The organism is Streptomyces sp. NPDC096339, assembly GCF_044762985.1.
Taxonomy (GTDB): domain Bacteria; phylum Actinomycetota; class Actinomycetes; order Streptomycetales; family Streptomycetaceae; genus Streptomyces.
In genome coordinates, this window is record NZ_JBIWFI010000002.1 from 278148 (window position 1) to 683542 (window position 405395).

At 71.6% G+C, this 405395-nt stretch carries 366 protein-coding genes, 17 tRNA genes, 1 other RNA gene, 6 pseudogenes and 1 riboswitch (1 of these 391 only partly in view); of the genes and pseudogenes, 181 read left to right on the forward strand and 209 right to left on the reverse strand.

The window, feature by feature from the left end:
• Positions 1-91 carry the 5' portion of an NADP-dependent oxidoreductase gene (locus ACIQ5Y_RS04610; protein WP_403874917.1) on the reverse strand. Its footprint begins 875 nt before the window's first position, so the window shows 91 of its 966 coding nt (coding positions 1-91); it begins with the start codon at positions 89-91; the stop codon falls past the left edge of the window.
• Positions 92-179: 88 nt separating this feature from the next.
• Between ACIQ5Y_RS04610 and ACIQ5Y_RS04615 the strand changes: the two genes are divergently transcribed.
• Positions 180-1142 (forward strand): AraC family transcriptional regulator, encoded by a 963-nt coding sequence (locus ACIQ5Y_RS04615; RefSeq protein ID WP_403874919.1) that lies wholly within the window; start codon positions 180-182, stop codon positions 1140-1142.
• Here the strand turns inward: ACIQ5Y_RS04615 and ACIQ5Y_RS04620 are convergent.
• Positions 1139-2299: a tol-pal system YbgF family protein gene (locus tag ACIQ5Y_RS04620; RefSeq protein ID WP_403874920.1), complete on the reverse strand. Its 1161-nt coding sequence runs from the start codon at positions 2297-2299 to the stop codon at positions 1139-1141. The genes ACIQ5Y_RS04615 and ACIQ5Y_RS04620 overlap by 4 nt on opposite strands.
• 872 nt (positions 2300-3171) lie before the next feature.
• On the opposite strand from ACIQ5Y_RS04620, the gene ACIQ5Y_RS04625 reads away from it, so the two are divergent.
• The 5 genes from ACIQ5Y_RS04625 (at position 3172) to ACIQ5Y_RS04645 (ending at position 7113) form a co-directional block, all read left to right on the forward strand.
• Entirely contained in the window at positions 3172-4422 is a 1251-nt protein-coding gene (locus ACIQ5Y_RS04625) for a 3-oxoacyl-[acyl-carrier-protein] synthase III C-terminal domain-containing protein (protein WP_403874922.1), read from the forward strand.
• Positions 4423-4536: 114 nt separating this feature from the next.
• Positions 4537-5385 carry a hypothetical protein gene (locus ACIQ5Y_RS04630; RefSeq protein ID WP_403874924.1) on the forward strand — a complete coding sequence of 283 codons (849 nt, stop codon included), beginning with the start codon at positions 4537-4539 and terminating at the stop codon, positions 5383-5385.
• Between the two features lie 471 nt (positions 5386-5856).
• Complete coding sequence (locus ACIQ5Y_RS04635; RefSeq protein ID WP_403874926.1) at positions 5857-6462, forward strand: hypothetical protein; 606 nt, start codon at positions 5857-5859, stop codon at positions 6460-6462.
• Between the two features lie 96 nt (positions 6463-6558).
• Entirely contained in the window at positions 6559-6879 is a 321-nt protein-coding gene (locus tag ACIQ5Y_RS04640; RefSeq protein ID WP_403874928.1) for a hypothetical protein, read from the forward strand.
• A 66-nt stretch (positions 6880-6945) separates the two neighbouring features.
• Complete coding sequence (locus tag ACIQ5Y_RS04645; RefSeq protein ID WP_403874930.1) at positions 6946-7113, forward strand: hypothetical protein; 168 nt, start codon at positions 6946-6948, stop codon at positions 7111-7113.
• Between the two features lie 238 nt (positions 7114-7351).
• Here ACIQ5Y_RS04645 and ACIQ5Y_RS04650 read toward each other — a convergent pair whose 3' ends face one another.
• The 3 genes from ACIQ5Y_RS04650 to ACIQ5Y_RS04660 all read right to left on the reverse strand — a co-directional run bounded on the left by ACIQ5Y_RS04650 (position 7352) and on the right by ACIQ5Y_RS04660 (position 8805).
• Positions 7352-7756, reverse strand: coding sequence for a hypothetical protein (locus tag ACIQ5Y_RS04650; RefSeq protein ID WP_403874932.1), 405 nt, complete (start codon positions 7754-7756; stop codon positions 7352-7354).
• 85 nt (positions 7757-7841) lie between these two features.
• Positions 7842-8237 carry a RidA family protein gene (locus tag ACIQ5Y_RS04655; protein ID WP_403874934.1) on the reverse strand — a complete coding sequence of 132 codons (396 nt, stop codon included), beginning with the start codon at positions 8235-8237 and terminating at the stop codon, positions 7842-7844.
• 52 nt (positions 8238-8289) lie between these two features.
• Entirely contained in the window at positions 8290-8805 is a 516-nt protein-coding gene (locus tag ACIQ5Y_RS04660; protein ID WP_403875676.1) for an RrF2 family transcriptional regulator, read from the reverse strand.
• A 110-nt stretch (positions 8806-8915) separates the two neighbouring features.
• Here ACIQ5Y_RS04660 and ACIQ5Y_RS04665 point away from each other — a divergent pair, with 110 nt between their 5' ends.
• The 4 genes from ACIQ5Y_RS04665 (at position 8916) to ACIQ5Y_RS04680 (ending at position 14179) form a co-directional block, all read left to right on the forward strand.
• A complete protein-coding gene (locus ACIQ5Y_RS04665) occupies positions 8916-9743 on the forward strand; it encodes a hypothetical protein (protein WP_403874936.1) in 828 nt (275 codons plus the stop codon).
• An 81-nt stretch (positions 9744-9824) separates the two neighbouring features.
• Entirely contained in the window at positions 9825-11819 is a 1995-nt protein-coding gene (locus ACIQ5Y_RS04670; RefSeq protein ID WP_403874938.1) for an FUSC family protein, read from the forward strand.
• Between the two features lie 432 nt (positions 11820-12251).
• On the forward strand, positions 12252-12932 hold the full coding sequence (locus ACIQ5Y_RS04675; RefSeq protein WP_403874940.1) for a hypothetical protein: 681 nt from the start codon (positions 12252-12254) through the stop codon (positions 12930-12932).
• Positions 12929-14179, forward strand: a complete 1251-nt coding sequence (locus ACIQ5Y_RS04680) for a sensor histidine kinase (protein WP_403874942.1) — start codon at positions 12929-12931, stop codon at positions 14177-14179. The genes ACIQ5Y_RS04675 and ACIQ5Y_RS04680 overlap by 4 nt, the downstream gene beginning before the upstream one ends.
• A gap of 79 nt (positions 14180-14258) precedes the next feature.
• Here ACIQ5Y_RS04680 and ACIQ5Y_RS04685 read toward each other — a convergent pair whose 3' ends face one another.
• Positions 14259-16355, reverse strand: coding sequence for a PhoX family protein (locus ACIQ5Y_RS04685; protein ID WP_403874944.1), 2097 nt, complete (start codon positions 16353-16355; stop codon positions 14259-14261).
• A gap of 295 nt (positions 16356-16650) precedes the next feature.
• Between ACIQ5Y_RS04685 and ACIQ5Y_RS04690 the strand changes: the two genes are divergently transcribed.
• Positions 16651-18384, forward strand: a complete 1734-nt coding sequence (locus ACIQ5Y_RS04690; protein ID WP_403874945.1) for a VWA domain-containing protein — start codon at positions 16651-16653, stop codon at positions 18382-18384.
• 78 nt (positions 18385-18462) lie between these two features.
• Here the strand turns inward: ACIQ5Y_RS04690 and aspS are convergent, their stop codons facing one another.
• On the reverse strand, positions 18463-20280 hold the full coding sequence (aspS, locus tag ACIQ5Y_RS04695) for an aspartate--tRNA ligase (protein WP_403874947.1): 1818 nt from the start codon (positions 20278-20280) through the stop codon (positions 18463-18465).
• Between the two features lie 136 nt (positions 20281-20416).
• On the opposite strand from aspS, the gene ACIQ5Y_RS04700 reads away from it, so the two are divergent.
• Both ACIQ5Y_RS04700 and ACIQ5Y_RS04705 read left to right on the forward strand, forming a co-directional pair.
• The gene (locus ACIQ5Y_RS04700) at positions 20417-22615 is read left to right on the forward strand and encodes a SpoIIE family protein phosphatase (RefSeq protein WP_403875679.1); all 2199 of its coding nucleotides are present in this window, start codon (positions 20417-20419) and stop codon (positions 22613-22615) included.
• Between the two features lie 105 nt (positions 22616-22720).
• Entirely contained in the window at positions 22721-23797 is a 1077-nt protein-coding gene (locus ACIQ5Y_RS04705; RefSeq protein WP_403874949.1) for an AI-2E family transporter, read from the forward strand.
• Here the strand turns inward: ACIQ5Y_RS04705 and ACIQ5Y_RS04710 are convergent.
• Positions 23794-24153, reverse strand: coding sequence for a hypothetical protein (locus tag ACIQ5Y_RS04710; protein ID WP_403874951.1), 360 nt, complete (start codon positions 24151-24153; stop codon positions 23794-23796). The two genes, ACIQ5Y_RS04705 and ACIQ5Y_RS04710, sit on opposite strands and share 4 nt — an antisense overlap.
• A gap of 86 nt (positions 24154-24239) precedes the next feature.
• Entirely contained in the window at positions 24240-25235 is a 996-nt protein-coding gene (locus ACIQ5Y_RS04715; RefSeq protein WP_403874953.1) for a pirin family protein, read from the reverse strand.
• 168 nt (positions 25236-25403) lie between these two features.
• Between ACIQ5Y_RS04715 and ACIQ5Y_RS04720 the strand changes: the two genes are divergently transcribed.
• Positions 25404-25841 (forward strand): hypothetical protein, encoded by a 438-nt coding sequence (locus ACIQ5Y_RS04720; RefSeq protein ID WP_403874954.1) that lies wholly within the window; start codon positions 25404-25406, stop codon positions 25839-25841.
• A gap of 60 nt (positions 25842-25901) precedes the next feature.
• Here ACIQ5Y_RS04720 and ACIQ5Y_RS04725 read toward each other — a convergent pair whose 3' ends face one another.
• Positions 25902-26273, reverse strand: coding sequence for a hypothetical protein (locus tag ACIQ5Y_RS04725; protein ID WP_403874956.1), 372 nt, complete (start codon positions 26271-26273; stop codon positions 25902-25904).
• Positions 26274-26373: 100 nt separating this feature from the next.
• Complete coding sequence (locus ACIQ5Y_RS04730; RefSeq protein ID WP_403874958.1) at positions 26374-27333, reverse strand: helix-turn-helix domain-containing protein; 960 nt, start codon at positions 27331-27333, stop codon at positions 26374-26376.
• 94 nt (positions 27334-27427) lie between these two features.
• On the opposite strand from ACIQ5Y_RS04730, the gene ACIQ5Y_RS04735 reads away from it, so the two are divergent.
• On the forward strand, positions 27428-27703 hold the full coding sequence (locus ACIQ5Y_RS04735) for a hypothetical protein (protein ID WP_403874960.1): 276 nt from the start codon (positions 27428-27430) through the stop codon (positions 27701-27703).
• 12 nt (positions 27704-27715) lie between these two features.
• On the opposite strand, the gene ACIQ5Y_RS04740 is transcribed toward ACIQ5Y_RS04735, so the two are convergent.
• From ACIQ5Y_RS04740 to ACIQ5Y_RS04750, 3 genes are read right to left on the reverse strand one after another with little or no spacing between them, the layout of a single operon-like run.
• Complete coding sequence (locus ACIQ5Y_RS04740; RefSeq protein ID WP_403874962.1) at positions 27716-28174, reverse strand: SseB family protein; 459 nt, start codon at positions 28172-28174, stop codon at positions 27716-27718.
• A 47-nt stretch (positions 28175-28221) separates the two neighbouring features.
• On the reverse strand, positions 28222-28404 hold the full coding sequence (locus ACIQ5Y_RS04745; RefSeq protein WP_403874964.1) for a DUF397 domain-containing protein: 183 nt from the start codon (positions 28402-28404) through the stop codon (positions 28222-28224).
• 1 nt (position 28405) lies between these two features.
• Complete coding sequence (locus tag ACIQ5Y_RS04750) at positions 28406-29257, reverse strand: Scr1 family TA system antitoxin-like transcriptional regulator (RefSeq protein WP_403874966.1); 852 nt, start codon at positions 29255-29257, stop codon at positions 28406-28408.
• Positions 29258-29377: 120 nt separating this feature from the next.
• Between ACIQ5Y_RS04750 and ACIQ5Y_RS04755 the strand changes: the two genes are divergently transcribed.
• The 5 genes from ACIQ5Y_RS04755 to ACIQ5Y_RS04775 all read left to right on the forward strand — a co-directional run bounded on the left by ACIQ5Y_RS04755 (position 29378) and on the right by ACIQ5Y_RS04775 (position 34778).
• Positions 29378-29584, forward strand: a complete 207-nt coding sequence (locus ACIQ5Y_RS04755) for a hypothetical protein (protein ID WP_403874968.1) — start codon at positions 29378-29380, stop codon at positions 29582-29584.
• Positions 29581-29985 carry an ATP-binding protein gene (locus ACIQ5Y_RS04760; RefSeq protein WP_403874969.1) on the forward strand — a complete coding sequence of 135 codons (405 nt, stop codon included), beginning with the start codon at positions 29581-29583 and terminating at the stop codon, positions 29983-29985. Before ACIQ5Y_RS04755 ends, ACIQ5Y_RS04760 begins: the two co-directional genes overlap by 4 nt.
• 94 nt (positions 29986-30079) lie before the next feature.
• Entirely contained in the window at positions 30080-31906 is a 1827-nt protein-coding gene (locus tag ACIQ5Y_RS04765; protein WP_384755745.1) for an acyl-CoA dehydrogenase, read from the forward strand.
• Between the two features lie 731 nt (positions 31907-32637).
• Positions 32638-33387 carry a hypothetical protein gene (locus ACIQ5Y_RS04770; protein WP_403874971.1) on the forward strand — a complete coding sequence of 250 codons (750 nt, stop codon included), beginning with the start codon at positions 32638-32640 and terminating at the stop codon, positions 33385-33387.
• A 98-nt stretch (positions 33388-33485) separates the two neighbouring features.
• Positions 33486-34778 carry a M18 family aminopeptidase gene (locus ACIQ5Y_RS04775; protein ID WP_403874973.1) on the forward strand — a complete coding sequence of 431 codons (1293 nt, stop codon included), beginning with the start codon at positions 33486-33488 and terminating at the stop codon, positions 34776-34778.
• A 79-nt stretch (positions 34779-34857) separates the two neighbouring features.
• Here the strand turns inward: ACIQ5Y_RS04775 and ACIQ5Y_RS04780 are convergent, their stop codons facing one another.
• Positions 34858-36708, reverse strand: coding sequence for an NHL domain-containing thioredoxin family protein (locus ACIQ5Y_RS04780; RefSeq protein WP_403874975.1), 1851 nt, complete (start codon positions 36706-36708; stop codon positions 34858-34860).
• A gap of 78 nt (positions 36709-36786) precedes the next feature.
• On the opposite strand from ACIQ5Y_RS04780, the gene ACIQ5Y_RS04785 reads away from it, so the two are divergent.
• A complete protein-coding gene (locus ACIQ5Y_RS04785) occupies positions 36787-37452 on the forward strand; it encodes an MSMEG_1061 family FMN-dependent PPOX-type flavoprotein (RefSeq protein ID WP_403874977.1) in 666 nt (221 codons plus the stop codon).
• Here the strand turns inward: ACIQ5Y_RS04785 and ACIQ5Y_RS04790 are convergent.
• Positions 37443-37976: a DUF4240 domain-containing protein gene (locus ACIQ5Y_RS04790; RefSeq protein WP_403874979.1), complete on the reverse strand. Its 534-nt coding sequence runs from the start codon at positions 37974-37976 to the stop codon at positions 37443-37445. The two genes, ACIQ5Y_RS04785 and ACIQ5Y_RS04790, sit on opposite strands and share 10 nt — an antisense overlap.
• A 28-nt stretch (positions 37977-38004) precedes the next feature.
• Positions 38005-38823, reverse strand: coding sequence for a hypothetical protein (locus ACIQ5Y_RS04795; RefSeq protein WP_403874981.1), 819 nt, complete (start codon positions 38821-38823; stop codon positions 38005-38007).
• Positions 38824-38855: 32 nt separating this feature from the next.
• Between ACIQ5Y_RS04795 and ACIQ5Y_RS04800 the strand changes: the two genes are divergently transcribed.
• The gene (locus ACIQ5Y_RS04800) at positions 38856-39359 is read left to right on the forward strand and encodes an LURP-one-related/scramblase family protein (RefSeq protein WP_403874983.1); all 504 of its coding nucleotides are present in this window, start codon (positions 38856-38858) and stop codon (positions 39357-39359) included.
• Positions 39360-39378: 19 nt separating this feature from the next.
• Here the strand turns inward: ACIQ5Y_RS04800 and ACIQ5Y_RS04805 are convergent, their stop codons facing one another.
• Both ACIQ5Y_RS04805 and ACIQ5Y_RS04810 read right to left on the reverse strand, forming a co-directional pair.
• Positions 39379-40689 (reverse strand): protein kinase, encoded by a 1311-nt coding sequence (locus ACIQ5Y_RS04805; RefSeq protein ID WP_403874985.1) that lies wholly within the window; start codon positions 40687-40689, stop codon positions 39379-39381.
• A gap of 49 nt (positions 40690-40738) precedes the next feature.
• Complete coding sequence (locus ACIQ5Y_RS04810; RefSeq protein ID WP_403874987.1) at positions 40739-41530, reverse strand: carbon-nitrogen family hydrolase; 792 nt, start codon at positions 41528-41530, stop codon at positions 40739-40741.
• A 147-nt stretch (positions 41531-41677) separates the two neighbouring features.
• Here ACIQ5Y_RS04810 and ACIQ5Y_RS04815 point away from each other — a divergent pair, with 147 nt between their 5' ends.
• Entirely contained in the window at positions 41678-42508 is an 831-nt protein-coding gene (locus ACIQ5Y_RS04815) for a maleylpyruvate isomerase family mycothiol-dependent enzyme (RefSeq protein ID WP_403874989.1), read from the forward strand.
• 54 nt (positions 42509-42562) lie between these two features.
• Here ACIQ5Y_RS04815 and ACIQ5Y_RS04820 read toward each other — a convergent pair whose 3' ends face one another.
• Genes ACIQ5Y_RS04820 through ACIQ5Y_RS04830 form a run of 3 tightly spaced genes read right to left on the reverse strand, consistent with a single transcriptional unit; the run spans position 42563 to position 45621 of the window.
• Positions 42563-43546, reverse strand: a complete 984-nt coding sequence (locus ACIQ5Y_RS04820; protein WP_403874990.1) for a helix-turn-helix domain-containing protein — start codon at positions 43544-43546, stop codon at positions 42563-42565.
• Positions 43547-43564: 18 nt separating this feature from the next.
• Positions 43565-44941, reverse strand: a complete 1377-nt coding sequence (locus ACIQ5Y_RS04825; RefSeq protein WP_403875682.1) for a nitrate/nitrite transporter — start codon at positions 44939-44941, stop codon at positions 43565-43567.
• 5 nt (positions 44942-44946) lie between these two features.
• Positions 44947-45621, reverse strand: a complete 675-nt coding sequence (locus ACIQ5Y_RS04830) for a GntR family transcriptional regulator (protein WP_403874992.1) — start codon at positions 45619-45621, stop codon at positions 44947-44949.
• A 145-nt stretch (positions 45622-45766) separates the two neighbouring features.
• On the opposite strand from ACIQ5Y_RS04830, the gene ACIQ5Y_RS04835 reads away from it, so the two are divergent.
• A complete protein-coding gene (locus ACIQ5Y_RS04835; RefSeq protein WP_403874994.1) occupies positions 45767-46942 on the forward strand; it encodes a DUF418 domain-containing protein in 1176 nt (391 codons plus the stop codon).
• Here the strand turns inward: ACIQ5Y_RS04835 and ACIQ5Y_RS04840 are convergent.
• The 4 genes from ACIQ5Y_RS04840 to ACIQ5Y_RS04855 form a co-directional block, all read right to left on the reverse strand.
• A complete protein-coding gene (locus ACIQ5Y_RS04840) occupies positions 46929-47324 on the reverse strand; it encodes a nuclear transport factor 2 family protein (protein ID WP_403874996.1) in 396 nt (131 codons plus the stop codon). The genes ACIQ5Y_RS04835 and ACIQ5Y_RS04840 overlap by 14 nt on opposite strands.
• A 135-nt stretch (positions 47325-47459) precedes the next feature.
• Positions 47460-47765 carry a protease inhibitor I42 family protein gene (locus ACIQ5Y_RS04845; RefSeq protein ID WP_403874998.1) on the reverse strand — a complete coding sequence of 102 codons (306 nt, stop codon included), beginning with the start codon at positions 47763-47765 and terminating at the stop codon, positions 47460-47462.
• A gap of 41 nt (positions 47766-47806) precedes the next feature.
• Entirely contained in the window at positions 47807-49699 is a 1893-nt protein-coding gene (locus tag ACIQ5Y_RS04850) for a C1 family peptidase (protein ID WP_403875000.1), read from the reverse strand.
• 157 nt (positions 49700-49856) lie between these two features.
• A complete protein-coding gene (locus ACIQ5Y_RS04855; RefSeq protein WP_403875002.1) occupies positions 49857-50510 on the reverse strand; it encodes a hypothetical protein in 654 nt (217 codons plus the stop codon).
• A gap of 683 nt (positions 50511-51193) precedes the next feature.
• Between ACIQ5Y_RS04855 and ACIQ5Y_RS04860 the strand changes: the two are divergent.
• A pseudogene (locus ACIQ5Y_RS04860) lies at positions 51194-51583 on the forward strand (DUF3995 domain-containing protein); the annotation flags it as partial.
• 41 nt (positions 51584-51624) lie between these two features.
• Here ACIQ5Y_RS04860 and ACIQ5Y_RS04865 read toward each other — a convergent pair.
• Positions 51625-52740, reverse strand: a complete 1116-nt coding sequence (locus tag ACIQ5Y_RS04865) for an FAD-dependent monooxygenase (protein WP_403875004.1) — start codon at positions 52738-52740, stop codon at positions 51625-51627.
• A 175-nt stretch (positions 52741-52915) separates the two neighbouring features.
• Here ACIQ5Y_RS04865 and ACIQ5Y_RS04870 point away from each other — a divergent pair, with 175 nt between their 5' ends.
• Positions 52916-53911 carry a TetR/AcrR family transcriptional regulator C-terminal domain-containing protein gene (locus ACIQ5Y_RS04870; RefSeq protein WP_403875006.1) on the forward strand — a complete coding sequence of 332 codons (996 nt, stop codon included), beginning with the start codon at positions 52916-52918 and terminating at the stop codon, positions 53909-53911.
• 66 nt (positions 53912-53977) lie between these two features.
• On the opposite strand, the gene ACIQ5Y_RS04875 is transcribed toward ACIQ5Y_RS04870, so the two are convergent.
• Positions 53978-54358 carry a hypothetical protein gene (locus tag ACIQ5Y_RS04875; RefSeq protein WP_403875008.1) on the reverse strand — a complete coding sequence of 127 codons (381 nt, stop codon included), beginning with the start codon at positions 54356-54358 and terminating at the stop codon, positions 53978-53980.
• A 160-nt stretch (positions 54359-54518) separates the two neighbouring features.
• Here ACIQ5Y_RS04875 and ACIQ5Y_RS04880 point away from each other — a divergent pair, with 160 nt between their 5' ends.
• The gene (locus tag ACIQ5Y_RS04880) at positions 54519-54938 is read left to right on the forward strand and encodes a PPOX class F420-dependent oxidoreductase (protein ID WP_403875010.1); all 420 of its coding nucleotides are present in this window, start codon (positions 54519-54521) and stop codon (positions 54936-54938) included.
• Between the two features lie 104 nt (positions 54939-55042).
• Here the strand turns inward: ACIQ5Y_RS04880 and ACIQ5Y_RS04885 are convergent, their stop codons facing one another.
• From ACIQ5Y_RS04885 to pdhA (ACIQ5Y_RS04905), 5 genes are all read right to left on the reverse strand, one after another.
• Positions 55043-55813: a hypothetical protein gene (locus tag ACIQ5Y_RS04885; RefSeq protein WP_403875012.1), complete on the reverse strand. Its 771-nt coding sequence runs from the start codon at positions 55811-55813 to the stop codon at positions 55043-55045.
• Positions 55814-55850: 37 nt separating this feature from the next.
• Positions 55851-56789 (reverse strand): GNAT family N-acetyltransferase, encoded by a 939-nt coding sequence (locus ACIQ5Y_RS04890; protein WP_403875014.1) that lies wholly within the window; start codon positions 56787-56789, stop codon positions 55851-55853.
• 119 nt (positions 56790-56908) lie between these two features.
• A complete protein-coding gene (locus ACIQ5Y_RS04895) occupies positions 56909-58336 on the reverse strand; it encodes a dihydrolipoamide acetyltransferase family protein (protein ID WP_403875016.1) in 1428 nt (475 codons plus the stop codon).
• Positions 58337-58348: 12 nt separating this feature from the next.
• The gene (locus ACIQ5Y_RS04900; protein ID WP_403875018.1) at positions 58349-59329 is read right to left on the reverse strand and encodes an alpha-ketoacid dehydrogenase subunit beta; all 981 of its coding nucleotides are present in this window, start codon (positions 59327-59329) and stop codon (positions 58349-58351) included.
• Positions 59329-60528: a pyruvate dehydrogenase (acetyl-transferring) E1 component subunit alpha gene (pdhA, locus tag ACIQ5Y_RS04905; RefSeq protein ID WP_403875020.1), complete on the reverse strand. Its 1200-nt coding sequence runs from the start codon at positions 60526-60528 to the stop codon at positions 59329-59331. The genes ACIQ5Y_RS04900 and pdhA (ACIQ5Y_RS04905) overlap by 1 nt, the downstream gene beginning before the upstream one ends.
• 326 nt (positions 60529-60854) lie before the next feature.
• Here pdhA (ACIQ5Y_RS04905) and ACIQ5Y_RS04910 point away from each other — a divergent pair, with 326 nt between their 5' ends.
• Both ACIQ5Y_RS04910 and ACIQ5Y_RS04915 read left to right on the forward strand, forming a co-directional pair.
• The gene (locus ACIQ5Y_RS04910; RefSeq protein WP_403875022.1) at positions 60855-61517 is read left to right on the forward strand and encodes a response regulator; all 663 of its coding nucleotides are present in this window, start codon (positions 60855-60857) and stop codon (positions 61515-61517) included.
• A 169-nt stretch (positions 61518-61686) separates the two neighbouring features.
• A complete protein-coding gene (locus ACIQ5Y_RS04915; protein WP_403875024.1) occupies positions 61687-62103 on the forward strand; it encodes a pyridoxamine 5'-phosphate oxidase family protein in 417 nt (138 codons plus the stop codon).
• 38 nt (positions 62104-62141) lie between these two features.
• Here the strand turns inward: ACIQ5Y_RS04915 and ACIQ5Y_RS04920 are convergent, their stop codons facing one another.
• Positions 62142-63686: a protein kinase gene (locus ACIQ5Y_RS04920; protein ID WP_403875026.1), complete on the reverse strand. Its 1545-nt coding sequence runs from the start codon at positions 63684-63686 to the stop codon at positions 62142-62144.
• 240 nt (positions 63687-63926) lie between these two features.
• Here ACIQ5Y_RS04920 and ACIQ5Y_RS04925 point away from each other — a divergent pair, with 240 nt between their 5' ends.
• From ACIQ5Y_RS04925 to ACIQ5Y_RS04965, 9 genes are all read left to right on the forward strand, one after another.
• The gene (locus ACIQ5Y_RS04925; protein ID WP_403875028.1) at positions 63927-65570 is read left to right on the forward strand and encodes a protein kinase; all 1644 of its coding nucleotides are present in this window, start codon (positions 63927-63929) and stop codon (positions 65568-65570) included.
• Between the two features lie 152 nt (positions 65571-65722).
• A complete protein-coding gene (locus ACIQ5Y_RS04930) occupies positions 65723-66199 on the forward strand; it encodes a hypothetical protein (RefSeq protein WP_403875030.1) in 477 nt (158 codons plus the stop codon).
• A 63-nt stretch (positions 66200-66262) separates the two neighbouring features.
• Complete coding sequence (locus tag ACIQ5Y_RS04935; RefSeq protein WP_403875032.1) at positions 66263-66952, forward strand: PadR family transcriptional regulator; 690 nt, start codon at positions 66263-66265, stop codon at positions 66950-66952.
• 25 nt (positions 66953-66977) lie between these two features.
• Entirely contained in the window at positions 66978-67724 is a 747-nt protein-coding gene (locus ACIQ5Y_RS04940) for an ABC transporter ATP-binding protein (protein ID WP_403875034.1), read from the forward strand.
• A 101-nt stretch (positions 67725-67825) separates the two neighbouring features.
• Positions 67826-70585 carry an FtsX-like permease family protein gene (locus ACIQ5Y_RS04945; protein WP_403875685.1) on the forward strand — a complete coding sequence of 920 codons (2760 nt, stop codon included), beginning with the start codon at positions 67826-67828 and terminating at the stop codon, positions 70583-70585.
• 81 nt (positions 70586-70666) lie between these two features.
• Positions 70667-71200, forward strand: coding sequence for a bacterial proteasome activator family protein (locus ACIQ5Y_RS04950; RefSeq protein WP_384587403.1), 534 nt, complete (start codon positions 70667-70669; stop codon positions 71198-71200).
• An 820-nt stretch (positions 71201-72020) separates the two neighbouring features.
• A complete protein-coding gene (locus tag ACIQ5Y_RS04955; RefSeq protein ID WP_403875036.1) occupies positions 72021-72884 on the forward strand; it encodes an NTP transferase domain-containing protein in 864 nt (287 codons plus the stop codon).
• Positions 72881-74221, forward strand: coding sequence for a molybdopterin molybdotransferase MoeA (locus tag ACIQ5Y_RS04960; protein ID WP_403875038.1), 1341 nt, complete (start codon positions 72881-72883; stop codon positions 74219-74221). The genes ACIQ5Y_RS04955 and ACIQ5Y_RS04960 overlap by 4 nt, the downstream gene beginning before the upstream one ends.
• Positions 74209-75309: a potassium channel family protein gene (locus tag ACIQ5Y_RS04965; RefSeq protein ID WP_403875040.1), complete on the forward strand. Its 1101-nt coding sequence runs from the start codon at positions 74209-74211 to the stop codon at positions 75307-75309. Before ACIQ5Y_RS04960 ends, ACIQ5Y_RS04965 begins: the two co-directional genes overlap by 13 nt.
• A 28-nt stretch (positions 75310-75337) precedes the next feature.
• On the opposite strand, the gene ACIQ5Y_RS04970 is transcribed toward ACIQ5Y_RS04965, so the two are convergent.
• Entirely contained in the window at positions 75338-75763 is a 426-nt protein-coding gene (locus ACIQ5Y_RS04970) for a nitroreductase/quinone reductase family protein (RefSeq protein ID WP_403875042.1), read from the reverse strand.
• Between the two features lie 102 nt (positions 75764-75865).
• On the opposite strand from ACIQ5Y_RS04970, the gene ACIQ5Y_RS04975 reads away from it, so the two are divergent.
• Positions 75866-76843 carry an NAD(P)H-quinone oxidoreductase gene (locus ACIQ5Y_RS04975; RefSeq protein WP_403875044.1) on the forward strand — a complete coding sequence of 326 codons (978 nt, stop codon included), beginning with the start codon at positions 75866-75868 and terminating at the stop codon, positions 76841-76843.
• A gap of 216 nt (positions 76844-77059) precedes the next feature.
• Here ACIQ5Y_RS04975 and ACIQ5Y_RS04980 read toward each other — a convergent pair whose 3' ends face one another.
• From ACIQ5Y_RS04980 to pdhA (ACIQ5Y_RS04990), 3 genes are read right to left on the reverse strand one after another with little or no spacing between them, the layout of a single operon-like run.
• Positions 77060-78400: a dihydrolipoamide acetyltransferase family protein gene (locus tag ACIQ5Y_RS04980; RefSeq protein WP_403875046.1), complete on the reverse strand. Its 1341-nt coding sequence runs from the start codon at positions 78398-78400 to the stop codon at positions 77060-77062.
• Positions 78400-79368, reverse strand: a complete 969-nt coding sequence (locus ACIQ5Y_RS04985) for an alpha-ketoacid dehydrogenase subunit beta (RefSeq protein WP_403875689.1) — start codon at positions 79366-79368, stop codon at positions 78400-78402. The genes ACIQ5Y_RS04980 and ACIQ5Y_RS04985 overlap by 1 nt, the downstream gene beginning before the upstream one ends.
• Before the next feature lie 47 nt (positions 79369-79415).
• The gene (gene pdhA, locus ACIQ5Y_RS04990; protein ID WP_403875048.1) at positions 79416-80552 is read right to left on the reverse strand and encodes a pyruvate dehydrogenase (acetyl-transferring) E1 component subunit alpha; all 1137 of its coding nucleotides are present in this window, start codon (positions 80550-80552) and stop codon (positions 79416-79418) included.
• Between the two features lie 179 nt (positions 80553-80731).
• Between pdhA (ACIQ5Y_RS04990) and ACIQ5Y_RS04995 the strand changes: the two genes are divergently transcribed.
• Positions 80732-81280, forward strand: coding sequence for an Lrp/AsnC family transcriptional regulator (locus ACIQ5Y_RS04995; protein WP_403875050.1), 549 nt, complete (start codon positions 80732-80734; stop codon positions 81278-81280).
• Here the strand turns inward: ACIQ5Y_RS04995 and ACIQ5Y_RS05000 are convergent.
• Genes ACIQ5Y_RS05000 through ACIQ5Y_RS05010 form a run of 3 tightly spaced genes read right to left on the reverse strand, consistent with a single transcriptional unit; the run spans position 81277 to position 84055 of the window.
• Positions 81277-81894 carry a barstar family protein gene (locus ACIQ5Y_RS05000; RefSeq protein ID WP_403875052.1) on the reverse strand — a complete coding sequence of 206 codons (618 nt, stop codon included), beginning with the start codon at positions 81892-81894 and terminating at the stop codon, positions 81277-81279. The genes ACIQ5Y_RS04995 and ACIQ5Y_RS05000 overlap by 4 nt on opposite strands.
• Before the next feature lie 41 nt (positions 81895-81935).
• Entirely contained in the window at positions 81936-82523 is a 588-nt protein-coding gene (locus tag ACIQ5Y_RS05005) for a TetR/AcrR family transcriptional regulator (RefSeq protein ID WP_384586141.1), read from the reverse strand.
• Complete coding sequence (locus ACIQ5Y_RS05010; RefSeq protein ID WP_403875055.1) at positions 82520-84055, reverse strand: 3-hydroxyacyl-CoA dehydrogenase; 1536 nt, start codon at positions 84053-84055, stop codon at positions 82520-82522. The genes ACIQ5Y_RS05005 and ACIQ5Y_RS05010 overlap by 4 nt, the downstream gene beginning before the upstream one ends.
• Positions 84056-84179: 124 nt before the next feature.
• Between ACIQ5Y_RS05010 and paaN the strand changes: the two genes are divergently transcribed.
• Positions 84180-85871, forward strand: a complete 1692-nt coding sequence (gene paaN, locus ACIQ5Y_RS05015) for a phenylacetic acid degradation protein PaaN (protein ID WP_403875057.1) — start codon at positions 84180-84182, stop codon at positions 85869-85871.
• A 61-nt stretch (positions 85872-85932) separates the two neighbouring features.
• Here the strand turns inward: paaN and ACIQ5Y_RS05020 are convergent, their stop codons facing one another.
• The 4 genes from ACIQ5Y_RS05020 to ACIQ5Y_RS05035 all read right to left on the reverse strand — a co-directional run bounded on the left by ACIQ5Y_RS05020 (position 85933) and on the right by ACIQ5Y_RS05035 (position 89605).
• On the reverse strand, positions 85933-86562 hold the full coding sequence (locus tag ACIQ5Y_RS05020; RefSeq protein ID WP_403875059.1) for a hypothetical protein: 630 nt from the start codon (positions 86560-86562) through the stop codon (positions 85933-85935).
• 88 nt (positions 86563-86650) lie between these two features.
• The gene (locus ACIQ5Y_RS05025; protein WP_403875061.1) at positions 86651-87427 is read right to left on the reverse strand and encodes a TrmH family RNA methyltransferase; all 777 of its coding nucleotides are present in this window, start codon (positions 87425-87427) and stop codon (positions 86651-86653) included.
• 349 nt (positions 87428-87776) lie between these two features.
• Entirely contained in the window at positions 87777-88931 is a 1155-nt protein-coding gene (locus ACIQ5Y_RS05030; RefSeq protein ID WP_403875063.1) for an HTTM domain-containing protein, read from the reverse strand.
• On the reverse strand, positions 88919-89605 hold the full coding sequence (locus ACIQ5Y_RS05035) for a DUF5819 family protein (protein ID WP_403875065.1): 687 nt from the start codon (positions 89603-89605) through the stop codon (positions 88919-88921). Before ACIQ5Y_RS05035 ends, ACIQ5Y_RS05030 begins: the two co-directional genes overlap by 13 nt.
• Before the next feature lie 159 nt (positions 89606-89764).
• Between ACIQ5Y_RS05035 and paaA the strand changes: the two genes are divergently transcribed.
• From paaA to ACIQ5Y_RS05065, 6 genes are all read left to right on the forward strand, one after another.
• Positions 89765-90784, forward strand: coding sequence for a 1,2-phenylacetyl-CoA epoxidase subunit PaaA (gene paaA / locus ACIQ5Y_RS05040; RefSeq protein ID WP_403875067.1), 1020 nt, complete (start codon positions 89765-89767; stop codon positions 90782-90784).
• Positions 90781-91065, forward strand: a complete 285-nt coding sequence (gene paaB / locus ACIQ5Y_RS05045) for a 1,2-phenylacetyl-CoA epoxidase subunit PaaB (RefSeq protein ID WP_384757985.1) — start codon at positions 90781-90783, stop codon at positions 91063-91065. The genes paaA and paaB overlap by 4 nt, the downstream gene beginning before the upstream one ends.
• A gap of 17 nt (positions 91066-91082) precedes the next feature.
• A complete protein-coding gene (gene paaC, locus ACIQ5Y_RS05050; protein WP_403875692.1) occupies positions 91083-91787 on the forward strand; it encodes a 1,2-phenylacetyl-CoA epoxidase subunit PaaC in 705 nt (234 codons plus the stop codon).
• The gene (gene paaD / locus ACIQ5Y_RS05055; protein ID WP_403875069.1) at positions 91784-92314 is read left to right on the forward strand and encodes a 1,2-phenylacetyl-CoA epoxidase subunit PaaD; all 531 of its coding nucleotides are present in this window, start codon (positions 91784-91786) and stop codon (positions 92312-92314) included. The genes paaC and paaD overlap by 4 nt, the downstream gene beginning before the upstream one ends.
• Positions 92315-93415, forward strand: a complete 1101-nt coding sequence (locus ACIQ5Y_RS05060; protein ID WP_403875071.1) for a 2Fe-2S iron-sulfur cluster-binding protein — start codon at positions 92315-92317, stop codon at positions 93413-93415. It abuts the gene before it with no gap.
• A 119-nt stretch (positions 93416-93534) separates the two neighbouring features.
• Positions 93535-94677: an acyl-CoA dehydrogenase family protein gene (locus ACIQ5Y_RS05065; protein ID WP_403875073.1), complete on the forward strand. Its 1143-nt coding sequence runs from the start codon at positions 93535-93537 to the stop codon at positions 94675-94677.
• Positions 94678-94686: 9 nt separating this feature from the next.
• On the opposite strand, the gene ACIQ5Y_RS05070 is transcribed toward ACIQ5Y_RS05065, so the two are convergent.
• The 8 genes from ACIQ5Y_RS05070 to ACIQ5Y_RS05105 form a co-directional block, all read right to left on the reverse strand.
• The gene (locus ACIQ5Y_RS05070; RefSeq protein WP_403875075.1) at positions 94687-95031 is read right to left on the reverse strand and encodes a rhodanese-like domain-containing protein; all 345 of its coding nucleotides are present in this window, start codon (positions 95029-95031) and stop codon (positions 94687-94689) included.
• Between the two features lie 331 nt (positions 95032-95362).
• Positions 95363-96187: a J domain-containing protein gene (locus ACIQ5Y_RS05075; protein ID WP_403875077.1), complete on the reverse strand. Its 825-nt coding sequence runs from the start codon at positions 96185-96187 to the stop codon at positions 95363-95365.
• Positions 96188-96324: 137 nt separating this feature from the next.
• Positions 96325-97731 (reverse strand): DUF2252 domain-containing protein, encoded by a 1407-nt coding sequence (locus ACIQ5Y_RS05080; protein ID WP_403875079.1) that lies wholly within the window; start codon positions 97729-97731, stop codon positions 96325-96327.
• Between the two features lie 60 nt (positions 97732-97791).
• On the reverse strand, positions 97792-98451 hold the full coding sequence (locus ACIQ5Y_RS05085; protein ID WP_403875081.1) for a response regulator: 660 nt from the start codon (positions 98449-98451) through the stop codon (positions 97792-97794).
• Positions 98452-98459: 8 nt separating this feature from the next.
• Positions 98460-100187, reverse strand: coding sequence for a sensor histidine kinase (locus tag ACIQ5Y_RS05090; protein WP_403875083.1), 1728 nt, complete (start codon positions 100185-100187; stop codon positions 98460-98462).
• A gap of 83 nt (positions 100188-100270) precedes the next feature.
• A complete protein-coding gene (locus tag ACIQ5Y_RS05095) occupies positions 100271-100933 on the reverse strand; it encodes a transposase (protein WP_403875085.1) in 663 nt (220 codons plus the stop codon).
• A 76-nt stretch (positions 100934-101009) separates the two neighbouring features.
• Complete coding sequence (locus tag ACIQ5Y_RS05100; RefSeq protein WP_403875087.1) at positions 101010-101195, reverse strand: hypothetical protein; 186 nt, start codon at positions 101193-101195, stop codon at positions 101010-101012.
• Positions 101196-101312: 117 nt separating this feature from the next.
• Entirely contained in the window at positions 101313-101612 is a 300-nt protein-coding gene (locus ACIQ5Y_RS05105; protein ID WP_403875089.1) for a hypothetical protein, read from the reverse strand.
• A gap of 203 nt (positions 101613-101815) precedes the next feature.
• On the opposite strand from ACIQ5Y_RS05105, the gene ACIQ5Y_RS05110 reads away from it, so the two are divergent.
• Positions 101816-102760 (forward strand): LuxR C-terminal-related transcriptional regulator, encoded by a 945-nt coding sequence (locus tag ACIQ5Y_RS05110; protein ID WP_403875091.1) that lies wholly within the window; start codon positions 101816-101818, stop codon positions 102758-102760.
• Positions 102761-102768: 8 nt separating this feature from the next.
• On the opposite strand, the gene ACIQ5Y_RS05115 is transcribed toward ACIQ5Y_RS05110, so the two are convergent.
• On the reverse strand, positions 102769-103827 hold the full coding sequence (locus ACIQ5Y_RS05115) for an aminotransferase class I/II-fold pyridoxal phosphate-dependent enzyme (RefSeq protein ID WP_403875093.1): 1059 nt from the start codon (positions 103825-103827) through the stop codon (positions 102769-102771).
• Positions 103828-103910: 83 nt separating this feature from the next.
• A complete protein-coding gene (eno, locus tag ACIQ5Y_RS05120) occupies positions 103911-105194 on the reverse strand; it encodes a phosphopyruvate hydratase (protein ID WP_403875095.1) in 1284 nt (427 codons plus the stop codon).
• A gap of 194 nt (positions 105195-105388) precedes the next feature.
• Here eno and clpX point away from each other — a divergent pair, with 194 nt between their 5' ends.
• Positions 105389-106651 (forward strand): ATP-dependent Clp protease ATP-binding subunit ClpX, encoded by a 1263-nt coding sequence (gene clpX, locus ACIQ5Y_RS05125; RefSeq protein WP_403875097.1) that lies wholly within the window; start codon positions 105389-105391, stop codon positions 106649-106651.
• A 77-nt stretch (positions 106652-106728) separates the two neighbouring features.
• On the opposite strand, the gene ACIQ5Y_RS05130 is transcribed toward clpX, so the two are convergent.
• The 7 genes from ACIQ5Y_RS05130 to asnB are packed head-to-tail and all read right to left on the reverse strand — an operon-like array spanning position 106729 to position 113884.
• Complete coding sequence (locus tag ACIQ5Y_RS05130) at positions 106729-107835, reverse strand: diiron oxygenase (RefSeq protein ID WP_403875098.1); 1107 nt, start codon at positions 107833-107835, stop codon at positions 106729-106731.
• Positions 107836-107847: 12 nt separating this feature from the next.
• Positions 107848-108669, reverse strand: a complete 822-nt coding sequence (locus tag ACIQ5Y_RS05135; RefSeq protein ID WP_403875100.1) for an ABC transporter permease — start codon at positions 108667-108669, stop codon at positions 107848-107850.
• Positions 108666-109736 (reverse strand): ABC transporter ATP-binding protein, encoded by a 1071-nt coding sequence (locus tag ACIQ5Y_RS05140; protein ID WP_403875102.1) that lies wholly within the window; start codon positions 109734-109736, stop codon positions 108666-108668. Before ACIQ5Y_RS05140 ends, ACIQ5Y_RS05135 begins: the two co-directional genes overlap by 4 nt.
• A gap of 2 nt (positions 109737-109738) precedes the next feature.
• A complete protein-coding gene (locus tag ACIQ5Y_RS05145; protein WP_403875104.1) occupies positions 109739-110542 on the reverse strand; it encodes an ABC transporter permease in 804 nt (267 codons plus the stop codon).
• Positions 110539-110823 carry a PqqD family protein gene (locus ACIQ5Y_RS05150; RefSeq protein ID WP_403875106.1) on the reverse strand — a complete coding sequence of 95 codons (285 nt, stop codon included), beginning with the start codon at positions 110821-110823 and terminating at the stop codon, positions 110539-110541. The genes ACIQ5Y_RS05145 and ACIQ5Y_RS05150 overlap by 4 nt, the downstream gene beginning before the upstream one ends.
• On the reverse strand, positions 110823-111608 hold the full coding sequence (locus ACIQ5Y_RS05155; RefSeq protein ID WP_403875108.1) for a hypothetical protein: 786 nt from the start codon (positions 111606-111608) through the stop codon (positions 110823-110825). Before ACIQ5Y_RS05155 ends, ACIQ5Y_RS05150 begins: the two co-directional genes overlap by 1 nt.
• Before the next feature lie 59 nt (positions 111609-111667).
• Complete coding sequence (asnB, locus tag ACIQ5Y_RS05160) at positions 111668-113884, reverse strand: asparagine synthase (glutamine-hydrolyzing) (RefSeq protein WP_403875110.1); 2217 nt, start codon at positions 113882-113884, stop codon at positions 111668-111670.
• A 458-nt stretch (positions 113885-114342) separates the two neighbouring features.
• Between asnB and ACIQ5Y_RS05165 the strand changes: the two genes are divergently transcribed.
• A complete protein-coding gene (locus tag ACIQ5Y_RS05165) occupies positions 114343-116214 on the forward strand; it encodes a DUF4910 domain-containing protein (RefSeq protein WP_403875112.1) in 1872 nt (623 codons plus the stop codon).
• A gap of 62 nt (positions 116215-116276) precedes the next feature.
• Here ACIQ5Y_RS05165 and ACIQ5Y_RS05170 read toward each other — a convergent pair whose 3' ends face one another.
• From ACIQ5Y_RS05170 to ACIQ5Y_RS05200, 7 genes are all read right to left on the reverse strand, one after another.
• Complete coding sequence (locus ACIQ5Y_RS05170) at positions 116277-117716, reverse strand: amidase (protein ID WP_403875114.1); 1440 nt, start codon at positions 117714-117716, stop codon at positions 116277-116279.
• Entirely contained in the window at positions 117709-117903 is a 195-nt protein-coding gene (locus ACIQ5Y_RS05175; protein ID WP_403875116.1) for a hypothetical protein, read from the reverse strand. Before ACIQ5Y_RS05175 ends, ACIQ5Y_RS05170 begins: the two co-directional genes overlap by 8 nt.
• On the reverse strand, positions 117900-119225 hold the full coding sequence (locus ACIQ5Y_RS05180; RefSeq protein WP_403875118.1) for an LLM class flavin-dependent oxidoreductase: 1326 nt from the start codon (positions 119223-119225) through the stop codon (positions 117900-117902). Before ACIQ5Y_RS05180 ends, ACIQ5Y_RS05175 begins: the two co-directional genes overlap by 4 nt.
• Positions 119222-120307: an alkaline phosphatase family protein gene (locus tag ACIQ5Y_RS05185; RefSeq protein ID WP_403875120.1), complete on the reverse strand. Its 1086-nt coding sequence runs from the start codon at positions 120305-120307 to the stop codon at positions 119222-119224. Before ACIQ5Y_RS05185 ends, ACIQ5Y_RS05180 begins: the two co-directional genes overlap by 4 nt.
• Positions 120304-122289 (reverse strand): FAD/NAD(P)-binding protein, encoded by a 1986-nt coding sequence (locus tag ACIQ5Y_RS05190; RefSeq protein WP_403875122.1) that lies wholly within the window; start codon positions 122287-122289, stop codon positions 120304-120306. Before ACIQ5Y_RS05190 ends, ACIQ5Y_RS05185 begins: the two co-directional genes overlap by 4 nt.
• Positions 122290-122300: 11 nt before the next feature.
• Positions 122301-123512: a hypothetical protein gene (locus tag ACIQ5Y_RS05195; protein ID WP_403875124.1), complete on the reverse strand. Its 1212-nt coding sequence runs from the start codon at positions 123510-123512 to the stop codon at positions 122301-122303.
• Positions 123513-123655: 143 nt separating this feature from the next.
• Complete coding sequence (locus tag ACIQ5Y_RS05200; protein WP_403875126.1) at positions 123656-123868, reverse strand: hypothetical protein; 213 nt, start codon at positions 123866-123868, stop codon at positions 123656-123658.
• A gap of 189 nt (positions 123869-124057) precedes the next feature.
• Here ACIQ5Y_RS05200 and ACIQ5Y_RS05205 point away from each other — a divergent pair, with 189 nt between their 5' ends.
• Both ACIQ5Y_RS05205 and ACIQ5Y_RS05210 read left to right on the forward strand, forming a co-directional pair.
• Complete coding sequence (locus ACIQ5Y_RS05205; protein WP_403875128.1) at positions 124058-125041, forward strand: nucleoside-diphosphate kinase; 984 nt, start codon at positions 124058-124060, stop codon at positions 125039-125041.
• A complete protein-coding gene (locus ACIQ5Y_RS05210) occupies positions 125038-126006 on the forward strand; it encodes a hypothetical protein (RefSeq protein ID WP_403875130.1) in 969 nt (322 codons plus the stop codon). Before ACIQ5Y_RS05205 ends, ACIQ5Y_RS05210 begins: the two co-directional genes overlap by 4 nt.
• A gap of 172 nt (positions 126007-126178) precedes the next feature.
• On the opposite strand, the gene ACIQ5Y_RS05215 is transcribed toward ACIQ5Y_RS05210, so the two are convergent.
• A tRNA-Leu gene (locus tag ACIQ5Y_RS05215) sits at positions 126179-126261 on the reverse strand.
• A 293-nt stretch (positions 126262-126554) separates the two neighbouring features.
• Between ACIQ5Y_RS05215 and ACIQ5Y_RS05220 the strand changes: the two genes are divergently transcribed.
• The 7 genes from ACIQ5Y_RS05220 to ACIQ5Y_RS05250 all read left to right on the forward strand — a co-directional run bounded on the left by ACIQ5Y_RS05220 (position 126555) and on the right by ACIQ5Y_RS05250 (position 135820).
• Positions 126555-127364 (forward strand): FhaA domain-containing protein, encoded by an 810-nt coding sequence (locus ACIQ5Y_RS05220; protein ID WP_403875132.1) that lies wholly within the window; start codon positions 126555-126557, stop codon positions 127362-127364.
• Between the two features lie 10 nt (positions 127365-127374).
• On the forward strand, positions 127375-127875 hold the full coding sequence (locus ACIQ5Y_RS05225; RefSeq protein ID WP_403875134.1) for an FHA domain-containing protein: 501 nt from the start codon (positions 127375-127377) through the stop codon (positions 127873-127875).
• A 138-nt stretch (positions 127876-128013) separates the two neighbouring features.
• A complete protein-coding gene (locus ACIQ5Y_RS05230; RefSeq protein ID WP_403875136.1) occupies positions 128014-129498 on the forward strand; it encodes a PP2C family protein-serine/threonine phosphatase in 1485 nt (494 codons plus the stop codon).
• 31 nt (positions 129499-129529) lie between these two features.
• Positions 129530-130939 (forward strand): FtsW/RodA/SpoVE family cell cycle protein, encoded by a 1410-nt coding sequence (locus ACIQ5Y_RS05235; RefSeq protein ID WP_403875138.1) that lies wholly within the window; start codon positions 129530-129532, stop codon positions 130937-130939.
• Positions 130936-132402 (forward strand): peptidoglycan D,D-transpeptidase FtsI family protein, encoded by a 1467-nt coding sequence (locus tag ACIQ5Y_RS05240; RefSeq protein ID WP_403875140.1) that lies wholly within the window; start codon positions 130936-130938, stop codon positions 132400-132402. Before ACIQ5Y_RS05235 ends, ACIQ5Y_RS05240 begins: the two co-directional genes overlap by 4 nt.
• A gap of 215 nt (positions 132403-132617) precedes the next feature.
• Positions 132618-134636, forward strand: a complete 2019-nt coding sequence (gene pknB, locus ACIQ5Y_RS05245; protein ID WP_403875141.1) for a Stk1 family PASTA domain-containing Ser/Thr kinase — start codon at positions 132618-132620, stop codon at positions 134634-134636.
• Between the two features lie 146 nt (positions 134637-134782).
• Complete coding sequence (locus ACIQ5Y_RS05250) at positions 134783-135820, forward strand: restriction endonuclease (RefSeq protein WP_403875143.1); 1038 nt, start codon at positions 134783-134785, stop codon at positions 135818-135820.
• 99 nt (positions 135821-135919) lie between these two features.
• Here ACIQ5Y_RS05250 and ACIQ5Y_RS05255 read toward each other — a convergent pair whose 3' ends face one another.
• From ACIQ5Y_RS05255 to ACIQ5Y_RS05280, 6 genes and pseudogenes are all read right to left on the reverse strand, one after another.
• Complete coding sequence (locus ACIQ5Y_RS05255; protein ID WP_403875145.1) at positions 135920-136660, reverse strand: class E sortase; 741 nt, start codon at positions 136658-136660, stop codon at positions 135920-135922.
• Between the two features lie 77 nt (positions 136661-136737).
• A pseudogene (locus tag ACIQ5Y_RS05260) lies at positions 136738-137436 on the reverse strand (class E sortase); the annotation flags it as partial.
• A 143-nt stretch (positions 137437-137579) separates the two neighbouring features.
• Positions 137580-138218 carry an aminodeoxychorismate/anthranilate synthase component II gene (locus ACIQ5Y_RS05265; protein WP_384586091.1) on the reverse strand — a complete coding sequence of 213 codons (639 nt, stop codon included), beginning with the start codon at positions 138216-138218 and terminating at the stop codon, positions 137580-137582.
• Positions 138215-138391 carry a hypothetical protein gene (locus ACIQ5Y_RS05270; protein ID WP_266935629.1) on the reverse strand — a complete coding sequence of 59 codons (177 nt, stop codon included), beginning with the start codon at positions 138389-138391 and terminating at the stop codon, positions 138215-138217. Before ACIQ5Y_RS05270 ends, ACIQ5Y_RS05265 begins: the two co-directional genes overlap by 4 nt.
• Before the next feature lie 90 nt (positions 138392-138481).
• Positions 138482-139264: a class E sortase gene (locus ACIQ5Y_RS05275; RefSeq protein WP_403875147.1), complete on the reverse strand. Its 783-nt coding sequence runs from the start codon at positions 139262-139264 to the stop codon at positions 138482-138484.
• Positions 139221-140009, reverse strand: coding sequence for a DUF881 domain-containing protein (locus tag ACIQ5Y_RS05280; RefSeq protein WP_403875149.1), 789 nt, complete (start codon positions 140007-140009; stop codon positions 139221-139223). Before ACIQ5Y_RS05280 ends, ACIQ5Y_RS05275 begins: the two co-directional genes overlap by 44 nt.
• Before the next feature lie 91 nt (positions 140010-140100).
• Between ACIQ5Y_RS05280 and crgA the strand changes: the two genes are divergently transcribed.
• Positions 140101-140355 carry a cell division protein CrgA gene (crgA, locus tag ACIQ5Y_RS05285; protein WP_329382439.1) on the forward strand — a complete coding sequence of 85 codons (255 nt, stop codon included), beginning with the start codon at positions 140101-140103 and terminating at the stop codon, positions 140353-140355.
• Positions 140356-140470: 115 nt separating this feature from the next.
• Here crgA and ACIQ5Y_RS05290 read toward each other — a convergent pair whose 3' ends face one another.
• Both ACIQ5Y_RS05290 and ACIQ5Y_RS05295 read right to left on the reverse strand, forming a co-directional pair.
• Positions 140471-141346 carry a rhomboid family intramembrane serine protease gene (locus ACIQ5Y_RS05290; RefSeq protein ID WP_403875151.1) on the reverse strand — a complete coding sequence of 292 codons (876 nt, stop codon included), beginning with the start codon at positions 141344-141346 and terminating at the stop codon, positions 140471-140473.
• Between the two features lie 21 nt (positions 141347-141367).
• Entirely contained in the window at positions 141368-141895 is a 528-nt protein-coding gene (locus tag ACIQ5Y_RS05295) for a peptidylprolyl isomerase (protein ID WP_376657449.1), read from the reverse strand.
• Between the two features lie 174 nt (positions 141896-142069).
• On the opposite strand from ACIQ5Y_RS05295, the gene ACIQ5Y_RS05300 reads away from it, so the two are divergent.
• Complete coding sequence (locus tag ACIQ5Y_RS05300; RefSeq protein ID WP_403875695.1) at positions 142070-142759, forward strand: DUF5324 family protein; 690 nt, start codon at positions 142070-142072, stop codon at positions 142757-142759.
• Positions 142760-142835: 76 nt separating this feature from the next.
• Here the strand turns inward: ACIQ5Y_RS05300 and ACIQ5Y_RS05305 are convergent, their stop codons facing one another.
• Positions 142836-143381, reverse strand: coding sequence for a LysM peptidoglycan-binding domain-containing protein (locus tag ACIQ5Y_RS05305; protein WP_403875153.1), 546 nt, complete (start codon positions 143379-143381; stop codon positions 142836-142838).
• 110 nt (positions 143382-143491) lie between these two features.
• Positions 143492-143971 (reverse strand): MarR family winged helix-turn-helix transcriptional regulator, encoded by a 480-nt coding sequence (locus ACIQ5Y_RS05310; protein WP_403875155.1) that lies wholly within the window; start codon positions 143969-143971, stop codon positions 143492-143494.
• A gap of 119 nt (positions 143972-144090) precedes the next feature.
• Between ACIQ5Y_RS05310 and ACIQ5Y_RS05315 the strand changes: the two genes are divergently transcribed.
• The gene (locus ACIQ5Y_RS05315; RefSeq protein ID WP_403875157.1) at positions 144091-145554 is read left to right on the forward strand and encodes a DHA2 family efflux MFS transporter permease subunit; all 1464 of its coding nucleotides are present in this window, start codon (positions 144091-144093) and stop codon (positions 145552-145554) included.
• 68 nt (positions 145555-145622) lie between these two features.
• Positions 145623-146159 (forward strand): GNAT family N-acetyltransferase, encoded by a 537-nt coding sequence (locus ACIQ5Y_RS05320; RefSeq protein ID WP_403875159.1) that lies wholly within the window; start codon positions 145623-145625, stop codon positions 146157-146159.
• A 68-nt stretch (positions 146160-146227) separates the two neighbouring features.
• On the opposite strand, the gene ACIQ5Y_RS05325 is transcribed toward ACIQ5Y_RS05320, so the two are convergent.
• Positions 146228-146300 (reverse strand) — tRNA-Ala (locus ACIQ5Y_RS05325).
• A gap of 161 nt (positions 146301-146461) precedes the next feature.
• Here ACIQ5Y_RS05325 and ACIQ5Y_RS05330 point away from each other — a divergent pair.
• Positions 146462-147010, forward strand: a complete 549-nt coding sequence (locus ACIQ5Y_RS05330; protein ID WP_403875161.1) for a helix-turn-helix domain-containing protein — start codon at positions 146462-146464, stop codon at positions 147008-147010.
• A 52-nt stretch (positions 147011-147062) separates the two neighbouring features.
• On the forward strand, positions 147063-148412 hold the full coding sequence (locus ACIQ5Y_RS05335; protein ID WP_403875163.1) for a protein kinase: 1350 nt from the start codon (positions 147063-147065) through the stop codon (positions 148410-148412).
• Here ACIQ5Y_RS05335 and ACIQ5Y_RS05340 read toward each other — a convergent pair.
• The 12 genes and pseudogenes from ACIQ5Y_RS05340 to dnaA (ACIQ5Y_RS05395) all read right to left on the reverse strand — a co-directional run.
• The gene (locus tag ACIQ5Y_RS05340; RefSeq protein WP_403875164.1) at positions 148399-149700 is read right to left on the reverse strand and encodes a hypothetical protein; all 1302 of its coding nucleotides are present in this window, start codon (positions 149698-149700) and stop codon (positions 148399-148401) included. The two genes, ACIQ5Y_RS05335 and ACIQ5Y_RS05340, sit on opposite strands and share 14 nt — an antisense overlap.
• A 129-nt stretch (positions 149701-149829) precedes the next feature.
• Positions 149830-149964, reverse strand: coding sequence for a DLW-39 family protein (locus ACIQ5Y_RS05345; protein ID WP_208809277.1), 135 nt, complete (start codon positions 149962-149964; stop codon positions 149830-149832).
• Between the two features lie 146 nt (positions 149965-150110).
• A tRNA-Ile gene (locus ACIQ5Y_RS05350) sits at positions 150111-150184 on the reverse strand.
• Positions 150185-150284: 100 nt separating this feature from the next.
• Positions 150285-150905, reverse strand: coding sequence for a DUF3566 domain-containing protein (locus ACIQ5Y_RS05355; protein ID WP_403875166.1), 621 nt, complete (start codon positions 150903-150905; stop codon positions 150285-150287).
• Positions 150906-150908: 3 nt separating this feature from the next.
• Positions 150909-153521 (reverse strand): DNA gyrase subunit A, encoded by a 2613-nt coding sequence (gene gyrA / locus ACIQ5Y_RS05360; protein WP_403875168.1) that lies wholly within the window; start codon positions 153519-153521, stop codon positions 150909-150911.
• A 41-nt stretch (positions 153522-153562) separates the two neighbouring features.
• Entirely contained in the window at positions 153563-155584 is a 2022-nt protein-coding gene (gene gyrB, locus ACIQ5Y_RS05365; protein ID WP_403875698.1) for a DNA topoisomerase (ATP-hydrolyzing) subunit B, read from the reverse strand.
• Positions 155585-155989: 405 nt separating this feature from the next.
• Entirely contained in the window at positions 155990-156547 is a 558-nt protein-coding gene (locus tag ACIQ5Y_RS05370; RefSeq protein ID WP_403875170.1) for a DUF721 domain-containing protein, read from the reverse strand.
• On the reverse strand, positions 156544-157680 hold the full coding sequence (gene recF / locus ACIQ5Y_RS05375; protein WP_403875172.1) for a DNA replication/repair protein RecF: 1137 nt from the start codon (positions 157678-157680) through the stop codon (positions 156544-156546). The genes ACIQ5Y_RS05370 and recF overlap by 4 nt, the downstream gene beginning before the upstream one ends.
• 56 nt (positions 157681-157736) lie before the next feature.
• On the reverse strand, positions 157737-158612 hold the full coding sequence (gene gnd, locus ACIQ5Y_RS05380) for a phosphogluconate dehydrogenase (NAD(+)-dependent, decarboxylating) (protein WP_384747871.1): 876 nt from the start codon (positions 158610-158612) through the stop codon (positions 157737-157739).
• Positions 158613-158878: 266 nt separating this feature from the next.
• The gene (gene dnaN / locus ACIQ5Y_RS05385) at positions 158879-160009 is read right to left on the reverse strand and encodes a DNA polymerase III subunit beta (protein WP_030153167.1); all 1131 of its coding nucleotides are present in this window, start codon (positions 160007-160009) and stop codon (positions 158879-158881) included.
• A gap of 875 nt (positions 160010-160884) precedes the next feature.
• Positions 160885-162006 (reverse strand): annotated as a pseudogene (gene dnaA / locus ACIQ5Y_RS05390) (chromosomal replication initiator protein DnaA); the annotation flags it as partial.
• A gap of 138 nt (positions 162007-162144) precedes the next feature.
• A pseudogene (gene dnaA / locus ACIQ5Y_RS05395) lies at positions 162145-162669 on the reverse strand (chromosomal replication initiator protein DnaA); the annotation flags it as partial.
• Between the two features lie 357 nt (positions 162670-163026).
• On the opposite strand from dnaA (ACIQ5Y_RS05395), the gene rpmH reads away from it, so the two are divergent.
• From rpmH to ACIQ5Y_RS05440, 9 genes are all read left to right on the forward strand, one after another.
• Positions 163027-163164, forward strand: coding sequence for a 50S ribosomal protein L34 (rpmH, locus tag ACIQ5Y_RS05400; protein ID WP_018547628.1), 138 nt, complete (start codon positions 163027-163029; stop codon positions 163162-163164).
• 21 nt (positions 163165-163185) lie between these two features.
• The gene (gene rnpA / locus ACIQ5Y_RS05405; RefSeq protein ID WP_361750210.1) at positions 163186-163560 is read left to right on the forward strand and encodes a ribonuclease P protein component; all 375 of its coding nucleotides are present in this window, start codon (positions 163186-163188) and stop codon (positions 163558-163560) included.
• Positions 163557-163838, forward strand: a complete 282-nt coding sequence (gene yidD / locus ACIQ5Y_RS05410; RefSeq protein ID WP_075970728.1) for a membrane protein insertion efficiency factor YidD — start codon at positions 163557-163559, stop codon at positions 163836-163838. The genes rnpA and yidD overlap by 4 nt, the downstream gene beginning before the upstream one ends.
• Positions 163839-163841: 3 nt before the next feature.
• Positions 163842-164945: a membrane protein insertase YidC gene (yidC, locus tag ACIQ5Y_RS05415; protein ID WP_403875175.1), complete on the forward strand. Its 1104-nt coding sequence runs from the start codon at positions 163842-163844 to the stop codon at positions 164943-164945.
• A gap of 15 nt (positions 164946-164960) precedes the next feature.
• Positions 164961-165473 (forward strand): R3H domain-containing nucleic acid-binding protein, encoded by a 513-nt coding sequence (locus tag ACIQ5Y_RS05420; RefSeq protein WP_365164382.1) that lies wholly within the window; start codon positions 164961-164963, stop codon positions 165471-165473.
• Between the two features lie 99 nt (positions 165474-165572).
• A complete protein-coding gene (gene rsmG / locus ACIQ5Y_RS05425; RefSeq protein ID WP_403875177.1) occupies positions 165573-166289 on the forward strand; it encodes a 16S rRNA (guanine(527)-N(7))-methyltransferase RsmG in 717 nt (238 codons plus the stop codon).
• Between the two features lie 267 nt (positions 166290-166556).
• A complete protein-coding gene (locus tag ACIQ5Y_RS05430) occupies positions 166557-167642 on the forward strand; it encodes an AAA family ATPase (RefSeq protein WP_403875179.1) in 1086 nt (361 codons plus the stop codon).
• Positions 167639-168724 (forward strand): ParB/RepB/Spo0J family partition protein, encoded by a 1086-nt coding sequence (locus ACIQ5Y_RS05435; RefSeq protein ID WP_403875181.1) that lies wholly within the window; start codon positions 167639-167641, stop codon positions 168722-168724. Before ACIQ5Y_RS05430 ends, ACIQ5Y_RS05435 begins: the two co-directional genes overlap by 4 nt.
• 84 nt (positions 168725-168808) lie before the next feature.
• Complete coding sequence (locus tag ACIQ5Y_RS05440; RefSeq protein ID WP_403875183.1) at positions 168809-169432, forward strand: GNAT family N-acetyltransferase; 624 nt, start codon at positions 168809-168811, stop codon at positions 169430-169432.
• A gap of 69 nt (positions 169433-169501) precedes the next feature.
• Here ACIQ5Y_RS05440 and trxA read toward each other — a convergent pair whose 3' ends face one another.
• From trxA to ACIQ5Y_RS05475, 7 genes are all read right to left on the reverse strand, one after another.
• A complete protein-coding gene (trxA, locus tag ACIQ5Y_RS05445) occupies positions 169502-169843 on the reverse strand; it encodes a thioredoxin (protein WP_030025741.1) in 342 nt (113 codons plus the stop codon).
• 53 nt (positions 169844-169896) lie between these two features.
• Complete coding sequence (trxB, locus tag ACIQ5Y_RS05450) at positions 169897-170856, reverse strand: thioredoxin-disulfide reductase (protein WP_403875185.1); 960 nt, start codon at positions 170854-170856, stop codon at positions 169897-169899.
• A gap of 124 nt (positions 170857-170980) precedes the next feature.
• Positions 170981-171949 carry a hypothetical protein gene (locus ACIQ5Y_RS05455; RefSeq protein ID WP_403875187.1) on the reverse strand — a complete coding sequence of 323 codons (969 nt, stop codon included), beginning with the start codon at positions 171947-171949 and terminating at the stop codon, positions 170981-170983.
• Positions 171946-172647, reverse strand: a complete 702-nt coding sequence (gene sigM, locus ACIQ5Y_RS05460; RefSeq protein ID WP_403875189.1) for an RNA polymerase sigma factor SigM — start codon at positions 172645-172647, stop codon at positions 171946-171948. Before sigM ends, ACIQ5Y_RS05455 begins: the two co-directional genes overlap by 4 nt.
• Positions 172648-172763: 116 nt before the next feature.
• Complete coding sequence (locus tag ACIQ5Y_RS05465) at positions 172764-174482, reverse strand: protein kinase family protein (protein WP_403875191.1); 1719 nt, start codon at positions 174480-174482, stop codon at positions 172764-172766.
• A 117-nt stretch (positions 174483-174599) separates the two neighbouring features.
• Complete coding sequence (gene murJ, locus ACIQ5Y_RS05470) at positions 174600-176774, reverse strand: murein biosynthesis integral membrane protein MurJ (protein ID WP_403875193.1); 2175 nt, start codon at positions 176772-176774, stop codon at positions 174600-174602.
• 46 nt (positions 176775-176820) lie between these two features.
• Positions 176821-179085, reverse strand: a complete 2265-nt coding sequence (locus ACIQ5Y_RS05475) for a DUF6049 family protein (protein ID WP_403875194.1) — start codon at positions 179083-179085, stop codon at positions 176821-176823.
• A gap of 184 nt (positions 179086-179269) precedes the next feature.
• Here ACIQ5Y_RS05475 and ACIQ5Y_RS05480 point away from each other — a divergent pair, with 184 nt between their 5' ends.
• Positions 179270-180712 (forward strand): CCA tRNA nucleotidyltransferase, encoded by a 1443-nt coding sequence (locus tag ACIQ5Y_RS05480; RefSeq protein ID WP_403875195.1) that lies wholly within the window; start codon positions 179270-179272, stop codon positions 180710-180712.
• A gap of 55 nt (positions 180713-180767) precedes the next feature.
• Here ACIQ5Y_RS05480 and ACIQ5Y_RS05485 read toward each other — a convergent pair whose 3' ends face one another.
• The 3 genes from ACIQ5Y_RS05485 to ACIQ5Y_RS05495 all read right to left on the reverse strand — a co-directional run bounded on the left by ACIQ5Y_RS05485 (position 180768) and on the right by ACIQ5Y_RS05495 (position 183877).
• Complete coding sequence (locus ACIQ5Y_RS05485; protein WP_403875197.1) at positions 180768-182036, reverse strand: MFS transporter; 1269 nt, start codon at positions 182034-182036, stop codon at positions 180768-180770.
• A 106-nt stretch (positions 182037-182142) separates the two neighbouring features.
• On the reverse strand, positions 182143-183225 hold the full coding sequence (locus ACIQ5Y_RS05490) for an inositol-3-phosphate synthase (RefSeq protein WP_376662279.1): 1083 nt from the start codon (positions 183223-183225) through the stop codon (positions 182143-182145).
• Between the two features lie 49 nt (positions 183226-183274).
• Positions 183275-183877: a PadR family transcriptional regulator gene (locus ACIQ5Y_RS05495; protein ID WP_136210355.1), complete on the reverse strand. Its 603-nt coding sequence runs from the start codon at positions 183875-183877 to the stop codon at positions 183275-183277.
• Between the two features lie 274 nt (positions 183878-184151).
• Between ACIQ5Y_RS05495 and ACIQ5Y_RS05500 the strand changes: the two genes are divergently transcribed.
• Both ACIQ5Y_RS05500 and ACIQ5Y_RS05505 read left to right on the forward strand, forming a co-directional pair.
• Positions 184152-186710: a transglycosylase domain-containing protein gene (locus ACIQ5Y_RS05500; protein ID WP_403875200.1), complete on the forward strand. Its 2559-nt coding sequence runs from the start codon at positions 184152-184154 to the stop codon at positions 186708-186710.
• 116 nt (positions 186711-186826) lie between these two features.
• A complete protein-coding gene (locus ACIQ5Y_RS05505) occupies positions 186827-188287 on the forward strand; it encodes a glycosyltransferase family 87 protein (RefSeq protein ID WP_403875202.1) in 1461 nt (486 codons plus the stop codon).
• A gap of 54 nt (positions 188288-188341) precedes the next feature.
• Here the strand turns inward: ACIQ5Y_RS05505 and ACIQ5Y_RS05510 are convergent, their stop codons facing one another.
• The 3 genes from ACIQ5Y_RS05510 to ACIQ5Y_RS05520 all read right to left on the reverse strand — a co-directional run bounded on the left by ACIQ5Y_RS05510 (position 188342) and on the right by ACIQ5Y_RS05520 (position 190984).
• Positions 188342-189373: an alanine racemase gene (locus ACIQ5Y_RS05510; protein ID WP_403875204.1), complete on the reverse strand. Its 1032-nt coding sequence runs from the start codon at positions 189371-189373 to the stop codon at positions 188342-188344.
• A 37-nt stretch (positions 189374-189410) separates the two neighbouring features.
• Positions 189411-190529 carry a lipid II:glycine glycyltransferase FemX gene (locus ACIQ5Y_RS05515; protein WP_403875206.1) on the reverse strand — a complete coding sequence of 373 codons (1119 nt, stop codon included), beginning with the start codon at positions 190527-190529 and terminating at the stop codon, positions 189411-189413.
• A 140-nt stretch (positions 190530-190669) separates the two neighbouring features.
• A complete protein-coding gene (locus ACIQ5Y_RS05520; RefSeq protein WP_403875208.1) occupies positions 190670-190984 on the reverse strand; it encodes a hypothetical protein in 315 nt (104 codons plus the stop codon).
• 249 nt (positions 190985-191233) lie between these two features.
• Between ACIQ5Y_RS05520 and rpsF the strand changes: the two genes are divergently transcribed.
• From rpsF to rplI, 4 genes are all read left to right on the forward strand, one after another.
• Entirely contained in the window at positions 191234-191524 is a 291-nt protein-coding gene (gene rpsF, locus ACIQ5Y_RS05525; protein WP_015034882.1) for a 30S ribosomal protein S6, read from the forward strand.
• A 72-nt stretch (positions 191525-191596) separates the two neighbouring features.
• Entirely contained in the window at positions 191597-192190 is a 594-nt protein-coding gene (locus ACIQ5Y_RS05530) for a single-stranded DNA-binding protein (RefSeq protein WP_403875210.1), read from the forward strand.
• Between the two features lie 43 nt (positions 192191-192233).
• On the forward strand, positions 192234-192470 hold the full coding sequence (gene rpsR / locus ACIQ5Y_RS05535) for a 30S ribosomal protein S18 (protein ID WP_005315025.1): 237 nt from the start codon (positions 192234-192236) through the stop codon (positions 192468-192470).
• Between the two features lie 18 nt (positions 192471-192488).
• A complete protein-coding gene (gene rplI, locus ACIQ5Y_RS05540) occupies positions 192489-192935 on the forward strand; it encodes a 50S ribosomal protein L9 (protein ID WP_376656151.1) in 447 nt (148 codons plus the stop codon).
• 70 nt (positions 192936-193005) lie between these two features.
• Here the strand turns inward: rplI and ACIQ5Y_RS05545 are convergent, their stop codons facing one another.
• On the reverse strand, positions 193006-194343 hold the full coding sequence (locus ACIQ5Y_RS05545) for an MATE family efflux transporter (protein ID WP_403875212.1): 1338 nt from the start codon (positions 194341-194343) through the stop codon (positions 193006-193008).
• Positions 194344-194795: 452 nt separating this feature from the next.
• On the opposite strand from ACIQ5Y_RS05545, the gene dnaB reads away from it, so the two are divergent.
• Entirely contained in the window at positions 194796-196271 is a 1476-nt protein-coding gene (gene dnaB, locus ACIQ5Y_RS05550; protein ID WP_403875702.1) for a replicative DNA helicase, read from the forward strand.
• Positions 196272-196280: 9 nt separating this feature from the next.
• Positions 196281-197666: a serine hydrolase domain-containing protein gene (locus ACIQ5Y_RS05555; protein WP_403875214.1), complete on the forward strand. Its 1386-nt coding sequence runs from the start codon at positions 196281-196283 to the stop codon at positions 197664-197666.
• A 72-nt stretch (positions 197667-197738) separates the two neighbouring features.
• On the opposite strand, the gene ACIQ5Y_RS05560 is transcribed toward ACIQ5Y_RS05555, so the two are convergent.
• The 3 genes from ACIQ5Y_RS05560 to ACIQ5Y_RS05570 all read right to left on the reverse strand — a co-directional run bounded on the left by ACIQ5Y_RS05560 (position 197739) and on the right by ACIQ5Y_RS05570 (position 200396).
• On the reverse strand, positions 197739-198914 hold the full coding sequence (locus ACIQ5Y_RS05560; RefSeq protein WP_403875216.1) for a winged helix DNA-binding domain-containing protein: 1176 nt from the start codon (positions 198912-198914) through the stop codon (positions 197739-197741).
• 84 nt (positions 198915-198998) lie between these two features.
• Complete coding sequence (locus ACIQ5Y_RS05565) at positions 198999-199487, reverse strand: GNAT family N-acetyltransferase (RefSeq protein ID WP_403875218.1); 489 nt, start codon at positions 199485-199487, stop codon at positions 198999-199001.
• A gap of 15 nt (positions 199488-199502) precedes the next feature.
• Positions 199503-200396 (reverse strand): GNAT family N-acetyltransferase, encoded by an 894-nt coding sequence (locus ACIQ5Y_RS05570; protein WP_403875220.1) that lies wholly within the window; start codon positions 200394-200396, stop codon positions 199503-199505.
• A gap of 144 nt (positions 200397-200540) precedes the next feature.
• Here ACIQ5Y_RS05570 and ACIQ5Y_RS05575 point away from each other — a divergent pair, with 144 nt between their 5' ends.
• Both ACIQ5Y_RS05575 and ACIQ5Y_RS05580 read left to right on the forward strand, forming a co-directional pair.
• Positions 200541-201191, forward strand: a complete 651-nt coding sequence (locus ACIQ5Y_RS05575; protein ID WP_403875222.1) for an HAD family hydrolase — start codon at positions 200541-200543, stop codon at positions 201189-201191.
• The gene (locus ACIQ5Y_RS05580) at positions 201178-202521 is read left to right on the forward strand and encodes a globin domain-containing protein (RefSeq protein WP_403875224.1); all 1344 of its coding nucleotides are present in this window, start codon (positions 201178-201180) and stop codon (positions 202519-202521) included. The genes ACIQ5Y_RS05575 and ACIQ5Y_RS05580 overlap by 14 nt, the downstream gene beginning before the upstream one ends.
• Before the next feature lie 79 nt (positions 202522-202600).
• On the opposite strand, the gene ACIQ5Y_RS05585 is transcribed toward ACIQ5Y_RS05580, so the two are convergent.
• The 5 genes from ACIQ5Y_RS05585 to ACIQ5Y_RS05605 form a co-directional block, all read right to left on the reverse strand.
• Positions 202601-203080 carry an NUDIX domain-containing protein gene (locus tag ACIQ5Y_RS05585; protein WP_403875225.1) on the reverse strand — a complete coding sequence of 160 codons (480 nt, stop codon included), beginning with the start codon at positions 203078-203080 and terminating at the stop codon, positions 202601-202603.
• A 59-nt stretch (positions 203081-203139) separates the two neighbouring features.
• Positions 203140-204036 carry a LysR family transcriptional regulator gene (locus ACIQ5Y_RS05590; RefSeq protein WP_403875227.1) on the reverse strand — a complete coding sequence of 299 codons (897 nt, stop codon included), beginning with the start codon at positions 204034-204036 and terminating at the stop codon, positions 203140-203142.
• Positions 204037-204228: 192 nt separating this feature from the next.
• Complete coding sequence (locus ACIQ5Y_RS05595) at positions 204229-205434, reverse strand: cystathionine gamma-lyase (RefSeq protein ID WP_403875229.1); 1206 nt, start codon at positions 205432-205434, stop codon at positions 204229-204231.
• The gene (locus ACIQ5Y_RS05600; RefSeq protein WP_403875231.1) at positions 205431-205928 is read right to left on the reverse strand and encodes a low molecular weight protein-tyrosine-phosphatase; all 498 of its coding nucleotides are present in this window, start codon (positions 205926-205928) and stop codon (positions 205431-205433) included. The genes ACIQ5Y_RS05595 and ACIQ5Y_RS05600 overlap by 4 nt, the downstream gene beginning before the upstream one ends.
• Positions 205929-205939: 11 nt before the next feature.
• Positions 205940-206320 carry a phage holin family protein gene (locus tag ACIQ5Y_RS05605; protein ID WP_403875233.1) on the reverse strand — a complete coding sequence of 127 codons (381 nt, stop codon included), beginning with the start codon at positions 206318-206320 and terminating at the stop codon, positions 205940-205942.
• Positions 206321-206409: 89 nt separating this feature from the next.
• Here ACIQ5Y_RS05605 and ACIQ5Y_RS05610 point away from each other — a divergent pair, with 89 nt between their 5' ends.
• The 4 genes from ACIQ5Y_RS05610 (at position 206410) to ACIQ5Y_RS05625 (ending at position 208695) form a co-directional block, all read left to right on the forward strand.
• On the forward strand, positions 206410-206727 hold the full coding sequence (locus ACIQ5Y_RS05610) for a cupin domain-containing protein (RefSeq protein ID WP_069921097.1): 318 nt from the start codon (positions 206410-206412) through the stop codon (positions 206725-206727).
• Positions 206728-206893: 166 nt separating this feature from the next.
• Entirely contained in the window at positions 206894-207121 is a 228-nt protein-coding gene (locus ACIQ5Y_RS05615; RefSeq protein WP_403875235.1) for a DUF5326 family protein, read from the forward strand.
• Between the two features lie 280 nt (positions 207122-207401).
• Complete coding sequence (locus ACIQ5Y_RS05620; RefSeq protein WP_403875237.1) at positions 207402-208148, forward strand: IclR family transcriptional regulator; 747 nt, start codon at positions 207402-207404, stop codon at positions 208146-208148.
• Between the two features lie 97 nt (positions 208149-208245).
• Positions 208246-208695, forward strand: a complete 450-nt coding sequence (locus tag ACIQ5Y_RS05625; protein ID WP_403875239.1) for an SsgA family sporulation/cell division regulator — start codon at positions 208246-208248, stop codon at positions 208693-208695.
• Positions 208696-208973: 278 nt separating this feature from the next.
• On the opposite strand, the gene ACIQ5Y_RS05630 is transcribed toward ACIQ5Y_RS05625, so the two are convergent.
• Positions 208974-210215 carry a YibE/F family protein gene (locus tag ACIQ5Y_RS05630; protein WP_403875241.1) on the reverse strand — a complete coding sequence of 414 codons (1242 nt, stop codon included), beginning with the start codon at positions 210213-210215 and terminating at the stop codon, positions 208974-208976.
• A 256-nt stretch (positions 210216-210471) separates the two neighbouring features.
• Positions 210472-210617: riboswitch (TPP riboswitch) on the forward strand.
• Here ACIQ5Y_RS05630 and thiC point away from each other — a divergent pair.
• The gene (gene thiC, locus ACIQ5Y_RS05635) at positions 210612-212402 is read left to right on the forward strand and encodes a phosphomethylpyrimidine synthase ThiC (protein WP_403875243.1); all 1791 of its coding nucleotides are present in this window, start codon (positions 210612-210614) and stop codon (positions 212400-212402) included. It overlaps the preceding riboswitch by 6 nt.
• 123 nt (positions 212403-212525) lie before the next feature.
• Here thiC and ACIQ5Y_RS05640 read toward each other — a convergent pair whose 3' ends face one another.
• A complete protein-coding gene (locus tag ACIQ5Y_RS05640) occupies positions 212526-213029 on the reverse strand; it encodes a restriction endonuclease (RefSeq protein WP_403875244.1) in 504 nt (167 codons plus the stop codon).
• Between the two features lie 96 nt (positions 213030-213125).
• Positions 213126-214238 carry a glycosyltransferase gene (locus ACIQ5Y_RS05645; protein ID WP_403875245.1) on the reverse strand — a complete coding sequence of 371 codons (1113 nt, stop codon included), beginning with the start codon at positions 214236-214238 and terminating at the stop codon, positions 213126-213128.
• A 356-nt stretch (positions 214239-214594) separates the two neighbouring features.
• On the opposite strand from ACIQ5Y_RS05645, the gene ACIQ5Y_RS05650 reads away from it, so the two are divergent.
• Entirely contained in the window at positions 214595-215677 is a 1083-nt protein-coding gene (locus ACIQ5Y_RS05650) for a hypothetical protein (RefSeq protein WP_403875247.1), read from the forward strand.
• Between the two features lie 265 nt (positions 215678-215942).
• A complete protein-coding gene (locus ACIQ5Y_RS05655) occupies positions 215943-216914 on the forward strand; it encodes a hypothetical protein (RefSeq protein ID WP_403875249.1) in 972 nt (323 codons plus the stop codon).
• Between the two features lie 39 nt (positions 216915-216953).
• Here ACIQ5Y_RS05655 and ACIQ5Y_RS05660 read toward each other — a convergent pair whose 3' ends face one another.
• From ACIQ5Y_RS05660 to ACIQ5Y_RS05670, 3 genes are all read right to left on the reverse strand, one after another.
• The gene (locus ACIQ5Y_RS05660; protein ID WP_403875251.1) at positions 216954-217769 is read right to left on the reverse strand and encodes a hypothetical protein; all 816 of its coding nucleotides are present in this window, start codon (positions 217767-217769) and stop codon (positions 216954-216956) included.
• Between the two features lie 146 nt (positions 217770-217915).
• Positions 217916-219160, reverse strand: a complete 1245-nt coding sequence (locus tag ACIQ5Y_RS05665; RefSeq protein ID WP_403875253.1) for a metallophosphoesterase — start codon at positions 219158-219160, stop codon at positions 217916-217918.
• A 197-nt stretch (positions 219161-219357) separates the two neighbouring features.
• Positions 219358-220473 carry a LacI family DNA-binding transcriptional regulator gene (locus tag ACIQ5Y_RS05670; RefSeq protein WP_030028209.1) on the reverse strand — a complete coding sequence of 372 codons (1116 nt, stop codon included), beginning with the start codon at positions 220471-220473 and terminating at the stop codon, positions 219358-219360.
• A gap of 361 nt (positions 220474-220834) precedes the next feature.
• Between ACIQ5Y_RS05670 and hisC the strand changes: the two genes are divergently transcribed.
• A complete protein-coding gene (gene hisC, locus ACIQ5Y_RS05675) occupies positions 220835-221914 on the forward strand; it encodes a histidinol-phosphate transaminase (protein WP_403875255.1) in 1080 nt (359 codons plus the stop codon).
• A gap of 45 nt (positions 221915-221959) precedes the next feature.
• Here hisC and ACIQ5Y_RS05680 read toward each other — a convergent pair whose 3' ends face one another.
• On the reverse strand, positions 221960-222328 hold the full coding sequence (locus ACIQ5Y_RS05680) for a cyclophilin-like fold protein (RefSeq protein ID WP_329382250.1): 369 nt from the start codon (positions 222326-222328) through the stop codon (positions 221960-221962).
• 188 nt (positions 222329-222516) lie between these two features.
• Between ACIQ5Y_RS05680 and ACIQ5Y_RS05685 the strand changes: the two genes are divergently transcribed.
• Genes ACIQ5Y_RS05685 through ACIQ5Y_RS05700 form a run of 4 tightly spaced genes read left to right on the forward strand, consistent with a single transcriptional unit; the run spans position 222517 to position 230459 of the window.
• The gene (locus ACIQ5Y_RS05685; protein ID WP_403875258.1) at positions 222517-224022 is read left to right on the forward strand and encodes a cytochrome ubiquinol oxidase subunit I; all 1506 of its coding nucleotides are present in this window, start codon (positions 222517-222519) and stop codon (positions 224020-224022) included.
• Between the two features lie 18 nt (positions 224023-224040).
• A complete protein-coding gene (cydB, locus tag ACIQ5Y_RS05690) occupies positions 224041-225042 on the forward strand; it encodes a cytochrome d ubiquinol oxidase subunit II (protein ID WP_403875260.1) in 1002 nt (333 codons plus the stop codon).
• A gap of 44 nt (positions 225043-225086) precedes the next feature.
• Positions 225087-228635 (forward strand): thiol reductant ABC exporter subunit CydD, encoded by a 3549-nt coding sequence (cydD, locus tag ACIQ5Y_RS05695; RefSeq protein ID WP_403875261.1) that lies wholly within the window; start codon positions 225087-225089, stop codon positions 228633-228635.
• A gap of 24 nt (positions 228636-228659) precedes the next feature.
• Positions 228660-230459 carry a GAF domain-containing sensor histidine kinase gene (locus tag ACIQ5Y_RS05700; RefSeq protein WP_403875263.1) on the forward strand — a complete coding sequence of 600 codons (1800 nt, stop codon included), beginning with the start codon at positions 228660-228662 and terminating at the stop codon, positions 230457-230459.
• Between the two features lie 18 nt (positions 230460-230477).
• Here the strand turns inward: ACIQ5Y_RS05700 and ACIQ5Y_RS05705 are convergent, their stop codons facing one another.
• The 3 genes from ACIQ5Y_RS05705 to ACIQ5Y_RS05715 form a co-directional block, all read right to left on the reverse strand.
• Entirely contained in the window at positions 230478-231374 is an 897-nt protein-coding gene (locus ACIQ5Y_RS05705; RefSeq protein ID WP_403875265.1) for a Cof-type HAD-IIB family hydrolase, read from the reverse strand.
• Between the two features lie 74 nt (positions 231375-231448).
• Positions 231449-231913 (reverse strand): hypothetical protein, encoded by a 465-nt coding sequence (locus ACIQ5Y_RS05710; RefSeq protein WP_403875267.1) that lies wholly within the window; start codon positions 231911-231913, stop codon positions 231449-231451.
• Complete coding sequence (locus ACIQ5Y_RS05715) at positions 231903-232415, reverse strand: RNA polymerase sigma factor (protein ID WP_403875269.1); 513 nt, start codon at positions 232413-232415, stop codon at positions 231903-231905. Before ACIQ5Y_RS05715 ends, ACIQ5Y_RS05710 begins: the two co-directional genes overlap by 11 nt.
• 130 nt (positions 232416-232545) lie before the next feature.
• Between ACIQ5Y_RS05715 and ACIQ5Y_RS05720 the strand changes: the two genes are divergently transcribed.
• Positions 232546-233442, forward strand: a complete 897-nt coding sequence (locus ACIQ5Y_RS05720) for an LLM class flavin-dependent oxidoreductase (RefSeq protein ID WP_403875271.1) — start codon at positions 232546-232548, stop codon at positions 233440-233442.
• Positions 233443-233506: 64 nt separating this feature from the next.
• Here ACIQ5Y_RS05720 and ACIQ5Y_RS05725 read toward each other — a convergent pair whose 3' ends face one another.
• From ACIQ5Y_RS05725 to ACIQ5Y_RS05735, 3 genes are all read right to left on the reverse strand, one after another.
• Complete coding sequence (locus ACIQ5Y_RS05725) at positions 233507-236575, reverse strand: tetratricopeptide repeat protein (protein ID WP_403875273.1); 3069 nt, start codon at positions 236573-236575, stop codon at positions 233507-233509.
• Positions 236572-238446: an HSP90 family protein gene (locus ACIQ5Y_RS05730; RefSeq protein WP_403875275.1), complete on the reverse strand. Its 1875-nt coding sequence runs from the start codon at positions 238444-238446 to the stop codon at positions 236572-236574. The genes ACIQ5Y_RS05725 and ACIQ5Y_RS05730 overlap by 4 nt, the downstream gene beginning before the upstream one ends.
• A gap of 138 nt (positions 238447-238584) precedes the next feature.
• Positions 238585-239124, reverse strand: a complete 540-nt coding sequence (locus ACIQ5Y_RS05735; RefSeq protein ID WP_403875277.1) for an RNA 2'-phosphotransferase — start codon at positions 239122-239124, stop codon at positions 238585-238587.
• Between the two features lie 133 nt (positions 239125-239257).
• Between ACIQ5Y_RS05735 and ACIQ5Y_RS05740 the strand changes: the two genes are divergently transcribed.
• Positions 239258-240019 carry an aquaporin gene (locus ACIQ5Y_RS05740; protein WP_403875279.1) on the forward strand — a complete coding sequence of 254 codons (762 nt, stop codon included), beginning with the start codon at positions 239258-239260 and terminating at the stop codon, positions 240017-240019.
• 198 nt (positions 240020-240217) lie between these two features.
• Here the strand turns inward: ACIQ5Y_RS05740 and ACIQ5Y_RS05745 are convergent, their stop codons facing one another.
• The 4 genes and pseudogenes from ACIQ5Y_RS05745 to ACIQ5Y_RS05760 form a co-directional block, all read right to left on the reverse strand.
• A complete protein-coding gene (locus tag ACIQ5Y_RS05745; RefSeq protein WP_403875281.1) occupies positions 240218-241144 on the reverse strand; it encodes a MerR family transcriptional regulator in 927 nt (308 codons plus the stop codon).
• A gap of 10 nt (positions 241145-241154) precedes the next feature.
• A pseudogene (locus ACIQ5Y_RS05750) lies at positions 241155-241307 on the reverse strand (metal-dependent hydrolase); the annotation flags it as partial.
• Positions 241308-241334: 27 nt separating this feature from the next.
• Positions 241335-243143 carry an SDR family oxidoreductase gene (locus tag ACIQ5Y_RS05755; protein WP_403875283.1) on the reverse strand — a complete coding sequence of 603 codons (1809 nt, stop codon included), beginning with the start codon at positions 243141-243143 and terminating at the stop codon, positions 241335-241337.
• On the reverse strand, positions 243140-243997 hold the full coding sequence (locus tag ACIQ5Y_RS05760) for a M24 family metallopeptidase (protein WP_403875285.1): 858 nt from the start codon (positions 243995-243997) through the stop codon (positions 243140-243142). The genes ACIQ5Y_RS05755 and ACIQ5Y_RS05760 overlap by 4 nt, the downstream gene beginning before the upstream one ends.
• Before the next feature lie 218 nt (positions 243998-244215).
• On the opposite strand from ACIQ5Y_RS05760, the gene ACIQ5Y_RS05765 reads away from it, so the two are divergent.
• From ACIQ5Y_RS05765 to ACIQ5Y_RS05785, 5 genes are all read left to right on the forward strand, one after another.
• The gene (locus tag ACIQ5Y_RS05765) at positions 244216-245205 is read left to right on the forward strand and encodes an ABC transporter ATP-binding protein (protein ID WP_403875286.1); all 990 of its coding nucleotides are present in this window, start codon (positions 244216-244218) and stop codon (positions 245203-245205) included.
• Positions 245195-246082: an ABC transporter permease gene (locus ACIQ5Y_RS05770; protein WP_403875288.1), complete on the forward strand. Its 888-nt coding sequence runs from the start codon at positions 245195-245197 to the stop codon at positions 246080-246082. Before ACIQ5Y_RS05765 ends, ACIQ5Y_RS05770 begins: the two co-directional genes overlap by 11 nt.
• Positions 246079-246990, forward strand: coding sequence for an ABC transporter ATP-binding protein (locus ACIQ5Y_RS05775; RefSeq protein ID WP_403875290.1), 912 nt, complete (start codon positions 246079-246081; stop codon positions 246988-246990). Before ACIQ5Y_RS05770 ends, ACIQ5Y_RS05775 begins: the two co-directional genes overlap by 4 nt.
• 15 nt (positions 246991-247005) lie before the next feature.
• Positions 247006-247725: an ABC transporter permease gene (locus ACIQ5Y_RS05780; RefSeq protein ID WP_403875292.1), complete on the forward strand. Its 720-nt coding sequence runs from the start codon at positions 247006-247008 to the stop codon at positions 247723-247725.
• 83 nt (positions 247726-247808) lie between these two features.
• Positions 247809-248465, forward strand: coding sequence for a rhomboid-like protein (locus ACIQ5Y_RS05785; RefSeq protein ID WP_403875294.1), 657 nt, complete (start codon positions 247809-247811; stop codon positions 248463-248465).
• A gap of 47 nt (positions 248466-248512) precedes the next feature.
• Here the strand turns inward: ACIQ5Y_RS05785 and ACIQ5Y_RS05790 are convergent, their stop codons facing one another.
• Together ACIQ5Y_RS05790 and ACIQ5Y_RS05795 are read right to left on the reverse strand one after the other, a co-directional pair.
• Positions 248513-249163: a response regulator gene (locus ACIQ5Y_RS05790; protein WP_403875296.1), complete on the reverse strand. Its 651-nt coding sequence runs from the start codon at positions 249161-249163 to the stop codon at positions 248513-248515.
• Between the two features lie 10 nt (positions 249164-249173).
• Positions 249174-250163 (reverse strand): sensor histidine kinase, encoded by a 990-nt coding sequence (locus ACIQ5Y_RS05795; protein WP_403875299.1) that lies wholly within the window; start codon positions 250161-250163, stop codon positions 249174-249176.
• A 163-nt stretch (positions 250164-250326) separates the two neighbouring features.
• On the opposite strand from ACIQ5Y_RS05795, the gene ACIQ5Y_RS05800 reads away from it, so the two are divergent.
• On the forward strand, positions 250327-250884 hold the full coding sequence (locus tag ACIQ5Y_RS05800; protein ID WP_403875302.1) for a hypothetical protein: 558 nt from the start codon (positions 250327-250329) through the stop codon (positions 250882-250884).
• Between the two features lie 138 nt (positions 250885-251022).
• Here the strand turns inward: ACIQ5Y_RS05800 and ACIQ5Y_RS05805 are convergent, their stop codons facing one another.
• The 9 genes from ACIQ5Y_RS05805 to ACIQ5Y_RS05845 all read right to left on the reverse strand — a co-directional run bounded on the left by ACIQ5Y_RS05805 (position 251023) and on the right by ACIQ5Y_RS05845 (position 260721).
• The gene (locus ACIQ5Y_RS05805; protein WP_403875304.1) at positions 251023-251835 is read right to left on the reverse strand and encodes an HAD family hydrolase; all 813 of its coding nucleotides are present in this window, start codon (positions 251833-251835) and stop codon (positions 251023-251025) included.
• Positions 251832-253109, reverse strand: coding sequence for a serine--tRNA ligase (gene serS / locus ACIQ5Y_RS05810; RefSeq protein WP_403875307.1), 1278 nt, complete (start codon positions 253107-253109; stop codon positions 251832-251834). Before serS ends, ACIQ5Y_RS05805 begins: the two co-directional genes overlap by 4 nt.
• 526 nt (positions 253110-253635) lie before the next feature.
• Positions 253636-254571, reverse strand: a complete 936-nt coding sequence (gene pheA, locus ACIQ5Y_RS05815; RefSeq protein ID WP_376658423.1) for a prephenate dehydratase — start codon at positions 254569-254571, stop codon at positions 253636-253638.
• A 42-nt stretch (positions 254572-254613) separates the two neighbouring features.
• Positions 254614-255891: an iron uptake transporter deferrochelatase/peroxidase subunit gene (gene efeB, locus ACIQ5Y_RS05820; protein WP_403875311.1), complete on the reverse strand. Its 1278-nt coding sequence runs from the start codon at positions 255889-255891 to the stop codon at positions 254614-254616.
• 5 nt (positions 255892-255896) lie between these two features.
• Positions 255897-257855 carry a copper resistance CopC/CopD family protein gene (locus tag ACIQ5Y_RS05825; RefSeq protein ID WP_403875314.1) on the reverse strand — a complete coding sequence of 653 codons (1959 nt, stop codon included), beginning with the start codon at positions 257853-257855 and terminating at the stop codon, positions 255897-255899.
• A gap of 28 nt (positions 257856-257883) precedes the next feature.
• Entirely contained in the window at positions 257884-258375 is a 492-nt protein-coding gene (locus ACIQ5Y_RS05830) for a copper chaperone PCu(A)C (RefSeq protein ID WP_403875317.1), read from the reverse strand.
• Positions 258372-259025 carry an SCO family protein gene (locus ACIQ5Y_RS05835; protein ID WP_403875319.1) on the reverse strand — a complete coding sequence of 218 codons (654 nt, stop codon included), beginning with the start codon at positions 259023-259025 and terminating at the stop codon, positions 258372-258374. Before ACIQ5Y_RS05835 ends, ACIQ5Y_RS05830 begins: the two co-directional genes overlap by 4 nt.
• A gap of 39 nt (positions 259026-259064) precedes the next feature.
• Entirely contained in the window at positions 259065-259781 is a 717-nt protein-coding gene (locus tag ACIQ5Y_RS05840) for a YcnI family protein (protein ID WP_403875322.1), read from the reverse strand.
• Positions 259782-259890: 109 nt separating this feature from the next.
• Positions 259891-260721, reverse strand: coding sequence for a hypothetical protein (locus ACIQ5Y_RS05845; protein ID WP_403875325.1), 831 nt, complete (start codon positions 260719-260721; stop codon positions 259891-259893).
• A gap of 219 nt (positions 260722-260940) precedes the next feature.
• Here ACIQ5Y_RS05845 and ACIQ5Y_RS05850 point away from each other — a divergent pair, with 219 nt between their 5' ends.
• On the forward strand, positions 260941-261384 hold the full coding sequence (locus ACIQ5Y_RS05850; RefSeq protein WP_403875328.1) for an ATP-binding protein: 444 nt from the start codon (positions 260941-260943) through the stop codon (positions 261382-261384).
• 122 nt (positions 261385-261506) lie between these two features.
• Here the strand turns inward: ACIQ5Y_RS05850 and ACIQ5Y_RS05855 are convergent, their stop codons facing one another.
• Both ACIQ5Y_RS05855 and ACIQ5Y_RS05860 read right to left on the reverse strand, forming a co-directional pair.
• Positions 261507-262973 (reverse strand): aminopeptidase P family protein, encoded by a 1467-nt coding sequence (locus tag ACIQ5Y_RS05855; protein ID WP_403875331.1) that lies wholly within the window; start codon positions 262971-262973, stop codon positions 261507-261509.
• Positions 262974-263164: 191 nt separating this feature from the next.
• A complete protein-coding gene (locus tag ACIQ5Y_RS05860) occupies positions 263165-264724 on the reverse strand; it encodes a PP2C family protein-serine/threonine phosphatase (protein ID WP_403875333.1) in 1560 nt (519 codons plus the stop codon).
• 386 nt (positions 264725-265110) lie between these two features.
• On the opposite strand from ACIQ5Y_RS05860, the gene ACIQ5Y_RS05865 reads away from it, so the two are divergent.
• Both ACIQ5Y_RS05865 and ACIQ5Y_RS05870 read left to right on the forward strand, forming a co-directional pair.
• A complete protein-coding gene (locus tag ACIQ5Y_RS05865) occupies positions 265111-265812 on the forward strand; it encodes a bifunctional DNA primase/polymerase (RefSeq protein ID WP_403875335.1) in 702 nt (233 codons plus the stop codon).
• A gap of 90 nt (positions 265813-265902) precedes the next feature.
• On the forward strand, positions 265903-266496 hold the full coding sequence (locus ACIQ5Y_RS05870; protein ID WP_403875338.1) for a hypothetical protein: 594 nt from the start codon (positions 265903-265905) through the stop codon (positions 266494-266496).
• A 191-nt stretch (positions 266497-266687) separates the two neighbouring features.
• Here the strand turns inward: ACIQ5Y_RS05870 and ACIQ5Y_RS05875 are convergent, their stop codons facing one another.
• The 3 genes and pseudogenes from ACIQ5Y_RS05875 to ACIQ5Y_RS05885 all read right to left on the reverse strand — a co-directional run bounded on the left by ACIQ5Y_RS05875 (position 266688) and on the right by ACIQ5Y_RS05885 (position 269430).
• The gene (locus ACIQ5Y_RS05875) at positions 266688-267662 is read right to left on the reverse strand and encodes a DUF5926 family protein (RefSeq protein WP_403875341.1); all 975 of its coding nucleotides are present in this window, start codon (positions 267660-267662) and stop codon (positions 266688-266690) included.
• A 280-nt stretch (positions 267663-267942) separates the two neighbouring features.
• Positions 267943-268544 (reverse strand): annotated as a pseudogene (locus ACIQ5Y_RS05880) (ATP-binding protein).
• An 85-nt stretch (positions 268545-268629) separates the two neighbouring features.
• Entirely contained in the window at positions 268630-269430 is an 801-nt protein-coding gene (locus ACIQ5Y_RS05885; RefSeq protein WP_403875344.1) for a glycerophosphodiester phosphodiesterase, read from the reverse strand.
• Positions 269431-269666: 236 nt separating this feature from the next.
• On the opposite strand from ACIQ5Y_RS05885, the gene ACIQ5Y_RS05890 reads away from it, so the two are divergent.
• The 7 genes from ACIQ5Y_RS05890 to ACIQ5Y_RS05920 all read left to right on the forward strand — a co-directional run bounded on the left by ACIQ5Y_RS05890 (position 269667) and on the right by ACIQ5Y_RS05920 (position 275862).
• A complete protein-coding gene (locus ACIQ5Y_RS05890; RefSeq protein WP_403875347.1) occupies positions 269667-271301 on the forward strand; it encodes a S1C family serine protease in 1635 nt (544 codons plus the stop codon).
• 124 nt (positions 271302-271425) lie between these two features.
• Positions 271426-272331, forward strand: a complete 906-nt coding sequence (locus tag ACIQ5Y_RS05895; protein ID WP_403875349.1) for a LysR family transcriptional regulator — start codon at positions 271426-271428, stop codon at positions 272329-272331.
• A gap of 91 nt (positions 272332-272422) precedes the next feature.
• Positions 272423-272971 carry a cysteine dioxygenase gene (locus tag ACIQ5Y_RS05900; protein ID WP_403875352.1) on the forward strand — a complete coding sequence of 183 codons (549 nt, stop codon included), beginning with the start codon at positions 272423-272425 and terminating at the stop codon, positions 272969-272971.
• Positions 272971-274017: a YeiH family protein gene (locus ACIQ5Y_RS05905; RefSeq protein WP_403875355.1), complete on the forward strand. Its 1047-nt coding sequence runs from the start codon at positions 272971-272973 to the stop codon at positions 274015-274017. The genes ACIQ5Y_RS05900 and ACIQ5Y_RS05905 overlap by 1 nt, the downstream gene beginning before the upstream one ends.
• Positions 274018-274200: 183 nt before the next feature.
• On the forward strand, positions 274201-275151 hold the full coding sequence (locus tag ACIQ5Y_RS05910) for a trypsin-like serine peptidase (protein ID WP_403875357.1): 951 nt from the start codon (positions 274201-274203) through the stop codon (positions 275149-275151).
• 158 nt (positions 275152-275309) lie between these two features.
• A complete protein-coding gene (locus ACIQ5Y_RS05915) occupies positions 275310-275672 on the forward strand; it encodes a hypothetical protein (protein WP_403875360.1) in 363 nt (120 codons plus the stop codon).
• A gap of 102 nt (positions 275673-275774) precedes the next feature.
• Positions 275775-275862: transfer RNA gene (locus tag ACIQ5Y_RS05920), tRNA-Ser, on the forward strand.
• Positions 275863-276003: 141 nt separating this feature from the next.
• On the opposite strand, the gene ACIQ5Y_RS05925 is transcribed toward ACIQ5Y_RS05920, so the two are convergent.
• Positions 276004-276459: an SCO4225 family membrane protein gene (locus tag ACIQ5Y_RS05925; RefSeq protein ID WP_403875363.1), complete on the reverse strand. Its 456-nt coding sequence runs from the start codon at positions 276457-276459 to the stop codon at positions 276004-276006.
• Positions 276460-277023: 564 nt separating this feature from the next.
• Here ACIQ5Y_RS05925 and ACIQ5Y_RS05930 point away from each other — a divergent pair.
• From ACIQ5Y_RS05930 to ACIQ5Y_RS05970, 9 genes are all read left to right on the forward strand, one after another.
• Positions 277024-277440, forward strand: coding sequence for a DUF6344 domain-containing protein (locus ACIQ5Y_RS05930; RefSeq protein ID WP_403875366.1), 417 nt, complete (start codon positions 277024-277026; stop codon positions 277438-277440).
• A gap of 394 nt (positions 277441-277834) precedes the next feature.
• Positions 277835-278146: a hypothetical protein gene (locus ACIQ5Y_RS05935; RefSeq protein WP_403875369.1), complete on the forward strand. Its 312-nt coding sequence runs from the start codon at positions 277835-277837 to the stop codon at positions 278144-278146.
• Between the two features lie 191 nt (positions 278147-278337).
• Entirely contained in the window at positions 278338-279489 is a 1152-nt protein-coding gene (locus ACIQ5Y_RS05940; protein ID WP_403875372.1) for an acyl-CoA dehydrogenase family protein, read from the forward strand.
• Positions 279486-280421: a bifunctional MaoC family dehydratase N-terminal/OB-fold nucleic acid binding domain-containing protein gene (locus tag ACIQ5Y_RS05945; protein WP_403875375.1), complete on the forward strand. Its 936-nt coding sequence runs from the start codon at positions 279486-279488 to the stop codon at positions 280419-280421. The genes ACIQ5Y_RS05940 and ACIQ5Y_RS05945 overlap by 4 nt, the downstream gene beginning before the upstream one ends.
• Positions 280421-281446 carry an acyl-CoA dehydrogenase family protein gene (locus ACIQ5Y_RS05950; RefSeq protein WP_403875378.1) on the forward strand — a complete coding sequence of 342 codons (1026 nt, stop codon included), beginning with the start codon at positions 280421-280423 and terminating at the stop codon, positions 281444-281446. The genes ACIQ5Y_RS05945 and ACIQ5Y_RS05950 overlap by 1 nt, the downstream gene beginning before the upstream one ends.
• An 18-nt stretch (positions 281447-281464) precedes the next feature.
• Positions 281465-281848: a MaoC family dehydratase gene (locus ACIQ5Y_RS05955; protein WP_384587591.1), complete on the forward strand. Its 384-nt coding sequence runs from the start codon at positions 281465-281467 to the stop codon at positions 281846-281848.
• Positions 281845-283011, forward strand: coding sequence for a lipid-transfer protein (locus ACIQ5Y_RS05960; protein ID WP_403875381.1), 1167 nt, complete (start codon positions 281845-281847; stop codon positions 283009-283011). Before ACIQ5Y_RS05955 ends, ACIQ5Y_RS05960 begins: the two co-directional genes overlap by 4 nt.
• A gap of 199 nt (positions 283012-283210) precedes the next feature.
• Positions 283211-283744: a SigE family RNA polymerase sigma factor gene (locus ACIQ5Y_RS05965; RefSeq protein WP_403875384.1), complete on the forward strand. Its 534-nt coding sequence runs from the start codon at positions 283211-283213 to the stop codon at positions 283742-283744.
• Positions 283745-284025: 281 nt separating this feature from the next.
• Entirely contained in the window at positions 284026-285675 is a 1650-nt protein-coding gene (locus ACIQ5Y_RS05970) for a long-chain fatty acid--CoA ligase (protein WP_403875387.1), read from the forward strand.
• 72 nt (positions 285676-285747) lie between these two features.
• Here the strand turns inward: ACIQ5Y_RS05970 and ACIQ5Y_RS05975 are convergent, their stop codons facing one another.
• From ACIQ5Y_RS05975 to ACIQ5Y_RS05985, 3 genes are all read right to left on the reverse strand, one after another.
• The gene (locus ACIQ5Y_RS05975) at positions 285748-286323 is read right to left on the reverse strand and encodes an antibiotic biosynthesis monooxygenase (protein ID WP_403875390.1); all 576 of its coding nucleotides are present in this window, start codon (positions 286321-286323) and stop codon (positions 285748-285750) included.
• A 13-nt stretch (positions 286324-286336) separates the two neighbouring features.
• Positions 286337-289894, reverse strand: a complete 3558-nt coding sequence (locus ACIQ5Y_RS05980; RefSeq protein WP_403875393.1) for a PAS domain-containing protein — start codon at positions 289892-289894, stop codon at positions 286337-286339.
• A gap of 119 nt (positions 289895-290013) precedes the next feature.
• Positions 290014-290439: an SSI family serine proteinase inhibitor gene (locus ACIQ5Y_RS05985; protein ID WP_403875397.1), complete on the reverse strand. Its 426-nt coding sequence runs from the start codon at positions 290437-290439 to the stop codon at positions 290014-290016.
• A 197-nt stretch (positions 290440-290636) separates the two neighbouring features.
• Between ACIQ5Y_RS05985 and ACIQ5Y_RS05990 the strand changes: the two genes are divergently transcribed.
• The 3 genes from ACIQ5Y_RS05990 to ACIQ5Y_RS06000 all read left to right on the forward strand — a co-directional run bounded on the left by ACIQ5Y_RS05990 (position 290637) and on the right by ACIQ5Y_RS06000 (position 291728).
• Positions 290637-290727: transfer RNA gene (locus ACIQ5Y_RS05990), tRNA-Ser, on the forward strand.
• A 343-nt stretch (positions 290728-291070) separates the two neighbouring features.
• Positions 291071-291143: transfer RNA gene (locus ACIQ5Y_RS05995), tRNA-Arg, on the forward strand.
• 219 nt (positions 291144-291362) lie between these two features.
• Positions 291363-291728: a PH domain-containing protein gene (locus tag ACIQ5Y_RS06000; protein WP_403875399.1), complete on the forward strand. Its 366-nt coding sequence runs from the start codon at positions 291363-291365 to the stop codon at positions 291726-291728.
• A 3-nt stretch (positions 291729-291731) separates the two neighbouring features.
• Here ACIQ5Y_RS06000 and ACIQ5Y_RS06005 read toward each other — a convergent pair whose 3' ends face one another.
• Entirely contained in the window at positions 291732-292643 is a 912-nt protein-coding gene (locus ACIQ5Y_RS06005) for an SMP-30/gluconolactonase/LRE family protein (protein ID WP_403875402.1), read from the reverse strand.
• A 107-nt stretch (positions 292644-292750) separates the two neighbouring features.
• On the opposite strand from ACIQ5Y_RS06005, the gene ACIQ5Y_RS06010 reads away from it, so the two are divergent.
• From ACIQ5Y_RS06010 to ACIQ5Y_RS06050, 9 genes are all read left to right on the forward strand, one after another.
• Positions 292751-293185 carry an Lrp/AsnC family transcriptional regulator gene (locus tag ACIQ5Y_RS06010; protein ID WP_384586491.1) on the forward strand — a complete coding sequence of 145 codons (435 nt, stop codon included), beginning with the start codon at positions 292751-292753 and terminating at the stop codon, positions 293183-293185.
• Entirely contained in the window at positions 293182-294081 is a 900-nt protein-coding gene (locus ACIQ5Y_RS06015; RefSeq protein WP_403875405.1) for a DUF2797 domain-containing protein, read from the forward strand. Before ACIQ5Y_RS06010 ends, ACIQ5Y_RS06015 begins: the two co-directional genes overlap by 4 nt.
• Before the next feature lie 93 nt (positions 294082-294174).
• Positions 294175-294513: an antibiotic biosynthesis monooxygenase family protein gene (locus ACIQ5Y_RS06020; protein ID WP_403875408.1), complete on the forward strand. Its 339-nt coding sequence runs from the start codon at positions 294175-294177 to the stop codon at positions 294511-294513.
• Positions 294497-295378: an amidohydrolase family protein gene (locus tag ACIQ5Y_RS06025; protein ID WP_403875411.1), complete on the forward strand. Its 882-nt coding sequence runs from the start codon at positions 294497-294499 to the stop codon at positions 295376-295378. Before ACIQ5Y_RS06020 ends, ACIQ5Y_RS06025 begins: the two co-directional genes overlap by 17 nt.
• 67 nt (positions 295379-295445) lie before the next feature.
• Positions 295446-296213, forward strand: coding sequence for a response regulator transcription factor (locus ACIQ5Y_RS06030; protein ID WP_403875414.1), 768 nt, complete (start codon positions 295446-295448; stop codon positions 296211-296213).
• An 80-nt stretch (positions 296214-296293) separates the two neighbouring features.
• On the forward strand, positions 296294-297784 hold the full coding sequence (locus ACIQ5Y_RS06035) for a sensor histidine kinase (RefSeq protein ID WP_403875417.1): 1491 nt from the start codon (positions 296294-296296) through the stop codon (positions 297782-297784).
• Positions 297785-297809: 25 nt separating this feature from the next.
• Positions 297810-299078 carry a glycosyltransferase gene (locus tag ACIQ5Y_RS06040; protein WP_403875419.1) on the forward strand — a complete coding sequence of 423 codons (1269 nt, stop codon included), beginning with the start codon at positions 297810-297812 and terminating at the stop codon, positions 299076-299078.
• The gene (locus tag ACIQ5Y_RS06045; RefSeq protein ID WP_403875421.1) at positions 299075-301327 is read left to right on the forward strand and encodes an ArnT family glycosyltransferase; all 2253 of its coding nucleotides are present in this window, start codon (positions 299075-299077) and stop codon (positions 301325-301327) included. Before ACIQ5Y_RS06040 ends, ACIQ5Y_RS06045 begins: the two co-directional genes overlap by 4 nt.
• Before the next feature lie 180 nt (positions 301328-301507).
• Positions 301508-302152 carry a TetR/AcrR family transcriptional regulator gene (locus ACIQ5Y_RS06050; RefSeq protein WP_403875424.1) on the forward strand — a complete coding sequence of 215 codons (645 nt, stop codon included), beginning with the start codon at positions 301508-301510 and terminating at the stop codon, positions 302150-302152.
• On the opposite strand, the gene ACIQ5Y_RS06055 is transcribed toward ACIQ5Y_RS06050, so the two are convergent.
• Complete coding sequence (locus ACIQ5Y_RS06055) at positions 302149-303789, reverse strand: MDR family MFS transporter (RefSeq protein ID WP_403875427.1); 1641 nt, start codon at positions 303787-303789, stop codon at positions 302149-302151. The two genes, ACIQ5Y_RS06050 and ACIQ5Y_RS06055, sit on opposite strands and share 4 nt — an antisense overlap.
• A gap of 14 nt (positions 303790-303803) precedes the next feature.
• Positions 303804-304223, reverse strand: a complete 420-nt coding sequence (locus tag ACIQ5Y_RS06060; RefSeq protein ID WP_403875430.1) for a MarR family winged helix-turn-helix transcriptional regulator — start codon at positions 304221-304223, stop codon at positions 303804-303806.
• A 119-nt stretch (positions 304224-304342) separates the two neighbouring features.
• Between ACIQ5Y_RS06060 and ACIQ5Y_RS06065 the strand changes: the two genes are divergently transcribed.
• Positions 304343-304582 (forward strand): hypothetical protein, encoded by a 240-nt coding sequence (locus ACIQ5Y_RS06065; protein WP_403875433.1) that lies wholly within the window; start codon positions 304343-304345, stop codon positions 304580-304582.
• A gap of 13 nt (positions 304583-304595) precedes the next feature.
• Here the strand turns inward: ACIQ5Y_RS06065 and ACIQ5Y_RS06070 are convergent, their stop codons facing one another.
• From ACIQ5Y_RS06070 to ACIQ5Y_RS06115, 10 genes are all read right to left on the reverse strand, one after another.
• Entirely contained in the window at positions 304596-305405 is an 810-nt protein-coding gene (locus tag ACIQ5Y_RS06070) for a hypothetical protein (RefSeq protein WP_403875436.1), read from the reverse strand.
• Between the two features lie 71 nt (positions 305406-305476).
• Complete coding sequence (locus ACIQ5Y_RS06075) at positions 305477-306319, reverse strand: RNA polymerase sigma factor SigF (RefSeq protein WP_403875439.1); 843 nt, start codon at positions 306317-306319, stop codon at positions 305477-305479.
• A gap of 231 nt (positions 306320-306550) precedes the next feature.
• Positions 306551-307483: an RNA polymerase sigma factor SigF gene (locus ACIQ5Y_RS06080; RefSeq protein WP_403875442.1), complete on the reverse strand. Its 933-nt coding sequence runs from the start codon at positions 307481-307483 to the stop codon at positions 306551-306553.
• Positions 307484-307720: 237 nt separating this feature from the next.
• The gene (locus ACIQ5Y_RS06085; RefSeq protein ID WP_365172386.1) at positions 307721-307882 is read right to left on the reverse strand and encodes a hypothetical protein; all 162 of its coding nucleotides are present in this window, start codon (positions 307880-307882) and stop codon (positions 307721-307723) included.
• A 384-nt stretch (positions 307883-308266) separates the two neighbouring features.
• Complete coding sequence (locus ACIQ5Y_RS06090) at positions 308267-308596, reverse strand: hypothetical protein (RefSeq protein ID WP_403875446.1); 330 nt, start codon at positions 308594-308596, stop codon at positions 308267-308269.
• Between the two features lie 383 nt (positions 308597-308979).
• Positions 308980-309064, reverse strand: a tRNA-Ser gene (locus tag ACIQ5Y_RS06095).
• A 78-nt stretch (positions 309065-309142) separates the two neighbouring features.
• Positions 309143-309622, reverse strand: coding sequence for a tRNA adenosine(34) deaminase TadA (gene tadA, locus ACIQ5Y_RS06100; RefSeq protein ID WP_403875705.1), 480 nt, complete (start codon positions 309620-309622; stop codon positions 309143-309145).
• Between the two features lie 8 nt (positions 309623-309630).
• Positions 309631-310179: a hypothetical protein gene (locus ACIQ5Y_RS06105; protein WP_403875450.1), complete on the reverse strand. Its 549-nt coding sequence runs from the start codon at positions 310177-310179 to the stop codon at positions 309631-309633.
• A gap of 365 nt (positions 310180-310544) precedes the next feature.
• Complete coding sequence (locus tag ACIQ5Y_RS06110) at positions 310545-310733, reverse strand: hypothetical protein (protein ID WP_384748521.1); 189 nt, start codon at positions 310731-310733, stop codon at positions 310545-310547.
• A 112-nt stretch (positions 310734-310845) separates the two neighbouring features.
• On the reverse strand, positions 310846-311790 hold the full coding sequence (locus tag ACIQ5Y_RS06115; protein ID WP_403875454.1) for a universal stress protein: 945 nt from the start codon (positions 311788-311790) through the stop codon (positions 310846-310848).
• A gap of 153 nt (positions 311791-311943) precedes the next feature.
• On the opposite strand from ACIQ5Y_RS06115, the gene upp reads away from it, so the two are divergent.
• A complete protein-coding gene (gene upp / locus ACIQ5Y_RS06120; protein WP_376659269.1) occupies positions 311944-312579 on the forward strand; it encodes a uracil phosphoribosyltransferase in 636 nt (211 codons plus the stop codon).
• A gap of 110 nt (positions 312580-312689) precedes the next feature.
• On the opposite strand, the gene ACIQ5Y_RS06125 is transcribed toward upp, so the two are convergent.
• Together ACIQ5Y_RS06125 and ACIQ5Y_RS06130 are read right to left on the reverse strand one after the other, a co-directional pair.
• A complete protein-coding gene (locus ACIQ5Y_RS06125) occupies positions 312690-313343 on the reverse strand; it encodes a LytR C-terminal domain-containing protein (protein ID WP_403875457.1) in 654 nt (217 codons plus the stop codon).
• A 94-nt stretch (positions 313344-313437) separates the two neighbouring features.
• On the reverse strand, positions 313438-313734 hold the full coding sequence (locus ACIQ5Y_RS06130) for a type II toxin-antitoxin system VapB family antitoxin (RefSeq protein WP_030010424.1): 297 nt from the start codon (positions 313732-313734) through the stop codon (positions 313438-313440).
• An 88-nt stretch (positions 313735-313822) separates the two neighbouring features.
• Between ACIQ5Y_RS06130 and ACIQ5Y_RS06135 the strand changes: the two genes are divergently transcribed.
• Together ACIQ5Y_RS06135 and opcA are read left to right on the forward strand one after the other, a co-directional pair.
• Positions 313823-315442, forward strand: a complete 1620-nt coding sequence (locus tag ACIQ5Y_RS06135; protein WP_403875460.1) for a helicase HerA-like domain-containing protein — start codon at positions 313823-313825, stop codon at positions 315440-315442.
• 83 nt (positions 315443-315525) lie between these two features.
• Positions 315526-316458 (forward strand): glucose-6-phosphate dehydrogenase assembly protein OpcA, encoded by a 933-nt coding sequence (gene opcA, locus ACIQ5Y_RS06140; protein WP_403875463.1) that lies wholly within the window; start codon positions 315526-315528, stop codon positions 316456-316458.
• Here the strand turns inward: opcA and ACIQ5Y_RS06145 are convergent.
• Both ACIQ5Y_RS06145 and ACIQ5Y_RS06150 read right to left on the reverse strand, forming a co-directional pair.
• Positions 316407-316880: a cupin domain-containing protein gene (locus ACIQ5Y_RS06145; RefSeq protein WP_403875466.1), complete on the reverse strand. Its 474-nt coding sequence runs from the start codon at positions 316878-316880 to the stop codon at positions 316407-316409. The two genes, opcA and ACIQ5Y_RS06145, sit on opposite strands and share 52 nt — an antisense overlap.
• Before the next feature lie 221 nt (positions 316881-317101).
• Entirely contained in the window at positions 317102-317698 is a 597-nt protein-coding gene (locus ACIQ5Y_RS06150) for an HhH-GPD-type base excision DNA repair protein (protein ID WP_403875468.1), read from the reverse strand.
• A 118-nt stretch (positions 317699-317816) separates the two neighbouring features.
• On the opposite strand from ACIQ5Y_RS06150, the gene ACIQ5Y_RS06155 reads away from it, so the two are divergent.
• On the forward strand, positions 317817-318617 hold the full coding sequence (locus tag ACIQ5Y_RS06155) for a VOC family protein (protein WP_403875471.1): 801 nt from the start codon (positions 317817-317819) through the stop codon (positions 318615-318617).
• A gap of 85 nt (positions 318618-318702) precedes the next feature.
• Here ACIQ5Y_RS06155 and ACIQ5Y_RS06160 read toward each other — a convergent pair whose 3' ends face one another.
• The 3 genes from ACIQ5Y_RS06160 to ACIQ5Y_RS06170 form a co-directional block, all read right to left on the reverse strand.
• A complete protein-coding gene (locus ACIQ5Y_RS06160) occupies positions 318703-318930 on the reverse strand; it encodes a hypothetical protein (RefSeq protein WP_403875474.1) in 228 nt (75 codons plus the stop codon).
• Positions 318931-319032: 102 nt separating this feature from the next.
• Positions 319033-319836 carry an inositol monophosphatase family protein gene (locus ACIQ5Y_RS06165; protein WP_403875477.1) on the reverse strand — a complete coding sequence of 268 codons (804 nt, stop codon included), beginning with the start codon at positions 319834-319836 and terminating at the stop codon, positions 319033-319035.
• A gap of 27 nt (positions 319837-319863) precedes the next feature.
• A complete protein-coding gene (locus ACIQ5Y_RS06170) occupies positions 319864-320820 on the reverse strand; it encodes a helix-turn-helix domain-containing protein (RefSeq protein WP_403875480.1) in 957 nt (318 codons plus the stop codon).
• A 372-nt stretch (positions 320821-321192) separates the two neighbouring features.
• Here ACIQ5Y_RS06170 and ACIQ5Y_RS06175 point away from each other — a divergent pair, with 372 nt between their 5' ends.
• A complete protein-coding gene (locus tag ACIQ5Y_RS06175) occupies positions 321193-321666 on the forward strand; it encodes a carboxymuconolactone decarboxylase family protein (RefSeq protein ID WP_403875483.1) in 474 nt (157 codons plus the stop codon).
• Positions 321667-321868: 202 nt separating this feature from the next.
• A complete protein-coding gene (locus tag ACIQ5Y_RS06180) occupies positions 321869-322288 on the forward strand; it encodes a molybdopterin-binding protein (RefSeq protein ID WP_403875486.1) in 420 nt (139 codons plus the stop codon).
• A gap of 12 nt (positions 322289-322300) precedes the next feature.
• On the opposite strand, the gene ACIQ5Y_RS06185 is transcribed toward ACIQ5Y_RS06180, so the two are convergent.
• From ACIQ5Y_RS06185 to ACIQ5Y_RS06195, 3 genes are all read right to left on the reverse strand, one after another.
• On the reverse strand, positions 322301-322747 hold the full coding sequence (locus ACIQ5Y_RS06185; protein WP_403875489.1) for a molybdopterin-dependent oxidoreductase: 447 nt from the start codon (positions 322745-322747) through the stop codon (positions 322301-322303).
• An 80-nt stretch (positions 322748-322827) separates the two neighbouring features.
• Complete coding sequence (locus ACIQ5Y_RS06190) at positions 322828-325602, reverse strand: molybdopterin-dependent oxidoreductase (RefSeq protein WP_403875491.1); 2775 nt, start codon at positions 325600-325602, stop codon at positions 322828-322830.
• Positions 325599-326426 carry an FAD binding domain-containing protein gene (locus tag ACIQ5Y_RS06195; protein ID WP_403875493.1) on the reverse strand — a complete coding sequence of 276 codons (828 nt, stop codon included), beginning with the start codon at positions 326424-326426 and terminating at the stop codon, positions 325599-325601. The genes ACIQ5Y_RS06190 and ACIQ5Y_RS06195 overlap by 4 nt, the downstream gene beginning before the upstream one ends.
• A gap of 224 nt (positions 326427-326650) precedes the next feature.
• On the opposite strand from ACIQ5Y_RS06195, the gene ACIQ5Y_RS06200 reads away from it, so the two are divergent.
• Both ACIQ5Y_RS06200 and ACIQ5Y_RS06205 read left to right on the forward strand, forming a co-directional pair.
• Positions 326651-328114, forward strand: coding sequence for a helix-turn-helix domain-containing protein (locus ACIQ5Y_RS06200; protein ID WP_403875496.1), 1464 nt, complete (start codon positions 326651-326653; stop codon positions 328112-328114).
• Between the two features lie 154 nt (positions 328115-328268).
• Complete coding sequence (locus ACIQ5Y_RS06205; protein WP_403875499.1) at positions 328269-328616, forward strand: DoxX family protein; 348 nt, start codon at positions 328269-328271, stop codon at positions 328614-328616.
• On the opposite strand, the gene ACIQ5Y_RS06210 is transcribed toward ACIQ5Y_RS06205, so the two are convergent.
• From ACIQ5Y_RS06210 to ACIQ5Y_RS06230, 5 genes are all read right to left on the reverse strand, one after another.
• Entirely contained in the window at positions 328606-329337 is a 732-nt protein-coding gene (locus tag ACIQ5Y_RS06210) for a hypothetical protein (protein ID WP_403875501.1), read from the reverse strand. The genes ACIQ5Y_RS06205 and ACIQ5Y_RS06210 overlap by 11 nt on opposite strands.
• A 117-nt stretch (positions 329338-329454) precedes the next feature.
• Positions 329455-331158 (reverse strand): aspartate:alanine exchanger family transporter, encoded by a 1704-nt coding sequence (locus ACIQ5Y_RS06215; protein ID WP_403875504.1) that lies wholly within the window; start codon positions 331156-331158, stop codon positions 329455-329457.
• A 90-nt stretch (positions 331159-331248) separates the two neighbouring features.
• Entirely contained in the window at positions 331249-331668 is a 420-nt protein-coding gene (locus tag ACIQ5Y_RS06220; RefSeq protein WP_403875507.1) for a MarR family winged helix-turn-helix transcriptional regulator, read from the reverse strand.
• Positions 331665-333083: an MFS transporter gene (locus ACIQ5Y_RS06225; RefSeq protein WP_403875510.1), complete on the reverse strand. Its 1419-nt coding sequence runs from the start codon at positions 333081-333083 to the stop codon at positions 331665-331667. Before ACIQ5Y_RS06225 ends, ACIQ5Y_RS06220 begins: the two co-directional genes overlap by 4 nt.
• A gap of 15 nt (positions 333084-333098) precedes the next feature.
• Positions 333099-333956: an NAD(P)H-binding protein gene (locus ACIQ5Y_RS06230; RefSeq protein WP_403875513.1), complete on the reverse strand. Its 858-nt coding sequence runs from the start codon at positions 333954-333956 to the stop codon at positions 333099-333101.
• A gap of 114 nt (positions 333957-334070) precedes the next feature.
• Here ACIQ5Y_RS06230 and ACIQ5Y_RS06235 point away from each other — a divergent pair, with 114 nt between their 5' ends.
• The 3 genes from ACIQ5Y_RS06235 (at position 334071) to ACIQ5Y_RS06245 (ending at position 335543) form a co-directional block, all read left to right on the forward strand.
• Positions 334071-334559: a MarR family winged helix-turn-helix transcriptional regulator gene (locus ACIQ5Y_RS06235; protein WP_403875515.1), complete on the forward strand. Its 489-nt coding sequence runs from the start codon at positions 334071-334073 to the stop codon at positions 334557-334559.
• 161 nt (positions 334560-334720) lie between these two features.
• Entirely contained in the window at positions 334721-334879 is a 159-nt protein-coding gene (locus ACIQ5Y_RS06240; RefSeq protein ID WP_403875518.1) for a hypothetical protein, read from the forward strand.
• A 13-nt stretch (positions 334880-334892) separates the two neighbouring features.
• Positions 334893-335543, forward strand: coding sequence for a disulfide bond formation protein B (locus ACIQ5Y_RS06245; protein ID WP_403875521.1), 651 nt, complete (start codon positions 334893-334895; stop codon positions 335541-335543).
• 105 nt (positions 335544-335648) lie between these two features.
• Here the strand turns inward: ACIQ5Y_RS06245 and ACIQ5Y_RS06250 are convergent, their stop codons facing one another.
• A complete protein-coding gene (locus tag ACIQ5Y_RS06250) occupies positions 335649-336551 on the reverse strand; it encodes a phosphorothioated DNA-binding restriction endonuclease (protein WP_403875523.1) in 903 nt (300 codons plus the stop codon).
• 104 nt (positions 336552-336655) lie between these two features.
• Positions 336656-336740, reverse strand: a tRNA-Ser gene (locus ACIQ5Y_RS06255).
• A 130-nt stretch (positions 336741-336870) separates the two neighbouring features.
• On the opposite strand from ACIQ5Y_RS06255, the gene ffs reads away from it, so the two are divergent.
• The 6 genes from ffs to ACIQ5Y_RS06285 all read left to right on the forward strand — a co-directional run bounded on the left by ffs (position 336871) and on the right by ACIQ5Y_RS06285 (position 345271).
• An RNA gene (ffs, locus tag ACIQ5Y_RS06260) (signal recognition particle sRNA small type) lies at positions 336871-336969 on the forward strand.
• Between the two features lie 89 nt (positions 336970-337058).
• Positions 337059-339314 (forward strand): DNA polymerase III subunit gamma and tau, encoded by a 2256-nt coding sequence (locus tag ACIQ5Y_RS06265; protein ID WP_403875526.1) that lies wholly within the window; start codon positions 337059-337061, stop codon positions 339312-339314.
• Between the two features lie 60 nt (positions 339315-339374).
• Complete coding sequence (gene purD, locus ACIQ5Y_RS06270) at positions 339375-340628, forward strand: phosphoribosylamine--glycine ligase (protein ID WP_403875529.1); 1254 nt, start codon at positions 339375-339377, stop codon at positions 340626-340628.
• A gap of 298 nt (positions 340629-340926) precedes the next feature.
• On the forward strand, positions 340927-342603 hold the full coding sequence (locus ACIQ5Y_RS06275; RefSeq protein WP_403875531.1) for a hypothetical protein: 1677 nt from the start codon (positions 340927-340929) through the stop codon (positions 342601-342603).
• A 162-nt stretch (positions 342604-342765) separates the two neighbouring features.
• On the forward strand, positions 342766-344277 hold the full coding sequence (locus ACIQ5Y_RS06280; RefSeq protein WP_403875533.1) for a N,N-dimethylformamidase beta subunit family domain-containing protein: 1512 nt from the start codon (positions 342766-342768) through the stop codon (positions 344275-344277).
• Positions 344278-344365: 88 nt separating this feature from the next.
• Positions 344366-345271, forward strand: a complete 906-nt coding sequence (locus ACIQ5Y_RS06285) for a phosphoribosylaminoimidazolesuccinocarboxamide synthase (RefSeq protein WP_403875536.1) — start codon at positions 344366-344368, stop codon at positions 345269-345271.
• A 45-nt stretch (positions 345272-345316) separates the two neighbouring features.
• On the opposite strand, the gene ACIQ5Y_RS06290 is transcribed toward ACIQ5Y_RS06285, so the two are convergent.
• The 8 genes from ACIQ5Y_RS06290 to ACIQ5Y_RS06325 form a co-directional block, all read right to left on the reverse strand.
• Positions 345317-345389 (reverse strand) — tRNA-Gly (locus ACIQ5Y_RS06290).
• 23 nt (positions 345390-345412) lie between these two features.
• Positions 345413-346024: a response regulator gene (locus ACIQ5Y_RS06295; RefSeq protein ID WP_384585258.1), complete on the reverse strand. Its 612-nt coding sequence runs from the start codon at positions 346022-346024 to the stop codon at positions 345413-345415.
• A complete protein-coding gene (locus ACIQ5Y_RS06300) occupies positions 346021-347256 on the reverse strand; it encodes a sensor histidine kinase (RefSeq protein ID WP_403875539.1) in 1236 nt (411 codons plus the stop codon). Before ACIQ5Y_RS06300 ends, ACIQ5Y_RS06295 begins: the two co-directional genes overlap by 4 nt.
• A gap of 21 nt (positions 347257-347277) precedes the next feature.
• Complete coding sequence (locus tag ACIQ5Y_RS06305; protein ID WP_403875542.1) at positions 347278-348042, reverse strand: ABC transporter permease; 765 nt, start codon at positions 348040-348042, stop codon at positions 347278-347280.
• Positions 348039-348962, reverse strand: a complete 924-nt coding sequence (locus ACIQ5Y_RS06310; protein ID WP_403875545.1) for an ABC transporter ATP-binding protein — start codon at positions 348960-348962, stop codon at positions 348039-348041. Before ACIQ5Y_RS06310 ends, ACIQ5Y_RS06305 begins: the two co-directional genes overlap by 4 nt.
• Before the next feature lie 144 nt (positions 348963-349106).
• Positions 349107-349179 (reverse strand) — tRNA-Gly (locus ACIQ5Y_RS06315).
• A gap of 72 nt (positions 349180-349251) precedes the next feature.
• Positions 349252-349323, reverse strand: a tRNA-Gly gene (locus tag ACIQ5Y_RS06320).
• Positions 349324-349411: 88 nt separating this feature from the next.
• Positions 349412-349729 (reverse strand): Lsr2 family protein, encoded by a 318-nt coding sequence (locus ACIQ5Y_RS06325; protein ID WP_376657975.1) that lies wholly within the window; start codon positions 349727-349729, stop codon positions 349412-349414.
• Positions 349730-350055: 326 nt separating this feature from the next.
• Here ACIQ5Y_RS06325 and purS point away from each other — a divergent pair, with 326 nt between their 5' ends.
• The 6 genes from purS (at position 350056) to ACIQ5Y_RS06355 (ending at position 356315) form a co-directional block, all read left to right on the forward strand.
• The gene (gene purS, locus ACIQ5Y_RS06330) at positions 350056-350301 is read left to right on the forward strand and encodes a phosphoribosylformylglycinamidine synthase subunit PurS (protein ID WP_365172338.1); all 246 of its coding nucleotides are present in this window, start codon (positions 350056-350058) and stop codon (positions 350299-350301) included.
• Between the two features lie 2 nt (positions 350302-350303).
• Positions 350304-350984, forward strand: coding sequence for a phosphoribosylformylglycinamidine synthase subunit PurQ (purQ, locus tag ACIQ5Y_RS06335; protein WP_361753490.1), 681 nt, complete (start codon positions 350304-350306; stop codon positions 350982-350984).
• Positions 350981-353230: a phosphoribosylformylglycinamidine synthase subunit PurL gene (purL, locus tag ACIQ5Y_RS06340; protein WP_403875551.1), complete on the forward strand. Its 2250-nt coding sequence runs from the start codon at positions 350981-350983 to the stop codon at positions 353228-353230. The genes purQ and purL overlap by 4 nt, the downstream gene beginning before the upstream one ends.
• 231 nt (positions 353231-353461) lie before the next feature.
• A complete protein-coding gene (locus tag ACIQ5Y_RS06345; protein WP_403875554.1) occupies positions 353462-354634 on the forward strand; it encodes a hypothetical protein in 1173 nt (390 codons plus the stop codon).
• 9 nt (positions 354635-354643) lie between these two features.
• Positions 354644-355438 carry a sterol carrier family protein gene (locus ACIQ5Y_RS06350; RefSeq protein WP_403875557.1) on the forward strand — a complete coding sequence of 265 codons (795 nt, stop codon included), beginning with the start codon at positions 354644-354646 and terminating at the stop codon, positions 355436-355438.
• Between the two features lie 76 nt (positions 355439-355514).
• Positions 355515-356315, forward strand: a complete 801-nt coding sequence (locus tag ACIQ5Y_RS06355) for an META domain-containing protein (protein ID WP_403875560.1) — start codon at positions 355515-355517, stop codon at positions 356313-356315.
• A 5-nt stretch (positions 356316-356320) separates the two neighbouring features.
• Here the strand turns inward: ACIQ5Y_RS06355 and ACIQ5Y_RS06360 are convergent, their stop codons facing one another.
• From ACIQ5Y_RS06360 to ACIQ5Y_RS06370, 3 genes are all read right to left on the reverse strand, one after another.
• Positions 356321-356914 carry a hypothetical protein gene (locus ACIQ5Y_RS06360; protein WP_403875563.1) on the reverse strand — a complete coding sequence of 198 codons (594 nt, stop codon included), beginning with the start codon at positions 356912-356914 and terminating at the stop codon, positions 356321-356323.
• 23 nt (positions 356915-356937) lie between these two features.
• Positions 356938-358359 carry a sulfatase-like hydrolase/transferase gene (locus tag ACIQ5Y_RS06365; RefSeq protein WP_403875566.1) on the reverse strand — a complete coding sequence of 474 codons (1422 nt, stop codon included), beginning with the start codon at positions 358357-358359 and terminating at the stop codon, positions 356938-356940.
• Positions 358360-358580: 221 nt separating this feature from the next.
• A complete protein-coding gene (locus tag ACIQ5Y_RS06370; RefSeq protein WP_403875569.1) occupies positions 358581-358670 on the reverse strand; it encodes a putative leader peptide in 90 nt (29 codons plus the stop codon).
• Positions 358671-358818: 148 nt separating this feature from the next.
• On the opposite strand from ACIQ5Y_RS06370, the gene purF reads away from it, so the two are divergent.
• The gene (gene purF / locus ACIQ5Y_RS06375) at positions 358819-360336 is read left to right on the forward strand and encodes an amidophosphoribosyltransferase (protein ID WP_125602472.1); all 1518 of its coding nucleotides are present in this window, start codon (positions 358819-358821) and stop codon (positions 360334-360336) included.
• A 104-nt stretch (positions 360337-360440) separates the two neighbouring features.
• Complete coding sequence (purM, locus tag ACIQ5Y_RS06380) at positions 360441-361511, forward strand: phosphoribosylformylglycinamidine cyclo-ligase (RefSeq protein ID WP_403875572.1); 1071 nt, start codon at positions 360441-360443, stop codon at positions 361509-361511.
• Between the two features lie 78 nt (positions 361512-361589).
• Here purM and ACIQ5Y_RS06385 read toward each other — a convergent pair whose 3' ends face one another.
• Both ACIQ5Y_RS06385 and ACIQ5Y_RS06390 read right to left on the reverse strand, forming a co-directional pair.
• Entirely contained in the window at positions 361590-361853 is a 264-nt protein-coding gene (locus ACIQ5Y_RS06385) for a DUF3073 domain-containing protein (RefSeq protein ID WP_365172329.1), read from the reverse strand.
• 289 nt (positions 361854-362142) lie between these two features.
• Positions 362143-363237, reverse strand: a complete 1095-nt coding sequence (locus ACIQ5Y_RS06390) for a Leu/Phe/Val dehydrogenase (RefSeq protein ID WP_403875576.1) — start codon at positions 363235-363237, stop codon at positions 362143-362145.
• 185 nt (positions 363238-363422) lie between these two features.
• On the opposite strand from ACIQ5Y_RS06390, the gene ACIQ5Y_RS06395 reads away from it, so the two are divergent.
• Positions 363423-364283, forward strand: coding sequence for a hypothetical protein (locus ACIQ5Y_RS06395; RefSeq protein ID WP_403875579.1), 861 nt, complete (start codon positions 363423-363425; stop codon positions 364281-364283).
• Between the two features lie 578 nt (positions 364284-364861).
• A complete protein-coding gene (gene bldC, locus ACIQ5Y_RS06400; protein ID WP_003949541.1) occupies positions 364862-365068 on the forward strand; it encodes a developmental transcriptional regulator BldC in 207 nt (68 codons plus the stop codon).
• Between the two features lie 661 nt (positions 365069-365729).
• On the opposite strand, the gene ACIQ5Y_RS06405 is transcribed toward bldC, so the two are convergent.
• Positions 365730-365803, reverse strand: a tRNA-Asp gene (locus ACIQ5Y_RS06405).
• Positions 365804-365884: 81 nt separating this feature from the next.
• A complete protein-coding gene (gene hrpA / locus ACIQ5Y_RS06410) occupies positions 365885-369820 on the reverse strand; it encodes an ATP-dependent RNA helicase HrpA (RefSeq protein ID WP_403875581.1) in 3936 nt (1311 codons plus the stop codon).
• Between the two features lie 699 nt (positions 369821-370519).
• Between hrpA and ACIQ5Y_RS06415 the strand changes: the two genes are divergently transcribed.
• Positions 370520-371227: a DsbA family protein gene (locus ACIQ5Y_RS06415; protein WP_403875584.1), complete on the forward strand. Its 708-nt coding sequence runs from the start codon at positions 370520-370522 to the stop codon at positions 371225-371227.
• Positions 371224-372048: a cytochrome c biogenesis CcdA family protein gene (locus ACIQ5Y_RS06420; RefSeq protein ID WP_403875587.1), complete on the forward strand. Its 825-nt coding sequence runs from the start codon at positions 371224-371226 to the stop codon at positions 372046-372048. Before ACIQ5Y_RS06415 ends, ACIQ5Y_RS06420 begins: the two co-directional genes overlap by 4 nt.
• A 37-nt stretch (positions 372049-372085) precedes the next feature.
• Here ACIQ5Y_RS06420 and ACIQ5Y_RS06425 read toward each other — a convergent pair.
• The 3 genes from ACIQ5Y_RS06425 to ACIQ5Y_RS06435 form a co-directional block, all read right to left on the reverse strand.
• A tRNA-Phe gene (locus ACIQ5Y_RS06425) sits at positions 372086-372159 on the reverse strand.
• A gap of 22 nt (positions 372160-372181) precedes the next feature.
• Positions 372182-372255, reverse strand: a tRNA-Asp gene (locus ACIQ5Y_RS06430).
• Positions 372256-372293: 38 nt separating this feature from the next.
• A tRNA-Glu gene (locus ACIQ5Y_RS06435) sits at positions 372294-372366 on the reverse strand.
• A gap of 103 nt (positions 372367-372469) precedes the next feature.
• Between ACIQ5Y_RS06435 and ACIQ5Y_RS06440 the strand changes: the two genes are divergently transcribed.
• The 6 genes from ACIQ5Y_RS06440 to ACIQ5Y_RS06465 all read left to right on the forward strand — a co-directional run bounded on the left by ACIQ5Y_RS06440 (position 372470) and on the right by ACIQ5Y_RS06465 (position 378599).
• Positions 372470-372820, forward strand: a complete 351-nt coding sequence (locus tag ACIQ5Y_RS06440; protein WP_376657960.1) for a metallopeptidase family protein — start codon at positions 372470-372472, stop codon at positions 372818-372820.
• The gene (locus tag ACIQ5Y_RS06445) at positions 372817-373305 is read left to right on the forward strand and encodes a fluoride efflux transporter FluC (protein ID WP_403875591.1); all 489 of its coding nucleotides are present in this window, start codon (positions 372817-372819) and stop codon (positions 373303-373305) included. Before ACIQ5Y_RS06440 ends, ACIQ5Y_RS06445 begins: the two co-directional genes overlap by 4 nt.
• Entirely contained in the window at positions 373302-373676 is a 375-nt protein-coding gene (locus ACIQ5Y_RS06450) for a fluoride efflux transporter FluC (protein WP_403875594.1), read from the forward strand. Before ACIQ5Y_RS06445 ends, ACIQ5Y_RS06450 begins: the two co-directional genes overlap by 4 nt.
• Positions 373677-374622: 946 nt before the next feature.
• A complete protein-coding gene (locus ACIQ5Y_RS06455; protein WP_403875597.1) occupies positions 374623-376902 on the forward strand; it encodes a DEAD/DEAH box helicase in 2280 nt (759 codons plus the stop codon).
• Between the two features lie 141 nt (positions 376903-377043).
• Positions 377044-377116, forward strand: a tRNA-Lys gene (locus ACIQ5Y_RS06460).
• Between the two features lie 217 nt (positions 377117-377333).
• Positions 377334-378599 (forward strand): hypothetical protein, encoded by a 1266-nt coding sequence (locus ACIQ5Y_RS06465; protein WP_403875600.1) that lies wholly within the window; start codon positions 377334-377336, stop codon positions 378597-378599.
• 4 nt (positions 378600-378603) lie between these two features.
• On the opposite strand, the gene ACIQ5Y_RS06470 is transcribed toward ACIQ5Y_RS06465, so the two are convergent.
• Complete coding sequence (locus ACIQ5Y_RS06470; RefSeq protein WP_403875603.1) at positions 378604-379473, reverse strand: YhjD/YihY/BrkB family envelope integrity protein; 870 nt, start codon at positions 379471-379473, stop codon at positions 378604-378606.
• Between the two features lie 151 nt (positions 379474-379624).
• Between ACIQ5Y_RS06470 and ACIQ5Y_RS06475 the strand changes: the two genes are divergently transcribed.
• The 3 genes from ACIQ5Y_RS06475 (at position 379625) to ACIQ5Y_RS06485 (ending at position 382366) form a co-directional block, all read left to right on the forward strand.
• Positions 379625-379698 (forward strand) — tRNA-Met (locus tag ACIQ5Y_RS06475).
• 25 nt (positions 379699-379723) lie between these two features.
• Complete coding sequence (locus ACIQ5Y_RS06480; RefSeq protein ID WP_403875606.1) at positions 379724-381007, forward strand: PP2C family protein-serine/threonine phosphatase; 1284 nt, start codon at positions 379724-379726, stop codon at positions 381005-381007.
• A 306-nt stretch (positions 381008-381313) separates the two neighbouring features.
• Positions 381314-382366 carry a M23 family metallopeptidase gene (locus ACIQ5Y_RS06485; RefSeq protein WP_403875609.1) on the forward strand — a complete coding sequence of 351 codons (1053 nt, stop codon included), beginning with the start codon at positions 381314-381316 and terminating at the stop codon, positions 382364-382366.
• Here the strand turns inward: ACIQ5Y_RS06485 and ACIQ5Y_RS06490 are convergent.
• From ACIQ5Y_RS06490 to ACIQ5Y_RS06505, 4 genes are all read right to left on the reverse strand, one after another.
• Positions 382275-383723, reverse strand: coding sequence for a PrsW family glutamic-type intramembrane protease (locus tag ACIQ5Y_RS06490; protein WP_403875611.1), 1449 nt, complete (start codon positions 383721-383723; stop codon positions 382275-382277). The genes ACIQ5Y_RS06485 and ACIQ5Y_RS06490 overlap by 92 nt on opposite strands.
• A 43-nt stretch (positions 383724-383766) precedes the next feature.
• Positions 383767-384600 (reverse strand): tRNA (guanosine(46)-N7)-methyltransferase TrmB, encoded by an 834-nt coding sequence (gene trmB / locus ACIQ5Y_RS06495; RefSeq protein WP_403875614.1) that lies wholly within the window; start codon positions 384598-384600, stop codon positions 383767-383769.
• Between the two features lie 457 nt (positions 384601-385057).
• The gene (lhgO, locus tag ACIQ5Y_RS06500) at positions 385058-386290 is read right to left on the reverse strand and encodes an L-2-hydroxyglutarate oxidase (RefSeq protein ID WP_403875617.1); all 1233 of its coding nucleotides are present in this window, start codon (positions 386288-386290) and stop codon (positions 385058-385060) included.
• Between the two features lie 41 nt (positions 386291-386331).
• Positions 386332-387969, reverse strand: a complete 1638-nt coding sequence (locus tag ACIQ5Y_RS06505; RefSeq protein WP_403875620.1) for a sporulation protein — start codon at positions 387967-387969, stop codon at positions 386332-386334.
• 649 nt (positions 387970-388618) lie between these two features.
• Between ACIQ5Y_RS06505 and ACIQ5Y_RS06510 the strand changes: the two genes are divergently transcribed.
• Entirely contained in the window at positions 388619-390943 is a 2325-nt protein-coding gene (locus tag ACIQ5Y_RS06510) for an asparagine synthase-related protein (protein WP_403875622.1), read from the forward strand.
• Positions 390944-390956: 13 nt separating this feature from the next.
• Here the strand turns inward: ACIQ5Y_RS06510 and ACIQ5Y_RS06515 are convergent, their stop codons facing one another.
• Positions 390957-392246, reverse strand: coding sequence for an MFS transporter (locus tag ACIQ5Y_RS06515; RefSeq protein ID WP_403875625.1), 1290 nt, complete (start codon positions 392244-392246; stop codon positions 390957-390959).
• Between the two features lie 144 nt (positions 392247-392390).
• Between ACIQ5Y_RS06515 and ACIQ5Y_RS06520 the strand changes: the two genes are divergently transcribed.
• Both ACIQ5Y_RS06520 and ACIQ5Y_RS06525 read left to right on the forward strand, forming a co-directional pair.
• Positions 392391-392897, forward strand: coding sequence for a MarR family winged helix-turn-helix transcriptional regulator (locus ACIQ5Y_RS06520; protein WP_403875628.1), 507 nt, complete (start codon positions 392391-392393; stop codon positions 392895-392897).
• Between the two features lie 230 nt (positions 392898-393127).
• Positions 393128-396340 (forward strand): ATP-binding protein, encoded by a 3213-nt coding sequence (locus tag ACIQ5Y_RS06525; RefSeq protein ID WP_403875631.1) that lies wholly within the window; start codon positions 393128-393130, stop codon positions 396338-396340.
• On the opposite strand, the gene ACIQ5Y_RS06530 is transcribed toward ACIQ5Y_RS06525, so the two are convergent.
• Together ACIQ5Y_RS06530 and ACIQ5Y_RS06535 are read right to left on the reverse strand one after the other, a co-directional pair.
• Positions 396327-398309, reverse strand: coding sequence for a sigma-70 family RNA polymerase sigma factor (locus tag ACIQ5Y_RS06530; RefSeq protein WP_403875634.1), 1983 nt, complete (start codon positions 398307-398309; stop codon positions 396327-396329). The genes ACIQ5Y_RS06525 and ACIQ5Y_RS06530 overlap by 14 nt on opposite strands.
• Positions 398310-398497: 188 nt before the next feature.
• A complete protein-coding gene (locus tag ACIQ5Y_RS06535) occupies positions 398498-399289 on the reverse strand; it encodes a TetR/AcrR family transcriptional regulator (RefSeq protein WP_403875637.1) in 792 nt (263 codons plus the stop codon).
• 340 nt (positions 399290-399629) lie between these two features.
• Here ACIQ5Y_RS06535 and ACIQ5Y_RS06540 point away from each other — a divergent pair, with 340 nt between their 5' ends.
• Entirely contained in the window at positions 399630-401048 is a 1419-nt protein-coding gene (locus tag ACIQ5Y_RS06540) for an NAD(P)/FAD-dependent oxidoreductase (RefSeq protein ID WP_403875640.1), read from the forward strand.
• 140 nt (positions 401049-401188) lie between these two features.
• Positions 401189-402970, forward strand: a complete 1782-nt coding sequence (locus ACIQ5Y_RS06545; protein WP_403875708.1) for a SpoIIE family protein phosphatase — start codon at positions 401189-401191, stop codon at positions 402968-402970.
• A 61-nt stretch (positions 402971-403031) separates the two neighbouring features.
• Here ACIQ5Y_RS06545 and ACIQ5Y_RS06550 read toward each other — a convergent pair whose 3' ends face one another.
• Entirely contained in the window at positions 403032-404354 is a 1323-nt protein-coding gene (locus ACIQ5Y_RS06550) for an MFS transporter (RefSeq protein ID WP_403875711.1), read from the reverse strand.
• 124 nt (positions 404355-404478) lie between these two features.
• Between ACIQ5Y_RS06550 and ACIQ5Y_RS06555 the strand changes: the two genes are divergently transcribed.
• Entirely contained in the window at positions 404479-405015 is a 537-nt protein-coding gene (locus ACIQ5Y_RS06555; protein ID WP_403875643.1) for a MarR family winged helix-turn-helix transcriptional regulator, read from the forward strand.
• Positions 405016-405395 lie beyond the last annotated feature (380 nt).

Here is a 405395-nt window from a genome sequence, read left to right on the forward strand (position 1 = left end):
CATCGGGGCTGCCGTAGGAGTGGAAGCGGGCCGCTCGCATGGTGGACGTGGTGGGCGTGGTGGGCGTGGTGCCGAGGTCGTCTTCCTTCATGCCGTCGACGCTAGGGACCGGGCGGGAGACGATCCATGCGTGACGATCTCGCCTTCCTGCGTGATCGTCCACGCCTAGGCTGCCCGGCATGGACGTACTCAGCGATGTCATCGCCCTCATGCGTACGGGGCAGCCCACATCGGCGCTCGTACGGTGGCACGCGCCCTGGGGCCAGCGGTTCCCGGCGGCCCCCGGGTCCGCCGGGGTGCAGGTGGTGCTCGGCGGGAGCTGCCTGCTGGCCGGGGACCAGCCCGGGGGTCCGGTGCGGTTGAGTGCCGGGGACGTGCTGTTCATGCCGCACGGGCACGCGTACACGCTCGTCAGCGACGCTTCCGCGGTGGTGGCCGATCCTCCCCCGGTGCTGCCCGGCGGCGAGCACGCCCGGCTGGTCCGCGACACCGTCGGGGAGCCGGGTGACGGCCCGGTGACCGTCACGCTGTGCGCCGGCTACCGCCTCGACCCCGAGCACGCGCATCCGCTGGTGCGGGAACTCCCGGCGGTGCTGCACCTTCCCGGCGGGCACCCCGGGGTGGCCGAGGCGGTGGCCCTGCTGGCCCGGGAGGCGGAGGCACCGGGGCCCGGGACGGACACGCTGTTCCCGGCGCTGCTGGACGTGCTGCTGCTGTACGTCCTGCGGGCACACATGAGCGGCGGGAACGCGGCCGGCGGTCTCGCGGCCGGCGGGACCGCGGCCGGCGGGACCGGCTGGGCGGCGGCGCTCACCGATCCCGCCGTCGGCGCCGCACTGGCGGTGATGCACGGCGAACCGCACCGCCCTTGGACGGTCGCCACCCTCGCGGAGCGGGCCGGGCTGTCCCGGGCCGCCTTCGCCCGCCGGTTCCGCGAACGCGTCGGGCAGCCACCGCTCGTGTACCTCACGTGGTGGCGCATGACGACCGCCGCGCGCCTGCTGCGCACCACCGACACTCCCCTGTCGGTCATCGCGCGCCGCTCCGGCTACACCGCGGAGTACGCCTTCGCCCACGCCTTCAAACGTGCCTACGGGATCCCTCCCGGGCGCTTCCGCAGCGACCGGCGGTCGCCCGGCTAGAGCACCGGGTCGTCTCGGAGGCGTTCCGCGAAGGCCCGGGCCATGGCCAGGGTCGGGACCGCCTCGCGATGGTGCCGGTACGGGGTGAGGTCGCGCAGCAGCCGCCCGAGGGCCTCGCGGACCGCGCGGGACCGCACGACGGGCAGCGCGCTGAGGAAGGCCCGCCAGTGTTCGCAGGCGCGCGTGAGGTGGCCGAGCCGCAGGACGGTCTCGGCGAGCAGGGCGTGGGTGAGCGCGGTGGCCCGGTGGTGCCCGGGTGGCCTGTGGCGCAGGGACCGTTCGAGCGCGTCGGCGGCGGACCGGTGCTCGCCGAGCGCGATGTGGGTCCTGGCCCGGGCGAAGTCGAGGTCGGCCCTGCCGTACGAGTCGAACGGGCCGGGGTCCTGCGGGGCGCGGGCCAGCAGTTCGTCGGCGGTCGCCAGGTCGGCGAGCGCGGCGGCGCGTTCCCCGGCGTGGGCGTGGGCCGCGGCACGCTGGGCGAGGAGGTAGGCGCGTACCGCCGGATCCCCGTCGCCGGGGGCGGAGTTCATGGCGAGCCGTGCCAGGTGCGCCGCGTGCGCGGGCTGCCCGAGCCGGCCTGCGTGCGCGCTCATGGCGCGCAGGGTGATGGCGTACATCCGCCGATCACCGGCCTGCCGGGCCAGCCCGAGGGATATGGCGTGGTACTCCTGCGCCAGCCCGTGGTGCCCGGCGTCGGCGGTCATGTCGGCGAGCAGGTGCACGAGTTGCGCGTACCCGCCGAGTACCTCCCGCCCGTCGGCACACGGTTCGGCCGTGCCGCTGGCGGAGCCCGCCGGGCCGGACGCGCGGGCTGCCGGGCCTCCCGGGAGCGGCAGGCAGCGGGCGGCGAAGGCGCCCGCGTCCCGGGCCAGCCAGGCGGCCAGGGCAGCGCGGGTGTGGACGCCGCCGTGCGCGAGGTAGAGCCCGGCGAAACTGTGCACGAGGGCGCGCAGTTGCTCCGCGTGCCCCGCGAGGTGGCGCCGGGCCGCGAGCCGGGCGACCGAGGTGCCGGGCGGGGCGGAAGCGGCCGCCCCGGGCCCCCGGGCCGCGGACCAGGCCGCGACCGGCCCCGGCTGGTACGGGCTGCGCAGCAGCCGGGGGCGGGTGCGCGGGTCGGTGTCCGCGAGGGTCTGGACGGCCAGCCGGTACAGCGGCATCCCCTCGACACCCGACCCACCCCCCGAACCCACCACGAACCCACCGCCGGGGTCGGCCCGGTACCCGGCTCCACGGTCGACGGCGGGCCCGGCGCCGGGGTCGGCCGCGGGCCCGGGATCAGGCCCGGGATCGGGCCCGGGATCAGGCCCGGGATCGGGGCCAACCCCGGAGCGACGCGCAGGGCCCACCCCGGGGGCCGCCCCGGGGCCCACCCCAAAAACCGCACCGGGGGCCGCGCCGGGGCCCACCCCGGGGGCCGTGCCGGGCGCCGTGCCGGGATCCACCCCCAGACCCGCACCCGGTGCCACCGCAGGGCCCGCGCCAGGGCCCACCCCGGAACCCACCCCGGGGGCCGCGCCAGGCGCCGTGCCGGGATCCACCCCCAGACCCGCACCCGGTGCCACCGCAGGGCCCGCGCCAGGGCCCACCCCGGAACCCGCCCCGGGAACCGGGCCCGGCACCGCCCCGGGAGTCGCTTCGCGAGGCGTCCAGGTTGGTGGGGCGGCGAGGCCCGCCTCCTCCGGGGTGATCAGGCGGCCGCAGCGGTTGGTCAGGGCCGCCGCGATCAGTGCCGGCACCGGCTGCCTTGGCCGCGTTCCCGACAGCCAGTGCGCCACCGCCGTGCGGTCGTAGCGCAGGGCGAGCCCCTGGAGGGTTCCGAGGGCGTTGACGCTACGGGCCAGCTCGGCCCCCGTGCACCCCGCCTCCGCCAGCAGCGCCGCCAGCCGGTCGTTCGGCAGCCGCCGTCGCCTCCGCCCCGCCGCGCCACCGTTCAACGCGTTCACCATTCCGGCCACGCATTTCCTTCTTCCGCTCCAGGCCCTGGTGTTCCCTGAATTCGTCCCCATCGGAATCGACGGACCGGAGAACCATGACTTCCGCGACGACCACGTCGACCACGACGACCTACGCGTACGACTTCCCGTACCGGATTTCCGGAATCGGAGCCCAGATCGGCGAGATCATCTCCGTGGACGACTGGGCCCGCCTCGCCCACATCCCGCACCGCCGCCGCCTCGGCGAGGAGGTCCGGGGCGCCGACGTCGAGCGGATACTCGGGGTCGTGTCCAAGAGCTGGGACCGGGAGCGGTTCGGCGCGCTCGACACCGTCGTCACCGTCGCGCGCCAGGCGCTGCGCTCCGCCCACGCCGAGCCCGGCGACATCGACGCCGTCTTCGTCGCGACCTGCACCCCGTACGAGATCATGCTCGACCAGGACGCCTTCAACCTGCTGCGTCGCCTCCGCATCCCCGACAGCGTGCCCCCGTTCCAGCTCGGCGCCGGCTGCGGCGGCCTGTCCCGTGTGGCGGCCCACCTGGCCCGGACGGGCGCCGAGCGGGCCCTGGTCGTCACCTACAACGCGGCCAGCCCGATCGGCATCGACGAGGACGGGATCATCGCCTCCTACGGCAGCGAGAACGACGAGCACCCCTTCGCGCACACCCTGTGGTGCTCCGGGGCCCTGTTCTCCGACGCCGCCACCGCGTTCGTGCTGGAACGGGACGAGGATTTCGACGGGCTCGGCTTCTATTCGCGCGATTCCCTCGAATTCGGCGGCGAGCCGGGATTCAGCGATCCGCTCATCCACTACCCCGGCGGCGGCGCGGCGCACCCGCCCGGTTTCCCGGGCTCCGCGGAACTCTCCGCATTCGGCCTCAACGGCCCGGAACTGGCCCGCTATTACTCGCGCGGCATGATGCTCAACCAGCAGACGATGGAGGCGCACCGGCCTGGCTTCGTCGACGAGGTCCGGCGCATCTACACCCACCAGGCGGGTCCGGCGCTGGTCGAGGACTACCACCGGCTCGCCGGCCTGGACGGGACGAAGGCCCCCGCGCACGCCCGTGAGCTGGGCAACCTCGTCACGTCGGCGACCCCGGTGCTCTTCTACACGGACGTGGTGAACGGGCTGATCGGGGAGGGTGACATCGCCGCCTTCTCGGTGATCGGCGCGGGACCGGAGCGCGGGGCCTTCCTCGCCCGGGTGGCCATCGCCGGCGAGGTCACGGTGACCGAGCCGCTGCCGCCCGTCCCGGAGGCCGTGCCGCTCGGCGCGCGCGTGACGGGGACCGGCCCCGCGGGCGCATCCGCGACCCGCCTGGCCGGCGCGCCGACGGCCTGACCCGCGACCGGCCCGCCGGCCCGCCCGGCCCGCTCCCGCGCCACCGCCACCGCCACCGCCACCGCCACCGCCACCGCGTAAACGCACCGATTCCACCTCCGAAACGAGTCAGCTGTGCACATCGCCCTCGCCGGCGCGGCCGGCCCCACCGGAATCCGCCTGGCCGCGGAACTCCTCGGCCGCGGCCACCACCTGACCCTGCTCACCGCCACCGACGTACGGCAGGCCCGCCTCCTGCTGGCCCGTCAGCTGATGCTGACCGGGCTGTATCCCGAGTACGTCGACTTCCTCGCGGCCCGCCTCGACGCGCGGCGGGCCGTCGACGCCCTGGACTCCCGCTCCACCACCCGCTTCGACGCCGTCTGGTGCGTGGAGATGCCGGCCGGATCCGTGGCCGCCCTGCTGCCGCTGGCCGCCGGAGGGGAGCGGCGTACGGCGTTCCACCTGGTCACCGCCGGGGACGCGGGCCCCGCCGGGCGGGCGGTGGCGGCCGCGTCCGTACGGGAGGGGTTCCCGGCCGGGGTGCACTGCCTGGCCCCGACCGTGAGCGACCTCGCCGACCATCCGGAGCTGCCCCGCCCGACCTTCACCCGGATCGCCGTCGCCGAGGCGGCCCGAGCCGCCGTCGCGGGCGGGACCCCCGACGAGGACTTCGGGGGCGCCCCCGCGGCGGTCAACCTGCTGCCGCTCGCCGCCACCGCCCGCGCCCTGGCCGATGCCGGCGAGGAGGCGGGCTGGTCGGGGCTGCGCCGCATCGGGTGGGTGCACTCGCGGCCCACTCCGGCCGCGGTGGTGGCCGAGGCGGTCGGTCCGGAGCAGGCTGCGCGACTGCTGCGGCGGCTCTCCGCCCTGCAACCGACGGCGCCGACCACCGCGATCACCCTCCCGCCGGTCGGCGCCCCGTACCTCATCCGGGCCGCGGCTCCGGCTCTGACGTCGCCGCCTCCGGCGGTGCCGGCATGAGCGCGCCGGGGCACCCGTGGAGGGAGCGGCACGTGGTGGAGGGCCTGGCGGAGGTCCTCCGGGAGGCCGCCTCGGAACGGGTCCTGGGCGGCGAAGCGGCGGCGCCCATGGCAAGGGCATATGCAAAAGGGTCGGTCATGGATCAAGGCAAAGGGCATGGGCGGACCCCCGCAACTCATGCCAACAACAGGCCGGGCGCCCCGGTTTGACCGGTTTCCGCATGTGGTGGAGTGCGTCATCACCTCGACACGCCCGGGGGGCCGCTCCCGCGCCTCACCCGTTCGGGTGCACGTCCCCCATCTCCGGCGGCCGGCCCGCGGACCGGCCGCCATCTGCGAAGACACCCGAGTTCGACGGGAGGACACCCGTGACGCACCGTCAGTCTCGGGTGTTTCACAGGGTGCGGATGGGCAGTGGAGGTGTCCACTGCTCACATGACCCGGCCGTCCGAGCCGGACAGGAAGGATCGCCATGCCCCGCGCCAAGTGGGTCGTCGCCGCGCTGACGGTGACTCTGCTGTCCACCGGCATCGGGGTGTTGCAGAGTACCGAGGGCGCCCGGCCCTCCACCTCGACCGCGACCACCGACGACTCGCTGCCCTCACGGGCACTGGGCCTGTCCGGCCACCGCCGGCTCGTCCGGCAGCTGGAGCACGCCGGGGAACACACCCCCGGCAAGGGGGCCCGGTCGCCGAGGACCGCTCCGGGACCGCTGCGGGCGGTCCACGGGCCGCTCCGGGCCGCCCGGCCGCTGCGGCTGCGGATCCCGAGCCTGCGTGTCGACCTGCCCCTGACCGGCACCGAGGGGGCGGCCTCCTGGGACTCCGGCAGCCCGGCGCCCGGCGCGGCCGGCACCGCCGCGATCAGCGGGGCGGTGCTCCGCCTCGGCGAACTGCGGCCGGGCCGGACCGTCGAGATCCCGCGCGCGGACGGTCGTACCGCCGTGTTCACCGTCGTACGGGTTTCCCCCGGTGAGGCCTCCGGGACCGAGGACGCGCAGGGGCGGCCCCAACTGCGCCTGGTCGGTGGGGAGACCGCCGTACTGGCCCGGCTCACCGGTCAGCGCCGCACCCGGTAGGGGGGTCTTCGTACCCCGGTCGGGGGACGCTCGCGGCGCGGCCGGGTGCCGCCGCCGATGCCTGGGCACACCCCTCGCATGAGCGGGAGGCAATGCGTGCTTGCGGCACTGACCCGGGCCCTGACAGCGGCCTGCGTCGTGCTGCTGTGCGTGTTCGGCGCCGGTCCGGCCGCCGCGACGGCCGCCGAGTCGCGGCCCGCCTCCACCGCGCCCGCGGAACCCACCGAGGGGCCCTCCGATCCGGGAGCCGATCCCGAACTGCGCGCTGCCGTACGACTGGCCGTGCGCGGGGTCCCCGGCGCACGGCTGGGGCAGCTCCCGGTGTTTCACGTGAAACACCCCGAGGCCGCCGAGTGCGGGCCGATCGAAGCGGTGCCGTCCACGGGGACGGCGCGGAGCGTGGTCCTGCGCTGCTGACCGGGCCGAGCCCGAGAGCAGCACCACACCCCCCACTTCGCACACCGCACACCGTGAGGTTCCGTCATGCCCATCGACCCGTACGCCGCGCTGAACGCCATGCTCCGTGCCGAGGCCGCCCGCTTCGCCCCGCCGGTCCGGCAGAAGAACGAGCCGGTGCGTCCGGCCCAGCCTGTCGCCGCAGACCACGAGCAGGAGCAGAACGCCGCCGCTCCGGCGGACCCGGCCGCGTAAGGCCCTACGCAAGGCCCCGCAAGCCCCGCAGGGCCCCGCAAGGCCCCGCAGGAATGAGGGAGCGCCGGTTCCCGTGCCCTCGGCAACGGAGGGTGGTCACGTGAGGTTCGACCACGGCACGGGAACCGGCGCCACTGTTCAGTCTGGGGTGTGCGGCCCGACGGCCGCGCCGGGCGGAAGTACCGACACATCCGGGCCGAAAGTACCGGCCGGAGGTACCTCCGCCCACGGGACCCTCTCAGTCCTCGTGGGTGTGGAAACGGTAGAAGGCCGCCACCCCGACGCCGATGCCGGCGAAGAGGCCCACCACGACGGCTTTGAGGATCGACTGGTTGGTGAGGCTGTGCAGGTAGCCCACGGCGATACCGCCGAAGGCCCCGTACGCCGCGGCGCGGATCTCCTGCATGACGCTCGTGCCCATCCGGCCGAGGCCGAAGGCGATCGCGGCGAAGAGCACGCCGCACAGGATCCCGTAGAACACGTTGGCGGTGGTGACCGGACCCGCCTGCCGCTCGATGTAGGCGGCCCAGAATCCGTAGACGACTCCGAGAAGCAGGGGCCCGGCGTAGGCGAGCATGCCCAGGTGGGTCATGTCCGTCATCTGCCGGTGCTGCCGATGGGCAGCGGGTGCCGCATGTGCCATGACGGGCTCCTCTCTCCCATCATCCAGGGCACACCCGGCACCCCCGAGCGGCAAGTGGATCACCCGTGTGGGCCGGCCGTGCGGGTCAGCCGCGCACGGCCACGGCGTCGATCTCGAAGAGCATGTCGGGCAGGGCGAGGGCGGCGACCCCGATCAGGGTCTGGGCGGGCAGTTCGGTGCCCCAGGTGGCGTGCAACCGCTTGAGGAGGACCTCCAGCCTGCTCTGGTCGTGGCCGACGACGTACGTGCCGATGCGGACCACGTCGGCGGGGCCGAGGCCGACGGCCGCGAGGGCGGTGAGGAGGTTGGCGAAGGCCCGCTCGACCTGCTCGGCGAAGTCGTCGGAGACGACGTGGCCGTTCTCGTCGGAGCCGTACTGGCCGGCTATGAAGACCTGCTCGCCGGGAGCGGAGACGATGTGGCTGTATCCGTAGTCGGTCGGCGTGTGGAGTCCTGCCGGATTGATGATGCTGCGCGTCATGCCGATCTCCTGAATCCGTGTCCGTGTCCGTTGCCCGTTGTCCGTGGGCTGACTACTGCTCGGCGAGCCAGGCGCGGAGCCGTTCGGCGGCCTCGGGGGCCTGCCGTTCGGCCTGCTGCCGGATCCCGTCGAGGTCCTGGGCGGCGAGGGCCTGGCGCCAGGCCAGTTCGGCCCGGGCCATGGCGTGCGCGATGGCGCACTCGGCGCCTTGGCCCCCGCCCTGGCCCACGCCCTGATTCGCGCCCTGGTCCGGCTCGGGGGCCTGGGCCGCGCCGGGGCCCTGCTGCCGGATCTCCGCGCACCGGAAGGCCTCCTCGGGCCCCTCGACGGCGGCGACCACGTCCATGAGCGAGATGGCGGCGAGCGGGCGGGCCAGCCGGAAGCCGCCTCGGGGGCCGGGGCTGGAGGTGAGGATGCCCGCCCGGGCCAGCGCCTGGAGCTGCTTGTTGAGGTAGGCCGCGGGCAGTTCGTGCCAGGCGGCCAGCCGCGCCGCGGACACGGCCCGGTCGGGGCCGATCCAGGCCAGGTTGACGCAACTGTGCAGCGCCCACTCGACGCCCTCGCTCATCTTCATATTCTGGATATTAGATGTCCAGAATCTTGGACGCAAGGGTGCCGCGCCACCCGCCCGCAGCAGCACCGCTCGCGCCCGGGCCCGCGCCCGCTTTCCCTGGTGACGTGCGCACCATCCTGTCGGCGGTACTCATCGTGCTCATGACGCTGCTCGTGCCGGCGAGCGCCGTCGCGTACTGGGCCGACCGCGAGTTGGGCGACGCCGACCGCTACACCGCCGCCATGGCCCCGCTCGCCGAGGACCCCGCCGTGCGGACCGTCGTCGTCACCCAGGCCGGCCGGGCCCTGTCCGGGCAGATCGACGCGGGTCCCTTCCAGAGCGGGGTGGACGCCCTGCTCGGCGAGGCCCTGCGCTCCTTCGCCGGCACCCCCGCCTACCGGACCGCCTGGGACGCCGCCAACCGCGCCGCGCACGCCGCCTTCCTCGACGCGCTCACCACCGGCCACGGGGACGCCGTCACCATCGACCTCGCCCCGGTCATCGCACAGGTCAAAGGGGAACTCGTCGACGACGGCGTGCCCTTCGCCGACCGGATCCCGGTGACGCACATCTCGGTGAAGGTCATGGAGTACGACAACCTCGGCGCCCTCCGGAAGGGGTTCCACATGCTCCAGATCGCGGGCATCTGGCTCCCCGTGCTGACCCTCGCCCTGGCAGCCGCCGCCATCGCGGTCTCGGTCCGGCGGCGCCACGCGGTGATCGCCACGGGGCTGGGGCTCGCGATCGGAGCCGGCCTGCTGTGGATCGCGGTGGACCTGTGCCGCCGGCTCACCCTGGACGATCTGCCCGCCGACATCGACCGGGCGGCCGCCGGGGCCGTGTACGACGCCCTCACCGCGTTCCTGCGGACCACCGCCTGGGTGGTGCTGGCGGTCGGCCTCGCCACCGCACTGGCGGCCTGGCTGACGGGACGACGCCGCCGCACCCCATAAGCTCGGAACGTACCCACGTACGTAGAACGACGCGTAAAACACCAGAAGAACCGATTCGCGAGCGGCGGCACGGAAACGGGAATGAGCACCGAACGCACCGAACACATAGCTTCGCGGCGGGCCCGGCACCATCCGCTGGCCCCGCCCGACTGGCTCCTCTCGGGACTGAAGCCGAGTTCCGCCCCGATCCCGTGGGCCGCCGTGGTGCGGGCCTCGATCGCGCTGGCCGCCCCGCTGGCGGTCGGTTTCGCCCTGGACGAGCCCGAGTACGGCGCGCTCGTGTCCATGGGCGCCCTCTCCGGAGTCATCAGCGACACCGCCGACGCCTACCGCATGCGGATCCTGAACATCGCCGTACCGCAGTTCTTCGGCGCCGTCGGCATCGCGCTGGGCACGCTGGTCTACGGGCACGGCTGGGTGGCCGTCGGAGCCCTCACCTTCGTCGCCCTGGTCTCCGGGATGATCTCGTCCATCGGCACGGTCGCCTCCGCGTCCGGGCTGCTGCTCCTGCTGAACGCCGTCGTCGGCGCCGGGCTGCCGATGCCCCGGCCCTGGTGGATCGCCCCGCTGCTGCTGAGCGCGGGCGGGCTGTTCGTCCTCGTCCTGACCCTGCTGGGCTGGCCGCTTCGCGGGCGGCAGCCGGAGCGGGCCGCCGTCGCCGCCACCTACCGGGCCCTGGCCGACGCCCTGGAGGCCGCCGGGGGACCGGCCGCCGCCTTCGACGAGCGCCGCCGGCAGGTCACCCAGTCCCTGAACCAGGCCTACGACCTCGTGCTCGGCCGACGGACCCGGGTGCACGGCCGCAGTCCCTCGCTGGTGCGGATGCTGGCCCAGCTCAACGTGGTGATCCCGCTGGTGGAGGCCGTGCCCGCCGCGCACCAGCGCCGCCGGCCCGTGCCGCCCGAGATCCCGGCGGCCGTACGGGAACTGGCCACGGCCGTCGAGGAGGGCCGCACCGGCACCCCGGTACTGGACCTGCCCGCACCGCACACCCCGGCCGAGCGGGCCGTCGACGCCGCGCTGCGGCACGCGGCGACCATCGTGTACCTGGCCGAGCCCGACATCCACAACGTCGACGACCGCCTCGGCCGGCCCGCCGCCCTGCGGCTGCGGGCCCGGCGGGCGGTGCGCGGCATGATGCTCTCCGGCGCTTCCTGGCGGTACGGCCTGCGCCTCGCACTGTGCATCGGCCTCGCGCAGTCGTTCGTCTCCCTCATCGAGGTGGAACGGTCCTACTGGGTCGCGCTGACCGTCACCTTCGTCCTCAAGCCCGACTTCGGCTCGGTGTTCTCACGGGCCGTGCTGCGCGCGCTGGGCACCGCCGGGGGGCTGGTGATCGCGGCCGCCGTGCTGGGGGAAGTGCCGCGCGGCTGGTGGGACGTACCGGTGATGATGGTCCTGGCCGCCCTCATCCCCGCCTTCTCCGCCAAGGGGTACGCCTTCCAGACCGCGGCGATCACCCCGGTCATCCTGCTCCTCTCGGACCTGCTCAACCACCAGGGCTTCGACCTGATCCGGCCGCGGCTGCTGGACAGCCTGATCGGCTGTGCCATCACCCTGGTCTTCGGCTACCTCCTGTGGCCCGAGAGCTGGCACACCCGGATCGGGGACCGACTCGCGCAGGCCGTGGACGACGCCGCCGGATACGTGGAGCGGGCCTTCGCGCCGGTCGCGGACGACGCCGCGCTCCGGGCGGCCCGGCAGGCCCGACTCCAGGCGCGGCGGCGGATCTACCGGGACCTGTCCGGGGTGCGCAGCGAGTTCCAGCGGGCCCTGACGGAACCCCCGCCGACGGGAACCCGCGCCACGGCGTGGTGGCCGCTGGTGGTGGCCGTCGAACGCATCGTGGACTCGACCACCGCCGCCCGCGTCCGCGTCAACCACGGAGCGGTGCCGCCTGCGGCGGGCGAGGTCGAGTGGATCACCCGCCAATTGCGCGAGCTGGCGGAGAACGTCCGCGCCAGCACGACCCCGTTCCATGTGGAGGTCCCCCTGGACCCCGACGAATCCAGCGTCCTGGCCCCGGTCCGCCAGGAGGTGGCGGCAGCCCGAGCCATCACCCGCCAAGACCCCTGACCCCCTGCCCTCCTACCGCCCGCCGCGCGGGGCCCGTCCCCTACCCGCCCTTCCTCCGTTCCCCGGGCTCCGCCCGGACCCGCCCTGGGGCTCCGCCCCAGACCCCGCGCCTCAAACGCCGGCGAGGCTGGATTTGCCCCTGTCGGTGCGCCGGCAAATCCAGCCCGTCCGGCGTTTGAGGACCAGGTCCGGGCAGCGCCCGGGGAACGGAGGAAGGGCGGGGCGGGGAGCGGCTCCGCGCAGCGGGAGGCAACGGTCCGGACCACATGGACACCCCACCGACCGGGCCGGAGGCCACCGGCTCCGCGCAGCGGGACCCGATGGGCCGGGGCGCCCGCGCACCCCCACCGACCGGGCCGGGGGCCAAGGGGCGGGTCGCCCGAACAGACGCGGGGCCGGGCTGGAGAGCGGCCGGCGGGGGAGCATCGAGGCATGCGCACCCGCCGCCTCCTGGCCACCGCCGCCCTCTTGGCGGTGGCGACGGGCTGCGCCGACGCGGAGGGCCTCCAGAGCTCCGGCGACCTCGGCACCGTCCACGCGCCGCATACCCTCTGGAAGGAGTACCGCCCCGCCCCGCTTGACCCCGGCCAGCAGCCGGGAACCGCCGCCACCGTCCCCGGGATACCCAAGGTGACGGGAAAGGCCGGCCTGCGCGGAGTGGACGCCCTGGCCGTCGTACGGGCCGACGTGAAGGCCGCCGTCACCCAGGACGGCGGCACCGGCCGCCTCGTCGACCCCCGCGCCCTCCAGCGGCTCGCGCTCTGCACACAGGCTGTGGACGACTGCCCGCTCCGCCCGGCCGTGCTGCACGACCTGACCGGCGACGGCCGCGAGGAGCTGATCACCGCCCTGGACCTCGACGGCCGCCTCGGCGAGCTTCGCGTCTACTCCCTCCGGGACGACGGCGGCATCGCCCGGATCCTGTCCCGCCGTGCGGTACTGGAGGGCGTGGAGGTGGCCGCCGAGCACCTCGCGGTCCGTGAGCCGACCTCGAACCCCGCCTACGTCGCCGTCTCCGACTACGTGTGGGATCCCGCGTCCGGGACCATGAACCTGTCCCAGCTCACCCTCGACGACTGCCCCGGCGGAAACGGGGCCCGATGCACGCCATGAGCAGTCTGCGCTGGCGGATCGCCCTGACCACGACCATGGTGTGCTGCATGGTCGCCGCCGCCCTGGGCATCCTCGTGCACAACGTGGTCGCCCGGCAGGTCGTCGGCGAGGTCCGCAAGGAGGCGGACCGGGACCTCGACCACGCCCTCGGCCACTACGAGTACGGGACCGCGCACGGCGACGTGAACTCCGTCCTGGACCCGGCCGACCTGCCCGGCCCGCTGCGCGCGCTCGTCGCACGCGGGGACACCGGGAGCATGGTCGGCTCGTACAAGGACAAGCCCGTGATGTGGGCCGCCGGCCCCGCCGACGACAAGGCCCTCGCGGTGTGGATCCCGTTCGAGAACACCCGCAAGCGGCTGCGGGACATCGACACCGCGATCCTGGCCTCCGCCGTGGTCGCGGCCGGGGTGGTGGCGCTGGCCGGGCTGTTCCTCGCCAACCGCATCAGCCGGCGGCTCACGGCCACGGCCGCGGTGGCCCGCCGGATCAGCGCCGGCGACCTCGACGCCCGGATGGACTTCCCCGCCGACGGCGGCGATGCCTCGCAGACCGGCTCCCGCGACGAGGTACGGGACGTGGCCCATGCGCTGGACTCGATGGCCGGCTCGCTCCAGGAACGGCTGGAGGCGGAGAAGCGGTTCACGGCGGATGTCGCGCACGAACTGCGCACCCCGCTCACGGGCTCACTGGCGGCGGCCGCGCTGCTGCCGGAGGGACGCCCCAAGGAGATGATCAACGACCGGCTCAAGGCCATGCACCTGCTGACCGAGGACCTGCTGGAGATCTCCCGGCTCGACTCCGGGGTCGAACGGGCCGACCTCAGCCGGATGGAACTCGGCCGGGCGGTGGAACGGGCCGTCGCCGGGACCGGGCTGCCCGCCTCGGTGCGGGTGGTCCGTGACACGGAGGTGCTGACCGATCGGCGGCGCCTGGACCGGATCCTGGCGAACCTGCTGGCCAACGCCCACAAACACGGCCGGCCGCCGGTGGAGGTGACGGTGGACGGGCCCGTCGTGGTGCTCCGCGACCACGGGCCGGGCTATCCGGCGGAGCTGATCGAGCACGGCCCGCAGCGCTTCCGCACCGGCGACCCGGGTCGCGGGCGGGGCCACGGGCTGGGGCTGACGATCGCGGCGGGGCAGGCGGCGGTACTGGAGATCGAGCTGAGCTTCGCCAACGCGCCGGACGGAGGCGCGGTCACGACGCTCGGACTTCCCGTGGGCCGCCTGCCCCAGGGCGGTTGAGGAGTGTTTCGCAGGGGGCACCTCCCAGCGGTAGCCGGGGGGAGAAACACTCCTCGACCGTCAGTCGTCAACGCACCGGTCAGAGACCGATGTTCTTGCCGTCCTTGCGCCAGACCGACACGACCGCCGGGCGGACGATCTTGCCCGGACCGTCGGGCCACACCGACTGCGGCTTCTCGACGGACGCGCCGTCGATCTCGCCCGGGTGCTGGACGGCGACCAGGACGCGCTTGTCCTGGACGAGCGGACCGCAGGTCTCGGCGCCGCGCGGAACGGTCAGGAACTGCTTCAGCTCACCACGGCGCTCACCGGCGGTGGCGACGCCGAACAGGCCGTCGTGCGAGCCGAGCTGGTTGCCGTCCGTGGAGATCCACAGGTTGCCGTGCGGGTCGAAGGTCACGTTGTCCGGGCAGGAGATCGGGCTGACCTTGTCCTTCGGGAAGCCCGCGAAGTAGGTGGCCGGGTCGTTCGGGTCACCGGCGACCAGGAAGAGGCGCCAGGCGAAGCCCTCGCCGGCCGGGTCGTCGAAGAACTCGGCGAGCTCCAGGATCTGGCCGTGCTTGTTCAGGTTGCGCGGGTTGGCCTCGTCCGCACCGGGCTGACCGGCCTTGCCGCGGTTGGTGTTGTTCGTCAGCACGACGTAGACGCGGCCGGTGCGCGGGGACGGCTCGATGTCCTCGGGACGGTCCATCTTGGTGGCGCCCACCTTGTCGCCGGCCTGGCGAGTGAAGGTGTACACCTCCTCGGCGGTCATGCCCTCGACGTGCGAGACGGCGCCGGTCGCGGTCGCGGTGGCGAGCTTGATCCAGACGCCCGTGCCGTCGAACTCGCCGTCGTTCGGGAGCTTGCCGGAGCCGTCGATCTGCTCGGCCGGGGAGTCGCCGGTGAGCTTGGCGACGTAGAGGGTGCCCTCGTCGAGGAGCGTCAGGTTGTGCTCCTTCGCCGCGCGGCTGTTCCCCTTCTTCATCTGCTTGCTCGACACGAACTTGTAGAAGTAGTCGAAGCGCTCGTCGTCGCCCATGTAGACGACCGGGCGGCCGTCCTCGGTCAGGCGGGGCTGCGCGCCCTCGTGCTTGAAGCGGCCCAGCGCGGTGCGCTTGCGCGGCACCGAGTGCGGGTCGTACGGGTCGAGCTCGACGACCCAGCCGAAGCGGTTGACCTCGTTGGGCTCCTGGGCGACGTCGAAGCGCTTGTCGAACCGCTCCCACTTGCGCTCGGTCTCGCCGGTCGTCACGCCGTAGCGCTTCAGGCGGGCGGCCTGGACGGGCTCGGTGACCTTGCCGGCGTTGGCGAAGTACTGGTTGATGTTCTCCTCGCCGTGGAGCGTGGTGCCCCACGGGGTGGTGCCACCGGAGCAGTTGTTCAGCGTGCCGAGGACCTTGGTGCCGGTCGGGTCGACGGAGGTCTTGAGCAGGGCGCTGCCCGCGGCCGGACCGGTCAGCTTGAACTCGCTGGTCGCGGTGAGGCGGCGGTTGAGCTCGTGGCGGCTGACGGAGGTCAGCTTGCCGCTGCGGTGGTCCTCCTGGACCACGACGACACCGAGGCCGTGGGCGGCCCAGGCGATCTCGACCTGCTCGCGGGTCGGGTTGGCCGGGTCGTAGCCCTTGAACATGAGGTTCTCGTCGGTGTACTCGTGGTTGGCCACGAGCAGCTGCTGGCGGGCGTACTTGTCGCCGAGCGGGAGAAGGCTCAGGAAGTCGTTGTTGTAGCCGAACTGACCGGCCTGGGCGGCGGCGGTCTGCTTGTCGGCGTTGAAGCCCGGGGCACCCTTGACGATCGGGTCGCCCCAGCGGATGACCACGTTCTGGTCGTGGCCCTCGGGGATGGTGACCTGGTCGGCGGTGTTCGGCGCGACGGGCTTGAAGCGCAGGCCTCGGGCGGCCTCGCCGGCACCGGTGCCGGCGGCGGCAGCCTCACCGGCCGGGGTGGCGTTGGCGCTCTGGCCGGGGCCGGTGAGGGCGATGGCCGTGCCGCCGGCGGTGGCGACGGTGACGACGGCGGCCGTGCGCAGCATCGAGCGACGGGAGTAGGCCTTGGCTATGACGTCGCCGACGTACTCGTTGTCGCTGGTGTTGGGCACCTCGTGGAAGCATGCGTCGCCGCAGCGGTAGCGACAGGTGAGGGCGGAACGGCCGCCCCCATGCGGGGTGCCGATGAGCGGCAGAAGCTTGCGCACGAGTGTCCTCCGAGTAGCTGCGTGGGCGCCGACAACGTGTCGGGACGATCCAGCGGCGACGCTAGGCGCGGGTTGCGCCGAAGCGGCGGCGGAGGGATGAACGATTGGTGAACCCGGCACGTCGGAGCGGCAGTTCGGCGGAGGCCCGGGTGGGGTGGTAAGGGCGCACGCCACGAAAGGTGCCCCTCCCGAAGATCGAGCTTGGCGGCCGATAACCTTACGTGTCCACTCTGGGCAGGGATCATCCGCGCAGCACGGACAAATGACGCACGCACTCCCGCGAAAGGCCTGGCCCATGGGTATTCGGAGCTTGTTGCGCAAGGTGTTCGGACGGTCTGCGGAACCGGTTCCGGAGACTTCGGACGCCCCTTCGGCGGCTGTCCCGAACCAGGCGGAACGTAACCCGCTCGACGCGGCCGCCGAACTGGTCGCGGCGTCCTTCGACAACCCGTCCGTCCCGCCGCAGTCGAGTCCGCGGGACCGCGAAGCGGGTGCCCTCCTCACGGCCCCCGCCCCGACGACGGACCCGACGGTCCCGGAGGCCCGCCGGTCGCCTGCGGCGAAGCCCCGCAAGGACACCCCCGCCGAGCTGGCTCCCGCCGAGCCGGCTCCCGCCGAGGCGGAGGTTGCGGTAGAGCCGGTTGCCCCTGCTGCGGAGCAGGACGAGACCGACGCCCCGCAGGCGGAGGACCAGGCCGAGGTTGCGGCAGAGCCGGCCCCCGCGCCGGAGGCGCAGGCCGAGGCCGAGGTTGCGGCGGAGCCGGTGGCAGTCGCCGAGGCGCCGGAGGCAGAGCCGGTCACGGCCGAGGCCGAACCGGCCACCGCCGAAGCCACCACGCCGGAGGCGCAGGACCTGGCCGAAGCCGAGCCCGTGGCCGCCGAAGCCGACGCCCCGGCGGAGCCGGTAGCCGCCGAGGCACCGGAGGCCGAGCCGGTTGCCGCCGCCGCCGAACAGGCCGACACCGACGCCCCGCAGGCCGAGGCCACCGCGCCGGAGGCGGCCGACCCGGCCGAGGTCGTGGCGGAGCCCGTCGCCGCCGCTGCCGAGCCGGCCGCGCCGGAGGCGCAGGACGAGACCGGGACCGAGGCCCAGGACGACACCCCGGCGGAGCCGGTCGCCGCCGAGGCACCGGAGGCCGAGCCCGTGGCCGCCGCCGCCGAACAGGCCGACACCGACGCGCCGGAGGCCGGCGACCCGGCCGAGGTCCCTGCGGAGCCCGTCGCCGCCGCTGCCGAGCCGGCCGCGCCGGAGGCGCAGGACGAGACTGCGGCCGAGGCACCGGAGGTCGAGCCCGTGGCCGCCGCCGACGAGCAGGCCGACGCGCCGCAGGCGGAACGGCAGGACCAGGACACCGAGCCGGAGGCAGCGGCAGCGGCGCGCGCGCTGGCCGACGTCAAGCGCGTCGCGCCCGGGGTCGTGGCGGCGTACAAGACCGTCGGGCAGGTGCTCCGCGGCAAGGGCAAGGCCGGGGCGCGGGCCAAGGTGTACCTCGTGCTGGACCGCTCCGGGTCGATGCGCGGGTTCTACAAGGACGGCAGTGCGCAGCACCTCGCCGACCACGCCCTCGCACTCGCCGCGCACCTCGACGAGGCGGCGACCGTGCACACGGTCTTCTTCTCCACGGAGGTGGACGGCACCGCCGACCTCGCCCTCGACGCCCACGACGCGTCCTGGGTCGAGGCCCGCCACGCCGAGCTCGGCCGGATGGGCCGCACCAGCTACCACGTGGCCGTGGAGGCCGTCATCGAGCGGTACCAGAAGGACGGCGGCGAGGGCCCGGCCCTGGTCGTGTTCCAGACGGACGGCGCGCCCGACAACGTCCGCCCCGCCCGCCAGGCGATCACGGACGCGGCCACCACCGCCCCCGGCATCCACTGGCAGTTCGTCGCCTTCGGCGAGCACGACTCCAAGGCCTTCGACTTCCTGCGCAAGCTGGACGCCGAGAACGCCGGCTTCTTCCACGCCGGCCCGGCCCCCGCGGAGCTGACCTCCGCCGCCCTGGTCAAGGGCGTGCTCGACCGCTTCTGAGCGACGAGCGACGGGCGACGAGCAAACGGAAGGGGCCCGGGATCACATCCCGGGCCCCTTCCTCATGTCGTGTCGGAACTACCGCGCGGCGTCCGGGTGCACGGCCTCGGCGATCGGCTTGGCGTCGGCCGCCTTCGTCTCGACCGGCTTGCGGAGCGCGATGTTCAGCTCACGCAGACGGGCCTCCTCCAGCACCGTCGGCGCGCCCATCATCAGGTCCTGCGCGTTGCCGTTGAGCGGGAAGGCGATCGTCTCGCGGATGTTCGGCTCGTCGGCCAGCAGCATCACGATGCGGTCCACGCCCGGGGCGATGCCACCGTGCGGCGGGGCGCCCAGGCGGAACGCGCGCAGCATGCCCGCGAACTCGCGCTCGACGGTCTCGGCCTCGTAACCGGCGATCTCGAAGGCCTTCAGCATGACCTCGGGCTCGTGGTTGCGGATGGCGCCGGACGACAGCTCGATGCCGTTGCAGACGATGTCGTACTGCCACGCCAGGATGTCGAGCGGGTCCTTCTCCTCCAGGTCCTTCATGCCGCCCTGCGGCATGGAGAAGGGGTTGTGGGAGAAGTCGATCTTGCCGGTCTCCTCGTCCTTCTCGTACATCGGGAAGTCGACGATCCAGCAGAAGCGGAAGACGTTCTCCTCGAACTGGCCCGCACGCTTGGCCGCCTCGACGCGGACGCCGGACATGATCTTGGAGACCTCGTCGAACTCGCCCGCGCCGAAGAACACGGCGTGGCCGGCGGCCAGGCCCAGGCGCTCGGTGAGGACCTTGACGTTCTCCTCGGTGAGGAACTTCGCGATCGGGCCGGTGAGGGCGCCGTCCTCGCCGACGCGGACCCAGGCCAGGCCCTTCGCGCCGAGCGAGACCGCGTAGTCGCCGAGGCCGTCGAAGAACTTGCGCGGCTGCGCGGCGGTGTCCGGGACGGGCAGGGCGCGCACGTGCTTGCCGGCGAACGCCTTGAACTCCGAGCCCTCGAAGACGTCGGTGATGTCGACGAGCTCCAGCTTGGCGCGCAGGTCGGGCTTGTCGTTGCCGTACTTCAGCATCGACTCGCGGAACGGGATCCGCGGGAACGGCGAGGTGACCTCGCGGCCGTTGCCGAACTCGGTGAAGAGCTCGGTCATCAGACGCTCGATCGGCTGGAAGACGTCCTCCTGCTCGACGAAGGACATCTCGACGTCGAGCTGGTAGAACTCGCCCGGCGAGCGGTCGGCGCGGGCGTCCTCGTCGCGGAAGCAGGGCGCGATCTGGAAGTACCGGTCGAAGCCGGAGATCATCAGCAGCTGCTTGAACTGCTGCGGGGCCTGCGGCAGGGCGTAGAACTTGCCCGGGTTCAGGCGGGACGGGACGACGAAGTCACGGGCGCCCTCGGGGGAGGTCGCGGTGAGGATCGGGGTCGCCATCTCGTTGAAGCCGAGCGCCACCATCTTCGAGCGGATCGAGGCGATGACCGCCGAGCGCAGCATGATGTTGCGGTGCATGCGCTCGCGGCGCAGGTCGAGGAAGCGGTACTCCAGGCGCCGCTCCTCGTTCACACCGTCGTCGGTGTTGATGGTGAAGGGCAGCGGGGCGGCGGCGCCGAGCACCTCGACCTCGGCGGCCTCGATCTCGATCTCACCGGTCGGCAGGTCGGGGTTGATGTTCTCGGTGCCGCGCGAGACGACCTTGCCGTCGACCCGGACCACGGTCTCCTTGGAGAGCTTGTCCAGGACCGCGGCGGCGGCGGTACCCGGACGGGCGACGAGCTGCGTGATGCCGTAGTGGTCGCGCAGATCGATGAAGAGGATGCCGCCCAGGTCTCGACGATTGTGCAGCCAGCCGCTCAGCCGGACGTCGGTGCCGACGTCAGAGGCTCGGAGCTCGCCGCACGTGTGGGACCTGTACCGATGCATCAGTCATCCAGTTCTTCGCGATACCAGGGTGGATTCAACCGTCCCAAGGTTACCGTCCGGGAAGCGGCCGGGTCGGGCACGCCCGGTGGACCCGGTGAACAGGCACGTCAGGTGTATGACCTGTAAAGATGACCGGGTGCGCACCGAGGACGTGCTGGCCGCCATCGCAACGGGCCTCTGGCGATGGGACAACGCCTCCGGGACGGTCTCCCTGGACAGCGAGGCCGCCCGGCTCCTCGGTCTGCCCGCGGAGCCGACGGAGCTCGCGGAGGTCGCCGTACGCTCCCGCTTCCATCCGGTGGACTGGAACGAGATCAACGGCATCGTGAACCTGGCCGTCGCCGAGGGCACCCTCGCCGAGGCCCGGCTGCGGATCATGGACGAGGACGGCCGGGTACTGCGCACCGTGCGCAGCCGCTCGAAACCCCTGGAGAACCGGACGGCCGACGGCCGCGTCGACTACGAGCTGATCGGCACCATCCAGGAGATCGCCGAGCCGCAGCCCGGCACCACCGCCGCGCACACCCCGATCACCGGCGACTGGCGGCGCTCCCGCGAGGCCTTCCTGCTGGACGCGGGACGGGCGCTGGCCGAGGCCCGGTCCACGGCGGAGGTGCTGCGGGTCGCCGCCTCGCTGTCCATGCCCGGCTTCAGCCCGGACGGGCTGGCCGTCTTCGGCGTGGCCGGGGACCGGCTGTCGGTCATCGGCCACCACGGGCACGGCCCGGGCGACGAGGGCCCCTTCTCGGACATGCGGCTCGACACCGCCTACCCCGCCGCGGACGTCGTCCGTACCGGCCGGGCGATCTACCTGCCCTCCCCCGAGGACTACAAGCGGCGCTTTCCGGCCACCTGGCCGCTCGCCCAGCGCTTCGGCCGGACCTCCTGGGCCTTCCTGCCGCTGATCGTGGCCGGGCGCACCATGGGCGCCTGGATGGCCGCCTTCAAGCACCCGGTGTCCTTCTCCCCCGACGAGCGCTCCGTCCTGACGACCGTGGCCCGGATGCTGGCCCAGGCCCTCCAACGCGCCGGGGTGGCCGAATCCGAGCGGGAGCTCACCACCGGCCTGCAGCGGTCGATGATGCCCCAGCTCGGCCCGGAGATCCCCGGGATGCGGATCGCCGCACGCTACGTCCCGACGGGCGGCGGGCTCCAGGTCGGCGGCGACTGGTACGACATGATCCCGCTGCCGTCGGGACGGTTCGCCCTGGTCATCGGCGACGTCCAGGGCCACGACGTACGGGCGGCCGGGCTGATGGGCCAGCTGCGGATCGCGGTGCGCGCGTACGCCTCGGAGGGCCACCGCCCCGACGCGGTGCTCTCGCGCGCCTCCCGCTTCCTCGCCGGGCTGTGCTCCTCGCAGGAGGCCGACGCCGATGCGGACGAGCTCTCCGACCTGGACTCCGACCTGCTGAGCCCGCGCTTCGCGACCTGCCTGTACGCGGAGTGCGACCCCCGGACCGGGATCCTGGAGGTGGCCCGCGCCGGCCATCCCGACCCGGCGATCCTGATGACGGACGGCACCGTCCTGATGCGGCCCACCGCGGGCGGACTCCCCCTCGGGATCGTCCCCGACACGGACTACCCCACGACCCGCTTCACCCTGGAGCCCGGCGAGACGCTGATGCTCTGCACCGACGGGCTCATCGAGACCGGCGGGCACGACCTCGACACCGGCTGGGCCCGGCTGCGCGCGATCCTGGAGTCCGAGACCCCGCTCCCCGGGGACCCGGAGGCCGCGCACCCGGACGGCGGCCACCTGGAAAGGCTCGCCGACCTGCTGGTCCAGGCGGTGCACGGGCCCTCCTCGCACCACACCACGGGCCCGCTGGCCGACCGCCGCGAGGACGACATAGCCGTGGTGCTGCTGTGCCGCGAGGGCGAGAGCCGCGGCGGCGGGACCCCGCTGCTGCACCCGTCCCGCCCGGCCCGCCGCACCATGCTGACCGTGGCCCAGGCCGAGCCGGAGCGGATCGCGGGCGCCCGGCAGCAGATCCGGGAACTGCTGCACGACTGGGCCGACGAGGAGCAGCTGGACTCGGCGGTGCTGATGGTCTCCGAGATGGTGACGAACGTACTCATGCACACCGACGGCGACGCGCTGCTGGTCGCGGAAGCGGTCGGCGAGCTGGGCGAGCGCCGGTTGCGCGTGGAGGTCGCGGACGGCAGCGACGAACTCCCCCACAAGCGCCACCCGGGCGAGATGGCCTCCAGCGGACGCGGGGTGCTGCTGATGGAGATGCTCGCCGACAACTGGGGCGTGGACCCGCGGGGCGAGGGCAAGACGATCTGGTTCGAGCTGTACGAACAGTCGAAGCACCCCGACCCCGACTGATCACGGGCTCCGGCTCCGGGCTGTCACGGCTCCGGGCTCACGGCTCCGGGCTCACGGCTCCGGGCGGCCACTGAGCCGTTCACCCGAAATGATCATCCGAAGTGCTTGGATGACGAGGTGCCGAACTCCCTGCTCCCCGAGCCCGTGCGGCGCCTCGCCGCCTGGTGCGCCGTCGTCCTGCTCGTCGCGGCCGTACTGGCCCTCGTCGTATGGCTGTGCACCGTCTTCCGGACGGTCGTGACGCCCGTGCTGCTCGCCGTGCTCGGCACGGCCCTGCTCGGGCCGATGCACCGGCGGCTGGTCCGCACGGGGGTGAACCGCTCCCTCGCCGCGGCCCTCACCTGCCTCGCCGTGGTCGCGGTCGTCGGCGGGGCCGCGTACGTCGTCGTCCTCGCGATCGTCGGGACCGGCGACCAGATCGTCGACGCGCTGCGGCGGGCCGGCGAGAGCCTCGCCGAGCACTTCGGGGCGCTGGGCACCTCCCTGGAGGACGTCGCGAAGAACTCGCAGGACCTCCTGGCGAAGTTCGGCGGCACGGCTGCCTCCGGCGTGGTCGCCGGGCTCAGCGTGGTCGCCGCGATGGTCGCGACGGCCCTGCTGGCGCTCGTACTGATCTTCTTCTTCCTCCGCGACTCCGACCGTGCCGTGGGAACCCTGCGCTCGCTCGTCCCGCGCCGCTCGGGCGACCTCATGGAGGCCATGGGCCGGCGCGCGTTCGGGGCCGTCGAGGGCTTCATGCGGGGGACCACCCTGGTGGCCCTGGTGGACGGCGTGCTGATCGGCGCCGGTCTGCTCGTGCTCGACGTGCCGGGTGCGGTGGGGCTGGCCGCGCTGGTCTTCGTGACCGCCTACATCCCCTACCTCGGCGCCTTCCTCTCCGGCGCCGTCGCGGTCCTCGTGGCCCTCGCCGACCGGGGCTGGGTCATCGGCCTGTGGGTGCTCGCCCTGGTGCTCCTGGTCCAGATGGTCGAGGGGTACGTCCTCCAGCCGCTGGTGCAGAGCCGTACGGTCCAGATGCATCCGGCGGTGGTCATGCTGGCCATCACGGCCGGCGCGAGCGCCGCCGGGATCCTCGGCATGCTGCTGGCGGTACCGCTGACGGCGGCCGTCTTCGGGGTGGTCTCGGAGCTGAAGGCCCGGTACGGCGAGGACGCGGCCCCCAGCCCGCTGGACCCGGTCTAGGCCAGGCCCGGGAAGTAGCTGAGGACCACCAGGACCGCCGTGCACTCCGCGATGACCTGGGCGCCCAGCGCCCACCGGCGGACCCGTGGGCGGGGCGCCGCCAGTGCGACGAGGAAGGCCACCGCGGCGGCTGCGGCGCTCCACAGGAACAGCCACCCGGGCAGCCCCCGGGTGCAGTCCACTCCGTAGGTCACGCAGCCCGACCCCAGCGCGGACGCCAGGAGCAGGACGACCGTCACCACCAAGACCGCGGGGAAGAGCGCCGCGAACAGACCGGCCCAGAGGCGGGTCCGGTCCTTGGCTCCCGCGGAAGCCGGGCTCGCGGGGATCGCGGAGGGGGAGGGGGCGTTGTCCATGCCCCGATCCAACGCGGTCCCCCGGCCCGGCACAGGCGCCCGGGTACTCACCCCCGGGCGCGCGGGTACTCAGACCGGGTGCGGCCTCAGTCCTCCTCGGCCTCGCCCGTGCCGCGGTGGCCGAGGCCCGTGCGCGCGGTGGTGGGGATGCGGCCGAGGCGGCCGGCCTGGAAGTCGTCGAAGGCCTGCTGGAGCTCGTGCTTGCTGTTCATCACGAACGGCCCGTAGTGCGCCATCGGCTCGCGGATCGGACGCCCGCCGAGGAGGACGACCTCCAGGGCCGGCGCGTTGGAGTCCTGCGACTCGTCCGCCCGCACCGTGATCGAGCCGCCCTCGCCGAAGACCGCCGTCTGCCCGGTGTGGATCGGCCGCCGGTCCTCGCCGACCGAGCCCCGCCCGGCCAGGACGTACGCGAGGCCGTTGAAGTCCTCGCGCCAGGGGAGGGTGATCTGCGCGCCCGGGCTGACGGTCGCGTGGATCATCGTGATCGGGGTGTGCGTGATGCCCGGGCCCTGGTGGCCGTCGAGCTCGCCGGCGATCACCCGGAGCAGGGAACCGCCGTCGGGGGTCGTCAGCAGCTGGACCTGGCCGCCGCCGATGTCCTGGTAGCGCGGGGGCATCATCTTGTCGGAGGCCGGGAGGTTGACCCACAGCTGGAGGCCGTGGAACAGCCCGCCGGACACGACGAGGGCCTCCGGCGGGGCCTCGATGTGCAGCAGGCCCGAACCGGCGGTCATCCACTGGGTGTCACCGCCGTTGATGACTCCACCGCCGCCGTTGCTGTCCTGGTGGACGAAGGTCCCGTCGATCAGGTACGTGACGGTCTCGAAGCCGCGGTGCGGGTGCCACGGGGTGCCCTTGGGCTCACCCGGCGCGTACTCCACCTCGCCCATCTGGTCCATCATGATGAACGGGTCGAGGTACCGGTAGTTGATCCCCGCGAACGCGCGGCGCACCGGGAATCCCTCGCCCTCGAACCCACTGGGGGCATCGACGACGGCCAGCACCTTGCGCGCGACGGCGGCCTGCGGCTCGGCCACTCGCGGAAGGGTCAACGGGTTCTCAACAGTCACTGCGGGCATGGTCAGGACCTCCTTCTGCGTCGAGTTTAGTTGAAACTCGAACTTTCTGCCACACCCCCTCGGAACAGAGGACACCGCGCGTCCATTCCCGGGGCAACCCGAACCCCCGGGGCGGGCGTCTTCCCGATCGATTCGTACGGATCCACGCACACGGCAGGAGCCCGGCCAGTGACCACCCCGACCACCGACGACGCCGCAACGGAGCCGGTTCCGAAGCCTGACCCGGACCCGGAGCCGGGGACCGTGCTCGCGGCGCTGGGCTGGGCCGCCGCCGTCACGGCCGCGGCCCTGGCCGCCGGGTACGCGGCCTCCCGCTGGGCCTCCACCGGCTACCCCCTCGAACCGCTGCCCGGCTCGCCGTGGCCCTACCTCGCGGTCTGGGGCACCCTCTGCCTCGCCGGCTGTCTGCTGCTGCGCTGGGCGACCCGGCTCCGCGCCATGGAGGGCAACGGCTACGCCCTCCTCGCCGTCACCGTCGCGGGCATCCGCCTCTCCCTGGCCCACCGCCCCGACACCGCGCTGCTGTGGCTGTACGGGGGCTCCGCGCTGGCGCTCGCCGCGTCGGCCACGGCCCTGGGGCGGCTGCGGGGGCGTCGGGCCGCCTGAACGCGACGGAGCGGGGCCGGGGAGGATTCCCCGGCCCCGCTCCGCGGTGCACTGCGGCCGCTACGGCGTGACGACCACCGAGTTGAAGGGCGTCATGTCGATGACCAGCTCATTGCCCGGCCACAGGGCGTAGTCACAGTTGGTGCCGTCGCTGTTCCGGCAGAGCCAGAGCTTCCAGCCGGCCGTCTGGTGGTTGACGACCAGGTGGCGGCCGTACAGGTCGTAGAGCTTGTACGTTCCGCGGGCCCAGTAGTCGTTCCTGATCCCGCTCCCGAAGGTCGTCCCCCAGTAGATGCAGGCGTGCCCGGACTGGCAGTCGGTCGCCGTTGCCGCCGCCTCGGCCGGCGACGCCGCCAGGACCCCCGTACCCAGCGCCATCACCCCCGTGGCCGCCAGCGCCGCGAGCTTCGTGCGTAACGACGTACGTGACATCGCGCTCTCCCCTGATCGGTAGGAGCGGGCTTCCCCCGCGCCACCGATGTTCCGCCGCACCCGGTCGGGGCCGCGATGCTTTCGGTCGTCGCCGAAACGTTCAGCCGCCGCTGTGCAGCAGGTCCACGCCCAGGCCGGTCGCCGAGTGGAGCACCGCCTTGCCGTCCCGCCGGGTGGTGATCAGGCCGGCCGCGCGCAGCGTGCGGGTGTGCTCCGAGACCGAGGGGAGGCTGATGTCGAGGTCCCGGGCCAGCTCGCTCGTCGTGCGTTGCTGGACGAGCAACTGGAGCACGGCCGCCCTGGTCCGGCCGAGCAGCGCGTCCAGCGCCCCCTCCGCCGGGCCCGGCCCGACCAGCGGGAGCGGGGTCAGCGCGGGGTAGAGCAGGACGTGCGCCCCCGACGGGTGGCCGGCGAGCAGCGGGCGGCCCGTCCAGAACGGCGAGGGCATCAGGATCAGCCCGTGCCCGCCCAGTTCGGCGTCGTAGTCCGGGGGTCCGCCGGCCTCGAAGACCGTGCCGTTCCAGCGGGCCGCGGGGTGCGTGCTCGCCAGTGCCGCCTTGATGCCGTGGGCGGCCAGCAGCCGGGTCCGCCAGGCCACGTCGGCCTGGAAGGACTGCCGGATCCGCGGCCAGTGCGGCGCGATGAGCACCTCGTACGCGGACCGGATCGCGTCGTCGAGCCGGTCCCAGGCCTCGCGGTCCTGCCGCCACAGCGCGCGCAGCCAGGTCGTGGAGCCGTGGGCGCGCGCGGCGGTGCGGTGCAGTTCCTCCCCGGTCAGCAGCGGGGCGGCGTCGCGTACGTCCGCCAGCCCCTCTTCCAGGGTCGGCGAGTACGGCTCCACGAACTGCGGGTTGTCGCCGTCCGGCCGCAGCAGGTCGAGCAGCGGCCGCGTGCGGCCCGGTAACTCCCGGGCGGCCTTGGCCCGCCAGCGGCCGAAGACAGCCTGCTCGTCCACGCGCTGCGAGGCCACGAGGGCCATCCCCAGCTCGACGAGCGGCAGCGGCTCGTTGGCGAAGGTGACGTTGAACAGGTCCTCGGCCGTGAAGTGCACCCGCAGCATCGTCCGCCCCCCGTCAGGCGCCAGGCGTCAGGCAATCCCTGCCCGGAGATCGTACGTACTCCTTGGGTAGGCACTCCGTGAAAGGGAAGCGATCATGAACCAGCTGAAGCGTGCCGCGCTCCTCTTGGCCTCCGCCGCTCTCACCGTGGGCGCCTTCGTCGCCCCCGCCTTCGCGGGCCAGCCGGGCGCGTCCTGCGAGGACCCGGCCACCAGCGTCCGCCCCGGCCACTCCGCGAGCGCCCCCGGCTCGGCCTTCAACCCCGACGGCGTCGCCGGCACCCGCTACGCGGGTGAGCAGGACCAGAACGACAACAACCCCCACTCGGTCTCCCAGTACGACGTGGCCTGTCTCCAGGTCTCGACGCACTGACCCTGCCGTTGCCTAGCCGTACATGCGGCGCATCGCGAAGTCGACCATCTGCTCGACCGCCTTCGCGTCGAAGACCATCCGGTGGTCGCCCTCCATGTCGAGGACGAAGCCGTAGCCGGTGGGCAGGAGGTCGATCACCTCGGCGCCCGTGATCACGAAGTACTTGGACTCCTTGCCGGCGTACCGGCGCAGCTCCTTGAGCGTGGAGAACATCGGGATGACCGGCTGCTGCGTGTTGTGCAGCGCGAGGAATCCCGGGGTGTCGCCGCGCGGGCAGTAGACCTTCGAGGAGGCGAAGATCTGCTGGAAGTCCTCGGCGGACAGCGACCCGGTCGTGAACGCCCGCACCGCGTCCGCGAGGGAGGGCGGCGAGGGCTCGGGGTACAGCGGCGCCTGCTGCCCGTAGCCCTGCGGCGGCGGCTGCTGGGCGTACTGCTGCTGGGCACCCGGGTTCTGGTCGTAGCCGTACATGGGCCGAAGCCTACCGAGGCCTCGGCCGGCCGGGCGCGCGGTTCGGGTCAGCCTGCCTTGAGGGCGGCGACGAAGGGGCCCCAGGCCGCCGCCGAGACCACGAGGACGGGCCCGCCCTCGACCTTGGAGTCCCGCACGGGGACCAGTCCGGCCACCCCGTCGGCGACCTCTACGCAGTCACCCTCGTCGCCGTTGGAATAGGTGCTTGTCCTCCAGGCGGCGTTGCTCAAGTCAGTTCCGCTGCGTGCCATTTCGGAGTTCCTCGGCTGTCGATTCGATCATGTCGAGAGACGCCTCAGCGGGGAGCGCGGCGGCCCTGAGCAGATCGTATGCCTTCCGATATCGCCTCACGATGGCCGGATCGTCAATGACTTGCCCGGAGTACGGGCCTTCGGTGTACATGATCGGCGGCTCGTCGTCGAACTCCATGAGCTTGATCGAATGCGCCATGAACGGGCTCACCGGCGCGTTCCACGGAAGGATCTGTGGAACGACCCGGCGACGCCGGGCAAGTGCTGCCACGTGGTCCAACTGTTCCGCCATCTCTTGGGGCGGAAGCAGTGGACTGCGCAGCAGCGACTCGTGCAGGATCACCCAGTACTCCGGTCGCTGAGGGTCCTCGAAGAGCCGCCCCCGCCGCAGCCGGTTCCGGACCTTCGTGTCCACCACCTCCGGCAGGTCCAGCGGGTGCGTGGCGTTCGTAATCGCGCGAGTGTAAGGCCCTGTGTGCAGCAACCCGGGGATGAGCGCATTGGCCCAATCCTCGATGGACCGAGCCCGTTTCTCGGCCTCGGCGACCGGCGCGAAGTACTCGGCATGGCCACCCAGGCGGGCCTTGCGGACGTCCTCGCAACTCCGAGAGAAGAAGCCATCCGTCTTCAGGACCAGGTCCACATGGCGAGCCAATTCCTCCGGCATGCGCCGCTGGCCCCGCTCGATCTCGCTCAGGTAGCTGACCCCGTAGAAGGACCCCTCAATCACCTGCTGGAGCGTGAGCCCCGCCGCCTCCCGCTTCCAGCGCAACTCCTTGCCGTAAAAGGCCGGCACGCTCGCCGAACCGTCAATGTCCTTACGCGCAGCCACAATCGTCCGCTTTCCACACCTCGCACTGTGGACTCGAAACCCTTCCCACGGTACGCAGCCTCACGCCAGCCTGTGAGCAGTTCGTCACACTCCGCACCCACAGGAACGGCAGGCCCAGCCATGAGCGAGCACGACCGCGACCGCGAGGCCCAAGAGGCCCTGGAAGCACTCCGCACCGCACTGCACACGCACGGGATCACACTCCCGTCCCTCGACCTCCACCTCCTCTCCTACGCCGGCCGCTACGCCACCCCACCCCTCATCACCCTCGGCAACTGCAACGCCGCCACCGCGCAGCGACTGGCCGACGCCCTGGCCAAGCCGTGAACGCGCTCACGATCCGGCTGCTCGCCACCCCAGGGGCCGTACCCCTGGCCCGGCACGCCGTGCGCGAGCACCTCGGCGCCGCCGACTCCCCCGACGCGGAGCTGTGCGTCAGCGAGCTGCTCGGCAACGTGATCACCCACCTCGGCGAGGGGACGCCGGTCACCCTGCGCGTCACAGGCACCGGCAGCGGGAGCGGAAGGGCAACCCGTACGCGGGTCGAGCTCACCGACCCCGACGCGCACGCGCAGCCCGTGCCACGGCAGGCGGGAGACAGGGACGAAACGGGGCGGGGGCTGGCCCTCGTGGCGGCGCTGGCCCTGCGCTGGGGCGTCGCTCAAGGCCCCCGGGGGAAAACGGTGTGGTGCGAGTTGCCGAGAGCGTCGTCACAGTCCCGCCGGTAAGGGTTGCGCCTTATTACCGACGGGTAGCATCATGACGTTACCGATTGGTATGTACGAGGAACCTGTCTCCCCGAGCCTTAACGGAGCCGTCGCCATGGGGCACTACAAGTCGAATCTCCGCGACATCGAGTTCAACCTCTTCGAGGTGCTCGGCCGCGACAAGCTGTACGGCACCGGTCCGTTCGAGGAGATGGACTCCGAGACCGCCAAGGACGTCCTGTCCGAGATAGCCCGCCTCGCCGAGAACGAGCTCGCCGAGTCCTTCGCGGACGCCGACCGCAACCCGCCCGTCTTCGACCCGGAGACGAACACGGCGCCGGTCCCGGCCTCCTTCAAGAAGAGCTACAAGGCCTTCATGGACTCCGAGTACTGGCGCATGGGCATCCCGGAGGAGATCGGCGGCACCGTCTCCCCGCGCTCCCTCGTCTGGGCCTACGCGGAGCTCCTCCTCGGCTCGAACCCGGCCATCTGGATGTACTCCTCCGGCCCGGCCTTCGCCGGCGTGCTGCACGAGGAGGGCAACGAGGCGCAGAAGAAGATCGCGCAGATTGCGGTCGAGAAGCGCTGGGGCTCCACGATGGTCCTCACCGAGCCGGACGCCGGTTCGGACGTCGGCGCCGGCCGCACCAAGGCCGTGCAGCAGGAGGACGGCTCCTGGCACATCGAGGGCGTGAAGCGCTTCATCACGTCCGGTGAGCACGACATGGAGGAGAACATCCTCCACTACGTCCTCGCGCGCCCCGAGGGCCACGGCCCGGGCACCAAGGGCCTGTCTCTCTTCCTCGTCCCGAAGTTCCACTTCGACTGGGAGACCGGCGAGCTGGGCGAGCGCAACGGCGTCTACGCGACGAACGTCGAGCACAAGATGGGCCTCAAGGCCTCCAACACGTGCGAGATGACCTTCGGCGACAAGCACCCCGCCAAGGGCTGGCTGATCGGCGACAAGCACGACGGCATCCGCCAGATGTTCATGATCATCGAGTTCGCCCGCATGATGGTCGGCACGAAGGCCATCGCGACGCTCTCGACGGGCTACCTGAACGCCCTGGAGTACGCCAAGGAGCGCGTGCAGGGTCCGGACCTGGCCAACTTCATGGACAAGACGGCCCCCAAGGTCACCATCACGCACCACCCCGACGTGCGCCGCTCGCTCATGACGCAGAAGGCGTACGCGGAGGGCATGCGCGCCCTCGTCCTGTACACCGCCTCCGTCCAGGACGACATCCAGATCAAGCAGGCCGCGGGCGAGGACACCACCGCGCTGGTCGGCCTCAACGACCTGCTCCTGCCGATCGTGAAGGGCTACGGCTCGGAGAAGTCCTACGAGCAGCTCGCCCAGTCCCTGCAGACCTTCGGTGGCTCCGGCTACCTGCAGGAGTACCCGATCGAGCAGTACATCCGCGACGCCAAGATCGACACCCTCTACGAGGGCACCACCGCGATCCAGGGCCAGGACTTCTTCTTCCGCAAGATCGTCCGCGACCAGGGCGCCTCCCTGAACGTCCTCTCCGAGACGATCAAGAAGTTCCTGGCCGAGGCCGTCGGCGGCGAGGAGCTCGCCCCGGCGCGCGACGCGCTCGCCAAGGCCGCCGTGGACCTGGAGGCCATCGTCGGCCAGATGATCGTCGACCTCACCGCCACCGGCGAGGACGTCAAGAACATCTACAAGGTCGGCCAGAACACCACCCGCCTGCTGATGGCCTCGGGTGACGTGGTCGTCGGATACCTGCTGCTCAAGGGCGCGGCCGTGGCCGCCGAGAAGCTGCCGACGGCCTCCGCCAAGGACGCGCCGTTCTACACCGGAAAGATCGCCGCCGCGAAGTTCTTCGCGTCGCAGGTCCTGCCCGGCGTCTCCGTCCAGCGCGCGCTGGCCGAGGCCGTCGACAACACGCTGATGGACCTGGACGAGGCCGCCTTCTAGGCTGCGCCGCTCGGCAGTCACTCGTACGCGGTACGGGTGCGGCGGCCGGACCCTCCCGCACGGGGGCCCGGCAGCCGCGCCGTCGGGGTCGGGTGCGCCGCGTGCCACGCAGGGCATCGAACGCGGGTGCTCTTCCGGGTGTCCCCGCAGCCCCGCACTCCCGCGCCGGCGGGGTCGGGTGTGCGGTGGGGCGCCCCCGCAGGGCGTCGAACGCAACCACGCCGTACATGTCCGCTGCCCCTGCAGGTTCGACGCCCGAGGAGGTGCCCCGGCGCGCGCCCGGCCCCGACGGCCCCTCGCGTGCGGGCCGCCCCGGGGTGCCGCTGCGCGGAGCAGTCCCCTACCCGCCCTTCCACCGTTCCCCGGGGCTCCGCCCCGGACCCCGCGCCTCAAACGCCGGCGAGGCTGGGATTGCCCGGTCCTCAAACGCCGGATGGGCTGGACCGGCCCGCCCCACGTGCCGGGGGGCACGGCGGGGCACGGCGGTGGCGGGCACCGGCCGTGCGACCCGGTGCCCGCGCCCGCCCCCCTCAAGCGCAGCACAGCGCAGCGCAACCGCACCGGCCGTGCGACCCGGTGCCCGCACCCCCCGCCCCGCCAAAGCGCAGCACAGCGCAGCGTCACCGCACCGCCTCCCGTGCCCGACCCACCCCGGTCAAGCGCGGCACAGCGCAGCGCCTCCGTACTGCGGTTTTTCTCCGTTGTCGGCCGTTCATGGGACGCTCGTACGCATGAGTCCACAGGATCACCACGGCAGCAGGGGGTACTCCGTCCCCACCGGGCGCCCGTACGCCCTCAAGGAGCTGCAGGCGAGCCTGGGCAGTCTCGGGGACCACCTGCGCGAGTTGTACGACGGTGCCCACCCCGCCGAGTACGAGGCCATCGCCGACGCCCTCTACGTGGCCTTCCAGACGGCCGCCGGCCTGGCCCCCGCCAAGAGCTACACCGGCTGCGCCGAGCACCCCAACGGCGCCCTCGATCCCGAGGCGCCCGAGGGCTGGGGCCGCTGCCTGATCTGCAACGACCGCCGCCGCCTCGGTCAGCGGCAGCGCCTGAACGGCGCCCGCCAGGCCGCCCCCGCCCCCGCCGCCGGCGCCGGCGAGCAGCGGCGCCTCGGCTACCCCGTGCCCGAGGGCCCGTACACCCTCCAGTTGCTGCACCAGTACCTGCGCACCGTCGAGGACCAGCGCTTCCACCTGGGCCTGTCCTCGCCCTCCGACGATTTCGTGCGCATCGCGGACGACCTCCACCGCGCCTTCATCGTCGCCCGCGAACTCTCCCGCCCCCGCAACGCCTCGGGCTGCTCCGAGCACCCCGGAGCGCCCATCGACCCCGACGCGCCCCCGGGCGAGGCCTGTATCTTCTGCGCCGGACGCAAGAGACGCGCGCAGCGCTCCCCGCAGACCCCGGAGATGCTCCCGCGCATCCGCCGGGGCGAGCGCAGACAACTGCAGCGCCGCTTCGAGCGTCCACCGGGCTGAGACGCCCCGGGCCCCGGACCACACCTCCCGGACCCGTGCTCTCGGCTATCCGCCGCAGTCCGGCCAAGGCGTACACAACCGTCGTTAAGGTGAACCACATGAGCTCTCCCGCCCGCTTCGACCGCGGCCACACCGACGACCTGATGACCTTCCTGACGGCCAGTCCGTCGCCGTACCACGCCGTGGCCAATGCGGCCGAGCGGCTGGAGAAGGCAGGCTTCAGGCAGTTGTCGGAAACGGACGCCTGGGACGCAGGGGCCGGAGGCAAGTTCGTGCTCCGCGGCGGCGCGCTCATCGCCTGGTACGTCCCGGAGGGCGCTGACGCGCACACCCCGTTCCGCATCGTCGGCGCGCACACCGACTCCCCCAACCTGCGGGTCAAGCCGCTGCCGGACACGGGCTCCCAGGGCTGGCGGCAGGTCGCCGTCGAGATCTACGGCGGCACCCTGCTCAACACCTGGCTCGACCGGGACCTCGGCCTCGCCGGGCGGCTCACCCTGCACGACGGCACCGAGCGCCTGGTCAACGTGGACCGCGCGCTGCTGCGCGTCCCCCAACTCGCCGTGCACCTGGACCGGTCGGTGAACAGCGACGGGCTCAAGCTCGACAAGCAGCGCCACATGCAGCCGATCTGGGGCCTCGGCGATGTCCGGGAGGGCGACCTGATCTCCTTCCTGGAGGAGGAAGAGGGCCTGGAGCAGGGCTCGGTGGCCGGCTGGGACCTGATGGTCCACTCCATCGAGCCGCCGTCCTACCTGGGCCGCGACCGTGAACTGCTGGCCGGTCCGCGCATGGACAACCTCCTGTCCGTCCACGCCGGCGTCGCGGCACTGGCCGCCGTCGCCACGGCCGGCAAGCTCGACCACATCCCGGTCCTCGCCGCCTTCGACCACGAGGAGAACGGCTCGCAGTCGGACACCGGCGCGGACGGCCCGCTCCTCGGCAACGTGCTGGAACGTTCAGTCTTCGCGCGCGGGGGCTCGTACGAGGACAAGGCCCGCGCCTTCGCCGGCACCATCTGCCTCTCCTCGGACACGGGCCACGCGGTCCACCCCAACTACGGTGAGCGGCACGACCCTTCGCACCACCCGCGCGCCAACGGCGGCCCCATCCTCAAGGTCAACGTGAACCAGCGCTACGCCACGGACGGCAGCGGCCGCGCGGTGTTCGCGGGCGCCTGCGAGCGGGCCGGGGTGCCGTGGCAGACCTTCGTCTCCAACAACTCGATGCCGTGCGGCACGACGATCGGCCCGATCACGGCCGCCCGCCACGGCATCCAGACCGTGGACATCGGCGTCGCGATCCTCTCGATGCACAGCGCCCGCGAACTGTGCGGCGCGGACGACCCGTACCTCCTGGCGAACGCCCTGGTGGCGTTCCTGGAGGCCTGACGGTCTGACGGCCTGAAGCGCACGGAAAGCCCCGCCCTGAACTCCGCGTCCAGGGCGGGGCTTTCCGCGTCGTCCGCTCCTACTCCCGGTCGTCCATGCCCGCCAGGACCAGCGGCAGCCGGGCGGCGCCCTCGGCGGTGACGCGGACCGGGACGCCCCAGTCCTGCTGGTGGACGTGGCAGGCCGGGTACTCGTTGTCAGGGTCGTCGTCGCAGGACGCCGCCATCGCCGAGACGTGCAGGACTCCCTCGGTGACGTCCGGGTTCAGCGCGAGCTCCCGGAACAGGTCCGTGCCCGCGCCCTCGCCGGAGGTGAGGAGCTCCGGCGGGGTCGAGGAGACCAGCAGGCGGGTGGAGGGGCCGTAGCGGGTGTCCAGCTTCTGGCCGCTCGGCGCCTGGAAGACCACGTCGAGGCGGAGCGTGCCGGGAGCGACCTCGGTGGCGGCCCGCTGGGTGCGGTGGGCGACCGCGTCGACCCGTACGGCCTCCTCGGGGAGCCGCAGCCGGGTCAGGCGGTGGCGGGCGGACTCCACGACCACGATGTCCTCGCCGACCAGCACGGCGTCACTGGGCTCGCGCAGGTCGGTGGCGAGGGTCGAGACCTGGCCGGTGGCGGGGTCGTAGCGGCGCAGCGCGTGGTTGTACGTGTCGCACACCGCGACCGAGCCGTCGGGCAGGGCCGTCACGCCCAGCGGGTGTTGGAGCAGGGCCTGGCCGGCGTCGCCGTCACGGTGCCCGAAGTCGAACAGGCCGGTGCCGACGGCGGACTTGACGACGTACCCGTCGCCCTCGCCGGCCGGCTCGACGTAACGCAGGGCGCTCGTCTCGGAGTCGGCGATCCACAGCCGGTCCCCGGCGGCCGCGAGCCCGGACGGCTGCGCGAACCAGGCCTCGGCGGCGGGCCCGTCGTGCAGGCCCTCGTTGGTGGTTCCGGCGGCGACCTCGACGGTGCCCTCGGCCGGGTCCCAGGTCCACAGCTGGTGCACGCCCGCCATGGCGATCCACACCTTGCCCTGCCACCAGGCCACGTCCCACGGCGAGGACAGGTCCACTTCGAGAGCCGGCCCGGAGGTCGGTGACCCCTGCCACCACTGCCGCCCGGTGCCGGCGACCGTCTCGACGGACCCGCTCTCCAGGTCGAGGACGCGCAGCGCGTGGTTGACGGTGTCGGCGACGACGACCCGCCCGTCGGGCAGCAGCGCCAGCCCCTGCGGCTCGCTGAACGCGTCCCCGCCGAAGCCGCGCTCACCGCTGCCGATGCGCCGTACGACGCTCTCGCCGTCGGCGGCCAGCTCGACGAGCTGGTGCCGCGTCGAGTCCGAGACCAGGAAGTTGCCGCTCGGCAGCAGCAGCGCCTTCCCGGGGAACCGCAGGTCGGTCGCGACGGGTTCGGGCGCCACGTACGGCCCGTCGCCGCGCCGCAGCGTCCCCTTGGCCTCGTGCTCGGCCTCCAGTTCCTCCACCAGCCGCGCGATGGCGTGCGCGTGCCCCTCGCCGGCGTGCTGGGCGACGATGTACCCCTCGGGGTCGATCACGACGAGCGTGGGCCAGGCGCGTACGGCGTACTGCTTCCAGGTGGCGAGCTCGGGATCGTCCAGCACCGGGTGGTGCACCTCGTACCGCTCGACGGCGTCGACGACGGCGGCGTGCTCGGCCTCGTGCACGAACTTCGGCGAGTGCACGCCGATGATGACGAGGGTGTCGCGGTGCTTCTCCTCCAGCTCGCGCAGCTCATCGAGGACGTGCAGGCAGTTGATGCAGCAGAACGTCCAGAAATCGATGATCACGCACTTTCCTCGCAGGTCCGCGAGGGTGAGGTCTTTGCCTCCGGTGTTCAGCCAGCCACCCTTGCCGATCAGCTCGGGGGCACGGAGACGGGCACGGCGGCGGGGCACGGGCGCAGGGGTGGGCGCCGGGGCGGAATCGTTCATGCTTCAAGCTTGCCATCCCGGTGTGAACGCCGGATAACACGAGCGCGGCGTCGATCACCTCCGATAACGTGCGTTCACGTGACAGCCACGACGCCGCCGAGCAGGCGCATATTCGACGCCCTGAACGCCAACGCCGTCCGGAGCGCGGCGCAGCTGGGCGAACTGTACGAGGAGCCCAGCGAGCTGGTCCGAAACAAGGCCGTGGACCGGATCCACGACGTGGCCCGCGCGGTCATCGGTCGGTCCTCGCTGGTGTTCCTCGCCAGCGCCGGGTCCGACGGGACCTGCGACGTGACGCCTCGGGGCGGACCGGCCGGATTCGTGGCCGTGCTGGACGAGTTCACCCTGGCCGTCCCCGACGCCACCGGCAACAAGCGGATCGACACCATCCGCAACATCGTGGAGACGGGCCGCGCCGGGCTGATCTTCGTCATCCCCGGCCGGACCACCACCCTGCGCGTGAACGGGCGGGCCTGCGTCTCCGCCGACCCGGAGCTGCTGGAGCGGCTGACGCCCGTGGGCAAGCCGCCGCGCAGCGCGATCGTCGTGGGGGTCGAGGAGGTCTACCAGCACTGCCCGAAGGCGTTCCTGCGCAGCAACGCCTGGAAGCCCGAGAAGTGGGTGGCCGAGGACACCGTCCCCAGCTCCGCCGAGGTCACGCAGTCCCATCTCGACATGCCGGACGTGACCATCGAGGACATCCTGCGGAGCGAGCGCGAATCACTCCTCTACCGCTACGAGTGATCGAACAGGGAGCTGAGGCGGGGCAGGCGGGCGGCGGTTTCCCGCGTGTCGTCGAAGTCGAAGTCCCAGGACGGGTCCAGGGCCGGGTAGCCGATCGTGAAGGAGTCGGGGGGCAGTTCGCGGCCGGTGGCGGACTCGTAGGCGCTCCAGGCGATCGAGAGGGCGTCCTCGTCCCACAGCTCCAGGCCTTCCGCCGCGGCCTCGCGGACCGCGGGGTGGGCGGCCAGGGAGTCCGGGTCGGCCAGGGCCGCCTCGAAGGCCGCCTGCCCCTGCGTGAGGAGCCAGCCGCGGAAGTAGTCGAATCCGTCGTCCGAGCAGCCGCCGTTGATGACGTACGCCGCGGCCCACAGCGGGGCGCTGTAGGACTCGGAGAGGAGGTCCCACAGCACCTGCTGCGCCTTGGCTATCTCCGCCTCCGGGAGCGCGGCGAGGAGCTCCGCGGCGCGCGACGCGACCTCCTCCGGCTCCGCCTCCGCCTGCGCGCGGGCCGATTCGATCAGCTTCCAGAACGTCTGCTTGTCCATGGGGAAAGCGTGGCAGCCGGGTCTGACATCAGGGCGTGGTGGAGCCGAGGAAGGACTGCAGGGATCCGGTGAGCGCCGCGACGAAGGCGTCCTGGACCTCGGGGGCGACGAGGTCCAGGGAGAGGTACGGGTTGAGGTCCTCCAGCTCGACCAGGAGCAGCTCGCCCGAGGGGGCCCGGCAGGCGTCCACGCGCTGGATGCCGTGGGCGAGGGTGTTCCACTCGACGAACGCCCGGGCGAAGTCCAGGTCCTCGGGGGTCGGCTCGTAGGGGACGAGCTCCCAGCGGCGGGCCGGGTCGGGGGCGTACAGGGCGTACTGGAAGGCGTCGTCGACGAAGTAGAAGGACACCTCGTAGGCGAAGTCGATGCGGGGCTGGATGAGGACCGACCCCGCCGGGCCCTGCGGGTCCTCGGTGAAGGTGAGGCCGATGGAGTCCGCGCCCTGCTTGGGCTTGACCGCGTAGACCGGGACCCGCGGCAGCTCGGACAGCCTGGCCGGGTCGTCGACGGTCGGGATGACCGGGTAGCCGGCGGCGGTGAGGTCGAGGAGGTACTGCTTGCCCGCCATGTCGGCTCGGCCGGTGAGCGGGTTGTAGACCCGGGTCCCGGCGGCGAGGGCGGCGGCGCGGAAGGAGTCGTAGGCCTGCTGGTAGTGCAGGACCGGGCCGCTGTTGCGGACGATCACCGCGTCGAAGCCGAGGGGCGCGAGCGCCTGTGCGTCGGCCGGGTGGCACAGGGCGAGTTCGAAACCGGCGGCCCGGAGGCGGGAGGTGAGGAATATGTCCTCGTCGCAGTAGCGGCGGCCGCGCGCCGGGTAGGCCAGGTCGGTCACGTAGAGGAGAGGCATGCCCGCAACCTATCGCGGGCACTGATCAGCGCATGAAATACCTCGTACGGGACAAAATGCTGGCCATCGGGGACGACTACTGGATCGAGGACGAGGACGGGCGCCACGCCTTCCTCGTCGACGGCAAGGCGCTGCGCTTCCGGGACACGCTGGAGCTGAAGGACCCGGACGGGCGGATCCTGATCACCCTGCGGGAGAAGCTCCTCGGCTTCCGCGACACGATGACCCTGGAACGGGACGACCGGCGGCTCGCGCGGATCCGTCGCAAGCGGTGGTCGCTGCTGCGGGGCCACTTCCTCGTGACCCTGATCGAGGGCACGGAGCTCGACGTCAGCGGGCGGATCCTGGACCGCGAGTTCAAGATCGAGTACGACGGGGAGCTGCTCGCGCTGATCTCGCGGCAGTGGTACCGGATCCGCGAGACCTACGCGGTGGACGTGGTCCGGGAGGACGCGGACGCGGCGCTGCTCGTGGCGGTGGCGGTGTGTGTGATCCGGATGGCGGAGAAGGAGGGTGAAGGGGCGGGGGCCGACTGATCGGAACTTGCCTGGGCGCTCACGTCCTGACGATGACCAGTGTCACCACCACCAGGAACACGCTGCCGACCAGCAGGATCCAGGAGACCGCCTGGTACGGGAGACTCAGCCTCGGCCCGGACCGCTTGATCCAGGTGGGCAGTGTGCCCAGGGCGGCGAGCACGAACACGCCCGCGCCGACGTACGCCGGCCAGAGCGTGTGGGTGTAGGCCTTGCCGAGGAGCCAGATCGCGGCTGCCACCAGCAACGCGCACACCCCGAGCCGGCGGCAGTGACGAACGTGCTCTCGCAGCGACATGGGCAGTCCGGGCGGCACCGGGGCTCGGTGCACCGGCGGCACCCACACGGAAGCCGGCCCCTGCACGGGGCGGGCCGGCACGGGCCCGGGCGGCGGCCCGAAAGACCCCTGCGCCCGCGGTTGGACCTGGGCGGAGACCGTGGCCGCGGCAACGAAGGCCGTGGCGGGAGTCGCCCCCGCCGCCCGCAGGGCCGTGCGCATCTGCGCCGCGTCCCGGTACCGGTCCTCCGGCCGCTTCGCCAGGGCGCGGGCCAGGACGGCCTCCAGCCCCGGCAGGCCCGGGAGCCCGTACGAGGCCAGCGTCGGTGGCGGGTCGCTCACGTGCCGGACCGCGATGGCGAGGCCGTCGGGCCCCTCGAAGAGGGGCCGGCCCGTCAGCATCTCGAAGAGCAGCACGCCGACCGCGTAGAGGTCCGAGCGCCCGTCGAGGTCAAGGCCCCGGGCCTGCTCCGGCGACATGTACTCCGGGGTGCCGATCGACGCCCGGGTATCCGTCAGCGCCGTCCCGGTCCCGGCGATCACGCGGACGATCCCGAAGTCCGCGACCTTCGTGATGCCGCCCTCGGCCAGCAGCACGTTCGACGGTTTGATGTCGCGGTGCACGAGTTCCTGCTTGTGACTGGCCTCCAGTGCGTTCAGGACTTGGTCCGCGACGTGCACCGCGACCGACGCCCGGAGCGCGCCGCCCGTGCGGATCCGGTCCGCGAGCGAAGGCCCCGTCACCAGCTCCATCACGAAGTACGGCACCGGCGGCCCGTCCGGGCGGGGCTCCTCGCCGGTGTCATGCACGGTCACCACGTTCGGGTGCGCGAGCGCCGCCATCGCCTGCGCCTCGCGCCGGAAGCGCTCCGGGAGGCCCGGCTCGACGGCGAGTCCCGGCAGCATCGTCTTGATCGCCACCGGCCGGGCGAGACTCAGGTCGTAGGCCTTGTAGACCTGAGCCATCCCGCCTCGGCCGAGCGACCCGTCGATGCGGTACCGGCCCCCGGCCAAGGTCTCGCCCTGCGCGAACACGTCCACCACGTCCCCCATACGGCCGATCGTAAGAGGAACTCGCCTTCCACAGAAGGCCGTTGGGGATCTAGCGCGGCGGTCGCAGCCCCAGCATCCGGTCCTTCAGGGCCGGGAACTGCTCGCGGGTCTCCTCGACCTTCGCCGGGTCGAGGTCCACGGTGAGGACGTCCTCGCCGGGGCCCGCCTCGGCGAGGACCTCGCCCCACGGGTCGACGACCAGGCTGTGCCCGGCCTGCTCGACGCCCGCGTGGGTGCCGGCCAGCCCGCAGGCCAGGACGTACGACTGGTCCTCGACGGCCCGCGCCCGGTTGAGCAGCGTCCAGTGGGCGCGCCGGCGCGCCGGCCAGCCGGCCGCGACGACCATCGTGGTGGCGCCGGCGTCGACGAGGCCGCGGAAGAGCTCCGGGAAGCGCAGGTCGTAGCAGGTGGCGATGCCGAGGGTCTGTTCCGGCAGCCGCACCGTCGTGAGGGAGTCGCCGGGGGTCATCATGACCGCCTCGCCCTGGTCGAAGCCGAACCGGTGGATCTTGCGGTAGGTGGCGGCCAGCTCGCCCTCCGGGGAGACCACGAGGACGGTGTTGTAGAGCGAGCCGTCGCCGGCGCGCTCCACGACCGATCCGGCGTGCAGCCAGACCCCCGCGTCGCGGGCGGCCTTGGACATGACCTCGAAGGTCGGGCCGTCGAGGGGTTCGGCCTCGGTCTCGAAAAGTTCGTAGGCGAACGCGCCGACCGTCCACAGTTCGGGCAGTACGACAAGATCGGACCCGGCCTGTTCCCGTACGAGATCGGCCACCCGGGCACGTCGGGAAGACACCGACTCGCCCTCGTTCACTGCGATTTGGATCAGCGAGGCGCGCACATTACCACCGTCCTGGCGTTCAAGCCGTCAACTCGGGCCTACGATCGTCACACGAAAGCACTGCCGGGGTGCTCACAGGCAGCGTAGTTTTGGATGGCGAGCCACTGCTTCCGAACGCGCCACTGAACAGCACCGCGAGGGGTCCCGTTGACCGTCCATCCGCATCCCAGCCTCCAGCCCTATGCCGAAGCGTGGACGCACTCCATCGAGGCGATATCCGAGCTGGTCCTCCCGCTGACGGAGGGCGAGTGGAACCGTGCGACGCCGTGCCCGGGCTGGTCCGTCCGTGACGTCGTGTCACACATCATCGGCATCGAATGCGAGCAGCTCGGGGACCCGAGGCCGATCCACACGGTCGCACGGGACCTGCGGCACGTGGTGGACGAATTCAGCCGGTACATGGAGGTGCAGGTGGACGTACGCCGTCACCACACCGCGCCGGAGATGACCTCGGAGCTGGAGTACACCGTCATCCGCCGCGCGCGCCAGCTGCGCAACGAGAAGCGGGATCCGGACACGATGGTGCGGGGTCCGCTGGGCGACCAGGTGACGCTGGAGCACGCGCTGCGGCTGCGCGCCTTCGACGTGTGGATCCACGAGCAGGACCTGCGGGCCGCGCTGGGCGCGCCGGGGAACTGGGACTCGCCCGGCGCGTACGTGGCCCGGGACATCCTCCTCGCCGGCCTGCCGAAGGTGGTCGCGAAGCTGGCGGGGGCGCCGGCGAACTCCGCGGTGGTCATCGACGTCCACGGCCCGCTTGAGTTCATGCGGACGGTACGCGTGGACGCGGAGGGCCGCGGGACGCTGGACAAGTCGCCGTCGCTGGGCCCGGCGGTCACCCTGACCCTGGACTGGGAGACGTACGTCCGCCTCGCGGCGGGCCGCGTACGGCCGCGGGCGGTCGCGGACCGGGTGAAGGTCGAGGGGGACCCGGAGCTGGCGGAGGCGATCCTGGCGAACTTCTCCGTGACGCCGTGACGCCGTGACGCCGTGACGCCGTGATTCCGCGCCGTCCGTGACGCCGTAGCGCGCCTACCGGGTGGCGTCCCGGGACGCCGCCCCGCGGCGGAACTCGCTCGGGCTGACCCCGTACGCCTCCCGGAAGGCGCGACTGAAGGACGGGGCGTTGGGGAAGCACCAGCGGGCGGCGACCTCGTGGACCGGGCGGGCCGCCCGGTCGGGGCGGGTCAGGTCGGCGCGGCAGCGTTCCAGGCGGCGGCGCCGGATGGAGGCCGCCACGGTCTCCTCGCCCTCCGCGCGGAACAGCGCGTGCAGGCCGCGTACGGAGATGCTGTGCGCGGCGGCGATCGTGCCGGGGGTGAGCCACGGGTCCCCGAGGTGCTGCTCGACGAAGGCGTGGATCCGCTCGCGCAGGGCGCGGGCGCGGGTCTCGGCGGGGAGTTCCCGGTAGGCGTCGAGGCGGTGCGCGAAACAGGCGGCGGCCAGGTCGGCCGCGGCCGTGCCCAGCGCGCTCAGCTCCTGCGGCGTACAGGCGGAGGCGTGCTCGGCGAGCGAGGACATGAACCGGGCCAGGACCGCCGCCGTGCCGCTGTCCGTGGCGATCCGCCGGCCGAGGAGCCGGTCGACGCGGCCGGGGCGCATCGGCAGGGCGTCCTTCGGCAGGTGGACGATGATCGAGCCGCTCGGGCCGTGCCCGGGGTGGGCGACGGTCTCCTGGGGGCGCGAGGTGTCCCAGAGGATCATGTCGCCGACGCCGAACTCCTCGTCGCCGCCGTTGTGGGACATCCACCACCGGCCCCCGGTGATCAGGGCCAACTGGTACTGCTCCGGATCACCGCGCCGGATCAGGGCGGGCGTGCGGCGCGAGTGCAGGGGCGAGTGCGCGAACCTCGACAGCTGCGCCTGGCCGAGACCGATCATGGAGGCTTCCGCGTGGAAGTCGGCGCGGCGCTCGCTGGCGATGGCGGTCGGGATCAGCGCGGAGGCGACGACGTCGTTGAACCACTCGAACCTGTCCGCCACCGGCACTGCGGTGGCGGAGGCGCTGGTCCACATCCCGGCATCCTCCTCGGCCTACGGGGACCCCTTCCCCGAGGTCTCCGGGACCGGACACGCGCGCGGGGTCGGTTCCGGTTCCGGTTCCGGTCGCGGGTGCGGGTGCGGGTGGTCCTGCGGAGCGGACTGCGCGGGGATCGTGACGCGGGCGCGGGCCGCCTCGCGGGCCAGGGCCCGGCCGCGCAGCCGCAGGATCTGGGTGATGCCCAGCGCCTCCAGCACGAACACCGTCGAGAAGGCGATGCGGTAGTCGTCCCCGGTGGCGTCCAGCAGGATGCCCACCGCCAGCAGCGTCGTCATGGAGCCGATGAAACCGCCCATGTTGGTGATCCCGGAGGCCGTGCCCTGACGCTCCGGCGGGTTGGCCGGCCGGGCGAAGTCGAAGCCGATCATCGACGCCGGACCGCAGCCCCCCAGCACCAGGCACAGCGTTACCAGCAGCCACATCGGCGCCCGGTCCCCCGGGTAGGCCAGGACCGAGCCCCACAGCAACGCGGTCACCCCGACGGTGCCCAGCGCGAGCGGGATCCGCGAGGACTGGCGGCGGCCGATGATCTGGCCGTAGACCAGTCCGAGCACCATGTTCGAGGCGACGACGAGCGTCAGCAGCCCACCCGCGGTGGTCCGCGACAGCCCCTGCGCCTCCACCAGGAACGGCATGCCCCACAGCAGCAGGAACACCTGCGCCGGGAACTGCGTCGTGAAGTGCACCCACAGCCCGAGCCGGGTGCCGGGCTCGCTCCAGGACTCCTTGATCTGGCGGCGCACGAAGCCGCTCCCGCCCCGCGACCGGGCCACGGGCGGCGGCTCGTGCCCCTCGGGGTTGTCCCGCAGGAACAGCACCAGCGGCACCATGACGACCAGCCCCGCCACCGCGCTCCCCGCGAAGGCCGTCGTCCAGCCGACCCCGTGCAGGACGGGCGCGAGGACGAGGGTGGAGACGAGGTTGCCCGCCATGCCGGCCAGGCCGGCGAGCTGGGCCATCAGCGGGCCGCGCCGGGCCGGGAACCAGCGGGTGCCGAGCCGCAGCACGGATATGAAGGTCATCGCGTCGCCGCAGCCCAGCAGCGCGCGGGCGGCGAGCGCCATCCCGTACGAGGGCGAGAGCGCGAAGCCGAGCTGCCCGACGGTGAAGAGCACCGCGCCCAGCGTCAGCACCTTCTTGGTACCGAGCCGGTCCACCATCAGGCCGACGGGGACCTGCATGCCCGCGTAGACCAGCAGTTGGAGGAGCGAGAACACGGCGAGGGCGGAGGCGCCCACGTGGAAGCGGTCCGCGGCTTCCAGCCCGGCCACGCCCAGGCTGGTACGGAAGATCACCGCGACGAAGTAGACGGCGACACCGATGCACCAGACGGCGACGGCCCTGCGCCCGCCCGGCGGATCCTTGGGCAGCTCGGTCACCGGCCCTGCCCCCGCACCAGCGCGTCGACCCGCCCGATGTGCCCGCGCACGGCCGCCGCGGCGGTGTCCGCGTCCCCGGCGCGCAGCGCGTCGAGGATCTCGGTGTGCTCGGCCAGCGTCCGCTCCAGGCGCTCGGGGTGGGCGTGCAGCACGGCGACGCCCATCCGCAGCTGCCGGTCGCGGAGCTGGTCGTAGAGCCGGCCCAGGATCTGGTTGCCGGTGGCGGCCACGATCTCGGCGTGGAAGGCCCGGTCCGCGGCCGTCATCCCGGGGAGGTCGCCCGCGACGGCGTACCGGCGCTGCTCCTCGATCAGCCCGGCGAGCCGGTCGAGCAGGCCGGGCGGCGCCGGAACGGCCCTGCGTACGGTGAACTCCTCGATCAGCAGCCGGGTTTCGAGGACGTCGTTGATCTCCTGCGCGGAGACGGGCAGCACCAGCGCGCCCTTCTTCGGGTACAGCTTCAGCAGCCCCTCGGTCTCCAGCCGCAGCAGCGCCTCGCGGACGGGGGTCCGGGACACCCCGACGGCCTCGGCGAGTTCGCCCTCGGTGAGGAGGGTGCCGCCTTCGTAGCGGCGGTCGAGCACACCCTGCTTGACGTGCTGGTAGACGCGTTCGGCGGCGGTTGCGGGGGCGGTCGTGGCGCTGGCTGTGGTGGTGACTGGGTCCGGCATGCGCACAGCATAGATACAACAGGGGTGCAAGCCGGGTGCGGTCCAGGATGCGGACGGCGCGCGCCCGCCGCTGCACCGAAGTGTGTACCCGGGCTTCGTCCACCGGCAGGACGTACCGGGCCTCCCCCGCCGGGACCCTGAAGTCATGGCCGACACACTGCTCACCGGCGCGGGTCCGACGACGGCCGCCCGGCTGCCGCTCCTCGACGTCCTGCGCGGCGCCGCCGTCCTCGGCACGCTCATGACCAACGTCTGGATCTTCGCCTCTCCCGGCTCGGAGTGGAGCGTGCTCCAGGGCGGGCTCGGCTCGCCCGACCCGGTCGCCGACCCCTCCGCCGCCACCGTCGCGGAGAGCGTCTTCCGCTTCCTGGCCGACGGCAAGTTCCTGTCCCTGCTCACGATCCTGTTCGGGGTGGGCCTGGCCATCCAGTACGACTCCGCCGCGCGGCGGGGCGAGCGCTGGCCGGGGCGGTACCCGCGCAGGGCCGCCTTCCTCTTCCTGGAGGGGACCGTCCACTTCCTGCTCGTCTTCGCCTGGGACGTGCTGATGGGGTACGCCGTCACCGCGCTCCTCGTCGCCTGGCTCCTGGCCCGCTCCGAACGCGCGCGGCGGGTCGCCCTGTGGACGGCCGCGGGCGTGCACCTGACGTTGGTCGGGCTGGTGACGCTGGGGTCCCTGGTCGAGCCGGACTCCGGCCCGAAGGCCCCCGACCCCGAGGCCGTGCGGCTCTACGCCCATGGCGGCTGGGCCGACCAGATCGCCTTCCGGCTCGACCACTTCGGCGCCCTGCGCATCGAGCCCGTCTTCACCTTCGGGCTGCTCGTCTCCCTCTTCCTCCTCGGGGTCCGGCTGCACCGTGCGGGGGCGTTCGCCCCGACCGCCGCCGGGCGGCGCATCCGTGTCCGGATGGCCGCCTGGGGACTGGGCCCGGGACTGCCGCTGGGCGCGGCCGCGGCCCTCGGCGGGCAGGACTTCTTCGTGCTGGGCCGCTACGGCATCGCGCCGCTGATCGCGGTCGGGTACATCGGCCTGATCGGCACCGCCCTCGACCGTTTCGCGGTGCCGGGCGCGAAGGCGCTCGGCTCCGTCGGGCGCACCGCGCTGTCCTGCTACGTCGCCCAGAACCTGCTGTGCGTGCTGCTCTGCTACGGCATCGGCCTGGGCCTGGCCGAGCGCTTGGGCGGCAGCGGCCCCTGGTGGGTGATGGGCCTGTGGGCGGCGGTGTCCGTCGCGCTGGCCGCCGGATCGGCGCTGTGGCTGCGCCGCTTCGAACGGGGTCCGCTGGAATCCGTACAGGGGTGGGTGCTCACGAGGCGGTGACCGGCTCCTCCCCGGCCTCGTCGGTCTCGAAGTGGAACACCTTCGCGATGATCCGCCACTGGCCGTCCACCCGCAGCAGGGTCAGGAAATCGGTGTACAGGCGCGGGCCGATCGCGCATTCCACCCGCGCCAGCGCGGTCACGGGCCCGGCGAACTCGACCGAGACGATCCGGTCGCGCCGGGCCTCCCCCCGGGCGGAGGGGGGCTCCCTGCGCGCGACGATCGGCAGGTACTCGTCCATTCCGAGCCGCAGCAGGGGCCCTTCCGTGGCCGTGGCGTAGACGGCCTCCGGGTGGAAGACCCGGCCCAGGAGCTCCGTATCGCAGTGGTGGAGCCCGTCGAAGTAGTCGGCGAGGACGGAACGGACGGCTTGGTCGGACACGGGAGACCTCCGGGGCTCGGCTCTGTTCGGCTCGCGGCTGCTGCTCGTCCACCAACCTAGGAGAACCCGCCCTCCCACCACCAAGACGAAGACCGAAGCGGTCCGATAGGCACAGGCGATGAAGGCGGGTGGGGGTCAGCCGGCGGTGACCACCACCTCCAGCACGAACTCGTCGTACGGGGCCTCCTGCGGGTACGGCGGCCGGACCTGCGCGAAGCGGATCCGGGCCCGCCCGCCCGGGCAGCGGCCGCGGACCACGTACGTCCGCTCCAGGGCGGCCCCCGGCAGGGTCTGCGCCGGGGCGGGCGCGGCCTCGGTCACCGAGACGGCGTCCGCGTCGCCGGTGACCTGCCAGGTCCACACGTACCCGCGCGCCCCGCGCCCGGCGAGCCTCAGCTCGTACGACTCGCCGGCGTCGAGGGCGATCTCGCGTACCTCCACCCGCCACGACCTCCCGGATCGAATCACGGGACCTCAGGGACTCACACGGGGCCGATCACCGACCCCTCGTGCCAGCCCGCGCCGTCGCGCCAGTAGTGCTGGAGGGTGCGGTCGGTGCGCAGCACGATCACCTCCAGGTTGAACCCGAAGCTGCCCTGGAGCATCCCGGTGACCGAGGCGACGTCGTGCCCGAAGACGGCGCTGCGGGTCCAGGCGCCGCCGGAGGCGTTCCCCCGCCACCAGTGCTCGACGCGGCCGCCGGCCACGGCCACGCACAGCTCGTAGTTCCCGGCGGTGTCCTCGTCGGCGGCTCCGTACTGGGCCTCGATCAGGCAGGGCGCGGAGACGGCCGCCGTACCGCTGCCGAAGACCTCCCCGGCCCGCCAGGCGAAGCCGTTCGGGTCGTCGCGCCACCACAACTGCATCCGGCCGTCGGTGCGGGCGGCGACCAGGTCGAGGTGGCGGCCGCGGGTCTGGACGAGCGCGGGACCGAAGTGGGCGATGCCGGAGGCGAAGCGGCCGCCGTCGTTCCAGGTCCAGGGGGCGCCGTTGATCCGCCACCAGTGGCCCAGCCGGCCGTCGGCGGTCCGGACGACCACCTCGAAGTTGCCGGGCTTGCCGTAGTCGCTCTGGATGAAGGCGGGGGTCGATCCGATCGCCGCGTCGCCCGGCCCGAAGGCTCCGCCGTCGCGCCAGACGCGGGCCGACTGCTCGTAGTACCAGTGGCGCAGCCGGCCGCCCGTGGTGACGTGCAGGGACTCCATGTTGCGGTTGTAGGTGGTGCCGGTGAAGGCGGGCTGGCCGGAGGCGTCGTTCGCGAAGATGCCCCCGCGGGCCCAGAGGAAGGGGGAGTCGCCGTCGCGCCACCAGTGCTGGAGGCGGTTGCCCGTCGTCGTCCCGAGCAGCTCGAAATTGCGGTGGGCGCGGCCGTTGCCGCTCTCGTAGACGTTGCCGGCGTGCAGGCGGCGCTTGCTCCAGGGGTCGATGTTGGTGCCGCGCAGGCCGCACTTGGCCCAGTGGTCGATGTTGACCTCGCCGTAGGCGATCCGGCCGTAGCCGCCGACGTGGTAGCCCGTCCCCCAGGAGTTCTTGAACAGCCAGCATCCGGCCGCGTCGTCGTAGCCGACGATCAGCACGCAGTGCCCGCCCGCCAGGTGGTCGTCGGTGCGGTGGTAGACGCCCGATCCGAGCCCGAAGAAGTCGTCGTAGACGTCGAAGCAGGCGGTGAGCGGGCCGACGGTGTCCAGCCAGACCTTCTGCTGCTCCACGTCGCCGAGCCGGACGTAGTCGGTGATGCGGACCGTGCGGCCCGAGCGGTCCCAGCTGGGCGTGTACTCGGCGCGCCAGGCGTCGCGGCGGGAGGCGGGCAGCCCGTCGGGCGGGGTGCTGTAGGGCCAGCAGTCCGGGTCGGCGAGGCCGCCGTTGTCCCTGACCCAGTCGAGCGCGGTCTCGGGATTGGAGCCCTGTCCGCAGCTGAACCGCAGCCCGTCGTGCACGTCCCCCTCGGAGCGCTCCGCCCACACGCCGTGCTCGATCCGGGCCATCGACTCGACCAGCCCGGCCGCGCCGAAGGCCCAGCAGGAGCCGCAGGGGTTCTGGTCCTTGACGTTGGTGATCCAGGGCCATCCCCAGCGGCGGCGCCAGTCGACGGCGGCGGGCCGGGCGGCGGCCGTCGGCGGCGTGCCCGGTATCAGGCCGTGGGCGGCGCGGCGCCGGGTGAGGTGTTCGTTGCCGCTCGCGTGCCCGATCAGCCCCCGCAGATCGACCGTTCCCGCCTCCTCGGCGGTCGTGAGGTTCGCCCCGGGCTCCAGGCCCAGCGAGGGCCTCGGTACGGGCTCCTCGTCGGCCAGGTGCTCCGAGACCGACCACCGCGCCCCACGCGACGCGAGCCGCGCCCGCAGCTCCCCCGCCGACTGGACGTGCTCCTCCGGCATGGCGCCCCCCAGCTGCAACCGTTCGAATGCCAGACCCGGGAGCGTCCCCCCGGGCGCGGGGGGCGTCAAGGGGGTCCGCGCGGTCGCGCGGGGGCACGCGGGGGCACGTCCGGGACGGCCCGGCCGGAGGCGGCACTCGCGGCCGGGGCGTACGGACCTACCTGCTCCGCGGGAAGAACGTGACGGGTGTGTCGCCGGTGTACGCGAATTCACCCGCGGGCAGGCAGTTCTCCAGGGGGCGACGGCCCAAGCCGTCGCAGTGCTCCGCGCTCAGCCGCATGAAGACCGTCGTGGTGTGCGCGCCGGCGCTCAGCGAGGACAACGGGGCCGAACCGAAGAAGGCGAAGAGGTCCCGGTCGAAGGGGGCGATCCGGCGGATCGTCTCCGGGCCGAAGGTGTGGCTCCGCTCCTGGGCGGTGCCGATGTCGTTGACGACCCGGATCCCGAGGAACTTCGAGACGAAGTCGTCCATCGGGTTGAACCGTGCAGGCGTGTAACCCCGCGGGTACCGGGCGCGGGCACCGTTGACCGCGGTGCCCCAGCTCGGGAAGGTCCGCACCCACTGCTCGCCCACGAACGCCTCGCGGCAGTCCGGAGGGCCGATGATCCGCTCGCTGACGCCGAGGAAGGCGTTGAGGTTGGTCCCGTCGGGAGACAGGCAGTTGTGATCGGCGGGAGGAACGGCTGCCCGGGCCGCGGCCCGCGCAGGCTCCTTCTCGCGCGCCTGCGCCGCCGTGCCGGCGCCGGCCGCGGCCGACAACGTCGCCAGCACGACGGAGACCACGACCGCCCGCATCCGATTGGGTTTCATGGGGCTGCTGCCCTTCGACTCGACGTCGCCATCGAGCCGACCATGCCGCGAACCGGCGAAGAGCCCGTGCCGGACACGCCGTTGCCCTGCCTCTGCCGGGTGACGCCCCTCCCCCGCGTGGGGGAGCCGGATGGTCCCCGGGCAGGACGTGGGGTCGGCCGGGCCTTGGCCAGCATGGGCGTATGGGTGTCGACGGGTACGTGCCCGCGGGGCGCGGGGTGCGGGTGGCCGCATGGGTGGCGGGCGCCGGGATGCTCGTGTACGCGGGGCTGAAGGTGTACATGGCGCTGCGCGGGGAGATCGGCATGCCGGGCAGCCCGGCACCGCCCGAGGTGCAGGCCCGGTACGGGAACCCCGCACTGTCTCAGGCCGGCAACGCGGTGCTGGGGGCCGGCGCGGCCGTGGTGGTGTGGGCGGCCGTCGCCCGGTGGGGGGCGCGGATCCGGCGCCCGCTGCTGCTGGGGGCGCTCGCGGCGGCGGTGGCGTTGCAGTTGGCGGGGTTGGTGGCCACCGCGGTCCGCGAGGGCGGCGGGGACTCCCCGTCGGGCTGGGCCGCGAGCGGCGTGCAGCTCGTGGCGTGGTGCGTGGTGACCGTGTCGTATGCGAGGCGGACTCGCCGTCCGGCACGATCCCGGGCCTGGGCGGCGTACGGAGCCTTCGGCTGCGCGCTGTCGTACGGGCTGATGAAGCTGAACTGGGCCCTGGGCGGGGATTTCCTGGCCCGCGAGACCCCGCTCCCCCCGTCCCTGCGGGAGGAGTTGCTCGCCCGCGCCGACAGCGCGCAGGCCGGGCACTGGCTCTCGGTGGCCCTCGCCCTGCTCGGCATGGCGGCCGCCCTGCACCTCGCCGGCCGCTTCGGCCCGCACGGCCGCCTGCGCCGCCGGGCGGTGCTCGGGGGCGCGTGGGCCGGCTGCGCGTTCATGACGGCGCGGGCGGTGGGGCTGCTCGGCTACGGCTTCGTCGGGGACCTGCGCGTACTGTCGGGCCGGGCCTCCGTACCCGCCCGGTACGCGGACCTCGCGCGCGAGCAGGCCTGGTGGGACCTGCTGCTGTGGGCGCCGTACTGGCTGCTGTTCGGCCTGTGCTGGGGCGTGGCCGCCCGGCGTTACCGGCGTCAGCCGTCCAGGGAGATGGCGTTCTTGGCACGCTCGACGGACTCCTCCGAGGCCGGGCCGCCGGGGTTCTCGGTGGCCAGGGCCTGGTTGGCGGTGACGAAGGGCCGCATGCGCCGCTCGTAGTGCGCGAACGCCGCCCGGTGGTCGCCGTCGGGCGCCTGGGCGAGGCAGTCGGCCAGTACGTACGCGCCCACCAGGGCGAGGCTGGTGCCCTGCCCCGAGAGCGGGGAGGGGCAGTAGCCGGCGTCCCCGAGCAGGGCGACCCGACCCCGCGACCACGTGTCCATGCGGATCTGGGCCATGGCGTCGCAGTAGAAGTCGGGCGCCTTCCGCGCGGCCTCGGCCAGCCGGGCCCCCTCCCACCGCAGCTTCTCCAGCTTGCCGATGATCAGCTCCCGCAGCGCGCCGAGGTCGCGCCCCAGTCCGTCCGGGAGCGGGGCGGACTCGAAGCCGAAGGCGATCCTGAGCTCGGTGTTGTCGCGCACCGGCATGATCCCGAAGCCCGTGTCCCCGTCGCGCAGCCACATCTGCCAGTCGTCCAGGCCGAGGAAGTTGTCCGCGCCGAACACCGACAGGTAGCTGCCCAGGTGGTGCGAGAACCGCTCCTCGGGCCCGAAGGCGAGGCGCCGCACGGTGGAGTGCAACCCGTCCGCCCCGATCACGAGGTCGAAGGTGCGGGACTCGTGCCGCGCGAAGTCGACGCGCACGCCCGTCTCGTCCTCGTGGAGCGCGGTGACGGTGTCGTCGAAGAGGTACTCGGCGTCCTCCCGCGTGTGCTCGTGGACCATCCCCACCAGGTCGTCCCGCAGCACCTCGATGTCCTCGCCGTCGAGCCGCCCGCTGCTGAAGGTGGCCTCGGTCGAGCGGTGGACCTCGTTGCCCTCCGGGTCGAGGACCGACATGCCCCGCATCCGGGTCCGCACGCTGCTCGCCTGCTCCAGCAGGCCCATCCGGCGGACGACTTCGAGGGCGACGCCCCGGATGTCCACGGCCTGCCCGCCGGGGCGCCGGCCGGGGGCGCGCTCGATGACGGTGGGGCGGAAGCCGTGGCGGCGCAGCCAGTGGGCGAGGACGGGACCGGCGATGCCGCCACCTGAGATGAGTACGGTCTGCATGGGTTTCTCCTCCGTCGCTGTGCGGGTTCGTACGCTGTACGCAAGCTGACCGTACGACGCCTCCACAGGCCTCCTCAACTGCCCAAATAGCCTTGCTGCACTAGGGCAGATGGACTGCGAGAGCGATCACCGCTGGTACCCTCTGCACTAGTACAGGAGAGGGAGGCGGCCGAACGTGACGAAGGCCACACGACCCACACTGCCGGCGGGGGATCCCCCCTACCTGCGCATCGTCGCCGCGATCCGGCAGCGCATCGCCGACGGTGAGCTCGGCCCCGGGGATCCGGTGCCGTCGACCCGCCGGATGGCCAAGGAGTGGGGCGTCGCACTCGCCACCGCCACCAAGGCGCTGACCACCCTCCGGCTGGAGGGGATCGTCGAGACCCGGCCCCGCACGGGCACGGTCGTCGCCGGATCCCCGACGGCCGCCCCGCCCCGCCGACGCCCGTCACCGGCCCCGGACCCGGACCCCGAGCGGGAGCTGAGCCTCGACCGGATCGTGCGCACCGCCGTCGAGATCGCCGACGCCGAAGGGCTCGCCGCGCTCTCCATGCGCGGGATCGCGGCACGGATCGGGGTCGCGCCGATGTCGACGTACCGGTACGTGCCGAGCAAGGAGGACCTCGTCCTGCTCATGGCCGACGCGGCGTTCGGCGAGGAGACCTACCCGGCCGACGCCCCCGAGGACTGGCGTTCCCGCGTGGAACTGAGCGGGCGCACCCTGTGGCGCCTGTACCGCAGGCACCCGTGGCTGGCCCAGGTCGGCTCCCTCACCCGCCCGTTGCTCGTGCCGAACCTGATGGTCCACGGGGAGTGGGTGCTGGACGCCCTCGACCGCCAGGGCCTGGACCCGGAGACGGTGTTCGACATCCACGTCCTGCTCTACAGCCACGTACAGGGCCTGGCGGCGCACCTGGAGACGGAGGCGCAGGCCGAGGCCACGACGGGCCAGTCGGAGGAGCAGTGGATGGACAGCCGCGCGGACGCGCTCGGGAACCTGGTGACGTCCGGCCGTTTCCCGGCGTTCGCCAGGGTCGTCGGCTCCTTCGAGGACGGCTACGACCTGCGACTGGACAAGCTCTTCGAATTCGGCCTGGCCGCCCTCCTGGACGGCCTGACCCCCGTCATCGAAGGCCGGCGGCGTCCCGGACCTGCCGCAGGCTCGGATTGACCATGGCGGGATGCTCCCACGCGCCGCCGAGCGGGTCGGCGGCGCGCGGGGCGGGTCGGCGGCGGATCAGTAGGAGACGCGGCCCGTCGAGTACCGGTCGAAGAGCAGGTAGAACTTCGTCCCGTCCTTCACGTCGGTGGCGGCCAGACCCCAGACCCCTGCCTTCAGCGAGCGCTCGGCGTTGCAGTACCAGGGGGCGTTGGAGGGGACGAAGCAGGTGCGCACCTTCGTGTCCGCGCTCGGTTTGACGTTGATGTCGTAGCAGTACGACGTGGTCACGGCGAGGGTGTCGTGCGGCCAGCTGTTGACCTCGTCGGTCACGAAGTTCCGGGCCGTGTCGTTGCAAGCCAGGGCGCCGGCCTGGGCCGTGCCCGCCGAGACGGCGAGCAGGCCGGTCGAGGTGAGCGCGAGGGCGGCCAGGGCGGCGGCGGCCTTGCGTCGGTACATCGGGGTCCTCCGAGCGTGGATGAGGTGGCATGTCCACGCCAGGGTGAGGGGATCCGGGAGAGCGCGGCAATGGTCCGGACTTGGTGACCGTGACGTAGCCCCGCCCCGACTTCGTCTAGTCGGCAGGACGAAACGGTGACCGCCAACTAGCGTGACGCACATGACTGTTGAGCTGACCGAGAAGGTGCGCCAACTGCTGGACGCACCGCATCCCGCCGTCCTCTCCACCCTCAATCCCGATGGCAGCCCGCAGAGTTCCGTGGTCTGGGTGAGCCGGGACGGGCACGACATCCTGATCTCCACCGAGCAGGGCCGCCGCAAGGAACGCAACATCGTCCGCGACGGGCGGGTCGGCGTGACCGTCTTCGACCTGGCCAATCCCTACCTGTACGCCGAGATCCGCGGCACCGCCACCGTCACCGAGGACACCGGCCGGGCCGTGGCCGTCCGCATCGCCGAGGAGTACCTGGGGCCGGGCGGCGGCAAGGAATACGCCGACGACGGCGACGGCGCCCTGCGCGTGGTCGTGCGCATCACCCCGACCAAGGTCCTCGGCAACGCCGCACGCGCCGACGGCTAGGCACGGAGTCCCGGTCTCCGCATACCGCGCGGGGACCGGGACCGCGGGGTGCGGACTGTAGGAATCAGCCCTCCGTGACGTGGTTCGGGACCGCCGGAGGGGCCCTACGGCATCCGCGCCCGCACCGCCTCCCACGCGTCCACCACCCCCGCCAGCGGATCCCCGTCCGCCAGGTGCGGACGTACGAGGACCAGCCACGGGATCAGGAACTTGATGCGCCGCAGGTGCAGGATCTCCGCGGCCGGGAGGTCCCGCCAGATCCGGCCCCGCGCGGCGGCCTCGGCCGGGGTCAGGTCGATCAGCGCCAGCAGCTCCCGGCACAGCGCCGCCGGGTCGCCCCCGCGTTCCGGGCCCGGGCCGAAGGTGCGGATCAGGTAGCCGCGTACGTAGGCCACCTCGGGCGCCCTGACCAGGTCGCCCGTCCCCTCGGCCCGTGCGCAGCGGTACACCGCGGCCAGCGCCACCCGGCCCCAGCGCAGCCGGACAGCGTCCGCCAGCCCCTCGTCCTGCATGCGCGAGCCGGCCATGACGCGCAGGGCCCGCGGCGCGGGCTCGTCGAGCAGCGGCGGGTCGGTGGCCAGCCAGGCCTCCAGGTCGGCGAGCGCGTGCCCGTCCGGGGGTACGGAGGTCAGCACCTGGCCGCGGCTGAGCAGCGCGACCACGGCCCCCGTGAGGTGGACCTTCGCGGTGTGCCCGGCGTCGAAGGAACCGACGGCCCGCCCGTACCGCTCGATCCGTCGCAGCCAGAGCCTGAGCTCCCCCACCGCGTAGACCTGCCCGGCCCGCGCGACCCCGCCGACGCAGCGGACGACGCACACACCGCCCGTGACGTCGGCCTCCTCGACGGAGTACACCTGCAGTTCGGCGAATGGCACCCCGACCCCCTTCCGGTCGGAGGCTACCCGGCGCGCCTCAGACCCCGGAGGGCTCCTCCAGGACCAGGCGGATCTCCGTCACCTCGTACCCGGCACGGTCGAAGGCGGCGGCCATCGGCGCGTTGACGGTGTCCGTGGTCGCGGTGATCCGCTCGGCACCCTCGGAGGCGTGGAAGCGGGTGATCTCGGCGAGGATCTCGTCGATCAGGCCCTGGCCGCGCTGTTCCGGTACGACGCCCAGGTAGCCGACGTTGCGGTGGTACGGGGTCGCCGAGGGGATCGCCATGCCCGCCAGCGTGCCGTCCGGGAGGTCGGCCAGGCGCCACCAGGAGCGCTCGCCGGGGCAGTCGAGGTAGAACTCGACGTCTTCGCGGGCCAGTTGCTCCGCGTCCATCGACCGCAGTTCGGTCTGCGTGTGGAGGTCGAGGCTGCCGGAGGACAGCCGGGCGAAGGCGTCGAGGAACTCCTCGTCGGTGCCCTCGCGGAAGACGAGCCGGCCGGTGGGCTCGGTGGTGCCCGCCTCCGGGGTCCACTCGTAGCGCAGCCGCTCGATCCCGCTCGTCAGACCGACCTCGTGCGCGGCCGCCGTGCGCCAGGCGACCGCCGCGGTCAGCTCCGGGTCGGTGCGCCAGTCGCGGGGCAGCGACATGTTGTAGAGCGGCAGGTTCCCGAAGGCGGCGTGCCCGGCGGCGAGCAGCCCGGCGGCGACGGCGGCCGGGTCGGCCACCGAGGAGCGGACCTGGAGGCAGTCGAGCGCGATGGGCCGCTCGCTGTCGGCGCGCCCCCACCACAGGGCGCGGGCGAGGACCTCTCCGTCCTCGTCCTCGGCGAACCAGATCCACTCGGCGCGGAACCGGTTCCCGGCGAGCTCCTCACGGATCTTGTCGGCGGTCAGGGCGGCGACGGGGCCGTCGGCCGGGTAGGCCAGGGCGCGGTCGATGTCTGCGGGGTCTGCGGTGGCAGCGCGAAAGAGCATCCGGCGATGATCACACGGTCGTACCGCGACGGCCGGCGATTTCCCTCCTCGGGACAGGACGCCGACGGCCGGCCTCCCGGGAAGGAGACCGGCCGTCGGCTGATGCGTCGTGCGTGCCGCTACGCCCAGGTGATCAGGCGGCGCGGGTGTTCCAGGACCGCCGCGATGTCGGCGAGGAACTTGGAGCCGAGTTCGCCGTCGATGAGACGGTGGTCGAACGACAGGGCCAGCGTGGTGACCTGACGCGGCTTCACCTTGCCCTTGTGGACCCACGGCTGGAGCTTGATCGCGCCGACCGCGAGGATCGCGGACTCGCCGGGGTTCAGGATGGGCGTACCGGTGTCGACGCCGAAGACGCCGACGTTGGTGATGGTGATGGTGCCGTTCTGCATGTCGGCCGGGGAGGTCTTGCCGTCGCGGGCCGTGGCGACCAGCGAGGACAGGGACTCCGACAGCTCGCCGAGCGTCTTGGCGTGCGCGTCCTTGATGTTCGGGACGATCAGCCCGCGCGGAGTGGCCGCCGCGATGCCCAGGTTGACGTAGTGCTTGAGCACGATCTCCTGGGCCGCCTCGTCCCAGGACGCGTTGACGTCCGGGTTGCGGCGGATGGCCACCAGCACGGCCTTGGCGATCAGGAGCAGCGGGTTGATCCGCAAGCCCGCGAGGTCCGGGTCGTCCTTGAGCTCCTGGACCAGCTTCATCGTGCGGGTCACGTCGAGGGTGATGAACTCGGTGACGTGCGGCGCGGTGAAGGCGGAGCCGACCATGGCCTGGGCGGTGACCTTGCGGACGCCCTTGACCGGGATACGGGTCTCCCGCACGCCCTGCTCGACCGCGAGGGCCGGGGCCTCGGTGGCCTGAACGGCCTGGGCCGGGGCCTGCACCTGCACCGGGGCCGCGGCCGGTGCGGCCTGCGGGGCGATGGCCGCGGCCGCCGCCGCGTGGACGTCCTCGCGGGTCACGACCCCGCCGTCGCCGGTGGGGACGACGGCGGCCAGGTCGATGCCGAGGTCCTTGGCGAGCTTGCGCACGGGCGGCTTGGCCAGCGGGCGCTCGCCGGCCGGCTGCGCCGGGACCGCGGGGAGCACCGGGGCGGCCGGAGCGGCCGCCGGGGCCGTGCCGTTCTGCGCGGGCGCACCCGCCACCGCCTTGCGCGGGCGGCGCTTGGTGGAGGCGGTGGAGACGCCGTAGCCGACCAGGACGGGCTGGCGCGCCTCGGCGGCCGGCTCCTCGACGACCGGCGCGGCGGGCGCGGCGGCTGCCGGGGCGGCCACCGCGGCCGGGGCCTCGGCGGCGGCGTCGCCACCGGCGGTCTGCACCGAGATGATCACCTGGCCGACGTCGACGGTGACGCCCTCCTCGAAGAGGAGCGCGTGCACGACGCCGTCGAAGGGGATCGGCAGCTCGACTGCCGCCTTCGCCGTCTCGACCTCGCAGACGACCTGCCCGTCGGTGACGGTGTCACCCGGCTGGACGTACCACTTGAGGATCTCGGCCTCGGTGAGGCCCTCGCCCACGTCGGGCATCTTGAATTCGCGGATGGTCATGAACGTGGCTCCTCAGTACGCCAGCGAGCGGTCGACGGCGTCGAGCACCCTGTCCAGGCCCGGCAGGTACTCGTCCTCCAGGCGGGCCGGCGGGTACGGGGCGTGGAAACCGCCCACGCGCAGCACCGGCGCCTCCAGGTGGTAGAAGCACCGCTCCGTGATGCGGGCGGCGATCTCCGAGCCCACACCCAGGAAGACCGGGGCCTCGTGGACGACGACCAGCCGGCGGGTCTTCTCGACCGACGCCTGGATCCCGTCGAAGTCCACCGGGGACATCGAGCGCAGGTCCACGACCTCGACGGACTTGCCCTCCTCGGCCGCGGCGGCCGCCGCCTCCAGGCAGACCTTCACCATCGGACCGTAGGCCGCCAGGGTGACGTCCGAGCCCTCGCGCGCCACGCGCGCCTTGTGCAGCTCGTACGGGATGGCCTCGGTGTCGACCTCGCCCTTGTCCCAGTAGCGGCGCTTCGGCTCGAAGAAGATCACCGGGTCGTCGCTGAGGATCGCCTGCTGGAGCATCCAGTACGCGTCCGAGGCGTTCGACGGGGAGACCACCTTGAGGCCCGGCACGTGCGCGAAGAGCGCCTCCGGGGACTCGCTGTGGTGCTCGACCGCGCCGATGCCGCCCGCGTACGGGATGCGCACGACGACCGGCATCTTGATCTTGCCGAGGGCACGCGCGTGCATCTTCGCGAGCTGCGTGACGATCTGGTCGTACGCGGGGAAGACGAACCCGTCGAACTGGATCTCCACGACCGGCCGGTACCCGCGCAGGGCCAGGCCGATGGCGGTGCCGACGATGCCCGACTCGGCGAGCGGGGTGTCGATGACCCGCTCCTCGCCGAAGTCCTTCTGCAGGCCGTCGGTGATCCGGAAGACACCGCCCAGCTTGCCGACGTCCTCGCCCATGATCAGGACCTTCGGGTCCTGGTCCATGGCCTTGCGCAGCGACTCGTTGAGCGCCTTCGCGATCGACATCTTCTCGACAGCCATCAGTGACCCTCCTCGAAGGACGCGAGGTAGGCGGCGAACTGGGCGCGCTCCTCGTCGACGAGCGCGTGCCCGTCCGCGTAGACGTTCTCGAAGATCGCCATGGTGTCGGGGTCGGGCATGGCGCGCACGACCTCGCGCACGCGCTTGCCGAGGGTCTCGCTCTCGGCCTCCAGCTCCTCGAAGAACGCCTCGTCGGCGCCCCCGGTGGCCAGCAGGTGGGCCTTCAGGCGCAGGATCGGGTCCTTGGCCTCCCAGGCCACCGTCTCCTCGTCCCGACGGTACTTCGTCGGGTCGTCGGAGGTGGTGTGCGCGCCCATGCGGTACGTGAACGCCTCGACCAGGGTCGGGCCCTCTCCCCGGCGGGCCCGCTCCAGCGCCCAGCGGGTGACGGCGAGGCAGGCGAGGACGTCGTTGCCGTCGACGCGGACGCCCGGGAAGCCGAAGCCCTGGGCGCGCTGGTAGAGCGGTACGCGCATCTGGCGCTCGGTGGGCTCGGAGATCGCCCACTGGTTGTTCTGGCAGAAGAACACCACGGGCGAGTTGTAGACGGCGGAGAAGTTGAAGGCCTCCATCACGTCGCCCTGGCTGGACGCGCCGTCGCCGAAGTAGGCGATGACCGCGGAGTCCGCGCCGTCCTTGGCCACACCCATCGCGTAACCGGTCGCGTGCAGCGTCTGCGAGCCGATGACGATCGTGTACAGGTGGAAGTTGTTGGTGTTCGGGTCCCAGCCGCCGTGGTTCACGCCGCGGAACATGCCGAGGAGGTTGGTCGGGTCGACCCCGCGGCACCAGGCCACACCGTGCTCGCGGTAGGTCGGGAAGACGTAGTCGTCGCCGCGGAGCGCCCGGCCGGAGCCGATCTGCGCGGCCTCCTGGCCGAGGAGCGAGGCCCACAGGCCCAGTTCGCCCTGACGCTGGAGTGCGGTCGCCTCACCGTCGAAACGGCGGGTGAGCACCATGTCGCGGTACAGCCCGCGCAGGTCCTCGGTGGTGATGTCGGCGACGAAGGGGGCGAACTCGGCGTTCTCCGCGCTCTCGACGCGGTTCCCTTCGGGCGTCAGCAGCTGTACGAGCTGAGGTTCAGCGTCCTGCGTCTGCGCGGTGGCAGCGGCGGGCTTCGCGGCGCTTGCCGCGCCTGCCGCCCGCTTGGTGCCGCTGCTGCGTCGCGGCTTGCGCGCGGCAGTGCTCTCCACGGTCACTTGGTGCTCCTCCGTCGGTCCGGCACCCGGGTTCTCCGGGGTCCAGTGCGGCTCACCTGGATCCGTACCAGCGCACGGGGTGGGTGCGCGTCATGTACGGGATCAAGGCGTGACAGGTGCCCCGGCGAGTGCCCTGCGCAATGCACGTTACCCAGTGCGCCGCATAACTGCGAAACCCCGTTTGACCTGCGTTTTTGCTTGGATTTCCAAGTAAATCCGCAGTGGCGGGAACAACCACTGGTCACAGCCTTGCAGGGGCCGGGAACAACGGCACGTTATCCCGGGTAACTCCGGCAGGGAAGGGGTGAGTGTGTGAAACTGACTTCGTGCGCGAAGACGGAAAAATCAAGGTATTCCTCCTGGACGACCACGAAGTGGTACGTCGGGGCGTCCATGAGCTGTTGTCGGTCGAAGAGGACATCGAGATCGTCGGCGAAGCCGGTACGGCGGCCGACGCGCTGGTCCGCATCCCGGCCACCCGCCCGGACGTGGCCGTGCTCGACGTCCGGCTGCCCGACGGCAGCGGTGTGGAGGTGTGCCGTGAGGTGCGCTCCCAGAACGAGGACATCAAGTGCCTGATGCTGACCTCGTTCGCCGACGACGAGGCGCTGTTCGACGCGATCATGGCCGGTGCCTCGGGTTACGTCCTCAAGGCGATCCGCGGCAACGAACTGCTCAGCGCCGTCCGGGACGTGGCGGCCGGCAAGTCCCTGCTGGACCCGGTGGCCACCGCGCGGGTGCTGGAGCGGCTGCGCGACGGCGCCAAGGGCAAGGGCGACGACCGCCTGGCCAACCTGACCGACCAGGAGCGGAAGATCCTCGACCTGATCGGCGAGGGCCTGACCAACCGCGTCATCGGCGAGCGGCTCCACCTGGCCGAGAAGACGATCAAGAACTACGTCTCCAGCCTGCTCTCCAAGCTGGGTATGGAGCGCCGCTCCCAGGCCGCGGCCTACGTGGCCCGCCTCCAGGCCGAGAAGCGGAACTGACCCCTCGCGGTCGACCGCGCCCGATCACACGCCGTGACGCCCCGTGGGCGCACCACTCGTCGAACCGGGGTGGTGCCACGGGGCGGGCCGTTCCATTCGGGACCAACGTCCTCGATCATGGGGGCGGCGTCCTCTTTCCGGCACGATGTCGGTACCCGAGAGTGGGTGCATGTCACCGGAGGAACTCCACGCCATCGAACTGCTGCGCCAGGTGCCTTACGGCCGGGTCGCCACCAGCATGCGCGCGCTGCCCTTCCTCGCGCTGGCCCGCCACATCGTGGTGGACGGCAAGGTCGTACTGAGAATGCACGCCGGTTTCGGCTACCACCAGGCGTGCAACGGCAGCGTGGTCGCCTACGGGGCCGACAACTTCAATTCCCCGGACCACCGGCTGTGGTCGGTGCAGTTCACCGGAACGGCCGAGATCGTCGAACCGACCACGGCCGAACTGGAACTTTTCGGCCCGGGTCCGCATTTCGTGGACGGAGAGGTCTTCGACCCCGTCTACATGCGCATCGAACCCCAGTTCGTCACCGTGCACTCGCTCGCCGGAAATCCGGACCGCGAATACCAGCACGCCCTCTGACGCGCCGGTATCCCGCTCTCCCGGCCCCCGCACTCCCGCTATTGCGGCTCGTTCACGTTGCCCGGGCCGGCGCCCTCGCTCTTGGACGGAGTGGGCGTCGGCGAGGAGCTGCTCTTCGACGGCGTGGGCGACGGCGAGGTGCTCTTGGACTCCGTGGGAGTCGGCGAGGTGGACGCGGACGGGGTGGTCGACGGGGTGGCGCTCGGAGTCCGGGTGCGGGGCGTGGCGGGCAAGGAGTCGTTGGACGAGGGCGTGTGCTCCGGAGTCTGCTGCGACGGCGTGTCCACCGACGCTCCCGGGGTGCTCGCCTGCCCGCCGGGGGTGGTCTGCTGGGTGGCCGGGGTGTTCCCCCCGTCCTTCTTGGTCCCGTTGTTGACGGCGTAGGCCACGCCGCCCGCGATCGCGATGATCGCGAGCACCGCGAAGAGCCACATCTTCCAGCGGCCGCCCCTGCGGTCGTCGTAGCCGTCGTAGCCCCCGCGGCCCGAAACTCCCGGACCGCCGCCGGGGAAGGCGGAGCCGTCGTCCGGGTTCAGCCCCGGCACCATCGGCTGCTGGAACTGCGAGGTCATGGCGTTCGCGCCGTAGGCCGGCTGACCGCCCGTACCGCCCATGGGCATGGCCGTGGTCTGCGCCGCGCCGCCGCGGCCGTGCGGCAGGGCCATGGTGACCGGGCCGGTGTTCCAGGTGCCGGTGCCCGGCCCCTGGTCGTGCAGCATCTGGAGCGCGTACTGGACCAGGCCGCGCATCTCCTCGGCGCTCTGGAACCGGTCGTCCGGGTCCTTGGCGAGGGAGCGCATGACCAGACCGTCGAGCTCCGGCGGGATGGTCTGGCCCTCCGGCAGCTGCGAGGGCGGCACCGGGGCGTCCTGCACGTGCTGGTAGACCACCGACAGCGGGGTCTCGCCGGTGAAGGGGGGACGCAGCGCGAGGAGTTCGTACAGCAGGCAGCCGGTCGCGTACAGGTCGGAGCGGTGGTCCACGGCCTTGCCGAGGGCCTGTTCCGGTGACAGGTACTGCGGGGTGCCCATGACCATGCCGGTCTGGGTCATCGTCGACTGCGCGCCGTGCAGGGCGCGGGCGATGCCGAAGTCCATCACCTTGACCGCGCCCGCGTCCGTGATGATCACGTTCGCCGGCTTGATGTCACGGTGCACGATGCCGTGCTGGTGCGAGTACGCGAGCGCCTCCAGCACGCCCGAGACGATGATGAGGGCCTGCTCGGGGCCCGGGGCCTCGGCGCTGAGCAGCAGGTCGCGGATGGTGCGGCCCTCGACCAGCTCCATCACGATGTACGGGACGGTGTTCGGTCCGACCCGGTCCTCGCCCGAGTCGTACACGGCGACGACGGCGTGGTGGTTGAGTCCGGCGACGGACTGCGCCTCACGCGTGAAGCGGGCCTTGGAGACGGGGTCCTCGGCCAGGTCGGCGCGGAGCAGCTTGACGGCGACCGTACGGCCCAGGCGGACGTCCTCGGCGGCGAACACCTCGGCCATGCCGCCGCGGCCCAGCCGGTGCGTCAGCCGGTAACGGCCGTCTCCCACCAGGCCGCCGGCGCCCCAGTGCTCAGGACCATCGGTCATCCCGGCGCCGTTTCCCTCGGGTTCGGGTGCCATCAGTCCTCGCCGTCGTCTCTCTTGTCCGCTGCTGGGCGGTAGTCCTCGTCCTTGGTGCTCCGATGAACGCTACAGCCTCGGACCCGGTCGCCGTTCGGACAAGTCGTCCTGTGGCAGGCCGGTCACAGAACGGGCCACCGGCTTGACTGGTGCTTGCCCTCCGGCAGACTGGGCCCGACATACGCAGCTCGAGGGGAAGCAACAGTCATGAGCCAGGACGGCACTCAGGGCCGGTACGCAGGCGGTTCCCTGGCCCGTGGCCGTTACCAGCTACGGGATTTGCTCGGCGAGGGCGGCATGGCCGCGGTGTACCTCGCGTACGACACGGCGCTCGACCGCCAGGTGGCCATCAAGACCCTGCACACGGAGCTGGGACGCGAGCAGTCCTTCCGTGAGCGGTTCCGCCGCGAGGCGCAGGCTGTAGCGAAACTGTCGCACACCAACATCGTCTCGGTCTTCGACACGGGTGAGGACGAGTTCGAGGGCTCGCTCATGCCGTACATCGTCATGGAGTACGTGGAGGGGCAGCCCCTCGGCTCCGTGCTCCAGGCGGACATCGCGCAGTACGGGGCGATGCCGGCGGACAAGGCGCTGAAGGTGACGGCCGACGTACTGGCCGCCCTGGAGACCAGCCACGACATGGGGCTCGTCCACCGCGACATCAAGCCCGGCAACGTCATGATGACCAAGCGCGGCGTGGTCAAGGTCATGGACTTCGGCATCGCCCGTGCCATGCAGTCGGGGGTCACCTCGATGACGCAGACCGGCATGGTCGTCGGCACCCCGCAGTACCTGTCGCCCGAGCAGGCGCTGGGGCGCGCGGTCGACGCCCGCTCCGACCTGTACTCGGTCGGCATCATGCTGTTCCAGCTGCTGACCGGGCGGATCCCGTTCGACGCGGACTCGCCGCTGGCCATCGCGTACGCACACGTGCAGGAGGAGCCGGTCGCTCCGTCCTCCATCAACCGCTCGGTGACCCCGGCGATGGACGCGCTGGTGGCGCGCTCGCTGAAGAAGAACCCGAACGAGCGCTTCCCGTCCGCGGCGGCCATGGCGGACGAGATCGCCCGGATCCTGTCGGCCGGGCAGACCGGGGCTCCGGTCATCGTCCAGGGTGTCGGGCCCACGAACAGCGGCGCGGGCGTCGGCTCGGCCGTGTTCCCGCCGCTGGACTCCGGCTACCAGGCCCCGCCGCAGTCGGTGCAGCAGCCGTACCAGTCGCCGCAGACGGCCTCGCCGTACGGGCCGCCGACCCCGGCTCCGCAGCCGCAGACGCAGGGGGGCTACGCCTACCCGCACACGCCCCCGCCGCAGCAGTACGCGGCGCCGACCCCGCCGCCGTACACGATCTCGCCCTCGCAGAGCCAGTCCGGCTCGGGTGGCGGCGCGGGCGGCGGCAAGAAGAACATGCCGGTGGTCGTGGGCGCGATCGCGGTGGCCCTGCTGGCGATCGGCGGCCTCATCGCGGTGATCGTCAACGGGGACGACGACAAGGACGCCAAGAACGTCGCCTCGCAGGGCGGCTCCAGCGCCCCCGCGGCCGCTCCCTCCGCCAAGCCCAGCTCCAAGGGGCCGGACCGCTCGCGCACGGTCGACCCGAAGGTCTGCAAGGACCCGGTGAAGCACTTCAGCGACAAGGAGAAGTACTCGGCGCCCGAGCTGCGGTACAAGGACGCGCTGTCCGTGAAGGCCTGCATCCAGGCCTCGGGCGGCACGTACGTGGTCATCGAGAAGGACGAGGCCGTGTACGGCAAGGACCAGGTGCTCGACCAGTCCCCGCGCCCCGGCGACCCGATCGCCAAGGAAGGCACCAAGTACACGCTGACCGTGTCGACCGGCAACCCGGAGTAGCCCGCGCGCAGCCGACACTGCTCCACACCGGCATCCCGGGCACCCCGATGGGGCGCCCGGGATGCCGCTTTTGCACCGCCATGTAAATCTGAGCGCAACGCATTTCGCCGCACTCCGCGCGGTCGGCACGCTCGGGACGGGAGGGGCACCCCGTGATCCAAGGCTTCCGCCCGGCCCGCTGGGCGGCCTGCGCCGCACTGGCCGCCGCCGCGCTCGTGCCCGCCGCCCCCGCGTGCGCCTGGCCCCTCTCCCCCGCCCCGCGCACCGCCCCCGCCACCGAGCCCGCGCCGGTGGACGAACCGCTCGAAGAGCTGGCGGGCTCCGCCGCCGGAGCCGGCCGGGAGCGGCCCGGCAGACCGGTCGGCGAGCCCGCCGACCCGGAGCTGACGGTGGCCTCCCGGCCGCTGCCGGCCCGCCCGCGCACCGAGCCGACGCCCCCGGCACCGCCGCCACCACCACCCCCGCCACTGGCCGTGCCGACCCCGCCCCCGGCCGCCAGGGCGCTGGGCACCGAACCGAACGAGCGGGCCGCCGATCTCGCCGCCCACATACTCCCGCTCGGAACCGGGTTCGCCCTGATGGGACTGGGTCTGGGCTACCTCGGAATGCGGCTGCGCCGCAGCGCCTGAAGCACCGGAACCACGACCCGGGGTGGTTGCCGTGCGTGAACATACTCGGTATACATACCGAGTATGTCGATCCGCCACGGCCTGCTCGCCCTCCTCGAACGGGGCCCCAGGTACGGCTCCCAGCTGCGCACCGAGTTCGAATCCCGCACCGGCTCCACCTGGCCGCTCAACGTCGGGCAGGTGTACACCACCCTCGCCCGCCTCGAACGCGACGGGCTCGTCGCCCCCGGCGGCGAGGACTCCGCCGGGCACACCCTCTACGCCATCACCGACACGGGCCGTTCCGAACTGCGCGAGTGGTACGAGCGCCCCGTCGACCGCGCCAACCCGCCCCGGGACGAGCTGTCCATCAAGCTCGCCATGGCCGTCGGCGCTCCCGGCGTGGACATCCGCGCCGTCATCCAGTCCCAGCGGCACGCCACCATCAGGGCGATGCAGGACTACACCCGGCTCAAGGCCACGGCGCTCGCCGCGATCGAGAGCGGACAGTCCCGCGAACGCGACGACGTGGCCTGGCTGCTCGTCCTGGAACAGCTGATCTTCCAGACCGAGGCCGAGGCCCGCTGGCTGGACCACTGCGAATCCCGGCTGGTCCGGCTCTCCCTGCCGGCCGACGGGAGAGCCGCCGCACCCGAACCGCACCAGGCCGAACCGCCCCACGCCGACGAGGACTCCGGGGCCACCGCCCCGGCTCCGTCCCCGGCGACGACCGCCACCGCACGGCCCCGCACCGCCCGCACGCGGCGAGGCTGAACCACCGCTCCAGGGGGGACCCTTCATGTCCGAACAGCACCAGTCCCGGCAACCCGTACTCCAGTTGGACCGGCTCGTCCGCACCCACGGCAGCGGCACCACCGAGGTGCACGCCCTGCGCGGCATCGACCTGTCCGTGTACCCGGGCGAACTCGTCGCCGTCATGGGCCCGTCCGGCTCCGGGAAGTCCACACTGCTGACCCTCGCGGGCGGCCTCGACACCCCGACCAGCGGCCGGGTGATCGTCGAGGGCACCGACATCACCACCGCGAGCCGCAAGCAGATGGCCGCCCTGCGCCGCCGCAGCATCGGCTACGTCTTCCAGGACTACAACCTGATCCCGGCGCTCACCGCCGCGGAGAACGTGGCCCTGCCCCGCGAACTCGACGGCGTCTCCGCCCGCAAGGCCCGCGTCTCCGCGCTCGCCGCGCTGGACGAGATGGGCCTGGGCTCGCTCGCCGACCGCTTCCCCGACGAGATGTCCGGCGGCCAGCAGCAGCGCGTGGCCATCGCCCGCGCCCTGGTCGGCGACCGCCGCCTCGTCCTCGCCGACGAGCCCACCGGCGCCCTCGACTCCGAGACCGGCGAGTCCGTCCTGGGCCTGCTGCGCTCCCGCTGCGACGCGGGCGCGGCCGGGATCCTCGTCACGCACGAGCCGCGGTTCGCCGCCTGGGCCGACCGCGTGGTCTTCCTGCGCGACGGCAACGTGATCGACGAGACCCTGCGCAGCGGGGCCGACTCCCTGCTCTCCGGGCGGGCGGCCGCCCAGTGACCTCCTCGCTCCAAGGCTGGTACCACTCCTGGGTCGCGGCGCTGCGCATCGCCCGCCGCGACGCCTGGCGCGCCAAGGGCCGCAGCTCCCTCGTCCTCGCGATGCTCGCCCTGCCGATCGTCGGGGTGAGCGCGGCCGACTTCACCCTGCGCAGCGCGCAGCTCTCCCCCGGGCAGCACGCCACCCGCGTGGTCGGCGCCGCCGACGCCCGGGTGAGCACGTCGAACCTGGGCGTGCCCATCTACCAGAGGCCCGACGGCTCCACCTACGCGCCCGTCGGCGGCTTCAAGGACTACACCGGCGGGCCCAGGCCCAAGGAGGACCAGCCCGATCCGGTGGCCTCCGCGCTCCCGGCCGGCGTCCAGGCCGTCAAGGACTCCACCGCCTACGCCAAGGTCCGCACCACCCACGGGCTGCTCGACACCAAGGTGCGCGAACTCGACACGAGCAGCCCGCTGACGGCCGGCCTGATCACGGTCGACCGCGGCCGGCTGCCCGAGACCGCGGGCGAGCTGGTGGCCACCACCGCCTTCCTGAAGAACTCCGGCCTCCACGTCGGCTCCTCGGTCACCCCCCGCGGCGCGAGTTCCCCGTACAAGATCGTCGGGGCGTACGAGCTGCCCGACGAGCTGAACTCGGACGAGCTCATCGCCCCGCCCGGGACCCTGCTCGCCCCGCTCGACAAGGCCCTTCAGGCCGCCGGCTCACCCGGGGTGCGGCCCGAGGACGCCTACCTGGTGAAGGTCGGCGGCGATGGTTTCACGTGGAACATGGTCAAGGCGGCGAACGCCAAGGGCCTGCTCGTCAAGTCCCGCGCCGTCTTCCTCGACCCGCCGGCCGACTCCGACGTACCCCTGTACCAACAGGAGGCGAAGACGGAGATCGCCCTCGGCATCGCCACCTCGAACACCGAGAAGGCGATCCTGGCCACCATCGTCGGCCTGGCCATGCTGGAGATCTGCCTGCTCGCCGGGCCGGCCTTCGCGGTCGGCGCCCGGCGCTCGCGCCGCCAGCTGGGCCTGGTCGGCGCCAACGGCGGCGACCGCAGGCACATCCGCTCCATCGTGCTCTCCGGCGGCCTGGTCATCGGCGCCGTGGCCGCCGTCACCGGCACCGCCCTCGGCCTGGCGCTGACCGTCGTGCTCCGGCCGGTGCTGGAGCAGTACATCGGCGCCCGCTTCGGCGCTTACGACCTGCGCCCGCTGGAGCTGGCCGGCATCGCCCTGCTGGCCGTGGTGACCGGGCTGCTGGCCGCGGTCGTCCCGGCCGTCACCGCCTCCCGGCAGACCGTGCTGGCCTCGCTGACCGGCCGCCGCGGGGTCCGCCGTGCCAACCGGGTGCTGCCCGTCCTCGGCCTGGTCGCCGTCGGCGGCGGCGCCGCCATCGCCCTGTACGGCTCCGCCTCGGAGATGGGCCCCACCGTGGTGGCGGGCGGCAGCGCGCTGGCCGAGCTCGGCGTCGTCGCCCTCACCCCGGTCCTGGTCGGCCTCTTCGGCCGGCTCGGGCGGTGGCTGCCGCTGTCGCCGCGGCTCGCGCTGCGCGACGCCGTGCGCAACCGGGGGCGTACGGCACCCGCCGTGGCCGCCGTACTGGCCGCCGTCGCCGGAACCGTCGCGGTGGCCACGTACCAGCACAGCCAGGAACTCCAGAACCGGCACCAGTACGAGGCGCAACTGCCGGACCACGCAGGGTTGTTGCAGACCACGGAGAACAGCGCCCACAAGGAGGTGCCCGCCCTGCGCGAGGTGCTCTCCAAGCAACTCCCGCTGACACAGCGCGCGGACGTCGACCGCCTGGTCGTCGGCAAGCCGGGCTGCGACACGTACTCCTCGGAACCGGGCTGCGGCCGGGTCCAGATCATCGCGCCCAAGGAACAGCGCTGCCCGCTCTTCGACGCCCCGAACGGGCCCGCCTCCTTCACCCGGGAGCAGGCCAAGGAGCTGAGCCGGGACTGGCGGTGCGAGCAGAACCGGCACAGCGCGCAGCACGAGGTCGTCGTCGCCGACGAGAAGCTGCTCTCCGTACTCGCCGTGACCGATCCGGGCTCGGTGGCCGCCCTCAAGTCCGGCCAGGCCGTCTCCTTCGACAAGCGCAACGTCAAGGACGGCAGGCTCGTCCTGCGGATCATCACCGACCCGAAGGCCGCCGACGGCCTCGGCAACCCCGGCGAGGACCCGCCGGGCGAGGACAAGGTCCTCCCCGTCCACCAGGCACCCGACAGCACCGAGGGCTGGGGCATCGAGGCGGTCCTGCCCGCGGCGGCCGTGAAGGCCACCGGGCTGACCACCGCCCCGTTCGGCTCCTACTTCAGCCTCGACGGCCCGGCCGGCAGCGAACAGAAGCAGGAGATCGCCGGGGAGATCGACCGGATGGGCGTGGAGGCGTCCGTGCGCATCGAGGCGGGCTACCAGGGCGACGACAGCCTCGCCCTGCTCGCGCTCACGGTCTTCGCCGGCCTGGTCACCATCGGCGCGGCCGGCATCGCCACCGGGCTCGCCCAGGCCGACGCCGAAGCCGACCTGAAGACCCTGGCCGCGGTGGGTGCGGCGCCGCGCGTCCGGCGCACGCTCAGCGGCTTCCAGTGCGGGGTGGTCGCCCTGATGGGCGTGGTCCTGGGCTCGGCGGCCGGGATCCTGCCGGCGGTCGGGCTGCGGCTCACCGAGGAACGGCAGTTGCAGCGCCTCTACCAGTCCGGGATCGACATGGGCTACGCGTCGCCCGACGAAGTGCCGTACGTGCCGATCGCGGTGCCGTGGGAGACCCTGGGCGGGCTGCTGATCCTGGTCCCGCTGGGCGCGGCGCTGCTGGCCGCACTGGTCACCCGCTCGAACGGCGCACTGGCCCGGCGGACGACCGGCTGATCTCGTGCCCTCGTACAGGGTGGATCACGCTCGTACGGGGGCACACGTCTGCTGACGAAGGTGTGCGAGAGAATGAACGGCATGGAGATGCCGAGGAGTGAACGGTCGCAGGACAGCCCCCCGCACGTCATGATCGTGGGACAGGACGGGATGGCGGTCGGCGGCGCCGATGACGAGTCGCGCGAGGTCCCGGTGACGGAGATGGTCGAACAGCCCGCCAAGGTCATGCGGATCGGCAGCATGATCAAGCAACTCCTGGAAGAGGTACGCGCAGCGCCTCTGGACGAGGCGAGCCGGGTCCGGCTCAAGGACATCCATGCCGCCTCGGTGAAGGAGCTGGAGGACGGCCTGGCCCCCGAGCTCGTGGAGGAACTGGAGCGCCTGTCCCTCCCGTTCACGAACGAGGCCATTCCCTCGGAAGCGGAACTGCGCATCGCGCAGGCACAGTTGGTCGGCTGGCTGGAGGGCCTCTTCCACGGCATCCAGACGGCCCTGTTCGCGCAGCAGATGGCGGCGCGGGCCCAACTGGAACAGATGCGCCGGGCGCTGCCTCCGGGGGCGCCGACGGACGACGAGGACGGCCACGGCGCGATCCGCTCGGGGCCGTACCTCTAGCCTCCGGCGGCCGGCCGGACGAAGGCGGGTCCCACGCTCCCCGGAGCGCGGGACCCGCCTTCGCCGTACGCGCGGCCCGCTGCCGGGTGCGGCGCCGTGCCGGGGGCGCTGCCTCGCGCCTCCGGCGGGGTGGCGTGGTCCTGCCGGGCGCGGCACCGTTCCGGGGGCGCTGGCGTGGTTTTGCCGGGTGCGGCGCCGTTCCGGGGGCGCTGCCCCCGCGCCCCCGCGCCTCAAACGCCGGCGGGGCTGGGTGGTGTCCTGGAGCGGGACCGGCCGGGTTGGGGCGGGGGCCCTCCGGAGGGTCTCCTCGTCCTCGCGCCTGCGGGCACCGCGAGATGTGTCGGGGTGGTTGCGCGCTCGTCCTGCGGGGACCCTCCTGCGGACCCCCACCCCAACAGCACGATCCCGCCCCGCCCGGGCGGGGCCTTGTCGGACTGTCGGAGCGGGGGCACGGTGGGGCGTCCCCGCAGGACGAGCGCGCAACCACCCTCAGCACTTTCACGACGGCCGCAGGCGCGAGGACGAGGAGACGCCCCGCCGGGACACCGCGCAGGACCCGCAAGGGGCGGGGCCCCGGCCCGGGAAACTCCAGCCCCTCCGGCGATTGAGGAGCGGGGTCCGGGGCGGAGCCCCGAATCGTTGACCCGCACCGGACAGCGGGCACCAGCCAACCTCCGGCCCCGCCGGAGGCGAGAGGCGCGGGGACGCGGGGGCAGAGCCCCGGCAACGGACCCGCACCCGGTACCGCCGACCGCGCCGGAGGCGACCGGCGGCTAAGTGGGTTTCCCCGCCCGAAACATGGGCGCCGCATACTCGGGGGATGACCTACGACGCGATCGTCCTGGCAGGCGGCGCCGCGAGGCGACTCGGCGGGGCCGACAAGCCCGCGCTGAGCGTCGGCGGCCGCACCCTCCTCGACCGCGTCCTCGACGCCTGCGAGGACGCCCGCACCACCGTGGTCGTCGGCGGGCGCCGGGCGACCACGCGCCCGGTGCGATGGGCCCGCGAGGAACCGCCGGGCGGCGGCCCGGTGGCCGCCCTGGACGCGGGGCTCCGCCAGACCACCGCCGAGACGGTCCTCGTGCTCTCCGCGGACCTGCCGTTCCTGGACGGCGACACCGTACGGGCGCTCCTCGACGGTGTCGGGGCCACCGAGGGGGCCCTGCTACGGGACCCCGACGGCCGCGACCAGCCCCTGGTCGCCGCCTACCGGGCCGAGCCGCTGCGCCGCGAGATCGCCCTGCTCGCCGCCGAACACGGCCGCCTGACGGGGCTCCCGCTGCGCGGCCTCACCTCCGAACTGGACCTCACCCGCCTCACGGCACCCCGGCCGCTCGCCTCCTTCGACTGCGACACCTGGGAGGATCTCGCGGCCGCCCGGGCCCGGATCAGGGAGCATGGAACCGTGCTGGACCAATGGATCACCGCCGTCAAGAACGAGCTGGGCATCGACCTCGCCGTCGACACCAAGACCCTGCTCGACCTCGCCCGTGATGCCGCGCACGGCGTCGCCCGGCCCGCCGCACCACTGACCACCTTCCTCGTCGGTTACGCGGCCGCCCAGGCCGAGGCCACCGGCGCCGACCCCGCCCAGGCCGTGGCCGAGGCCTCCCGCAAAGCCGCCGATCTGGCGCTGCGCTGGGCCGCCGAGGCGCAGGCCGACGAACAGAACGGCTCCGGATGACCCCCACCGACGCCGACCACGCCCTCGACCAGGCACTGGCTCTGGTCAGCCGCAGCGTCCCCGGCCACGGCCCCGGCAACGGCCCTCACGGCGGCTCCGGGGGCCCCGCGGGCCCCGGCGGCTCCGGCCACCGCGCCACCCCCTGGCCGGGGGCCCGGGAGGCCGCCGTCCGCGCCGGGAACGGCGTACGGGCCCGGACCCACCGGGTGCCCCTCGCGGACGCCCTCGGCGAGGTGCTGGCCGCGCCGCTGGACGCCCTGACCGACCTGCCGTCCTTCGACACCTCCGCCATGGACGGCTGGGCCGTCGCCGGCCCGGGCCCCTGGACCGTCCGCGGCGGTGCGGACGTCCTCGCCGGCACCGACCGGCCCGAGCCGCTCGCGGACGGCGAGGCCGTACGGATCGCCACCGGCGCCCGGATCCCCGCCGACGCCACCGCCGTCATCCGCAGCGAGCACAGCCGCGAGTCCGGCAGCCAGCTCTTCGCCGAGCGGACCGTCGTCACCGGCCAGGACATCCGCCCGCGCGGCCAGGAGTGCCGCTCGGGCGACCTGCTGCTGCCCGCCGGCTCCCTGGTCACCCCGGCCGTGCTCGGGCTCGCCGCGGCCGCCGGGTACGACGAGCTGACCACCCGGCCCCGGCCCCGCGTGGAGATCCTGGTCCTGGGTGACGAGCTGCTGACCGAGGGCCTCCCGCACGACGGCCTGATCCGCGACGCCCTCAGCCCCATGCTCGGCCCCTGGCTCAGCCGGCTCGGCGCCGAGGTCGTGGCCACTCGGCGGCTCGGCGACGACCCCGCCGGGGTCGAGGCCCTGCTGAAGGCCGTCACCACCTCCACCGCCGATCTCATCGTCACCACCGGCGGCACCGCCTCCGGGCCCGTGGACCACGTCCACCCCGTGCTGGAGCGGGCCGGCGCCGAACTGCTCGTCGACGGGGTCGCCGTACGTCCGGGCCATCCGATGCTGCTGGCCCGCATCGGCGACCGGGCCGACGGGCGGCACCTGGTCGGGCTGCCCGGGAACCCCCTCGCCGCGGTCTCCGGACTGCTGACCCTCGCCGAACCGCTGCTGCGCGCCCTCGCGGGCCGCCGCCGGCGCCCGCGCTACACGGCGACGATCGAGGGCGACGTACCGGGCCACCCGTTCGACACCCGGCTCGTCCCGGTCATGCTGGGCGACGAGCACGCGGTGCCACTGCGCTACCACGGCCCCGCGATGCTGCGCGGTGTGGCGGCCGCCGACGCGCTGGCCGTCGTACCGCCCAAGGGCGCGCGGTCCGGGCAGGAACTGGAAATCCTGGACCTGCCGTGGGCCGCCGGAGGATGTTTCACGTGAAACTCCACCGCCATGACGCCATGGCGCGTGACGCCGACGAGAAGCTCGCCGCCCAACGCATCAGAATGCCCAAGCGCATCGTCGAGAAGCCCATACGGCAGGTCGCCAAACGCCTGCTGATGGCCCTGTTCGTGATGGCCCTGACGGTCCTGATCGTGTGGCTGGACCGCGGCGGCTACCACGACAACGCCAACGAGACGGTCGACTTCCTCGACTGCGTCTACTACGCCACCGTCACCCTGTCGACGACCGGATACGGCGACATCGTCCCGTACAGCGACAGTGCGCGGCTGATCAACATCCTGCTGATCACCCCGTTGCGCGTACTGTTCCTGATCATCCTGGTCGGCACCACCCTGGAAGTCCTCACGGAGCGGACGAGGGAAGAGTGGCGGCTGAACCGCTGGAGGAAGAACTTGCGTGACCACACGGTCGTCGTCGGCTTCGGCACCAAGGGCCGCTCCGCCCTGCAGACGCTGCTGGCCACCGGACTTCCCCGGGATCACGTCGTCATCGTCGATCCCAGCGCCAAGGTCATCGACACGGCCAACGCGGAGGGCTTCACGGGCGTGGTCGGCGACGCCACCCGCTCCGACGTACTGCTGCGCGCCGAACTGCAGAAGGCCCGCCAGATCATCATCGCCACCCAGCGGGACGACACCGCCGTACTGGTCACCCTGACGGCACGCCAGCTCAACCGGGGCGCGAAGATCGTCGCCGCGGTCCGCGAGGAGGAGAACGCGCCGCTGCTGCGCCAGTCCGGCGCCGACGCCGTCATCACGAGCGCGAGCGCGGCCGGCCGGCTGCTGGGCCTGTCGGTGCTCAGCCCGAGCGCGGGCACGGTGATGGAGGACCTCATCCAGCAGGGCAGCGGCCTCGACCTCATCGAACGGCCCGTGAACAAGGACGAGGTGGGCAAGTCCGTACGGGAGACCCCCGACCTGGTGGTGAGCGTGCTGCGCGGACACCGGCTGCTGCCCTACGACGATCCGCACGCGAGCCCGCTCCAGCTGACGGACCGTCTCATCACCATCGTCCGCGCGACCGCGCACGGCCGGCCGCCCGTCACCCTGGGCCCGGCGGAGTAGCACCGCACCCAGGGCCGGCGGTCGTCCGCTAGGCGGCGTCCGTGCGGGTCAGCGCGAGGACCGGGACGCGACGGCCGGCCCGCTCCTGGAGCCCCGCGAGGAACGGGGTGTTCTCCAACTGGAGCTCCCAGAGCCGCTCCCGCTCGGCGCCCTCGGTCTCCACCGCCGTCACCCCGTACGCCTCGGTGCCGACCTCGACGCGGGCGGAGGGGTCGGCGAGCAGGTTGTAGTACCAGCCCGGACGGTTCTCACGGCCGCCGTTGGCGGCGAACACCACCAGCCTCTCCCCGTCGCGCAGGTAGGCCATCGGCATGGTGCGCTGCTCGCCGCTGCGGGCGCCGGTGGTGGTGAGGAGCAGCAGCGGGAGCCCCGCGAAGTCCCCGCCCACCTTCCCCCCGGCGGCGCGGAACTCATCGATCACCAGCTGGTTGCGCTGCAAGCGTTCTTCGGACATGTCGGCGTCCCTCCAAAGAAGTTGACGGTTCCTCTGTGCCCAGCGCCACCAAGGATCCCAGGTGCTTGGGCGGCGCGGGCACAGTCGCGTAGCCTCCGGGCCATGCATGCGATCACCATCGAGCAGCCCGGCGGCCCCGAGGCCCTCGTCTGGACCGACGTACCCGATCCGGTGGCGGGCGAGGGCGAGGTCCTCGTCGAGGTCGCGGCGAGCGCCGTGAACCGCGCCGACCTCCTGCAACGGCAGGGCTTCTACGATCCCCCGCCCGGCTCCTCCCCCTACCCCGGGCTGGAGTGCTCCGGGCGGATCGCCGCGATCGGGCCGGGCGTCTCCGGCTGGGCGGTCGGCGACGAGGTCTGCGCCCTGCTGGCGGGCGGCGGGTACGCGCAGAAGGTCGCCGTCCCGGCGGGCCAGCTGCTGCCGGTCCCGGCCGGCCTGGACCTGGTGACGGCGGCCGCGCTGCCCGAGACGGTCTGCACCGTGTGGTCCAACGTGTTCATGGTGGCGGGACTGCGCCCCGGCGAGACCCTCCTCGTCCACGGCGGATCCAGTGGCATCGGGACGACGGCGATCCAGCTCGCCAAGGCGGTCGGCGCGCGCGTGGCGGTGACGGCGGGCAGCAAGGAGAAGCTGGAGCGCTGCGCGGAACTGGGCGCGGACATCCTGATCGACTACCGCGAACAGGACTTCGTGGAGGAGATCAAGGCGGCGACCGGCGGGGCCGGGGCGGACGTGATCCTGGACATCATGGGCGCGAAGTACCTGGAGCGGAACGTGGCGGCCCTGGCCGTGAACGGCCGGCTCGCGGTGATCGGCCTCCAGGGCGGGCTGAAGGCCGAACTGAACCTCGGCGCCCTCCTCGCCAAGCGCGCCGCGATCACCGCCACCTCCCTGCGCAGCCGCCCGCTGGAGGAGAAGGCGGCGATCGTCGCGGCCGTACGGGAGCACGTGTGGCCCCTGGTGACGGCGGGCCGGGTCCTCCCGGTCGTGCACGAGGTGTTCCCGATGGCCCGGGCGGCCGAGGCCCACCGTGTACTGGAATCCAGCACCCACGTGGGCAAGGTCCTGCTCACACTCTGACCCCGGTTCGTGTGCGGCGCCGCTGCGGGGCTCCGCCCGCGAATCCCCGCGCCTCAAACGCCGGCGAGGCTGGATTCTTCAGCCCGGCCGGCGTTTGAGGCCCGGGGTCCGGGGCGGAGCCCCGGGGAACGGAGGAAGGGCGGGGCGGGGAGCAGCTCCGCGCAGCGGCACCCGCACTCGCACCCGTACCCGTACCCGTACCCGTACCCGTACCCGTTACAGCGAACGCAAGAGCACCGCCGGCGACTCCACGCAGTCCGCGACGTACCGCAGGAACCCACCCGCCGTACCCCCGTCGCACACCCGGTGGTCGAAGGTCAGGGACAGCTGCACGACCTGACGGACCGCCAGCTCCCCCCGGTGCACCCACGGCTTCGCCATGATCCGGCCCACGCCGAGCATGGCCGCCTCCGGGTGGTTGATGATCGGTGTCGAGCCGTCGACCCCGAACACCCCGTAGTTGTTCAGCGTGAACGTCCCGCCGGTGAGGTCCGCCGGGGACAGCTTCCCGCCCCGCGCCAGCTCCGTCAGCCGGGCGAACTCCGCCGACAGCGACTCCGGGTTGCGGGTATGGGCGTCGCGTACGACCGGGACCATCAGGCCCCGCTCGGTCTGGGCTGCGAAGCCCAGGTGCACCGACGGGAGCCGGACGATCTCGTTCGCCGCCAGATCCACCGTGGAGTTCAGCTCCGGGTACTTCGCGAGCGCGGCCGTGCAGATCCGGGCCAGCAGCGCGAGCACCGAGATCTTGGGCCCGCCCACCGCGTTCATCGCGGCCCGCGCCGCCATCAGCTCGGTGGCGTCCGCGTCGACCCAGCACGTGGCGTCCGGGATCTCCCGCCGGCTGCGCGAGAGCTTCTCCGCGACCGCCCCGCGCACACCCTTGAGCGGCACGCGGTCGCCCTCCACCCGCGCGGGGGCGGCGGCGACGGCGACCGGCTCGGGAGCCCGCAGAGCCGCCAGCGCGGCCTCCACGTCCGCCCGCATGATCAGTCCGTCCGGCCCCGACCCGGCGAGCCCGCGCAGGTCGATCCCGCCGTCCCGCGCGAGCTTGCGCACCAGCGGCGAGATCACCGGAACGGGCCCGGCCGGAGCAACCGGCACCACCGGAGCAACCGGAGCAACCGGAGCAACCGGAGCCACCGGCACGGCCGGGGCAACCGGCGCCGACACCGCGGCGGTGACGGGTCGCACCCGTCGCCGACGCGCCGGCCGCGAGTCGTCCGAGCCGTAGCCGATCAGCGGCCGGGGCACCGAGCCCGAGGACTCGGCCTCCGGCTCCGCGGGCTCGGCCATCTCGGCCAGGTCCCGCGCACCCACCGCCACGGTGATCAGCGGCGCCCCGACGGGGAGTTCCGTGCCCTCCTCCCCGAAACGGGCGGTGACGACACCGCCGTAGGGGCACGGAACCTCCACCATCGCCTTGGCCGTCTCGACCTCGACCACGGGCTGGTCGATCGCGACGACATCGCCCACCGCGACCAGCCAGCGCACGATCTCGGCCTCGGTCAGGCCCTCCCCGAGATCGGGAAGCTTGAATTCCATTACCTGCGCCATCAGTTCTCCCACTGCAGGCGGGCCACGGTGTCCAGGATCCGGTCCACGCCGGGCAGGTGGTGCTTCTCCAGCATCGGCGGCGGGTAGGGGATGTCGAAGCCCGTCACGCGCAGCACCGGCGCCTCCAGGTGGTGGAAGCAGCGCTCCGTGACGCGGGCGGCGATCTCCGCGCCCGGTCCGCCGAAGCCCGCGGCCTCGTGGACCACCACGGCGCGCCCGGTCCGGCGTACGGACTGCACGACCGTCTCCTCGTCGAAGGGCACGAGCGAGCGCAGGTCCACGACCTCCAGGTCCCAGCCCTCCTCGCGCGCCGCCTCGGCCGCTTCCAGGCACACCGGCAGCGAGGGCCCGTAGGTGATCAGCGTGGCGCTCGTGCCCGTACGGCGCACCAGCGCCTTCCCGATGCCCGGGACGGCCGTCGGCTTCTCCGGGGACCAGTCTGCCTTGGACCAGTACAGCCGCTTCGGCTCCAGGAAGACCACCGGGTCGTCGCTGGCGATCGAGGCGCGCAGCAGCCCGTACGCGTCCTCGACGGTCGCCGGGGTCACCACGTGCAGGCCGGGGGTGGCCACGTAGTACGCCTCGGAGGAGTCGCAGTGGTGCTCCACGCCGCCGATCCCGCCGCCGTACGGCACGCGGATGGTGATGGGCAGCGGCATGGCGCCGCGCGTGCGGTTGCGCATCTTCGCGACGTGCGAGATCAGCTGCTCGAAGGCCGGGTACGCGAACGCGTCGAACTGCATCTCCACGACCGGCCGCAGCCCGTACATGGCCATGCCGACGGCCGCGCCCAGGATTCCCGCCTCCGCGAGCGGGGTGTCCGTGCAGCGGTCCTCGCCGAACTCCTTCGCGAGCCCGTCGGTGATCCGGAAGACCCCGCCGAGCGTGCCGACGTCCTCGCCCATGACGTGGACGGTCGGGTCCTCGGCCATCGCGTCGCGCATGGCCCGGGTCAGGGCCTGGGCCATGGTCGCGGGCTTGACGCCCGACTTCACGGACTTCGCCGCCACCGTCGTCACTCCTGGTCCCCGGCTTCGAGCTCGGCACGCAGCATGGCCGCCTGCTCGCGCAGCAGGCCGGTCTGCTCCGCGTAGACGTTTTCGAACAGGTCCATCGGGTTGAGCACGGGGTCCGCGTTCATGCCCTCGCGCAGGGCCGCCGCCATCGCCTCGGCGTCGTCGCGCGCCTGCCGCACGCCCGCCTCGTCGAGGATCCCGCGGGCGGTCAGCTCGCGCTCCAACAGCTCGATCGGGTCGTGCGCCTTCCAGGCCTCGACCTCGGCGTCTCCGCGGTAGCGGGTCGCGTCGTCGGCGTTCGTGTGGGCCTCCATCCGGTAGGTGACGGCCTCGATCAGGGTCGGACCGCCGCCGGACCGGGCGCGCCGGACGGCTTCGGTGAGCACCTCGTGCATGGCCGCGATGTCGTTGCCGTCGACCAGCCGGCCGGGCATGCCGTATCCGACGGCCTTGTGCGCCAGCGTCGGGGCGGCACTCTGCTTGGCGAGCGGGACGGATATCGCGAAGCCGTTGTTCTGCACGAGGAAGACGACGGGGGCCTGCCAGACGGCGGCGAAGTTCAGCGCCTCGTGGAAGTCGCCCTCGCTGGTGCCGCCGTCGCCGACCATGGCCAGGGCGACGACGTCGTCGCCGCGCAGCCGGGCCGCGTGGGCCAGGCCCACCGCGTGCGGCAGCTGGGTGGCGAGCGGGGTGGACAGCGGGGCTATGCGGTGCTCACGGGGGTCGTAGCCGGTGTGCCAGTCGCCGCGCAGCAGGGTCAGCGCCTGGACCGGGTCCAGTCCGCGCGCCACGGCCGCCAGGGTGTCGCGGTAGCTCGGGAAGAGCCAGTCCTGCTCCTCCAGCACCATCGCGGCCGCGATCTCGCAGGCCTCCTGCCCGACGGTCGACGGGTACACGGCGAGCCGCCCCTGCTTGGTCAGTGCCGTGGCCTGCGCGTTGTAGCGGCGGCCGCGCACGAGCTCGGCGTAGCAGCGGCGCATCAGCGCGGGGTCCAGACGCTCGGCCGCCGACGTGCCGAGGACCCGGTAGGGCTCGGCGTCGGGCAGCAGCGGAGCGGCGTCCGTACGGGGCCTCCAGGCGGGCGGCGGGGTGGAACGGTGGGACGCACCGGCACCGGGCAGCTCTTGGACCGTCATGGCGGCGTACACCTCCTCGTGGGAAGCGGGCAGGGCGACGGCTCGGGTGTGAGGCGCCTCACCTACCGATTGTTCGGTTGTCCGCGCAATTTGGCTACAGGCGGCTCCAGGCTGTGGACAAACGGGCGCCGGGGCTCTGGGATGGATGCAGGACGTCCAGGAGAGGGAGGCATCGGGCAATGCCGGATGAACAAATGGCCGGAGCGGGTCCCACACCGGCCCCACCGGGAGGCACCCCGGCAGCACCCCGACCCCTGGATCCGATCGACAGATCGATCATCAGACTGCTCCAGGCGGACGGCCGCACGTCGATACGGTCCGTGGCGGAACAGGTGCACGTCTCGCGCGCGAACGCGTACGCCCGCATCAACCGGCTCATCGACGACGGCGTGATCCGCGGGTTCACCGCCCGCGTCAACCACGAAAGGGCAGGCCAGGGCGCCTCGGCCTACATCACGCTGAAGATCGTCCAGAACTCCTGGCGCACGGTCCGCGAACAGCTCCGCGAGCTCCCGGGCGCCGCGCACATCGCCCTGGTCAGCGGCGACTTCGACGTCCTCCTGCTGGTGCACACCCCGGACAACCGCACCCTGCGCGAGCTGGTCCTGACCCGCCTCCAGGCCATCCCGGAGGTCCTCTCGACCCGCACCCTGCTGGTCTTCGAGGAAACGGACCTCCTGGACTCGACCCCGGGCCAGGGGGCCACTCCGGCGATCTCGGAGGACTAGGCCGTCCGGGCCTTCGGCGGCGGGGCGGGCCGCCCGTCGGCCGGGGGCCAGACCGGGTCCCCGCCGGGCCAGTCGAGGTCCGTCAGGGTCGCCAGCAGCCGCCCGTCGACCACGGCCAGATCGGGATCCGCCGCCGCCACCGCGTCGGCGAACGCGGGGGGCGGGGTGTGGTCCGTCAGGAGGACGAAGTGCAGGGCGAAGGGATCTCGCCATTCATCCGGATCCCCGTCGGCGTCGACCATGAAGTTCGCCCGCCAGGCACCTCGCGCCAGGACGGAGACGAACAGGCCCAGGAACTCCGCGCCGAGCAGTCCGTCCGCACGGTCGATCAGCACCGCGACGTCCTGCTCGCCGTGCCCCGGCCCGTGCCAGTCGCCGAGGCAGTCGACGATCGCGTCCCAGTTGTGCCCGAAGTAGCCGGGAAAGCCCAGTTCACGGGCGAACGCCCGGTACAGGCAGCGCTCCTCGTGCAGCTCCTCGCCGTCCAGCCGCAGGACGATCCCGCCCCGGGCCCGCAACTCTGCCTCGGCCCCGGCCACCCAGGGGTCGGCGGAGGAGGTGAGCGTGACCCAGGGCGAACGACGTTCGGTGAGGGTGGGGAGGAAGGTGCTCATGCGGCATGCTCACACGCCGCCCACCCCCGCCGCCCCTGGATTCAGCGGGCCGTGCGCAGCCCGTCGAAGGCCATGTGGACCACCGCGTCGGCGAGCTGGGCGTGGCTCGTGCCCGGGTGGGGGCGGTACCACTCGACCAGGGAGTTGACCATGCCGAAGAGCAGCCGGGTGGCGAGCCGGATGTCCACGTCCGCCCGCAGGTCGCCTTCCGCCGCGGCGGCCTTGAGCAGGTCCGCCACCTGGTGGTCGAACTCGCGGCGGCGCTCCAGCGCCCAGCGCTCGGTGCGGGTGTTGCCGCGCACGCGCAGCAGCAGCGTCACGTACGGCAGCTCCGAGACCAGCACCTCGACCGTGCGGCGCGTGACGTACTCGACGCGCTCGACCGCGCGGCCCCGCGTGGCGCCCGGTTCCTCCAGGATCCCGAAGAGGCCGTCGAGGGCGCGGCTGACGGCACGGCGCAGCAGTTCCTCCTTGCCCGTGACGTGGTGGTAGATCGAGGACTTGGAGATTCCGGCGGCCTTGGAGAGGTGCTCCATCGAGGTTCCGTCGTAGCCCCGTTCGTTGAAGACCTGGACGGCGACGGACAGCAGGGTCTCGGGCGTGTAGGTGTCCCGCTTGGCCGTGGTCATTCCGTCTCCCCCGTGTCGTCCACCGTGTCGTCCTCGTCCCCGTCCGCCTCGTAGCCCAGCTTGAACAGCGCGAGCGAGGGCGCGTACCGGCCGCCGGGACAGCGCTCGTCCAGGTGGTGCAGCAGGTCGTACGCCCAGTCCCGGCCGAGCCGGTCGTGCCATTCGGAGGGGCCCAGCGGGTAGTTGACCCCGAGCCGCATCGCCGTGTCGATGTCTTCGGCGGAGGCGACCCCGCGGGCGACGGCGTCGGCCGTCAGGTCGATCAGCATCGCGACGGTCCGGGCGACGATCATGCCGGGGACGTCGCCGATGACGGAGACCCGCTTGCCGAGCTTCTGGAAGAGGCCGATCGCCTCGGCGAGGGTCCGCTCGCTCGTGTCGGTGCCGGCGGAGAGCGCGATCCGGGTGGCGCCCCGGTAGTCGAGCGCGAGGTCGAAGTAGACGACGTCCGTGAACTCCACGGAGGTCTTGCCGTCGGCCAGGACCAGCTGGCCGTCGCCGGGCAGCTGGATGTACGGGCCTCCGTGCTCGGTGGACTTGACCGCGATCCCGGCCTCCTCCATGAGCTCGGCGAGCTCCGCCGCGGGGCCGAGGTCGCCGACGACGGTGACCTTCTCCGGGGCGTCCTCGGGACCGGCGGTGTGCGGTCCGGGCACCTGCGCGTCCGGGCCGTACGGGTACCAGCCGTGTCCCGACTTGCGGCCGAGGCGGCCCGACTGGACCAGCCGGCGCTGCGCGAGGGAGGGGGTGAACTTGGGGCTGCGGAAGAAGGACTCCCACACCGAGCGGGTCACGGCCTCGTTGACGTCCTGGCCGATCAGGTCGGTGAGCTGGAACGGGCCCATCTTGAAGCCGCCGCTCTCGCGGAGCACGGCGTCGATGGTGGCCGGGTCGGCGCCCTGCTCCTCGTAGACCGCGAAGGCCTCGGCGTAGAAGGGGCGGGCGATCCGGTTGACGATGAATCCGGGGGTGTCGGCGCAGCGGACCGGGGTCTTCCCCCAGCCGAGGACCGTGCGGTACGCGCGCTCGGCGGCGGCCGGGTCGGTCGCGAACCCGCTGACCACCTCGACGAGCGGGAGCAGCGGCGCCGGGTTGAAGAAGTGCAGGCCGAGGAAGCGGCCGGGGTGCGCGAGGCCGGCGGCGAGCTCGGTCACGGAGAGGGAGGAGGTGTTGGTGGCCAGCAGCGCGTCCGGCGAGACCACCTCTTCGAGGGCCTTGAACAGCGCGTTCTTGACGGCGACGTTCTCGACGATCGCCTCGATGACGAGGGCGGCGCCGGCGAGGTCCGCGAGGGTACCGGCCGAATCGATTCGGCCGATCGCGTCCTCGGCCTCGGCGCGGTCGAGGCGGCCCTTCGCGGCCATCCGCTCGACGCGGTCCTGCACCATGGAGACCCCGTCGGCGGAGAGCGCGGCGTCGATGTCGTGGATCAGCACGCGGTGACCTGCGAGAAGGGCGACCTGGGCGATGCCCTGCCCCATGGTTCCCGCGCCGATGACCGCCACTGTGCGGGACCGCTCGATTGCTGTCATGTCCTGATCCTCCCGCACCGACTTATCCACAGGTCTGCCGGGCCCTCTTGTCCCGACCGATCGTTCGGTTACTCTAACTCCAGTCTGCTCACCTTCGCCCGGCTCAACGAGGAGTTGGTCCCTGATGGCCGCCGAGCTCACCGTCCCCCAGCTGTCCGCGCTCTCCGACCGGCACCGGCCCACCCTGGACCAGGCCCTGTCCGCGATCCGCAGCCGCGCCTACTGGTCCCCGCACCCCGAGCACCCCAAGGCGTACGGAGAGACCGCCCCCGCCGACGGGCTCGCCGCGTTCCAGGCGCTGAGCGGCACCCGGTTCGAGCTGGACCAGCCCGGCACCGACGGCTGGACGGGCGGCGAGGTCTCCCCGTACGGCCCGGAGCTCGGCGTGGAGTACCCGCACGCGGACATCGACGTACTGCTGCCCGCGATGAAGGCCGGCATGGGCGCCTGGCGCGACGCGGGCCCCGAGGCGCGCGCCCTGGTCTGCATCGAGATCCTTTCGCGCATCTCCGCCCGCACCCACGAGTTCGCGCACGCGGTCATGCACACCAGCGGCCAGGCCTTCATGATGGCCTTCCAGGCGGGCGGCCCCCACGCGCAGGACCGCGGCCTGGAGGCGGTGGCCTACGCGTACGAGGAGCAGACGCGGGTCCCCGCGCAGGCCGACTGGTCGAAGCCGCAGGGCAAGAAGGAGCCGCTGGAGCTCGGCAAGACCTTCACCGCGGTCCCCCGGGGCATCTCCCTGATGATCGGCTGCAACACCTTCCCGACCTGGAACGGCTACCCGGGCCTGTTCGCCTCCCTGGCAACGGGCAACGCGGTGCTGGTCAAGCCGCACCCGCGCGCCGTCCTCCCGCTGGCCCTCACGGTCAAGGTGGCCCGCGAGGTCCTCGCCGAGAACGGCTTCGACCCGAACCTGGTCGCGCTCGCCGTCGAGCGCCCGGGCGAGGGCATCGCCAAGACCCTGGCCGTCCGCCCCGAGATCAAGCTGATCGACTACACGGGCTCGACGGAGTTCGGCGACTGGCTGGAGGCCAACGCCCGTCAGGCGCAGGTCTACACGGAGAAGGCGGGCGTCAACACCGTCGTCATCGACTCGACCGACAACTACAAGGGCATGCTGTCCAACCTGGCCTTCGCGCTGTCCCTGTACAGCGGCCAGATGTGCACCACCCCGCAGAACCTGCTGATCCCGCGCGACGGCATCGACACCGACGCCGGCCACAAGACGTACGACGAGGTGGTCGCGGACCTCGCCGCCTCCGTCGGTGGCCTGCTGGGCGACGACGCCCGGGCCAACGCCCTGCTCGGCGCGCTGGTCAACCCGGACGTCAAGGCCCGCCTGGAGGCCGCGGCCGCCCTCGGTGAGGTCGCGCTGCCCTCCCGCGAGGTCGTGAACCCCGAGTTCCCGGGCGCCGTGGTCCGCACCCCGGTGATGGTCAAGCTCGACGCCGCCAAGCCGGACCCGGAGGCCCCCTACCTGTCGGAGTGCTTCGGCCCGGTCTCCTTCGCGGTCGCGGTGGACTCCACGGCGGACGCCCTCGACCTGCTGCGCCGCACGGTGCGGGAGAAGGGCGCCATGACGGTCGGCGCCTACACCACCTCCGAGGACACCGAGCGGGCGATCGAGGAGGTCTGCCTGGAGGAGTCCGCGCAGCTCTCCCTGAACCTGACCGGCGGGGTCTACGTCAACCAGACCGCGGCCTTCTCGGACTTCCACGGCTCGGGCGGCAACCCGGCGGCCAACGCGGCGCTCTGCGACGGCGCGTTCGTCTCGAACCGCTTCCGCGTGGTGGAGGTCCGCCGACAGGCCTGAGCGCCCGCGTCCCGGGCCGTGCGACGCGCACGGCCCGGGACCCGGCAGTACGTTCCTCCGCTCAGCCGCGGACGAGGGTGACCAGGTCCGCCCGGCCCGACGCCGCGATGAGCGGCGCCTGGTCGCGGGAGCCGGCGGCGAGGCTGACGCGCGCCGCGTTCACGGCCCGCACCACCGGGTTGTCGGCGCCACCGGGCTCCTGCGACTTCGCGTGGAGCGCCTTCGGGTCCACGTAGTCGTAGGTGTCGCCCCGCAGGCGGCGGGCGGAGATCTCGTCCTCGACGCGGCGCAGGTCCCGGGCGGCCAGGTAGTCGGCCTGGGAGATCCTCGCCCAGACCCCGGTGCCGCCCGTGATGAAGAAGTGGTTGGGCGAGCCGTTGGGGTTGAGGGCGCTGTTGTCGACCAGGTAGGTGCGGCCGGACCGGACCGTCAGGTCCTTGCCGAACAGTTCGGCCCACCTGCCGCTCGACTTGCGCAGCAGCCCTTCGACGAAGTCGCCCACCTCCACGGCCTCGGCGAGGATCGTCGCGTCGGCGACCGACGCGTGGAAGAGGCTGTTGAGCGCCACGGCGGCCGGACTGCTGCCGCAGTGGCGGTAGGAGTGACGCTGCAGGGACATGTCCAGCCGGAGCGGCCAGGTTCCCTCCACTGCGACGTTGACGACGTTCCCGGTGATCGTTGCGGTGGCCATGGCGGGATCCCCCTCGCGGACGGCGGCTTCACGACACGACCACGATGCGGGGGAGCCGTGGACGTCCCTTGAATGTCCGCTGAACGAACTACTGAACGACTTCCTGCCCGGTCTCCCGGGGGCCGCCCCAGTGGAACAGGGTCATCGCGACGCTCGTCGCCAGGTTGTAGCTGGAGACCTGCGGCCGCATCGGCAGGGACACCAGGTGATCGGCGCGGGCGCGCAGCTCGGGCGAGATGCCGTGGCGTTCCGAGCCGAAGGCGAGCAGGGCGTCGTCCGGGAGGGTGAGGGAACGGATGTACTCTCCCTCGGGGTCGAGGGCGTAGAGCGGCCCGGGCGGCAGCGTGTCCAGCGTGATCCGCTCCACCGTGGTGGCGTAGTGCAGCCCGGCTCCGGCCCGGACCACGTTCGGGTGCCAGGGGTCGAGGTCGCCCCGGGTCACGACGCCGGTGGCGCCGAAGCCGGCCGCGAGGCGGACGACCGCGCCGACGTTGCCGAGGTTGCGCGGGTTGTCGAGCACGACGACCGGCGCGGGCCGCGGCATCCGCCCCAGCCCGGCGAGCCCCCGGGCCCGGTCGGGCCGCACGGCGAGCGCTGCGACCCCGGTGGGGTGCACGCGGGGCAGCAGCGTCTTGAGGGCGGCCCCGCGCACCAGCCGCGCCACATCGGCCTCGACATCGGGAGCCAGCTCGCGGGCCAGTGCCCGTACGGCGTCCGGCTCGTCGGCCACGACCATCCGCACGTCGGCGCCGAACCGCAGGGCGTGCTTCAGCGCGTGGAACCCGTCGAGCAGCACGAGCCCGTCGTCCCCGGCGGCCTCCCGCCACTCCCGCACGGCCGCCTCGTCCCCCTGCACATCGCTCATACCCCCGACCCTACGGCCCGGCCCGGTACCGACCCTACGGCCCGGCCCGGTACCGCCCGTACGCCCCGGCCCGGTACCGCCCGCTGCGCGGGGCCGCCGCCTTGGCCCGGCCTGGTGCCGGCCGCTGCGCGGGGCCTGTCCCGCACCCGCCCTTCCACCGTTCCCCGGGCTCCGCCCGGACCCGTTCCGGGCGCTGCGCGCCCGTGCGCTCAAACGCCGCGCGGGCTGGAATTGCCGCGCAGCGGCAAAATCCAGCCTCGCCGGCGATTGAGGCGCGGGGGCCGGGGCGGAGCCCCGGGGAACGGTGGAAGGGCGGGTGGGGGACCCAGCCCCGCAGGGCCCGGACCGGTCAGCCGCCGCTCGTGCTCGGGGCCGGCTCCGCAGGAGCGAGCGCCGGCTCGGCCGACACCGCCCGCCGCACGGCCACCCGCGCGCCCACCCACACCAGGAACCCCGTCGGCAGGAACACCGCGTCGGCGGCGATCATCGCCAGGGAAAAGAAGGGCAGCCCCAGCAGCACCGCGATCCCCGCGTGCTCCAGCATCATCACGCCGAGCAGCACGTTCTTGATCCGCCGGTTGAACAGTGTGAACGGGAACGCCACCTGCGCCGCCACCGTCCCGTACGTCAGCAGCATCACCGCCGTCCCGCTGCCCGCCAGCAGCGCCGACAGCCCCGGCCACGGCGTGAAGTAGTCCAGCCCCAGCGGGTAGTACAGGGCCGTGCCGTCCTGCCACCGCGAGCCCTGGATCTTGTACCAGCCCGCCGTCGCGTAGATCAGGCAGACCTCCGCCATGATCACCAGCATCCCCGCGTTGTGCAGCAGGTTGGCCAGCACGTCCAGGACGGCCCGGCCCTCCCCCTCCGGCTCGTAGCGGTCCACCAGCCACCACAGCCCGCACATCACCCACACCGCCGCGAACGCCGCCAGCCAGCCCGCGCCGAACCGACCGGTGACCGCCCCGTACGCGTACACCGCCCCCAGCACGCCCCACAGCACCGGCCCGGCAGCGCCCGCGGAGGCCGCCCCGCGCCGGGCCCGCCGCGCGTCCAGCGACCACACCTGCGCGCACCGGGTCAGCACCAGGTAGATCGCCATCAGGTGGATGACGTTGTCCCCGCCGTCGCCCATGAAGACGCTGCGGTTCTGCAGCGACAGCACTCCGACCATGAAAAGCACCGACATGGCCCGTGTCCGCCAGCCCAGCAGCAGCCCGGCGCTCGCCAGCACCGCGACCGCGTAGACGATCTCGAACCACACCGTCGAGCCGGACCACATCAGCACGCTGAACGCCCCGTTGGAGGTCGTCAGCCGCTCCGCGAGCGCCCAGCTCCACGGCCCGTCCGGCCCGTAGAGCTCGCCCCGGTTCGGGAACTCCCGCAGCAGGAAGAACAGCCAGGTCCCGGCGAAGCCGATGCGTACGACGGCGCTCTGGTACGGGCCGAGCGCCCTCCCGGTGACCTGTTCCAGCCCCCTCGCCAGACCGGCTCTCACACGGTCCACCACGGCAGCTCCCGGTAGTACGTCTGGGTGTCGGTGGTCTCGTCGCTCCACTTCGGCGCGGCCACCGCCGTCGTCGCCGAGCGCAGCTGGACCCGCAGCAGGCGTCCGCCCGCGCGGTCCACGAGCTCCGGCGTCAGCCGGTCCACCGCGATCCGCCGCAGGTACTGCTCGGACAGCTCGCCGCGCTCGCCGTTCGGCCGGTCGTCGTCGTCGTCGTGGGAGCCGGTGAAGAAGTCCCAGGCCCTGCGCAGCTCGTTCTGCTCGGTGTGGCTCGGCAGCAGGCTGTGCCGGATGGCCGCGCCGTCCTCGGCGCTCAGGTCGCGCCAGTCGGTGGTGACGAGGTCCCCGCCGTCGGTGCGCACCTGGGCGCGCACCTGCACGGCGATGTTCTGCTGGAGCGGGTTGGGCGCGAAGAGCTTCCAGTTCTGCTCGAACTCGGGATAGATCCAGTCGTCGACCGTCCCCGCGTGCCGCTTGCTCAGCGTGTTGGACGGGGCGACGTGCAGGAAGACCAGCGCGAGGTGCGCGCAGGCGGCCACCGCCACGACCCCCAGGGCGAGGGCGGCGACGACACGGAAGCGGGGGGAGAGACCGGCGATCCCGGGCGCCCGCCGAGGCGCCGGATCGGGTGGCTCGGCGGCCCCTTCGGCGCTCTCGTGCTCGTACGAATCCATCCCGCCCCGATCGTCCGGCGTCCACAGCGTCGGCCACAGAGGTTGACCACAGAGGTTGACACCCTACGGGCCGCCGTCTCACCATTGAAGAGCATGAACCGAACGATCGGTCGGTCGGGCGGCAGGCACTGGCAGATCAGACACTGACGAGGGGCCGGGATGGTGGCAGTGACCCCGGAAACAGATCCGGGCATGACCGCGCAGCTCGCGGCGGCGTTCGACGCGGCCGTGGCGGCGGAAGAGCGCGTGGAACCGCGCGACTGGATGCCGGAGGCGTACCGCAAGACCCTGGTCCGCCAGATGGCGCAGCACGCCCACTCCGAGATCATCGGCATGCAGCCCGAGGCGAACTGGATCACCCGCGCCCCCTCGCTGCGCCGCAAGGCCATCCTGATGGCCAAGGTCCAGGACGAGGCCGGCCACGGGCTGTACCTCTACAGCGCCGCCGAAACCCTCGGCACCAGCCGCGACGAGCTGCTCGACATGCTCCACGCGGGCAAGCAGAAGTACTCCTCGATCTTCAACTACCCCACCCTGACCTGGGCGGACGTCGGCGCCATCGGCTGGCTCGTGGACGGCGCCGCGATCACCAACCAGGTGCCGATCTGCCGCTGCTCGTACGGGCCCTACGCCCGCGCCATGGTCCGGATCTGCAAGGAGGAGTCCTTCCACCAGCGCCAGGGCTTCGAGCTCCTCATGGCCCTGTCCAAGGGCACCGAGGCCCAGCACGCGATGGCGCAGGACGCGGTGGACCGCTGGTGGTGGCCGTCGCTGATGATGTTCGGCCCGCCGGACGACGAGTCCTCGCACTCGGCGCAGTCGATGGCCTGGCGGATCAAGAGGCACTCCAACGACGAGCTGCGCCAGCGGTTCGTGGACATCGCCGTCCCGCAGGCGGAGGCCCTGGGCCTGACGCTGCCCGACCCGGACCTGAAGTGGAACGAGGAGCGCGGTCACCACGACTTCGGCGCCATCGACTGGGCCGAGTTCTGGGACGTCCTCAAGGGCAACGGCCCCTGCAACGAGCAGCGGCTCGGCCAGCGGCGCGCGGCCCACGAGGAAGGCGCCTGGGTGCGCGACGCCGCCGCGGCGTACGCGCGCAAGCAGACGGCGAAGACCGCCGCAGAGCACGCACAGAACGCAGAGCACGCACAGAACGACGTGGAGGCACGGGTATGACGCAGAACTGGCCCCTGTGGGAGGTGTTCGTGCGCTCGCGCCGCGGCCTCTCGCACACGCACGCCGGAAGCCTGCACGCCCCCGACGCGGAAATGGCCCTGCGCAACGCCCGCGACCTGTACACCCGGCGCAGCGAAGGCGTCTCCATCTGGGTGGTGCCCTCCACGGAGATAACCGCCTCCTCGCCCGACGAGCGCGACCCCTTCTTCGCGCCGTCCGCCGACAAGCCGTACCGGCACCCCACCTTCTACGACATCCCGGAGGGGGTGAGCCACCTGTGACCAGCACCGATGTCACGATGTCGGCTGCCCTCGCCCTGGGTGACGACGCGCTGATCCTCTCCCACCGCCTCGGCGAATGGGCCGGGCACGCCCCCGTCCTGGAGGAGGAGGTCGCGCTCGCCAACATCGCCCTCGACCTGCTGGGCCAGGCCCGCATCCTGCTCTCCATGGCGGGCGACGAGGACGAGCTGGCGTTCCTGCGCGAGGAGCGCTCCTTCCGCAACCTCCAGCTGGTCGAGCAGCCGAACGGCGACTTCGCCCACACCATCGTCCGCCAGCTCTTCTTCTCCTTCCACCAGCACGAGCTGTACGGGGAACTGGCGCGCGGGGACGGCCCGTTCGCGCCGCTGGCGGCCAAGGCCGTCAAGGAGACCGCGTACCACCGGGACCACGCCGAGCAGTGGACCCTGCGCCTGGGCGACGGCACCGAGGAGAGCCACGCCCGCATGCGGACCGCGCTGGGCGCGCTGTGGAAGTTCACCGGGGAGATGTTCCAGCCGGTGGAGGGGCTCGACGGCGTGGACTGGGCCGCCCTGGAGCAGCGCTGGCTGGTGGCGGTCGGCGGCGTGCTGGAGCGGGCCGGGCTCGCGCTGCCCGAGGGGCCGCGCACCGGGGCCTGGGCGGCCGGCGCCGGACGCCAGGGCCTGCACACCGAGCCCTTCGGCCGGATGCTCGCCGAGATGCAGCACCTGCACCGCAGCCATCCGGGGGCGTCGTGGTGACCCGGGCGGTCACGGGAACCGACACCGGGGCCGACACCGGGACGAGCCGCCTGGAGGCCGAGCTGGCAGCCCTGGCCGGGTCCGTGCCGGATCCCGAACTGCCCGTGCTCACCCTCGGGGAGCTCGGCGTGGTGCGCGGCGTGCGGATGCACGAGGACGGCCACGCCGAGGTCACCCTCACCCCCACCTACACCGGCTGCCCGGCCATCGAGGCCATGTCCGCCGACATCGAGCGGGCCCTGACCGGTCACGGCATACCCGAGGTGCGGGTGACCACGGTGCTCTCCCCCGCCTGGTCCACCGACGACATCAGCGCCGAGGGCCGCCGCAAGCTCGCCGAGTTCGGCATCGCCCCGCCCCGGCCGCACGCGGCCGGGGGGCCGGTCCCGCTCACCCTGTCCGTCCGCTGCCCGAACTGCGGATCGACCGACACCGAGCTGCTCAGCCGGTTCTCCTCCACCGCGTGCAAGGCGCTGCGCCGCTGCGTGGCCTGCCGCGAACCGTTCGACCACTTCAAGGAGCTGTAGATGGCCGCACCCCGCCACGGCGCGTTCCACCCGCTGACGGTGGCGGCAGTCGACCGGCTCACCGACGACTCGGTGGCCCTGACCCTGCGGGTTCCCGGGGAACTGCGCGAGGACTACCGGCACGCCCCCGGCCAGCACCTGACCCTGCGCCGCACCGCCCCCGAGGGAGGCACCGAGGTCCGGCGCACCTACTCGATCTGCTCCCCCGCCCCGGCGCCGGACGGCCCCGGGCCGGAGCTGCTGCGGGTCGGGGTGCGGCTGGTGGAGGGCGGCGAGTTCTCCACGTTCGCGCACAAGGAGATCGGCGCCGGGGACGTGCTGGACGTGATGGTCCCGGCCGGCCGGTTCGTGCTGGACCCGGCCGCGGCCCCGGCCGCGGCGCACTACGCGGCGGTCGTGGGCGGCAGCGGCATCACGCCGGTGCTGTCGATCGCCGCCTCCCTGCTGGCCGCGCGGCCCGACGCCCGTTTCTGCCTGGTCCGCAGCGACCGCACCGCGGCGTCGACGATGTTCCTGGAGGAGGTCGCCGACCTGAAGGACCGCTACCCCTCCCGCTTCCAGCTGGTCACGGTCCTCTCCCGCGAGGAGCAGGAGGCCGGGCTGCCGTCCGGCCGGCTCGACGAGGAGCGCCTGGCCGGCCTGCTGCCCGCGCTGCTGCCGGTGGCCGAGGTGACGGGCTGGTTCCTGTGCGGCCCGTACGGGCTGGTTCAGGGCGCGGAGCGGGCCCTGGCCGCGCTCGGCGTCGCCCGGACCCGGGTGCACGAGGAGATCTTCCACGTCGAGGACACCGCGCCCCAGGTCCGCACTACGGCTCCCGCCGCCTCCCACGTGCGGGTCACCGCCCGCCTCGACGGCCGCTCCGGCACCTGGCCGGTCCAGGAGGGCGAATCCCTCCTCGACGCGGTGCTCCGCAACCGCGCGGACGCCCCGTACGCCTGCAAGGGCGGAGTCTGCGGCACCTGCCGGGCCTTCGTGGTGTCGGGCGAGGTCACGATGGAGCGGAACTTCGCGCTGGAGTCGGAGGAGACGGAGGCCGGTTTCGTCCTGGCCTGCCAGTCGCACGCGGTGACCGAGGAAGTGGAGATCGACTTCGACCGCTGAGGCTCCACGCTCCCGGCCTCCCGTGCCGCTGCCAGGGCCCTGTCCATTTACAGGAACGTGTTCTATCTTGACGCACCGTCAGACAGAACGGATCCGGTGCGCGCACGGGAGGACAGGCAGTGGACTTCACCTTCACCGAGGAGCAGCAGGCGGCCGTCGAAGCGGCCAGGGCCGTGTTCGCGGACGTTGCGGCCGACGGCGTGCCCAGCCCCGCGCTCACCCCCGGGGCCGTCGCCGACGACTTCGACCGGCCGCTGTGGGCCAGGCTCGCCGGATCCGACCTGCTGAGCCTGGTCCTCGCCGAGGAACACGGCGGCGCCGGTCTGGACGCCATCGCCCTGTGCCTCGTGCTGCGCGAGGCGGCGAAGGTACTGGCCCGGGTGCCGCTGCTGGAGCACTGCGCCACCGCCATGGCCGTCCAGGCCCACGGCAGCCCCGAACTCGCGGCCGCCCTGCTGCCCGGCGCCGGGAACGGCACGCTCGTCCTGACCGTCGCCGCGCACGGCCGCTCCGGCCACGACCCGGCCGAACTCGCCGTCACCACCCGCCGGGAAGGCTCCGAGTGGGTCCTGGACGGCACCCAGACCGCCGTCCCCTGGGCGCAGGGTGCCGATTGGATCGCCGTACCGGCCCACACCGGCGAAGGCGACGCCGTCCTCGCGCTCGTCGCCCGGACCGCCTGCGGCCTCGCGCTCGCCGAGCAGGTCTCCACCAACGGGGAACGGTTCGCCGAACTCGCCCTGGACGGCGTACGGGTGGCCGCCACGCACCTCATCGACACCCCCGGCGCCTGGGAGGCACTGCGCCGGCTCCTGGCCACCGGGACCTGCGCCCTCGCCCTCGGACTCGGCGAGGCCGTCCTGACGATGACCAGCCAGTACACCGGCAAGCGCGAGCAGTTCGGCTTCCCGGTGGCCACCTTCCAGGCCGTCGCCGTCCAGGCCGCGGACCGCTACATCGACCTGCGCGCCATGGAGGTCACCCTCTGGCAGGCCGCCTGGCGGCTCGACGCGGCCACGGCGGGCGCGGGCGGACCGCTGCCGAGCGCCGGTGACGTCGCGGTGGCCAAGATCTGGGCCTCGGAGGGCGTGCGCAGGGTCGTGCAGACCGCCCAGCACCTGCACGGCGGCTTCGGCGCCGACACCGACTACCCGCTGCACCGCTACCACGCGTGGGCCAAGCAGCTGGAACTCCAGCTCGGCCCGGCCGCAGCGCACGAGGAGGCCCTGGGCGACCTACTGGCCGCCCATCCCCTCGCGTGACGGAAACCCCTACAGCACGAAGGCCGGGTTCCCGCTGTCCGTCACCATCGGGCGCCCGGCACGCTCCCAGGCCTGCATTCCGCCGTCGATGTTCACGGCGTCGATCTCCTGACGCACCAGGTACTGGGTGACCTGGGCGGAACGCCCGCCCACCCGGCACATCACGTGCACCCGGCGGCCGTCCTCGACGGCCTCCGTCAGCTCGCCGAAACGGGCCACGAAGTCGCTCATCGGGATGTGCAGCGCACCATCGACGTGCCCGGCCGCCCATTCGTCGTCCTCGCGGACGTCCAGGACAAAGCCTTCGGCGGGCACCGAGGCAGCGTCCACCGAGGGAAGCGGTCCGAAGTTCATACGTCGCCTTCTCTCATCACAGATACGACTCCCAACCTATCCGACACCCCACCCCTCCAGCCCCGCCCGCGTTCGAGGGCAAATCCAGCCCCGCCCGCATTCGAGGCCCCACGCAGGGGCAAATCCAGCCCCGCCGGCATTCGAGGCCCCGCGCAGGGGCAATCCAGCCCCGCCGGCGTTTGAGGCGCGGGGTCTGGGGCAAATCCAGCCCCGCCGGCGTTTGAGGCGCGGGGTCTGGGGCGGAGCCCCAGGAGCCGGGCGCAGCCCGGGCCGCTTGGCGCAGCGGCCCGGCACGATGGCGGCGGCCAGCGCAGCGACCCCGCACACGGCCTCAGGAGGCCAGCGCGGCGAGCTCGGCCTCCCGCTCGGAGACCTGCGCGAGCAGCTGCTCCGCGATCTCCTCCAGCAGACGGTCCGGGTCGTCCGGGGCCATCCTCAGCATGGACCCGATCGCACTGTCCTCCAGCTCCTTGGCCACCAGCGCCAGCAGCTCCTTGCGCTGCGAGAGCCACTCCAGCCGCGCGTACAGCTCCTCGCTCTCGCTCGGAGCCGGCGGGGCGACCGCGGGCCCGGCCGCCCATTCCTCGGCCAGCTCGCGCAGCACCGCCTCCTCGCCCCGCCCGTACGCGGCATTGACCCGGGCGATGAACGCGTCGCGCCGCTCCCGCTCGGCCTCGTCCTGGGCGAGGTCCGGGTGGGCCTGACGGACCAGCTCGCGGTACAGGCGCCGGACCTCCTCCGTCGGCCGCACCCGCTGCGGCGGCCGCACGGGCTGATCGGTGAGCATCGCGCCCGCGTCGTCGGAGATGCCTTCCGAGCCCATCCAGTCGTGGAACAGCTCGTCCACCCCGGGCATCGGCATGACCAGCGAACGCGCGTCCCGCGCCCGCCTCAGATCCTCGGGATCCCCGGTGCGGGCCGCCTTCGCCTCGGCGATCAGCGCGTCCAGTTCGTCGAGCCGCGTGTACATCGGGCCGAGCTTCTGGTGGTGGAGGCGGGAGAAGTTCTCCACCTCCACCCGGAAGGTCTCCACCGCGATCTCGAACTCGATCAGCGCCTGCTCGGCGGCCCGTACGGCCCGCTCCAGCCGCGCCTCGGGCCGCTCGTCGGGCCGCTCGTCGGCGGTCTGCTCAGGCTGCTCGGTGTGCTCACTCACCCGGCCAGCCTACGGCGATGTTTCACGTGAAACACCACCCCACCCACACCCGCCCCGCAGGGCCCCGCCCAGACCCGCCCGGCCCGTCGCGGGGCACCCCACCGGGCCCCCCGCGAGGCGCCCGGTGGGGCGCCCCGTCAGACGCCCATCTCCGCCGCGATCCGACCGCTCCGTATCGCCGCCACCAGATCCGCGTGGTCGGCCTCCGAACGGTCCGCGTAGGCCACCGCGAAGGTGGCGATCGCCTCGTCCAGCTCGTCGTTCTTGCCGCAGTACCCGGCCAGCAGCCGCGGATCGGCACTGTGCGCGTGCGCCCGGGCCAGCAGCGCCCCCGTCATCCGCCCGTAGTCGTCGATCTGGTCGGCGGACAGCGCCGCCGGGTCCACGCTGCCCTTGCGGTTGCGGAACTGCCGCACCTGGAACGGCCGGCCCTCCACCGTGGTCCACCCGAGCATGATGTCGGAGACCACCTGCATGCGCTTCTGTCCGGCCACCACTCGGCGCCCCTCGTGCTCCACCGGCGCCGCCTCGAAACCGGCCGGCAGGTGTGGAAGCAGCACCGACGGCCGCGCCTCCTTCACCTGGAGCACCAGCGGCTCGCCCCGGTGGTCCAGCAGCAGCACCACGTACGAACGCGTGCCCACGCTCCCGGTCCCCACCACCCGGAACGCCACGTCGTGGATCGCGTAGCGGGCCAGCAGCGGCAGCCGGTCCCCCTGGAGCGTGCTCAGGTACGGGCCCAGCGAGGCCGCCACGGCCGCCGCCTCCCCGTCCCCGACCCGGCGCAGCACCGGCAGCGCGTCCACGAAGCGGCGACCGCCGTCGGGGCCGATCTCCGTCGACTTGGCCGCGAACCGGGCCGAGGTGTTGTTGCGGGCCTTCTCGGAGACCCGCTCCAGCGTGCCCAGCAGATCACGGGCATCGGTGTGCGAGACGAGTTCCTCGTCCGCGATGGCGTTCCACGAGTCCAGCGCCGGCAGCTTGGCCAGCAGCCGCATGGTCCGCCGGTACGCGCCCACCGCGTCCAGCGCGGCCGCCCGGCAGGTGTCCTCGTCCGCGCCGGCCACCCGCCCGGCCAGCACCAGCGAGCTCGCCAGGCGCTTCACGTCCCACTCCCACGGACCGAAGACGGTCTCGTCGAAGTCGTTCAGGTCGATGACGAGCCGCCCGCGCGCATCCCCGTACAGGCCGAAGTTCGCCGCGTGCGCGTCCCCGCACAGCTGCGTGCCGATGCCGGTCACGACCCCGCCGGACAGGTCGTGCGCCATCAGCCCGGCCGCCCCGCGCAGGAAGGCGAAGGGGTTCGCGGCCATCCGGCCGACCCGTATCGGGGTCAGCTCGGCGACCCGCCCGGCGTTGGACTCCTCCACCGCCCGCACGGCGTCCGGCCGCCCGGAGGGAGCCTCGAAGCGGGCGTGCGCCGACCTCGGCACACGGCCGCGCAGCGCCTTGCCCTCCTCCTTGGGAGAGCCCGCGGCCACCTTCGGCCCGAAGCCCGCCACCACCGGTATCCGCTGACCGGCAACCGTCGAAACCGCAGCCATTCGCGCCGCCCCCACCCATCACCCGTGCATTGATCGCTTTCCGAACGGGCTGAACCGTATCTACAGCCCGGCGTCCCTGGCCAGCAGCGCCGCCTGCACCCGGTTCTCGCACCCCAGCTTCGCCAGGATCCGGCTCACGTACGTCTTCACGGTCGCCTCGCTCATGTGCAGCCGACGGCCCGCGTCCGCGTTCGACAGACCCTCCCCCAGCAGCGCCAGCACCCCGCGCTCCCGTTCGCTCAGTTCCGCGACCTGCCGCCGGGCCTCCTCGCCGCGCACGGCGGCCTTCCCCGACGCCAACTGGTCCACCACGTGCCGGGTCGCCGCCGGCGAGAGGTACGCGTCCCCGGCCGCGGCCGCCCGCACCGCGCCGATCAGCTCGCCCGGCGCCGAGTCCTTCAGCAGGAAACCCGCACCGCCCTGGCCCAGCGCCCGCAGCACGTTCTCCTTCTCCCCGAAGGTCGTCAGGATCAGCGCCCTCACCTGCGGCACGGCCCGCCGCAGCTCGCCCAGCGCGGTCAGCCCGTCCAGCACCGGCATCTGGATGTCCAGGAGCACCACGTCCGGCATGTGCGAACGGGCCAGCTCCACCGCCTCCCGACCGTTCGCCGCCTCCGCAACGACCTCGATGTCCGGTGCCGAGGTGAGGATCATCCTGATCCCGGCCCGGATCAGCGGCTCGTCGTCGGCGATCACCACTCTGATCACTTCGGCTGTCACCCGCGCTCCTACTGCTTGACCTCGTAGACCTGCTTGTCCACGAGCTTGCCGTCCTTGAAGCAGAACCGGAAAACAGTGTCGGTGGTCAAGTTCTCCTGTGGCTCGGTCGACAGCAGCGTCAGACAGCTCGAACCCTCCGGCCGCGGCGGCCCCTTGCGGTCCAACCCCTGCGTCAGCAGGTTGCCGCCGTCGGGCATCCGGCCCCGTACCGCCTCCTCGGACTCACCCATCTTGACCGCGTCGAACTCCGCCCGGTCGATCATCGCCTGGTTCGCCGAGCCCACCAGGAACGCCAGCCCGACGCCGAACACGATCACCAGCAGCACCAACGCCGCCACCGCGATCCCGCACCCCATGGCGACGCCCCCGGACCGGCTGCGCACCTTCACGGCCAACTCCCGGTCCACCGCGTCCCAGTCCATCGGCGGCACGCTCTTGGGAGCCCGCGCCCCCCACAGCCCACGCGCCTGCGCCTGCTGCCCGAAGTCGTCGGCGACCTCCCCGCCCCCGGCCGCCGACTCCTCCTCGACCCCGGCAGGCCCCGCCCCGTAGGGCAGCACCCCGGCCACCCGGAACCCGCCGCCCTCGGCCGGGCCCGCGTGCACCATCCCGCCGACCAGCCGCGCCCGTTCCCGCAGCCCGGTCAGCCCCTGCCCGCCCGACACCACGTCGCCGGCCCCCGGTCCGGTGGCGGGCCCGTTGGCGATCTCCACCACCAACGAGTCGTCCTCGTAGCGCAGTTCCACCGTGATCGGGGCCCCGGGAGCGTGCTTGTACGCGTTCGTCAGCGCCTCCTGCACGATCCGGTACGCCGCGTGGTCGCAGGCCGCGACCAGCGGCCTGGGCTGCCCCGACCTGGTCAGCCGTACGTCCGTACCCGCGATCCGCGCGGCCTCCACGACGCCCTCGATCCCGGCCACCCCGCGCGCCGCGGGCTGGGCTGCCTCCTCCACGGGCAGCGGAGCCTCCACCCCGTCCCGCAGGATCCCGACGACCTCGCGCAGTTCGTGCATCGCCGCCACCGAGGCCTGCCGCAGCACCCCCACCGCCTCGCGCTGGCGGTCGGTCAGCTTCGGATCCACCTCCAGCGCGCCCGTGTGCACGGAGATCAGCGCCAGCTGGTGCCCCAGGCTGTCGTGCATGTCCTGCGCGATGCGCTGCCGCTCACGCAGCCGCGCCTGACCGGCGACCATGGCACGCTCGCGCAGCAGTTGGCCGTTGCGCTCCTGCAGCGCGCGCAGCAGCGTCCGGCGCTGCGACCAGTACCGGCTGGCCAGACCCGGCATCAACGTGACGACCAGGAACATCAGCGTGGAGAAGACGAGCACCAGCAGCGGTCGCATCTGCGACCACTGGTCCAACACGCTCAGACCCACCGCCGCGAGGAAGGCCAGTGTGAACGCGGTCAGCGCCCGGCCCACCCCCACGATCCGGCGCCCCGCCGACCAGCCCAGCAGCACCGTCACCAGGAACGCCCCGGGCAGTACCGCGCCGGCCGCCGAACCGGCCACGAGCGTCGTCCCCGGCAGCCGCCGGCGCAGCAGCGTCAGCGCCGCCACGACGAGCACGGACAGCACCATCCGCTGCCCGGAGCCCTTGTCGAGTTCCTCGACGCCCAGACCGAGCACGCCCATCACGACGACGAGGGCCAGATCCCCGGCCAGCATCCGCCGCGTCCAGGGGTCGGGCCCCTTGAGCCAGTCCCAGCCCGCCCGCGCCTTCGCCTTCACATCCACGCGCCGACCCTAGACACCCGGACCGCCGCGTGGCCGCCCTCTTTCGTCGCGCCCCGCTCGACGAAAGTCGGACGGCCTTCCGGTCAGGCCCCCCGGACGACCCGCCCGGCGTGCTGTCCCCCGGCGTGGCCGGACCCGAAGATGCGCGCCGCGTTGAAGTCGGCCTGGGTGCGCACGCGCAGGCCCGGTTCGAGGACCCGCGACCGGGTCCTGGCCACGCGCAGCGGTGCCGCGGCGGCGGGCACCGGTTCGGGGGCGGCGGCGGAGTGGCTCAGGCGGCTCTGCGCCATCCTGGCGATCTCGCCGGCCCACTCCTTGACCTGCTGGGGGACCTGCGGGCCACGGGCGGCCTCGCGCATCAGGTCCCACAGGCCGGCCTCGGTCCACTGGGCGGCCCGGCGGTGGGTGTTCTGCCAGGACACCGGGAAGGACTTGGGCAGTGCCCGCCAGGGGACGTCACTGACGAGCACGTAGACGATGGCCGCGAAGAGGGCTTCCTCGTCGGAGCGCTGGGTCCCGCCGCCCTGCGGACGGACCGTGCCCTGCGGCACGAGGCGCCGGGCGAGCGGCCAGAGCATCATCGGGGACAGCCAGGCGAACCGCCCCGCGCTCGGGGCCGTCGGCAGCACCGCCGTTCTGGCGACCTGCACCGGCGCCGTCGGACGCCGGACCGTGCGATCGGGCCGAAGCCCGAGGTTGCCGGCCGCGACGGTGCGGGCCGGGCGCGGGGTCAGCTCGCCGTTCATGTCTCTCCTTCGACTGCCGAGCGCTCCCGTACGGGGCGCGGGTGCGGATGCCGTTGCGGACGCGGGGAGGGACCGGTCACTGCCAGCCGATCTCTTCGCCGACGGTCGCCTGGGGCGCGGGCTCGGCCTGCTGGGCCTGGACGCCGGCCTGGTCGCGGGGGGCGGAGGTGTCCGTGGCCTGGGCCGCGAGGAAGAGGACTCCGGCGGCGGCGGTGGAGGCGAAAGCGACGGCGAATCGGATGAAGTTCGACTGCAGGTTCATGTGATTGCTCTCCCGTTTCAACAAGCTGTTGATTCAAAGTCTGGCCAGTAATCGACCCGTGTTGAAGGGGGTGGCGGGGGGGCATGGTGGCCATGTCCGCAACGGGACATGACGGTCTCACCATGCGGAATCCGGGAGCAGGAGGGGTACCTCCGCCTTGATGAGCGACCACCGGCGCAGTACCGGATGGGCCTGAAACGACCTCTGCCAGATCTCACACGCCCGGCCCTCGGCGGCCTCCAGGCTCGGAGCGCGCACATAGAGCCCCAGGACCGGATGCGGCTCGACGTCGGCGTGCAGCACGGCGAGTTCGAGGCCCGCCTCCTCGGGGGCCGCGACCGTCACCAGCTCCGGCGTCCCCGGAGGCAGGGAAATGCCGTCCGACGGGGGCTGGAGGTGGATATGTACGAGGTACATGGAAATCCTTTGGAGGAATCTAGGTGCGTGTCAATGGATGTATCCGGACACTTCCTCCACTTCTTTCGCTCTGCGAAGCACCTCGGTTAGCCTGCATCGACTTTTTCGTGCGCATTGCGGAACAGTGAGCAATAGGGGGGAAGTGACAGATGTTTACTGGACTCGGACTCGATGCGGTGACCGAGGCCGTGTATCGGGGGAAGTTGGCTCATCCGCATGACGGAATCGCCGAACTGTCGGCACGTCTGGGACTGGCCGACGACGTGGTGCGGGACGCGTTGGCCCGGCTCAGCGCCCTGGCCCTGGTCCGGAGTTCCGGGGGCGACCGGTCGGGGATGCGGGCGGTGGATCCCAGACTGGGCATGGAGATCCTGCTCGCGCGCCAGCAGGCCGAGCTCATGGCGCAGCAGCAGAAGATGGAAGCCACACGCGCGGCGGCCGCGGAGCTGATCGCCGAATACGCGGATGTCGTCCAGCCCGCTTCGGCGGCCGGCGTGCGGTTCTTGAGCGGTATCGACGCCATTCGCGACCAGCTGGAACTGGTGACCAGCGAGGTGGAGCGGGAACTCTGGGGATTTGCCCCCGGCGGCCCCCAGACTCCGGAAAACATGAAGGCGTCGAGACCGCTGAACCAGCAAGCCCTGGACCGCGGAGTCGAAATAAAGACGATCTACCTCGACAGCATCCGGCGGGACCAGCCCAGCTTCGAGCACGCGCTGTGGCTGGAGAGCGCGGGGGCACAGGTGCGGACCGTCCCGACCCTGCCCAACCGCGTCGTCATCGTCGACCGCAGGACGGCCCTGGTCGCCACCAACACCGGCGACACCGGCGCGGGCGCGGCGCTCATCACCAACTCCGGGCTGCTGGCCCTGCTGTGCTCGCTCTTCGACCACGTCTGGCAGTCCGCCGAGCCGCTCGGGCCCGCGGTCCGCGGCGAGAAGACCACGCTCAGCCGCCAGCAGCTCGCGGTGCTGATGATGATGGCCGAAGGCCGTACCGACGAATCCATCGCCACCAGCATGGCGATCTCCACCCGCACCGTGCGGCGGATCGTGACCGGGCTGCTGGCCGATCTGAACGTGCGCAACCGCTTCCAGGCGGCCGTACGCGCCGTGCAGCTCGGGTACCTGCCCGCCACGCCCGACTAGCGCTCGGGTCATTCCGGGATGCTCAGCCGGCGTTCCAGCTCGGCCGTCCGCGACGGGTCGAGCGGCACGCTGACCCGGGCCGTGCGCGTCGGTTCCCCGGAGCGGGAGGACCACACCGGGTGGGCCTTCGCCTGGACTCCGCGTTCGCGGAGGTGGGCGACGGCCCCCTCGGGGTCCTCGGGCACCAGGACGTACGGCAGGTGGGACGCCGCCTCGGTCGCCGAGGCGAGGCCGGATGCGGACAGCAGCGCGCGGACCCGGGGGCGGACATCCGCGATCCGGGCGCGCAGCGGGCCCGTGACGTCACCGAGCTCCAGGACGCGGCGCCCCAGGCGCAGGGAGAGCGAGGAGGGCTGCAGGGGCGGTACCACCGCGCGGACCCGGGCCGTCAGGGCGGCGGAGGCGACCGCGTAGCCCAGCCGGACGCCACCGAGCCCGTACGCCTTGGACAAGCCGCGTACGACGACCAGACCGGCGACGGCGGGGGCCAGGTTGGCCGCGCTGTACTCCGGCGGGCAGTAGTTGGCGTTGGACTCGTCCACCAGCACCACCGCCCCGGCCCGTTCGGCGCGCGCGCACAGCTCCCGTACCGCTTCGAGGTCGTCGAAGCCGCCGCCGGACAGGGCGGGCCGTTCCAGCAGCAGGACCGAGGGCGGCCCGCCCTCGCCCTGCGGCAGGCAGCGGCCGCCCACCGAGCGCACCCAGTGCGGGAAGTCGGGGTAGACGTCGGTGACGACGTGGACGGTGCCGTTGCGGGCCAGTCCGGCGAGGCCGTGCAGCAGGGGTCCGACACCGGCCCCGCAGGTGACCGAGGCGTTCCAGCCCGGGCGACCGAAGTAGCGGGCGACGGTCTCGCCCAACAGCCCCTCGCCGTAGGGGTCCTTGACCAGGTAGTCCCCGACGTGGGGCAGTCCCCCGGCCGCCTCCTCGGCGAGTTCGGCGGCGACGAGGCCGCGGAGGTCCGCCTTGAGCAGGGGCTGCTCGTCCTGGGTCCAGGCCAGGTTGAGCAGACCGGCCTCGTCCGCCAGCGCGGACAGGTTCTCGTAGGAACCGATGGCCAGGGGCATGAGAGGTGAAGCCTTCCTCGGTTGGGACGGGACGGGGGCGGACGCGATGCGCGCCCGCCCCCGTTGGATGCCCGCCGCTGCGGTCAGTGCCTGACGCGCAGGACGGCGGCTCCCGGGTAGACGGCCTGGGAACCGAGCTCTTCCTCGATCCGGATCAGCTGGTTGTACTTGGCCGTCCGGTCCGAACGGGACAGCGAACCGGTCTTGATCTGGCCGCAGTTGGTGGCGACGGCCAGGTCCGCGATCGTGGTGTCCTCGGTCTCGCCGGAGCGGTGGGACATCACCACGGTGTAGCCGGCCTTGTGGGCGGTCTCGACCGTGGACAGGGTCTCGGTGAGCGTGCCGATCTGGTTGACCTTCACCAGGATCGAGTTGGCGTAGCCGCCGCTGATGCCCTCGCGCAGGCGCTTGACGTCGGTGCAGAAGACGTCGTCGCCGGTGAGCTGGATCTTGTCGCCCAGCAGGGCGGTCAGCTGCTTCCAGCCCTCGAAGTCGTCCTCGGCCATCGGGTCCTCGATGGAGGCGATGGGGTAGCGGGAGACCAGTTCGTCGAGGTACGCGATGTGCTCCTCGACCGAGCGCTTGACGCCCTCGCCCGCGTAGTCGTAGACGCCGTCCCGGAAGAACTCCGAGGTGGCCGGGTCCAGGACGAGGGATATGTCCTGGCCCGGCGTGTAGCCGGTCTCCTCGATCGCGCGGACGATGAACGCGAGCGCCTCGTCGGCGGAGCGGAGGTTGGGGGCGAAGCCGCCCTCGTCGCCGACCGCGGTGTTGTGGCCGGCGGCGGCCAGCGACTTGCGCAGGGTGTGGAAGACCTCGGAGCCCATCCGGACCGCTTCGGTGAAGTTCTGCGCGCCGACGGGCGCGATCATGAACTCCTGGAAGTCGATCGGATTGTCCGCGTGGGCACCGCCGTTGATGATGTTCATCATCGGGACCGGCAGCTGCCGGGCGGCCACACCGCCGACGTAGCGGTACAGGGGCAGCCGGTGGGCGGCGGCGGCCGCCTTCACGGTGGCCAGGGAGACGCCGAGGATGGCGTTGGCGCCGAACCGGCCCTTGTCCGGGGTCCCGTCGAGCTCGATCATGATCTGGTCGACGAGCGACTGGTTCTCCGCATCGACACCGCGCAGGGCTTCCGCGATCGGCCCGTTCACCGCGTCGACCGCCTTGCGCACCCCCTTGCCGTGGAATCGGCCCTGGTCGCCGTCGCGCAGTTCGACCGCCTCGCCGGCACCGGTGGAGGCGCCCGAAGGGACGGCCGCCCGGCCGAACGAACCGTCGGCGAGGTGCACGTCGACCTCGACGGTCGGATTGCCTCGGCTGTCGACGACCTCACGGCCGATGATGCTGGATACCGCAGTCATGTGACTCCTCGAATGCTTTGATCCCGTCATCCGCATACTGCCAGAGTGACAACCCGGACCGCGATGGTGTCGGATAGTCGGGAGCAGCAATCAGACGCCCGCGCCGGCTCATTCCGAAGCGCTTCGCGCCATTGCCGACGGCCCGATGACGGCGTCTTCCCCGTATCTTCCACATCCTGCGACGGAGCCTCGAAATGCCCGCCACCAGCACTCACAAAGCACCTCTGACCTGCGGTTTCTGCCAGCAGACTCAAGAAGCGACCGGACGCATGATCTCGGGTCCGGAAATACACATCTGCCACAGCTGCGTGGACCTGTGCGCCGAAGTCGTGGCCGAAGAGCGGAATGCGAAATCCCTTTCCGCGCTGGGCGGACTCCCCAAGCCACATGAGATACGGGCATTCCTGGACACATATGTCGTGGGACAGGACCGCGCGAAGCGTTCGCTTTCCGTGGCGGTCTACAACCACTACAAGCGGGTACGGTCCGCGGACGCGGCGGCGGACGACGGCGTGGAACTGTCGAAGTCGAACATCCTGCTGCTCGGACCCACCGGCTCCGGCAAGACGCTCCTGACCCAGTCCCTGGCCCGCATGCTCGACGTGCCCTTCGCCGTCGCCGACGCCACCGGACTGACCGAGGCCGGCTACGTCGGCGAGGACGTCGACGGCCTGCTGATGAAGCTGGTGCAGGCGGCCGACGGCGATCCCCGCAAAGCGGAGCGCGGCATCATCTACATCGACGAGATCGACAAGATCGCCCGCCGCGGCGACGGCGGAGCTGTCTCACGTGATGTGTCCGGTGAGGGAGTCCAGCAATCCCTCCTGAAGGTGCTCGAAGGCTCCGTCGTCACCCTCACCCCGGGCGGCGGCGGCACGGGGGCCCTCCAGGGCAGCCGCAGCCGCACCGCGCAGGAGGGCATCCAACTCGACACCACCGGCATCCTGTTCATCGTGGGCGGCGCGTTCGCCGGCCTGGAGCGGATCGTGGAGGCCCGTACGGGCGCCAAGGGCATCGGCTTCGCGGGCCGGGTGCGGTCCCGCCAGGAGAGCGTGTCCGAGGACCTCTTCGCGGACGTCACCCCGGAGGACCTGGTCAAGTTCGGCATGATCCCGGAGCTGATCGGCCGCCTCCCCATGATCACCTCGGTGGCCCCGCTGGACCGCGAGGCACTGCTGCGGATCCTGACCGAGCCGAAGAACTCCCTGGTGCGCCAGTACCGCAAGCTCTTCGAACTGGACGGTGTGGAGCTCGCCTTCGACGACGACGCGCTCGGCGCGGTGGCCGACCTGGCGATCGAACGGGGCACCGGCGCGCGCGGCCTGCGGGCCATCCTGGACGAGGCCCTCATCGCCGTCATGTACGACGTCCCCTCGATGGCGGGCGTCGTACGGGTGACCGTGACCCGGGAGACGGTGCTGACGGGCGCCGAACCCCGCTTCCGCCTCGCCTCCTGAGAACGCCCGAGGGGCGCAGCGGCCGTGAAGCCGCTGCGCCCCTCACCCGTGTCCGGGTCACGTCCGCCCCGCCGGTGTCAGTCGCGCAGCCCGTACCGGTGGAGCTCGTCCTGCGCCTCGGCGCCGTCGAAGGCACCGAGCTCGGTGAAGTAGCGCATGGTCTGCTGGGAGGTGGCGCGCGCGTGCGCGGCCACGACCCCGGGTGCGTAGACCTCCGAGACGACCTGGCGCACCTCGTCGCGCGTCAGCCCGTACCCGGCGAGCTCCCCGCGCAGGGCGGGCAGGTCCGGGCGCAGGAAGGCGTCCATCAGCCGGGGCACGAGGACCCCGGCCGCCCGCCTGCCGGCCGGGTCGAGGACGTCCCACAGGCGCCGCAGGAAGTGCGCGAAGTAGGCGTGGTGGCGGCCCTCGTCGATGGCGTGGTCGCGGATGGCGCCGCTGACCGCCGAGAACACCTCGGCGCTGTGCGGTACTTCGGCGAGGCTCGCGGAGATCAGTGTCTCGGAGACGATCACGAACAGCAGCTCCGCCAGCGGCCGCTGTCCGGCGGGCAGGGCCTCGGAGACCTCGTCCAGCCGCTGGAGGAAGAAGGGCCGGGCGGGCAGCCTGGGGGTGATGTCGGTGGTCCGGCGCACCTGGTCGGCGAGGTCCGCGGAGAACAGCGCGTGATAGGCCTCGTCGCAGTACATCTTGAAGGCGTCCAGGCGCATCGCCTCGGGCACGGGAACGCCCACCGAGCCGTGGGCGATGCCGAGGACGGTGCGGTTGACGACCAGGTACTCCAGCTTCGCCGTGAAGTCGAGGTAGCGGTAGAGGTGCTGGACGAGCACCTCGTCGTAGACCTGCCCGGGCAGCTCGGCGATCAGCGGGTGCCGCGCCACCGGTACCAGCTCCGGGGAGAAGTACCGGCGCTTGTCCTCGATCTCGGAGCTGTCGAGCATCCTCCTGGGGTTGCTGCGCACGCTCGCCCGCTCGTACCAGGTGCGGAAGGGACTGCGGTAGCCGCCGTCGTCCTCGGCCGGCGCCGCCGCTGCCTCGGGCTCCGGCTGCGGCTGCGGCTGCGGCTGCGGCTGCGGCTGCGGGGTCTCGGGCCCGGCCGCCGGGGCGGCCCCGTCCAGCAGCAGCTGTTTGGGGCAGAACGTCAGGGCCGTGCAGCCCACGAACATTCCAACGGTTCCGCACATGCCGGCCTCCTCTCAGAACAGGCGCAGCTGTCCGGTGCGCATGGCACGCCGTTCGCCTGCCTTGAGCAGTACGGCGGCCAGTGCGACCAGGGCCGCGGTCATGGCCAGGAGCCGGCCGAGGCGGGGCAGGAGGGCGGTCAGTTCCGCGCCCTCGATCAGCGCCGCCCGTACCAGGTCCAGGCTGATGGTCAGGGGGAACAGGCCGCCGATGGCCGCGGCGCCGACCGGGAGGGCGAAGGTGGGGACCTGCGCCCCCGACAGGAACCTCATCGGCTCGTCGAAGAGCGTGTGGAGGAACGCGGAGTCACGGGAGAAGATCAGCAGGCTGTTCAGGAACGCGCCCCAGGCGATGGCCGGGAGCATCAGGGCGAGGAAGACGACCGCCAGCATGGCCGGGTGGGCCAGGTGCACGGCGTCGGTGGCTCCCAGCATGGCGACCGCGAAGCACACGAACAGCCACGCGTTCTGCAGGAGGGCTCCGATGCCGTTGGCCACGACCAGCGCGAGCCGGTTGGCGGGCGTCAGGAAGAGCAGTTCCAGCGTCCCGGTCTGCCGCTCGAAGGAGAAGTGCCACGCGGACTGGACCAGGGCGTAGAAGCAGGAGAAGGCGAGTGCCCCGGTGGCCAGGAAGGCCAGCAGCTCGGCCGGGTCCGCCACGCCCCGCCATCCGGAACCCGTTCCGGCGAAGGCCACCGGCAGGACGGTGTAGTAGGTGGTGGACAGCTGGAGCAGCGGCCAGAGCAGCATGGAGAAGAACACCAGCTTGCTGCCGCTCATCCGGCGGTGCTGCTTGAGGGCCTCGGCGCGCAGGATCCTCAGGACGTGGCCGTTCATACCGCCGCCGCCTCCTTCTCGGGCTCGGTGGCGGACCTGGCCGCGGGCCCCGCCGCCGGCTCCGACTCCGGCCGCGTGCCGGCGCCCGCCGGACGGCTCAGGCGCATCACGGCGTCCTCCAGGGAGGGGTCCTTGACGCTCAGGCCGAGGACCGAACCCCCCGCTCCCACCACGGCCGTGACCAGGGACCCGGCGATGTCCTCGGGGTGGCTCACGGCGAAGCGCACGCAGTCGGGCTCCACCGCCTCCTCGCGGAGCTCGGCGCCACGGGCGGCGGCGAACTCCCGTACCGCGGTGACGACGTCCGGTCCGGGCCCGGGGACGGTCACCTCGACCGCGTGGTGGCAGCCGGTCTGGGCGGTCAGCTCCGCCGGGCTGCCCTCGGCCAGGTGGGTGCCCTCGGCGATCACGTAGACGTGACCGCACAGCTCCTCGACCTCGGCGAGGTAGTGGGAGGTCAGCAGCACGCCCTTGCCGTCGTCCGCCAGGGAGCGGACCACGGCCCGCAGATCGCGGGCGATGGGCGCGTCCAGTCCGAGCGTGGGCTCGTCGAGCAGCAGGTAGTCGGGGTCGTTGATCAGGCCCCGGGCGATGGCCAGGCGCTGGGTCATGCCCCGCGAGTACCGCTCGACGGGGGTGTGCGCGGCGTCGGTGAGACCGACCAGATCGAGGAGGTGGGTGATCCGCTCGCGCAGGACCTGGCGCGGCACGTCGTAGAGCTGCCCGAAGTAGTGCAGGTTCTCGTGGCCGGTCATCCGTGCGTAGACCATGCGCTCGCCGCCCGCGATCAGGTTGATCCGGGAGCGGACCTCGCGGGGGCGGGCGACCAGGTCGACTCCGTCGACGGTGGCGCGACCGCCGTCGGGGCGCAGCAGCGTCGACAGCATCTTGATGGTGGTGGTCTTCCCGGCCCCGTTGAGGCCGAGCAGACCGGTGACCCTGCCCCGGGGGATGTTCAGGGTCAGGCCGTCGACGGCGGTCTTGACCCGGCGCGGGCCGAACATCCTCTCCCGGGTGGAGAAGGTCTTGGTCAGCTCGTACGTGCGGATGCCTTCGTTCTCGCTCACGTTCAGAAGGTCCTTTCCATGACCGAGCGTTCGGCGCGGGGCAGCAGCAGGAACCCGGCCACGATGTAGAGCGCGCTGACGGCGAGACAGACCGCGCTGCGGCCCGCCACGTCGGCGAGGCTGAAGCCCTCGCCGAGCGCCGCGCGCAGGACGTCCATGGCCGAGGTGACCGGGAAGGCCTCCGCGAACCACTGGACGGCGGTGGGCAGGTACTGCGTGGGGAAGGTGAATCCGCACACCAGGAAGAGCACGAGGAACAGGGTGTTCTGCGAGACGTGTGCCTCCCCCGCGCGCAGCATCACCACGTTCAGGGCGAGGGAGAGACCGAAGGCCGCGGCCGTGAACAGCACGGTGGCCAGCAGCAGGCCGAGCGGGTCGACGGCGGGGAATCCGACGCCGAGCAGGGCGGCGATCAGCGTGAGGCTCGCGACCTCCAGCAGGGTGCTGGTGAAGGCGAACAGCACGAACCCGGTCAGGTACGGGACGCGCCCCGCGGGGGCCACGAGGAGCGAGATGATCGTGCCCTCGCGCTCCTCCGTGATCATCGCCTTGGCCGTCCACAGCAGCATGCGCAGCGTGAAGGCGGAGGCGATCGCTCCGATGGCCACGTACCCGAGGTAGTCGCCGGTGCCGGTGCGGCTGCCGAAGAGGGGGTCGACCCGGCCGCCCGCCACCTCGTGGAACATCAGGTAGGCCACGGCGATGACGATGGCGCCCTGCATCACGGTCGCCGTGAAGTACGTCCACGGGTAGGCGCGGCGCGTGGTGGTCCACTGCCGTGCGAAGGTCGCGGTGACGGTCCTCATGAGCCGGCCTCCACGACGCCGTGGTCGATCAGGCTCGCGATGAACTCGGCGGCGTCGGCGACGGCGTCGTCCACCGGGATCGCGTACTCCGCGGCCAGTCCCTCGCCGATGGCACGGACGGTGGAACGGCCGTCGATCTTGCGGAAGATCGACTCGGCGGTCTCGTCGAGCTCCAGCGCCCGGTCCTCGACGGCGATGTAGAGCTTGCCGCGGTACTTGCGCGTCCGCGCGGCCATGTCCACGCGCGGGACGCTCTCGTCGGTCAGTACGTGATCGGCCATCAGCTGATCTCCACGTCCAGGGCCAGCTCACGGCACCGGTGGATCACCGAGGTGACCCAGGCGCCGGGATCGGCGGGCTTGAAGTCGCGCATCGTCTCCGTGGCCCAGTACTCCTCGTAGGACAACTCGACGGGCTGCGCCTCGCGGAAGCGCCGCGCCCGCCACTTGGGCGTGCGCGAGCCGTAGGCCCCGCGGCTCTCCAGGAGCGCGTCGACGGTGTGGCCGTACGCCTTCCGGGCGGAGAGCACGGCGCTGTCGTCGTCCGCGGCGCCGAGCTGGCCCAGCGCGTCCTCGACGGCCTCGTCGGCGGCGGCCAGCGAGCGGCTGATGACGAAGGCGCGGAAGGCGGAGTCCTCCAGGGCCTGGCGGCGGCCCCGCACCCAGCCGGCGCCGCTGAGGGTGACGCAGGTGGTCAGGCGCTCCAGGAAGAGCTCCTCCGCGTCGATCAGGACCTTGGCGGTGGTCGTCCCGGCTTCGAACTGCTCCCAGGTGACCTTCGCCATCATCTGGTCGACCTGGGAGTCCATCCAGTACTTCACCTCCCACCGCTTGCCGTTCACGTGGAACGCGGCGGCGGGGATGGTGCCCGGGACCAGCGGCACCGGGACGGTGCGGGCGCTCGCGCCCTGCCAGGGGCCGCGGGTGACCACGTTGAAGTCGTAGTCGCTGGTCTCGTTGGCCCAGCCGCGCGCCATCGAGCCCACGCACAGGACGGCGAGGTGGTCGGCGGGGAGCAGGCCCTTGTCTTGGAGGGTTTCGAGGCAGTCGTGCAGTGGGGCCTTCACGTGAAGTCCTTCCCAGGGTCCGAGGACGAGGGTCGATTCCCGGCGGGCGAGCCGGCCGGTCATGCGCTCATCGGGGCTGCGTGCGTCCGGTCCCGGGCCGTCAGCAGCCCCAGTTCCAGGGACTCGGCCACCAGCGGGGCGACGGCGGCGGCTTCGATGTCGAGATCGGCCAGCACCTCGGCCAGGGGCCGCTTGCCGTCGAGGCCGCGCAGCAGGCGCACCCAGTCGGGGTCCTCGTCCGCGTCCAGGACGTACTCGGTGGTGCCGTCGACGAGGAGGTACCACTGGGCGGGCTCGGCCGGGTCGCACAGCAGCAGGACGCTCTCGTCGAGGGCGAGCACCCCGGACGGGTCGAGCTCGGCGCGGGGCACCACCTGCTCCTCGACGAGCTCGCGTTCGGCGTCCCAGTCGGCGACGGGTACCCGAAGGGCCACGGGGGCGGCCGCGGAGTCGATGTGCGGGGCGGGGCGCTCCAGGGTCATCTGCTCCAGCAGCCCCAGGTTGACCACCCGCAGCAGGAGTTCGACGTGGCCGCGGGACGGGTCCCGCTGCAGGGTGCGCAGGTAGCCGCGGACCCGGTCGGCGTCGAGGTGGTGGCGGGCGCCGGGGCCGCTCAGGGCCTCCTCGACGAGACGGTCGCCGTCCTGCGAGAGCATCCGCACGAAGGCGCGGAAGGTGTGGGCCTCGCCCGGTCCGTAGAAGAAGGGCCCCTTGGGGCGCTGCGCGAACTCGGGCGGCAGGACGCCCGCCATGGAGCGGCGCAGGATCTGCTTGTCCCAGACCAGGGAGGGACGCAGCCGCTCGGGCACGGCCGCCACGAGCTCGACGAGCCGGTGGTCGAGGAAGGGCACGCGGGCCTCGATGCCGCTGCCGGCCGCGGTGCGGTCCTCGTGCCAGCAGTTGTACTGCTGCACGTCGCGGTACTTCCAGCGGAAGTGCGCGGCGTAGGGGTCGGTGGAGGGGCCGCCCGCTGCCTCGCGCAGGTAGCGGTCGCTGACCAGGGAGCCGCCGGGGCGGTTCCACCACGCCGCGAGGTCCGGGCGCAGCGCGGCGTCGCGGGCCGCGCCCATGGCGCCGACGTTGGCGAGGAAGTCGTTCCAGTCGCCGCCGCGGGCCACGGAGCGGGTGTAGCCGCCGTTGAACTCGTCGGCGCCGCCGCCCAGCAGCATGGCCTTGATGGAGGGCACCGTGTCCGCGACGTAGCGGTACATCTCGTACTTGTAGAAGCTCTCCGGGCCGGCGAGGGGGGTCTCCAGCAGCCACAGGTGTCGCTTCCACTCCTCGACCGTCGGCGTGTGGGAGGCGTGGAAGAGGACCTGGTCGTTGGCCAGGCCCAGGTGGGCCGCGATGCGGTGCGCGGACTCGGCGTCCCCGTTGCCCAGGGTGCTGCCGTTGAGCGCGGTGAAGGTGTGGGGCTTGATGCCGGCGAGCGCGGCGACGGCGGCGGAGTCGATGCCGCCGCTGAGGAACAGCCCGATCTCGGTGTCGGCCATCTGGCATTCGGCGACGCTCTCGGCGAGGTAGCGGCCGTAGTCGGCGACCAGCTCGGCCTCCGAGGCGGTCGAGGTGCCGTCGTAGGTGGGGAAGTCCCAGTAGCGGTGGGTGGCCACGGAGCCGCCGCGCAGGTCGACGGTGACGACGGAGGCGGCCGGGACGAGCTCGATGCCCTGGAACCAGGCGTGGGCCGGGCTGTCGTCCGTGACCGGCGCCAGCGAGACCATCTGGTCGGTGAGGGCGGCGTCCCAGTCGAGCTCCCGGGGGGTGGCCCGGTCCTCGAACAGCGCCTTGATCTCCGAGCCGAAGACGATGCGCTCGCGGTTGAGGTGGTAGAAGAGCGGCTTGATGCCGAACCGGTCCCGGGCCATGATCAGGCGGCCGCGGTCGCGGTCCCACAGGACCAGCGAGAACATGCCCCGGACGTTGTCGAGGAAGTTCAGGCCGTCGCGCCGGTAGAGGTGCAGCAGGACCTCGCAGTCCGACCCGGTGCGCATCCTGGTGCCCGCCGGCAGGCCGGCCGCCAGCTCCCGGTGGTTGTACACCTCGCCGTTGGCGATCAGTACGAGCGACCCGTCGTCGGTGGACAGGGGCTGGGCGCCGTTCTCCGGAGCGACCAGGGACAGGCGTACGAAGCCGAGACCGACGGGCCCCGACCTCAGGAAGGTCTCGTCGTCGGGGCCGCGGTGGGCGACCGCCCTCGTCATCCGCCGCAGCAGGGCATCCGCTTCTTCGCCGACGTGCTGTCCGTCGACGCGCGCAATTCCGGACAGGCCGCACATAACAACTACCTCGATCTCGGGTACCGGACTGGTGCTTCACGTACGCGTGCCGCGCCCGGCGGACCGGGCGCGGCACGATGCATTACGAGATCCGCCATCAGACGAGGATCTTGAGGAGCGTGTCAGAGGCGATGCCCTTGGCAGCCGGCTTGTTGTACTTGCGCATTTCGATTCACATCCTTTCGGTGAGGGGAATTCGGTTTCCGAACTCCCGCCGTTCTCGACACCCAGAACATAACCGCAGCCCGCCATGGACGGTCAACCTCCACCCGAGACAAACAAGCCCGCCAGAGGGATAGCGGGACAACATCTCCGCAGGTCAGAGTGGCACCACAGGGAAATACGGCAGGTTTTTGACAGGCAATTCAGAGCCGACGACATGAGACAGAGAAGCGGTTTTCGGCAATGACTAGAGTGGGCGCACACATGACGATCGACCCACCCGAGGGAGTGTTTCGTTGACCTCCGCACTAATTTCCCGCCTGATCAGCACCACAGACGTCGAACAGGTCATGGCGGACGTGAAGGAAATCAGTTCTTTCGACCGCTACCAGGCCTCGCTCGGACTGGAGGCCGCCGCCGCGTCCGTGGCCGCCTCGGCCGAGGCCGCGGGCCTGCGGGACGTGGGCGTACAGCGGTTCCCCGCGGACGGCGAACCACAGTGGTGGACCTTCCGCTCACCCGTCGCGTGGACCCCGCTGACCGCACGGCTCACCGTGTCCGCCGGCCCCCACGGCTCCGCCGAGGTGCTCCACGTCGACCACGCGCGCCGGCCGTTCGCCGTGGCCACGTACTCCGCGCCCACCCCCGCCGCCGGCCTGACCGCTCCGCTCGTACGGGTCCGGGGCGACGGGCCACCACCCGCCGCGGGCCTGCGCGGCGCGGTCGCCGTCGTCGACGCCGCCGCCATGGCCCGGGGGGCACTGACCGGTGAACTGGCCGCCGCCGGGGCCCTCGGCTTCGTCACGGACGCGCCCTGGAAGGGGGACGCCGCCGCCCCGCACCGCGGCAGGATCGAACTCGCTCCGCACAGCCCGCTGTTCGCCTTCAGCCTGACCCCGCCCGAGTTCGCGGCGGCCGCCGCCGCGGCCGAGCGCGGCGGGACGGCACGCGCCGAGGTCCACGTGGACCGCGGCTCCGCGATGCCGGTGGTCAGCGGCGTACTGCCCGGCGACGAGGACGTCGAGGAGATCTGGCTGACCGCCCATCTGTGCCATCCCAGGCCCGGTTCCAACGACAACGCCTCCGGGGTGGCGGCGCTGCTGGGGGCGGCCCGCACGCTCGCACGACTGCGGAAGGCGGACGCCGCGTACGGCACGCGCCGGCCCGTCCGGTTCTTCTGGGGACCGGAGTTCACCGGCACCGCGGCGGTGCTCCACGGCCACACGGACGGCCGGGGCCGACTGCCCGCCGCCCTGATCAACCTCGACATGGTGGGCGAGGACCAGGCCCTGTGCCGCTCCCCGTTCGTCGTGGAACGCCCCGCCGAGACGACCCCGTCCCTGCTCGCGCCGGTGGCCGAGCACGTGGTCGCGGAGGTGTTCCGCGCGACCGCGGCGCACCCCGGGACCTGGCATCCTTCGCCGTTCCTCGGCTTCTCCGACCACGCGCTGTACGCCGACCCGTCGGTGGACCGGCCCGCCGTCCAGTTCTGCCACCCCGAGGACCGCTTCAACCACGCCGCCGGGGACACCCCCGACAAGGTCTCGCCCGTGGAGATGCTGCGCTCCACCACGGCCGGCGCCGCCCTCGCCCAGTTGCTCGCCTCCGATGCCCCGGGCCGCCGGGAGCTGGAGCGGCTCGTGGACCACTGGTGCGTGCGCGAGGAAGCCGCGGCGGCCGCCCACCCGGATGCCGGGAGCCCCTGGGGGCAGGGTCTGCGCGCCCACGTCCGGACCCGGGGCGAGGCGCTGAGGGATCTGGCCGCGCGCGGCGAGGGGGGCACCGCGCGCGGCGGCCCCACCGGGCCCGCGGCGGCGCCGGCCCGACGACCGGAGCCGGCCGGACCGGCGCTGACCCGGCGCTGGGACGGCCCGCTGAACCTGCGGGCGATGGCGGAGCGGCTCCCGCACGGGTCCCGGGCACGCCTCGCCTCGGCCGTCGCGCGGGACAAGCAGCAGCTGTCGGTGCTGTTCAACCTGGCCATCAGGGCGGACGGGCGGCGCGACCGGGACGGCCTCGTGGCGGAGACCTCGTACGGGCTGCGACGGCAGCTGGACGGCGAGGCGACCGGCGAACTGCTGGACGCACTGGTCGAGTCGGGCTGGCTCAGCGAGGGCGACGGGGACGGGGACGGCGACAGCAGCGACAGCAGCGACAGCAAGCACTGAAAACGCGACGGCGCCCGGCACCCGTCACGAGGACGGGCACCGGGCGCCGTACGGAAACCCCTTCAGCAGCCGGGCGGGCGGACCAGCGGGTGCCCCGTGGACCGCTCCACGACGGCCCCGGCCCGCAGCACGGTCTCCTCGTCGAAGAACCGGCCCACGATCTGCAACCCGAGGGGCAGACCGCCCCCGGACAGCCCCGTGGGCAGGGCCAGTGCCGGGTGACCGGTCACGTTGAACGGCACCGTCTGCATGGCGGTGAGCTCCCGGGCAGGCGGCCAGTCCTCGGGGAAGGCGTCCAGCCGCGGTGCGGGCGCCAGCCCCGTCGCCGTCACCAGCAGGTCGTACCGTCCGAAGACCTCGCGCTGGAGCGTGTCCGCGAGCTCCTGGCGCAGCCGGTACGCCTGGACCAGGTCGGCGGCACCGAGCCCGGCCGCCGCCGCGATCCGCTGGAAGGTGAAGCGCGCGAACGCGGCGGGCCTGCGCCGCAGTTCCTTCTCGTGCACCGCGAACGCCTCCGCGGCCATGATCACGCGCCCGCACGCGTTGAACCGCGCGTACGGCGGCAGGCCGACCTCGGTGACGCTCGCCCCGTCCTCCCGCAGCGCGTCCAGGGCCCGTGCGATCCCGGCCGACACCTCCGGCGAGGTCACCGGGTCGTCGGCGAACCAGCCCGGGGCGTAGGCGATGCGCAGCCCGCGCACCCCCGCCCCCAGCCCCCGCGCGTAATCGGGCACGGCCACCTCGGCGCTGCCCGGGTCACACGGATCGTGCCCCGCGAGCACGTTCAGGGCCAGCGCCGCGTCCTCCACCGTCCAGGCCAGCGGGCCGATGTGGTCGAGCGCGTACGACAGGGGGAAGGCCCCGCGCCGCGACACCAGCCCGTACGTGGGCTTGAGGCCGACCGTCCCGCACAGGCACGCGGGACCCCGTACCGAGCCGCTGGTGTCGGAGCCGACCGCCACCCGCACCAGGCCCGCCGCGACGGCCGCGCCGGCCCCCGAGGAGGAGGCCCCGGTGAAGTGGTCGGTGTGCCACGGGTTGCGGGCCGGGGGGAAGGGCAGTTCGGTGCTCGGGCCGCCGAGCGCGAACTCGTGCGTCGCGAGCTTGCCCAGCAGGACGCCGCCGCCCTCGCGCAGCCGTGCCTCGGCCTCGGAGTCCTCCCGGGGCACATGGTCCACCATGAGCCGGGAGTGGCTGGTGGTACGGATGTCCTTGGTGTCGAAGATGTCCTTCAGGGCGTACGGGATGCCGTGCATCGGCCCCCGGTCGAAACCCGCCGCCAGCTCCCGGTCGGCGCGCTCCGCGTCCCTGCGGGCCCGGTCCGCGGTGACCGTCACGAAGGAATCGATCCGCGGGTCGATCTCCGCGATCCGCTCCAGCAGGTGGTCGGTCAGCTCGACGGAGCTCAGCTCCCCGCCGCGCAGCAGCCGGCCGGCCTCGGCCACGGACAGTTCGTGCGGCGCGGTGGCAGTCACGCCCGTCGTGGGCGCCCTCTCAGCCATGGTGCCCCCCGTGCCACTCGGACACCCGGTACACGGCGGACGGCTCACTGCCGACCGGGCGCTCCTCGTCGCGCAACAGCTCGGTCATCGCCATCAGTTCACGGAACGCCGCCTCCGTACCCGTGTACCACGCGGGCGGCACCGACACCCCCGCCCGCGCCATCACACGGTCGAACTCCCCGCTCACCGGCCCGGCCTGGCGAGCTGCAGGTGATCGCGCAGGGTCGTGCCCTCGTACTCCTCGCGGAACAGTCCGCGGCGCTGCAGCTCGGGCACCACGAGGTCCACGAAGTCGTCCAGGCCGTCGGGCAGTTGCGGCGGCATGATCATGAAGCCGTCGACCGCCCCGCTCTCGAACCAGGCGGCGAGCTCGTCCGCCACCGACTCGGCGGTGCCCACGGGCTGCCAGTGACCGCGCGACCCCGCCACCCGGCGGTAGAGCTCGCGGATCGACAGGCCCTCGTCCTCGGCCATCTTCACCAGCAGGTCGCGACGGCCCTTGCCGGCGTTGGAGGGCGGCAGCGGCGGCAGCGGTCCGTCCAGGTCGAAACCGCTGAGGTCCACCCCGCCCAGCTCGCTGCCGAGCAGGGAGAGACCGACCCGGGGATCGATCAGGTCCTGGAGCGCCGCGAACTTGTCCTCGGCCTCGGACCGCGTCCGCCCGATGAACGGGAAGACCCCGGTGAGGACCTGTACGTCGTGGGCCTCCCGGCCCGCCCGAACGGCACGGGCCCGGACGTCAGCGGTGAACGCGTGCGCGGCGGCCATGGAGTGCTGGGCGGTGAAGACCACGTCGGCGGTGGCCGCCGCGAGGTTGCGCCCCGGCTCCGAGGAGCCGGCCTGGAGCGTCACGGGGTGCCCCTGGGGCGAGCGGGGCATGTTGAGGGGGCCCCGTACGGTGAAGTGCTCCCCGCTGTGGTGCAGCGGACGCACCCCCTCGGGGTCGAAGAACCGCCCCGACTCCTTGGACGGGCTGAAGGCCGCGTCGTCCCAGGTGTCCCAGAGCCCCTTGACGACCTCGGCGAACTCGGTGGCCCGCGCGTAGCGCGCCCCGTGCTCGGGCTGCTCCGAGAAGCCGAAGTTCAACGCCTCGTGCGGGTTCTGACCGGTGACCAGGTTCCAGCCCGCACGGCCGTTGCTCAAGTGGTCGAGCGAGGCGATCATCCGGGCCGAGTGGTACGGCTGGTTGTAGGTGGAGGAGACGGTGGCGGTCAGCCCGATGCGCTCGGTGACCACCGCCAGCGCGCCCAGCAGGGTGAGCGGCTCGAACTGGGCGACGTAACGGATCGCCGTACGGCTCAGGGCCTCCATGTCGTCGCCGCGGATCGCCGCGCTGTCCGGCAGGAAGAGCAGGTCGAACTTTCCGCGTTCGGCCGTGCGGGCCAGCTCCGCGTAGTGCGCGAAGTTCACCCCGGCGTCGACCGGGACGTCCGGGTGCCGCCAGGCCGAGACGTGGTAGCCGGTCGGGTACAGGAAGGCCCCGATCCGCATGTGCGGGCGTACGTTCATCGCATCCGTCCTTCGAAACCCCAGGTCGACAAGGGCGTGTGGAGCTCGGCGGGCGAGGCCGAGCCGTGGTCGTGGGTGTAGTGCGGGTCGGTGAGGAACCGTTCGCCGCCCGCGACGAGGCTGAGCTCCCCCGCCCGGGCACGGGCCAGGGAGCCGGCGGGCAGCAACTCGTCGGTGGGGGTCACCGCGATGTCCGCCGGCAGTTCCCGGCGCAGTACGGCCGCCAGGCGCGCGAGGGGCACCGGACCTCGGGACGCCGGGTAGAGCCAGCGCACCCGGCCCGCGCCGCCCATCGCGAAGCCGTGCTCGCGGCCCAGGCCGTCGAGGAGCGCCGCCAGCGCCGGGTCGTGCCGGGTGGCGGTCAGACCGTGGTCGGAGTGGGCGACCACGGTCGTCCCCGCCGCCGCGAAGTCCGCCGCCATCTCGCCGATGCAGGTCAGCACCTCGGAGACGTGGTCGTCGTAGCCGTGGTGGTGGACGTGCCGGTCCAGTTCGACGTAGCACCACAGCAGACAGGGCCCCGCGCCCCCGTACGCGGCGAGGGTCCGGGACACCGCGCCGCGCAGCCGCTCGGCGGTGAGCCGGGCGGAGGGCGGCCGGTAGGGGCCGTCGCCGCGCGTGTAGAACCGGTGGCCGGTGACGGGCCGCGCACCGCGCACCAGCGCGTCGCGCCAGGCTCCCGGATATGCCTCCAGGTCCCCCAGCACGGCGAGCGGACGCAGGCCCGCCCCGCGCGCGTCGTCGAAGATGTTGCCCGTCACGGGGGTCAGCCCGGGCCCCGCGTACCGCATGACGTCGATCAGCGGCGGCCGGCCGGCGCACCGCCCCGGCGCGGCGGCCCCGGGGTCGGTGAAGACCACACCCGGGACGCCGTGCTCGGCCACGGTCCGGCCGGTCAGGCTGGAGAGCCAGCCCGCCGACGAGGTGGTCGGCAGCACCGTAGTCAGCCGCAAGGTCCGCGCCTGCGGCCAGTGCGCCAGCGCGTGCCGGTGCCCGAGGCCGTCGATGCCGAGGACCACCACGTGCCGGGCCGCCGGGGCGGCCAGCAGCGAGGCCAGCAGCGGGCGGAACTCGGTGCTCATCGCTCCCCCCGGCCACCCGCGCCGACCGGTCGGGCCAGTCGTCCCACGGCCCCCTCCGCCCAGGCCACCGCGACCGCGAGGACCGAGCTGTCGGAGCAGGGCCGGGCCGCGCTCTGCTGGAACACCCGCACCCCCTCGGCGGGCGCTCCGAGGAAGGTCAGGGCCGGTTCGGCCACGCCGTCGCCGGTCAGCGGGTGGAACCGGTCGTCCAGGTCGAGACCGCCGGGCACGAAGTCCTCCTGCCCGTCGGGCGCCGGGTTGCGCCACTGCCGTACGAGCCCCTCCGCGAGCAGCGACCGGTACAGCGGCAGCACGTCGCGGTGCGGGTCGAAGGGGTGCACACGGCCCTCCACCACGGCGGCGGCCGTGCGCACCGCCCCCGTACGGCCACCGGTGACCCGGAAACCGCCGTCGGGCAGCGGCCCGACCTCGGGGCCGGGGCCGACGGTGAGGTCGAGCAGCCCCGCGTCGAGGAGGGCCATGAGCTTGCGCATGGGCTCCAGGCCGGCCCCGTTGGAGAGCCGGTTGTAGTGGCGCAGGTGCACGCGCAGGAAGCGGCGGTGGGAGGCGGCGGTCAGCCCGCCGTGGTCGACGGCCTCGGCGAACACCGCGCGCAGATCCCGCCAGACCCCGTCACAGGCGGCCTTGAGCGGATTGCGCAGATTGCCCTCCCGGCAGCCGGCCAGGTCCTCGCGCAGGTACGCGGCGACCCGGCGCCCCCAGTCGGCTCCGTCGTCCCCGCCACGGGCGCAGGCGCCGGGCAGCGGATCGTGCACGGCCCGCCAGTCGAATCCGGGCTCGTCCCCCTCGAAGGCCGCGATCAGGGCGTCGGCGGCCTGCTCGCCCCAACCGATGACCCCCTTCAGGAAGTCCCGGTACACGGGAGCGGCGTCGGCCCGCCGGGCATCGGCTGCGGCCGGCCCGTGCAGCGTGCGGTGGTGGACGTACGCCATCTCCAGCAGGACCAGCGGGAACAGGTGCAGGTCGAAGTCGAGCTGGCGGCGGTACCCCGGACGGGGCCGGACCCCGAAGCGCTCGCGCAGCGTCCGCACCGCCCTGGCCGTGAAGTACACGCCCGTGTGCTCCAGCCGGTCCGGATCCGCCGTCTTCTCGTTCAGCGGCCGACCCGACACCGGGACCCCACTGGGGCTGACGGCGATCACACGGGACGGCTCACGGCCCGACGGCACGTACCGCAGCCCGTGCACGGCGGCCGAGGCGTCGGGCTCGAAACGCCCGCCGCGGCCCTCGGTGAGGTGGAGCAGGACGTCGATGGCGGTCAGACCCAACCCGAGCACCACCGCCGGCTCCCCCGGCGGAACCTCCCGCTCGGTCAGCCTCACGGAGAGCGGATAGGGGTACGCCACATGACCGGGAGCCCCCCACAACGCTTCCCCGGGGTCGCCCGGGGACGGGGTGTTGTGGGAGTGCCCGGTGACGAACAGCACCTCGTCGGCCGTCAGTTCCGCACCACCGGGACGGTCGGTGATGAGGAAACGGCGGCCGTCGGGGGCCCTGCGCACGCCCGTGACCTCGCTCTCCCGCACCTCCACGGTCACCTGCGGCAGCGCGGCCAGGCGCCGCGTGTAGCGGGTGAACATCTCGCGCAGGGCGGTCCCGTGCACGTACCGGCGGGGCACGTCGGTCGGCAGCAGGTCGAGGTCGTCGTCCCCGGTCCGGGCCAGCCGCTGCGCACACCATTCGAGGAGGGTGGGCCGCAGCTCACGGGGCAGCAGGGTCACGGGGGGCCGGTGGGACTCGTCGGGGGCGAAGGCGATCTGCCCGGCCACCCGGTTGAGGTAGCCGGTGCGCGCCTGGGCGTCGCTGTGCACCTCACCGGCGCCCGCCCGCCCGCCGCGCTCGTACACGACGATGTGGAGGGGGACGGGCAGCGCGGTGTGCGGCAGCAGCGCCGCCAGATGCGCCACGGCGTAGGTGCACATCGGGCCACCGCCGACGATGGCCAGGCATCGCTGGGTCAAGACGGCCCCGGTCAGCTCTGGCCGGCGGCCGGCGGCTGGGCGCCGCTGAGCATCTTCTGGAAGCGGCGCAGCAGCGGGAACGGCACGGTGCGCTCCACGTGGAAGCCGAGCTGCTCGTTGTAGGTGTACTCGACCGGGTCCTTGAGGCTCAGCTGCGACAGACCGCGGGCCACCTGCTCCAGGTAACCGGGGAACTGCGACTGCATCGCGTAGACCACGCTGTAGTAGAGGTTGCGGCCCAGCGAGAAGCAGGGGTAGCGGGCGTCGTAGTTCTCCAGGGAGAACTTCGGGAAGCAGCCGTCGATGATCCGCTTGGGGCACAGCCACAGCGGCAGGACCAGCGTGGTCTCGCCGATCTGGCGGGCGGGGAACGCGGCGGGCTTGAGGCCGGTGGTCACGCGGTACAGGTTCTCGGTGACGATGTCCTCGAGGTTCACACCCGTGGCGATGTAGGTGGTGCCGATGTCGCGGGCCGCCTTGGAGAGCGCCAGGCGGATCAGCAGGGTGCCCAGGAACTCGAAGTCGTCACCCTGGAACTCGCGCTCGAAACGGTCGATGAGGTCGACGGAGTCGGCCGGGATCCCGAGGAGCTCCTTGACGTCCTCCGCGTCGATGACGGTCAGCTCCAGACCGTACTTCTCGCAGAGCGCCTGGGCGCGCGGGACGCCGGCGTCCCAGTCGGGGATGCCCTTGAGGATGACCGGGTGGACCTTGATGTCGTGGTCCGCGAGTTGGCTCAGGCCGTAGAGCAGGGCGTTGCTGTCGCCACCGCCGCTGACGCCCACCACCAGGTCGGCGCCGGCCGGGACGTGCTCGCGGATCGTGTCGCCGACGCGGTCGGCGATGATCTCCCGGCACTCCTGCGGGCTGAGCTTCTTGAGGAAGGACTCGGCGGTCCCGCTCTCGTTGTCGAGGCGCTGGTAGATGTACTCGGTCGCCTCCTCGCCCGGGTGGTCGCTCTCGATCGTCTTGAAATTGTCGATGAAGAAATTGAACGGATTAACGTTCCGGTTGAAATACAGCAGGATCTCGTCGGCGTCCTCGAATTCACCGAGGGTGCGGTCGAGGGACGGCGAGAGCCGCGGCTGTCCGCCACCGGCCGGCACGACATAAGCCGCGACGGCGGACCACGGAACATTGTGGCGGCCGAGAATGTCGATGAGGCGCTCGTCGTCGCCCCCGGTCAGCGGCTGCCGGCCGTGCGAGGTGACGACAGAAACCACGGGAAGCTTACGGGGTGAAGTTGCGGTCTCCATGACCATTCCTATCCGGCATCAAATGAACGGGGGTGGGTACGACGGTGCGAGCAGCGGGGCGGGCCGCCCCTCAGGGTGTGAATCAACGGCCCGCCCAACCGGCTGGGGTCTTACTGAGCGCCGGTCTCGCAGCTGGCACCGGTGATGACCTCGAGGCCGTGCTTCGAGGCGGGAACGAAGGAACCGTTGGCGCGGAACGCCTCCAGCTCACGGACGCCCATGGCGGCGGTCTCGGTCTGGACGCCCGCCGGGATGAGCTCGACGAGCTCGTTCTTCAGGTTGAAGTTGTCGCTCTGCACCGCGGTGGAAACAGCCTGACGCATGTCGGCCACTCCTTTTCTCGGAAACACTGCGGGAATTTCCCACAGCCCGGACAGTAGGCGGCGCCCGTCCGGGACCTCAAGAAAATGTCTCGGGTGGGGAGTTGACCGCACCCGGCGAATCTGTCTCATGTGATCGAGGCCCCGCCGGACCCGCTGCTAAAATCCCGCGACATTCTTTGGAACCTATTGATGTGGGGGGATCCCATCAGTACGCAAGACTGGTCCGCGCTCACCCGGATCCCGGCGAAACGGGACTTCTACGCGCGCGAGACGTACTTCCGCGAAGGCCTCGACGACATCGGCCGGGCCTTCGGCGACCACCGGCACACCGCGGCGGGACTGCGCACTTCCGCCCTGCTCATGCTCAAGCCGGACGGACTCGCCGCCGGCAAGCTCCGGCCCGTCCTCGACTACCTGGACGCGCAGGGCTTCCGCGTCGTGGCCGCCCGGACCCTGCACTTCACGCGCTACCACTGGCGGGAACTGTGGCGCTACCAGCTCACCTCGGCCACCCTGGACCGGCTCGCCGTCAACGACTGCCTGCTGCTGGCCGGCCCGGCCCTGACCCTGATGCTCGCGGACACCGGCACGCACGAACTGCCCGCGACGGTACGGCTCTCCCAGCTCAAGGGATCCGCGACGCTGGAGGCACAGAAACCGGGCACCCTGCGCAGCCTCCTCGGCCAGCCCAACCGCGTCCTCAGCTACATCCACGTCGCGGACGAGCCCGCCGACCTCGTACGCGAACTCGGCCTGCTCTTCGAGCCCGCCGAGCGGCGGGAACTGATCGACGGGCTCGTCCGCGGCGAACTGTCCCCGGCCCACCGGGACGTGCTCGACGAGGCCCTCGCCCTCTACCCGCCGCCGGGCCGGCGGCTGTCGGCGCAGGACGCCGTGGAGCGCGTCACGCGCGGCGTGCGGGAAACCCCGGGCACCGGCCCGGACGAGGTCCGGGCCCGGGCGGGCCTGCTGGACCGGCTGGCCGCCATGGAACGCGGCGAGCGCGTCGAGTGGCTGCCTTTCCTCCACGACCTGGAAACCCTGGGCATCCGCCCCGACCGCTGGGACCTGGCCGTCCTGGGCACCAGTTTCATCGTGTACGACGAACCCGGACAGCCCAAGGTGCTGGTCAATCCGGATCCCGAGACCTGGAAGGCGGCATCCGCCCGATGACCTCCACCGGCAGCAACCCCTTCGACCGCATGCCGTCCGACACCGGCTGGCACGCCCTGACGGACTCGGCCACCAAGCGCGAACTGCTCTCACAGGACCTGTACTTCCGCGAGTGCTGGGCCGACGTCACCGACGCCTTCGGCCCCGACGCGCACGACGCCCTGGCCCCCCTGGCCCTGCTGAGCTTCAAGTGCGACGGCATCGCGGGCCGGCGGGCGGGCGCGACCCTGGACTTCCTGGCCGGCAACGGCTTCACCGTCCTCGCCACCGCCGGCATCCGCCACAACCGGCACTCCATGCGCGAGCTGTGGCGCTACAACTGGCACGTCTACACGACCGACCGCCTCGAACTGATGACGCTGATGCACGGCGCCGGCGACTCCCTGATGCTGATCGTCCGCGACGACCGCTACGACGGGATCATCCCGGCGGCCGTCCGGCTGGCCGACCTCAAGGGATCCGCGGACCCGGCCAAGCGCGGCCCGGAGCACCTGCGCACGGTCCTCGCCCCGCCGAACCAGATCATCAACTTCGTGCACGTCGCCGACGAGCCGGCCGACATCGTCCGCGAGACGGGCATCTTCCTCGACCGCCCGGGCCGCCTGCGGCTGCTGGAGGACGTCGTCACCGCCCTGAAGAACGACGGGCACGGCGGCCGGGCCGCGGCCGAGGAGCGACTCGCCTCCCTGGAAGCCGCCTGCCCCGCCTCCGACTTCGACCTGGACGCCGCCTTCGACCGGCTCGGGAACGCCAAACTGGCATCCCCCGCCGCCCTGTCCACGCTCCGTACGGCGGCCGCCGGGGGCACCCCGCTCACCTGGGACGAACTCACCGCCCTGGTGGCCCCGCAGACCGGCGGCTGGGACTTCGTACGGGTCGCCACCGCCGTCCTGTCCGCCGACCGGCCGGGCGGCCCCGACCTGCTGCCCCCGAGCTCGGCCGACGCCTGGCGCGCCCGAGCCTGACCTCCCGCCCCGCCGGCCCCCGCCCGCCCCCGCGGGCCGGGGCCGGCGGAATGGGACGCGCGTCACACCCGTACACCCGCCGCAGCCGCGCACCGGAAACGGCACGACGAACAACGGCACACAAAGCGAAACGGCCGCCACCGCTTTCGCGATGACGACCGTTTCGTCGAAGTGGGCGAGGGGGGATTTGAACCCCCACGTCCCGAAGGACACTGGCACCTGAAGCCAGCGCGTCTGCCGTTCCGCCACTCGCCCGAGCAGCGTCCCAGTGGTTCTTCCCTTTCGGGCCGTTCCCCTGGCGACGTCGAAACATTAGCACGTCGGACGGGGTGGATTCACATCGCTTTCCCCGGACCCCCGCACCCCGCCGTGGACAGCCCCTCCCGCACTCCGCTCCCAGTGCGGGACACTGTCCTCGGGCCGCCCCTACGATCCCTTGTGAGGACCAACACTCGTCCGCACAGGACCGATGGGGAACCAGCCGAATCCGCCACGCGTGGATACGATCAGTAAGCAGTACAGGGCGACAACGACGGAGGAGGTGCCCCATGGGAGTCCTGAAGCGGTTCGAGCAGCGACTCGAAGGTCTGGTGAACGGCACCTTCGCCAAGGTCTTCAAGTCCGAGGTCCAGCCCGTGGAGATCGCCGGCGCCCTCCAGCGCGAGTGCGACAACAACGCCACGATCTGGAACCGCGAGCGGACCGTCGTCCCCAACGACTTCATCGTCGAACTGAGCGCCGGCGACTACGACCGCCTGAGCCCCTACTCCGGGCAGCTCGGCGACGAGCTCGCGGGCCTCGTCCGCGACTACGCCAAGCAGCAGCGCTACAGCTTCATGGGCCCCATCAAGGTCCACCTGGAGAAGGCCGACGACCTCGACACCGGCCTGTACCGGGTGCGCAGCCGCACCCTCGCCTCCAGCACCTCCCAGCCGCAGCCCGAGGCCCCCCAGGGCCGACAGGGCGGCTACGGCTACCCCCCGGTCAGCGCCCCGCCGATGCCCGCAGGACCGCCCCCGGGCGCCCCGCGCCGGCCGGCCGGCGGCGGACCGGCCCCCGCACCCGCCACGGGAACCCCGCGGCGCCACTGGATCGAGATCAACGGCACCCGCCACCAGATCTCGCGCCCCACGCTCGTACTCGGCCGAAGCACCGAAGCCGACGTGCGGATCGACGACCCCGGCGTATCCCGCCGGCACTGTGAGATCCGGACCGGAACGCCCTCGACGATCCAGGATCTCGGGTCCACCAACGGCATCGTGGTGGACGGGCAGCACACCACCCGCGCTACGCTCCGCGACGGCTCGCGGATCGTCGTGGGCAGCACCACCATCATTTACCGGCAAGCCGAAGGGTGAAGCGGGGGCAATGTCAGAGCTGACCCTGACGGTCATGCGGTTGGGTTTCCTGGCCGTTCTGTGGCTGTTCGTCATCGTGGCCGTGCAGGTCATCCGCAGCGACCTGTTCGGGACGCGAGTGACCCAGCGCGGCTCCCGCCGCGGCGGGAACACGAGCGCGCCGACACAGTCCGGCGGACGCCAGTCGGCCCCGCCGCAGCAGCGCCAGCGCCGCGGAGCGCCCACCAAGCTCGTCGTCTCCGAGGGCACCCTCACGGGCACCACCGTGGCCCTCGCCGGCCAGACGATCACGCTGGGCCGCGCCCACGACTCCACGATCGTGCTGGACGACGACTACGCGTCCAGCCGCCATGCCAGGATCTATCCCGACCGGGACGGACAGTGGATCGTCGAGGATCTCGGGTCCACCAACGGCACCTATCTCGACCGGACCCGCCTGACCACCCCGACGCCCATTCCGCCGGGCGCACCGATCCGCATCGGCAAGACCGTCATCGAGCTGCGGAAGTAGTACGAGAATGAGCGAGCGGAGCGAGCACGCCGCGGCGATCCGTCCCACCGAGGACACGGACACGCGCGCGCTCCCGACCGGAGGGTGGGCAGTGTGGCTCGAGACCGGTTGTACCCGGAGCCGACCGGCGAGGTGCGCATGAGTCTGTCCCTGCGGTTCGCCGCCGGATCGCACAAAGGCATGATCCGCGAGGGCAACGAGGACTCCGGCTACGCCGGACCCCGTCTCCTCGCGATCGCCGACGGCATGGGCGGCCAGGCCGCCGGCGAGGTCGCCAGCTCCGAGGTGATCTCCACCCTCGTGCAGCTCGACGACGACGTCCCGGGCTCCGACATCCTCACCTCCCTCGGCACCGCCGTGCAGCGTGCCAACGACCAGCTGCGCCTCATGGTCGAGGAGGACCCCCAGCTGGAGGGCATGGGCACCACCCTGACCGCCCTGCTGTGGACCGGCCAGCGCCTCGGCCTCGTCCACGTCGGCGACTCCCGCGCCTACCTGCTGCGCGACGGCGTCCTCACCCAGATCACCCAGGACCACACCTGGGTGCAGCGCCTCGTCGACGAGGGCCGGATCACCGAAGAGGAAGCCACCACCCACCCGCAGCGCTCCCTGCTGATGCGCGCGCTGGGCAGCGGCGACATCGTCGAACCCGACCTCTCCATCCGCGAGGTCCGCGCCGGCGACCGCTACCTGATCTGCTCCGACGGGCTCTCCGGCGTCGTCTCCCACCAGACCCTGGAAGAGACCCTCGCCGACTACCACGGCCCCGGCGCCACCGTGCAGTCCCTCATCCAGCTCGCCCTGCGCGGCGGCGGACCCGACAACATCACCTGCATCGTCGCCGATGTCCTCGACACCGACAGCGGCGACACCCTCGCCGCCCAGGTCAGCGACACCCCCGTCGTCGTCGGCGCGGTCGCCGAGAACCAGCACCAGCTCTTCGACGGCGGCAACGCCATGCAGAGCGCGGCCGGCCGCGCCTCGGGCCTGGGCCGCCAGGTCCCGCCGCCCGCGGGCGCCTTCGGCCCCCCGGGCAGCGGCGAGGCCCCCGGCTACGGCGGCTACCCCGACCAGGGCCGGCCGGCCCCCGGCGGCGCGTACGGCACCTTCGGCGAAGCCGACGGCTACAACGGCAACTCCGGCTACGAGGACACGTACGACAAGCCCCGCAGCAGGCGCCGCGGCGGCAACGGCCGCAAGTGGGCCACCCGCACCCTGATCCTGCTGATCGTCGCCGGCGTCGTCGGCGGCGGCATCTACGCGGGCTGGCGCTGGACCCAGAACCAGTACTACGTCGGCGTCAAGGGCGAGCACGTCGCGCTCTTCCGCGGCATCAGCCAGAAGCTCGGCCCGCTGGAGCTCTCCAAGGTGGAGAGCGACCGCCCCGACATCGAACTGAAGTACCTCCCGCCCTTCAAGCGCAAGCAGGTCGAGGCCAACAGCCTCAGCGAGAAGACCCTCCAGGGCGCCCGCGAGAAGATCGACGAACTCGGCGTCCAGGTCTCCGCCTGCCAGAAGGACGAAAAGCGCCGCAACGCCGAGGCCCAGAACCAGACACCCGGCACCGACACCACGCTGACTCCCCAGGAGCAGCAAGTGGTCGGCCTGTGCGGCAAGCAGTAGACACCCGCGGGCACAGGGGGCCTGCCACACCATGAGCGTTGTCACCAACACGACCACCATCGGAGCCATCGAGCTGCCGAGCCGGCGGAACACCGAGCTCCTGCTGCTCGGCTTCGCCGTGGTCATCTCGATGTTCGCCTACGCCAACGCGGGCCTCGCGATCAGCGGCGAGTTCCCCCCCGGGATGCTGCTCTACGGCCTCGGTCTCGGCGCCCTGGCCGGGATCGCGCACCTCGTCGTACGCCGCTACGCCAAGTACGCCGACCCGCTGCTGCTGCCCGTGGCCACCCTCCTCAACGGGATGGGCCTCGTACTGATCTGGCGCCTGGACCAGTCCAAGCGGCTGCAGAACTCCAAGAACTTCGTCGAGGCCGCACCCCGCCAGCTGTTGTACACGGCGCTCGCCATCGCCCTGTTCGCCGGCGTCCTGCTGGTCCTCAAGGACCACCGCGTGCTCCAGCGCTTCACCTACATCTCCATGGTGGTCGCCCTGGTCCTGCTGATCCTGCCCGTCATCCCGGGCCTGGGCGCCGACGTCTTCGGTGCCAAGATCTGGATCAGCGTCGGCGGCTTCTCCATCCAGCCCGGAGAGTTCGCGAAGATCGTCATCGCCGTCTTCTTCGCCGGCTACCTCATGGTCAAGCGCGACGCCCTGGCCCTGGCCAGCCGCCGCTTCATGGGCCTCTACCTGCCGCGCGGCCGCGACCTCGGCCCCATCCTGATGATCTGGGCGATGAGCCTGCTCGTCCTCGTCTTCGAGAACGACCTCGGCACCTCGCTCCTCTTCTTCGGCATGTTCGTGATCATGCTGTACGTGGCCACCGAGCGCACCAGCTGGATCGTCATCGGCCTGCTCATGAGCGTCGGCGGCGCCGCCGTCGTCGGATCCACCGCCAGCCACGTCAAGGTCCGCGTCACCGCCTGGCTCGACCCCTTCGACTGCTACTACACGTCCGGCGCCTGCCAGCAGGTCGGCCAGTCGATCATGAGCTTCGGCTCCGGCGGAGTCCTCGGCACCGGATGGGGCCAGGGCAACTCCGACCTCATCGGCTTCGCGGCCAACTCCGACTTCATCTTCTCCACCGTCGGCGAAGAACTCGGCCTGACCGGCGTGATGGCCTTCCTCCTGCTCTACGGGCTCATCATCGAGCGCGGCGTCCGCACCGCCCTCGCCGCCCGCGACCCCTTCGGCAAGCTCTTCGCCATCGGCCTCTCCGGCGCCTTCACGCTCCAGATCTTCGTCGTCGCCGGCGGAGTCATGGGCCTCATCCCCCTCACCGGCATGACCATGCCCTTCCTCGCTTACGGCGGTTCCTCCGTCCTCGCGAACTGGATGCTCGTCGGCATCCTCATCCGGATCAGCGACACCGCACGCCGCCCCGCCCCGGCCCCCGCCCCGTCCCCCGACTCCGAGATGACCCAGGTGGTCCGCCCGTCATGAACAAGCCCCTGCGCCGCATCTCGCTCTTCTGCGGGCTGCTCGTCCTCGCCCTGCTGATCCGGACCAACTGGCTCCAGTACGTCCAGGCCGAGGAACTCAGCACGCGCAAGGAGAACCGCCGGGTCCAGATCGCCCAGTACGCCACCGAACGCGGCAACATCATCGTCGGCGGCCAGCCCATCACCGGCTCCGCGGTCACCGACGGCAGCGACTACAAGTTCAAGCGGACCTACGTCGACGGCCCCCTGTGGGCACCCGTCACCGGCTACGCCTCCCAGGCGTTCGGCTCCAACCAGCTGGAGTCCCTCGAAGACGGCATCCTGACCGGCAACGACGACCGGCTCTTCTTCGACCGCACCATCGGCATGTTCACCGGCGAGAAGAAGGCCGGCGGCAACGTCGTCACCACGCTCAACCCCGCCGCCCAGAAGGCCGCCTACGACAAGCTCGGCAACAAGAAGGGCGCCGTAGCCGCCATCGACCCGCGCACCGGCGCCGTCCTCGCCCTCGTCTCCACCCCCTCGTACGACCCCTCCCGCTTCGCCGGCAACTCCAAGGCCGACGGACAGGCCTGGAACGAGCTGAAGGACAGCGAGGACAAGAACCTCGTCAACCGCGCCCTGCGCGAGACCTACCCGCCCGGCTCCACCTTCAAGGTCGTCACCGCCGCCGCGGCGCTGGAGAACGGCGTCGTCTCGGACATCAACGCGCCGACGGACACCGCCGACCCGTACATCCTGCCGGGCACCAAGACCGAGATGGTCAACCACGCCCCCAACTGCGGGAAGGCCAGCCTCAACGACGCGCTGCGCGTCTCCTGCAACTCCGTCTTCGCCAACATGGGCGACAAGGTGGGGCGGGACAACATGGTGAAGGCGGCCGAGAAGTTCGGCTTCAACAACAGCAAGATCGACATCCCGGTCCGCGCCTTCGCGAGCGTCTACGACAAGACCATGGGCAAGGACGGGAACGCCCTGAGCTCCATCGGCCAGTTCAACACCGCCGCCACCCCGCTCCAGATGGCCATGGTCGCCTCCGCCATCGCCAACGACGGCAAGCTGATGAAGCCCTACATGGTCGACCAGCTCACCGCGCCCAACCTCGACATCATCGAGAAGCACGAGCCGCAGGAGATGAGCCGGCCCGTCTCCCCGGAGAACGCCAAGAAGCTCCAGCAGATGATGGTCAACGTCGTCGAGAACGGCACCGGCACCACCGCCAAGATCAAGAACACGGTCGTCGGCGGCAAGACCGGCACCGCGCAGCACGGCGAGGGCAACAAGAAGCGCCCGTACGCCTGGTTCATCTCGTACGCCGAGAACCCCGACGGCAGCTCGCCGGTCGCCGTCGCCGTCGTCATCGAGGACAGCGCCGCGGACCGCGAGGACATCAGCGGTGCCGGCCTCGCCGCCCCGGTGGCGAAGGTCGTCATGGAAGCCGTGCTCAACAGCGGCAAGGGGTGACGGGCGGGACCGGGCACCACAGGAGAGTCGCGAGGGGCACCGCGGATGTGATTCGGATCACCATCCCTGCCCGGATCCGAGCGTACGGTACCGGTCCAGTATCAGCCTGTGGCCGCGAACCGATCACAGACGATCGGCCGGTAGCCTTTGCGCGAACAGCACACCGCCGGACCACACACAGGTGCGGTCGGGACTGACGGAGAGGGCTGCACGTTATGGAAGAGCCGCGTCGCCTCGGCGGCCGGTACGAGCTGAGCCACGTGCTCGGCCGCGGTGGCATGGCCGAGGTCTACCTCGCCCACGACACCCGGCTCGGTCGTACCGTCGCCGTCAAGACCCTGCGCGCCGACCTCGCACGCGACCCGTCCTTCCAGGCCCGGTTCCGCCGCGAGGCCCAGTCGGCCGCGTCGCTGAACCACCCGGCGATCGTCGCCGTCTACGACACCGGCGAAGACTACGTCGACAACATCTCCATCCCGTACATCGTGATGGAGTACGTCGACGGCTCCACGCTGCGCGAACTCCTGCACTCCGGCCGCAAACTGCTGCCCGAGCGCACCCTGGAGATGTGCATCGGCATCCTCCAGGCCCTCGAGTACTCGCACCGCGCCGGCATCGTCCACCGCGACATCAAGCCCGCCAACGTCATGCTGACCCGCACCGGCCAGGTCAAGGTCATGGACTTCGGCATCGCCCGCGCCATGGGCGACTCCGGGATGACCATGACACAGACCGCGGCCGTCATCGGCACCGCCCAGTACCTCTCCCCCGAGCAGGCCAAGGGCGAACAGGTCGACGCGCGCTCCGACCTCTACTCCGCCGGCTGCCTGCTCTACGAGCTCCTGTGCGTGCGGCCCCCGTTCGTCGGCGACTCCCCCGTGGCCGTCGCCTACCAGCACGTACGGGAAGAACCGCAGCCCCCGTCGAACTTCGACCCCGAGATCACGCCCGAGATGGACGCCATCGTCCTCAAGGCACTGGTCAAGGACCCCGACTACCGCTACCAGTCCGCCGACGAGATGCGCGCCGACATCGAGGCCTGCCTCGACGGCCAGCCCGTGGCCGCCGCAGCCGCCATGGGCGCCGCCGGCTACGGCTACCCGCACGACCAGGGCCACGGCTACGGCCAGCAGGGCTACGACCAGCCCACCACCGCCCTGCGCACCGCCGACGCCGGCCAGACCTCCATGCTCCCGCCGATGAACGCGAACGACGGCGGCTACGGCTACCCCGACCAGGGCGGCCACGGCGGCTACGACCAGGGCCCGCACCGCCGCCAGAGCCAGAAGAAGAGCAAGGCCTCCACGATCCTCCTGGTCGCGGCCGGCCTCCTCGTCCTCATCGGCGCGGTCCTCATCGGCCGCGCCCTCCTGGGCGACGGCGCCGACAACCGGCCGGCCGTGCCCAAGCTCATCGGGCAGACCCTGGAACAGGCTCAGAAGAGCGGCGAGAACGTCGGCATCAAGGTGGTCAAGGGAGCCGACGCAACCTGCGACGACCAGCCCAAGGGCAACGTCTGCAAGCAGGACAAGGCCCCCGACACCAAGGTCGAAAAGGGCTCCACGGTCACGGTGACGGTCTCCTCGGGCGCGCCCAAGGTGTCGGTCCCCAGCGTGACCAACCTGACGTACGAGGCCGCGGAGAAGGCGCTCAAGGACCAGGGCCTCCAGGTCGACCGCAAGGCCCAGGAATCCGACCGCCCCGCCGGCACGGTCCTCGACCAGAACCCGAAGGCGGGCAGCGAGGCGGAGAAGAACTCCGTCGTCATGCTGACCGTCGCCAAGGAGGTCTCCAAGGCCACCGTCCCGGACCTCATGGGCAAGACCAAGGAGGAGGCGGTCGCGCTCCTCACGGCCGCCAATCTGAAGCTCGGCAGCACGACGGAGACCGAATCCCCCGGGGCCGCACCGAAGACGATCATCCAGCAGCAGTACGCGGCGGGTGAGCAGCTGCAGGTCGGCAAGACGGTCAACGTGACCATCGCCAAGGCCACCCAGGCCACGGTGGTCCCGGCGCCGAACAACCGGACGCTGGACCAGTACAAGGACGAGCTCCGCCGGGCCAACCTGAAGCTGGGCAACATCACCGGCCCGACGGACGACAAAGCGATCGTGATGACCACCAACCCGCCGGCGGGCAGCCCCGTCACCACGGGCTCGAACGTCGACGTGGTCACCATGGCCGGCCAGCAGGACGGCGGCGGCTTCTTCGGAGGCCTGGGCAACCGCCGCTAGCCACCCGGCACCCGCCCCCGCTCACCAAGGTCCGGCCCCTCTCCGAGGAGAGGGGCCGGACCTTTTTCCGTACGTGTCTTCATATGTGCGAATTCGTTAGCCCGGATGGGGTGGGGTATGGGGCTCCGCCAGGGAGGACCGGGAACATGATCGACGAAACCGTGCTGCTGGAATCCAGGACCATGCGCACGAGCGTTCTGGGGCGTACGGAAGTGCTGGACAAGGCGAAGACCCTGTCGCTGCTGCCGGACGGACTGCACGTGACGACGGCGATGGTGGCGGCGTATTACGAGGTCAGCATCCACGTCATGGACGCCCTGGTATTCGATCACCGGGACGAACTCACCGTGAACGGCTACCGAGTTTTGACAGGTGCAGAACTGACTTACTTTAAGCAAGTCAGTGGGCTCAACACCCGCGCCGCAGCCCTCGCCCTGTACTCCCGACGGACCGTCCTGAACGTCGGCATGCTGCTCCGCGACAGCAAAGTCGCACGTCAGGTGCGTACGTACCTCCTCGACGCAGAATACGAGGTCCGCACTCGCCCTGTGGATAACCTTATCCACAGCCCCAGTTGGGAAGAGCTCGACGAGCGCATCGACAACAGGATCACCGACGTACTCGGCAAGACCGTCGTGCCGATGCTGAACGTCCTCATCGAGACCTCCGGCGAACAGCGCCGCGAGCTGATCTCCCTCCGGGAGGACGTCCAGCAGATCCAGCTGAAGCTCGTCGAGCACGACCTCGCGATCAGCAGGCTCCAGCGCGGCCAGGACGTACGCGCCCTCACCGGGGTCATCGGGACCATCGACGCCATGAACTGGCGGGAGTTCGAGGAGCACGTCGCGGGCCTGCTGCGGCGCGACGGCTGCACCGACATCGAGCGGCACGGCGGGCACGGCGGCGACCGTGGGGTCGACATCTCCGCCCGCACCGCCGATGGCCGGACGGTCGCCGTGCAGTGCAAGAACTTCGCGCCCTTCCGGCACGTGCTCAGCGGCGAGATGCAGAAGTTCCTCGGCGCCTCCAAGGTCATCCACCAGGCCGACGTGGCCCTCTACGTGGCCACGTGCGCCTTCACCCGGGAATCCCTGGCCCTCGCCGCCCAGGGAGGGGTCACGGCCGTCCACAGGGGCCTTCTGGAGGCCTGGAGCGCGGGGGTCCAGCTTCAGGTGCTGCGCTAGTGAGTGAGTTGCTCGAAGCAACTCACTCACCCGGACTTATCCACAGCCTCCGTGTAACTGAGCTCCTTCAAGGCGCTCAGTTACACAACGTAGCCACGGTCACCTCAACTCCGCCGGCGGCGTCCTCTTCCCGTCCACCTTCTCCGTCCGCACCAGTTCCCCCCACACCACGTACCGGTACTTCGACGTGTACACCGGCGTGCACGTCGTCAGCGTGATGTAGCGCCCCGGGGCCGTCCTGCCGGACTCCTTCGGGACCGGGTTGATCACGTCCGTGTTGTACTTCGACGTCTGCCGCAGCTCCGCGAAGACCTTGTACACGTACCAGGTGTCCCGCGTCTCGAAGACGATCGCGTCGCCGTTCTTCACCTTGTCGATGTTGTGGAACTTCGCACCGTGTCCGTCCCGGTGCGCGGCGAGCGTGAAGTTGCCCTTCGTCTCCCACGGCAGCGCCGATTTCACCGGCTGCGTGTAGTAGCCCGCGACGCCGTCGTCGAGGACGTCCGGGTCGGTGCCCTTCTTGACCAGCACCTCGCCGTTCTTCATCGCCGGGACGTGCAGGAAGCCCACCCCGCCCTCGACGTCCAGCGCGCCCGGCTCCACGGGAGCGCCCGCGGCCGGGGCCGGGGCCTGCCACTGCTCGCGGATCGCGTCACCCCGCTCCGACGCCTGCCGGTCCGCGAGGACGTTCGTCCACCACAGCGAGTACGCCACGAACAGGCCCAGCACCAGGCCCACCGTGATCATGACCTCGCCGAGCAGGCTCAGGAACCCGGCGATCAGGCCGCGGTTCCCGGCGGGCGGGGGCGGGGCCGCAGCGCGGCGGTGGGCACGTGACACTGCTGGTTCGTCCTTAGGGCGGCTGAGCGATCTGCGGGGGCTTGCGGGGCTGCGGCTGTGGCTGTGGCTGCTGCGGGCTAGTCGGCCAGCGCGGGCGGCGGACCCTGGCTGCGGGGGCGTTCGTCCGTCATCCTGCCCCATACGACCATGCGGTAGGTGCTGGTGAACTCGGGCGTGCAGGTCGTCAGGGTGATGTAGCGCCCCGGCCCGGTGAACCCCGAGCCCTCCGGCACCGGTTTGATCACCGCCACGTTCGTCGGCGGGGTCTGCGCCAGCGACGAGGTCATCTCGTACGTGTAGTAGGCGTCCCGGGTCTCGACCACCACGGGATCCCCCGGCACCAGCCTGTTGATGTAGCGGAACGGCTCGCCGTGGGTGTTGCGGTGGCCCGCCAGCGCGAAGTTGCCCGTCTTGTCGGCCGGCATCGCCGTCTTCAGCGCGCCCTCGGCGTAGTGCCCGACCATCCCCTTGTCGAGGACCTTCGGCTTGCCGACGCCCTCCGCGACCGGCACCCTCAGGTCCAGCTTCGGGATGTACAGGATCGCGAACCCCTGGCCCGGCTCGAAGGCCGTAACGGGCGGCGGCGCGGCCCCCGCGGTCGTGCCGCCCCCGCTGCCCGCGCCCGGGTCCTTGCGCCAGGTCTGCTGGAGCGAGCCCGCGGCACCGTCCGCCGTCCGCTGCGCCAGGAGGTTCGTGTACCAGAGCTGGTAGGCGACGAACAGCAGCATCACCAGACCGAGCGTGATGAACAGCTCCCCGCCCAGCCGGCTCAGGACGATCACCGGGCCGCCCGACGCCGGCCGCCTGCGCCGCCGCCCGCCCCGCCTCCTGCTCTGCCTGGCGGAGCGCTTGGCGGCCTCCTGCGCCGCCCTGCGTCGCGCGGCCCGCCCCTCCGTGGGCGCGGACGGCGCGACCGCGGTCACGCGACGGCCTTGCCCACCACCGGGGCGAGCCCCACCGAGCGCTCCACCGCGCCCGCGTCACCGCAGCGCACCAGCCAGTTCGCCAGCATCCGGTGGCCCCACTCCGTCAGCACCGACTCGGGGTGGAACTGCACGCCCTCGACGTCGTGCTCGCGGTGGCGCAGGCCCATGATGATCCCGTCCTCCGTCCGCGCCGTGACCTCCAGGGAGTCCGGCAGGGTCGGCGGCTCGGCGGCCAGCGAGTGGTAGCGGGTCGCGGTGAAGGGCGAGGGCAGCCCGGCGAAGACGCCCAGGCCCTCGTGGACCACCGGGGAGGTCTTGCCGTGCAGCAGCTCCGGCGCCCGGCCCACGACACCGCCGTAGGCGACCGCCATCGACTGCATGCCGAGGCACACGCCGAAGACGGGGACGCCCGTGTCCGCGCAGTGGCGGACCATGTCGACGCAGACGCCCGCCTCCTCCGGCGTACCGGGACCCGGCGAGAGCAGCACCCCGTCGAAACCGTCCTGCGCGTGCGAGAGCTCGACCTCGTCGTTGCGCAGCACCTCGCATTCGGCCCCGAGCTGGTAGAGGTACTGGACCAGGTTGAAGACAAAGCTGTCGTAGTTGTCCACGACCAGAATGCGCGCGCTCAAGGAGTGACTCCCGATCCCTCGTCCACCGTCACGTCATTGAACGGAAGGAGCGGCTCGGCCCAGGGGAAGACGTACTGGAAGAGCACGAAGACCACCGCGAGGACCAGCACGAGCGAGATCAGCGCGCGTACCCACGCGTTTCCCGGCAGATGGCGCCAGATCCAGCCGTACATGCCGCCTGTTTCCTTTTCGTCCACGTATGTTCGACGCACCGCGAAGGGCGGTACGCGAACAGACTAAAGGCAGCGGCCCGGCCGGGTGGGTCAGCCGGTCAAACCCTCCGGCTTCCCCTCTCCGGCGGGGCGCGTTCCGGTCAGTTCCGCCCAGACGACGAGGCGGTGGCTGTGGCCCCATTCCGGGTCGCAGGTGGTGAGGGTCAGATAGCGGCCCGGTGTGGTGAACGGTGATTTCCCCGGGACCGGGTCGACCACGGCGACATCGGTCGGCAGGGTGCGCAGGGGGCCGCCGCGCACGGTGTACGTGTACCAGGCGGAGGCGTCCTTGAGGATCACCTCGTCGCCCGGGCGCAGCTCGGGGAAGTCCTTGAAGGGGTCGCCGTAGGTGCGGCGGTGGCCGGCCACGGAGAAGTTCCCGGTGGCGCCGAGGCGGGCGGTGCCGGAGTAGTGGCCGAGGCCCTTCTTCAGCACGTCCGGGTCGGTGCCCTCCAGGACGGGCTTGTTCCAGTCGCGGCCGAAGCGGGGGATGTACATCTCGGCGAAGGCCTTGCCCGCCGGGTAGCCGGGCGGCTCGGCGGCGACGGGCGGTGCCGACTGCCGCGGGGTCGCGGACGGGGCGGGCACGGGAGCGGCCGACGGGGCGGGCTGCGGGGCGGCCGCCGGGGCCGCCGCCCAGCGGTCGCGCAGGGCGGACATCTCCCCGTCCATGGCCCGGTCGGCCTTGACCCCGGTCCAGAGCAGCACGTAGGCCACGAACAGCACGATCAGGGTGCCCGCGGTCAGGCACACCTCGCTGAACGTCCGTACCGCCAGGCGCAGTACGACGTCAGGGCTGACTCGTCTCGGAGGAGGGGCCGACCGGCTTCGCATAGTGGAGGTCCACTGTGCCGGAGTAACCCGGAAGTGTCAGCGCCTTGTGCTCGTCCACTTTCCAGCCGAGCCCGTACGCGTTCACGTACAGCTGGTAGTTCTGCAGGGCCGGCGAGGCCGCCAGGGCCTTGCGCAACGCGCCCGGGTCGCCGACCGCCGACACCTTGTAGGGAGGGGAGTAGACCCGGCCCTGGAGGATCAGGGTGTTGCCCACGCAGCGCACCGCGCTGGTGGAGATCAGCCGCTGGTCCATGACCTGGATGCCCTGGGCGCCGCCCTGCCACAGGGCGTTCACCACGGCCTGGAGGTCCTGCTGGTGGATCACCAGGTCGTTGGGCTGCGGCTCGGGCACGTTGGGGATGCGGGCGGTGGCGTTCGGCGGGGCGTCGTTGAGGGTGACCGTCAGGCCCTTGCCGGACAGCTCCTCGGTGCCGGAGGCCGCGCGCAGGGCGGTGAGCTTGGCGTCCTCCGCCTTGGTGCTGCCGTCGTCACGGTCGGCGAGGGCGTCCACCCGGTTGCGGACGGGTTCGAGGCTCTGCTCCAGTTCGGCGTTGTCCTGGCTGCGCTCGTGGATCAGGTCGGACAGCTTCAGCATCGAGGCGTCGGTCCGGATGTTCGTACCCTTGGAGGTGTTGAAACTGGTCACGAAGAGCAGGCCGGCCAGGGCGAAGACGGCGGCCGTCAGCAGCCGGACCGCTCCGGCCCGGCGCCGGGGACCCGCGGAGGAGTCGTCGGAATTGCTCAACGTACCCTTCTCCTTCAACGCCACAGGTCCACTACGCTAACGGACGCCCGGGGCAGGCAAGGTCCCCAGCCCATCGACAGGAGAGCCCCTCGTGCCGAAGTCACGTATCCGCAAGAAGGACGACTACACCCCGCCGCCGACCCGGCAGCCGCAGAGCATCCGGCTGACGAACCGCAGCTGGGTCGCTCCGGTCATGCTGGCGCTCTTCCTCATCGGACTCGCGTGGATCGTCGTCTTCTACGTGACCGAGACCCGGCTGCCCATCGAATCGCTGGGCAATTGGAACATTGTAGTCGGATTCGGATTTATCGCGGCGGGATTCGGCGTCTCCACGCAGTGGAAGTAGCACCGATCCGTCTCCGACGGAAGCTCTCCCCATGAGTTATCCACAGCGTCATCCACACCTGAGGAAAAGACAGAAGATCTGTGGATAACTCTGTGGAGGGTTGACGCCGGTGTGATCAGGTGAGTTCTGCCGTACGGAGCAGGATCACCGCCGCCGCCAGCACGAATACCAACGCGCAGGTGCCCCATTGGACCAGTGCGCGATTCCTGCCGGCGGCGGGCCACAGCATGGCCAGACCCAGCACCGCTCCTGTGATCAGGCCACCCACATGGGCCTGCCAGGAGATGGAGAGGGCCCCGCCGAACGGCACGAAGGTCAGTACCAGCATCAGCACGACCATCACGATCACCGGCCGCATCTCGTAGCGCAGCCGGCGCGCCAGGACGACGGTCGCGCCGAGCAGGCCGAAGACGGCGCCGGACGCGCCGAGGGTCGGGGTGTTCGACGGGGTCAGCAGGTAGACGAGCGCGCTGCCGCCCAGGCCCGAGAGCAGGTAGACGGCGAGATAGCGGGCCCGGCCCAGCGCCGCCTCCAGCGGGCCGCCGATGAACCACAGCCCGATCATGTTCCCGACCAGGTGCCACCACTCGACGTGCAGGAACACCGAGGTCAGCAGCCGGTGGTACTGGCCGGTGGAGATCCCCTCGACGGGGGCGCCGGGGAACTCGCGGTACCGGCCGAGCAGCTCCAGCTGGATGACGACGGCCGGGGCGATCAGCGCCACGAAGAACACCGCGACGTTGATCCCGATCAGGATCTTGGTGACCAGCTGGGGGTCGGCGGCGACCACCCCGCCCGCGAGGTTGCGCGGCGCGTTCGCGGCGGGGCGGTGCCCGGTGCCGGAGCCCTCACGGACGCATTCGGGGCACTGGAAGCCGACCGAGGCGCTGATCATGCACTCGGGGCAGATGGGACGCTCGCAGCGGGTGCAGCTGATCCCCGTGTCGCGGTCCGGGTGGCGGTAGCAGCGCGGCAGACGGTCGGTGTCCATCGGTTCCCCCGGGTCGGTGGGTCAGCGCTTCTCGATGACGACGGACTTGATGACCACGTCCTCCACCGGCCGCTCGGTGCGCGGGTTGGTGGCGCTGGACGCGATGGCGTGCACGACCTGCCGGCTCGCCGGGTCGGTGACCTCGCCGAAGATGGTGTGCTTGCGGGTGAGCCAGGCGGTGGGCGCGACGGTGATGAAGAACTGCGAGCCGTTGGTGCCCGGCCCGGCGTTGGCCATGGCGAGCAGGTAGGGCTTGGTGAAGGCCAGGTCGGGGTGGAACTCGTCGGCGAACTGGTAGCCGGGGCCGCCGGTGCCGTTCCCCAGCGGGTCGCCGCCCTGGATCATGAAGCCGCTGATGACGCGGTGGAAGACGGTGCCGTCGTAGAGCGGGTCCGTGGTCTTCTGGCCGTCCGTGGGACGGGTCCACTCCCGCTCGCCGGTGGCGAGTTCCACGAAGTTGCGGACGGTCTTCGGGGCGAAATTCGGCAGCAGCTCGATCTCGATGTCGCCTTGGCTGGTCTTCAGGGTGGCGTAGAGCTTCTCGGCCACGGATCTGCCTTCCATAGTCATCACTGTCGGTCCAGATGGTCGCACGGAGGGCTGTACGGCACAGAAATCCTCCACCCGTATGCCCTGTCGCGCATGCCGGGAGGCCTTATGCCAGGCATGATCCGGTAAAGGGTGGAAAGGTGAGCTGTGTCCACCGCCGAGGAGGAGGTTCCAGTGACCCGCAAGGACATGCACCTGGCCGCCGAGCACGCCAGGGAAGCCGTGAAGTACGCGGCGGAAGCAGTGGCGCCGTATGCCGGATCCGCCAGGGACGCGGCGGTGCAGTACGCGCACGACGCGAACGATCTCCTGGCACCGAAGGTGTCGCACGCCGCCCACGGCGCCGCGCGGCAGGCGCGGTCGACGTACGAGTGCCACGTGCAGCCCCGGCTGCGGGCCGCCCGCACGCACGTGCCGCCGAACGTGGACCGGGCGGCGACGAAGGCGGTGGAGCAGACGCGGCTGGCGGCGCGGCAGGCCGCCGAATACACGCAGCCGCGCATCGAGAGCGCGATCGCGGCGGCCACCCCGATGGCCGAGGAGGCGGCTTCGCGTTCCGTGGCGACCTGGGCGGCGATGCGCGGCCAGGTGTCGGCCAAGGAGGTGCAGAAGCTGGTGCGGCGCCATGAGCGGCGGGCGTGTGCGGGCAAGTGGGTCAAGGGCTTCGTGATCGCCGGTGTGGTCGCGGTCGGCGCGTACGCGGCGTGGAGGTGGTGGGACCAGCAGGCGAACCCGGACTGGCTCGTCGAACCGCCGGCGGCGACGGAGCTGTCGGCGAGCGACGCGGAGCCGGCGAGCTTCGACGACGAGCTGGCGGAGAAGCAGCGCGAGGCGGGGTCGTCCTTCGACGACAGGGAGATCTGACGAGCAGGTCTCACGGGCGAGGGGCCCGGATCCCCATGGATCCGGGCCCCTCGCCCGTGCACGCGGCGACCGGCCGTCAGCCGGGGAGGTTGAGGACCTGGCCCGGGCGGATGAGATCGGGGTTGGCGCCGATGACGCCCCGGTTCATGGCGTAGAGCTCGCGCCAGCGGGCCTCGTTGCCCAGCTCGCGGCGGGCGATCTCGGGGAGCGAGTCGCCGGTCTTGACGGTGTACATGCGCTTCTTGGCCGCGGGCATCGGCTTGGCCGCCGGCGCCGCGGGGACGGCCTTGTGCGCGGCGGACATCGGGGTCGGGGTGTGCGGGGCCCCCGGTACGGCGCCGGCGGTGGTGGGGTGCTGCGGCATGGGAGCGGGCTTGGGGGCGACGGGCACGGCCTTGTGCGCGGCCGACCCCGGGGTCGGGGCCGCGGGCTTGGGGGGCGCGGGCTTGGGAGGAGCGGGCTTGGGGGGCGCGGCGGCGGCCATGCGCTCGGCAGCGGCCCGGGTGGCCGAGGCCGCGTCGGCCGCCTGGCTCACCGTCCGCTGCTCGCCCTGCTCCTTCGCCTTGTCGGCGGCCTCGTCGTGCTTCTTCTTGTCGGACTTCAGGAAGTCGAAGAGTCCCATTTCTGTACGCCTCCGGCGTGGGTGTTGCCCCCCTCGGCTCGGTGCCTTCCCCCACTGTCCGTCACGGGGCGGCGGGCGGCCGTGTGACTGGGCCGTTCGGGGGACCTGTGTCACTGGCGGGCGCGGCGGGCCGGGCGGGGGCTCTCGGAGGGGGTGGCGAGGTCTCCCTCGACGAGCAGGCCGAGGACGCGCAGGAGGGTGGTGCGGTCGGATTCGGCGAGGCCGGCGAGGGCGTCGGCATGGACCCGGTCCACGATGCGCCGGCTCTGGACCGCGACGGCCGCGCCCTTCTCGGTGACGGCGATGATGCGGGCCCGCCGGTCCTTGGCGGAGGGGCGGCGTTCGGCAAGTCCGGCCTTCTCCAGCGCGTCCACGGTGACGACCATCGTCGTCTTGTCCATGTCGCCGATCTCGGCGAGCTGGATCTGGGTGCGCTCCTCCTCCAGGGCGTGGACGAGGACGCAGTGCATGCGCGCGGTCAGACCGATCTCGTCGAGGGCGGCCGCCATCCGGGTGCGCAGAACGTGGCCGGCGTGGTCCAGGAGGAAGGAGAGGTCCGGCTCGGTCCGGGTGGGTGCCATGGCAGTCATGCATCCACTGTAGCGATTCGATCCGAAGAAAATAGTCTGCAACAAAACTATCTGGTACGGTCACACCAGCTGCCGCGCCCGCAACCGCGGCCACTGCCACCCGATGACTGGAGAGTCCGATGCCTGCCGCGCTCACCTCCGACCCCCATGCCGCACCCACCACGTCCCCGGCCGGCCCGCACGGGCTGCGCTCCCGCTGGACCGCCCTGGCCGTGCTCTCGACGGCCATGCTCATGACCGTCCTCGACGGCAGCATCGTCACCGTGGCCATGCCCGCCATCCAGAACGACCTGGGCTTCTCCCCCGCGGGCCTCAGCTGGGTCGTGAACGCCTACCTGATCGCCTTCGGAAGCCTGCTGCTGCTCGCCGGACGGCTCGGGGACCTGATCGGCCGCAAGCAGCTGTTCCTGGCCGGGACCGCCGTCTTCACCGGTGCCTCGGTGCTCGCCGGTTTCGCCGGCTCCTCCGCCGTGCTGATAGCCGCCCGCTTCCTCCAGGGGGTCGGCAGTGCGATGGCTTCCGCCGTCAGCCTCGGCATCCTGATCACCCTGTTCACCGAAGCCCGGGAGCGGGCCAGGGCGATCGCCGTGTTCTCCTTCACCGGCGCGGCCGGCGCCTCGCTGGGCCAGGTGCTCGGCGGGGTGCTGACCGAGGCCCTCGACTGGCACTGGATCTTCTTCATCAACCTGCCCATAGGGCTGGCCGCCCTGCTGCTGGCGCTGCCGGCCCTGCCCGCCGGCCGGGGCTCCGGTCTGGGTGCGGGTGCCGACGTACTGGGCGCGCTCCTGATCACCGGTGGACTGATGCTCGGCATCTACACCGTGGTGAAGGTGGAGCAGTACGGCTGGACCTCTGCGCACACCCTCGGTCTCGGGGCGCTCTCCCTGGCCCTGCTGGCCGGCTTCACGCTGCGCCAGGCCAAGGCCCGCACCCCGCTGGTGCCACTGCGGATCTTCCGTTCCCGCACGGTGACGGGCGCGAACCTGGTGCAGATGTTGCTGGTGGCCGCCCTGTTCTCCTTCCAGATCCTGGTCGCCCTCTACCTCCAGAAGGTGCGGGGCTACGGGGCCGCCGCCACCGGTTTGGCGATGCTTCCCGCCGCCCTGGTGATCGGCGCGGTCTCCCTCGGTGTCTCCGCCCGGCTGAACGCCCGGTTCGGCGAGCGCAACGTGCTGCTGGCCGGCCTGGGCCTGCTCGTCGCGGCCCTGGGACTGCTGACCCGGCTGCCGGTGCACGCCGACTACGCCACCGACCTGCTGCCGGTGATGCTGCTGGCCTCCGGCATCGGCCTGGCGCTGCCGGCCCTCACCACACTGGGCATGTCCGGCGCGGACGAGCGCGACGCCGGTCTCGCCTCGGGGCTGTTCAACACCACCCAGCAGATCGGGATGGCGCTGGGCGTGGCCGTCCTGTCCACGCTGGCGGCCTCCCGTACCGAGTCCCTGGCCGGGAGCGGAAGTTCAGCGGCCGAGGCCCTCACCGGCGGCTACCACCTGGCGTTCGGCATCGGCGCCGCACTGCTCCTGGCCGGGATAGTCCTGGCCGCGACCCTCCTCAGGTCGGGCGGCACCTCCCGGAGCTAGCCCGGAGACGGCGGGGGTGACCGGAGGACGTTTCACGTGAAACATCGGCCGGGGTTATCGTCCGGAGCATGCCCGAGCTCCTCACCCCCACCGCCCGTCTGCACTCCTCCTGGCTCGACGCTCAGGAGGAATGGGGCCCGGACGCCCACATGGACGGGGCCGGACTCGGCTCCGACGACGACGTGGAGAGCGCCGAGGGGTTCGCGGCCTGGGTGGAGAAACTGCGCGGCCAGTCCGACCGCACGGCCCCCCTGGAGCCGGGCCGCGTCCCCGCGACGTACTGGTGGATCGCCGAGGGCGACACCTACCTGGGCGCCATCGATCTGCGGCACTACCTCAACGCGTTCCTCCTCGACGCGGGCGGCCACATCGGCTACGGCATCCGGCCCTCCGCACGCCGCCGGGGACTGGCCGGCTGGGCGCTGGGCGAGGTCCTGTACGAGGCACGGCTGCTGGGCCTGGACCGGGTCCTGCTGACCTGCGACCCGGACAACACCGCGTCCGTACGCACGATCGAGGCGAACGGCGGGGTCCTGGAGGACCTCCGCGAGACCCTGATCGGCCCCAAGCTCCGCTACTGGATCGAGCTGTTCCCGACCCGGTGACGCAAGCACGGCAAACCGAAAAAGACCTCCCCGACCGCGTTTCCGCAGGTCGGGGAGGTCTCTTGCTGTGGAGCCTAGGAGATTCGAACTCCTGACATCTGCCTTGCAAAGGCAGCGCTCTACCAACTGAGCTAAGGCCCCTCGGAACTGGACGCACCTGTCCCCAGAAAAAAGGGGGTCGTTCCGCAGAACAGAGTACCGGGTGTACCCCCTCATCTCGCAAAATGATAGGGACTCCCGCCCCGCGACCACTCTCCGTAAGATGCTCGCGAGGTTCGCACCAGCGAAGGGGAGTAGTAAGAGTGGACGCTGTTCAGCAAGAGGCCACGGCCAGAGCCAGAGAGCTTCAGCGCAGTTGGTACGGGGAGCCGCTCGGAGCGCTCTTCCGCCGGCTCATAGATGACCTCGGCTTGAACCAGGCGCGTCTCGCTGCGGTGCTCGGACTGTCGGCACCCATGCTGTCCCAGCTGATGAGCGGCCAGCGCGCCAAGATCGGCAACCCCGCGGTCGTGCAGCGAGTCCAGGCACTCCAGGATCTCGCCGGCCAGGTGGCCGACGGAAGCGTCAGCGCCGTGGAGGCCACCGACCGGATGGACGAGATCAAGAAGACCCAGGGGGGTTCCGTCCTGAGCAACAGCGGCCAGACCCAGACCAGTTCGGGCGCCCCCACCGTCAAGCGGGTCGTGCGCGAGATCCAGTCGCTGCTGCGTTCGGTCTCCGCGGCCGGCGACATCATCGACGCGGCGGACTCCCTCGCCCCCAGCCATCCGGAACTGGCAGAGTTCCTCCGGGTGTACGGAGCGGGCCGTACCGCCGACGCGGTCGCCCACTACGAGGCGCACCAGAACTGACGGCTGGACAGCCGCGCAAGAGGACAACGGGTGACGGGGGACGGGCACAGCGATGGGTGAGATCTTCGCCGGCCGGTACGAGCTGATCGATCCGATCGGACGCGGTGGCGCGGGTGCCGTGTGGCGGGCCTGGGACCACCGCCGTCGCCGGTACGTCGCCGCGAAGGTCCTGCTGCAGAGCGACGCCCACACCCTGCTGCGGTTCGTGCGGGAACAGGCTCTGCGCATCGATCACCCGCACGTCCTCGCCCCGGCCAGCTGGGCGGCCGACGACGACAAGGTCCTGTTCACGATGGACCTGGTCGGCGGCGGCTCCCTCGCCCACGTGATCGGGGACTACGGGCCCCTGCCGCCCCGCTTCGTGTGCGCACTGCTCGACCAGCTCCTGTCGGGTCTGGCGGCGGTGCACGCGGAGGGTGTCGTGCACCGCGACATCAAACCGGCCAACATCCTGATGGAGGCCACCGGAACCGGGCGGCCGCACCTGCGGCTGTCCGACTTCGGCATCTCCATGCGCAAGGGCGAGCCGAGGCTCACCGAGACCAACTACGTGGTCGGCACGCCCGGTTATTTCGCCCCCGAACAACTCGTCGGTGCGGAGCCCGACTTCCCCGCCGACCTCTTCGCCGCCGGACTGGTCGGCCTGTACCTGCTGCAGGGCCGCAAACCCGACTCCCAGGCCCTGGTGGAGCACTTCCTCGCCCACGGCACCCCCGGCGCACCCGAAGGCGTCCCGGCGCCGCTGTGGGAGGTCCTCGCCGCGCTGCTGCAACCGGACCCCCAGAGCCGGTTCAAGACGGCCACGGGGGCGCGCAAGGCCCTTGCCGAGGCCGTGGAGCTGCTCCCGCCGTCCGCCCCGGACGAGGATCCGGTGGAGGTCTTCGACCAACTCGGCCCGCTCCCGGCCGGTTTCGGCCCCGACGGCCCGCAGTCCACCACCGCGGTCACCCCGGACACCCCCACGGTCGGCGTGGCGCCGACCGGCCCCTCCGGCCCCGTGACGGCGGCCGTGGAACCCGCCCGCACCGATCCGCGCGGCAGCGCCGCCACGCTCCCGGCCGCCGCCCCGGCGAGCGGCTCCGCCTCCGCCACGGTGGCCCCGGCGCCCGCCGACCCGCACGGCCCGGCGGCGCCCACCACCCCGTACCCGGCCGCCGGCACGCCGTACGCGCCCGGCCCCGGGCAGGCCGCCTCGTTCGGTCCCGCACCCGCGTACGACAGCCCCGCCCAGACGGGGAGCTTCCACCTCCAGCCGCCCGCGCCACCGGCTCCGCACTCCCCCTCGGCCCGGCCGGCCCGGCGCGGCGCCATCGCCCCACCGCCCCCGAAGGCCGTGGCGGCCCTGCTCGCCGCCGCGCTGCTCTGCTTCGCGGCCGGCGTCTGGGCCCTCACGCAGATGTAGTCGCGCGGCCCCGCCGCCCGAGCAGCATCCACCCGCCCAGCACCAGCAGCAGCACCGTGCCCGTACCGAAGCCGGCCCCCGCCACCACCCGCATCACCGAGGCGTTGTCGGCGGCGTCCGCGGCCTCCGGGGCGGTCAGCCCCGCCTTGGCGGCCTCCCGGTCCTGCGCACCGACCCCGAAGCCGCCCGCGGCCGGTCCCTCCTTGTACGAGGGCGCCTTTCCGGGGGTGCCGCTGAGGTCCACGCGCAGGGTCAGCGGCACCGTCGTCCCGTCCGCGGTGAACTCGGCGGCCTTCGCGCCCATGGTGACCGCGACGTAGTACCAGCCGGCGATCGACGCGTTCCGCACGTCCTTGTCATTGGAGAAGCGGTTCTCGTACGCCACGGGCGGGGTCTTCCCCAGGGTGACCCCGGCCTGCTTGCCGTCGTAGGAGGTGTCCTTCTCCGAGACCAACCCCCGGAAGGGGCTGTACAGCGAGACGACCAGCCCGCCCGAGGCCGAGCCGAACGACTTGGTCATCGTGGCCGCGGACAGCTCCGCGCCCAGGCCGAGCTGCTGCCCCCAGTCCAGCGGCACCCGGTACCAGCGGGTCTGCCCCACCCGCAGCTCGTCGCGCCACACCCCGGTGCCCAGCGCCCGGGCGTCGTTGAAGCCGGTGCCGCCGCTGCGCCCCACCGCCTCGGTGCCCGGCAGGGGCGCCGCCCCCGAGGGCCAGGTGCTGGGCGCGGCCGTGGGGCCGCCGGGGCCGCGGCCGGGCTCGCGCTGCACGCGCAGTTCCAGCGGCCACTCACCCGGGTCGGAGCCCTTGGCCGAGGTGCGGGTGACCTTGACGTAGTAGACGCCGCCCGGCGCGCAGTCGAGGTCCTCCGCGCCCCACCGCACGCCGACCGCGCTGATCGGCACCGGGTCGTAGCCGAAGCCGGCGCGGCCCCCGGAGCCCGGGCAGGACCGCCCGGCGGTGGTCATGATCTCCACCTCGATGCCGTCGCCGTAGGAGACCTTGGCCCCGGCGGCGGGACGCACCACGGCGGAGACGTACACGTTCGACTGGTCCTGCTCGAGCACGAGCCGGTAGACGCGCTCCCCCGGGGCGAGCTTGTCCGCGTAGACGTTCCCGGCCGCCAGCTGCGGGGCGTCCGCCGTGGAGGGCTTGCCCTGCACGGGCTTCGCGCCCTCGGCGGGGCGGTACTCCGGCAGCGGCTTGGGCACCGCGGCCGCGAGCGCCGCCCCCGGCAGAGCCGCCGCCATCACCAGGCCAAGGGCCGCTGCCACCGTCGTCGTCCGCACCCGACCCACCACGCCCACCCCGAGTTTGCTAGCGCAAGCCAAATCTTTGCATAACGTAAGTTTTCGTCACAGAACAGCACAAAGCCCCGGCCGCAGCGGCAGCCGGGGCTTCATGTTCAGCCTTCGGTCTCACACACCGGAACCAGAGGGCACGGAGTCGGTTGCCTCCGTCCACAGGTCCTGCTCGGCGCGGTCCGCCTGGATCTGGCGGTACACGAGGAGCCCGCCGATGGCGGCCAGTGCGACCAGGAGCAGCTTCTTCACCGCGCGACCTCGTCTTTCGTTGACGTAGGGGACTTCCTGACGCCCAACAATACACACGGACCGATACCGTTCGGTGACCTGTCGGCCCACCAACCGGCCCAACGACGAAGACCCCCAGGCCTTGGGCCTGGGGGTCTTCGACACTGTGGGGCTAACAGGATTTGAACCTGTGGCCTCATCCTTATCAGGGATGCGCTCTAACCAACTGAGCTATAGCCCCATCCGCCTTCGCTGCGCTCCCGCGCTGCGCGCTGACTCCTGAAGATTAGCGCACAGACGCGGTAGCTCCAAAATCGGTTCTCACGCAGCGTCTGCGCAGGTCACTCGTCCTCGGCGAGCGTCAGCTCCACACCACCGACGAAGCCCGCCGACAGGTTGTAGATGAACGCGCCGAGCGTCGCCAGCGCCGTCGCCAGCACCACGTCGATGACCGCGATCACCGACGTGAAGACCAGAACGCGCGGCAGCGACAGGAACGACTGGAGGTCGAAGCCGTTGCTCTCGTTCGAACCGGTCGCCTCGCTGATCGTGCCGCCGACGGTCGAGAAGACACCCATCGCGTCCATGACCATCCACAGCACCACCGCGGCCACGATCGTGCAGATGCCCAGCGCGATCGACAGCAGGAAGCTGACCTTCATCACCGACCACGGGTCGGCCTTGGCCACCCGCAGCCGCGCCTTGCGCGTCCTGGGGGCCGTACGGACCCCAGGACGCGGCTTGCGCTGCGCCGAGGGGCTCTCGCCGGCACGCGGCGCGCCGGGGCCCTGGGGGGCCGTGTACGCCTGCGGCGGCTGGTACGGCGTCTGCGCCGGACCCGCGCCGGCGGCCGGCTTCGGTTCTCGGGTGTCCGTCACGGTTCCCCCCTGGGAGTCCGCGGCGGGGCCACGGGCACCGTTCGCTCCAGTCTTGGCCGGTCCGGCGCCCGTGGCTCCACTCACGACTTACTCCTCGTGCTCCCCGACCGAAGGCTGCGTGCCCTCGGCGGCCTCGGCGGCCTGTCCTTCGGCCACCTCGGTCCCAGTGTCGGTCTCGGTCTCGTCCGCCTCGTCGGCCTCTTGGCCCGCTTCGGCGTTACGAGCGATGCCCACCACGGCATCTTTCTTGCCCAGGTTGATCAGCTGGACGCCCATGGTGTCACGGCCGGTCTCCCTGACTTCGTTGACGCGCGTACGAATCACACCACCGCTGAGGGTGATTGCGAGGATTTCGTCGCTTTCGTCCACCACGAGCGCGCCCACGAGGGACCCGCGGTCCTCCACGATCTTCGCGGCCTTGATACCCAGACCGCCGCGACCCTGGACGCGGTACTCGTCGACCGGCGTCCGCTTGGCATAGCCGCCGTCGGTCGCGGTGAAGACGAACGTACCGGGCCGGACCACGCTCATGGAGAGCAGTTCGTCACCCTCGCGGAAACTCATGCCCTTCACGCCCGAAGTCGCACGACCCATCGGCCGCAGCGCGTCGTCGGTCGCCGTGAAGCGGATCGACTGCGCCTTCTTGCTGATCAGCAGCAGATCGTCCTCGGCCGACACCAGCTCGGCGCCGATCAGCTCGTCATCGCTGCCGTCCTCCGTCTCCCGGAGGTTGATCGCGATCACACCACCCGAACGGGGCGAGTCGTAGTCCTTGAGCGCCGTCTTCTTCACCAGGCCGCCCTTGGTGGCCAGGATCAGGTACGGCGCCGCCTCGTAGTCGCGGATCGCGAGGATCTGCGCGATCTTCTCGTCCGGCTGGAAGGCCAGCAGGTTCGCCACGTGCTGCCCGCGCGCGTCACGGCCCGCGTCCGGAAGCTCGTACGCCTTGGACCGGTAGACGCGGCCCTTGTTCGTGAAGAACAGCAGCCAGTGGTGCGTCGTCGACACGAAGAAGTGGTCGACCAGGTCGTCCTGCTTCAGCTTCGTGCCGCGCACGCCCTTGCCGCCGCGCTTCTGCGAGCGGTAGTCCTCGGTCTTGGTGCGCTTGACGTAACCGCCGTGCGTGATCGTGACGACGATGTCCTCTTCGGCGATCAGGTCCTCGATGGACATGTCACCGTCGAAGGGCACCAGCTTGGACCGCCGGTCGTCGCCGAACTTCTCGACGATCGCCGCCAGTTCCTCGCTCACGATCGAACGCTGGCGCTCCTCCGAGGCCAGGATCGCGTTGTACTCGTTGATCTTGGCCTGGAGCTCGTCGTGCTCCGCCACGATCTTCTGCCGCTCCAGCGCCGCCAGACGCCGCAGCTGCATCTCCAGGATCGCGTTCGCCTGGATCTCGTCGATCTCCAGCAGGCCCATCAGGCCCTCGCGCGCGATCTCGACCGTGTTGCTGCGCCGGATCAACGCGATGACCTCGTCGATCGCGTCCAGCGCCTTCAGCAGACCGCGCAGGATGTGCGCGCGCTCCTCCGCCTTGCGCAGCCGGAACCGCGTACGCCGGACGATGACCTCGATCTGGTGCTGCACCCAGTGCCGGATGAACGCGTCGATCGACAGCGTGCGCGGCACGCCGTCCACCAGCGCCAGCATGTTCGCGCCGAAGTTCGTCTGCAGATCGGTGTGCTTGTACAGGTTGTTCAGCACGACCTTCGCCACGGCATCGCGCTTGAGCACGATCACCAGGCGCTGACCCGTGCGCGACGAGGTCTCGTCACGGACGTCGGCGATGCCGCCGATCTTCCCGTCCTTCACCAGGTCGGCGATCTTCTGCGCCAGGTTGTCGGGGTTGGTCTGGTACGGAAGCTCCGTCACCACCAGGCACTGGCGGTTCTGGATCTCCTCGACCGCGACCACCGCGCGCATCGTGATGGAGCCGCGGCCCGTCCGGTACGCCTCCTCGATGCCCTTGCGGCCCACGACCAGCGCGCCGGTCGGGAAGTCCGGGCCCTTGATCCGCTCGATGAGCGCGTCCTGCAGCTCCTCGTGCGAGGCGTCCGGGTGCTCCAGCGCCCACTGGGCACCGGCCGCGACCTCGCGCAGGTTGTGCGGCGGGATGTTCGTCGCCATACCCACGGCGATACCGGCGGAACCGTTCACCAGCAGGTTCGGGATGCGCGCCGGCAGGACCGTCGGCTCCTGGTTGCGGCCGTCGTAGTTGTCCTGGAAGTCGACGGTCTCCTCGTCGATGTCCCGGAGCATCTCCATGGCCAGCGGCATCAGCTTGCACTCGGTGTAGCGCATCGCGGCCGCCGGGTCGTTGCCCGGAGAGCCGAAGTTGCCGTTGGAGTCCACCAGCGGCATCCGCATCGACCACGGCTGCGCCAGGCGGACCAGCGCGTCGTAGATCGAGGAGTCACCGTGCGGGTGGTACGTGCCCATGACGTCACCGACGACACGGGCGCACTTGTAGAAGCCCTTCTCGGGCCGGTAACCGCCGTCGTACATCGCGTACAGCACACGGCGGTGGACGGGCTTGAGACCGTCCCGCACGTCGGGCAGCGCACGCGAGACGATGACGGACATCGCGTAGTCGAGGTAGGAGCGCTGCATCTCCGTCTCGAGCCCGACGGGCTCGATCCGCAGCTGCGGCTGCTCCTCTTCGGTGTTCTCGGCGGTGGGAGTGTTTTCGTCGGCCATCGCTGGTCAAAGATCCTTTCAGGCGGTCAGCAGAGACCGACTCAGATGTCGAGGAAGCGGACGTCCTTGGCGTTGCGCTGGATGAAGGACCGTCGCGCCTCGACGTCCTCACCCATCAGCACCGAGAACAGGTCGTCGGCCTGCGCCGCGTCGTCCAGCGTGACCTGGCCGAGCACGCGGTGGTCCACGTCCATGGTGGTGACGCGCAGCTCCTCGGCGTTCATCTCGCCCAGACCCTTGAAGCGCTGGATCGAGTCTTCCTTGATCCGCTTGCCGTTCTGCTTGCCGAGCTCCACCAGGGCGTCGCGCTCGCGGTCCGAGTACGCGTACTCGAAGTCGTCACGGCCCCACTTGATCTTGTAGAGCGGCGGGCGGGACAGGTACACGTGACCGGCCTCGACCAGCGGCCGCATGAAGCGGAACAGGAAGGTCAGCAGCAGGGTGTTGATGTGCTGGCCGTCGACGTCGGCGTCCGCCATCAGGATGATCTTGTGATAGCGGAGCTTCTCGATGTCGAAGTCCTCGTGCACACCGGTGCCGAAGGCACTGATCAGCGCCTGGACCTCGGTGTTCTGGAGGATCTTGTCGATACGCGCCTTCTCGACGTTCAGGATCTTGCCGCGGATCGGCAGGATGGCCTGGTACATCGGGTTGCGGCCGGACTTCGCGGAGCCGCCGGCGGAGTCACCCTCGACGATGAAGATCTCGCACTTGGTCGGGTCGTTCGACTGGCAGTCCGACAGCTTGCCCGGCAGCGACGCCGACTCCAGCAGACCCTTGCGGCGCGTCAGGTCACGGGCCTTGCGGGCCGCGACGCGCGCCGTGGCCGCCTGGATCGACTTGCGGATGATGTCCGCCGCCTCGACCGGGTTGCGGTCGAACCAGTCGTTCAGGTGCTCGTGGACGACCTTCTGCACGAAGGTCTTCGCCTCCGTGTTGCCCAGCTTGGTCTTCGTCTGGCCCTCGAACTGGGGCTCGCCCAGCTTCACCGAGATGATCGCCGTCAGACCCTCGCGGATGTCCTCGCCGGCGAGGTTGTCGTCCTTCTCCCGCAGCAGCTTCTTGTCACGCGCGTAGCGGTTGACCAGACCCGTCAGCGCCGCACGGAAGCCCTCCTCGTGCGTACCGCCCTCATGCGTGTGGATCGTGTTCGCGAAGGAGTAGACACCCTCCGTGTACTGCGAGTTCCACTGCATCGCGATCTCGACCGAGAGCATCCGCTCCTTGTCCTCGGCCTCGACGTCGATGACCGTCGGGTGGATCAGATCGCCCTTGCGCGAGTTCAGGTACTTCACGAAGTCGACGATGCCGCCCTCGTAGTAGTACTTGACCGTCCGCGCCTGGGGCTCGGCCGTGTCCGCGTCCGGGTCGTCGGCACCCGCCGTCGCCTTCGCCGACTCGCGCTCGTCGGTCAGCGTCAGGGTCAGGCCCTTGTTGAGGAAGGCCATCTCCTGGAAGCGCCGCGACAGCGTCTCGAAGGAGTACTCGGTGGTCTCGAAGATCTCGCCGTCGGCCCAGAACGTCACCGACGTGCCGTGCTCGTCGGTCTCCTCGTTCTTGGCCAGCGGGGCCGTCGGCACGCCCAGCTTGTAGTCCTGGGTCCAGCGGTGGCCGTCCGTCTTGACCTCGACCGCGACCTTGGTCGACAGCGCGTTCACGACGGACACACCGACACCGTGCAGACCGCCGGAGACGGCGTAGCCGCCGCCGCCGAACTTGCCGCCCGCGTGCAGGACCGTCAGGACGACCTCGACGGCCGGCTTGCCCTCGGACGGGACGATGCCGACCGGGATACCACGACCGTTGTCGACCACGCGCACCCCGCCGTCGGCGAGGATCGTGACGTCGATGGTGTCCGCGTGCCCGGCCAGCGCCTCGTCGACCGAGTTGTCGACGACCTCGTAGACGAGGTGGTGCAGACCACGCTCACCCGTCGAGCCGATGTACATACCCGGCCGCTTGCGGACCGCGTCCAGGCCCTCGAGGACCTGGATCGCACTGGCGTCGTAATTCTTCTCGTTGGAGTCGCCGGAATCGGCCACGAAGCGCCCTCTCTGGCACAGCGCAGCCCGTACTCCGGACCAGCGTGTGCGCCGGAGGAGCGGCCGCGTCGATCTGCGTTGTCTGCGTGATTCCCGCGAACGGGCGGGATTCTCCTCCAGTCTACCGGTACCACGGACATGAATGGGGGTTTGCCGGTACCTGAGTCCTCATGTGCCGCCCTGAACCGCCACTCTCCGACTCCCCATATCCGGGAAGGGGCTCAAAGAGGCTCACACGGGCATCCAGCGCTTCGGCCTGTCAACCTCCCACTACCGTGAGGGACACCACCCGCCCCATGCCTCCCCGCCGGGACGAAACCGGACCCGACCGGGGACGAAAACAGCCCCGACCGGGGACAAAACCAGCCTCGCCGGCGTTTGAGGAGCGGGGTCCGGGGCGGAGCCCCGGGTCCCGGCGCAGCCGGGCTATCCGTACGTGTCCCCCGGACCGGAGGAACCTGGCGCCCGCCACGGCCCGTGCCGCTTCGGCCGCCCCCCAGGCCCCCGCACGAGAAGCACCCGCACCGTCCCCTGCCCCAGATCCGCGTTCAGCCGCGCGACCAGCTGCGGCGCCAGCAGCTTCAGCTGCGCCGCCCACGCCGAGGAATCACACCGCACGACCAGTTCACGGTCCTCGTACCGCTCCGGTTCGCAGTGCGCCGCGATCTCCGGACCGACGATCTCCGGCCAGCGCTCCATCACGCCCGCCACCGCCATCGGCATCTCCCACCCGCGCTCCGTGCGCAGCCGGTCCAGCGCCGCCATCAACGGCATCGGATCCCGGCCGTCCGCACGCGCCCCCGAACGCAGCCCCGGACCCTGCTGCCGCTTCTTGCCGCCCGCCGCGTTCCCCCGGGCCCGCGCCTGCTCCCGCGCCGCCGCCAGCGCCTGCCGCGCCAGGTCCACCCCGGAGGGCTCCGCCGCCCGGCGGGGCTCCGGACCCCGCTCGCCGCCCGCGTCGCCGGAACCGCTCGTACCGCTCACAGCCGGGTCACCTCACCGCTGGACACCCCGAACCGCGCCCCCACCAGCACACCCGGAACGTCATCGTCCACAGCCGCGGTCACCAGCACCTGCTCGCCCCCGGCCACCAGCTCCGCCAGCCGCTCCCGGCGCCGCGCGTCCAGCTCCGCGAACACGTCGTCCAGGATCAGCACCGGCTCCGCACCCTCCGAGCGCAGCAGCTCGTAGGACGCCAGCCGCAGCGCCAGCGCGTACGACCACGACTCCCCGTGGCTCGCGTACCCCTTCGCCGGCAGCTCCTTCAGCCGCAGCACGAGGTCGTCCCGGTGCGGCCCCACCAGGGTCACCCCGCGCTCGATCTCCTGCTTGCGCACCTCGCCGAGCGCCGCCAGCAGCACCTCGTACATCGCCTCACGGGTCCGCGCCGCGCCGCTGTCCACCGCCTCGCCCGCGGAGGACTTGTACGCCAGCCCCAGCGGACCGCCGCCGGGCGCCAGCTGCTCGTACGCCTTGTCCGCCAGCGGCAGCAGCGTCCCGATCAGATCCAGCCGCTGCGCGAGCAGCTCCGCGCCCGCCCGCGCCAGGTGCTGGTCCCACACGTCGAGCGTCGACAGGTCCATCGAGCGGCCCCCGTGCCGACGGGCCATCGCCGCCGACTTCAGCAGCGTGTTGCGCTGCTTGAGCACCCGCTCGTAGTCCGAACGGACACCCGCCATCCGCGGCGAGCGCGCCGTGACGAGGTCGTCCAGGAACCGGCGGCGCTCCCCCGGATCGCCCTTCACCAGCGCCAGGTCCTCCGGCGCGAACAGCACCGTCCGTACGATCCCCAGCACGTCCCGCGGCCTGACCTGCGAGGACCGGTTGATCCGGGCCCGGTTCGCCCGCCCCGGATTCAGCTCCAGCTCCACCAGCTGCTGCCGCTCGCCCTGGGTGACGGCGGCACGGACGATCGCCCGGTCCGCCCCCATCCGCACGAGCGGGGCGTCCGAGGAGACCCGGTGGCTGCCCAGCGTCGCCAGATAGCCGATCGCCTCGACCAGGTTCGTCTTGCCCTGGCCGTTGGGACCCACGAAAGCCGTGACGCCCGGGTCGAGGGGAACCTCGGCCCGGGCGTACGAGCGGAAGTCGGCCAACGAGAGATGCGAAACATGCATACGGCGCCGACCTCCCCCGGCTTCCTGCTGCTCTGCTCTGTGGTGCTGTGGTGGAGCTACTTCTTCTCGACCGCGTGGCCGCCGAACTGATTGCGCAGCGCGGCGATCATCTTCATCTGCGGGGAATCGTCCTGACGCGACGCGAACCGCGCGAACAGCGAGGCCGTGATCGCGGGCAGCGGCACGGCGTTGTCGATGGCCGCCTCCACCGTCCAGCGTCCCTCACCCGAGTCCTGCGCGAAGCCCTTGAGCCGCTCCAGGTGCTCGTCCTCGTCGAGGGCGTTCACCGCCAGGTCCAGCAGCCAGGAGCGGATGACCGTGCCCTCCTGCCACGAACGGAAGACCTCGCGGACGTCGGTGACCGAGTCGACCTTCTCCAGCAGCTCCCAGCCCTCGGCGTAGGCCTGCATCATGGCGTACTCGATGCCGTTGTGGACCATCTTCGCGAAGTGGCCCGCACCCACCTTGCCGGCGTGCACGGCGCCGAAGTCGCCCTCCGGCTTGAGGGCGTCGAAGACCGGCTGGACCCGGGCGACGTGGTCCTTCTCGCCGCCGTACATCAGCGCGTAGCCGTTCTCCAGGCCCCAGACACCGCCGGAGACACCGCAGTCGACGAAGCCGATGCCCTTGGCCGCCAGCTCCTTGGCGTGCTTCTCGTCGTCGGTCCAGCGGGAGTTGCCGCCGTCGACCACGATGTCGCCGATCGAGAGCAGCTCCGCGAGCTCGTCGATCGTGGACTGCGTCGCCGCACCTGCCGGGACCATCACCCACACGACGCGGGGGGCCTGCAGGCTGTCCACAAGTTCCCGCAGGCTGTGGACATCGGCGAGGTCCGGGTTGCGGTCGTATCCGATGACGGTGTGGCCTGCGCGGCGGATGCGCTCGCGCATGTTGCCGCCCATCTTGCCGAGACCGACGAGACCAAGCTCCATCAGGTGGTTCCTTAAGCGTTGTGGCCGTCTGTGCCGGGGCTCCCCGGCCGTGTTCTCGAAAACGCGCGGGCCGCCCACCGGATCCGAGCCTACGCCGGGGCGTGCCGCCCGGCGCCATGGGCGCTCCCGGGTGGACGAACCGGCTCCGGCGGGCTGTGTGCGAGGTCAGGCCGCGGCCCGCCCGTGGGGTCCGTGAGGCCCGTACGGGGGTGGACGCCGTCGGGCCCGGCCCCGCGGCATGCGAGACCGGGCCCGACGTGAGCGCGTCAGCCGGACAGACGCACCGGCATGATCAGGTACTTGTACGCCTCGTCCGCCTCCGCGTCGACCGCCGGGCGGCCGCTGAGCAGCGCCGGCTTGGTGGACGTGGTGAAGCTCAGCTGCGCGGCCGGCGAGTCGATCGCGCTCAGGCCGTCCAGCAGGAAGGTCGGGTTGAAGGCGATCGAGATGTCGTCGCCCTCCAGCTTGGCGTCGACGCGCTCCACAGCCTGTGCGTCGTCGCTGGAACCGGCTTCCAGGATCAGCACGCCCTGCTCGAAGCTCAGGCGGACCGGGGTGTTGCGCTCGGCGACCAGGGCCACGCGCTTGACGGCCTCGACGAACGGGGCGGTCTCGATCACGGCGATGGAGTTGAACTCCGTCGGGAACAGCGTGCGGTACTTCGGCAGGTCGCCCTCGAGGAGACGGGTGGTGGTCCGGCGGCCCGCGCCCTCGAAACCGATGAGGCCCTCGCCCGCGCCCGAGCCGGAGAGAGCCAGGGTGACCGTGTCACCGCTGGTCAGCGACTTGGCGGTGTCGAGGAGCGTCTTCGCGGGCACCAGGGCCACGGCGGAGGCGTCCGGGTTCTCCGGCTTCCACAGGAACTCGCGGACCGCGAAGCGGTAGCGGTCGGTCGAGGCCAGGGTGACGCGGTCGCCCTCGATCTCGATGCGGACACCGGTCAGCACGGGCAGCGTGTCGTCGCGGCCGGCGGCGATGGCGACCTGGGCGGCGGCGGAGGCGAAGACCTCACCGGGCACGGTGCCGGTCGCGGTCGGCATCTGCGGCAGCGCCGGGTACTCCTCCACAGGCAGGGTGTGGAGTGTGAATCGCGAGGAGCCGCAGACCACGGTCGCCCGTACACCGTCTGTGGAAATCTCCACGGGCCGGTTGGGGAGGGCGCGGCAGATGTCGGCGAGCAGCCGGCCGGAGACCAGGACGGTGCCGTCCTCCTCCACGTCCGCCTCGACGGAGACCCGGGCCGAGACCTCGTAGTCGAAGCCGGAGAGGGACAGCGTGCCCTCCTCGGCCTTCAGCAGCAGGCCCGCGAGAACGGGCACCGGCGGCCGGGCCGGGAGGCTGCGTGCGGCCCACGCCACTGCCTCCGCGAGTACGTCGCGCTCCACCCGGATCTTCACCGGAACCGCCTCCTGCTGTTGCTCGCTCGTCTGCCGGCCTTCGTCGTCGGCCCGTCGATGCCTCGACCGATGCCGGGGACCAGTCTGACGTACGGCGCCGACAGTCGTTGCTGCCGGCGGTCAAGTCGGGAGCGAGGTGTCGGGGAGGCCTGCCCACCGAGTTGTGCACAGGACCTGCTTGAAAACCGAAACCGGCCTAACTCTCTATGGGGGTAGTAGTAGGGCCTGTGGAAACGGTGGAAAACCTCGTTCGCGCAGGTCACCACCTGTTTTTTATCCCCACAGCCTGTGGGTGGCACCGGTGGACAACACGGTGTCTCTGTGGAGAACGAAAACTTCTGCACAGGCTGTCCCCAGGGACCCCCGACTACTCCACAGGTGTGTCCCCAGCTTTCCCCCGGTACTCCACAAGCCAAACGTCCACATCCGTGTGACGGCTTTCACTCCGGGCAGTGAGAGGGGGTGGCGCGTTGCCGAACAGTGGACAACGGTGTGGAGAAGACATCGGATCCTGTGCACAGGATCCGCGAACCTGTGGGCCGACGGTGGACAACGTGGTGGACAGTCCTGTGGATGAAAATCTTGTCCACAGCCTGTGGATGACGCTTGCGCACAATTCCACAGGGTTCTGACCTGCCCTGATGGGGCCTCAACCAGCACCCCTGTGGACAGATTGTGGGTGATGGAGTGCGTCCCCAGGCTGTGGACGGAAGAAAGTCACCGAATCTGTGGATGAGTTGGCTTCCAGGGGGCGTATTCGAACAGGCTGGGGGCGCAGGGACGAAGAAGGGCGCCCCCGTTGTGGTCCGGGAGCGCCCTCTCGATGGGTTTGGCGAGCCTGAGGAAGCCCCTCTCGGGCTCGGCCGGGGGGCCGCTCAGGCGTTCTTGATGCGGTTGGTGAGCTCGGTGACCTGGTTGTAGATGGAGCGCCGCTCGGCCATCAGAGCCCGGATCTTGCGGTCCGCGTGCATGACGGTGGTGTGGTCGCGGCCGCCGAACTGGGCCCCGATCTTCGGCAGCGACAGGTCGGTGAGCTCCCGGCACAGGTACATGGCGATCTGGCGGGCGGTCACCAGCACCCGGCTGCGCGAGGAGCCGCACAGGTCGTCCACGGTCAGCCCGAAGTAGTCCGCGGTGGCCGCCATGATGTCGGTGGCGGTGATCTCCGGTGCGCTGTCCTCGCCGCCCGGGATCAGGTTCTTCAGTACGTCCTCGGTCAGACCCAGGTCGACGGGCTGCCGGTTCAGGCTGGCGAAGGCCGTGACCCGGATCAGCGCCCCCTCCAGTTCACGGATGTTGCGCGAGATCCGGGAGGCGATGAACTCCAGTACCTCCGGCGGGGCGTTGAGCTGCTCCTGGACGGCCTTCTTGCGCAGGATCGCGATACGGGTCTCCAGCTCGGGCGGCTGGACGTCGGTGATCAAGCCCCACTCGAAGCGGTTGCGGAGCCGGTCCTCGAGGGTGACGAGCTGCTTGGGCGGCCGGTCGGAGGAGAGCACGATCTGCTTGTTGGCGTTGTGGAGCGTATTGAAGGTGTGGAAGAACTCCTCCTGCGTCGACTCCTTGCTCGCGAGGAACTGGATGTCGTCGACGAGCAGGATGTCCATCTCGCGGTACCGCTTGCGGAAGGCGTCGCCCTTGCCGTCGCGGATGGAGTTGATGAACTCGTTGGTGAACTCCTCCGAGCTCACGTAGCGCACGCGGGTGCCCGGGTAGAGGCTCCGGGCGTAGTGCCCGATGGCGTGCAGCAGGTGCGTCTTGCCGAGCCCCGACTCCCCGTAGATGAAGAGGGGGTTGTACGCCTTCGCGGGAGCTTCGGCGACGGCGACCGCGGCGGCGTGCGCGAAGCGGTTGGAGGCGCCGATGACGAAGGTGTCGAAGAGGTACTTGGGGTTCAGCCGGGCGGTCGGCTCCAACGGGCCCGAGGTGGAGCCGCCGGACGGGGCGGGCGGCGGCGCGGGCCGGCCGGGGGCCTGGCGCGGGGCGGGCTGCTCGTACTGCTGCTGCTCGTACTGCTGGGGCTCGTACTTCGACGGCTCGTACTTCGACTGGTCGTACGGGGACTGCTCGTACTGACCCTGGGGTTCGTAGGAGCCCTGGTCGTAGGCGGGCGGCTCGGGCTGCTGGAGGTAGCCCGGCTGCGGGGAGGCGTACGGGTCGCGCTCGGGGAAGCCGCCGAGGCGGGGCTGCTGCCAGCCGTAGTCGTCCTGCTGGCCGCCGCGGGGCCAGGCGCCGGGCTCGGGCCGCGGCTGCTGGTACTCCGGGTAGGCGGGGCGGGCGGTGGGGAGCTGGTCGTCGCCGTTGCCGGGGCCGCCGGGGCGCTGGCCGCCGTAGGGGTCGTAGCCGCCGGGCTGTGCCGCGGGCGGGGCGGCGGGCGCGGGCTCGCCGGCCGAGTCGTCCACGGTGATGGCGATCCGGATGGGGCGGCCGCACTCGCGGCTGAGCGCGTCGCTGATCAGGGGGGCGAGCCGGCCCTCGAGTACGCGCTTTCCCCATTCATTGGGGACGGCGAGCAGTGCGGTGTCGGCGACGAGTGCCAGGGGCTGGCATCGTTCGACCCACTGCTTGTCCTTGGGCTCGATGCCCGGCTGTCCTTCCCCGAGGAGCTTTTCGAGCACCCTGGGCCACACTGCGGCAAGATCGGCAGGTACGTCAGCCACAGGGCACGCTCTCTCACAGGGGTCCCACGAATGTGTGGTTCTTTGGGACGGTCGGGGCAAAAAATCCGGGATCAGACAACGGTAGTCAGGCCTACGGGTACGGTTCAAGTCGTTGTCCACAGCCTGTGCACAGTGTGGGGCCTGGTCGGCTCGGTTTGACCGGATGGCGTAGCCGCGCGTACCGTAACGAGGTCGAGTTGTCGATGGCTGCTGCCGCCTGCCTACCGATGGGCGAAGATCACTGATTGTGATCATTTAGCGGTGCCACTCGGGCGAACACGCGAGTTTCTCCTCGTGGGCGCACGGTGACAGCCAGGCGATGTCCCGCCACAACGATTCATTCTCTGGAGCCCCCGAGTGAGCAAGCGCACCTTCCAGCCGAACAACCGCCGTCGTGCCAAGACCCACGGCTTCCGTCTTCGGATGCGTACCCGTGCCGGTCGCGCGATCCTGGCGAACCGTCGCAGCAAGGGCCGCGCCGCCCTTTCCGCGTAATTACGCGGAAGTCGTGACGTCGTGCTGTCTCCCGAGAATCGGCTGAGGCGGCGCGAGGACTTCGCGAGCGCGGTACGCCGAGGACGCCGGGCTGGTCGCCCGCTCCTTGTCGTCCACCTACGTACAAGCGGTGCAACGGACCCGCACGAGCCGGGGGAGATTGATCCCTCGACGCGTGCGGGTTTCGTCGTCAGCAAGGCTGTCGGCAATGCCGTCATACGTAACCGGGTGAAGCGGCGTCTGCGCCATCTGGTCCGGGAGCGGCTGTCTCAGCTGCCCGCCGGTAGCCTGGTGGTGGTACGAGCGTTGCCCGGAGCGGGCGATGCCGGCCCTGACGAACTCGCCCGGGACCTGGATGCCGCTCTGGCGCGGCTTCTGGGAGGCGTGGCTCGATGAAGTACCCGCTGCTCGCTTTGATCAAGCTGTACCAGTGGACGATCAGTCCGCTGCTCGGGCCGGTGTGCCGCTATTACCCCTCGTGCTCGCACTACGGGTACACGGCCATCGACCGGCATGGTGCGGTGAAGGGGACGGTTCTGACCGCCTGGCGGATCCTGCGGTGCAATCCGTGGTCCCCGGGCGGTGTGGACCATGTCCCACCCCGTAAACGCCCGCGTTGGCACGAGCAGCTGCGCAGTGCGTTGCGTAGATCTCGCAATGCTCAAGGAGCCTGATTAGTGGACACGATTGCCAATCTGTTCAGCTTCATCACCACACCCGTTTCGTGGATCATCGTCCAGTTCCACAGCCTGTACGGGGCGGTCTTCGGACCGGACAGCGGGGCGGCCTGGGGCCTCTCCATCGTCTCCCTGGTGATCTTGATCCGCATCTGTCTGATCCCGCTCTTCGTGAAGCAGATCAAGGCGACGCGCGGCATGCAGGCGCTCCAGCCGAAGATGAAGGCGATCCAGGAGCGCTACAAGAACGACAAGCAGCGTCAGTCCGAAGAGATGATGAAGCTGTACAAGGAGACGGGTACCAACCCGCTCTCCTCGTGCCTTCCCATCCTGGCGCAGTCCCCGTTCTTCTTCGCCCTGTACAGCGTTCTGTCGAGCATCGCCAACGGCAAGACCATCGGCGTCATCAACGAGGAGCTGCTGGCGAGCGCCCGGCAGGCGCACATCTTCGGTGCTCCGCTGGCGGCCAAGTTCACGGACAGTGCCGCGAAGGTCGCGAGCCTGGACGCCTCGATCACCGACGTGCGCATCGTGACCGCCGTCATGATCGTCCTGATGTCGCTGTCGCAGTTCTACACCCAGCGTCAGCTGATGGCGAAGAACGTCGACCTGTCGGTCAAGACGCCGTTCATGCAGCAGCAGAAGATGCTGATGTACATCTTCCCGCTGATCTTCGCCGTCATGGGCATCAACTTCCCGGTCGGCGTCCTCGTCTACTGGCTGACCACGAACGTCTGGACCATGGGTCAGCAGATGTACGTGATCAACCAGAACCCGACGCCGGGCAGCAAGGCGCAGGACCAGTACCTGACCCGTCTGCTGAAGAGCATCAGCTCGCACGGTGCGGTCAAGGGCAAGGCCAAGAAGAAGGTTGTCGCGGCGATCGTGGCCAAGGGTCCGGACCGCAACGACAACGAGCGCAAGTTCATCACCGCTCTGACCAAGCAGGGGATGGCCGCTCAGGCCGACGGCTCTGTGATCAAGAGTTCCGAGGCCACTGCGGATGCGGATGCGGCGAGCAGTGCCGCCGCGAAGCGGCAGCAGCCGAAGCGGCAGTCGAAGTCGCAGCGTCAGTCGCCCAACAAGCCCTCTCCCAAGAAGTAAGAAGGAGTCCCTCCCGTGACGGAAGGCACCACCACCGCCGCCGCTGAGGGTGGCGACACCCTGACCCGCCTCGAGCAGGAGGGTGAGATCGCGGCCGACTACCTCGAGGGTCTGCTGGACATCGCCGACCTGGACGGGGACATCGACATGGACGTCGAGGCCGACCGGGCCGCGGTGTCGATCGTCAGTGACTCCGCCAGCCGCGACCTGCAGAAGCTCGTGGGCCGTGACGGTGAGGTTCTGGAGGCTCTGCAGGAGCTGACCCGCCTCGCGGTGCACCGGGAGACCGGGGACCGCAGCCGGCTGATGCTGGACATCGCCGGGTTCCGTGCGAAGAAGCGCGAGGAGCTGGCGGCCCTGGGCGCCAAGGCGGCGGCGGACGTGAAGGCGTCCGGTGAGCCGTTGAAGCTGGCGCCGATGACGCCGTTCGAGCGGAAGGTCGTCCACGATGCGGTGGCGGCCGCGGGTCTGCGCAGCGAGTCCGAGGGCGAGGAGCCGCAGCGCTTCGTCGTTGTGCTCCCGGCCTGATCGGTAGCGAAGTGTTTCGGCCCCGTCTGTGTCGCAGGCGGGGCCGATGTTTGTCAGCCTGGCATGTGAGAAACCATGCGGTACGGAAGGACGGTCCCCGTGACGGAGGCAGCTGAGCTTCCCCCGGCGCCCGAAGAGGCGCGTGCGGTGTTCGGTGAGTTTTTCCCGGAAGCTGTGCGGTATGCGGAGCTGCTGGCGGACGCGGGAGTCAAGCGGGGCCTCATCGGGCCGCGTGAGGTGCCGCGGCTGTGGGAGCGGCACCTGCTGAACTGCGCTGTGCTGTCGGAGGTGGTGCCGCAGGGCGTCACCGTTTGCGATGTGGGTTCGGGGGCCGGTCTGCCCGGTATCCCGCTGGCTCTGGTGCGCCGGGATCTGAAGATCACGCTGCTTGAGCCGCTGCTGCGGCGGACGAACTTCCTCCAGGAGGTGGTCGAGCTGCTGGGCCTGGACCACGTCACGGTGGTGCGCGGGCGGGCCGAGGAGGTTCTCGGCAAGGTGCAGCCGGTGCATGTGGTGACGGCTCGTGCGGTGGCTCCGCTGGACCGGCTGGCCGGCTGGGGCGTGCCCCTGCTGCGTCCGTACGGGGAGATGCTGGCGCTCAAGGGCGATACCGCCGAGGAGGAGCTGGTGAGCGCGAAGACAGCGCTGGCGAAGCTCGGTGTGGTGAAGACCTCGGTGCTGCATGTGGGTGAGGGCGTGGTGGATCCCCTGTCCACGGTCGTGCGGGTCGAGGTCGGAGAGAGCCCCGGCGGAGTGAGGTTTGCGGCCAAGCGGGCCAAGGCGGCCCGGGTGAGCCGTACGCGGCGGCGCCGCTGATGTGACGCGGCCCTATGGGGTTCCGGCAGCGATTTCTACGGTGTTGGGCCCTATAGGTATGGATTTCGGAGTGTCGTAGAGGCCTGAAGACTCCGTCCGGGCATCGTGTTTCACGTGAAACGTCGCTCTCTGCTGCACGGAATCATCAGCCGCGGTCGTGCGGCTGCGTCCCCCCGCGAGAAGAAGGAAGCGAGGGGGACGGAGTTGTCCACATCGGTGGATTCATCCACAGGAGTAAGGGCCCCGCTGGTTCGCGACCCGGGTGACATGGCAGGCTCTGTTCATCGCGAGCCTGATGTCGAGGAGAGTGACACCGTGCGGTCCGACGCCAACCTCGCGGGGCCGATGGCCGACCCGGTCCCCGGTCCCCGCTCTGAATCACCGGGTGAGGATGTTTCACGTGAAACATCGACACCCCTTGTAGACAACGAGACCCCGATCGGCCGAGCTGCCCAGCTGGCGGTCGAGGCACTGGGGCGTGCCGGTGAGAGGCTTCCCCGGCCGGAGCAGACCCGGGTCATCGTGGTCGCCAACCAGAAGGGCGGCGTGGGCAAGACCACGACGACCGTGAACCTGGCGGCCTCGCTGGCCCTGCACGGGGCGCGGGTCCTGGTGGTCGACCTCGACCCGCAGGGCAATGCCTCCACGGCGCTGGGCATCGACCACCACGCGGACGTGCCGTCGATCTATGACGTGCTCGTGGACAGTCGGCCCCTGCTGGAGGTCGTGCAGCCCGTGGTGGATGTGGAGGGGCTCTTCTGTGCTCCGGCCACGATCGACCTGGCGGGTGCGGAGATCGAGCTGGTGTCGCTGGTGGCGAGGGAGAGCCGGCTGCAGCGGGCGATCCAGGCGTACGAGCAGCCGCTGGACTACATCCTGATCGACTGCCCGCCCTCGCTGGGGCTGCTGACGGTGAACGCGCTGGTGGCCGGTGCGGAGGTGCTGATCCCGATCCAGTGCGAGTACTACGCGCTGGAGGGTCTGGGCCAGCTGCTGCGCAATGTGGATCTGGTGCGGGCCCATCTGAATCCGGCGCTGCACGTGTCGACGATCCTGCTGACGATGTACGACGGCAGGACCCGGCTGGCCTCGCAGGTGGCGGAGGAGGTGCGCACGCACTTCGGCAACGAGGTGCTGCGGACGAGCATCCCGCGGTCGGTGCGTATCTCGGAGGCGCCGAGCTATGGGCAGACGGTGCTCACCTATGACCCGGGTTCCAGTGGTTCCCTCTCCTATCTGGAGGCGGCGCGGGAGATCGCGTATCGCGGGGTCGGAATGCAGTACGACGCCCAGCAAGCCCATATGGGCGCGGGCCTGAACAGCACGCAGAGTATGGCGGAGGGGATCCAGTGAGTGAGCGACGTAGAGGCCTGGGGCGGGGGCTGGGTGCGCTGATCCCCGCGGCTCCGCAGGAGAAGACGCCGCCGGTGATCGGTTCGGGGTCTACTTCTCCGTCGGCGGTGCCGGTGCTGACTTCGGAGCGGGGGGTCGCGGCGGCGAAGCTGGCTTCGCTGGCGCAGGCCGATGTTTCACGTGAAACATCGGTCGCCGTCGATCCGGTGGGTGAGCCGGCGGCGCCCGAGGCCGATGTGGTGGCGGGAGCGACGTTCGCGGAGCTTCCGATGGACGCGATCACGCCGAACCCGCGCCAGCCGCGTGAGGTGTTCGACGAGGATGCGTTGGCCGAGCTGGTGACCTCCATTCAGGAGGTGGGTCTGCTCCAGCCGGTGGTGGTGCGGCAGTCGACGCCGGGCCGCTACGAGCTGATCATGGGTGAGCGGCGCTGGCGGGCGTGCCGGGAGGCCGGGCTGGAGAGCATTCCGGCGATCATCCGGGCGACGGACGACGAGAAGCTGCTGCTGGACGCCCTGTTGGAGAACCTGCACCGGGCGCAGCTGAACCCGCTGGAGGAGGCTGCCGCGTACGAGCAGCTGCTCCAGGACTTCAGCTGCACGCAGGACCAGTTGGCGGACCGGATCGGGCGTTCGCGGCCGCAGGTGACGAACACGATTCGGCTGCTGAAGCTGACGCCGCCGGTGCAGCGCAGGGTGGCTGCGGGTGTGCTGTCGGCGGGCCATGCGCGGGCGCTGCTGAAGTTGGACGACTCCGAGGCGCAGGACGAGCTGGCGGAGCGGATCGTGCGCGAGGGGTTGTCGGTGCGTACGGTCGAGGAGATCACGACGCTGATGGCGGCGGAGCCTCCGAGCAAGGTGAAGCCGAAGGGGCCCCGTGCGGGTGCCCGGGTGGCGCCGGCGTTGAGTGAGCTGGCGACGCGGCTGTCGGACCGGTTCGAGACTCGGGTGAAGGTGGACCTGGGCCAGAAGAAGGGCAAGATCACCGTCGAGTTCGCCTCGATGGAGGATCTGGAGCGGATTCTGGGGACGCTGGCGCCGGGCGAGGGCCGGGTGCTGGAGCAGGGTCTTTCCGGGGAGTAGTACCGGCGGATTCCTTTTGCAGCCCCCTGCTTCTTCGAGATGTCCGCACTCGAAGAAGCAGGGGGCTGTGTTTACGATGTGGTCATGGGTCGTCGGCTGGTACCGCTCACGCTGGACAACCTCCGGGACCTGCCCAGGCGTTGCAGGAGCTGTGTGTTCTGGGAGCTGGATCCCGTCACCGGTGGGGCCGCCGTGAAGGCGGGGACCTCGGAGCTGGAGAAGGAGGCCTGGATCTCCGCCGTCCTACTGGACTGGGGTTCCTGCGGTCGGGTGGTCTATGTGGACGAGGTCCCGGTGGGGTTCGTTCTGTACGCGCCGCCGGCGTATGTACCGAGGGCCGCTTCTTTTCCGACGAGCCCGCTGTCCCCGGATGCGGTGCAGCTGATCACGGCGTGGATCATGCCGGGGTACCAGGGGCAGGGTCTGGGGCGGGTGATGGTCCAGACGGTTGCGAAGGACCTGCTGCGGCGGGGTTTCAAGGCGATCGAGGCGTTCGGCGACGCGAGGTGGGAGGGGCCTGCTTGTCTGCTGCCGGCCGATCATCTGCTGTCGGTGGGGTTCAAGACCGTCCGTCCGCATCCCTCTCATCCCCGGCTGAGGCTTGAACTGCGTACGACGTTGTCCTGGAAGGAGGACGTCGAGCTGGCTCTGGACCGTCTGCTGGGCGGGGCGAGGGCGCGGAAGGAGCCCGCGCTGCGTCCGCTGTGAGCCTCTGGACATGTGAAACGGGGCCGCCCCTCTCAGGGGCGGCCCCGTTTCACGTGAAACATGAGCGCGTCAGGCGGTCTTGACCTCGACGAAGTCGGAGAGGTCGCGCAGGATGGCGGCCTTCGGCTTCGCGCCGACGATGGTCTTGGCGACCTCGCCGCCCTGGTAGACGTTGAGCGTCGGGATGGACATGACGCCGTACTTGGCGGCGGTGGCCGGGTTCTCGTCGATGTTGAGCTTGACGATCTCGATCTGGTCGCCGTACTCGGCGGCGATCGCCTCGAGCGACGGCGCGATCTGGCGGCACGGACCGCACCAGGCGGCCCAGAAGTCCACCAGGACGGGCTTGTCGCTCCTGAGGACCTCGGCGTCGAAGTCTGCGTCGGTCACGTTCTTGAGGGTGCCGGCCACTGCGGCCTCCTTCTTCATTCCTGCGGGGTGTTGGGGTGGGGCTGGTGTGAGGGTCAGACCGCGGCGTGGGCCTTCTCGGCGTCCGCGAGGGCGGCGAGGAAGCGCTCGGCGTCGAGGGCGGCGGAGCAGCCGGTGCCCGCGGCGGTGATGGCCTGACGGTAGGTGTGGTCCACGACGTCGCCGGCGCCGAAGACGCCCGTGACGTTGGTCCGGGTGGAGGGGGCGTCGACCTTGAGGTAGCCCTCTTCGTCGAGCTCCAGCTGGTCCTTGAACAGCTCGGTGCGCGGGTCGTGGCCGACGGCGATGAAGAGGCCGGTCACGGGCAGCTCGGTGGTCTCACCGGTCTTGGTGTTGCGCAGGGTGAGGCCGGAGAGCTTCTGCTCGCCGTGGATCTCGGCGACCTCGCTGTCCCAGGCGAACTTGATCTTCGGGTCGGCGAAGGCGCGGTCCTGCATGGCCTTCGAGGCGCGCAGGCTGTCGCGGCGGTGCACGATCGTGACGGACTTGGCGAACCGGGAGAGGAAGGTCGCTTCCTCGATCGCGGTGTCGCCGCCGCCGACGACGGCGATGTCGTGGTCCTTGAAGAAGAACCCGTCGCAGGTGGCGCACCAGGAGACACCGCGGCCGGAGAGGGCGTCCTCGTTGGGCAGGCCGAGCTTGCGGTGCTGGGAGCCGGTGGTGACGATGACGGCCTTGGCGCGGTGGACGGTGCCGGCGGTGTCGGTGACGGTCTTGATCTCACCGGTGAGGTCCACGGCGACGACGTCGTCCGGGACGAGCTCGGCGCCGAACCGCTCGGCCTGGCCGCGCATGTTGTCCATGAGGTCCGGGCCCATGATCCCGTCCTGGAAGCCGGGGAAGTTCTCCACCTCGGTGGTGTTCATCAGTGCGCCACCGGCGGTGACGGCACCTTCGAAGACCAGCGGCTTGAGCGAAGCGCGTGCGGTGTACAGGGCGGCGGTGTAACCGGCCGGCCCGGAGCCGATGATGATCACGTTTCGTACGTCGCTCACGGGTTTCTTCCTCGTCTCTGCGGACTGCGTGCTGCCTACCGGGGGCCGGTGCGGACTCTCACCCCACCCAACGGATCCTACGGCGCATGCATTCCCCACCTGTCCCCCCGTGGACCTGAACGGGTCAGGTTCGGGGGTAGGTGTTCGTCAGGAGGAGTTTTCCGGTGGGTGATCCGGTGGTCTCGCAGGCGGTGTCGACGAGGTAGGCGTCGACGCTCGCGGGGTCGCCGGGGTGGGGCAGGACGAGGAGGTAGGCGGGGGCGCCCTGGTAGCTGCCTCGCTCGGAGGCGAGCGGGGTGTCGGGGCGGCCCGTGGCGTGCTGGACGCAGGCGGGGACGGGCCCGGGGGCCCGCCGGTCGCCGGGGGCGACGGGTGCGGCGGGAGAGTTCTCGAGCCCCAGGGTGTTGTTCTGCTCCTCGGGGGCGGTCTTGGCGCCCGGCTCCGGAGGGAGGATGCGCCGGACGTCGTCCTGGAGGTTCTGTGCCGTGTACGCGCCGGCGGAGGCTGCGGCGTCGGAGCGGGAGGCCGGGGTGTGGGCGGCGGTGCCTTGTGGCGGCGGGCTGGAGAGCTCGCTGAAGAGGAAGATTCCGAGGGCGCAGGCCGCGGCCGAGACGAGACCTGTGAGTACGGCGATCCTGCGGCGGGCGCGGCGCCGTCCCGGGCCGGTTGGGCCGGTCGGGTGACCTGCGGGCCGGTGGGGGGCGGACGTTTCACGGGGAGCACCCACAGCGGTGGCCGGGGGAGGAACATCGGCGGCGGGGGTGAGGGGCGATGGTGCGGGGCGGCCGTCCTCGGCGCGGCCGTGCCTGCCTCCGGCAGGGGGTGTGGTGGCGTCGAGCAGTGCTTCGGCGGCGAGGGCGGCGTCGATGCGGCCCGCGATGTCGGCGGGCATCCGGGCCGGTCCGGGGAGGGTGCCGAGGAGGGCGCGGATCTCGTCGAGGGAGGCGCGGACGTCGGCGCACAGGGAGCAGTCGCCGAGGTGGCTGCGGATCTCGGCGGTGCGGGACGGGGAGAGGAGTCCTTCGGTGAGGTCGGAGATCTCCGAGACGTCCGGGTGCCGGATCGTGCCGGTCGTGTCGGCTGTGGGGCTCACGGTCGTCCACCTCCGCCCTTCACTGGGTCTGCGTCTTGGTCTGGTTGCCGGGGTTCTGTCGCAGGTGGGACGGGAGTCCCCGGCGTCCGGTTCCTTCCCCGCTCGGTGGTGGTGTTATCCCCGGCATCGGTGCGCAGATGAGTGAGCATCGGGACGAGTTTCGCTCGGCCGCGTGCGCACCTGCTTTTGACGGTCCCGGTGGGTACGTCGAGGACGTGGGCGGCTTCGGCGACGGAGTATCCCTGCATGTCGACGAGGACGAGCGCGGCCCGTTGTTCGGCCGGGAGGGTGCCGAGGGCGGCCAGGAGCTGGCGGTGGAGGTCCTGGCGCTCCGCGGGTGCCTCGGCGGACTCGTGGGGCTCCAGGAGGCGCTCCAGGCGGTCCGTGTCGTCGAGGGGCGCGGTCCTGCGGGAGGCGGCCTTGCGGGCGCGGTCGAGGCAGGCGTTGACGGTGATGCGGTGGAGCCAGGTGGTGACGGCGGACTCGCCGCGGAAGGTGTGGGCGGCCCGGTAGGCGGAGACGAGGGCGTCCTGCACGGCGTCGGCGGCCTCTTCCCGGTCCCCGAGCGTCCGCAGCGCCACGGCCCACAGCCGGTCCCGGTGCCGGCGCACAAGCTCCCCGAAGGCATCGGGATCTCCGGCCACGTGCCGCGCCAGGAGCTCCTGGTCGCTGTGGCCGCTCGCGGATCCTTCTGGCATCGCCCCCTACTTCCTTCCGCGGTGGAGACTAGGGCCTCTACGGGTCCGGGCGCGAGGGTGCGCGATGATCCGGGATCTCCCTGGCCGTTGCCGGGGGCCTGTGGTTGACCTACGACTCAGGAAGCGGAGCCCAGCACCTTGATCTCGCTGATGCCGCCCCGGTAGCCGCCGGTGCCGTCGGAGGGCAGTTCGCTGATGTGGATCAGCAGGTAGCGGGTACGGATCGGGGCTTCGAGCGTGGTCTGGAGCCTCTGGTCGGTGCGGGCCGGCTTGGTGATGTGCTGGGTGAAGCCGCTGATGGTGGTGGGGCCGGTGGCGTCCGGGGCCGCGGCGCGGACCTCGGCCGTCTGGCCTGCGACGTACATGTTCACATCGATGCCGGAGACGTTCTTCACCGAGCCCAGGTCGACGATGATGCCGCTGCCGTCGTTGTCCTGCTCCAGGTTGCCGAAGGCGGCGTAGTTCACGTACCGGGGCGTGACCCAGGCGGAGCCGGGGTCGCCGTCGACCGTCTTGTCGGCAGCTTCCGGCTTCACCGAGTTGCCCAGAACCGAGACGTGCTTGATCGGCAGAGCCTCGCCCGGCTCCGGAGCCTTCGGGGCGTCGTTGTTCTTGGGCTGGTTGTTGCTGCTGCCGCTCTCGCCCTGGGTGCCGCGGCCCAGGAGGCGGTCCGCGAGCTGCCAGCTGCCCAGGCCGAGGGCGGCGATGAGCAGGGCGGCGACGCCCCACTTCAGGGCGCGGCCGGTGCGGCTCTGGAGCGGGGGCGGCGGAGGGGCGACGGGGCGGCTCTGGACGGTGGTGACGCCCGCGGGGACGGGGCGGCCGTAGCTGCCCTGCTGGTAGGTGGTCTGCTGGTACTCCGGAGGGGCGGTGAAGGCGGGCTCCGGCGGCCGGATGCGGGGCATCGCGGCGACGGCCTTGGCCAGCTCCTCGGGGGTGGTGCAGGCGGGTTCTTGGCTGGAGGCGGTGGCCCCGTCGTTGGCGAGGGCGCGCATGGCGAGCTCGCCCAGGCCGCGGTGGACGCCGGCGCGGACCTGGTCGGGGGCGATCAGGCCGACGCCCTTGGGCAGGCCGGTGAGGCCGTAGGCGTCGTTCTCGTAAGGCCAGCGCTGGGTCAGGGCGGCGTACAGGAGTGCGCCGATGGCCTCGGTGTCGGCGCGCTGCGGGGTCTCGCTGGTGATGCCGCGCAGGGCCGCGTTCACGGCGAGGCCGCGGATGCGGTACTGGCCGGTGGAGGTGCGCAGTATCGCGCTGGGCGTCAGGCGCAGGTGGGCGAGACCTTCGCGGTGCGCGGCGGTCATGGCCTGGGAGATCTGGTGGACGAGCTGGTAGGCCTCGTGGGGTTCCAGGGGGCCCGCGGCGAGCACCGCGGTGAGTTCGGTGGCGTCGGGGAGCCACTCGTGGACGACGTAGACGAGGTCGTTCTCCTCCACGGCGTCGAGGACCTGGACGAACCGGGGGTCGCCGAGCAGGGCGGAGGAGCGGGCGGCGGCCAGGACGGAGCGGGCCCGGGGGTGGTCGGCGGGGAGCAGGTGGACGCCCACGGCGCGGCGCAGTTTCTCGTCCATCGCACGCCAGCTGCTGAATCCGTCCAGACGGGTGACGCACTCCTCGAGCCGGTAGCGTCTGGCGAGCTTGTGGCCGCTGTGGAGTTCGGGTGCGGCCGCGGGGGCCGCGCTGCTGCGTTCGCCGTCCGTTTCGGGCATGGGTCCGTCTGCGGCTTGTCCGTTCTGGGTGTCCACCCCGTCGGCCGTGGCCTGTGCCGCCTGAGCGGCCAGCGGCTCGTCGCCGCTGTTGTCGGCCACGTCGACGGCAGCCGTGCTACGTTCCGCCACCGTCGTTCCCGCCTCCCCATCCGTTACGCGCTGTCGGCCAGTCTGCGAAGCCATGCCAATTGTGCCCACAGTCCGACGCTATGCACGACACACGAAAGGGGGTGACGGTTGTGCGCATCAGCGCCCCAAACGCCCGCGGACCATTCCGACCATCGCGTTGAGCTCTTCGATCCGCATCCGCTTGGCGGCGAGGAGGAAGACGGCGGCCAGTGCGATGCCGCCGGCCGTGAGGGCGGCGGCGGAGCCGCCGACTCCGCTGCCGAGGGCCTGGGTGACCCCGTAGGCGACTGCTCCCGCGACCGCGGCGGCGGGGACGCAGGCGCCGGTCAGGCGGGCGTAGGTGCGGGCCACGTGGGCGCCGTCGAGGTCGCCGCCGAGGCGGGTCTTGAGGCGGCGCCAGGCGACGCCCACGCCCACGGCGTAGCCGAGGCCGTAGGCCGCGGCCATGCCGACGACGGCCCAGCGTGCGGGGAGCACGAAGAACGCGGCGGTGGAGACGGCGGCGTTGACGGCGGCGACGATGACGGTGTTGTAGAAGGGCGTCCGGGTGTCCTCGTAGGCGTAGAAGCCGCGCAGGACGACGTACTGGACGGAGTAGGGGATCAGTCCGAGGCCGAAGGCCATCAGGACGTAGCCGATGTTCTGGGCGCCGGCGCCGGAGCCCGCGTAGAGCAGGGTGGCCATGGGGACGCCGAGGGCGAGGAACGCGAAGGCGCACGGGACGATCGCGACGGCCGAGGTGCGCAGGCCGTAGGAGATGTCGTCGCGGACGGCGGCGGCGTCGCCGTCGTGGGCGGAGCGGGAGATGCGGGGCAGGACGGCCGTCATGACGGAGACGGTGATGATCGCCTGCGGCATCTGCCACAGCAGCAGCGCGTAGTTGTAGGCGGTGATGCCGGTGCCGGGGTGGCCTTCCGTCTCGGCGACGGATCCGGCCCAGGTGGCGAGCTGGGTGACGACGACGAGGCCGACCTGGTTGGCGAGGACGAAGAAGAACGTCCACTTGGCCAGGCGGGCGGCCTTGCCGAGGCCGTGGCCCTTCCAGTCGAAGCGCAGGCGGGGGGAGAAGCCGGCGTCGCGCAGGTAGGGGAGCATCGCGAGGGCCTGGACGGTGAGGCCCAGCAGGGTGCCCAGGCCCAGCAGGCGGACGCCTTCGGGGGTGACGGTGGTGGCGCCGACGCCGGAGGTGGTGAAGCTGCCGAAGGCCCAGATGAAGGCGCCGAACGTGGCGATGACGACGATGTTGTTGAGGACCGGGGTCCACATCATGGCGCCGAAGCGGCCCCGGGCGTTGAGGATCTGACCGAGGACCACGTGGACGCCCATGAAGAACATCGTCGGCAGGCAGTAGCGGGCGAAGGCGACCGCGACGTCCATCTGTGCGGGGTCGGAGGCGATCTTCGGCGACATCATCGTGATGAACACCGGGGCGGCCAGGACGCAGATGGTGGTGACGGCGGCCAGCAGGACCACGACGAGGGTCAGCAGCCGGTTGGCGTACGCCTCTCCGCCGTCGCTGTCGTTCTTCATGGCCCGGACCAGCTGCGGGATGAAGACGGCGTTGAGGGCGCCACCGCCGACCAGCACGTAGATCATCGTGGGCAGGGTGTTGGCGACCTGGTAGGTGTCGTTGAAGGTGCCGACGCCGATGGCACCGGCGATGACCAGGGTCCGCAGGAAGCCGGTGATGCGGGAGACGATCGTGCCGGCGGCCATGAGCGCACTGGACTTGAGGAGGCTCGCGGCGCGGCCGGCGGGCTTGCTGGGTGCCGGGGCCGCGACGGGGGCGTCCTCGGCGGGGGTGCGGGGGGCCGCTTCCTGGTCGCGGTAGAGGTGCGCGAAGGCGTCGGGCTCGGGCTGCTCCTCCGCGGCCTTGGTGACCAGGGAGTCCACGCCGACGAACTGCGTGGTGGTGGCGTGGTCGCCGTACGGCAGGTGGCGGGAGGGGCCGTCCGGCTCGGGCGGCGGGGTCTGTGCCCAGACGCGGGAGTCGGGCGCGTAGGAGGGCGCGGTCGGTGCCGCGTACAGCGGGCCGGGCTCCTGGAAGGTGCCGGGGGGCGGCGGCGGGTGCGAGGCGCGGTCGTAGAGCACCTCGGCGACCGGGTCCTGGGCGGAGAGGTCCTGCGCCCGGTAGGGGTCGTTGTCGTACGCGTCCTGGACATAAGGGTCGTGGTCCGGCGCGGGCGCAGGCGCGGGCACCTGCCCGGGCACCGGGGTGCCCTCGGCAGTGCCCTGGGAGGGCGAGGGCCCACCAGTGCCCTGCGCGCGGTCACCGTCGTACGGCGCGTTCATCGTAACCCCACCTCATCGTCCCCAGGCCGGCCGGCCACGGTATCGCTCAACGGTTCACTGTCTCACCCGTGCCGGACCCGTCCGTGCTTTGCGGTCCGGTGTCCGGGGACTCGTCACTCGGCTGCGTGCTCTCCTCGGCGGCCGCGCGGGCGGCGACGCGCTTGCGGCTGGCGTACATCTTCATGCCTGCCAGGACGAGGAGGAGCACACCGCCGGCGATGACGAGCATGACGGTGGGGGTGACCTCGGTGGCCTCGACGGTGAACTTGCGCGGTTCGCCGTAGGGGATGCCGTCCTTGGTGAAGAGCTGTGCGGTGACCTCGACGGGGCCGCTCGCGGTGGCGTTGGCGGGGAACTTCACGGTCTGGGTGTGGTCGCCCTGGACGGAGACCTGCTGTTCCGCCTGACCGCTGTCGCCGAACATCAGGCGGGTCGGGTTGGCGGACTTGACCCGCAGGACGAGGTCGTGGACGTCCTGGACGAGGCTGTTCTGGACGCTGACCGGGATGGTGGCGCTGTGTCCGGACAGGGTGGCGTCCGACTTGGGGACGACCTTGACCTTCTGCGTGAGGCCGAGCAGGTACTCCTGCACCTGGTCCCGGTAGAGGTTCGCCTCCTCGGGTCGGCCGCGCCAGGAGGTGGACATCTCCCGGTTGGTGGTGTTGCCGACGGGGATCTCCACGCGGTCGGGCGCGGCGAGGATCACCTTGAAGTGGTCGAGGGTGTTCTGGGTGGTGCGGATCTTCTCGAAGGCCGATACCGGCATTTCCTGCTTGGCGAGGGCTTCGGGGTACTGTCCGGCGCCCGGTACCTGGGTGGTGGCTCCGGGGTCGGGCTTGGCCGCGGCGGCGGCTTCGAGGTCCGCGGGCTGGGTCCAGCGGCCGGCCTGGAGACCGTGCAGGGCGGCCGCCATCGTCTGCACCTGGCTGACGGTGGGCATCCGCTGCGGGGCGACGACGAAGCTGCGCTGTTCCCCGGTCTTCTGCAGGTTGAGGGCGAGGCTGTCGGCGAGGAAGCGCTGCACGGCGAGCGTCGAGTTCCCGGCGCTGAGCATGTCGCCCTCGAACGCGGTGGAGAGTTCGGCGTCCGCGACGACGGCGGTGGCGCCGGCGCCGATGGGCCGGGCGGCGGAGGGCGTGTAGCCGAGGGCTCCGCTCTCCTGGAGGCTGTCGCTGCGGGTCAGGACGTTGTGGGCACCGGCCGAGGTGGCGACGTTGACGATCGAGGGGTCTATGGCGCCGTCCACGGGCCAGGAGAAGTCCGTGGTGGTGGGGACGTGCAGGACCGTCTCGACGGCCTGCTTCGCCTTGTCGGTGGCGGGCCGCAGCTGGCCCAGGGTGCCCGAGACGTCCTTGCCGCGGTGGGCGAGGGAGGCGAGGTCGGGATCGGCGAAGGGCAGGGCGACGACCTTCTTGCCCTGGACCGCGGTTTCCAGCGCGCTCAGCCACTGCTCGGCGACGGCCTTCTTCTTGCCCTGGACGGGCTTGCCGCCCGGGACGCGGACCCGGTAGCCCTTGGTCATCGCGTCGACCGTGGCCAGCAGGTCGGGGTCGATGACCCAGGCGACCGGAAGTTCCTTGCCGAGCGAGACCATCATGCCCAGGCGGCCCGTCGGCTTGAGTTCCTCCGCGAGGGAGTCGTCGAGGAAGACGGGGGTCTGGACCTCGTCCGCGCCGGTCTCGGCGGTCAGGTGGGTGGTGGAGATCAGCGGCCACACGTAAGTGAGCTGGGCGCGCTTGGCGGCGGCTTCGGGCTGCCAGGGCAGGAAGGTCCGCTTGATGCCGAGGACCTGCTCGGAGGGTCGGCTGTCGCTCACCCCGGACAGGGAGACGCCGAGCTGGTAGACGCCGTCCTTGTCGAGTTCCAGTTTGTTGACCGGGACGGTGAGGGTGAACGGCCGGCTGACCTTGGAGGGAAGTCGGTCGATCTTCACGGCGTAGGCCGGGTCGATCTCGCCCGGGTCGTTGCCCGGCCGGAAACCGCTGCGTTCCGCGGCCTCGCCGATGGACGCGCGGTCCGCGAGCGCGGGCCCGACGCGCAGGCCCACGTGGGCGTCGTTGATCGTCTCGGAGCCGGTGTTGGCGACGACGCCCTCGATGGTGAGGGTGTCGCCCTTGACCGGTGCGGTGGGGGTCATGGACGTGAGCTGGACGTCGACCGAGGGGCCCGTGGCCGCTTCGGCCTTCGGGGCGGGGGCGTATACCAGGGCGGCGAGTACCGGGGTCCCTGCGAGCAGGATCATCGTGCGCCGCAGCCAGCGGCGCCGGGCAGGGGCGGGGGAAGCCCCCTGGATGTCTGCCGCTTCCGCCACGCGCTGGCCCGTCCCTCGAAGTCAGTGGTCGTCGTTTGTGCGTCCGAGCATGGTAACGAGGCCCGCTGTGCGCGAGTGCCGCGCGGTTGCTCCACATGATCGGCTCCGCCCCGGGCTCCCGGCGCACCGGGTCGCCGTGAAACGGGGAAGCCCCTGGCGGGCCGGGCACGTACCCTTTTCTGTTGTGCCGAACGCCAATGAAGACAACCCCAGTGCCCTGAGTCAGGTGCAGCGCCGCGCGGTCAGTGAACTGCTGCGGGTCGCTCCTGTCGCCGACGATCTCGGCCGCCGGTTCCAGGAGGCGGGCTTCCGCCTCGCCCTGGTCGGCGGGTCCGTCCGCGACGCGCTGCTGGGGCGTCTCGGCAATGACCTCGACTTCACCACCGATGCCCGTCCGGAGGACGTGCTGAAGATCGTCCGCCCGTGGGCCGACGCGGTGTGGGACGTGGGCATCGCCTTCGGCACCGTCGGGGCGCAGCGGGACGGCTTCCAGATCGAGGTGACCACGTACCGCTCCGAGGCGTACGACCGCACCTCGCGCAAGCCCGAGGTCTCCTACGGCGACTCGATCGAGGAGGACCTGGTCCGGCGTGACTTCACGGTCAACGCCATGGCGCTGGCCCTGCCGGAGCAGGAGTTCATCGACCCGCACGGTGGTCTGGAGGATCTGGCCGCGGGTGTCCTGCGCACTCCCGGTACGCCGCAGGATTCGTTCTCCGACGACCCGTTGCGGATGCTGCGGGCGGCCCGGTTCGCGGCGCAGCTGGACTTCGAGGTGGCCCCCGAGGTCGTGGCGGCGATGAAGGCGATGGCCGAGCGGATCGAGATCGTCTCGGCGGAGCGGGTGCAGGGAGAGCTGAACAAGCTGCTCCTGTCCGCCAACCCGCGCAAGGGTCTGGGTCTGCTCGTGGAGACCGGACTGGCCGACCGGGTGCTGCCCGAGCTGCCCGCGCTGCGGCTGGAGCGTGATGAGCATCACCGGCACAAGGACGTCTACGACCACTCGCTGATCGTGCTGGAGCAGGCGATCGCGCTGGAGGAGGACGGCCCGGACCTGGTGCTGCGGCTCGCGGCCCTGCTGCACGACATCGGCAAGCCGCGGACGCGCCGCTTCGAGAGCGACGGCCGGGTCTCCTTCCACCACCACGAGGTGGTGGGGGCGAAGATGACCAAGAAGCGGCTGACCGCTCTGAAGTACTCCAACGACATGATCAAGGACGTGTCCCGGCTGGTGGAGCTGCACCTGCGCTTCCACGGCTACGGCGACGGGGAGTGGACCGACTCCGCGGTGCGCCGCTACGTCCGCGACGCCGGCCCGCTGCTGGAGCGTCTGCACAAGCTGACCCGTTCCGACTGCACGACGCGCAACAAGCGCAAGGCCAATGCGCTCTCCCGCACCTACGACGGGCTGGAGGAGCGCATCGCCCAGCTGAAGGAGCAGGAGGAGCTGGATGCGATCAGGCCCGATCTGGACGGCAACGAGATCATGCGGGTACTGGACGTCGGCCCGGGTCCGCTGATCGGGAAGGCGTACGCGTTCCTGCTGGACCTGCGGCTGGAGAACGGCCCGATGGAGCGCGAGGCCGCGGTCTCCGCCCTCAAGGAGTGGTGGGCCGCGCAGGCCTGAGCAGAAACGGCGGGGGCGATGTTTCACGTGGAACATCGCCCCCGCCGTCAATGTTTCACGTGAAACGTCGGGTCCGGCGGCCCAGGAGCAGCGCGGTCGCCGCGTAGAGGGCGCCCACGCCGAGGATCAGGACCGCGGAGCGCCCGTCGGCGGGGAGCATGAGCGCGGAGACCGCTGCGGCGCCCACGAACGAGACGTTGACCAGCACGTCGTAGACGGAGAAGACGCGGCCGCGGTAGTCGTCGTCCACCTGGGACTGGACGACCGTGTCGGTGGCGATCTTGGCGCCCTGGGTGGTGAGGCCGAGGACGAACGCGGCGACCAGCATCGGACCGAAGGCGAAGAAGAGGCCGAGGGCCGGGACGAGGACGGCGGAGGCCGCGGAGCAGGCGGTGATCCAGCCGAGTGTGCCGAGCCGGCCCACCAGCGAGGGGGTCACGACGGCGGCAGCGAAGAATCCGACCGCGGAGGCGCCGACCGCCATGCCCAGCAGGGCCAGCCCCTCGGCCTCGGTCTGCGACCAGGAGTAGCGGCAGAGCATCAGCAGGGTGACGGTCAGCGCTCCGTAGCAGAACCGCATCACGGTCATCGCGCCGAGCGCCTGGGCGGCGTCCCTGCGCGAGGCGAGGTGCCTCAGGCCCTCGGCCATGCCCCGGACGGTGAGGGCGATGCCCTCCGTGACGGAGGGGTGGGTCGCGCCCGGCGGGTGGTCGGGTCCCAGGAGGCCGATGGCCAGGCTCAGGGAGACCAGCGCCGAGCAGAGGTAGAACGCGGCGGCGAGCAGGACGACGATCGCGTTGGAATCGGAGGCCAGCAGCCGGACGAGGAAGGCCAGTCCGCCGCCCGCGGTCGCGGCGAGGGTGCCCGCGGTCGGGGAGAGCGCGTTCGCGGTGACGAGCTGGTCGGGGCCGACGACGTGGGGCAGGGAGGCGGCGAGCCCGGCGAGGACGAAGCGGTTGACCGCTGTCACGGACAGGGCCGAGGCGTAGAACAGCCAGTCGGGGACGTGGACCACGATCAGCATCCCGGTGAGGCAGGCGAGGAAGGCCCGCAGCAGGTTGCCGTAGAGGAAGACCTGCCGGCGCCTCCACCGGTCGAGCAGCACCCCGGCGAAGGGTCCGATCAGCGAGTAAGGCAGCAGCAGTACCGCCATGGCCGAGGCGACGGCCGCGGGTGAGGTCTGTTTCTCGGGGGAGAAGACCACGTACGTGGCCAGTGCGACCTGGTAGACGCCGTCGGCGGCCTGGGAGAGCAGCCGTACGGCGAGCAGGTTGCGGAAGTCCCTCAGGCGCAGGAGTACGCGCAGATCACGTACGACAGGCATGAGGGCAAGGGTCACACACGCGGAGGGTCCCCGGGCACATTGCCCGGGGACCCTCCGCGAAGAACTGCCGAAGTCCAGGTGTCCGCGAGGACCCTTGGGGGTTCGGCTAGCGCTCGACCTCGCCCTTGATGAACTTCTCGACGTTGGCCAGGGCCTCGTCGTCGAAGTACTGCACCGGCGGGGACTTCATGAAGTAGCTGGACGCCGACAGGATCGGGCCGCCGATACCGCGGTCCTTGGCGATCTTCGCGGCGCGCAGGGCGTCGATGATGACACCGGCGGAGTTCGGGGAGTCCCACACCTCGAGCTTGTACTCGAGGTTCAGCGGGACGTCGCCGAAGGCGCGGCCCTCGAGGCGGACGTAGGCCCACTTGCGGTCGTCGAGCCACGCGACGTAGTCGGACGGGCCGATGTGGACGTTCTTCTCGCCGAGCTCGCGGTCGGGGATCTGCGAGGTGACGGCCTGCGTCTTGGAGATCTTCTTCGACTCCAGGCGGTCGCGCTCCAGCATGTTCTTGAAGTCCATGTTGCCGCCGACGTTGAGCTGCATGGTGCGCTCGAGACGGACACCGCGGTCTTCGAAGAGCTTCGCCATCACGCGGTGCGTGATGGTGGCGCCGACCTGCGACTTGATGTCGTCGCCGACGATCGGGACACCGGCCTCGGTGAACTTGTCCGCCCACTCCTTGGTGCCGGCGATGAAGACCGGGAGGGCGTTGACGAAGGCGACCTTGGCGTCGATGGCGCACTGGGCGTAGAACTTCGCCGCGTCCTCGGAACCGACGGGCAGGTAGCAGATCAGGACGTCGACTTCGCGGTCCTTGAGGACCTGGACGACGTCGACCGGCGCCTCGGCGGACTCCTCGATGGTCTGGCGGTAGTACTTGCCCAGGCCGTCCAGGGTGTGGCCGCGCTGGACGGTCACGCCGGCGTTCGGGACGTCGCAGATCTTGATGGTGTTGTTCTCGCTGGCGCCGATGGCGTCCGAAAGGTCGAGGCCGACCTTCTTCGCGTCGACGTCGAACGCGGCGACGAACTCGATGTCACGCACGTGGTAGTCGCCGAACTGGACGTGCATCAGACCGGGGACCTTGGCCGCCGGGTCGGCGTCCTTGTAGTACTCGACGCCCTGCACCAGCGAGGCGGCGCAGTTGCCTACGCCGACGATGGCTACGCGAACCGAACCCATTCCGGTTGCTCCCTGTTTGTTCTCGGACGAGGGCTGCGAGATGCAGGCCTCATTTTGCAGTTTCGTCGGACGGACCGGGTCGTCTCTGATCCCGTCCCGCCCGCTCGCTCTCGATGAGCTCGTTCAGCCAGCGCACTTCGCGCTCCACGGACTCCATGCCGTGCCGCTGCAGCTCGAGCGTGTAGTCGTCGAGGCGCTCCCGCGTGCGGGCCAGTGAGGCGCGCATCTTTTCGAGGCGCTCCTCCAGCCGGCTGCGGCGGCCCTCCAGGACCCGCATGCGCACCTCTCGTTCGGTCTGGCCGAAGAAGGCGAAGCGGGCGGCGAAGGACTCGTCCTCCCAGGTGTCGGGGCCGGTGTGGGAGAGGAGCTCTTCGAAGTGCTCCTTCCCGGCGGCCGTCAACCGGTAGACGATCTTGGCGCGGCGCCCTGCGAGTGAAGCGGCGAGGGCGTCCTCCGGAGCGTTGCCCGGCTCTTCGATCAACCAGCCGTTGGCGACCAGCGTCTTGAGGCAGGGGTAGAGCGTTCCGTAGCTGAAGGCTCTGAAGACCCCAAGCGAGGTGTTGAGCCGCTTGCGCAGCTCGTAGCCGTGCATGGGGGATTCGCGGAGCAGGCCGAGGACGGCGAATTCGAGGATGCCTGAGCGCCTGCTCATCCGCCCGCCTCTCCTTCGCCCCTGTGTCTTTATACCGAGCTGATGTATCGGCTCGATACATCCAGACGATAGAACGGGCCGACCCGGTCGACAAGTGGCGACGTGGTGACCGGCATCACATCACCAATTCGTACGAGGCGAGTTGCCTGATTTGGGGTGAACTTCGGCACTGGGCGGGTTTTGAGCGTGCGTAGTCTGTGCGCCATGACACCGGGGGAACCGGAATTCATCTGCCGCTTCCAGGCCACTCGCCTGCCCGAGGAGTAGTCGTTCGATGAGCGAGCACCGCCGCAAACCGTCGCAGCCCCAGAATGGCGGGCGGGCCGACGCCCGCCGGGCCGCCCAGCAGCGCCCCGGCAGGGGCGCCGGGACCGGACGTGACGCCCCTGCGGCGTCACACAGCGGTCCTTATGCGGAACCCTCCGCACACGGCAGCAGATCGGGAGCGCGCCGGGCGGGCCAGAGAGGATCCGGGGGGCGCGGCCGGGGAGCGGGGAGTGCCGCTCGCGGTGGTGCCCGTCCCGACAAGCGGCTGATCAACTACCCGCGGTCGGACCGGGAGGGCTGGAAGCGCTTCCTGCCGTCCTGGAAGCTCGTCAGCGGTACGGCACTGGGCTTCTTCTCGATCATCATCGCGGGTGCGGGCATCGGCATCGCCATGGTGAACACGCCCGACCCGAACAAGGCCGCCAAGGCGCAGAACAACGTGTTCAAGTGGGCCAACGGCGAGCAGATGGTGGCGACCGGCGGTTCGATGAACCGGCAGATCGTGCCGATCTCCAGCATTCCCCGGTCGATGAGGGACGCGGTGATCGCCGCGGAGAACGAGTCCTTCGAGACGGACAAGGGCGTCGACCCGATGGGCGTCGGCCGCGCCGTGTGGAACATGGCCACGGGCGGCTCCACCCAGGGCGGTTCGACCATCACCCAGCAGTACGTGAAGAACATGTACCTGGACTCGAACCAGACGCTCAAGCGCAAGGTCACCGAGCTCTTCATCGCGATAAAGCTGGGCACCACCGAGGAGAAGGACACCGTCCTCGCCGGCTACCTCAACACCGCCTACTACGGCCGGGACGCCTACGGCATCCAGGCCGCGGCCCGCGCCTACTTCGGCAAGGACAGCCAGGACCTGAACCCGGCGGAGTGCGCCTTCCTGGCCTCCGTGCTCAAGGGCCCCAACCTGTACAACCCGGACGGCGGCATCGGCACCGCGGCCACTCCCCAGCTCAACGAGGACCGCGCCCGCAAGCGCTGGGCCTGGGTCCTGGACCGCGAGGTCGAGGTGGGCCGGATGGACAAGGCCGAGCGGGCGAAGTACGCGGACAAGGACTTCCCTCCCCGCGTCGAGTCGGCGCAGGCCCGCGGGATGACCGGCCAGATCGGCTACCTGGTCGACACGGCCAAGGCGTACGTGATGAAGAGCAAGGGCATCACCGCCGAGCAGATGGCCCTGGGCGGGTACGAGATCACCACCACCTTCGAGAAGCCGAAGGTGGACGCACTGGCCAAGGCCGTCGAGGACACCCGCAACGGGCTCATCGACGAGAAGAAGCGCCCGGACACCGACACCTTCGTCCAGTTCGGCGCGGCCTCCGTGAACACGAAGACCGGCGCGCTCGTGGCCCTGTACGGCGGCCCGGGCTGGGACCACAAGTACTTCAGCAACAACGCCAACACCACCGGTGTCCCGGTCGGCTCGACCTGGAAGCCGTACGTGCTCGCGGCGGCCATGCAGTACGGCACGCAGAACTCCAAGGGCCAGGGCATCTCCGCCGACAGCAAGTACATGGCCAACGACCTCACCGTGATCAACAACAGGTCGGGCCAGCCGCTGCGCGGCAAGGACGGCACCCCGTTCAAGCAGAAGAACGAGAGCCCCACCGCCTACGGGTACGTGACCCTCAACGAGGCGATGGAGAAGTCCATCAACGTGCCCTTCGCCCAGCTCGTCTTCGACGTCGGCCACGACAAGGTCCGCAGGGTGGCCGAGTCCACGGGCCTGCTCAAGGACTCGATGGGCGTGCCCAACGACGCCTCCTTCGCGCTCGGTACCTCCACCCCCAGCGCCATTCGCATGGCCGACTCGTACGCCACCTTCGCGACCTCCGGCACGCACCACGAGCCGTTCTCCGTGACCAGGGTGGAGAAGGACGGCGTGCCGCTGCCCGGCTTCGAGGCGCCCAAGGCCGAGCGGGCCATGGACAACTCCGTCGCCGACAACATCACCAAGGTCCTCGAGAACGTGGTCCAGAACGGCACCGCGACCAAGGTCAAGAAGCTGGGCCGGCCCGCCGCGGGCAAGACCGGTACCACCGACGAGAACAAGTCGGCCTGGTTCGTCGGCTACACCCCGGAGCTGTCCACCTCCGTCGTCCTCTTCCGCAGCGACCCCAACTCGAAGGACAAGGCGCTGCAGTCCATGAAGGGCGTCGGTGACATCCCCTCCATCCACGGTGGTGACATCCCGGCCGAGATCTGGACCGAGTACATGATGGAAGCGGTCAAGGGCACCCCGGAGACGAAGTTCCCCGAGCCCCAGGACGTCGGCATCGTCGCGGACGCCTCCGGAGCCCCCTCCCCCACCCCCTCGGCCCCGCCGTCGCCGTCGCCGTCCCCGTCGACGGAGCCGTCGAACACGCCGTCCGGCCGGCCCTCCCCGTCCAAGAGCGGCAAGCCCTGCAAGCCGTGGCAGCTGTACTGCGACCCGACCCCCTCGCCCACGGACACCTCGGGCGGGCTGATCGGCGGCAGCGACGGCGGCCCCAGCGGATCGCCGACGGCGACGGCCACCGGCAGACCCGGTCGGCCGGGAGGCATCACCGGGGGATGACCGTGAACGCCCCCGTGACGGGACCGGCCGGTCCCGGAACGTGAACGGAGGAAGGCCGTCGCACCCGGTGCGACGGCCTTCCCCCATGTCCGGCCCGGTACGGCAGGATGACCCCCATGACGAAGGTGCACGAGGACCGTCCAGTACTGCCCACGCAGCAGGACGAGGTCGCCGCAGCCGGAAGCGAGTTCATCGGCGGCCCCCTCGGCCGCTACGCACGGCTCGGCGGGCACTGGCTGGGGCCGGTCCGGGTCGTGGTCCTGCTCGCCCTCGGCATGTTCGCCCTCGGCATGGTGCAGAAGCTGCCCTGCTACGACTGGGCGTGGTTCCGTGGGGCGGGCTCGCAGTACACCCACGCCTGCTACTCCGACATCCCGCACCTGTTCGCGGCACGCGGCTTCGCCGACAACCTCACGCCCTACTTCGACCGGCTCCCCGGCGACATGGAGTACCTGGAGTACCCGGTGCTCACCGGGCTCTTCATGGAGGTCGCCTCCTGGCTGACCCCGGGCACCGGCTCCATGCAGCACCGCGAGCAGATGTACTGGATGGTCAACGCGGGCATGCTGATGGCCTGCGCCGCCGTCATCGCCGTGTGCGTCGCCCGCACCCACCGCCGCCGGCCCTGGGACGCCCTGCTGTTCGCCCTCGCGCCGGCCTTCGCCCTCACCGCGACGATCAACTGGGACCTGCTGGCCATCGCCCTGACCGCCGCCGCGATGCTCATGTGGTCCCGGGGCCGGACGGTGCTCTTCGGTGTCTTCATCGGCCTGGCCACCGCCGCCAAGCTCTACCCCGTCCTGCTCCTCGGGGTGCTCTTCGTGCTGTGCTGGCGTGCCGGGAAGTGGCGTGACTTCGGCGCCGCGGCCCTCGGCGCGGCCGCCGCCTGGCTCGTGGTGGACCTGCCGGTGATGCTCCTCGCCTGGGACGGCTGGTCGAAGTTCTACACCTTCAGCCAGGAACGGCCGATCGACTTCGGTTCCGTCTGGCTGCTGATCTCCCAGCGTTCGGGCAACCCCCTCCACGACGCCAACACGTACGCGACCGGGCTGACGCTCCTGATGTGCGGAGCCATCGGACTGCTGACCCTGACCGCCCCCAGGCGCCCCCGCTTCGCCCAGCTGGCCTTCCTCGTCGTCGCCGCCTTCATCCTGGCCAACAAGGTCTACTCGCCGCAGTACGTGCTGTGGCTCATCCCGCTCGCGGCGCTGGCCCGGCCGCGCTGGCGGGACTTCCTGATCTGGCAGGCCGGCGAGGTCGTCTACTTCCTGGGGATCTGGTTCTACCTCGCCTACACGACCAGCGCCGACAAGCACCAGGGCCTTCCCGTGGAGGGCTACCAGCTGGCGATCACCGCCCACCTGCTGGCCACCCTGTACCTGTGCGCGGTCGTCGTCCGCGACATCCTGATGCCCGAGTGCGACGTCGTACGCCGCGACGGCTCGGACGACCCCTCCGGAGGCGTCCTGGACGGGGCCGAGGACGTGTTCGTGCTGTCGGACGCGGCGAGGGCGCCGCGGAACGCGACGCCCTCGGAGGGACAGCGGGTCGACTGGGGCGCCGGCCCCGAGGACTGAGCGGTAGGGGCCGCGGCCGACGGGCCGCGGCCCCTACCGGGCGTCCAGGGCGTCTCAGGCGTCGAGCACCCGGTCGAACTGGGTGGTGGTGTGCCGCAGGTGCGCCACGAGCTCGTCGCCGACCTTCGGCTCGGTGGTGTCGGAGGGCACGAACAGGATCGACACCTGCATGTGCGGCGGCTCGGCGAACCAGCGCTGCTTGCCCGCCCACACGAAGGGCGACAGGTTCCGGTTGACCGTGGCCAGGCCGGCCCGGGCGACGCCCTTGGCCCGCGGCATCACACCGTGCAGGGCCTTGGGGGCCTCCAGGCCCACCCCGTGCGAGGTACCGCCGGCGACCACGACCAGCCAGCCGTCGGAGGCGGCCTTCTGCTGGCGGTAGCCGAAGCGGTCGCCCTTGGCGACGCGCGTGACGTCCAGGACCGAACCCCGGTACTCGGTCGCCTCGTGGTCGCCCAGCCACAGCCGGGTGCCGATACGGGCCCGGAAGCGGGTCTGCGGGAACTGCTGCTGCAGCCGCGCCAGTTCCTCGGCCCGCAGGTGGCTGACGAACATGGTGTGCAGCGGGAGCCGGGCCGCGCGCAGCCGGTCCATCCAGCCGATGACCTCCTCGACGGCGTCCGAGCCGTCCGGGCGGTCCAGCGGCAGGTGCAGGGCGAAGCCCTCCAGCCGGACGTCCTCGATCGCGGCGTGCAGCTGCCCCAGGTCCTGCTCGGAGATGCCGTGGCGGCGCATCGAGCTCATGCACTCGATGACCACCCGGGCGCCGACCAGGCTGCGGACCCCGTCCAGCGAGGCCACCGAGCGGATGACCCGGTCCGGCAGCGGCACCGGGTCCTCACCCCGCCGGAACGGGGTCAGGACCAGCAGATCGCCGCCGAACAAGTCCTTGATGCTCGCGGCCTCGTACGTGGTGCCGACGGCGAGGACGTCGGTACCCATCCGGGTCGCCTCCTCGCACAGCCGCTCGTGGCCGAAGCCGTAGCCGTTGCCCTTGCAGACCGGGATCAGTCCGGGGAACTGGTCCATGACCTGCTTCTGGTGCGCACGCCAGCGCGCGGTGTCGACGTAGAGCGTGAGCGCCATGCCCGTCCGGAGCCTCTCGTGTGGGGTGGGGGTGGAGTCAGCGGCGCGACATGTAGATGTCGAGCGCCTTGTGGAGCACCTTGTTGAGCGGGAAGTCCCACTCGCCGACGTACTCGACGGCCTCGCCGCCGGTGCCGACCTTGAACTGGATCAGCCCGAACAGGTGGTCGTTCTCGTCCAGCGTGTCAGAGATGCCGCGCAGGTCGTAGACGCCGGCACCGAGTGCGTAGGAATCGCGCAGCATTCGCCACTGCATCGCGTTCGACGGCCGGACCTCGCGCTTGTGGTTGGCGGACGCGCCGTACGAGTACCAGACGTGCTGGCCGACGGTGAGCATCGTGGCGGCGGCCAGCGGCTCCCCCTCGTGCTTGGCGATGTACAGCCGCATCCGGTTGGGGTCCTCGGCGTTGAGGGCCGTCCACTGGCGCTGGAAGTAGCTGAGCGGGCGCGGGCGGAACTTGTCGCGCTCGGCCGTGATCTCGTACAGGTGCTGCCAGGTCGGCAGGTCGTCGTAGCCGCCCTGGACGACCTCGACGCCGGCCTTCTCGGCCTTCTTGATGTTGCGGCGCCACAGCTGGTTGAAGCCCTTGAGGACATCGTCCAGCGAGCGGTTGGCCAGCGGCACCTGGAAGACGTAGCGCGGCTGGACGTCGCCGAAGCCGGCGCCGCCGTCCTCGGCCTGCTGCCAGCCCATGCGGCGCAGCTTGTCGGACACCTCGAAGGCGCGGGGCTCGATGTGCGTGGCCTCGACGTCGCGCAGCCGCTTGACCTCGGGGTCCTGGATGCCGGCCTTGATGGCGGCGGCGTTCCAGCGGCGGATGACGACGGGCGGGCCCATCTTCACGGTGAAGGCGCCCTGGTTCTTCAGGTGCGCCAGCATCGGCTGGAGCCATTCCTCCAGGTTGGGGGCGTACCAGTTGATGACCGGACCCTCGGGCAGGTACGCGAGGTATCGCTTCACCTTGGGCAGCTGCCGGTACAGAACCAGCGCGGCGCCGACGAGTTCGCCGGACTTGTCGAACCAGCCGAGGTTCTCCGAACGCCATTCGTTCTTGACGTCGGCCCATGCCGGGACCTGGCAGTGGCTAGCCGACGGCAGGCTCTGGAGGTACGCCAGATGCTGCTCTCGGCTGATGGTCCTCAGGGACAGGCTCATGCGGGGTGCTCCTCCGGCGACTTCGCTGGCTATGGCGCGAAGCCTACTGCGACAGGGGCGCCACCCATCTGGGGGACGTGCCGGGGCCCGGGCCGGTGCTCGGCCGGCGCCCCGTCGCAGGGGTGTCCCGCAGGTCCCTGTCAGCCGCCGAAGAGGCCGCCGTGGAACATGCCGATGAAGAAGCCGATGGCAGACGCGCCAAGGCCGATGATCAGTGCGAAGCGCTCGCGTGTCGTGACGGAGACGAACTGTCCGTAGAGACCGGTCAGGATCCCGATCAGCCCCGCCCACGTGGTGAGCAGGTGCAGGTTGTGGAAGAACGCCGTGATGAACGCCACGGCTCCGAGGATCAGGGTGGCCGCCATCAGGGTGTCCTGCAGCGGGTGGGGCTTGCCGTCGGTGGACAGCAGCGAGATCGGAGGGGGCTGGGACTGCGGTTGCATGGCCTGTGCCATCGGAAGGCACCTCCTGGCTGAAGCAGAGCGGCGCTGGGGCCCGCCTCCGGCCGGGGCCGGGGGCATAGCACCGAGCACACCCGATGGATACAGATTGTGTCCCCCCGGCGCCGGATTTCAACCGGAAGGAGTCGAGCAGGTAGTCTGTACAGCTGCGCGGTGTCTGTTCTCGGACACCGTGCGCACGCATCACGACCCTCCTGCCACGGAACGACCGTGGCCGCTGAGTCCAAAGGAGGTGGGTTCCACATGCGTCACTACGAAGTGATGGTCATCCTCGACCCCGATCTCGAGGAGCGCGCTGTCTCCCCGCTGATCGAGAACTTCCTCTCCGTCGTCCGTGAGGGCAACGGAAAGGTCGAGAAGGTCGACACCTGGGGCCGTCGTCGTCTCGCTTACGAGATCAAGAAGAAGCCCGAGGGCATCTACTCGGTCATCGACCTTCAGGCCGAGCCTGCGGTCGTCAAGGAGCTTGACCGACAGCTGAACCTGAACGAGTCGGTTCTCCGGACCAAGGTCCTTCGCCCCGAGACCCACTGAACTTCGGTTCAGCGGTAATCGGGATCGAGTAGCACAGCAGCCCAGCAGCAATCCCCGCCGAGAGGTTCATCCATGGCAGGCGAGACCGTCATCACGGTCGTCGGCAATCTCGTCGACGACCCCGAGCTGCGCTTCACCCCCTCGGGTGCGGCGGTCGCGAAGTTCCGTGTCGCGTCCACCCCCCGCACCTTCGACCGCCAGACGAACGAGTGGAAGGACGGCGAGAGCCTGTTCCTGACCTGCTCGGTGTGGCGGCAGGCGGCGGAGAACGTCGCCGAGTCCCTTCAGCGGGGCATGCGCGTCATCGTGCAGGGCCGGCTGAGGCAGCGGTCGTACGAGGACCGTGAGGGTGTCAAGCGCACGGTCTACGAGCTGGACGTCGAGGAAGTCGGCCCCAGCCTGAGGAACGCCACGGCCAAGGTCGCCAAGACCACGGGTCGCGGTGGCCAGGGTGGGTACGGCGGCGGCGGTCAGCAGCAGGGTGGCGGCGGCGGTGGCTGGGGCGGAGCCCCCAGCGGCGGCCAGCAGGGCGGCGGAGCTCCCTCCGACGACCCGTGGGCGTCCAGCGCGCCGGCCGGTGGCCAGCAGCAGGGCGGCGGCGGGGGCGGCTGGGGTGGAAACTCCGGCGGCTCCGGCGGTGGCTACTCGGACGAGCCGCCCTTCTAGGGCAGCTCGCATCCAAACTTCTTGATCACACAGGAGAGACACAATGGCGAAGCCGCCTGTGCGCAAGCCTAAGAAGAAGGTCTGCGCGTTCTGCAAGGACAAGACCGCGTACGTGGACTACAAGGACACGAACATGCTGCGGAAGTTCATTTCCGACCGCGGCAAGATCCGTGCCCGCCGCGTTACCGGCAACTGCACGCAGCACCAGCGTGACGTCGCCACGGCCGTGAAGAACAGCCGTGAGATGGCGCTGCTGCCCTACACGTCCACCGCGCGATAAGGAAAGGGTGACCGACTAATGAAGATCATCCTGACCCACGAGGTCTCTGGCCTCGGTACCGCCGGCGATGTCGTCGACGTCAAGGACGGTTACGCTCGCAACTACCTGGTCCCGCGTGGTTTCGCGATCCGCTGGACCAAGGGTGGCGAGAAGGACGTGGCGCAGATCCGCCGCGCCCGCAAGATCCACGAGATCGCGACCATCGAGCAGGCCAACGAGGTCAAGGCCAAGCTCGAGGGCGTGAAGGTCCGTCTGGCCACCCGCGCGGGTGACGCCGGTCGTCTCTTCGGTTCCGTGACCCCGGCCGACATCGCCACGGCGATCGAGGCTTCGGGTGGCCCGAAGGTCGACAAGCGCCGCGTCGAGCTGGGCTCCCCGATCAAGACCCTCGGTTCGTACCAGGTCTCCGTGCGTCTGCACGCCGACGTGGCCGCGAACGTGGGCATCGAGGTCGTCGCCGCCTAAGGGCTGCGAAACGAAGGGCCGCACCCCGTTGGGGTGCGGCCCTTCGTCGTTGTTTCACGTGAAACGTCGGCTACCGGGTGGCTCCCGCGACCAGCCAGCGGCCCGAGCGGGCGCGCAGTTGGAGGGTGGCCATGCGGACCAGCATCATCAGCGTCATGGCGCACCACAGGGCCGTCACCCCGCCTCCCAGGACGGGGACGAGCAGGGCGGCCGGGGTGAACACGGCGAGGGTCAGCAGCATCGCCCGGGCCAGGTAGGGTCCGTCGCCCGCGCCCATGAGGACGCCGTCGAGGACGAAGACCACGCCGCCGATGGGCTGGGAGAGCGCCACGACCAGCAGGGCGGGCAGGATGGCGTGCTCGACGGCGGGATCGCTGGTGAACAGCGGGATCAACACCGGGCGGGCCACGACGACCAGCAGGCCGAGCACGATGCCCGAGCCGATGCCCCACTGGACCATGCGCCGGCAGACGGCCTTGGCGCCCTCGGTGTCGCCGGCGCCCAGGTAGCGGCCGATGATCGCCTGTCCGGCGATGGCGATGGCGTCCAGTGCGAAGGCGAGCAGGCTCCACAGGGAGAGCAGGACCTGGTGGGCGGCGATGTCGGCGTCGCCGAGCCGGGCGGCCACGGCGGTCGCGATGAGCAGGATGGCGCGAAGGGACAGCGTGCGGACGAGCAGGGGTGCTCCGGCCTGCGCGCAGGCCCGGATCCCCGCCGCGTCGGGGCGCAGGGATGCGCCGTGTCGGCGGGCGCCGCGTACGACCACGACGAGGTAGGCGGCGGCCATGGCGCACTGGGCCGTGACCGTGCCCCAGGCGGAGCCCGCGATGCCGAGCCCGGCGCCGTAGACGAGGGCCGCGTTCAGGGCGGCGTTGAGGGCGAAGCCGCCGATGGCGACGTAGAGCGGGGTGCGGGTGTCCTGGAGGCCGCGCAGGACGCCGGTGGCGGCGAGGACCATGAGCATGGCCGGGATGCCGAGGGCCGAGATCCGCAGATAGGTGACCGCGTACGGGGCGACGGTGTCGGAGGCCCCGAAGAGGGAGATGAGCGAGGGTGCCGTGGGCAGGACCACGGCGATGACGGCGGCGCCGAGCAGGAGGGCGAGCCAGACGCCGTCCATGCCCTGCCGGATGGCCCCCTGGAGGTCGCCCGCGCCGACGCGGCGGGCGACGGCCGAGGTGGTGGCGTAGGCGAGGAAGACGAAGACGCTCACGGCGGTGGTGAGCAGTGCGGCGGCGATGCCGAGGCCGGCCAGTTGGGACGTGCCGAGGTGCCCCACGATGGCGCTGTCGGCCAGCACGAAGAGGGGTTCGGCGACGAGTGCGCCGAAGGCGGGGACGGCGAGGGCGAAGATCTCCCGGTCGTGGCGTCTCGGCGCAGCCTTCGGTGCTGTGGGGGCCTGTGTCATGCGCTCAATCTAATCTTCCACAGGTAATAGATGCAAGACCCTTTAGATCCTTACCGTGGCGTCGATCAAGGGCTTCTCGCGGCCTCATTGGTGGCGATCTTGAGACAGTGGCCAAGATTTTTCCCGCGAGGTCCTCCCGACGAGAGAATCTGCAGGTCAGGTGTGGTGTGTGGGTGTGTCAGGTGATTTTGTCCACAGCGTCGTCCCCCGGTCCGTGCACAGCTTCCGGGGACTTACCCACAGCATTGGCGCCGTCGTCCACATCTCATCCACACAGCCTGTGGATAACAAGATTGGCTGACGCCGCTCGCGGCCCTACCGTGGTGCGTTGCCCGACTCGCCGACAGCCGATTCGGGTGCCCCAAATGTCAGAGCCGTGTCGTAGAAAGAGTGGCACGGCAAGGTCCGCGCTGCGGACGGGAGGAGGCGGCCCGGTGAGCATGCCCGAGCCCATGGACGACCCCTGGGCCGACAGCGGTCCGAGTGACCGTCTGCCCGCCCGTCCGCGCCGTAACAGCGAAGGCCGCGGCCGCGGGGACGAACAGCACGACCGGGGCCGCGAGGGCGGCTCCTGGGACGGCGGCGGCAGCGGTGGTGGCGGCGGCTTCGAGCGCGTCCCTCCGCAGGACCTCGACGCCGAGCAGTCCGTCCTCGGCGGCATGCTGCTGTCGAAGGACGCCATCGCCGACGTCGTCGAGGTCATCAAGGGCCACGACTTCTACCGGCCCTCGCACGAGACGATCTACCAGGCCATCCTCGACCTGTACGCCAAGGGCGAGCCGGCCGACCCGATCACGGTCGGCGCCGAGCTGACCCGGCGCGGTGAGATCGGCAAGGTCGGCGGGGCGTCGTACCTGCACACGCTGGTGCAGTCCGTGCCGACGGCGGCCAACGCCGAGTACTACGCGGAGATCGTCCACGAGCGGGCGGTACTGCGCCGGCTGGTCGCGGCCGGTACGAAGATCACGCAGATGGGATACGCGGCCGACGGTGACGTCGACGAGATCGTCAACAGCGCCCAGGCCGAGATCTACGCCGTCACCGAGCAGCGGACCTCCGAGGACTACCTGCCGCTGGGCGACATCATGGAGGGCGCGCTCGACGAGATCGAGGCGATCGGTTCCCGCAGTGGCCAGATGTCGGGTGTCCCGACCGGCTTCACGGACCTCGACTCGCTCACCAACGGTCTGCACCCCGGCCAGATGATCGTCATCGCGGCCCGTCCCGCCATGGGCAAGTCCACCCTCGCGCTGGACTTCGCCCGAGCCTGTTCCATCAAGGCCAACCTGCCCAGCGTGATCTTCTCCCTCGAAATGGGGCGCAACGAGATCGCGATGCGCCTGCTCTCGGCAGAAGCCCGGGTGGCCCTGCACCACATGCGCTCGGGAACGATGACGGACGACGACTGGACCAGGCTGGCCCGTCGGATGCCGGACGTCTCCGCCGCCCCGCTGTACATCGACGACTCCCCCAACCTGTCGATGATGGAGATCCGCGCCAAGTGTCGTCGGCTCAAGCAGCGCAACGACCTCTCGCTCGTGGTGATCGACTACCTCCAGCTGATGCAATCGGGTGGTTCGCGCCGTCCCGAGAGCCGTCAGCAGGAGGTCTCGGACATGTCCCGAAACCTCAAGCTGCTGGCGAAGGAGCTGGAGGTCCCCGTGATCGCGCTCTCCCAGCTGAACCGTGGTCCCGAGCAGCGCACGGACAAGAAGCCGATGGTCTCCGACCTGCGTGAATCCGGCTCCATCGAGCAGGACGCCGACATGGTGATCCTGCTGCACCGCGAGGACGCGTACGAGAAGGAGTCCCCGCGCGCGGGCGAGGCGGACCTGATCGTGGCGAAGCACCGCAACGGCCCCACGGCCACCATCACCGTGGCCTTCCAGGGCCACTACTCGCGGTTCGTGGACATGGCCAACACGTAGCATTCGATCATGGATGAGCTCTCCGAGGACCTGGAACTCCTTCCCGCCACCCGGCGTGCGCTGAGGCACCGGATCGCCGTGGCGCAGAGCGAGGGGCGGGCGCCGTCGGTGGTGGCTGCCGTCGTGCGGGGCGGGGAGGTGGTCTGGGAGGGCTCGCGGACCTCCGTCGAGGGCCACGGTCCGGACGGGAACGTCCAGTACCGGATCGGGTCGATCAGCAAGACCTTCACCGCCGTTCTGGTGCTGCGGCTGCGGGACGAGGGGTTGTTGTCGCTCGCGGACCCGCTGGAGCGGCACCTGCCCGGGACCGGGGCCGGCGAGGTGACCGTCGCCCAACTGCTGGCGCACACAGGCGGACTCGCCGCGGAGACGCCGGGCCCGTGGTGGGAGCGCACGCCGGGCGACACGCGGCCCGAGCTGGCCGACGTACTGGGCGCGGAACCCTTCAAGCACACGCCCGGGCAGCGGCACCACTACTCCAACCCCGGTTACACGCTGCTGGGTTCGCTCGTCGAGGCGTTGCGCGGGAGGCCGTGGGATGAGGTGCTGCGGTCCGAGGTGCTGGAGCCGCTGGGGCTGAGCCGTACGAGCAGGGCGCCGCAGGCCCCGCACGCGGGGGGCTGGGCGGTGCACCCGTGGGCGGACGTCATGATGGCGGAGCCGCCGGAGGACCTGGGCCTGATGGCCTCGGCCGGTCAACTGTGGTCCACGACCGGGGACTTGGCCCGTTTCGCGGCCTTCCTGCTGCGTGGGGACGAGCGGGTGCTGAGTGCGGAGTCCGTACGGGAGATGCGCACCGCGGCGGCGCCGCCGGAACCGGGCATCGCCGATCTCGGGTACGGGCTGGGGATGCAGCTGGCGGCCCAGGGCGGGCGCCGGCTGGCGGGACACAGCGGATCACTGCCCGGGTTCGTCGCCGGGCTCTGGCTGAGCGAGGCGGACGACGTGGCGGCGGTGGTGCTCGCGAACTGTACGTCGGGTCTGCCCGCGTCGACGGTGGCAGCGGACCTGGTGGCGATCGTGGCTGACGCCGAGCCGCGGTTCCCGGAGCCCTGGCGGCCGTTCCGGGAGTCCGACCGGGTGCCGCTGGAGTTGTGCGGCCCCTGGTACTGGGGGACTTCGGCGCAGGTGGTGCGGCTGAAGGCGGACGGGTCGCTGGAGCTGGCGCCGCTGGGCGGGGCCGGGCGGTCGGCGCGGTTCCGGGCCGAGGCGGACGGCAGCTGGACGGGGCTGTCCGGCTACTACGCGGGGGAGACGTTGCGGGCGGTGCGCGGGGAGGACGGCTCGGTGAGCCACCTCGACCTGGCGTCCTTCGTGTTCACGCGGGAGCCGTACGACGCCGGGGCTCCGGTGCCCGGCGGGGTGGACCCGCAGGGCTGGCGGGGCATCGGCTGACGCGTCGGCATCGGTGGCGTCGGTTCGGGTGGCGGCGGTCTCTGCGGCGGCGTCGGTTCGGGTGGCGGCGGTTCAGGCCACGAGTTCGCGCTCCAGCGGAGTGCGGAAACGCGGGGTGATGCGGGCCTCTCCCAGCCATCCGGCGAGCCGGTCCGCCTCGGCGGCGACCGCCTTCTCGGCGGCGCGGCCGGGGCTGCCCAGCAGTCGCCGGACGATTTCGCCGTCGGCCCGCTGGGCCCAGCCGCCGATGATCTCGCCGTTCCACCACACGGTCGGGCCGATGTTGCCGGCGTAGTCGAAGAGCGCGCTCTTGTAGGCGGGGTCGAGGTGGAAGCCGCGGTCGGCCCAGCCCATGGCGGTGGGGTCGAGGGCGGGCAGGAGGGCGGCCCAGGGCTCGGTGGCCGGTTCGGGAGCGGTGTCGCCGGGGCACACGAGGGCGGTGGTGCCGTCGTCGAGGCGGACCTGCTCGGGGCCGACGGCGGCGAGGGCCTTGCGGACGTCGGTGAGGGTCCAGCCGGTCCACCACTTGAGGTCGGCCTCGGTCGCGGGGCCGTAGGCGTGGAGCCAGCGCCGGGCGATCTCGGCGCGCGCCTCGGGGGCGGGCACGGGGGGCCACGGCTCGGTGTGGACCCAGCGGTACTGGCTGGAGGTCCAGGACCCGCGTGGGCGGTCGCGGCGGATCCGGCCGTCTGCGGCGAGCAGGCGGATGACCCGGGTGGCGACGCCCGTCTCGGTCTCGTACTTCTTCCCACGGCCGATGGTGATCTTCTGGCGCAGGGCGGGCACGGCCGCGGACAGCTGGCTGCCGGTGGAGGGGCCGCGGGCGTCGAGCGCGTCCAGGGCGGAGGCCTCGGCCCGGGCCAGCCAGTCGGCATCGAGGCCCTGTCCGTCCTCGTCGAGGTGTTTGAGGAGGGTGCGGCGCTCCTTGACGGCGATCGCGCGAGCGGTGGAGGAGTCGACGTACGGGGCCAGTTCGGCGGAGACCGCGAAGAGCGTGTTCCGCATGCTGAGCAGCCGCACGAGGCTGACGTCCTCGTAGAGGGCCTGCTCGATCGTGTCCGGCCCGCCCCGTGCCATCCGGGCGCGGGCCGACAGGAAGACGGTCGCGGCGTCGGTGGCGTGGAGGGCGACTACGGCGTCGGCCGCCTGGGGCACCGTGGCGGCGCGGGCCGAGGGAGCCAGGCGGTGGCGCCGGCCGAGCCGGTCGCGGCGCTCGGCGGTGGTGATGAGGGGGAGGCTCGGGCTCATCCTCCCGATCGTAGGCCGGGCCGCGGACAGTGCGGCCCGGCCCGTCGGTCCGGCCTGTCGGTCCGGCCTGTCGGTTCCGCTCTGTCAGAGCTGGAGTTTGAAGCCGACGTGGGAGGCGGTGAAGCCGAGCCGCTCGTAGAAGCGGTGGGCGTCGGTCCGGGTCGCGTCGGAGGTCAGCTGGACGAGGTCGCAGTTCTCGGCGCGGGATTTCTCGATGGCCCATTCGATGAACCGGGTGCCCAGGCCGCTGCCGCGCTCGTCGGAGTGGACGCGGACTCCTTCGATGATGGAGCGGGTGGATCCCTTGCGGGAGAGGCCCGGCACGATCGTCAGCTGGAGGGTGCCGACGACCCGGTCCGCTCGGACGGCGACGACCAGGTGCTGGTTGGGGTCGTCGGCCAGGCGCTTGAGGGCCGCCCGGTACGGAGTGAGGTCGTCCGGGGATTCGCGGGTGGCGCCGAGCGGGTCGTCGGCGAGCATGGCGACGATGGCGGGCAGATCGGCCTCGCCGGCCGGGCGGATGGACAGGCCGGAGAGGTCGGAGAGGTCCGCCGGGTTCGGGGTGTCGTTCATCGTGGTCGTCCTTTCTCAGCCCGCGGCCACGGTGAGCGGTGCCCAGCGGCGGGTCCAGTCACCGGGCAGCCCGGGGATGCCGCGCGTCATCACGGCGTTGAAGGTGATCGAGTCGAGGCCGCGCTCCTTGAGCCAGCCGAGCAGCTCCTCGTGGCGGACGTCGACATCGGTGCGCAGCGGCCGGTCGGTGCCCTGGGCGAGCGCGGTGATCAGTGACTGGGCGGTGCCGATGTCGCGGGCGACCAGAGGGCCGATGACATGGGTGTCCATGTTCGGCCAGGCCGCCGCGTATCCCGTGAGGGTGCCGTCGCCGGTGGGGTCCTCGGCGACGAGCAGCTGATCGGCGAAGGCGGGCAGCCGGATGATCAGGTGGGTGCGGTCGGTGCCGAAGACCTCGGCGTCCAGGCGCAGGATCCGCTGGAGGTCTTCGGCGTTGGCGGGCCGGACCCGGGGGGTGTCGTAGGCGCCGGGCGTGCCTTCGGGGCGGAAAGTGCCCTTCAGCATCTCGGCGCGGCCGGTGGCGTCGAAGCCGAGCTCCTCGTAGAGGGGGCGTCCGTAGGGGGTGGCGTGCAGGGTGAGGGGGACGCCCTTGAGTACGTCGTCGCAGACGTGTTCCATGAGGCGGCGCCCCAGGCCTTGGCGGGCGTAGCGGTCGGCGACCAGGACCATCCCGATGGCGGCGAGCTCCGGTCCGGCGTGGGTGTTGCCGTACTGGGTGACGACGCAGGCGGCCGCCAGGCCGAGACCGTCCGGGGCGTCCATGCCGTAGCCGTTTCCGGCGGCGAGGAGCAGTCCCCATTTGTGGTCCTCGCGGGGCCAGCCGCGGTCCTCTGACAGGTCGGCGCAGTGGCGGAGATCGTCCACGCTCAGCGCCCGGATCGGCAGATCGGTGATGTGTGGTGGTGTCACCCGGCCCAGACTGGATCATCGACCGGGGTCAGTCCAGGGGATTTGGGCTGATGTTTCACGTGAAACATTGGCGATGTTTCACGTGAAACATCGACCCTGAAACAGGGTGTCCCGCCAGGAAGGCACCGACTAGCCTCGACGGCTATGACTCTCCTGCACCTCTTCGACCTCGATGGGACGCTGATGTACGGCTCGGCGGCGCCGGTCGAGATCTCCCGTCAGCTCGGCGTGGGCGCCGAGATCGCTGCTCTGGAGCGGTCCTTCGGTGCCGGGGATATCGGTCCGCACCAGTTCTCGGTGGCGGCACACGCGCTCTGGGCGGACCTGACCCCCGCCCATGTCCGGGCGGCCTTCGAGGGTGCGCCGTGGCTCGCGGGCATCCAGGACGTGTGGCGGGAGATCCGGGAGCGCGGGGACTACTGCGCGGTGATCTCGCTGTCGCCGTCCTTCTTCGTGGAACTGCTGCTGGAGTGGGGCGCGCACGCCGCGCACGGTTCGGTCTTCCCCGAGGTGCCGTTCACCCGGCCCGTGGAGGCGGCCGGGATCCTGACGCCCGAGGGCAAGGTCACGGTGGCGGACCGGCTGTGCGAGCGGTTCGGGGTGAGCCGGGGCGACTGCGTCGCGTACGGGGATTCGGGGACCGACGCCGTGCTCTTCGAGGCCGTCGCGGTCTCCGTGGCGGTCAACGCGCGGCCTTATCTGGCGGAGCGTGCGACCCATGTATATGAGGGCAGGGACCTTCGAGAGGCATATCAGCTCGTAGGGGCGGCACGCCCGGGAGTTGAAGCATCTTAAGGGGAAAGTGGGTTCGAAACGCGGATTTTCCGCAATTCCCCCCAGGCATCTGAGTCGGCCGGCACGCTGTGAAGCCCGGATCCACGGATTCACAGGCCGTGGCGTGTGCAAACCGACCGAGATGCTCGAAGCGAGGCACCGCATGGACGCTCCGCCCACCAGATCGGCCAGACGGGGAACGACCCGGATACCCGGTGAGGGCGAGGTGCCCGAGCCCTCGCCCGACGCCGTGCTGATCCGCCGGACCCTCGTGGAGATCGCACCGGTCGCCGACAGGGTGACCTCGTACTTCTACGCATTGGTGTTCACGGGACACCCGGAGGTCCGGGGCATGTTCCCCGCGGCCATGGACGTACAGCGGGACCGGCTGCTGAAGGCGCTGCTCACCGCCGCCGAACACATCGACAATCCGGATGTGCTCGCCCCCTACCTGCGCCGGCTGGGCACGGGGCACCGCAAGTACGGCACCATGGCCGGGCACTACCCCGCGGTGGGTGAGGCCCTGATCGGGGCGTTGGCCCGGTACGCGCACGAGACCTGGGGGCCGGAGACGGAGGCCGCGTGGGTGCGCGCGTACACCGCGATCTCCCAGATCATGATCGACGCGGCGGCCGCGGACGAGGCGAAGGCACCGGCGTGGTGGCACGCGGAGGTGGTCTCCCACGATCTGCGCACGCCGGACATCGCGGTGCTGACGGTCCGCCCGGACCAGCCGTACGCCTTCCTGGCCGGCCAGTACACGAGCCTGGAGACCCCGTGGTGGCCGCGGGTGTGGCGGCACTACTCCTTCGCGTCGGCGCCGCGAGCCGACGGTCTGCTGTCCTTCCACGTCAAGGCCGTTCCGGCGGGGTGGGTCTCCAACGCGCTGGTGCGCCACGCCCGCCCGGGAGACGTGCTGCGGCTGGGCCCGCCGGCCGGGTCGATGATCGTGGACCACACCACGGACAACGGGATGCTGTGCCTGGGCGGCGGTACCGGCATCGCGCCGATCAAGGCACTGATCGAGGACGTGGCCGAACACGGGGAGCGGCGGCCCGTGGAGGTGTTCTACGGGGCGCGCAGCGACCACGACCTCTATGACAAGGACACCCTGCTGGGATTGCAGCGCACGCACCCGTGGCTGTCGGTGCGCCCCGTGGTCGGCAATGCGTTGGCCGGGCAGTTGCCGATGGCGGTGGGTGAGCACGGGCCGTGGAGTTCGTACGACGCGTTCATCTCGGGGCCGCCCGCGATGATCCGCAACGGGGTGGACGAGCTCAAGCGGATCGGGATTCCCGACGAGCGGATCCGGCACGATGCGGTGGAGGAGCTGGCGGGCGTCGCGGTGTGAGACCGGCGGGGGATGTCCCGCCGGTCTCGGGGAGCCTGTCCCGGGGAGCCGGAGCCGCTCTCGGTCTCAGGCCACCGTTTCAGCCGAGGTCGGGCGCGTGCATGGCGCGGACCCCCTCGATGTTGCCGTCGAGGTAGTGCCGCAGGGACAGCGGGACGAGATGGACGGCGGCGATGCCGACCCGGCTGAAGGGCACGCGGACGATCTCGTATTCACCCTCGGGCTGGTCGATCTCGGGGCCGTGTCGTTGGCTCGGGTCCATGGATTCGAGGTGGCAGACGAAGAAGTGCTGCACCTTCACGCCGGTCACTCCGCCGTCGGCGATGTGCTCGACGGTGTCGACGAAGCAGGGCAACACATCGGTGATCTTCGCGCCGAGTTCCTCGTGGACCTCTCGGTGGAGGGCGTCGACGACGGTGGCGTCCGAGGACTCCACTCCTCCTCCGGGTGTGACCCAGTAGGGATCGACGCCGGGCTTGGTGCGCTTGATGAGGATCAGGTCGTCACCGTCGAGCAGGATCGCGCGGGCGGTGCGTTTGACCACGGGACGTTCGGTCATGGGAGAAGAGTGGCCCACTGCTCCGCTTCTGAAACGCGCCAAGGGTCTCGAACGGGAGCTCACCAGTGCGTGGCGGCGTGCAGCAGCAGTTCGTGGGCCCGCGCGAGGTGGGCGAGTGCGAGGCTGCCGGCCCGTGTGACCAGGAACCAGGTGCGCAGTGGCGGTACCGGCGGCTCCGCCAGGGCCACGATCCGGCCGCTGTCGAGGGCGTCCTGGCACAGGTAGCGGGGGACCACGGCGAGCCCGGCGCCGGACAGCACACATTCCAGTACGGCGCGCAGATCGGGTGCGACCACGGTGGCGGCGGAGTCGGGCGGCGCCTCGAAGACGGCGGCCCAGTAGCGGGTGACGAGGGGCAGGCTCTCGTGGACCTCGACGAGCGGGATGCCGTCGAGCGCGGTGGGTCCCTCCTCGCGCAGCCGGTCCCGGTCCACGAGGGCGGCCCAGTAGGGCGCGGCGACCAGGACGTGCTCCTCGTCGCACAGGGCGGTGGCGGTGAAGAGCCCGCCGCGCGGGCGTGCGGTGGTGACGACGAGGTCGTGGTGTCCTGCGGCGAGGCCGTCGAGGGCCTCCTCGGGGCCGGGCTGGAGGGTGGCGCGCAGGGTGTGGCCCTGGCCGACCAGGGGCGCGAGGGCGGGCAGTACCCGCAGGCCCAGGAATTCCGGGGGTCCTGCGACGTGGAGGGTGCGTAATGCGCCGGTGACCTCCCGCTCGGTCTCGGTGATCCGCAGCAGGGCGTCGAGGTGCGGGGCGGCCTTGTGGGCGAGTTCGTCGCCGACGGCGGTGGGGGTGACACCGCGGGCCCGGCGGTGGAAGAGGGGGCGCCCCAGCTGGCGTTCGAGGGTGCGGATCTGCGAGGTGACGGCCGGCTGGGACAGACCGAGGAGGGCGGCGGCGCGGGTGAAGGAGCCGGCGCGGTGGACGGCGACGAAGGTGCGCAGCAGAGCCAGATCCATCGCGGCACCTCGACCTCTCGGTGGGGGCCTTCAACTATAAATATGCGGATAGGACCCTGTCGCTACCGTGATTGGACTCTGACGCAGAGTCAATTAGCCTTGTCGCGTGGTTCTCGACGGTGTTTCTCCCGCGACGAACCCGGGCGGTCCGAGCCATGAGGGGGGAGGCTCGGACCGCTTTCCAGGGCCCGTTCAGCTGCCGGCAGCGGCGGAATCGAGTGCTCGAAGGACGTCCGCGACCAGGTCCTCGGTGTCCTCGGCCCCGGCGGAGAAGCGGATGAAGCCCTCGGGCACGGCGTCCCCGCCCCATCGTCCGCGCCGTTCGGCGGTGGACCGTACGGAGCCGAAACTCGTGGCGTCCTCGACCAGGTGTAGAGCGTTCATGAAGCGTTCCGCGTGCGCCCGGTCAGGCAGTGTGAAGGAGACGACCGAGCCGAAGGCGCGCATCTGGCGGGCGGCCGTCTTGTGCGAGGGGTCGCCGGGAAGTCCCGGATAGCGCACCCCGGTCACCTCGGCGCGCCCGGTCAGGGCCTCGGCGACGGCCAGAGCGTTGGCCCACTGACGCTGTGCCCGCAGTTGGATGGTGGCCAGGGAGCGGTGGGCGAGCCAGGCCTCCATCGGGCCCGGGATCGCGCCGACGATCTTGCGCCAGCGGCGGACGAGGGCGGCGAGGGCGGCGTCCCGGCAGACCACGTAGCCGAGGAGCAGGTCGCCGTGGCCGGTGAGGCCCTTGGTGCCGCTGGCGACGGAGAAGTCCGCCCCGAGGTCCAGCGGCCGCTGTCCGAGCGGTGTGGCCAGGGTGTTGTCGACGGCGACCAGGGTCCCGCCGGCGTGCGCGGCGTCCACGAGGCGGCGTACGTCGGCGACGTCGAGCCCGGGGTTGGAGGGGGTCTCGATCCACAGCAGTCGGGCCCCGTCGAGGACGGTGAGCTGGGCTTCGTCCGCGGTGGGAGCGGTGCGCACGTGGATCCCGTACGCCTCCATCTGCTCGCGCAGCAGCGGAAGTGCCTGGTAGCCGTCGTCGGGCAGGACGACGGTGTCGCCGCTGCGCGCCTGGGAGAGGAGTACGGCGGAGACCGCGGCCATCCCGGAGGCGAAGACGATGGTGTGGACGTCCTGGCCGGGGGCTTCGAGTTCCCCGATGGCCTGTTCCAGCAGGGTCCAGGTGGGGTTGGTGTCGCGGCCGTAGGTGTACGGGCCCTCGACGTCGCCGGGCAGGTGGAAGTGGGCGGCGAAGGCCGGTCCGGGCAGGGTCGGTTCGTTCTTGACGGGAGCGGGCAGCCCGGCGCGGACGGCGAGGGTGCCGTCGCCGAGCCGGGCCGCCGGGCCGCTGCCGGAATCGGTGCCGGAGCCGTGGGTGGGGCCGGGGCCGGGGCCGGAGTCGGGGTGCTCGTTCATGCGGTCTGCTCCTTCAGGGACAGGGCCTCGCGTACGGCCTCCAGCAGGCCGGGGCTCGCCGCCTCGATCAGCTCAAGGCATTCCTCGAACCCGTCGAGCGGCCCGTAGTAGGGGTCGGGTACGTCGCCGTCCCCGGCCGTGGCCGCCGGGTCGAAGGACCGCAGCAGCCTGACCTTGGCGGCGTCCTGCGGGGTGGGAGCGAGCGCCCGGAGGTCCCGCAGGTGCCCGGCGTCGAGAGCGACGACGAGGTCGAGGCCGGCGAACCAGGAGGAGCGGAACCGCCGGGCCCGATGGTGCTGCTCGTACCCGGCGGCCTCCAGGACGGAGACGGTGCGCGGGTCGGCCGGGTCGCCCTCGTGCCAGCCGCCGGTCCCCGCGCTGTCCACCTCGACCAGGGCGCCGAGCCCGGCTTCGGCGACGTGGGCGCGGAAGACGGACTCGGCCATGGGGGAGCGGCAGATGTTGCCCGTGCAGACGAAGCACACGCGGTACATGGGAGGCCTGTTCAGTTCTTGTCGGGCAGGACCATGTTCACGGCCCAGCTGACGATGGAGATGATCAGGCCGCCGACGAGGGCGGTCCAGAAGCCGTCGACGTGGAAGCTGAGGTCGAGCTGCTTGGCGAGCCACGAAGTCAGCATCAGCATCAGGGCGTTCACGACGAGGGTGAACAGGCCCAGGGTGAGGACGAACAGCGGCAGCGAGAGCAGCTTCACGATGGGCTTGACGATGACGTTGACCAGGCCGAAGACCAACGCGACCAGGAGCAGCGTCAGCGTCCGGCGGCCCAGGCTGCTGCCGTCGTCGAGGGTGATGCCGGCGAGCAGCCAGATGGCGACGGCCAGGGCGGCCGCGTTGGCGATCGTCTTGACTACGAAATTTGTCATGTGTCTGATCGTGGCAGAGAAGATCCTGGGGGAACATCCGCAGATCAGCGGAGACCCGGGAACGACTGAGCACAAGGGGCACAAGGACGATGAAAGCGTTCCGGCTGGATGAGCTCGAGGCGGAGCGGGCCGCCAACGACGGCGCCTATCTGCAGTTCCTGCGCGAGCGGAACATGTCGGTCGGGCTGTACGCACTCGACGCGGGGCAGAGCGATCCCCAGCAGCCGCACCGTCAGGACGAGGTGTACTTCGTGGTGAGCGGGCGGGCCTCCATCACGGTCGGGGAGGAGACGACGACGGTGGCGCGCGGCAGCGTGGTCTACGTCCCGGCGGGGGTCCCGCACAAGTTCCACCACATCAGCGAGGACTTGAGGGTGATGGTGGTGTTCTCCCCGCCGGAGGGCTGATCGGCTCGTCGTGTCAGGGTCGCGGGCTCGATCCGGCGTCCGGCCCCTAGGGGGCGGATCAGGGGACTCCGGGGGCTCGCGGGCCCCCACGCGGATCCGCCGACTCCTAGCATCGAGAGCAGGAAGTCACGGATGAGGACGAGAACGAGGAAGAGGTCGAGGAGACATGAACGGGATCCGGGAGACGTTCGCGGGTATGCCCTGGTGGGTCAAGTGGGTCGCTGTTCCGCTGCTGGTGCTGTTCGTCTTCGGCGGTGTGATCACCAGCTTCCTGGGCTTCCTGATCGGGCTCGTCTTCAAGGTGCTGCTCTTCGCGGCCCTCGTCGGGGGTCTGGTCTTCGTCGTGAAGAAGGTCGGGCGGAGCGGTTCGAAGTCCTCGTCCACCGAGTGGTAGAAGTTGCGGACGAGTTGGTTCCGCGATTGCGCCAGGTGAGGGAACGTGAGGCCGTAAACCGCTCACAGGCCCGGAATCGGCGGATAGAGTGGCAATCTGTGCCGTTCCCTGGGCACCGAAAGCCGGCGATTCCGCTCTGACCTGCGGTTCTGTCAAGTAGCCGCTGAGTACGACTCCAGGAACGATGGCACGTGCGGGGGCGGCCCCCGCCGGGCGGGCCTCCCCGAAGGCCCGCCGCCACGCCTGGGGGTGAGCTTTGTCTTCGGTTCACAATGCCGGTGTGCCGACTCTCATCGGTTCGGTGCAGAGGGCGCTGAGGCTGCTCGAAGCAGTGGGGTCCCATAGCGAGGGAGCCCCGGCGAAACAGCTGGCGCGCGAAGCCGGGCTCCCGCTTCCCACTGCGTACCACCTGCTGCGCACCCTGACGCACGAGGGCTATCTGCGCAGAGAGAACGGAGTGTTCGTGCTGGGCGACGCCGCCGGGCGGCTAGCCGGTGGCGGACTTCAGCAGAAACGTCGCAGCATGATCCTCGACTCCCTCGCGCACTTCCGCGACGCGGTCGGGGCCCCCGTCTACTTCGCGGTCTACCGCGAGGGCGAGATCGAGGTCGTGGGCGTCTCGGACACCCCGGCCAACCCGGCCTGCGAGGAGTGGGCCGACTTCCGGGAGACCGGCCACGCGCACGCCATCGGGCAGTGCCTGCTCGGTCAGCTCGACGAAGAGGCCCGCCAGGACCACTACGACCGCCACCCGGTCGAGGCCATCACCGCTTATACCGTGAGGGATCTGCGCTCCCTGGAGAACAGGATCGGCGCCCTCGGACGAATGCAGCCAGTAACCGAGCGCCAGGAATATGCCCTCGGCACGGTCTGCGCCGCGATCCCCATCACCGCGGGCGATACCGCTGCGACCATGGCGATTTCTCTGCCTCTGCACCAGCAAGACCGATTGCTTTATGCAGTCGATCGGCTACGGAGTGAAGTAGGCGCGCTGTTGAGCACCCTCTCGTTCTCTATCAGTATCTGAAAACTCACTCCTTGTGATCTGCTAGCGCTTCCACCACTCTTGTCAAGAGGGCCTTGGGGGATCATTCCTGGCCACTTCCACTACAGCGGGGTAGGCAATGCGCGAGTCGGTACAGGCAGAGGTCATGATGAGCTTCCTCGTTTCCGAGGAACTCTCGTTCCGGATTCCGGTGGAACTCCGGTACGACGCTCGTGACCCCTACGCAGTCCGCCTGACCTTCCACCTTCCCGGAGACGCGCCCGTGACCTGGGCGTTCGGCCGGGAGCTTCTCCTCGACGGCATCAACAAGCCGTGCGGTGACGGTGATGTGCGCATCGCCCCCACCGATCCCGAGGAACTGTCCGATGTCCACATCCGGCTCCAGGTGGGCGGCGACCGGGCCCTCTTCCGTGCCAGCGCGGCTCCGCTCGTCGCGTTCCTCGACCGGACCGACCGGCTCGTTCCCCTCGGCCAGGAGCGGAACCTGGGTGATTTCGAGGAGAACCTCGACGAGGCGCTCGGCAAGATCCTCGCCGAGTCGAAGCAGAACGAGCAGAACGCGGGCTGACGCCCTTGCGCGCCAGCGCGCGCAATACGAGCAGCACAGAGGCAGCACCGGCAATACGGGCTATGCCTGCACCACCTGAAACACCGGCCACACCTGAAACACAGGAAAATGCCGGCGTCCGCTGACCGACGGACGACACCGGCCGACCACGAGGAACGGATCGGTGTGCCGACGCTCCGAGCGCCACGGCCCATCGGCTTTCACGGGCGCCGCCGCACGCGATCCGACCACCCGCGTCCGCCCGATGCCCTCCGTTCCCGTTCCTCGGGAACCACCTTTCACCGCTTGCGCCGCCGGCCCCGGCCGCCACGGACCGGCCCCGAGGCCGGCGAGGCGGCCGGGGACCCCGGCCGGTCGGCCGAAACGACCAGCGCGGCCAGTGCGGTGGTCACCGGGACCGAGGCCACGAGCCCGATCGATCCCACGAGGGTCCGTACGATCTCCTCCGCGACCAGCTCGCTGTTGGCCACGGATCCCATGCTGCTGTTCGCGATCGAGAACAACAGCAGAAGCGGCAGGGCGGCGCCCGCGTAGGCCAGTACGAGCGTGTTGACCACCGACGCGATGTGGTCGCGGCCGATCCGGATCGCCGCCCGGTAGAGCCCGCGCGGGCCCATCGACGGGTCGGCCTGATGGAGTTCCCAGACCGCCGAGGTCTGGGTGACCGTCACGTCGTCGAGCACGCCCAGGGATCCGATGATCACACCCGCGAGCAGCAAACCGCTCATGTCGATCTGCGGGTAGAGCCCGTGGATCAGCCCGGTGTTGTCATCGGTGTTGCCGGTGAGGAAGGCCCAGTCGATGAACACCGAGCCCAGCAGCCCGATCAGCAGCAGCGAGACCAGCGTGCCGAGTACGGCGACCGAGGTGCGGGCCGTCAGTCCGTGGCACATGTACAGGGCGATCAGCATGATGGCGCTCGCCCCGATGACCGCGACGAGCAGCGGATTCGATCCCTGGAGGATGGCCGGCAGGATGAAGAGGGTCAGCACGCCGAAGCTGACGGCCAACGCGATCAGGGCGAACACCCCGCGCATCCGCCCGACGGCCACGACCGCGAGGGCGAAGATGCCGGCCAGCAGCGCCATCGGGAACTTGCGGTTGACGTCGATCACGGAGTACTGGAGGTCGCGCGGGGCGTCCGGAGCGTAGGCCACGACCACCTCCTGGCCCTTCTCCAACTGCCGCGGCGCACCGGGCTGGACGACCTCCACGAAGGTGCGCCCCTTCTCCGGACCCGTGCCGACCTCGACCGTGGCGCGTCTGCACTCCCCCGTCTGCGCGGCCTGGGCCTCGCGCCCCTCGGGGGTGGACGCATCGCCCGTCGGAGGCACCTGCGAGGCGTTCACGGATTTGCAGTCGACACGCTCCAGCGAGACGACCGTGGCCTGCTGGGTCTGCCGGTCGAAACCGACCCCCGTGCGCTCGTGGGCGGGGGCTCCGCCCGGCCAGAGCACCGCCATGCCGATGAAAACGGCGGCGGCGAAGGGGATCAGTACGGCGGCGATGACCCTGCGCAAGTGCTTCGAGCCCGGGGCCGCCGGGCCGTGGCCATGACCATGACCATGGCCGTGTCCGTCGTGGCCATGACCGTGTCCGTGGCCGGGCGCATGACCGGAGGCATGCCCCGGACCAGTGCGCCCGTGGCCGGTGTGGTCATGGGGCTCGGTGGGCTTCGTGGGGGGGTGCGGCGAAGACGTCACCGGCAGATCATCGCAAGAGATGAGGGGGGCCCACTGTTCAGCACGCCATGGATGGCGCTAGCGTGGGGGCTACTTTGCACAACGCGGGAGCTCGGAGCACCGGGCTGAGAGGGCGCTGATCACCGTACGCACATCACAGATGTGTACGGGAAGAGGCTGCGTCGACCGCCGAACCTGTTACCGGGTAATGCCGGCGTAGGGAGATCAGGTCTCATGACCATTCAGGACGACGCACGCACGCCTGCCGTCAGCCAGGACAACGACGGCCAGACCGAGCGCCAGCCCGGCTGGCACAAGGGATACCTGGCGGGCTCCCGCCCCGACATCCGGGTGCCGGTCCGCCAGGTCCACCTCACCAACGGCAAGGACGTGACGCTCTACGACACGTCCGGTCCGTACACCGACCCCCAGATCGAGACCGACGTCCGCCGCGGCCTGCCCCCGCTGCGCGAGAACTGGATCATCGGTCGCGGCGACACCGAGGAGTACGCGGGCCGCCCCGTGCGCCCCGAGGACGACGGCATCAAGCACACCTCGCCGCGCGGTGGCCTCAAGAACCTCGACGCGGTCTTCCCGGGCCGCCCGCGCCAGCCCCGCCGGGGCCGCGGAGGCGCCGCCGTCACGCAGCTCGCGTACGCCCGCCGGGGCGAGATCACCCCGGAGATGGAGTACGTCGCGATCCGCGAGAACGTCTCCCCCGAGGTCGTGCGCGAGGAGATCGCCGCAGGTCGCGCGGTGCTTCCGGCCAACGTGAACCACCCCGAGATCGAGCCGATGATCATCGGCAAGCGGTTCCTGGTCAAGGTCAACGCCAACATCGGCAACTCCGCCGTCACCTCCTCCATCGAGGAGGAGGTCGACAAGATGACCTGGGCGACCAAGTGGGGCGCCGACACGGTCATGGACCTCTCCACGGGCCGCAACATCCACACCACCCGCGAGTGGGTCCTGCGCAACTCTCCCGTGCCGATCGGCACCGTGCCGCTCTACCAGGCGCTGGAGAAGGTCGACGGCCGTGCCGAGGACCTGACCTGGGAGATCTACAAGGACACGGTCATCGAGCAGGCCGAGCAGGGCGTCGACTACATGACGGTCCACGCCGGCGTGCTGCTCCCGTACGTCCCGCTGACCGCCCGCCGCAAGACCGGCATCGTCTCCCGCGGCGGCTCGATCATGGCCGCGTGGTGCCTGGCGCACCACAAGGAGAACTTCCTCTACACGAACTTCGAGGAGCTCTGCGAGATCCTCGCGACGTACGACGTCACGTACTCGCTGGGCGACGGCCTGCGCCCCGGTTCCATCGCGGACGCCAACGACGCGGCGCAGTTCGCGGAGCTGAAGACGCTGGGCGAGCTGAACACGATCGCCAAGCGGCACAACGTCCAGACCATGATCGAGGGCCCGGGCCACGTCCCGATGCACAAGATCAAGGAGAACATCGACCTCCAGCAGGAGATCTGCGAGGAGGCGCCGTTCTACACGCTCGGCCCGCTGACCACGGACGTCGCGCCCGCGTACGACCACATCACCTCGGGCATCGGCGCCGCGATGATCGCCTGGTGGGGCACCGCGATGCTCTGCTACGTGACGCCCAAGGAGCACCTGGGCCTGCCCAACCGCGACGACGTGAAGACCGGCGTCATCACGTACAAGATCGCCGCGCACGCCGCCGACCTGGCCAAGGGCCACCCGGGCGCCCAGGAGTGGGACGACGCCCTGTCGGACGCGCGGTTCGAGTTCCGCTGGGAGGACCAGTTCAACCTGGCCCTCGACCCGGACACGGCCCGCGAGTTCCACGACGAGACCCTCCCGGCCGAGCCGGCCAAGACCGCGCACTTCTGCTCCATGTGCGGTCCGAAGTTCTGCTCGATGAAGATCTCGCAGGACATCCGCCGTGAGCACGGCGGTGACCTGAAGGCCGATGAGATCGAGGCGGGCATGGCGGAGAAGTCCGCCGAGTTCGCGGCCTCGGGCAACCGCGTGTACCTGCCGCTGGCGGACTGACGCATCTGAACGGACCCGGCCCGCGACCTCATGGGGGGAGTCGCGGGCCGGTGTCGTTACCGCTGTGTGCCAGGTGCTCTCAGGCCGGCGGTTCCAGCGTGTGTCCGCGCCTCTGGTCCCGTATCAGAACCCGGCCAGCCTGCGGAGCTCCGGTCCGAACCCGCTGATCTCGAAGACGGTCGGCCTCCTTTTCAGAGCCTCCCGCAGATCCTGGCTCACCGCGCTCACCGCTTCACGGCTCACCCGGCATCGAAGCCACTCGACCTTGCGCGTGTGCGTCGCCTCCGGGTCGATGTCGAGCCGATGCTCGTATCGCCCGCGGACTTGCCCGATGGAGTAGCTCGTACCGCGTGCGTGGGACATGACGACCATGTCTCCGACCTGCATGCCATCGATGAACGTCCACAACTGACGCGCCCAACCACGGGCCCTTCCGACGTGGCTTTCGCCGACCTCGGCCCGTATCTCCTCGGGCCGGGCGCGCAGCTCCGCTTCCATCGCAGAGGGGGACCGGCAGCTCCCGAGGTCCCCCACCCATGATGCGTTGAACGCGACGATGCCCTGCTCCAGCATGAGTTCCGCCCGCTTGCCACCCTCACCGGCCCGCACCATCCACGCAGTCTGCATGACGATCCTTTCGTAACCTCGGGTAACACCGTTCTCGCGCCTGCCGAGGGTACTAAGAGGTCGTTGTTCGTCCGGGAGCTGTGCGCCGCGGCGCGGTCAGGCGGGGACCTGGGTGGCCAGGCCGAGCTTGCGGCGGGCGAATTCGAGGTTCGCGAGGACCCGGTCGTGCTCGGTCAGGGGCAGCTTCCCCTCCTCAAGGAGACGTTGGCAGCACTCCAGTGACTCCTGGTACTCGCCCACCCAGTAGGAGGCCACCGCGAGTTCGTCGAGCGCGCGCCATTCGTGCCAGGCGAACTCGACGAACAGGATGTCGTCCGGGGCCGGGATCCGTACCGCCTGCCGCGCGAACGTGTAGGCGAGGGGCCAGCGGCTTTCGAGGCGGCAGAGGCGGGCGAGCTCGCCGAGGGCTTCGGCGCGGGAGGGGCGGCTCTCGTACGCGCGCAGGAACCGGTCCATCACCTCGGCGCCCGGCCGCTTGAGGCCGGCCGCGAGCCGCGCGGCGTAGAGCCGGCCGCAGTAGGTCTCCTCGGCCCAGCCGCCCATGGCCACCCGGTGGTCGTAGGCGGCCAGGGACTTCTCCGGCTCTCCCGCGTCGCGCCAGCTCTGGGCCAGGTAGAAGGCGTACCGGGTGTTGTCGGGTTCCTTCGCGAGGCCTTCGGTGAGGACTTCGGCGTCGCGCAGGTACTTCGCCCGCTGGCCGCCTTCCCGTAGCCGGGCCCCGCCGCCGACGGAGAGGATGTTGAAGCCCTCGATCACCTCGCGGCCGTAGTCGGTGCCGCATTCGATGTACTCGTGGAGCACGCCCACGTATCGCCAGGGCAGCCGGGTGGCCACCAGGGCCGGCCGCCAGTGGACGATCGGGCCGTCGTGCAGCGCGACCTGGTACGCGTCGAGCGTCAGGTCCGGCATGCGGAACCCGGGCTCGATCTGCATCTCGTCGTCGCCGTCGATGAAGAGGAGGTAGTCGGCGGCGGTGCGGGCGAGCTCGATCGCCTCGGTGCGGCTTCCGTCGAAACCCTTCCACGGGCGCTCGTACAGAGTGCCGGGCAGGTCGCCGAAGCAGTCCCGGATGACGTCCTGGGTACCGTCCGTGGAGCCCGTGTCGACGATCACCCAGGTGTCGATCAGTGGGCGCACCGACTCCAGGCACTTCCGGATCGTCGGTGCCTCGTTCTTGACGATCATGTTCAGACAGATGGTCGGCTTCACCGCAAACACCCTCTCGTCGGCCGGGTCGCGGGCGACGTTAGGGATTCCGCCCGCCGAGGGGGTGGCGGCACGCCGGTGGCGATATCACGGGATGGTCGCTTTCGCATCCGTTCGTGGGGGTCTGGTAGGCCGATCTGTTGATGTGCGGCACGAAATGCTCAAGATGTCCCGGTTCATACCCGTAACTTCCCAGGGAAGATCGAACTCGCGGCCGGGGCATCACCCGTTCCGGCGCGCATTTCCGTTCCGAAGGAGCGCTGCACATGAGTCGTGAGCACCGGACCAAGTCGCCGCTTGGTCCCGTCCCCCGCAGTCGGGCTTGGATGGCTGGGGGTGCGCTGGCCTCACTCTCCCTCGTGCTCGTCAGCATGGCGACCCCCGTCGTAGCCATGGTCCAGCCGGCCGTCCCGGCCGTGACCGCCGCTGCCCCGGCAGGCGGTGGAGGCGACGACTGCAAGCCGGAAGACGGCCGGCCTCCGCACGACAAGCCGCTGCACGCCCAGCTGCTGGACAAGTACCTGGGTGGCGGTGACCACGAGGTCTGGGGCGGCGACGACGGCCACGGCAAGGACGACAAGTGCAAGCCCGCCGGTGCCACGGGCCCGACCGGTCCGACCGGTCCGAAGGGTGACACGGGCCCCACCGGGCCTGCCGGCTCGGGTGGGACCGGCTCCACCGGCCCGACCGGCCCGAAGGGTGACACGGGTGACACGGGTCCGACGGGTCCGGCCGGTGCGACGGGCGCCACGGGCCTCCAGGGTCCGACGGGTCCGGCCGGTTCGGGCGGTACGGGTTCGGTGGGTCCGACCGGTCCGGCCGGTGCGACCGGTCCCAAGGGCGACACGGGTGACACGGGTCCGACGGGTCCGGCCGGTGCGACGGGTCCGGGTGGTGAGGGCTCTGTCGGTCCGACGGGTCCGGAGGGTCCGACCGGCCCCCAGGGCGAGCCGGGCGAGACGGGCGCGACCGGCGCCCAGGGCCCCACGGGCCCGGCCGGTGCGACGGGCCCGGCCGGTGCGACCGGCCCGGCGCAGTGCCGCTCCATCGACGCCATCACGGACCAGAGCAGCCGCGAGTTCAAGGGAGTCATCCCGGGAGACGGGAACACCTACGTCGGCGTCCGTGACACGACCGGCCAGTCCCCCCTCACCTGGACCTGGTACGACCTCTCCGTGAACACCGGCTACCCGGAGGACGCCTGCGGCGTCGCCGTCACCCAGCAGGCCAACGACATCTTGGTCGAGGTGGTGACCGAGGGAGGTTTCGTCTACCAGACGGTCTGCGGCGTGGACACGGGCAACGGGCAGGACCCGACCCAGCTTGTCTGCGACCAAGCCTGGACCCCGGCGGACCCGCAGCCCACGGGCAACGAGCCCCCCACCGCGCGCAGGTCGCTGGCCCCTGACACGTTCAACCACCGTCCGAAGGCCATGAAGTAGCGGCACCCGCCGCCGAAGTCCCCGGACTCGTGAAGTCCGGTGACGTGTGAACCCCGGCCGGGGGTCCCTTCTGGGGCCCCCGGTCAGGTGTTTTCAGGGGCTGAGCAGGGCGATCGACCAGGCGGCCATTGGAGGTGCGTCGCTGGGCCGATCCGCTGATATGACCGCGAGGCGTCCCGGTCCTTGAGACCGCGATCCGCACGATGGCCGAGGTGACCGACACGGTTCATCACAGATCGTCAGGATTCGAGAAGGAGCGGCGTACATGAGCCCCGAGAACAAGACCAGGTCAACCCTCGGCCCCCTGCCCAGGCGCAGCCGCCTGGTGACCGGTGGAACCCTCGCATCGCTTGCCCTGGTTTTGATGGGAGTCGCGGGCCCCGCGTCCGCCATGGGACCGACCGCCCAGGCGGCCGGTCCTGTCAGAGCGGCGACCCCGGCGGGTGGGGACTACTGCCCCGACCACCACAAGCCGAACCACAAGCCGAGGGCGCTGGAGGACGCCGACGGGGCGCGGGGAGCGGACTTCCTCGCCGACGGCCCCCGCGGTGACGACAAGTGCGACAAGGGCAAGCGGGGCCCGACCGGCCCGACGGGTCCGACCGGGCCCAAGGGCGACACGGGTGACACCGGTCCGACCGGCCCGAAGGGCGACACGGGTGACACCGGTCCGACCGGCCCGAAGGGCGACACGGGTGACACCGGTCCGACCGGCCCCGCGGGCGGGACCGGCACCCAGGGTCCGACCGGCCCCGCGGGTGCGACCGGCCCCCAGGGTCCGACCGGCCCCGAGGGTCCGGCCGTGTGCAGTGACGTCGACGCCTGGAGGCCCAGCAACGCCAACGAGGTCAAGGCCGTCCTCACCGGGGGCATCGCGTTCGCCGGTATCCGGGACCTCCAGCCGAACCCGACCGACTTCCTCTGGTACGACCTGACGGACACCGAGACCCGGTTCCCGGAAGGGGCCTGCGCCATCTCCGTCGCCGCCCAGACCAACGCGGAAGGGGGCGTCTCGATCCAGGTGCTGACCACCGGAGGCCTGGTCTCGGAGATCACCTGCGCGATCAACCAGGACCCGGACCCCAACATCGGGTTCGTCCTCGCCTGCGGTACCGACTGGGCGCCGGTGAACCCCCCTGCCGCCGGCGACAACGGTCCCACGGCGAAGGCAGCGCTCAACCGGTTCAAGGGCAAGCTCGACGTCCTCACCGACCGCAGCGTGCTGAACAGGAAGTAGCTGTGCAGTAGCGTCACGCGGCCCGGAGCGCAGGTCGGACTAGTCCGGCTCGTGCTCCGGGCCGCCGAAGTCCGGGCTCGTGAAGTCCGGTGACGTGTAACCGGGCCGGGGACCCTCATTGGGGGTCCCCGGACTGGTGAAATCAGGCGGCGTGTAGCCCAGTTCGGGCATCCGGCCGCCCCGCCTGCGGGGTCCGGGAAGGCCCGGGCCCGAGCTCGGGTCGGCCAGCGCGTCCCGCAGGAACGGCATGATCCCCCGCTCCAGCAGCGCGTTGCGCCAGGCCTCCCGGGCGCGCATGACCTCGTCGGGTATCGCCTCCGCCTCGTCCGCCGCCACTTCCGTCGAACCGTTGCGGACGGCCGTCACCAGCAGTCCGATCACGGCGAAGAGCAGCGCGGCCGCGGTGAGGGCGCCGAAGAGCCAACCGGCCGTCAGCATCGTCTCGGCGAAGGCGGGTTCGGGGTCGATCATCTTCAGGCTGTAGCCCACGAGCAGGAAGATCAGCATGGCGGTGCCCGCCAGTACCGGTGCGAGGACCGCGACGACGGCGCTGATGCCCGCGCCACCGCCGGTGTCCTGCTCGGCGTCCTCCTCGCCCGTCGTCCCGGGGACGGACAGCATCTCGTCGCGCGATTCCTCGCGGATCTTCACGTAGTGGTCGTACTCGGCCGCGGCCGCGGCGGTGAGCAATGCGCGGGCCGCGAGGGCCATGGTGCGCAGCTGTTCGGCGTTCAGCCGTTCGCCGAGCGTGGCGAGCTCGGGCCGTTCGTGCGCGGTGCGCAGCGCCTCGTCGAGGAGCCGATCGAACTCCGGTCGGTCTTCGGTCAGCAGGTGCGGAGCGCTGGTCATGTGCATCCCCCGATGCTCCGTGGAGGCCGATACCCGCGTAGACCCGGGCGCCGGCACAAACGGAGGAGAGCCTGCTACGGATAGAGCGATGGTAGAGCGCCCACGCCGCAGGTTGACAGGGGCTTTCCGGAAATACCCCGTGCGAGGAACCCTCAGTCGCTCAGCGGGAGTTGTCGGACGAGCAGTTTGCCCGCCATCGTGACCCCGCCGTCCATGGCGATGGCGAGGCCGTCCGCGTACACGTGAGGGCCGTCCACGGCCTCCGGGCCGCGGTGGTCGTCGCCGTCCTCGGTGCCCACTTCGCCGAGCAGGTAGGGGATGGGGCTGTGGCCGTGGACGACGCGGCTGCCGCCGTACATGTCGAGCAGTTGGCGGACGGCGTGCGGGCCGGTCTCCTCGTCGCGGAAGGCGAACCGCTTGGTGAACTTGCGGAAGAGGTCCCAGGTGATGTCGGCGTCGCCGCGGTTGAGGAGCTCGTGGATGGTGTCGTTGACGTCCTCGATGTTGTCGCCGTAGTCGAGGTAGGCGGTGGTGTCGGAGTGCAGCAGTAGGTGGTCTTCCACCAGCACCGCCGCGTCGAGGCGGGACATCCACTGCAGGTGCACGTCCTGGAGGCGTTCCATGTCGGTGCGCTGGCCGCCGTTGAGGAGCCAGGCGGCCTGGAAGGTCGCGGTGCCGGCGCCGGACTGGATGGGGGTGTCGCCGAACCGCTTGGCGCCGATGAGCAGCAGTTCGTGGTTGCCCATGAGGGCCTTGCAGTAGCCGCCGGAGGCGGCGGCCTCGGCGGAGAGCCGCATGACGAGGTCGATGACGCCGATGCCGTCGGGGCCGCGGTCGGTGAAGTCGCCGAGGAACCAGAGCCGGGCGTTTCCGGCGGACCAGCGGTGGTCCGCGTCGATCAGGCCCTGGACCTGGAGTTCGGTGACGAGTTCGTGGAGGTAGCCGTGGACGTCGCCGACGACGTAGAGCGGCCCGGGACCGGTGGGGTCGTCCTGGGGGACGTACTGGACCTGGACGGTGTCGCCGGGGCCGCCGAGGGCGCCGCGGCCGATGACCGGCAGGTCGCGGTAGGTGGGGGTGTAGCCCTCGGGGTCCGCGTCCGCGGGCCGCTCGGGAGCCTTGTGCATGATGACGGGTCCCGAGAGGGGTGCCGGGGCGGAGCCCGGGAGGGGGGCCGCGGCGGGCTCGGCGAAGTGCTCCGTGAAGTGTTCGGCGTGGGGTTCGGCACCGCCGTCGGCGTAGTACGCGGGGTACTCGCCGTAGACGGGGGCCTCGCCGGGAATTGCCGTGGGCACGGCGTACGGGGCGGGTGCGGTGACCGGTTCGTCGACCGGCACCCGGAAGTCCCGCAGCGTCTCCGTCCGCATCGCGGGTCCCTGACCGGCCCCCTGAGTCATCGACCCCTCCACCACCGTCGCGCTGCCGTACACCTGCGGACCCTCCTGACCTCTGGGGAGGAGGGTCCGTGATGTCGTGCGCCCATCATAGGAATGCGGCTCGCGCTGTGTGACGCACCAGGGGTGTTGAATCCTGCGCGGAACCAGTCGTTCCTGATGCTTTCTCCCGAAATGGGCGTTATCGATCTCCTCGGCGGTCAGTCCTGTGCCGGTGATCGGGGCGGGCTGACGGTCGTACGGGGCTGCCTGCGCTGTGACGAGGTACGGATGATCAGCTCGGTCGGGACGACCTGTTCCACGGGCCGTCCGGTGTCCACGCCCTCGATGGCGTCGATGAGGAGCTGCACCACCGCGGTGCCGATGCGCCGGGGTTTGAGGGAGAGGGTCGTGATCGGCGGTTCGGTGTTGGCGTAGACGGTGGACTCGCTGCAGCACACGAGCAGCAGGTCCTCGGGTACGCGCAGGCCGTAGCGTCGGGCGGCGGCGAGCAGGTCGGTGCCGTTGGGGTCGAAGAGCCCGTAGACGGCGTCGGGCCGGTCGGGGCGGGCGAGGAGCCGGTCGGCGGCGACGGCGCCCGCGCAGGGGTCGTGGGCGGGGTAGGACTCGTAGACGGGGTCCTGGCCGACGCGCTCGCACCAGTTGAGGTAGGCGGTGGTGGAGAGCCGGGTGTAGGTGTCGGTGGTGGTGCCGGTCAGCAGCCCGATCCGGCGGGCGCCGGCGGCGGCGAGGTGGTCGAGCAGGCCCAGGACGGCGGCCTCGTGGTCGTTGTCGACCCAGGCGGTGACGGGGAGGGAGCCCGCGGGGCGGCCGTCGGAGACCACGGGCAGGCCCTGGCGGACCAGTTCGGTGACGACGGGATCGTGGTCGGAGGGGTCGATGACGACGGTGCCGTCGAGGGCGACGTTGGACCACACGTCGTGCCGGGAGGTGGCGGGGAGGATGACGAGGGCGTAGCCGCGGGCGAGGGCGGCCGAGGTGGCGGCCCGCGCCATCTCGGCGAAGTAGGCGAATTCGGTGAAGGTGAAAGGTTCATCCCCGTACGTCGTCACGGTCAGGCCGATGAGGCCCGACTTGCCGGTACGGAGGGTGCGGGCGGCGGCCGACGGGCGGTAGCCGAGGCGATCGGCGACTTCGCGAACGTGGCGGCGGGTGGCGTCGGGCAGACGTCCCTTGCCATTGAGCGCGTCGGAGACTGTCGTGATGGAGACGCCCGCCGCGGCGGCCACGTCCCTGATGCCTGCCCGGCCCTGTCGGCCGGCGGCCCGCCGGGTGGTCTCGGTCCGGCTCACCTGATGCTTCCCTGCTGCTGTCATGGCGAGCCGATAGTAGGGCTCCGGAGCGGGGGCGGCCTGGGTGCATATGCACCCGTTGACAGGCACGATTCTGCATGTTTCGCCACCCCCAATGACCTTGGAAACGAAGGTATTTGAGCGTTTGGGGCGAAGGTGCCGCTTGTCGGCGGGTCCGGGCATGCCAAGCCGGTGCGGCCCGGGGCCGGTCTCAACTCACCTGCACGAGGGATGCGCGCCACGGCGCAGGCCACCGGCGCGCGCATATATGCGCGCGCTCCCCCGCATTCCAGGCGCCCCCATTCTCGGAAGAGCGGAATCCTCATAAGGTGAGGAGTATTGAGTCGACGGCGACGTCGTACGGGATGGTCGAGGAGGACCTGCGGTGAGCGAGAAGAGCCCGAAGCTGCGCGCCGAGCTGGACGGCATTCCGACATACAAGCCCGGCAAGCCGGCCGCCGCGGGCGGTGCCGTCGCGTACAAGCTGTCCTCGAACGAGAACCCGTACCCGCCGCTGCACGGGGTGCTGGAGAGCGCGGTCGCCGCGGCCGGCAGCTTCAACCGCTACCCCGACATGGCGTGCACCGGTCTGGTGAACGAGATCGCGGAGCGGTTCGGCGTGCCGGTCGAGCACGTGGCCACGGGTACCGGCTCGGTGGGCGTGGCCCAGTCCCTGATCCAGTCGACGGCGGGTCCGGGCGACGAGGTCATGTACGCCTGGCGTTCCTTCGAGGCGTACCCGATCATCACGCAGATCTCCGGTGCGACCTCCGTCCAGGTCCCGCTGACCGACGGTGACGTGCACGACCTCGACGCGATGGCCGAGGCGATCACCGAGCGGACCCGGCTGATCTTCGTCTGCAACCCGAACAACCCCACCGGCACCGCGGTGCGCCGTGCCGAGCTGGAGCGGTTCCTGGACCGGGTCCCCTCGGACGTGCTGGTGGTGCTGGACGAGGCCTACAAGGAGTTCGTGCGCGACACGGACGTGCCGGACGGCGTCGAGCTGTACCGCGACCGCCCGAACGTGGCCGTGCTGCGCACGTTCTCCAAGGCGTACGGGCTCGCCGGCCTGCGCGTCGGCTTCGCGATCGCCCACGAGCCGGTGGCCGCGGCGCTGCGCAAGACCGCGGTGCCCTTCGGTGTCAGCCAGCTCGCGCAGGACGCGGCCGTGGCTTCGCTGCGCGCCGAGGACGAGCTGATGGGCCGCGTCGGGGCGCTGGTGGGCGAGCGGACGCGGGTCCACGAGACGCTGCTGGCGCAGGGCTGGACGGTGCCGGACACCCAGGCGAACTTCGTGTGGATGCGGCTGGGGGAGCGGACCGTCGACTTCGCGGCGGCCTGCGAGAAGGCCGGTGTGGTGGTCCGGCCCTTCGCGGGCGAGGGCCTGCGGGTCACGATCGGCGAGCCTGAGGCGAACGACCTCTTCCTGCACACGGCTGAGGCGTTCTTCAAGGAGCTGTAGGGGCGGCTGTGGGCGCGGATGCGCCTGTAGCCGCGGTGTGGGTCGTCAGACCAGTTCCACGCGGATGGGGTCGCCGTCGCGGACGGTGGCCAGCAGGCGGGGGTCGCCGTCGAACGAGCCGAGCACGTTGCACGGGCTCGCCAGGCGGCTCTCGCCTCCGCGCGAGATGGGCGTGGGGCCGTAGGGCAGCGCGAGCGCGTCGCCCTCGGTCCAGAACGCGACGGTGCCGGGCTCGACGACCTGCTGGGCGTCGTCTTCCAGGGCCACGGAAACGCCCGTGTCGAAGTAGACCTCCTCGCCCCAGGTGTTCGCGGAGGCGGAGATCGGCAGGGCCGCGGCCAGCGCCTTGCTGGTCGGGGTCTCGTCGAGGGTTGCGGTGAGAAGGCCCGCAGGCCATGAGATTCGAATCTTCATGAGCCATATTCAACATTTTGTTGAATCGATTGGCTAGGGGACCCCCCGATGTGCGGTGTCGAAAGCCGGTGCGACATAATGCTTGTGAATGTGAACGCGTTCACAAGCGTGTCCTGCTTCTCCCGGTATGGGGGAACCCGCCAGGCAGACTGCGGCTGTGACCACGGCGACGACAAGGAGAAGACGACGTGGACCTAGCTTTGGCGCCAGAGACATTGGCGCGCTGGCAGTTCGGCATTACCACCGTCTATCACTTCCTCTTCGTGCCACTGACGATCTCGCTCGCCGCCCTCACGGCCGGCCTGCAGACCGCCTGGGTGCGCACGGAGAAGGAGAAGTACCTCAGGGCCACGAAGTTCTGGGGAAAGCTTTTCTTGATCAATATCGCGATGGGTGTCGTCACCGGCATCGTCCAGGAGTTCCAGTTCGGCATGAACTGGTCCGACTACTCGCGATTCGTGGGTGACATCTTCGGAGCGCCGCTGGCCTTCGAGGCGCTGATCGCCTTCTTCTTCGAATCGACCTTCATCGGCCTGTGGATCTTCGGCTGGGACAAGCTGCCCAAGAAGATCCACCTGGCCTGCATCTGGATGGTGTCCATGGGCACCGTCCTGTCCGCCTACTTCATCCTGGCGGCGAACTCCTGGATGCAGCACCCCGTGGGGTACCGCATCAACGAGGAGCGGGGCCGGGCCGAGCTCACCGACTTCTGGCTCGTGCTCACCCAGAACACCGCCCTCACCCAGTTCTTCCACACCATCACGGCCGCCTTCCTGGTCGGCGGCGCGTTCATGGTCGGCATCTCCGCCTTCCACCTCGCGCGCAAGAAGCACATCCCCGTGATGCGGACCTCGCTGCGGGTCGGCCTGGTCACCCTGATCATCGCCGGAATGGGCACCGCCATCAGCGGCGACCTGCTCGGCAAGGTCATGTTCAAGCAGCAGCCCATGAAGATGGCCGCTGCCGAGGCCCTCTGGGACGGCGAGGCGCCGGCTCCCTTCTCCGTCTTCGCCTACGGCGACGTGGAGAAGGGCCACAACAAGGTCGCGATAGAGATCCCCGGTCTGCTGTCCTTCCTCGCCAACGACGACTTCAGTTCCTTCGTCCCCGGCATCAACGACGTCAACAAGTCCGAGCAGGAGAAGTTCGGGCCCGGTGACTACCGGCCCAACATCCCGGTCGCCTACTGGGGCTTCCGCTGGATGATCGGCTTCGGCATGGCCTCGCTCGGCGTCGGCGTGCTGGGCCTGTGGCTGACCCGCAAGAAGTTCATGCTGCCGCCGGGGCTGCGCACCTCGGAGGACGAGGTCCCGAACCTGGTCCTCTTCAAGAAGGCGCTGAGCCCGAAGTGGGGACAGCTGTACTGGATCGTCGCGCTCTGGACGATGGGCTTCCCGCTCATCGCCAACTCCTGGGGCTGGATCTTCACCGAGATGGGCCGCCAGCCGTGGGTGGTCTACGGGGTCCTGCGCACCCGTGACGCGGTCTCGCCGAACGTCTCGCAGGGCGAGATCCTCACCTCCATGATCGGCTTCACGCTGCTCTACGCCGTGCTCGCCGTCATCGAGGTCAAGCTCCTCGTCAAGTACGTCAAGGCCGGCCCGCCCGAGCTCACCGAGGCCGACCTCAACCCGCCCACCAAGATCGGCGGGGACGACAAGAACGCCGACCGGCCGATGGCCTTCTCGTACTGAGGCTGGGGAGACCACACCATGCAACTCCACGACGTCTGGTTCGTACTCATCGCCGTTCTGTGGATCGGCTACTTCTTCCTGGAGGGCTTCGACTTCGGGATCGGCGTGCTGACCAAGCTGCTCGCCCGCGACCGCACCGAGAAGCGGGTCCTGATCAACACGATCGGCCCCGTCTGGGACGGCAACGAGGTCTGGCTGCTCACCGCGGGCGGCGCGACCTTCGCGGCCTTCCCCGACTGGTACGCCACCCTCTTCTCCGGGTTCTACCTGCCGCTGCTGATCATCCTCGTCTGCCTCATCGTCCGCGGTGTCGCCTTCGAGTACCGGCACAAGCGCGCCGAGGAGCGCTGGCAGACCAACTGGGAACACGCGATCTTCTGGACCTCGCTGATCCCCGCGTTCCTGTGGGGCGTGGCCTTCGCCAACATCGTGCGCGGCGTGAAGATCGACCAGAACAAGGAGTACGTCGGGACCTTCCTCGACCTGCTCAACGGCTACTCGCTCCTCGGTGGCCTGGTCACCCTCACCCTGTTCACCTTCCACGGCGCGGTCTTCGCCTCGCTCAAGACGGTCGGTGACATCCGGGAGCGCTCGCGCAGGCTCGCGACCCGGCTCGGCGCGGCGGCCGCGGTGCTGGCCCTGGTCTTCCTGACCTGGACCCAGTTCACGCGCGGCGACGCCAAGAGCCTGGTGGCCATGGCCATCGCGGTGATCGCGCTGCTCGGAGCCCTGGGCTTCAACCAGGCGGGCCGCGAGGGCTGGTCGTTCGCACTGTCCGGGATCACCATCGCGGCGGCCGTCGCGATGCTCTTCCTGACGCTGTTCCCGAACGTCATGCCGTCCTCGCTGGACGACGCGTGGAACCTCACGGTCACCAACGCCTCGTCGAGCGCGTACACGCTGAAGATCATGACCTGGTTGGCGGCCGTGGCCACCCCGCTCGTCCTGCTCTACCAGGGCTGGACGTACTGGGTGTTCCGCAAGCGCATCGGTACGCAGCACATCGTCGACGCGCACTGACGCCCGACCCACCCGTTCGACCCCCTGCCCGAGGGATGTTTCACGTGAAACCGATCGACCCGCGCCTGCTCCGGTACGCCCGCTCCACCCGCCTTTTCCTGGGGGCGGTGGTGGCCCTGGGCGTTGCCGGCGCGGGGCTGGTCGTCGGTCAGGCGATGCTCATCGCCGAGATCGTGGTCGGTGCCTTCGAGGAGGGGCTGGACGGGGCCGCGCTCCGGACGCCGCTGCTGCTGCTCGCGGCGGTGGCGCTGGGGCGCGGCCTGATCGCCTGGCTGACGGAACTGGCCGCCCACCGGGCCGGCGCGGCCGTCAAGTCGGAGCTGCGGGGCAGGCTCCTGGAGCGGGCCGCGGACCTGGGGCCCGGCTGGCTGACGGGGCAGCGCACCGGCTCGCTGGTGCAGCTGGCCACCCGGGGGGTGGACGCCCTCGACGACTACTTCTCCCGCTACCTGCCCCAGCTGGGCCTCGCCGTGGTCGTACCGGCGGCGGTGCTCGCCCGCGTCGTCACCGAGGACTGGGTGTCGGCGGCCATCATCGTGGTCACGCTGCCGCTGATCCCCCTGTTCATGATCCTCATCGGCATGGCCACCCAGTCGCGGATGGACCGCCAGTGGCGGCTGCTGTCGCGCCTGTCGGGGCACTTCCTCGACGTGGTGGCGGGCCTGCCGACCCTGAAGGTCTTCGGGCGGGCCAAGGCGCAGGCCGAGTCGATCCGCAAGATCACCGATGACTACCGGCGCGCCACGATGCGCACCCTGCGCATCGCCTTCCTCTCCTCCTTCGCGCTGGAACTGCTGGCCACCCTGTCGGTGGCGCTGGTGGCCGTGACCATCGGCATGCGGCTGGTCCACGGCGGCCTCGACCTCTACACCGGGCTGGTCATCCTGATCCTGGCGCCCGAGGCGTACCTGCCGCTGCGGCAGGTGGGGGCGCAGTACCACGCGGCCGCCGAGGGGCTCGCAGCCGCGGAGGAGATCTTCGACGTACTGGAGACCCCGCTCTCCGGCCCTGGCGGACGGGCGGAGCTGCCGGCCGGAGCTCCGCTGCGGATCGAGATCGACGGGGTCGCCGTCCGCCACGAGGGCCGGGGCGAGGACTCCCCCGCTCCCGTCTCGCTCACCGTCGGGCCCGGGGAGTGCGTGGCCCTCACCGGCCCCAGCGGGGCCGGGAAGTCCACGCTGCTCCAGGTGCTGCTGGGATTCACCGCCCCGACCGCCGGGCGGGTCCGGGTGGCGGGCGTGGACCTGGCCGAGCTGGCGCCGGAGCAGTGGCGCTCGCGGATCGCGTGGGTGCCGCAGCGGCCGCACCTGTTCGCCGGGACCATCGCCGAGAACGTGAGGCTGGCCCGGCCCGGGGCCTCGGACGCCGAAGTGACCGCCGCTCTGGAGGAAGCCGGGGCGTGGGCATTCGTCTCCGCACTGCCGCAGGGGACGGGGACCCTGCTCGGCGAGGGCGGCGCGGGCCTGTCCGCGGGCCAGCGCCAGCGGCTCGCCCTGGCGCGGGCGTTCCTCGCGGACCGTCCCGTACTGCTGCTGGACGAGCCCACCGCGGCCCTGGACGGGGAGACCGAGGCCGGGATCGTGGAGGCCGTACGCCGGCTCGCCGTGGGGCGGACCGTGCTGCTGGTCGTCCACCGCCCGGCGCTGCTGGCGCTCGCCGACCGGGTCGTGGAGGTGCGCCCGCAGGGACTGTCCCCCGCCCTGCCCGCCGGCCCGTCCGCCGGCCCGTCCGCCGGCCCCTCCGCCGGCCCCGCGCTCCGGCTCCGGGATCCGCAGCGGGCCGTTGTGCCGTACGACGACGCCCTGCCTGCCGGACCCGCGCCGGCGCGGACGCCCGGCACGAACCCGCTCGGCCGGGTGCGGGCCGCCGCCAAGGCCTGGCGGGGGCGGTTCCGGCTCGGGCTGCTGCTGGGGGCGCTGGCCGTCGGGTGCAGCGTCGGCCTGATGGCCGTGTCCGGGTGGCTGATCTCGCGGGCCTCCGAACAACCGCCCGTGCTCTATCTGATGGTGGCCGTCACCGCCACGCGGGCCTTCGGCATGGGCCGGGCCGTCTTCCGGTACGCCGAGCGGCTCGTCTCCCACGACGCCGTCCTGCGGATGCTCGCCGACCTGCGCGTCTCCGTGTACCGGAGGCTGGAGCGCATCGCACCCGCCGGACTGCGCGAGCACCGGCGCGGGGACCTGCTGGCCCGCCTCGTCGCCGACGCCGACGCACTGCAGGACTACTGGCTGCGCTGGCTGCTGCCGGTCGGCACCGCGCTGATCGTCGGCACCGGCTCGGTCGCCTTCACCGCCTGGCTGCTGCCCGAGGCGGGAGCGGTTCTCGCCGCCGGGCTGCTCGCCGCGGGGGTCGGGGTACCGCTGGTCGGCGGGGCCTGCGCCCGCCGTGCCGAACGCAGGCTCGCGCCCGCCCGGGGTGAACTCGCCACCCGGGTGACCGATCTGCTCACCGGCACCGCGGAGCTGACCGTGGCCGGCGCACTGGAGGACCGCAAGGGACGCACGCGCGAGAGCGACGGCCTGCTGACGGCGATCGCCGCGCGGGGCGCCGCCGCGACCGGGCTCGGCGGCGGACTGTCCGCCCTGGTGTGCGGGCTCACCGTGGTGATCTCCGCGGCGCTCGCGGCGAACGCGGTGCACGCGGGACGACTCACCGGCGTGGCCATGGCCGTCGCCGTCCTGACGCCGCTCGCCGCCTTCGAGGCGGTGAGCGGACTGCCGCTCGCCGTCCAGTACCGCCAGCGGGTGCGCCGCAGCGCCGAGCGGCTGTACGAGGTCATCGACGCTCCGGCCCCGGTCGTCGAGCCGGAGCGGCCCGCCGCGACCCCCGCCTCGCCGTTCCCGCTGCGGCTCACCGGGCTCGGCGCCCGCTACCCGGGCCAGGAACGGGACGCGCTGCACGGGCTCGACCTGACCTTGGAGGCCGGCCGGCGCATCGCCGTCGTCGGGCCCTCGGGTTCCGGCAAGACGACCCTGGCCCAGGTCCTGCTCCGGTTCCTGGATCCGAGCGAAGGCACGTACACCCTGGGCGGGAGCGATGCCCGCACCCTCGACGGAGACGACGTCCGCGCGCTCGTCGGCCTGTGCGCCCAGGACGCGCACATCTTCGACAGTTCCGTACGGGAGAACCTGCGCCTCGCCCGGACCGGGGCGAGCGAGGAGGAACTGCGCGGGGCGCTGGCCGCGGCCCGGCTCCTGGAGTGGGCGGACGGCCTGCCGGACGGGCTGGACACCCTGGTCGGCGAGCACGGCGAACGGATCTCGGGCGGCCAGCGCCAGCGCCTCGCCCTGGCCCGGGCGCTGCTCGCCGACTTTCCCGTACTGGTCCTCGACGAACCGGCCGAGCACCTCGACCTGGCCACCGCGGACGCCCTGACGGCCGACCTGCTGGCCGCGACCGAGGGCCGTACCACCGTGCTGATCACGCACCGGCTGGCCGGTCTGGAAGCGGTCGACGAGGTGCTCGTACTGGATCGCGGGGCGGTCGTACAGCGCGGCGCGTACGCCGAGCTGGCCGCCGCCGAGGGCCCGCTGCGCAGGCTGCTGGAGCGGGAACGGGCCGCTGACGGGACTTTGGCCGACTTTCCCCGCTAATGGGTACTAACTAGGCTCAAGGGCATGTCAGCGCAGGAGTCGCAGGAATCCCCCGAGCCGAAACCGGGAACCCGGGCCGGGCAGGGAACGCCCGGAACACCCGGAACACCCGGAACACCCGGAACACTCGGAACGCCGGACCCGCTGGAGGCCGCCGCCCAGGCCACCAGGAGTCTGCACGGCCTGTCCACCGAGCTCACGGCCCGGGTGCCGCAGCTGCTGGAGGCCATGAGGTCGGTCGGCACGGGACTCGAGCTGCACTCCACGCTCGACCGCATCTGCGAGACCGCCGCCGAGCTCGCCGGTGCCCGCTACGCGGCGATCGGCGTCGTCGACACGGAGGGCCGGGGGCTCTCGGACTTCGTCACCCACGGGATCGGCCCCGAACAGGCCCGGAAGATCGGGCACCGCCCCGACGGGAAGCGGGGCCTGCTCGGGGCACTGATCTCACACCCCGAAACGGTGCGGCTCACCGACCTGACCGAAGACCCGAGAGCGGCAGGCTTCCCGGAGCACCACCCCCCGATGAAGACCTTCCTGGGGGTCCCGATCCGGGTGCAGGGGGAGATCTTCGGCAACCTCTACCTCGCCGAGAAGAACGGCGGCGTCGAGTTCAACGACTACGACGTCCACATGGTCCGCGTGTTGGCCACCGAGGCGGGCATCGCCATCGGCAACGCCCGGCTCTACGAGGCCGCCACCCAGCGGGAGCGCTGGATCGACGGCTCGGTGGCCGTCACCACCGCCCTGCTGTCCGGCGGCGACGCAGACGACGCCCTCGCCGTGGTCGCCGAACAGGCCCGCCACCTGGCCGACTCCGCAGCAGGGATCGTGATGCTCCCGGCCGAGGAGGGCGGGATGGAGATCGTCGCCGTCTCCTCCGAGAACCCGGCCACCTCGCTGGGCGTGCTGATCCCGGCGGAGAGCCCCGTGGTGGACAAGCTGCTCCAGGGCGAGCCGGTCTTCGTGGAGGACGCCGCCTCCGATCCCCGCATGATCAGCAAGCTGACCAGCGCCTACGGCCCCTGCATGATGTTGCCGCTGCACAGCGGCGGACGGGTGCTGGGCGCGCTCGTCACCCCCCGGGCCCGCGGCGGGCGGCCCTTCACCGAATCCGAGCGGACGCTGGCCACCCAGTTCGCCTCCCAGGCCGCCCTCGCCCTGATGATGGCCGAGGCCCAGCGGGACCGGGAGCGGCTCGCCGTCTTCGAGGACCGCGACCGGATCGCCCGCGACCTGCACGACCTGGTCATCCAGCGGCTGTTCGCCACCGGGATGATGCTGGAGGGCGCCCAGCGCCGCTCCATCGTCCCCGAGGTCCGCGACGGCGTGGGCAAGGCCGTGGACGAACTGGACGTGACGATCCAGGAGATCCGAACCGCGATCTTCGCCCTCCAACAGGGCCCGGCGGAGGCCCCCTCCGGACTCCGCACCCGGGTGCTGCGGGAGATCAACATGGCCGCCGTGCCACTGGGCTTCAAGCCGGCGCACCGTTTCCTCGGCCCGATCGACGCGGTCGTCGGTGAACTCGTGGGAAAGAACCTGATCGCCGCACTGCGCGAGGCCCTGTCCAACGCCTTCCGGCACGCGGACGCGTCCCGGATCGAGGTGGTGCTGGACTGCACCGTCACCCTCGACGACGGGAGGCCCGGGGTCCGGCTGGAGGTCGCCGACGACGGGGTGGGCATCCCCGAGGGCGGCCGTCGCAGCGGGCTGCGGAACCTCCGACGGCGGGCCGAGTCGCTGGGCGGGGCGAGCTGGTACGGCCCGGGCCTCGGCGAGAACGGCGGCGGAACCACCCTGGTCTGGGAGGCCCCGCTCTAGGCCTGCTCCAGGCCCGCCCTAGACGTGTCCCCGCTGCCGCCGCGCGATCCGTTCGGCCACGATGCGCTCGATGACGACGGCGACCCCGTCCTCGTTGTTGGCGGTCGTACGGCCGGACGCGGCCGCGATCACGTCGGGGTGGGCATTGCCCATGGCGTACGAGGTGCCCGCCCAGCCGAGCATCTCGACGTCGTTCGGCATGTCCCCGAAGGCGACCACCTCGTCGGGGGAGATACCCCGTTCGGCGCAACACAGCGCCAGGGTGCTCGCCTTGGAGACCCCGTGCCCGCTGATCTCCAGGAGGGCGGTCGGGCTGGACCGGGTGATCGACGCGTACGCGCCGGCGGCGGAGCGCGCCAGCTCCAGGAACTCGTCGGGGGCGAGCTCGTCGTGGTGGGCGAGCAGCTTGAGCACGGGTGCGGCGCTGTCGTCCGAGTCCTCCTGGAGCAGCTTCTCGGCGCTGGCCAGGGTCGCGCCCGGATCCTTGAAGAAGGGCGGGTAGGCGGGTTCGTAATTGATGCCGGTCGTCATCTCGACGGCGAAGGAGGTGCCGGGAGCCACCGCGCGCAAGGCCTCGACGACAGAGAGCGCGGCGGCCCGGGGAAGGGCTCTGACCAGTACGAACTCGCGCCCCGCGTGGAGGTCGACGACCGCCGCCCCGTTCGCGCAGATCGCCAGGCCGTGCCCGTGGACGTGGTCGCTGACCACGTCCATCCAGCGGGCGGGGCGGCCGGTCACGAAGAAGACCTCGATGCCCGCCTCCTCGGCGGCGGCGAGCGCGGCGACGGTGCGCTCCGATACGGACTTGTCGTCGCGCAGCAGAGTTCCGTCGAGGTCGGTGGCGATGAGCCGGGGCGCGGGGGTCGTCCCGTCCGGGCGCTGGGAAGCCGAGGTCACCGTCCCATCTTCGCCCATGACCCGGAGGGGCCCGACCCCACCCGGCGCCGGCGGTTGAGGCGAGGCGATGTTTCACGTGAAACATCGCCCTGTCAGCCGATGTGGGCGGTAGTCACACGGTCCTTGACGACGGTGACCGTCACCCTGGAGAGCCGATATTCGTAGGTGATCGAGTGGGGGACCCCGTCCTGGTTGGTGATTTGCAGGTCCCGATTTTCAGCCGCTGCCAGCGCGCGAGCGGCTGCCAATGTCAGCCCGATGTACTGACAGGATCGGTTGTCCCCCACGGGGTGGACCGTGGCAGTACAGGTCTCTGGCTTGGATGTATCAGGTGACGCTGTGCTGTCCTTCGAGTGGGACGACGGTCCGACGGCGGCCTGGATCGCGATGACCGCGCCGGCCGCGATGCAGCCGGCCGCCAGCCCCAGTGCGGACGTTCGCACGCGTCGACGCTTTCTGATGCGCGCGGTGACTCCGTCCAGGCTCGCGTCGAGCGGCCCGGCTTGTTCCGCTGCGTCGAGCAGCAATTGCTTGATCACGTCCTGCTCACTTGTCATCTGCATTCCCCTCGTGATGGGTGAGCACCAAGACCTTGCCGAGCCTTGCGACGCCCTCGCTCAGGTGCCGCTTGACCGTCCCCGCGCTGCAGTCCAGCCGGTCGGCCACCTCGGCCACCGACAGGTCCTCGTAGAACCGAAGGACCACGCAGGCCCGTTGTCGCGGGGAGAGCGCGTCGAGCGCGCTGACGATGTCCATTCGAGTACCGCTGGCGGCGGCGAAATCGACCGTCGAGGTCGGCGTCGCCAGGCGTGGGAGCAGGCCGGTCCAGCGCACTCGGCGACGGTGCTGGTCGAGGTAGCGGTTCAGCATGGCGCGACGTACGTAGGGCTCCGCGGACTCGACCTCCCAGCTCCGCCGGGGCTGGGTGAACACTCGGACCAGGGCGTCCTGCACCAGATCATCGGCCTCCGCGGGGTCGCCGCACAGCAGGTACCCGTACCTCTTCAGCGCGGATCCCCTGACCTGCAAGAGCTCGCCCGCGACGTCATGCCAGTTCACCCCTCACCCCTTCCTCTTCTCTTCATGGACTCCCACGAACGGCAACCGCGATTCGTTGGCCCCCCTACGCGAGCGAGTCCTGTGGATCGGAAGCGGCGCCCGATGTCAGAAGCTCCCGTAGGGTCGCCGTATGCGACTGAGCACGGTGATCCTCCCCATCCACCGGTGGAGCGAGGGGCAGAAGATCTGGCGCTGGGCCGAAGACCTCGGATTCCACGCCGCATACACGTACGACCACCTTTCCTGGCGGTCCTTCCGGGACGGGCCGTGGTTCGGCGCCATCCCCACGCTCACGGCCGCCGCGACGGTGACACGACGGATGCGCCTGGGCACGCTGGTGACCTCGCCGAACTTCCGGCACCCGGTGACCCTGGCCAAGGACCTCATCTCCCTCGACGACATCTCCGGCGGCCGGATCACCCTCGGCATCGGCGCGGGCGGCAACGGCTTCGACGCGACCGCGCTGGGTCAGGAGGCCTGGAGTCCGCGTGAGCGGGCCGACCGGTTCGCCGAGTTCGTGCCGCTGCTGGACCGGTTGCTGACCGAGGGCGCGGTGAGCCACGAGGGGACCTTCTACTCCGCCGAGGAGGTCCGCAACATTCCCGGTTGTGTGCAGCGGCCGCGGCTGCCGTTCGCCGTCGCCGCGACGGGACCGCGCGGACTGCGGCTCGCCGCCCGCCACGGCCAGGCATGGGTGACCACGGGCGACCCGAAGCTCTTCGAGGAGGGCACGCCCGAGCAGTCCAGGGAGGCGCTGCGCGGGCAGCTCGAACGCCTCCACAAGGCGCTGGCGGAGATCGGGCGGGAGTCCGAGCCGATGGAGAAGGTCCTGCTGACCGGCTTCACGCCCGAGGCCAACCGGGTCCTGGAGTCAGTGGACGCGTTCGTCGACTTCGCCGGCCGGCACCGCGATCTCGGCTTCACGGAGCTGGTGATCCACGCGCCGATCCCGGACTCCGACTTCGCCGCGGACGAGGCTGTCTTCGAGAAGATCGCCACCGAGGGCCTGGCCCAGCTGGAGCGCTGACCGGCCCCCCGGTCCTCCGCCGCCGCTTCCCGGACGCATCGCGCGGGAAGCGGCGGTGAGTGGTTCAGCTCCGCAGCTGACCGAGCACGCGCTCCGCGGAAGGGAGTAGCCAGTCCGGCAGCTCGTCCTCGGGCAGCGGCCGCAGCTCGTCGATCAGAGCGGAGACACGGGCGGCGCCCGCTTCGGCGTCGTCCCGCTCGTGCTCGGTCCACGCGGCGTTGGTCACGCACTGGAACCGGTCACGGAGATGGTCGGGGCCGAGCTCCGCGTAGGCCCGGGCGGCCAGGTCCCACAGCTCGATCTCCTCCACGCGCAGTCCGTCGACCTCTGCGGCGCTGAGCGACGGCTCGGAGAGAGCCCCGCCCCCGTCCTCGGCGTCATCGTCGTACTCGTCGTCCTCATCGTCCTCTTCGGACTGGCCGTTCGCGTTGACGTGCCGGTCGAGTACCTGCGCCAGCTGGTGCCAGGTCTGGGCGAGTTCGGAGCGCAACTCGGGGGCACCGGGATCCGCCACCAGGGCGGCCTCCAGCACTGCGGCGGCCTCGGCCATGCGGGCCCGGGCCCGCTCCACGGCCTCCCCCGTGATCTCCTCGCGCAGTCCCAGCCAGGCCAGGGAGCGCAGGATCCGCACCTCGGCGACCGGGGCTCCGCCCGCCAGCCGGTGGAGGGAGAGGGAGCGCTCGTAGGCGGCGACCGCCTCTTCGGGAAGCCCCGCGTCGGAGAGCGTGTCGGCGGCCGACTGCGCGAGGTTCGCCTGCGGGCGGGGGTCCTCCCAGCCCTCGGTCGCTTCCGCGGCGAGGAGGTACTGCTCGGCCGCCGGCCGGAGCTCGTTCAGTCGGCGCAACAGATCGCCCAGGAATTCCCGTACGAACACCGCCTGCTGATCGCCGTGCCCCAGCAGATCGGGCAGCGTCGACTGCAAGACCTCCGCCGCCTCGGCCGGCCGCCCGTCCTGTGCGTACGCCCGGGCCAGCAGCAGCCGGGCCTGTGCCCCGCCGTCGGCGGTGAGATCGGCCTGGTCGAACCAGTGGGACGCCGCCAGCGCGTGCTCGGCCGTCTCCGCCGCGGCGGTACCGCGCCGCAGCAGGACGTCCGCGAGGGTCAGCCGTACGACGCCCTGCGCCTCGGCGTCGGTCACCTCGGCGGAGTGCTCCAGTGCGGAACGTGCCGCACGCTCCGCTTCTTCGGGGCGGTCCAGCGACATCAGCACCCCCGCCCGCAGCACCAGGGGGTCCACCGCCTGCCAGGGTCGGCCCGCTCCGACCGCCCGCGCGGCGGCCTCGTCCAGCAGGGTCACGGCCCGCTCCGGATCACCCTGCGAGAGGGCCACCCGGCCGAGCATCTCCTCGGCGTCCGCGACCAGGTCCGCCAGGGGCGTGCCACCGTAGTCCCCGACGAACGCGGTCAGTTCGGCGGTGAGCTCGCCGTGCCCGTGCTCCTGGCCGTGGTCTTCGGCTCCGGCCGCTTCGAGCGAGCGCAGGTAGGACTCCACGCGGATCACGGACAGTTCCGCGAGCGCGATCCGGCGGGTGCGGAGCGGTTCGGCCGGATCCAGGGCCTCGGCGGACCGTACGGCCGTCGCCAGCAGTTCCCGGATCCGTGCGGGAGCGGCCCCGGACTGGGCGGCCTCGCTGGCCAGCCGCAGCTCGGCCAGCGCCGCCCGCTCAGTCATTCCCAGTGCCAGGTACTCGTCCCGGACAGCGGTGAGCAGCCCGGCAGCCCCCTCGGCGCCGCTCCGCGCGGCGGCCAGGGCGCGGTGGTCCGCGAGGTCGGCGCGGACCAGCGGGTCGGTCTCCGGCTGCGCGTCCACTCGTACGGCGACCTCGGCCCACAGGGCGTCCGCACCCGGATGCCCCAGGTCACGGGCGTTCCGGGCCCGCTCCACCAGCGCGTCGAAGCCGGGGCCGGAGCCGGAGCCGGAGCCGGTGCCGGGGCCGGAGTGGGATTCGGAGCCGGCTGTCGTGGCCGGTGTGCCGGGCGTTCCGGGCGCGGCGGGCGCCCCCGGAACGGCCTGAGGCAGCGCGGTGCCCCGCACGCCCAGCGGGAGCACGCCGACCAGGGGCCGGCGCGCGACGCGCTCCAGGAACCGGTCCGACACGCGGGTGGTGCCGTTGCGGGCGTCGAACTGCCGGGCGATGTCGAGGGCGCCCGCGTACAGGACCTCGTACAGCTCGGAGACGGTCCGGGGGACCCCCTCGTAGGGGAGGGCGGGGAGCGGTCCGTGGCCCAGTTCCTCCAGGCGGCGCAGCAGCACGAGGATCCCCCCGTGGAAGGCCAGCTGGTCGTCGACGTTGGCGAGGGGGGTCACGTGGGCGGCGTGCTCGGCCAGGATCTCCAGGCCGCGCGGCTCGTTGCCGGTGAGCGCGCAGAACTCGATGTGCCGGCCGACCGACGGGAGCAGGCTGTCGTTGCCGCGGGCCAGGCGGTAGCCGCGCAGGTGGTTCGAGCGGGCCTCGTCGGTCCGGCCGAGCCGCAGCAGCGGCAGCAGCGAGGTCGCGAGCACCCGGTGGGGTTCCTCGGCGCAGGTCAGATCGGCTTCGAGGACCGGCTTCCAGATGTCGAGGGCCTCGGCGTCGTCCCCGTGCAGGACGGCGTACTGCCCCTGGCCGTTGAGTTCGCAGGCCCGGCAGTCGCTCATGTCGTCGCGGTCCGCGGCCTGCCAGCGGGCGAAGGCCTGCTCGGCCCGCTCGTCCTGGCCGGTGGCGTGGGCGAGCCACAGCTCGGCCTCACGGACGGGCCGCTCGCTGTAGCCCGCGGTCCGGTACCGGCGTTCCATCTCCTCCAGCCACCCCGTGGCCGACTCCAGGGGGATGCCGGGGGAGTCCGAGATGGCCGTGGCCACCCACTTGAACTGCCAGAACAGCGAGTGCGCGTCCCATTCGGAGAAGGCGCCGGGGTCCTTGTCGTACTCCTGGAGCAGCCGGGCGAAGGGCACCAGCATCTTGGAGGACTCGGAGCTGTAGAGGTAGGCGTTGATCAGGTTGTCCAGGGCCTCGCGGAACAGGGCCCGGTCGCCGCTCGCCTCGGCGGCTCCGGCCAGTGCCTCGGCGTGCGCGTTGCGCGCGGAGCCGTTCGGCGCTTCCCGGTTCTCGGCCAGGCCCCGCACGATCTCCTCGCGCGTCAGGGTCGTCACTTCTGGTCCTCCTGGGCGTCGCGGGTGTCGGTGTCGTCGGTGGAGGGACCCGTCGGGTGCGTCGCCCACTCCAGGAGGCCGAGGAATGCCCGGTTGAGCAGGGTCGAGTCGGCGGGGCGCAGCGGCCGCTGGGACATCAGCAGGGCCTGTCCGTAGAGCGATTCGACGGCGGTGCCGGTCAGCGCCTCGTCGGGGAGGGCGGAGATCCTGCGGATCAGCGGGTTGTTGTGGTTGAGGACCAGGCGGGCGCGGGGCGCGGAGCCGCGCAGTGCGCCGAGGATGCCGCTCCACAGGGAGTCGGCGCTCTCCAGTGCGGCGGTCCGGTCGCGTTCCTGGCGGGCTTGGCGGTCGTCGAGGTAGAGCGCGGGGACGGCGACGGGCTGGAAGGCGCGCAGCACCACGTCGCAGCCCTGGGGTTCCAGGCGGGTGCGGGCGGTGGCGAGGAAGGGGGCGAGTGCCAGTTCGGCGGCGGTGGGCACCGGGTCGAGCCGCTCGGTGACGGCTCCGGCGTCGAGCTCGGTGACCTTCAGCTCCGGTCGTACGGAGGGCAGCAGGGCCAGCAGGTCGGCGTCGTAGGTGTAGCCGGCGTTGATGACGCCGAGGCCGTGGGCCGCGGCGATCGGGGCGATCTGGCGGAACTCCTCGACGGTGCGCGTGAAGTGGATGTCCGTATGGGCGGCCGCGAACTCCTGGAGGCTCATCGAGCCGTCGCTGGTCTCGAACGGAAGCCACGGCAGCATCAGTCCGAGCAGTTCGGAGTCGTGCCGGGCCATGGACTTCACACCGAGGTGGTGGACGCGGAGGAAGCCGGCCAGGCGTTCCGGGTCGCTCGCCGCGAGCTCGGCGAGCCAGCCGCGCACGCGGGAGCCGAGGGCCTCGCGGACGGCGGAGAGGGTCTCGTCGTCGTACAGGTTCTCGCGGGAGGCGGTGGGGCGCAGGGTGTCCGTGTCGAGGACGACGCGCACGAAGAACGCCCAGTCCGGCAACAGGTTGTCGGCCCGGTCGGTCAGCAGCATGCCCTTGAGGTGGACGCGGTGTCCGGCCCGGTGGGCCGGGCTGGTCGGCTCGGGCAGCACGTACGCCACTCCGCGCACCCCGGCGACGGGCAGGTCGAGGTCGATGCTGTCGAGCGGGGTGAAACCGAAGAGCGCGGAGCAGTGTCCGGCGAGTGCGACGCGGCGGGCGGCGGGGGTGGGGAAGGGCCGGTCCCATACGGCGGGCAGGTCGGTGACCGGGCGCGGTTCGCCGCCCTCGCCGTCGTCGAAGGTGATGTCGTACGGAAGCAGGGAGCCGTAGTCGCGGGCCAGTTGCTCGACCTTGGCCGGGACGGTCCATTCCGCGGCGCCGGGGCGGGCTTCCAGAACCACGGTGGTGCCGGGCTCCGGGCGCGCCTCGTGGGGCAGTTCGCGGACCGTGTACGAGCCGTCGTCCGTGGCCAGCCATTCGACGGGTGCGGCGCGGGGGTCGCGGGCGGAGCGGGTGACGACGCGGATCTGGCGGGCCACGACGAAGCAGGCGAGCAGTCCGATGCCGAACTGGCCCAGGAATTCGCGTCGGGCGGCCTCCAGTCCGTGGTCGCCTCCGCGCTTGGAGCTGCGGCCGATGGTGGCGAGGAGCGAGTGGGCCTCGGCGGCCGTCAGGCCGATGCCGCTGTCCTCGATGGTCACCCGGCCGTCGGTGGCCGACAGCCGGATGCGGACCTGCGCGTCGGGGTCGAGGGTGTGGCGGGCGGTGACCGCGTCCACGGCGTTCTGCAGGAGTTCGCGGACGTAGACGCGCGGGCTGGAGTAGAGGTGGTGGGAGAGGAGGTCGACCAGGCCGCGCAGATCTACCTGAAAGCTGTGGGATTCGGATTCTGATTCGGACGTCATGGTGCGTCACCTCGCGTGCGTGCGTGCATGGTTGGTTCGGCGATCGCGAGGTACCCCCCCTCACGGATCCCGGAGTGGGACACACATTAGGGGGATCGTCCGACAATCCCAGTGTGAATTCCCTCGGCCTCCCGCGTGTTACTGGAAGCGCAGGAAACGCGGTGGTACGGAGTCGACCAGCCACACCCCGTTGGCGCTGATCATGAAGACGTGGCCGGCCTCGCGCATCGCCGCGGCGTCCACGCTGAGCACCACCGGCCGGCCGCGGCGGGCGCCGACCCGGGTGGCGGTCTCCCGGTCGGGGGACAGGTGCACGTGGTGGCGGGCCATCGGGCGCAGGCCCTCGGCGCGGATCGAGTCCAGGGCGGCGGCGACGGTGCCGTGGTAGAGGTACGCCGGTGGCTCGGCCTCCGGAAGATCGAGGTCCACGGTCACGGTGTGGCCCTGGCTGGCGCGGATCCGGGTGCCGTCGACGGCGAACCGCTGTTTGTCGTTGGCCGCGACGACGTGGTCGAGCTCGGCGCGGGTGAAAGGGAACCCGTGCGCGGAGGCCGCCTGTAGAAGATCGTCGATCTCCACCCAACCGTGGGGGTCGAGCACCAGTCCGATCCGTTCCGGCTGATGCCGCAGGTGTTTCGAGACGTATTTGGAGACCTTGACAGTGCGTCTTTCATCCATAAGCCCAGCGTGCCGGGTGGAGGACCTTCCGAAAAGGGATTTTCGTGGTACCAGGTGGCGCTGGACACCGCTATCGTTTTTCCAAGATACGGAATATCTTTTCCGCTGCCACTTCTGCCCAGGGGGAGAAATCATGACAGCCCGTACCTCTCTGCCACGCCGCGCAGCCGCCGAGATCATCGGAACCGCCGGTCTCCTCGTGGTCGTGATCGGTTCCGGAATCAAGGCCGCCCAGCTCAGCGCCGACACGGGCGTGGCCCTCATGGCCAACTCGCTCGCCTCGGCCATCGGCCTCGGGCTGATCATCACCCTCCTCGGGCCGCTGTCCGGCGCCCACCTCAACCCGGTCGTCACCCTGACCAGCTGGTGGGCCCGGCGCACCGGTGGCGAGGGGCTCAGCGGCCGGGACGCCCTCGTCTACACGGCGGCCCAGACCGCGGGCGCCATCAGCGGCGCCGTCCTCGCCGAGGTCATGTTCGGCCGGACCCCGGGTGCCTTCGCCACCCAGGTCCGCGACGGGGGGAACCTGCTCCTCGGAGAGGTGATCGCCACCGCCGGGCTCGTCCTGGTCATCCAGGGCCTGGGTCGCATCGGACGCCCGAGGCTCATCCCGGCCGCGGTCGCCGCGTACATCGCCGCCGCGATCTGGTTCACCTCCTCCGGGTCCTTCGCCAACCCGGCCGGCACCATCGGTCGGTCCTTCACCGACTCCTTCACCGGCATCGCGCCGGAGTCGCTCCCCGGGTTCGTCGCCGCCCAGCTGATCGGCGGGATCCTGGGCCTCGCCCTCGCGGGCATCCTCTACGGAGGTACGCGCACCCCCAGGACGGTGCCGGCCGAGATCGTGCCCGCCGGAACCTCGCCGGCCAAGGGCGAGTTCGAGACCATCGGTTGAGACGGCGGCTCCGTTGCCCACAGGCGAAGTGGACTTGTCCACAGCCGATTGGGCGGGTTTTGACGGCAAACGCGTGATCCGCCCTGTGGACTACTGAGCGGGTGGACGCACATCCGTCCGCACGCGCACCCTCCCGGACGCGCACCCTCCCGGACGCACGCCCTTCCGCATGTCCTTCCGTATGTCCGTCCGCACGCTCTACCGCACGCCCTGGCGCTCACCCCTGCGTGCCAGATCGTTCATCGTCCGGGCCTGGAGCTCCCGCTCCGTCGCCGCCCGGACGAACTCGGCGACGTGCTCCGCCCCGACCAGCTCCTGCACCGCCCGGACCGTCCCGGCCGGCAGCACCACCGGTGAGGGACCCGACGGCTGGGGCGCCCCGGACGCCCCTAGGTGCCTCTGAAGGTGCCGCGTGGCGAACAACCGCATCGCCCGCGCCAGCTCCGCGTCCACCGTCTGCTGGGCCAGTGGCCGCAGCCGCCGCACCATCGTCGCCGCCTCCGCCGCGTCCGCGTCGGTCGGCGGGACCTGCCCGAGGTAACGCGCGAAGACGTGCTCGGTGGTGAACTCCAGGAACCGCGAGGCGATGTGCTCGACCTGGCCGCGCAGTTCCCGCAGATGCCCGGTGATCGCCGACAGCGGTACCCCGGCCGCGTACAGCTCGGCGGCCACGGCCAGCTCCTGCGGGGAAGGCACCAGGAACTGGTCCGGGCGGCCCGGGATCCGCTCCAGCACCCCCAGCTCGCAGGCCTCGCCCACAGCGTCGTCGTCGGGCTTGCCGCCGAACCGCTCGTTCAGCTCCTCCCGGGTGATCCGGGCAGCCTCCTCGTCGGTCCACGGCCCGTGCACCTCGGCGACCAGCCCCAACACGCCGCCCAGCCCGCGCCCGGCGTCCCAGGCCTCCAGCAGTTCCTTGATGGAGGCCAGGGTGTAGCCGCGGTCCAGCAGGTCCGCGATCTGGCGCAGCCGCGCCAGATGCGTGTCCCGGTAGACGTTGGAGCGGCCCCGCCGCTCCGGCTTCGGCAGCAGGCCGCGGTCCTGGTACGCACGGATCGTGCGTACCGTCGCCCCGCTGTGGTGCGCCAGATCCTCGATCCGGTACTCGGCTACCGCCTGATCGGACAATCCCGGCTCCCTACGACATCGCGGCTCGGCCGACCGCGCCCGCCGCGGCCCGGGCGGCAGGTGAAGCCGCAAGGCACTCGACCGCCCTGCGCGGCGAGCCCTCCTGCGAGGGATGGTACGACCGCCGGATGTAGTGGGGTATGGCCATGCCGAGCTCTCTCCACTAGGGAAGCGGCCCCTTGGCCACCGTTCACAGCCTGGGCTCCAGCCTCGCGATCCTCCGCAGGGTGCGCGGCGCGAAGCGGGACATCCACAGGGCGCCCTTGGACTCCGGAGTCACCGGCACCACCGCTTCGTTGCGCACCACGGCCCGCAGGATCGCGTCGGCGACCTTCTCCGGCGGGAAGTTGCGCAGCCCGTACAGCCGCGAGGAGCGCTCCTGGCGGCGCTTCTCCTCGGCCGCGTCCACCCCGGCGAAGCGCGAGGTCGCGGTGATGTTGGTGTTGACGATGCCGGGGCAGATCGCCGAGACCCCGATCGACTTGGAGGCCAGTTCCGCGCGCAGGCACTCCGACAGCATCAGGACCGCTGCCTTCGAGGTGCTGTAGGCGGGCAGGGTCCTCGAGGGGAGGTAGGCGGCGGCGGAGGCCGTGTTGACGATGTGCCCGCCCTGGCCGCGCTCGGCCATCTGCTTCCCGAATATCCGGCAGCCGTGGATGACGCCCCACAGATTGACGTCGAGGACCTTCTTCCAGTCCTCGGAGCTGGTGTCGAGGAAGGACCCGGACAGGCCGATCCCGGCGTTGTTGACCAGGACGTCCACGACCCCGTACTCGGCGGCGACCTTCGCCGCGAGCTTCTCCATCGCCTGCTCGTCGCTCACGTCCACGCACTCGCCCCAGGCCTCCGGGGCGCCGACGAGGCGGGCCATGTCGGCCGTGCGCGCCGCGCCCTCGCCGTCCCGGTCCACGGCCACCACCCGGGCTCCGGCCTCGGCGAAGGCGAAGGCGGTGGCCCGGCCGATGCCGCTGGCCGCGCCGGTCACCAGCACCAGCCGGCCGCCGAAGTGGTCGGCGTACTTGCCCGGGGCCTTCAGCTCCGGTGCGCGGGTCGCCGGCTCCTCCCGGGCCGTGACGAACTCGGCGACCCAGGCGGCGAGCTGGTCGGGGCGGGTTCGCGGCACCCAGTGCTTGGCGGTCAGTGTCCGGCGCAGCAGGTCCGGAGCCCACCGCTCCAGGTCGTCGTAGAGCCGCTCCGAGAGGAAGGCGTCCCCGGTCGGAGTGATCAGCTGCACCGGGGCGTGCGCGAAGGCGTCCGAGCGGGGCCGGCGCAGCCGGGGTCGTACGTTGTCCCGGTACAGCCAGGCCCCGTGCGCCGCGTCCGAGGGCAGCGAGTCCGTCGGGTAGGAGTCGGACGGGACCTTCTCGACGCGCTCCAGCATTTTCGGCCACCGCTTGCCGAGGGGCCCGCGCCAGGCGAGCTCCGGCAGCACGGGCGTGTGCAGCATGTACACGTACCAGGACTTGGCGCCTTGGCCGAGCAGTTGTGCCGCCCGGCGCGGGGTGGGCCGCGACATCCGCTTCTTGATCCAGTGCCCGAAGTGGTCGAGGGAGGGCCCCGACACCGAGGTGAAGGAGGCGATGCGGCCCTCGGTGCGGGCGACCGTCGCGAACTCCCAGCCCTGTACCGAGCCCCAGTCGTGGCCGACCAGGTGCACCGGCCGGTCGGGGCTGACGGCGTCCGCCACGGCCAGGAAGTCGTCGGTCAGCTTCTCCAGGGTGAAGCCGCCGCGCAGCGGCTGCGGCGCGCTGGAGCGCCCGTGGCCGCGTACGTCGTACAGCACGACGTGGAAGCGTTCCGCGAGCCGCTCGGCCACCTCGGACCAGACTTCCTTGCTGTCCGGATAGCCGTGCACCAGCACCACGGTCGGCCGGTCCGTCTCGCCGAGCTCGACGACGCAGAGCTCGATGCCGCCGGTGCCCACCCGGCGCTCGCGCGCGCCGGCCAGTCCCGCCACGCCCGCTCCACCGGTGCCGTTCATACGGTTCATGCCGCTCATGCTGCCTTCTCCTCGGCCCAGCGCCGCACGTGCGGCAGATCGTCGTCCAGCCAGAACGCGCTCTCCTCGGGATCCCGGGAGTCGGTGACGACCAGGATCTCCTCGAACTTCGCGCCCGTGCCCCGGAATCCCAGATGGGGCTCCACCGCCCACAGGCCGGGCTGCGGCGCGTGGTCGGAGAACTTGTACGGGCTCCACAGCGGGGACCAGCCGTCGCGGTGTCCGTGCAGGGCGTCACCGGCCAGCCCCTTGAGGGACTGCGTGCCGAAACCGAACAACGTCGGCGACCAGCGCCGTTCCTTGACCCGGTCGATCTTGTGGGCGATGACGCCGAAGGGGTAGGCGCGGTGCCGGTTGGCGTACCCCTGCCGGGTCATCAGCCGCTCGACGTTCTCGTAGATCTCGCGCAGCGATCGGCGCTCGCGCACCTGCTCCAGGATCAGTACCCGGTGTTCCCGCAGGTCGGACATGAGCCGGTCCTGCACCGGATTCAGCCCGAGGCTGCCCGAGTACCCGATGTCGGCCGCGTACCCCTTGTAGACCGGGGCCATGTCGAGGATGAACGGCATCCCCGGCTCCAGCTTCCGGTTGGTGGGGAAGAACTGGAGCGGGATCTTGAAGTTCACGAACGCGGTGCGGTCCCCGAACCAGGCGAACGGCAGGTGGAACCAGTCCCGTACGCCCCGCTCGCGCAGCCACTCGCGCTGCATGCGCGCGGCTTCGCGCTCGGTCACCCCGGGCCGCAGCTGGGCCGCGACGGCCTCCGCGCACTCGTAGGAGAGGCGTTGCACTTCCCTGAACCCGCGCAGGTCGGTGTCGAGTCGCGCGGTGCGTTGCTTGGTGTCCCCAGCCATGCCAGCAGTCCCGTCCCCTGTAGCCGTACGCGCCCGTAAGTTGACACTGATGAATGTGACAATGGCTGGAGATCACGTCAAGGCCCGTGCACGGACCTGTGGACAAACTTGTCCGGGTCACATCAGCCTCCAGTACGGGTGCATACGCCGGAAGGCTGAGACGGGATACAGCTCAAGGTCTGACGATTCGCGAGGCCCACGCCACTAACGTCGAACCCGTGACTGTCATCGCGACCGAAAGCCTGAGCAAGCGGTACCCCCGAGTGACCGCCCTCGACCGGCTCTCCCTGGACATCGGGCCCGGTGTGACCGGCCTTGTGGGTGCCAACGGAGCCGGCAAGTCCACGCTGATCAAGATCCTGCTGGGACTGTCCCCCGCCACCGAGGGCAGCGCCGCCGTGCTCGGCCTCGACGTCAATACGCATGGCAGCGCCATCCGTGAACGCGTCGGCTACATGCCCGAGCACGACTGCCTGCCACCCGACGTCTCGGCCACCGAGTTCGTCGTCCACATGGCCCGCATGTCCGGGCTGCCGCCGACCGCCGCCCGCGAGCGCACGGCCGACACCCTGCGCCACGTCGGACTGTACGAGGAGCGCTACCGTCCCATCGGCGGCTACTCCACCGGCATGAAGCAGCGCGTCAAGCTCGCCCAGGCGCTGGTCCACGACCCCCAGCTCGTCCTCCTCGACGAGCCGACCAACGGCCTGGACCCGGTCGGCCGCGACGAGATGCTCGGCCTGATCCGCCGTGTCTACACCGACTTCGGCATCTCCGTCCTGGTCACCTCCCACCTCCTCGGCGAGCTGGAGCGGACCTGCGACCACGTCGTGGTCGTCGACGGCGGCAAGCTGCTGCGCTCCAGCTCCACCAGCGACTTCACCCAGACCACCACGACCCTCGCGGTCGAGGTCACCGACTCCGACGCCCACCCGGACGGCACCGCCGCCCTGCGGAAGGCGCTCGCCGCCGCCGGCCTCACCCTCCACGCGGGCGAGGAGCAGGGCCTGCCCGGCGCCGGCCACATCCTCCTCGTCGAGGCCGACGGGGACCGCGCGTACGACACCGTCCGCGACACCGTCGCCGACCTCGGTCTCGGCCTGGTCCGCATGGAACAGCGCCGCCACCACATCGCGGAGGTCTTCCGCGACAACGACCAGCCCGCGCACCTCGTCCAGCAGAAGGGAGCCGGTTCCGATGGCGCCTGACACCTCGACCCAGATCCACAACATCGGCTACCGGTCCTACGACGGGCCCCGGCTCGGCCGCGCCTACGCCCGCAAGTCGCTGTTCTCGCAGTCCCTGCGCGGCGCCTACGGACTGGGCCGCTCCGCCAAGTCCAAGGTCCTCCCGATGATCCTCTTCGCGGTGATGTGCGTCCCCGCGCTGATCCTCGTCGCGGTCGCCATCGCCGTACCCGGCTCCACCGACCTGCCGATCAAGTACACGACGTACGCCCTGACCACCCAGGTGGTCATCGGCCTCTACCTCGCCTCCCAGGCCCCCCAGTCGGTCTCGCGGGACCTGCGCTTCAAGACGGTGCCGCTCTACTTCTCGCGGCCCATCGAACGCGTCGACTACGTCGTGGCCAAGTTCGCCGCCATGGCCTCGGCCCTCTTCATCCTCACGGCCACCCCACTGCTGATCATGTGGATCGGCTCGCTCCTGGCGAAGTTCGACTTCGCCGACCAGACCAAGGGATTCGGACAGGGACTGGTGTCGGTTCTCCTGCTGTCGCTGCTCTTCGCCGGCCTCGGCCTCGTCATGGCCGCGCTCACCCCGCGCCGCGGATTCGGCGTCGCCGCCGTCATCGCCCTGCTGCTCATCCCCTTCGGTGCGGTCACCGCGGTGCAGGGCGTCGCCTACTCCACCGGGAACACCGGGGCCATCGAGTGGATGGGGCTGTTCTCCCCGATCACCCTCATCGACGGGATGCAGGCCGCCTTCCTTGGCGCCACTTCCGCCTTCCCCGGCGGCGAAGGCCCGTCGGCCGGTGTCGGTGTCGTCTACCTGCTCGTCATCCTCGGCCTCATCGCCGGCTCCTACGCCGCCCTGATGGCCCGCTACCGGAAGGCCGGGCTGTGACAGTCATCGACATCGACCACACCTCACGCTGGTTCGGGAACGTCGTCGCCGTCAACGACGTGACCATGAGCATCGGCCCCGGCGTCACCGGACTGCTCGGCCCCAACGGCGCCGGCAAGTCCACGCTCATCAACATGATGGGCGGCTTCCTCGCCCCCTCCACGGGCACCGTCACCCTCGACGGCGCCCCGATCTGGCAGAACGAGCAGGTCTACAAGCACGTGGGCGTCGTGCCCGAGCGCGAGGCCATGTACGACTTCCTCACCGGTCGGGAGTTCGTCGTCGCCAACGCCGAACTGCACGGCCTCGACGACGCGGCCGCCCAGCGGGCACTCGCCACCGTCGAGATGGAGTACGCCCAGGACCGCAAGATCTCCACGTACTCCAAGGGCATGCGCCAGCGCGTGAAGATGGCCTCCGCCCTCGTCCACGACCCCTCCGTGCTGCTCCTGGACGAGCCGTTCAACGGCATGGACCCGCGCCAGCGCATGCAGCTGATGGACCTCCTGCGGCGCATGGGCGACGAGGGACGCACCGTCCTGTTCTCCTCCCACATCCTGGAGGAGGTCGAGCAGCTCGCCTCCCACATCGAGGTCGTCGTCGCCGGCCGGCACGCGGCCTCCGGCGACTTCCGCAAGATCCGCCGACTCATGACGGACCGCCCGCACCGCTACCTGGTCCGCTCCTCCGACGACCGGGCCCTCGCCGCGGCCCTGATCGCCGACCCCTCCACCGCCGGCATCGAGGTCGACCTGAAGGAAGGCGCGCTGCGCATCCAGGCCGTCGACTTCGGCAGGTTCACCGAACTGCTGCCCCGGGTGGCCCGGGCGCACGGCATCCGCCTCATGACGGTCTCGCCCTCCGACGAGTCCCTCGAGTCGGTCTTCTCCTACCTCGTCTCGGCCTGAAAGGAGCTGGCACCCATGTACAACCCCACCGTCGCCCGGCTCACCTACCGGGCCCTGCTCGGCCGACGCCGCGCGATGATCCTCTTCGCGCTGCCCGCCCTGCTGATCGTCATCGCGATCGCGGTGCGCACCTTCGCCGGAGTGGACGACAGGGTCGCGGCCGACCTCCTCGGAGGCTTCGCCCTCGCCACCATGGTTCCGCTGATCGGCGTCATCGCCGGTACCGGCGCCATCGGGCCCGAGATCGACGACGGCTCGATCGTCTACCTGCTCGCCAAGCCGGTGAAGCGCCCGACGATCATCATGACCAAGCTGACCGTGGCCATCGCCGTCACCATGGCCTTCTCCGCGATCCCCACCCTGATCGCCGGATTCATCCTCAACGGCAACGGCCAGCAGATCGCCGTCGCCTACACCGTCGCCGCCCTCGTCGCCTCGATCGCCTACAGCGCGCTGTTCCTGCTGCTGGGCACCGTCAGCCGGCACGCGGTCGTCTTCGGCCTGGTCTACGCCCTGATCTGGGAGTCGCTCTTCGGCAGCCTGGTCTCCGGAGCCAAGACCCTCAGCGTCCAGCAGTGGGCCCTCGCCCTCGCGGAGAAGGTCGCCGGACCCGGCTACGTGGACGCCACCGTGGCCCTGCCCACCGCCGTGATCCTGCTCGCCGTGGTCACCGTGGGCGCCACCGTCTACGCCGGCCAGAAGCTGCGCCGCCTCACCCTGGCGGGCGAGGAATAGGCCCGCGCGACCGCTCCGCGCGCTGTGCCCCGCCCGGCCCATTCGGCCAGGCGGGGCACAGGTTTTGGGGCCATGATCGGTTCATGATCGAGCAGAGCGACCCGGAGCCGTCCAGGCCACTGCGGTCCTGGATACGTTCCTCACCGGGAACGCACATATGGCTGCTGATCATCGCCGTCACCAGCATCGTCGTCGCGATCGCGCCCGACCAGATCGAGCGCGTCCTGCTCCACCGCAACAGCAGCAACATCCACCAGCTCGTCAAGTACCCGGTCCGGGCGCTCCTCAGCAGCGCGTTCTGGATCGAGGACCCGGCCTCGCTCGCCCTGTACGTCGTGCTCTTCGAGGTCTTCCACGCCCCAGTCGAACGCTGGCTCGGCACCCTGCGCTGGCTCGTGATCGTCGCGACCGCCCATATCGTCGCCACCCTGATCAGCCAGAAGGTCCTGCTGACGGCCATCCAGGCCCACGAGGCCCCGCGCAGCATGACCCACGTCGTCGACATCGGCGTCAGCTACGGCCTCGCGGCCTCCGTCGGCGTCCTCACCTACCGGATCCCCAACCCCTGGCGATGGCTCTACCTCGCCGGGGCGGTCGCCTTCTTCGGCATCCCCCTCGCCACCGGCGGCACCTTCACCGACCTCGGCCACGCCGTCTCGCTCGCCGTCGGTCTGCTCGCCTGGCCCCTCACCCGCCACGTCGTTCCTCCCCCGGCCACCACTGGGAGGTACTCACTGTGAAACCGGGTCATGTTTCACGTGAAACATGACCAAGCGGCTCTTCCGGACTAGTCGGCTTCCGGCTCCGCGGTGACCAGGCCGTGCTCCCACGCCCACGCGGCGATCCCCACCCGGTTGCGCGCTCCGAGCTTCGACTGGACGTTCGCGATGTGGGTCTTCGCCGTCCCCGCGCTGATGAACAGCTCCGCGCCGATCTCCGCGTTGGTCAGTCCCCGCGCCACCAGCCGTACGATCTCCAGCTCCCGCCCCGTCAGCGGATGGGCCGCGGGCCGGGCGACCGGACCCGCCTGGGTCAGCCGGCTCAGCAGCCGCACCGTGATCTGCGGACTGATCAGCGTGTCCCCGGCCATCGCCGCCCGCACTCCCTCGATCAGCAGCGCCGGACCCGATCGCTTCAGCAGGAACCCACAGGCACCGTTGCGCAGCGCGGTCTGCACGTACTCGTCCAGGTCGAAGGTGGTCACGACCACCACCCGCGTCTGCGGGGCGAGCAGCCGGGTCACCTCCAGTCCGTCGAGGCGCGGCATCCGGATGTCCGCAAGGACCACGTCCGGCCGCAGCTCCCGGGCCAGCGCCACCGCGCTCTCCCCGTCCCCCGCCTCGCCCACCACGGTCATGTCCGGCTGTGAATCCAGGATCAGCCGGAAACCGCTGCGGATGTCCTCTTGATCGTCGGCTATCAGGATGCGTGTGGTCACGCCGCCATGATCACCCGAGCGGGTGCCCCTGTGTCGGGAAGACCGCACAAACCCGCCAACCGCCGTCCGGGTCCGCACCGGCGGACAGGGTCCCGCCGGCGGCCTCCACCCGCCCGCGCAGCCCGGCCAGCCCGGTCCCGCCCCGCTTCCGGCCGGTCAGCAGCCCGCCCGCGCCGCGAGGGGCCGCGGAGTTGGCCACGCTCAGCTCCACGCCGCCCTCCGCCCGGCTCACGGCCACCCGCACCGTGGTGGCCCCGGCCGCGTGCCGGCGTACGTTCGTCAGGGCCTCCACGGCCACCCGGTACGCGGTGGTGTCCGCCTCCCGCGAGAGCTCCCGTACCGCGTCCGGATCGGCCTCCAGCGTCCCGCCCTCGAACCGCTCCACGACCGCCGGGAGTTCGGCGAGACCCGGCACCGGGGCGGTCGGACCGCCCGAGGCCTCCCGGAGCGCGTGCACGGTCCGGTCCAGCGACTCCAGCGCGCTCAGCCCCGCCGTCTCGATGCGTTCGAGGGCTCGGACCGCCTGACCGGGATCCTGTGCCGCGACGAACCGGGCGGCCTGTGCCTGCACGACGATCGCGCTCACGTCGTGGGCCACGAAGTCGTGGAGATCACGGGCCAGTTCGAGCTGCTGGTCACGTCGCGCGTCCCGCACGGCCCGTCGCATCAGTCCCTCCTGCCGGCGCAGATGGCCGCCGAGGCCGACCGCGCCGAAGGCGGGCACCGCCCAGAAGGCCGCGGCTCCGCACACCTCCAGCCACGAACCGTCCCCCCACACCATGGGGACCGGCCACAACGCCACCACCGCCACGCCCAGGGCGCCCGCGAGGCTCCCGGACCGTACCGGGGACCACCGGGCCACCAGGGCCAGCAGCGGCAACAGAACCGCCATACCCGCCAGCGTCCAGGCGCTCGGCAGACCCAGGGCCGAACCGGCCAGGGACAGCAGGCTCGCCACGGCCAGGGCGGGGGCGTAGATCGCGCTCGGTCGCAAGGTCACCCTCCGGACCCTATGGGCCGGCCCGACCCTCCGGCATCTGCCGATCGGCAGACGCCGGAGGGTCGGGCCGCTCCCGCGTCATGCCGATCGGCGGATGGTTCCGGAAGGTCGGCCGGACCAGGCTTGAGCCATCACCAACAGCCATCCGAAAGGGACTTGGACGATGAACACGCTCACTGCCGCACCCGCCACATCCGCCGCACCCGCCACCTCCACCGTTGCCGGCGTCGGCCGCGCGGTCAACCTGGCCGCCCACGCGGCCGCCCTCACCCTCCTGCCCAGCGGACTGTGGAGGATCGCCATGGCGGTCGGCATCGACGTCGGCTGGGGACCGGGGAGCGGCCTGGAGGCCGAACTCTTCCCCGGGGTGTGGTCCTTCTACCTGGTCGGTCTCAGCGTCTTCGCCGAGTGCCTCGGCCTGCTCACCCTCGGCCTCGTCCAGCGCTGGGGCGAGGTGCTGCCCGGCTGGGTCCCGTGGCTGGGCGGCCGCCGGATCCCGCCCCTCGCCGCGGTCGTCCCCGCGGCCCTCGGAGCGGCCGCCGTGACCGCGCTCGGCGTGCTCGGCCTCTTCACCTGGGGCTCCAACATGGCGGACGCCAACGTCCCCAGCGGCGGCCACTGGTGGCTCATGACCCTCTGCTACGCCCCGCTGGTGTTCTGGGGCCCCCTGCTCGCGGTCGTCACCGCCGCCTACTGGCGCCGCCGCCGGCTCCACGGCTGATGCGCCGAAATTCGCTGGTAAGGGGCCTCCGACAGGGGCACAGTTGGTCGTGCGGGGAGCAACAAAAGGTCCGGGACAGCCACTTCGAGCGCGCCTCGCGGCGCGGGCTGTCCCGGACCTCTCGTACGTCCGTACCGGTTACGCGGCGCCCAGCAGGCGCTCCAGCACCACCGCGATGCCGTCCTCCTCGTTGGAGGTCGTCACCTCGTCGGCCACCGCCTTGAGTTCCGCGTGGGCATTGGCCATGGCCACCCCGTGCGCGGCCCAGCCGAACATCGGGATGTCGTTGGGCATGTCGCCGAAGGCGATGGTCTCCGCCGCCTTCACCTTCAGCCGGCGGGCGGCCAGCGACAGCCCGGTGGCCTTGGTCAGCCCCAGCGGCAGGATCTCCACGATGCCCGGACCCGCCATCACGACGTCGACCAGGCTGCCCACGATCTGCCGGGCCACCTGGACGAGCGCGTCGTCGTCCAGCCCGGGGTGCTGGATGTACAGCTTGTTCAGCGGGGCCGTCCACATGGCGGCGGTGTCCTCCAGGTAGAGGGCCGGGAGGCCCTCCTGCACCTGGTAGCCGGGCCCGAAGAGGACCTCGCCGTCGACGCCGTCCCGGCTGGCGGCCAGGGCCAGCGGACCGATCTCCGCCTCGATCTTCGACAGCGCCAGCCCGGCCAGCTGCCGGTCCAGCGTCACCGAGGTCAGCAGCCGATGCGCACCGGCGTCGTAGACCTGCGCGCCCTGCCCGCACACGGCGATCCCCTTGTAACCGAGGTCGTCCAGTACCTTCCGGGTCCAGGGCACGGCCCGGCCGGTGACGATGATGTGCGCCGCGCCCGCCGCGGTGGCCGCGGCGAGCGCTTCACGGGTGCGTTCCGAGACGGTGTCGTCGCCACGCAGCAGCGTGCCGTCGAGATCGGTCGCGACGAGTTTGTACGGGAACGGGACCGGGGTCACTTGGTGATCGGCTCCAGGACCTCGCGGCCGCCGAGGTACGGACGCAGCACCTCGGGCACCCGCACGGAACCGTCGGCCTGCTGGTGGTTCTCCAGGATCGCGACGATCGTGCGCGGTACGGCGCACAGCGTGCCGTTCAGCGTGGCCAGCGGCTGGGTCTTCTTGCCGTCGCGGTAGCGGATCGACAAGCGGCGGGCCTGGAAGCCGTCGCAGTTCGAGGCGGAGGTCAGCTCGCGGTACTTGCCCTGCGTCGGGATCCACGCCTCGCAGTCGAACTTGCGGGAGGCGGAGGCACCCAGGTCACCGGTGGCCACGTCGATCACCTGGAAGGGCAGCTCCAGGCTGGTCAGCCACTGCTTCTCCCACTCCAGGAGGCGCTGGTGCTCGGCCTCGGCGTCCTCCGGCGCGACGTACGAGAACATCTCGACCTTGTCGAACTGGTGGACGCGGAAGATGCCGCGCGTGTCCTTGCCGTAGGTACCGGCCTCACGGCGGAAGCACGGCGAGAAGCCGGCGTACCGCAGCGGAAGCTTGTCGGCGTCGATGATCTCGTCCATGTGGTACGCGGCGAGCGGTACCTCGGAGGTGCCGACCAGGTAGTAGTCGTCCTTCTCCAGGTGGTACACGTTCTCCGCGGCCTGGCCGAGGAAGCCGGTGCCCTCCATGGCGCGCGGGCGGACCAGCGCCGGGGTCAGCATCGGGATGAAGCCTGCGGCGGTGGCCTGCGCGATGGCCGCGTTGACCAGGGCGAGCTCCAGCAGGGCGCCCACACCGGTCAGGTAGTAGAAGCGCGAGCCCGACACCTTCGCGCCGCGCTCGACGTCGATGGCGCCCAGCGACTCGCCGAGCTCCAGGTGGTCCTTGGGCTCGAAGCCCTCGGCGGCGAAGTCGCGGATGGTGCCGTGCGTCTCCAGGACGAGGAAGTCCTCCTCGCCGCCGACGGGGACGTCCTCGTGGACGATGTTGCCGAGCTTGAGGAGCAGCTGCTTCGCGACCTCGTCGGCCTCGTTCTGCTCGGCCTCGGCGGCCTTGACGTCCTGCTTGAGCTGCTCGGCCTTCTTGAGCAGCTCACTGCGCTCCTCGGGGGAGGCCTTGGGGATGAGCTTGCCGAGCGACTTCTGCTCATTGCGCAGTTCGTCGAAGCGCATGCCCGAGGACCTGCGGCGCTCGTCGGCGGAGAGCAGTGCGTCGACGAGTTCGACGTCCTCTCCACGAGCGCGCTGCGAGGCGCGGACACGGTCAGGGTCTTCACGGAGCAGCCGGAGGTCAATCACCCCTCCAGGCTACCGGGCTGGGCTTCCTGGGATCACACCGATATCACGCTGCGTGTCGCTATGTCCTAATTGCGGCGAATGGATAAGTCTTGGCGGGGCGGCCGGAAGTGATCGTTCCTCGACGGTCGATAAAAGCGGCCCATTCCCCGAAAAGGGACAGGGGGTCGGCCGGGGGTCGAGCCCTGAGCAGGGCCGGAGCCCTCTCTTGTCCACAGGAATTCACAGCCGTCCGATCTTATCCACAGGCTGTGTGCCGCATCTGTGGACACGGGAATAGATCATTCCCGATCGGTGGGTGACCGAGGTGAATCAGGGTTCAAACCGCCCTCACACACTCATTCGGGTGGGAATGACTCGCCCCAAAGAGTTGATCGGTGATACGGGGGTGACGCCGTTCACCTTCCGCTCTCCAGCGCGAAACCCGAGGCCTGCGACCGATATGTCGACCTTGTCGTGCCGCTCTGTCGACTTGTCCCCAGGTTCGCGTCTTGGCCTGTGGATAACTCTGTGGACAGTGGACGGCGGACTACGCGCGGCCGTCGAGGCAGCGAGTCAGCCAGTCGGAGGCGTCCGTGAAGTCACCGTCGGAGGTTCCCGGCCTGGGCGCACCGACGTCACCCAGAGCGACACCGGCCCGCGGGTAGGAACCGAGGAAACGGACCTGGGGGCAGGTCCTCTTGAGCCCCATGAGCGCCTCCCCGACCCTCCGGTCGGAGATGTGCCCCTCGGCGTCGACGGCGAAGCAGTAGTTGCCGATGCCGGCACCGGTCGGCCGGGACTGGATCAGCATCAGGTTGACCCCGCGCACGGCGAACTCCTGGAGGAGCTCCAGCAGCGCACCGGGGCGGTCGTCGCCGAGCCACAGCACCACGGAGGTCTTGTCGGCGCCCGTCGGGGCCGCGGGCCGGGCCGGGCGTCCGACGAGTACGAACCGGGTCTCGGCGTTCTCCGCGTCGTGGATCTCGGTGACGAGCGGTACGAGCCCGTAGGTGGCGGCCGCGAACTCGCCGGCGAAGGCCGCGTCGAAACGGCCCTCCTGGACCAGCCGAGCGCCGTCGGCGTTGGAGGCCGCCGACTCCCACACCGCGTCCGGCAGGTTCGCCCGCAGCCAGTTGCGGACCTGCGGCTGGGCCACCGGGTGCCCGGTGACGGTCTTGACGTCGGACAGCGCGGTACCGGGCCGTACGAGCAGTGCGAAGGCGATGGGCAGCAGCACTTCGCGGTAGATCATCAGGGGTTCGCCGGAGGCGAGCTCGTCCAGGGTGGCGGTGACCCCGCCCTCGACCGAGTTCTCGATCGGGACCAGGGCGGCGGCGGCCTCGCCGTTGCGCACGGCGTCCAGGGCCGCCGGAACGGACACCATCGGGACGAGCTCCCGGGTGGCGGCTTCCGGGAGCGTGCGCAGGGCGGCTTCGGTGAAGGTGCCCTCGGGACCGAGATACGTGAAGCGGGTGGCCGACATGCGGTCAGCCTAATGCCGCCGTGCCCGCCTCCGTGGTGCCGTTCATCCTTCGAGCAGCCGCTGTCCGACGTACTCCCCGGAGCTCGGGCCGGGCGGGACGGCGTACAGGCCGCTGGACTCGTGCCGGATGAACTCCGACAGCGCGTCGCCGCGGTCGAGCTTGCGCTGGACGGGCACGAAACCGCGCAGCGGATCGGCCTGCCAGCAGATGAAGAGGAGTCCCGCGTCGGGGGTGCCGTCGGCGGCGATCCCGTCGTGGAAGGAGAAGGGGCGCCGCAGCATGGCGGCCCCGCCGTTCTGCGCGGGGGCGGAGATCCGGGCGTGGGCGTTGGACGGGATGACGGGCTTGCCGTCGGCTCCGAACTTGTTCAGGTCCAGCGGGGTGGTCTCGGTGCCGCCGGTCAGCGGGGCACCGGTGGCCTTGGTACGGCCGATGACCTGCTCCTGCTGTGCGAGCGACTGCTTGTCCCAGTCGTCCAGGAGCATGCGGATGCGTCGTACGACGGCGTACGAGCCTCCCGCCATCCACCCGTGTTCGGCCGGTCCGGGGCCCGCGGCGGGAACGAAGATCCGCTTGTCGAAGTCGGGCTGTGCGGGCTTCGGGTTGCCCGTGCCGTCGATCTGGCCCATCAGGTTGCGGGCGGTCATCGGGGTTCCGGTGGCGCCGGGCGACCGGTTGAAGCCGTTCATCTGCCAGCGGACCTTGGCGGCGTCCCCCGCGTCCTTCTGCAGGGCGCGCAGGGCGTGGAAGGCGACGAGTCCGTCGTTCGAGCCGATCTGGATCCACAGGTCGCCGTTGCTGCGCTGGGGGTCGAGGCGGTCGGAGGAGAAGTCCGGGAGCGGGTCGAGAGCCGTGGGGCGGCGGGCCGTGAGACCGGTCCGGTCGAAGAAGGAGTGACCGAAGCCGAAGGTGACGGTGAGGGAGGACGGGCCGGCGTCGAGGGCGATGCCGCTGTCGGAAGTCGGGGCGGTCTCGCCCGCCATCAGCCGCCGGGCCGTCTCGGACCAGCGGCGCAGCAGCGCCGCCGCCTCGGTGCGGCCGGCGCCCGCGGCGAGGTCGAAGGCGAGGACATGGCCCTTGGCCTGGAGGGGGGTGGTGATACCGGCCTGGTGGTCCCCTTCGAAGGCGACCCGGGTGGCGCCGAGGGAGGACAGGCTCCCGGCTGCGCCTGCGGCGGAGCCGGTACCGGAGTCGGCGAGTGCGGAGTGCGCGAGGGCGCCGCCCGCTGCGCCGAGCGCCAGTCCCGCGGCGCCGGCGGCACCGACGGTGCCCAGCAGCCGGCGCCGGGAGATCTCGATGTCGGAGTTGCTCTCGGTCACGCTGTTCAGCCGATCTTCACGTTCTTCTGGACGGTCGTCTGGTCGATGTCGGAGGTGCGGACGGTCACGTCGATGCGCCACTCGCCAGCCAACGGCAGCTGGACTCCGGACGCGGTCCAGTGTCCCGGTGCGGCACGGTCGGGGACGAGTGGCAGGGGCCCGATGTCCTTGGCGGGGAGGGTGAAGGCGATCTTGACCTCGGGGAGGTCGAGTGGCTGGCCGTCCCCGGAGTCGGCCCACAGGTGCAGGGTGTTGGCACCGACCCGGCCGGGGTCCAGCTCCAGCCGGACGGACCCCTTGCCGTTCGGGCCGCCGGTGTCGAACGGCAAGGTGATCTTGACCGCACGGTCGGGGACGGCGGGCGCGGCGGAACCGCGGGCTGCCTCCCGTTCCACGGTGCGACCGGGCTCGGTGCTGGTGAGGACCGTGGTGACGGCGAGCAGGATCACGGCGACGGCGGCCTCGGCGAGGACGGAACGACGCAGGCCCACGCGATCCGTGTCCGCGTTGCGGACCTGCTTCTCGCGCGCGTTCTCGCGGGCGGCGCGCTGGCGGGCGAGCTGGGCGGCGCGCTTGGGATCGGCCGGAACGGTGACCGACTCGGTTTCACGTGAAACATCGGTGGTCGCGACGTCCGTAGTGGCCGTTTCACGTGAAACATCGGCCAGCCGACCGGTCCACTTGCGGGACACGTAGGCGAGGGCGATGAGGACCGCGACCAGGCCGACCTTCACGAGGAGCAGCCGTCCGTAGTCCGTTCCCGTGAGGGCGGACCAGCTGCCGATCTGGCGCCAGGACTGGTACACGCCGGTGACGGCCAGGACCAGGACGCTGACGAAGGCGACCTTGGAGAAGCGTTGGACGGCGGCCCGCTCGATCCCTGGGACCTTGTGGAGGGTGATGAGCAGGGCGGTCAGACCGCCGAGCCAGGTGGCCGCGGCCAGCAGGTGAAGGATGTCGACGGGCATGGCGATACCGGGCTGGATGCCGGTCGAGGCGTGCTCGGACAGGGCCCAGGTGGCGGCGATGCCGGCGGAGACGACCGTGCCGCCGATGGCCAGGCCGAAGGTGAGGTCGTCGGTGTCCCGGGTCCCCTCCGACTCTTCCGCCGGGCCCTGCGCGGTGTCTGCGGAGTCCTTTTGGCGGCGGGCGTAGACACCGAGGAGGACCGCGATGAAGAGGGCGGCCGCGCCCAGCAGGAGCAGCCGGGAGACGAGTGAGGCGCCGGTCTTGGTCGCCAGGACGGCCCGCAGCCCGTCGAGGTCGAAGGCGTCGGCGAACTTTCCGGACCCGGTGTAGGGGGTGCGGAGCACCAACATCACGAGAGTGGCCGCGGTCAGGGTGACCCAGGCGCGGACGACGAGCTTCTGGAGCGGCCGCTGCGCCGCACCCCGGCGCCAGCACAGCAGGATGAAGGCGGCCGCACCGACGAGGACGGTGAAGCCGGCGTAGGCGGCGTAGCGGGCGATCCCGTAGGCGATGCCCACCGGGCCGCCGCCCGCCTGCTGGGCGGGCAGCTTGACGGTGGTGGTGGAGGGGGCGCCGACGGAGAAGGTGAAGGCGCCGGAGATGGGGTGGCTGTCGGCGGAGACGGCCTGCCAGGCGACGGTGTACGTCCCGTTGGGCAGGCCGCTGCGCAGGGCGGTGCCGTAGCGGACGGTGTTCCCGCTGCACAGGTCGCGCAGTTCGCCGGTGTCCACGCGCTTGCCCTGGGGGTCCAGGATGCGGATGGAGTCGCCGCCCATGGCGACCTGCTCGGAGAAGGAGAGCGTGACCTGGGCGGGGGCCGTGGCGACCACCGCCCCGTCCTTGGGGTCGCTCGCGGTGAGTGCTGCGTGTGCCGTGGCCGGGGCGGCCGCGGTGAACAGGGTTGCCAGCAGGGCTGCGAGGACCAGCGCGAGCCGCGGCAGGAGTGCCGTGGCGCGGACGCGGGCCGCGGAGGGGGCGGGGGCGGTGGTCGTCATGGCGTGTCAGTCCCTCGGTGCGGGTCCGTCAGTGACCGTTGCTGTTCTGGGCGTTGTACGTCCGTTCCTTCACGTCCAGCTCGACCTTGACCGGATCGGCCTTCTCGAAGTGCAGCTCGACCGTGACCTTGTCGCCGACCTTCGGGGTGTTCTTGAGCCCCATGAACATGACGTGGTTGCCGCCGCGTTCCAGCTTCAGTTCACCGTTGGCAGGCACGTCCATGGACGGGACCTGCTGCATCTTCTGGTCCTTCGTCTCGTGGATCTGGAGATCGTCGGAGAGCGGGGAGGTGACGCCGGTGAGCTTGTCGGCGGTCTTGGAGTCGTTCTTGATGACCATGAACGCGCCGGCCATCTTGTCGTTGACGGGCTCGGGCATGTACCCGCCGCTGACCGTCATGCTCGGCTTGCCCTTGGCGGAGTCGCCGGAGCCGTCGGAGTCGGAGGAGCAGCCGGATATGGCGAGCGCTGCCGTCAGGGAGAGGGCGGCGGCGAGGGTGCGGGTGGTGCGGGCGTTCACGGGTTCTCTCCCTTGATGATCTTCGGCAGGTCCTTGGTGTAGTCGTCGACGGTGGCACCCTCGCCGTAGAGGACGTAGCCCTCGTCGGTCTTGGGCGAGAACGCGATGACCTGGGCGCCGTGCATGGAGACGACGCTGCCGTCGGCCTCCTTCTTGGCGGCCTCGATACCGATGCCGAGCGTGCGCGCGGCGGCCTGGATGGTGGCGAAGTCCCCGGTGAGTCCGACGAACGCCGGGTCCTGGGCCTTGAGCCACGCGCCGAGGGATTCGGGAGTGTCCCGGTCGGGGTCGGTGGTGACGAACACGACCTGGAGCTTGTCCTGGTCGGCCTTGGGAAGTGCCTTCTTGGCGACGGCGATGTTGCTCATCGTCAGGGGGCACACGTCGGGGCAGTTGGTGTAGCCGAAGTAGATGAGGGTGGGCCGGCCCTTGGTCTGCTCGCGAAGGTTCCACGGCTTGCCGGTGGTGTCCGTGAGGACGAGCTCCGGCTTGGTGAAGGGGCGGTCGAGGACGGTCGCGGCCTTCCCGCCGCTCTGGCCGCCCGCGATCTGGGTGACCGAGCCGGGCTTGGTGGGCTCGCTGCCGCAGGCGGTGAGGGTGAGTGCGGCCGCCGCGAGGAGGGCGGCGACCGTCACACGTGTGGTGCGCATGAAAGAGGTGTCCCTGTGATCGGGGATGGTTCGGACGGGTCAGGAGGAGCGGCGGCGCGAGGCGACGCCGAAGGCGACACCGCCGAGCCCGACGAGGATGCCGGCGATGCCGAGGACGCGCGCCGTGTTGTCGGCGCCGTGCTCGGAGCCGGCCTCGTCGTGGCCGTGGGCGTCCTTGTCCGTCTTCGCGTCCTTGGCGTTCTTGTCGTCGTGGTGGTCGTCCGCACCCTTGGCGGCGGTCAGCTTCAGGACGGGCGCCGGGTTCTGCGGTTCCGCGGCGCCTTCCTTGGGCTCCTCGATCCAGCGGACGACCTCGCCGTTGTCGTAGGTCTGGATGGACTTGAAGACCATCTTGTCCGCGTTCTCGGGCAGCTTGCCGACGGAGAGCGGGAACTGCTGGAACTTGCCGGGCTCGATCTTGCCGCCGGTCCAGGTGACCTTGGTGACGGCTTCGTTGATCTGCTTGCCGTGGACGGTGAGCGGCTTGTCGAGCTTGCTCTTCTCGACCGTCACGGTCCAGCCGGGGACGTCCTGCGGCATGACGGACGTGAGCGGCTGGTCCACGGGGAAGTTGACCTCCAGCTGAGTGGTCGAGGCGTTGTCGCGCTCGTTGGGGACCTTGAAGTTGATCGTCGCGTAGCCGCCCTTGGTGGCCTCGCCGGGCTGTACGCCGACATGGGCGAAGGCGGTACCGGACAGGACGAGGACGGTACCGGCGGCGAGGGCGGCGGCGAAGGAGACGCGAGAGGTCTTCATGGCAGGAACACTCCACGGAAGCAGTGGTGACGGTGGCTCCGCGCACGGGCGCGCGCGGAGTTCGCGGCACCGGTGTTCCCGTCGGGTGAAGGGGAAGGCGGGTGCCGCGTCAGGCTGCGAGGGCGAGTGCCATGGGCGGCCCGCGCCTGATCACCGTGTGCTGGAGTGCCTCACGGCCGGTGGGGGCCGCGGGGTCGGTCCCCGTCCGCGGGGTGCGCCGGGCGAGGGCCGGTGCGGCCGGGAGTCCGGCGCGGAGGGCCCGTACGAGCGCCAGCGCGGCGCGCAGCGGGCGTACCGGGCCGGCTTCGGCGGAGAGCCGGGACAGTTCGAGGAGCCGGCAGAGCGCGGCGTCGCCGCGGCCGAGCAGCCAGCCGGCGGCGAGCGCCGCCAGCAGGTGGCCGATGAGCATGCCCGGGGTGAGCAGCGCTGTGGCGGGTGCGGCGGTGGTGGCGTGGGCCAGGTGCGCGTGCCCGTCGTGGCCCTGCGCGGCGAGGTCTCCGGCCTGTGCGGCCAGCGCCGCCGGGTCCAGGCCCGCGCTCTCCAGGACCTGCCGGGCGTCGGCCGGGCTGAGCGGTACGGAGTTGCCCCCGCACACCAGGCGGGCGGCGAGCGCAGCGAGCGAGGCGTCGCCGGTGGCGGCGCCGGCCGGTGCCTGCCCGGCGACGGCGCTGTGCTGGCCGAGGCCGAACAGCGTGTGCAGGGCCAGTTGTCCGGTGGCGAGCGCGGCGGTGATGCCGGGCAGTGTGCGACGGCGTCCCGCGAGCGGGGCCGCGACCGCGAGGACCGCGACGAAGCCGAGGCACAGCGACCACCAGGGCACGGTGGCGCAGGACGCCAGGGCGTGCCCGGCCCCGGACAGCACGACACAGACCGCGGTGAACACCGCGGCCCGGATCATCCGGAGGCCGGCTCCGGAGTGTGTCGCGTGGGGGGCAGTCATGGCCGGGTCATCATCGCACTGCGCTTGGGCGGTTCATACGGCAGGTCCGGAAGGTCCCTTGAGTCCGCTCTGGGAATCGCTCGAGGCGGGTCCGCCACCCGTCCCGGTACCCGCATACACCGCGTCCCGGGAGAGCCGCCATCGGCCGAACGGGGGCATTGCGTGTCCGGGGGGCTGCGGAGCGCTTACGACCGCCCGAGGGCGGCAATACGTAACCGTATGAGCATCTGGTGGTCTCTCCACTTGAGGCGCGAAGCCGCGAGCGTGCCGCTCGCCAGGCGACTGCTGCTCGGGACGATGGAGACCGCGGGGGTGGACCCGGACATCTCCTTCGATCTCTCTGTGGCCCTGAGCGAGGCGTGTGCGAACGCGGTGGAGCACGGAGGGCACGGCGATCTTCCGCACGAGGCCGAGGCGTACCACGTCACGGCCTATCTGGACGGGGACCGCTGTCGCATCGAGGTGAGCGATTCGGGGCCGGGTTTTCCCGCCGCGACGGTGGCCCGTCGCAGACCCTCCCTGGCCGAGAGCGGCCGGGGTTTGCACTTGATCGCGGAACTGGCCGACCACGTCCGGTTCCGCAACCGGCCGGGCCGGGGTGCGGTGGTCAGCTTCGACAAGATGCTGAAGTGGCGCGACGACGCGCTGCTCAAGGTCTCCTAGGCCGGCTCGGGACCGGCCGGGCCGGCCCACGGGTCCGCCGGCTTCCCGGTCGGGGGGGCGACGTGCCGGTGGGCGGGACCCCGTAGGGGATCCCGCCCACCCAGGACGCGCGAGCGGGGCCGTCAGCCCTTGAGGCGTGCCATCCAGGCCTCGACGTCGACCGAGGTGCGGGGCAGTCCGGCCGACAGGTTCCGGTTGCCGTCCTCGGTGACGAGGATGTCGTCCTCGATCCGGACGCCGATGCCGCGGTACTCCTCGGGCACGGTCAGGTCGTCGGCCTGGAAGTACAGACCCGGCTCGACGGTCAGGCACATGCCCGGCTCCAGCGTGCCGTCGACGTACGCCTCGGTGCGCGCGGCGGCGCAGTCGTGGACGTCCATGCCGAGCATGTGGCCGGTGCCGTGCAGGGTCCAGCGGCGCTGCAGGCCGAGTTCCAGGACGCGCTCGACCGGGCCCTCCAGCAGGCCCCACTCGACGAGCTTCTCGGCCAGCACGTGCTGGGAGGCGTCGTGGAAGTCGCGGAACTTCGCGCCCGGCTTGACGGCGGCGATGCCGGCTTCCTGGGACTCGTAGACCGCGTCGTAGATCTTGCGCTGGATGTCGGTGTACGTGCCGTTGATCGGCAGGGTGCGCGTGACGTCGGCGGTGTAGAGGGAGTGGGTCTCCACACCGGCGTCGAGCAGCAGCAGGTCGCCGGAGCGGACGTCGCCGTCGTTGCGGACCCAGTGCAGGGTGCAGGCGTGCGGGCCGGCGGCGCAGATGGAGCCGTAGCCGACGTCGTTGCCCTCGACGCGGGCGCGCAGGAAGAAGGTGCCCTCGATGTAGCGCTCGGAGGTGGCCTCCGCCTTGTCGAGGACCTTCACGACGTCCTCGAAGCCCCGGACGGTGGAGTCGACGGCCTTCTGCAGCTCGCCGATCTCGAATTCGTCCTTCACGGCGCGGGCCTCGGAGAGGTAGACGCGCAGTTCCTCGTCGCGCTCCTTGGTCACCTTGTCGGTGAGGGCGGACTCGATGACGGCGTCGTGACCGCGTACGTTGCGGACCGGGCCCTCGGCCTCGGTCAGGGCCTCGGCGAGCTCGCGCACGTCCTTGGCGGGGATGCCCAGGAGCTGCTCGGCCTCGGCGAGGGAGTGGCGGCGGCCGACCCACAGCTCGCCTTGGCCGGAGAGCCAGAACTCGCCGTTCTCGCGGTTGGAGCGGGGAAGCAGGTAGATCGTGGCGGTGTGACCGGTCTCTCCGGTGGGCTCCAGGACGAGGACGCCGTTCTCGGTCTGGTCGCCGGTGAGGTAGGCGTACTCGGTCGAGGCACGGAAGGGGTACTCCGTGTCGTTCGAGCGGGTCTTCAGACGGCCGGCGGGGACGACGAGGCGCTCACCGGGGAAGCGGGCGGACAGCGCGGCGCGGCGGGCGGCGGTGTGCGCGGCCTGGGCGATGGGCTCCAGCCCGTGCAGCTCGGTGTCGGCCCAGCCGGTGCGCATGCTCTCGGCGAGTTCGTCGCTGACGCCCGGGTACAGACCGTTCTTGCGCTGCTTGTGCGTCTTCTTGGGCTGCTCTTCTTCCGGGGTCTCCGGGGTGAGCTCGTCAGCCACGTCTTCTCCTCAGCTACGACAGACACGGACCTGGGTGTGGACCCCATCCATCGTATGTGTGAGCGGAAGGCCCCCGGAGGCTCTGTGCCATATCGCACAAATGGCATCAAAACCCTCAATGCCCGCAATGGTGACAACGGGGGCAACCGGCGGACCCGCCAACGAGGGGCAACCGCCCGGAACGCGCCGGATCATTCGAAGCGCGCGGCGAGCAGTACGACGTCCTCGGGGGCGTCCTCGAAGTCCGTTCCGGGCAGCAGGGTCCGCAGGATGTGGTCGCAGATCGCCCCCGGATCCTCCCGGGCGATCCGGGGGACCCCCGCGGCCGCCGCGTGCAGCCGTGCGTAGGCCCGGTCCATCGGGTCCCCGGTGCGGCGCAGCAGTCCGTCCGTGTACAGCAGCACCGTTTCTCCGGCGGCGGGCTCGATGTCCACGCTCGGCGCTTCCCAACAGGACAGCATCCCGAGCGGTGCGGAGAGGGAGGTTTCGACGTACTCGGTGCGGCGCTCGCCGATGAGGAGCGGCGGGGTGTGCCCGGCACCGGCCAGGACGATCTTGGTCGGCTGTCCTGTGCCGGGTCCGCCCGCGGGCTCGCAGTACGCGAAGAGCGCGGTCGCCGAACGCGCGGGCTCGGTCAGTCGCAGCAGCAGTTCCAGGTCGGACAGGACCGCGACCGGGTCCTCGCCCTCCATGACGGCGTACGCGCGCAGGGAGGCGCGCAGCCGTCCCATGGCGGCGACGGCGCTCGGCCCGGAGCCGGTGACGGAGCCGACGGCCAGTCCGAGGGCGCCTTCGGGCAGGGGAAGAGCGTCGTACCAGTCGCCTCCGCCGAGCGGCCCCGTGTGGTGGCGGGCGGCGAGCTGGACGCCGGGGATCCGGGGCAACCGGCTGGGCAGCAGCTCCTCGGCGACGGTGGCCAGGCGGGAGCGCGAGCGTTCGACCTCCAGCACTCTGGCCAGGTGCTCGGCGGCGTGCCGTACGTAGAGCCCGACGAGGTCGCGCTGGCGGTCGTTCGGCTCGGCCTGCTCGTCGTAGAGCCACACGGCCGCTCCGAGCAGCCCGGTGGCCTCGGCGGTAAGCGGCAGCGCGTAGCTGGCGGCGTACCCGAGGCGGGCGGCGACCTCGCGGTGACGGGGGTCGACGGGGGCGGCGAAGCCCCCGGTGCCGGCGGGCGCGTCCGGTTCGGGAAGCACCTCGGAGCCGCCGTGCGCGTCCGGCAGTCCGTCGAGGATGCGCCCGTACGAGGTCGCGCTGCGCGGCACGGTCTCGATGTGGCCGAGGTCGGCGTGGCCGAGGCCGAGGCCGATCGTGGTGGTGGGGCCGAGGCCGTCGGAGGGCTCCAGGACGACCAGTCCGCGGCGGGCCCCGACGAGTGAGGCGCCTGCCCGCAGGAACTCGTGGAGCGAGGCGTCGAGATCGCCGGTGCGGGCGAGGCGCTCGGTGAGTTCGTGGAGGGTGGTGAGGTCCGAGACCATGCCCGCGAGCCGGTCCTGGATGAGGCTGCCCGGGGCGGCCGCGGGGGGCGGCGGGGCCTGGGCGGGAGTGGTCCGCGCGGGTGTGGGCGCAGCAGTGTGCGGTGACGCGGTAACTGCTGGATCGATTCCAGCCACTTTCGGCAGATGCGGAGCGCTCATGGCGTCCGCCTTTCCACCTGGTGCGATTCGCCATATAGCATCGCAAACCCCCAGATCGTGCTGCGTCGCCATCAAGGAATCCACATCTACACGCACACACGGATCCATGTCCAGCATTGCCCAGGTGGGAATCCTGGTGTCCGTGGGGCGGCAACTCACTGTCCGGCCAAGGCTAGAACTTGGCTGGAAAAAGCTGGAACCGGACGGTTTTTACGATCGACTGGACGGGCTCGGTGAGGGGTCCGGGTACGTAACCGGTAGCGCCCGGGGCCAGTTGGAACCGCCCGGCGCGGGTCGCCGTCCTTAGCGGCGGCAGCCGGTCTCGGTACCGGCGCGGGTCGCGCTCCATGCCCGCCGGACGTTTGATGGACCCGTAAGACGACTGCACGAGCCGTGTGAACCTGCTTCTGGTGGACAGTGACGCGAAACGTGTACGTGTGGTGAGACACCGGTTACGTGGTGTGATGTGGCCCTCGGCGTTCAACGGAAAGGAACGAGCGCTCATGCGCGAGATCCTCGGAAGGCGTCTCCAACGGCTCCGCGACCGCTTTCGATCCCTGCGACCCGACCCCGGACGGACCGCCGCCCCGGCGGCCCTCCTCGACGCGGCGCTTCACTGCGCCACCGTCCGGCAGTGGCCCGTCCTGCCCGGTGTCGGCCGGTCCGCCGCGGACGGTTCGCGCTGTGCCTGCCCCGACCCCGACTGCGTCGTTCCCGGCGCGCACCCCTTCGACCCGGGGCTGCTCGCGGCCACCACCGACCCCCGGATGGTGGCCTGGTGGTGGACGCGGCGGCCCGCCGCTCCCGTGCTCCTGGCCACGGGCGGGACCGCCCCGTGCGCGGTGAGCCTGCCGGCCGGCGCCGCGGCGCGTGCTCTCGTACGGCTGGACGCCCAAGGGCTGCGGCTGGGGCCGGTCGTGGCCACGCCGACCCGTTGGTCGGTGTTGGTGGCGCCTTATTCGCTGGAGCGGCTCGGCGAACTCCTCTACGCCAAGGACCACGTGCCCTCCTCGCTGCGTTTCCACGGCGAGGGCGGGTACTTGTTGCTGCCGCCCTCGGCCGCGTCCAGCGGTGGCCGGGTGCGCTGGGAGCGGGAGCCGGGTGCGGGGAGGGACCTGTGGCTGCCCGAGGTCGAGGCGGTCGTGGACGCGCTGGTCGAGGCGAGCAGCGGTGCACCCGGCGGCGGCAGCCGACTTGCGTACTGATCACTCGTACGGGTGCCGGCGAGACGGGTTTCCACGGGAATTGGGCGCGGGGATCTCCGGGCCCCATTCCCGCGTCGCTATCTTCGGCGAATGAATCTCCGCCTGATCGGTATCGGCGCCGGTGTGTTGATCATCCTGTCCCTCCCGCTCGCGGGAGCGATCGCCGGGCCGGATTTTGCCGGTCAGGATGACGGAAAAGGCGACGGCCTGTTCTCGACGCTGGGCCTTTCGAACTCACCGAAGGGGTCCTCCCGATCTCACGGGTCTTCCGCGGGGGCTCCGCGTGACGCGGCACCCGGTGCCGCCGGGCGACAGTCCGGGCCGTCCGTCGCGCCGCGTTCCGATGCCCGCTGCGGTCCCGAACTGTCCTCGCCGCACGGGTTGGAGGCGCAGACCTGCGTCCTGGTGGGCGAGGGGCAGACGTGGGGGCGGAGTTACTACCGGAACACCAGTGGTCATGCACTGGATGCCGTGCTGACGGTGATGGGTCCGGCGGGGCGCACCGTGCAGATCCGGTGCGTGGTCGGCGCGGGGGACGAACCGGGACTGTGCGAGACGCCGAGGGAGGCCTCTTCCGGGGCGCCCGACAGTTACTCGGCGGTTGCGGAATTTGCACTTCCGGATGATGAAGGCCGACTGTTGCTGCGGTCCGGGAGCAACTCACCGGCACCGGGTGACGGTTGAGCGCCACCTGAAAACCAAGGGCCCGGTCGCTGGCGACGGGGGATGCACCAGCGACCGGGCTACAAGAACGGTAACAAGAGATCGCCTGTTCGCAAATTCGATCTCCGATATTCAGACATCGATTTGCAGACGATTAGCGGGAGTTGTGACCCCTGTCACCGGCTCCGCGCGGGGCGCGGGCGGGGGGAGCGTCAGCTGAGGGTCACCTGACGGTTGGTGAGCCCGCCACGCGCCCGGCGCTCCTCCGTGGTCAGCGGTGCGTCCGTGGCCAGGGCCCCGGCCAGCCGCTCCGCGAACTCCGCCGCGGGCTTCTCCACGTCCTCCGCCGTGACCCCGGTGGGCAGGTCCCAGACGGGGACCATCAGGCCGTGCGCGCGGAAGGATCCGACGAGCTTCGTGCCCTCGCCGAGCGAGGTGGTGCCGGCCGCGTGCAGTCGCGCGAGGGCGTCGAGCAGCTTCTCCTCGGCGTGCGGCATGACCCAGCGCAGGTGGTTCTTGTCCGGGGTCTCGCACCAGTAGGCCGCGTCCACACCGGTCAGCTTGACGGTGGGAATGGCGGCGGCGTTGGCGCGCTCCAGCGAGGCGGCGATCTCCGGGGAGGCGTTCTGAGCGCTCTCCGATTCCGGAATCCAGAATTCGAAGCCCGTGTGGACAACCGGCTCGAAACCGCCGTCGGCGTCCAGGAGATCCTGAAGTCGCGGACCCTCGGCGGGAACCCGGCGGGCCGCCACGGGAGTACCCGGGTCCGCCACGAGCGCACGCTCCAGGGTGTCGGCCAGATCGCGGGCGAGGTCCCCGCTGGAGGATTCGTTCTGCAGGCCGAGCAGGACGGAACCGTCCTCGCGGCGCAGCGCCGGCCAGGCCATGGGCAGTACGGTCACCAGCGTCACGGAGGGAACGCCCTCGGGCAGACCGCCCTTGAGGGTCAGCGGCACGGTGGCCGCGGGCACGAGTTCGCGCAGCGCGACCCAGTCGCACTCGCCCGGCAGGCCCTCGAAGGGGCGTCGCACGTGCTCGGTGACGGCGTGCGCGGCGGCTGCGCCGTGGCATGCCTTGTAGCGGCGCCCGGATCCGCAGGGACAGGGCTCGCGGGCACCCACCACGGGGATTTCGCCGTTGTCGAGCTGCGGCTTTGCAGTCTTGGCTGCGGGGCGCTTCTTGGCCATCGTGGGTGTCTCCCGGTTGCGGCGGTACGGCGTCGTGTCTGGGCGCGAGCCTAGTCGTTCGTACCGCCGGAACCGGTGGGGTGCGGCCGGGAGCACGGTCGGCGTGCGCTCCCGGACGGCCGCTTGTCTCTTCCCGCGTGGTCCAGTTGTCGTCGAGCGGTGTTCTGTTGGTGTTCTGTTGTGTCGATCGGTTGTCGTGTCGCCGCGTTTCGCTTCGTTTCGTGTTGCTTCGCTTCGCTTCGCTTTGCGTCGTGCGCGGATGCCGCGCCGTGTGTCGCCTTCAGAGATCGAGATCGTCGAAGGCGGTGTCGAAGTCGATCGCCGGGGCCGCAACGCGCGTAGCGAAATCCTCGTGCCGGGGCCCACAGGCAACGATCACCCACACGGTGACCTCACCTGCCGCTCCGTCCCGGACACCCCAGTCCTGGGCAAGGGCGCTGATGATGTTCAGCCCCCGGCCGCCGCGCGCGGTGACCGAGGGCGTGGCCGGAACGGGGCGAGTGGGCCCGCCCCCGTCCGTGACCTCGACCGTCAGTCGCCCCGCTGTGTCGAAGCGCCATGCGGCGCGTATCTCCCCGTCCCCGACTTCCCGTGAGCCCAGCGGCCTGCCGTGTCGGCAAGCGTTGCTGAGCAGTTCGGAAAGGATCAGTACGGCATCGTCCACGACCGATTCGGACACCCCGCTGATACGCAATTGCTCACGCATCCGGTGTCTCGCCTCGCCCACACCCGCAGGACCATGGCGTACATCCATGCACGACGACGTGGGCACTTCCTGTGCCACCATCAACGCCACCCCCGGAACCTCCTTAGCCCCACGCATGGTCTGGATGCCCCAATGGCCTGGACCGGAAACCGCCGGAGCGGAGCCCTCTGACGCATTCGCACCGGCCGAATGCGGAGCGGATGCGCCGGTGCACACCCTGTTACGGGTGGGATGGGGGTGGCGAGTGGGCAAATGGGGACGTCAGCGGCCCAGTTGGGACAGAACCTGACGGGGTCTGTTCGTAATGATCGCTTCCACGCCGAGATCAGCGCAGAGCTGAACGTCTTCCGGATCGTTCACGGTCCATACGTGTACGGAGTGCCCCGCGCTCTGCAGCTTGCGGATGTAGCCGGGGTGGTTGCGTACGATCCGCATCCCCGGACCGGCGATGCGGACGCCGGCCGGCAGCCGCCCGTCCCGCATGCGGGGCGAGATGAACTGCATCAGGTACACGGTCGGGATCGTCGGGGCGGCCGCCCGTACCCGGTGCAGGGAGCGCGCCGAGAAGCTCATGACGCGGACCGGGTGCGGCCCCTCCGCGGGCGGGGTGTCCAGGCCGAAGCGCTTGAGGAGGAAGAGGAGGCGCTCCTCCACCTGTCCGGCCCAGCGGGTCGGGTGTTTCGTCTCGATCGCCAGCGGAACGGGCCGGCCGGTGTCGGACACGAGCTCCAGGAGTCGCTCCAGGGTGAGGACGGAGGTGCGCTCGGGGTCCGCGTCCCAGTCGGGGGATTCCTCGCGGTCCTTCCAGGAGCCGAAGTCGAGGGCGGCGAGGTCGGCGAGCTCCAGGGCGGAGACGGCGCCGCGGCCGTTGGAGGTGCGGTTCACCCGGCGGTCGTGCACCAGGACCAGATGGCCGTCGGCGGTCAGCCGGATGTCGCATTCGAGAGCGTCCGCGCCGTCGTCGATGGCCTTGCGGTAGGCGGCCAGAGTGTGCTCGGGCGCGTCCTCCGAGGCGCCCCGGTGGGCGACGACCTGGATGGGGTGCGGCGTTGCGTGGGTCACCGGGTCATGGTGCCACCGCGGGGGCCCCGGGCGTCGAGGTCCGGTCCCGCGAATGCGTCCGAAATGTCGGATATAAAGAATGGGGAGAGACGCACAGGTCCGGCTTACAGTGCTCTGACGGGTGATGGGAAAGGCTTTGCCCAGGAACTTGTGTGGCCAGTCGAACGTTCAGTCGGACCGACTGAACGAGATGTGCCGAAGATTTCTGAAGCCGTGTGTGACGAGGAGAGAGCGCTGTGAGCACCGAGAACGAGGGCACCGCGGCCCCCAAGCACCACGCGGCCCCGTCCGCACCACCTGCTCAGGCCTCCGAGACGCAGGCCGCGGAGCCCGCGGCTGCCCCGCAGCCCGCCGACGCGCCGCCGGCGGCCCCGGTCGCCGAGCCCGCCGCGGCGCCCCCTGCGGGCGCGCCGGCCGCCGAGCCGGTGACCCAGCAGCTTCCGCCCACCCCGGCGCCGGGCACCGAGCACACCCAGCAGCTCCCGCCCACCCCGCCGGCCTCGGCTCCGGCGCACCCCGCGCCGGGCTACGGCCAGGCTCCCGCCGCCCCCGCGCCGGGCTACGAGCAGGCTCCCGCCGCCCCCGCGCCGGGCTACGGACAGGCCCCCGCCGCCCCCGCCCCGGCCGGGCACGGCGCCGAGGTGTGGCCGCCGGCGCCGCCCGCCGTGCCCGCGTACGGCGTGGGCGGCGGCCAGGGGGGCCACGGCGGCTGGGGGGCTCCCCCGATGGCGGACGGCACCCCGCACGGCAAGCCGAAGGGCAGGGGCGGCCTGATCGCGGGCGTGCTCGTGGCGGCCCTCATCGCGGGCGGCATCGGCGGCGGCGTCGGCTACTGGGCCGCCGACCGCAGCAACAACGGCACCGGCTCGACCACGATCTCCGCCGGAAACACCCCCAAGGACGTCAAGCGGGAGGCCGGTTCGATCGCGGGCCTGGCCGCCGCAGCACTGCCCAGCGTCGTCACCATCGAGGCCTCGGCCGGCGACGGCGAGGGCGGCACCGGCACCGGCTTCATCTACGACCAGCAGGGCCACATCCTCACGAACAACCACGTGGTGGCCTCCGCCGCCAACGGCGGCAAGCTCTCCGCCACCTTCTCCAACGGCAAGAAGTACGAGGCCGAGGTCGTCGGCCGGGCCCAGGGCTACGACGTGGCCGTCCTCAAGCTGAAGAACCCGCCGGCCGGCCTCAAGCCGCTGGCGCTCGGCGACTCCGAGAACGTCGCGGTCGGCGACCCGACCATCGCGATCGGCGCCCCCTTCGGTCTGTCGAACACGGTCACCACCGGCATCGTCAGCGCCAAGAACCGACCCGTCGCCTCGGGTGACGGCTCCGGCAGCAAGAACTCCTACATGAGCGCCCTCCAGACCGACGCCTCGATCAACCCGGGCAACTCCGGCGGTCCGCTGCTCGACGGGCGCGGTGCCGTCATCGGCATCAACTCCGCCATCCAGTCGGCAAACAACGGCGGCTTCGGTGGCGGTCAGGCCGGTTCCATCGGCCTTGGCTTCGCCATCCCGATCAACCAGGCGAAGAACGTCGCCGAGTCGCTGATCAAGACGGGCAAGCCGGTCTACCCGGTGATCTCGGTCTCCGTGGACCTCCAGGCCAAGGCCGAGGGTGCCAAGATCTCCGAGCAGGGCGCGGCCGCCAACGACCTGGTCGACCCGAACGGCCCGGCCGGCAAGGCGGGTCTCAAGCCCGGCGACGTCATCACCGAGTTCGGCGGCAAGCCGGTCGACAGCGGCCCGACCCTGATCAGCATGATCTGGACGTACAAGCCCGGCGACACCGTGAAGCTCACCTACCTGCGCGGCGGCAAGCCGACCACGGTGGACATCACGCTCGGCTCGCGGGTCGGCGACAAGTAGGACCGACGGGCCCGAGGGGTCTGACAGGTCAGACGGGTCCGACGGGTCTGATGGGCTCGATGTAGAGGGGCCGTAGGCGGGATTCCGCCTACGGCCCCTTCCAACGTCCGCTTATGCTTCGCTGGTGTTCGATTCCCGGCACATACGGACGTTCCACCAGGTGGTCGCCTCCGGTTCCTACTCGGCGGCCGCACGCGTCCTGGGGTACACCCAGCCCGCCATCACCCAGCAGATGAAGGCGCTCGAACGCGCCGTCGGAACCCCGCTGTTCACCCGCGTGGGCCGCAAGATGCAGCTCACCGAGGCCGGGGAGTCCCTGTCCCGGCACGCCGAGACGATCCTCGGCAGCCTCTCCGCCGCCGAGGCCCAGCTGAAGGCGTACGCGCGTCTGCGCACCGGGCGCGTACGGCTCTGCGGCTTCCCCAGTGCCAACGCCACCCTGGTCCCGGAGGCCCTCAGCGGGCTGGCCAAGGACCACCCGGGCGTGCAGGTCGAGCTGCTGGAGGGCGAGCCACCGGAGTCGCTGCGCCGGCTGGAGCGCGGGGAGTGCGACATCACCCTGGCCTTCACCTATCCGGGCCTGCACGAGGAGATCCCGGAGGAGGTGACCGAGGTCAGGCTGCTGGAGGACCAGCTGACCGTGCTGCTCCCCACCGGGCACCCGCTGGCCCGGCGCAGGGCCGTGCACCTGGCCGATCTCGCCGAGGAGCGGTGGATCGCCGGCTGTCCACGCTGCCGGGCCAACCTGCTGCACGAGTGCGCGGAGCTGGGTTTCGTACCCGACGTCCGCTTCGCGACCGACGACAACCTGGTGGTGCAGAGCCTGGTCGCGCAGGGCCTGGGCGTGGCGATGATGCCCGCACTGGTCCTGCCTTCCCTCTCGCTCAGCAAGGTCTGCGGGCGGGCGCTGGAGCCGGCCGCGCGCCGCCACATCTCTGCCTACGTGTACCGGGACCACCTGCGCATCCCGGCGACGGCCGTGGTCCTCGACGCGCTCAGGCGGGTGGCGGCGAACCGGGTCGGCTGCTGATCGAACCCTCGCCCAACCCATAAGCGGGTCTTGGGATTTCGGGTCGGAACTGTCGTTGGACGTGATGGATTGGCGGCAGGACGCTGCCAACATGACCACCACCACGCCGGCCCGCACCACCACGAGGATGGCCGCCCTCGTCAGCGAGATCCGCACGGTCGTGGAGCGGGGGTTGGCCCCGGACCTGACCGCCTACCTGGTTGGCGAGCGGGTCGCCCCCCATCTGGGCGCCCCCGAGCTCCTGACGCCCGCGCAGTGCGAGGGGGACCCGGAGCGGTACCGGCAGCACATCCTGCACGCCGAGTCCGACGGCAGCTTCTCGGTGGTGGCGCTGGTGTGGCTGCCCGGTCAGGAGACCTGCATCCACGACCACGTGTCGTGGTGCGTGGCCGGGGTGCACCAGGGGGAGGAAAGCGAACGCCGCTTCCGGTTGGCGCCGGGCGCCGGTCCCGCGCGGCTGGTTGCCACCGAGGACGTGGTCAACGTACAGGGCGAGGTCTGCGGGTTCGCCCCGCCCGGTGACATCCACAAGGTGCGCAACTCCTGTGCCACGAAGGCGATATCCCTGCACGTCTACGGAGCGGACGTGTCCCGGCTGGGCACCAGCATCCGCCGCGTCTACCGTCTCCCGGTCGACTGATGGCCCTCCTCCACCGTCCGCAGCGGGTGGCGGCCGGGCATGTTTCACGTGAAACATCCACCCCCTGGCCCGGGTTGGCGATGGCTGCGGGCGGAGCGCTGGCGGCGTGGTGCGTGCACCGCCTTCTGCCGGCCGTGCCCATGCTGACCGCGTCCGTGGTGCTGGGCATCGCGGTGGCCCATCTCCCCGGCCTGCGGACCTTCGCGCGCGGAACCGCCCGTCCGGGGCTCTCCCTGGCCGGTCGTCGGCTCATGCGCATCGGGATCGTCCTGCTCGGGCTCGGCCTGGGGCTGGACCAGGTGCTGAGGCTGGGGTGGGGGACGGTCGCGATGGTGGCCGGGGTGGTCGCGGCCACGTTCTTCGGCACGCTCTGGCTGGGCCGGCGCCTCGGACTCCCCGGCGACCAGCCGCTGTTGATAGCCACCGGCTACTCGATCTGCGGGGCCTCGGCGATCGGTGCGGTGAGCGAGGTGTCGGGCAGCGACGAGGAGGACGTCGCCGCCTCGGTGGCCCTGGTCACCCTGTGCGGAACCCTCGCGATCGCCGTCCTCCCGCTGCTCCAGGATCCGTTGGGGCTCTCCGACCCCGCCTTCGGGAGGTGGGTCGGCGCGAGCGTCCACGACGTCGGTCAGGTGGTGGCCACCGCGCAGACAGCGGGCCCTGGGGCCCTCGGCGAGGCGGTGCTGGTCAAGCTGATGCGGGTGGCGCTGCTCGCGCCGCTGGTGGCGGCCGTGGCCTTCTCCGTACGGGCCCGGCGGCGAGGGGTGCGTACGTCCTCGGGGCGTCGGCCGGCTCCGGTGCCGCTGTTCGTGGCCGGTTTCCTGGCGGCGGCGGCGCTGCGAGCGACGGGCGTACTGCCGGACGCTGCGCTGGACTGGGCGCACACGGCGCAGGAGGCCCTGCTCGCGGCGGCCCTGTTCGGCCTGGGGAGCGCCGTGCACCTGCCGACACTGGCCCGGACCGGCGGGCGGGCCGCGGTCCTGGGGCTCGGGGCGTGGCTCGTGGTCGCAGGGGTCTCGTACGGCGGAGTGCTCCTCACCGCGTAGCAGGGGGAGTTGGCCATTTCCTGGCCGGAACCGACCGAACGTTCCGACTGCCCGCTGACATTGCGACCCGCCCGTGCCACTCTCCTCCCGGCAACTCGAACAACCGATCCGCACCGACCGCTCTTCACCCCCACCCTGCCCCGGCGGCCACCCCGCTCTCGGGTACGGCAGAAGGAGTCATGCGTGAATCGTCATCGAACGGCCTTATCCGTCCTGCTCTCGACGGGAGCCCTGCTCGCGGGCGTCCTGACGGTCGCCACCCCCTCGGTCGCGGCGGACGGCCCCGCGTCCTTCCGCCAGCAGCACACCGAGGGCTTCTGGACCGCCGAGCGGATGCGGGCGGCCACTCCGCTCGACATCACGGCGGTCCCCGGCAGGGCACGCACCCCCGTCACCACCGCGGCCGCCCCCACGAGCATCGCCCCGACCGAGGCGTCCGCCTCCCCCACGGCGTTCCCGCAGCCGGGCGGCGCCTGGACGGGCGGTGGCGCGGTCGTGAAGACCTCCGGCCGGGTCTTCTTCACCATGGGAGACCGGACCGCCTCCTGTTCCGGTGACTCGATCACCAGCGCCAACGGCAGCACGGTCATCACGGCCGGCCACTGTGTGAAGTACCAGGGCGCCTGGCACACGAACTGGGTCTTCGTCCCCGCGTACAACAACGGCAACGCGCCCTACGGCCAGTGGTCGGCCACCAAGACCTTCGCCACCGACCAGTGGGCCGCGAGCGAGGACATGAACATGGACGTCGGCCTGGCGGTGGTCGCCCCGCGGAACGGCCAGACCCTCAGCCAGGTCGTCGGAGCCCAGGGCATCCTCTTCAACGGCGGCTACAGCAAGAAGATGTACTCGTTCGGCTTCCCCGCGGCCGCCCCGTACGACGGCACGAAGCTCGTCTACTGCAGTGGCAACACCGGCAAGGACTTCCTGCTCACCAAGGACCACAGCCTGTCCTGCAACATGACCGGCGGCTCCAGCGGCGGCCCCTGGTTCCAGGACTTCAACGAGACCACCGGCCTGGGCACGCAGGTCTCGGTGAACAGCTTCGGCTACAACTTCCTGCCGAACCGCATGTACGGCCCGTACTTCGGCAACGAGGCCAAGGCGGCCTACGACAAGGCCCAGGCGTCCTGACCGGCGGACCAGCCCGGCCCGGTGGGGCACCGGAGCCTCCGTCCGGTGCCCCATCGCCTTTCCGCAGGCCGCGTCCGTGCATACGCTGACCTCACCAACGAGGCTGGGGAGGGCACGAGTTGGGAAAGCAGCCGCAGTTACCGGGCGACGAGCGCGCCATGCTCCGGAACGAGTTGCAGGAGCTGACATACCGGATCGCGACGACCCCGCATGACGTGGGGGTCACGGACCCCAAGGCCAGGATCCGGGAGATCCGCGAGAGGCTCGACGCACTGGACGCGGAGTCGACCGGGGGCCGCGGGGGACAGCCCGGGCCCCCGGCCCGCGGACGGCTTCGGGAAGACCTGAGCACCTACGGCGATCCGGTACCCGACCCTGCGCGGACGTACGACGTGAGCTCTCAGCCGTATGCGGGGGGCCGTTCGGAGCGCAGTGAGCGGCCCGATCGGGAGCTCACGCGGGGTCGCCACGACCACGAGGGCAGGTTCGGCCAGTACCGCCGGGGCAGCGGCCGGAACTGAACGGGCCCGGCCGCCGACGGCCACCTGCCGATAACGCAGCCCCCGACACCCCGGACAGCCGGTACTCTGGTGCCCGCTCCGCCGCTGAACGGCAGGGGCGAGGGTGGGTTGCCCGAGCGGCCTAAGGGAACGGTCTTGAAAACCGTCGTGGCGCGAGTCACCGTGGGTTCAAATCCCACACCCACCGCCACAGGTCAGAGAAGTAGCAGGTCAGAGGGCGGGCACCCGATCAGGGTGCCCGCCCTCTCTGCTCATCCGCTCTCACCTTGATGCACCAGTATCCCGCTGTTGACCAGCGCGTATGGGCCATCTGTGGGCCAGGACCACGGCGCTAGACCTGCGCACTCCTGGCGGCGCGCCGGCGCGCCGCGTAGCGAAGCAGAGCCCAAATCGCCGCGGCGTTGAGCAGGGCGCCGACCAGGACCGAGGCGTAGAAGCCGAAGCCGTCCAACGTGTCGAGCTTGGGGTCCACGGACGTGTCCGGTACCCAGTCCGCGGGGAGCGGGTCCGACTCCGAGGGGTAGTCCGTGGGCAGCTTCGCGGGCGGCTCGGAGCCGTACTGGGGGTGGGGATCCATGGGCGGGGCCGAGTCCAGGGCGTTCGCCGCGGGTCCGAAGGACGTCAGCAGCACGAGGCTGACCGGCGCCGTGGCCAGGATCGGCCAGACTCCGAAGAACCCGATGTCCCCGATCCGGCTGCCGACCGCGACGTAGACCAGCATCCCGACGACCAGCGCCAGGTACGCACCGGGCACCCACATCTCCGCCTTCGACCAGCGCCGCACCATGACGTTCCCCGTTCCGTTCCGCTTCGTTCGACCTGCGCCCAGTCTCGAAGCTGCCGGGGACCGCCACCTGAGTACGCCTACTCATCCTGATCGGCCCTGCGTACCTGGTCGGAGCCGTGCACGGCAAGCACGCCGGGGACAAATCCCACACCCACCGCCACCAGGTCAGACAAGGCTCTGACCGGTGCCCCTCGTTGAGGGGTACCCCTTCTGCCGTCTCGCGCGGATTTCGTTTCCGAGTTGCGCCGGGCAGGAGCTGGTCTGCCTCGACTGGGTGCCCGAGGACAGTGAGTGGGCCCCGGTCCGGGTCGCCATGAAGGCCTTCGCAGACGTGCACGGCCCTGAGCACGTCCGGCTCGTCGTCTGGTTCGACAACTCATCGCTCGTCGCCTGGTCCGCGACCGGTTTCCCGGCTTGGAAGGGGTACCGGAGGGGGTCTGGGCCTTTCGGGTGGTGTTTGTCGGAAGATCGGCGCGGGTCGTGGGGGCCGTGCGGTTGCGTCCGCATCATGACGAATGTATGCAGATCCGCCCGTCGGAACATCGCGAAATGAGGGAACCCGTCATGGCTCAGCGCAGCGTCATCTCGTCGATCTGGACTTCCGTCCTCGCCGCCCTCGTGGCTCTCCTCGCCTCCTTCGGGCTCGTCGGCAAGGCCGCCCCGGCCCTCGCCGCCGCCGCTGCTCCCGCCGCCCCGGCCACCGCGGCCGGCACCGTGCGCCGGGCGGGTGTCCAGGCCCGGCGGAGCTGGCGGGCGATGATGCGGGGCGGTTCGCTCCCGCCGACCATCAAGCAGCGGATCCGCGCCGAGGCGCACGGCAAGAGCCCGTCCGTCCGCCGGTCGACGACTGCCGCTGCCATGGGTGCCGCTTTTGCCGCCGTACGCGCTGCCACGTTCGCACCCGTTGCCGCACCCGTTGCCGCACCCTCCGCCGCACCCGTTGCCCCCGCGGCCCGGGACGGGCTCGCGCTCGCGGCGTAGAGCGGTACCGCGCAGTCGCCCCGGCGAGCGCCGGGGGCGTGCAGGGGGCGTGAAACTTGGTATTGCAGGGCCGCAGGGCCGGGAGACGGTGGGGTTCCCGGACGACGCGGCCCTATTTGGCATGTCCGGGCGGGAGTTTTTGGCTGAACGCTTCATCCCTTGTGCGGCAAGGGTTTCGACGGGCTCGGGGGTGCTGACCTGCGGCGCAGGGGGCGCGAATTGGGTTTATCCGGGGTTGGTCATGCTTGCGGGGGAATCGCAGACTCCGGGGTGGTTCGCCGGGGATTCGGTGGGCAACTCTGGTCTCGCGACGTCGTCAGCACGCAGAACGACCGAGGCGGTCGGCCAACTGCCTTGGAGTAACTCCCACTTCGGTTTTCTGGAGGATTCACACATGGCAAGCATCCGTACCGCCCGCGTCATCGCCGCCGTCGCCGCTCTCCCCCTCGCCGTCGCCCTCTTCGGTGGCGTGGCCTCGGCCGACAACGGTTCCTTCGCGAACGACGGATCGAATGCGAGCGTCGCCAGCATCATCGGCAGCGGCGTGGGTGGCGACAACAACGGCAACTCCTCCACCTCGCAGCAGGTGGCCACCGGCTCCGGAGCGTCCAACCAGAACAACACCGCGCAGGTCAACGGCTCGGCCTTCACCGCGATCCACCAGTCCAACTCGAACGTGGCGGTCAACTTCTACCCCTGGTGGTAGCCGCGGCCTGAGCCGCACCGACTGTTGAGGGCGCCCGTACGACCGGACCGGCTGGGGTCCGGTAGTGCGGGCGCCCTCGCGTGCGTCGGCTCGCAGGTCTTCGTGTGGCCCGCCTTCCGACCTTGACACCGGCGGTGAATCTGACGGACAGTCAGGTTCCCTCGATGTTGTGATGCCGGGAGGCCAGCGCCGTGCACCTCGCCCCGACCGAAGGCCAGTTGCGGCTCCGCGCCGAACTGCGGGAGTACTTCCAGGACCTGCTGCCGGACGGGGTCCCGGACGACCCGGCCCGCCAGCGCGCACTGCTGCGCCGCATCGGCGCCGACGATCTGCTCGGCCTCGGCTGGCCCGTCGAATTCGGAGGCCAGGGCCGTGGCCCCGACGAGCAGTTCGTCTTCTTCGACGAGGCCTACCGGGCCGGTGCGCCGGTGTCCATGGTCACGCTCAACACCGTCGGCCCGACCCTGATGAAGTACGGGACCCAGGAGCAGAAGGAGTACTTCCTGCCCCGCATCCTCAAAGGCGAGATCGTCTTCGCCATCGGCTACTCCGAGCCGGAGGCGGGCACCGACCTCGCCTCGCTGCGCACCCGGGCCGTCCGTGACGGCGGCGACTGGGTGATCGACGGGCAGAAGATCTTCACCTCCAACGCCCAGAACGCCGACTGGATCTGGCTCGCCTGCCGCACCGACCCCGAGGCCCCCAAACACAAGGGCATCTCGATCATCCTGGTGCCCACCGACGACCCCGGATTCTCCTGGACCCCCATCGAGACCGTCGGCGGGCTCACCACAACGGCGACGTACTACGACTCCGTCCGCGTGCCGGCGGGCAACCTCGTCGGCCCGGAACACGGCGGCTGGGGCCTGATCACCAACCAGCTCAACCACGAGCGCGTGGCCCTCGCAGCCATCGGCATGCAGGCCGAGGACTTCTACACGTACGCGCTCGGCCACGCCCGCACCCCCGACCCGGTCACCGGCGAGAGGCCGGCGGACCTGCCCTGGGTGCAGTCCCGGCTCGCCGAGGCGCACGCGCGACTGGCCGCCGTACGCCTCCTGAACTGGCGCCTCGTCCAGGACGTGGGCGCGGGCACCCTGGCCCCCGGCGACGCCAGCGGAGTGAAGTTCCTCGGCACCGAGTCCACCGTCGAGGTGTACCGGATGTGCCAGGAAGTGGTGGGCGAGGAGGCGCTCGTACGAGGCCCCGAGGCCTTCGCGGGCGGTGAGCTGGAGCGGATGAACCGCGCCGCGCAGATCAACACCTTCGGCGGCGGAGTCAGTGAAGTCCAGCGGGAGATCGTCGCCATGATGCGGCTCGGAATGAAGGGGAGGAAGCGATGACGGCGCAGGCGGCCGACACGGACGGGGAGGCAGCCCGGTTCCACGCGCTGCTGGCGGCCTTCGAGGGACAGCCGGCCGCCACCGCCGGCCGGGGCAAGGACGCGGTCAACGAGCCGATGATCCGCCACTGGTGCGAGGCGATGGGCGATGCCAACCCCGCCTACACCGGCCCGGACGCCATCGCGCCACCCACCATGCTCCAGGCCTGGACGATGGGAGGGCTCTCCGGCCACTCCGACCGCTCCTCCTGCTACGACGACCTCTTCGCGCTCCTCGACGGAGCCGGCTTCACCTCGGTGGTCGCCACCGACTGCGAGCAGGAGTACCTGCGCCCGCTGCGCCCCGGGGACACCATCACCTTCGACGCCGTCATCGAGTCCGTGTCCCCGCGCAAGACGACCAAGCTGGGCACCGGCCACTTCGTGACCACGCGCATGGACGTCCACGCGAACGGCGAACTCGCCGGCACCCACCGCTTCCGGATCCTCAAGTACGCGCCCGCCGGAACCCCGGCGACGAAGAAGAAGGCCCCGGCCCTGCGCCCCCGACCGGTGATCAACCGCGACAACCAGGGATTCTGGGACGGGGTCCGGGATCACAGACTCCTCATCCAGCGCTGCACCTCCTGCGAAGCCCTCCGCTTCCCGTGGCTGCCCGGCTGCAACGTCTGCGCGAGCCAGGACTGGGACACCGTCGAGGCCTCCGGCTCCGGCACCGTCTTCTCGTACGTGGTCATGCACCACCCGCCCTTCCCGGCCTTCGACCCTCCGTACGCGGTCGCGCTCGTCGAGCTCGCCGAGGGGGTTCGGATGATCAGCAACATCACCGGCGTTCCTTACGACAAGGTGCGCATCGGAATGCCCGTCCAGCTGGAGTTCCTGCGCGTCGACGACGGCCTCGAACTCCCCGTCTTCCGCGGGAGTGAAGGCTGATGGACTTCCACCCCACCGAGGAACAGGCCGCCGCGGCCGGCCTCGCCGCCCGGATATTCGGCGACCTCGCCACCCATGAACGCCTCGGGGCGGCCGGCACCGGAAGCGACGCCGAGCTCTGGAAGGCCCTCACCACGGCCGGAATGACCGCCGCCGTCGAGGAGGTCGGCCTGCTCGGCCTGGTCCTGCTCCTGGAGGAGCAGGGCCGCACCACCGCGCAGGTCCCGTACGCCGCCACCTGCGCGTACGGGATCCTCCCGGTGGCCGCCCACGGCAGCGCCGAGCAGCGGGCCCGCCTGCTTCCCGCCCTCGGCACCGGCGAGGCGGTCGCCACCGGGGTCTTCCCGGCGCGCGGCCGGATCACCTCCGAGGACGGCCGGCTCACCGGAACCGCCCCCGCCGTGCCCTGGCTGCGCGATGCCACCCACGTACTGGTCCCGGACGCGGACCGGGCCCTTTGGCTCGTACGGACGGACGCGCCCGGGGTGAGCGCCTCCCCGGTGGAGACCACCGCCCCCTGGTCGGCGGGCCGGCTGACGTTGACCGGGGCCGAGGGCGAGCGCCTCGGCGGCGCGGACGCGTACGAAGCGACGCTCGCCGCCGCCCGGACCGCCTTCGCCGGCCTCCAGGCGGGCGTCTGCGCGGGTTCGCTCGCCCGGGCCGTCGAGTACACCTCCACCCGCGAGCAGTTCGGCCGGCCGCTCTCCACCAACCAGGCGGTCCTGCTGCGCGCGGCCGACGCCCACATGGACATCGAGGCGATCCGGGTCACCGCGTACGAGGCGGCCTGGCGCATCGACCAGGGCCTCCCGGCGCGCGAACACGCGCTGACGGCGGCCTGGTGGGCCTCGGAGGCGGGCAAACGGGTCGTGCACGCGGGTCAGCACCTGCACGGCGGCATGGGCGCCGACCTCGACCACCCCGTCCACCGGCACTTTCTGTGGGGGCGCCAGCTGGACGCGTACCTGGGCTGCGGCAGCGAGCTGCTGGCCGAACTGGGCGCCGTGCTGGCGCAGGAGGGCTGAGCCATGGGAACCGTCGCCATGAGAGTCGGCGAGGAACTGCCACCGCTGGAGATCCCGGTCACCCGCACCCTGATCGTCGCGGGCGCGATCGCCTCCCGCGACTACCAGGACGTGCACCACGACGCGGCGCTGGCCCAGGAGAAGGGTTCTCCGGACATCTTCATGAACATCCTGACCACGAACGGCCTGGTCGGCCGGTACGTCACCGACCACCTCGGGCCGCGGGCCGTCCTGCGCAAGGTGGCCATCCGCCTCGGCGCCCCCAATTACCCGGGCGACACGATGACCCTGACGGGCACCGTCACCGCCGTCTCCGGAAACACCGTCGAGATCCGCGTCCTCGGGGCCAACGGCATCGGCCACCACGTGTCGGGGACGGTCACCGCGGAGGTGCCGGCATGAGCGTCCGCACCCGCGACGAGCTCGGCGGCAAGGCCGCCATCGCCGGCATCGGAGCGACCGAGTTCTCCAAGGACTCGGGCCGCAGCGAGCTCAAGCTCGCCGTCGAGGCCGTGCACCACGCCCTCGACGACGCCGGGCTCACCCCGGCCGACGTCGACGGCATGGTCACCTTCACGATGGACACCAGCCCCGAGATCACCGTCGCGCAGGCGGCCGGCATCGGGGACCTGTCCTTCTTCTCCCGCATCCACTACGGCGGCGGCGCGGCCTGCGCCACCGTCCAGCAGGCCGCCCTCGCCGTCGCCACCGGGGTCGCCGAGGTCGTGGTCTGCTACCGGGCCTTCAACGAGCGCTCAGGACGCCGCTTCGGCTCCGGAGTCCAGCAGCGCGAACCCTCGGCGGAGGGCGCCGCGCTCGGCTGGTCGCTGCCCTGGGGACTGCTGACCCCCGCCTCCTGGGTGGCCATGACCGCCCAGCGCTACCTGCACGCCTACAACCTCACCCCCGAGGCCTTCGGGCACGTCGCGGTCACCGACCGCCGGCACGCCGCGAACAACCCCGCCGCCTACTTCCACGGCAAGCCCATCACCCTCGCCGACCATGCCGCGTCGCGCTGGATCGTCGAGCCGCTGCGGCTGCTGGACTGCTGCCAGGAGACCGACGGCGGGCAGGCCGTCGTCGTGACCACACCCGAGCGGGCCCGGGACCTGCGGCACGCGCCCGCGGTGATCACCGCGGCCGCGCAGGGCGCCGGACGCCGGCAGGAGGGCATGACCTCCTTCTACCGCGACGACCTGACCGGGCTCCCCGAGATGGACGTGGTCGCGCGCCAGCTGTGGCGCACCAGCGGGCTGCGGCCCTCGGACATCGACGTAGGGATCCTCTACGACCACTTCACCCCCTTCGTGCTGATGCAGCTGGAGGAGTTCGGCTTCTGCCGGCCGGGAGAGGCCGCCGACTTCGTGGCTGCGGACGCGCTGCCGATCAACACCCACGGCGGCCAGCTCGGGGAGGCGTACCTGCACGGCATGAACGGCATCGCCGAGGCGGTCCGCCAGCTGCGCGGCACCTCCGTGAACCAGGTCGAGGGGGCGGAGCACGTACTCGTCACGGCCGGCACCGGGGTGCCGACCTCCGGGCTGATCCTGGGAGCCGACGGCTGACGATCCGCCGCTCCCTGCTCCCCGTTCTCTGCTCGCCGCTGAAGGCCGGCCGCTCACGTCTGACGGATTCGTGCCGGTTGGGGCCCACCTCCTCCACCTTCAGGAGGTGGGGCCTTCCCTACTCCTACAACCTGAGACGGACCCCGCTTCGGCACTTGCGGCCGATCCCATGACGGGCGGGCGCTCCTAGCGTGGACACATGACCACGCCTGTGTGCACGCTCGCCTCGAACCCGACGCCGTACCCGTCGTTCTCGGCGTACGTCCGGACCCGGGGCACGGTTCTGATGCGCACGGCGCGCTCCCTCACCGCCAACCCGTGTGACGCCGAGGACCTGCTCCAGACGGCCCTGGCCAAGACGTACATGGCCTGGGACCGCATCGAGGACCACCGCGCCCTGGACGGCTACGTCCGGCGGGCCCTGGTCAACACCCGCACCTCCCAGTGGCGCAAGCGCAAGGTGGACGAGTTCTGCTGCGACGAACTCCCGGAGACCGAGGACCTCCCGGCCGCCGACCCCGCGGAGGCGCAGGCCCTGCGGGACGCGATGTGGCGTGCGGTGACACGGCTGCCCGACCGGCAGCGGGCCATGGTCGTACTGCGCTACTACGAGGATCTCAGCGAGGTGCAGACGGCCGAGCTCCTGGGCGTTTCGGTCGGCACGGTCAAGAGCGCCGTCTCCCGGGCGCTGGGCAAACTCCGCGAGGACCCGGAGCTCACCACGGTCCGCTGAGCGTCGACCCTGGGCGGCGCCCTCGCGCGTGCCGAGGTTTCACGTGAAACATCGGCACGCGCTTGGGGAGCCGGAGAGATCGGGCGCGTCGCGCAGTCCGTCTTGGGAGAGACCTTCGGCGCCGGGCCGCAGAGCCACGGGATCCACGTCCATCGCGCTGGGAAGCGGACTTGTGGGCGGCCCCGAAGAAAGCTACCGAGACGTAGTGACATACCGCGCGGTACGTGCGCAGAATTCTCCCACCGTCGAGACGAGTGACAGCGCCCAACGGGAGGACGCCCGTGCTCAGCACCATGCAAGAGGTACCGCTCACCATCAGCCGGATTCTGGAGCATGGTCGGAGGGTGCACGGCAGGTCGACCGTGACGACGTGGACCGGCGGGGCCGAGCCGCACCGCCGGACGTTCGCCGAGATCGGCGACCGCGCCGCCCAGCTCGCCAATGCCCTGCGCGACGAACTGGGCGTCGAGCCCGGAAGCGTGCTGGCGACGCTGATGTGGAACAACGCCGAGCACGTCGAGGCGTACTTCGCGATCCCGTCCATGGGCGCGGTCCTGCACACCCTCAACCTGAGGCTCCCCCCCGAGCAGCTGGTCTTCATCGTCAACCACGCCGAGGACCGGGTCGTGCTGGTCAACGGCACCCTGCTGCCGCTCCTCGCGCCGCTGCTGCCGCACCTGCCGACCGTCGAGCACGTCGTCGTCTCCGGTATCGGCGACCGCTCGGTGCTCGAAGGCCTGAACGTCCGCGTGCACGAGTACGAAGAGCTGATCGCGGGCCGCCCGGTCACCTACGACTGGCCCGAGCTGGACGAACGCCGGGCCGCGGCCATGTGTTACACCTCCGGCACCACGGGCGACCCCAAGGGCGTCGCCTACTCGCACCGCTCGATCTACCTGCACTCGATGCAGGTCAACATGGCCGAGTCGATGGGGCTGACCGACCGGGACACGACCCTCATCGTGGTTCCGCAGTTCCACGTGAACGCGTGGGGCCTGCCGCACGCCACCTTCATGACCGGCATCAACATGCTGATGCCGGACCGCTTCCTCCAGCCCGCCCCGCTCGCCGAGATGATCGAGCGGGAGAAGCCCACGCACGCGGCGGCCGTCCCCACCATCTGGCAGGGCCTGCTCGCCGAGGTCACCGCCAACCCGCGCGACCTGACCTCCATGAAGCAGGTCACCATCGGTGGCGCGGCCTGCCCGCCCGCCCTGATGGAGGCCTACGACAAGATCGGCGTCCGCCTCTGCCACGCCTGGGGCATGACCGAGACCTCCCCGCTCGGCACGATGGCGCACCCGCCGGCCGGTCTGGACGCCGAGGAGGAGTGGCCGTACCGGATCACCCAGGGCCGTTTCCCCGCGGGCGTCGAGGCCCGCCTGGTCGGCCCCGCCGGAGACCACCTGCCCTGGGACGGCCAGTCCGCGGGCGAGCTGGAGGTGCGCGGCACCTGGATCGCGGGCGCCTACTTCGGCGGCGCCAACGGCGAACCGTACCGTCCCGAGGACAAGTTCAGCCCGGACGGATGGCTCAAGACCGGGGACGTCGGCGTCATCAGCCACGACGGCTACCTCACCCTCACCGACCGGGCCAAGGACGTCATCAAGTCCGGCGGCGAGTGGATCTCCAGCGTGGAGCTGGAGAACGCCCTGATGGCGCACCCCGAGGTCGCCGAGGCCGCCGTGGTCGCCGTACCCGACGACAAGTGGGGCGAGCGTCCGCTGGCCACCGTCGTGCTCAAGGCGGGCGCCACCGTGGACTACGAGGGCCTGCGCGAGTTCCTCGGCCGGTCGATCGCCAAGTGGCAGCTGCCGGAGCGCTGGACGGTCATCACGGAGGTGCCCAAGACCAGCGTCGGCAAGTTCGACAAGAAGGTGATCCGCAGGCAGTACGCGGACGGCGAGCTCGAGGTCACGAAGCTCGACTGACCGGGGGCCGACTGACCGGAGGCCGGGCGACCGAGGGCCGGGCGACCGGGAGTCGGGTGGCGGGGCGCGGGCTCACCCCTTGGTGAGCCACGGCCGCAGCAGCCTGCTGACGGTGGGCATGGCCACGTAGGTCATCAGGGTGCTGAACACGACGGTGAAGGCGGCCGTGCGCAGCACGAACGGCAGATCCACCAGGAACGGCCCGAGCACCGCGTTGCCGACGAGCGAGATCGGGAAGATGGCCAGCCCCGAGCTGATCGCCATCTTCCACCGCGGCGGCGCGGGCCGGGTCGTACCCGGCTTGGCGAACCAGGTCTCCATGCCGTGCAGTTCCCGGCGGGCTATCTCCTGGTGGTGGTGACCCAGGCAGTTGGAGAACCACTGGGCCCGCTCCGGCGAGTCCTGCCAGCGCTGGAACGCGTCCTCGTTGCGGAAGCGGTGCACCAGGAACCACGGCCCGCCCTCGGTCGCCGGGCGGAACAGTCCGTACCCCAGGTGGTCCGGAAAGCTCGCGGCCGTCTCCAGGATCCCGTGGGCCCAGGCCTCGAAGGTCTCCTCGTACCCGGGCTCCACCTGACGGGCTATGAGCAGGTTCACCTCCCCGTTGTCCGCGGGGACGGTGTGCTCGGTCGTGTCGATGATGGCCATCGGGCCAGGATGACTAGTTGGTGCCGATCTTCGCCAGTAGGTCCACGATGCGACCCTGTACGTCCGCGGTGGTGGCCCGCTCGGCGAGGAAGAGCACGCTCTCACCCGAACCCAGCTTCGGCAGCTCCGCCGCATCGATGCCCGTCGCCGTGTAGACGACCAGCGGGGTGCGGTTCAACTGCCCGTTGGCGCGCAGCCAGTCCACGATCCCGGCCCGGCGGCGGCGTACCTGCATCAGGTCCATGACGACCAGGTTGGGCCGCATTTGCGTCGCCAGTTCCACCGCGTCGGTGTCGGCGCCCGCCCGGGCGACCTGGAGGCCGCGCCGTTCCAGGGCGGTGGTGAGTGCCGCCGCGATCTCGTCGCGCTCCTCGATCAGCAGGACCCGCGAGGGGTGCTGCTCACTGTCGCGCGGCGCGAGCGCCTTGAGAAGGACCGCCGGATCGGCTCCGTACGCCGCTTCGCGCGCGGCGTGCCCAAGCCCGGCCGTCACCAGTACGGGCACCTCGGCCGCCACCGCGGCCTGCCGCAGGGACTGCAGGGCGGTGCGGGTGATCGGCCCGGTCAGCGGATCCACGAACAGCGCGGCGGGGAACGCGGCGATCTGCGCGTCCACCTCCTCGCGGGAGTGCACGATCACCGGGCGGTAGCCGCGGTCGCTGAGCGCCTGCTGCGTCTGCACGTCGGGCGCGGGCCACACCAGGAGCCGGCGGGGGTTGTCCAGCGGCTCGGGCGGAAGCTCGTCGTCCACGGGTGCGGGTGCGGGCCGGTTGACCACCTCGACGGCGCCGCCCGGGCCGTCCAGCGGCTCGGGGCCCTCGTCGGCACCGGCCTCGGGGGCTCCTATGGCGAAGGCCCGGCCCTGCGGAGCGGGCTCGGCGAGCCGGCGGCGACGGCCGGAACCGGAGGCGGAGGTGCCGGTCCCGGGGGCGGTCGCGTTCGGGTCGATGGAAATGCCCTGGCCGAGGGTGCCGAGGGCGCGCACGTTGATCGCCTGCCCCGCCTGGGCCTCCGCGGGGGTCTCCTGCGGCTGCCGGGCCCCGGGGAGCGCGAGCCGGCCCGACTCGCCGTCCTCGGGCGCCGTCCGCGCCGCCGGAACCGGCCATGCCGGGGTGCCGGGCAGCGCACGCCGCCGCCCGGTGGGGGGTACGGGTTCCTCGGCGGGGGCCGCGGCATCGGGCTCGGCGGCGGGCGCGCTCAGCACCCGGCGCCCGCGCCGCCCGCCCGGAGCGTCGGCGTCCGCCTCGGCGGAGGCGGAGGCGGGGGCGGGGGCCGGGCCGGCCATCGCGGGGGCCTGAGTCGGCCCGGCGGGCAGGGCGAAGCCGCCCTCGGGGGCGATGGGCCGGGCGGGAGCGGGGCTCAGGCCGGTGGCGGGTACGGGACCGCCGGGCTGTACCGGACCGGCCGGTCCCAGCGCGCGGCGCCGCCCGGCGGGGTGTCCGGTCGCGGGTACGGAGGGCACGGCCGGCAGCGCGGGCATACCGGTCCCCTGCGGCGGCACGGGTCCCGCGATCCCGCCGGGCGCGACGACGGCAGGTGCACCCTGCCCCGCGATCCCGCCGGGTGCGACGACGCCGGGGGCGTTGATCCCGCCGGGTGCGACGAGGCCGCCCGGGCCGGCCGGGCCCGCGATGCCGCCGGGCGCGACGACGCCGCCGGGACCGCCCGGGCCGCCGATACCGCCCTGTGCTCCGATCCCGCCGGGTGCGACGAGGCCGCCCGGGCCGGCCGGGCCCGCGATGCCGCCAGGCGGGACGACGCCGCCGGGACCGCCCGGGGTCGCGCCGTCCTCGCCGCTGCCGTCCCCGGCGCGGCCGCGCCTGCGTCCGGTGCCCAGCCCCGCCGGGTTCACCGGGGACTGCGCGAGCTCCGGGCCCGCCTCGGGACCGGGGGCCTCGGCTCCCCGCCGCCGCCCGGACGGCAGCGCCAGCGCGCCCCCGCCCTGGCCGGACTGCGCGGCTCCGGGAGCCGCGGCCTCGTCCTCCAGGAAGGCGTCCACACCGCGCCGGCCCCGGCGCCCGCCGGAGACCTTCCCGGGGGCGGCGCCCCCGGCAGCACCCTCGGCAGGACCCTCCGCGGGATCCGGCTCCTCCGCCAGCTCCGGCAGGGTCACCGTCCCGGCTCCCGAGCCCAGCGGCAGCTCCAGCACGTACGCCCCGCCGGGCGCGCCCGGGACCTCCACCGTCTGCAGCACACCTCCGTGCGCGGCCACGATGCCCCGCACGATCGGCTCGTGGACGGGGTTACCGCCCTCGTACGGCCCGCGCACCTCGATCCGTACGACATCGCCCCGCTGCGCGGCGGCCACGACGATCGTCGAGTCGCTGTACCCGCTGCCCTGGCGGGTCTTGCCGGTGGCGTCGACTCCGGCGACGTCCGCGACCAGGTGCGCGAGGGCCGTCGCGACCCGTTCCGCGTCCACCTCGGCCTCGATGGTCGGCGCGTGGACGGCGAACTGCGCGCGGCCCGGTCCGATCAGCTCGACCGCGCCGTCGACGCCGGCCGTGACGACGCCGTTGATCAGGACCTTCTTCTTGGCGAGCTTGTCGCTGCCGGCGTCCAGGCGCTGGAAGCCGAGCACGTTGTCCACGAGGGTGGTCATCCGCGAGTACCCGGCGGCCAGGTGGTGCAGCAGTTGGTTGGCCTCGGGCCACAGCTGACCCGCGTCATCGGCGGCGAGCGTGGCCAGCTCCCCGCGGAGCTCGTCCAGAGGCCCGCGCAGCGAGTCGCCGAGGACGGCCAGCAGCTGGGCGTGCCGTGCGGCGAGGGCGTCGTACGGCCGCCGGTCGGTGAAGGTCATGACGGCGCCGACGAGCTGTTCGCCGTCCCGCACGGGAGACGTGGTCAGGTCGACGGCGACGGGCTGGCCGGCCTTGTTCCACAGCACCTGCCCGCGCACGCGGTGCTTGCGGCCGCTGCGCAGGGTGTCGGCGAGCGGGGACTCGTCGAAGGGGAACGGCGAGCCGTCGGCGCGCGAATGCTGCACCAGGCCGTGCAGTTCGCGGTTGCCGAGGTCGGTGGCCCGGTAGCCGAGGATCTGGGCGGCGGCCGGGTTGACCAGCACCACCCGCCCGTCGGTGTCGGTGCCGACGACGCCCTCGGCGGCGGCGCGCAGGATCATCTCGGTCTGACGCTGGGAGCGGGCCAGCTCGGCCTCGGTGTCCACGGTCTGCGAGAGGTCCCGTACGACGAGCATCAGCAGCTCGTCACCGGTGTAGGCGGGTTGCGGCTCGCGGTAGGCGTCGCGGCCGTCGAGATGGGCTGCGGTGACCTCGACGGGGAACTCGGAGCCGTCGGTGCGGCGCGCGACCATCCGCTTGGGCTTGGCGCGGCCGCCCTCGTCCTCGCCGGGCCGGCGCATGGAGCCGGGGATCAGTTTGGAGTCGAACTCGGGCAGGAGGTCGAGCACGCCCCGGCCGACGAGCCCGGTTCCGGGGCTCTCCATGACCTCTAGGGCGATCGAATTGGCGTTGACGACCGTGCCGTTGGCGTTGACGAGCAACAGCGCGTCCGGAAGGGCATCGAGTATTGCTGCGAGGCGAGCAGCGCCTCGGGATGGCCTGCTGCTCACGACGAGCTTCCTCCCTGACCACAACTACCGGCATGTCACGGGAGGAGTCTAAGGGCACAGGCCCGCGGTGGGGCGGCCGAAGTCCGGTGCATATCGCCCGGCCCGCGCATCCTCCCAGGTCAGGAACGCCCAGTCGGAAGCAGAGGTTCCAACTCGTCCCAACGGCTGATTTCGCAGCCGTCCGTGCGCCGGAAGGTGGCGTCCACTTTGCGCCCCTGCCAGGTGCCGGTGATCCGCGCGGTGGCCGGGCCGCCGTACTTCATGCCGCAGATCTGCCGCTTGGAGACGGGAGCGAAGGGGTCCTTGCCCTCGGAGGCGAGCTTCTGCAGCTTCGCGCAGGCCTGCTCCCTCCAGGGGTGGTCGCCGCCCACGGGGTCGCACTCGAGCAGGTACTCCCGGTCCAGCCTGCGGTTGCCGGTGTCGGCCATGGCGATGGTGAGGCTGTCGGGACCGGTCAGCAGCCGCCCGAGGGGCAGCGGCGGCAGCGGCCCGGCGGCCGCGGCGGCCAGGGCGGAGGTGACGGCGAAGGCGGCGAGACGCAGCATGGGGCACTCCAGGTCGTCCGTACGTCGTACGCCTGCCCAACGACGGCGGCGCTCCTACGTTCCGTCCCGACGCACGTATTGAGCGGCCTTAAGGCTTTGCCCTTCGGCCGCCGCTCCTAGTACCGTGGGAGCGGATTGGTGAGGGGCCCTGCGCCTGTGTCATCATCTGCACGCACCCTCGTACGCGGGGGTGAGCTGGAGGCGTCGCCTAGTCCGGTCTATGGCGCCGCACTGCTAATGCGGTTTGGGGCTTACACCCCATCGAGGGTTCAAATCCCTCCGCCTCCGCACCTCATCGAAGCCCCGGTCCTGACGGACCGGGGCTTCGATGCGTTTCCGGGCCCGTCGATGTCGATGTGCGCTGATGGATGCCAATGGACGCCGGTGAACCCCGATGAACCCCGGTGAACCCCGATCAACGCAGACCGGTGCCGGCCGGTGTCGGCCAGTGCCGACCCGATCGGGGCCTCTCGCCCTCCGCGCCCCTCGGCGCCAACTCATCCGGACGATCTACATCCGGCGCGTTTCCGCAGGTCAGGGGTGGTTTGGCTAATGGATTTCGCGTCCCGGCGAGGTCCATGTATTGTTGTTCTCGCAAGGCCAACGGGGCGAAAAACCCCGGGAAGCCCAAGCACTCGTAGCTTAACGGATAGAGCATCTGACTACGGATCAGAAGGTTGCAGGTTCGAATCCTGCCGAGTGCACAGCAAGCCAGAGGCCCCGGACGAAAGTCCGGGGCCTCTGGCGTTTCCGTTGTACGGCAGTGGGGTGCCGTGCGGGGTCGGCCCCGGCTCCTCCTTGATGGGGAGAGCCTCACTCCTGGGTATCAGGGAGAGGGATGGCTCCGGAGGGGGATGCGGGCCGGCCGGTCGAGTGGGTACGGTTCTGAAGATCACATCCGAAGCTGGAAATGGGGGGCTTTCATGGGACTGTTCGGAAACGCGCACGCTGTGGACCCGGCGTCGGCACAGCAGGAGTTCGCGCGGCTGCTGGGCCACGGGGAGCAGGTGCACGCCGCCTACCTGCTGGTCCGGGACACGATCCTGTTCACCGATCGGCGTCTGGTGCTCGTCGACAAGCAGGGCATCACGGGTAAGAAGGTGGAGTACCACTCCATCCCCTACCGGAGCATCACGCACTTCGCGGTGGAGACGGCCGGGACCTTCGATCTGGACGCCGAGCTGAAGATCTGGATATCCGGTAGCCCGACGCCGGTCGAGAAGACGTTCACCAAGGGCGTCGACATCTACGAGGTGCAGGCGATCCTGACGCAGTTCGTCGCCCGGTAGTCCTTACAGGACCCGCGGTAGACCCGTCACGGACATCACCATCGAGTACAGCGAGGTGGTGGCCGTGATGAAGACGCGGTTGTTCTTGGGACCTCCGAAGGTGAGGTTCGAGACCGGCTCTGGGACGCGGACGCGCCCGATCAGGGTGCCGTCGGCGGCGTAGCAGTGGATGCCGTCTTCCATCGCTGCCGCCCAGAGCCGGCCCTCGTCGTCGAAGCGAATGTTGTCGACCCGCGGGCAGACGGCGAAGACCCGGTCGCCGGTGAGGCTGCCGTCGTCCGTGACCTTGAAGGCGCGGATGTGGCCGGCGCGGGTGTCGGCGGCGTACAGCTCGCTCTCGTCCGGGGAGAAGACGAGGCCGTTGGGGCCGAGGAAGCCGTCGGCCACCATGCGGACGGAGCCGGTCTCGGGGTCGGCGCGGTAGAGGTTGCAGGCGCCGATCTCGCTCGGTGCCCGGTGGCCCTCGTAGTCGCTGGTGATGCCGAAGTCCGGGTCGGAGAACCAGATGGAGCCGTCCGAGCGGACGACCGCGTCGTTGGGGCTGTTGAGTCGCCTGCCGTCGTAGCGGTCGGCGATGACGGTGAGGCGGCCGTCCGGTTCGGTGCGGGTGACGCGGCGGTTGCCCTGTTCACAGGTGATCAGGCGGCCTTCGCGGTCGATGGTGTTGCCGTTGGAGTGGCCGGCCGGGGAGCGGAAGACGGAGACCGCACCGGTGGCCTCGTCCCAGCGCAGCATCCGGTCGTTCGGGATGTCGCTCCACACCAGCTGTCGCCAGGCCGGCAGGTAGAGCGGGCCTTCGGCCCAGCGGCAGTCGTCGTAGAGCCGTTCCAGTCGGATGTCGCCGTTGGCGCAGCGCCCGGTCTGGAATCGGTCGTCCAGGATCTCGTACAAGGTGAGGTCGGCTATGGCAGACATCATTCCCCCTGAGAGCAGATTGCCGAATTCTGTTCGGCGTGATGTTGAGATTGCAGGATCCGGTACCGTCTTCGCAAGGGCCGACGTGCCCATGAGAGGAACTTCGCGTGGACGACATCGACCGGGCGCTCGTCCTGCGCCTGCAGCAGGACGCGGGGCAGTCGTATGCCGCTCTTGGTACGGCGGTCGGGCTCTCGGCGGGGGCGACCCACGAGCGGGTCCGCAAGCTGCGCGAGCGCGGGGTGATCCGGCGGACCACCATCGACGTCGACCCGGCCGCGGTCGGCAGTGGGGTCCTGGCCTATGTGATGGTCGACTCCAACGCGTGGATGGGCGAGTCCGCCCCGGACTTCGCGGCGATCCCCGAGATCCAAGAGGCGCACATCATCGCGGGCAGCGCTTCGGTGATGGTCAAGGTGCGAACTGCCTCGACGGAGGGGCTGCAGGACGTCCTGCGGCGGCTCTACGGCATCGAAGGGGTCAGCGGAACGCACGCCACCGTCGTCCTGGAGACCTTCTTCGAGCGGCCGCTCCCCCTGTGACCTGGTGGTGTACCGGGATCCGGTGGAGCGGGGGCCGGCCGGCCATCGGGTGGTACGGCGAGGGGCGCGGGGAGCGGGTGAGCGGGCTCGTCCACGGGCAGCGACTGGCCTTCGTCGCACGCGGGGAACGGCACTGCCTCGGTGTGCGGCGGGCCGGGAAGCGGACGGAGTGCCCCACCGCCGCCACCGTGCCGGGGCGGGCGGGGAACGCGCAGTGCCCCGAGTGCGCCCGGCTCGACCGGTCGTTCTCGGTGGCGGCCGACACCAATGCGGCCGATCCGCGCACCTATCGGGTCTACCTGGCCTGGTTCGGGCCCGGCCTGGTGAAGGTCGGCATCACCGCCGAGGAGCGGGGATCCGTCCGGTTGCTGGAGCAGGGGGCGGTGACCTGGGCGTGGCTGGGGCGGGGGCCGCTGATGGCCGCCCGGCGAACCGAGGAGTTGCTGAGGGTGGCGCTCGGGGTGCCGGACCGGATCGCGTACGCGCGCAAGCGCGGGGTGCGGGCGCACCTGCCGCCGGCTTCCGAGCGGGCCCTGGAGGTAGCCGAGTTGCATGCGCGGGCGGCGGAGCCGGCGGGCTGGCCGGACTCGTTGGAGCGGCTCGCGTGCGAAGTCGTCGACCATGCCGGGGTGTTCGGGCTGGACGGGTGGGCCGGATTGCCCGTACCGGCCCGGGTGGTCACGGAGATGGTGCCCGGCGGGGCCGTCGCGGGCACGCTCGTGGGCGCGGCCGGGCCCGATCTGCACCTCGCGGACGGGCTCGTGGTGGACACCCGCCTGCTGGCCGGCTGGGAACTCGTGGCTCCGGAGGCCGGAGCGGGTGTGCGGGCCGTGGTGCCGGTGGCGGAGATCGCGGCTCCCCCCGACCCGGCGGCAGGGCAGGACGGGCTGTTCTGAGGGACGCGGGGTTGGTCAAAACTTGGATCCCTTTGGGGTCGCGGGGACTTTTGCGGTGGACATGCCGGGGGAGGTCCGCCGAGGGTGGTGGGCATGAGCATTCAGCCGGTACAGGCCTTTGAACCGCCCTATGTCATGGCCGTTTTCAGCAACGTCCGCACCGACGACGCCAGCGGGTACCCCGAGACCCTCACCCGGATGAACGAGATCGTCCGCGCCAATCCCGGCTTCCTCGGCTACGAGTCCGCGCGTACCCCGGGCGGGCTCGGGATCACCGTCGCGTACTTCCGCGACCACGAGGCCCTGGCGGCCTGGCGCCAGGACCTGGAACACCAGGCGGCCATGAAGCAGGGCCGCGCCGATTGGTACGAGAGCTACACCCTGCACGTCGCGACCGTCGAGCGGAGCCACGGCTTTGACCGCAACGCCTGAGGCGGTCCGGGCCTTCCGGGAACGGCTCGGGCTGCCCGGACTGGTCGACGTCCACACGCACTTCATGCCCGAGCGGGTCCTGGACAAGGTGTGGGACTACTTCGACGCGGTGGGCCCGCTGACCGGTGTCGAGTGGCCCATCGTCTACCGGCACGAGGAGGAGCAGCGGGTCGCGCTGCTGCGGGAGTTCGGAGTCCGGGCCTTCACCGCCATGCTGTACCCGCACAAGCCGGCCATGGCCGCCTGGCTCAACTCCTGGTCCGCCGACTTCGCCGCCCGTACCCCCGACTGCCTGCACACCGCGACGTTCTTCCCGGAAGACGGCGCGGGCCCGTACGTCCGGCAGGCCGTCGAAGCGGGGGCGCGGATCTTCAAGGCGCACATCCAGGTCGGCGCGTACGACCCGAACGACGACCGGCTGGAGCCGGTGTGGGGGCTGCTGGCCGAGGCCGGGATCCCCACGGTGATCCACTGCGGCTCCGGGCCCGTCCCGGGCAAGTACACCGGGCCCGAGCCGATCGCCCGGCTGCTGGCCCGCCACCCGCGGCTGCCGCTGGTCATCGCCCACATGGGCATGCCCGAGTACGCCGACTTCCTCGACCTCGCCGACCGGTACGCCGAGGTCCGCCTGGACACCACGATGGCCTTCACCGACTTCGCGGAGCAGTTCAGCGGTTTCCCGGCCAGTGAGCTCGGGCGGCTCGCGGACCTCGGTGACCGGATCCTGTTCGGCACCGACTTCCCGAACATCCCGCACCCGTACGAGCACCAGCTCCTCGCCCTCGAACGGCTCGGCCTGGGCGACGACTGGCTGAGGGCCGTCTGCCACGACAATGCCGCCCGGCTGTTCGGGCTCGACCCCTGATCCGTTTCTCAGGGAATTCACAGGAAGGGGCAAGAAGGCTCTCAGAGGCCCGGGACAGCGTAGGGGTATGACTGCGACGACCAGCTTCCACGCGTCCACGTCCACCAGCAGCCCCACGACCCTGGTGCGGCCCGACGGAGGGCCCTGCCGGGTGCTCGTCGTCGACGACGAGGCCTCGCTCTCCGAGCTGCTGTCCATGGCCCTGCGCTACGAGGGCTGCGAGGTCCGCAGCGCGGGCGACGGGGCGGGTGCGGTGCGGGCGGCGAAGGAGTTCCGGCCGGACGTGGTGGTCCTCGACATCATGCTCCCCGACATGGACGGACTCGCCGTCCTCGGACGGCTGCGCCGGGAGATCCCCCAGGTCCCCGTACTGTTCCTGACCGCCAAGGACTCCGTCGAGGACCGCATCGCCGGTCTCACCGCGGGGGGCGACGACTACGTCACCAAGCCCTTCAGCCTGGAGGAGGTCGTGGCCCGGCTGCGCGGGCTGGTCCGGCGCTCGGGCGCGGCGCAGGCCGCCCGCGGCGGTTCGGTACTCGCCGTCGGCGATCTGCGGCTCGACGAGGACAGCCACGAGGTGGTGCGGGACGGGCGGGAGATCCACCTGACCGCCACCGAGTTCGAGCTGCTGCGCTACCTGATGCGCAACCCGCGCCGCGTGCTCAGCAAGGCGCAGATCCTGGACCGCGTGTGGTCCTACGACTTCGGCGGCCAGGCCAACGTGGTCGAGCTGTACATCTCCTACCTGCGCCGGAAGCTGGAGAGCGGCCCCGGCCTCGCGCCGATGATCCACACCCGGCGCGGCGCCGGTTACCTGATCAAGCCGGCCGAGTAGTGGCCGTCCGCCCCAAGCGGCCCCGGCCCCGGCCCCGGCCTCGTCCGCGGCCGCGTCCGCGGCGCCGCCGTCCCTGGTCGTTGCGGACCCGGCTGGTCGTCTCCGCGGTGGCGCTGATCGCCGTGGTGGGCGCGGCCATCGGGACGGTCACCACCCTCGCGCTGCGTTCGTACCTGGTCGGCAAGGTCAACGAGCAGCTGCGGATCTCCGTCGACATGGCCACGCGCCCCGTGCCGGGCAAGACGATCGGTTACGTGAGGTCCGTCGTCGGCGGCCCCGGTACCCCGCTGGGCAGTGTCGGGTTCCGCGTCGATTCCGACGGCAAGGTGTTCGAGGCCGACCGGATCGTGCGCCGCGCGGACCTCGAACCGGAGAACCACCAGCCCCTGAGCGAAGCCCAGATCGCCGTCCTCCGCAAGGCCGTCCGCACGGCGGACCAGGGCCGCGCCGAACCGGTGGACCTGGACGTGCCGGGGATCGGGGCGTACCGGGTGCTGGCCGCGCCCGACGGGAGCGCCGTCCTCGGCTTCCCGCTCGCCGAGGTCGACTCCACCGTGCGCACCCTGGTCGTGGTGGAGGTCTGCGTCACGCTGGCCGGGCTGATCGCCGCGTCCCTCGCGGGGCAGGTCCTGGTCGGCGTCGCACTGCGCCCGCTGCGCAGGGTCGCCGCGACGGCCACCCGGGTCTCCGAACTCCCGCTGCACAGCGGCGAACCCGTCCTGCACGAGCGGGTCCCCGACGCCGACCCCCGCACCGAGGTGGGCCAGGTCGGCGCGGCCCTCAACCGGATGCTGGGGCACGTCTCCTCCGCCCTCACGGCACGCCAGCAGAGCGAGACGCGGGTGAGGCAGTTCGTCGCCGACGCCAGCCATGAGCTGCGCACCCCCCTCGCCTCCATCCGGGGCTATGCCGAACTGACCCGCCGCGGTCGGGAGGAGCCGGGCCCCGACACCCGGCACGCCCTGGGCCGGATCGAGTCGGAGGCCACCCGGATGACCGGCCTGGTCGAGGATCTGCTGCTGCTGGCGCGGCTCGACGCCGGCCGCCCGCTCGACGCCGGGGACACCGTCGTCGACTTGGCGCCGCTCGTGGTCGACGCCGTCAGCGACGCCCGTGCGGCCGGGCCCGAGCACCATTGGCGGCTGGACCTGCCGGAGGAGCCCGCGCCCGTACGGGGTGACCCGGCACGGATCCAGCAGGTGCTGGTCAACCTGCTCGCCAACGCCCGTACGCACACCCCGCCCGGTACCACCGTGACCGCCCGTGTTTCACGTGAAACATCCCAAGGCGCGCTCCAGCTGCGGATCGAGGACGACGGGCCCGGGATCCCGCCCGCCCTGCTGCCCCACGTCTTCGAGCGGTTCGCCCGCGGCGACGCCTCACGTTCTCGCGCGGCCGGCTCCACCGGGCTCGGTCTCGCCATCGTCCAGGCCGTCGTCACCGCCCACGGAGGGCAGGTCGACGTGGCGAGCGAACCCGGGCGGACCCGCTTCGAAGTCCTGCTGCCGCAAGCCCCCGAGGGGGCGGTCACGGACTCACAGCCCGGACACAGGCTCAGCACACATCGGTGACAGGGCGCCCGGCGAGTGTCGGATCATGCCAACCGACACCTCTCCCGGGGCCCTGCCGGCGCGGGCGCCCCTCGCGCCCGTGCCCGGCCGGCCCGTCCTCGACGTGGTGATCCCGGTGTTCAACGAGGAGAAGGACCTCGGCCCCTGCGTGCGCAGGCTGCACGAGCACCTCACCCGCACCTTCCCCTACCCCTTCCGGATCACCGTCGCCGACAACGCGAGCACCGACCGCACCCCCGAGGTCGCGGCGGCGCTGGCGGGAAGCCTGGACGGCGTACGGAGCGCCCGGCTGGAGGAGAAGGGCCGGGGCAGGGCCCTGCGCACCGTATGGTCGGCCTCCGACGCCCCCGTTCTCGCGTACATGGACGTGGACCTCTCCACCGACCTCAACGCGCTGCTGCCGCTGGTCGCCCCGCTGATCTCCGGTCACTCCGACCTCGCCATCGGCACCCGCCTCGCCCGCTCCTCGCGGGTGGTGCGGGGAGCGAAGAGGGAGTTCGTCTCCCGCGCCTACAACCTCCTCCTGCGCTCCTCCCTCGCCGCCCGCTTCAGCGATGCCCAGTGCGGGTTCAAGGCCATCCGGCGGGAGGTCGCCGAGCGGCTGCTGCCGCTGGTGGAGGACTCCGGCTGGTTCTTCGACACCGAGATGCTCGTGCTCGCCGAGCGGGCCGGGCTGCGGATCCACGAGGTACCCGTGGACTGGGTCGACGACCCCGACTCCACCGTCCACATCGTCCGGACCGCCACCGAGGACCTCAAGGGCGTCTGGAGGGTCGGCAGGGCGCTGGCCGTCGGCGCGCTCCCGCTGGACCGGCTCGCCCGCCCCTTCGGCGACGATCCGCGCGACCGCGCGGCCCTGCCCGGGGTGGACGGCGGGCTGGCCCGCCAGCTGCTCGGTTTCTGCGCCGTCGGGGTCCTGTCCACCCTGCTCTACCTGCTCCTGTACTCCGCGTTCCGGGCCGGGACCGGCCCGCAGCTCGCCAACGGCGCGGCCCTGCTGCTCTCCGCCGTCGCGAACACCGCCGCGAACCGGCGGCTCACCTTCGGTGTGCGCGGCCGGGACCGGGCCGTGCGCCACCAGGCCCAGGGCCTGGTGGTGTTCGCCATCGGACTCGCGCTGACCAGCGGCTCCCTCGCCGCCCTCGGCGCGGCCACCGCCGATCCCGCGCACGGCACCGAGCTGGCCGTGCTGATCACCGCGAACCTCGCCGCCACCGTGCTGCGTTTCCTGCTCTTCCGCGCCTGGGTCTTCCCCGAGCGCCGCGACACCCCCGTGAAGGACGACATTCGATGACCACGGCCGCACCTCCGCTCCACCCCGTCCCCGAGGCCCGGCCGCACACCGGCCGGCACGCCGTCGACAGGCCCGGCTGGGAGCGGCCCGCCTTCGCCGGGCTGCTGATCGCCACCGCCGTACTGCTGCTGTGGGACCTGGGCTCCTCCGGCTACGCCAACTCCTTCTACTCCGCGGCCGTGCAGGCGGGCAGCGAGAGCTGGAAGGCGTTCTTCTTCGGGTCCTCGGACGCGGGCAACTCGATCACCGTCGACAAGCCGCCGGCCGCGCTGTGGCCGATGATGCTGTCGGTCCGGCTGTTCGGGCTCGGTTCCTGGCAGATCCTCGTTCCACAGGCCCTGATGGGCGTCGGTACGACGGCCGTGCTGTACGCCGCGGTGCGCCGCCAGTTCGGTCCCGGTGCGGCGCTGCTCAGCGGCGCGGCCTTCGCGCTCACGCCGGTCGCCGCCCTGATGTTCCGCTTCAACAACCCCGACGCGCTGCTGACCCTGCTGCTGACCGTCACCGTGTACTGCGTACTGCGCGCCCTCGACGGGGCCCGTACGAAGTGGCTGGTCTGGGCGGGTGTCGCCGTCGGCTTCGCCTTCCTGACGAAGACCCTGCAGGCCTTCGTCATCCTGCCGCCGCTCGCCGTGGTGTACGCGGTCTGCGCGCCGACCCGGCTGCGCAGGCGGCTGGGCCAGCTGCTGCTCTCCGGGCTCGCGATGGTGGCGGCTGGCGGCTGGTGGGTGGCCATCGTGGAGCTGTGGCCCGCGTCCTCCCGCCCGTACATCGGCGGTTCGCAGAACAACTCCTTCCTCGAACTGACCCTCGGCTACAACGGCCTGGGCCGGATCAACGGCAACGAGACCGGCAGCGTCGGCGGCGGCATGCGGACGGGCGGGGCCGGCGGCGCCGCCTACGGGCTGCCCGAGGGCGGGCCGGGCATGGGGGCCGGAGGTGGCGGCTGGGGAGAGACCGGCATCGACCGGCTCTTCTCCGGGAACATCGGCGGTCAGATCTCCTGGCTGCTGCCTGCGGCCCTGGTGCTGCTGGTCGTCGGACTCGTGGTCACCTGGCGGGCCCGCCGGGCCGCCGATTCGCTGGAGGGCATGGCCCGGGCGGCGTTCCTGGCCTGGGGCGGTGCGCTGCTGATCACCGCGGTGGTGTTCAGCTTCATGCAGGGCATCTTCCACGAGTACTACACGGTGGCACTGGCGCCGTTCGTGGCAGCGCTGGTCGGCATGGGCGTGGCCGTGCTGTGGGAGGAACGGGGCAACAAGGCCGCCGTGTTCACCCTGTCCGGGGTGCTGGCGCTGACGGCGGTCTGGTCGTGGGTGCTGCTGGGCCGGGCCACCGGATACCTGCCGTGGCTGCGCTGGACGGTGCTGGTGGCGGGCCTGCTGGTGGCGGCGGCGCTGCCGTTCGCCGGGGTGCTGGGGCGCCGGGGCGTGCAGGCTGTGGCGGCGGTCGGCCTGGGCGCGGCGCTGGCGGGGCCGTTCGCGTACTGCATGACGACCGTGAGCACCGGGCACACCGGGTCGATCGTGACCGCCGGGCCGGCGGTGGCGGGCGGCCGCGGCGGACCGGGCGGGATGCGGTTCGGCCCGGTCGGCGAACTGGCCGCGGGAGGCCCCGGAGGCGGCCCGGGCGCCATGGCGGGCGGGATGCCGCCCGGCGGAATGGCTCAGGGCGGTCCCGGTGGTCAGGGAGGCATGCCCCAGGGCGGCATGCCGCAGGGCCAGGGCCAGGGCCAGGGCCAGGGCCAGGGGCAGAGTCAGGGCCAGGGCCAGGCCACGGGTGGCACGGACGGGCGGGCCTTCGAGCGCTTCGGCGGTGGTCAGGGTGGTCAGGGCGGTCCCGGCGGCCTGCTGAACGGCGCCCAGGTCGGAGCCGAGGCGAAGGCGGCCCTGCGGGCCGACGCAGGCAAGTACACCTGGGCGGCGGCCGCGGTCGGTTCGCAGAACGCGGCGAGCTACCAGCTGGCCTCGGGCAAGCCCGTCATGGCGCTCGGCGGCTTCAACGGCAGCGATCCCTCGCCGACGCTGGACCAGTTCAAGAAGTACGTGGAGGAAGGGAAGATCCACTACTTCATCGCGCAGGGCGGCACGACAGGAGCCACCGAGGGCGGCGCGCGCTTCGCCGGCGGCGGTCCGGGTGGCGGCACCAGCACGGCCATCGACAGCTGGGTCAAGGCCACGTTCAAGGCCACCACGGTCGGCGGCGCCACCTTCTACGACCTGACGGCCCCGGTGTCCGCGACCTCCTGATCAGGCGCCACCCCTGCGGCTCGTGCACGTCCGCCGGTCCCTCCGGGCTCCGCCCGGGGGGACCTGGTGTGTCCGGGCCGAGGAGCTCCGGTCCGGCCCGACCGACCCGACACCCCCTAGCATCGAGAGGGCGGACCGGGCATTCCGGGCTGATCCACCTGTCATGAGGAGGGTGCCTCCATGATGACCGCGGCCGATTCCGGTGAGATCCGGGCCAGTGTGTGGCTGGCCGACAGGTCCGCCGCCCCCGCGAGACGCCGCAGCGAGGCACCCTCCGGGCTGGACCGGGAACGGATCACCGCGGCCACCGTGCGGCTGCTCGACACCGAGGGGCTGGCCCGGTTCTCGATGCGGCGGCTCGCCGCCGGGCTCGGGGTCACCGCGATGTCCCTGTACTGGTACGTGGACACCAAGCACGATCTGCTCGAACTCGCCCTGGACAGCGCCCTGGGCGAACTCGCGCCCCCGACCGGGTCCGAGGGGTCCGACGGCTGGTCCGGGCGGCTGCGGGCGCTGGCCCGCGGGTACCGGAGGGTCCTGGCGGACCACCCCTGGGTGGCTCCGCTCACCGCCGCCTACCCGAACATCGGCCCGCACGCCCGGGCCTTCGACGCCGACCTCCAGCGGCTGCTGGACGCGACCGGCCTGACGGACACCGCCCGGACCGGCGCCCACCTGGCCGTCTCGCAGTTCCTGCACGGCTGCGGGGGCACGGTCCGGCGGCCGCCCGAGGGCGACTTCTGCCTCGCGCTCGACGTCCTGATCGCGGGCATCGAGGCGAAGGCCGCCGGTCAGGCGCCTCTTCCGGATCCCGACAGACCCTAGGCCCGCAGGGAGGCCGCCTCGGAGGCCGGCTCCGCGGAAGCCGCCGTCGGGGCGTGGGCCGCCGGCTTCGACTTCAGCGCGACCTCCTTGATGAACAGCACCAGCACGAGGGAGAGCAGCGCGAACGGGGCGGCGTACAGGAAGACGTCGCCGACGCCGTGCCCGTACGAGGACTCGACGACCGTGCGGATCGGCGCGGGCAGCTTGTCGAGGTCGGGGATCCCGCCACCGGCGGTGCCGCCGTGACCCATGGCCGCCGCGGCCTTCGGGCCGAGCGCGGCGATCCCGTCCTGGACGTAGTGCGTGACCCGGTTGGCCATCACCGCACCCAGCGCCGAGACGCCCATCGCACCGCCGAGCGAGCGGAAGAACGTCACGACCGAGCTGGCCGCGCCCAGGTCCTCGGGGGCCACCTGGTTCTGGGTGGCGAGGACCAGGTTCTGCATCATCATGCCGAGACCGAGGCCCGTCAGCGCCATGTAGATCGCGATGTGCCAGTACGGGGTGTCGTACCGCAGCGTGCCGAGCAGCCCCAGTCCGGCCGTCAACAGGACGCCGCCGGAGACCAGCCAGGCCTTCCACTTACCGGTCTTGGTGATCACCTGACCGGAAACCGTGGAGGAGACGAAGAGCCCGCCGATCATCGGAATGGTGAGGATTCCGGACATCGTGGGGGACTCGCCGCGGGCCAACTGGAAGAACTGGCTGAAAAACACGGTCCCCGAGAACATCGCGATGCCCACGAAGAGGGAGGCCGCCGAGGCGAGGCTGATGGTCTTGTTGCGGAACAGCCGCAGCGGGATGATCGGGTCGCTCGCGCGGGACTCGACGAGGACGAAGAGCAGGCCGAGCAGCACCGCGCCGCCGGTCATCGTCCAGGTCTGCCAGGAGATCCACTCGTAGGAGTCGCCGGCCTGCGTGACCCAGATCAGCAGCAGCGAGACGGCGCCGCTGATCAGGAAGGCGCCGAGCCAGTCGACCTTCACGTCACGCCGGACGACGGGCAGGTGCAGCGTCCGCTGGAGCACGATCAGCGCGATCACCGCGAAGGGCACGCCGACGTAGAAGCACCAGCGCCAGCCCAGCCAGTCGGTGTCGGTGATGACGCCGCCGAGCAGCGGGCCGCCGACGGTGGCGACGGCGAAGACCGCGCCGAGGTAGCCGCTGTACCGGCCGCGCTCGCGCGGCGAGATCATCGCGGCCATGACGATCTGGGCGAGCGCGGACAGGCCGCCGACGCCGATGCCCTGGACCACGCGGCAGGCGATGAGCGTGCCGGTGTTCTGCGACAGGCCGGCGACCACGGAGCCGAGTACGTAGATCACCAGGGATATCTGGACCAGCAGCTTCTTGCTGAAGAGGTCGGACAGCTTGCCCCACAGCGGGGTCGCGGCCGTCATCGACAGCAGGGCGGCGGTGACGACCCAGGTGTACGAGGACTGGGTGCCGCCGAGGTCGCTGATGATCTGGGGCAGGGCGTTGGAGACGATCGTCGAGGACAGGATCGCCACGAACATGCCGAGCATCAGCCCGGACAGCGCCTTCATGATCTGCGGGTGGGTCATGGACGGGGTGTCGGGGGTGGTGCCGGAGGCGGTGGTGGACGTGCCGCCTGTCGGCTTCTCCGTCGTGGCCATGTGTTTCCTTTGGTCTAGAAGCTCGATCGGAGTCGGGCCAGCAGGGTGTTGAGTACGTCGATGTCCTCGGCGGACCAGTCGGCCAGTGCCTTCTCCAGCGCGGCCGTGTAGCGGGCTCCGAGCTCGGCGAGGAGCGCGTGCCCGGACGGGGTGAGCCGCAGGATCCGGCAGCGCCCGTCCCCCGGGTCGGCCTCCCGCGCGATCCAGCCGCGTTCGGCGACGTGCGTGACGTGCCGGCTGGTCACGGAGATGTCGACGGCCATGAGCTCGGTCAGCCGGCTCAGCCGCATCTCGCCGTGCCGGTCGAGGACGGTGAGGACGGCGGCCGCGCCCGGTGGGCAGTCGGGGGGCAGGACACGGGCGAGGTCGCGCTTGACCGCGCCGATCCCGGTGAGCCGGCGGGCCAGCTCCTCGTACCGAGTGGTGGTGGTCACCGCACGCCCTCCCCATCTTGTTGCTTCAAGCAACCATAGAAGCAGATGGTTGCTACAGGCAAATGAATCCTTGGGGTGGGGCGGTAAAGGAATCGGAAAACCCGCTAGGGTCCTGACCCATGGCTGCGAACCACACCTCACAGGGCCCCGAGGGCGACTACGACCCCGCGGGCAGCACTCAGATGTTCCGGGCCTTCGTGGAGGAGGCCGCCCCGGTCTCGCAGACGGGGGCCGGCTCCCGTCGGCAGCGCCGCGAGGCGCAGGCGCAGGAGCGGTCCGGGACCCCGGTCGCGAAGATCGCGCTGGTGATCGCGCTCGTCGTCATGATCGGCGCGGCGGCCTGGGTCGTCCTGCACTGACGGCCCCGAGGCCTCAGTTCCAGGTGGCGGTGACCTTCCGGGTCTCCACGTGCATGCCCAGCGGCACCCGCCAGGCCTCCACGCACACCGTGTAGACCTGCGTCTTCGAGCTGCCGCCCGCGATGGGCGCGGGCAGGGCCTGGGTCGTGGTGATCGTGGCCCAGTCGACGCCGAGGGCGCCGATGATGTGGGTCGCGAAGCTGACCGTGCCCGAACGTGCCTCCGTGGTACCGGTGTTGGTGAAGGTCACGGTGACCCGCTCGCACCAGCGGTCGCCGGCGGCCGACCGGGTCGGCGTGGACAGCGTCAGCTTCGCGGGGGTCGTGGGCGGCGCCGGAGGTGTCGTGCCGGGCTTCGTCGGCGTGCCGCCGCCCGAGCCCGTGCCGCCGCCCGAGCCCGTGCCGCCGCCCGAGCCCGGTGTGCCGCCCGGCCCGGACGGGGTGCCGGGGGCGGTGGTGGCCGAACCCTGGCCGGGGGCGGTGCCGGGGGCGTTCGCGGAGCCTCCGGGGGCGGCGGGTGCCGCTCCGCCCGGGGCGGAGCCGCCGGGGGACTCGGACCCCGCCGGGCCGGTCGACGTACCGGCCGACGTACTGGCGGAAGCGGAGGAGCTGCCGGCCGCCGACGGGCCGCCGAGCTGCTGGAACTCCACGGCGCCCTGCGGCGCCACGTTGTCGCCGGCCCCCCGTTCGGGCCCAGGGGCGGCGGCGCCCACGGCGATGTATCCGTCCCGCGCCGGGCCCCCGCAGCCGGTGAGGGCGGCGACGGCCGTGCAGCACAGGGCGAGGAGGGCGGCCGGGGCGGCCGTACGGGATCCCGTTCGCATCGCGCCAGTTTTACTGACGCTCCGTCAATTGGGAACCCGCGCGGCTCGATCCGACCCGGACCCGCCCCGCGTCACTCCCCGATGAGGCCCGCCCGCAGCTGCGCCAGCGTGCGCGTCAGCAGCCGGGAGACGTGCATCTGGGAGATGCCGACCTCCTCGCCGATCTGCGACTGGGTCATGTTCGCGAAGAACCGCAGCATGATGATCTGCCGTTCCCGGGGCGGGAGTTTGGCGAGCAGCGGCTTGAGGGACTCGCGGTACTCGACGCCTTCGAGCGCGGTGTCCTCGTAGCCGAGACGGTCCGCGAGCGAGCCCTCGCCGCCCTCGTCCTCCGGGGAGGGCGAGTCGAGCGAGGAGGCGGTGTACGCGTTGCCGACGGCGAGGCCGTCGACGACGTCCTCCTCCGAGACCCCGAGCACGGCGGCGAGCTCCGGCACGGTCGGCGACCGGTCCAGCTTCTGCGCGAGCTCGTCGCTGGCCTTGGTCAGCGCGAGGCGCAGCTCCTGGAGCCGGCGCGGGACGCGGACGGACCAGGAGGTGTCCCGAAAGAATCGTTTGATCTCGCCCACGACGGTCGGCATCGCGAACGTCGGGAACTCCACGCCGCGTTCGCAGTCGAAGCGGTCGATCGCCTTGATCAGGCCGATGGTGCCGACCTGGACGATGTCCTCCATCGGCTCGTTGCGGCTGCGGAAGCGGGCCGCCGCGTACCGCACGAGCGGCAGGTTCAGCTCGATCAGGGTGTCGCGTACGTACGCCCGTTCGGGGCTGTCCAGGTCCAGGGTGGCAAGTCGCTGGAAGAGGGAGCGGGAGAGAGTGCGGGTGTCGATGGCTTCCGAGCGGTTGGACACTGCCGGCGGCGCCGTGCTCTTGACGAGCGTGAGCACCTTGGAGCTGCCCTGGTCTACGGACATGCCACCCCCTTGAGGTCGCGGACGGTCGCGTACTGCGCGCCCGTCGGAGGAACGCAGCCTCCACCTGAATACCGGAGGCGGGGCTGCGGCAAACGCGGTTCCAGCAGAATGTCACATGTCGGCAACGCGCTGTAGCGCCATATCGACATATGTCTCCAGCGACAGAACAGGTCAGAGGGGGATCAGCCCGTTCTGTCGGGAAAACGGGCGGATGATCTCCACCCGTTCCGGTTACGCCTCGATCCTGTTTGCGGATCGCAGTCGGGCGAAGCTGCGGGCGAGCAGCCGGGAGACGTGCATCTGGGAAACGCCCAGCTCGGCGCTGATCTGGGACTGCGTCAGATTGTTGTAGTACCGCAGGAGCAGGATCCGCTGTTCGCGCTCGGGCAGTTGTACGAGGAGATGGCGTACGAGGTCACGGTGTTCGACCCCGGCCAGCTCGGGGTCCTCGTACCCGAGGCGGTCGAGCAGCCCGGGCATCCCGTCGCCCTCCTGGGCGGCCTCCAGCGAGGTCGCGTGGTAACTCCGCCCGGCCTCGATGCAGGACAGCACCTCGTCCTCGGTGATGCGCAGCCGTTCGGCGATCTCGGGGGTGGTCGGGGTGCGGCCGTGGAGGGTCGTGAGGTCCTCGGTGGCGGCGTTGACCTGCACCCACAGCTCGTGGAGGCGGCGCGGGACGTGCACGGTCCGTACGTTGTCGCGGAAGTACCGCTTGATCTCGCCCACGACGGTCGGCATCGCGAAGGTCGGGAACTGCACGCCCCGGTCCGGGTCGAAGCGGTCGATGGCGTTGATCAGGCCGATGGTGCCGACCTGGACCACGTCCTCCATCGGCTCGTTGCGGCTGCGGAAGCGGGCGGCCGCGTAGCGCACGAGGGGGAGGTTGGCCTCGATGAGGGCCCCGCGCACCCGGTTGTGCTCGCTGGTGCCCGGTTCCAGGGCCTTCAGCTGCCCGAAGAGGACCTGGGTGAGGGCCCGGGTGTCCGCGCCCCGGCTCTGGGTCCGCTGGGCGCCGGGGGTGGGCGCGGCCGTCGCCGGGGTGGTCGCCGGGGGCGTCGCGGGGGGCTCGTCCTGCTGCGGCGGGACCTGGGGGTCCGGGTGGGCCTGCTGGACCGGGTGGTGGGCCTGGTGGGCCTCTTGCTGGGGGTCCTGCTGGGGTGGCACCTGAGGCGCTGTACTGGCCGGCACGGTCACGCCACCCCTTCAGTCAACTTCAGTCAACGCATCCGTCAAAAGCGGTCATAGCATCACAAGAGATGTGCACTGTGTGCAAGCACCGTATATCGCCGTGTTGAGGGCAAGTTGGGCATATCGTGGCATTCCATCCGGCTGCGGGTACGCAAAAAACCCCCACCCGTCGGAGTGGGGGCCGGAAGTCCGGGAACGGCCTCAGCGTACGGGTCAGCGCACCAGTTCGGTCATGAACTCGCCGATGCCGGAGGCTGCGTCCGATATCCCCTGGAAGCCGATTTCCACGATCTCGGCGGCCCTCTTCGGCTGGGTGATGATGACGAAGAGGACGAAGACGGTCAGGGCGCTCGTGATGAGCTTCTTGGTGTCCACGGGCGCACGGCCTCCCCAACCGGTCCTTTGTGAGTCGGGTGAGTCTAACCGGTCAGGATTGGGCACTCACCTGTCCTTTAAGGACCAATGACCCGGTGGGACGGGCCCTTTGCCGCTGGGGCGGCCTCCGTGCGGGGCGCATGCTTGTTGTGAGCCCACCGGTTCTGGCAGGAAACCGGTGGGTGAGGGACAGGGCCTCACTGCGGGGTCCGAGCCGCAAGCTTCCCCCTGACTGCGGCCCGGGTCGGCAGGTTCCGTCCTCAACGGGGGAAGTGGCTTGTCCCCCCGATGCCACTTCCCCCGTCCCATACGTCGAAGGTCCCGGCCCCCGCGGTCGGGGCCTTCTTCGTGTGCGCCTGTCGTCGACCCGCCGTTCCGTACGTCCTATTCGATGCCGCCGGCCAGGTCCGCGATGGGCTGTACGGGCGCGATGACGGGTGCCAGCTGGTTCGGCAGCTCCATCAGCTGGTTGAGCTGGTTCGCGCCCTCGCTGAGCTTCGCGCCGATCTCCTGGACGGAGGCGGGCTGCGCGCCGGCCGGCATGCCGGGGGCGGACGTCGGCAGGTCGGGGAGCGAGAGGGGCGAGATCGGGGCGTCTGCGGCGGAGGCGGCGGGAGCGGCGAGGCCCGCGGCGGCCCCCGCGAGGGCGATGGCGGCGAGCATGCGCTGGGTCTTGGTCATGCCGTGACAACGGCCGAGGGGGCGGGCGGTCACGCCGTTGTCCTCCGGACAGGCGGGCGGTTCCCCCGGGGGCGCGGGCCGCGGGCGGGTGCGGCGCCGTTGCCGGGGCTCTGCCCCGGACCCCGCGCCTCAAACGCCGGCGGGGCTGGATTTGGGGCGCTGCCCCCGGATCCCCGCGCAAACGCCGGTGGGGCTGGATTTGGGGCGCTGCCCCCGGATCCCCGCGCAAACGCCGGCAGGGCTGGATTTGGGGCGCTGCCCCCGGATCCCCGCGCAAACGCCGGCAGGGCTGGATTCGGGGCGCTGCCTCCGGATCCCCGCGCCTCAGGCGCCGGTGGGGCTGGATTCGGGGGGCGGATTCGGGTTCCGGTACGCCGAGAGCCCCGTCCCTTGCGGGGCGGGGCTCTCGATCGGAGCGGTAGTGGAGGGATTTGAACCCCCGATGGGTTGCCCCATACTCGCTTTCGAGGCGAGCTCCTTCGGCCACTCGGACACACTACCGAGATGGATCCTAGCCTACGGAGCGGCATCCTCTGAAATCGGCGTCCGGCGAGCGTGCCAAACCGGGTGAAAACCGCATCAGAGGGTGCGGAAGAACTCCGTCAGCTGCCGGGCGCACTCCTCCGCGAGGACGCCCCGGACCACCTCCGGCCGGTGGTTGAGCCTGCGGTCCCGTACGAGGTCCCACAGCGAGCCCGCGGCGCCCGCCTTGTCGTCGTCCGCGCCGTAGACGACCCGGGCGACGCGCGACTGCACGAGCGCGCCCGCGCACATCACGCACGGTTCCAGGGTCACCACGAGGGTGCACCCCGGAAGGCGCCATTCCCCGAGCGCTGCCGCCGCCCGCCGCAGCGCGACCACCTCGGCGTGCGCGGTCGGGTCGCCGGTCGCCTCGCGCTCGTTGTGGCCCGTGGCGAGGAGCTCCCCCGCCGGGCCGAGCACGACGGCGCCGACCGGCACGTCGCCGGCCGGCACCGCCAGGGCGGCCTCCTGGAGCGCGAGGCGCATGGAGTCCCGCCAGGGATCCCGTACGGGATCCGGAGTGTGCGCGTCCTGCATGTGGATCACTAGCGGACGGCCTCCAGGACCTCGGTGGCGCCGAGGGACTCGGCGATCTCCGAGAGAGCGTCCCCGTCGAGGGTCATCAGCTGCTTGTTGGTCACCCCGAGGTCGTCCAGCAGCCTGGGGTCACCGAGCGGACCGGCCGGAACCGGCTCCGCGCCGCTCCCGCCCGTCTCGTCCTCGTCGGCGTCCTCGTCCGCGTAGGCGGACACGGAGTCCTCCTCACCGTCCTCGGTGCCGTCCAGGTCGAGCTCGTCGAGTTCGTCGTCCTCCTCGTCGTTGCCCAGCAGCTCTTTGGTCAGCATCGAGCCGTAGGAGCTGCGGGCGGCCGCGGCGGCGTTCGATACGAAGTACCGCGGGTCCTCCTCGCCGTCCACGCGGACGACGCCGAACCAGGCGTCCTCCTGCTCGATGAGGGCGACCACCGTGTCGTCGTCGACAGCGGCGGAACGGGCGAGATCGATCAGATCACTGAGGGACTCGACGTCGTCGAGTTCCATGTCGCTCGCTTCCCACCCGTCTTCGGTGCGCGCGAGCAGTGCGGCGAAGTACACCGTGACTCTCCCACTGGTCTTAGGCGTGCCGGTTGGAGGTCCCCCCGGCCGGAGGTTGGGGCGGAACGGCTGTGGTGCGTCGTGCGGTGCTGCGTTGCCGTCCGTGCCCCGCCCAATCGGCATCGTGGCAGAAACGGCGGCTTTGCGAGAGGTCTTCCGCGCTTGCGTCGTGCCGTGGCGCCTCCCGGCTGGGGTTGCGGGCGGGTCCGCGCCGGGGCGTGTCGTCCGTGTGCGGCGCCGTTGCCGGGGCTCTGCCCCGGGCCCCGCGCCTCAAACGCCGGCGGGGCTGGATGGGGCCGGCGGGGCTGGACGGGCCGGACGGGGGGCGGGGCCGGATCTCGTGTCACCAGCGGCCGGATCTCGTGTCACCAGCGGAAGGTGCGCATGCGCATCTGCTGGCGCATGCGGGCCGCGCGGGCGCGGCGGGGCTGGACCCGGTCGCGCAGTGCGCGGGCCTCCATCAGGTCGCGCAGGAACTGCGCTCGGCGCGCTCGGCGCTGTGCGGCGGTCTCCGGCGGTTCCGCCATGTCGTCGCTCGGCTGCGTGTCGGGCATCGGCCACCACCCCGTGCTGGTCGGTCGTCCCCCTCGCACCCACCTTCCCCCGAACAGCCCGTTTGATGCCACCCAAGTGCAGGTCAAGCAGGTCAGCGGGGTCGGAGAGCGGTCAGGCGTCGTCCTCCAGGGTCGGTACGACCGCCACCGGGCCGTGGGCGTGGTGGAGCACCGCGTGCGCCACCGAGCCGATCTGGAACGACAGGGCGGTGCGCCTCGGGTGGTGGCGGCCGACCACGACCAGGGCCGCCGACCGGGAGGCCGTGACGAGCCGGCCGGCCGGGTCGCCGGGGACGGCGGCCTGCTCGACCGGGACGTCCGGGTACCGGGCCCGGAAGGGCGCCAGCCGCTCCGTCTGGGAGCGCAGCATCTCCAGCTCGGCCGGTACCGCGTCGTCCCCCTCCTCCGGCAGCCCCTCGGGCGGGATCACCACGAAGGGGGCGTCCACCACCATGGTCGGCACCGGCGGGATGACGTACGCGGAGACCACCTGTACGGCGGTCCCCCGCGCGGCGGCCTCCGTGAAGGCGAAGACCAGTACGTCGTCGGGGGTCTCGGAGGCGTGCAGGCCGAGGACCACCTTCCCCGTGGACTCCTCCGTGCCGGCCTCCGCCGCCCGCTCCGCGTGCGGGACCACCACGACCGGGCAGGGCGCCGTGGACGCCACGGCGCGGCTGTTGGAGCCCAGCAGCAGACTGGCGAAGCCCCCGCGCCCCCGGGAGCCCATGACCAGCATCCTGGCCTCCGCGCCGATCACGCGCAGGGCCTCGGGGACGGAGCCCTCCAGCGACTCGTACCGGACCCCCACGGGCAGTTCGTCGCCGCTGCCGCCCAGCAGGGCCCGTATCCGCTCGTTCACCGGGTCGGCGTACTCCTCCGGCTCCGAGGCGTCGCGAAGTGAGGAACGGCGGCCCGCATACAACTGGGCCTCGTCGGGCAGGACATGGGCGATCAGCAGCTCCGTCCCGTGCCGGACGGCCGCGTCCCGCGCCCACTCCAGGGCCTTCAGGCTGTGTTCGGATCCGTCGACGGCCGCGATCACCGGTGAGTGGGTCATCAGTCCAGCGTGCGGGGCGTACGGGTGATCCGCATCCCGTGCGGGGGCGGCGCGCGAGGGCGCGGAGGAGCCGCGTCAGCGCGTAGCCTTTTGGGTGTGGGTCGCGTCTCGCGGCCGTTTTTGCAGGTCGCAGGCCGAATTTTGGAGGATGTTGTGCGTTTGCAGGTAGTCGATCACCCCTTGGTGGCGCACAAGCTCACGACCCTGCGCGACAAGCGCACCGACTCGCCCACGTTCCGCCGGCTCGCCGACGAGCTCGTGACCCTGCTCGCGTACGAGGCCACGCGCGACGTGCGGACCGAACAGGCCGACATCGAGACCCCGGTGGGCCCCACGACCGGCGTGAAGCTCTCGTACCCGCGTCCGCTGGTGGTGCCGATCCTGCGCGCCGGCCTCGGCATGCTCGACGGCATGGTGCGGCTGCTGCCGACGGCCGAGGTGGGCTTCCTGGGCATGGTCCGCAACGAGGAGACCCTGGAGGCCTCCACGTACGCGACGCGCATGCCCGAGGACCTCTCGGGCCGCCAGGTCTACGTCGTCGACCCGATGCTCGCCACCGGCGGCACGCTGGTCGCGGCGATCCAGGAGCTGATCAAGCGCGGCGCCGACGACGTGACGGCCGTGGTGCTGCTGGCCGCGCCGGAGGGCGTGGAGATCATGGAGCGCGAACTGGCGGGCACGCCGGTGACGGTGGTGACGGCCGCGGTGGACGAGCGGCTCAACGAGCACGGCTACATCGTGCCGGGGCTGGGCGACGCGGGCGACCGCATGTACGGCTCGGCGGAGTAGCCTCCGGCGGCGCGGGGCCCGCAGCGCGTCTCAGTCCCAGGGGGCTTCGAGCGGCCCGGGCCCGGGGCCGCGGGGAGCCGACTGCCCGGCCGGCAGGGCCGGGCAGCGGTTCAGCACTTGACGGGCGCGGGTGCGGGGTTGGCCAGCAGGGCCAGCGCCTTGTCCGCGTCCTCCTTCGTGGTCAGGTCCTTGAAGGCGTCGCCCAGGATCAGGTCGATGTCCGTGCCTTCGCGGGCGTCGGTCTGCTGGGTGGCGCCGGCGAGCTGCGCGCCGAGTACCGAGTAGGCGGCCTTGTCGGTCGTGGGGGAACCCAGCAGTATCCCGGCGCCGGGGACCTTCTTGTCGAAGTCGGCGGGGGCGTTGCCGACCTTGCCGATGACGAAGCCGCGTTTTTGCAGTTCGTCGCCGACGGCCTTGGCGAGGCCGGCCCGCGGGGTCGCGTTGTAGACGTTGACGGTGATCTCGCCGGGCTGCGGGAGGGCGACCGCCGGTTTCGGGGAGGCGACCGCGGGGGCGCCCTTGGCGGCGGCGGCCGCCTTCTTCTCGCAGTCCTTCTTGGCCGCAGCCGCGTTCCGTTTGGCGGTGTCGCCCTGGAACACGTCGATGAGCTGCAGGGCTCCATAGCCGAGCAGGGCGAGCGCGAGGACCGAGCCGAGCACGGCGAGGACGATCCGACGACGGCTCCGCTTACGGCTCATGCGAGGGTAGGCGGCTCCCGTGACGCGGTACTTTCCGCCCATGCCGGGGGGAGTGAGCATGCTCATGGGCGCAGCGTAGTGCCGCCCGGGGGCGATGCCCACTCAATGATCTGCTGATAGGTCAATCGAGACCCGAAAGGCGCAATCCGCCGCGAAGCGGTCAGTCCATTTCGAGGACGCGCGCGTGCAGCACCTGGCGCTGCTGGAGGGCGGCGCGCACGGCGCGGTGCAGCCCGTCCTCCAGGTAGAGGTCGCCCCGCCACTTGACGACGTGGGCGAACAGGTCGCCGTAGAAGGTGGAGTCCTCGGCGAGCAGGGTTTCCAGGTCCAGCTGCCCCTTGGTCGTCACCAGCTGGTCGAGCCGGACCGGGCGCGGCGCGACGTCCGCCCACTGCCGGGTGGTTTCCCTGCCGTGGTCGGGGTACGGCCGTCCGCTTCCGATGCGCTTGAAGATCACACGGAAAGCCTACCGGGCCCGTGCCTGCGGGCGCAGCCTCGCGACGTTGGTGCAAAAGTGTCAAACAGGGCTATTTCGGGAGTGATGCATGAGCGAGAGCACCGACGCCGCCGTCTCGACGGACCATGCCGAGGCGGCCGGACCGGCTGCGGAGATCGCCGCCGGATACGCCTTCACGGGCCCGGCGCTCGACCTGGGAGCCCTGCTCTGGGAAGGGTCCTGCCTGCCGGAACGACAGATCCGCATCCCGCTGTCGATGCTGAGCCGGCACGGTCTGGTCGCGGGCGCCACCGGCACCGGCAAGACCAAGACGCTCCAGCTGATCGCCGAGCAGTTGTCCGCCCAAGGCGTACCCGTCTTCCTCGCCGACATCAAGGGAGACGTCTCGGGGATCTCCGCGCCGGGTGCGGCGGGCGAGAAGGTCGCCGAACGGGCCCGGGAGGTGGGCCAGAGGTGGGAGCCCACCGGATACCCCGTCGAGTTCTACTCGCTCGGCGGCATCGGCCCCGGGATCCCGGTCCGCTCCACCGTCACCGGCTTCGGCCCGGTCCTGCTGTCGAAGGTGCTCCAGCTCAACCGGACGCAGGAGCAGTCACTCGGCCTGATCTTCCACTACGCCGACTCCAAGGGCCTGGAGCTGATCGACCTCAAGGACCTGCGAGCGGTCGTCGCCTTCCTCGTCTCCGACAAGGGAAAACCCGAGCTCAAGGGGATCGGCGGACTGTCCACCGTGACCGCCGGGGTGATCCTGCGGGCGCTGACCGCCTTCGAGCAGCAGGGCGCCTCGGAGTTCTTCGGCGAGCCCGAGTTCGACAGCGGCGAGTTCCTGCGCACCGCCGCCGACGGCCGCGGGACGGTCTCCCTGCTGGAGCTCCCCGCGGTCCAGGACAAGCCGCAGCTCTTCTCCACTTTCCTGATGTGGCTGCTCGCCGACCTCTACACGGACCTGCCGGAGGTCGGCGACCTGGAGAAGCCCAAGCTCGTCTTCTTCTTCGACGAGGCCCACCTGCTCTTCAACGGCGCCTCGAAGGCCTTCCTGGAATCCATCACCCAGACCGTCCGCCTCATCCGCTCCAAGGGCGTCGGCGTGTTCTTCGTGACCCAGACCCCCAAGGACGTACCGGCCGACGTGCTCGCCCAGCTCGGCAACCGCGTGCAGCACGCCCTGCGCGCCTTCACCCCCGACGACGCCAAGGCGCTGAAGGCGACGGTGAAGACCTTCCCCAACTCCCCTTACGACCTTGAGGAGCTGCTCACCACGCTGGGCACCGGCGAGGCCGTCGTCACCGTGCTCAGCGAGAAGGGCGCCCCCACCCCGGTGGCCGCGACCAGACTGCGCGCCCCGCAGTCGCTCATGGGGCCGATCGAGGCGGGTGCTCTGGAGCAGGCCGTGAAGTCCTCGCCGCTGTGGTCGCGTTACGCGGAGCCGGTCGACCGCGAGTCCGCGTACGAGAAGATCAGCGCCGAACAGGCCGCCGCCGAGGCCGAGGCGGAGGCGGCAGCCGCGGCCGCGGACGCCGAGAAGGAGGCGAAGGAGGTCGAGAAGGAGGCGGCGCGGGCCGCGCGGAGCGCCCCCAGGCCGGAGCCGTCACTGGCCGAACAGGTGGTGGGGAGCGGGCTGTTCCGCTCGCTGGCCCGCTCGGTCGGGACCCAGCTCGGCCGGGAGATCTCCCGCTCGATCTTCGGTACGGCCCGGCGGCGGCGGTGAGCATGGGCGTACGGGCCGCGGTTCGAGGCGGAGTCGAGCGAACCGGTTGCCGCTACGCGGGCACTCGCTGACAGACTCGTCGTATGCGGACCGAACTCACCGACACCACCTCCAGCAAGGTCAACCGGGCCCTGCTCGAAGCCCGCCGGGCCATAGGCAGCCCCACGATGGGGCTGGTGCTGACCCTCGTGGTCGTCACCGACGAGGAGAACGCCTACGACGCCGTGCGCGCGGCCTCGGAGGCCTCGCGGGAGCACCCGTGCCGCATCATCGCGGTGATCAAGCGGGTCTCGCGCGGCCCGCTCACGCTCCGGGCGACCCGGATGGACGCCGAGCTGCGGGTCGGCACCGATGCCGGCACCGGGGAGATCGTGATGCTGCGCCTGCACGGGGCGCTGACCGAGCACACCGCCTCGGTCGTGCTGCCGCTGCTCGTGCCGGACGCGCCCGTGGTGGCGTGGTGGCCGGCCGACGCCCCCGCAGACCTGGCGGGGGACCCGCTGGGCGCGCTCGCGCAGCGCCGGATCACCGACGCGGCCGCCGCCGCGGACCCGGTGGCCGTGCTCGACGAGCGGGCCGCCGGCTACCACCCCGGCGACACCGACCTGGCCTGGACGAGGCTGACCCAGTGGCGGGCGCTGCTGGCCGCCGCGCTCGACCAGAAGCCGCTGCCGGTGACCGGCGCGACGGTCGAGAGCGAGGCCGACAACGTGAGCGCCGAGCTGCTGGCCCGCTGGCTGGAGGACCGGCTCGGGGTGCCGGTGGAGCGGGCGGAGAGCCCCGGCCCCGTGATCACCCGGGTGACCCTGCGCACCACGGGCGGCGAGATCCGGGTGGACCGCCCCGCGGGCGCGCTGGCCACGCTGGTGCTGCCGGGGAGCGTCGACCGCAAGGTGGCGCTGAAGATCCGCAGCAACGCCGAACTGATCTCGGAGGAACTGCGCCGTCTCGACGCCGACGTGGTCTACGGCTCCGCGCTGCGGCGGCGGCCGCTCCAGGCGGCGCTCTCCGCGTAGTGGTTGTCGTAGGTCGCCGAGCTGTCCTTGATGTCCTGCACGGTGGCCTCGCCCGCGTTGACCCGGCCGAGGAGCCGGTAGTAGTCGAAGCGGCCCATGCCGGGGGTGAAGCCCACGAAGACGCTCGCGGTGTGGCCGGCGGCCGGGGCGAATGCGTGCTTCACGCCCGGCGGGATCGCGATGAAGTCGCCGGCTCCGAGGGTCTGGATCTCGTCGCCGACGAGGACGTCGAGCCGGCCCGCGGTGACGTGGAAGAACTCGGTGGCCTTGGTGTGGAAGTGCACCGGGGCCCCGGCGGCGCCCTCGTCGAAGGTGGCGGTGTTGCAGGTGAGTTCGGCGGTGTCCGTGAGCAGCGTGATGAGGCTGCCGGGGGCGTCGTGGATGGCTTCGGCGGTGGCGGCGCGGGTCGCGATCTCTGTCATGTCCCCCAATCTACGGTCCGGATAGACCGGCCACAGGGGTCAATCAGGAGCCCGTCAGACCGGTCAATTCCGCTGATCCAGCCGCGCCGGCAGCACCGGCCCCACCCAGCCCTGCCGGCGGCACGGCGACATCCGGCCCCGCCGGCGTTTGAGGCGCGGGGTCCGGGCCGGAGCCACGGGAGGCCGGGCGGCGCCCGGAGTGCCGCGCCGACACGCCTGGTTCACGCGCCGCCCCGCGAGGCCTTCGCCGCGGCCTTCATCTCCTGCTTGTGCGCCCGTACTTTGGCCAGCGACTCCGGCCCCGTGATGTCCGCCGCCGAACGGTAGACGTTCGCCTGCCCGTAGCCGCCCGCCGCCTCCCGCCAGCCCTTCGGCCGCACCCCCAGCCGCTTGCCCAGCAGCGCCAGGAAGATCTGCGCCTTCTGCTCCCCGAAGCCCGGCAGCGCCTTCAGCCGCTTCAGCAGCTCCGCGCCCGTCCCCGCGTCGGCCCAGACGGCCGCCGCGTCCCCTTCGTAGTGCTCGACGAGGTACGCGCACAGTTGCTGGATCCGCTTCGCCATCGACCCCGGATAGCGGTGCACGGCCGGCTTCTCCGAGAGCAGGGCGGCGAAGGCCTCGGGGTCGTAGGCGGCGATCTCGTGCGCGTCCAGATCGTCGGCGCCCAGCCGCTGGGCGATCGTCCACGGCCCCGAGAACGCCCACTCCATCGGCACCTGCTGGTCCAGCAGCATTCCGACCAGCGCGGCGAGCGGGCTCCGGGAGAGCAGCGCGTCGGCCTCCGGCTGCTGGGCGAGCCGGATGGTGATGTCGTTGTCCATGGCTCCAGGGTCCCCCGCGGACGCGCTTCCCGCGCGATTGTCAGAGCCCGCCCCTAGCGTGGTTCGTGCAGTCGAGCAGTCGAAACAGTCGAAGAGCAAGCCGAGGAGTCGATCGATCATGGTTGAGTTCACCGAAGGCGCGCCGTGCTGGGTGGACGCGATGTTCGCCGATGTGGAGGGCGCCAAGTCCTTCTACGGCGATGTACTGGGCTGGACCTTCGGGGATGCCAGCAGCGAGTACGGGAATTACACGCAGGCGTACTCCGACGGAAAGGCCGTGGCCGCCGTCGTCCCGCCGATGCCGGGGGTGGAAGCGCCCTCGCAGTGGTGTCTGTACTTCGCCTCGCCCGATGCGGCGGCCACCGCCGCGAAGGTCACGTCGGCCGGCGGCGAGGTGCTGATGGGTCCGATGCAGGTCGGCACGTTCGGCACGATGCTGATCGCGAAGGAGCCGAGCGGGGCGGTCTTCGGCGTCTGGCAGCCGGGCGACCACAAGGGCTTCGAGAAGATGGGCGAGAACGGGTCGTTCGCCTGGGCCGAGGTCTTCACGCGGGACGCGGCGAAGCCGGACGCGTTCCTGCCGAAGGTCTTCCCGTACGGCGTCCAGCAGATGGACCCGGGCGACTCCGGCATGGACTACAAGATCTTCAGCGTCGGCGGCCCCGAGAACCCGGTCATGGGCCGGATGCCCATGGGCGACGAGTTCCCGCCCGAGATCCCGTCCTACATCCAGGTCTACTTCGCCGTCCCGAACTGCGACGAAGCGGTCGCGAAGACCCAGGCCCTCGGCGGAAAGCTGCACTTCGGCCCGATGGACAGCCCGTTCGGCCGGTTCGCGGCGGTGACGGACCCGCAGGGAGCGGCCTTCGCGGTGATCGACACGGCGACGACGGTCGGTGAGATGCCGAAGTTCGAGTGACCCCTTCCGGCTCCCGTACGCATGCCCGTGCCCCTGCCGGGGATACACGCCAGGGGCACGGGGGTGTGGGGGCGGTGCGCGTCCGTCAGCGGCGGACGTCCCCGGTGAGGGGGGCGTAGGCGAACCACGCCTGGTCCGTGGGCCGGACCAGCACCGGGGCGGGCCAGAGCGGGGCGGACGCGAGGAGCACGTAGTCGTACGGGGGCCACGGGTACGCGCTGCCGCTCTGCGGGGCGGCGGCCTGGGCGGGGGAGCAGGTGATGAGGGCGCTGGTGAAGGCGAGTGCCGCGGCGGCGGCGATGTTCTTGATCACGGGTGGAGGAATATCGGCCGGGGGGCGCCGCCGAACAGGTTTCTGAGCCCGCCTTCACCCGTATGCCGGAGCCGTTTCACCGCAGAAACGAACCTCCACCGATCACCCTCGGCGGCGGATCAGCGACATCAGCAGTTCATGGGTTTCGGCGTCGGCGGCCACGACGAGCCCACGGCTGCCCGCCTCCCCCACGGGAGCGCCGTCGATCCCGGTGACCACGCAGCCCGCGGCCCGGCACAGGGCGATGCCCGCGGCGAAGTGGACGCTCCCGGAGAGGTCCCCGCCATCGGTGACGTACGCGGCGCGCTTGCCGGCGGCGACCCACGCCAGCGCCAGCGTCGTGGACACCACGCGCGGCCGGAAGCGCTCGACGAACGCGGGGTGGGCCAGCAGCTCCACGGCCCGGAAGCCGGGGGCGCCGGGGAACGGCGGGTCGAGGTTGACGTCCACCAGCCGGGTGGCGGAGGAGGGCTCCAGCGGTGTCTCGGTCCCGTCCCGGTGAAGCGCCCAGGCGGCCCGGCCGTCGGTCGCGAACACCTCGCCGCCGAACGGGTCGGCCACGGCCGCCGCACCGTCGCGCAGCGCCACGTTGACGGCCACCAGCATGTTGCCGACGGCGTAGTTCAGCGTTCCGCACAGGGGATCCACCAGCCACTGCCGCGCGGCCCCGTCGGCCCCCTGCTGCCCGCCCTCCTCGCCGAGCACCGCGTCGTGCGGACGCGCGGCCCGGATGACACCGAGGATCGCCTTCTCGGCCTCGACGTCGGCGGCGGTGGCGAAGTCCCCGGCGCCCTTGTCGATGCGTTCGAGCCGCCGGCCGTACATCTCCCGCACCACGTCCGCACCGGCCCGCGCCGCGGCTGTCGCGACTGCGGTGTCGTCGAGCTTCGCGTCTGAGTCGATCATGTCGGGAAGGCTATCCGCGGAGGCCGGTCAGGCGGCGTGGGTGATCCCGATCTCCGCGCAATCCCCACACGTGCCGGGAGCCGGGCTGCGGAAGGCGCGGTCGCAGGCGGGGCAGGTCTGGAACGGATCCGGTGGTACGTAGTCGTGCGCACGGTGCACCGGCCCGAGTAGCGGCGGCAGTTGGGCCGAGAGGCGGTGCGCGATCAGTCCGGCCGGATTGCGGGGCTGGGCGGGGAGGTTGGCCGTCAGCGCGCAGACCACCGCGTCCGCGGACGCCCCGCGCTCCAGCCAACTCTCGACGCCGGGCGCCAGCCGGTGGATGTCCCGCTCGCCGAGCAGCAGCCGGTGGTCGACCCGCCGCAGTCGCGCGAGCAGCTCGGTCGCGGCGCGGCGGCGGGCGGGGGACACGTCACTGGGCGCGGGGACCGGGGCCGGTGCGGGGGCCGGGGCCGCAGGCGCGGCTTCGGCCGGGGGCTCCGGCTCGGGTTCCGGCTCGGGGCGGACCTCGGCCTCGGGTTCCGGTGCGGGCGCCACGGCCGCGGGCTCCGTACGGCGACGGCGGGGGCGCGGCGGGGTCGGCAGGGGCGGCAGGGGCGGCGTGGGTGTGGGCGGCGGCGTGGGCCGGGGCTGCTCCTGCTCGGGGACAGCTCCCGGGCGGTTGTAGGACACCGTACGGGTGATGAGTCGCCCACCGGGCAGATGTTCCGTCGTTCGGCTGAGGTAGCCGTGGTGCTCCAACTCCCGCAGGGCGGAGGCGATCCGGATCTCACCCTCGGGGAACCGCGCGTCCAGCTCCTTGATGCCGATCCGGGTCCCGCCGGGCACCGACTGGATGTAGACGGCCAGTCCGATCGCGGTGAGCGACAACTCCCGGTGCTGGGCGAGGTGGTTGCCGATCACGGTGAAGTGCGAAGTGTGCTTGACGTGGGCGTGGCGTACGCCGGACGGGAAGACCGGGCGCGCGTTAAAGTGCTCAGAAGCCATGGGAAGCCTGTTACTTCCTCGTTGGTCAGGCCCTCGTTCGGGATTGCCGTCCCGGCGGGGGCCGTCTCATGTCTGGTGCGTGTCGGGCAGAGCATATGCCAGGCAACCGGCCCCGAATCCAGCCCAGTTGGGCCAATTCACCCGTGTGAGTGAGAGGCCGATTCCGGGAGGCTGGAGGGGTCTGGCGGGGTTCTTTCTCTCGTTATTGCGAAGCAAAAGAAAAATCGTGGATCCCCGCATCGCGTCGGCCCGCGATCCGATGGGCCCGCTCCCCCGCCCCTGAGACCCAGGTCACATTCCCGACCTGTCACAGCCCGCCGAACGGCGGTGTCTTAAGGGTCGTAGCCACCGAGAACGGCAGAGGAGAAGACCATGGGTCCCCGACTGAACATCTTCGGCAACGCGACCGCGGGCAAGGTCATGAAGCACTTCATGGCGGCGGGCGCGGCGATCAAGGGCTCCACCCTGCCTGCCGCCACGCAGGAGCTGGTCGCGCTGCGCGCGAGCCAGATCAACGGGTGCGGTTTCTGTATCGACATGCACACCAAGGACGCGACCGCCGCCGGCGAGACCGCGGTACGGCTCCACCTCGTCGCGGCCTGGCGGGAGGCGACCGTCTTCACCGAGGCCGAGCGGGCCGCGCTGGAGCTGACCGAGCAGGGCACCCGCATCGCGGACGGCGCCGGAGGCGTCCCGGACGAGGTGTGGGAGAACGCGGCCAAGCACTACGACGAGGACCAGCTGGCCGCTCTGATGATCCTGATCGCCATGATGAACACCTACAACCGGCTGAACGTCATGCTCCAGATGCCGGCCGGCGAATACCAGCCGGGCCAGTTCCACTGACCGGTGAGGTCGCCCGCAGTGGTTTGTGGCGGTGCCCCTGAGTGCGGACAACGGCACCTACCAGCCGACCGGGTGGTTCCGGTTGGTGGATGAGATGGGGTGAACGCGCGCCGGAGCAAAGGGGCATACGGTCGATCCCGTGCGGTTCTCATCGGTCCCGCACGAAGTCGCCACGTACGCTACGTAAGAGGTCGAAGCACTCATGAGCCTGAGCATCCGCAACCAGATCGCCGGCACCGTCACCGCCGTCACCGCAGGTGAGGCCATGGCGACGGTCAAGGTCCGGCTGGACGGCGGTCAGGACATCACCGCTGCCATCACCGTCGACGCCGTCAAGGACCTCGGCCTTTCCCAGGGGGACGCGGTCAAGGCGCTCGTCAAGGCCACCGAGGTCGCGCTCGCCACCGGGCCGGTGGACGGGATCTCCATTCGCAACCAGATCGCCGGCACCGTCGCCGACGTGTCCGCCGGGCCCGCGATGGCCTCCGTCAAGGTCGACGTGAACGGTGGCTCCCTGACCGCCGCCATCACCGCCGACGCCGTCGAGGCGCTCGGGCTGGCCGCAGGGTCCGCCGTCACCGTTCTGATCAAGTCGACCGAGATCTCGCTCGCCACCGCCTGAGGCGGTGAGGGCCTACAGGCCCAGGTTCGGCGGGGCGAGCGCGCCGAACCACACGTGGGTGACCGCGCTGACGTAGCGCGCCCCGCACCGGTCCGTCGGAACCACCAGCTGGCAGCCCGGCTCGTCGAGGTCCTCCCCGTCGAGCCGGGTGGCCAGCAGGACCGGACCGTCGGCGAAGTCGGCGTCCAGCTCGGCCCAGGACAGCACGCTGTGGTGGCCGTCCCCGCCGCTGATCGCGAGCATGAAGCGGCTGCGGTCCTTGCGCCGCCGCGCGTCGAAGGCCGGGCCCGCGTCGAGGATCACGTCGTGCAGCAACGCGCCCTCGAACACGTGGTGCTGAGGCCCGTTCGTCGCGCAGTCGAACGTGACCGCCGCACGGTGCTGACGCCATTCGCGCAGGTCGGCGACGCTCAGGGTGGCGGGATGGTCGAGGTCTCCGTGCAGGATCAGTTTGGCCATGGGTGTGTCATGCCCGGAACGACCGCTTGCGGAACCTCAGATGCAAGGTTTGTGGCTTGATCCGGGTCGCAGATCATGGCTTATTGTTCATTCACACCTTGCATCTTCTGCCACACGACGTCGCGCAGTACCGGGAGTTCCGTGAAACGGACGCCGGTGGCGTCCCGCAGGGCGTTGGCGAACGCCGGGCCCACCGGGTTGAAGGGGCTCTCGCTCATGGACTTCGCGCCCAACGGCCCGATCGAGTCCGAGGTCTCCGTGAAGTGGACCTCCGTGCGCGGGACGTCCGCGTACTGCGGGAGCCGGTAGCGGCGGAAGGCGGCCGTGGTGACCTCGCCGCGCTCGTCGATCCGTACGGTCTCGAAGAGGGTGGCGCCCAGGGCCTGCGCCACACCGCCCTCCACCTGGCCGAGGCACTGCATCGGGTTCATCACCTTGCCCGCGTCCGCCGAGTGCACGCTGCGCAGGATCTTCATCTCGCCGGTGTCCGGGTCCACGGCGAGCCGGAACCACTGGGCGTTGAACGCCACCGAGCGCGGGGTGCCGCCGAAGTGGCCCTCGCTGCTGATCTCGCTCGCCTTGCCCTTGGCATGGGCCGCCTCGTACAGCTCCTTGAGGGTGACCGTCCGGCCCGCGCAGTCGAAGGACTCGGGGCCGAGCAGGCACAGGTGCCGGGCGACGCCCGTGTGCTCGGAGGCGAAGGTCTTCATGCGCTCGGCGAGCGAGGTCGCGGCGAGCAGCACCGCCTTGCCCGCCACCACGGTGCCGGCCGAACCGAAGGCGCCGGTGTCGTGCCGGACCACGTCGGTGTCGGACTGGCGGACGGTCAGCCGGTCCGCGGTGGTGTTCAGCGCGTACCCCGCGAGCTGCTTGTGGACGGTGGTGGTGCCGTTGCCGAACTCCGAGGTGCCGACCGCGATGTCGTACGTGCCGTCCTGGAGCAGGGTGAGGGTGGCGTCGGCGTAGTGTCCGCGCGGCGGGCTCGTGGCGATCATCGACACGGCGGCGCCCTGGCCGGTGACCCAGCCCGGCGGCACCTTCTCGTGGCTGGTGTCCTCGGCGATCGCCCTGCGCACCACGGCGAGGCACTCGGCCAGCCCGTAACTGGCCATGAAGAGGTCGTCGTCGTGGCCGATCGGGGTGTGCATGTGGTCGAGCGGACCGATGATGTTCTTCTCGCGGAACTCCAGGGGGTCCATGCCCAGGCGCCGTGCCACCTCGTCCATCGCCGACTCCAGGGCGAAGGTGGTCTGGCCCAGCCCGTAGCCGCGGAAGGCGCCCGACGGGACGACGTTGGTGTAGACGGAGTACGCCTCGACCTTCTTGTTCGGGGCGTTGTAGATGACGAAGGACTCGCCGGCGCTGTGGTACATCACGCCGGGGCCGTGGTTGCCGTACGCGCCGGTGTTGGACACGATCCGCATGTCGATGGCGGTGAGCTTGCCGTCGGCGCGGGCGCCGAGCTTGATCCGGACGGTGAACGGGTGCCGGGTGCTGGCGCCGTAGAACTGTTCGGCGCGGGTGAACTCCAGCTTCACCGGGCGGCGCAGCTGCAGCACGGCCAGGGCCACGATGTCCTCGGCGAACATCTCCTGCTTGCCGCCGAACCCGCCGCCGACGCGGCCCGTGAACACCCGGACGTCGTCCTCGCCGAGCCCGTACAGCGCGCACAGTGCCCGCCGGGTCAGGAACGGGGTCTGGGAGGAGGAGCGGATGGAGAGCCGCTCGCCCGTGCCGTCCTCCTTCGGCTCCATGTACCCGACGCAGCCGTGGGTCTCCAGGCTGGCGTGCTGGACGCGCTGGGTCTGGAAGGTCTCCTCGTAGATCACCGCGGCCTCGGCGAAGCCCTGCTCCACCGAGCCGATCTCGCCGTGCACCTCGCCGGCCAGGTTGTTCTCGACGCGCGCGATGCGTTCGTTCGCACCCTTGCCCGCGTGGATGACCGGCGCGCCGGGGGCCATGGCCTTCTCCGGGTCGATCACGTACGGGAGTTCCTCGTACGTGACCTGGATGCGGCGGCAGCCCTCCTCCGCGGCGCCCTCGCTGTCGGCGACGACGGCGGCGACCCGCTGCCCGACGAACCGGACGACGTCGTCCAGCAGGCGGGTGTCGTCGGGGTCCTCGTGGGGGTGCTCGTGGCGGGCGCTGGAGTAGAGGGTGTCCGGGACGTTCTCGTGGGTGAACACCGCGTGCACCCCGGGCACGGCCAGCGCCTCGGAGGTGTCGATCGCGAGGATCCGGGCGTGCGGGTGGGGGGAGCGCAGCAGCTTCATGTGCAGCAGCCCCGGCACGTCGATGTCGAAGGTGTAGCGGGCGGTGCCGGTGACCACCTGGGGGGCGGCGGGCGCGGCGAGGTTGCGGCCGACGGCCTGGCCGGCCTCGGGTTCCTCGATGTGCTTCACGCCGCGGACGGCGTCCTCGATGGCGCGGTAGCCGGTGCAGCGGCAGATGTTGCCCTTGAAGGCGCGCCCCAGGTCGTCGAGCTTGCCGTCGCAGTGGGGGGTGCCCTTCTCGGCCTCCAGGGCGGCGGTGGTCATGATGAACCCGTTGGTGCAGAAGCCGCACTGGAAGCCCTGGGCCTCCAGGAACCTGCGCTGCACCGGGTGGAGCTCGCCGTCGGGGTGGGCCAGGCCCTCCAGGGTGGTGACCGAGCGGCCCTCGGCGCGGACGGCCGGGTAGAGGCAGGAGTGCACGGGCCGGCCGTCGACGTGGAGCGTGCAGGCGCCGCAGTCGCCCTGGTCGCAGCCCTTCTTCGTGCCGAACCAGCCGCGTTCGCGCACGTAGGTGCGCAGGCACTGGCCGGGGCGGGGCTCGGCGGTGAAGCGCTGCTTGTTGATCTCGACTTCGTAGCTCATCGGGAAGCCTTCCCCACCGTGAGTTCGACGCGGATCTCCTCCGCCAGGCGCAGGGCCATGTGACGGCGCCACGCCGGCAGCCCGTGAATGTCGTCGTACCACTCGTCGGGGCGGATGGTGTTGTCGATCGCGGCTCGCAGTTCGGCGGCGGACGGCCACAGGGCGAACCAGAAGCGGAACGGGCGCGTGGTGGCGGCCGAGACGGTCAGTGCGAACGAGCCGTCCTGGGGGTCGGCCGTGCCGATGATCAGGGCCCCGGAGCGCCCCAGTCCGTAGAGGGAGGCCTGGCGGAAGGCCGTACGGGTTTCCAACGCGCGGGCGGGGATGCGTACGGAGCGCATCAGCTCGCCCTCGTTCAGGTCCTTGACGCCGGCGCCGCGGATGAACTCGGTGACGGGCAGTCGGCGGGTGGCGCCGTCCTGGCCCTGGAGGAGGACGGTGCCGTCGAGGGCGGCGGTCAGGGAGACCATCGGGCCGGCCGGGAGGCCGTTGCAGAGGTTCCCGCCGACCGTGGCCATGTTCCAGATCTTGAAGCTGGCCAGGAAGGCCCGGCAGCACTGCTCGATCAGCGGGGCGGCGGTCGTGGACAGGGTGCGGCCGAAGCGCGACAGCTCGGTGATGGTGCAGGTCGCGGCGATGTCGAGGGAGCCGTCGGGCTGCCGGGACAGGGGCTCCCAGCCCATCCGGGAGAGGTCGATGAGCCGGCGGATGTGCGGCTGCGGCTCGGAGAAGAGGTACGTGCCGCCGCCGAGCCAGGCGTCGCCGGGCCGCCAAGGTTCGCGGCGGCGCGCGTCACGTACGTCGAGCACCGTGTTGAGATCCATTTCGCGCCACCAGCCTTTCCTGATTCGGGCGTCATTCGCCAGTGAAGCAACGCATCCGGGGGCAAGACGACTGGTCCCGGGCACGGAATCGAAGGGGCCCGAGAGGGTTTGCCTTGGATAATCATCCAAGAGCTTTATTGGCCGGTTCTCCTTGCATTTACCATGGGATTTCTCGTATTCGCCTGGCGAATGTGGATCATCATCCACCGCAAGGAGTCCCTGTCATGCACGTCCTCGACCTGCTCCAGTCCGACGATCTCGGCCTCACCCTGCTCTGGGGCGAGGAGACCCTTCTCGGCCACGAGGTCAGCGGGGTCACCTCCACCGACCTCGAGGACCCGGGCCGCTTCCTGGGTCCCGGGGACCTCGTCCTCAGTGGGCTGGTGTGGTGGGCGGACGGCGAACCGGCGAAGGCGGATCGTTTCGTCGCGGCCCTCGCGGACGCGGGCGCCAGCGCCCTGCTGGCCGGCGAGGAGACGCACGGGCGGGTCCCCGACGAGGTCGTCGCCGCCTGCCGGGCCCGCAGGGTGCCCATCGTGGCCGTCCCCGCGCAGACCAGCTTCCGGGCGGTGACCGAGGCGGTGTACCTGCGCCAGTGGGGCGACCTCAGCCGCCGCCCGACCCGCAACCCGGTCTTCGCGCTGCCCGAGAACGTGCGCGGCGACCTGAGCCGGCTCGTCGAGAGCGGAGCCGGCCCGGCGGAGCTCCTCGAGCGGGCCTGCGGGTACCTGGGCCGGGTGAGCGGCTACCTGCTCACCGCGAGCGGGCGCACGGTGGCCCGTACGCCGTCCGCGCCCGCGATCCCCGCGCAGCGGGCGCTGGCCTCGGGCGCGCGGGCGGGACTCTGGCTGCGAGTCGAGGCCGAGAGCAGCCCGTACGACGCCTGGCAGCTGCACGTCCCCGACCCGGACGCGGCCCCGCCGCGCGTGCTGCACGAGATCGCCGAGGTGCTGGCCCGCCACCGCGACGGCCGGCGCCGCCGGGACGAGGCGCGACGGGCGACGGGCGAGGAGCTGGCCTGGCTGCTGTCCGCCGAACCGGCCGCCGACCCGGTCGCGATGGACGAGGCCCTCGCCGCGGCCGGGCTCCCGCTCGGCGGCCCGTACCGGGTGCTGGTGACGACCTCCGGTGACGCCCTGGCCGAGGCGCTGGAGCACCTGGGCGGGATCCGGTACGCCGTGGGCCGTTCCGTGGCCGTGGTGTACGAGGACCCCGACGCGGGGGCGGACCTGGCGGTCCGGCTGCGCGCGGTGTGGCCGCTGCTCCAGGCCTGCGCACATCCGGAGGCCGAACTGCGGCTCGGCGTGGGGGCGGTGGCCCCCGGCGCGGAAGCGCTACGCGCGTCGCTGACCCAGGCCCGCTTCGCCCTGACGGCTGCGAACGAAGCGGTTCCGGTGCGCGGGACGGAGCAGTTGGAAACCCTCACGGAACTCCTCGCCGGGGTACCGCCGGAGGTGCGGAGGGTGTTCGCGAACCGGACGCTGGGGGAGCTGGGCGACGGGATGCTGCGGGAGACCCTGGAGGTCTTCCTGGCGAACAACTGCTCGTGGGCGCGCACGGCGGAGGCGATGCACCTGCACGTGAACACCGTGCACTACCGGATCGAGCGGGTGGAGTCCCTGACGGGCCGTGACCTGTCCCGGCTGGACCACAAACTGGACCTGTACGCGGCACTGCGCGCCGGCTGATCGCGGCTGCCGGCGGCCCGCCGACGGCCCGCCGGCGGAAATTGTTTTCGGCGGGGCTGTCACATCCCTCTCCCGTGGCGGGTCAGTGGAGTGAAGCAGGCGGGAAACACGACCGGGCGGGTATCGCTCCGGGGCCCGCCCGAGGGGAGCTCGGATGTCCACCACCGCAATCGTTTTCGCTCTGGTCGGTGCGCTGATGGTCGGTTTCTCGGCCTACTCGGTGTTCGCGAGGGCCGAGTTCGTGGTCGGGCCGTTGGCCGAGTACGGGGTTCCGGAGTCGATCTGGACGTTCCTGGGTGTGGCGAAGGCGGCGGGTGCGGTGGGCCTGGTGGTGGGGATCTTCGTTCCGCTGATCGGCGTCGCGGCGGCGGTGGGGATCGCGTTGTACTTCGCGGGGGCCGTGATCACGACGTTCCGGGCGAAGGCGTACGCGCACGCCGTCTTCCCCGTCATGTACGCGGCCCCCGCGGTGGTGGCCCTGACGCTCGGCTTCAGCGGCTGAACGCCGCCGGCTGGTCCTGGCTACGGAAGGGTGCGAAACCTCGGTTGCTCTTGCAGCCGAGGTTTTCGTACGTGTTGACCTTGGTCACCGGGTCGGTGCCGGTCAGGTGGATCTTGCAGGCCTGCTTGATGAACCGGCCCTCGACCCCGCCGGGGAAGTCGATCTCCTTGTTCCACAGGTACGGGGAGTCGTAGTGGTTGGCCCAGGCGGTGGAGTTCACGTCGATGCCGCCGGGCGCCTCGATCTCGTACACCCAGCCCGTCTTGGCGCTGCCGTAGGTGGCGAACTTCTCGGCCACCCACTTCTCGCAGCTGGTGCTCAGGTGGGCGCTGGTCTGGCCGCCGCCCTTGACGATGTACTCGGCGAGCGGGGTCAACTGGTCGCCGCGCGGGGTGAATCCGGTCCGGAAGAGCTCCTCCACGTTCTCCCGGGTGTCGCCCCGCCACAGGGTGTTGTCGTCGACGCGCCAGTGCCAGCTCTCGGACTTCGCCGCGGCCTCGACCGCGCGGGCGATGAACGGGTTGGTGGTCGTGTCGAACCAGTCCCAGGCGTCGAACTCGGCGACGGGGCCGCAGGGGCCGGTGTCGGGGGCGGGCGCCGGGCGTGAGGGCGCGACGGCGGCGGCGGAGGTGGGCGCGATGGCGGCGGCGGCGGCGGGCGCGATGGCGGCGGCGGAGGCGAGCGAGGCGGCGGCGAGGACCCGCAGAGCGGCCTTCAGCATGGTGAGAGCCCATCAGTTGATCAACATGACGGCCCTTTTATAGCGAGATGTCCCAGCCGGGATCGAGGCCCGCAGAAGCTGATCACCCGGACGAGTGGCCCCGGCCGCCCGGGCTCGCTACCTCCGCAGGAGGACGATCACGGAGCCCCACATCGTCAGCAGGACGTTGCCGAGGGCGTACGGGACCGTCGTGCCCAGGGCGGGGATCTGGCTGCGGGCGCGCTCCGCGAGGGCGCCGAGCGCGGCCGTGGTGGTCTGGGCGCCGGCGAGTGCGCCGAGCAGGATCGGCAGGGGCAGCCGCTGGACGAAGTGTCCGTACACGAAGCCGGCCAGCAGCGGGATCGTGGTGACCAGGGCGCCCCAGAGCAGCAGCGGCCAGCCGGCCTCGCGCAGGCCGGGGACGAAGCTGGGACCGGCGTTCAGGCCCACGATGGCGACGAACACGCACAGGCCGAGCGTGCCCATGAGCCACTGCGCGGCGGAGGGCAGGTTCCCGTACGTGGGGTACTTGCTGCGGATCCAGCCGAAGACCAGGCCCATGAGCAGGGCTCCGGTGGAGGTCGACAGGGACAGCGGGGCGCCGGCCGCGTGCAGGGCGGGGATCCCCAGGCAGCCGCCGAGGAAGAGGCCGAAGGCGATCCACGCCATGTCGGTGGCGAAGCTGGTCGGCACCGGTTTGCCCAGCTCCTCCGCAGCCGCCTCGACCCGGTGGCGGGGTCCGGTCAGGACCAGGGTGTCGCCGCGCTCCACGGTGCTGTCGAGGCGGACCCGCAGGTCGGCGCCGGCCCGCCAGTGGCCCTCGATGAACACGCCCGGCATGAACTCCTCGTGGCGCAGGGTGCGGATGGTGCGGGGCTCCCCCTGCCGGCGTCCCGTGACGACCACGTGGAGGGTCTCCGTGCGGTAGCCGAGCAGTTCGACGTCGTCGTTCTCCATGCCGATGTGGCTGCGGGCGTCGTACGCGACGAGGTCCCCGCGGATCGCGCTGACGGCCAGGGTGTCGCCGAGCTCGATCCGGGTGTCGGGGTCGTGCTCCAGGATCCGGCCGCCGCGGCGCAGCCGGGTGATGTAGAGGCGGCGCCCGGCGGCCTTCTGCTCGGCCTCGAACTCGCCGATCGTGCGGCCCGCGAAGCGCTCCACGTCCACGTCGTAGGCGCGCAGCACGTGCTGGTAGTAGCCCTCCCCGGCGTCGGGGTCGTCATCGGCCGCTTCCAGATCGGCGGCGAGCACCGCGCTGTCGGCGGCGAGGTCCCGGCGGACCAAGCGGGGCAGCAGGGTCGCGAGGAGGATCGCGGGCAGGACCGTACCGAGGGGGTAGGTGACGGCGTAGGCGACGGCCACCAGGTGGGATTCGTCGCGGGCCTGTTCCGGGGTGAGGCCGGGCAGTTGCGAGATGGCGTCGGAGGCGACGCCGATCACCGCCGACTGGGTGAGCCCGCCGCCGAGCAGGCCGGCGGAGAGGCCGGGGCCGTAACCGGCGAGGGAGGCGAAGGCCCACGCGGTGGCGAGTCCGGTGACGCAGACGATCAGGGCGAGGACGACCTGGGGGAGGCCGTCCTTGCGCAGGGCGCGGAAGAACTGCGGGCCCACGTCGTAGCCGAGGGCGAAGAGGAACATCAGGAAGAAGACGGCCTTGATCGGGCCGTCGATCTCCACCTTGACCTGGGAGCCGATCGCGAGCCCCGCGACGAGGCAGCCGGTGACGGCGCCGAGGGTGAAGGTGCGGTAGCGCAGCCGGCCGAGCAGGAATCCGACGGCGATCGTCAGGAAGACCAGCAGCTCGGGATAGGGACGGAAGACGTTGTCCCTGAGCCACTCCATCTGCCGCCCGCCTCCTGCCGCCTCCCGTCGCCGCTCGGCAAAACGCTAGGCGGGGTGGGGTGGGACGGCACGCCGGGAGCGGCCGTACGGTCAGCCCTGGGCGGCGGCGGGTGCCTCCAGGTTGCGTGTCATGCGCTCCAGCACGCTGACCGCGGTGCGGTACTCCTCGTCGGAGATGCCGTGCGTCGACAGGGCGCGGAAGGCGTCGATGTGCTCGGCGACCTGCGCCAGGCGGTTGCGGCCCTCCTCGGTGAGGGCGAGGCGGCCCGGCCCGGGGCGGACCGCCCAGCCGTCGCGGACGACCGTTCCGACGGCGTCGGTCAGCGCGTCGGAGGCGGCGTTGGCGGCGAGGAAGTCGAGTACGGAGGCGTCGGTGGCCTCCGGGTCGTCCGCGACGACGTTCAGGACCTGCCAGGCGAGCCGGGTCAGGCCGAAGCCGGCCAGGGTCGCGTCCATGCGGCCGGTGATGGCCCGGTCGGTGCGGTTCAGCCAGTAGCCGATGGGCTTCATGTCGCGTTCCTGTTCTGGATGGTGGCGGGGAGCAGACGGACGAGGGCGCAGCACGCGACGGTGGCGGCGGCCACCACGCCGAGGCTGTGGACGGCGCCGGAACCGCTGCCGCCGGAGGTGTGGAAGTACACCGTGGTGATGGCGGCGGCGCCGATGCTGTTGGCGAGCTGGGAGACGGCGGACAGTGAACCGCTCGCGCTGCCGGACTCCTTCGGGTCGATGCCGCCGAGCGTGACCTCGTAGACGGTGCCGAAACACGTTCCGAGGCCGAGGCCGGTGACGAAGACCGGGAGGGCGAGTGTCCACGCGGTCGGGGTGCCGGCCGCGATCAGCGCGATCAGCGCGAGGGTGCCGGTCAGGGTGAGCAGCAGGCCTGCGAGGACGAGGGCGCGGCCGAGGCGTTCCTTGAGGCGGTGGGCGGCGACCGAGGCGACGATGATGCCGGCGGCGATCGGGGCGAGGCCGAGGGAGGCCCCCGTCGGGGTGAGGTGCAGGCCGTGTTGGAGGAAGAGCGACAGGACGAAGAGGAGTCCGGCGACGGCCGCGTAGAAGACGAGGCCGAGGAGCAGGCCGGAGGTGAAGGCGCGGCTGCGCAGCAGCGACGGCTCGACGAGCGGGGCGACGGCGATGCGCTGGCGCAGGCAGAACAAGGCGAAGAACGCGGCTCCGGCGGCGAGGCAGAACAGGGGGAGCGCGCTCCAGCCGTGGGCGGAGCCGTCGATCAGCCCGTAGATCAGGCCGAGCATCGTGGCGGCGAGCAGCGCGGAGCCGGGGCCGTCGACGGTGACCGAGCGGTTGCCCGGGTCCCGGGGCAGCAGGCGCAGGGCGAGGACGATCGCGAGGCCGCCGAGCGCGATGTTGATCAGGAACATGGAGCGCCAGCCGAAGTGGTCGACCAGGACTCCGGCGAGGACGGGGCCGCTGACGGCGGACAGGCCGAGGCAGGGGGCGAAGACCCCGAAGGCCTTGCCGATCTCCTCGCGTGGGAAGACGGAGCCGAGGATGCCGAAGCCCTGCGGGATGACCAGTGCGCCGAAGGCTCCCTGGAGGAGACGGAAGCAGATGAGGGAGGCGGGGCCGGGGGCCAGGCCGCAGGCGACGGAGGCGAGGGTGAAGCCGGTCAGGCCGGTCAGGAAGAGCCGACGGCGTCCGTACTTGTCGCCGAGTCGGCCGCCGACCACCAGCAGGACGCCCATGGCCAGGGCGTAGGCGGCACCGAGCCACTGGACGAGGGCCTCCCCGCCCTTCAGGTCGGCGGCGATGGCCGGGGCGGCGATGTTGGTGATCGTCGAGTCGAGGAGGTCGAGGACCGCGGCGAAGAGGACCACGGCCAGGACGGCCCAGCGGCGGCGGTCGGTGGTCGTGCTGTTCGTGGTTCCGGTGCGAGGGGTGGCAGGGGCTGAGGCCCTGGACATGGGATCCCTTGGAGGTCAGTGCCCGGCGAAGGCTGCGGAGTTCTCCTGGGCCCACTGGCGGAAGGTGCGCGCGGGGCGGCCGAGGAGGGTGGCGGTGGTGTCGGCGATGACGGCGGGGCCGTGGCAGGCGGCCTCCCACAGGTCGAGGAGCGAGCCGACCATGTGGGCGGGCATGTGGGCGCCCATCTGCCGCTCGGCCTCGGCGCGGGTGATGTGTTCGACGGGGATCGGACGGCCGATGGCCTCGGCGAGGACGGCGAGCTGCTCGCGGAAGGTGAGCGACGTGGGTCCGGTGAGGGTGAGCGTGCGGCCGGTGAGGGAGTCGCCGGTCAGAGCCTCGACGGCGATGTCGGCGATGTCCTCGGGGTGGATGGGCGCGATGTGGGCGTCGGGGTAGGCGAGCCGGACCGGCTCGTCCCGGCCGATGGACCATGCCCAGCCGAGGGAGTTGGTGGCGAACGCGTCCGGGCGCAGGAAGGTGAAGGCCAGGTCGGAGCCGGCGAGGGCGCGCTCGACCTTGAGGCTGTGGCTCGCGAGCGGGTCGTTCTCGGCGTCGGGACCGGCCACGGAGGACGAGGAGAGCAGGACGACGTGCTCGACGCCTGCGGCCTCGGCGGCCTTGACCAGCTCGTGGATGCCGTCGGGCTGCGGGTAGAGGAAGACCTGGCGGACGCCGCGGAGCGCGGCTTCGAACGTCTCCGGGCGGTCGAGGACGAGTTCGACGGCCTCGACGCCGTCGGGGGCGGTCAGCCGGGCGGGATCGGCGCTGGCGGCGCGGACGGCGAGGCCGGCGGAGTGGAGGTGGGCGGAGTGGAGGCGGGCGATGACGGCCTGGCCGACCTTGCCTCGGGCGCCGGTGATGAGGACGGTCACGGGAATCTCCGAAATCTTCGAACGTTTTCTTGTCTGCGTACATATGCATGCTCACATGCACACGTTTTCATGTCAACACATGTCTTCGTGAGGTCATGTAGGTAGGCTGAGGCCATGACGAAGCACGAGCCGGAAACGGCGGAGGAGCTGCTGAACGCCGTCGGCCCGGCCTTCGGGAAGCTGCGGCGCTCCTCGCTCCTGGAGGTCGAGAACCCGATCTCCCAGAAGGACCTCAGTCGCACCCTGGTCCTCAACGTGGTCCTGGAGGCCGGGGGCGGCGGGGGCGGCGACGGTGACGACGCAGGCGAGGTCACCGTCGGAGGCGTGGCCCAGCACCTGGGCGCCGACCCCTCCGTGGCCAGCCGGATGGTCTCCGACTGCATCTCCGCCGGCTACCTGATCCGTGCCGCCTCCCAGCGGGACGGCCGCCGCACGGTGCTCCACCTCAGCCCCGAGGGCGAGGAACTGATGGCCCGTTTCCGCCGCCACCAGCGCGCGGCCTACGACTACATCACCGCGGACTGGTCGGAGCGGGACCGCCTCGACCTGGCCCGCCTCATGCTCAAGTACGTCGCCTCGCAGGAAGCGCTCCGGCGCCGCTGACGCGTCGCGGGGGCGGGCGGCCGGACGGGCTGCGGCCGGGGACGCCGCCAAGGCCGAGGCCATAGGGCGGCTTTATGGCCGTATCGGCCGAATGTCCCTACCGGCGCCCGGGCCCCCGTCCGAAGGTGGAACGGCAATCCCCCCGATGAAGCAGGGACGCCATGTACACCATCCTCTTCCTCTTGATCACCGCATGCGCTTGGGCGGTCGTGCGCGACCGCCCAAGCGGGTCACGGCTGTTGCTGTGGGCGGGGACCCTGGCGCTCACCACGCTCGCGTTCCTCCCCCACCTCGACCGCGCCTTCGGCCTGAGCTTCTGAGGAGGAGCCGACGATGACCAGCACCACCGCGCCCGCACCCGCACCCGCACCCACCGTCGCCCCCGCGGCGGCCCGGCTCTCCAACCGCCTGGGCCTCTGGTTCGCCCACGCGTACGTCCTGGGGATGTGCGCCACCATCGGCGGCGCGTACGTCTTCCAGTTCGGGCTGTGGGAGTACCCCTGCCCGATGTGCCTGCTCCAGCGCATGTTCATGCTGCTCAGCGCCCTCGGCCCCGCCATGATCGTGGCCCGCTCGCGCAAGGGCCCAGTGACCACCGCCGAGTTCGCCTCCGGGTGGGGCGTCGCCATCGTCTCGGCGCTGATCGGCGGCACCGTCTCCGGTGCGCAGGTCCTGATGCACATCGTGCCCCCGGACCCCGGCTACGCCGGCGCCCTGTTCGGCCTGCACCTCTACACCTGGGCCGCGATCACCTTCGGCCTCGCCGTGCTGGCCGGCGCCGTGAACCTGGTCCTGATCCACTCGGCCCGGCCCCTCGACGCCGCCCGGACCTCGCCCGCCCTGCGCCGGGCGGCGGGCATCACCCTCGGCGTCCTCTTCTTCTTCGCCGCGAGCAACCTGCTGGCCTGCTTCTTCCTACAGGGCTTCCACTGGCAGATGCCCGGCGACCCCACCGGATACCGGTTCTTCGCCGACCTCTTCTGAGGCCGGGCGAAGGGCGCGTCAGACGGCCGGTGCCCGCCGGACGGCGGCGATGGCGGGCACCGGCTCCTTGGCGAGGAAGTCGAGCACCAGCCGGTTCACCGATGATCACCCTGGCCCGGACGGGGCGGCAGGACGCGGGGTGCCGTGGAACACCTGGCCGGTGTGCCAGGAGCGGTGGGCCGCCGCGATGGGGCGGGTGCCCGGCTGGGGGCCGATGAGCGGGCAGCCCGCGAGGGCTATGACGTGGTTGCGGGCTGCGGGGCTGCGGCCGACGAAGCGCTGCGAGACCAGGATGCGGTGGCCGTCGCCGACGCCGAGGACACCTTTGTCGAACAGCTTGTGGTGCAGCGAGCACAGGCACAGACCGTTGTCGACCTCGTCGGGGCCGCCGAATGCCCACCAGTGCACGTGGGCGGCCTCCAGCGCGACGGGCACCGACCCGATCTGCCCGTCGTAACCGCAGAAGGCGCACTGGTACTCGTAAGCGGTGAGCACGAGCTCCCGCATCCGGCGATCCCGCTGCCTCCGTACGGTCGAGAGCCGCCCGGTCTCCTCCGGCTCCAGCTCCAGGCTGATCGATTCGCACAGTTCGCCGTGGAGGGAGGGCGGGAAGTGCAGATCGAGCAGTACGCGCGCCATCCGGCCGAGCAATGACGGCTCCCGCCGCAGAGCTGCCCGCAGCTCGGGCGCCAGACGCCCCGAAGCCCCGGCCGCCCGCAGCTCCCGCACTCCGCTTCCGGGACTCCCGGGCCCCCGGTCGGTGCGCACCTCCCACACCCCGTCGCTGACCAGGTGGTGGAACGGGTAGGCGGGCGTTGTCCTGTTGGGCGGCCCGTACTCGGTCAGCAGCCGCTTCAGGTCTTCCTCCACCGCGCTGTAGACCAGCTCGCCGTCGGCATCCTGCTGGAACCGGCTGAGGGCGTAGAGGAACAACAGCGGCTTGTGCGGAGCGCGTGCCCCGGCCTTGGTCCACTGCCTCAACGTCGCGGTCCGCTCCAGCCAGTCCATGACGGGCGATCGTAGTGGCGCCGTCGGGACGGAAAGGATCACGGAACGACGAAGGACCCGGCCGCTGGGCGGTCGGGTCCTTCGTTTGCCCTTGCGGGCGGGTGCGGAGGATACGAGATTCGAACTCGTGAGGGGTTGCCCCCAACACGCTTTCCAAGCGTGCGCCCTAGGCCACTAGGCGAATCCTCCGCCGCAAACAATACAAGACGTTGAGGGGTGCTCGCGAACGTGATCGTCGGGCGGGGGAGTCGGCCGGGGTCGGGTCGGGGTCCGGTCGGGGTCCGGCTCGATTCCGGGGGCCTCCATCCGCTAGGGTGGGCGCAGCCCCTCACGTGGCGCTATCTCACCCAACTCCCCCAGGGCCGGAAGGCAGCAAGGGTAAGTGGGCTCTGGCGGGTGCGTGGGGGGCGCTTTGCGTTCCGGGGCGGGTTCCGGGGCGGGTTCCGGGGCGGGTCCGGGGGCGCCGGAGGGCCGCTCTTGTCGGTGGGCCCGGATAACCTCGTAGACGTGTCGTCCCTTGCGCTGTACCGCCGCTATCGCCCCGAGTCGTTCTCCGAGGTCATCGGGCAGGAGCATGTCACTGCCCCGCTGATGCAGGCCCTGCGGAACAACCGGGTCAATCACGCGTACCTGTTCAGCGGGCCGCGCGGGTGTGGAAAGACGACCAGCGCGCGCATCCTCGCCAGGTGCCTGAACTGTGAGCAGGGTCCCACTCCGGACCCGTGCGGGGAGTGCCAGTCCTGCCGCGACCTCGCCAGGAACGGGCCGGGGTCCATCGACGTCATCGAGATCGACGCCGCCTCCCACGGTGGTGTGGACGATGCCCGTGACCTGCGGGAAAAGGCCTTCTTCGGGCCCGCGTCCAGCCGGTACAAGATCTACATCATCGACGAGGCCCACATGGTCACCTCGGCGGGCTTCAACGCCCTGCTGAAGGTGGTCGAGGAGCCGCCGGAGCACCTCAAGTTCATCTTCGCCACCACCGAGCCCGAGAAGGTCATCGGGACCATCCGGTCCAGGACGCACCACTACCCCTTCCGGCTCGTGCCGCCCGGGACGCTGCGCGACTACCTCGGTGAGGTCTGCGGGCGCGAGGGCGCCCAGGTCGAGGACGGCGTGCTGCCGCTCGTCGTGCGCGCCGGCGCCGGATCCGTGCGTGACTCGATGTCCGTCATGGACCAGCTGCTGGCCGGTGCGGGCGAGGAGGGTGTGACGTATGCCATGGCCACCTCCCTGCTCGGCTACACGGAGGGCGCGCTGCTCGACTCCGTGATCGACGCGTTCGCCTCGGGGGACGGCGCCGCCGCCTTCGAGGTCGTCGACCGGGTGGTGGAGGGCGGGAACGACCCCCGGCGCTTCGTCTCCGACCTGCTGGAACGGCTGCGCGACCTGGTGATCCTGGCCGCCGTGCCCGACGCCGGGGAGAAGGGGCTGATCGACGCCCCCGCCGATGTCGTGGAGCGGATGCAGGCCCAGGCGTCCGTCTTCGGGGCCGCCGAGCTGTCGCGCGCCGCCGATCTGGTCAACGCCGGCCTGACCGAGATGCGCGGAACGACCTCGCCCCGGCTGCAGCTGGAGCTGATCTGCGCCCGCGTGCTGCTGCCGGCCGCCTTCGGTGACGAGCGGTCCTTCCAGGCGCGGCTCGACCGCCTGGAGCGCAACGGGGCCGCCGCCTTCGCGGCGGGGCCGCCGCCCGGCATGCCGCCTGCCATGGGCTACGTACCCGCGCCCGAGGCGCACGGCATGGCGCCCGTCGGGCCGGGCGGGGGCGTCGCCGCCGCGCGTGCCGCCGTACAGGCCCAGGCGCCGCAGGCTCCGGCCGCCCCTCCTGTCGCTCCCCCCGTCGCTCCCCCCGTCGCGGCTCCCGAGCCGGTACGAGCGCCCGAGCCGGCGGCGCCGCCCGCCGCCGCACCCGCCGCAGGGGCCTGGCCGACCGCGGCCGCGCCCGGGCAGGGCATCCCCGCGGCGGCGCAGCCCCCGGCCGCGGCTCCGGCTCCCGGCGCCTGGCCCGGCGCCGGACAGGGTGCCCCCGCCGCAGGGGCCTGGCCGAGTGCGGCCGCGCCCGGCCAGGGGATCCCGGCGGCGGCCCAGGCCACGGCCGCTGCCCCCGCCGCGCCCGCGGCCCCCGTCACCGCCGCCCCGCCGTCCCCCGGGATGGCCGCCGGCGCCGGACAGGTGCAGGCGATGTGGCCGGGCATCCTGGAGGCCGTCAAGAACCGCCGCCGCTTCACCTGGATCCTGCTCAGCCAGAACGCCCAGGTCACCGGCTTCGACGGAACCACCCTCCAGCTCGGCTTCCCCAATCCCGGAGCCCGCGACAACTTCGCGAGCAGCGGCAGCGAGGACGTGCTCAAGTCGGTCCTGGCCGAGCAGTTCCAGGTCCACTGGAAGATCGACGCCGTGGTGGGCGGCGGCGGTGGCCAGCCCGCCCCCCAGAGCGGGTACTCGGCTCCGTCCGCGCCCGCCTACAGCCCGCCACCCGCCGCTCCGCAGGCGCAGGCCCCGTACCAGGCGGCGCAGGCACAGGCCCCCGCACAGGCCCCCGCCCCGCAGCAGCCGCAGTACCAGCCGCCCCAGCAGTCCGCCCAGCCGTCCGCCCCCGCCCCGCAGCCGCCGGCGCAGCAGGCGCCCCCGCCGGTCGCCCCCGAGGACGACTTCGCGGAGGACGACGACCCGGACCTCGTCGAGAGCGCGCTGACCGGACACGACCTCATCGTGCGCGAGCTCGGAGCCACCGTTGTGGAGGAATACACGAACGAGTAGGGGTATCTCATTGGGTGGCCGCACGAAAGCGAATCCGGAGCGCGGGCTACGCTTCATGGCGTGAAGGTCCTCGTCATCGGCGGCGGCGCCCGCGAACATGCCCTGTGCCGCTCTCTGTCCCTCGACCCCGACGTCTCCGCGCTGTACTGCGCCCCCGGTAACGCGGGGATCGCGGATGTGGCCGAGCTGCGGGACGTCGACCCCCTCGACGGCGACGCCGTGGCGCGCCTCGCCACCGAGCTCGACGCCGCCCTGGTCGTCGTCGGCCCGGAGGCACCGCTGGTCGCCGGAGTCGGCGACGCCGTCCGCGCGGCCGGCATCCCCGTCTTCGGCCCGTCCGGCGAAGCCGCGCAGCTCGAAGGCTCCAAGGCCTTCGCGAAGGACGTGATGGCCGCGGCCGGCGTCCCGACCGCGCGCAGCTACCTGTGCACCACCCCGGAAGAGGTGGACGCGGCCCTCGACGCCTTCGGCGCCCCGTACGTCGTCAAGGACGACGGCCTCGCGGCCGGCAAGGGCGTCGTGGTCACCGAGGACCTCGCCGCCGCCCGCGACCACGCGCTGGCCTGCGACCGCGTCGTCATCGAGGAGTACCTCGACGGCCCCGAGGTCTCCCTCTTCGCCATCACCGACGGCGTCACCGTGCTCCCGCTCCAGCCCGCGCAGGACTTCAAGCGCGCGCTCGACGGCGACGAGGGCCCCAACACCGGCGGCATGGGCGCGTACTCCCCGCTGCCCTGGGCCGACCCGAAGCTGGTCGACGAGGTCATGGCGAGCGTGCTCCAGCCGACCGTCGACGAGCTCCGCCGCCGCGGCACCCCGTTCTCCGGCCTGCTGTACGCGGGTCTCGCGCTCACGGGCCGCGGCGTACGGGTCATCGAGTTCAACGCCCGCTTCGGGGACCCCGAGACCCAGGTGGTCCTGGCCCGGCTGCGCACCCCGCTCGCCGGCGTGCTGCTGAACGCGGCCAACGGCACCCTGGACACCCAGGCCGAGCTCCGCTGGAGCGAGGACGCCGCCGTCACGGTGGTCATCGCCTCCCACAACTACCCGGACACCCCCCGCACCGGGGACCCGATCGAGGGCCTCGCCGAGGTGGCCGCCGAGGACGGCCCCGACGCGTACGTGCTGCACGCCGGCACCCGTCGCGAGGGCGACGCCGTCGTCAGCGCGGGCGGCCGCGTCCTGTCGGTGACGGCGACCGGTTCCGATCTGGCGCAGGCCCGCGAGAAGGCGTATAAGGCCGTCGCGCGGATCCGACTGGACGGGTCGCAGCACCGTACGGACATCGCCGCCAAGGCGGCCCAGACCGGCTGAGCCCCCGCTGACCAGTGGCTACGCAGACCCGCGGGCCCGGAGCGCACACCCCGCGCCCGGGCCCGCGGGCGTGTTCGCGTGCGAGTGCATCCGGCCGCGTTCGAACGCACCCAGCTTTACCCAAAGCCATTCCATCGGGTGATCTCACCCGGTCTGCCTGACGCCCGGACGAGCCCCAACTAGGGTGCGATGCCAAGCATTCCGGCACTTGGCCCACCGGCATTGCGATGTCAGTGGCGGGTGTCACAGTGGGGGAGTGAGCAACGTCGCCGCAGGGCAGAGGGGGTGAGGTCCGGCCGTGTCCGGAACCGGTTCGATCGTGGAAGTGAGCGCGCCCTCCGCGCGTTCCCGAGCCCTGGCCGTGCTGCGCGTGCGCAGTACGGCCCTGGCCCTCGGGCTGCTGCCCGCCGCCCTCGCGGTGGTGCTGGTCAGCGCCCGGATGACGGGCCGGCTGGCCGGTGACCCCTGGCCCGTGGTGACCCTCGTCGTCTGCGTGGTCGCCGCCCTGGTGCTGCTCGTCGGCGGGATCTTCGCCGCGGTGGTGCTGAGGGCGAGCCCCGCCGTGACGCCCACCGTGCCGCTCCCGGAAGGGTCCGCGCCCGATCTCTACCGGCTCGTGCGGGACCTGGCCGACCGGATGGACGTCCCGGCGCCCTCCGCGATAGCCCTGACCCCGGACTGCGACAGCTGGCTGGAGGACCGCTCCCACCCGGCCCACCGTCAGGGCGCCGTCGGCATGGCCGGAACCACGGGCCCGGAGACGGAGCCTGGCGCCGCCCCCGTGCTGGTGATCGGCTCGCCGTTCCTGTGGTGGATGCGGGTCGCCGAGCTGCGGGCCGTCCTCGCGCCGGTCGTCGCCGGTACGGGACCTTCCGCGCACCCCGACATAGCCGACGCCCGTGGCTTCGTGCGCGGGTTGGACGCCGCCGTGGACGTGGGCAACCGGCGCGGCCTCGGCTGGATCGCCGCCGCGGCCCGGCTGCTGCTGCGGCTGTGCCGGGTGGACGCCGCCGAGATGGAGCGCGGGGTGGCCGCGGCCGCCTCGGACCGTGCACAGGGTGTGGACTACGGGCTGCGCATCGTCGCCCAGGAGCAGGTCGGCCTCGCCTACGCGGGCTGGGACCGGCTGCTGACCCGGGTCGCGCTGCCCGCCTGGCGGATGGGCCGTTGGCCCGCGCACCTCGACGCCGGGGTGGTCTCCGCGCTGACGGAGCTGTCCCGGCGGGACCGGCTGGCCGACGGGTTCACCTCGCGGCTCGGCGAGCGCCCCGCCTGCGATCTGCTGGAGCGCCCCGGAGTCGTCGACGAGGCGGCCTCGCTGCTCGCCGCCCGGCTCTTCCACGGCGGCCCGGCCGAGGCCGGTCCGGACTGGTCCCCGGTGGACTGGGCGGCGTATCCGGAGGAGGTCGTGGACCGCAAGTGGCGTACCGAGGCCGCCCGCCTGCACGCCGCGCTGGACGCCCTGTCCGTCCCCACGTGCCCGGGTACGGCCGCCGTCGGCGCCCATGCCTCCCCGGCACCCGCGGAGGACGGCTTCGCCGGCCCCACCCTGGAGCGCGTGCTCGGCCATCTCACCGACCCCTCGGGCAGCGGTGCGGCCGGCGAGGCGCTGGCCGGGCGGCTCAGCGGGGACCTGGCCCGCGAGGAGCGGGCCGCCGGGGCCGCGCGTCCCCGGACCGCGAAGGAGCACGGCGGGGACTGCGTACCGCTCTTCCCGCTCCAGCCGCCGCGCACCGGGCGGGACCTGCTGGCCGACCACGTCACGGCGATGGTGTGCTGCGCCGCCGTGGACTCGGCGGGGGCCGCTCCCGGCCTCGACTGGCTGGACGGTCCGGTGCTGCTCGTCGGCGGCGCCCGCTGCTCCGACCTGGCGCCGCTCGTCCTGTGCCTGGTCGAGGACGGGGACCCGGAGCCCCTGAGGGGCTGGCTCGCGGAGTTCGGCGTACGTCCCGAGAAGCCCGTCCGGCTCGTCTGAGGAACTTCCCCCAGCGGGCTACGGGTCGCACGCACAAGCGGATCCCAATGTTCCGGTCACGTCAATTCGCGACGAACGGTGACGGACTGAGTGCGTTATGTGATGTGCTGGGACCGGCTTGATGCACGCACGTCCGGGGGAGCGAGGGAGGGGAGCGGGTACATGGGTGCGGACCAGATCCGGCGCTGGGAGTCAGGTGCGCTCGCGCACGCGGTGACCGACCCCTTCGGACAGGGCCCGCTGCCCTGGTTCCGGGGGAGCGAGCTCTACTTCGACGACACCGGCCAGGTCGTCCCCTGGTACGTCGACCCGGTCGCAGCGGCGGTGGGTGCGGCCACCGGCACCGGCACCGGCACGGGCCGGATCCCCCGAGCCCGCGGCACCGGCGGCCCCCTCACCGCCGACGACGTACACCGCCAGATCAAGGGCTTCGCCTCCACCGGAGCCGTCGCCCCCGGCGAGGCCATCGACTTCCACATCACGGTCGACCCGCCCCAGCAGTTCTCCGTCGACGTCTACCGGATCGGCCACTACGGCGGCGACGGCGCTTCGAAGATCACCACCAGCCCCCGGCTCTCCGGCATCGTCCAGCCGGCCCCGCTGACCGCCGACCGGACCGTCTCCTGCCACCACTGGTGGCTCTCCTGGCGCCTCCAGGTGCCCTCCTACTGGAGCGTCGGCGCCTACGTGGCCGTCCTCACCACCGTCGACGGCTACCGCTCCCACATCCCCTTCACCGTCCGCGACGACCACCCCGCGGACCTGCTCCTGCTGCTCCCCGACATCACCTGGCAGGCCTACAACCTCTACCCGGAGGACGGCCGCACCGGCGCCAGCCTCTACCACGCGTGGGACGACGAGGGCCGCCTCCTCGGCGAGCAGGACGCGGCCATCACCGTGTCCTTCGACCGCCCCTACGCGGGCGCGGGCCTGCCCCTCCACGTCGGCCACGCCTACGACTTCATCCGCTGGGCCGAGCGTTACGGCTACGACCTCGCCTACGCCGACACCCGCGACCTGCACGCCGGTCGCGTCGACCCCAGCCGCTACCGCGGTCTGGTCTTCCCCGGCCACGACGAGTACTGGTCGGGCCCCATGCGCCGCACCGTCGAGCGCGCCCGCGACAACGGCACCTCGCTCGTCTTCCTCTCCGCCAACACCATGTACTGGCAGGTCGAACTGGCCCCCTCCCCCTCCGGGGTCGACGACCGGCTCCTCACCTGCCGAAAACGCCGCGGCCCCGGCCGCCCCAGCCTCTGGCGCGAAGTGGACCGCCCGGAGCAGCAGTTGCTCGGCATCCAGTACGCCGGCCGGGTCCCCGAGCCCGCACCCCTGATCGTGCGCAACGCCTCGCACTGGCTCTGGGACTCCACCGGAGCCGGGGAGAACGACGAGCTGCCCGGCCTGGTCGCGGGCGAGGCCGACCGCTACTTCCCGCGCACCCAGCTCCCCGAGCACCAGGACCGGATCCTGCTCGCGCACTCCCCGTACCTCGACACCGAGGGCCACCGCCGCCACCAGGAGACCTCCCTGTACCGGGCCCCCAGCGGCGCACTGGTCTTCGCCTCCGGCACCTTCGCCTGGTCCCCCGCCCTGGACCGCCCCGGGCACGTCGACGAGCGGGTGCAGCGGGCCACCGCCAACCTCCTCGACCGCATCTGCAAGAGGGACTGAGGGGCGGGGTCGCACACCCCCTGGCCGGCGCGCGGGTCCCGGTACGCCAGAATGGATCCGCGCTCGTACAGAACCACAGGGAGACCCCGTGTCCGGATTCGTCGAAAAACCTGAGCCGGCGCAGGTGCCCGGCCTCGTCCACCTCCACACCGGGAAGGTGCGAGACCTCTACCGCGACGAGGACGGCCGTCTCGTCATGGTCGCCAGTGACCGCATGTCCGCCTTCGACTGGGTCCTGCCGACCGAGATCCCGGACAAGGGGCGCGTGCTCACCCAGCTGTCCCTGTGGTGGTTCGACCAGCTCGCGGACCTCGTCCCGAACCACGTCATCTCCACGGACCTGCCCGACGGCGCCCCCGCCGACTGGGCCGGCCGCACCCTGATCTGCAAGAACCTCGACATGGTCCCGGTCGAGTGCGTGGCCCGCGGCTACCTCACCGGCTCCGGCCTCGCCGAGTACGTGCAGACCCGCACGGTCTGCGGGCTCGGCCTCCCCGAGGGCCTCGTGGACGGCTCCGAGCTGCCCGGCCCCATCTTCACCCCGGCCGCCAAGGCCGAGGTCGGCGAGCACGACGAGAACGTCTCGTACGAGGAGGTCGCGCGCACCACCGGCGCCGAGACGGCCGCGCTGCTGCGCCAGACCACCCTGGCCGTATACGGCCGCGCCCGCGACATCGCCCGCGAGCGCGGGATCATCCTGGCCGACACCAAGTTCGAGTTCGGCTTCGACCCCGCGGACGGCACCCTCGTCGCCGCCGACGAGGTGCTGACGCCGGACTCCTCCCGCTTCTGGCCGGCCGACCAGTGGGAGCCGGGCCGCTCGCAGCCCTCGTTCGACAAGCAGTACGTCCGCGACTGGCTGGCCTCCCCGGCCTCCGGCTGGGACCCGAAGGGCGAACTGCCGCCGCCGGCCCTGCCGACGCAGGTCGTCGCGCAGACCCGCGCCAAGTACATCGAGGCGTACGAGCGCCTGACCGGCCAGACCTGGTCCTGACGACGAAGAAGGCCCCGATCGATGATCGGGGCCTTCTTCGTTCTGAGCGGACAACGCGACTCGAACGCGCGACATCCACCTTGGCAAGGTGGTGCTCTACCAACTGAGCTATGTCCGCACTGCGCCGTAGCGCGAGAGCAACTATACCCAACCTCGGCGCCGTGCGAGACGCACTGCGGTATGCCGGTTCTCCGCGCCCAGTTTCGTCGCCGCCGAGGACAGGTAGTTCCGTACCGTCCCCTGGGACAGCGAGGCCCGCTCCGCGATCTCCGCGATCGGCGCTCCGTCCGCCGCCAGCTCCAGCACCTCGGCCTCCCGGGCGGTCAGCGGGGAGTCCCCCGCGCTGATCGCGTCGGCCGCCAACTCCGGATCCACGTAACGTCCTCCGGTGTGCACGGTACGGATCAGCTCCGCCAGCCGCTGCGCCGAAACCGTCTTCGGGGTGAAGGCCCGCACCCCCGCCGCGAGGGCCCGCTTCAGGTGCCCCGGACGGCCGTGACTGGTCACGATCATGACCTTGCAGTCGGGCAGTTCGGCCCGCAGGGTTGTGGCGACGCTCACACCGTCCGCGCCCGGCATCTGCAGGTCGAGCACCGCCACGTCGGGCCGGTGCGCCCGTGCCATGGCGAGCGCCTCGGGCCCGGAGGCCGCCTCGGCGACGACCAGCAGGTCGTCCTCCAGCGAGAGCAGCGCCGCCAGGGCGCCCCGGATCAGGTGCTCGTCGTCGGCGAGCAGTACGCGTACGGGACTCATGCCCACGCCTCCAGTCGTTCGGTCCGGGGTCCGGGTATCTCGGCGCGCAGCCGGAACCGGCCGCCGTCCACGGGCCCCGCGCGCAGGGTCCCGTCCAGGACGGCGAGCCGCTCGCGCAGCCCGGCCAGCCCCGATCCGGGCGGCCCCGCGGGGGCCTCGGGGGCCCCGTCGTTCTCCACCACCAGCGTCACGGGACCCTCCTCGGGCGCAGTGAGCCGGATGACGCAGCTCTGCGCGTCCCCGTGCCGCAGTACGTTCGTCGTGGCCTCCCGCACGACCCAGCCGAGCGCGGACTGCACCTCGGCGGGCAGCGGGCGCCCGGCCTCGAAGTCGACCCGGCAGTCCATGCCGGCGGCGGTCAGCACCCCGCGGGCGCCCTCCAGCTCCACCGCGAGATCCGCCTCCCGGTAGCCGCGTACGACGTCCCGGACCTCGCGCTGCGATTCCCGGGCGATCCGCTGGACCTCGATCATCTGGTCCACGGCCTCGGGCCGTTCGCGCCGGGCCAGCTGCACCGCCAGCTCGCTCTTGAGCGCGATCACCGCGAGGTTGCGGCCCATCACGTCGTGCAGGTCCCGTCCGAAGCGCAGCCGCTCCTCGGCCACCGCGAGCCGGGCCTGGACTTCCCGGGCGTGGTCGAGTTCGTAGACGGTGCGCAGCAGCCATCCGGAGAACCCGCAGGTGAAGGAGAGGAAGGTGCAGGACACCAGGACCGCGACGAAGTACCCGATGACCTCGTTCAGATCGAGGCCCAACGCGGCGACGACCACCGTGGTCCCGGCGGCCGCGACCGGGGGGACGTACTTCATGTGTCGGACCTTCTCCATGCTGAGTACGAGGGATCCGCAGCCGAAGCAGCTCACCCCCACCACCAGTCCCGGCGCGGCGGACTCGTCGAGCGCGCCGAAGCGGCGCAGGAAGAGGAAGAGCAGGACGGCTGCGGCGGTGAGGGCCGTCACCAGCGCCGCGAGCCCGACCGGCCTCTCGCGACGGCCGGAGACGAAGTCCAGGGCCCTGGAGGAGAGGAAGCCGACGATGACGGAGTGCGCGCAGACCACCAGGAAGGCCGCGAGCGCCTGTGGCCGGGGTGTGTGGTTGTCAGGACCGGCGAAGGCGACCAGTCCGAAGGACACGATCTCCAGGAGCACGAAGAAGTGGAAGGACCAGCGCGTGTACAGCTCGACCTTCCCCGCGCTGCTGCGCTTCTTCCACCACCCGGTCAGCTTCGACACGTGCCCGTCCCCCGATCAGCCTCAGCGCCGCGGCTCCCACCGGAACCACCGCTGGACAGCAAACACGGTGATCACGGTCCAGGCCAGCGCCCCCAGGCCGGCCGTCAGCAGGTCCGTCCCCTCCGCGCCGCCGCTCCACCCGGCCCGGACGAGGGTCATGACCCCGCTCAGCGGCAGGAGTTCGCATGCGGAGGCCAGTACGTCCGGCAGCGTGTCCACCGGCACGAACAGCCCCGAGCCGGCCGCGGTCACCACGAACAGCGGGATCGCGGTGAGCCCCGCGGTCTCCACGGTGCGGGTGAAGGCGCTGGTCAGCGCGGCCATCCCGGCCAGCACCACGATCCCCGCGAGGACGGCCGCGATGAGCAGCAGCGGGTTGCGCGGCATCCGTACGCCGAGGGCGGCCGCCCCCGCCACCGCGAGGAGGGCACTCTGCCCGAGAGCCAGCACGGCGGCCGGCAGCGCGGTCCCGGTGAGGATCTCCAGGTCGTTCGCCTCGCCGGTCCGCAGCCGCTTGAGGACGAGCTCCTCGCGCCGGGCCACGTAGGCGGAGACCAGGTTCAGGTACACGACGAGGACCAGCACCATGCCGATCCCGCCGGTCAGGGTGGCTTCGCCGACGGACGCCGACCGGCCGAGGTCGCCCAGCGAGGACCGCAGGAGGAACACCATCAGCAGCGGCATCGCCAACGCCACGCTCAGCGCGGCCCGGTTGCGCACCAGCAGGGTCAGCTCGGCGCGGCCCAGCGCGGCGAGCCGTCCGGGGTTCAGGGTCATGGTGTTCATCGGGCTCCCGCCTTCTCACGTCGGTTCTGCGCGATCTCCAGGAAGGCCTCCTCCAGGGAGGCGGACCGGGCGTCGAGCCCGGCCAGTTCCACGCCGGATTCCCGGGCCCAGCCCAGCAGTTCGGCGAGGTCCTCCTGGAGCCGGTCGGTACGGATCTCCACGCGCGGTCCGTCGGCCGCCGCGCGCAGCGCGAGGGGCAGCCGGGCCGCCGGCACCCCGTCCGGCAGCGTGAAGCGGATCCGGGACGGCCGGGTCGCGGTCACCTCGGCCGGGCGGCCCGACAGGACGATCTCCCCCTCGTGCAGGATCGCCAGCCGGTCCGCGAGCTCCTCGGCCTCCTCCAGGTAGTGCGTGGTCAGCACCACCGTGGTGCCCCGCGCCCGTAGCTCCCGGACCAACGCCCAGGTGTCCCGGCGCCCTTCGGGGTCCATGCCGGTGGTCGGCTCGTCCAGGAACAGCACCTCGGGCCGCCCCAGCAGGGCCGTCGCCAGGTCGAGCCGCCGCCGCTCGCCCCCGGACAGCTGCTTGACCCGTACGGAGGACCGCGCGGCCAGCCCGACCAGCTCCAGGACCTCCGCGGCCGGGCGGGCGCCCGTGGTGACCCCGCCCCAGGCCCTCAGGGTCTCGGCGACCGAGAGGTCGGAGGGGAAACCACCCTCCTGGAGCATGACCCCGGTGCGCGGGCGGACCTCGGCCCGCCGCGCGTACGGGTCGAGCCCGAAGACGCGGACCCGTCCGCCGCTCGGCGCGGCCAGTCCCTCCAGCAGTTCGACGGTGGAGGTCTTGCCGGCGCCGTTGGTGCCGAGGAGGGCGAAGACCTCGCCCCGGGCCACGGAGAAGGAGACGCCCCGTACGGCCTCGAAGCCCCCGGCGTAGCCGCGGCGCAGGCCCTCTGCCTGGATCACTGTGTCGGTGGTCATGGCTCAAGCCTCGCGGCGCCCGCACGGGGTCGGCAGTGCGCGTTGTCACGGCCCGGGATGACATTTGTCAGGGCGGCCGCTGCCGCAATGAGCGGAATAACGAAGAAGGCCCCGATCGCAATGATCGAGGCCTTCTTCATACAGAGCGGACGACGCGACTCGAACGCGCGACATCCACCTTGGCAAGGTGGTGCTCTACCAACTGAGCTACGTCCGCATGCAGTGCACTGCCGGGGCAGTACTTGCATCACTCTACCCGATCCACCGAGGTGGTCGGAAAGCGATACAGAGCGGGTGACAGGGATCGCACACTGCGCCTTCCCTCTGGAAGAGGGATGTTCTGCTACTGAACTACACCCGCACGACCTTCGGGGTCTTGCCTTTCGGCCTGGCCCCTCGGCGTGATCCAGACTCTAGCCGATCCATGGGGGTGGATGGCAAATCGGCCCTCAGTGAGCGGCGTTGTAGGCCTCGTAGATCTTCTTCGGGATGCGGCCGCGCGGCGGGACCTCGAACTGGTTGGCGCGGGCCCAGGCCCGGACGACCGCCGGGTCGGGGGCGATGGACGTGTGCTTGAACACCTTCCCCGAGCGGGACTGGCGGCGGCCGGCGGCCACGAAGGGGGCCAGGCTCTTCCGCAGTTTCTTTGCGTTCGCCACATTGAGGTCGATCTCGTAGGACTTTCCGTCCAGAGCGAACACGACCGTCTCCGCCGCTTCTCCGCCATCGATGTCGTCGGAGAGCGTGACCACTACGCGCTGCGCCACGGATATCGGTCCCTTCGGTGCGACGCGCCGCCCGCTGACGTGCGGCGATGTCGCCTGTGTGGATGTTTCGGGGCAATGCATCTTTGAGCGGGAATCCCGGGTGATTCCTTTGTACCGCGATTCCCATTGCATTGCGAAGCCCAGTTAATTCTCTCCGCGTGTCCCGCCGCAATGCCGGGCGCGTGTTTTTCCTGGGGATTTTGCGAAGCGTTGGTGAAGCCGAAACGGGTCGGTGATCATGCTCTACGGATATCTACCCGCGTAGAAATTTTGGCCGGGTACGCTGAGGGAACCGCCTTGCACCAACCACCTCATCGGGAGTGCCAGTGGCACGCGTCGTAGTCGACGTCATGCTCAAGCCGGAGATCCTCGACCCCCAGGGCCAGGCGGTGCAGCGTGCACTGCCGCGCCTGGGCTTCGCGGGGATCGCCGACGTCCGCCAGGGGAAGCGTTTCGAACTGGAGGTGGAGGGACCGGTCGACCAGGCCGCCCTCGACCGCATCCACAAGATGGCCGAAACGTTCCTCGCCAACACCGTCATCGAAGACTTCACCGTGAAGGTCGAGGCCTGACGGTGACCACTCGCATCGGTGTCGTCACGTTCCCCGGAACGCTCGACGACCGTGACTCGCTGCGCGCCGTCCGCCTCGCGGGGGCCGAGCCGGTCTCGCTCTGGCACCGCGACAAAGACCTCCACCAGGTCGACGCGGTCGTCCTCGCGGGCGGCTTCTCCTACGGGGACTACCTGCGCGCCGGGGCCATCTCCCGCTTCTCGCCGGTGATGGAGACCATCATCGAGCAGGCCAAGGGCGGCATGCCCGTCCTCGGCATCTGCAACGGCTTCCAGGTCCTCACCGAGGCCCACCTGCTGCCGGGGGCGATGCTCCGCAACAACCACCTGCACTTCATCTGCCGCGACCAGAAACTGCGGGTGGAGAACGCGGAGACCGCGTGGACCGGCGACTACACCGCCGGCCAGGAGATCTCCGTACCGCTCAAGAACATGGACGGCCGGTACGTCGCCGACGAGCGCGTGCTCGACGAACTGGAGGCCGAAGGCCGAGTGGCCTTCCGGTACCTCGACGTGAACCCCAACGGCTCGCTGCGCGACATCGCCGGCATCACCAACGCCGCGGGCAACGTCGTCGGCCTCATGCCCCACCCCGAGCACGCGGTCGAGCCGCTGATCGGGACGGGCCGCACCGACGGCCTCCCGTTCTTCACCTCGGTCCTGAAGAAGCTGGTCAGCGCATGAGCCTCGACACCGTCAAGAACGCCACCGAGACCCCGGACGCCTCCCAGCCCTGGAAGGAACTCGGCCTCAAGGAGGACGAGTACGCCCGGATCCGCGAGATCCTCGGCCGCCGTCCCACCGGCGCCGAGCTCGCCATGTACTCGGTCATGTGGTCCGAGCACTGCTCGTACAAGAGCAGCAAGGTCCACCTCGCCCAGTTCGGCAAGAAGGCCCCCAAGAACGACGCCATGCTCGTCGGCATCGGCGAGAACGCCGGCGTCGTCGACGTCGGCCAGGGGTACGCGGTCACCTTCAAGGTCGAGTCGCACAACCACCCCTCGTACATCGAGCCCTACCAGGGCGCGGCCACAGGCATCGGCGGCATCGTCCGCGACATCCTCGCGATGGGCGCCCGCCCGGTCGCCGTCGTGGACCCGCTGCGCTTCGGCGCCGCCGACCACCCCGACACCAAGCGCGTCCTGCCGGGCGTGGTCGCGGGCATCGGCGGCTACGGCAACTGCCTGGGCCTGCCCAACATCGGCGGCGAGGTCGTCTTCGACGAGTGCTACCAGGGCAACCCGCTGGTCAACGCCGGCTGTATCGGCGTGATGAAGCACGAGGACATCCACCTCGCCAAGGCCTCCGGCCCGGGCAACAAGGTCATCCTCTACGGCGCCCGCACCGGCGGCGACGGCATCGGCGGCGTCTCGGTCCTCGCGTCCGAGACCTTCGACGACACCAAGCCCACCAAGCGCCCCGCCGTCCAGGTCGGCGACCCCTTCCAGGAGAAGCTCCTCATCGAGTGCACCCTGGAGATCTTCAAGGAGAAGCTGGTCGCGGGCATCCAGGACCTCGGCGGCGCCGGGCTCTCCTGCGCCACCTCCGAGCTGGCCTCCGCCGGCTCCGGCGGCATGCGGGTCGAGCTGGACACCGTCCCGCTGCGCGACGCGACGCTCTCGCCCGAGGAAATCCTCATGAGCGAGTCGCAGGAGCGCATGTGCGCGATCGTCGAGCCGCAGCACGTCGACCGCTTCATGGAGATCTGCGAGAAGTGGGACGTCATCGCCACCGTCATCGGTGAGGTGACCGACGGCGAGCGCCTGGAGATCTTCTGGCACGGCGAGCAGATCGTGGACGTGCCCCCGGGCACCGTCGCCCACGAGGGACCGGTCTACAACCGCCCCTACGCGCGCCCCTCCTGGCAGGACGCGCTCCAGGCGGACGACGCGGGCAAGCTGCCGCGGCCGCAGACCTCCGAGGAGCTGCGCGCGCAGGTCCTGGCCCTGGTCTCCTCCCCGAACCAGGCCTCGAAGTCGTGGGTCACCGACCAGTACGACCGCTTCGTCCAGGGCAACACGGTGCTCTCGCAGCCCGAGGACGCGGGCATGGTCCGCATCGACGAGGAGTCCAACCTCGGCGTAGCCATGGCCACCGACGGCAACGGCCGCTACGCCAAGCTCGACCCGTACACGGGCGCCCAGCTGGCGCTCGCCGAGTCGTACCGCAACGTGGCCGCGACCGGCGCCAAGCCCCTGGCGATCTCCGACTGCCTGAACTTCGGCTCCCCCGAGGACCCGGACGTCATGTGGCAGTTCGCGGAGGCCTGCCGCGGTCTCGCGGACGGCTGCCTGGAGCTGGGCACCCCGGTGACCGGCGGCAACGTCTCGCTCTACAACCAGACCGGCGACGTCGCCATCCACCCGACCCCGGTCGTGGCGGTCCTCGGCGTGATCGACGACGTCAACCGCCGCACGCCGATGGCGTTCTCGGAGGCCGGCCAGCTGCTGTACCTGCTGGGCGACACGGCCGAGGAGTTCGGCGGCTCGGCCTGGTCCCAGGTCGTCCACGACCACCTGGGCGGCATGCCGCCGAAGGTGGACCTGGGCCGCGAGAAGCTGCTCGGCGAGATCCTGATCTCCGCCTCGCGCGACGGAATGATCGACGCCGCGCACGACCTGTCGGACGGCGGCGTGATCCAGGCGCTCACCGAGTCCTGCCTCAAGGGCGGCAACGGTGCGCGCGTGGTGGTCCCCGAGGGCCTGGACGCCTTCACCTTCCTGTTCTCCGAGTCCGCGGGCCGCGCCATCGTGTCGGTCCCGCGCAGCGAGGAGCTCCGCTTCACCGACATGTGCGGTGCCCGGGGCCTGCCGGCCGCCCGCATCGGCGTGGTGGACGGCGAGGAGATCGAGGTCCAGGGCGAGTTCACCCTCCCGCTGGCCGAGCTCCGCGAGGCACACGAGGCGACGATCCCGGCCCTGCTGGCCTGATCGACCCCGCGTCACGCGTACGAGCCCCCGTCCGGATTCCCTCCGGGCGGGGGCTCGGTTGTTCCGCCGCGGCGGGCCACGTTGGTAGCGTCACCCCGGTCATCGCGATTGCAAGTCAGTGACAGGACTGGGGTGGGGATGTTCGAGCCGATGGCGCCTTCCACTGGCGGGCCACTGCCGGATCGGGGCCGATGGCGCAATGCGGTCAATTTGCTGCTGTGCATTGCCGGTGTGGGCGGTGTCGTCTTCGGCGGCTGGGCCCTGTACGGGTCCTACCAGTCGTGGCAGCACCGCGGGGAGAGCCGTACCGCGATCCGGGAGGCCTGTGCGGACCTGGTCGACGCCGACGCGGTGATGCGGCTGGACGGAGGCCGTGACCAGGTGGGGCCGAGCGAGGTGAAGTCCAGGAAGCATCTGGACTTCCGCCAACTGCCGGACGAGTGCGTACTGGTGGCCGCGCGGGAGCAGAACGGCAAGACCGTGCGCCTGGTGCACTTCGGCCTGAAGGTGCACGCGCTCCCGCAGCAGGGCCTCCACGTGATCGACCCCGACGACAAGCCCTTCGACGCGGGGATCCACCCGCGCGCCGGCGAGGACGTCACCGACCGGGTGAGCGACCCGCTGCCCACCCCCCTCGGCGACGGCATCGCCGGGACCTACTCCGCCCGCACCGTCTCGATCACGGCCGTCTGCACCCGGCCCGTGGCAGGCGTGACCTCCTTCCGGGCCTCGGCGACCGCCCGGTACGGCGACCCGACCGACAAGGAACGCAAGGCGCTGGCCTCGATCGCGCGGACAGCGGCGGTCAAGGCCGCCGAGCGCGGCGGCTGCGCCGTCGACCCGCCCGAACTGCCCACCGAGCTGCCCGCCCAGGGACGCGCCCTGGGCCCCGCCGAGCAGGCCACCGGCAGCTGCTCCTGGTACGCGGCCTTCCTGCGCGGCCGGCAGGACCGGGAGCGGCTGCCCGACAAGGCGCTCGGCACGCCGGTGTCGGAGCAGGCCGGGAGCGAGACCTGCGTGCTGGCACTGGACACGGACACCCGCCACGGCATCCAAGCCCGGCTCCTCGCGGAGGGCGTGAACGCCGGGGGTCCCAGCGACCGCTGGACCAACCCCTGGTGGCTGCGGACCTTCTCCTACTTCGGTGACGAGGCGGCCGGAACCATGGTGGAGCCGTTCACGAAGAAGCCCACGTCCATCGCCGCCGGCCAGGCGGGGCGGGACTACCTCGTCCTGTACGCCTCGGCCACCTGCCAGGGCCGCCCCGCGGTCCTCGGCATGACCACGGCCTACCGGTACGACGAGGTGCTCGGCCCCCGCCTCGACGAGGTCTTCAAGGCCTACGCCACCGAGGCGGCGACGCGGCGCGGCTGCACCGGGCTCGTCCTGCCCGGGCCCGAGTAGGGTCGGGGCATGCCGCCCGCCAGGAAGAAACAGCGCACCTACGACCCCCAGAAGATCCGCGCGGCCGTCACCGCGCAGTTCGCCAACATCGCGCGGGCGGTGGGGGAGTTGGGTCCCGAACAGCTGGACCGGCCCAGCGGTGTCGGGGAGTGGACGGTCGCCGACCTCGCCGCGCACATCGCCTGGATCGCCGACTCGCTGGCCGGCGGCCTCGCCCGGCCGCCCGGCGGCGTCGCCGAACTGTCGGCCGTCGAGTGGCCCTCGGTGACGGCCTCCCTCGCCGGGAAGATCTCGGAGGCGGCCCGGGAGACCCTCGCCGGTGCCCCGCTCCCCGAGCTGTACGAGGCCGCCGCCGCACGGATGGCCGGGGCGCTCGCCGACCACCCCACCGGCAGCCGCGTGCTGACGCTGTGGATCGGGAACATGACCCTCGCCGACTTCCTGGTCACCCGGACCGTCGAGCTGGTGGTCCACACCGACGACCTGAACCGGGCCACCGGGCTGGACGTCCCGATCGACCGGCAGGCCCTCGCCGCCTGCACCCGGCTGCTCGCCGACGCCCTCGCGCTCAAGGCGCCGGGCGGCTCGGTCGAGGTACGGGTGCCGCCGTTCGCGGTGGTCCAGTGCATCGAGGGGCCCCGCCACACCCGCGGCACCCCGCCGAACGTGGTCGAGACCGACCCGCTGACCTGGCTCCGGCTCGCGACGGGGCGTACGGGATGGGCCGAGGCCCTGGACGCGGCGCGGGTCCGCGCGAGCGGCGAGCGGGCCGACCTGTCGGCGCTGCTGCCGCTGATGAGCTGATGAGCTGATGCCACCGACGAGCCGAGGAGCCGCCGTGCGGACGGAACCGCTCCGTAGCCCGCACCGTCCCAGGGGCATGCGTAGATACCGGTACGTCCACGCCTCCGCGGCCCTCGCGGCCCTCGCACTCGCCCTCACCGGCTGTGGCCGGACGGAGGAGGGTGCCTCCGTCCGGCTCCCCGACATCGAAGGGTCCTGGCAGGTCGAGTCACTGACCACCAAGGGCCGGACCATGCACGGACCCGAATCCGCCCGGGTGGAGATCGGGCACGACAAGGCGTCGGGGGTCTACGGCTGCAACGGCTTCAGCGCGGGGGTCGTGTTCGACGGAACCTCCGCCATCACCGTCACCCCCGGCGTCTCGTCCCTCATGGGCTGCAAGGACCTGGACTTCGAGACGGAGTTCGCCAAGCTCTTCAAGGGCCGCCTGACCATCGACCGCGGCCCCGACCGGCTCACCCTGAAGACCGCGGACGGGAGCACCATCGCCATGACCCCGAAGCCCCCGGCGGTGGACGCCCCGCTCACGGCCACCCAGTGGACCGTCGACGCCACGGTCAACGGCGACACGGTGGCCTCCCTGCCCTTGGAGGCGGCGGGCAAGGCCCGCTTCACGATCAACGACGGCACCGCGGCCGGCAGCCTCGGCTGCAACCGCTTCAGCGCCAAGGCCACCATCGAGGGATCCACCCTCACGTTCGGGCCGCTGACCTCCACCCGGATGGCCTGCGAGGGCCAGGTGGGAGCGGTGGAGCGGGCGCTGACCGACCTGTTCGGCAGCGGCCCGCTCTCCTGGAAGATCCAGGAGAACACGCTCACCCTCGTCGCCGCCGACGGCAACGGCCTCACCGCGCAGGCGGCCTCCGCCGCCGAGTGAGCGGATCAGACGTGGGCCGTGCCGCCGTCCTTCGCCATGGCCGCGGCGATCCGGTGCGCGGACTCGGCCCACACCTCGTCGGGCAGCTTCGGCAGCACGTCGTCCCACAGCGGCAGGCAGGAGCCGCGCAGCTGCAGCATCCCCTCCGGGCGGGCCATCAGGAACAGGTGCAGATGGGCGCCCCCGTCGCCGATCTTGCTGACGTGGACGCGGCCGATCCCGCCGAGCGTGCGGATCGCCCGCTCGATGCGCTGAGCCATCCCGCCCAGCTCGGCCGCCCGCTCGGCCGGCAGGTCCAGCAGGTCGTGGTGGCCGCGCGGCATCAGCATGACGATGGCCGGGAGGGAACCGTGGAGGCCCATCAGCCGCCAGTTCTCGTCCGTCCACAGGAAGTCGGAATCCGCGGGCACGCAGCCCTCGCACCCCTCCGGCCCGGCCTCCCCGTTGCGGGGCGGCTCGGGCAGGACGGGCTCCTGCAGCGGGATGACCCGCAGGTCCCCCTCGAAGGGGAAGGTGTCCCACATGGGGATGCCGTCGGCGGCGAAGGGTATCCGCTCGCCGATCGGCAACCGCCTTACGTAATCACTGGGTTCGGTCATGCGATGATCATGACAGCGCCGTATCAGCTCGGGTAGGGCAGCAGGCCCGCGTCCGTCTTCTCCCAGGCGGCCTTCAGCTCCGCGAGCCGGGCGGGCTCCACGGCCGCCTTGTCGGCCTGCTCCCGGACGTCCCCGGCGAGGTTGAAGAGCTGGTCGCGGCCGGACTTGCCGCGGTAGTACTTCCAGTCGCCGCGGCGCAGCGCCCGCTCCCCGCGCACCCGCCAGAACAGGTTCCGCTCGGCGACCTTCTCGCCGCGCAGCAGGTATCCGGCCAGGCTCACCCCGTCCAGCGGGTACGCCCGGTTCGGCCGGGTCCCGGCCAGCTCCAGCAGGGTCGCCGTCCAGTCCGGGCTGAAGACCGGGACGTGGCTGACCTGGCCGCCGTCCAGGCGCGCGGGCCAGCGCACGATGTTCGGCACCCGGATCCCGCCCTCCTGCAGCGAGGCCTTGTTGCCGGAGAGCGGCCAGTTGTAGGAGAAGCGCTCGCCGCCGTTGTCGCTGGAGAAGACCACGATGGTGTCGCGGGCCTGCCCGGAGCGGTCGAGGGCGCGCAGCACCTCGCCGATGGACCGGTCCAGGTCCTCGACCATCTCCTTGTACTTCTCGACCGAGCCGCCGTCCTGGTGCCACAGCGCGCGCCCGTCGCCCGCCTTGATCCGCCGGACGATCTCGGCGCTCTGCTCGGTGTCCCCGTCGGCGATCCAGGGCCAGTGCGGGGTGGTGAAGTTGAGGTTCAGCAGCCACGGCTTGCCGCCGTGGTCGCGGGAGACGTACTCGCTCGCCCGCTCTGTGATGATCCGCGTGTAGTAGCGCAGGTCCTTGTACTCGGCGTCGCCCTCGTAGAGGTCGTACTCGCCGCCCAGGCCCAGCTTGGAGTAGTACTCCAGCGCCCCGCCGAAGTTGCCGAAGAACTCGTCCCAGCCGGACTTGGTCGGGCTGTAGTCGGGCAGGTAGCCCGCGTGCCACTTGCCGATCAGCGCGGTGGCGTAGCCGGACTCCTTCAGCAGCGAGGCCAGCGTCGGGTGCGTCGGCTCCAGGCCCACCGACTTGTCGGCGATCGGCTCGGCCAGCCCGCCCTTGGCGCGCCCCGGGTAGCGGCCCGTGTACAGGCTGAACCGGGTCGGGGAGCAGGTCGCGGAGCCGGAGTAGGCATCGGTGAAGCGGACGCCCTGGCGGGCGAGGCGGTCCAGGTTCGGGGTCTTGATGTGCGGTGACCCGTACGAGGACAGGTCGGCCCAGCCGAGGTCGTCCCCGAGGATGAACAGGATGTTCGGGCGCCGCGACTGTCGCCCCCGGGCGGCCCGGAACTCCTGTTCCCGGGGGTCGGCGTCCTGGGCCGCGGCGGCGGCCGGAGCCGCCCCCAGCCCCACCGCGGCGGTGGCCGCGGTCACTCCGACGGCGCCGCCGAAGGCACGGCGGGACAGGTTGGACTCATACGAAGACACAGGTGCTCCAAGGCATGGCGGCGCAGCCGGCCGACAGCGGCGCGGGACGGCGCGCGGTATCGACGGCGGACGCGGGCGTACGGCGAAAACAAGCCGGGAGGGCGGAGGGGGAAGGCAGCGGAAAAGGGCGCGGAGCGGCCGAACGGCCAAGGCCTGCCTGGACCCGGACGGGTCAGAAGGGGGAAATGCTCAGCCAGGGGTCACTGCGCCGCGCCGTATGGCTACGGGCGACACATGGCGCTCGCGACACGGACCAGGTCTACGTGGCGGCGCTCGACGAGGGTGACGGAACGGTCACCGAGAGGCTGCATGGTTCGAGAGCCTGTCCGAATGGCCTTGTAGATGTCAACAAGGGCATCCGAATACCGAGACGGGGGTGATCCGTCACCCTCTGTGCTGTGACATTTCCCGGCCTTCGCGAATTCGGACCAGTGGTCGATCTCGCCTACACTCGGAGGCGTGCCTCGTGGTGATGGACGACTCAACCACGACCTGCTCCCCGGCGAAAAGGGCCCCCAGGACGCTTGCGGCGTCTTCGGTGTCTGGGCTCCGGGTGAAGAGGTCGCCAAGCTCACCTACTTCGGACTGTATGCATTGCAGCACCGCGGACAAGAGTCCGCGGGAATCGCTGTGAGCAACGGTTCCCAGATCCTCGTCTTCAAGGACATGGGACTCGTTTCCCAGGTCTTCGACGAAACCTCCCTCGGTTCCCTCCAAGGTCATATCGCGGTCGGTCACGCCCGCTACTCGACCACCGGAGCCTCCGTCTGGGAGAACGCTCAGCCCACTTTCCGGGCGACCGCCCACGGCTCCATTGCCCTGGGTCACAACGGCAACTTGGTGAACACCGCCGAGCTCGCCGAGATGGTCGCCGACCTCCCGCGTCAGGACGGCCGTGCCACCCAGGTGGCCGCCACCAATGACACCGACCTCGTGACCGCCCTCCTCGCCGGCCAGACCGACGAGGACGGCAAGCCCCTGACCATCGAGGAGTCGGCCGCCAAGGTCCTGCCTCAGGTCAAGGGCGCCTTCTCGCTCGTCTTCATGGACGAGGGGACCCTCTACACCGCCCGTGACCCGCAGGGCATCCGCCCGCTGGTCCTCGGCCGCCTCGAGCGCGGCTGGGTGGTCGCGAGTGAGACCGCCGCGCTCGACATCTGCGGCGCCAGCTTCGTCCGCGAGGTCGAGCCGGGCGAGCTCATCGCGATCGACGAGAACGGTCTGCGCACCTCCCGATTCGCGGAAGCGAAGCCCAAGGGCTGTGTGTTCGAGTACGTCTACCTGGCGCGCCCGGACACCGACATCGCCGGCCGGAACGTCTACCTCTCGCGTGTCGAGATGGGCCGCCGTCTGGCCAAGGAAGCCCCGGTCGAAGCCGACCTGGTGATAGCGACGCCCGAGTCGGGTACGCCCGCCGCCGTCGGATACGCCGAGGCCAGCGGGATCCCGTACGGCTCCGGCCTGGTCAAGAACGCTTACGTGGGCCGGACCTTCATCCAGCCCTCGCAGACGATCCGCCAGCTCGGCATCCGCCTCAAGCTCAACCCCCTCAAGGAAGTCATCCGGGGCAAGCGCCTGGTGGTCGTCGACGACTCGATCGTCCGCGGCAACACCCAGCGCGCCCTCGTGAAGATGCTCCGCGAGGCCGGTGCGGCCGAGGTCCACATCCGGATCTCCTCGCCGCCGGTGAAGTGGCCGTGCTTCTTCGGCATCGACTTCGCCACCCGGGCCGAGCTGATCGCCAACGGCATGACGGTCGACGAGATCGCCACGTCGCTCGGCGCGGACTCGCTCTCCTACATCTCGCTCGACGCGATGATCGAGGCGACGACCATCCAGAAGCCCAACCTCTGCCGTGCCTGCTTCGACGGCGAGTACCCGATGGAGTTGCCCGATCCGCAGCTCCTCGGCAAGCAGCTGCTGGAGAACGAGCTGGCCGGCGGCACGGACGCCGCCGACGCGCTCCGCCGCCCGTAGTCCGCGGCCTCCCCCTGCTCAACCTGCGCCGGGCCCTGCCTTTTGAAGCTTCTCCCAGGGCCCGGCACCACATGCAGCAAACGACACGAAAGCTCTCTCCTGTCATGACAGAGAAGACCACCGGTGCCAGCTACGCGTCCGCAGGCGTGGACATCGAAGCGGGAGACCGCGCCGTCGAGCTGATGAAGGAGTGGGTGAAGAAGACGCAGCGCCCCGAGGTCCTCGGCGGCCTCGGCGGCTTCGCCGGCCTCTTCGACGCCTCCGCCCTCAAGCGCTACGAGCGCCCGCTGCTCGCCTCCGCCACCGACGGGGTCGGCACGAAGGTCGACATCGCCCGCCAGATGGGCGTCTACGACACGATCGGCCACGACCTGGTCGCGATGGTCATGGACGACATCGTGGTCTGCGGCGCCGAGCCGCTGTTCATGACCGACTACATCTGCGTCGGCAAGGTCCACCCCGAGCGTGTCGCGGCCATCGTCAAGGGCATCGCCGAGGGCTGCGTCCTCGCCGGAACCGCCCTGGTCGGCGGCGAGACCGCCGAGCACCCGGGCCTGCTGGGCCCGGACGACTTCGACGTGGCGGGCGCGGGCACCGGTGTCGTCGAGTACGACCGGCTGCTGGGCGCGGATCGCATCCGTACGGGGGACGCCGTCATCGCGATGGCATCGTCCGGCCTTCACTCGAACGGGTACTCGCTGGTCCGGCACGTGCTCTTCGACCGGGCCGGGATGTCCCTGGAGCAGGAGATCGCGGAGCTCGGGCGCACCCTCGGCGAGGAACTCCTGGAGCCGACCAAGATCTACTCGCTGGACTGCCTGGCCCTCACCCGTACGGCCGAGGTCCACGCCTTCTCGCACATCACCGGCGGTGGCCTCGCGGCGAACCTGGCCCGGGTGATCCCGGACCACCTGCACGCCACGGTCGACCGGACGACCTGGGCCCCCGGCGCGATCTTCGACCTGGTCGGCAAGGCCGGTCAGGTGGAGCAGCTGGAACTGGAGAAGACCCTGAACATGGGCGTCGGCATGATGGGCGTCGTTCCGCAGGAGTCGGTGGAGGTGGCGCTGACCGCGCTGGCCGACCGGGGCGTCGACGCCTGGGTCGCGGGCGAGATCCAGGGCCGCGGCGACCGTACCGAGGGTGCGACCCTCACCGGTTCCTACGCGAGCTGAGCAGCACCGAAACCCGGCCCTGGGCAATGCCCGGGACCGGGTTTCGGTCTTTGCTCTTGGTGCAGACGCCCTGGAGCGTCAAGCGCCGCGACGCTGTGCCGACGGACCGGACTCTTCGTCCTCGTCCTCGTCGTCATCGCTGTTGTACAGATCCGCGTACTTGGCGTACGGGTCGTCGTCGTCCAGATCGTCATCGACTTCGACCGGCTCGCTGATAGGCAGCGGCTCTGTCGGCGATGCGCCCAGCTCATTGGCCAGACGCGAGAGGTCAGTCCCGCCGCTGTTGTACTTCAGCTGGCGGGCGACCTTTGTCTGCTTGGCCTTGGCCCGGCCGCGCCCCATGGCTCGACCCCCTCGGTGACGGGGCTCGACGGCCCCAGAGTCTGACACGCGTTCATGGTTCGGAGCGGGCTCTCCGTGGAGAGACCGTCCGTAGGGGTTTAACGGTACCTGCTTCCGCGGCCATACGGTACGCCGCCCGCATGACGCGCCCCGGTGCAGAACCAACAAGGCGCCCCGTCCTCGCTGGTCAACCGCGATTTTAACGCTTTCCTGGCCCGCGACCCGCCGAAGTGCAGTGAGTTCTGTCTCCCCGCACCCCGGCGGGCGCACCGAAGTGTCCCCGGAAGGGTCAGACCGCGCGGGCGGCGCGGGCGTCGGCCATCCGCTGCTCGGCGATCCGGTCGGCCGCGGCGGCCGGCGGGATGCCGTCCGACTTCGCGCGAGCAAAGATCTCCAGGGTGGTGTCGAAGATCTTCGTGGCCTTGGCCTTGCAGCGGTCGAAGTCGAAACCGACCAGCTCGTCGGCGACCTGGATCACGCCGCCGGCGTTGACCACGTAGTCCGGGGCGTAGAGGATCCCGCGGTCTTCGAGGTCCTTCTCGATGCCGGCGTGGGCGAGCTGGTTGTTGGCCGCACCGCAGACGATGCGGGCGGTGAGGGCCGGCACGGTCTCGTCGTTCAGGGCGCCGCCCAGCGCGCAGGGGGCGTAGATGTCGAGGCCCTCGACGCGGATCAGCGCGTCGGTGTCGGCGACCGCGGTGACCTTGCCCGGGTGCTTGTCGAGGATCCGCTGGACGGATTCCTCGCGCACGTCCGTGATCACGACCTCGGCGCCGTCCTCCAGGAGGTGCTCGACCAGGTAGTGGCCGACCTTGCCGACGCCGGCGACGCCGACCTTGCGGCCGCGCAGCGTCGGGTCGCCCCACACGTGCTGGGCGCTGGCGCGCATGCCCTGGAAGACGCCGAAGGCGGTGAGCACCGAGGAGTCGCCCGCGCCGCCGTTCTCGGGGGAGCGGCCGGTCGCCCAGCGGGTCGCGCGGGCCACGACGTCCATGTCCGCCACGAAGGTGCCGACGTCGCAGGCGGTCACGTAGCGGCCGCCGAGGGACTCCACGAACCGGCCGTAGGCCAGGAGCAGTTCCTCGGACTTCAGGACGTCGGGGTCGCCGATGATCACGGCCTTGCCGCCGCCGAGGTCGAGACCTGCGAGGGCGTTCTTGTACGACATGCCGCGCGAGAGGTTGAGCGCGTCCCGGACGGCCTCCTCGTCGGAGGCGTACGCGTGGAAACGCGTGCCGCCGAGGGCCGGGCCCAGGGCGGTGGAGTGGATGGCGATGACGGCCTTGAGGCCGGTGGCGCGGTCCTGGCACAGCACGACTTGCTCGTGTCCGCCCTGCTCCGTGCGGAACAGGGTGTGCAGGACGCCGTCGGTCATTTCGGTCACGGTGGTGACTCCCATGGAAGAGATGCGGCGGATTCCACGCCCGCCCTGCGGGTGGGGGCGAGCGCGCTGGGAGCAGAGTAAGACCTCCCGGGCGCGCTGCGGTGACCTGTCCAAAGATCGGAACTCTCCCGGAGTACGAGGGGGTGCCCGGAGTACCGCGGCGCCGCCGGGGGGAGTACGACAACGTGAGCGAAACCCCCGATGTCCCGCGGCCCGCCGTGCGCCCGGCGCCGACCGTTCCGTACGCCTCCTACCTGCGCGTCTACGAGCCCCTCGCGGCCTTCCCCGAGCCGGAGCGCGCGCACTGGGCCGATTACGCCCGGCGCGGGACGGCCCCGACCGCCCAGGACGAATTGCTGCGGTCCCTCACCGACTTGGTGCGGGTCCCGGTGGTGGGGGTGCCGGCCCACGAGAGCGCGGACGCCTTCACGGCGGAGGTGGACGGGGTGCTGCTGGTCTGCCCGTGGCGGACCAGGCTGCGCGGCTGGCTGGCGCTCCAGGAGCTGGTCGAGTGGTTCCCGCTCCCGGTGCTCGACGCGGCGCTCCCGCCGGCGGCCCGCAGGAGGGCGTCCGAGGAGTACGAGCGCTGGCGCGAGCGGAACCCGGACGCACGGCCGTGGATCCGTACGGGGGTGTGGCAGGTCCCGCTGCGCTGGTTCGTGCTGGTGGCCGACGAGGAGCGGGAGTACCTCCCCGGCGAGCGGCTGCGCTACCGGACGCCCATGGTGCAGGCGCGCCGCCGGCTCGCGCGGGCGCTGCGGACGTTGCGGGACGCGGAGGGCGAGGGCTACGAGCCGCTCGCCGAGGGGCTGGTGGAGGTCGGGAGCTGGCTGGAGGAGTTCCACCCGAAGTCGATGGTCGAGCTGGACTACGGCGGACTGCTGCACGCGCTGCCCGCCGACCGGCTGGCGGCCGACCGGTCCGCGGGGGTGCTGGCGGCGGGGGTCGCGGCGCTGCGGGCCGGTGACACGAGAGGGGCCGCCGAGGCGTACGGGGAGCTGTCGGACCGGTGGAGGGCGGTCCGGGAGAGACTGTTCGCGAATTAGTGCTGTGGGATTACCCCGGCTCGGCGGGGTCCTCGGACGGCCGGCGGACACCATTCCGTACCGGTGCGTATCGGCCGATCGGTCACAACTCGCTGATCAGGGGCCCGATCATGGCATTCGGGACGTAGTGCCAGGACCTACGTCCCGATACGGGCCATTGGCCCAAGCGTGACGGACCGCACTAACTACACCCTTGCGCCCTTCCCCTACCCTCGTGCCAAAATAGGACAAGGAGTCCGGGGAGGGTTCCTTCCGCCCAACTAAGGGCGGAATGCTCGGCATTGCGCTCTACGGGGGGTCTGACGACTCCTGATTGTTCTGTGACTGATCGTCACAGTGGGGTGACTGTCCGTTATGGGGCGGTCCATCGGGCTTCCGCCGCTGATGAACACCTCGGAGGGCAATTCCGTCGGTTTGGCCCTTGGGGCTGGACGGATGGTGTAGTTGTAGTGCCGAGGACAAGCCGTTCGTCCTATAACCGACTCGGCCCGCGTATGTCCATTTCGGGCAACGCGGGCCAAGGTGCAGAATTTAGAGGAAAGAACCGAGATGGTTCGGTTCTCCCGAGGAGGCCGCTCATGACCGCTCGCACCCCTGATGCCGAGCCGCTGCTGACCCCGGCTGAGGTTGCCACCATGTTCCGCGTGGACCCGAAGACGGTTACCCGCTGGGCCAAGGCCGGCAAGCTCACGTCCATCCGCACCCTGGGTGGACACCGCCGTTACCGCGAGGCCGAGGTCCGCGCACTGCTTGCGGGAATTCCGCAGCAGCGCAGCGAGGCCTGAGGTTCGCAGCACCCCTTTTAGGGGACATCTCCCGGCTGAGGCCGGGGGAGGGTCTGAATCGGGTCCCCCAATCCGAGGAAACCCACACAGCTTCATGCGACGGGACCTGCCCCAACAGGTTCCTGTCGTCCGATCGCGCTGGACTCCGCCGGGTCCAGCGCGATCTTTTTTATGCGCTGGTCAGGGCGGTGCGGGGGTGGCGGGGGCAGCGCCGACGAGGGGGTGCCATTGCACATATTAAATCGAGGGTGCGTAGGGGCGCGATAAACGTGCGAGTCTCAAAAACTCATGCGGTGACTCCCGTCACAGATGATCACTCTTGTATTTCCGGCATTGCACCCCGTAAGGGGACGTGCGCGGCGGAGCGCATCATGCGAACGGGGGATTCTCGCGCCGGTGGGGCCGGCCCGGGGTCGCGGGCGGGGCCGGAAAGGGGCTCACGGGCCGACCGGTCGGTAACCGGACCTGTCGATGAGGATCTATGCGTCCCGGTGAGGGCCTATGCGGGCTTCTGAGGCCCTCCGGGGGTCTCCGTGACCACCGGGAGCCGGGCGGGTCGGGGCGGCGCCTCCAGGGCGGCTCCAAGGCCACCCCTCGCGACCGTGCCTGTCAACGCATCAGGGCCCGCATCCCCTGGGGGATACGGGCCCTGATGTTTCTGCGAACCTGACGGGACTTGAACCCGCGACCTCCACCTTGACAGGGTGGCGAGCTAACCAACTGCTCCACAGGTCCTCGATTTGCGGCCGCTCGGCGGCTGCGAATCAGACTGTACCGCAGCTCAGGGGGTGCAGTCGAACCGGATCATGGAACGGGTCATCGGGCCGACGGCGGGGCCGCCGCGTCCACCGCCTTCACGATGCGCTTGTCGGAGATCGGATACGCCGTGCCGAGGGCGTGCGCGAAGTAGCTCACCCGCAGCTCCTCGATCATCCAGCGGATGTCCGTGACGGTCGACGGCACGGGCCGGCCCTTCGGCAACTGCTCCAGCAGCCAGGCGTACTCGTCCTGCATCTCGTGCACCTTCTCCATGCGCGTGGTGTCGCGCTGGACGCCCGTGGGCATCTGCTGGAGCCGCCGGTCCGCCGCCACCAGGTAGCGCATCAGGTCCGGCAGCCTGCGCAGCCCGGTGAGGGTCACGAACCCGGCCGGCATGAGCGCTGCCAGCTGCGTCTTCACGTCCTGGATGTTGGCGACGAGGGCCAGGCTGCTCGTCGACTTCAGCCGCCGCTCGCAGGCCTGCCAGGCGGCCAACACCTGCTGGACCTGGCCCACCGTCCGCACGGTGGTGTCCACCAGGTCGGCGCGGACCGCCTCGTAGAGCTTCCGGAAGCCCGCCTCGTCCCACGCGGGGCCGCCGTGGTCGGCGATCAGCTTGTCGGTCGCGGCGGTGGCGCAGTCGTCGAACAGCGCCTGGATGGAGCCGTGCGGATTCCTGGACAGGGCCAGCTTCTGCTGGTTCGTCAGGTGGTCCGAAGCGAACTTCGCCGGATTGACCGGGATGTTCAGCAGGATGAGCCGCCGGGTGCCCAGCCACATCGCCTGCTGCTGCTCGGCCTCCGTGTCGAAGAGCCGTACGGAAACGGCCCCGCCCTCGTCCACGAGCGCCGGATACGCCTTCACCGGCTGTCCCGCCCGCCGAGTCTCGAAGACCTTGTCCAGCGTGCCGATCGTCCAGTCGGTCAGCCCGGTCCGCTCCACCGACTCCCCGCCCGCCCGCTCGGCGGTGGCCGCGGCGGCCTTGGACAGGGCCTGGCGGGCCTTCGGCTTCAGAGCAAGCCTCAGGGTCTCCAGGTCCTTGTCCTCGGCGAGCTTCTTGCGGCGCTCGTCGACGATCCGGAAGGTGATCTTCAGGTGGTCCGGGATCCGGGTCAGGTCGAAGTCCTCGGCCGAGACCGGCACCCCGACCATCCGCTGGAGCTCGCGCGCCAGGGTCACCGGCAGCGGCTCCTGAAGGGGCACGGCCGTGTCCAGGAAACGGCCCGCGTAGTTCGGCGCGGGCACGTAGTGCCGGCGGATCGGCTTGGGCAGCGACCGGATCAGCTCCGTGACCACCTCTTCCCTCAGACCCGGGATCTGCCAGTCGAAGCCCTGGTCGGTCACCTGGTTCAGCACCTGGAGCGGGATGTGGACGGTGACGCCGTCCGCGTCCGCGCCCGGCTCGAACTGGTAGGTCACCCGGAACTTCAGGCGCCCCTGCATCCAGCTGTCCGGGTAGTCGGCCTTGGTGACCCCGGCCGCCTTCTCCGTCAGCAGCATCTCGCGCTCGAAGTCGAGGAGTTCGGGCTCCTCGCGCTTCTTGTGCTTCCACCAGGAGTCGAAGTGCGCCCCCGACACCACGTGCTCGGGGATCCGCTGCTCGTAGAAGTCGAAGAGCGTCTCGTCGTCCACCACGATGTCGCGGCGCCGGGCCCGGTTCTCCAGCTCCTCGACCTCGGTGAGGAGCTTGCGGTTGTCGGCGTAGAACTTGTGGTGCGTGCGCCAGTCGCCCTCGACCAGCGCGTTGCGGATGAACAGCTCGCGCGAGACCTCGGGGTCGATCCGGCCGTAGTTGATCTTGCGCTGGGCCACGATCGGGACCCCGTACAGGGTCACCTTCTCGTACGCCATCACCGCCGCCTGGTCCTTCTCCCAGTGCGGCTCGCTGTACGTGCGCTTGATCAGGTGCTGGGCGAGGGGCTCCACCCACTCGGGCTCCACCTTGGCGTTGACCCGCGCCCACAGCCGCGAGGTCTCCACCAGCTCCGCCGACATCAGGAACTTCGGCTGCTTCTTGAAGAGCGCCGACCCGGGGAAGACCGCGAACTTCGCGGACCGGGCCCCCAGGTACTCGTTCTTGTCGGTGTCCTTGAGCCCGATGTGCGAGAGCAGACCGGCGAGCAGCGAGATGTGGACGCTCGTCTCGGGGGCGTCGGCCTCGTTGACGTGGATGCCCATGGTCTTGGCGACCGTGCGCAGCTGCGAGTAGATGTCCTGCCACTCGCGGATCCGCAGGAAGTTCAGGTACTCCTGCTTGCACATCCGGCGGAACGAGGACGAGCCGCGCTCCTTCTGCTGCTCGCGGACGTACCGCCACAGGTTGAGGAAGGCCAGGAAGTCGGAGGTCTCGTCCTTGAACCGGGCGTGGTTCTGGTCGGCCTGGGTCTGCTTGTCCGAGGGCCGTTCGCGCGGGTCCTGGATGGACAGGGCCGCCGCGATGACCATGACCTCGCGAACGCAGTTGTTCTTGTCGGCCTCGACGACCATGCGGGCCAGGCGGGGGTCGACGGGCAGCTGCGACAGCTTGCGGCCCATCTGCGTCAGCCGCTTCTTCGGATCCTTCTCGGCCGGGTCCAGGGCCCCGAGCTCCTGGAGGAGCTGCACGCCGTCGCGGATGTTGCGGTGGTCCGGCGGATCGATGAAGGGGAACTTCTCGATCTCGCCGAGACCGGCCGCGGTCATCTGGAGGATGACGGAGGCCAGGTTCGTGCGCAGGATCTCCGCGTCCGTGAACTCCGGACGGCCGTTGAAGTCGTCCTCCGAGTACAGCCGGATGCAGATGCCGTCGCTGGTACGGCCGCAGCGGCCCTTGCGCTGGTTGGCGCTGGCCTGGGAGATCCGCTCGATGGGCAGCCGCTGCACCTTGGTGCGATGGCTGTAGCGGGAGATCCGGGCGTTGCCCGGGTCGATCACGTACTTGATGCCCGGGACGGTGAGGGAGGTCTCGGCGACGTTGGTGGCGAGGACGATCCGGCGGCCGGTGTGGGGCTGGAAGACCCGGTGCTGCTCGGCGTGCGAGAGCCGGGCGTAGAGCGGGAGCACCTCGGTGAAGCGGAGTTTCTTCTTGATCAGCGCGTCCGCGGTGTCGCGGATCTCGCGCTCTCCGGAGAGGAAGACCAGGATGTCGCCGGAGCCCTCGGCCTGGAGCTCGTCGACCGCGTCGCAGATGGCGGTGATCTGGTCCCGGTCGCTCTCCTCGCTGTCCTCTTCCAGCAGCGGCCGGTAGCGGACCTCGACCGGATACGTCCGGCCGCTGACCTCGACGATCGGGGCCTCCCCGAAGTGCCGGGAGAAGCGCTCCGGGTCGATCGTCGCCGAGGTGATGACGACCTTCAGGTCGGGCCGCTTGGGCAGCAGCGTCGCCAGGTAGCCGAGCAGGAAGTCGATGTTCAGCGACCGCTCGTGAGCCTCGTCGATGATGATCGTGTCGTACGCGCGCAGCTCGCGGTCCGTCTGGATCTCGGCGAGCAGGATGCCGTCGGTCATCAGCTTCACGAAGGTCGCGTCCTGGTCCACCTGGTCGGTGAACCGGACCTTCCAACCGACCGTCTGGCCGATCTCGGACCTCAGCTCCTCCGCGATGCGCTCCGCGACCGTGCGGGCGGCGATCCGGCGGGGCTGGGTGTGCCCGATCATGCCCCGGACGCCGCGGCCCAGCTCCATGCAGATCTTGGGGATCTGCGTGGTCTTGCCGGAGCCGGTCTCGCCCGCGACGATCACGACCTGGTGGTCGCGTATCGCCTCGGCGATCTCGTCCTTCTTCTGGCTGACGGGCAGGTTCTCGGGATACGTGACCTCGGGCATGCGCGAGGCACGGCCGGCCAGTCGCTCGGCGGCCTTCGCGGCCTCCGCGGCGATCTCGTCGAGCACGGCCTGCTTGGCCTCGGGCTTGCGGATACGGCGGGCGCCTTCAAGGCGGCGGCCGAGGCGGTGCGCGTCGCGGAGGGAGATCTCACCGAGAAGCGTCTGCAGGGCGGCGAAGGAAGTAGACATACCTGATCGAGGATCTCACCTGGCCCCTCCGGGTGGCGAACGCATTTGTCGGGCGCACCCGTACCATTTCGGGACGAGTCCCCCCGCCGCCGTCAGTGAGAGGCCCCACGCATGCCCGACGCCTCCGGCGCGGACCGCTTGAGCCGCGGGGGTCCGGGGCCGCGCCCCTACCGGCCGAGCGCTGCCCGTCACCCCGACGGCGCTCCGCGCCCGCGCCCCAACCGCCGGCGGCACCCTCCAGCCCGTCGGGCGTCCGAGGCCCGGGTCCCCCTCCAGCCTCGCCGGCGTTCGAGCCCCTGGCGCATCCAGCCTCGCCGGCGTTCGAGCCCCGGGCACATCCAGCCTCGCCGGCGTTTGAGGCGCGGGGTCCGGGGCGGAGCTCCGGGGAACGGTGGAAGGGCGGCTAGGGGACCGGCTCCGCGCAGCGGCACCCCACCCCCGGGGCCGTGCCTACGGGCCGTCGGGGTCGGGTGCGCGGCGGGGCACCTCCTCGGGCGTCGAACGTGCAGAGGCAGCGGACACGCGCGACGTGGTTGCGTTCGACGCCCTGCGGGGGCGCCCCGCCGCGCACCCGACCCCGCCGGCGCGGGGTAGGCCACCGCACACCCGACCCCGGCGGCGCGGGGCACACGCCCGGCCCCGCCGGGGCGAGGGCGTCCCATCACACATCCGATCCGTAGTTCTGGAGCACGCACCCGTATGTCTTCCCGCAAGTCCCCCCGGCCCTTCCTGATCTCCGCCGGGGTCGCCCTCGCCGCAGTCACCCTCGGGATCGTGTCCTGGCAGGCCACCGCCCCGGAGGAGAAGGGATCCGGCGGCTCCGCGGCGGTCGCCGCCCCGCCCCGCGAGGACCCGGCCGCCGCGCAGCTGAAGGCGCTCGCCCGGCGCGAGGACGGCGACGCGCTCGCCGTGGGCCGCGCCGACGCGCCCGTCGTGCTCATCGAGTACTCCGACTTCAAGTGCGGCTACTGCGCGAAGTTCGCCCGTGACACCGAGCCCGAACTGGTGAAGAAGTACGTGGCGGACGGCACCCTCCGCATCGAGTGGCGCAATTTCCCGATCTTCGGCGCCGAATCCGAGGCCGCCGCCAAGGCCGCCTGGGCGGCGGGCCGGCAGGGCCGGTTCCAGCAGTTCCACGCCGCCGCGTACGCCGAGGGCTCGAAGGAGAAGGGCTTCGGTGAGGACCGGCTGCTGGAGCTGGCCCGCGAGGCCGGGGTCCCCGACCTGGAGCGCTTCACGGCGGACAGGGCCGGCGACGAGGCCGCGGCGGCGCTGAAGAAGGACCAGGAGGAGGGCTACCGGATAGGCGTCAGCTCCACCCCGTCCTTCCTGGTGGGCGGCAAGCCGATCGCCGGGGCCCAGCCGCTCAGGGTGTTCGAGGCCGCCATCGCCGAGGCGAAGCGGTGACCGGCGTCGGATATCTGGCCGCCCTGCTCGGCGGCCTCCTCGCCCTGCTCAGCCCGTGCAGCGCACTGCTGCTGCCCGCTTTCTTCGCGTACTCGATCGATTCGACCTCGCGGCTGCTGGCCCGGACCGGGATCTTCTACGCGGGCCTCGCGTCCACCCTCGTACCGCTGGGCGCGGCCGGTTCGTACGCCGGGCGGTTCTTCCACGGCAATCGCGAGGCCCTCGTCCTCGGCGGCGGCTGGCTGATCATCGCGCTCGGGGCCGCGCAGATCCTGGGCCTCGGCTTCGCCCCGAGGCGGATCTCGGAGCTGTCCGGGCGGATCCGGCCGACCACCGCCCTGTCGGTGTACGCGCTGGGGGCGGTGTACGGGCTGGCCGGGTTCTGCGCGGGCCCGATCCTCGGCAGTGTCCTGACGGTGGCGGCGGTCAGCGGCAGCCCCGTCTACGGCGGACTGCTGCTGGCCGTGTACGCGCTGGGGATGGCCGTACCGCTGTTCGTGCTCGCGGTGCTCTGGGAGCGGTTCGACCTGGGCCGGCGGCGATGGCTGCGCGGTCGGGCCTTCGCGGTGGGCCGCTTCGAGCTGCACACCACGTCGCTGCTGTCCGGGCTGTTCTTCATCACCCTGGGCGGGCTGTTCCTCGTCTACGACGGGGCGAGCGCGCTGCCGGGGCTGCTGGACGTGGACGACTCGTACGCCGTGGAGGAGTGGGTGCGGTCGGTGGCGGACGCGGTCCCGGACTGGGCGGTGCTCGGGCTGGTCGTGGCCGGGGCGGCGGTCTTCCCGCTGGTGCGGCGCAGGCGCGCGGGGGCCGGGGAGTAACGCAAGAAGCCCCGTCCGGAGACGGGGCTTCTACACGTGGTCGGGGCCGGGGTCGAACCGGCGACCTATCGCTTTTCAGGCGATCGCTCGTACCAACTGAGCTACCCGACCAAGAGACCGTTTCCGGTCTCGGCGATCCTGACGGGACTTGAACCCGCGACCTCCACCTTGACAGGGTGGCGAGCTAACCAACTGCTCCACAGGACCTTGCAATGTGCGAGACAAGTCTCGCACACGGTAATGCGTACCCCCAACGGGATTCGAACCCGTGCTACCGCCTTGAAAGGGCGGCGTCCTGGGCCACTAGACGATGAGGGCTAAAGACCCACCGGGCACTTTCCAGCGCGTCGGGGACGTGAGAAGCATATGGGATCCGGGGAGCTATCGCCAAAACGGTTTCCCCCGGGGGGACAATGGCCCGGTGCTGGAGATGACGCGCGAGGAGTTCGAAGAGCTCGTCGCAGAGGCGCTGGACCGGATTCCGCCGGAGCTGACGCGGCTGATGGACAACGTGGCGGTGTTCGTCGAGGACGAGCCGCCCGCCCACGACCCCGAGCTGCTCGGGCTGTACGAGGGAACTCCGCTGACGGACCGCGGCGAGTGGTACGCCGGGGTGCTGCCGGACCGGATCACGATCTACCGGAACCCCACGTTGCGCATGTGCGAGGACCGGGAGAGCGTGGTCGCGGAGACGGAGGTCACCGTGGTCCACGAGATCGCCCATCACTTCGGCATCGACGACGACCGGCTGCACGCTCTGGGATACGGGTGACCGGGCCGGTCCCCGAAGCCGAGGCGATCGATCCGGACGTCGACCTCCATGTGCCGGCGCAGCGCGCCGAACCGCAGGGCCGGGTGCTCGCGGCGGTGGCGGCGGGCGGGGCCGTGGGGGCTTCGGCGCGGTACGCGGTCTCCCTGGCGTGGCCGGCCTCGGGCGGGGACTTCCCGTGGGCGACCCTGTGGGTCAACGCGGTCGGGTGCGCGCTGATCGGTGTGCTGATGGTGCTGATCAGCGAGGGCGGGCGGTCGGCGCATCCGCTGGTGCGCCCCTTCGCCGGGGTCGGCGTGCTCGGCGGATTCACCACCTTCTCCACCTACGCCGTGGACTTCTCGCGGCTCTTGGACGAGGGCGAGGCCGACCGCGCCCTGGGGTACGCCGGGCTCACGGTGGTGGCCGCGCTGGGCGCGGTGTGGGCGGCGGCCTCGGTGACACGGCTGGCGGTCCGGTGGCGGGCGGGTCGGGCGGCGGCTCGGTGAACTGGCTGCTCGTGGTGGCGGGGGCCGTCGTCGGCGCACCGCTGCGCTATCTGACGGACCGGGCGGTGCAGGCCCGCCACGACTCGGTGTTCCCGTGGGGGACCTTCGTGGTGAACGCGGCGGCGTGCCTGGTGCTGGGGGTGCTGACCGGGGCGGCGTCGGTCGGGGCGGCCTCCTCGTGGCTGGTGCTGCTGGTGGGACCCGGGCTGTGCGGGGCGCTGAGCACGTACTCGACGTTCTCGTACGAGACCCTGCGGCTCGTCGAACGCGGCTGGACGTTCCTGGCCGCCGCGAACGTGCTGGCGTCGGTGCTGGTCGCGCTGGGCGCCGTACACCTGGGGGCGGAGTTGGCCCGGCAGCTGTTCGCCTGAGGGCGTGTCCCTTGCGGGGCAAAGGGAGTTGGGCACATCGACCCGCTAGTGGACGCCGCTAGCCGACCCACCCCCAGGCTCCGGAGGTGCCCTGTGCGCCAGTTGTCCGCTCCCCTCCGTCTGGCCGTCACCGCGCTCGCGGTCGCGGCCGCGGCGGGCTGCATGAGCGTCGGCCAGGACGAGGCGAAGCCCGGGCCCTCCTCCTCTTCGGACCGCCGGGGCGGTGCCGTGGTGGGCGGAGGTTCCGCTTCCGGGAAGGGTGCCGGGGTGCACGGCGGCGGTCGCGGCGCGAAGGACGGTACGGGGAGCCAGGGCGGCAGGGCCGAAGGCGACGGCAAGGCGTCGGGTGCGACCGGGGCATCGCCCAGCCCGGGCGCGCCGAGCGGGCAGCCGGGGGCGCCGGCGCCGTCGGCCGGGCCGGGCGGCGGGGCGGGCGGCCAGGGCGCCCAGCAGCCGCCGACGGGCGGATCCGGCGGTTCCGGTGGATCGGGCGGGTCGGGCGGGTCGGGCGGGTCGGGAGGTTCCGGCGGGGCCGGGGGCTCGGGCGGTCCGGGCGGCGGGCAGCAGTCGGCCGGCCCGACCCCGCCGCCGGCCACCACTCCGCCTGTGACGGACCCCACTCCGAATCCGCCGACCCCGCAGCCGGAGCCCAGCAGCCAGCCGGGCCCGGGCCCCCAGGCCTAGGGCCGGGGGCGCCGCTACCGCCCCCTCCGCCCGATCCATGACATCGGTGCAGGTCAGGTGGGTTTCTCCCGGAGTGACTTGCCAGACCCCGGGGAGGGTGCGTATGGTTATAGATCGTTTGATCCCATTGCCCGGCGCCGAATCCGAAGAGCGCCGTGTGGCGCGTACTCTCCCTAGCCGTGGCTGACCGCATTGAGGCGGTCGATTTGCGATTCACGGAGTTTGGGCGCGTGCCGAGACTCCGGAAGGTTTCGCATTTCGCATGTCCATTTCCAGTTCTGACCGCGCCGTCATGCCCGAGAACGAGTCGAACGAGATCGTCACCGACGAGATCATCGAGGCGCTCGAGGCCGACGTGACGACCGACCAGTCCATCGACCCCGTCGACTCCATCGACGACGAGGCCGACGACGCCGACGCCGAGCCCACGATCACCTTCGCCGACCTCGGTCTGCCGGAGGGCGTCGTGCGCAAGCTCGCGCAGAACGGTGTCACCACCCCCTTCCCGATCCAGGCCGCGACCATCCCGGACGCCCTGGCCGGCAAGGACATCCTCGGCCGCGGCCGCACCGGCTCCGGCAAGACCCTCTCCTTCGGTCTGCCGACCCTGGCCCAGCTGGCCGGCGGCTTCACCGACAAGAAGAAGCCCCGCGCGATCATCCTGACGCCGACGCGTGAGCTCGCGATGCAGGTCGCGGACGCCCTCCAGCCCTACGGCGACGTGCTCGGCCTGAAGATGAAGGTCGTCTGCGGCGGCACCTCGATGAGCAACCAGATCTACGCCCTGGAGCGCGGCGTCGACATCCTCGTCGCCACCCCGGGCCGTCTGCGCGACATCATCAACCGCGGCGCCTGCTCCCTGGAGAACGTCTCGGTCGCGGTCCTCGACGAGGCCGACCAGATGGCCGACCTGGGCTTCCTGCCCGAGGTCACCGAGCTGCTCGACCAGATCCCCGAGGGCGGCCAGCGCATGCTCTTCTCCGCCACCATGGAGAACGAGATCGGCACCCTGGTCAAGCGCTACCTGTCCAACCCCGTCACGCACGAGGTCGACAGCGCGCAGGGCAACGTCACGACCATGACGCACCACGTCCTCGTCGTGAAGCCGAAGGACAAGGCGCCGGTCACGGCCGCCATCGCCGCCCGCAAGGGCCGCACCATCATCTTCGTCCGCACCCAGCTGGGCGCCGACCGCATCGCCGAGCAGCTCGTCGAGGCCGGCGTGAAGGCCGACGCGCTGCACGGCGGCATGACGCAGGGCGCCCGTACCCGCGTCCTCGCCGACTTCAAGGACGGCTACGTCAACGCGCTCGTCGCCACCGACGTCGCCGCCCGCGGCATCCACGTCGACGGCATCGACCTGGTCCTGAACGTGGACCCGGCCGGCGACCACAAGGACTACCTGCACCGCTCGGGCCGTACCGCCCGCGCCGGCAAGTCGGGTGTCGTGGTCTCCCTGGCCCTGCCGCACCAGCGCCGCCAGATCTTCCGCCTGATGGAGGACGCGGGCGTCGACGCCTCGCGCCACATCGTCCAGGGCGCCGGCGCGTTCGAGCCGGAGGTCGCCGAGATCACCGGTGCCCGTTCGCTGACCGAGGTCCAGGCCGACTCCGCGAACAACGCCGCCAAGCAGGCCGAGCGCGAGGTCGCCGAGCTCACCAAGCAGCTGGAGCGCCTGTCGCGCCGTGCCGTGGAGCTGCGCGAGGAGGCCGACCGCCTCGTCGCCCGCTCCGCCCGTGAGCGCGGCGAGGACCCGGAGGCCGCCGTCGCCGAGGTGGCCGAGGCCGCCGAGGCCGAGGTCGCGGCCGCCGCCGCTGCCGCTGCCGCCGAACTGGCCGCGCAGGAGCGCCGCGAGGAGAACCGCGCCCAGCGCGACGACCGCGGCAACTTCGAGCGCCGTGACAACCGCGGTGGCGACCGTGGCGGTTTCCGCCGCGACGACCGCGGCGACCGCGGCGACCGCGGCGGTGACCGTGGCGGCTTCCGCCGTGACGACCGCGGCGACCGCGGCGACCGTGGCGGCTTCCGTCGCGACGACCGTCCGTCCTCCGGTGGCTTCCGCCGTGACGACCGCCCGTCGGGTGGCTTCAACCGTGACGACCGCGGTGGCGACCGTGGCGGCTTCCGCCGTGACGACCGCCCCTCCTCCGGTGGCTTCCGTCGCGACGACCGTCCGTCCTCCGGTGGTTTCCGCCGTGACGACCGTCCGTCCTCCGGTGGCTTCCGTCGCGACGACCGCCCGTCGGGTGGCTTCAACCGTGACGACCGCGGTGGCGACCGTGGCGGCTTCCGCCGCGACGACCGCCCCTCCTCCGGTGGCTTCAACCGTGACGACCGCCAGTCCTCGGGCGGCTTCCGCTCCGGTGGCGGCGACCGTCCCTTCAACCGCGACCGTCGTGACGACCGTCCGTCCGGTGGCTTCCGCTCCGGCGGCGCCGGCGACCGCCCGTACGGCCGCCGCGACGACCACCGTCCGTCCGGCTCCACCGGTTCCTTCGGCGGCCGTCGTGACGACAAGCCGCGCTGGAAGCGCAACGGCTGACGAACGGTCCTGATCTGACCGTCCGACAGGGCCCCCACGACTCCGGTCGTGGGGGCCCTGTCGTATGCCGACAGGCCGGTCATCGGATACCCGATCGGCTGACGGGCGCTCTGCGGCTATGCTCTGGGGTGAGCACGTGGAGGGCCATTAGCTCAATTGGCAGAGCAGCGGACTTTTAATCCGTTGGTTGTCGGTTCGAGTCCGACATGGCCTACCGCTCCCGGGCCGGGGCCATGCCTCCGACCTGGTGCTGAGCGCCCTTTCCGGTTTCGGCCGGGAGGGGCGCTCCGTCGTTCCCGGGCCGTGCCCTCCCCCCGTGTACGAGCCGACGGTGCGTCATCCCTTTCGCCCCGCTGGAGGTGCGCATCCGGCCATGGCACCCGTCCAATGGGCGGAGGTGGTTGTTCGCCTCAGTCGTCCCCGGGAGCGCCATGAATCAGCCGTCCCAGCCGCCGAGCACGTCGCGTGGCAAGCGGATCGCCGCGAGCGTCGCCTCGGCCGTCCTGATCACGCTCACCTGCATCCTCGTGCCGGTGTCCCTCCTGACGGTCTGGGTGCACGACATCGTGCTGGACACCGACCGGTACGTGTCCACGGTCGCCCCGCTCGCCTCTGACCCGGCGATCGAGCAGGCCGCCGCACACCGCATCACCGAGGCGGCCGACGTACGGATCGACGGCTCGCAGGTCACGGAGGACCTGGCGAAGTGGCTGGAGTCCCAGGGGCTGCCGCCGCGCGTCGGCAACGCGGTCAAGGCGCTCGGCCCGCAGCTGGACTCGGCCGCCGACTCGGCCGTCAACAAGATCGCGACCCGCTTCGTCGAGAGCGACCGGTTCGAGAACATCTGGACGACCGCCAACCGGGCCGCGCACAACGCGGTCGTGCACGCGCTCACCGGCCAGGGCCGGGGCGCGGTCGAGGTCGAGGGCGGCACCGTCACGCTCAACGTCGGCGAGGCCGTGGACAAGGTCAAGGAGGAACTCGTGAAGGCCGGCATCAAACCGGCCGACAAGATCCCCGAGGTCAACAAGCAACTGGTGCTGTTCCAGTCGGACAAGCTGGCGAAGATCCGGAACGCGGTCCACCTCCTCGACGTCCTCGGCAACTGGCTGCCCATCATCACGGTGATCCTCGGGGCGGCCGGCGTACTGCTCGCCCGGCGCCGCCGCCGGGCGCTGGTGACCACCACCCTGTGCGCGGCCGCCGCCTGCCTCATCGTCGCGATCGCCCTGGTCATCGCCCGCCGCTACTACCTCGACCACCTGCCGGCCGAGGTCCAGTCCCCGGCCGCGGCCGCGTCCGTCTTCGACACCCTGGTGCGGTTCCTGCGGGTGAGCCTGCGCACCGCGATGGTCCTGGGGGTCGTGGTGGCCCTCGGCGCCTACCTGTCCGGTGCGGGCCGGCTGCCGCGCGGCGTGCGGGGCAGGGCGGAACACGTCGCCGACTCCGCCGCCGGCTGGGGCGCCTCCCACGGGGTGCACACGGGCAGCGTCGGCCGGTGGGTGGAGGGCAATCGGCGCGCGCTCACCGTGGGCGTACTGGTGGTGCTCGCGCTCGTGTTCGCGCTGTGGAACCACCCGACGGTGCTCACGGTCCTGCTGCTGGTGCTCATCCTGCTCGTCCTGCTGGCCGTACTGGCGCTGTTGGCGGCCGGCGGCCGGGGCGATGCCCGGGCCGAGGGCCCGGAGGGGCAGTAGCGGTTCACCGTGACTGCTGCTGCGGTGGCGGTGGCGGTGGGAGGGGTGTGTGGAGCCGGCGGGCGAAGAAGGGCTCGTGCGCGACCACGTACCCCACGGCGATCGCCACCGTCATGACGACGAACAGCATGATCAGCCAGGACAGCAGGACGAACACCGAGCCGAGACTGCCGAACTGCTTCATGCTGTGCGCCACGGCGTGCGGCATGTAGATCTTCGAGACCACGTTCATCAACTGCTGCCCCACCCCGGCCAGTACCGCGCCGGGCAGCAGCGGCAGCCACGGGACGCGGGCGGCGAGCAGCAGGTGCTGCGTCCACCACCACAGCAGGATGCTGGTCGCCAGCGCCAGGAAGAAGCCGCCGAGCGGGCCGGTGCCGAAGGCGTCCTGGATCGGCCCCTGGAAGAGCAGCGCGACCAGCCAGACGCTGACCCAGGCCACCCACCGCCAGGCGGCGAGCGTGGCCTTGGCCTTCGGGAGGTGCCAGCAGCGCTCGCAGGTCCGCTGCATGGCGCGGCTGCACGCGGTCGCCGACAGCACGGCCACGAAGACCCCGACCACGCCGGTGCTCGCCGCGGTCGCGACGTCGCCGTCGGAGTACAGGGCCCGTACCTGGTCCAGCGCGGCGTTCTGGAGGCCCAGGGTCGTGCGGATGGACGAGATCAGCTGCTGCTGGAGCCAGTCGGGTGCGAGGGTGCCGACGACGAAGAGCGCGGGGATGGCGCCGAGGAAGGCCTGGGCGGCCAGCCGGGTCGCGCAGTCCAGCACCTTCACGTCGGCGAGCTGCTCGATGATCCGGTACAGGAGCGGGGTGTGCTTGCGCATCCAGCCGGGCAGCCGGAACCGGTGCGCCCAGGCTTTCGGTACAGGCACGTTGGAACTCCTCGCTCCCGGCGGCTGTGACCACCTTGCACGAGAACGGCCTCAGAACCCGGCATATCGGTCATTCGGCACCGCTGTGGGGCGGTGGGGCGATTAATTGGCGCAGGGAGCTCCCCGGATGGCGTAGAGTTGTGTTCACCGACGCGGGGTGGAGCAGCTCGGTAGCTCGCTGGGCTCATAACCCAGAGGTCGCAGGTTCAAATCCTGTCCCCGCTACTCAGCACGAAGGCCCGGTTCCCTGATGGGAACCGGGCCTTCGTCGTATGCCGCTTCACCCGTACGGCCGCCGTCGGGTCGCCGCACCACCGCCCGTGACGCCAGCCTTGAGGGGCGAGGGACCCGGCGGCAGGAGAACAGCGTGGTGGGGCTGGGCCGGCAGGGCGACGACGGTGACCGCGCGGGCGGAGCCGGGAGCGGGACGGTGGCGCGGCTCCTGCGGGCCCTGCCGCTCGTGCTGATCGTCCTCGGCCTCACCTTCGACCTCACGACCCCGCCCAGTTTCACCGGATCCCCGTTCTTCTCGGCGGCCCCGCTGGTCGCCGCTCCCCTCCTCAGCCTCCTGGGCACGATCCTGACCGGGCTGCTGGCCTCGCTCACGGTGTTCCTGCTGCACATCCACCACGGCACCTCCTGGAAAGTGGGGGCGCTCACCGAGCTGGCCACCGTCGTCACCGTGTCCGCGCTGGCGGTCCTGATCAACCGGGTGGTGCGGCGCAGCGGTGAACGGCTCGCCTCCGCGCGCGAGATCGCCGAGGCCGCGCAGCGGGCGGTGCTGCCCACGCCGGCCGAGCGCGTGGCCGGGCTCTACGTCTCCGCGCGCTACGAGGCGGCGCAGGCCGACGCCTTCATCGGCGGGGACCTGTACGCCGTCCAGGACACCCCGTACGGAGTGCGCCTCGCGGTGGGCGACGTACGGGGCAAGGGGCTGGGCGCGGTGGAGGCCGTCGCCGTGGTGCTCGGCGCGTTCCGGGAGGCGGCGGAGACCGAGCCGACGCTGGAGGCGGTGGCCCAGCGGCTGGAGCGGGCCCTGGCCCGGGAAGGCACCCGGCGCGACAGCCTGGACGCGGTGGAGGGTTTCACCACCTGCGTGCTCGGCGAGATCCCGCCGGGCGCGGGGCGGCTGCGGCTGCTCAACCGGGGGCACCCCGAGCCGTTGCTGCTGCACGCGAACGGCGAACTGGTGGTGCTCGCCCCGGCGGAACCGGCCCTGCCGCTCGGCATGGGCGAGCTGGGCTGCCGGCCGGACACCGCCCAGGAGTGGGCCTTCCCGGCGGGGACCACCCTGCTGCTGTACACGGACGGGCTGACCGAGGCGCGCAACATCACGGGCGACTTCTACGATCCGGCGGCCCGGCTGCGCGGGCGGGTGTTCCAGGGGCCGGCCGAACTCCTGCGCGCGCTCAGCAGCGATGTGCGCCGGCACACGGGCGGCGGGGCGATGGACGACATGGCGCTGCTCGCGGTGGGCCGGCCGGGGCAGGGGCAGCCGAAGCGGCGCAGGACCGTCCGGGTGGTGCGGCCGTGAGCGCGGTTCCGTGACGCTGCGTAGACGGAGTGGCGCTCTCAGCGAGGGAATTGACGGGTGGTCATTTTTCGGATGTGGCGGAAGAGGTGCGGGATGGGGCTGGATATTGCCCGGGTTGATCCCTGTGTGGACGGAAAAGCCTTGGCCAGAGACGGTCGTTGAGTGGCTGATTGGTGGGAACGATCAATCGCAACAGCTTGGAATCACTCCCCTGCGTCTATTACCGTTCGATAACGCAGCGCGGTCGTCCCAGCCGTCGCAAGAGACGGCGCCGTGCGCGTGCGCGTCAATGAGGAGTGTGCCCCGGTGGCCTCCAACTTGCCTGCCCCTGAAGGCACCGAGATCCAGGAACCGCCGACGGCGGGCGCCTGGGGCGAGTGGAACCCCACCGAGGACTCGGTCCGTCCGGTACGGGGCAAGCACCGGGTCGCCCGGCAGCGCGGGGGACTCGCGCGCAGCTCCACCGTGCTGGGCGTCGGCGTCATCGCGGCCGTCGGTGCGGGCGGCATAGCCACCGCGCAGGACAGGCCCCAGGTCGCCATATCCATGCCGTCGATGCCGGATCTGCCGGATCTGCCCACCGTGACCCAGGTGCTGGACGGCGACTTCTCCGGAGACCACGGCTCGGCGGCCGACGCCCGGCACGCGGGCGCGCAGGCCGGGAAGACCGGGATCATCCCGCAGCAGGCGGGCCAGGGCGCGGACGCCGGCGAGGTGCTGCGCAACCGCATCCTCCAGCAGGCCGAGTCCCAGCAGGACGCCGCCGGGGCCAAGGCGCTCGCGGAGGCCGAGCAGGCCGCGCAGAACGCCGCCGCGCAGGAGGCCAAGGCCAAGCTGGACGCCGCGCAGAAGGCCGCCGACGACGCGAAGGCGGCCGCCGAGGCGAAGGCGGCGGCCGAGGCCAAGGCCGCCGAGGAGGCCGCCGCCGCCAAGGCCGAGCAGGCCCGCCTCGCCGAACTGGCCGGCAGCTACTCGCTCCCCACTTCCGCCTACACCCTCACCTCGCACTACGGGGTGGCCGGCTCCATGTGGTCCTCCGGCTATCACACCGGCCTCGACTTCGCCGCCCCCACGGGGACCCCGGTCAAGGCCGTGGCGGCCGGGAAGATCACCTCGGCCGGCTGGTCCGGGGCGTACGGCTACCGGATCGTGCTGGAGCTGGAGGACGGCACCGAGGTCTGGTACTGCCACCTCTCGTCGATGTCGGTGACCTCCGGCTCGGTCGGAGCCGGGGACACCATCGGCCGCGTCGGCGCCACCGGCAACGTCACCGGGCCCCATCTGCACCTGGAAGTACGCAAGGGCGGTTCGACGGTGGACCCGCTGGCGTGGCTGACCTCCAAGGGCCTGAACGTCTGAGGTCCGGAGCGGCGTCCGGGGTCGGGGCTGCCCGTCGGGGGGCGGGTACACCGGCAGCCGGAGCCGCCGAGTCGGCCGGGGTCGTCGAGTCGGCCGGGGCCGCAGTGGCGGCCGGTTCCGAGGCGCCGACCGGTGCGGTGGTCGTTCGGGGCGCCTGCCGCGGACCCGACCACGGCGGAAGCAGCTCCTCCAGGACCGCCGCGCGGGCCAGCGCGGGCGCCGCGATCGTCCGGCGCAGCCACAGCAGCTCCAGCAACTCCCGCTCCCGTCCCGCGAAGTCCGGCTCCACCGGGGGGCCGCCGCGGCGCGCCCGGTTCCGCAGCAGGGCCAGCGCCGTCGCGTCCTCCTCGTACCGGGCGACCGCACGGCCGGCCGCCCGGCCCCCGTTGCGCCGGGCCAGGGTGCGGGCCAGCGACCGCGCCGGCATCGAGGCCAGCGCCGGGACCTCGGCCGGCGTGAGCCAGCCCGCCGCCGCGTACTCCGCGAGCTCGCGGGCGACGGCGCGCAGCCGGCGCCGCCTTATCCACACCGCCAGCCACAGCAGCAGCGCGAACACCGGGACCATCACGCAGCCGTAGACCACGTAGAACCCGTACTCACCGAACCGCGAGGAACTGTTCCACAGCGCGTGCGCGCACATGGCGGCGGCGAGCCCGAGCAAGGGCAGCGCGTACCGGCGGGACCGGCGGGCACTGAGCGCGGCCGCGCCGAAACCGAGCCCGGTGAGGACCGTGAACAGCGGATGCGCGAACGGCGACAGCACGATCCGTACGAAGAAGGTGGCCGCGGTCACCGAGTCCAGGACGCCGGTGCGGTCGGCCAGGTCCTCGCCGAAGGCGTTGCCGAGATAGAGGATGTTCTCGGTGAAGGCGAAGCCGGTGGCGGTGAAACCGGCGACGACGAAACCGTCCGCCGGGCCGGTGAACTGCCGTCTTCGGAACGCGAAGACGAGGAGCAGGGCGGCCGCTTTGGCGCTCTCCTCCACGACCGGGGCGATCGCCACCGAGCCGAGGGTGTCGGCGCGGGCCGGGTCGGCCGTGGCCCCGGCTATCCACTCGGTGGCGAAACTGTTGGCCAGTATCGCGATCAACGCCGCGGTACAGGCCCCCCACCCGAAGCAGAACAGCAACTGCGGCCAAGGCGCGGGCGCGGCCCGGCCGAGCCACCGGAAGGCCGCCATGAGCGGCGCGACGGGCAGCAGGGCCAGACCGAGGCCTACGAAGAAGCCGGGTGTGCCGGTCTGCTCACGTACGAGTTCGAGGATCGCGACACCCGTGGTGGCGAGCAGAACGACGAGCACGCACGTGCGGACCGTGCCCGACGGGCGTGCGAGCACAGCGGAGAGCGCTCGGAACACATGATGACCCTACAGAGCGGGTCTGACACGGGGAGTGACGTTGTCAGTTCTTGGCGTTCTTGACGTTCTCTGCGCGACGGAAGAGCAAGTCGTGCACGACATGGCCCTTGTCGAGACCCTGTCCCTCGAACCGGGTGAGCGGCCGGAAGTCGGGGCGCGGCGCGTAGCCGCCGTCGCCTTGCGTGTTCTCGAAGTCCGGGTGCGCGGTGAGCACTTCGAGCATCTGCTCGGCGTACGGCTCCCAGTCGGTCGCGCAGTGCAGCACCGCCCCGGGGGCCAGGCGGGTGGCGGCCAGCGTCAGGAATTCGGGCTGGATCAGCCGGCGCTTGTGGTGGCGGGCCTTGGGCCACGGGTCCGGGAAGTAGACGCGCATCCCGGCCAGCGAGTCCGGCGGCAGCATTTCGCGCAGCAGGATGATCGCGTCGCCGTTGGCCACGCGGACGTTGGTCATCCCGCCCCGCTCGGCGAGGGCGAGGAGGTTGCCCTGCCCCGGGGTGTGCACGTCGGCGGCGAGGATGCCGGTGCCGGGGTCGGCGGCGGCCATCTGGGCGGTGGCCTCGCCCATGCCGAAGCCGATCTCCAGGACCACGGGCAGGCCGTCGAAGAGCTTGTCGAGGTCGATGACCGAGTGGCCGTCGATGTCCAGTCCCCAGGTGCCCCACAGCCGCTTCAGGGCTTCGCCCTGGCCGGTGGTGACCCGGCTGCGCCGGGGCTGGAAGCTCCGGATCCGCCGCTCGTGGTGCGAGCCGGCCGGGTCCGGGGAGGGCCCGTCGGGGAACCGGGGCTCGGTCCGCCACTTGGGGGGCACGTACGAGGACGCCTCCGGCGCGGTGTCGTCCGGGAGGCTGGGCGGCGTGGGGTTCAGGGACTCAGACACAATGCGCTGATTCTACGCCGGGGGCCGCTCCCGCCCGGGTCACACCGGGTCGGCCCCTGCCACCCCTGCCGCCCCGGGCGCGGCACCGCCGTCCGGGGCTCCGCCCCCGACCCCGTGCACCGAGGGTCCGCCGGCAGCGGCGCCTCAAACGCCGGCGGGGCTGGATTTGGTTGCGCCTGACGGTCGGCAGCAGCCGAATCCGGCCCGTCCGGCGTTTGAGGACCAGGTCCGGGCAGAGCCCGGGGAACGGTGGAAGGGCGGGGCGGGGAGCGGCTCCGCGCAGCGGCACCCGCGCCCCCGGGGGTCGGGCGGTGGTGGGGGAGCCGGAGCGTCCGCGCAGCGGGAGCCGTACCCCGTGGGGGTCAGGTCGCGCGGAGCAGCCGAACCGGCCCCCGCAGTGGCAGCCGCAGCCCCGGGGCCGGGCGGTGGTGGGGGAGCCCGAGCGTCCGCGCAGCGGTCAGGCCGCGCGGAGGAGTCGGAGGGCCCGCGCGGCGATCTCGCGCCCGATCGGGAGCGACGCGGTCGCCGCCGGCGAAGGCGCGTTCAGCACGTGCACCGTCCGCGGCGCCTCCCGGATCAGGAAGTCGTCCACCAGCGTCCCGTCCCGCAGGACGGCCTGCGCCCGCACCCCGGCCGAAGCCGGCCGCAGGTCCTCCGCGGAGACGGCCGGCAGCAGCCTGCGCACCGCCCGCGTGAAGGCCTGCTTCGACAGCGAGCGGTGTATCTCGCCCGCCCCGTACCGCCAGTGCCGCGCGGCCATCCGCCAGGAGCCCGGCCACGCCAGCTCGGTGGCCACGTCCCGCGGCCGGACCACGGACCAGCCGTACCCCTCCCGGGCCAGCGCCGGCACCGCGTTCGGGCCGACGTGGACGCCACCGCCGATGCCCCGCGTCAGGTGCACCCCGAGGAAGGGGAACGCCGGATCGGGCACCGGGTAGACCAGCCCGCGGACCAGCTCCGGGCGGTCCAGGTCGTAGTACTCGCCCCGGAACGGCACGATCCGCATCCCGGGGTCGTCCCCGGCCAGCCGCGCGATCCGGTCGCACTGCAGGCCCGCGCAGTTCACCAGGACCCGTGCGCGCACGACGAGCCCGGACGTGGTGCGGACGGCCACGCCGGAGGGTCTGCGCGAGATCAGGTCCACCGCGCCGCCGTAGACGATCTCCGCACCGGAGGACTCGGCCAGTTGTCCGCTCACCCGGCCGTAGTCCACGATCCCGGTGCTGCCCACATGGATCGCGGCCAGGCCGTGCACCTCGGGCTCGTACTCCGAGATCTGCGCGGGGCCGAGCTCGCGCACCGGAATGCCGTTCTCCCGGCCGCGCTGCACCAGCGCGTGCAGCCGCGGCAGCTCGTCCCGCTCGGTGGCGACGATCAGTTTGCCCGTCACCTCGTGCGCGATCCCGTGCTCCGCGCAGAACTTGACCATCTCGGCCGCACCGCTCACCGCGAAGCGCGCCTTCAACGACCCCGGCCGGTAGTAGATCCCGCTGTGGATCACCCCGCTGTTGCGGCCCGTCTGGTGCCGTGCCGGGCCGTCCTCCTTCTCCAGGACGACCACCCGGGTCCCCGGAGCCAGCCGCGACACGGCATACGCCGTCGACAGGCCGACGATCCCGCCACCGATCACCAGCACATCGCAGTCCACGCCACCGCCCACGCCGACACCTCCCACCCCTGCATACTGCACCCCGCCACCGACAACGCGGCCACGAGGGCCCGCGCCCACCCCTACGCCGGCGCCACCAGCAGCGGCCGGGCCCGCTCGCGCAGCTCCGCGACGCGCGGCTCGTCCCCGTACGGTTCCAGGCGGTGCAGCAGGTCACGTACGTATTCGGTCGTTCGTGCCGAGGAGATCCGGCCCGCCACCTCCACCGCCCGGGTGCCCGCCGCGCACGCCGCGTCGAGGTTGCCGGACTCCAGCTCGGCGACCGCGCTCACCACCAGCCGCAGCCCGTGCGAGCGCACGAACTCCTCGGTGGGCCGGGACAGGGCCTGCTCGGTGAAGCGCCGCACCTGGCGGGGGAGCCTCAGGTCCCGGTAGCACTCCGCAGCGTCCGCCGCGAAGCGGTCGTACGAGTAGAAGCCGAGCCAGGTCGGATCGGGATCGCCGTCCCGCGACCGCTCCAGCCAGCCCTCCGAAGCCCGCAGCGCGGCCCCGGCAGCCGATGAATCGCCCGCCTTCGCGTGCGCGCGCGCCTCCACGAGCCGGAAGAAGCTCATGGTGCGGGCGGTGGCCAGGCCCCGGTTGCGTTCGACGGCGGCCTGGGCGAGGTCCACGCCCTCCTCCGGGAAGTCCCGATAGGTCGCCTGGAGGGACATCGAGGCCAGGACGTAGCCGCCGAGCGGGACGTCGGCGGCCGCGCGGGCCAGGCGCAGCGCCTGGATGTAGTAGCGCTGGGCGGCCTCCTGCTGACCGGTGTCGAAGGCCATCCACCCGGCCAGTCTGGTCAGTTCGGCGGTGGCGCCGAACAGCGCGCGGCCCACCTCGTCGCTGTACGAGCCGAGCAGCAGCGGCGCCGCGTCCACCCGCAGGCACTCGGGGACCATCGACGAACGCCAGTCCCCGCCGCCGTACTTGGAGTCCCAGCGGCGCGCGTCCTCGGCCGCCTCGCGCAGCTTGCTCACATCGCTGTGCCCCACGCGCTGGGCGTGGTCGCGCTGAGTTTCGGGCCCCGGCTGGGCGGGCACAACGGTGGACGGCGGTTCCGGTGTCGTCGGCCTGCCGGCGGTCGTGGGCGTCGGAGCGGCCGAAGAGGTCGGAGCGGTCACAGCGGTCACAGCTGTCACAGGTGTGGTCATCGCGGTCGCAGCCGCCGAGGGCGCGGTCGCCGTGATCCCGGTCCCGGTCCCGATTCCGGTCCCGGTCAGCGCGTCCGGTGCCGTCGGGCCCGGCTCCCGTGCCACCGAGCCGTCCGCCGGAGATATCAGCCAGCGCGAGGCGGGCGTCGCGTACGCCGCCACGGAGAAGGAACCGGCGAGCGACTGCCAGATCCCGCCGCCGCCCCTCCGGCCGGCGAGGTCGAGCCGGTAGAGGTCCGTGGCCGAGCGGACCGCCGCCCCCACGTCGCGCGGGAAGGCCAGGCCCACCTCGGGCGCGGGGTCCGCGTCCGCCAGGCCGATCTCGTGCAGCGGCACCGGCCGACCCAGCTTCGCGCCGATGGCGGCCGCGATCAGGTGCGGGGCGGCGCCCTGCGGAACCATCCCCTTCGACACCCACCGCGCGACCGACGTCTTGTCGTACCGGAGGGTCAGGCCGCGCTGCGCGCCGAGGTCGTTGACCCGCCGGGCCAGCCCGGCGTTGCTGATGCCCGCGAGGGCGAGGACGGCGCCGAGCTTCTCATTGGGCTCGCGGAGCTCCCTGGACATGCGCCACCCCTCGTCACACGCGGAACGCACACAACGCTTACGCCGCCGGGGCATAGGCGCCCGGCATTTCGTAAACCCAGCGTAGTTCCCCGCCTCCCAAGCGTTAAGGCCTCTACTTCCGTATGGCGGGATTGTTGTCCGTTTGCACAGTCCGGACGTGGCCCGTGCCCGGGGCGCACTCGTCCCGGTGTGCTCCGCCCGTGTGGCCGTGCGCCCGCCCGTGCGCTCTGGCCGGTCCGCGGGCCCGGCGATTCGATGTGCGGTGCGTGGGTCGGCCCGCTGCGCGAACCGGGCGGGTCCGGGGGTGCCGCTGCCTCAATCCCCGCGGGCGGCGGTCCGGTCCGGGGGGTGGATTCCGCCTCCCGCGACCGCGCACGTGCTCCGCCGCGGGCGGGCGCCGGCGGTACGGGGCGGTACTCCGTACCGCTGAAGAATGGCTGAAACCGACCTATGGGACGGTGGGAACGGAACGTCAAATACCGCGTTGCCGGGGCGTGTTCGTTTGCATGTGCGCCCCCCTTAACCACTCTCGCACGCCTGTCCCGTGGCAGCATGGACCCCGAGCCACCCGGGGTCCCGCGGCCGCGCCCTCCGCGCCGACCGTGCTGCCCGTGCCCCGGTCATGTGCCCACAGGCTGGGGAGGCGGCGGTGCGCTGGTTGGTGGGTTGGAGCAGTATCGCCGCGAGCTTCGGCACGGCCGGACGGGTCTCGGGCGCGAACGGCCATGGCGGCCGCGGCGGATCCGGAGGCTTCGGCGGACCCGGAGGCTTCGACGGCCCCGGTGACCAGGGAGGCTACGGCCGAGGCGGTTACGGCCAAGCCGACTACGGCCAGGCCGGCCATGGCCAAGCCGGTTACGGTCAGAGCGGCCGCGACCAGGTCGGCGCCCCCCTGCACGGCGGCATCGCCGACTCCGCCCACCCGGGCGACCCCAGCGCGGACGCCGACCGCACTGTCCAGCCCGTCGGCGCCCAGTTGCTGTGGGGCGACCCCGACCCCCTCTGGGCCGTCGGCGACTGGCGCCCCGACGAGATCCGCACCCTCACCGCCGACCCGGCCGACCCCTTCACCCGGCTCGCCGTCCTCGGCTGCTGCGGCGCCACCGACGCCGAGCTGAAGCGCGCCCTCTACGCCGCCCGCGGCGGGGCGCTGCGCCACCTCACCCAGTGGTCCGGCAGCTACACCGCCGTCGTACAGGCCGGCCGCCGGATCACCGTCGTCGGCGACCTCGCGGGCGCGCGGCCCGTCTTCTACACCCCCTGGGCCGGCGGCACCGCGTACGCCACCGCCGCGCTCCCGCTCGCCGACCTCATCGAGGCGCAGCTCGACATCGGCCACCTCGCCGCCCTGCTGGCCTGCCCCGACAGCCCCGAGGCGCTGGGCGACGGCACGCCGTACGCCGGGGTCCGCCGCATCCCGCCCGGACACGCGCTCATCCTGCGCGAGGGCTCTCGGGAGATCACCGGCTACGAAGCCGTCGCCTCCCTCGCGGTGGCCGCGCCCGAGGCAGACGCCGAGCGCGCGGTGGAGGGCGTACGGGAAGCGTTGACAGCCGCGGTGCGCGCCCGGCTCACGGCGCCCAGGCATGCTCCCGACACGGTTCCACCGTACGATCCCGGCCCCGTGCCCGGCATGGGCCCCGCCGACCGGCGCGCCGCACGCGGCGCCCCCGCCCCGGGGGTGGGCGCCGACCTCTCCGGCGGCAGCGCCTCCGCGACCCTCGCCCTGCTGGCCGCCGGACTGCCGGGCGCCCCGGGCAGCCTGGCCAGCCCCGCCGGGGCGCGGCTGCTCGCGGTCACCTTCAACGACCTGGCCACCCCGCAGGGCCGCGAGGCCGAACTGGAACGGGCCCGCACGATCGCCGCCGACCCGCGCCTGCACCACGTCGTGGTGGCCGCCGCCGAAGAGGCCCTCCCGTACGCCGAACTCGACGGCCCGCTGACCGACGAACCGGGGCCCTCGCTGGTCTTCGCCGCCCGCGAGCGGCGACGGCTGGCCGCCGGCAGCGCCGACCACTTCACGGGCCACGGGGCCCGCCAGGTCCTCGACGCCCACCCGGCGCGCATGGCCGACCTCCTGATGGACCGCCGGCGCCGCCACCTGCTGCGCCCGGTCGCGGCCCTGGCCCGTTCGGCCTCGGCCTCGGGGGAGTCCCTGCTGGTGCCGCTGACCGTGTACTCGGCGGCGCGCAGACTTTCCCGTACGACGTACCGCGCGGGCATGGAAGCCGCCGCGGCCAGGCTCCGCGAGGGCGGGGTCACCGAGAGGTCCTCCGGTCCGGTGGACGCTTCCCTCGCCGCCCTGACCTGGTCCCGCCCGGGACCCGCGGCGGGCTGGCTCACCGGGGAGGCGCTGGCGGAAGTATCGATCCGGCTGGCCGCCGCCGCGGGCCGGCCGCCGCTCTCGCTGCGGCCCGGGGAGGCCCGGGCCCGTTCCGTGCTGGCCCGGCACGCCGCCGACCACCGGGTGTTCGAGCAGGCCGTGGAGGTCCGCAGCCAGCGCCTGCACGCCCCGTTCCTCGACAACCAGGTCGTCCGGGCCGCCCGCGCCCTGCCCGAATCCCTGCGCGTACAGCCCGGGGCCAGGGCGGCGATCCTGCGTAGCGTGCTGTCCTCGGCGGGCGTGCGCGAACTCCCCCCGGGCTGGGGCGCGACCGCCCACACCCCGAACGAGACGGCGATCCGGCTCGGCCTGCGGGCGGCCCTCGCCTCCCTCATGGAGCTGTTCGCCTCCCCGCTGCTCGCGGACGCCGGGCTGATCGAGGCCCGCGTCGTACGGCAGGCCCTGCTCGACGCGGCGGAGGGGCGGCCCGTACCGCTGGACGGGCTCGCGGAACTCGTCTCGATGGAGCTGTGGCTGCGCAGGCTGCTCGCCCGGCGGGGCACGTGCTGGACGGGAACCTCGACGGCCCGCCGGCGTGCGGTGCCCGAGGGGGTACCGGTGCGGGCGGTGCACCGGCCGGCGCTGTCCTGACCGGCTTCGGGGGTCAGGCCCCGAGCACCAGGGCGGTCGCGACAGCCGGCCCGAAGGCGCCGCCGAGCTGGTAGCAGAGGGCGAACAGGCCGATGGCCGTGGGGCGCCGGCTCTCGGGGGCGGCCGAGGCGGCGTGCATCGACAGGACGGCGTTGGCCCCGGTGGCGGCGAACACGGCGCACAGGGTGGCGGTCAGCAGCAGCGGCCCCCGGTCGGCGCACACCGCGGTCACCACGGCCAGCGTGCCGATGCCGGCCAGCGTCGTGCGTACGGCCGTCCGGCTCATGCGCACCGAGGCGGCGGCCAGCAGCCACGACAGCGCCGACCCGGTCAGCAGGGCCACGAGCTGCCCGGCCCCGGCCGCGCCGCGGTCCCAGCCGGCCCGGTCGGAGAGCAGCCGCGGTACCGCGAACAGGAGGGTGAAGTACGAGCTCGACAGGACCAGGGCCAGCAGCGCCGAGCCGAGGAAGACCGGCCTCCGCAGCAGGGTGAGCGGCACGAAGCCGTCGGGGCGGCGCCGCACGTGCAGGGCGAGGACGAGCGCGGCCGCGGCCGCGGAGCCCAGGGCGGCGACGGGGAAGCGCGGCAGCAGGACCAGGGCCGTGGCCAGCGCGGTCAGGAGCGCGGCCCCGCGGCCGTCGAAGCGGCCCTGGGCGGGTGCCGGCCCCGTCGCGTAACGGCTCACCACCGGGACCGCGAGGATCGCGACGACCGATATCGAGAGCGAGAGCCGCCACGAGACCGCCTGCGCGAGCTGGGCGCCGAGGAGCGGACCGGCCGCCCCGAGCATCCCGAACCCCGCGCTGATGACGCCCATGCGGCGGGCCGAACCCGCCAGGCTCATCGCGACCGCGACGAGGCCAGCCCCGCCCGCCGCCTGCGCCGCCCGCCCCGGAAGGGCCAGGGGCAGCCAGGGGGAGGCGGCGACGAGGAGGGTGCCGAGGAGCAGGAGGGCGCCGCTCAGCCGGAGGGCCGGGCGCAGGCCGCGGCGGCGGAGCAGCCCGGCCAGCAGGGGGGTGCCGACGGCCATGGCCCAGGCGAAGGAGGTGACGAGCCAGGCTGCGGTGGAGGTGGCCACCCCGAGGGAGCGGGCCATGTCGGGAAGGATCAGGACGGGTGCGTTGGCGCCGGCGGCCACCGGGGTGGCGAGGAGGGCCAGCCAGAACACCGGGACGGTGCCGCCGGTCCTGCCCGTGGTGGTTGCCGCCGCGGTGGTCGCTGCCGCGGTGGTCGCTGCCGCGGCGGGGGCTGCGGCGGTGGTCTCTGCCGCGGTGGTCGTGTTCGTGGTCGCGGTCGTGCTCATTGGTGGCCCGCTCCGATCCATCTCAAGGTTCAGAATCTCAACGTTGAGATAAAATCACCCCACTCCTCTCAACGTCAAGTGTCTCAACGTTGAGATATTCTGGGTGGCGGCGCGGCGAGTGCAGAACCGAAACGAGGACGCGAGATGAGCGACGCAGTGGACGCGATCGTCGGTCAGTGGGTGACGGAGCGCCCCGACCTCACGGAGGGCCTGTGGGCCGTCGAGGTCCTGGCCCGCATCCAGCGCATGAACCGGATCATCGACAAGCAGCTCAAGGCCTTCGCCGCCGAACGCGACCTGGAGGTGGGCGAGGTCGACATCCTCTTCACCCTCCGCCGCTCGGGCCCCCCGTACGCGCTGACCGCCGGCGCCCTCATCCCCGCCGCCATGGTGACCTCGGGCGCGATCACCAACCGCATCGACCGCATGGAGGCCAAGGGCCTGGTCGAGCGGGTCCGCGACGGCCAGGACCGCCGCTCGGTCCGGATCCGGCTGACGGAGCACAGCCTGAAGATCACCGAGGCGCTGATGGCCGACCACCTGCGCCATTACGCCGAACTCCTCGCCCCACTGGACCCGGCCACCTGCACCGCGGTCGCGGGCGCCCTGCGCACCCTCCTCGAAGCCAACGGCGACACGTCCATCACCTGAGCCGCTCGCGGGCGCCACACCGCGCGCCCGACCCCGGCGGCGCGGCGGGTACGGTCCGCGCGGAGGCCCCGGCGCGCCACCACCCGCCCCGCCCGCCCCGCCCGCCCCGCCCGCCCGGCAGGCCGCCGGGGCCGGCCCGGGACCGGGACCGGGACCCGGGCCGGGTCCCGGTCCCGGCTCCGGCCCCGAAAGCCGATGCCGTCCCCCGCGGGGGACGGCAGAATTGGCGGGTGCGGTATCGAATCCTTGGCGTCACCGAGGCGCGTGACGAGACCGGCGCCCCCCTCCCCATCGGCGGCGCCCGCCTGCGCGCACTCCTCGCCGCCCTCGCCCTGCGCGCCGGCCGCCACGCCTCCGTCGCCGACCTCGTCGACGACGTCTGGGGCGACGCCCCGCCCGAGGACGCACCCGCCGCCCTCCAGGCCCTCGTCGCCCGGCTCCGCCGCGCCCTCGGCGGCCGGGACACCATCACCTACGACCCCGCCGGCGGCTACCGGCTGGCGGTCTCCCGCGACGACGTCGACCTGCACCGCTTCACGCGACTGGCAGCCCAGGGCGGCCAAGAGCTGGCCGACGACCCGGCCGCCGCCGCCCGCACCCTGCGCACCGCCCTCGGACTCTGGCGCGGATCGGCCCTCGCAGACCTCCCCGAGCCCGCCCGCACCGCCCATGCAACCGCGGCCGAGGCCCGCCGGGTCGGCGTACTGCGCTCGCGCATCGAGGCCGACCTGCGCAGCGGGGGCACCGCCCCCGCCGGGCTCCTGCCGGACATCGAGGCGCTGATCGAGGAGCACCCGTACGACGAAACGCTCCGCGGGCAGCACCTGCGCGCGCTCCGCGCCGCTGGACGTCCCGCCGACGCCCTCGCGGTGTACGAGGACACCCGCCGCACCCTGGCCGACGCGCTCGGCGCCGACCCGGGCCCCGAACTCACGGCCCTGCACGCGGAACTCCTCCGGCCGCACCGCCCCGAGCCCGAGCCCGTGCCCGAGCCCGTGCGGCCGCGGCCCCGCGGCAATCTGCGGCCCCGCCTCACCTCCTTCGTCGGCCGCGAACCCGAACTGGCCGCCCTGCGCCAGGACCTGGCCCACCTCCGGCTCGTCACCCTCACCGGCCCCGGCGGTTCCGGGAAGACCCGCCTCGCCGAGCACGCGGCCGCAGCCCACCCCGAGGCCGGCTGGATCGTCGAACTCGCCCGGCTCGACCATCCCGCCGCCGTCCCCGGCGCCGTGCTCAGCGCCCTAGGCCTGCGCGAGAACTCCCTGGTCGCCCGGGACAGCACGGCCGCCGCCGCGGACCCGTCCACCCAGCTCGTCGAGCACTGCGCGCACCGCAGCCTCCTCCTCGTCCTCGACAACTGCGAGCACGTCATCGGCGCCGCCGCCGAACTCGCCGAACTCCTCCTCACCCACTGCCCCGGCGTACGGATCCTCGCCACCAGCCGCGAACCCCTCGGCGTACCCGGCGAGACCCTCCGGCCCGTCGAGCCCCTGCCGCCCGACCACGCCCACCGCCTCTTCGCGGAGCGCGGCGCATCGTCCCGCCCCGGGTTCCGCGCCGACGAGGACCCGGCCGCCGTCGCCGAGATCTGCACCCGCCTCGACGGCCTTCCGCTCGCCATCGAACTCGCGGCCGCCCGCCTGCGGCTGCTCACCCCACGCCAGATCGCCGACCGCCTCGACGACCGGTTCCGCCTCCTGACCAGCGGAGCCCGCACGGTCCTGCCCCGCCAGCAGACGCTGCTGGCCGTAGTCGACTGGTCCTGGGAGCTGCTGGACGAGCCCGAGCGCGCGGTGCTGCGAAGGCTCTCCGTCTTCGCCGGCGGCTGGGACCTCGCCGCGGCGGAAGCCGTCTGCGCGGACCTCCCGTTCGAGGCCGCGGACGTGCTCGGCTCCCTCGTCGACAAGTCCCTCGTCCTGGCGGAACCGGATGCCGCCGGCCCCGGGATGCGCTACCGCATGCTCGAAACCATCCACGAGTACGCCACCGAGCGCGCCGCCGCCCACCCCGACGACACCCGCGCCGCCGCCCGCCGGCACGCCGCCCACTTCCTCGCCTTCGCCGAGGAAGCCGAACCCCTGATCCGCTCCGGCGCCCAGCTCCCCTGGATCCGGCGCACCGAGACCGAGCTCGACAACCTCCGCGCCGCCCTCCACACCACGGCCGTCGAGGACCCCGACCCCTACGCGGCGCAGCGACTCGTCCTGGCCCTCGGCTGGTTCTGGTGGCTGCGCAACTACCGCACGGAAGGCTCCGAGTGGACGGCGCTGGCGCTCGCCATCACCCCCGCGGACCCGCCCGAGGGCTCGCCCGCGTACTGGTCCTTCATGCGCCTGCAGGTCCTCGGCATGTTCCTGGTCGCCGAGAGCAGCGGCGGCGAGAGGTTCCGCACCCCCGAGTACCGGGCCCTCGCCGAGCGCATCAGGGAGGCCTTCCGGAGCGGCGATTCACCCGAGGCCACCACCTTCCCCGGAATGCTCTGGCCGGCGACCGTCTTCCTCACCGGGGACGCCCTGGAGTTCCACTCGATCCTCGACGAGTCCGTCGCCAACTGCCGCCGTCACGGCGGTGACTGGGAACTCGGCATCACCCTCATGCTCCGCACCCACGTGTCCATCGACGTCACCGGCGGCCTGCCCGGCGTCGACGCCGACCTCGCGGAACTGCACGAGATAGCCGGCCGCGTCGGCGACCGCTGGATCCGGGCCCAGGTGGCCAGCGCCGCCGGCGAGGCCGCCATCTCGCGAGGCCGGTACGACACCGCGCGCGCCGAGTACGAGGAGTGCCTGCGCCTCGCCCGCGAGGTCGGTGCCCACGTCGAGGCACCCTTCGCCATCGCCCGAATCGCGGAGACCGCCTACTGCGTCGGGGACTTCGACGACGCGACGAGACTCCTGGCGGAGGCCGACGCCGAGGCCGACCGGCACGGCGGGGTGTACGACGTCAGCAGCTTCGCCCGGCTCCTCTCGGCCCTGCTCGCCATCCAGCGCGGCGACACCGCCCGCGCGTGGACCGAGTGCGAGCGGGCCCGGTCCGAGGCCGCGCGGATCCAGGTGCCCGCACAGTTCACCGCCGGGCTGGACACCGTCGAGGCCGTTCTCACCGCCCACGACCACGGCCCAGAGGCGGGCCTGACGGTGATCGGCCCCGCTTTCGCCGCAGCGGTCGACGCCTACTGCGCCGAGCGGTTCGTGGCCGGGATGGCGGAAGCCGCGGCCGTGATGCTCGCCGACGCCGGCCGGCCGGCCGAGGCCGTCCACGCCTTCGCCGCGGCCACCGCTTGGCGTGCGGGCCATCCGCGCTCGGTTCCCGAGGAGGCCGCCGTGGCAGGGCTCCCGGCCCGCGTCCTCGCCGTGCTCGGCGCGGACCGCTACGCGCGGGAGGAGGCCGCCGGCGCGGCCCTTTCCCCGGGCGCCCTCGTCACGACGCTCACCGGCAGCTGATCACGGCGTCGGCCCAGCCGGCGAGCGTCGGCAGCCGGCCCGGACCGGCCCGCTCCACCACCAGCCGCAGCGAGGAGCGGCCCGCCAGCGAGACGTTCACGGAGGCGGGCGGGTCCTCGTGCCCGAGGGCGCGGGACTGCCACAGCCGTTGCCCGTCGCCGTACACGGAGAACCGCACCTCGCCGTTGGTCGGCACCGACAAGTCGTCCACCCCGACCTGGGCCGAGAAGGTCGTGCACTGACGGTTCAGCGTGATCTGCACCGAGGAGTGGGAGTTCACGGTGATCCCGTGCTCGAACCGCCGGCCGCCCACGGACAGCCCCGAGCGCTGCCACACCCAGCTGCTGTGCCGGAGCTGCAACTCCGGGCCCGTGTGGTCCCCGTAAACGGCGTAGTCGAGCCGCGCCAACGCGAATCCCCCAGGCTTCGGCGGAGCCGGGGGCTTGCTCGGAGGCGGCGTCGGCGAAGGCCGCTCCCGGCTCGGCGAAGGCGAGGGGGACGCGGGCGCGGCAGGGCTCGGCGCCGGAACGACGGCATCCGGAGCCGTCGGCGTCGGCTTCGGACCCGGCTGCGGCGGTACGGGCCCACGCGCGGGCGGCTCGTCCACGGGCGGGCTCGGCTCCGCCGAAGGCGACGGCGGCGCGGGCGAGTCCGGTACGGCCGGAGCCGCGACGCTCGGCGCAGGCTTCGCCTGGGCCTGGGGCTCGGCATCGTCCCCGGTCAGCGCGAACACCACCCCGGCGGCCGCGGCCACCGCTATCCCGGCGGCGATGGCGGCCTTGGCGGGCAGCCCGAGCCCCTCGGACGCCAGAGCCCCACCGGCCCCCGACCCGCCACCACCGGCAGCCCCGGCCCCGGCACCACCCGCCCCGGCGACACCCGCAGCCCCAGCCCCAGCCCCGGTCCCGGCGGCAGCCCCGGCCCCGGCGGTCGACCCGCTGACGGCGGCCGCCGCGGCCCCGGCCCCGCCCGCGGCGACGGCCCCGCCGGCCACCACCCCGGCGGCCTTGGCGGCGTACCCGGCGGCGAACCACCCGATGACCGCCACCGGAAGCAGCGCGGGAATGCCCGCGTTGACGTCCTTGAGCTCACCGGCCGCCAGCCGGCACTTCGCGCACTCCTCCAGGTGCTTGCGCAGCCCCCGCTCCGCCCGCATCCGCAACCCGCCGCGCGCATAGGCGCCCAGCCGGTCCGCGTACCGTGCGCAGTCGCCGCCCTCGCTCAGCGCCGAACTCACATGGGCCTGCAGGTACGCCTGCTTGAGCCCCTCCCGCGCCCGACTGGCCAGCACCGCGGTCGCGTTCGCGCTCAGCCCGAACAGCGGCGCGATCGCGCTCGGCGAAGCCTCCTCGACGGTGGTGTGCCACAGCACGGCCTGCCACCGCTCCGGCAGGCTCCGGAAAGCCTGCATGGCCAAGGACTGCTCGGCTTCGTGCATCGCCCGTACGTCCGCGCCCAGTTCGAGCGTGTCGTCACCGGACAGCCCCGACAACCCGGCGCCACCCTCGGTACCTGTACCGGTCGCGGCCTGCTCGGCGAAGACGGCGAAGTCCTCGACGAGTTGTTCCCGCTTGGCGGTCTTCGCCCAGGCGGCAGCCACCCTGCGCACGGTGGTCAGCAGATAGGCCCGCACCGACTGGTCCGGCCCCGCCCCGCCCCGCACCGCTTGCAGCGTCCGAGCGAACACCTCGGCGGTGAGGTCGTCGGCCGTGTGCCCGTCCCGGCAGCAGGTCCGTGCGTAGCGTCGTACGGCATCGGCGTGACGACGGAACAGTTCCTCGTAGGCACCGTCGTCACCGCCTCGCATCCGGGCGATCAAGTCACCGTCGGACGGCGGGAGTTCGGCCCCGGACCCGAGGGGTTCGCGCTGGGCCGGTACCTGTCGCGCGGGCAGACCGCCTGCCGCCAGACCGCCCGCCGCGACGTCGCCTCCGGCGCCGAGCGACTCTTCCCGCCCGTCAACGCTCATTTCGGACGCCCCCGAACGACACACTCAACCGGTACACCGATAAAGCGTGTCACACGGGGGGCGCGCGCCGGACCCGTCTGCACACCATCCACCCATCCGGGCACATTTCAGCTGCCCGGTGACGAAACCCCGCGGACGCCGGCCCGGAAGTCCCGCCGCGGCGGTCGGTGAAGCAGTGACTCAGGCCCTCAGGCGGTCCGGGAGCGCAGCCCTTCGAGCAGGATGTCGAGGAGCCGGGTCGAGGCCGCCGCCTGCTGCGCCGGGTCGGGCAGCGCGGGCGCCGCCGTCGCTATCACCAGCAGCACATCGGCCACGGTGACGTCACCGCGCAGCTCACCGGCCTCCCGGGCACGCTCCACGAGCTGTCCGACGACCTCCAGCAGTGCACCCGCGCCCGCGTCGTCCGAGGGCTCGTCCTCGGCCGCGATGCGTGCGGCCACGATCCGAGCCTCCGGAGCCGCACCGGCGGCCCCGGCCGTCTCGGCCGCCTGCCGCTGGTGCGGAACCCGCGCCGCCTCGGCCTCCTCGGCCCCGTCCTCGCTCGCCGAGCCGACCCGCAGCACCTGCGGCGGCAGCAGCCGCCCGGCGCCCGAGGCCACGGAGGTGCGCAGGAAGCGGGAGAGCGCCTGCCACGGCTCCTCCTCCTGACCCAGCGCCGTCCGAGCCTGCTCCGTAAGCCGGGCGGTCTCCTCCTCGGCTATCCGCCGGACCAGCACGTCCTTGCTCGGGAAGCGCCGGTACACGGTGCCGACACCCACGCGCGCACGCCGCGCCACGTCCTCCATCGGAGCCCCGTACCCCAGCTCGCCGAAGACCTCACGGGCCGCCCGCAGCACGTGCTCCAGGTTCCGCTGGGCGTCGACGCGCAGCGGAGTGGAACGGCCCACCCCGTGCGTGGTGGCCCCATTCGCGAGCGCGCGGCCGTTGCTGTTCTCGACCGAAAGCGCGGTCGCAGAACCATGGAAATCGGAAATGTTCATATGTATCCCCCGGTAATCATTTGTCTCCCCCCGGAGACACTCCCCGCCTTCGCGTCGAGGTGGGCCACGGTCTCGGGCCCGGTCCTACTCACTCGACGAGATACGAACATAGTTGAGCCAGAGTCAATTCAGAAGAGGCAGCCCCGGACGGAGCACCGCCCGATCGGAGCATTCACCCTCACTTTTTCCCCGCACACTCCCGGAATCTGCCATTCCGCACCACCTGACCTGCGGAGTTCCACCCCCGCCCAAGGTCCGGTTCGGCCCCAACCCGATGCCGCCACCGGTCACACAATTTGTCGGGGCTGTGGACAAACTCCCGGCCACGTTGCGTCATGGGATGGTGAAGGCTGCTAACTCGCGGGGCACGGCCCCCGGTACCCCGCCCCGCACGCGCATCCTGATCGTCGGCGGCGGCTACGTAGGCATGTACACGGCGCTCCGGCTCCAGAGAAAGCTGAGATCCGGCGAAGCCGAGGTCACGGTGGTCACCCCCGAGCCCTACATGACGTACCAGCCCTTCCTCCCCGAGGCGGCCGCCGGCTCGATCTCCCCGCGCCACGTCGTCGTCCCGCTGCGCCGCGTCCTCACGCAATGCCGCATCGTCATCGGCGAGGCCCGCCACATCGACCACGCCAAGCGCACGGCGACCGTCGCCACCCTCGCCACCGAGGACGAGGGGACCGGCCCGATCGAGATGGAGTACGACGAACTCGTCCTCGCACCCGGCTCGATCTCCCGCACCCTGCCCATCCCGGGACTCGCCGACTACGCCATCGGCTTCAAGACCGTCGAAGAAGCCATCGGCCTGCGCAACCACGTCATCGAACAGATGGACATCGCCTCCTCCACCCGCGACCCCGCCCTCCGCGACGCCGCCCTCACCTTCGTGTTCGTCGGCGGCGGCTACGCGGGCGTCGAAGCCCTCGCGGAACTGGAGGACATGGCCCGCTACGCGGCGCGGTACTACCACAACATCAAGCCCGAGGACATGAAGTGGGTGCTGGTCGAGGCCAGCGACCGCATCCTGCCCGAGGTCGGTCCCGACATGGGCGTCTACACCATCCGCGAACTGCGCCGCCGCAACATCGACCTGCGCCTGGAGACCAGGCTCGAATCCTGCGAGAACCGCGTAGCCGTCCTCAGCGACGGCGCCCGCTTCCCCACCCGCACCGTCGTATGGACTGCGGGCGTCAAACCGCACCCGATCCTCGCCGCCACCGACCTGCCCAAGAACGAACGCGGCCGGCTGGCCTGCACCTCCTTCCTCACCGTCGAGGGGGTCGAGCACGCCTGGGCGGCCGGCGACGCCGCCGCCGTCCCCGACATCACCGCGCCCGAACCCGGCCGCGAATGCGCCCCCAACGCCCAGCACGCGGTCCGCCAGGCCAAGGTCCTCGCCGACAACCTGATCGCCGCCCTCCGCGACGAGGTCCTCACCGAGTACGCCCACAAGTACGTCGGCTCCGTCGCCTCCCTGGGCCTCCACAAGGGCGTCGCCCACGTCTACGGCCGCAAGCTCAAGGGCTACCCGGCCTGGCTCATGCACCGCACGTACCACCTCAGCCGCGTCCCCACCTTCAACCGGAAAATGCGCGTCCTCGCCGAATGGACCCTCTCCGGCCTCTTCAAGCGCGAGATCGTCTCCCTGGGTTCGCTAGAACACCCCAGGGCAGAATTCGAACTGGCCGCGGGCGGTGGTCCCAAGGAGCCACCCCCGAAGTCCGCTCCCAACCCCCCGAAGGACAGCCAGAGCTGACGTTGTCAGTGCGGTCGGCCACACTGGACGTGTGACCATAGGTGGGCTCACACCTGCACAGAGTGACAACGTCCAGCCAGCGACCGACCACCCGACGAGCGACACAGCGACCACTTGCGACACCACGAGGCTTGAACGCAGTGAACTTCACGCGCTGGAGCGCCCGGTTTCCCGGAACGCAGCGCCGCGCCGCCGCGCGGACCGAACACGCCGCCGCTCAGGCCGCCGCCCAGGCCAAGAGGGGTGAAGGTTCGGTCCCGGCCGCCCGCGGCGGCCGAGCCGACCCCGGAACCGACCGATCCGCGCCCACCGCGGCGGACGGCGGCCCCGCCGACCCCACGGTCTCCGGCACCGGCAGCGGCACCACCCCGGGCCGGCGTACGGGCGTCCCCGCCGTGGTGCCCTCGCTCGACGAGCTGTCCGTGCGCGAGGTCATCGGCCGGCTCCCGGCCCTCGTCGCCCTCGTCCACGGCCCCGAGCACCACGTCGCGTACGTCAACGACGCCTACACCGCCGGTTTCGGCACCCGCATCCCGGGAGCCCCCGCCCACGAGGCCCTCCCCGAGCTGGGCGAGCTCGGCCTCCTCCCGCTCCTCGACCAGGTCCAGCGCAGCGGCAAGCCCCGTACCGCCAAGAACCGCACGGCGCCCGGCGGCACCAGCACGTACACCGTCACCTGCACCCCGGTCGACTTCCCCAAGGCCGAGAGCGGCGGCGAGGCGGAGGCCCACACAGGCGTCCTGATCCACCTCGCCGACGTCACCGACCACGCCGAAGCCGTCGAGCGGCTGCGCGCCAGCGAGCGGCGCCAGCGCGAGGCCGCCGTCACCCTCCAGCGCTCCCTCCTCCCGCAGGAGCTGGAGCAGCCCGACGACCTGCGCGTCGCCGCCACCTACCAGCCCGGCGGCACGGAGGCGGCCGTCGGCGGCGACTGGTACGACGTCATCACCCTGGGCGCCGGCCGCACCGCCCTCGTCATCGGCGACGTGATGGGCCGGGGCGTCCGGGCCGCCGCCGTCATGGGCCAGCTCCGCACGGCCGTCCGCGCGTACGCCCGCCTCGACCTCCCGCCCCACGAGGTCCTCCAGCTGCTCGACGGCCTCGCCGCCGAGATCGACGCCAGCCAGATCGCCACCTGCGTCTACGCCGTCCACGACCCCAACGAGGGCCTGCTCGCGTACGCCTCGGCCGGCCACCTCCCGATCCTGGTCCGGGACGAGGACGGCACCGTACGCAGAGCCGCCGACCCCACCGGCCCGCCGCTCGGCACCGGCGGCTGGCTGCACAGCTCGGGCACCATCCCGCTCGGCCCGGGTTCCACCGCCGTCCTCTACACCGACGGCCTGGTCGAACGCCGAGGCGAGGACATCGACGAGGGCGTCGCCGCCCTGGAACGGGCCCTCTCCGGCGCCCAGGGCACCCCCGCCGTCATCTGCGACCGCCTGATGCGCGCCCTCGGCGTGGACGCGGACCACGACGACGACGTCGCCGTGATGGTCCTCCAGCAACCCGCCCGCACCGGCCCCGACGCCGAGCTCTTCCACAACGCCGTCCTGGAACTCCTCGGCGGCGTCGAGGCGGCCCCGCGCGCCCGCGCCTTCGCCCAGGGGGTCCTCGCCTCCTGGCGCTTCCCGGTGGAGCTGTGCGACCTCGGTGTCCTCGCGGCCAGCGAACTCGTCGCGAACTCCCTCCAGCACGGCACCCCGCCCATGCGCCTGCGCCTGCGCCGTACCGACCGCCGCCTGATCATCGAGGTCACCGACGGGGACGACCACCTCCCGCGCCGCCGCCGCGCCGAACCGGCCGACGAGACGGGCCGGGGCATCTCCATCGTCGCCACCATCGCCTCCGCCTGGGGCTCCCGCCGCACTCCGGGCGGCGGCAAGGCCGTCTGGTGCGAGTTCGCCCTGCCGGACAAGTAGCCGGACAGGCGAAAGGCCCCGGTCCACGAGGACCGGGGCCTTCACACATCCACAGGCACGCCTACACGCGCGCTACCTCCGAACCGGCGACCTTGTCGGCACCGGCACCGGCACCGGCAGCAGTGGCGCCGATCGCGGGCCCGCCCTGCGCCACGACCTTGCTCACCAGCGACGGGTTGTCCTGCTCCGGGCTCAGCTGCCTGCCGAGCCGCAACGCCAGCCCGGCGATCCCGAGCGAGACCAGCACGAAGATCCCGATGTAGAGCATCGGCACACCCGCACCGAGCGGCACCCCGAGCGGCCCGAGCGCCAGCGCCATCTGCTTGACCAGCGCGAAGGCCGAGTTGTACTGCCCGACCGACCCCTCCGGCGCCAGATCGGCCACCAGCGGCGCGACGGTCGGCGACAGCATGGCCTCGCCGATGCCGAAGAGCGCGTACGTGGTGACGAAAGCGCCCGCGGCCATCACCGCGCTGCCGTGCCCCAGCCCCGAGAACCCGGCGATGACCCACGCGACGGTCCAGATCAGCCCCACCAGCGCGATCACCCGGGACCGCCGCCGCTTCTCGACCAGCCGGAGCACCACGAACTGCGCGAGCACGATCGCACCGGTGTTGGCCGCCAGCGCGAACCCGAGCGTCGACGGGGAGATGCCGGCGGCCTCGGTACCGAAGGCGGCCAGACCCGACTCGAACTGTCCGTAGCAGGCGAAGAAGAGGACGAAGCCCAGCAGGCACAGCTGCATCATGGCCTTGTGCCGGAGCATCCGCTTCCAGCCGCCGCCACCCTGCGCCGGGGCCTTCGGCCGGGCGTCCTTGAAGCCCGGCGCCTGAGGCATCCGCACGGTGGCGATGACCCCGGCCAGCACCAGGAACATCACGGCCTCGATGCCGAACAGCAGGATGAAGCTGCCGGGCCGGTCCTTGTCGACGATGAGACCGCCGATGAGACCGCCGATCCCGAGCCCCAGGTTCTGCATGAAGAACTGCAGCGCGAAGGACCGCGTCCGGGTGGCCGGCGTCGAGCACCACACGATCATGGTGGCCAGCGCCGGCTGCATCACGGCCTGCCCGGCACCGAGCGCCAGGGCCGACAGCAGGATGGGCACGATGCCAGTGGACAGCCCGAGCGAGATCGCACCCACCGAGGCGGCCGCGGCGGCGGCCATGACCACGGGGACGGGACCACGTCGGTCGATTGCCCGGCCGGTGAAGGGCAGCGCGAGCAGAGCTCCCAAGGCGAACGCCACGAACGCACTCGTGGCGGCCATGGAACCCAGACCTCGCACCTGCGCCACATAGATGTAGAGGTACGGAACCGTGAAGCCGATGCCGAACGCGGTCAACGCGTTCCCGGCCTGGATCCGCCGCATCGCAGCGCCCATCACCTTGGTCACTTCTCACCTGCCTTGTAACTGAAGACCGAAAGACTTCATACCTAAACTTCAATCCTTAACTCTACACATCGAAGGAGTTAGACGCCAACGAGCTCGTGCGATACTTCGACGCATGGGTGACACCCCCGACGGCACCACGCCCGTCCACGAGCCGAGCCTCGACGAGCAGATCGCCGTCTACCAGCGCGAGTTCCAGGACCTCGACCCCCAGGTCGAGAAGGTCGTATCGGCGCTCAGCCGCCTGAACCGCCGCATGAACGTCGCGTACGGACGCCAGACGGCGGCCCTGGGCATCAGCAACGCGGAGTGGGAGGTCCTCAAGGCCCTCGTCCTCTCCGGCGCGCCCTACCGCATGGGCCCGAGCGAGCTGGCCAAGCAGCTGGGTCTCACGCCGGCGGCGATGACCCATCGGATCGACCGCATGACGGCGGAGGGTCTGGTCACCCGCGAGCGGGACGAGTCCAACCGCGTCCGCGTGATCGTGGAACTCACGGACGAAGGCCGCAGCAAGTGGCTCGACGCGATGCGCGCGGCCACGGTGTTCGAGGAGGACCTCCTCCAGGACCTCTCCACGGCGGAACGCGGGGTCCTGGGCGACATGCTCACCCGGCTGCTGGACCGTGTGGAGGACCTCCAGTCGCCCAGCTGAGCCGGGGTTGACACGGCCCCTGCGGGTCCGTAAGGTTCTTCGAGTTGCCCCAGAGCCGGAAGGTTTTGGTGTCAACGAATCCCGCCGCCTCGTTGCGGCACCCAACTCTGCACGATCTCCCACCGGGAACGTATTCGGCATGCCCGAATGAATTTCCGAAGGCCGATTATGAATCGCCTGGGAAATCCACTAGAGTTCTGGGAGTCGGAAGGGCCCAACAGCCCGGAAGGCAAAACCCGCTGACTGGGAGTCAGGCCCGAAAGAGTCTGATAGAGTCGGAAACGCAAGACAGCAGAACGAAAGCCCGGAGGAAAGCCCGAGAGGGTGAGTACAAAGGAAGCGTCCGTTCCTTGAGAACTCAACAGCGTGCCAAAAATCAA

Bases quoted from the DNA above. Each gene is read 5' to 3' on its own strand.
- murJ (WP_403875193.1), bottom strand. From the start codon at position 176,774: ATGAACGCGCCGTACGACGGTGACCGCGCGCAGGGCACTGGTGGGCCC.
- ACIQ5Y_RS06055 (WP_403875427.1), bottom strand. From the start codon at position 303,789: ATGGCCACGACGGAGAAGCCGACAGGCGGCACGTCCACCACCGCCTCC.
- ACIQ5Y_RS06240 (WP_403875518.1), top strand. From the start codon at position 334,721: ATGTACACCATCCTCTTCCTCTTGATCACCGCATGCGCTTGGGCGGTC.
- ACIQ5Y_RS04710 (WP_403874951.1), bottom strand. From the start codon at position 24,153: ATGGACAACGCCCCCTCCCCCTCCGCGATCCCCGCGAGCCCGGCTTCC.
- ACIQ5Y_RS04850 (WP_403875000.1), bottom strand. From the start codon at position 49,699: ATGCCGGAGGAGCACGTCCAGTCGGCGGGGGAGCTGCGGGCGCGGCTC.
- ACIQ5Y_RS06280 (WP_403875533.1), top strand. From the start codon at position 342,766: ATGGGTGCGGACCAGATCCGGCGCTGGGAGTCAGGTGCGCTCGCGCAC.
- ACIQ5Y_RS05230 (WP_403875136.1), top strand. From the start codon at position 128,014: ATGAGTCTGTCCCTGCGGTTCGCCGCCGGATCGCACAAAGGCATGATC.
- ACIQ5Y_RS05755 (WP_403875283.1), bottom strand. From the start codon at position 243,143: ATGAGCGGCATGAACCGTATGAACGGCACCGGTGGAGCGGGCGTGGCG.
- aspS (WP_403874947.1), bottom strand. From the start codon at position 20,280: ATGCATCGGTACAGGTCCCACACGTGCGGCGAGCTCCGAGCCTCTGAC.
- ACIQ5Y_RS06210 (WP_403875501.1), bottom strand. From the start codon at position 329,337: ATGCTGAAGGCCGCTCTGCGGGTCCTCGCCGCCGCCTCGCTCGCCTCC.
- ACIQ5Y_RS05430 (WP_403875179.1), top strand. From the start codon at position 166,557: ATGGCAGGCTCTGTTCATCGCGAGCCTGATGTCGAGGAGAGTGACACC.
- opcA (WP_403875463.1), top strand. From the start codon at position 315,526: ATGCGGACCGAACTCACCGACACCACCTCCAGCAAGGTCAACCGGGCC.
- ACIQ5Y_RS05660 (WP_403875251.1), bottom strand. From the start codon at position 217,769: ATGCACATGACCAGCGCTCCGCACCTGCTGACCGAAGACCGACCGGAG.
- ACIQ5Y_RS05610 (WP_069921097.1), top strand. From the start codon at position 206,410: ATGAAAGCGTTCCGGCTGGATGAGCTCGAGGCGGAGCGGGCCGCCAAC.
- ACIQ5Y_RS05080 (WP_403875079.1), bottom strand. From the start codon at position 97,731: ATGGCTGCGGTTTCGACGGTTGCCGGTCAGCGGATACCGGTGGTGGCG.
- recF (WP_403875172.1), bottom strand. From the start codon at position 157,680: ATGCATGTTTCGCATCTCTCGTTGGCCGACTTCCGCTCGTACGCCCGG.
- ACIQ5Y_RS06165 (WP_403875477.1), bottom strand. From the start codon at position 319,836: ATGATCGACTCAGACGCGAAGCTCGACGACACCGCAGTCGCGACAGCC.
- ACIQ5Y_RS05915 (WP_403875360.1), top strand. From the start codon at position 275,310: ATGCTCCGGAACGAGTTGCAGGAGCTGACATACCGGATCGCGACGACC.
- ACIQ5Y_RS05060 (WP_403875071.1), top strand. From the start codon at position 92,315: ATGGCCGCACCCCGCCACGGCGCGTTCCACCCGCTGACGGTGGCGGCA.
- ACIQ5Y_RS06550 (WP_403875711.1), bottom strand. From the start codon at position 404,354: ATGGGCGCTGCGATGCGGCGGATCCAGGCCGGGAACGCGTTGACCGCG.
- ACIQ5Y_RS04635 (WP_403874926.1), top strand. From the start codon at position 5,857: ATGCCCCGCGCCAAGTGGGTCGTCGCCGCGCTGACGGTGACTCTGCTG.
- ACIQ5Y_RS05985 (WP_403875397.1), bottom strand. From the start codon at position 290,439: ATGCTGCGTCTCGCCGCCTTCGCCGTCACCTCCGCCCTGGCCGCCGCG.
- pknB (WP_403875141.1), top strand. From the start codon at position 132,618: ATGGAAGAGCCGCGTCGCCTCGGCGGCCGGTACGAGCTGAGCCACGTG.
- ACIQ5Y_RS06200 (WP_403875496.1), top strand. From the start codon at position 326,651: ATGCACGTCCTCGACCTGCTCCAGTCCGACGATCTCGGCCTCACCCTG.
- ACIQ5Y_RS04855 (WP_403875002.1), bottom strand. From the start codon at position 50,510: ATGAAACCCAATCGGATGCGGGCGGTCGTGGTCTCCGTCGTGCTGGCG.
- ACIQ5Y_RS06150 (WP_403875468.1), bottom strand. From the start codon at position 317,698: ATGGACAACGACATCACCATCCGGCTCGCCCAGCAGCCGGAGGCCGAC.
- ACIQ5Y_RS05545 (WP_403875212.1), bottom strand. From the start codon at position 194,343: ATGACACAGGCCCCCACAGCACCGAAGGCTGCGCCGAGACGCCACGAC.
- ACIQ5Y_RS05560 (WP_403875216.1), bottom strand. From the start codon at position 198,914: ATGAGCCCGAGCCTCCCCCTCATCACCACCGCCGAGCGCCGCGACCGG.
- ACIQ5Y_RS05000 (WP_403875052.1), bottom strand. From the start codon at position 81,894: ATGAGCACCTTCCTCCCCACCCTCACCGAACGTCGTTCGCCCTGGGTC.
- ACIQ5Y_RS04790 (WP_403874979.1), bottom strand. From the start codon at position 37,976: ATGGACAAGCAGACGTTCTGGAAGCTGATCGAATCGGCCCGCGCGCAG.
- ACIQ5Y_RS05605 (WP_403875233.1), bottom strand. From the start codon at position 206,320: ATGACAAATTTCGTAGTCAAGACGATCGCCAACGCGGCCGCCCTGGCC.
- clpX (WP_403875097.1), top strand. From the start codon at position 105,389: ATGCCCGCCACCAGCACTCACAAAGCACCTCTGACCTGCGGTTTCTGC.
- ACIQ5Y_RS06480 (WP_403875606.1), top strand. From the start codon at position 379,724: ATGGGAACCGGGCCTTCGTCGTATGCCGCTTCACCCGTACGGCCGCCG.
- ACIQ5Y_RS04725 (WP_403874956.1), bottom strand. From the start codon at position 26,273: ATGTCACGTACGTCGTTACGCACGAAGCTCGCGGCGCTGGCGGCCACG.
- ACIQ5Y_RS04645 (WP_403874930.1), top strand. From the start codon at position 6,946: ATGCCCATCGACCCGTACGCCGCGCTGAACGCCATGCTCCGTGCCGAG.
- ACIQ5Y_RS06070 (WP_403875436.1), bottom strand. From the start codon at position 305,405: ATGCGAACGGGATCCCGTACGGCCGCCCCGGCCGCCCTCCTCGCCCTG.
- ACIQ5Y_RS06190 (WP_403875491.1), bottom strand. From the start codon at position 325,602: ATGAGCTACGAAGTCGAGATCAACAAGCAGCGCTTCACCGCCGAGCCC.
- ACIQ5Y_RS06050 (WP_403875424.1), top strand. From the start codon at position 301,508: ATGATGACCGCGGCCGATTCCGGTGAGATCCGGGCCAGTGTGTGGCTG.
- ACIQ5Y_RS06205 (WP_403875499.1), top strand. From the start codon at position 328,269: ATGTCCACCACCGCAATCGTTTTCGCTCTGGTCGGTGCGCTGATGGTC.
- ACIQ5Y_RS05510 (WP_403875204.1), bottom strand. From the start codon at position 189,373: ATGGCGCTCACGCTCTACGTCGACACCGCGCGCTGGCGTGCGCACCAG.
- ACIQ5Y_RS05310 (WP_403875155.1), bottom strand. From the start codon at position 143,971: ATGACTGCCATGGCACCCACCCGGACCGAGCCGGACCTCTCCTTCCTC.
- yidD (WP_075970728.1), top strand. From the start codon at position 163,557: ATGAAGTACCCGCTGCTCGCTTTGATCAAGCTGTACCAGTGGACGATC.
- ACIQ5Y_RS05220 (WP_403875132.1), top strand. From the start codon at position 126,555: ATGGGAGTCCTGAAGCGGTTCGAGCAGCGACTCGAAGGTCTGGTGAAC.
- ACIQ5Y_RS05760 (WP_403875285.1), bottom strand. From the start codon at position 243,997: ATGGCTGGGGACACCAAGCAACGCACCGCGCGACTCGACACCGACCTG.
- ACIQ5Y_RS06180 (WP_403875486.1), top strand. From the start codon at position 321,869: ATGAGCCTGAGCATCCGCAACCAGATCGCCGGCACCGTCACCGCCGTC.
- ACIQ5Y_RS06145 (WP_403875466.1), bottom strand. From the start codon at position 316,880: ATGACAGAGATCGCGACCCGCGCCGCCACCGCCGAAGCCATCCACGAC.
- ACIQ5Y_RS05565 (WP_403875218.1), bottom strand. From the start codon at position 199,487: ATGAACGACACCCCGAACCCGGCGGACCTCTCCGACCTCTCCGGCCTG.
- ACIQ5Y_RS05600 (WP_403875231.1), bottom strand. From the start codon at position 205,928: ATGTACCGCGTGTGCTTCGTCTGCACGGGCAACATCTGCCGCTCCCCC.
- ACIQ5Y_RS05320 (WP_403875159.1), top strand. From the start codon at position 145,623: ATGCCCGAGCTCCTCACCCCCACCGCCCGTCTGCACTCCTCCTGGCTC.
- ACIQ5Y_RS04950 (WP_384587403.1), top strand. From the start codon at position 70,667: ATGGAGATGCCGAGGAGTGAACGGTCGCAGGACAGCCCCCCGCACGTC.
- ACIQ5Y_RS05665 (WP_403875253.1), bottom strand. From the start codon at position 219,160: ATGACTCAGGGGGCCGGTCAGGGACCCGCGATGCGGACGGAGACGCTG.
- ACIQ5Y_RS04795 (WP_403874981.1), bottom strand. From the start codon at position 38,823: ATGCCTCTCCTCTACGTGACCGACCTGGCCTACCCGGCGCGCGGCCGC.
- ACIQ5Y_RS06385 (WP_365172329.1), bottom strand. From the start codon at position 361,853: ATGGGGCGCGGCCGGGCCAAGGCCAAGCAGACAAAGGTCGCCCGCCAG.
- ACIQ5Y_RS05945 (WP_403875375.1), top strand. From the start codon at position 279,486: ATGACGGCGCAGGCGGCCGACACGGACGGGGAGGCAGCCCGGTTCCAC.
- ACIQ5Y_RS05235 (WP_403875138.1), top strand. From the start codon at position 129,530: ATGAGCGTTGTCACCAACACGACCACCATCGGAGCCATCGAGCTGCCG.
- paaC (WP_403875692.1), top strand. From the start codon at position 91,083: ATGTCGGCTGCCCTCGCCCTGGGTGACGACGCGCTGATCCTCTCCCAC.
- ACIQ5Y_RS05950 (WP_403875378.1), top strand. From the start codon at position 280,421: ATGGACTTCCACCCCACCGAGGAACAGGCCGCCGCGGCCGGCCTCGCC.
- ACIQ5Y_RS05710 (WP_403875267.1), bottom strand. From the start codon at position 231,913: ATGACAAGTGAGCAGGACGTGATCAAGCAATTGCTGCTCGACGCAGCG.
- ACIQ5Y_RS06515 (WP_403875625.1), bottom strand. From the start codon at position 392,246: ATGAGCACGACCGCGACCACGAACACGACCACCGCGGCAGAGACCACC.
- ACIQ5Y_RS05180 (WP_403875118.1), bottom strand. From the start codon at position 119,225: ATGAACGTACGCCCGCACATGCGGATCGGGGCCTTCCTGTACCCGACC.
- ACIQ5Y_RS04780 (WP_403874975.1), bottom strand. From the start codon at position 36,708: ATGAACGATTCCGCCCCGGCGCCCACCCCTGCGCCCGTGCCCCGCCGC.
- ACIQ5Y_RS05825 (WP_403875314.1), bottom strand. From the start codon at position 257,855: ATGACGACCACCGCCCCCGCCCCCTCCGCGGCCCGCGTCCGCGCCACG.
- ACIQ5Y_RS06005 (WP_403875402.1), bottom strand. From the start codon at position 292,643: ATGTCTGCCATAGCCGACCTCACCTTGTACGAGATCCTGGACGACCGA.
- ACIQ5Y_RS05700 (WP_403875263.1), top strand. From the start codon at position 228,660: ATGTCAGCGCAGGAGTCGCAGGAATCCCCCGAGCCGAAACCGGGAACC.
- ACIQ5Y_RS04935 (WP_403875032.1), top strand. From the start codon at position 66,263: ATGTCGATCCGCCACGGCCTGCTCGCCCTCCTCGAACGGGGCCCCAGG.
- ACIQ5Y_RS04890 (WP_403875014.1), bottom strand. From the start codon at position 56,789: ATGCTCTTTCGCGCTGCCACCGCAGACCCCGCAGACATCGACCGCGCC.
- ACIQ5Y_RS04730 (WP_403874958.1), bottom strand. From the start codon at position 27,333: ATGCTGCGGGTGCACTTCACGGCCGAGGACCTGTTCAACGTCACCTTC.
- ACIQ5Y_RS06185 (WP_403875489.1), bottom strand. From the start codon at position 322,747: ATGGCCAAACTGATCCTGCACGGAGACCTCGACCATCCCGCCACCCTG.
- ACIQ5Y_RS05530 (WP_403875210.1), top strand. From the start codon at position 191,597: ATGGCAGGCGAGACCGTCATCACGGTCGTCGGCAATCTCGTCGACGAC.
- ACIQ5Y_RS05845 (WP_403875325.1), bottom strand. From the start codon at position 260,721: ATGACTGCCCCCCACGCGACACACTCCGGAGCCGGCCTCCGGATGATC.
- ACIQ5Y_RS05680 (WP_329382250.1), bottom strand. From the start codon at position 222,328: ATGAAGATTCGAATCTCATGGCCTGCGGGCCTTCTCACCGCAACCCTC.
- ACIQ5Y_RS06465 (WP_403875600.1), top strand. From the start codon at position 377,334: ATGAATCAGCCGTCCCAGCCGCCGAGCACGTCGCGTGGCAAGCGGATC.
- ACIQ5Y_RS05595 (WP_403875229.1), bottom strand. From the start codon at position 205,434: ATGAACGAGCACCCCGACTCCGGCCCCGGCCCCGGCCCCACCCACGGC.
- ACIQ5Y_RS06370 (WP_403875569.1), bottom strand. From the start codon at position 358,670: ATGCAGCCTCTCGGTGACCGTTCCGTCACCCTCGTCGAGCGCCGCCAC.
- ACIQ5Y_RS05070 (WP_403875075.1), bottom strand. From the start codon at position 95,031: ATGAACTTCGGACCGCTTCCCTCGGTGGACGCTGCCTCGGTGCCCGCC.
- ACIQ5Y_RS04735 (WP_403874960.1), top strand. From the start codon at position 27,428: ATGAACCAGCTGAAGCGTGCCGCGCTCCTCTTGGCCTCCGCCGCTCTC.
- ACIQ5Y_RS05315 (WP_403875157.1), top strand. From the start codon at position 144,091: ATGCCTGCCGCGCTCACCTCCGACCCCCATGCCGCACCCACCACGTCC.
- ACIQ5Y_RS06555 (WP_403875643.1), top strand. From the start codon at position 404,479: ATGGGTGACACCCCCGACGGCACCACGCCCGTCCACGAGCCGAGCCTC.
- ACIQ5Y_RS04980 (WP_403875046.1), bottom strand. From the start codon at position 78,400: ATGGCGCAGGTAATGGAATTCAAGCTTCCCGATCTCGGGGAGGGCCTG.
- ACIQ5Y_RS05305 (WP_403875153.1), bottom strand. From the start codon at position 143,381: ATGGGACTCTTCGACTTCCTGAAGTCCGACAAGAAGAAGCACGACGAG.
- ACIQ5Y_RS05250 (WP_403875143.1), top strand. From the start codon at position 134,783: ATGATCGACGAAACCGTGCTGCTGGAATCCAGGACCATGCGCACGAGC.
- ACIQ5Y_RS05640 (WP_403875244.1), bottom strand. From the start codon at position 213,029: ATGCAGACTGCGTGGATGGTGCGGGCCGGTGAGGGTGGCAAGCGGGCG.
- ACIQ5Y_RS05275 (WP_403875147.1), bottom strand. From the start codon at position 139,264: ATGCGAAGCCGGTCGGCCCCTCCTCCGAGACGAGTCAGCCCTGACGTC.
- ACIQ5Y_RS04615 (WP_403874919.1), top strand. From the start codon at position 180: ATGGACGTACTCAGCGATGTCATCGCCCTCATGCGTACGGGGCAGCCC.
- ACIQ5Y_RS05270 (WP_266935629.1), bottom strand. From the start codon at position 138,391: ATGTACGGCTGGATCTGGCGCCATCTGCCGGGAAACGCGTGGGTACGC.
- ACIQ5Y_RS06040 (WP_403875419.1), top strand. From the start codon at position 297,810: ATGCCAACCGACACCTCTCCCGGGGCCCTGCCGGCGCGGGCGCCCCTC.
- ACIQ5Y_RS04880 (WP_403875010.1), top strand. From the start codon at position 54,519: ATGACTGTTGAGCTGACCGAGAAGGTGCGCCAACTGCTGGACGCACCG.
- ACIQ5Y_RS04660 (WP_403875676.1), bottom strand. From the start codon at position 8,805: ATGAGCGAGGGCGTCGAGTGGGCGCTGCACAGTTGCGTCAACCTGGCC.
- ACIQ5Y_RS04925 (WP_403875028.1), top strand. From the start codon at position 63,927: ATGAGCCAGGACGGCACTCAGGGCCGGTACGCAGGCGGTTCCCTGGCC.
- ACIQ5Y_RS06235 (WP_403875515.1), top strand. From the start codon at position 334,071: ATGACGAAGCACGAGCCGGAAACGGCGGAGGAGCTGCTGAACGCCGTC.
- ACIQ5Y_RS05515 (WP_403875206.1), bottom strand. From the start codon at position 190,529: ATGAGCCTGTCCCTGAGGACCATCAGCCGAGAGCAGCATCTGGCGTAC.
- pheA (WP_376658423.1), bottom strand. From the start codon at position 254,571: ATGTCGGCCACCCGCTTCACGTATCTCGGTCCCGAGGGCACCTTCACC.
- ACIQ5Y_RS05130 (WP_403875098.1), bottom strand. From the start codon at position 107,835: ATGTGCGGAACCGTTGGAATGTTCGTGGGCTGCACGGCCCTGACGTTC.
- ACIQ5Y_RS04940 (WP_403875034.1), top strand. From the start codon at position 66,978: ATGTCCGAACAGCACCAGTCCCGGCAACCCGTACTCCAGTTGGACCGG.
- ACIQ5Y_RS05495 (WP_136210355.1), bottom strand. From the start codon at position 183,877: ATGAGCAGGCGCTCAGGCATCCTCGAATTCGCCGTCCTCGGCCTGCTC.
- ACIQ5Y_RS04965 (WP_403875040.1), top strand. From the start codon at position 74,209: ATGTTTCACGTGAAACTCCACCGCCATGACGCCATGGCGCGTGACGCC.
- ACIQ5Y_RS04975 (WP_403875044.1), top strand. From the start codon at position 75,866: ATGCATGCGATCACCATCGAGCAGCCCGGCGGCCCCGAGGCCCTCGTC.
- gnd (WP_384747871.1), bottom strand. From the start codon at position 158,612: ATGGAGCTTGGTCTCGTCGGTCTCGGCAAGATGGGCGGCAACATGCGC.
- ACIQ5Y_RS05225 (WP_403875134.1), top strand. From the start codon at position 127,375: ATGTCAGAGCTGACCCTGACGGTCATGCGGTTGGGTTTCCTGGCCGTT.
- ACIQ5Y_RS06415 (WP_403875584.1), top strand. From the start codon at position 370,520: ATGTCTTCCCGCAAGTCCCCCCGGCCCTTCCTGATCTCCGCCGGGGTC.
- ACIQ5Y_RS05705 (WP_403875265.1), bottom strand. From the start codon at position 231,374: ATGGGCGAAGATGGGACGGTGACCTCGGCTTCCCAGCGCCCGGACGGG.
- ACIQ5Y_RS04715 (WP_403874953.1), bottom strand. From the start codon at position 25,235: ATGCCCGCAGTGACTGTTGAGAACCCGTTGACCCTTCCGCGAGTGGCC.
- ACIQ5Y_RS06540 (WP_403875640.1), top strand. From the start codon at position 399,630: ATGGTGAAGGCTGCTAACTCGCGGGGCACGGCCCCCGGTACCCCGCCC.
- ACIQ5Y_RS04970 (WP_403875042.1), bottom strand. From the start codon at position 75,763: ATGTCCGAAGAACGCTTGCAGCGCAACCAGCTGGTGATCGATGAGTTC.
- ACIQ5Y_RS05865 (WP_403875335.1), top strand. From the start codon at position 265,111: ATGCGCGAGATCCTCGGAAGGCGTCTCCAACGGCTCCGCGACCGCTTT.
- ACIQ5Y_RS06030 (WP_403875414.1), top strand. From the start codon at position 295,446: ATGACTGCGACGACCAGCTTCCACGCGTCCACGTCCACCAGCAGCCCC.
- ACIQ5Y_RS05585 (WP_403875225.1), bottom strand. From the start codon at position 203,080: ATGACCGAACGTCCCGTGGTCAAACGCACCGCCCGCGCGATCCTGCTC.
- ACIQ5Y_RS04690 (WP_403874945.1), top strand. From the start codon at position 16,651: ATGGGTATTCGGAGCTTGTTGCGCAAGGTGTTCGGACGGTCTGCGGAA.
- ACIQ5Y_RS05170 (WP_403875114.1), bottom strand. From the start codon at position 117,716: ATGGCTGAGAGGGCGCCCACGACGGGCGTGACTGCCACCGCGCCGCAC.
- ACIQ5Y_RS04875 (WP_403875008.1), bottom strand. From the start codon at position 54,358: ATGTACCGACGCAAGGCCGCCGCCGCCCTGGCCGCCCTCGCGCTCACC.
- tadA (WP_403875705.1), bottom strand. From the start codon at position 309,622: ATGCAGGACGCGCACACTCCGGATCCCGTACGGGATCCCTGGCGGGAC.
- paaB (WP_384757985.1), top strand. From the start codon at position 90,781: ATGACGCAGAACTGGCCCCTGTGGGAGGTGTTCGTGCGCTCGCGCCGC.
- bldC (WP_003949541.1), top strand. From the start codon at position 364,862: ATGACCGCTCGCACCCCTGATGCCGAGCCGCTGCTGACCCCGGCTGAG.
- ACIQ5Y_RS05860 (WP_403875333.1), bottom strand. From the start codon at position 264,724: ATGCTGGACATGGATCCGTGTGTGCGTGTAGATGTGGATTCCTTGATG.
- ACIQ5Y_RS04800 (WP_403874983.1), top strand. From the start codon at position 38,856: ATGAAATACCTCGTACGGGACAAAATGCTGGCCATCGGGGACGACTAC.
- ACIQ5Y_RS05025 (WP_403875061.1), bottom strand. From the start codon at position 87,427: ATGAGCGATGTGCAGGGGGACGAGGCGGCCGTGCGGGAGTGGCGGGAG.
- ACIQ5Y_RS04835 (WP_403874994.1), top strand. From the start codon at position 45,767: ATGGCCGACACACTGCTCACCGGCGCGGGTCCGACGACGGCCGCCCGG.
- ACIQ5Y_RS05655 (WP_403875249.1), top strand. From the start codon at position 215,943: ATGAGCCCCGAGAACAAGACCAGGTCAACCCTCGGCCCCCTGCCCAGG.
- ACIQ5Y_RS05500 (WP_403875200.1), top strand. From the start codon at position 184,152: ATGAGCGAGCACCGCCGCAAACCGTCGCAGCCCCAGAATGGCGGGCGG.
- ACIQ5Y_RS04915 (WP_403875024.1), top strand. From the start codon at position 61,687: ATGTCACCGGAGGAACTCCACGCCATCGAACTGCTGCGCCAGGTGCCT.
- ACIQ5Y_RS05210 (WP_403875130.1), top strand. From the start codon at position 125,038: ATGACCTCCACCGGCAGCAACCCCTTCGACCGCATGCCGTCCGACACC.
- ACIQ5Y_RS06115 (WP_403875454.1), bottom strand. From the start codon at position 311,790: ATGACCCACTCACCGGTGATCGCGGCCGTCGACGGATCCGAACACAGC.
- ACIQ5Y_RS05800 (WP_403875302.1), top strand. From the start codon at position 250,327: ATGAACACGCTCACTGCCGCACCCGCCACATCCGCCGCACCCGCCACC.
- ACIQ5Y_RS05010 (WP_403875055.1), bottom strand. From the start codon at position 84,055: ATGACAGCAATCGAGCGGTCCCGCACAGTGGCGGTCATCGGCGCGGGA.
- ACIQ5Y_RS05835 (WP_403875319.1), bottom strand. From the start codon at position 259,025: ATGCGCACCACACGTGTGACGGTCGCCGCCCTCCTCGCGGCGGCCGCA.
- ACIQ5Y_RS06305 (WP_403875542.1), bottom strand. From the start codon at position 348,042: ATGAACACCATGACCCTGAACCCCGGACGGCTCGCCGCGCTGGGCCGC.
- ACIQ5Y_RS06215 (WP_403875504.1), bottom strand. From the start codon at position 331,158: ATGGAGTGGCTCAGGGACAACGTCTTCCGTCCCTATCCCGAGCTGCTG.
- ACIQ5Y_RS06250 (WP_403875523.1), bottom strand. From the start codon at position 336,551: ATGGACTGGCTGGAGCGGACCGCGACGTTGAGGCAGTGGACCAAGGCC.
- ACIQ5Y_RS04830 (WP_403874992.1), bottom strand. From the start codon at position 45,621: ATGCCGGACCCAGTCACCACCACAGCCAGCGCCACGACCGCCCCCGCA.
- sigM (WP_403875189.1), bottom strand. From the start codon at position 172,647: ATGCCAGAAGGATCCGCGAGCGGCCACAGCGACCAGGAGCTCCTGGCG.
- ACIQ5Y_RS06225 (WP_403875510.1), bottom strand. From the start codon at position 333,083: ATGTCCAGGGCCTCAGCCCCTGCCACCCCTCGCACCGGAACCACGAAC.
- ACIQ5Y_RS05840 (WP_403875322.1), bottom strand. From the start codon at position 259,781: ATGAAGACCTCTCGCGTCTCCTTCGCCGCCGCCCTCGCCGCCGGTACC.
- ACIQ5Y_RS06170 (WP_403875480.1), bottom strand. From the start codon at position 320,820: ATGGCTTCTGAGCACTTTAACGCGCGCCCGGTCTTCCCGTCCGGCGTA.
- ACIQ5Y_RS04675 (WP_403874940.1), top strand. From the start codon at position 12,252: ATGCGCACCCGCCGCCTCCTGGCCACCGCCGCCCTCTTGGCGGTGGCG.
- ACIQ5Y_RS04670 (WP_403874938.1), top strand. From the start codon at position 9,825: ATGAGCACCGAACGCACCGAACACATAGCTTCGCGGCGGGCCCGGCAC.
- ACIQ5Y_RS05240 (WP_403875140.1), top strand. From the start codon at position 130,936: ATGAACAAGCCCCTGCGCCGCATCTCGCTCTTCTGCGGGCTGCTCGTC.
- eno (WP_403875095.1), bottom strand. From the start codon at position 105,194: ATGACTGCGGTATCCAGCATCATCGGCCGTGAGGTCGTCGACAGCCGA.
- ACIQ5Y_RS06245 (WP_403875521.1), top strand. From the start codon at position 334,893: ATGACCAGCACCACCGCGCCCGCACCCGCACCCGCACCCACCGTCGCC.
- ACIQ5Y_RS06355 (WP_403875560.1), top strand. From the start codon at position 355,515: ATGCGTAGATACCGGTACGTCCACGCCTCCGCGGCCCTCGCGGCCCTC.
- dnaB (WP_403875702.1), top strand. From the start codon at position 194,796: ATGGACGACCCCTGGGCCGACAGCGGTCCGAGTGACCGTCTGCCCGCC.
- ACIQ5Y_RS04755 (WP_403874968.1), top strand. From the start codon at position 29,378: ATGAGCGAGCACGACCGCGACCGCGAGGCCCAAGAGGCCCTGGAAGCA.
- ACIQ5Y_RS06125 (WP_403875457.1), bottom strand. From the start codon at position 313,343: ATGAGCATGCTCACTCCCCCCGGCATGGGCGGAAAGTACCGCGTCACG.
- ACIQ5Y_RS05735 (WP_403875277.1), bottom strand. From the start codon at position 239,124: ATGGATGAAAGACGCACTGTCAAGGTCTCCAAATACGTCTCGAAACAC.
- ACIQ5Y_RS04805 (WP_403874985.1), bottom strand. From the start codon at position 40,689: ATGGGGGACGTGGTGGACGTGTTCGCGCAGGGCGAGACCTTGGCCGGG.
- ACIQ5Y_RS06045 (WP_403875421.1), top strand. From the start codon at position 299,075: ATGACCACGGCCGCACCTCCGCTCCACCCCGTCCCCGAGGCCCGGCCG.
- ACIQ5Y_RS05505 (WP_403875202.1), top strand. From the start codon at position 186,827: ATGACGAAGGTGCACGAGGACCGTCCAGTACTGCCCACGCAGCAGGAC.
- rpsF (WP_015034882.1), top strand. From the start codon at position 191,234: ATGCGTCACTACGAAGTGATGGTCATCCTCGACCCCGATCTCGAGGAG.
- ACIQ5Y_RS05490 (WP_376662279.1), bottom strand. From the start codon at position 183,225: ATGGGTTCGGTTCGCGTAGCCATCGTCGGCGTAGGCAACTGCGCCGCC.
- ACIQ5Y_RS05005 (WP_384586141.1), bottom strand. From the start codon at position 82,523: ATGACCACGGCCAAGCGGGACACCTACACGCCCGAGACCCTGCTGTCC.
- ACIQ5Y_RS04820 (WP_403874990.1), bottom strand. From the start codon at position 43,546: ATGTGGACCAGCGCCTCCGCCACCGCAGTGCCGGTGGCGGACAGGTTC.
- ACIQ5Y_RS05185 (WP_403875120.1), bottom strand. From the start codon at position 120,307: ATGAGCACCGAGTTCCGCCCGCTGCTGGCCTCGCTGCTGGCCGCCCCG.
- ACIQ5Y_RS05960 (WP_403875381.1), top strand. From the start codon at position 281,845: ATGAGCGTCCGCACCCGCGACGAGCTCGGCGGCAAGGCCGCCATCGCC.
- gyrA (WP_403875168.1), bottom strand. From the start codon at position 153,521: ATGGCCGACGAAAACACTCCCACCGCCGAGAACACCGAAGAGGAGCAG.
- ACIQ5Y_RS05145 (WP_403875104.1), bottom strand. From the start codon at position 110,542: ATGAGGACCGTCACCGCGACCTTCGCACGGCAGTGGACCACCACGCGC.
- ACIQ5Y_RS04765 (WP_384755745.1), top strand. From the start codon at position 30,080: ATGGGGCACTACAAGTCGAATCTCCGCGACATCGAGTTCAACCTCTTC.
- ACIQ5Y_RS05770 (WP_403875288.1), top strand. From the start codon at position 245,195: ATGGCGCCTGACACCTCGACCCAGATCCACAACATCGGCTACCGGTCC.
- ACIQ5Y_RS04650 (WP_403874932.1), bottom strand. From the start codon at position 7,756: ATGGCACATGCGGCACCCGCTGCCCATCGGCAGCACCGGCAGATGACG.
- ACIQ5Y_RS05900 (WP_403875352.1), top strand. From the start codon at position 272,423: ATGACCACCACCACGCCGGCCCGCACCACCACGAGGATGGCCGCCCTC.
- ACIQ5Y_RS05730 (WP_403875275.1), bottom strand. From the start codon at position 238,446: ATGACGTCCGAATCAGAATCCGAATCCCACAGCTTTCAGGTAGATCTG.
- ACIQ5Y_RS05035 (WP_403875065.1), bottom strand. From the start codon at position 89,605: ATGGATTCGTACGAGCACGAGAGCGCCGAAGGGGCCGCCGAGCCACCC.
- purM (WP_403875572.1), top strand. From the start codon at position 360,441: ATGACAGAGAAGACCACCGGTGCCAGCTACGCGTCCGCAGGCGTGGAC.
- ACIQ5Y_RS06455 (WP_403875597.1), top strand. From the start codon at position 374,623: ATGTCCATTTCCAGTTCTGACCGCGCCGTCATGCCCGAGAACGAGTCG.
- ACIQ5Y_RS06000 (WP_403875399.1), top strand. From the start codon at position 291,363: ATGGGACTGTTCGGAAACGCGCACGCTGTGGACCCGGCGTCGGCACAG.
- asnB (WP_403875110.1), bottom strand. From the start codon at position 113,884: ATGTGCGGCCTGTCCGGAATTGCGCGCGTCGACGGACAGCACGTCGGC.
- ACIQ5Y_RS04945 (WP_403875685.1), top strand. From the start codon at position 67,826: ATGCTCGCCCTGCCGATCGTCGGGGTGAGCGCGGCCGACTTCACCCTG.
- ACIQ5Y_RS04920 (WP_403875026.1), bottom strand. From the start codon at position 63,686: ATGACCGATGGTCCTGAGCACTGGGGCGCCGGCGGCCTGGTGGGAGAC.
- ACIQ5Y_RS04740 (WP_403874962.1), bottom strand. From the start codon at position 28,174: ATGTACGGCTACGACCAGAACCCGGGTGCCCAGCAGCAGTACGCCCAG.
- ACIQ5Y_RS05205 (WP_403875128.1), top strand. From the start codon at position 124,058: ATGTGGGGGGATCCCATCAGTACGCAAGACTGGTCCGCGCTCACCCGG.
- ACIQ5Y_RS06020 (WP_403875408.1), top strand. From the start codon at position 294,175: ATGAGCATTCAGCCGGTACAGGCCTTTGAACCGCCCTATGTCATGGCC.
- ACIQ5Y_RS05785 (WP_403875294.1), top strand. From the start codon at position 247,809: ATGATCGAGCAGAGCGACCCGGAGCCGTCCAGGCCACTGCGGTCCTGG.
- ACIQ5Y_RS05905 (WP_403875355.1), top strand. From the start codon at position 272,971: ATGGCCCTCCTCCACCGTCCGCAGCGGGTGGCGGCCGGGCATGTTTCA.
- ACIQ5Y_RS05115 (WP_403875093.1), bottom strand. From the start codon at position 103,827: ATGCCCCTGGCCATCGGTTCCTACGAGAACCTGTCCGCGCTGGCGGAC.
- ACIQ5Y_RS05020 (WP_403875059.1), bottom strand. From the start codon at position 86,562: ATGGCCACCGCAACGATCACCGGGAACGTCGTCAACGTCGCAGTGGAG.
- ACIQ5Y_RS06350 (WP_403875557.1), top strand. From the start codon at position 354,644: ATGCCGCCCGCCAGGAAGAAACAGCGCACCTACGACCCCCAGAAGATC.
- ACIQ5Y_RS04770 (WP_403874971.1), top strand. From the start codon at position 32,638: ATGAGTCCACAGGATCACCACGGCAGCAGGGGGTACTCCGTCCCCACC.
- ACIQ5Y_RS05590 (WP_403875227.1), bottom strand. From the start codon at position 204,036: ATGGATCTGGCTCTGCTGCGCACCTTCGTCGCCGTCCACCGCGCCGGC.
- rplI (WP_376656151.1), top strand. From the start codon at position 192,489: ATGAAGATCATCCTGACCCACGAGGTCTCTGGCCTCGGTACCGCCGGC.
- ACIQ5Y_RS05740 (WP_403875279.1), top strand. From the start codon at position 239,258: ATGACAGCCCGTACCTCTCTGCCACGCCGCGCAGCCGCCGAGATCATC.
- ACIQ5Y_RS06175 (WP_403875483.1), top strand. From the start codon at position 321,193: ATGGGTCCCCGACTGAACATCTTCGGCAACGCGACCGCGGGCAAGGTC.
- ACIQ5Y_RS04625 (WP_403874922.1), top strand. From the start codon at position 3,172: ATGACTTCCGCGACGACCACGTCGACCACGACGACCTACGCGTACGAC.
- ACIQ5Y_RS05925 (WP_403875363.1), bottom strand. From the start codon at position 276,459: ATGGTGCGGCGCTGGTCGAAGGCGGAGATGTGGGTGCCCGGTGCGTAC.
- ACIQ5Y_RS06520 (WP_403875628.1), top strand. From the start codon at position 392,391: ATGAGCGACGCAGTGGACGCGATCGTCGGTCAGTGGGTGACGGAGCGC.
- ACIQ5Y_RS05850 (WP_403875328.1), top strand. From the start codon at position 260,941: ATGAGCATCTGGTGGTCTCTCCACTTGAGGCGCGAAGCCGCGAGCGTG.
- ACIQ5Y_RS04960 (WP_403875038.1), top strand. From the start codon at position 72,881: ATGACCCCCACCGACGCCGACCACGCCCTCGACCAGGCACTGGCTCTG.
- ACIQ5Y_RS06310 (WP_403875545.1), bottom strand. From the start codon at position 348,962: ATGACCACCGACACAGTGATCCAGGCAGAGGGCCTGCGCCGCGGCTAC.
- purL (WP_403875551.1), top strand. From the start codon at position 350,981: ATGAGCCTCGACACCGTCAAGAACGCCACCGAGACCCCGGACGCCTCC.
- hrpA (WP_403875581.1), bottom strand. From the start codon at position 369,820: ATGTCTACTTCCTTCGCCGCCCTGCAGACGCTTCTCGGTGAGATCTCC.
- ACIQ5Y_RS04955 (WP_403875036.1), top strand. From the start codon at position 72,021: ATGACCTACGACGCGATCGTCCTGGCAGGCGGCGCCGCGAGGCGACTC.
- ACIQ5Y_RS05720 (WP_403875271.1), top strand. From the start codon at position 232,546: ATGCGACTGAGCACGGTGATCCTCCCCATCCACCGGTGGAGCGAGGGG.
- ACIQ5Y_RS05935 (WP_403875369.1), top strand. From the start codon at position 277,835: ATGGCAAGCATCCGTACCGCCCGCGTCATCGCCGCCGTCGCCGCTCTC.
- ACIQ5Y_RS04655 (WP_403874934.1), bottom strand. From the start codon at position 8,237: ATGACGCGCAGCATCATCAATCCGGCAGGACTCCACACGCCGACCGAC.
- ACIQ5Y_RS06155 (WP_403875471.1), top strand. From the start codon at position 317,817: ATGGTTGAGTTCACCGAAGGCGCGCCGTGCTGGGTGGACGCGATGTTC.
- ACIQ5Y_RS05555 (WP_403875214.1), top strand. From the start codon at position 196,281: ATGGATGAGCTCTCCGAGGACCTGGAACTCCTTCCCGCCACCCGGCGT.
- ACIQ5Y_RS05485 (WP_403875197.1), bottom strand. From the start codon at position 182,036: ATGCCTGTCGTACGTGATCTGCGCGTACTCCTGCGCCTGAGGGACTTC.
- ACIQ5Y_RS05575 (WP_403875222.1), top strand. From the start codon at position 200,541: ATGACTCTCCTGCACCTCTTCGACCTCGATGGGACGCTGATGTACGGC.
- ACIQ5Y_RS05625 (WP_403875239.1), top strand. From the start codon at position 208,246: ATGCGCGAGTCGGTACAGGCAGAGGTCATGATGAGCTTCCTCGTTTCC.
- ACIQ5Y_RS05335 (WP_403875163.1), top strand. From the start codon at position 147,063: ATGGGTGAGATCTTCGCCGGCCGGTACGAGCTGATCGATCCGATCGGA.
- ACIQ5Y_RS06110 (WP_384748521.1), bottom strand. From the start codon at position 310,733: ATGCCCGACACGCAGCCGAGCGACGACATGGCGGAACCGCCGGAGACC.
- ACIQ5Y_RS05200 (WP_403875126.1), bottom strand. From the start codon at position 123,868: ATGCGTCAGGCTGTTTCCACCGCGGTGCAGAGCGACAACTTCAACCTG.
- ACIQ5Y_RS05095 (WP_403875085.1), bottom strand. From the start codon at position 100,933: ATGAACGGCGAGCTGACCCCGCGCCCGGCCCGCACCGTCGCGGCCGGC.
- ACIQ5Y_RS04995 (WP_403875050.1), top strand. From the start codon at position 80,732: ATGCCGGATGAACAAATGGCCGGAGCGGGTCCCACACCGGCCCCACCG.
- ACIQ5Y_RS05105 (WP_403875089.1), bottom strand. From the start codon at position 101,612: ATGTACCTCGTACATATCCACCTCCAGCCCCCGTCGGACGGCATTTCC.
- pdhA (WP_403875048.1), bottom strand. From the start codon at position 80,552: ATGACGGTCCAAGAGCTGCCCGGTGCCGGTGCGTCCCACCGTTCCACC.
- paaN (WP_403875057.1), top strand. From the start codon at position 84,180: ATGGCCGCCGAGCTCACCGTCCCCCAGCTGTCCGCGCTCTCCGACCGG.
- ACIQ5Y_RS05670 (WP_030028209.1), bottom strand. From the start codon at position 220,473: ATGACAGCAGCAGGGAAGCATCAGGTGAGCCGGACCGAGACCACCCGG.
- ACIQ5Y_RS04895 (WP_403875016.1), bottom strand. From the start codon at position 58,336: ATGACCATCCGCGAATTCAAGATGCCCGACGTGGGCGAGGGCCTCACC.
- ACIQ5Y_RS04680 (WP_403874942.1), top strand. From the start codon at position 12,929: ATGAGCAGTCTGCGCTGGCGGATCGCCCTGACCACGACCATGGTGTGC.
- ACIQ5Y_RS05440 (WP_403875183.1), top strand. From the start codon at position 168,809: ATGGGTCGTCGGCTGGTACCGCTCACGCTGGACAACCTCCGGGACCTG.
- ACIQ5Y_RS04865 (WP_403875004.1), bottom strand. From the start codon at position 52,740: ATGCAGACCGTACTCATCTCAGGTGGCGGCATCGCCGGTCCCGTCCTC.
- ACIQ5Y_RS04775 (WP_403874973.1), top strand. From the start codon at position 33,486: ATGAGCTCTCCCGCCCGCTTCGACCGCGGCCACACCGACGACCTGATG.
- ACIQ5Y_RS06505 (WP_403875620.1), bottom strand. From the start codon at position 387,969: ATGTCCAGGGAGCTCCGCGAGCCCAATGAGAAGCTCGGCGCCGTCCTC.
- ACIQ5Y_RS06065 (WP_403875433.1), top strand. From the start codon at position 304,343: ATGGCTGCGAACCACACCTCACAGGGCCCCGAGGGCGACTACGACCCC.
- ACIQ5Y_RS04985 (WP_403875689.1), bottom strand. From the start codon at position 79,368: ATGGCCCAGGCCCTGACCCGGGCCATGCGCGACGCGATGGCCGAGGAC.
- cydB (WP_403875260.1), top strand. From the start codon at position 224,041: ATGCAACTCCACGACGTCTGGTTCGTACTCATCGCCGTTCTGTGGATC.
- ACIQ5Y_RS06075 (WP_403875439.1), bottom strand. From the start codon at position 306,319: ATGTCCGTAGACCAGGGCAGCTCCAAGGTGCTCACGCTCGTCAAGAGC.
- ACIQ5Y_RS06220 (WP_403875507.1), bottom strand. From the start codon at position 331,668: ATGAAGCCCATCGGCTACTGGCTGAACCGCACCGACCGGGCCATCACC.
- ACIQ5Y_RS04620 (WP_403874920.1), bottom strand. From the start codon at position 2,299: ATGCCGCTGTACCGGCTGGCCGTCCAGACCCTCGCGGACACCGACCCG.
- ACIQ5Y_RS05135 (WP_403875100.1), bottom strand. From the start codon at position 108,669: ATGAACGGCCACGTCCTGAGGATCCTGCGCGCCGAGGCCCTCAAGCAG.
- thiC (WP_403875243.1), top strand. From the start codon at position 210,612: ATGACCATTCAGGACGACGCACGCACGCCTGCCGTCAGCCAGGACAAC.
- ACIQ5Y_RS05955 (WP_384587591.1), top strand. From the start codon at position 281,465: ATGAGAGTCGGCGAGGAACTGCCACCGCTGGAGATCCCGGTCACCCGC.
- ACIQ5Y_RS05965 (WP_403875384.1), top strand. From the start codon at position 283,211: ATGACCACGCCTGTGTGCACGCTCGCCTCGAACCCGACGCCGTACCCG.
- ACIQ5Y_RS06135 (WP_403875460.1), top strand. From the start codon at position 313,823: ATGAGCGAGAGCACCGACGCCGCCGTCTCGACGGACCATGCCGAGGCG.
- ACIQ5Y_RS05520 (WP_403875208.1), bottom strand. From the start codon at position 190,984: ATGGCACAGGCCATGCAACCGCAGTCCCAGCCCCCTCCGATCTCGCTG.
- rpsR (WP_005315025.1), top strand. From the start codon at position 192,234: ATGGCGAAGCCGCCTGTGCGCAAGCCTAAGAAGAAGGTCTGCGCGTTC.
- paaA (WP_403875067.1), top strand. From the start codon at position 89,765: ATGGTGGCAGTGACCCCGGAAACAGATCCGGGCATGACCGCGCAGCTC.
- ACIQ5Y_RS04900 (WP_403875018.1), bottom strand. From the start codon at position 59,329: ATGGCTGTCGAGAAGATGTCGATCGCGAAGGCGCTCAACGAGTCGCTG.
- ACIQ5Y_RS05290 (WP_403875151.1), bottom strand. From the start codon at position 141,346: ATGGACACCGACCGTCTGCCGCGCTGCTACCGCCACCCGGACCGCGAC.
- ACIQ5Y_RS06535 (WP_403875637.1), bottom strand. From the start codon at position 399,289: ATGAACATTTCCGATTTCCATGGTTCTGCGACCGCGCTTTCGGTCGAG.
- ACIQ5Y_RS05870 (WP_403875338.1), top strand. From the start codon at position 265,903: ATGAATCTCCGCCTGATCGGTATCGGCGCCGGTGTGTTGATCATCCTG.
- ACIQ5Y_RS05975 (WP_403875390.1), bottom strand. From the start codon at position 286,323: ATGGCCATCATCGACACGACCGAGCACACCGTCCCCGCGGACAACGGG.
- ACIQ5Y_RS05150 (WP_403875106.1), bottom strand. From the start codon at position 110,823: ATGGCCGATCACGTACTGACCGACGAGAGCGTCCCGCGCGTGGACATG.
- ACIQ5Y_RS05780 (WP_403875292.1), top strand. From the start codon at position 247,006: ATGTACAACCCCACCGTCGCCCGGCTCACCTACCGGGCCCTGCTCGGC.
- ACIQ5Y_RS06195 (WP_403875493.1), bottom strand. From the start codon at position 326,426: ATGGATCTCAACACGGTGCTCGACGTACGTGACGCGCGCCGCCGCGAA.
- ACIQ5Y_RS05875 (WP_403875341.1), bottom strand. From the start codon at position 267,662: ATGGCCAAGAAGCGCCCCGCAGCCAAGACTGCAAAGCCGCAGCTCGAC.
- ACIQ5Y_RS06360 (WP_403875563.1), bottom strand. From the start codon at position 356,914: ATGACCGAACCCAGTGATTACGTAAGGCGGTTGCCGATCGGCGAGCGG.
- ACIQ5Y_RS06530 (WP_403875634.1), bottom strand. From the start codon at position 398,309: ATGAGCGTTGACGGGCGGGAAGAGTCGCTCGGCGCCGGAGGCGACGTC.
- ACIQ5Y_RS05930 (WP_403875366.1), top strand. From the start codon at position 277,024: ATGGCTCAGCGCAGCGTCATCTCGTCGATCTGGACTTCCGTCCTCGCC.
- ACIQ5Y_RS05100 (WP_403875087.1), bottom strand. From the start codon at position 101,195: ATGAACCTGCAGTCGAACTTCATCCGATTCGCCGTCGCTTTCGCCTCC.
- ACIQ5Y_RS05615 (WP_403875235.1), top strand. From the start codon at position 206,894: ATGAACGGGATCCGGGAGACGTTCGCGGGTATGCCCTGGTGGGTCAAG.
- ACIQ5Y_RS06295 (WP_384585258.1), bottom strand. From the start codon at position 346,024: ATGAGTCCCGTACGCGTACTGCTCGCCGACGACGAGCACCTGATCCGG.